A 332,635-nucleotide genomic window follows, 5' to 3' on the forward strand; every position below is an offset into this window, starting at 1 on the left:
CTACCAGGCAGATTCCTAGGCATTACTCACCCGTCCGCCGCTCTCAAGAGGTGCAAGCACCTCTCTACCGCTCGACTTGCATGTGTTAGGCCTGCCGCCAGCGTTCAATCTGAGCCATGATCAAACTCTTCAGTTCAAACATCTTTGGGTTTTTAAGAAACCCTAAACTTGGCTCAGCAATCGTTGGTTACATCTTTGATTTCTCGCGGAGTAACTTGTGATGCTGATAATCTTGTTGACTATCAGTCTGACTCCACAAGCACCCACACGAATTGCTTGATTCAGTTGTTAAAGAGCGGTTGGTTAAGATCTTTCGTCTCAACCGAGGCGCGCATTCTACAGCAGCCTCTGTTGCTGTCAAGCGGTTATTTTCAGAAGTTTTCGAAGAATTCTTCAACAACTTCAACCACTTGCGCTTTCGATCTCTCGTTAGCGGGAGGCGAATTCTACAGCGTTACACGCTGCTGTCAACACCTCTTTTTCTCCGCTTTCGACCGAGATGATCGAACCGTCAATAAGGCGAAAACACACTGCCTTACCAACTCCTTCTGGCCTCGATAAACTGAAGCGTAACCGCTGCCGAAAACTGCTTAACTCTTTGTTTACCAAGGAGTTTTCCGTTTCGACTGCGCCGGAAGTGGGGCGAATTATAGACTTCCAGAATCTGCCGTCAACCCCTGATTTGGTTTTTCTATCAGGATGCTCAAAATCCCTGCTTATATATAGACGCGCCCGCAACGAATGCGCAGTATATTGCCCAACACATACAACAATACTCTCGCTTGCTACTTCGGACGATGCCACGCAATGAATGACCACCCCCGCAGCCTTGCCTCGACTCTGTTCTCGGTTGGCCTGCTCTTGATAGCCATGGCATCGATCCAGTCCGGAGCTTCCCTGGCCAAAAGCATGTTCCCGGTTGTTGGTGCTCAAGGAACGACCACCCTGCGACTGATCTTTGCCAGTGTGATCATGCTGCTGCTGTTGCGCCCATGGCGAGCGAAGCTCACCGCGAAATCCCTGCGCACGGTTATCGTCTACGGGATGGCGTTGGGCGGCATGAACTTCCTCTTCTATATGTCCTTGCGCACTGTCCCTCTGGGTATCGCTGTAGCCCTGGAGTTCACTGGCCCATTGGCTGTCGCTATTTATGCCTCACGTCGAGCGATCGATTTTCTGTGGATCGCTCTGGCAGCCTTGGGTTTACTGCTATTGATTCCAATAGGCGCCACGAGCGCGGGCATCGATCTGGTCGGCGCAGGTTATGCCCTGGGTGCTGGTGTCTGCTGGGCACTATACATTCTGTTCGGTCAGAAGGCCGGTGCTGATAATGGGGTGCAGACCGCAGCATTGGGCGTCATGATTGCCGCCCTGTTCGTAGCGCCTATCGGCATTGTCCACGCTGGCGCCGCGTTACTGACACCCTCATTGATTCCGGTGGCCATCGGCGTCGCCATTCTGTCCACCGCCCTGCCCTATACCTTGGAGATGGTCGCCCTCACACGGATTCCAGCCCGGACCTTCGGTACGTTGATGAGCATCGAACCTGCGATCGGCGCGCTGTCCGGCCTGTTGTTCCTCCAGGAATACCTTTCCCTGTCACAGTGGATGGCTATCCTGTGCATCATTCTGGCTTCCGTCGGCGCGACCTTGACCATGGGGAGTACCGCCAAGCCTGCGGTCGCAGCGGATTGAAACAAGATTGACGAAGGTCTGGTATTTGCCGCTCAATTAGGCCATGTTTAGGCTACGTAACTCAGTGTCAGACATGGATTTTTTCAGATAGGGATATCAGAACGCTTCAAGCAAAAGCGAATGCAGGCAGACCCAGGCACAGATCCGGGGCCGCTATTAAGGACAGCAATGAAACGAATTTTGATACTGATCGCCGTACTTGCAATTGCGGGCTGCGCGGCGACCTCCAAACCCCAGACGAAACACGGCAAGAGAGGGCTGCATATCAACTGTTCCGGGCTCTCGTCCTCGTGGGACAAGTGCTACACCAGCGCCGCCAATTCATGTGCGCCCAAGGGATACAAGGTCATCGCCAAGTCAGGGGATGCAGTAGAAGAGCCCGGCGACTATCCGTTCGGCCTCAACCCTGCCGGCTATACCAGCCGCAGCATGATCGTCATCTGCAAGTAACCCTCCCTTTCTATCGGGCTTGCGTAGCCCGATAGGCGCTTCGCCCGGATGCTGCTAACGTTCGTCAGTCAATGACCGTTCAGCAAAGGGCCATATCCATGACCACCGCTATCAATAACAAGAAAATCGTATTGGTCGTCGGCGCAGGCGATGCCACCGGCGGCGCCATCGCTAAACGTTTTGCCCGTGAAGGTTATATCGCCTGCGTCACACGTCGCAGCGCAGACAAACTCCAGCCATTAGTAGCGTCCATCACAGCCAGTGGCGGCGAGGCTCACGGTTTTGCCTGCGATGCGCGTAATGAAGAAGACGTGATAGCGCTCATCGAGCAGATCGAAACCGAACTCGGCCCCATCGAAGCGTTCGTCTTCAATATCGGCGCCAATGTGCCGTGCAGCATCCTCGAAGAAACCGCCCGCAAGTATTTCAAGATTTGGGAAATGGCCTGTTTCTCAGGGTTTCTCAACGCTCGTGAAGTGGCCAAGCGCATGGTCACTCGCCAACGGGGCACGATCCTGTTCACTGGCGCCACTGCTGGTTTGCGCGGCGCCGCGGGTTTCGCCGCCTTTGCCGGTGCCAAGCACGGGATTCGGGCCCTAGCGCAAAGCATGGCCCGCGAACTGGGACCGATGAACATCCATGTCGCCCACGTCGTAGTGGATGGCGCCATCGACACCGACTTTATCCGCGACAACTTTCCGGAAAAATACGCGACCAAGGATCAGGACGGCATCCTCAATCCCGAGCACATTGCCGACAACTATTGGTACCTGCACAGCCAGCCACGAGACGCCTGGACCTTCGAGCTGGATCTGCGCCCATGGAACGAACGCTGGTAAGCCCTCCCCTACAGCAATAAGAAGAGCACATCGACCATGAGCAAAACCGTGGAGTTCTTTTTCGACCTCGGCAGCCCTGCCACTTACCTGGCCCATACCCAACTGCCGAAGATCTGCAAACAGACCGATAGTCAGCTGATCTACAGACCGATGCTGCTGGGTGGTGTCTTCAAAGCTACCGGCAATGCTTCCCCCATCACCGTACCGGCCAAGGGTCGCTACATGTTTCAGGACCTGGACCGCTATGCCAAACGCTATGGTGTACCGCTGAAGTTCAACCCGAACTTCCCGATCAATACCCTGATGCTGATGCGCGCTGTCACGGGCATGCAACTGCACCATCCCGAACGCTTTCAGGCGTTTATCGATTGCCTGTTTCACGCCCTTTGGGTTGATGGACGCAGCCTCGATGATCCAGCGACTGTTGCCGCCGTGCTGACGCAAAACGGTTTTGATCCGAATGAAGTGCTGGCGCTGACCGCCGATGAGGCCGTCAAAGCCACCCTCAAGGAAAACACCGAGGAAGCGGTGCAACGCGGTGTATTCGGTGCGCCGAGCATGTTTGTCGGTGATCAGCTGTTCTTCGGCCAGGATCGGCTGGACTTCGTCCTTGAAGCCCTGCGTACGCAATAGCCAGCGCCTGCCTATGACCTGAGCCAGGCGCTGGAGACAGCGCCTGGCTCAAACCGCTCAAATAGCCGCGGTTCGGGTGTTCAACCATTCAAGGGCCGCACCGTCGAGCAACGGGCTCAGGCGCTCACGTACCTCGGCGTGATAGCCGTTGAACCACTGCTTTTCGTCTTCGGTCAGCAGCGATGGTTCCAGGCAACGGGTGTCGATCGGGCACAAGGTCAGGGTTTCGAATTTCAGGAACTCACCGAATTCGCTCTTGCCTGCTTCACGATTCAACACCAGATTCTCGATCCGCACACCCCAGCGACCTGGACGATAAGTGCCCGGCTCGATGGACGTGATCATGCCCGGCTGCATCGCGGTTTGTGGTGCCGCCGCAGCCTGATAGGCGATGACTTGCGGGCCTTCGTGAACATTGAGGAAGTAGCCGACGCCGTGACCGGTGCCGTGGCCGTAGTCGACGCTTTCGGCCCAGATCGGTGCGCGAGCAATAGCGTCCAGCAACGGCGACAGAATGCCTCGTGGGAACTGTGCACGGGAGAGTGCAATCACGCCTTTGAGCACTCGAGTGCAATCGCGCTTCTGCTCGCCAGTCGGCGTACCCACCGGCACCATTCGGGTGATGTCGGTGGTACCGCCCAGGTATTGGCCGCCGGAGTCGATCAGCAACAGGCCGTCACCCTCGATCACCGCGTGTTCTTCTTCGGTGGCGTGGTAGTGCGGCATCGCACCGTTGGCGTTAAACGCGGCAATGGTGTTGAAGCTCAGCGACACATAATCCGGGCGGCGGGTACGCGCCGCGGTCAGGTGTTCGTCGATGGTCAATTCGGTGATGCGCTCACGCCCCAAGGCCACTTCCAGCCAAGCGAAGAATTCGCACAGCGCCGCGCCGTCCTGCTCCATGGCCCGACGTATGTGCTCGGCATCGGCCAGGCTTTTCTGCGACTTGGCCAGGGTGGTCGGGTTCAGGCCTTCGAGCAGTTTCACGCCGCTGTTCAGGTTATCCAGCAGACCGGCCGTGACCCGCGCCGGATCGACTTGCAGGCTCTCGCCGCTCGGCACAGCGCGCAAGGCGGCGGTTACTTCGCTGTAATCGCGCAGGGTCACGCCATCCTGTTCGAGAATGGCGCGCAGCTCGGCGCTCACTTTGCTCAGGGCGACGAACAAGGTGGCCTGCTGTTGGCTGATCAGGGCGAAGGACACGAACACCGGATTGAACGACACATCGCCGCCGCGCAGGTTGAACAGCCAGGCGATGTCATCGAGGGTGGCGATGAAGTGCCAGTCGGCACCGCGCTCTTTCAGCACCTCACGCAGTTTGGCGAGTTTTTCGCCACGGCTGACCGTCGCCTGAGGCGGCAAGTGTTGGTAGATCGGCTCGTTCGGCAGACTCGGACGGTCACTCCAGACTTCACTCAGCAGATCGATATCGGTACGCAGACGTGCGCCGCGCTCTTCGAGTTTGCTGCTCAAAGTACGCGCCGAGGCCACAGCCATCACCGCGCCATCGACTGCGACGACACCGCCTTCAGGGGTTTGCTCGGCCAGCCAATCGAGCGGGCCGGGTTGACCCGGTTGCAGCTTCACCAGTTCGATGCCGCTGCCCTTGAGCTCCTTGCTCGCTTGTTCCCAATAGCGGCTGTCGGCCCAGACGCCGGCAAAATCCGGGGTGACGATCAGCGTGCCCACCGAGCCATGAAAACCCGACAGCCACTGCCGTCCCTGCCAATAGCCCGGCAGGTATTCCGACAGGTGCGGGTCGGCCGACGGCACCAGCAGAGCATGAATGCCCTCCCGGCTCATCAGCTCGCGGGTTTGCGCCAGGCGCTGGGGTACCAATCCATTGGTCAAAGGCTGTGTACTCATCGTGTCTCCTGCTAACCACTCATCATTATTATTCGGTGCCGATCAGAGTCGGCGCTTAAGGACCTGTCGCCCAGAATGCCGGAGCACTGGCGCAAGTTGCTTTAATCAGGTGTACCGCTTGATCGATATCCTGTTCGGTGGTGAAACGCCCCAGGCTCAAGCGAATGGTGCGACTGGCCGAGCGTGCGTCATGCCCCAGGGCCAGCAACACATGGGACGGCGCATTGCTGGCGGAATTACAGGCCGAGGTCGCGGAAAACGCGATCGAGGTGCTCAACGCCGCGGAACTGAACTCGCCTTCATTGAAAGTCAGGCTCAAGGTATGGGGAATGCGCTGGGTCGGGCTGCCATTGAGACGCACGCCGGGAATGCTCAGCAGCGGCTCGAGCAAGCGTTCACGCAGACGCGCGATGGTGGCTTTTTCTTCATCGAACAAGGTGGCCGTCAACGCGAAGGCTGCCCCCATGGCGGCAATCTGGTGCGTCGCCAGAGTGCCGGAACGCAACCCGCCCTCGTGACCGCCACCGTGGATCTGCGCCTGCAGACGCTGCTGCGCACGAGGACCGACATACAGCGCGCCGATGCCTTTGGGACCGTAGACCTTGTGCGCCGAGAACGACATCAAATCCACCGGCCACCGGGCCAGATCGATCGCCACTTTGCCCGCGCCCTGGGCCGCATCGACATGGAACAACGCATCGCGATCACGCACCACCTGGCCGATGGCCGGGATGTCGTTGATGGTGCCCAGTTCGTTATTGACCAGCATCAACGACACCAGAAAGGTGTCCTCACGCATCGCTTCGCTGACCGCTTGCGGGGTAATCAGGCCTTCGGCATCGGGCACCAGATACGTCACCGCAACGCCTGCGTCCTGCAATTGTTTTGCAGTGTCGAGAATCGCTTTGTGTTCGATCTGGCTGGTGATGATGTGGCCGCCGGACACACCGCGGGCCTGGGCCACGCCCTTGAGGGCAAGGTTGTTTGATTCGGTGGCGCCGGAGGTCCAGACGATCTGCTCCGCCTGGGCACCCACCAATTCGGCGACCTGACGCCGTGCTTGCTCGACCGATTGCCGGGCCTGCTGGCCGAAGGCGTGGGAACTGGACGCTGGATTGCCGAAGTTACCGGTGAAACCCAGACACTCGACCATGACCTTGATGACCCGCTCATCCACCGGCGTGGTGGCGGCGTAGTCGAAATACAACGGACGTTTATTCATAAAAGACTCGCAGAGCGTGTTCCGGGATCAGGAAGCTCGTCACTGGAAGTTTCAAAGCGCCGCCTCATGAGCGACGCCGAATTTTCAGAACGACAGCAATACCTGATCGGAGGCCATTAAAGAAGAACAACTTCATTTAAAAGTGCGTAGGAACGCTCCTGAAGTCGAGCTTAACAGGCATCGGGCCACCGGATGAAGCAATGCGTCAGCCAAAGCTTTCGAGCAATAACGGATACAGCGAAGCCACCAACAATAAGGCCATGCCCCAGTTGAACAGCCGCAACCAGCGGCGATCGCGCAGCACATTGCGCAACAGCGTGCCGCAACCGGCCCACACCCCGACGCTTGGCAGGTTGATCAAGGCGAAAACCGCGGCAATCACAATCACGTTGGTGAAATAGCCCTGCATCGGCGTGTAGGTGCTGATGGCACCGATGGCCATGATCCAGGCCTTGGGGTTGACCCATTGAAACGCTGCCGCCCCCAAATAACTGATCGGCCTGCCCTCGCCCTGTTCACCCTCGGCTACCGGCCCGGAATGAGCAATCTTCCACGCCAGGTACAGCAAATACGCCGCGCCGACATAGCGCAACACGGTGTAAAGCATTGGATAGGTTTGAAACACCGTGCCCAGGCCGAAACCGACAGCGACCACCAGGACGAAGAAGCCGCAGGTAATGCCCAGCATGTGGGGAATGGTGCGGTGAAAGCCGAAATTCACGCCAGAGGCCAGCAACATGGTGTTGTTCGGGCCGGGGGTGATCGAGGTGACAAGGGCAAACAGGGCAAAGCCCAGCAGCAGGTCGAGCGAGAGTGTCATGGGGGCAGTCCATCAGGGTCAGGTATTGACCCTATCGCACACCTTGAGGGAAACCCATGGACAGTTGCGTGAAAGTTCGAGCAGTACAGTTGTCGCTCAGCTCTGGCGGCCGTGCAGCTGTACTGCGCGTTCGGCGTTCATCTCGCCTTGTTTGTCGAAACTGAACGATTTTGCCGGCTGGCCGAGCAATTCGGCTTTCTTCGCGTGGTACTCCTCGAAGGACAAGCCACGACGATTCAGGGCCTCCAACGCCAGTTCCCGGGTTTCTTCAGCGGTGTAGGGCCGCAATTCCGGTGAAACATGAGTGGCACATCCGGCAAGAACGGAGATGGCGAGCAACAAGAAAGTGGCGATTAGAGATTTCATTTCGGGTGTCCGGTGATCTGTGTTTGGGGCAATGAACACAGGCTACTCGTGCCGCTCGAAGGGTAGAAATCAACGCTCTCGATAGTCGCTATCGACTTTGGTAAACGCGGTCACGATTGCCGGCCTCATATCTCCAAATGATCTATAAATATTAATTTATGGTCTTTTACGGAATAACAGAGAGCCTTTATAAACAACTCCATCGCCTCACGCACTGTTGCCCACGCAACTGTTTGCCTGGCAACAGTCAATCAACAAACAGCCGGTCAAATCGAACAGTGCCTGCCAGCAACCGCGCTGAAAGCCACGGAAAACGGGGCTCCCAAGGATTGGTACAGCTCTTGCTCCACTCCGGTGACTCATCACTGCTCGCTGAGCAACTGTTTAAAAAGGAACTGATCATGTCGCGTCCATTAAAAGTCGTTGCCCTCTCCGGCGGTACCTGGCGTCCGTCTCGCACGTTGGTGTTGACCCAGGCGCTGTTGGCCGAACTGGCCGAGCAGCTGCCGATTGAGAGCAAGCTGATCGAACTGGGCGACATCGCCCGACCACTGGGCGCCGCGCTGTCGCGTCAGGAACTGAGCGCCGACATCGAAGCCGAGCTGCAAGCGATCGAAAGCGCCGACTTGCTGATCGTCGCCGCGCCGGTTTATCGCGGCTCCTACCCAGGCCTGCTCAAGCACCTGTTCGACCTGATCGACCTCAACGCGCTGATCGACACTCCGGTGCTGCTGGCTGCCACCGGGGGCAGCGAACGTCATGCGCTGGTGCTCGATCATCAGTTGCGGCCGCTGTTCAGTTTCTTCCAGGCCCTGACCTTGCCGATTGGCGTCTATGCCACCGAAGCCGACTTCTCCAATTACCAAATAACCAGTGAGCCCTTGAAGGCCCGCATTCGTCTTGCTGCAGAACGCGCGGCGCCGTTGTTCGGCGTGCACCCCAAAAATCTGCTGAAAATCGCTTAAGGATCTCTTCATGGATGTTTTCTGGTTTCTGCCGACCCACGGCGACGGCCATTACCTGGGCACCACTCAGGGCGCCCGCCCGGTGACCCTCAACTATTTGAAACAAGTGGCCCAGGCTGCCGACAGTCTCGGTTACCACGGCGTGCTGATTCCTACCGGGCGTTCCTGTGAGGACTCATGGGTGATCGCTTCGGCCTTGGTGCCGCTGACCGAACGCCTGCGGTATCTGGTCGCGATTCGTCCGGGGATTATTTCGCCGACGGTCTCGGCACGGATGGCCGCGACGCTGGATCGACTGTCCGGCGGCCGCTTGCTGATCAATGTGGTGACCGGCGGAGACCCGGATGAAAACCGTGGCGATGGCAGTTTTCTCGATCACAGCGAACGCTACGAAGTCACCGACGAATTCCTGAAGATCTGGCGCCGCGTGCTGCAAGGCGAATCGGTGGATTTCGAAGGCAAGCACCTGCGAGTACAGAACGCCAAAGCGTTGTATCCACCGGTGCAGAAACCTTATCCGCCGCTGTATTTCGGTGGTTCGTCCGACGCGGCTCATGATTTGGCCGCCGAGCAGGTCGATGTTTACCTGACGTGGGGCGAGCCACCCGCCGCAGTGGCTGAAAAACTCGCCGATGTTCGAGAGCGCGCGGCGCGAAACGGTCGCACGGTGAAGTTCGGGATTCGCCTGCATGTGATCGTGCGCGAGACGGCCGAAGAGGCCTGGAAAGCCGCGGACAAACTCATCGAGCACATCAGCGACGAGACCATTGCTGCCGCGCAAAAGTCGTTTTCGCGATTTGATTCCGAAGGCCAGCGACGCATGGCCGCACTGCATGACGGCCGTCGCGACAACCTGGAAATCTCGCCCAACCTGTGGGCCGGTGTAGGTCTGGTACGCGGCGGGGCCGGGACTGCGCTGGTGGGTGACCCGCAGCAAGTGGCGGCGCGGATCAAGGAGTATGCGGATCTGGGAATCGAGAGTTTCATCTTCTCCGGCTACCCGCATCTCGAAGAGGCTTATCGCTTTGCCGAACTGGTGTTCCCGCTGCTGCCCGAACCGTATGCCAGCCTGGCCGGACGTGGCGTCACCAACCTCACCGGGCCGTTTGGCGAAATGATCGCCAATGATGTGCTGCCGGCCAAAGCCACGGCCTGAAAACCTCCCCCTACTGATCGTTCCCATGCTCTGCGTGGGAATGCAGCCCGTGACGCTCCGCGTCACTGGACGCGGAGCGTCCCTAGAGGCATTCCCACGCAGAGCGTGGGAACGATCAATCACAGTGGTCCATGACATATAGGAAATTCCGCGTGACTGCCAAGCCGCTAAGCGCCCTGTTGCCCCCCTTACAGACCGCCCGCCAGCTGGCCGCCGAGTTTGCCCTGACCGCTGTCGAGCGCGATGAACGCGGCGGTACGCCGAAAACCGAACGTGATGCCTTGCGCCACAGCGGCCTGCTCGCTTTAAGCATTCCCGTCCAGTACGGCGGTCTCGGCGCCAGCTGGAGCGAAACCCTGAACATCGTGCGCGAGTTCGCCAAGGTCGACAGTTCGATCGCTCACGTCTTCGGCTTTCATCACCTGATGCTCGCCACCGTGCGCCTGTTCGCCCGACCGGAACAATGGCAACCGTGGTTTGAACAAACCGCGCGCAAGAACTGGTTCTGGGGCAACGCCCTCAACCCGCTGGACACCCGCACCGTGGTGAAAGACCTCGGAGGCTGGCGCGAGTTTTCCGGCAAGAAGAGCTTCTGCTCCGGCGCCAGCGACTCGGAAATGCTGATCGCCTCGGCCGTCGATGAAAGTGCCGGCGGCAAGCTGTTGATCGCCGCGATTCCCAGTGGGCGCAGCGGTATCACGCTGCACAACGACTGGAACAACATGGGGCAGCGCCAGACCGACAGCGGCAGCACCACGTTTGAACGGGTGCGGGTCGAAGAGTCGGAATTACTGCTTGACCCCGGTCCGTTGAGCACGCCGTTCGCCTGCTTGCGCCCCTTGATTGCCCAGCTCACATTCACCCATATGTTCCTCGGCATTGCCGAAGGCGCTTTCGAAGAGGCGCGGCAATACACCCTCACCGAAACCCGTCCGTGGCACAAATCCAGTGCTGCGGATGTGCGGGAGGATCCTTATGTGCTCGGCCATTACGGCGAATTCTGGGTGGCACTGGAAGGTGTTCGATTACTGGTGCAACGCGCCGCCGAGTTGCTCGACAAAGCCTGGGCCAAGGGCTCGACTCTGAGCGCCGAGGAACGCGGACATCTGGCCACCGCCATCGCCACCGCCAAGGTCGCAGCGACGCGCAATGGCCTGGAACTGTGTAGCCGTTTGTTCGAAGTGACCGGCGCCCGCTCGACTCACGCCTCACTGCGGCTGGACCGCCACTGGCGCAACTTGCGCACGCAAACCCTGCACGATCCGGTGGATTACAAACTCCATGAACTGGGTGACTGGGCGCTGAACCAGTCCCTGCCGATTCCGACCTTCTATTCATAGCCTTCCACTCATGGAGCCTGCCCCATGCAACTGCTGACCTTACCGCCCTCGCCCGCGTTGGCCACCTCGATTCGCGCCACGGCACAGGTGTTCGAAGACCCGAAATCCCAAGCCCTGCTCGCGCACTTGCAGCAGGTCGCGCCGAGTGAAGCCAGCGTGCTGATCATCGGTGAAACCGGCACCGGCAAGGAGCTGGTAGCGCGGCACATCCACAACCTCAGCGCCCGGCGCAACCGGCCGTTCGTGGCGGTGAACTGCGGCGCATTCTCCGAGTCGCTGGTGGAGGCCGAGTTGTTCGGCCATGAAAAAGGCGCCTTCACCGGCGCGCTCAGCGCTAAGGCCGGCTGGTTCGAAGAGGCCGATGGCGGAACCTTGTTCCTCGACGAAATCGGCGATTTGCCAATGGCGATTCAGGTGAAATTGCTGCGGGTGCTGCAGGAGCGCGAAGTGGTGCGCCTGGGTTCGCGCAAGAGCATTCCCATCGATGTGCGAGTGCTGGCGGCGACCAACGTGCAGTTGGAAAAAGCCATCAACGCCGGGCACTTTCGCGAGGACCTGTATTACCGCCTCGACGTGGTCAGCCTGGAACTGAGCCCGTTGCGCGAGCGCCCCGGAGACATCCTGCCGCTGACCCGGCATTTCGTCGAAGCCTACAGCCAGCGCTTGGGTTACGGCAGCATCACCATCAGCAAAGAGGCCGAACACAAACTGCGCAGCTACAGTTGGCCGGGCAATATCCGTGAGCTGGAAAACGTCATTCACCACACGTTGTTGATCTGCCGCAACAGTGTGATCGAGCGCGATGACTTGCGCCTGTCGAACATGCGCATCGAGCGTCAGGACGACCACCACGCCAACGTCGACGACTCACCGGAAGCCTTGCTTGATCGGGCCTTTCAAAAGCTCTTCGAGGAACAGGCCGGCGCGCTGCACGAGAAAGTCGAAGATGCATTGTTGCGGGCAGCCTATCGCTTCAGCCACTACAACCAGGTGCACACCGCTGCCCTGCTGGGGCTGAGCCGCAACGTAACCCGCACTCGGCTGATCAAGATCGGCGAACTGGCGGTGAATAAACGCCGGCCCACGGAGAACCTGCAGGGCGAGCGTTTGATGCAGTTGTCGATCTAGCCGATCAGCGTACAGTGCAGCGCGTTGTCGTGACTAAGCGCCAGGCTATGCAGCACCTGAAATGAGCCGAAGGTCACGGTTTTCGCCCGATGGGCGCGAATCAGCTGCCAGAAATCCTGCTCGCCGCTCTCGAAGCTCTGAAAGGCGGCTTCTCCGGCTTCGCGGGATTGCCATTGCAGGTAGTTGAGCACCCGCCGGCCATCGTCGCTGGCCTGGATGTTGGCACTCAAGAAACCTGGGTAGCCTTGGGCCAGACGTTCAGTGTGCGCCGACAGCGCCGACACCAGCGCGGCTTGCTGACGGGGCTCGATCTCGAATTCGATCAGTTGGGTGAAGCTGCGATTCTTCTCTGGCGCGTGCATGAATAGTCCCCACTCACTGTAAGCCGGATCTTGCGATCCGAAGGCCTGCAGGGTAAAACCTCGAGCTAACTAGAGGTCAAGGGGCATTTTTTAAATGATCACCTCGCAAAACCTGCATAAAGAACTGACCGTCGGCCAAGTGGCCGCCCGCAGTGGTGTAGCGGTCACGGCGCTGCACTTTTATGAGTCCAAGGGCCTGATCAAAAGCAACCGCAACCAGGGCAATCAGCGGCGTTATCCGAGGGAAGTGTTGCGCCGGGTGGCGCTGATCAAAGTGGCTCAGCGTTTAGGGATTCCGTTGGCGGAGATTGGCGAGGCGTTGAAATCCCTGCCGGATAACCGTGCACCGACGGCGGCGGACTGGAAAGTGTTGTCGGCGCAGTGGAGCCGGGATCTGGATGAGCGGATCAATCAGCTGACCCTGCTGCGGGACAGGCTCAATGGGTGCATCGGGTGTGGATGTCTGTCGATGGAGGCGTGCCCGCTGCGTAACTTTGGTGATGTGTTGGGTGAGCAAGGGCCGGGGGCGCAGCTACTGAAATGATCGATTGATAGCTGAACAGTGGCACTGCTGCTCGTCGGGCACTCGGTTGCGGGAAAAGGGGCTGACCTATAGTTATTCGACCGGAAATCGGCGAAGGAACACCTTAACCCCACAACAAAAGGAGAACCGTCATGAGCGTAAAACCTATTCCAGAGGGTTATCACAGCATCACCCCTTATCTGGGCATTCAGAAAGCTGCCGAAGCCATCGACTTCTACAAGAAAGCCTTTGGCGCCACCGAAGTCATGCGCCTTGCCATGCCCGATGGCGGCATCGGGCATGCCGAGCTGCGTATCGGCGACTGCCCGATCATGCTTGGCACACCGTGTGACGAGGGACCATTGAGCAACCCGGACAACTCGCCGTCAGTCGGGCTGCATCTGTATGTGAACGATGTGGACAAGTCCTTTAAACAGGCCATCGATGCAGGGGCCACGGTGGTGTCCGAGGTCAAGGACCAGTTTTATGGCGACCGTTCGGGGACTTTGAAGGATCCCTACGGGCATTTGTGGTTTCTGGCCACGCGCAAGGAGGATTTGACTCAGGAACAGATCGAACAGCGGGCGAAGGAGATGTTTAAGCAGGGTTGAGTTTTTCAGTGAATGTTCGAGCCCCTTCGCGAGCAAGCCCGCTCCCACATTCGACCGAGTTCTATCTGAAGAATGCGGTCAAATGTGGGAGCGGGCTTGCTCGCGAAGAGGTCATCACATCCACCATCAATGTTGACTATCAGCCAGCTCCCACCCAAGGCAAAACACGAAACATTTACTTTCATATCCCTTTTCGGGATTTCCGATGCTCATACGTCTTATTTAGATGCAGTCGGTCGCGTAGGCAAAAGCCACGGCCGGACTTTTCATGGAGCGCAACGCTGGGAAGCCCACAGCAGCGCTCCTCTCATCGAAACAAGACCTTTAATCATGTCGAAGAAATCCCGCTCAAAACTCTGGTTTCTGGTCCATAGCTGGCTGGCGCTGCCCATCTGGTTCTTTGTCTTGATCGTCTGTGTGACCGGCACGCTGGCAGTGGTCAGTCAGGAGATTGTCTGGCTGGCCAATCCGCAAATGCGTGCCAGCCCGCCTTCGGACGATGCGCCGCGGCTCAATTATGACGAGATCATCGCCGCCATCAAAAAGGCCGAACCCCAGACGCTGGTCGAGGGCATCAGTCGCCCCGACGAGTCGCATTTCGCCCTCGACGTGGACGTCAGTTACCCGGACGGACGCTCGGTAACGGTCTATGTGAACCCCTATAGCGGGGTGATTCAGGGCACCGCTCCACAATTCAATTTCAAGGCATTCACCCGCGCACTGCATGGCTGGTGGCTGGTGCCGTTCACCAACGGCTACAGCTGGGGCTGGTATCTGGTGTCGTTCCTCGCGCTGCCGATGCTGGCGTCGCTGGTCACCGGGCTGGTGGTTTACAAACGGTTCTGGAAAGGCTTTTTCCGACCGACCTTGCGCATTCGTCATGGCGCGCGGATTTTCTGGGGCGACTTTCACCGGCTCAGTGGCATCTGGTCGATCTGGTTCATCGCGGTGATCTCGATCACCGGTGTCTGGTTCCTGATCAAGGCGATTCTGTTCGACAACCAGATTTCGATTACCACGGAACCGGTGGTGTCGGTCGTCTCGCGCGAAAGTGTGCCGCTGACCCGCACCGGCAAGCCGGCCCCGATGATCAATCTGGAACAGGCTATCAAGGTCGCTCAAGAGCAGATCCCCGGACTCGATGCCAGTTTCGTCACCCTGCCGAGCAATGCTTACAGCCACCTCTCAGTGGGCGGTCGCAGCTGGTATCCGCTGATGTTCCAGACGGCCGAGGTCAACCCGTACAACGGCGATATCGCCAGCACGCGGTTGCTGACCGATCGCACCGGCCTGGAATTCGTGACCGAGTCGATGCGTCCGTTACACACCGGTGACTTTGGCGGGATCTGGATCAAGCTGATCTGGTTCTTCTTCGGTTTGCTGCTGAGCCTGATGATACTCAGCGGGTTGCTGATCTGGACCAAACGCACCGCCCTGGCCACCGCCAATGCGTTCAAGCGCAGCAACAAGGCCCCACGCCCGGTGTCGAGCCCGCAAACGGTCATGAACCAACAGACTCCGGAGGGCAACCTGTGAGCAAGACGATCACTGCACCGCAGCCTTCGCGGGCGAGCCTGCTTTGGCGCAAATGGCGCTTCCACATCAACATTTTCTTGCTGCTGATCCCTTTGGGCTTCATGCCCAAATACTTTGCCGACGCCTCGCTGTTTCGCGGCGACAGCGGGCTGGGGGAACGGGAGATCGGCGAAATCCAGGTTGGCCCCTGGAGCCTGCGACTGGCCGAACTGCGCAACGAAGCGCCGCGATTGACGGGCCCCGCCGGCTACATGAAGGGCTTCAACATAGCGCTGTGCGAGCGTTGTCGCGATCAGGTCAAGGCGATTTACCTGCGCCTCGGCAAACCCCGCAGCCTGCGCGCGGCCGGGGCGATTTTCTTCGGCACGCCGTACCGCATGGGCGCAATGCTGCCGGTGCCTGAAAAGACCAAAACCGACGCCGAGCTGTGGATCACCATGGAAGGCTGGGACGGCGCCATGCATCAAGCGTCCATCCCCCTGAGCCAGGCATCCCCGGCCACTCTCGCATGGCTGAACAAACAAGGAGGCAATCCATGATCAACGCTTTTCGGCCCGTTCTATTGATGTTGTGCGCCGCCTTCAGCACCAGCGCCCTGGCCCATAACCCGATGTGCGAATGCAAGGCCATCGACGCCGAACAGATTCAATGCACCGGCGGTTTTTCCGACGGCAGCGGCGCACCTGGAGTGACTCTTGACGTGATCGGCTACGACGAAACCATTCTGGTGCCGGGCAAGCTCGGCGCCGATTCGACTCTGACGTTCAAGAAACCCGGCGCTGAGTTCTACGTGCTGTTCGACGCCGGTCCCGGCCATGTCGTCGAGATCGACCAAGCCGACATCGAGGCGCCCTGAACGTGAGCATGACCTCGCCCACCACCCAAGTTGTTCGCCCGGCCGGTGCCGGCCATGAAACCCTTTATGTGTTGCTGTTGTGCCTGATGATCCTGGCGGTTGCCGGCTCGGTGGTCGCCTGGCGTGGCGAGGCTCAAGAAGTGAGCAGCGTTGGCAGTCATCAACTGGATGCCCGTCGTGATCTGAGCGCATCCGAGCAAGGTATTTACGCCGACCTGCGGGTCACCCTGGATGAAATTCATCTGTTGCGTCAGGAACAACAGGCGCTGCCCACACCCGCCACCCTCGCCGATGAAGGCTTTGCGCCGTTTGCCCAGGACGCCAGTTCTGTCAGTCGTGGCGGCCATGCCTGGCAGTTGCTGGACGCCAAGGCGTACTTCGGCCAGAGCCAGAGCCCAACCGTCGCCGGCTCGTTTTTGATGCGTTTGACCGCTGAAGACGACTCTGCGCCAGACATCTGGCTCAACCGCAGCAGCGCCCTCCCCGCGCCGAACGATCTCACCGACGCTGCGCTCAATGGCGCCGGCTGGCAGCAGATCGTCGCGCAATTCGATGCCGGCGTCACCCGCCAGCATCGGCATTGAACCCTCGCCTTTACCCGAGAGAAGACCGCTTTCCCATGCCTAGTTCATCTCAACGCCATGCCTTTTTTCGCCTGCTGCTGGTCGGCCTGTTTGCCTGTTTGCTGACACCTTTGGCCAGTGCCGACGAAGCCAAGCGCCTGCGCATCGGCATCACCCTGCACCCTTATTACAGTTACGTGGCCAACATCGTCGGTGACAAAGCCGAAGTGGTGCCGCTGATCCCGGCAGGTTTCAACCCGCATGCCTACGAGCCGCGGGCCGAAGACATCAAACGCATCGGCGGGCTGGACGTGATTGTGCTCAACGGCGTGGGCCATGACGACTTCGCCGACCGCATGATCGCCGCCAGCGAAACCCCGAACATCAAGGTGATCGAAGCCAACGAAAACGTGCCCCTGCTGGCCGCCACCGGCGTTGCTGCCCGCGGTGCCGGCAAGGTGGTCAATCCGCACACGTTCCTGTCGATCAGCGCTTCCATTGCCCAGGTCAACAACATCGCCCGGGAACTGGGCAAGCTCGACCCGAGCAACGCCAAAACCTACACCCAGAACGCCCGCGCCTACGGCAAACGCCTGCGTCAGATGCGCGCGGACGCCCTGGCAAAACTGACCCAGGCGCCGAACGCAGAGTTGCGCGTGGCCACGGTGCATGCCGCCTATGACTATTTACTGCGCGAGTTTGGCCTGGAAGTGACTGCTGTGGTCGAGCCGGCCCACGGTATCGAACCGAGCCCCAGCCAGTTGAAAAAGACCATCGACCAACTGCGGGAGCTGGACGTGAAAGTGATCTTCTCGGAGATGGATTTCCCGTCCACTTACGTCGAGACCATCCAGCGTGAATCCGGGGTGAAGCTGTACCCGCTGTCGCACATTTCCTATGGCGAATACACCGCCGACAAGTACGAAAAAGAAATGACCGGTAATCTCAACACCGTGGTCCGGGCGATTCAGGAGTCCGGCGCATGACGGCTAAAGAAACCATCACTGAATCCCCTGTGGGAGCGGCGGTGCGGCGATCCGACTTGCTCGCGAAGAGGGAGTCTCAGTCGACATCAATGTTGACTGACCCACCGCTTTCGCGAGCAAGCCCGCTCCCACAGGCTTCGGGACCGACCCTGGATTTTGCCGAGGTCAGCCTGACGCTGGGTCGCACGACGATCCTCGACAAGGTGACCTTTCAGGTTCAGCCCGGCAGCGTGCATGCACTGGTCGGCCCCAACGGTGGCGGCAAGAGTTCGCTGATCAAGACCCTGCTGGGGCAAATGCCGCATCAGGGTCGCTTGAGCCTGCAATGGCCTGGCGAACCGGGAACCATTGGTTACGTGCCTCAGGCGCTGGAGTTCGATCGCGGCTTACCGATGACTGTCGATGACTTCATGGCCGCCATGTGTCAGCGGCGCCCGGCGTTCCTCGGGTTGAGCAAGCATTACGCAGCGGCCATCGGCGAAGCACTGGAACGGGTCGGCATGCAGGACAAGCGCAAGCGGCGCATGGGCGCGTTGTCCGGCGGTGAGCGCCAGCGTGTTTTGCTGGCCCAAGGATTGATTCCGGTGCCGAAGTTGCTGGTGCTCGATGAACCGATGTCGGCCCTCGATGAGGCCGGTATTCAAGTGTTCGAGCGGCTACTGGGCGACTGGCGCCAGAGCGGCATCACCGTGCTGTGGATCGAACATGATCTGGAAGCGGTCGGGCGACTGGCCGACCGGGTCACCGGGCTCAATCGCCGGGTGCTGTTCGATGCCACGCCGAAACAGGCACTGACCCCGGAGCGACTGCTGACCCTGTTTTCGACCCATCCCCGGAGCGCTACCTGATGAGTTACGAAGCCTTTCGTTTGATGGTCCAGGGTTGGGCCTCGTCGGGTTACCTGCCGGAAGCGCTGGCCTATGGATTTGTGGTCAATGCCCTACTCGCTGGCCTGTTGATCGGCCCGGTGTTGGGCGGTTTGGGCACGCTAGTGGTGGTCAAGCGTTTCGCGTTTTTCTCCGAAGCCGTGGGCCACGCGGCGCTGACCGGTGTGGCCATCGGCATTCTGCTCGGTGAACCCTACACCGGGCCTTATGGCAGCCTGTTCGGTTACTGCCTGCTGTTTGGCATTTTGCTCAACTACCTGCGCAATCGTACTGGTCTGGCACCGGACACGTTGATCGGTGTGTTTCTCTCCGTATCGTTGGCGCTGGGTGCGAGCCTGCTGCTGATCCTGGCCGGCAAAATCAACGTGCACATTCTGGAAAACGTGCTGTTCGGTTCAGTGCTCACGGTCAACGGCAATGACCTGCTGGTGTTGGCCATCGTTGGTTCGCTGGTCATGGCGTTGGCCCTGCCGCTGTACAACCGCATCATGCTCGCCAGTTTCAATCCGCAACTGGCGGCGGTGCGTGGTGTGGCGGTGAAGACCCTGGATTACCTGTTCGTGATTCTGGTGACCCTGATCACGGTGGCGGCGGTGAAAGTCATCGGCGCGATTCTGGTCGGCGCACTGTTGGTGATTCCAGCGGCGGCCGCACGTTTGCTCAGCCAGTCGCTGAAGGGTTTCTTCTGGTGTTCGGTGCTGATCGCCACGGTGAGCACGCTGTGCGGAATTCTCGCACCGATTGTCTTTGATCTGCCTATCCCGTCCGGCGCCGCGATCATTCTGGTGGCCGGTATCGCCTTCGCCCTGGCCGCGATTGCTCGCGGCATCGTTCCAAGTCTGAAAGGGAACCTCGGATAAATGTCTTTTTCTCTGCGTCAATTGACCCTGGCGGTGACCTTGTGTGGGCCAGCCTCGTTTAACGCATTCGCCACCGACAGCTTCGAACCGATCCGCCTGATGGCCAATCACGGTGTGGGTAACACCGCGCTCTTTGCCTCGACTTCAACGCACAAAGTGCTGGTCCTGGCGGCGTTGCCAGTGACCTACGGTCTGGGTGCCCTGCTGCTGGAGGGCACCGATGTCAGCCTTGAGCGTGCCGCGCCGGCCAATCTGCCCGGCAGTCGGCAGACCGCTTATTTCACTGGCCGCGGCGCTCCGGAGCTAAGTAAATTGGCGGTCGATGCCGATGCGGTCATCGGCCTGCGCTCGCTATGGCCGGACGATCCGCTGTACCCGAACGCCCGTCGCAGCAATATCCGCATCATTGAAATCGACGCCGCCCGCCCGGTGGACGGCGCCCTGCCCGGCATCGCCGTGCAGCCTGGCAGCAAGGTCGACGGTTTGAACAGTCAGCCTTGGCTGGCCAGCAACAACATGGGCCGCATGGCGGATGTCATGGCGGCAGACCTGGTGCGCCTGGCACCAACAGCCAAGCCGAAGATCGATGCCAACCTGACAGCGCTCAAACAGCGCCTGCTCAAGCTCAGCGCCGACAGTGAGTCACGCTTGGCCAATGCCGACAACCTGAGTGTGATGAGCCTGAGCGATCATTTCGGCTACCTGATCGGTGGCCTTAATCTGGAGCTGATCGGCCTTGACGCACGACCGGATGCCGAGTGGACACCGGAGGCACTCAAGCAATTGGGTGCGACGCTCAAGGACAATGATGTGGCGGTGGTGTTGCATCATCGCCAGCCGTCGGATGCGGTGAAAGCGGTGATTGCCGAGGCTGGTAGCCGGTTGGTGGTGTTGAGTGTCGATGCGGCGGATCCGGTGGCTGAATTGGAAGGGAATGTGGATTTGGTGATCAAGGGGTTGAGTAACGGGCCTTCGGCCTAAGATCAAAAGATCGCAGCCTTCGGCAGCTCCTACATGGATTGGATCCATCCGTTAAATTGCGGATGAAAACGGTCTATGTAGGAGCTGCCGAAGGCTGCGATCTTTTGACTTTCAACCACACACAAAAAACCCGCTGAACCGATATCGGTCAGCGGGCTTCTCTATGGGCAGTGACTTTAGTGAGCCACGGCCGCCTGTTCTTCCATTTTCTGGCGCAAGCTCAGCGGACGCATGTCGGTCCAGACCTCTTCGATGTAGGCCAGGCATTCCTTTTTCAGCCCGCTCTTGCCCACGGTGCGCCAGCCTTGTGGCACGGCTTTGTAGTCGGGCCAGATCGAGTATTGCTCTTCGTGGTTGACCACGACCTGAAAGAGGATGTCCTCGCGGTCGAATACTGACGTCATGCTGTCTCTCCATCGCTGTAGGGTGGGCTGCGCGGCGTGCGCAGCCGTTATGTAGAAGGAACGTTCAAGGCACCAAAAAATTTAAAGGCTGGCGGTGGCTGCGGCCATGGCCCTGCCGAAAATGTCAGCCACCCGATCGATTTCTGCGGCAGTGATCACCAGCGGCGGCAGGAAACGCACGACACCGCCGTGACGCCCGCCCAGCTCGAGGATCAACCCGCGCTTGAGGCATTCGCGCTGCACCAGCGGCGCCAGACGACCGAATATCGGTGGATGACCCTGAGCGTCCGGCGCGCCGGTCGGGTCGACCAGTTCGACGCCCAGCATCAAGCCGCGTCCGCGAATGTCGCCCAACTGCGGGAAGTCCCGCTGCAGGATGTGCAGGTGTTCACTCAAGCGTTCGCCCATGGCAGCGGCGTGCTCGCAAACCCTGTGCTCGGTCAGGTAGCGCATCACCGCGGAGCCGGCGGCCATGGCCATTTGATTACCGCGGAATGTCCCGGCATGGGCGCCCGGCAGCCAGGTGTCTAGCCAGTCGCGATAGACCACCACCGCCAGCGGCAGACTGCCGCCGATGGCTTTGGACAGCACCACCACGTCCGGAATGATCCCGGCGTGCTCGAAGGCGAACATCTTGCCGGTGCGGGCGAAACCGCTCTGGATTTCATCAACGATCAGCGCTACGCCGGCCTGCTCGGTGATGCGTCGCAAGCCGCGCAGCCAATCGAGATCGGCCGGAATCACCCCGCCCTCGCCCTGCACCGCTTCGACGATCACCGCAGCGGGCAATTGCACGCCGGCCTCTGGATCATTCAGCAGGTTTTCCAGGTAATTCAGGTTGACCTGCACCCCCTGCGCGCCGCCAAGCCCGAACGGGCAACGGTAATCGTAGGGATACGGCATGAACTGCACCCCACTGCTGAGCAAGGCACCCAACGGCTTTTTCGGCCCCAGGCTGCCCATCAAGCTCAGCGCGCCCTGGCTCATGCCGTGGTAACCGCCCTGGAACGACAACACGGTGCTGCGCCCGGTGGCGGTGCGCACCAGTTTCAGCGCGGCTTCAACGGCGTCGGTGCCGGTGGGGCCGCAGAACTGGATCTTCGCTTCAGCAGCCAATGCCTGTGGCAACAGACCGAATAGGTCCTGGACAAACTGATCCTTCACCGGCGTGGTCAGGTCGAGGGTATGCAGCGGCAGTTCATCGGTCAGCACTTGCTGGATCGCGTCGATCACCACCGGATGGTTGTGCCCCAGGGCCAGAGTCCCCGCACCGGCGAGGCAATCGATGAAACTGCGGCCTTCGACGTCTTCGACATAAATGCCCTTGGCGCGTTTGAGTGCCAGGGGAATGCGCCGCGGATAGCTGCGAGCATTCGATTCCTGCTGGCTCTGACGGGCCAGAAGCGGCGATTCGTTGAATTGATAAAGCGTCTCGGCGGGCGTCGGGACGATCCGGGCCGGCTGATCTTCGATAAGGCTGGTAGCGACTGACATCTCTCGATCCCTCAATACGCTGTTGATAGTGACCAAAACTGCACACCGGGCAGGTGCGCGTTCCGGTCACGGGGCGCACTTGCAGGTTTTCCTGTTCTGGAAACGCATCAGGACCTCAAGGATTTAGACCCTCGATCAGCTTTCTATGAAGGTGGCGACAGCGCCTTGTGCATGGGAATGGCGTGGAGTCCCGCCACGGTGAAGGTTTCAGCGCAAGCCCGGTAACCCAGACGGTGGTAAAACGCCTCGCCAGTTCGGGTGCTGTTGAGCCGCGCCTGAGGCAAACCCTGAGCGATCAACCACGTCTCGAGGTCCTGCACCAGCGCTTGTCCGGCGCCGCGCCGAAACCATTCCGGTTGTACGTAACAAAACGCGACCTTGCCGCTGATCGCCGCCATGGCGACGCCGATCGGTTTGTCCTGCAACAGGGCGATGTTCAGGTACAACCGTGGGTCGGTCAGCCAGGGCTGCACGTGTTCGATGGTTTTGTTGTGGGTCCAGGTGGCGACGGTTCGCGGATCGTTGCGGTGGTCGAGCGCGCAGCCGACGCGAATAGACCGCTCGACGATGCGGCTGATGATGCCGGCGTCGGCAGGCGTTGCCTTGCAGATATGTATCGATGCATCCATGGCGCTGTTACCTCAATCCATTGAGTCAAAGCTGCCGGGGACGATAGCGCTGTGGGGGCCGGGTGGCTAATGGAGAGACGTTACATTTGGTGTGCGACACAGAACTTATGTAGGAGCTGCCGAAGGCTGCGATCTTTTGATCTTGCTTCTAAAAAAGATCAAAAGATCGCAGCCTTCGGCAGCTCCTACAGAGGGTTTTGTGTCGTTAGATGGGTTGCAAAGGCATCGTCAACTCAACCCGCAAGCCATCCGGCCGGCTGTCGAAATGCAGGGTGCAGCCGCAGCGCTGGACGATGGCCTGGACAATCGCCAGGCCAAGGCCGCAACCGGTGCTCTGGCCGTTGCGCCAGAAACGTTGGGTCAGGTGTTGCAGGTCATCTTCGGCAATCCCCGGACCATGGTCGCGGACCAAAAAGCTCACGCGATTGTTGGTGGTTTCCAGGCTCAGCTCCACTGCCCCATCGCCTGGGGTATGGCGCAGGGCGTTGTCGAGCAAGTTGCGCAATGCGGCAATCGACAGCACCGCGGGCATTTGCAGCGGCGCATCGGAGAATGTCGTCGGCAACTGAAGCTTGATCCGCTGACGATCACCGCTGGCGGCATCCTGTATCGCCAGTTTCGCCACCTGCTCGGCGCTGCATTGCACGCCATCATCGAACGACAGACTGCCCTCGACGCGCGCCAGCAGCAGCAATTGTTCAAGTGTGCGATGCAGCCGGTCGGCCCCCTCTTCAGCCCGCGCCAGGGACTGATCCCGGGCGCTGCCTTCTGTCATGCGCGCCACTTGCAGGTGGGTTTTGATGGCAGTCAGCGGGCTACGCAATTCGTGCGCCGCATCACCGGTCAGGCGCCGTTCGCGCTCGATGGTCTTGCCGATGCGCAGGAACAACTGATTTTGGGTTTCGAGCAGTGGCTGCAGCTCGCTGGGCAGCGGCTGGATTTGCAACGGTTCCAGAGAATCGGCGCTACGTCGCATCAATGCATCGCGCATGCGATTAAGCGGTGCCAGCCCCTGACCGATGCCGAGCCACAGCAGGCACAGGCAACCAAGCAGCGCCACGCCGACCGGCACCGAGGCCGCCAGCAGGATGGACATGTTCAGTGCTTCGCGCTCGATCTGCCGGTCGGCGGTGGTAATGCGCACATCACCGCGCGCCAGGGTGAAGCTGCGCCAGGGTGCGCCGTCGATCATTTGATCGTGGAAGCCCATTTTTTCGGCTTCCAGGGTTTGTTCGGGGCTACTGTGGCTGCGAGCCAGGATTTCACCGCGCAACGAGCTGACCTGACAGGCCATGCCGCCAGGGATGCTCAGCTGTTCCGCGCTGAAATGGGTCCCCTCGCCCTTGCTCGGCAACGCCGGCAGTTGCTCCAGCAGCCCGGCCACCATCCGCGCCGACGCCACCAACCGCTGGTCGAGGGAAAACATCATCTGGTTGCGCAGATCACTGAGCATCCAGGCGGCGGCCAGGGCCCAGATCAGCGCAAACGCGGCGCCGAGGGTCAGGCTCAGCCGCAAACGCAGGCTCATCACTTCGATTGCTCTCCGCCATCGGCCGGCCCCAGGCGATAGCCCAGGCCACGCACCGTCTCGACAATGCCGTTGCCGAGTTTGCGCCGCAGGTGATGGATATGGACGTTAAGGGCGTTGCTTTCCAGTTCGTCGTTGAAACCGTAGACGCTGTCTTTCAATTGCTCGGTGGACAGTACCCGGCCACGGTTATGTAGCAGGGCTTGCAACAGCGATTGCTCACGGCGTGACAAATCCACCGATTGGCCACCGAGCATGGTTTCGCGGCTGCTCGGGTCGTAGGTCAGACGGCCGTGTTCGATCAGGTTGACGCTGCGCCCCGCCACTCGTCGCAACAAGGTGTGCAGGCGCGCGGCAAGTTCACGCAGGTCGAACGGTTTGAGCAAGTAGTCGTCGGCACCGGCTTGCAGGCCGTCGACCCGGTCGGTGACCGAGTCCCGCGCGGTGAGGATCAGCACCGGGATTTCGAGGCCATGGTGGCGCAACTGCTGCAACAGCTTCAGGCCATCTTCATCGGGCAGACCGAGATCGAGCACCATGACGTCGAACTCCGCGACCTTGAGCATCGCCCGGGCTGCCGAGGCGGTGGCGACATGCTCCACGGTCAAGCCTTGGGCAGTAAGCCCGGCAACGATGCCGCTGGCGATTAGCTCATCGTCTTCGCAAACCAGTACGTGCATGGTGAGCCCCGTAGAAAAAAGGTGATTAGGCCGGTAGCCGATTAAGCGGACATTATGCCGCAAGTGCCATTGTCACAAGGCGAGTGTGGTTAATCATCGGTTAATCGCCGCCCGCCACTGTGCACCTCACTTGCACAGGGATAAGGCTTACCCATGCGTCGATTGTTTTTATTCTTTGTTCTGTTGATCTCGGGTGTGGCCCAGGCTGGAACGAATCCGTTCGAGACCAAACCCGAGTTTCTCCCGGTGGAAAAAGCGTTCATCTTCACCTCCGAACGCCTTGAATCCGGGGAAACCCAGCTCTATTGGCAAATTGCCGACAATTATTACCTGTATCAGAAACGCCTGAAATTCGACGGTCTGGCCCCAGAGCAGATGCCAGTGCTACCGGAGGGCGAGTCCCACAGCGACGAGTTCTTTGGCGAACAGCAAGTCTACCGCCAAGGCCTGGAGCTGAAGATACCGGCCGGAGCCACTGGTCAGATCAAAGTTGGCTTCCAGGGCTGCGCCGATGCCGGTTTGTGCTATCCGCCGCAGTCTCAAGTGGTCAACCTTGGCACAAGTAACGTCCTTGCCGCGTTTGGTGAAGAGGCGCCCGACCAGGCCCTTGCCAGCGGCCTGCAACAACGAGCGTTGGGTTGGAGCCTGCTGGTGTTCTTCGGCCTGGGGCTGCTGTTGGCGTTCACGCCTTGTTCGTTGCCGATGCTGCCGATTCTGGCGGGTTTGATTGTTGGCAGTGGGGCCACGCCGAAACGCGGCTTCGCCCTGGCAACCAGTTACGTCGTGAGCATGGCGCTGGTGTATGCGGCGATGGGCGTTTTGGCTGCGCTGCTCGGGGCGAACCTTCAGGCACTGTTGCAGAACCCCTGGTTGCTGGGCAGTTTTGCGGCGGTGTTCGTATTGCTGGCCTTGCCGATGTTCGGTTTCTTCGAGCTTCAATTGCCGGTGGCCGTGCGAGATCGGCTGGAACATGTTTCGCGCAATCAGCGTGGTGGCAGCCTGATCGGTGCCGGTGTGGTCGGGGCTTTGTCCGGCCTGCTGGTCGGTCCGTGCATGACCGCACCGCTGGCGGGGGCTCTGCTCTATATCGCGCAGAGCGGTAATGCGCTGCACGGTGGGCTGATTCTGTTCGCCATGGGCATTGGCATCGGTGTGCCGCTGTTGCTTCTGGTGACTGTCGGCAATCGCTTCCTGCCCAAACCGGGTGCGTGGATGAACCTGCTCAAAGGCGTGTTCGGCTTCCTGTTCCTCGCTACAGCATTGCTGATGCTGCGGCCGGTTCTGGACCCGTCGTTATGGCTCGGTCTGGGTGGCGCCTTGTTGCTGATCGCTGCCTACAGCGCGTGGAAACAGTCCGAGGGCTTCGGTCGCATCGCCCAACTTTTCGGCGCCAGTTCGCTGTTGTTGGGACTGTGGGGCAGCCTGCTGGTGGTGGGTGCGGCGGGCGGCAGTGACGATCCGTATCAGCCGTTGCAGGTGTACAGCGCCGGCCGTACCGGCGTTACCGCGCCGAGCGCTCATGATGCCTTCACGACGATCAAGGAGCCCGCCGCCCTGCAACGCGAACTCGACGCGGCCAAAGCTCAGGGCCAATGGGTGCTGCTGGACTACTACGCCGACTGGTGTGTGTCGTGCAAAGTCATGGAAAAACAGGTTTTCGGCAAACCGCAGGTACTGGAAGCGCTCAGCGATGTGCGCTTGCTACGGCTGGACGTCACCGCCGACAATGCCGCCAGCCGCGAACTGCTCGGCCGTTATAAAGTGCCGGGGCCGCCAAGCCTGTTGTGGATCGGCCCCGACGGCGAAGAGCGCCGCAGCCAGCGCATCACCGGTGAGGTCGATGCCGGCACCTTCCTGCAACGCTGGACCACCACCCGAGACGCTCGTTAATGCTGACTTTTACCCTCGGCACCTTTGCCATCGCGCTTAATCACCTGCTGCTGATCAGTGCCCTGGCGCTGGCGACTTTTGTCGGCTGGCGGGTGGCCAAGCGTGGCGGCGAGAACCCGGAGTCGGTGCTGTTCAGCCTGTTCCTGCTGGGCATGCTGGCGGCTCGGGTCGGTTTCGTGATCGCCTACTGGGCGCAGTATCGCAACGATCCATGGCAGATCATCGACTTGCGCGACGGTGGTTTCCTCGCTTGGCCCGGGGTGATTGTGCTGTTGCTCGCCGCCCTGTATCGAGGCTGGCGTCGCCCGGCCCTGCGTCGCCCGTTAGGCTTCGGCGTAGGCTGCGGTCTGGCATTTTGGCTGCTGGCGACGTTCTCCCTGAATATTTACGAACAAGGCACGCGCCTGCCGCAGATCACCCTGCGCAATGCCGCCGGCCAAACCATACAGCTCAGCGACTACCAGGGCGGTCCGCTGGTCATCAATCTTTGGGCTACTTGGTGCCCGCCGTGCCGCCGGGAAATGCCAGTGCTGGAAAATGCCCAGCAACAGCGTCCGGACCTGACATTTCTGTTCGTCAACCAAGCCGAAAGCATGCAGAGCGTCAGCACCTTCCTCGAAACCCAGGGCCTGAGCCTGACTAACGTGCTGTTCGATGGCAGCGGTCGATTGAGTCAGGCCGTGGGTTCCATGGCATTGCCGACTACGCTGTTCTATAGCCCCGACGGATACCTGCTGGGCAGCCATCTGGGCGAACTCTCTGAAGCCAGCCTGGCCCGCGCCCTGGAAAACTTCGACACCTCGAACCCGGCCACCTCGGCCACGCCTTCAAGGAAATTGCCATGCTCCGCCTCCGCCACCTGCTGACGTTGACCCTGGGTGCCGCCCTGCTGCACTTGCCGTCGGTACAGGCCGAAGAATTGCCTGAAGCGATCAAGAAGATCGAAGCCAAGGGCGCCAAAATTGTCGGCACCTTCGACGCGCCCGACGGCCTGCGCGGTTATGCAGCGCAGTACCAGAACCGCGGCATGGCGCTGTACCTGACCCCGGACGGCAAACATGTACTGCTGGGCAATTTGTACGACGCCCAAGGCAATGACCTGAGCAGCGCGCCGTTGCAGAAACTGGTCTACGCGCCGATGGCCAAGGAAGTCTGGGCCAAAATGGAAGCGAGCAACTGGATCGGTGATGGCAACAAGGACGCACCGCGAATCGTTTATCTGTTCAGCGACCCGAATTGCCCGTACTGCAACATGTTCTGGGAACAGGCGCGGCCGTGGGTCAAGGCCGGCAAAGTGCAGTTGCGGCACATCATGGTCGGTATCATTCGCGAAGACAGCCCGGGCAAATCCGCCGCGCTGCTGGCCGCCAAGGACCCGCAAAAAGCGTTGGCAGACCACGAGAAATCCGGCAAGGACAGTTCGCTCAAAGCCCTGAAAGACGTGCCGCCGGCCATTCAGGCGAAACTCGCGGCGAACATGCAGTTGATGGAAGACCTGGAACTGGCCGCCACCCCGGCGATTTTCTATATGGATGACAAAGGTCAGCTGCAACAGCAACAAGGCGCGCCGTCGCCGGATAAATTGGTGAAGATTCTCGGGCCTAAGTGATCCCTCTGGCCTCTTCGCGGGCAAGCCTCGCTCCCACAGGATTTGTGTGATTCGCCATTATTGCGAACGACTCAAATCCTATGGGAGCGAGGCTTGCCCGCGAAGGCGTCCGCCTGATCGACTAAGTTCTCTCAGCCAAAAACTTCATCAGTGCATCTGTAACAAACTGCGGGTTCTCCAGATTGGAGATATGCCCCGCCTCCGGTACCAGCACATACGGACACCCAATCAATTCGGCCATTTCTTTGGTTTCCGACGGCGGTCGCGGTTTGTCCTGATCGCCGCACATCAACAGCATGGTTTCAGGATTCAGTTCACCCAGACGCGGCAACAGATCATCACGACCAAAGGTAATCAGCCCCATCGGCACGATGCTTTGACGCAGACGATCGGCCGGCAGCGCAGCCAGTCTGGCGCGGAAATCCTGATACAGCGCCGACTGCGGATCGATGCCCGGACGGAAGAAAATCGGCACAATAATGTCGAGCAGCTGCGGCGAGATCACACCGCTGTCTTCGATCTGCTTGAACAGCGAGAAATAGTATTGGCGTGTCGGTTCCGGTTCGACGCCGACGTAGGTGTCCATCAGCACCAGACCGTTGAGCCGCTGCGGTGCTGACAGCGCCAGTCGAACACCCCACATGCCACCCACCGAAAGACCGACCAGCGTGACGCGATCGATGTGCAGATGATCGAGCAATGCCAGTGCCTGGCGCGCCACGTCATCCAGCGACGTCATGCACTCTGGCATCCGCCCGGATTCGCCATGGCCCCACAGGTCCAGGGCGATGACCCGATAATGCTGCGACAGCGCCGCAATCTGTGGCGCCCACATGGCCTGGTCCCACAGGTAACTGCCAGCCAACAGAACCGCAGGGCCTGTGCCTTGATCTATGTAGTGAAGCGCTTGTCCATCAACCGTTACGAAGGGCATTGACTGTCTCCCTGGTGAAATCGGATCCATTAAAAAGCACAGGAAGACTGATCCGCATGGGACCGGCAGTCAACCCGATTGAAGATCAAAAGATCGCAGGCTTCGCCAGCTCCTACATGGGCTCGGTGTACACCCGCACGAACCCAATGGGCTCGGCGTACACCTGTAGGAGCTGCCGCAGGCTGCGATCTTTTGACTTTAAAGGCCCTCCAACTCCGCCATCAGGTCATTAAGCCGATCCACCTTCTCCTCGGTAATGTCACTCGCCGCCAACCCATCAATGTATTCGGCCAACTCCCCCACCGTGCTGCACTCGAACATCGCCCGTAGCGGGACGTTGCGTTGCAGGGCTTTTTGCACCCGCGAGGCGATCTGTGTGGCCAGCAGCGAATGGCCGCCGAGTTCGAAGAAGTTGTCACGCACGCCGACCTTCTCGACCTTCAACACTTCAGCCCAAATATCCGCCAGGGTCTGTTCCAGCTCATTGCGCGGCGCCTGATAGTCCTGGCTCTGCAACTGGCCGATTTCCAGCACTGGCAAGGCCTTGCGATCGAGTTTGCCATTGGCGTTGAGCGGTAGCTTGTCGAGCCACAACCAGTGCAGCGGCACCATGTATTCCGGCAATTCGGCGCGCAGACGTTGCTTGATGCGTTCCAGTCGTTCGTTCGGGTTCAGCGCCGAATCCGCTGCAACCAGATAGCCAACCAAATGCTTGCCGTTGACGCCCTCCTGTACACCCACCGCTGCATCGCGAACTTCCGGTTGCTCGTGCAGACGGGCCTCGATTTCACCCAGTTCGATGCGGTAACCGCGGATCTTCACTTGATGGTCGATGCGCCCGACGTATTCCAGCACGCCGTCACTGCGACGTCGGGCCAGGTCGCCGGTGCGATACAAGCGATCCCCCGGTGCGCCGAACGGGTTCGGCACAAACACCTGAGCGGTACGCAACGGATCGCTCACATAGCCGCGCCCCACGCCGGTGCCGGCCACGCACAACTCCCCCACCGCTCCCAATGGCACCAACTCCAGCGCGCCATCGAGCAGGTACAAACGGTTGTTGTCGGTCGGCGTACCAATCGGCAGATAACTGCCGCGCGTCGAGGCCAGATCGACGAGGAAGAACGCCACATCGTCCGAGCATTCCGCCGGGCCATAGGCGTTCACCAAGCCAATCTCCGGGTAACGCAGCAACCATTGATGCGCCAGTTCCGGCGGCATCGCTTCACCGGTCGGCAGCATCCAGCGCAGGCCGTCGAGGCTCATGCGGTCCTGGGCGAGCATGCCCTGAATCAGCGACGGCACGCTTTCGAGCACGGTGATGCCGTGACTCTGAACGTGAGCCAACAAGCCTTGCGGATCGTGGGCGATGCTGTTCGGCACAATGTCGACCCGAGCGCCGAACAGCGGTGCCGCGAGGAACTGCCAGACCGAAATGTCGAAGCTTTGCGAGGCGGTCTGAGCGATCACATCGGCGGCGCTCAGTTTCAGGTACGGCACCTTGCTCAACTGGTTATTGAGCATGCCGCGCTGCTCGACCATCACACCCTTCGGCAAGCCGGTGGAACCCGAGGTGTAGATCACGTAGGCGAGGTTGTCCGGGCCGCTGTAAATGCCCGGATTGGCCACCGAAACATCGCTCGCCTGCACGTCTTCCCAGACCAGCAATCGAGGTCGATTGGCACAACCGAATTCTTCCAACAGAGCGACGGCTTGCTCACGACACGCCTGAGTACAAACCAGCAACGGCGTGCGGCTCAGGTCAATGATCCGGCTCAGGCGCTGACTCGGCAGACCCGGGTCCAGCGGCAGGTAACCGGCACCGGCCTTGAAGCTGCCGATGATCATGCCCAGCAAATCAAGGTTACGTTCGGCGAGCAGCGCCACCGGTTGATCCAGGCCAACGCCAGCTGCAATCAGCGCATGGCCGAGACGGTTGCTGCGCTGGTTCAGCTCAACGTAGCTGTGCTGCTGATCCAGGCAACTGGCGGCAATCCGCTGCGGATGCTCGGCAACTTGCGCTTCGAACAATGAGACATAGCTCTGCTCCAGCGGGTAGTCGTGTTCACTCTGGTTGCAGCCATGGATCAGGAAGTCCTGTTCCTCGGTGCCCAGCAACGGCAGATCAGCCATGTCGCCATGGAAGCCTTCGACCAGCGCCAGCAGCAGGCGCTTGAACTCACCGAGCATGCGCTCGACCGTGGATTCGTCGAAATAACGCTGGTCGTAAGACAGGTGCAAGCCCAGGTCATCGCCCGGATAACACACCGCCGTCAACGGGAAGTTGGTGTGGGTGCGGCCCGAATCCGAAGTCGCGTTGAGGCTCTGCGCACGGTCCAGCACCGAGACTTCCACCGGCGCGTTTTCGAACACGAACAAGCTGTCGAACAGCGGCTGGCCTTTAGGCAGTTCGCTGTTTTCCTGGATGCTCACCAGCGGCAAGTATTCGTACTCGCGCAGTTGCATGTTGCTGTCGAGCAAGCCAGTGAGCCACTGACGAACGCTGCAACGCTGATCGTCTTCGGGCATTTTCACCCGCAGGGCGATGCTGTTGATGAACAGCCCGACGGTGCGCTGCATCTCCGGCATTTCCACCGGACGCCCGGCCACCGTGACGCCGAACAGCACGTCACGATCACCGCTCAAGCGACGCAGCACCAGCGCCCACGCCGCCTGGGCGAAGGTGTTGATGGTCAGCTGATGGGCCTGGGCCAGTTCGCGCAATTGCGCACCATCGCGGGCATCGAGTCGGGTATAGCGGTCGCCGACGATCATGCCGCCGCTGTCGCCGGCATGTTCACGCAGGAACGGCCGGTCACTCGGAATCGGCGTGGTGCGCTCGAAACCTCGCAGGTTCTGCTGCCACCACTGCCGCGCTTCGGCCAAGCTCTGGCGTTGCAGCCAGCCGATGTAGTCGCGATAACGCGGCGGCACTGCCAGCTGCGCTTCCCGACCTTCGCCGAGGGCGGTGTAGATCTCGAAGAAATCGTTCATCAGCAACGAACGGCACCAGGCATCGATGAGGATGTGGTGGTTGCTCATCATAAACCAGTAACGCGCCGCGCCCACGCGGATCAAACGCAGGTGGAACGGTGCCTGATTGAGCAGATCGAACCCGGCCTCACGCTCGCTTTTCAGCAGCGCCTGCAACTTCGGCTCTTGCTCGGTTTCGGCAACCGCGCTCCAGTCCAGATATTCGATCGGCGTGCTGCCCGGTTTGTGGATCACTTGCAGCATGTCTTCGCCAACGTTCCAGCAGAACGAGGCGCGCAAGGCTTCGTGTCGGGCGATCACCGCTTGCCAGGCCTGAGCGAAACGTTGCGGGTCGAGCTCGCTGTTAATGCGGTAGCGGTCCTGCATGTAGTAAAGGCCGGTGCCCGGTTCGAGCAAGGTGTGCAGCAGCATGCCTTCCTGCATCGGGGTCAGCGGGTAAACGTCTTCGATCATCGCCGCTGGCACTGGCAATGCGTCGAGTTGCGGCTGAGTCAGTCTGGCCAGCGGGAAGTCCGACGGCGTCAGTCCGCCCGCGTTGTCGCTCAGGCAATGCTGGATCAGGCTTTGCAACTCGCCCAGATACGCCTCTGCCAGTTCAGTGATGGTTTGCAGATCGTGGCGTTCGGCGCTGAAGGTCCAGCGCAATACCAACTCACCGCCGTAGACCTGACTGTCAACGCTCAGCTCGTTGGGCAGCGGAGCGTGTGGATCATGGGCCGCGCCCACCGGTTCATCGAGCGGACGGAACAACGCATCGCTGCCGAAGCTCTGGTCGAACTGCCCCAGGTAGTTGAAGGTGATCGGCGCCACCGGCAGCGCGGCCATGGTCTGACGGCACACGCCATCGGCCAGATAACGCAGCACGCCATAACCCAAACCTTTGTGCGGCACCGCACGCAGTTGCTCCTTGATCGCCTTGATCGACGCACCCTGTTCATTCATAGGTGTGAGGCGCAGCGGGTAGGCGCTGGTGAACCAGCCCACGGTGCGGGTCAGGTCGATCTCGTCGAACAAGGTTTCGCGGCCGTGGCCTTCGAGTTGAATCAACGCCGATTGATGACCGCTCCAGCGGCACAACACACGGGCCAATGCGGTCAGCAGCAGGTCATTGACCTGAGTGCGATAGGCCGTCGGCGCCTGTTGCAGCAGTTGGCGGGTGCGCTCGCTGTCGAGGCGCACGCTGACGGTTTGCGCGTGACGATTTTGTTGACCACCTTGAGGGTGATCACACGGCAATTCAGCGCTTGGGCCGGCCAGTTGCGTCTGCCACCAGCTCAATTCTTCCCGCAAGGATTCACTGCCGGCGTAAGCCTGCAACCGTGCGGCCCAGTCCTTGAAGCCGCTGGTTTTTGCCGGCAGTTTTACTGACTGCTCTGCGTCGAGTTGACGATAAACCGTTTGCAGATCGTCTAGCAGCACCCGCCACGACACCCCGTCCACCACCAGATGGTGAATGGCGATGAACAGCCGTTGTTGCCCTTCAGCATCATCGACCAGCAGCGCCCGTATCAGCGGCCCTTGCTCTAGGTCGAGGCTGCGTTGAGCGTCGGCGAATAGCGCCACACATCTGTCCATGGCCGGCACGTGCACCTGCCACAGCACGGCAGCGTCGGAAACCGCCTGGTGCTCGGCCTGCCAATGGCCGGCGACGTCGGTGAATCGCAAACGCAAGGCGTCGTGCTGTTCAATCACCGCCAGCAGCGCTTGCTCCAGACGATGAGGCTCCAGCGCCACTGTTGGTTCCAGCAGCAACGCCTGGTTCCAGTGTTGACGCTCCGGAATTTCAGTGTCGAAGAACCAGTGCTGAATCGGCGTCAACCGCGATTCACCGCTCAACAACCCTTGCTCGGCCGTGACCTGCTCGGTGCGGGTCGCGACGGCGGCCAGCGTCTGCACGGTCTGGTGCTGGAACAAGTCCCGTGGGCTGAAGTGGATGCCCTGCTGCCGCGCACGACTGACCACCTGGATCGACAGAATCGAATCGCCGCCCAGCTCGAAGAAGTTGTCGTTGAGGCCGACCTGCTGGACGTTCAGCACTTCGCACCAGATCCCGGCCAGCATCAGCTCGAGTTCGTTGCTCGGCGCCACGTAGTGCTGACGATTCAACTCCGGGTCCGGTGCCGGCAGTGCGCGGCGGTCGAGCTTGCCATTGGCGGTCAGCGGCATGCTTGTCAGCAGGATCAGGTGCGTCGGCACCATGTAATCCGGCAACTGAGATTTGAGGTGCGCCTTCAACGCTTCGCGCAATGCGGTTTGTTGCGCTTCATCCTGTTCGGCGACGTCGGTGACCAGATAGCCGACCAATTGCTTGCCGCTCGGTGCGTCGAGGGCCAGCACCACCGCTTCACGCACGGACTCGTGTTCCAGCAAACGGGTTTCGATCTCGCCCAGTTCGATGCGGAAACCACGGATCTTCACTTGATGGTCGATACGGCCGAGGTACTCGACCAGACCATCGACGCGCTGACGGACAAGGTCACCGGTGCGGTACAAACGTCCGCCGTTCGCTGCAAAAAGATCGGCAACAAACCGTTCGGCGGTCATGCCCGGACGCTGGTGATACCCCTGCGCCAGACCGGCACCGCCGACATACAACTCGCCCGTCGCGCCTTGCGGCACCAACGCCAGATCGGCGTCGAGGATGTAAGCGACGCGAGCGCCGATCACGCTGCCAATCGGCACGCTGCCAAGCCCTTCTTCCAATTGCTCGGGTGCCAGGCTGGCGAGCGGCATGACCACGGTTTCGGTCGGGCCGTAGGCGTTGAAAAACAGGCTCGGCTTGAACGCCGCGCGAATTCGTTGCAAGTGTTCGCCGGTCAGGGCCTCGCCACCGGTGATGCACATGCGCACCGGCAGGGTTTCGCCCTGGGTCGCCAGCCATTGCGCCAACTGGCTGCCGTAGCTTGGGGTGAAACCAAGAATGTTGATGTTATGACGGCGAATCAGCCCGCAAATCTCTTGCGCATCCCACTGGCCTTGCGCACGCAGGACAACCTGCGCGCCGCTCAACAGCGGCACCAGCAGACGTTCGGTCGCGGCATCGAAGTTGATCGAATAGAAGTGCAATTCGCAGTCGTCCGGGCGCATACCGAAGCGCTCGATCACCGCGCGGCAATGCATGGCGATTTCACCGTGGGACACCACCACGCCTTTCGGTTTGCCGGTGGAGCCCGAGGTGTAAATCAGGTACGCCTGATGTTGCGGAAGGCTGATAAACGGCAGCTCAGTGGCCGGGTAATTGGCCAGTGCAGCGGCGTCTTCTTCCAGGCACCAGCGACCGACGCTGGCCGGCAATTCACCAAGTGCGGCGAACATCGCCACATCGCTGAGCAGCAAACCGATGCCGCTGTCTTCGATCATGTAGTGCAGGCGATCCAGCGGGTATTCCGGGTCCAGCGGCACATAGGCGCCGCCAGCCTTGAGGATCGCCAGCAGGCCGACGACCATCTCCAGCGAACGTTCCAGTGCCAGGCCGACCCGAACCTGCGGCCCGACTCCACGTTCGCGAAGCATCCAGGCCAGACGATTGGCGCGGCTGTCGAGCTCGGCGTAGCTCAGGGTCTGTCCGGCGAAGGTCAGGGCCGGCGCGTCCTTGCGCACCAGCGCCTGCTCGCTGAACAGGTGATGGATGCATTGATCGAGGCGATGCTCGCCCGGCTCAATGCCGAGGCTGTCGAGCAGGTTTTGCTGTTCAGTGGCTTCCAGCAACTGCAGTTCGCTGAGGCGTTGTTGCGGATCGTCGAGCAACGCTTCCAGCAGATTGCGCCAGTGCCCGGCCATGCGCGCAATGCGCGGCTCGTCGAACAAATCGGTGCTGTAGGTCAGGCAGCAACCGAGGCGATGGTCGAGGTCGGTGACTTCCAGGTTGAGGTCAAACTTGGTCGCTCGCGCATCGTTGGCCAAGTACTCGACGGTCATCCCGGCCAGGGTGCGGCTCTGCTGGAATTCCCAGCGCTGCACGTTGCACATCACCTGGAACAGCGGGTTGTAAGCCGCACTGCGCGGTGGCTGCAAGGCTTCCACCAGATGATCGAACGGCAGGTCCTGATGGGACTGGCCTTCGATCACGGTGTGGCGAACCTGCTTGAACAACTCGCCGACGGACATCTGCCCGTCGAGCTGGCAGCGCAGCACTTGAGTGTTGAGGAACGCGCCGATCAGCCCTTCGCTTTCCGGGCGAATGCGGTTGGCCACCGGCGCACCGATACGCAGATCGGTCTGGCCGCTGTAGCGATAGAGCAGAACCGCCAGAGCGGTAGTCATGGTCATGAACAGAGTCAGACCGTTGTAGGCGTTGAAGGCACGAACCCGCGCCGCGAGCTCATCGCTGAGGTCGAAGCGGAACAGTTCGCCCTGATGGCTTTGCACCGGCGGACGTGGACGATCAGCCGGCAATTCCAGCAGCGGATGTTCGCGGCCCAGTTGCGCGGTCCAGTAATCGAGCTGACGCTGACGTTCGCCGGATTCCAGCCACTGACGCTGCCACACGCTGTAATCCAGGTACTGCACCGGCAGCGGCTGCAACGGTGATTCGCGGTCATCGACGAACGCTTCGTAGAGCGCGCTCAGTTCCCGGGCAAAAATGTCCATCGCCCAGCCTTCGGTGACGATGTGATGCAGGGTCAGGACGAAGTAATGCTCCTGCTCGGCGGTCTTGACCAGGCAAGCACGCAGCAGCGGCCCGGTTTCCAGATCGAAAGGCTTATGGGCTTCGTCATCGGCCAGTTGCTGGACCTGCCATTCGCGGCCATCGGCATCCAGCGTGGTGAAATCCTTCCAGTCCATGCGCAGGCGAGTGTCTGGATGAACCTGTTGCCGGGCCACGCCGTCGATGCTCGGGAACGTCGTACGCAGGGTTTCGTGACGCATGATCAACGCTTGCAGCGCCGCTTCGAAACGCCCGACATCCAGCACGCCGCGCAACCGCGCCATGCCGCCGACGTTGTAGGCCGGGCTGTCCGGTTCCATCTGCCAGAGGAACCACATGCGTTGCTGAGAATAGGACAGTGGCACCGGTTGGCTGCGATCGACTTTCTCGATCGGCGGCTGTTGGTTGGTTTTGCCGCTGGCCTGGATCAAGCGAACCTGTTCGGCAAAAGCGCCCAGTTCACTGTTCTCAAACAGCGCCCGCAACGGCAATTCGACGTCGCAGGCCTGGCGGGTGCGGGAAATGATTTGCGTGGCCAACAGGGAGTGACCACCGAGGGCGAAGAAGTCATCGCGCAGGCCGATCTGTGTTTGGCCCAGCACCTCACGCCAGATGCCGGCGATTTTTTGCTCAAGGGCAGTGACCGGCTCGACGTGTTCACGGACTTGCCACTGAGGTTCCGGCAAGGCGCGGCGGTCGAGTTTACCGCTCGGGCTCAGGGGCATTTCATCCAGACGCATGAGTTGCGCCGGGACCATGTATTCCGGCAGCTCAGCGGCCAGCGCGGTTTTCAGGCGCATGGTTTGAGCATCGACGGTTTCGCTGGTGTCAGTGGCGGTGTAGTAACCGATCAACTGCCCACCCGCCGCCGTTTCGCGCACCAGCACCACCGCTTGGGCGACGCCAGACTGCGCCAACAGACGCGCTTCGATTTCTTCCGGCTCGACACGAAAACCACGCAGTTTGACTTGCTGATCGAGACGGCCTAGGTATTCGATCACACCATCGGCGGTCCAGCGAGCACGGTCGCCAGTGCGGTACAGCCGAGCGCCCTGCTCACCCAGTGGATCGACCACAAAGCGTTCGGCGGTCAGCGCCGGACGCCCCAGATAGCCCCGGGCCAAACCGATACCGCTGATGCACAGTTCACCCGGCACACCGGCCGGTACCGGATTGAGATCACTGTCGAGCACGCGGCACAGCACATTGCCCAATGGCCGGCCAATCGGTGAGCGCTCGCCATCAGCCGTTGTGCAGTGCCAGTGGGTGACGTTGATCGCCGTTTCGGTCGGGCCGTAGCGGTTGTGCAGTTGCACTGCCGGCAAGTGTTCCAGCACGCGGTTGCGCAGTTCGGCGGGCAAGGCTTCGCCGCCTGAGAACAGTCGACGCAGGCTGGTGCATTCGGCGCTGAGTGGTTCGTCGATGAACAACGCCAGCAACGGCGGTACGAAGTGCAATGTGGTCACACCGTATTGCTGAACCAGTTGCGCGATGCGGTGCGGATCGCGGTGTTCGCCGGGGCCGGCGAGCAGCAGGCGGCACCCGGTGATCAGCGGCCAGAAGCATTCCCACACCGACACGTCGAAACTGATCGGCGCTTTTTGCATCAGCACATCGGTCTGGTCCAGACGGTAGGTGGTTTGCATCCATTGCAGGCGTTCAGCGAGGGCCGCGTGAGTGTTGCCAACGCCCTTCGGCTGACCGGTGGAACCGGAGGTATAAATCACGTAGGCCAGGTTGTCGCCGTGCAGGTGCAGACCGGGTGCATGGCTTGGCCAGTTCTCCAGATGCAGGGCGTCCATGGCAATCACGCTGACGCCGTCGGTGGCCGGCAAGCGATCGAGCAATTCGGTTTGGGTCAGCAGCAACTCGACGCCACTGTCGCTGAGCATGTAGGCCAGGCGCTCAGCCGGGTAATCCGGGTCCAGCGGCACATAAGCGCCGCCTGCCTTGATGATCGCCAGCAAGCCGATCAGCAACTGCGGCGAACGCTCGGCAGCGATGGCCACGCACACGTCCGGACCGACGCCTTTGTCGCGCAGGTAATGCGCCAGACGGTTGGCTTGAGCGTGCAGTTCGGCGAAGTCCAGACTGCCACCGTCCCACAGCAGCGCGGTGCGCTCCGGGGTCTGGCGCGCTTGTTCGTTGAGCAACTCAGGCAGCCATTGGCTGGCCGGTGTGCAGGGTGCGGCGCTCCAGGCGGATTGCTGATCGTGCTCGCTCAAGGTCAGCAATTGCAGGTCGCCGATGGCGGTCGTCGGTTGTTTGCAGACAGCTCGCAGCAGGTTGCTGAAATGCTCGGCCAGTCGCTCGATAGTTGCCACGTCGAACAACTCGCTGGCGTAGTCGAACGACAAGCTCAGGCGACCGCTGCGGTCTTCTTCGCTGTGCAATTGCAGGTCGAACTTGGCTTCGCGGCTGTGCCACGGCAGCTCTTCGGCGAGCAGTCCCGGCAAGCGACGCAGCGCACTGAGATCCCGTTGCTGGTGGTTGAACATCACCTGAAACAGACCCTGCTCGCGGGCCTGCGGGAAGGCTTCGAGCAGTTGTTCGAACGGCAGATCCTGATGCGCTTGCGCACCCAATGCGGCTTGACGGGTTTGCGCCAGCAACTCCACGAACGGCAGTCGCGAATCCACCTCGGCGCGCAGCACCTGGGTATTGATGAAGAAACCGATCAGCCCTTGGGTTTCCAGGCGCGGACGGTTGGCATTCGGCACACCGATGCGGATGTCGCGTTGGCCGCTGTAGCGATGCAGCAAGCTCTGGAATGCCGCGAGCAACAGCATGAACGGCGTCGATTCATGGTGCTGGGCAGTCTGGCGAATGGCATCGCTCAGGCTCGCGTCCAAACGCAGCGTGTGGCGGGCGGCGCTGTGAATGTGCTGCGCCGAACGCGGATGATCGGTGGCCAGGTTCAGGGTCGGATGATCAACGCCCAACTGCTCTTTCCAGTAAGCGAGTTGACGCTCGCCCTCCCCTTGCGCCAACCACTGGCGCTGCCAACTGCCGTAGTCGGCGTATTGCGTCGGCAACGCTGGAAGGCTGGCGGTCTGGCCCTGAGAAGCGGCCGCGTACAGCCGCGAGAATTCGTCGATCAGCACACTCATCGACCAACCGTCGGCGATGATGTGGTGCATCGTCACCAGCAGTTGATGGTCCTCATCGCCGAGGCGCACGAGCGTCACCCACAGCAGCGGGCCTTTTTCCAGATCGAACTGGGTGCGGGCTTCGTCCTCGCGGATCTGTTGCGCGCGGGCTTCACGCTCGGCGGCTGGCAGGTCGCTGATGTCGATCACTTGCAGGTTGAATTCGCCGGCAGTAATGACCTGTTGCAGAGCCACACCATCACGCTCGAAAAACCGCGTGCGCAGGGATTCGTGACGTTCGATCAGTTGCTGGAAACTGGCGCGCAAGGCGTCTTCATCCAGTTCGCCGCGCAGGCTCAAGGCACCGGGGATGTTGTAGGCGCTGCTCTGCGGGTCGAGTTGCCAGGTGATCCACAGACGGTTTTGCGCCAGGGATTGCGGCATGGCTTCGCTGCGCGACAAGGGCATGATCGCGCCTTGGGCCACGCCGCCATCCTGTTGTTGCCGGGCGACCGCGGCAGCGAATGCGCCGAGGGTTGGCGCTTCGAACAACAGGCGCAGATTCAGCTCCAGCCCCAACTCTTCACGCAGGCGCGCGACTACTTGAGTGGCGGCGATGGAGTTGCCGCCCAGCAGGAAGAAATGGTCATCGGCGCTGACCTGCTTGACCTGCAATTGTTCACACCAGATCTGGCCGATCAGGGTTTGCAACTCTGAGCCGATGTTGGTTTCAGACGTGCTTGCGATGTCTGCCGAGGGGAATAGCGCATAGCTGTCGAGGCTGCCATCGGCCAGGCGATTGCGGCACGCCGAGCGTTGCAACTTGCCGCTGGACGTCTTCGGCAGCGCTCCCGGATTGAGCAATGCCACCACGCTCGGTGCTTCCTGATACGCCTCGGCCACCGCTTGACGGATGGCTTTGATCAGGGCCTCGGGCGGCAGGATTTTCTGCACGCTGCGGCTGATTTCCGCGGCGATGCCGATGCCCTCCTGCCCCTCGATGTTGACTGCGAATGCGGCCACGCGACCTTTGCGCACCACCTCCACTTCACGCTCGATGGTCTGCTCGATGTCCTGCGGATAGAGGTTGTGACCGCGAACGATCAGCATGTCTTTCAGGCGGCCGGTGATGAACAACTCACCGTCACGCAAAAAGCCCAGGTCGCCGGTGCGCAGCCAGGTGCGGCCGGCGTGCTGGACGAACGTCTTGGCCGTGGCTTCGGGGTTGCGCCAGTAGCCATGGGCGATGCTCGGCCCGGTGGCCCAGACCTCACCGACTGCGTTGTCGGCGAGTTCTTCGAGCGATACGGCATCGACTATCAGCACCGCGTGATCCGGCTGGCTGATGCCGCAACTCATGATCGGACTGCCATCGCCCGGCTCGGCACGGTTCTGCGCCAAGGCCTGATCATCCACGCGCAACGATGGAATGCCCTGGCCGCGCGGGCTGCCGGCAACGAACAGCGTGGCTTCCGCCAAGCCGTAGGAGGCCATGAAGCTGTCCGGCGTAAAGCCACAGGCCGCGAACTTCTCGGCGAAGCGCTCCAGGGTGTCGAGGCGAATCGGTTCGGAACCGGAATACGCCACGCGCCAGCCACTCAGGTCGAGGCGTTCCAGCGCTGATTCGCTGACCCGTTCGCTGCACAGTCGATAGGCGAAGTCCGGCCCGCCGCTGATGGTGCCGCCGTACTCGCTGATCGCTTCCAGCCAGCGCAATGGTCGACCGAGGAAGTACGCCGGCGACATCAACACACACGGCACACCGCTGAAAATCGGCTGTAACAGGCCGCCGATCAAGCCCATGTCGTGATACAGCGGCAGCCAACTGACGATCACGTCATCGGGGTTCAGATCGATGCCGAATCCGTGACGAATCAGCCGTTCGTTGGCCACCAGGTTGCCGTGACTGACTTGCACGCCTTTAGGCAACGCCGTGGAGCCGGAGGTGTATTGCAGGAAGGCGATGTGGTCGCCGTGCAAGTCCGGCGCAACCCAGCGTTCGGCCAGGGCGCCGTCGAGGGTGTCGACACACAGCAGCGGCGGCGCCTCGTCGATTTGCAGCAACGCGTCGCGCAGGTCGGCGCTGGTCAGCAGCAAGCGCGGCTCGGCATCGCTAATGATCGACAGCAGACGTTCCTGGTGATGACGACGGGTCGATTCAGGCGGATAGGCCGGCACCGCGATTACACCTGCGTACAGGCAGCCAAAAAACGCCGCGACGTAATCCGGGCCGCTGGGAAACAGCAACACCGCGCGATCACCAAACGACGTCTCGGCCTGCAACGCGCCGGCAATGGTTCGCGCCCGCTGATCGAGCTCACGATAACTGAGCACCACCGCCTGATCCTGGGTTTCGGCGAGAAAACGCAAGGCCACCCGGTCCGGCGTCAGGGCCGCGCGGCGCTGAAGGGCTTGGACCAGTGTGCTAGGGAGTTCGAACGCGTCGGTCATGGGGTTTCCTGCCTGATTTCGGCTTGCAAGTGGAATCGGTTTTCGTACTTCACGCCCGTTCACGGGCATGCAGGACGCGGTCTTCGCCGACCGCGCAAGGCTTGGGAATGCTGTTTTGGCCGGGGTTTGTGCCCGCAGCCATTCACCAATGAGAACGGATGAGGTCTTGAAATAATTAGTCGCCAGGCTTGAGTGCCAGCAGGCTTGCGGTCAGCAGGTGAGTCAGCGTGTCGCAGTTCTCACTCTGCTCTTTTCTGGCGCATTAATTCTCTTTCTCAATTGACAATCATTATCATTCAGCCTAATTTGTCGCTCGATGTGTAGGACGGCTCCTATCCCCTGCCGTCCCACGACCCTATTTGCAGCAAGGTGATTTCCAATGACGGAACAAGTATCCACAAGCAGGTGCGATTCACCGCTACTTCAGGCCTTCGTCGACAACCGACTGATTCTGGTCAAGATTGCCGCCCGCATCACCGGTTGCCGATCACGCGCCGAAGACGTGGTGCAGGATGCGTTCTTCCGGCTGCAATCAGCGCCGCAGATCACGTCGTCAATCAAGGCGCAGCTCAGCTATCTGTTCCAGATCGTGCGTAACCTGGCGATCGATCATTACCGCAAGCAAGCGCTGGAGCAGAAGTATTCGGGGCCGGAAGAGGAAGGTCTGAACGTGGTGATTCAGGGCGCTTCGCCGGAAACCTCGCACATGAATTTCTCGACCCTGGAAAACATTGCCGATGCCCTGACGGAGCTGCCCAGCCGCACCCGTTACGCCTTCGAGATGTACCGCCTGCACGGCGTGCCGCAAAAAGACATCGCCAAGGAGCTCGGCGTCTCGCCAACCCTGGTGAACTTCATGATTCGTGATGCGCTGGTGCATTGCCGCAAGGTGTCGGGCAATCGTGCGGATACCTTTGCTCGCCGTTAAAAGCTTCGCGGGCAAGCCTCGCTCCTACAGTTAGAGGTGATGCGCGATGCACCACAAACCTGTAGGAGCGAGGCTTGCCCGCGAAGACTGACTCAAGACCGCCACAGACCTTGAGCCTTACGCATCAAGCCAACGAACACCGATCAAAAAACCGCTCACGCCCCAGCATCATCAGCGCCGCGCGCTTGTGCGGGAAGTCGAACTCTTTTTCGCAGTGGAAACACTGATTGTGCATATGCCCAATCATCTTCGTGTTGTCGGCGCGAGGCTCGGCGACTACCCGTTGAGTGCGTGGATCGTCGAGAAACAGGTAATGCACCAGCGCCGATAGCCAGCTCGCCACCTTGTGCGGGCCGCGGTGATGTTCTTCGCCCACCAGCATGTGAATGCCACGGTCGTAATCGCCGGCATCATAGAACGGCGCAATGCGATCTTCCTTGGCCCAATAGGCTTCGAAATAGGCAAACGGCTGATCATCGAAGCAACCAATCAGCGTCAAGGTGTGCGGGTCGGCTTCGAGCTTGCTCAGGTATTCGCGATGCTTCTCGAGGCTACCCTCCTCCTGCCAGAAACTCGCCACCCGAGGGCTGTTCTGCCAGCGGTTGAAACGCGCCAGGTCATGCTCGAATTCTACCGTGCGCAGGGAGACCCACGCACCGAGCCGCGCATCGAAGCGTCGATACACCTCACCACGGGGTTTCACCGCACGCAATGGATGACGCTTGCCGCCACTGATGACCATTTGCTGCGGATAGCTGCCGGTGCGCGACTCACCCAGCCAAGGCTGGGGCAATTGCCAGAACAGCGTGCGTTCGCAGCGATACTGACCGGTGACTTCGGTCGCAATCAGCAACCCACTGAGCAAGGCTTCAGTGGGTGCCTCTTCCAGATGCCAGGTCAGGCGCTGACAGCCAGGGTCACGGGCAAACAGCCAATAGCAGGCCGCCCAGAATGCCTGACCGTCAGGACGGCCGAAGCGCTCCTCCAGCCACAGACGCAACTCGGGCTCGCGAGTCAGCCGCAGTTCGATCAGCGGTTGCCCTTGCAGACTGAGGCTCAGGCGGCTGGCGGTTTCATCGGCTACAAGACTGTTGCCTGAGGGCAAGGCCAGGGTGGTCAGGTCATTCAGATTGGACATGGGTCGGGCTCACGGTAATCGTCGACAGTTCAACGATGTGACGTGAGCCGGAGCAGGAAATTTAAGCGCCGTCGCCAAATACGCAACCCGTGGCACGTTTCAGGATTTGCCCAGCGGCACCAGGGCAATTTTGTAGGGGTCGAAAATCTTCAGCATCTGGCCGTTGTTTCGCAGGCCTTGCAGCAACTTGCCGAATGCTTCGCCGGTAATCGGCGCCTGCGGGCGGATCAGCGCGTAATGGTGATAGACCTGATCGATGCGTTGGGACACCAGCAATTGCTCGCCGACTTTTTCGTTACGCAGCAGGTAATCGCTCAGGTAGGAACGTGTCACCAAGGCAATGTCCGCCCGTGCGCGCAGCACCATTAGCAAGTTGCTGTCATGGGAATAGGTCAACGTGGCCTTGTAGGTGTCGGCCAGATACTTGGGATCGGCATTGAAATTGGCAAACTCGTAGTGATAGCCGCTGTACAGCGCCAGGCGCTTGTCCGTCAGGTCCTTGAAGTAACTCTCATCGCGATTGGGTTTCTTCTGTGCGACAAAGATTTCTGCATCCTCCAGGCCCATGTCGACGAGAGTATGCGGGATGTCCTTCCAGCCCCAGTCCGGGTTCTCGAAAATCGCCATATCGACCCGGCCTTCCTTGAAGTCGTTGAAACGTCGAGGAATCGAGGTGGGCACCAGCACAAACTGATAATCGGTTTGCAACTGATTCAGCGCTTCCACCAATTGCGGCAAAAGACCGGTGTCGGCACCGGACTCCGGTCGCACGGTATAGGGCGGAAAATGCGCGGCACCGACCCGCACCAGTTGTGCAGCCTGAGACGGCAACACACAGCACACTGCAAGCGCCGCCAGCAAAAGCCGCGACGCCGTTCGAATTGGCGAAGACATCAAAACAGCCACTCCCCAAAAAATACTCATCAATGCATACAAGCTAGGCGGTTTCGCCGACTTAGCCAGTTTCTTGCCGAGACAGACGGCTTACTGCCGTTCTTCAAGTACCAGAATCAACGCCTCATCGGCCAATTGATCGAGGCTCATGCTGCCATCGGCACGAAACCAGGTGGTGGTCCAGGACAACGCGCCCGTGAGGAAACGGCGGGTGATGAACACGTCGCCACGGATAAAACCGGCGTCCTTGGCTTCGCCCAGCACCTGCAACCAGATGTCTTCATAAATATCACGCAGCGCCAGAACCTGCGCCTGGCCTTCTGCTGACAGCGAACGCCACTCATACACCAGCACCGCCATGGCCTCGCCGCTGCCGCCCATGATCGACTGCAATTCGCAACGAATCAGCGCCAGAACCCGCTCGCGCACACTGCCGGCCTCGGCCAGGGCTGCGCGCATCAATGCGGTATTGTAACGAATGGTCTCCTCCATCACCGCCCGCAGGATCTCATCCTTGCTTTTGAAGTGATGAAAAATGCTGCCTGACTGAATACCCACCGCACCGGCCAAGTCACGCACGGTGGTACGTTCATAACCTTTATTACGAAACAGGTGAGCGGCCACTTGCAGCAGTTTGCCGCGAGCGCTGTCCGGGTCGGTCAATTGGCCGCTGTCGACCAATTCGCGCATCACCCTCAGGGCTTTTTGCTCGTCCACCCGTTCTCTCCTACAGTCGATCAATCAATTGCGCCGCTGGCCGCTAAAACAGCGGGGTTGCGCGGGCAATTTAAGCTGGCGGGGGCGACCAAGCAAGCGCTTGGGCAGAAGATATTTCAGTCGTTTACAAACCAAGCGCTTGCTTGGTAGTCTCGAAGCACTTCTGTTGGAGGTGGTTATGGAATTGACTGCGCCTAAAACAATCCGCATCGGTTGCGCCAGCGCATTCTGGGGCGACACCTCGACCGCCGCCGAGCAACTGGTGGAAGGCGGGCGGCTGGACTACCTGGTGTTCGATTATCTGGCCGAGATCACGATGTCGATCATGGCCGGGGCGCGGATGAAAGATCCGGCGGCCGGCTACGCCAGCGACTTCATAGAAGTGCTCAGTCCCCTCCTCAACCAGCTCGCGGAACAGAAGATCCGCGTCATCAGCAATGCCGGTGGCGTCAATCCACAGGCTTGCGCCGCTGCCCTGCAAGCCGCCTGCAACAAGGCCGGAGTGGCGCTGAAGATCGCCGTGCTGTCGGGCGACGATTTGCAACCGCAGTTCAAACGCCTGAGCAGTCTTGGCCTCCATGAGATGTTCAATGGCACGCCCCTGCCACCGATGTGCGTCTCGACCAACGCCTACCTCGGCGCGCCGGGCATCGTCGAAGCCCTGCGCCTGGGCGCCGACATTGTGATTACCGGGCGCGTGGTCGACAGCGCCGTGGTCAGCGCCGCGCTGGTGCATGAGTTCGGCTGGTCGTGGCACGACTACGACAAACTCGCCCAGGCGGCATTGGCCGGGCACCTTATCGAATGTGGTGCCCAGTGCACCGGCGGCAATTTCACCGATTGGCGCGACGTGCCCGATTACGAACACATCGGTTTTCCGATCGTCGAAGTCAGCGCCGACGGCCAGTTTATCGTCAGCAAACCTGAGGGTTCCGGCGGCCTGGTCACGCCCCTGACGGTGGGCGAGCAGATGCTTTATGAAATCGGCGACCCGCAGGCCTATCTGCTGCCCGACGTGGTGTGCGATTTCAGTCAGGTCAAACTCGTGCAACAAGGCAAAAACGCAGTTCAGGTGCATGGCGCAAAAGGCTTGCCGCCGACCGATCACTACAAGGTCAGCGCCACATATCCGGACGGTTTCCGCTGTACCGCCAGCTGTCTGATCGCCGGGATCGATGCCGTGGCCAAGGCCCGACGGGTCAGCCAGGCGATCATCAACAAGACCTCGGAAATCTTCAGCCAGCGCGGCTGGGCGCCCTACAGCGAAGTGAACATCGAACTGCTGGGCAGCGAAGCCACTTATGGCCCTCATGGCCAGCGCCAGGACAGCCGTGAAGTGGTGATCAAACTCGCCGTGCGCCACCCAAGCAAACAGGCCTTGATTCTGTTTTCCAGGGAAATCGCCCAGGCCGCCACCGGCATGGCGCCGGGGTTGACCGGGATTGTCGGCGGGCGGCCGACGGTGTACCCGCTGATCCGGCTGTTTTCATTCCTGATCGACAAAACGGCCTGCACCCTGGAAATCGACCTCGCCGATGAGCGCCACCCGTGCGCCCTGCCCGCCCTCGATGTACTCGACCCGGATGACTTGCCACTACCGTTCGATCCGCCCCAACCCACAGAACGCGCTGACGCCAGCGTGGCCCTGATCAAACTCGCCGTGGCGCGCTCCGGCGACAAGGGCAATCACAGCAACATCGGCGTCATGGCCCGCCATCCCGACTACCTGCCGTGGATCGCCGAAGCGCTGACCCCGGAAGTGATTGTCGACTGGATGAGCCATGTCCTCGACCCGATCCACGGGCGTGTCGAACGCTGGTATTTACCCGGCACTCAGAGCTTTAATTTTCTTCTGGAGAACGCACTCGGTGGCGGTGGCGTGGCCAGCCTGCGGATCGATCCACAAGGCAAGGCGTTCGCCCAACAACTGCTGGAGATCCAGATTCCGGTGCCGCAGCGCATCGCCGATCAGGTCAACTAGAGGACCGTCGCCATGGCTTATGACTCGATTTACAAACCCGACCTGTTCGCTGGCCAAAACATCATCGTCACCGGTGGCGGCAGCGGCATCGGTCGTTGCACTGCCCATGAGCTCGCAGCCCTCGGCGCGCATGTGCTGCTGGTGGGGCGAAATGTCGAGAAACTGAAAAAGGTCGCCGCCGAAATCACCGAAGACGGGGGTAAAGCCAGTTGGCAGGTCTGCGATATCCGCGATGAAGACGCCGTCACGCAACTGGTCAGCGAATTGATCCGCAAACACGGGCCGATTCATGGGCTGGTCAACAATGCTGGCGGGCAGTACCCCTCGCCCTTGGCGTCGATCAATCAGAAAGGTTTCGAAACCATCCTGCGCACCAACCTGGTGGGTGGTTTTCTGATGGCCCGGGAGGTGTTCAATCAGTCCATGAGCAAGCACGGCGGCGCCATCGTCAACATGCTCGCCGACATGTGGGGCGGCATGCCCGGCATGGGCCACTCGGGCGCGGCGCGCTCGGGCATGGACAACTTCACCAAGACCGCCGCGTTTGAATGGGGCTATGCCGGCGTGCGGGTCAACGCCGTCGCGCCGGGCTGGGTCGCCTCCAGCGGCATGGATACCTACGAAGGTGCGTTCCGGGCCGTGATCCCGACCCTGTGCGAACACGTGCCGCTCAAACGCATCGGCACCGAATCGGAAATCAGCGCGGCGATTGTTTTCCTGCTCAGCCCGGCAGCCGCTTTTGTCAGCGGCAGCACGTTGCGCATCGATGGCGCCGCCAGCCTCGGCGGGCGGGCGTGGCCGATGCACAAGGCGCAGAACAGTCATTCGTACAACGGCTTTCACCGCGCCTATTTACCCGAAGTACTCAGACCCGACGTGCCCAAACCAGACGCGTCCAATCCAGACGAGCTCAAGGACAAGGAATAACCATGCCGGTCATCCAGTCCCAGGTAGATCCGTTCAGCGAACCGTTCGCCCGTAACCGGACGGCCATGCTGGCCAGCATCGAGCAAATCCGTCAACTCGAACAGAACCTGCTGAGCAAAGCCGCCGAAGCCAAGCCCAGGTTCGACAAGCGCGGGCAATTGCTGCCCCGGGAGCGACTCAACCTGCTGCTCGACCCCGGCGCGCCGTTCCTCGAGCTGGCGAGCCTGGCCGGCTACAAGTTGCACGACGACAAGGACGGCAGCTCGGCCGGTGGCGGTTTGATCGCCGGAATCGGTTACGTGTCCGGCGTGCGGGTATTGGTGGTGGCGAACAACAGCGCGATCAAGGGCGGAACCATTTCCCCCAGCGGTTTGAAAAAGTCCCTGCGCCTGCAACAGATCGCCATGGAAAACAAACTGCCGGTAATCACCCTCGCGGAAAGCGGAGGCGCCAACCTCAATTACGCGGCGGAGATTTTCGTCGAAGGCGCGCGCAGCTTTGCCAATCAGGCGCGGATGTCGGCCATGGGCTTGCCGCAAATCACCGTGGTCCATGGCTCGGCCACGGCGGGCGGTGCTTATCAGCCGGGGTTGTCGGATTACGTGGTGGTGGTGCGCGGCAAGGCCAAGCTGTTTCTCGCCGGGCCGCCGCTGCTCAAGGCCGCCACCGGTGAAGTCGCTACCGACGAAGAACTGGGCGGCGCCGAAATGCACGCGCAAACCGCTGGCACCGCCGAATACCTGGCCGAGAACGATGCCGATGGCGTGCGCCAGGTGCGCGAGATCATGAGCCTGTTGCCGTGGAACGATCAGCTGCCATGGTTACCCGAACGTCAGTGGGAAGAACCGCTCTACCCCATCGACGAACTGCTGGGTCTGATCCCGGATGACCCGAAAAAACCCTACGACGTGCGCGAAATCATCGCCCGGATTGCCGACGCTTCGAACTTCCTCGAATTCAAGGGCGAGTTCGACCAGCAAACAATCTGCGGGCACGTGCAGATTCAGGGTCGAGCCTGCGGCTTCATCGGCAACAACGGCCCGATTACGCCCAAAGGTGCGAGCAAGGCTGCACAGTTCATTCAGCTCTGCGACCAGAGCCAGACGCCCCTGCTGTTTTTCCACAACACCACCGGTTTCATGGTCGGCACCGAGTCGGAACAACAAGGGGTGATCAAGCACGGCGCCAAAATGATTCAAGCGGTGGCCAATGCCCGAGTGCCCAAACTGACGATCGTCGTCGGCGGTTCCTACGGCGCCGGCAACTACGCGATGTGCGGCCGTGGCCTCGACCCGCGCTTCATCTTCGCCTGGCCCAACAGCCGCACCGCGGTGATGGGTGGCGCCCAGGCCGGCAAAGTATTGCGGATCGTCACCGAAGCCAAACAGCTCAAGGACGGGTTGGTGCCCGACCCGAAAATGCTCGACATGCTGGAACAGGTCACCGCGCAGAAACTCGACAGCCAGTCCACCGCGCTGTATGGCAGCGCCAATCTGTGGGACGACGGGCTGATCGATCCGCGGGACACCCGCACATTGCTCGGGTATTTGCTGGATATCTGTCATGAGGCTGAAGTTCGTTCGCTGCAATCCAACAGTTTCGGCGTAGCCCGTTTTTGATGACGCAGAGCGTCTAAGGCTGCATTCCCACGCAGAGCGTGGGAACGATCACAGGAGAACAATAAAAAATGATCTTCACCCAGGAACACGAAGCACTGCGCCGCACCGTCCGCCAATTCGTCGATCACGAGATCAATCCTCATGTCGATGAATGGGAAAAGGCCGGGCGCTTTCCGATCCATGAGATCTTTCGCAAGGCCGGCGACCTCGGTCTGCTGGGGATTTCCAAACCGGAAAAATTCGGCGGCATGGGGCTCGATTACAGCTATTCGATTGTGGCCGCCGAAGAGTTCGGCACCATTCATTGCGGCGGCATTCCGATGTCCATCGGTGTGCAGACCGACATGTGCACCCCGGCCCTGGCGCGATTCGGTTCCGATGAGTTGCGTGAAGAGTTCCTGCGCCCGGCGATCACCGGCGAGCAGGTCGGCTGTATCGGCGTCTCCGAAGTCGGCGCCGGCTCCGATGTAGCAGGTTTGAAAACCACCGCCCGCAAGGACGGCGACGACTACGTGATCAACGGCAGCAAGATGTGGATCACCAACTCGCCGAGCGCCGACTTCATCTGCCTGCTGGCCAACACTTCGGACGAAAAGCCGCACATCAACAAGTCGCTGATCATGGTGCCGATGAACAGCCCCGGCATCAGCCTCAGCTCGCACCTGGATAAGCTCGGCATGCGCAGCTCGGAAACCGCCCAGGTGTTTTTCGACAACGTGCGCGTGCCGCAACGCAACCGCATCGGCCACGAAGGCGCGGGGTTCATGATGCAGATGCTGCAGTTCCAGGAAGAACGTCTGTTCGGCGCGGCGAACATGATCAAAGGCCTGGAATATTGCGTCGACAGCACCATCGAGTACTGCAAGGAGCGCAAAACCTTCGGCAATGCGCTGATCGACAATCAGGTCATCCATTTCCGCCTCGCCGAACTGCAAACCGAAATCGAATGCCTGCGGGCGCTGGTCTACCAAGCCACCGAGCAATACATCAAAGGCCAGGACGTTACCCGTCTGGCATCCATGGCCAAACTCAAGGCCGGGCGACTGGGGCGGGAAGTCAGCGACAGTTGCCTGCAATATTGGGGCGGCATGGGCTTCATGTGGGACAACCCGGTGGCCCGGGCTTACCGCGACGTGCGGCTGGTGTCGATCGGCGGCGGTGCCGACGAAATCATGCTGGGGATCATCTGCAAACTCATGGGCATCCTGCCGGGGAAAAAGAAATGAACAGCCTTCCCGTTTGCCAGACCCTGTTGCTCGAACGGCACAACGGCGTCCTGCACATCACTCTCAATCGCCCCGACTGTCGCAACGCCATGAGCCTGCAAATGGTCGCCGAATTGCGCGCGGTGCTGGCGGCGGTGCGGGATGACCGGCAGGTTCGCGCGTTGGTGATCGGCGGTGCCGGTGGGCATTTTTGTGCCGGTGCCGACATCAAGGACATGGCCAATGCCCGCGCTCAAGGCGCGAGCGCCTACCGCGAATTGAACCGTGCGTTCGGCGCCTTGCTGGAAGAAGCTCAGCACGCGCCGCAAGTGGTCATCACGGTGCTGCAAGGCGCGGTGCTTGGCGGTGGTTTCGGCCTGGCCTGCGTCAGTGATATCGCCATGGCCGATCATCAGGCGCAATTCGGCCTGCCGGAAACCAGCCTCGGCCTGTTGCCGGCGCAGATCGCGCCATTCGTGGTGCAGCGCATCGGCCTGACCCAGGCCCGCCGACTGGCCCTGACCGCCGCACGGTTCGATGGCACCCAGGCACGGCGGATGGGGCTGGTGCATTTTGTCGAGCATGACCCGCAAGCCTTGGCCGAGCGCCTCGATGAAGTGCTGGCCCATGTGTTGTGCTGCGCCCCTGGGGCCAATGCGGCGACCAAAAAACTCTTGCTGGCGAGTGCGGTGCAACTCTCGGATGGCCTGCTGGATCAGGCAGCGGAATGGTTCAGTGAAGCGGTGACCGGGGATGAAGGGGTCGAGGGGACGATGGCTTTTGTGCAAAAGCGAAAACCGGGTTGGGCTTCTTAAAAGCTTCGCGAGCAAGCCCGCTCCCACAGGGGAATGCATTTCAAATGTGGGAGCGGGCTTGCTCGCGAAGAGGCCCTGAATGACACCGCAAAACTCAAGGAAAGCCCCCATGCCCGCCTTCAGCAAAATCCTGATCGCCAACCGCGGTGAAATCGCCTGCCGCATCCAGCGCACCGCGCAAGCGCTGGGCTACCGCACCGTCGCCGTGTTCAGCGATGCCGACGCCGATGCATTGCATGTACAGATCGCCGACCAAGCCGTGAACATCGGCCCGGCTCCGGTGCAGCAGTCTTACCTGAACATCCCGGCAATCATCGACGCCGCCCGGCGCACCGGTGCCGATGCGATCCACCCCGGTTACGGCTTTCTCTCGGAAAACGCAGAGTTCGCCCGCGCCTGCCAACAGGCCGGCATCATCTTCATCGGCCCGAGCCCCGAGGCCATCGAGCTGATGGGCAGCAAACGTCTGTCGAAACTCGCCATGATCAAAGCCGGCGTGCCCTGCATCAAAGGCTATCAGGGCAGCGAACAGGACGACGCGACCCTGAGCCGCGAAGCCGAACGCATCGGCTACCCACTGATGATCAAGGCCAGTGCCGGCGGTGGCGGTCGTGGCATGCGCCTGGTGCACAGCGCTGGAGCATTGCTGGAGCAACTCCGTACCGCACGCTCCGAGGCGCTACATGGATTTGGCAGCGACGAACTGATCCTCGAGCAAGCCTTGATCGACCCGCGTCACATCGAGGTTCAGGTGTTCGGCGATCAGCACGGCAACCTGATCTATCTCGGCGAGCGCGACTGTTCGATCCAGCGCCGTCACCAGAAAATCATCGAAGAAGCGCCCTGCCCGGTAATGACCACCGAGCTGCGCCAAGCCATGGGCGAAGCTGCGCTCAAGGCGGGGCGCGCGGTGAATTATGTCGGTGCTGGCACTGTGGAGTTCCTGCTGGATGCTCGCGGGCAGTTTTACTTTCTGGAGATGAACACCCGGCTGCAGGTGGAACATCCGGTGACAGAGCTGATCACCGGCCTCGATCTGGTGGCCTGGCAGCTTCACGTCGCCGAAGGACTGCCACTGCCGTTGCGACAAGAACAGGTACAACTCAACGGGCACGCCATGGAGGTGCGCCTGTACGCCGAAGATCCAGCCCAGGGATTTCTGCCGCAAACCGGGCGAATCGCAGCCTGGAAACCTGCGTTGCAGGGCAGCGTGCGGATCGACCATGGCCTGATCGAAGGCCAGTCTGTCAGCCCGTTCTATGACCCGCTGCTGGGTAAGCTCATCGCCCACGGCGCCAGCCGCGAAGAAGCCCGGCGCAAGTTGCTGCGGGCGGTACAGGACAGCGTGCTGCTGGGGGTGCAGAACAATCAGCGCTTGCTCGCCAGTCTGCTGGAACATCCGCAGTTCATCAGCGGCGAGTTCAGCACCGGGTTCATCCCCACCTGCTTCGCCGATCATCCGTGCCTGCATCCCCACGTGCCGAGCGCCGAAGAACTGGCCATCGCCGCGGCGCTGTTTTATCAAGCGTCGGCACAGGCTCACCGCGCCCCGCTGGCCGGTTGGCGCAACAACGCCAGCGTGCCTTTGCACTACCGAATCGGCCTGGAGGATCAGGATTGGCCGGTGGAATTGAACGCTGAACCTGGCAAACCCTACCGTGTTCAGGTTCGCACTCGCGCCCTCGAACTGAAGGTCATCGGATGCGACGGACGCTGGGCCACCCTGGAAATCGACGGCATTCGCCAACGCCATGCCTATCGCCTCGAAGCCGGGCACCTGTGGTTGTTCACGCGCCCCGGCAGCTTGCGACTGGTCGATCGGACCCAGGCGCTGGTCAGCGGCCAGGCCAGTGTCAGTTCCGGCACGCTCAAGGCGCCGATGGACGGGGCAATCGTCGATGTACTGGTCAGTGAGGGCAGCCCGGTCAGCAAAGGTCAGCTGCTGGTGGTGCTTGAAGCAATGAAAATGGAGCATCCGCTCAAATCGGGTATCGACGGGGTACTCAAACGCTTGCAGGTCAGGGTCGGCGATCAGGTCAAAAATCGTCAGATTTTGTTAGAGGTCGAATAAGCCGCTAGGCGGATCCGCCGGGTTTGGCTACGCTCAAGCCCTATCAGGACGCGGATACCAGGAACCCTGCGATGCCTCACTGGTTGGTCATTGATCTGGAAGCCACCACCGATGAGGGTGGCTGGCCAGTAACAGAAATGGAAATCATCGAAATCGGTGCCACCCTCGTGGACCGCAAGGGCCAGGAACTGGATCACTTCCAGTGCTTCGTGCGCCCGTTGCGCCGGCCCTTGCTAACGCCGTTTTGCCGGGAACTGACCCACATCACCCAGGCCAATATCGATGCCGCACAGCCGCTCACCGACATCTGGCCGTTGTTCGAACGCTGGCTCGGCCAACATCACGCGCGCCTGGAAGGCTGGGCCAGTTGGGGCGATTACGACCGTAAACAACTGCTTCAGGACTGGCAGCGCCTGCAACTCGACAGCGCCCTGAGCCGGGTGCCGCACATGAACCTCAAGCAACGCTTCGCCAAGGCTCGTCGGCTCGAGCGCCCGCTGGGGCTCAATGGAGCCTTGCAACTGGCGGGCCTGCAGTTCAACGGTCAGCAGCATCGGGCGCTGGAAGACGCGCGCAATACTGCGCGTTTGTTACCGCTAGTTTTCCCCGCTAATCCTTGAGTGCAGGAGGTGACGCCTATCGACACCTTGTGCATACTGGCCGGCCCTTTTTAGCCCTTTTCGAGGAACCGCCCATGTTTAAAGTCAACGAGTACTTCGACGGCACCGTCAAGTCGATCGCCTTTGGCACCGCTGAAGGTCCAGCGACCATCGGCGTCATGGCGCCGGGCGAATACGAATTCGGCACCAGCCAGCGTGAAATCATGCACGTGGTGTCCGGCGCCCTGACCGTCAAACTGCCTGACAGCGACACTTGGGAAACCTTCGCCGCCGGTAGCCAGTTCAACGTGCCCGCCAACAGCAAGTTCCAGCTGAAAGTGGCCGTCGACACCGCTTACCTGTGCGAATACCGCGGCTAAACCCCCAGGTTTTCACAGTGACAAAAAATGCCCGTGTCCTTGGACGCGGGCATTTTTTCATTTTGAAGGGCTTTTATTCGAGGATCGTCACCGGCATGCCGACTTCAAGCCGGCCATTGCCGTCGTTGACCAGGTTCTGACCGAACATCGCGCCGTCGGCCTCGGCCCGGTATTTCTGCAAGGTCGCCAGCGGTTCACGATCTTCGGTGCGTTCGCCGGTCTGCGGGTCGATAGTGGTCAGAATGCAGCGTGCGCAGGACTTGACCACGCGAAACTCAACATCGCCAATGCGGATGCGCTTCCAGCTATCTTCGGCATACGCTTCACTGCCCTCGATCACCAGATTGGGCCGGAAACGCAACATCTCCAGCGGCCGCCCTACCTTGCTCGACAAGTCTTCCAGCGACGCCTGACCAATCAGCAACAACGGAAAACCGTCGGCAAAAGCTACCTGATCATCGTCCTTGCCATAGCCGGCCTGGGTGGTCCGCGCGCGATCAAGCGGTACTTGCACCAGACGCGTCGGCTTGCCGATGAACTCACTGACCCAGGCACCCGCCGCATCGCCGGCATCGGGAACGCGCAAAGTGTCGCGCCAGAGGGTCACCCCACGCAGATCGGCCTCACCGTCAGGCAACGCAATATCGATCGGTGAATGGTCCGGAGCACTGAGGGTCAAGCCGCCATCGGCATTCCACAACGCCGACAGCTGACTCATTTTCGCGACCGCGCGCTGGGTCAGAAAGCGCCCACTGGCCTCGTCCACCAGCATCCAGCGTCGATCGCCGTCCAGTCCCAGCTTGTCCAGGCCGACCTGATTGAGGGGCTCGCCCTTGCCGGATTTCAACGGAAAACGATAAAGCGCGCTCAGACGCATGGCCAGCTCCCTGGTGGGTAAAAACGCCACCCTATACGAGCTTGATTGCCGAATCAAAGACCCTGTGGCGGGGGGAGCTTGCGCAGAACCTGTGGGAGCGTGGCTTGCCCGCGAAGAACGATGACGCGTAATACCTGAAAAACCGCGGTGCATTCTTCGCGGGCAAGCCACGCTCCCACAGGATTTTCGTCGCTCAACTTACCGGCATTGGGGCTTGGCTGCGCAGCGGCCCGAACACTGCAACTGCGCTTTTTTCCAGATCGTTATCAAGCAGGCACTGCATCGAGCATCAGGCGTTGGCGCACCACGTCGACGAGTTTGTCGGGCTGGAACTTGGAGAGGAAGTTGTCGCAACCGACCTTCTTCACCATCGAGTCGTTGAAGCTGCCCGACAGCGAGGTGTGCAACACGACATAAAGGCCGCGCAAACGGGGGTCGTTACGGATTTCGGTGGTGAGACGATAGCCATCCATCTCCGGCATTTCCGCATCGGTGAAGATCATCAGCAACTTGTCAGTCATGACTTCTCCCGTATCGGCCCAGGCCTTGAGCATGTTCAGCGCCTTCAAGCCATCGCTGGCGATGTGCATCTTCACGCCCAGTTGACCCAAGGTGTCGCGCAATTGCGACAAGGCCACGTTAGAGTCATCCACCAGCAGCACTTCACGGCCTCGAGCGAGCTCCAGCACCGGATCCTCGAGTTTTTCGCGCGATACCTTGGCGTTGTACGGAACGATTTCCGCCAGGACTTTTTCAACATCGATGATTTCCACCAACTGATCATCGACCTTGCTGATGGCGGTCAGGTAATGCTGGCGACCGGCACTGGCCGGCGGCGGCAAAATGGCTTCCCAGTTCATGTTGACGATGCGGTCCACACCCCCCACCAGGAACGCCTGCACCGAGCGGTTGTATTCGGTGACGATAATGGTACTGGTGGGGCTTGGCACCAGCGGACGCATGCCGATGGCCTGGGACAGGTCGATCACTGGCAGTGTCTGGCCACGCAGGTTGACCACGCCGCAGACAAAGGGATGACGTTGCGGCATCAGAGTCAGCTTCGGCAGCTGCAGCACTTCCTGGACTTTGAAAACGTTGATCGCAAACAATTGCCGTCCGGCCAGCCGAAACATGAGAATTTCCAGGCGATTCTCACCCACTAGTTGCGTGCGTTGGTCTACCGTGTCGAGAATGCCGGCCATTAATGACTCCTGGGCTTGTTCTGATGAATTCACTAAAGGGAGTTATCGGCTGTTTTTGCCGGACCTTGACCCCCAGACGAAATGCCACGATCAAGCATTGATGTCACATTAACATCATGCTTTACTGGCTCCGTGATTTTCATCTGCTTCATTCCCTGCGGCGCGACCTCGGTTTGCACGTTAGGTTCCCCTGCGTAAGGGATTCCCCTAGTAACAATCAGGCCCAACCTGATATTCGCAATATCCAATAGCCATTAATGTGACGCCATTCTCATTGCATGAACGGAGTCAGGCTTTTGTGTGCGATCGCAGGTCAGTGGCCATCCACCCTCTCGAGTTCCCCAGCCGGCGCTCAAACCTGCCGGAGTGCGATCTCACGAAGGCTTGCCAGCGCCGGGACGCGTATGGTTCCCGTCGGCACACACGACATTCCCTCATCTGACATGACGTTGTGGAGATAAGCATGCCGAACGACACCAAAGAGTGGGCTCAACGATTTCCAGAGTTTCTCGTCGAGGCCGAAACACTCTTGGCCAAATCCGAGGAATGCCTGAGTCATTTGCAACTGATCAGCAATGACAAGGACGCCATCGATTGCATGCTCAGCACCCTTCTCAAGCTGTCCAGCAAGGCCGATGCCTTGGCACTGGCGACGGTCTCGGAGTTCTCGCTGCATATTCATGGGTTGCTGAGCCACGCGCAGAACCACATGGACCTGCACGATCAAGCGCTGGACGCGCTCAAGGACTGCTTCACATTAATGGCCTGGCAACTCGAACTCATCGATCAGACTACCGGCCAGCTCGGTCTCGATGACAGTGAACAGACCTCGCTGATTGAAGCGTTTGCGTTTCAAGTGGGACACAGTCAGTTTCAGACGCCCCGCCACTCAAGACCGTTCAGGCTCGTTTCGTTCGCGGAACGGCAAGCTTGAAATTACCGCCTCTGGCCGTGTTGCGCTTTTTATTGTCATGAGCTGCCCTATAACCTGGTGCGCTCATGTCGCAACTGAATATTTCTGACCATTCGACGACAGCTCGAAACAAATAGTTATCTCTGTCTCGACTTCAGATAGTGCCTGCCCAATAAAAACAAAGTGCCTGGCAATCAATATCTTCCTACGATAAAACTCGAAAGTTTTTTCCATTATGGAACTATCGTCCAAAAATTATATTAACTGTATTAGAGCTATGTACCGAACGCGACCAACGGTACCTTAAGTGGTATTATGCCGACCATTAGTTGACGTCAATTAATGACAGAGTGACTCCAGACGAGCACATTGAAGGCTGTGTTTCGAGCACTGCACCGCAGCCATTGAAGGCGTCTTCACACAACGATTTCCACACACAGACGCGTCAGCCTTATGGCCGGTCTGCCCGCAGCGAACATCCATTGGCTCCATCCGCTATGTACGCCAGCCTCAAGTCAATTACCCTGTGGCCACCTTCCCGAAAAAACGCGCGCCGGTTTACGCTTTTACTGTGCATCTGCTCGGCGCTTGGCAGCCTGCTGGTCTATAGCTTGTCCATACCTCTGCCGTTGAGTCTGCTGGTGCTCAATAGTGCAGCGCTGACCTGTGTCTGGGTGAGACATTGCCTCTCGCGCAAATCGATAAAGTTTCAACCTCAAGAACTGGCTGACCGCCTACTGGAAGTGCAGGAAAACGAACGCCACCGGCTCAGTCGGGAGCTGCATGATGACATCGGTCAACTGCTGACCGCCGCAAAACTTCAAAGTGAATGGCTCAAACGTCGATTGCCCGAAGAACTGCAGGGTCAGTGTTCGGTACTCAGCGATACGCTGGACGAAACCCTGACCAAGGTTCGTGACGTCTCGGCCATCCTCAATCCGCGGCAACTGGCCAGTCTCGGGCTGGAAGCCAGTCTGCGTGCGCATTTACTCAGGACTCTGGCCAATACCTCCGTGCACTGGAGCCTGGAATGCCATCAACGCTTGACGGGCATACCGGAGGAAATGGCGGTGGCAGCTTTTCGAATCACTCAAGAAGCAATTACCAATATACTGCGTCACGCCGAGGCCAGTAATCTGTTGGTCCGCCTGCAACGCCTGCCCCAGGGCCTGACGTTGTTGATCAGCGACGATGGCCGGGGTTTCGCGCCAGCGGCAGATCCCGCTCGCGAGGGGCAACGGGGAATGGCCGGGATGTCGGAACGGATCGATCAGTTAGGTGGCACACTGACCGTGACCAGCGAACCGGGCAAAGGCACTCAAATAGAAGCACTCTTCCCCTGGGAGCCCCGTGCGCTAGAACGGGCCAGTACGAATAAGGTTATGCATTGACTTGTAACTTACTTCTGGTGGACGACCACTCGCTGATCAGGGCTGGCGTGCGCGCTCTGGTGCTGGATATTCCCGGCTATGCGGTAATCGGGGAGGCCAATGACGGCTCGCAGTTGGTCGAGATGGTCGAGCAGCTATCCCCGGACATCATTCTGCTGGATATTTCCATGAAGGAAACCGATGGCCTTGAAGCCTTGCAGCGACTCAAGCGCGTACGCCCGCAGTGCAAAGTGCTCATCCTGTCGATGCATACCGACCCGGCGCTCATCATGCAGGCACTGGAATCAGGGGCTCATGGCTACCTGCTCAAAGACACCACGGCCACCGAACTCGAACATGCCCTGGATGCCTTGCGCAATAACGAACGCTACCTGAGCCCGGCCATTGCCCATACCGTCATCAACCAGGCGCTGACCCGAACCCAGAAAAATCAGGTACAAACCCAGGACTCGCACAACCTGACGGCACGTCAGCTGGAAATCCTGCGACTGATTGTTCGTGGAAAATCCACCCGGGAAATCGCCAATGGCCTGGGTCTGAGCATCAAGACTGTGGAAACCCACCGTTCGCAAATCATGAAACGCTTGCAGATCTATGATGTGGCCGGCCTGGTGCTGTTCGCCGTGCGCGAGCAAATCATCAGTCTGGACGATTAGCTGGACTCGAGACACTCAATAGCGGCGAGCCCTCGGGCAAATGCACACGCAATGCCGCCGGACGCGCCGAGAAACGCAGACTATCGCCCTCCAGAGGTTCACCATCAAGGTTGATATAAAGGCCCTCCGAGACTTTGATTTCGACCCATGGCAAGCGAGCTCGCACAAACATGTTGTCGATGCCGAAGCCATCGGTCAGCAAATCTTTCAAGGTACCGACCACTTCCTGTGGCGCGGGCAAAATGCTGATATCCAACAGACCATCGTCAGCCAGCGCCTGCGGGCACAACACATGACCACCACCAGCCTGTCGACCATTGCCAATGCCCAATGCCAACAATTCGCCGCTCCAGTGAAAATCCGGCCCCTGCAATTCACCATAGGCCGCATGCAACTCACTGAAGCGCGATAAACCCGTGAAGAGATAAGCGGCGCCTCCAAGAATTTTTTTCAGATCCTCGGAGGTATTGGCCGTGACCTGACTGCCAAAGCCGCCAGTGGCCATGTTCAGGAAAACCTGCCCGCCGACTTCTCCCAGATCAATGGCTCGGGGGGCAGTCTCCAGAAGGTCCAACGCCTGAGCGGGCTCCAGAGGCACACCGGCAGCGCGAGCAAAATCGTTGGCGGTGCCCAAGGGCAAAAGCACCAGACTGGCCTGCGTCGAATGCGCCGCCATGGCTTCGGCAATATCACGCAAAGTCCCATCGCCGCCGCCGGCAATCAGCTGCGTATAGCCTGCCGTCAGCGCTTCCTCCACCAACCGTTGCGCATCGCCGGCCTCCCAGGTCAGTCGAACAGCCAGTTCCCAGCCCTGCTGGCGCTTGCCTTCGACGGCTGCACGGACCTCCTCATTGAGTGCCTGCTTGCCATGCAGAATCAACAGCGCCTTGCGCTCGCTCATTTTTGCCACTCCCATATCCGCAATTCCATAGGATATGTTGACCTCGCAGCCCCTGATAAAAGTCGACAGGATTTCAATTATTTCCAAGGGAAGGAAACGTGAGTCCTACAGAGCGGTATTTTTTCTTACAAAACATGAGGAATCGGCTCAATTGACCCACCCGAACAATTGGTACACCGTTGGATCTCGGTTATCAGTTATCACCCGTTAATTTACACAGGGACGTGAAAACAATGAATGGAACCCCCTTAAGGGCCTCAAAAAGCGCAAGCAACAACGGCATCGATCACTTGAATGGTTTTAACGCAAGGGGCCAGTTTCTCCATGCAAAGCCATGACCTCAGACTACCGGTAACTCCGGTCGCGCCGTTCGCAGACAATCGCGCCAATCATCAGGCTGAACTCAAAAACAGCGCAAAGCCCGTCGGAGAAGTGGATATGGAATCTCGCGTCATTGAACTGGAGACACACCTCAAGTACATCCGAAGAGACACGGATGAAGTCCGGGGTGACGTCAAATCCATCAAACACAGGCTTGCCTATTCAGCTGGCGGAACAGCCGTGATCCTGGGACTTCTGACCTGGATCGCCAACAGCCGCTTCGACCAGGTCGTGACACTTCTGGCACATTAAGAAATGGTCATGCACGCAAGCCCGATGCGATCAACCGGGCTTGCGGGACAAAACCAGTGCCTGTATCAGCTCAAGACTTCACTCAGCGGGATGAAGCTCACACAATCACCCTCGATCAGCGTACGGCCCTCCAGCACTTCAACCAGACCGTCAGCCCAGGCAGCACTGCGCAGTACACCAGAGCTCTGATTCCTGTAGATGATTGCCCGACCATTCTCCAAACGTCCGCGCAAGTACTCACGTCGGTTACCAGCCTTGGGCCAGACAAACCCTGCCGGCACCTGAAACTTCAGGGGCTCGACTTCTTTTACCCCTTGGCGGCGCAAAAGGTAGGGCCTTGCCAACAGAGCAAAAGTCACCAGGGTCGATGCCGGATTGCCGGGTAAACCAATTACCGGCACGCCGCGAAAATGCCCGAACGTCAGCGGCTTACCTGGTTTGATGGCAAGCTTCCACAGGGTCAATTCGCCCTCTTCCCGCAAGGCAATGCCCAGAAAGTCGGCCTCTCCCACTGATACGCCACCGGTCGAGAGAATCAGGTCGACATCCTTCAACTCACCGAGGCGGGCCCGAGTGGTCGCTAAATCATCGGGAAGAATGCCGGCATCGATCACCTCACAACCCAAGCGCTGCAACCAGCTGCAGAGCAATACTCGATTGCTGTTGTAGATCTGTCCCGGCCCAAGGGCCTGACCTGGCTCAATCAACTCATCACCGGTAGACAAGACCGCAACACGAATTTTGCGAACCACGTCCAGCTCAGCGCATCCCAGCGATGCCGCCAGCCCCTGCTCGATAGGCCCCAGACGTGTTCCGGCGGGCAAGATCAGCTCACCGACAGTGGCTTCCTGACCTTGTGGACGGATGTTCTGTCTTGATGTCATGGTCTCGGTGAAACGTACCCGCTCATCCGCCTGAACTTCGGCGTTCTCCTGCATCTCGACACAGTCGGCACCTGCGGGCACAGGCGCGCCGGTGAAGATCCGCGCACAGGTACCCGGCTTCAAAGGTTCCGGGGCCTGGCCTGCAAAAATCTTCTGACTGACCACCAACGGCTCTCCCGTCCAGTCGGCCAGGTGCAAGGCATAACCGTCCATGGCACTGTTGGGCCAAGGCGGCAAATCCAGTGTCGAGACCAGGTCAGCGGCCAGTACACGCCCCTGAACCTGCGCCAACGGCAAGCGTTCGTGCTCACTAATTTTCGAGGCGTCGGCCATTTCCAGTAAACGCGCCAGTGCCACCTCGACAGCCATCAGACTGCCAGTCTTGCCTGGCTTACCCGCGGGTTTCACAGGGTGCCGCCTGTTTCAGATGGGCCACGAAATTGCACGGACGGTGACGCGAATCCAGTTGCTCGGCGAGAATGCCGTCCCAACCGGTGCGCACCGCATTGGTCGAGCCCGGCAAACAGCAAACCAGCGTGCCATTGGCCAGGCCGGCCAAGGCCCGGGACTGAACCGTCGAGGTGCCGATATCCGCTACCGATATCTGCCGGAACAATTCACCAAAACCATCGACCTGCTTATCCAGCAGGCAACTCACGGCTTCGGGTGTGCTGTCGCGACCGGTGAACCCGGTACCGCCGGTGATCAGCACCACTTGCACGACCTCATCGGCAATCCAGTTGGCGACTTGCGCGCGAATTTTGTAGAGGTCATCTTTAAGCAGTACACGGGCCGCCAGGTTATGACCGGCAGCGCTCAAGCGGTCGACGAAGACCTGGCCTGAGGTATCGGTTTCCAGGGTACGGGTATCGCTGACAGTCAGCACCGCGATGTTGAGCGGTGCGAAAGGTACATCAGCCTTGGCTTTCATAGGCTCGTCCAGTTGTAGGAGAAACAGCCCGGTGTTATATCACAGCGCCTCATTTTTTCGCCGCCCCCATGGAGAAGTGCGATGACCTCGAATACACCTCTGGCGCCTTGCTCCATTCTGCTCCTGGCGGGCGGGCGCGGCCAACGCATGGGCGGTCAGGACAAGGGTTTGCTGGATTGGCATGGCGAACCGCTGATCGCGCATCTGCACCGCAAGACGCGCCCGTTGAGTGATGACCTGATCATCTCCTGCAACAGAAACCTGGAAAAATATGCGCCTTATGCGGATCAGTTGGTCCATGACGACGAAGGCGACTTTCCAGGGCCGTTGGCCGGTATTCGCGCAGGCTTGAAAGCCGCCCGCCACACTCACCTACTGGTGCTGCCCTGCGATGTACCACGCATCGATGCTGCGCTGCTCCAGACTATGCGTGAAACCGCCGGCCAGCATCCGGACAAACCGCTGATGCTGCGCCATGGCGAACACTGGGAACCCTTGCTGTGCATGATTCCTGTCGCCCTTTCAGCGGCTTTCGAAACCGCCTGGAACGAAGGTGAGCGCAGCCCGGGTCGCCTTATGCGCAAGCTGGGCGCCACAGCCCTGCAATGCCTGGATAACGACCCTCGCCTGGCTAATCTCAATACGCCGGAACTGTTAAGCACACACCGCACTGTGTCAGACTGACACGCGAAGGAACTTGCGCGCGTTGTATACGTCTCAAGACCAGCAACCAAAAGAATTCCCATTCGGAGACACACTCATGACTCAACGGACCCTCGCCACTTTCATGCTCGCACTGGGCCTTGCCACCCTCGCCGGTTGCGCATCGCCTACAGTGATCACCTTGAATGACGGTCGAGAAATCCAGGCCGTCGACGCGCCTAAGTACGATGAAGAATCGGGCTTTTACGAATTCGAACAACTGGATGGCAAGCAAACCCGCGTCAACAAAGATCAGGTCCGTACCGTTAAAGATCTGTAATCTTTACGGCGACAACCAGATACAGAAAAGCCCGCTTTTAAAGCGGGCTTTTTCGTGGCTGAAGAAAAGCAGAGTCGTTAGCCCTGTGATCACCATTGCAAGGTGATGGTGCTTTCGAATTCTCTTTCCTGCCCCGTGACCGGATCGACAAATCGCAGCCCCTGGGCCAACAGCTTCAAGGGGTTGGCATAGTCATCTTCTACGTCCTTGAGCACCTGCGGATAGAACGGATCATTGCAGATGCTGGCCCCCAGGGCTGTCATGTGAACTCGCAACTGATGTTTCTTGCCCGTCACCGGGTACAGCGCAAAACGCCAGAGCTCACCGTTTTTTTCCCTGACCTCGATCGCCGTCTCGGTATTGCTGACGCCCGGACCTTCTTGCATGCGAAAAAACGGCTCGCCATTGACAAGTCGACTTTTATGGACCAGTGGGAAGGAGTGCTCAGGCAATGCCCGAGCGATTGCTTCATAGCGCTTTTCGATCTGGCGTGTAGGAAACAATGACTGATACGCCGACCGACTCTGCGGGTTGGCTGAAAATAGAACCAGCCCCGCCGTATGCCGGTCAATGCGATGTAAAGGCACCAGATGTGGGTTACCCAGGCGACGGATCAGCCGTCGCAGCAACGTCTGTTCCACGTATTCACCCGCCGGAGTCACGGGCAGAAAGTGCGGTTTGTCCGCTACCACCAGATGCTCGTCGGCATAGAGGATCGACTCCACCACCGGGATCGGTTTTTCGTCCGGCACCTCACGAAAATAATGAATCCGCAGGCCTTCCTTGTAAGGCAGGTCCAGGGCGATCGGCAGGCCTTGCCCATCGAGGACGCGACCGCGAGCAATTCTGTCCAGCCATTGTTCACGACCGATGGCGCTGAAGTGTTCGCACAGGCAATCGAGTACGGTCTGCCACGGCCCCGGCGGCAGATAGAGCGTGCTGGCCTGGTTATGTGCAGCAGAAAAAGATGAAATGGACATACGAAAAGCTCTAACCCTCAATGCAGGGCGGCATTATCCAACAGTGGCCGGAACGAACCTAGAAGAGAATCCTCAGGCCGGTATCGACTGTGTGCGAGCGGCCGCTTCGGTGAACTCCTTGAGCCAGCGCAGCACATCGACCGCTTCCCAGCGACCCGGATCATAAAGCGCATACAACAACCCCTGATAGCCCACGACATCCAGCTGCCGGTGATAGCCCGCACGCTGGAACAAGGCTTCGATCTCGGCGAAACAGGTATTGAAATGCAATTTGTTGAAGGGCGTTTTTCCCTCCGTGACCAGGCCATCCAAACGCAATTCGAGGACGGCCTCGCGCACCACGTCCGCCGACATCCGGTTCACGCTGTTCTTCAATTGCTCGACATTGACCAAGGTTCATCCCTCTGACGTCCGGGATCGGCTGCCAAACCCGAAAAGGGAAAAGCATGGCAGGCAATCGGAATAACTGTATGCGCATACAGTATCCGAATAACATCGGTTAAGCCAAGGTATCAATCATAAAGTTCGACACGCGGGAACATCGTCGCCGTCCCCCCTACCGCAGGAACGCTACCACTTCATCGGCACCGAACGGCCAGCCCAGCTCAGCGCCGGTATCGACCCGCCGCAACACCGGAATACGCAGACTGTAAGCTTCGAACCAGGTTTCATCGTCAGCGATATCCACCAGCTCCACCAACAGACCACGCTCGACAAATTCCATCAGCATGGCTTCGGCGAGTTCACAGAGATGGCAACCAATGGTGCCGAACAGCTGACATTCAGGAGGCATGACGACAAGACCCATCGAAGTAAGCGCTCATTCTAGGCCCGCTATCAAAAGCCGTCGAGCCGATGCCCTATCTGTCTGAGCAATGGCTGATTTCAAGAGATTTCGGCAAACTCCTGACGCACATCATTCGCCTCAACGGCCATTTGCACGATGCTCGCGTCTTTTTTACTTCTACGCTTGAGTAGCCAGAACCTCACCGGAGTTTTTTGTGTTCGCCAATCTGTTGATCATCTTCACCTCCTCCCTGGTGGTGATTGCACTGTTCCAGCGTCTGCGCTTGCCACCGGTGCTGGGCTACCTGTGCGTGGGGCTGATGATCGGGCCGACCGCGTTCAACTGGGTGAATGAAAGTGAAGAGTTGCCCGACCTTGCCGAGTTGGGCGTAGTGTTCTTGCTGTTCTCCCTCGGGCTTGAGTTTTCCCTGTCGAAAATGCTCGCACTGCGCCAAGTGGTTTTTGGCCTGGGCAGCCTGCAAGTGCTGCTTTCCGGGATAGTGCTGGGGGGGTTGCTGATGTTGTTTGGCATGCCAACCACGCCTGCACTGTTACTCGGGGCCGGTTTGGCGTTGTCGTCCACCGCCATTGTCAGCAAGGAGTTAAGCAGCCTCGGTGAGCTTTTCAGCCGCCACGGCCAGAATGCCATCGCCGTGCTGTTGTTCCAGGACGTGGTCGCGGTGTTGCTACTGACCCTGGTGCCGGTGTTCGCAGGCACCAGCGACCAGGTTTGGTATTGGGCTCTGCCATTGACGCTGGGCAAGACTATCGTGCTGTTCGTCGGTCTGCTGCTGGTCAGTCGCTGGTTTTTGCCACGGCTGTTTCATGAAGTCGCCGCGTCCCGGTCCGCTGAGCTGTTCGTGCTGTTGGCGCTGGTGATCGTTCTGCTGACGGCCTGGCTGACTCACCTGCTCGGCCTCTCCCCAGCCCTGGGCGCCTTTCTCGCCGGCATGCTGCTGGGGGAAAGCCACTACCGACATCAGATCGAGGCGGACATCCGTCCGTTTCGCGACATTCTGCTCGGGGTGTTCTTCGTCAGTATCGGCATGTTGATCGACTTGCGCTTGTTTGCCAGCCACGGATTGCTGATTCTCGGTCTGACGCTGGGGCTGCTGCTGATCAAAGGCACCGTGGTCGCGCTGCTGGTCAAATGGCGCGGCAGCGATGTCGAAACCGCCTGGCGCAGCGGTCTGGCATTGGCTCAAGGGGGCGAATTCTGCTTTGCCCTGATGACGCAAATGCAGCAAAACAAACTGATGCCCGCCGACTTCGGTGGCCTGCTGCTGGCCGCCACGTTCTGCTCGATGTTGGTGACGCCTTTACTGCTACGCGCCGCTCCCCACATCGCCACACGCCTGCACCACAAGCCCAACGAAGAAGCCGAACTCGAAGAAATCAGCGCGCTCAACGCGGGCTTGCACAATCACGTAGTGATCTGTGGGTATGGCCGTGTAGGTCAGTCCATCGGGCGCGTCCTGCGTAATGTGCATCAACCTTACATTGCGCTGGATACCGACCCGGTGCGGGTCCAGGAAGCAGCCGTCAATGAAAGCTGTGTTCATTACGGCGACTCACGTCGCGGCGAACTGCTGGTCGCGATAGGGTTGGAACGCGCCAGACTGCTGGTGGTCGCCGTGGACCAGACGGACATCGCACTATTGATACTCAAGGAAGCGCGCCGCTTCAACCCGAGCGTGCCGGTCCTGGTGCGCACACGGGACGACAGTCAGTTGGCCGAGTTGAAGGCGGCCGGTGCCAGCGAAGTCGTACCCGAGTTGCTGGAGTCGAGCCTGATGCTCGCCTCCCATGCGCTGATCATGCTGGGCATTCCCGGCCAACAGGTGCAAGACCGGGTCGACCAGGTACGGCATGACCGTTATCGCCTGCTGCATGGTTTCTACCCCGGCACCGACGATGAAGAACGCTGATTCAATCCTGACTCACGGCACCGATCTTGTGCACCGACAAGTCCGCGCCGTAGTACTCCTCCTCCTGGCTCAGGCGCAGACCATACAACGCATTGATCGCTCCATACACCGCAAAACCACCGACCAGCGCCACGATCACCCCCAGAGAAGTGCCGATCAACTGACTGATCAGGCTCACGCCCCCCAAACCACCCAAGGCGGTTTGACCGAAGATGCCGCAAGCGATCCCGCCCCAGACACCACACAGTCCATGCAAAGGCCAGACGCCCAGCACATCGTCGATATGCCATTTGCCTTGGGCGGCGGTAAAGCACCAGACAAACAGTGCCCCGGCGATGGCTCCGGTCACCAATGCGCCCACCGGGTGCATCAGATCCGAGCCGGCGCAGATCGCCACCAGTCCGGCCAATGGGCCGTTATGCAGAAAGCCCGGGTCATTGCGGCCGATGATCAACGCCGCCACGGTGCCACCGACCATGGCCATCAACGAATTCACCGCCACCAGCCCGCTGACACCTTGCAGGGTCTGGGCGCTCATCACGTTGAAGCCGAACCAGCCGACGATCAGAATCCAAGAACCCAACGCCAGAAAGGGAATGCTCGACGGTGCGAAAGCCACCAGTCGTCCGTCGCGATAACGACCTTGCCTTGGACCGAGCAACAACACCGCCGCGAGTGCCAGCCAGCCGCCCATGGCGTGAACCACCACGGAGCCTGCGAAGTCATGGAAGTTGGCGCCAAAGCGCTCCAGCAACCAGGCTTGCAGACCAAAATTGCCATTCCAGATCATGCCTTCGAAGAAGGGATAGATGAACGCTACGATCAGCGCCGTCGCACACAATTGAGGTGCGAACCGGGCGCGCTCGGCGATGCCTCCGGAAATGATTGCCGGTATCGCCGCAGCAAAGGTCAGCAGAAAGAAAAATTTCACCAGCCCATAGCCATGATCGGCGGTGATCACCGCCGCCGGCTGCATGAAAGTGACTCCGTAGGAAATCCAATAGCCTATAAAGAAATAGGCCAGGGTCGAAATGGCGAAGTCGCTGAGGATTTTCGACAAGGCATTGACCTGGTTTTTTTGTCGAACCGTACCCACCTCGAGAAAGGCGAAACCGGCGTGCATGGCCAGGACCATGACCGCACCGATAAGGATGAACAACGTGTTGGAGCTATGGACCAGACTGTCCACAGCACTTTGCAGATTTTCCATGGATTGGCAGACCTGAAGGCTGAAAAAAGCACCAAAGCAGTTCGCGTAGATGGCTGACGCACCAAGTTGCAGCTCATCCAGACCACAGCGTTTATCTGGATGAACCGCTTTGGCGCACAAGACCGCAGCCTCCGCGCGAGTTTTGATTATTTGAGTTAAGGTTTTCCTGAAATCATGCCCAGCAACAGCGCAACAGCGCAGGCTGGCGCACCACGACACAGCAAAAGTTGTACCAGTCATTTGTACTGAACCTTCACACAAGGCTCATACTCGAACGCTTCAGAAGCCACTTACGGAGATCACCAATGGCCCGCACCACAGCAAAGACTGCTCAAGAAGTTCTGATGGAAGATTTTCAGACACTGGTCACCGACACTGAAAGATTGCTGGAACACACCAAATCCCTGGCTGGCGATCAAGCCGATGAGTTGCGCCAGCAGATCCATGACAGTCTGCTGCGCGCGCGGGAAACCCTGAGATTGACCGAAGACTCTGTGCGCGAGCGCGGCAAAGCCGCTGTCACCGCCACGGAAGATTACGTCCAGGCCAACCCATGGCAATCGGTCGGAATCGCGGCTGGCGTGGGCTTCCTGATCGGCCTGCTGGCCACTCGGCGCTGATATGGCGATCGGCGAATCCGGCCCGTCCGCGACGGGCACCGGCTCATCACCGCGGCGCCTCGGTGCCGCGTTTCTTGGACTGCTGCACAGTCATGTCGAGTTGTTTGGCATTGAATTGCAGGAACAAAAAGCACGCACCGTAAGCCTGTTGCTGTTTGCAGGCCTCACGCTGGTCTTTGCCTTGTTGTTGCTGGTGGGGTTGTCGACGCTGGTGTTGATCCTGTTTTGGGACACCTATCGCCTGGCCGCAATCATCGGGCTCTGTGTGTTCTATACCCTCGCCGCGTTGTTCTGTGCGATGCGCTTGAGAGCAGCGATTTTCGATGAGTCCTCGCCCTTCCACGGCACCCTGGAAGAGTTGGCCAATGATCGGGAGCGCCTGTTGCCATGAGCATGTCTGAACTTCCCCGCAACAGCTCGCGCACGGAAATGCGCAAGGCGCTGATTCGCCTGCGCATGGAAATGCATCGCCAGGAAATCCGCCACGAGTCCCAACACCTGCTGCATCCCCTGCAACGGGTGCGTGGCATGACGCAAAATCTGCAAGACGGCCTCGGCATCAAACACGCCCCGCTCTGGGGCATCGCGGCCGTGATCGGGTTGGGCTTTCTGACCGGCAAGGGTGCCAAGGGTGGTATCGGCAGCCTGACTCGGCTGGCTCGCTTGGGCGTCACGCTGGGGCCACTGATCAAGCTGATCATGCAGAATTCGCGCAAACACTAATCAGTCCTGTTTGGCTGCATTCTGCACACCACCGGGATTAGCCTCTTTTATCGAGAGGTTAGTCCTGCGTGCCTGCTTGGTGTCCAGGTTTACCCAGAACAAAACCTCACTAAGGAGGCCTCGTGATCGACGGGCAACCGCTCGCCTGCTTTCAGCCGTTTATCGATACCGCCACGGGCCGCATCGCTGGCGTCGAAGCGCTGGGTCGACTGCGTCAGGCCGACGACCAACTGACCTCGGTAGGACCGCTGTTCGCCGACCCACGAACGCCCGCCATCGCCCTGCGTCGTCTCGATCGCCAGATTCGCGATAATGCCCTGAGCCGTCTGCATGAAGCGCCCCCAGACTGGTTTCTCAGCCTGAACATATCGCCCCGCTGGATCAGCCGCTTGCGCCGGGACCAGGCACTGCCGAGCCTCAAGCAACTGAGCAGGCATGGCGTCGACGCGCAACGAATCGTCTTCGAAATCACCGAACTGGGCGGCGACAGCCAGCGTCTTGCCGAAGTCGTGGCCCGCTACCGACAAGCCGGGGCGCGGATCGCCATCGATGATTTCGGTGCCGGTTACTCTCAGCTTGATCGCGTGCTGGCCCTGCAACCGGACATTCTCAAGCTCGACATGCGGCTGTTCCAGGCCGCCGCATTGGGTGGCCCCAGCAGCGACGTGGTAAAGGCCCTGGCGCAAATGGCGGAAAAAACCGGGTGCTGGATTATCGCTGAGGGCGTGGAAACCGAAGCTCAACTGAATTTTGCCCTGGAGTGTGGTTCACGCTACGTACAGGGCTTTCTGTTTGCCCGCGCGCAAGCTGATTTCTTCGCCACAGATGCCTTTGTCGAGCGCTTCGCACAACTGCGCCAGCGCTATGTTCAGCAAAAACTGGCTGAGCGCGCACGCCTGATGATCATGCGCCAGCAACTCAGCGAATTGATGACCATCCTGCAAGCCTGGGCTCAAGCCAGCGCGCCCCTCAGCACCTTGCCGCAACTGGAAGCGTTTCCCTGGTTGTTGCGTTTTTATCAATGCGACCGCCACGGCACGCAGCTGACCCCCAACCTGGAATGGCGCAACAACGGTTGGGAGGCGGATAACCGCTACCTGGGCCATAACTGGTCATGGCGCCCCTACTTTTATCACTTGCTGGCCGAGGGTTGGGACGAGCGCCGGCTGACGCTTTCCAACACCTACCGCGACGCCACCAGCAATCAGTACTGCCTCACCGCCGGGCAATTTTTCGACAATGGCGAGCGATTGCTGCTCATCGATATCGATGCCGCGGGGCTGTAGTTCTTCTTGCAGGGACCGGCACGAACCGGGAAGCTAGGGAATCAGTCACCTGACGGAGAAACCAGCCTTGGATTGGCAAACCCTGCTTACCCGCGAACGCCTCGGAAAGCCTGTGCACAGCCCGGAAGAACTCGGCCGCAGCCCTTTCCATAAAGACCACGACCGCATCATTTTCTCGGGCGCGTTTCGCCGTCTCGGGCGTAAGACCCAGGTCCATCCGGTCTCCAGCAACGATCACATCCACACGCGCCTGACCCACTCACTGGAAGTCAGTTGCGTCGGTCGTTCGTTGGGCATGCGCGTCGGTGAAACCATCCGTAGCGCCCTGCCCGACTGGTGCGAACCGAGCGACCTGGGAATGGTGGTGCAATCGGCTTGCCTGGCCCATGACATCGGTAATCCGCCCTTCGGTCATTCCGGTGAAGACGCGATCCGCCACTGGTTCCAGCAGGCCGCAGGCCGTGGCTGGCTGGATGCGATGAACGAAGCCGAACGCAATGACTTCCTCAATTTCGAAGGCAATGCCCAAGGTTTCCGGGTGCTTACCCAGCTTGAATACCACCAGTTCGAAGGGGGAACCCGGCTGACCTACGCCACGCTGGGCACCTACCTAAAATACCCGTGGACGGCTCGGCACGCCGACTCACTGGGCTACAAGAAGCACAAGTTCGGTTGCTATCAGAGCGAACTGCCGCTGCTGGAACAGATCGCTCAAAAGCTCGGCCTGCCCCAGCTGGACGAACAGCGCTGGGCGCGCCATCCACTGGTGTACCTGATGGAGGCCGCCGACGACATTTGCTACGCGCTGATCGATCTGGAAGATGGCCTGGAAATGGAGCTGCTGGAATACGCCGAAGTCGAGTCCCTGCTGCTGGACCTGGTGGGCGACGACCTCCCGGAAACCTATCGCCAGCTCGGTTCGCAGGATTCGCGTCGGCGCAAACTGGCGATCCTGCGGGGCAAAGCCATCGAACACCTGACCAACGCAGCAGCCCGAGCGTTCGTCGAGCAACAAGACGCGCTACTGGCCGGCACGCTGCCTGGCGACCTGGTGGAACACATGCATGGCCCCGCCAAACGCTGCGTCTTGAATGCCAAGGACATGGCGCGCAAAAAAATCTTCCAGGACAAGCGCAAGACGCTCCATGAAATCGGCGCCTACACCACCCTTGAAATCCTGCTCAACGCCTTTTGCGGCGCGGCACTAGAGCAGCACAACGGCCGTACGCCATCCTTCAAGCACCGTCGCATACTCGACCTGTTGGGCAACAATGCACCCGATCCTCACGGCCCTTTACACACTTCCTTCTTGCGCATGATTGATTTCATCGCCGGCATGACCGACAGCTATGCCGGTGAAATGGCGCTGGAAATGACCGGTCGTTCAAGCCACCGATAAAACGTATCGATCAGCCGTGTCAGAGAGCTCTGAGCGGCTGATCGAATTTCTCGACAATCATCCGTATTTCAACGTCAACAGAATCGCCCTACACCTTGTGCAGAGCTGACTGATCGATTGTTCGGCCGTCTCGCGAAATAATCACCCTCCCCTGCTCGACAGATGACGCATGAAAACTCCTATGTTCAAACATGATTGGCGCATCCTGCTGGTGGAAGATCATCCCTTTCAGCTACGGGCGACTCAGTACCTGCTCGAGAGTTATGGCTTCACCCAACTGACCGCCACTGACAGTGCCAAAGGCGCCTTGCAACAAATGCTCAAGGTTGCGCAACCGTTCGATATTCTTCTGTGCGATCAATGCCTGCCCGACCTTCCCGGCCTTGATTTGATTGAATACGCCAGTCACCGGGGGATGATCAGACAGGCCATACTTCTGAGCAGCCTGACATCCGTCGAACTGGACAAACTTAAAATAATGGCCTACGAACATGGACTACCCTTGCTCGGTTACTTGATCAAGCCATTGAAACAATCAGACTTCAGAAACTTGTTGACCTTGGCCTCAGCATAAAAACACGAGAACCCAAACGTACTAAAACAATGACCAACATATAGGTCCAAACCTCCAACTCAATACTTTCAACCTCTTGACTAGTCTTACCAAATTTTTGCCTTTCCTCATGCAAAACCTAGTTGATACGTAGTCCCATTCTTCTTCATTTGTAGGACTTTTCCTATATTGCCGCTACAGCCCCCTCAGTTCATGCGGCCCCTCAACTATCTGAGCTAAGGTGCGCGCTTTATTTGTGCACGTATGGGATTTGATTATGAACTCCGTTTTTATTGTCGACGATCACCCTGTCATCCGCCTTGCCGTTCGAATGCTGCTGGAACATGAAGGTTACAAAGTCGTCGGCGAAACTGACAATGGGGTCGATGCAATGCAGATGGTTCGCGAATGCATGCCAGACCTGATCATCCTCGACATCGGCATTCCAAAACTGGATGGACTGGAAGTTCTCTCCCGTTTCAACGCCATGAGTACACCATTAAAAACATTGGTATTAACTGCACAATGCCCGAAGCTTTTCGGTATTCGCTGCATGCAGTCCGGTGCATCGGGGTATGTATGCAAACAGGAAGAACTCAGTGAATTGATGAGCGCGATAAAAGCGGTTTTATCAGGTTACAACTATTTCCCCAGTCAGGCCTTGAACCCTGTTCGGTGTGACGACGCGCAGTGGGCCGATCTGGAGTTATTTAAATCCGTTAACGATCGAGAACTGATGGTGTTACAACTTTTCGCCCAAGGCCGCACCAATAAAGAAATTGCCAAGGGTATGTTTCTCAGCAATAAAACTGTCAGCACTTATAAAAAACGACTCATGCAAAAACTCAAGGCCAAATCCCTGGTTGAACTCATCGATATGGCAAAACGTAACGCGTTAGTGTGAGAAACAGGATGCCCAGCCGTTTCAAGGATTATCTAATACTCATGGCCGCGGGTTTATGCCTGAGCACCTCAGTACTCGCGGCTCAGACGGCCAGCGAGCACTACACCCTGCTCAGTCGCTCGACGGCCGGACACATGGAAGTCCAACTGGATACCTCACAACGACAATGGGTTAAAGAAAAACGTGAATTGATCCTCGGTACATCGGCCCCGGATTATCCTCCTTTCGACCTGACCCTCAGCGGCCATGACTATGAAGGTTTCACCGCCGATTACGCAGGCATCCTTGGCAAGGCCATAGGGTTGCCGGTCAAGGTTCAGCGCTTCGCATCCCGGGGGGCCGCGATCGAGGCGCTGGAAAAAGGCCAGGTCGATATGCTCGGCACCGCCAATGGCTTCGAGGCCGACAATGCCGACATTGCCCTATCCACGCCTTATGCGGTGGATCAACCCGTACTGGTGACACGAGAAGGAGAAACCAGGTCGCTGACCGATGGACTTGCCGGCATGCGGCTGAGCATGGTGTATCACTATCTGCCTCTGGACGAGGTCAGGGCGCTGTATCCGAAGGCAATCATCACCTCCTATCCGTCCTACCAGAATGCAATCAATGCGGTTGCCTTCGACCAGGCCGACGTTTTTCTCGGCGACACCATTTCAACCCACTACATGATCAACAAGGGGTATCTGAACAACATCCGCATGGCCAACTTCGGTAAACACGAAGCCCATGGTTTCAGCTTTGCCGTGCAAAAGGACAACCCGGATCTGCTCGGGATCATCAACGCGGTACTCAAGACCATCCCCACCAGCGAGCGAGAAAACATCGCCAAGCGCTGGAGTGCCGGCAGCGACATACTTCTCACCGATCACAAACTGCAACTCAGCCACCGCGAAGAACGCTGGCTGGCACAACATCCAGTCGTGCGCGTCGTGGTCAATGAAGCGTTTGCGCCGCTGACGTTTTTCGACAGCGACGGCAACTTTCGAGGTGTCACGGCGGATTTGCTCGAGCTGATCAGATTGCGCACCGGTTTGCGTTTCGAAATCCAGCGCAGCCGAAGTGATGACGAGATGATCGAGCAGATCGCTAACCATCAGGCTGACCTGATCGCCGCCTTGCTCCCCAGCGTCCAACGTGAAACGACGTTGAACTTCAGCCGCCCCTATCTGGAAAACTCCTTTGTACTTCTGACGCGCAAAGCGGCCGACAGCCCGACAAACCTCACGCAATTGCAGGACAAACGCCTGGCCATCGCCCAAGGCCATCCACTGGTGGGTTACCTGCGCAGCGAGTTTCCGCGGATCAACCTGGTTGAAACCCCGGACACGTTCAGTGCCGTGGAGTTGCTCGCCGAGGGCCAGGCAGAAGGTGCGGTGAACTCTTTGGTGATTGCCAACTACTTCATCTCATCGCGGATCTTCGAACAGACACTTCAGATCAGCACCACCATCGGTACCCGACAGGCAGCGTTTTCCCTGGCAACCGGGCGCGACGCCAAAGAACTGAACGCCATCCTCGACAAGGCACTGCTGAGCATCGCACCGGAAGAGTTGGGCATTATCAACAACCGCTGGCGTGGCTATTCAGCGGCCACGCAAAGTACCTGGCGCAACTATCACCGCGTGTTCTATCAGATCGTTATCAGCGCCGGTGTATTGCTGCTGATATCCATTGCCTGGAACGCCTATATGCGTCGCCAGATAAAACAACGGCAGGCGGCCGAGCGCGCATTGAACGATCAACTTGAGTTCATGCGATCGCTGGTCAATGGCACGCCTCATCCGATCTACGTGCGTGATCGCCAGGGATTGCTGCAAAGCTGCAACGACAGTTACCTGCAAACCTTCTGCGCGAAACGCGAAGACATCATCGGTAAAGGTGTCATGCAGGGCAGCCTCGGCAACGCCTTCGAAGCACGGGAATATCAGGCGGACTACCAGCGCGTCATGGCCGAAGGGACGCCGCTGATTCTCGACCGTCCGTTGCACATCGACGACCGCAAGCTGACGATCTATCACTGGATTCTTCCCTATCGCGACTCGAGCGGTGACGTGCAAGGCATCATTGGCGGCTGGATCGACATCAGCGAACGCCGGCAACTGTTCGATGAGTTGCGGGCCGCTAAAGAGCAAGCCGATGCTGCCAACCGAGCTAAAAGTACCTTTCTGGCGACCATGAGCCATGAGATCCGCACGCCCATGAACGCAATCATCGGCATGCTCGAACTGACGCTTAAACGTATCGATCACAGTCATCCGGATCGACCCGCCATCGATGTCGCGTACCACTCGGCGAAAGACCTGCTGGAACTGATCGGGGACATTCTCGATATTGCGCATATCGAATCGGGGCGTCTGAGCCTGAACCCGGAGCGCGTCAATCTGGCTGAAACCGTAGCCTCCGTGGTGCGAATTTTCGACGGGTTGGCCCGGCAGAAAAACCTCGGACTGCAACTGGAATTCAGCCCTGCCAAACCGGCGACCGATGTCGTGTTGGACCCGATGCGCTTCAAGCAGGTGCTGTCCAATCTGATCAGCAATGCCATCAAGTTCACGCAACAGGGCCAAGTCAGGATCAGCGTCGAGTTGCAGCCGACCGACGAGCCCGACCGGGTCCAGTTGCAGTTGCGGGTTGAAGACAGTGGCGCAGGGATCAGCGAACAGGATCAACAGCGCTTGTTCGAGCCCTTCGTCCAGGCCGATAACTCCGGCCAGTTAGCCAGAAGCGGTGCGGGGCTGGGCCTGGTGATCAGCCGCAATCTGTGCGAAATGATGGGCGGCAGCCTGCAATTGAACAGTCAGTCGGGAGTCGGCACCCAGGTCCGGGTTTCGCTGAACCTGGCCACCCTGCCGACAGAACGGATGCCGGAACCTGCCGAGCTGCAAATCCACCCGAGCACTGCCCCCTTGAACGTTCTGGTGGTCGATGATCACCCCGCCAATCGCTTGCTCATGTGCCAGCAACTGGAGTTTCTGGGGCATCGGTTCAACGTCGCAGCGGATGGCGAGGCGGGGTTCGAGGCATGGAAGAATCAGCCATTCGATTTGGTGATTGCTGATTGCAACATGCCGATCATGAATGGATATGAGCTGGTCCGTGCCATTCGCCAACATGAACAGCACCTGCAGCGCCCTCCCTGCACCGTTCTGGGTTTCACCGCCAACGCGCAGCCGGAGGAAAGACAACGCTGCAAACTGGCCGGGATGGACGATTGCCTGTTCAAACCCCTCAGCCTGACGGCCTTGAGCCAATGGGTCGAAGGCATCACGCCGATGGTCCGCGAGCCAGCCTTCAGTCTGGAGGGGCTGCACCTGTTGACCGGTGGCAACCCGACACTGAACCAGCGATTGTTGACCGAACTGCTTAACAGCAACCGCCTGGACCGAAAAGCGCTGCTGGCGTTATCCGAGTCAAAGGACCGGCAGTCACTCCTCGACATTGCCCACAAAATCAAGGGCGCGGCCCGAATCGTCCAGGCATCCCGGCTGATCGACAGCTGCGAGGCGCTCGAACAGGCCTGCAATAACAGGCTCCACCACGATGAAGTGGCCAATTGCAGCAAGTCCATGGAGCGCGCCATGCTCGAACTGGAGCAGGCATTGCAACAACAGATGGCACGCCATGACAAAAGCAGAATGAAGGAGCATTAACTATGCTTGGGGGCTGAGCAGTGTGTTAATCATCATGGAGAAAGCTGCAATGCCCAGCCCACTGCACCCGGATCAACGCCGGTTTCCTCTGCACATCCACATCAGCGTGATGTTCACCTTCCTGTTGTTATTGACCGGGGTGGTACTGGGCATTTTCAACTATCGGCAAACCACCCAGATCATTCTTTCCAGCAGCGAAAAACTCTTCAACCGCATCGAGCAGGATGTCCGTCTGGACCTGCATCGCACCTATCAGCCGATTCGTCATCTGCTGAGCCTGCTGGCGGACAATCCGGCGACCGAGGCGCCCGATCTTGAGCAACGCCTGGCGTTGCTCAAGCCTTTCAGCCAATCGCTCAAGGACAACCCCGATCTGGCCTCGCTGTACCTGGGCTACGACAATGGCGACTTCTTCATGGTTCGCCCGCTGCGCACCGGCGCCCTGAAAACGCTGGTCAAGGCACCTGACATGGCGGCGTATCAGGTATGGAGCATCGAGCACCCAGGTAGCGGTCAGATCCGCTCCCAATCAATGTTTTTCGATCAGAACCTGGCCCTCATCAGCCGTCAGGACAACCCCGATGAAACCTACGATCCCCGTACCCGCGCCTGGTTCTCCAGCGCTCGTAGCGAGCGTGATCAGATCACCACCGAACCCTACCTTTTTTTCTCCACCCACAACGTCGGCACCACACTGGCCCGGCGCAGTGGCGAGCAGGCGGTGATGGGGGCCGACCTCACGCTGGCTGAACTGTCGGCGACCCTGGCCGAACATGTGGTGACCCCCAGTACCGAAATTGTGCTGTTCGATGCCCAAGGGAATGCCATCGCCTACCCCGACAGCAGCAAACTGATCGTCGACGACCAAACCGCGCGATTGACCAAAGCCGCAGACCTGAGCCCCACACTCGCGGCGCTGCTCACCAGCCCCGCCGAGGTCAATCGATTGAACGCCGCAGGTCGCCAATGGATCGTGGCGCGCAGCAGCATCCAGGAGGGTGGCCCGCAGGGACTGCAATTGGCGCTACTGGTGCCGGAGGATGAATTGCTCGTCGATGCCTACCGCATGCGCTGGCAAGGCGCGTTGATTACCCTGGCGACGCTGCTGTTGTGCCTGCCGATGGGTTGGCTGACCTCGAGAATCCTGGTCAAACCCTTGCGCGCCCTGGTGCAGGAAGCCGATGCGATTCGCAGTTTCGATTTCAATTTTCCGCCCTCCCGTCGCTCGCCGGTGCTTGAAGTCGACCAACTGAGTGTGTCGATGGCGCGCATGAAAGACACCCTGGCGAGTTTTTTCCAGATCACCGACAGCCTGAGCGCCGAGACCCGTTTCGCCCCGCTACTGCAACGGGTGTTGTTTGAAACCGTAAAGATCGGCCAGGCCCAGGCCGGTCTGCTCTACCTGCGGGAAAGTGATGACGATCGCGTGGAGCCTCATGCGCTGGTCATCAACGGCAGTTCACAGGCATTGCCGTCATTCGCCATTCAAGGACACGCGCCTCAGGATCCGCAGAGCCCTCAATGGATGCAGCAATTGTCGAACGCCAACAATGTCGTCACCAGCCTGGGTTTCGAAGAGGCAGGGGACTTGCAGAAGGTTTTGCTCGCACTGGAGTGCCCAAGGGTTCATCTGATCGGTATCCGGCTGCACAATCGTCATAACGAAACCGTCGGCCTGCTGATCCTGCTGCTGACCGACAGCGGCACGCAGGACGACCTGGAAAAACTTCGCCCGGACCGCATCGCGTTTCTCCAAGCGGTTTCCGGTGCCGCCGCCGTGAGTATCGAAAGTCAGCGCCTGCAAGCCAAACAGAAACAGTTGCTGGAGTCTTTTATTCAGCTGCTGGCTGGCGCGATCGATGCCAAGAGTCCCTATACCGGCGGGCACTGTCAGCGGGTGCCGGAACTGACCCTGATGCTGGCGCAGGCGGCCGCGGCCAGTCAGGATCCGGCCTTCAGCAGCTATCGGCCCACCGAAGATGAGTGGGAAGCCCTGCACATCGCTGCCTGGCTGCATGATTGCGGCAAGGTCACCACGCCTGAATACGTGGTCGACAAAGCCACGAAGCTTGAGACCCTGAACGACCGCATCCACGAAATCCGCACCCGTTTCGAAGTGCTCAAGCGTGATGCCTGGATCAACTATTGGCAGGCCATCACGCGGGGAGGTGACGAGCAGCATCTGGCTCAATTGCGCAATGCGAACCTGGCGGCGCTGGATGATGATTTCGCGTTCATCGCCCGCTGCAACCTTGGCAGCGAGGCCATGGCCGAGGCCGATCTGCAACGCCTGAACACCATCGCCCAACGCACCTGGACCCGAACCCTGGATGATCGACTGGGGGTTTCGTGGGAAGAGAACCGTCGTCAGGCCCGGACCCCGGCGCCGACCCTGCCGGTCAGCGAGCCGCTGCTGGCGGATAAACCCGAACACTTGCTCGAACGCGCCGACAGCGAACTGATCCCGGCCGACAATCCGTGGGGGTTCAAGCTCGACGTGCCGCGCTACAAATACAACCGGGGCGAGCTCTACAACCTGAGCATCACCCGAGGCACCCTGACCCGTGAGGAGCGTTACATCATCAATCACCACATGGTGCAGACGATCCTGATGCTCAGGCACCTGCCTTTCCCCGGCCACCTCAATAACATCGCGGAGATCGCCGGCGGCCACCACGAAAAAATGGACGGCACCGGTTATCCCAAACGATTGAAGCGCGAAGACATGAGCCTGCCGGCGCGGATGATGGCGATTGCCGATATTTTCGAAGCGCTGACCGCGGCCGATCGCCCCTACAAGAAAGCCAAGTCCTTGAGTGAAGCACTGGGCATCATGGCCACCATGTGCCGTGACGCCCACATTGACGCTGAATTGTTCGGGCTGTTCATCAACGACGAAGTCTACTTGCAGTACGCCAAGCGTTTTCTCGACCCACGGCAGATTGATGCGGTCGACCCGTCAAGCCTGCTGATCAAGGCCGGCTTGATGGCCTGATCAGCAGTCGGTCAGACGCAGGAAAATCGCCGCCAGTTGCTCGATACCGGCCTGATCGTCAGCAGTAAAACGCGCGAGTTTCGGGCTGTCGAGGTCCAGCACACCGATCAGTCGACCGTCCTTGACCAGCGGCACCACCAGCTCGCTGTTCGAGGCACTGTCGCACGCAATGTGCCCGGGGAACGCATGGACATCTTCGACCCGCTGGGTCTGCAGGGTGGCCGCCGCCGCCCCGCACACGCCGCGACCGAATGGAATCCGTACACAGGCGATCTGCCCCTGAAACGGGCCAAGCACCAGTTCTTCGTTGCGATTAAGGTAGAAACCGGCCCAGTTCAGGTCATCGAGCTGGTTGAACAGAAACGCCGAAAATTGTGCGGCATTGGCGATAAAATCACGCTCGTCCGCCAGCAGCGATTCCAGCTGCGCCCACAGCATGCCGTAGCCCTCCAGGCCCTGGCCGCTCTTTTGTAAATCGATCATGCCTTATGCTCCAACAGCTTCAGCCCGACCCAATAGCGGGCGAATTGATACGCGCAACGTCCGTTGCGATTGCCTCGGCCCGTGGCCCAGCGCACGGCGAGGATGTCCAGCGCTTCGTCGCGCTGCCACTGCAGGCCGGCCTTGTCGGCCAATTGGCCGATCCAGTGTTCGACGACGTTGAGGAAATGCTCCTGAGTAAACGGATAGAACGACAGCCACAGACCAAAACGGTCCGACAGCGCGATCTTGTCTTCCACTGCCTCACTGGGATGGAGTTCGCCATCGACCCTTTTCCAGTTCTCGTTATCGCTTTCCTTTTCCGGCACCAGATGGCGACGGTTGGAGGTGGCGTACAGCAGAACGTTGTCTGGCGCCTGTTCGAGCGAACCATCGAGCACGCTCTTGAGCACGCGGTAATCGCCCTCGCCCGATTCGAACGACAGGTCATCGCAAAACAGCACAAAGCGCTGAGGCAACTTGGCGATCTGCTCGACCACGCGCGGCAAGTCCGCCAGGTGATCGCGTTCGATCTCGATCAGCCGCAGGCCGCTCTTGGCATGTTCCGACAGCAAGGCGCGCACCAGCGACGATTTACCGGTGCCACGCGAGCCCCAGAGCAAAGCGTGGTTGGCCGGCATGCCGTCGAGAAACTGTCGGGTGTTGCGGCCCAGTTGCTCCAGTTGCCGATCAACGCCGATCAAGTCGGACAAACGCGTGTCCAGGCTGACTTGCAGCGGCAACAGAAAACCGCTGCGCCCCTCGCGCTGCCAGCGTGCGGCCAGACAGTGCGTCCAGTCGATGGTTTGCCGAGGCGCGGGCAGCAGCGGCTCGATACGGGCCAGAACGGCATCGGCGCGTTCAAGAAAAGCATTCAATCGGGAATCCACGTCTTCTCCTCGGGCACGTTCACGGTAATGATGGCGGTACATCGACGAAACACAGCATCTACACCCCTACAGGTGTTTTGCGAGAACATCGGTATCCATTGATGATCGACTATGCTTGAGCAGCGAAGGGAAACGGAAGTGGTTCAACATCCCATGGATATCAAGTTCAGCCACCGGCTGTCGTACAAACAAGCCAGGCTTACGGTACTGGCCGGTTTCATTCTGGGCACGCTGCTCAGCTTGCTGCAAATAGGCATCGATTATGCCAGCGAAGACGCCTCCATCAACCGTGAAATACTGTCCTTGCTGGAAATCAGCCATAACCCCGCGTCCCGCATCGCCTACAACATCGATGCCGAACTCGCCCAAGAGCTGAGCCTGGGCCTGCTGCGCTCTCCGGCAATCATCGGCGCGCAATTGATCGACAACAACGATACCGTGCTGGCCAGCGTCAAACGTCCGGGCCTGGAAAACAATGACCGGATGATCAGCGACTTCCTGTTCGGCGCCAACCGGCAGTTCGAAGACCGCCTTTATCTCGACCACTTGCCGGACGAATCCCTCGGGATCTTGCGCCTGGAAGTCGATACCTACACCTTCGGCAGTCGTTTCCTGCGCCGGGCCGAAGTGACCCTGCTCAACGGCTTCGCGCGCAGCCTGATTCTTACGGGCATTCTGCTGGCGCTGTTTTACGTGATGCTGACCAAACCGTTGGTGCGGGTTATCCGCGAACTCAGTGGCCGTGACCCCCGCAGCGCGGAACCGACGTTGCTGGAGTGTCCGACGGGGCATGAAAACGATGAAATCGGGGTCTTGGTCGAGGTCGCCAATCAGCAGTTCGAAAACATTGCCACCGAAATCCAGCAACGACGCAACGCCGAAAACCGCCTGACCGACTACCTCTCGCAACTGGAAAACATCGTCTCGGCCCGCACCGCGGAACTCAAGGCGATCAATACCCGCCTCAGCCAATCCAACGAGGAATTGGAAGTCGCCCGCAGCACTGCCCTGGACATGGCCGAAGCGCGCTCGGTGTTCCTGGCCAACATGAGTCATGAAATCCGCACGCCTCTCAACGGTCTGCTGGGGATGATCGCGCTCTCGCTGGACGGCCCGCTCAATGCCGAGCAGCAGCAACAGCTGTCCATCGCCCATGACTCGGGCAAAGTGCTGGTGGAACTGCTCAACGATATTCTCGACCTGTCGAAGTTCGACGCCGGCCAGCTCGAACTCGAACACATTCCATTCGACCTTGGTTCGCTGATCGAAGACACCGCCAACCTGCTGTCCCAGAACGCCGCGCCGAGTGTCGAGCTGGCATGCCTGATCGACCCGCAATTTCCCGCGCTGGTGCTCGGTGATCCGACCCGGGTTCGGCAGATCGTCAGTAACTTGTTGTCCAACGCCCTCAAGTTCACCCGTTTCGGGCGGGTCGATGTGCGCCTTTCAACGTTCGAAGACGGTGTGCGAATCGAGGTCTGCGACACTGGCATCGGCATCGCCCAGGACGCGCAGGTCAAGATCTTCCAGCCGTTCACCCAGGCCGGCGCTGGCATTACCCGGCAATTCGGCGGGACCGGGTTGGGTCTGGCGCTGACTTATAGCCTCTGCGAAGTGATGCAAGGGCGTCTGACGATCAGCTCGGAAGCGGGCTTTGGCAGTCAGTTCTGCGCCGACCTGCCCCTGCCCTGCCATACCCGGGCCATTTCTCCGACCGCACTGCGGGGCAACATCGTCGCGATTACCGCTGCCAGCAGCGGTCTGGCGGAATTGTTGAGCAGTCTGTTGCCCGGCTGGGGGCTCGACTATCAGCAGCGTTCCATCGATGATCGATTGATCGGTCTGGAGCCAGATGTACTGATCACCGACTGTCCCGAATGCCTGTTTGGCCTGCGGCCTACCTTCGCTGCGCCGATTCTGTTGGTAACCGCTTACGGCAGTTTCCTGCCGAGCGAGCAAGTCAACGCCCTCGCGCCCTTGCAGCAACAGGCACGGCCTCTGGCGCGCAATGCGCTTTACCAGGCATTGCGGCGGATCTTGCAGCCGGAACTCACCACGATCAACGGTGCCCGGATCGAAGCCATCTCACCCCTGCGACGCGGACGCATCCTGCTGGTGGAGGACAACCCGGTCAATCAGTTGGTGGCCAAGGGAATGCTCGGAAAACTCGGTTGCGAGGTGAGCGTCGCGGCCCACGGCGGCGAAGCGCTGGATCAGCTTGAGCTGAGCGAATTCGATCTGGTGCTGATGGATTGCAACATGCCGGTGATGGATGGCTATGAAGCCAGTCGGCAGATTCGTCGCAGCGGGCGCTGGCCACAGTTGCCCATCGTCGCCCTGACCGCCAACGCCATGTCCGAAGAACGCGAACGCTGCCGTGCGGCGGGCATGAGTGACTACCTGGCCAAACCTTTCCGCCGGGAAGAACTGGCCGCCCTGCTCGACTTGTGGATACCCACTACGACAGCGCTTTGATTTGCCCCAGCAGGTGATCGAGGCCATCGCGTAGATCATTCAGGCGATCAAGATCAACGCCGCTGTCGCACAACAGCCGGGCCTTGAGCGGCCCGACCTGATCGCGCAAAGCCTTGCCGGCAGGCGACAGGCTCAAGTGCACCTCACGCTCATCGCGCGCCGAACGCTTACGCTGCACCAGCTGCAGTTGCTCAAGCCGCTTGAGCAGCGGCGTCAGGGTCCCGGAATCCAGCGCCAGGCGCTCACCCAAGGCCTTGACCGTCGGCAGCTGCGGCGCCGCCTCCTGCCATTCCCACAGCACCAGCATCGCCAGGTATTGCGGGTAAGTCAGGCCCAACTGATCGAGCATCGGCTTGTAGGCACGGATCACCGCCCGAGATGCGGCGTACAGCTTGAAGCAGAGCTGACTGTCGAGCTTCAGCGAATCAACTGACAACGTGTTCATTTGAGCAGGGCTTCGATCTCGCGGCTCAGGTCCTGCGGTTTGGTCGCCGGAGCAAAGCGCTTGACCAGCCTGGCGTCTTGGCTGATCAGGAATTTGGTGAAGTTCCACTTGATGCCCTGAGAACCCAACACGCCCGGTGCGCGCTTTTTCAGCTGAACGAACAGTGGATGGGCGTCGGCACCATTCACTTCGATCTTCTTGAACAGCGGGAAACTCACCCCGTAATTCAGCTCGCAGAATTCGGAAATCGCCCCTTCGTTGCCCGGCTCTTGCTTGCCGAACTGATTGCAGGGAAAGCCGAGCACCACCAGACCTTGATCCTTGTAGGTCTGCCACAGCTCTTCAAGGCCTTTGTACTGCGGGGTGAACCCGCATTTGCTGGCGGTGTTGACCACCAGCACCGCTTTGCCGGCGAAATCGGCCAAGGTCTTTTGCTCGCCCTTGATGGTGGTGCAAGGGATGCTCAACAGGTTGTCGCTCATGGCACGAACTCCGAATGGAAGAACAAAGACCAAACATAGCGAGCAATTGAATTGTGTGCAATTTAATAAATCGATCACCAACCGACAGGCGAACATCGTAGGAGCTGCCGAAGGCTGCGATCTTTTGATCTTGTTTGAGATCGTAGAAGATCAGGATCAAAAGATCGCAGCCTTCGGCAGCTCCTACGTACGCAAGTTACATACGCGATATCAGCAGATTATTCGCGGGGAACGAGGTCCAGGCACACCGAGTTGATGCAATAACGCAGGCCCGTGGGCGGCGGACCGTCCGGGAACACATGCCCAAGGTGTGCATCGCATGTGGCACAGACCACTTCCGTGCGGACCATGCCGTGGCTGACATCACGGATCTCGACCATGGCGCTGTCGCCGATCGGTGCGTAGAAACTTGGCCAGCCGCAGCCGGAATCGAATTTGGTCTTTGAGTCGAACAGTGGTGCGTTGCAGCAGATGCAGTGGTAAACACCGTCGACCTTGCTGTCGTTGTACTTACCGGAGAACGGCCGCTCGGTGCCTTTGAGGCGGCAAACGTTGTACTGCTCCGGATCGAGCATTTCACGCCATTCTTCGAGGGTTTTTTCCAACTTTTCCATGATCACACCTCAGCAGCTGAAAAAGCCCGATCTGTACCTTTTCCACGGATCGGGCGGCACGTATGATTGCGCCTCGTCAAACGCCAGTCTGGCAGCCAGACCACGCGCATTCAAACGGATTATGAGTGCCGCCACTCGAGGCGTCAGGCCTGTGTGAATACGCAGGATTCCCAGTACGGTCGTTCATACGCCGCCTGGATCGTTCATTTTCGGGAACACATCGCCATGCAGGTCAGCAAATCGAACAAGCTCGCCAACGTCTGCTACGACATTCGCGGCCCAGTGCTCAAGCACGCCAAACGCCTGGAAGAGGAAGGCCATCGCATCCTCAAGCTGAACATCGGCAACCCGGCGCCCTTTGGTTTCGAAGCGCCGGATGAAATCCTTCAGGACGTGATCCGCAACCTGCCGACCGCCCAAGGCTACAGCGACTCCAAGGGCCTGTTCAGCGCCCGCAAGGCCGTGATGCAGTACTACCAGCAAAAGCAGGTGGAAGGCGTCGGCATCGAAGACATCTACCTGGGCAACGGCGTTTCCGAGTTGATCGTGATGTCGATGCAGGCCCTGCTCAACAACGGCGACGAAGTACTGGTGCCCGCTCCCGACTATCCGCTATGGACAGCTGCAGTGAGCCTGTCGGGCGGCAATCCGGTGCATTACCTGTGCGACGAGCAGGCCAACTGGTGGCCGGACCTGGCCGACATCAAGGCCAAGATCACCCCGAACACCAAAGCGCTGGTGATCATCAACCCGAATAACCCGACCGGCGCGGTGTATTCGAAGGAAGTGCTGCTGGGCATGCTGGAACTGGCCCGTCAGCACAATCTGGTGGTGTTCTCCGACGAGATCTACGACAAGATCCTGTATGACGACGCCGTGCACATCTGCACCGCCTCACTGGCGCCGGACTTGCTGTGCCTGACCTTCAACGGCCTGTCCAAGTCCTATCGCGTGGCCGGCTTCCGTTCCGGCTGGATCGCCATTTCCGGTCCGAAACACCACGCCCAGAGCTACATCGAAGGCATCGACATGCTGGCCAACATGCGCCTGTGTGCCAACGTGCCGAGCCAGCACGCCATCCAGACCGCGTTGGGTGGCTATCAGAGCATCAACGATCTGGTGCTGCCACAAGGGCGTCTGCTGGAACAGCGCAATCGTACCTGGGAACTGCTGAACGACATTCCGGGCGTGAGCTGCGTCAAGCCGATGGGCGCGCTGTATGCGTTCCCGCGGATCGATCCGAAAGTCTGCCCGATCCACAACGACGAGAAATTCGTGCTCGACCTGCTGCTCTCGGAGAAGCTGCTGGTGGTACAAGGCACGGCCTTCAACTGGCCATGGCCGGACCACTTCCGTGTGGTCACCCTGCCACGACTCGACGACCTGGATCAGGCGATTGGCCGGATCGGCAACTTCCTCAAATCCTATCGCCAATAAGTGGCCTGTCACCGTGCGACGCTGGTTAATGTCGCACGGTGATTAATTCAGCAACATATCTTTGCACCCTGCCCTGCATCGTTGTTTCAAGCGCTGACTGACGACACGTTTCATGCCCGCGCCTAACAACGGCGGGGGCCTGCGAGGCTAATTGGCTGACAACCGTTTCCCATGCCGACGTCGGAAACGCCCTTCAAGCCGCTAGACTGTTGCTGTAGGACACAGTTTGAAATAGTCACTCGGTTGAATAGCCCGGTGCAGCACCTTATATACCCCGCAGTACGCTACATATTTAGCACGAGGAGATTTCTACAACCATGATGCGCATTTTGCTGTTTTTGGCCACTAACCTGGCGGTCGTGCTGATTGCCAGCATCACCCTGAGCCTTTTCGGCTTCAACGGGTTCATGGCGGCCAACGGGGTTGATCTCAACCTCAATCAGCTGCTGATTTTCTGTGCGGTCTTTGGTTTCGCCGGTTCCCTGTTCTCGCTGTTCATCTCCAAGTGGATGGCGAAAATGAGTACCAGCACCCAGATCATCAGCCAGCCGCGCACCCGGCACGAGCAATGGCTGCTGCAAACTGTCGAGCAATTGTCCCGCGAAGCCGGGATCAAGATGCCCGAAGTCGGGATTTTCCCGGCCTATGAAGCCAACGCCTTTGCCACCGGCTGGAACAAGAACGACGCACTGGTCGCGGTCAGCCAGGGCTTGCTCGAGCGTTTCTCGCCGGATGAAGTGAAAGCTGTTCTGGCCCACGAAATCGGCCACGTGGCCAATGGCGACATGGTTACCCTGGCGTTGATCCAGGGCGTGGTGAACACCTTCGTGATGTTCTTCGCCCGGATCATCGGCAACTTTGTCGACAAGGTGATCTTCAAGAACGAAGAAGGCCAGGGCATTGCCTACTACGTGGCGACCATCTTCGCCGAACTGGTCCTGGGTATTCTGGCCAGCGCCATCGTCATGTGGTTCTCGCGCAAACGTGAGTTCCGTGCGGACGAAGCCGGTGCACGCCTGGCCGGTACCAGTGCAATGATCGGTGCCCTGCAGCGTCTGCGTGCAGAACAAGGGCTGCCGGTGCACATGCCGGACACGCTGAATGCCTTCGGCATCAACGGTGGTCTCAAACAAGGGTTCGCCCGCATGTTCATGAGCCACCCACCGCTGGAAGAGCGTATTGACGCATTGCGTCGTCGGGGCTGACAGGCTCTGCACTAAAAGAAAAGGCCCGCAATGCGGGCCTTTTTTTGTCTGTTTGATCAGTGCGGTGCTCTTCAGGCCCTCTTCGCGGGCAAGCCTCGCTCCTACAGGTTTTGTGTCGTTCACATAATCGGCGAATTACACAAAACCTGTGGGAGCGGGCTTGCCCGCGAAGATGCCAGCAAACTCAACACACCTTAATGACTGGAAACCCGATAAACCCGCTCTTCAAGCCGCGTCACACCAGCCTCAAGAAACTTCCAGCTCTCGCCCAGGACGTCCTGGTCTTCCAGAATTTTCAGCGCCCACACATCACCGAACAACCGCTGCACTTCATCATCCAGCACCGCAAACGGCGGCCCGGCCATTTGCGCCTGGTCGTAATCCAGCGTAATCAAAAGCCCTAAAGAATCCTTCGGTAGAATCCGAATCAGATGGGCCGCGTATTGCTCACGCATCGCCGGCGGCAGGGCAATCAACGCCGCGCGGTCGTACAGCCCGCTGCAATCGGCGACATCGCCTGCCGTCAGCTCAAAGAAATCGCCACACCACAACTCGATTGAACCGGCACGGTAGACCTTGAACGGCCCCTGTTCACTGACGTCCGGGTCAAATTGATGCTCACTGAAAAAATCCTCCACGGCCTTTTCCGACAGCTCAATCCCCAAGACCTCATGACCTTGGTGCGCCAGCCACAACAGATCCAGACTTTTCCCACACAACGGCACCAGCACGCGAGCGCCCTCTTCCAGGCCCAACGCTGGCCAAAACCGTTGCAGATGAGGATTCACTTCCGGCAGATGAAAGCCGATCTGATTCGACGCCCATCGTTTGTGCCAAAACTCCGGCTGCATAATTAACCCCGAAAAATTCGATCAAAAGACCCTAAAACTTATATTAGATTTAGATCAATGATCTGACTGAAGATGGTGCCATCTTACTCTCAGGAGCTCATTCATGTTCCCCAGCCTGTATATCTCTCATGGCTCCCCGATGCTAGCCCTGGAACCTGGCGCCAGCGGGCCGGCTCTCGCGCGCCTGGCCGCGGCATTGCCGAAACCCAAGGCCATCGTGATAGTTTCCGCGCATTGGGAAAGCAGCGAGCTGCTAGTCAGCGGCAACCCTCAGCCTGAAACCTGGCACGACTTCGGCGGCTTTCCGCAGGCCTTGTTCGAGGTGCAATACCCGGCCCCCGGCAATCCGCAACTGGCGGCGGAGGTGGTCGAGCTGCTGAAAGCCGATGGCCTGCCGGCGCGCATCAACAGCCAGCGACCGTTCGACCATGGCGTTTGGGTACCCTTGTCGTTGATGTATCCGCAAGCTGATATCCCGGTGGTGCAGGTCTCGCTGCCCACCCGTGGCGGCCCTGCCCTGCAAACCCGCGTCGGCCATGCCTTGGCCAGTCTGCGCGAGCACGGTGTGCTGTTGATCGGCTCCGGCAGCATCACCCACAACCTGCGCGAACTGGACTGGCACGCCGGCCCGGAAAGCGTCGAACCCTGGGCCAAGGCGTTTCGCGACTGGATGATCGAGAGGCTTGAAGCGAATGACGAAGCCGCATTGCACGACTATCGTCAGCAAGCTCCGAATGCAGTGCGCAACCATCCGAGTGACGAGCATCTGCTGCCGCTCTACTTTGCCCGCGCGGCCGGGGGTGAGTTCACCGTTGCCCATCAGGGGTTCACCATGGGTGCGCTTGGGATGGATATTTATCGTTTCGGATAACGTCAAGATCAAAAGATCGCAGCCTTCGGCAGCTCCTGCATTGACCGCGTTCGACGACATTCCTGTAGGAGCTGTCGAGTGAAACGAGGCTGCGATCTTTTTTCAGGCAAAAAAAATCCCCGAACCAGCCGGGGATTTTTTATGTTCGATCAATCAGCTCGAGAGCGGATCAATCTTCGCGATAGCGACGCAGCTTCAACTGCTTACCGGCAACGCGAGTGTCCTTCAGCTTGGTCAGGAGTTTCTCCAGACCATCTTCCGGCAGCTCGACGAGGCTGAAGCTGTCACGCACCTGGATGCGACCGATGGCTTCACGGGCCAAACCGCCTTCATTCAGGATAGCGCCCAGCAGGTTCTTGGCAGCGATACCATCACGCGCACCCAGCGCGGTACGGCAACGAGCACGACCTTCAGCCAATGGAACCGGAGCACGACGCTCACGATCACCACGGTCCGGACGATCACCGGTACGCTCTGGACGATCGCCACGCGGTGCGTTGTTCGGCACCAGTGGACGTTCTTTCTCGATTGCGGCCAAGGTCAGCGCCTGAGCGTTGGTTGCCTTGCGCAGCAGAGCAGCGGCCAGTGCACGCGGGGTGCAACCGATGTCGGCGGTCAGGCGATCCAGCAGATCACCGTGAGTCGATTCGGCATCAGCGACCAGCGGCGACAGGCTGTTGGTCAGCTTCTTGATGCGGGCATCAAGAACGGCCTGAGCATCCGGCAGACGAACTTCGGCAACCTTCTGACCGGTTACACGCTCGATCACTTGCAGCATGCGGCGCTCACGAGGAGTCACCAGCAGCAGCGCACGACCTTCGCGACCGGCACGGCCGGTACGGCCGATACGGTGAACGTAGGATTCCGGGTCGTACGGCATATCAACGTTGAACACGTGAGTGATACGCGGAACGTCCAGACCACGAGCGGCAACGTCGGTCGCCACAACGATGTCCAGACGGCCATCCTTGAGGGATTCGATCACGCGCTCACGCTGGTTCTGAGCAATGTCACCGTTCAGCGCAGCGGCTTTGTAGCCTTTGGCTTCCAGGGCACTGGCCAGGTCCAGGGTCGCTTGCTTGGTGCGCACGAACATGATCAGGGCGTCGAAATCTTCCACTTCCAGCAGGCTCAATACAGCCGAGGTCTTCTGGTCAGCGTGAACCAACAGGTGAGCCTGTTCGATCGCGGTAACGGTCTGAGTCTTGGTCTGGATCTTCACGTGTTGCGGATCGCGCAGATGGCGTTCGGCAATGGCCCGGATCGACTGCGGCAGGGTGGCCGAGAACAATACGGTCTGACGGGTTGCTGGCAGGGCCTTGAAGATGACTTCGAGGTCGTCCATGAAACCCAGTTTGAGCATTTCATCAGCTTCGTCGAGAACCAGGTGGTTCACGGTAGCCAGAACTTTTTCGTCGCGACGCAGGTGGTCGCACAGACGGCCCGGCGTGGCGACAACGATCTGTGCGCCATTACGGATTGCTTTCAGTTGTGGGCCCATAGGCGCGCCGCCGTAAACGGCCACAACGGTAACGCCCGGCATTTGCTTGGCGTAGGTTTCGAAAGCGGTTGCTACTTGCAGCGCCAACTCACGGGTTGGCGCCAGGATCAGGGCTTGCGGCTCGCGCTTTGCAGGATCGATGCGGTGCAGGATCGGCAGGGCGAACGCGGCGGTTTTACCGGTACCGGTTTGCGCCTGACCAATCATGTCGTGACCGGCCATGATGATCGGGATCGATTGCTGCTGAATAGCCGAAGGTTCTTCGTAGCCGGTCGCAATGACGGCTGCAAGAATATTCGGATTAAGATTAAAAGCGGCGAAGCCGCCGGTTTCCTGGGTCATGGGTCTGCCTCTAAGTGCATCCGCAAAGACCCATGCTCCAAAGCTGCGCATGCCGTGTAAGACTCAAGAGTCGCCCTGGCTGCTTTGTCGGCGGGGATTTGCGAAAACGAATGAATGAAAAAGATTCGTCAAGGAAGAGTCCGCTGTGCGGACGTGCAGCCGAAGCTGGCTTCGGGGAATTGCGCTACCTAAACGCGGCCCGGTTAAAGGCCGGCGCGCACTATACCGGAATTAGCCTGAAAAGGGAGCTTTTTTTATCGGAAAAAACCGGCGTACGCCGTTGTGTCACGGGCTTTGCGGATAATTGTGCGACGGTCTATTTTGCAAAGGCCCGGCCCTGCTGACGATGGCGCTAAAACGGTTCACTCTTGTGACACAGACCTTCGGTCTCACATATCCCTTCCCGCCCCTTCCCACCCGAGGAAATGTCCCATGAATCAGCCCAGCACCAGTCGTGTAACCCGTGAACGACACGGCCATGTCCTGATGATCGGCCTGGATCGGGTGGCCAAACGCAATGCATTCGACCTCGACCTGCTCAACGAACTCAGTCTTGCCTATGGCGAGTTCGAGGCTGACAGCGAAGCGCGGGTCGCGGTGGTGTTCGGTCATGGTGAGCATTTCACTGCCGGGCTCGATCTGGTCAGCGCCGGCGCGGCCCTGGCCGAAGGCTGGCAGGCACCGCCCGGAGGCTGCGACCCATGGGGTGTGCTCGCAGGCCCGCGGGTCAGCAAACCAGTGATTGTCGCGGCTCAAGGCTACTGCCTGACCGTTGGCATCGAGTTGATGCTGGCTGCCGACATCAACCTGTGCGCCAGCAATACCCGTTTTGCCCAGAAGGAGGTGCAGCGCGGGATCTTCCCGTTCGGCGGCGCCACTTTGCGCCTGCATCAGGTCGCCGGTTGGGGCAATGCCATGCGCTGGTTGCTTACCGGGGATGAATTCGACGCTCATGACGCCTTGCATCTGGGGTTGGTGCAGGAAGTCATGGCCAGCGAGGACTTGTTGCCGCGGGCCATTGAATTGGCGGAGCGGATTGCCCGGCAGGCGCCGCTTGGGGTTCAGGCAACGCTGATGTCTGCCCGGCAGGCGCGCTATGAGGGTGAAATGGCGGCAGCTCAGGCTTTGCCGGCGCTGGTGAAGACATTGCTCAATAGCGAAGATGCCAAGGAGGGGGTGCGGTCGATGCTCGAGAAACGGCCGGGCGTTTTCAAAGGGCTTTGAGGCATGTGTTGACTGTGAGGGCCTCATCGCGGGCAAGCCCGCTCCCACAGGTCCGTGAACGACGCAAATCACTGTGGGAGCGGGCTTGCTCGCGAAGAGGGCCCGAACAGACAACGACTTATGTCGCCGGCCGAATCGCCTTGATCAACGACTGCAACGAGTACCCCAACTGCGGTGCCAGGCCTTCAGCGCGAGCGATCAGCCCATCCAGATCCAGTTCCTGATCCAGCTCAGATGGCACGATCAGAATCACGTTGCCCTCCTTCACTGGCAGTTCCCAGTAATGCCGGTGATAGAGACCGCGCAACAACGCCGCCCCCAACGGACGACCATCGTCGGTGGCCCACTGGTTGATCACCAGCCAGCCCCCCGGATTCAACCGTTTCTGACAGTTTTCCAGAAAACCCCAGGCCAGATGCCCGACACCCGGCCCGACATCGGTATAGAGGTCGACGAAAATCAGATCGGCCGGTTCAGCCGTTTCGAGTAGCTCCAAGGCATCGCCGACGCGGATGTACAGCCGTGGATCGTCATCCAGCCCGAGGTATTCGATGGCCAGACGCGGCACATCGGGGCGAAGCTCGATGGCTTCGACATCTTCCAAAGGCAGGAACTTGAGACAGGCTTGAGTCAGAGTGCCGGCGCCAAGACCGAGGAACAGCGCGCTTTCCGGCTGTTCGTGGCACAGCGCGCCAATCAGCATCGCCCGGGTGTAATCGTACTCGAGCCAGCTCGGGTCAGCGGTGAACACGCAGCTCTGTTCGATGGCATCACCGAACTCCAGAAAACGGTAATCAGCCACTTCCAGCACGCGAATCACGCCGAACTCATCCTGTACCTCGGCGAGCAGATGCTCGACGCGCTCCTCAGTCATCTCGTCTCCTGATGTCACCGGGCCTGCAATGTAATAAATAGCAGCGCAATAAGACCGCGTGGGTGGTGCGGCAAAGGCGCGATTGTCCGCGAAGCGACGGGAACAGGTCACGCACTAATTGCTGATAACATAACCGTCCGAGCGTAAAACACTAGAGACTGCAATGAGCCAACCCTGGAGCCCTGACAGCTGGCGCGCCCTGCCGATCCAGCAACAACCCCAATACCCCGACGCGGCGCACTTGCTGCACGTCGAGCAAACCCTGGCGAGCTATCCGCCGCTGGTATTTGCCGGTGAAGCCCGGGAGTTGCGCCGTCAGTTTGCCGAAGTCACCCAGGGCCGGGCGTTTCTGTTGCAGGGCGGCGACTGCGCCGAAAGCTTCGCCGAATTCTCCGCTGCGAAAATTCGTGACACTTTTAAAGTGTTGCTGCAAATGGCGATCGTCATGACCTTCGCCGCCGGTTGCCCGGTGGTCAAAGTCGGACGCATGGCGGGCCAGTTCGCCAAACCCCGTTCGGCCAACGATGAAACCATCAACGGCGTAACGCTGCCGGCCTACCGTGGCGATATCGTCAACGGCATCGGTTTTGACGAAAAAAGCCGCGTACCGGACCCGGAACGTTTGCTGCAGTCTTACCACCAGTCCACTGCAACCCTGAACCTGTTGCGTGCCTTTGCCCAGGGCGGCTTTGCCGACCTGCATCAGGTGCACAAGTGGAACCTGGATTTCATCGCCAACTCGGCGCTGGCCGAGAAGTACAGCCACCTGGCCGACCGCATCGATGAAACCCTGGCCTTCATGCGTGCTTGCGGCATGGACAGCTCGCCACAACTGCGCGAAACCAGTTTCTTCACCGCCCACGAAGCGCTGCTGCTGAATTACGAAGAAGCCTTCGTGCGCCGCGACAGCCTGACCAACGACTACTACGATTGCTCGGCCCACATGCTGTGGATTGGCGACCGTACCCGTCAACTGGACGGCGCGCATGTCGAATTCCTGCGTGGGGTGCATAACCCGATCGGCGTGAAGGTCGGCCCGAGCATGAACCCCGAAGACCTGATTCGCCTGATCGATGTGCTCAACCCGGACAACGACCCGGGCCGCCTGAACCTGATTGCGCGGATGGGCGCGAACAAGGTCGGTGATCACCTGCCACAGCTGATCCGCGCAGTGCAGCGCGAAGGCAAGCAGGTGCTTTGGAGCTCCGACCCGATGCACGGCAACACCATCAAGGCCAGCAGCGGCTACAAGACCCGCGACTTTGCGCAGATTCTTGGCGAGGTGAAGCAGTTCTTCCAGGTTCACGAAGCGGAAGGCAGTTATGCCGGCGGCATCCACATCGAAATGACCGGGCAGAACGTCACCGAATGCATCGGTGGCGCGCGGCCGATTACCGAGGATGGCTTGTCGGATCGTTACCACACCCACTGCGACCCACGGATGAATGCCGATCAGTCGCTGGAGTTGGCGTTTTTGATTGCTGAAACCCTGAAGCAGGTTCGGCGGTGAGTGTAGGAGCTGCCGAAGGCTGCGATCTTTTGATCTTGTTTTGATTCCAGACCGCTAAAAGATCGCAGCCTGCGGCAGCTCCTACAGGGAGACAGTTTGTCCGCGAAAAGGCCAGTTCAATCACCATCAATCTGTGCCAATGCCACCCGCAATCTTGCTGCACTCGCCCGCGGGCAATTCAATTGAATCTGCGCAAGCCCCAACCAATCCGCCATTCGCCGCAGATTGACCGCCAACGCCAGCATACCCGCCTCATCCAGCCCCGGCTCCTCCTCATGCACGGCATGCACCGCCAACCGGCCCAACGCTCGCTCGGCCCGCAAGTCGACCCGCGCAGCAATCCGCTCGTTGTGCAAAAACGGCAATACGTAATAGCCGTAGACGCGCTTGTGCTGTGGCGTATAAATCTCCAGCCGATAACGGAAATCAAACAATCGCTCGGTACGACTGCGTTCCCAGATCAGCGAATCGAAGGGTGAAAGCAGCGCACTGGCCTCGACCTTGCGCGGTACTTTCGGCTCTGCCAGGCAATAGGCCGGTTGCCGCCAGCGTTCAACCTCACACACCAGCAGATCCCCCTCCTCGACCAGTTCCGCCAGCCGCGGTCGGCTGTCTGCCGGGCTCAGGCGAAAATAATCCCGCAGGTCCTTTTCCGTACCGACACCCAAAGCCGTGGCGGCGTGCAGTAATAGGCCACGCTGAGCCTCGGCCTCGCTGAGCAAGGGCTGCTGAAGAATCGCCGAAGGAATCACCCGCTCCGGCAAATCATAAAGCCGTTCGAACCCGCGCCGGCCGGCCACGGTCACTTCACCGGCAGCGAACAGCCATTCCAGCGCATGCTTTTCCGCGCTCCAGTCCCACCACGGACCAGCCCGCTCCTGCCGGGTCGACAGGCTGCCCGCACCCAGCGCACCAAGTTCCTGAACCGACGCCAAAACGCGGCGAATCGTATCCTGCCGCTCACGACCGAAGCGTGCCAATTGCTGATAGATGTCTTCGCCGTGGGTCGCGCGCTGCATGCGCCAGCGCATCAAGGGGTACATCGATAAGGGCAACAGAGACGCTTCATGGCCCCAGTACTCGAACAACGTGCGTCGACGACCCTGACTCCAGGCAGCCTGATCAAGCAAGTCGGATGAGTAATTGCCAAGACGGGAGAACAAGGGAAGGTAGTGCGAACGCACCAACGCATTGACCGAATCGATCTGCAGAATGCCCAGGCGCTCGATCAGCCGGTTGAGCTGAACCGGTTTGATCGTCGCCGGCGGCTGGCGCCCGTTGAACCCTTGGGCAGCCAGCGCCAGACGTCGAGCCTGATTGAGGGAAAAAGACAGTGTGGCGGGCATGAGCATCTCCTTGTCTGCTCGCAACCTACCTCACCCGCAAGTGGTTTGTGTAGCGATGGCATCATCATTTATGCATCGGATCATCCCAGAACGGTCTTACCGCCTCATGCTCCACATCCGCACGGCTCACGCCGATATCCTTCAGTGCTTCGTCGCTCAAGCCCGCCAGCATTTCACGTTCACGGTGAAGTTCGTACCAGCGACTAAACTTGTGCAACAGATCGGATACCGCGTGGATTGAGAATTTTTGTTCCGTTACATGCTCGTTGTGACCTTTCATCGTGTTGCCCTCCTTTAGGGATGGCTCAAGTCTCGCGCCAGCGCTAAGATCAATCCAACGAATGTTTCTGATGGCATACATCTCGGAGATTGATGAATGTCCGCCTACCCCAGTATCGACACCGATGTACTGCGCACCTTCGTCGCGATTGCCGATCAGGGCGGTTTTACCCGCGCCGGTGAAATGGTCAACCGTACCCAGTCGGCGGTGAGCATGCAGATGAAGCGCCTGGAAGAGGACGTGTTGCAGCGTCAGCTGTTCGAACGCGACGGGCGCCAGGTAAAACTGACCGCCGAAGGCCAGGTATTACTGGGCTATGCGCGGCGCATCCTCAAACTCCATAGCGAAGTCTTCAATACCCTGCGCGAACCGCACATGGTCGGCACGGTGCGCATCGGCACGCCCGATGATTACGTCATGCGCTTTCTGCCGGGCATCCTGTCGCGCTTTGCGCAGTTCTACCCGCTGATCCAGATCGAGGTTCATTGCGAATCGACCCGACAACTGTTGCAGCGCCAGGATTTGGACCTGTCCATCGTCACCCGTGAGCCGGGTAACGAGATTGGCCAATTGTTGCGCAAGGAGCGTTTTGTCTGGGCCGAGGCCCAATGCTTCAGCGCCCATGAGCAAACACCGCTGCCGCTGGCGATGTTCAACAGTGATTGTTTCTGCCGCGTCTGGGCATGCAATGCCCTGGATGCCATGGGCCGCGATTACCGCATTGCCTACAACAGCTCCAGCCTGTCGGCGTTGATGGCCGTGGTCAGCGCGGGTCTGGCGATCACCGCGCAGCTGGAAAGCCTGATCACACCGGACATGCGCATCCTCGGCGCCAACGAAGACCTGCCGCTGTTGCCGGAAGCCAGCATCATGCTGATCCGCAACCTGAACAACCCTTCGCCGATCACCGAATGCCTGGCCGAGCACATCGTCGAAGGTTTCAAACTTTAAACGCGAGCATCACCGCACAGACCACCAGAAAACCACAGAACAGCCCACGCAGGAGTCGCTCCGGCAATGCGTGGGCGATTCTCACGCCCCAACTGATGCTCATCAATCCACCGACCGCCAACGGCACGCCAATCGCCCAATGCACCTGATGGTGCACCGCATAAGTCGCCAGGGTGACGCCCGTACTCGGCAACGCCAGCGCCAGCGCCAACCCCTGGGCAACCACTTGAGTGGTACCGAACAGGCTGGTCAACACCGGCGTTGCAACTACTGCTCCGCCCACTCCAAATAGTCCGCCCATGGTCCCGGAAGCCGCGCCGAGCACGCCCAACCACGGCCAGGAATAGCGCATCTGCGAAGAGGCCGGTGCGTTGGTGGTGAACATTCGCATCAGGTTGTAGGCCGACAGCGCGATCAGGAAAGCGACGAAGCCCAAGCGCATGGTTTGCGCATCGATGCCCACCGCCCAGATCGAACCGATCCAGGCGAAGCAAAACCCCATCGAGGCCAGTGGCAGCGCATGCCGCAATTCGATGCGATTGCGCTGGTGATAGCGCCACAGCGCCAGCATCACGTTCGGCACCACCATCACCAGCGCCGTGCCTTGGGCAATCTGCTGATCAAGACCGAACCATACGCCCAGCAGCGGGATCGCGACCAACCCGCCACCGATGCCGAACAGGCCGCCGAGGGTTCCCAACGCTGCGCCAAAAACCAGATACATCAAAAACTCAATCACAGGCGAATTTCCTTTTGTCAGGCTGTTCATCCTACGCAGTCGGCTCTGGCGGGGAAACGCACAGCAACGCACAATGGCTGTGCCAATTTCGCACAAGTGCCGACGAACCATGAACCCCAATCAATTGACCGAACAACTTGGCCTGTTTCTCGATGTGCTGAAAAGCGGCAGTTTTTCCGCCGCCTCCCGTCGTCATCCACTTACGCCATCGGCGGTGGCACGACGTATTGATAGCTTGGAAAACGCGGTCGGCAGCCAGTTGTTCATTCGCAGCACCCATGCCGTGCGCGCGACCCCGGCCGGGCTGGCTTTTGCCGAGCGCGCGCGGCGGATCGTCGCTGAACTGCGCCTGGCCCGGGCGGAAGCAGTGTCCTTGAGCAGTGCGCCGGAAGGCTTGATTCGGGTGGATGCGCCGGCAGCGTTCGGACGCCGACACCTGGCGCCGGTGATTGCCGATTTCCTGACGCTTTACCCCGGCCTCGACGTGCAATTGCACCTGATTGACAGCTTTGTCGACATGCAGGGCTCGAACCTGGGCAAAGTCGATCTGGTCCTGCGTGCCGGGCAGATGGCCGACACCCGGCTGGTGGCCACGCCGCTGGCGAGCATGGTGCGCATCGCCTGCGCCAGCCCCGATTACCTGCAACGCCGTGGCGTGCCGACCGCCCCTGCGCAGTTGGTCGACCATGATGGCCTCGACTGGGAAGGCCTGGCGCCGCCGTTCGCCTGGCGCTTCGAGCGGGATGACCAGATGCACTTGCACCGGCCAGCACGAATCCGCATGAGCGCCAACAATGCCGAGGCACTGGTCTGCGGCGCACTGGCCGGGTTGGGCATCGCGCATTTGCCGACCTGGCTGGCCAGCGAATATTTATTGCGCGGCGAACTGCTGCCGCTGTTTTGCGAGAATGGTCTGCCAAAACCGGAAAGTACCGGCATTTATGCGTTGCGCCTGGAGCAGCAACCCAGTTCGCGCAGCCGCTTGTTGCTGGAATACCTGAAGACCCGTTTCAGCCCCATCCCGCCGTGGGATCTGGCGCTGCAAACCAACCTGGACCGCCACTAGTCCAGAATTATCTGGCGCATTAAAGATTCGCCCGCTAGATTCATGACGATCACTGATCAAGGCTTTGAAATGAACACCGAGCGCAACACCCCGGATAACTGCGACGACTTGCTGCTGGACAATCAGGTCTGCTTCGCCCTGCATTCCACTTCGCTGCTGATGACCAAGGTCTACAAGCCGCTGCTGCAAGCGCTGGGCCTGACCTATCCGCAGTACCTGGCGATGATGGTGTTGTGGGAAAAGGATGGGCTGACGGTCGGCGAAATCAGCACCCGACTACTGACCGATCCCGGCTCCCTCACCCCGCTGCTCAAGCGCCTGGAAGCCGAAGACCTGCTGAGCCGCACCCGCAGCCGTGAAGACGAGCGAGTGGTGATTGTCGAACTGACCGAGCAAGGCCGTGCGCTGCGAGACAAGGCACGGGGCATTCCCCAGTGCATCCTCGGCGCCAGCGGACAAACGCTGGAACAATTGAAGAAGCTGCAAGCGGATCTTCAAGCGTTGCGGAGTCATCTGCAAGATAGCCTTTAGACCGCGTTATCGTTCTTCGCGGGCAAGCCTCGCTCCTACAGGTTTTCGGTCGATAACATAATCTGCAAACGACACAAAACCTGTAGGAGCGAGGCTTGCCCGCGAAGACGTCCTCCCCGCCGCAAAAAATTTCACCTCGCAAAAATCCCGCACCAAAGCCTCTATCTCAAGCTTCTCCTCCCCAATCGAATTGCTGAATGACGACTCAAAACAAATTTTTTCGAAAATTTATCTTGCGCGCTAAATACTTGCGAGCTACATTCACCTCGCACTTACTTAGCGCGCAAACATTTAGCGCAAAACATCCAAATCCGAACGAGGCTCACACCATGCAAACTCTCTACACCGCAATCGCAACCTCCACCGGCGGCCGTGACGGTCGTGCGATCTCCAGCGACAACGTTCTCGACGTCAAACTCGCCACCCCGAAAGAACTCGGTGGTGCTGGCGGCGCCGCAACCAACCCTGAACAACTGTTCGCAGCCTGCTTCATCGGCGCACTGAAATTCGTCGCCAGCCAGACCAAACGCAAAATCCCGGACGACGCGTCGATCACCGCCCATGTCGGCATCGGCCAGATCCCTGGCGGTTTCGGTCTGGACATCGACCTGCACATCAGCCTGCCGGGTCTTGAGCAAGCTGATGCACAAAGCATGGTCGAAGCTGCCCACCAGGTTTGCCCGTACTCCAACGCCACCCGTGGCAACGTCGATGTGCGCCTGCACGTAACCGTCTAACCGCTGACTCCAAGGTCGAACAGGAAATGAATATGAACACTTTCAGCAAAGTCTTGACCGGTACCCTTCTCGCCCTGTCCATCAGCAGTGCATTCGCAGGCAATGGGGTTGAACACAACACCCAGGCGTTCCTCGATGTACTGAATGCCGGCACCGGCAAACCGCTGGAACAGCTCACTCCTGCCGATGCCCGCGCGGTGTTGGTGGGTGCGCAGGCCGGGGTGAAACTGACGCTGCCCAAAGCCGACGTCAGCGAGAAGACCATCCAGGTCGACGGCCAACCGATCAGCCTGACCATCGTTCGGCCGGCCGGGGTCAAAGGCGAGCTGCCGGTGTTCATGTTCTTCCACGGTGGTGGTTGGGTGCTGGGGGACTTCCCGACCCACGAACGGCTGGTTCGCGACTTGGTAACGGGTTCGGGCGCGGCAGCGGTATTCGTCAATTACACACCGTCGCCGGAAGCGCGTTATCCGGTGGCGATCAACCAGGCCTACGCCGCGACGAAGTGGGTGGCCGAGCACGGTAAAGAGATCAACGTCGACGGCAAACGTCTGGCCGTGGCCGGTAACAGCGTCGGTGGCAACATGGCGGCCGTGGTTGCGCTGATGGCCAAAGACAAAGGCACGCCGGCGATCAAATTCCAGGTGTTGTTGTGGCCGGTGACTGACGCCAGCTTCGAGACGGCGTCCTACAACCAGTTCGCCGAGGGGCACTTCCTCACCAAAAACATGATGAAGTGGTTCTGGGACAACTACACCACCGATGCCAAACAGCGGAACGAAATCTACGCCTCACCGCTACGGGCCACTACCGCGCAACTCAAGGGCTTGCCACCCGCGCTGGTGCAGACGGCTAGCGCCGATGTACTGCGCGATGAGGGTGAAGCCTACGCCCGCAAACTCGACGAGGCGGGTGTACCGGTCACGGCAGTTCGCTACAACGGCATGATCCACGATTACGGTTTGCTCAACGTAGTGAGCCAGGTGCCCGCGGTGCGCTCGGCGATGTTGCAGGCGTCTGAAGAGCTCAAGCAACACCTGAAATAACGACCACTTGTAGGAGCGAGGCTTGCCCGCGAAAGCGTACTGTCAGCCGACAACACTGTCGGATGATAAACCGCCTTCGCGGGCAAGCCTCGCTCCTACAGGATGGGGGCATCGGCCACAAAAAAGCCCGACTCAATGGTCGGGCTTTTTCATTCCTGAAGCTGTGCTTATTTAGCACGGCCTTTGTAGGAACCGCCTTCGCGGGTATCGATCTCGATCATGTCGCCGATTTCGATGAAGTCAGCAACCGACAGTTCGGTACCGTTCTTCAGTTTGGCAGGCTTCATCACCTTGCCGGAAGTGTCACCGCGAGCGGAACCTTCGGTGTAGTCAACCTGACGCACGATGGTGGTCGGCAGTTCTACGGAAACCAGACGCTCTTCGAAGAAGATCGCTTCGCAAACATCGGTCATGCCTTCTTCAACGAAAGGCAGAACGGCTTCGATGTCTTCAGCGTTCAGCTCGTACATGGTGTAGTCGGTGGTGTCCATGAACGTGTAGGTGTCGCCGCTGATGAAGGACAGGGTCGCTTCTTTGCGGTCGAGGATTACGTCGTCCAGCTTGTCGTCGGCGCTGTAAACGATCTCGGTCTTGTAACCGGTCAGCAGGTTTTTCAGCTTGGTCTTCATGATCGCGCTGTTACGACCCGACTTGGTGAATTCAGCTTTCTGAACCAGCCAAGGATCGTTTTCGAGACGGATCACGGTACCGGGTTTCAGTTCTTTACCAGTTTTCATTGCGAATATCCGAATTTGGATGGGATTTACAAAAATCTAGGCCGCGTATCATATCCAATTTAGGTAAAACTGTACCAGCGCTGCGGCAAGATCTGCCTGCAAGGCTTGTTCCAGACACCATGTCTCGGCATGTTTTTCCAGTTCAGGCCAATGTTTGCGGGTTGATTTCCAGTGATCAGTCATTGTCTCACCTGCATTCCATGCCCGCCATAGACCGCTGATCGCCTCGCGGGCAGGCTCGGACAGGCCTTGGGTGTACAGGGTCAGGAAAGCATCGAGCTTGTCCAGATGGATATCTTCGTCCTGCCGATAGATGTGCCAGAGCAGCGGACGACCTGCCCATTGAGCGCGGACAAAGGAGTCTTCACCGCGCACGGCGTTGAAATCGCAGCTCCACAGCAGCAGGTCATATTGATCCTGTCGGACGAACGGCAGCACTTGCACAGTCAAGGCGTCGCGCACATGCACCACCCCGGCCTTCAGCCCATCCACCCCGAGCCAACGTTCGACGTCGCCGAGAATCCGGCCTTCGGGTACCAGCAGATGAGTCGGCGTCGAGTCGGCCGCCATCGTGTCCAGCCAACTGGCCAGTCCGGTATTTTCGTAGGCAAACAACGAGATCAGTAATGCATTCGGCGCGCGATCAATTCCCAAGCCTTGCAGGAATTCTCGCTGAGCTTGCGGGCTTTGCTGAAACTGCCGACGCCGCTCCAGCAATCCGCTTTCACGCAGCAAGCCACCGGTGCCTTTGCGGAACCCCGGGAAGAAAAAGAACTTCTGCACGTTCTTGTACTTCACCGACGGCAAGCCATGGCAGCCGACGACCCAGTCTTCGGCACTCAGATAATCGAGGTTCATCCACAGCGGCGGTTTTTCCCGTTCGGCCATGGCCTCCATGTAGGCACTCGGCAACTGGCAGGCGAATGCGGCGATGACGACATCAGCGGCTTCAGTGGGTTGCCAGTCGGCCGACCACTGTCGCACCTCGACGCCCTGCTGCCATTGCTGCGCAGCGTTGATATCAATTTGCGGACACAAACGCTCGAAGGCCCGCAGGTCATCGACCCACAAGCGCACCGTCGCGCCATGTTCGGCCACCAGCTGTCGGGCCAGACGCCAGGTCACACCGATGTCGCCGAAGTTGTCGACCACGGTGCAAAAAATATCCCAGCGCCAGCGGTTTTTCACTTGAGGCATTTCAGGCATTCCAGGCTCCCGTTGGCAAAGGCGCCGATTGTCCGCATAAATTACCCCGTGCAGAAGAGCCGACGGCGATTAATCTTCATGCGACAATCGCCACTTGCCCGCGACCACCCGCCAGGAGGCAGCAATGCCCTACCGCCCAAACCCGCGCCGCCCCTTGCCGATCCAGTTTAATGCGCTGCAACTGACCGGCAGCATTGCCCTCGGTTTGTGGCTGGGATTCATCGCGATCGCACTGACTTGCTGGCTCGCCTGGCGCCTGTTGTTCAACGAGCAATTGGCGCCCTTGGCCCAGGCGGTGGAGCAACTGGCCAAGCCACCGGTGATTGAGCAACCTGCCCAACCTGCGCCGCAGAACCCGATGTTCGAACAGTACGAGGATCACCTGCGCAGGAATGAACAGCAGCAAATGGTGGAACAGGCCAGAAGCAGCAAACACAATCTGTCCAATCCAAAATGCCAGTTCTGGCTGCAGCAGAATCAAACTGCGCCGAGCGAAAAAAGCCGCGCCAACGTCCTGCAATTCTGCGATTGATCATGAAGCTCTCTATGCACAAGCCGACCGTCCACCAACTGATTATCGACAAGCTGCGGATCGATCTCGACATCGCCGAGCGGGCCGCGCAAACCGCTTACGAAACCGCGACCCACGAAGAAAACATCGCCGAAAACAAGTACGACACGCTGGGGCTGGAGGCGTCTTACCTGGCGGCCGGACAGGCCAGACGAGTGGAAGAAATCAGGCAGTCATTGACCCTTTGCCAGAACCTGACACTGCGGCCTTATGATGATCAGCGCGGTATCGAAGTCGGTGCCCTGCTCGGTCTGGAAGACGAAAAGGGGCGCGAACAGTGGCTGTTCCTGGCCCCTGACGCGGCCGGGCTGAAGATTGATCTGGTGGGGCAACTGATTACTGTCATCACCCCCCGCTCGCCGCTGGGCAAAAGCCTGCTGGGCAAGTTCGAAGGGGATGAAGTGGAGATTCTGGTGGCGGGCGCTCGGCAACAGTTTTCTGTTACCGAGGTGGTCTAGGCAAGACGATTGACGATTAATGCACCGGCAGTTCGACGCCGTCGAACAGCTCTTCCAGTTCCTGTTTGTTGTGGCACTGAATGGCCTTGGCCATGACTTCGCGGGTCAGGTGCGGCGCGAATTTCTCGATGAAGTCGCACATGAAACCACGCAGGAACGTGCCGCGACGGAAACCGATTTTGGTAATGCTGGATTCGAACAACTCGCTGGCATCGAGCACCACCAGGTCGCTGTCGAGCTTGGTGTCGACCGCCATTTTCGCCACGATACCCACGCCCAGGCCCAGACGAACGTAAGTCTTGATCACGTCGGCGTCGGCGGCGGTGAATACAACTTTCGGTGTCAGGCCGCGATGACTGAAGGCTTCGTCGAGTTTCGAACGACCGGTGAAACCGAACACGTACGTCACGATCGGGTATTCGGCCAACGCTTCGAGAGTCAGCTTCGACAGCTTGGTCAGCGGGTGGCCCTGAGGCACGACCACGCAGCGGTTCCAGCGGTAGCACGGCATCATCACCAGGTCGCCGAACAGTTCCAGGGCTTCGGTGGCGATGGCGAAATCGACGGTGCCGTCAGCGGCCATCTCGGCGATCTGCATCGGCGAACCCTGGTGCATGTGCAGGGCAACGTCCGGGTATTGCTTGATGAAGTTGCTGATCACCGGTGGCAACGCATAACGCGCCTGAGTGTGCGTGGTGGCGATCGACAGGGTGCCTTTTTTCTCGTTGGAGAATTCCTGGGCGATCTGCTTGATGCTTTCAACTTTGCGCAGGATCTCACCAGCGGTGGTGATGATGCGCTCGCCGGCCGGGGTCACCCGGGTCAGGTGCTTGCCGCTGCGCGCGAAAACCTCGACCCCCAATTCGTCTTCCAGCAGACGAATCTGTTTGCTGATGCCCGGTTGCGAGGTGTAGAGGCTTTGGGCTGTAGCTGAAACGTTGAGGTCGTGGTGCGCCACTTCCCAGATGTAGCGCAATTGTTGGAGCTTCATATGAATCCCTCAAAGCAGGTAGACGCCACGGGCATCAGCGACGGTATATAACTATATTAATGGTTTGATTAATAAATCTAGAACTTTTTTATCAAAATGCCATTATTCGTGTCCTAGCGATCCCCTTTGCGGCGACGTTCCATCAGCGGCACCAAATAGACCGGCACCCTGGACAGTTGCAACACGCGCGCAGCGGTTCGACCCAATGGCGTTTCCGCGCCAGCGCCATGACTGTGACTCCCTACGATCAGCAAATCGACGGAGAGTTTCTGCGCCTGGTCGAGAATCACCTGCGACGGATCGCCCTGCAGCACTCGCACTGCCCGAATCCGTTCCAGGTCCTGCTCCCCCTCATCCCCCAGTTCTTCGCGAAAGCTGTCGAGCACCCGCTGCTCGATATTGGCAATCACCGTATTCAGCCCCTGACTGTGAAACTCGTTCAGGGCCTGCTCATCGAGGTAACTCTGAAGCACCGATTCGGCGAACAACCCCATCGGCTCAACCGCGTGCACCACATACAAGTCGGCATTGAATGTTCGAGCCAGTGCCAACGCATGCTGCATCACAAAAGGTGCATACAGACCGAGGTCGGTGGCATACAGCATCGAATGAATCATAGTGACCTCCTTTAATGCCAACATGGCGGAGATTGATTCAGCTTAGCAGTGCCGTGGCGAGAGCGGCGTTCGGCGCAACGTATTGAACCGTGGCGCTTTAAATCGACGGCTCGTTACTGATGCCATGCGGCACGTGACCGGTGGCGACCACTTCGCGGGCCAGCTCGCAATGGCCGGCCTGATCGTCGAAAAATACGTCGGCGGCAAAGGCTTCGAGAAAAGCTGATTTGGTCAGCCCGCCAAGAAACAGCGATTCGTCCAGACGGATGTCCCATTCACGCAAGGTGCGGATCACCCGTTCATGGGCCGGCGCCGAGCGCGCGGTCACCAGCGCGGTGCGGATCGGACACGCATCATCGGGGAACTCGCGCTGCAAAAGGTTGAGCGCCGCGAGGAAGCCTTTGAACGGCCCGCCGCGCAAAGGCTCGCGGGCGGCCTCACGCTCGCTGGCCTGAAACGCCGCCAGGCCTCCCGACTGATAGACCCGCTCCGACTCATCGGAAAACAGCACCGCGTCACCGTCGAAAGCAATGCGCAATTCATCACTGGCGGCGCGACTGGCACCGCCCGATAGAATAGTCGCTGCGGCGAAACCCGCATCCAGCGCACTGCGCACATCGTCGGAATGGGTCGAAAGAAACAGGTCGCAGCCAAAGGCCTTGAGGTACGGATAAGGGCTGCGCCCGCCGACAAATGCCGCACGTGAGATCGCCAAGCCATAGTGATGAATCGAATTGAACACCCGCAGGCCGGTGTCGGCGCTGTTGCGCGACACCAGGATCACCTCGACCCGGGCACGGCCGAGACTGGCGTTCAGGTTCAGGAGTTTTTCGACTAATGGGAACGCATCGCCGGGCTCGAGAATTTCGTCTTCGTGTTCGATCTGGTATTGCCGATAGGCCTCGACGCCGCTCGACAGATAAACCTTGTGGCTCTCGCTCAAATCGAACAGCGCTCGCGAAGAAATCGCCAACACCAGTTTGTCGTCTATGCCATTGGCCATGCCCTTCCCTCTCCTGTTGACCGACTCAGTGATTACGTCGGTCGATAAAACTCAAGCTGCGATACAAGGCTTCAATTCGCGGCAACTCACATCCCGCCGCTTTCGCCGCTGCCAGTGGCCGAGTGTAGATGGCATCCAGTTCCAGCGGCCGCTTGTGCAGGAAGTCGTGGTACATGCTCGGCCAATAATCGGGCATTTTCTCGGTCATCATGAACAGATAATCGGCGTAACCCGGCGGCATGTTGTGACCACAGGCCTTGGCCCCATGAACCACTTCGGCCATCAATGCCTGAACCAGCGCGCGGCTGTCGGTATCCGTCATCAACGGCGTGGTGCTGGCCCCAAGCAGAACCGACAGGCCGTTGTAGGGGATATTCCAGACCAGTTTCTGCCAGCGCGCCTGATGCAGATTCGGCATGGCCTGGGAGTCGATGCCGGCGACGCGAAACAGACCGGCGCCCTCCTCGACGATATTCATGCGCGCCTGTTCATCGGCGACGGGACCACTGTGGTAGCCGACGTTCACGGCCCCGAGCGCCTGATGGGTAATGACCCCTGGGCCGGCGCGATGGACGCAGATCAGACAGAGCCCGCCGAGTAGATGCAGCGAATCGGGGAGTAACTCGCGCAGACTGTCTTCGATGTCCAGGCCATTTTGCAGCAACAGCACTTTGGCATCAGGTGCCGCGGCTTGAATAATGGCCGGTGCCAGGTCCGCATTACTGGTGGTCTTGGCGCCCACCAATAGCCAGTCACACGGCGGCATGTCGGCAGCCGACGAATAGGCCTGGACCGGGTTCAGGGTCAGCGGGCCCAACGACGCATGGTCAAGATGCAAGCCGCGTTCGGCCACCGCTGAAAACTCACTGCGCAACAAAAAGTGCACATCGAAGCCGGCACGCGCCAGCATCAGCCCGTAGAAACCACCGATTGCGCCGGTCCCGATGATGCCGATTGTCGGTTTGGCCACTGTGTCTGTCATGGCAACTCCTCTGCTTGTCGACTCAACGCCTGACTCACAGCTTCGTTGAGCGCTGTGCGGGTCAGACGCGACTGTAGTGCCCCAAAGAATTCACCGTCGCGCACCACAAACAGCGCCGGCAAATGAAAGACCCGATAACGCTCGACCACGCCACCGTTGTTCCCCGCATCAATCCAGCACAGTCGATCGACCGCCAGATCGAGCACGGGCAATTGCTCACGGGCAAAACGGCAACTGGCGCAGCCGACGCTGGTAAAGACCACCAGGGAAATGCCGCTCATCGCCAGCAACCGTTGGTCGGCGTCAAAATCAGTCAGTTCCGATTCGACCACTATACTGGGAGAAACGATGTCATATGGCCGACACAGGGAGTCCGTGTTCATGAGACGTTATCTTCCTCATCCTGACGATGTGCCCGTCGAATTAACGTTGTTCAAACATGAGTGTATTTCGCGACAACAGCTGCACACTATCAGCCTCGGTGGCATGGCTTGCAATTACCACCGCGCGTGGCGCCACGGTACGGCGCTGGAAGTACGCATGCCGACCCTGAACCCGGACTTGTGTTTTCTGGGCTATGTGGCTTGGTGCCTGCGACGCAAGCGCGGCTATCTGGTCGGCATCGCCTTTGTTGACGAACAGATGCTATTCAGTGCCAGGATGGGCGAACAGGTGTGTCAGATCGAACGTTACCGCCGCCAGCATGACGCACACGACGACCTGCAGGATATTCAGGCCCTCGCTCTCGAATGGGTCCAGCAACACGCCGACGAGTTCTCCCACGACACGGTTCGCAAGGCATTTGCATAGTTAAACCGGTGTCTGCCCATTGTCGAGCCACGGTGTAACGCGCTAAGGTTCAGCTCCCCGACGCGCTTAAATTTGCTGTGCTCCGCCGCGCGGGTTCGCTGGCGGCCGGCACCCGTGACCTGACGAGTAAACGATGGCTGATTTACCGATCAACGACCTTAACGTCGCTTCCAACGAGACCCTGATCACTCCCGATCAGCTCAAGCGTGATATTCCTCTGAGCGACGCTGCCCTGCGCACCGTCACCAAGGGCCGCGAAGTCATTCGCAACATTCTTGATGGTACCGACCACCGCCTGTTCGTCGTGATCGGGCCGTGCTCGATCCATGACATCAAGGCTGCCCACGAATACGCCGAGCGTCTGAAAGTGCTCGCGGCGGAAGTGTCCGATACCTTGTATCTGGTCATGCGCGTGTATTTCGAGAAGCCACGCACCACCGTCGGCTGGAAAGGCTTGATCAACGACCCGTACCTGGACGACTCGTTCAAGATTCAGGATGGCTTGCACATCGGTCGTCAGTTGCTGCTGGACCTGGCCGAAATGGGCCTGCCGACCGCGACCGAAGCCCTCGACCCGATCTCCCCGCAATACTTGCAGGACCTGATCAGCTGGTCGGCGATCGGCGCACGCACCACCGAATCCCAGACTCACCGTGAAATGGCTTCCGGCCTGTCCTCGGCCGTCGGCTTCAAGAACGGCACCGATGGCGGCCTGACAGTGGCCATCAACGCCTTGCAATCGGTTTCCAGCCCGCACCGTTTCCTGGGCATTAACCAGGAAGGTGGCGTGTCGATCGTCACCACCAAGGGCAACGCCTACGGTCACGTCGTGTTGCGCGGCGGTAACGGCAAACCGAACTACGATTCGGTCAGCGTCGCGCTCTGCGAGCAAGCGCTGAACAAAGCGAAGATCAAGCCGAACATCATGGTCGATTGCAGCCACGCCAACTCCAACAAGGACCCGGCCCTGCAACCGCTGGTGATGGAGAACGTCGCCAACCAGATCCTCGAAGGCAACCAGTCGATCATCGGCCTGATGGTCGAAAGTCACCTGAACTGGGGCTGCCAGGCGATCCCGAAAGACCTCGCCGACCTGCAATACGGCGTGTCAATCACCGATGCCTGCATCGACTGGACCGCTACCGAGAACACCTTGCGCAGCATGCACGCCAAGCTCAAGGATGTGCTGCCCAAACGCAATCGCAGCTGATCGCCGTTTCGTTTCACGCATAAAAAAACGCCAGGTTCAAACCTGGCGTTTTTTTATGCGTTCGCTTTGTTCACAGCTTGGCGGCATGCCGCTGGTGGCGTTCCATGTAGCGCTCCACGTAGGAACACGATGGAATGACCGTGTAGCCCATTTCCTCGGCGTATTGCAGTGCCTGCTCGGTCAACGCCGCCGCGATGCCGCGACCACGCAGCGCGTTGGGCACAAAGGTGCGATAAATATCCAGGGTCTGTTTTCCCAGATCCATATAGGTCAGGTAGGCACGATAACCGTCCACAGTGGTCTCGAACTGATGACCAGCCTGGTCATGGTGGATGGACAACGCCTCGCTCATCACTACTCCTCGCGGGTCTTTAATTCTGACCCCTACCTTACCGATGTTTTTCCGGCGAAGGAACATCTACGCCACCCCGTGCCTGAATGGACACCGAGAGCAACACCCATCTCGCGCAACCGAGCACGTATCAAATAGTAGGCACCATTGGCAGAAATGCTCAAGGGACGCTCGTCATGCTGGCAGGCGGGGGCTGCTTGGGGTAATGCAGGGGCGGCCCGACCGGGATATTCCCGGGCCAGGCCTGAACATTGCCGGATATTGAGACTTAAGACGAGCGCCCTTTGTTTAAGTCACCTCAACATGGATAAAGATATGAGAGCCGCTGCGCAAAATCCGAACAAAAGTGTGGACGATTCCATCTAGACAGACTTTAGTCGAGACTGAAAAACAGCTGCCGAGGTGGGGAACTTTTCTTCGGCGGCTCGCTCAGTTCGGGCCTCGCAGCTGGATATTTTTTATACAATGCAGTTAAAAGTTGCTCGAAAAAGAATCAACGCCTACAATTTTTTTTGCTTCTTGCTCTACGTCAGTTTACTTACTACAAGTAATGGGTAGTATGTACGCCGGCTATTTCCTCACTCTGAGGAGACAGCTACTTAATAGAAAGTCCTTGAAGGGGAACACGATGAACAACGTTCTGAAATTCTCTGCTCTGGCTCTGGCCGCAGTTCTGGCTACCGGTTGCAGCAGCGTATCGAAAGAAACCGAAGCACGTCTGACTGCTACTGAAGACGCAGCAGCTCGCTCCCAGGCTCGTGCAGACGAAGCTTACCGTAAAGCTGATGAAGCTCTGGCTGCTGCTCAAAAAGCACAACAGACTGCTGACGAAGCTAACGAGCGTGCTCTGCGCATGCTGGAAAAAGCTAGCCGCAAGTAATAGTCCTTCGGGATTGTTATCAAGCCGACCCATTTTTTGGGTCGGCTTTTTTATTGCCCGCACTTTCTGCAGGCCATAAAAAACCCGCCGACGCGGCCTGCATCGGCGGGTTGCTTTAACGCGTTACTGCTGCAGGTCGATCGGTGCACTCGTGACCATCGGTGCCGAGGTACCCGGTACCGCGATTTCCACCGGCAGGCCATCTTCAGCGGCAACCACGTCACGCACCACATCCCAGTTCATGCGCAAGTTGTTGGTGATGTCCTCACGCTTGAGCATCGCATTGATCACTGCGGTGTGCTTGTCGACCACCGAAGGGTTGCCCAGATCGTCCAGCGGCGTGTGCGCTTCCAGATAAACCTTGCCGGCACTGAGGCCGAACTTGTACGGGTCGTTGATGATCCGCACAGACGTCCCGACCGGCACCATGCTGGCCATTTCCAGTACGTTGTTGTTGAACATGCGGAAGCAACCGTGGCTGGTGCGCATGCCGATACCGAACTTCTTGTTCGAACCGTGAATCAGGTAGCCCGGAGTGCCCAGCGTGAACTTGAACGGCCCCAGCGGGTTGTCCGGGCCGGCTGGCACCACATTCGGCAGTGGATCGCCATCGGCGGCGTGCTCGGCCTTGATCGACGCTGGAGGGGTCCAGGTCGGGTTCGGCGTCTTGGCGATGATGCTGGTGTGGGCAATCGGCGAGCCCCAGCCTTCACGGCCGATACCCAGCGGGAAGGTGTACACCACGTTCCGGCCTTTCGGGAAATAGTAAAGACGGTATTCAGCCAGGTTGATGACGATGCCTTCACGGGGACCCGGCGGCAGGATGAAGCGCGTCGGCAGTACCACTTCGGTACCTGCGCCCGGCAACCATGGATCAACACCAGGGTTGGCGGCGACCATTTCCGAATAGCCCAGATCGTAGGTGGTGCCAAGGTCGGCGAAGGTATCTTCGTACTTGGCCTTGATCACTTGCACCTGGCCGATGATGTCTTCACCGGGTGGTGGCAGGGGTAGCTCCAATGCTGCTACCGGACCCGCGACACAGAGGGCGGCAAGAGACAGGCAGCGGGTGACGGCGGGAAAGCGCGGCAACATCCGGAAAATCCTTCGCATGATCGACAAGGGTATAAAAATGGAATTGTACACCGCCTTCCGTTATTTCGGGGAGACGTAAAGACCTGCGGTTGGGGGGCTGCGGTGAGGGGCTTGCCTGTGGCGAGGGGGCTTGCCCCCGTTCGGCTGCGCAGCAGTCGTAAAACCGGTAAACGCGTTCTGACTGCGGAACCGCGTTGAGCGGATTTAGGGTCGCTTCGCAACCCAACGGGGGCAAGCCCCCTCGCCACAGGAAGCTCCCTCGCCCCACAGGGCCCTAAAGCTCGAACCGCAACTCGGGCCAGATCGGCGAAGTGCCGCGTTTTTGCGATTCCAGGATGGCCCGGCACAACGAGCACAGGCGCTGGTCCTGGAACACGGTACGGTCGACGCTCGACCAGCGCGGTTGCGCCGGCAACAGGCTGCCGCACAAGGTTCGATCCACCGAGCCGCCCAACTCCAGCTGACGGGTCACCAGATGCACCCGCACTTCCTGGCAGGCGAACAGATCCAGCTGTTCGTCAGGCTCGATCAGTTGGTAGGCAAAAAGGGACCAGGCAGGACGCGGCATCGGGGGCTCCAAATCGGGGGCGCCACCTTAGCCGAAACACCGCCACTAGAAAAGCGTCAAAGCAGCGGTTTCAGTGTCGGCCAGACATTTTCCAGCAACTTGTCCTGAGCCGCCGCAGCCGGGTGCAGGCCGTCGCCTTGCATCAGGTCCGGATGACCGCCCACACCGTCGAGAAAAAACGGCACCAGCGGGATCTTTTTCTCATCGGCCACCTTGGTGTAAGCCTCGGCAAAGGCCTGGGTGTAACGCACACCGTAGTTGGGTGGCAGTTGCATGCCCAGTAGCAATACCTTGGCACCACTGGCGCGGGAGCTGTCGATCATCGACGCAAGATTTTGTTGCAATTGTGTTGGCAGCATTCCGCGCAACCCATCGTTGCCCCCCAACTCGAGGATAACCAGCGCAGGCTTATGCTCTGCAAGCAGCGCCGGCAGGCGCGCCCGGCCTCCGGCACTGGTGTCGCCGCTGATGGATGCATTGACCACTTTATCGTCGAAACCTTCGCGCTTGAGCCGTTGCTCGAGCAATGACACCCACCCCAAGCGGGTATCCAGGCCGAAACCGGCGCTGATACTATCGCCAACGATCAGGACTGTACCCGCCGCTGCGTTCTGGGCCATGCACATCAAGGCCAGGCCAGCACTCAAAAACCACACTCGCATCGGATTCTCCATGGGCGCAAGCATTCTCACCGCGAAGAACCTCAGCAAAGTGGTTCCGAGCGCGGAAGGTGAACTGACTATCCTGCACGAACTCAGCCTGGAACTGAACAAGGGCGATAGCCTGGCCATCGTCGGCGCCTCCGGCTCCGGCAAATCTACCCTCCTCGGCCTGCTCGCCGGCCTCGACCTGCCGAGCAGCGGCGAAGTCACCCTTGCCGGGCAAGGCCTGAGCAATCTCGATGAGGACCAACGCGCGCGCATCCGCGCCGAGCACGTGGGGTTTGTCTTTCAATCATTCCAGCTGCTCGACAGTCTCAATGCTTTGGAAAACGTCATGCTGCCGCTGGAGCTCGATGGCCGAAAAGACGCCCGCGAGCGCGCCACCGAACTGCTGCAACGGGTCGGTCTGGGCCAGCGCCTGACGCACTCGCCGCGTCAGCTTTCCGGTGGCGAGCAGCAACGTGTGGCGATTGCCCGGGCGTTCGCCGCCGAGCCCGACGTGCTGTTCGCCGATGAACCCACCGGCAACCTCGACAGCCACACCGGCGAGCGCATCAGCGATCTGCTATTCGAACTCAACCAGGAAAGCGGCACGACCCTCGTGCTGGTGACCCACGACGAACGCCTGGCACATCGCTGCCGGCGCCTGATCCGCCTTGAAGCCGGCCTGCTGGTCGCCCCTCTGGAGCCTTGATGGCACGCTTGCCGCTGTTGCGCCTGTTCAGCCTCGCCATCCGCCAACTGTTGCGCGATGCCCGCGCCGGTGAGTTGCGGGTGTTGTTCTTCGCCTTGCTGGTGGCCGTGGCGGCAAGTACCGCCATCGGTTACTTCGGTGCCCGCCTGAACGGCGCCATGATGCTGCGCGCCACCGAGTTTCTCGGTGCCGACCTGGTACTCGAAGGCAGCTCACCGGCTCGGCCCGAGCAGGTCAGAAGCGGCACCGAGCTGGGCCTTGAGCACGCTCAGGTGGTGGAGTTTTCCAGCGTCATCGCCACCGACAACGGCATTCAGCTGTCCAGCATCAAAGCCGCCGACGACGTCTACCCGTTGCGCGGCGAACTGAAAAGCGCCCCCGCGCCCTTCGCGCCGGAAGAACCCGGCGGCGGTCCGAAACCCGGCGAAGCCTGGGTCGAAGCGCGACTGCTGACCGCACTGGACTTGAAGATCGGCGACAGTATCGATGTCGGCATGAAAACGCTGAAGCTGGCGCGAGTACTGACCTACGAACCGGATCGCGCCGGCAATTTCTACAGCCTGACGCCACGGGTGCTGATCAACCTCAGCGATCTTGAGGCAACCGGCGTGGTGCAACCCGGCAGCCGGGTCAGTTACCGCGAACTCTGGCGCGGCAACGCCTCGGCGCTGGAAACTTATCGGCAGCTGATCAAGCCAGGCCTGGCGGCCAATCAACGCATCCAGGATGCTCGCGATGGCAACCGGCAGATCGGCGGCGCCTTGGGCAAGGCTGAACGCTACTTGAACATGGCCAGTCTGGTGGCGGTTCTGCTGTCCGGTGTGGCGGTGGCGCTGTCGGCGACACGCTTCGCCACGCGCCGATTCGATGCCAGCGCATTGCTGCGCTGCCTGGGTCTGTCCCGTCGGGAAACCATGGTGCTGTTCAGTCTGCAACTGACCGTACTCGGGCTGCTCGCCAGCATCAGCGGCGCCCTGCTCGGCTGGCTGGCGCAGCTCGGGCTGTTCGCGCTGCTGCGTGATTTACTGCCGACCGATGTCCCACCGGGGGGCCTGTTCCCGGCCATCGCCGGGATCGGCACCGGACTGGTCGCGCTCGCCGGTTTCGCCCTGCCGCCATTGGCCGCTTTGGGTCGAGTGCCACCGCTGCGCGTGTTGCGTCGCGACATGCTGCCGATTCCGTCCAGCACCTGGATAGTTTATGGCGCGGCATTGGGCGCCCTCGGCCTGATCATGTGGCGCTTGAGCCTGGACCTGTTGCTGACCTTCGCCCTGCTCGGCGGCGGTGTGATCGCGGCACTGGTGCTGGGCGGTTTGCTGTTGCTACTACTGAAGAGCCTGCGCCGGATGCTCGCGCGCGCCTCATTGCCATGGCGCCTCGGGTTGGGCCAACTGCTGCGCCATCCACTGGCGGCGGCGGGTCAAGCCCTGGCCTTCGGCTTGATTCTGCTGTCCATGGCATTGATCGCTTTGCTGCGTGGCGAGTTGCTCGACACCTGGCAAAACCAGTTGCCGAAAAATGCCCCGAATTATTTCGCCCTGAACATTCTGCCGGCGGACAAGCAAGCCTTTACCGATCGACTGATGGAGTTGTCGGCACAATCGGCGCCGCTGTACCCCGTGGTGCCGGGACGGCTGATCAGCATCAATGGCGAACCGGTACAGGACATCGTCAGCAAGGATTCGGCTGGTGATCGAGCCATTCAACGCGACCTGAGCCTGACTTGGGCGGCCGACCTGCCAGCGGGCAACAAACTCACCGCCGGCAACTGGTGGGACCAGCAACCCGCAGATGAAATACCCGGTGTTTCGGTGGAAGGCAAAGTCGCCGAAAGCCTCAAGCTCAAGCTCGGCGATCACATGGTGTTTACCGTCGGCGGGGCTAATCGGGAGGCGAAAGTCACCAGCCTGCGGGAGATCAACTGGGACAATTTCCAGCCGAACTTTTTCATGATCTTCCAGCCCGGCACCTTGAAGGACTTGCCGGCGACCTACCTGACCAGTTTCTATCTGGCGGCCGGTCATGATCAGCAGATTGTCGACCTGTCCCGCAGCTTTCCGGCAGTGACCATTCTGCAAGTCGAAGCCTTGCTGGCGCAGTTGCGCAGCATTCTTGGCCAAGTCACCCTGGCGGTGGAATACGTGCTGTTGTTTGTGCTGGCGGCGGGGATGGCGGTGTTGTTCTCCGGTTTGCAGGCAACCCTCGATGAACGCATCCGCCAAGGTGCATTGCTGCGAGCGCTAGGCGCCGAGCGACAGTTGCTGGTCCGGGCCCGGCGGATCGAGTTCGGTCTGCTCGGCGCGGTCAGCGGGTTGTTGGCCGCACTGGGTTCGGAACTGGTGAGTATGGTGCTTTACCGCTACGCCTTCGACCTGCCCTGGCATCCGCATCCATGGCTGTTGGTGTTGCCACTGATCGGCGCCGTGCTGATCGGCGGTGCCGGTGTGTTCGGCACGCGCCGCGCCTTGAACGCCAGCCCCCTGACAGTCTTGCGCGAGGGTTGATAAACTCAAGCGCTCTGATCACGTATTCAACCACAAGAAGTCGCCATGAGCCGTTATCGCCCTCCCCGCACCGCTGGCACCGCGCTGATCACCCCCGAAGGTGAAGCGCGGATGCGGGCCGAGTTTCATGAACTCTGGCATGTGCGCCGACCGCAAGTAACGCAATCGGTCAGCGAAGCGGCGGCGCAGGGCGATCGTTCGGAAAACGCCGAGTACACCTACGGTAAAAAGATGCTGCGCGAGATCGACAGTCGCGTGCGCTTTCTCACCAAACGCCTGGAAGCGCTCAAGGTTGTCAGTGAGAAACCCAGCGATCCGAACAAGGTTTACTTTGGCGCGTGGGTCACGATTGAAGATGAAGACGGCAAGGAGTCGCGCTATCGCATCGTCGGGCCGGATGAGCTGGATCTGAAACTAGGCCTGATCAGTATCGACTCACCGCTGGCGCGCGCCTTGATCGGCAAGGCACTGGACGCCGAAGTACGAGTCCAGACACCCACCGGTGAACAATGCGTGTATATCGTGGCGATCGAGTATTTCTGAGCCGCGGCGCGCTGAGCCTCAGCGGCGGGTAATCAGCCCTTGGCGAGCCACGCGAGTCAGCTGCCTGATCACCTCCGGCGCATCCTCGACGCTGGGGGCCAGAATTACCGCCAGATCGAAACTGTCGCTGGCAAACCGTGCCAGTGACTCGCCGTCATCAACAAACTGAATCAGGAAGGCAGCAGGCCCCCCCGTACGACGTGGCCAGCCATCGAGGTAACGCAAAAGTGTCGGCTGATGTTTACCGCCAAGCAGGATTTTTGGATTGCGTTGGGTGAGGTGTGCCGTGATCGGCGCGGGACGTATAACGGGGCTTAATGCATTCATTGGGTCGTGTCTCTGCCTCAAAAGTCTGCATGGCAGGTGAGAGGCAACACCGAACCAGCGCTTTAGCGGTATTTCGAAGCCTGTTTCAAGCTTCTATCGGCAACTGAATGAGTCACCTGGCGCCCCGCAAGTAGCTGTTTAAATCGGCGCATGTGCAGCATCCTAGAGAAGCCGACCGGACAGTGTCAAGAATCACGCGCAACAAAAAAGGCCTGCACAGTGCGTCGCACAATGCAGGCCTTTTTGTTGAGTCCGAACGGTCAGTTGGTGATGGCGCGGTCGACCGATAGTTTGCCTGCACCTTCGATCAGTACCGCGAGGCTACCCCCGAGCAAGGCCAGGGCGAATTCATAACCGTTGTTGGACATAAACAGGCCGTTGCTGATGTGCACCGAGAAAATAGCGACCAGCGAAACGAAGGTCAGCCCCAGTGCTGCAGGGCGTGCCAGCAGACCGATGATCAACGCCAGACCGCCGAAGAACTCGGTACCACCGGCCAGAATCGCCATCAGGTGACCCGGCGCCAGGCCGATACTTTCCATCCACTGCGCGGTGCCGGCAATGCCGTAGCCACCGAATGCCCCGAAGAGTTTCTGTGAGCCGTGGGCCGCGAAAATGATGCCGACGACAATCCGCAGAATCGTCAGACCGTAACCGGCGCGGGTGGACAGTACCTTATTGATCAGTGTGCTCATGCTGTGTCATCCATTGTGAGTGTGTGTTGGTTGGCCGCTATATTAATCAGTAAAACTCATGTTAAAAGCGCAAAAAACGCACCATAACAATCAGCTTAGTCGATCATTTCCGTGAGGCCACTTTTTGCCCCTGGGGCTCCAACGACTCCCGCTCCCGATCGAACGCCAAGTAATACTTGTTCACGCTATTAACATAGCTGACAGCCCCCATTCCCACCTGCTCCATGGCGATGCGCTCGACCTGGAAAAACCACTGGTTAGGATTCAGGCCACGCCGCCGGGCTTCGGTGCGCATGCCTTGAACCCGCTCCGGTCCCATGTTGTAGGCCGCCAGCACGAACGCCATGCGCTCGCGCTCGTTGAGTTTGGGGCTGGCAAAAAACTTGCGACGGATCATCGCCAGGTACTTGGCCCCGGCCTGCACATTGGCGTCGAGGTTCTGAATGTTACTGACGCCAACCCGTTGCGCCGCGGACGGGGTGATTTGCATCAGGCCGGTGGGGCCGCTACCGCTTCTGGCGTTGGGCTGCAGCGCCGACTCCTTGAAGGCCAGCGCCGCCAGGTTCAGCCAGTCCATGCCTTGGGCTTCAGCGTGTTTCTGCAACACCGGTCGAAGTTTTTCCAGGCGCTGCCGATCGGCCTTGGCCAAGGGATAGTGCACTTGATACAAGCGTCGATAGATCCGCAAAAACGCCGCATCCTGGTCCGACGGCTTCTTGTAGGTAGTTAGAAAGCGATCAATGCTCGAACGCAACATTGAGGCGTCGCGGCGCACGAACCAGTACTCCTCGCCTGGCTCGCTGATAACGACTTGTCGATCGAAGCGCAATTTGGGCAGGATCTTGCCCCAACGTTCGGCAATCGGTTGCTCGACAATCGTCAGATGAAAAATCCCGCCCTGAACCATTTCCAGCACGTCTTCGACCGCCAGGCTGGGATCGACCCACTCGATCTTCACCGGAGGCAGTTTGTGCAGCGCGAGTTTCTGATTGATCTGACTAACCGCATCCCCGGCGGCACTGCCAGTGGGCAGCGCGAGGGTTTTACCCGAGAGTTGTTCGAGACGGGTGTAACGTCGCTCGCCTTTGATCCCCACCAGCAGCAACGGTACATTGCTGTCAACAGGTTGGCTGGTACTGACCGCGACGCCCGATTGCGGATCGAGTAATTCCCCCGGCGCGACCAAGTCACCCTCCCCGCGCTGTAACGCGCCGAGCAGTTGATCCTTGGCTTTGGGAATGATCTTGAGGGTGATTTCCTGGCCGTCACGGGCATGGCCGTTGAGGTATTGTTCGAAAGCGCGCAGGCGGTGATATTCGACGCCGATGGCCTGGCCCTGGACTTCTCCGGAGCTGTTGCGGCTCTGGTTGACCAACACCCGCAACACGCGGCTGCTGCGAATCTCCGCCAAGTCGCGGACCTTGGCCGCCGGCACGGCTTGCAACGGCCCGGCCAGACGCGCAACCGCCGGCATTGGCAGCAGCAACGAACAACACAGCAGTAACAAAACCGAGGGACGAGTCATCCACTCTCCGGAAAGAATACTGGTCGACTTCATGGGTGATTTCATGACGTCGAGCGACAGAAACAGAGCGCCTGAAGCGCTGGCAAAGTGCGTGAGAGTGGCACAGTGATGGCAAATCTACCAACCCAACCTGTCTCGCGGCCTCAACAGACAGCTTTAACTCGTTGTAGTTCTTGGCTTTTCTTATAAATCTACAGCTCTGATATGCTTTCCGGCCTTTGGTCCGAGGTAGCACCATGCAACTCATCGATATCGGCGTCAACCTGACCAACCCCAGTTTCGCCGACAAACACCAGGCTGTACTCGACCGTGCCTATGCTGCCGGGGTCTGCCAACTGGTGCTCACCGGGACCAGCGTCGAGGGCAGTGAACAGGCTCTGGAGCTGTGCCAGCAACTGGACGAAAGCGCTCAGCGGCTGTTCGCTACGGCCGGTATTCACCCACACTCGGCCAGCGACTGGAACGCCGACAGTGATCAGCGTCTGCGCAGTTTGCTCAAGGAGCCAAACGTGGTGGCCGTGGGTGAATGCGGCCTCGATTTCAACCGTGACTTCTCGCCTCGCCCACAACAGGAAAAAGTCCTCGAAGAACATCTGGCGATGGCGGTCGAGCTGCAATTGCCGGTGTTCCTGCATGAGCGCGATGCCAGCCAACGATTGCTGGAGATCCTGCGTGACTACCGCGACCAGTTGCCGGCTGCCGTGGTGCACTGCTTCACCGGTGAAAAAAAGGCGCTGTTCAGCTACCTCGATCTGGATTTGCACATCGGCATCACTGGCTGGATCTGTGATGAACGCCGGGGCACGCACCTGCATCCGTTGGTCAAAGAGATTAAACGCGGGCGCTTGATGCTGGAGAGCGATGCGCCGTATCTGCTGCCCCGCAGTTTGCGCCCCAAGCCGAAAAACGGTCGCAACGAACCCGCGTATCTGACTGAAGTGTTGCGTGAGGTGGCGCTGCATCGTGGGGAAACGGTGGAAGATTTGGCTGCTCACAGCACCGCCTGTGCGCGAGCCTTCTTTGGCCTGCCTGGGTTAGCGTAACGCCTGAAAAGATCGCAGCCTTCGGCAGCTCCTACATGGATCGCATTCCCCTGTAGGAGCTGCCGAAGGCTGCGATCTTTTTCATACAGCACAAAATCTGTTGACCCACATCAAATTTAGCCTCCCTCAGTAGCGGCACAATGCTGGCACCTTGCCAAAACTGTTTCCGCTATCAGAGAAGACCTCCATGGGTGCCTGGCTTAGCAACATCTCGCTGAAATACAAATTCTGGGCGGTCAACGCCGTCGCCTTCGTCACCACCTTGTTGCTGGTGCTGTACGCCGTGCAACTTGAGCAACAGGCCCGAAGCCATGCCGCCCAAGTGGCGGCCCAGGCCCAGGTGCGGTTACTCAATGCCTGGCCTGCCGGGCAGCCGCTGCCCAAGGCCGATCACCTGCTGACCTTCAATCGCGGGCAGACACCGTTACTGAACGGACAACCGCTGCTGGAGCTGACCGATACCAACGGTTGGGTCGAAATCAACACCCTGCCACTGTTCGGTGAGAACCCATTAATGGGCGCCGAGGTATTCACTCGCCCTGATGGTCAACAAGCCGCGGTGATTGCCTATGGCCCGAGCCTGAGCCAAGTGTTCGGCGAACGCTTCACCCACTACGCGGTAGCGGTGTTCATTCTGATGCTGGCGATGCTCGGCGCGTCGCAACTGTTGATCCGCTTTCTGCTCAGCCAGCTCAACACCTTGAAAGACGTGATGCTCCACGTCGAGAAAACCGGTGACCTGTCAGCCCGTGTGCCGCTGGCCTGCAAGGATGAAGTCGGGCAGATGGCCAACGCCTTCAACGCCATGCAGGCCGGTTACCAGCGGGTGGTCAACACCGTCGCCAGCACTGCCCGGCAACTGGATGTCGGTGCCGCGCGGCTGGCCTCGAGCATGAATGAGGTGCGTCACGGCATGCTCGGTCAACAAAGCGAAACCGATCAGGCCGCTACGGCGATCAACGAAATGACCGCCACGGTCCATCACATTGCCCAACACGCCGGCGCCACCCGCGACCTCTCGCAAACCGCCGACACCCTGGCGGGCAGCGGCCAGGCAGTGGTCACTCGGGTGCAGAAATCGATTGGCGGCTTGTCCACCGGCGTGCAGCAAACGGCCGAGATGATTCAGCGTCTGGCCGAGGACAGCCAGAAGATCAATGGCGTGGTCAGCGTGATCCACAGCATCGCCGAACAGACCAACCTGCTGGCCCTTAACGCCGCCATCGAAGCGGCCCGGGCAGGTGAAATGGGCCGCGGCTTTGCGGTGGTCGCCGATGAAGTGCGTAACCTGGCCAAACGCGTCCAGGCGTCCACCGACGAGATCACCACCATGGTTTCAGCGCTGCAGGCCGGCACTCGGGACGCCGTGGACTTCATGCAGGAAAGCTCGTTCAAGGCGGACGACTGCATGCAACAGGCTCAGGAAGCCAGTGTGGCCCTGGCCGAAATCACCAGTGCGGTGGCGCAGATGCGTGAAAGCAATACGCAGATCGCGGTGGCAGCCGAGCAGCAGAGCCATGTGGCGGAAGAGATGAATCGGGCGGTGGTGAGCATTCGCGACGTGACCGAAAGCACCGTGCAGCAGACCGTGAACTCGGCGATTACCAGCAATGAGCTGGCGATGTTGGCAGGGGAATTGAGCAAGGCCATCGGGCAGCTCAAGCTTTGAGGGCCTCTTCGCGGGCAAGCCTCGCTCCTACAAGGGCGCCGCTATACCTGTAGGAGCGAGGCTTGCCCGCGAAGGCGTCAGACCGAGCAACATCAATCCTGACCATCACACCTATTGCGCCGATAGCCAGCCTTGATTCGCCGACGGCTTGCGCCAAGCCTATTCTTTATTCAAGCGCCTCAACGAATCAAAGGATATGCATCATGGGCAAACGTCATCCCAACCTACCCGCCTGGCAATGGCGAGCGTACCCGCATAATCACCAGCACCCGACCAATCTGGTGTTGCACCTGATTGCCGTGCCGCTGTTCATCGTGGCGTTTTTACTGATGGTCTCGGGGGTGTTCAGCCTGGATCTGGCGAGCATCGCGATCGGTGTCATAAGCCTGCTTGCCGCCCTGGGTCTGCAACATCACGGTCACCGATTGGCGTGAACGCCATTGCCGTCACGCAAAAATCGTTACTGTCTGCCGGCTCATGGCGATCAACTGACCGTCTTCGCTCCACAGTTTTGCGGCGGCGTGCCCGTAGCCGTCAGCGGCATACTCGATTTCCACCAGGTACTTGCACCAGTCCAGCGTGCTCAACGCGAGCAACGGCTGGACGAATTCGATGGTCCAGGTCAGCGTGCTGCCTGCCGCCGGTTTCTTCAAATGCGACAACAAGGACGGCGGCCAGGCGTCGACCAGCGCCAGAATATGCGCCTCGCTGACCACCTCGTCCTTCCCTTCTCCACGCAAGCGCACCCAACCTCCCATATCGCGGGAGGTGTTGCCGGTGAACGGCAGGCCACCGATGCTCCAGCGCATTGCCAAATGACGCATGAATTCCGGGGTCACCCCTTTGATATAGGGCATTTCCTGGCAGTTGTCCCAGTGCTTCATCTCAGGCGCAGCGTTGGCCGTGACCGCCACTTCGGAAGGTCGCGAGGCGCCGAAGCTGCCCTGGACCAACGTCACCACTTGCCCCTTTTGCATCGCCCGGCCCAGCACCTGGCTGACGGCTTTGCCTTCGCGCAGCACATCGACTTCAAAACTGACTGGCACATCAGGCTCGACCGGGCCGACAAAGGTGATTGCCAGCGAACGCACCGGACGATCCGCCGGGACTTTTGCGCGCATGGCTTCGTATTGCAATGCGGCTATCAGGCCACCAAAACTCGCCCGCCCCTGACCCCATTCGGCCGGAATAGACAGCTCTTGCGGATGGCTGCGGACAGCGTCGAGCAGATCGGAAAAGTGCATGGGAACCCCAGAGACAGGAAAATGTATGGAGCGATCTTAACCAGCCTGCAGAGTCGACACAGCGCTTATTCCGGCCAAAGAGCCTGACAGATAGGCCGGATAACACTACAACCCCGTAGGAGCTGCCGAAGGCTGCGATCTTTTGATTTTCGGCGCAAATGATGGCGCTAAAGATCAAAAGATCGCAGCCTTCGGCAGCTCCTACGGGGAGCGGTGGGTTTTCAGGATTTGAAGCAGGCGGCGCTGAGTTTATCGAGGACGCGGTCGGCGTTTTCTTCGGCCTTGGCCAAGGTGGTTTTCCAGACCGCGATACAGGGCTGCAAATCGGGCTCTTCTTTGGCGCGTTCCAGCCATTGCCAGCTGTCGTGCCAATCGCCCAGAGCGGACTGGGCTGATTTCAGGTTGGGCAGGGCCGCTTCCGGCAAGCGATCCAGTTCGGGATAGGCTTCGATGCCATAGCGCACTCGCTTGATCAGCAGGCGCAAACGATGGCGGTCATGGGCCGGATCATGCAGGGCCTTGTCGAGTTTTTTCCATTGTTTGCCCAGGCGTTTTTCGATGCGCTTGCGCAAACCCTTTAGCAAACCCTGACGCTGGGAAGCCCGCAGGAAACGTGGAAAGGCGTCGAGGATCATCAGCATCTGCGCCACTTCCGGGCTCGCCGCCACAATGGGATAAGCCTCGTCCATCCGCGCCATCCGCCGGTGTGCGGCCTCGGGTTGATCGTGCTGGAGCAGGTACGCCGCCAGCACTTCGCGATCGCGTAACGGTGTGGTCAGGTCACCGACCCGGGATGCCGCCGCTTCCAGTTGCTCGACCCCAGGCAAACCGCGCAAGGGCCGCAACAAGCTGCGCAAACGGCGCACGGTGGTGCGTAGATCGTGCAGCGCTTCAGAGTCGGTGCGGGCACTCAAGCGTGCCTGACAGGCCAGCAAACGAACGTCCAGGCTCAATACATGAGCCACCAACCGATCGATCATGGTTTTCTCCGTAAACAGTGGCAAGCTTCAAGCAGTAAGCCCAAAGCCGGCACGACGCACTTGTCGCTTGCTGCTTACAGACTGTAGCTGTTTCTATCGGCCCGCGCGGGACTCACGAATGTAGAAGCGCGCCTTCTCGGCCTTCTTGGTACAACCCTCGTATGCTTCAAATTGCTGCTGGGTCTTGGCACCGGTCAGCAACGACAGCGCCTTGGAGTAGCTGACGGTTCCGGCAAAGCCCTCGACCTTGGCCAGGTCCAGTTCATGCCAGGCGGCGTCGAGCTGGCTACCGCAGCTGTCACGGTACGCGGTTTTACCGGCACAACCGGCGAGTGCCAGGGCAATCAACGGCACACAGATCCAGACTTTCATCACTCACACCTCAAAGATAGGTAAACATGCATGCACGTAAGACGGTCTGGCGCGTGAAAAGTGCCTTGGGCCGAATTGGAAACCCGCCGTGAAAATCACAGCGCCCGCGAGAATACCCATTCGCCTTCCCGGAGTGTCAAAAAACGACGCACTGGCCTCGCCGAACGACCCTAGCGATTGAAGCTTGCCCCTCGATAGGTGCATTGTTGAACCTTGTCAGAGAGGTCGATTCATGAAAAAGCGTGTCGCACTGGTGTTGGGCTCGGGTGGCGCCCGGGGCTACGCCCATATCGGCGTCATTGAAGAGATCGAACGGCGCGGCTACGACATCGCCTGCATCGCCGGTTGCTCCATGGGCGCGGTGGTCGGCGGGATCTATGCCGCCGGTAAACTCAACGATTATCGCGACTGGATCGAGAGCCTGGATTACCTCGACGTGTTGCGTCTGGTGGACGTCAGCTTTCGCCTGGGCGCGATTCGCGGGGAGAAGGTCTTCGGGCAGATCCGCAAGATCGTCGGCGAGATCAACATTGAAGACCTGCGCATTCCCTATACGGCCGTGGCCACGGACCTGACCAACCAACAGGAAATCTGGTTCCAGGAAGGCTGCCTGCACCAGGCCATGCGCGCCTCGGCGGCGATCCCCAGCCTGTTCACGCCGGTGATGCAGGGCAATCGAATGCTAGTGGACGGCGGTATCCTCAACCCGTTGCCGATCGTGCCGGTGGTGTCGAGCCATTGCGACCTGATCATCGCGGTCAACCTCAACTCAACCAACCAGCGTCACTATCAACTGCCGGTGATCCAGCGCCCGGCCGCGTTCAAGACCCGCTTCGACAGCCTGATCAACTCGTTGGGTTCGAAATTGCCCTTCCGCCGCAAACAGGCCGAACAATTGCTGCTGCTGGAAAAGGAAGCGTTGATGGCCGAAGCCGCCGATATCAACCCCTGGATCGAATCCGCCGAGCCCGAAGGCCAACAACCGGCGGCGGCCCCGGAAAGCAACGGCGCACCGAAATCCGCCACCGGGTCGTTCATCATCGACAACGTCGGGCCGGCGTCCTTGCTGGACCTGATCAACCAGAGTTTCGAGGTGATGCAGACGTCATTGGCGCAGTACAAGATTGCCGGGTATCCGCCAGATATTTTGATCAACGTGCCCAAGCGGGTGTGTCGGTTTTTCGAGTTCTACAAGGCGCCGGAGTTGATCGCGCTGGGGCGCGAGATTGCGCGGGATACGCTGGATCGGTATGAGAATGAACGGGACTCTTGAGGTTCTCGGGTGAATCAAAGGGCCTCATCGCGGGCAAGCCCGCTCCCACAGAGTTTTGTGGCGGTCACATGATCTGTGAACACCCGGAACACTGTGGGAGCGGGCTTGCCCGCGATGGCGCAGGATCAGGCGCCACAAAAACTAAAGGCTGTCCTCACTCAACAACCGATACCCAACCCCGGCTTCAGTAACGATAAACCGTGGCTGAGTCGGATCATCCGCCAGTTTCTGCCGCAGGTGCCCGACCACTATCCGCAGATAGTGACTGTCTTCAGTATGGGTCGGCCCCCAGATGTCCTTGAGCAATTGCTGCTGGGTGATGACTCGCCCAGGATGCCGCGCCAGTTGCGCCAGTACCGCATATTCCTTGCGAGTCAGCGCCACTTCGATGCCGTCCAACAGCACCCGGCGATAAGCCAGGTCCACGGTGAGCGGACCGAAACTGAGCGCCGCTTCCTGGGCCTCACCGGTCGGCGCCTGACGCAGCAATGCGCGCACTCGGGCCAGAAATTCCTGGATGCCGAACGGCTTGGTCACATAGTCGTTGGCGCCGCCATCAAGGGCTTGGACTTTCTGCCCTTCGCTGGCGCGCACCGACAGCACCAGTACCGGCACCGTCGACCACTCGCGAAACTCACGCAGCACCTGCTGGCCGTCCATGTCCGGCAGGCCGAGGTCGAGCACCAGCAGGTCGGGTTTGTTCAATGCGGCCTGGGCCAGGCCTTCCGTGCCGGTGCCGGCCTCCAACACTTTGTAGCCTTGGGAAACGAGGCTGATGCGCAGGAATTTTCGAATCTGCGGTTCGTCATCGATGACCAAAATGGTCGCGGTCTGGCTCATGAATTCACATCAACACAAAGAAGTGGCAAGAGAGTAGCGCAGGCGAGATCAGGCTTCACTGTCCAATCCCGGCTGAGTCTGCAACGGCAGGTGCAGCGTGATGCAGGTGCCGCGCCCTTCGATGCCGTCGGCGACGCTGATCCGCCCGCCATGGGCACCGACCATGCCCTGACAGATTGCCAGCCCCAACCCGGTGCCCTGCCCACCGCGATCGCCGCGAGCGGCGGTGTAAAACATGTCGAAAATCTTCGCCCGCTCCTCTTCCGGAATCCCCGGCCCTTCATCGCTCACCGAAAAAAACAGTTCGCTGTCAGTGGCTCCGGCACGCAATTCAAGACGCCCGCGGGGCGGTGAGAAACGCGCGGCGTTTTCCAATACGTTGACCAGCGCTTGCTCGATCAACGCGGCATGCACATAGAGCAGCGGCAATTCGGCCGGCACTTCGGTAATGACCTGCAGCGACGCCAGCACCGCGCGCAGACGATTGAGCGAACTGCCGACGATGTCTGCCGGCGACACCCAGTCCCGCGCCAGCTTCAGGGCGCCGTGGCCGAGGCGAGTCATGTCCAGCAGGTTTTGAATGTAGCGATCCAGCCGTTCGGCTTCATCGCGGGTGCCTTCGAGCAGTTCGCGGCGGTCCTCCAGGGGAATCGCCTCGCCAAGTGCCAGCAGGCTGTCGATGCTGCCGCGCATGGAGGTCAGCGGCGTGCGTAAATCGTGGGACACCGAGGCCAGCAACGCGCTACGCAGTTGCTCGGTTTCGCCATGCAAGCGCGCCGCCTCAAGGTCATCGGCCAGTTGCGCACGGGCCAACGCCTGGGCCAGCGGTTGGCTCAGCGCAGTCAGCAAGCGCCGCCGCTGGCCGCTCAAGGTCTGACCTTCTTTGGCACACACGCCGAGCAGTGCCAAAGGCCCATCGTCCACCGACAACGGCCACCACCACCAGCGCCCGAACGGCAAGGTGCCGGTGCCCGCGCCGGCCGGTTGGTCGTGTTGCCACGCCCAATCGGCGGCGGCGCGCTCGGCTTCGGAAAACTCCAGCGGCCCGCCGGTTTCAACTTTCCAGCCGCTCTGGCCATCGCGATTGAGCAGGCACAGTTTCAGATCGTTCCAGCCATTGAGGTGCTGCGCCGCAGCGCTGACCACGGCCTGACGGTCGGTGGCGGCGGTGAGTTTGCGCGACAGGTCGAGCAGTTCGCTGGTTTCTTCCTGGGTGTCGCGCAAGGCCTGCAATTGCCGCCGTTGCCGAGCCGCCAGGTTGCCGGTGAGGGCCGCCATCAGCAGGAAAAACAGCAAGGTCAGCACGTCTTCTTCACGCTGGATGCTGAAGGAGAAATTCGGCGGAATGAACAGAAAGTCATAGGTCAGAAATGAAAGCGCCGCGCAGGCCAGCGCCGGGCCGAGGCTGCTGCGCACCGCCACCAGCAACACCGCCGCGAGGAACACCAGCGAGATGTTCGGCAGCGGCAAGATACTCGACACCGCCCAGGCCAGGGCACTGGCAAGCACCGTCGCCACCAGCGCCAACGCGTAGTCGAACCAGACCAGCGACTGCGCCGAGCGTTGGCGCGGCTGATGCTGTTCCTGATCGCTGTCGAGCACGTTGATTTCCAGCCCGCGAGCATCACGCAGCAAACGTGACGCCAGACCGCCGCCGAACAACCGTCGACGCAAACGCTGACGTGACTGGCCCACCAGCACCAAGCTGGCGCGTCGTTCAGTGGCGTGCTGGATCAACGTTTTCGCCACCTCGCCCGCACGCAGCAACACCACTTCGCCACCGAGGCGTTCGGCCAGTTGCTGAGCGCTTTGCAGGCGCAGGCGCGATTGCTCGTCGCGCACACGGCCGTTGTCCACGTGCACCAGGCTCCATGGCAAATGCCGCCGCTGGGCCACTCGACTGGCGTGACGCACCAGGCGCTCGGCCTGAGCATCGCCATCGACGCCCACCAGCAAACGACCGCGCACCGCCGGTGCGGCCTGCCCCAACTGGCGATAACCTTGCGCCAGATCGTTATCGACCTGAGCGGCAGCGGTTTGCATCGCCAGCTCTCGCAGGGCGGTGAGGTTGGTCTGGGTGAAAAAGGCATCGATGGCCGCCCGCGCCTGCTCCGGCACGTAGACTTTGCCGTCGCGCAGACGCTCCAGCAACTCACGCGGCGGCAGGTCGATCAGCAGCAGTTCGTAGGCTTCTTGCAACACCCAGTCCGGCAGGGTTTCGCGCACCTGTACGCCGGTGATGCCGCGCACCTGATCGTTGAGGCTTTCCAGATGCTGGACGTTGACCGTGGTGAACACGTCGATGCCGGCGGCCAGCAATTCCTGGATGTCTTGCCAGCGTTTGGCGTGACGACTGCCGGGGGCATTACTGTGGGCCAGTTCGTCCACCAGCACCAGTTTCGGCTTGGCGGCCAGCAGACCGTCGAGGTCCATTTCTTCGAGCATCACGCCACGGTATTCCGAGCGCACCAACGGTTGCTGCGGCAAGCCAGCCAGTAGCGCTTCGGTTTCGGCGCGACCGTGGGTTTCGACCACCCCGGCCATGACTTTCACACCTTGGCGCAACTGAGTGTGGGCGGCCTGCAACATGGCGTAGGTCTTGCCGACACCGGGCGCGGCGCCGAGAAAAACCTTGAGCCGGCCACGGCCATCGCGGGGCAGGTCTGCTAACAGCGCGTCGGCGCGGCCGGAGTCACTCATCTGTCATTGCCTTGTTCGACTTGGGATTGGGGTGTTGCCATAAAAGATCGCAGCCTGCGGCAGCTCCTACAGAGGTCGCGGGGTCGACACGGGCAGTGTAGGAGCTGGCGAAGCCTGCGATCTTTTGATCTGTAGGAGCTGCCGCAGGCTGCGATCTTTTGATCTACAGTTTTTCCAGCGCCCTATTCAGCGCCAACACATTCACCACCGGCGGCCCTACCAACGGCTGCTCGATGTGCGCGTCCAGCAGTTGCTCAAGCGTAGACACCGGCAGACTGCGCGCCGCCGCAACACGCGCCAGTTGATAGGCAATCGCGGCCGGTGGCAAGTGCGGATCGAGGCCACTGCCGGAGGTGGTCAGCAAGGCCAACGGCACCGGCCCCTGGCCGGGCACCAGCAGTTTGTTGGCATCGTCGATAACCCGAGTGGCCAGCGCCGGATTGCTTGGCGAGAAGTTGCTGGCGCTGCTCGACACGGTGGCAAAGGCACCGGCCGATGGCCGTGGGTGGAACCAGGTGTCGCCGACGAAATCCTGCGCGATCAGCGACGAACCGCGGACCTTGCCGTCGGCATCACGCACCAGGCTGCCGTTGGCCTGATCCGGGAAGGCGACCTGGGCGACACCGGTGACCACCAAGGGGTAAGCGACGCCGGTGATCAGGGTCATCAGCATCAACAGGCTCAGGGCCGGACGTATCAGTGTGGACATTTCACAATCCTCGATTCGATAAAAAAATCAGGTCTGGAAGCTACTGCTCAGCCCTGTGGCAAAGGGGCTTTTGTGGCGAGGGGGCTTGCCCCCGTTGGGTTGCGAAGCAGTCGCCAGCCCGATGCATGCGGTATGTCTGAAGAAATGAGGTTTTAGGTTTTGGGGCTGCTGCGCAACCCAACGGGGGCAAGCCCCCTCGCCACAAAAGCCCCTCACCACAAAAGCCCGCACACTCAGATCAACCTCAAACCAGATGCAACGCCGTCAACAGCATGTCGATCGCCTTGATCCCCACGAACGGCACCAGAATCCCGCCCAGCCCATAGATCAGCAGATTGCGCCGCAGCAACGCCGCCGCACTCACCGCCTGCACCCTCACACCGCGCAATGCCAGCGGAATCAGCACCACAATGATCAACGCGTTGAACACAATCGCCGACAGAATCGCGCTCTGCGGACTGCTCAGGTGCATGACGTTGAGCACACCCAATTGCGGGTAGATCGAGGCGAACAGCGCCGGCAGAATCGCGAAGTACTTGGCCACGTCGTTGGCGATGGAAAAGGTTGTCAGCGCACCGCGGGTCACCAGCAATTCCTTGCCGATCTGCACCACGTCCAACAGCTTGGTCGGATCGCTGTCGAGATCGACCATGTTCGCCGCCTCACGCGCCGCTTGCGTACCATCGTTCATCGCCATGCCCACGTCCGCCTGAGCCAAAGCCGGAGCATCGTTGGCGCCGTCACCGCACATGGCGACCAGCCGACCGTCGTTCTGCTCGTGGCGAATGCGCGCCAGTTTCTTCTCCGGTGTGGCTTCGGCCAGCACGTCATCCACACCCGCTTCGGCAGCAATCGCCGCAGCGGTCAGCGGGTTGTCGCCGGTCACCATGACCGTGCGAATCCCCAGCTTGCGCAGTTCGGCGAAACGCTCGCGGATGCCAGGCTTGACCACGTCCTTGAGGTGGATAACACCGAGCAATTTTCCGTCAACGCAGACCAGCAACGGCGTGCCGCCACTTTGAGCGATCTTGTCGATTTCCCGGGACAGAGGCGCGGCCAGATCGGCGCGTTTCAGTCCGACGAAGGTCAGCAGCGAATCCACGGCGCCTTTGCGATAGACCCGGCCCTGATAGTCGACACCGGACAAGCGGGTTTCAGCGCTGAACGGCACGGCGGTCAGCACCTCGGCGGACGGCTCGGGTTGCGGGTGAAGACCGCGCAGGTATTCGACGATGGATTTTCCTTCAGCGGTGTCATCGGCCAGGGAGGCGAATAACGCACCTTCGGCCAGCTCTTTGGCGGTGACGCCAGGCGCGGCATAGACCGCGGAGCAACGACGGTTGCCGAAGGTGATGGTGCCGGTCTTGTCCAGCAACAGAACATGCACGTCCCCCGCCGCTTCCACGGCGCGACCGGACTTGGCGATCACGTTCAGGCGCACCAGACGGTCCATCCCGGCGATACCAATGGCCGACAACAAACCGCCGATAGTGGTCGGAATCAGCGTGACCAATAACGCCACCAGGAACACCAACGGCAGGCTGCCGTTGGCGAAGTGGGCGAACGGTTGCAGGGTCACCACCACCAGCAGGAAGATCAGGGTCAAGCCGATCAGCAGGATATCCAGCGCTACTTCGTTCGGGGTTTTCTGGCGTTTGGCGCCTTCGACCAGCGCGATCATGCGGTCGAGAGTCGACTCGCCGGGGTTGGCGGTGATGCGCACCAGCAGCCAGTCGGACACCAGTCGGGTATTGCCGGTGACAGCCGAGCGGTCGCCACCGGACTCGCGAATCACCGGCGCCGATTCACCAGTAATCGCCGCTTCGTTGACCGCCGCGATACCTTCGATCACCTCGCCGTCACCGGGAATCATCTCCCCCGCTTCGACGCGCACCACATCGTCCTTGCGCAGGCTGGTGGCCGGTACCACTTGAAAGCTGCCATTGGCAGTTTTGCGACGGGCACTCAAGCCTTCACTGCCGGCCTTGAGGCTGTCGGCGCGGGCCTTGCCGCGACCTTCTGCCAGCGCTTCGGCGAAGTTGGCGAACAACACGGTGAACCACAGCCACAAGGCGATTTGCGCGGCGACGAAGGTCGGCACGGCGCTATCGGGAATGAAGCACAGCACCGTGGTGAGGATGGCGGTCAGTTCCACCACCAGCATCACCGGCGCACGCTGCAATTGCCGTGGGTCGAGCTTGACGAAGGCTTGCACCAGCGCTGGACGCCACAGAGCCGAGATCGCGGTTTTTGGTTGTTCCGGCGCCTTGGCGACGACGGCTTTAGTTGCGGGCATATTCATCATCAGCTCCTCAGAAGCCTAAACTCAGATGTTCGGCAATCGGGCCCAGCGCTAATGTCGGCAGGAATGTCAGGCCACCCACCAGCAAAATGGTCACGGTCAACAGGGTCACGAACAGCGGACCATGGGTCGGGAAACTGTTCTGGCCGATCGGCGCGGTTTTCTTCATCGCCAGGCTGCCGGCCAGGGCCAGTACCGGAAGGATGTAACCGAAGCGCCCGATCAACATGCCCAGTCCCAGCATCAGGTTGTGGAATGCCGTGTTCGCCCCAAATCCCGCAAACGCCGAACCGTTGTTGGCACTGGCCGAGGTGTAGGCATAAAGCAACTGACTGAAACCGTGAGCACCGGGGTTACTTACCGCCGCAACCGGGCCTGGCAGGCTGGCGGCAATCGCGCCGAGCACCAGCACACCCACCGGCATCACCAACAAGGTCACCATCAGCAACTGAACTTCCCGGGCTTGCAGTTTCTTGCCGAGGTATTCCGGGGTGCGGCCGATCATCAGCCCGGCGAGGAACACCGCGATCAGCACGTTGAGCAACATGCCGTAGAGCCCTGCTCCGACGCCGCCGAAGATCACTTCGCCGACCATCATGTTGATCATCGCGACCATGCCGCTCAGCGGGTTAAGGCTGTCGTGCATGCCGTTGACCGAACCGTTCGACGCCGCAGTGGTAGTCACCGACCACAGCACAGTGGCGGTGGTGCCGAAGCGTGCTTCCTTGCCTTCCAGCGGCGCGGTCTGTTCGACGGCGACGTTGGCCAGGGTCGGATTGGGTTGGTACTCAGCCCACAACGACGTCGCGCCGCCGATCAAAAACAGCGCCAGCATGCAGGCGATGATCGCGCGGCTCTGACGCAGGTCTTTCACGTAATGGCCGAAGGTGAACACCAGCGCCACCGGAATCAGAATGATCGAGGAGACTTCGAACAGGTTGCTCCAGGCTGTCGGATTTTCGAACGGATGCGCCGAGTTGACGCCGAAGAAACCACCGCCATTGGTGCCCAGTTGCTTGATCGCAATCTGGCTGGCAGCCGGGCCGAGCGGGATCACCTGATCGACGCCTTGCATCGTCACGGCATTCACGTAGTGGGCGAAAGTTTGTGGCACGCCCTGCCAGACCAGAAACAGCGCCAGCAGCAGGCACAGCGGCAGCAGGCCATAGAGAGTGGCGCGGGTCATGTCGACCCAGAAGTTGCCGAGGGTCTTGGTTGATTTGCGACCGATGCCACGACACAGCGCAACCAGAACCGCCAGACCGGTGGCGGCGCTGACGAAGTTCTGCACGGTGAGGCCAACCATCTGACTCAGGTAGCTGAGGGTCGCTTCGCCGCTGTAGGACTGCCAGTTGGTATTGGTCATGAAACTGACGGCGGTGTTGAACGCTTGCGTCCACTCCTGACCCGGCAGGTTTTGCGGATTCAGCGGTAAGTAATCCTGAAACACCAGGATCGCAAACAGCAGCAAAAAACCGGCGAGGTTGAAGGCGAGCAAGGCCAGGGTGTATTTCTGCCAGCTCTGTTCGATCTGTGGATCGACACCGGCCACCCGATAACAGCCACGCTCCACCGGCCCAAGGATCGGCGAAAGCCAGGTGCGCTGCCCTTCCATCACCTTGTAGTAGAAGCGTCCCAGAAACGGTGCCGGGATCAGCACCACGGCGAAGAAGGCGAGGATCAGCCAATAGTCATAACTGTGCATAGCCGCTCCTAGTTCCGGTCCGCGCGCAACAGCGCAACCAACAGATAAATGAACAGCCCCACTGCCAATAGCAGTGACACCCCATCCAGAACGCTCATGGAAGTTCTCCGTGTTACGGCGTATTGCCGCGTGTGGAGTGATTGTCTGCAGGGAGGCTGTAAAGGCGCGAGATCGAGGGGTGGGGCGGGGCATAAATAAAGCGTAAAGAGTGGGAAATTTTGCGGAGGCAGGGCGGGCCTCTTCGCGAGCAAGCCCGCTCCCACAGGGATCGGAGTTGTGTGGGTAAACGCATTCCAAATGTGGGAGCGGGCTTGCTCGCGAAGACGGCAGCACAGGCAACAACGCCCCCAACTGGCGCACAAACAGCCCCCATTCAGCCGCTAACATCCCCGATACGACAGCTTTCAGCGCTTTGCGACGCTCACTTGCAAAATGGCACGCCCGCTGCACACGCCCTCCCCCGAGCATTCCAAACCGTTCTGGGAGCAACGCATGAACACACAACTCAAACCCACGCTGGGCACGCTGCACCTGTGGGGTATCGCGGTCGGGCTGGTGATTTCCGGGGAGTACTTCGGCTGGAGTTATGGCTGGGGCGTTGCCGGGACACTTGGCTTCCTGGTGACTTCGTTCATGGTCGCCACGATGTACACCTGCTTCATCTTCAGTTTCACCGAACTGACCACCGCAATTCCCCATGCCGGCGGTCCTTTTGCCTACAGCCGCCGCGCCTTTGGAGAAAAAGGTGGATTGATTGCCGGGCTGGCGACCCTGATCGAATTCGTCTTCGCCCCACCGGCGATTGCCCTGGCGATCGGTGCCTACCTGAACGTGCAGTTTCCGGCCCTCGACCCGAAACACGCGGCGGTCGGTGCCTACATCGTGTTCATGGGCCTGAACATCCTCGGTGTGAAACTCGCAGCAACCTTCGAACTGGTGGTCTGCGTATTGGCGGTCGCCGAGTTGCTGGTATTCATGGGCGTGGTCGCCCCGGCGTTCAGCTTCAGTAACTTCGCGCTCAACGGCTGGGCCGGTTCTGATGTGTTCGGTGCACCCGCGATTGCCGGCATGTTCGCGGCCATTCCGTTTGCCATTTGGTTCTTCCTGGCCATCGAAGGTGCAGCCATGGCTGCCGAAGAAGCCAAGGACCCGAAACGCACAATTCCCAAGGCTTACATCAGCGGCATCCTGACCCTGGTGCTGCTGGCCATGGGCGTGATGTTCTTTGCCGGCGGTGTCGGCGACTGGCGCACCCTGTCGAACATCAACGATCCGCTGCCGCAAGCCATGAAAGCCGTGGTCGGCGAAAGCTCCGGCTGGTTGCACATGCTGGTCTGGATCGGCTTGTTCGGCCTGGTGGCGAGTTTTCACGGGATCATCCTCGGCTACTCGCGGCAGTTCTTCGCTCTCGCCCGTGCCGGTTACCTGCCGGCATCCCTGGCCAAACTGTCGCGCTTCCAGACCCCGCACCGGGCGATCATCGCCGGTGGCGTGATCGGCATCGCGGCGATCTACAGCGACGGCTTGATCAACCTTGGCGGCATGACGCTGACAGCTGCGATGATCACCATGGCGGTATTCGGCGCGATCGTGATGTACATCATGAGCATGCTCAGCCTGTTCAAACTGCGTAAAACCGAGCCGAACCTGGAACGTACTTTCCGCGCGCCCTGCTACCCGTTGGTGCCCTTCATTGCGCTGATGCTGGCGGTGGTTTGCCTGGTGGCGATGGCCTGGTTCAATACCTTGATCGGGTTGATTTTCCTGGGCTTCATGGCAGTGGGTTTTGTGTATTTCATGCTGACGGCGCAGTTGCGTGCCGATGCGCCCGCGGATGCGATGTTGACCGGGCTCTGACTTCAAACCACTTCCCTGTAGGAGCTGCCGCAGGCTGCGATCTTTTGATCTTCATCGATGCATCTGGCGCCGAAGATCAAAAGATCGCAGCCTGCGGCAGCTCCTACGGGGAAAGTGCAAGTTTCGAAGATATGGCGCAGATGAACGGGACATAACAGGCATAGAATGGAACCACTGCGAAAATTGATCGCTCAAAAGTGGTATGCAGGGTCGGTTGGCGAAACTCTCGCCCACCGGCCTGCCCTTAAGGAGAACTCCTATGCCTTGGTATGCCTGGTTGATTCTGATCGTTGCCATCGGCTCGATCGTTGGTGGTTTGATGATGCTGCGCGACACCGCCAACAAGGTCGAATTGACCGAAGAGCAACGTAAGCGCGTCGCCGAACGTAATGCGGAAGCGGATGCCAAGGATGCGCAGGACCGCTAGATCAAAAGATCGCAGCCTTCGGCAGCTCCTACACGGAATATGCGTTTCCCTGTAGGATCTGCCGAAGGCTGCGATCTTTTTGCTCTTACTTTTCCCAATCCGCCTTGGCAATGTGCAAGCCATGCTGCCCCTTGTACGCCGCACGCTCCGGTTGGCTCCAGCCCTTGAGCAAAGAATCCTCCAACCGATAAATCTCCACCCCCAACGGCCGACACACACTCAGCGGATCTTGCGCATCCGGCCCCCACATGGCCAGCGACAAATCCCCACCCGGGCAGGTCGATAGCGCGCACAGCAAATCAATCTCGGCAAAGAACTCCAGGTAATCGCCCTGCTGCGCCGGGCAGGCTTTCATGAAGTACATGTCATCGTGATTCAGGCCGGTGCACTGGAAAATGTTCAGCACATCATGCACGTCAAACTCGGTCAGGCCATGGGGTAACACTGCGCGAGTCAAATTCGAGTGGCAGTGATGATGGAAGTCCTCACCGGTGAGCATTTTGTTCACATACGGATCGCAGCGCGTCCCCAGCAAGTCGTGCAAACGCCCGCCATGTTCGTCGATACCATACCCGGCCAGGCTATCGTCGGTGATAGTCACCAACGGTCGTAAGAAAGGCAGGTTCGACCAGAGCCGGTCATGGGTGCTGACATGCGCCCCTTGCAACTGCCGGGTCCGCGCTGCCCACAAGCGTTCGCGCGGGTCGTGGGCATTCCAGACATTGAAGTCCCCGACTTGCGGGCCGACCGGGGTCGTGACCCTGAACACATGCCCGGCCGGCACATTCCAGGCGCGGCCGGTGCGGATCGGCACTTCGAACTGCTCGATCAGCGTGCGCCCCTCTTTCTTGTCCCGGACTCTCTCGTAGAAAGCCGTATCCACCTGCAAGGCCGAGCCTTTGCTGACTTGATAGGCCGCCGGATAGTCTTTGTACATGGCACAAAATCCTCAATCAATGATGGGAAGAAGGGGCAAGCATCTGCAACAGGAGGTGTTCGGAGTCGTCGAGATAAAGGCTCATGGCGTCCCCGGCCGCGCGTTTGTCGCCGTCGGCTAGCAAGTCATGTATCTGCCGGTCTCGCGCCAGCCAGGGCGCCTGAAAACGTGATTCATCGGGAGCGGTGCAAAACACCAGGCGCAGTTGCGCGACGACGTTGGTGAAGAACTCATCAAACAATGGACTGCGCAGCAATCCGACGATGTGTTGGTGAAATGCCAGGCTGTGGGTGCCGACGGCACGCCAGTCCTCACGCTCCCGGGCCAACTCGGTGGCTTCCAGGGCTTCGAGCATCCGGTCGGACTGATAATCACGCAGTGGCTGACTGGCGCTGATGGCTTGCAGTTCCAGGGTGCGACGGACCTTGAACAGATCGCGCACATCATCAGCCCCCAGCCTACGCACCATCACGCCTTTGTTGCGGACATAACGGGTCAGCCCTTCCTGACCCAGACGGTGCAACGCCTCGCGAATCGTGTTTCGCGAGGCGTTGTAGGCCGACACCAGATCGTTTTCCACCAACGCCATGCCGGGCAGCAAACGCCCGCCGATGATGTCAGCGCGTAACTCCAATGTGATGTGGTCGGCCAGGGACAGTCCGCTGCTCATACTCAACGCCTCTAGATTGTTCAACAATCGTCAGCGAATGAGTAGTCACTATTCGTGCCATCACCTGTCGTGAACTAGTCCTCCCAATATTTGAACAACACGCTGGCGTTCACGCCGCCAAATCCGAAGCCGTTGGACATGGCGTACTCGATCGTCATTGGCCGCGCCTGACCATGAACAATGTCCACGCCTTGGGCTGCTGGATCCGGGTTATCGAAGTTGAGCGTGGCCGGCACCACCTGATCGCGGAGCGCCAACAGCGTAAAGATCGCCTCGATCCCGCCTGCGGCACCGAGCAAATGCCCGGTCGCGGACTTGGTCGACGATACCGCTATCTTGTTGTCCGAGCCGAACAGCGACTTGATGGCCGCCAATTCCCCGAGATCGCCAACCGGTGTCGAAGTTGCGTGAGCATTGAGATGCTGCACCTGTGCCGGCGAAATACCCGCCTGAGCCAACGCCAGCGACATCGCCCGACGCGCACCGCTGCCATCTTCAGGCCCCGCGGTCAGGTGATAAGCATCGGCGCTGGTGCCGTAACCGACCAGCTCGGCCAACGGCTGAGCGCCGCGCGCCAGTGCATGTTCCAGGGATTCGATTACCAAAAGGCCCGAGCCCTCGCCCATCACAAAGCCATCGCGACCACTGTCGAACGGTCGCGAGGAGCGCTCCGGGGTGTCGTTGTAACCGCTGGACAAGGCTCGAGCCGCCGCGAACCCGGCGAGACTGACACGATCGATCGCCGCCTCCGCACCGCCGCACACCGCAATGTCCGCCTCGCCACATCGAATCAGCCGCGCCGCATCACCAATCGCCTGAGCCCCGGCCGCGCACGCTGTTACCGGAGCCCCCAAAGGGCCCTTGAAACCGTGCTCGATCGACACATGGCCCGCGGCAAGATTGACCAGAAACGAAGGAATGGTGAACGGCGACAAACGTCGCGGGCCACGGTTGTCGGTGGTGCGCACCGCATCGGCAATCGCGCCGAAACCACCCACGCCCGAACCAATAATGGTGGCAGTGCGTTCCTGGGCTTTGGCGTCCTGCGGTTGCCAACCGGCCTGCTCCAGCGCCTGACGCGCCGCCTCCATGGCAAACATAATGAAGCGATCCATCTTCTTCTGCTCTTTGGGCGGTGTCGCCCGGTCCGGATCGAAACCCGCCTCGGGATCTTCCGCCAGAGTTTGCACCGCGCCACCGACCTTGGTGGACAGATCGGCAACCACCTCGTCCGGTAACGCCCGCAACCCGGAGCGCCCGGCCAATAGACGTGCCCAAACCGCTTCGACGCCACTACCCAACGGCGACACCAGGCCCATGCCCGTGACCACCACTCGACGATTACTCATAACGCAAATACCTCAAGCCTATTCATGGTGCCTCACTTGTAACGCGTGGCGGCCGTGCTTCTGGATAGATTCGGCGCCATCGCATGACGCGCCGCCATAAAGGCCTCCCACTCGGAGGCATTCGGTAACGAAGGAATGGTGATCAACTCACCCTGGTCCAGACCCGACAACGCCGCGTCGACCATCTCCCCCGCCTCCATGATCATGTCCGCCGGAATCTGGGACGCATCGATACCGGAGCGCTCCAAAATCTCGGTGCGTGTTACACCCGGCAACACCGCTTGAACCTGGACCCCGGTGCCTTCCAGTTCGGCGTTCAACGACTGAGTGAGACTCAACACATAAGCCTTGCTCGCGCTGTACGTCGCATTGAACCGCTCTGGAAACAACGCCACCACCGATGCAATATTGATAATCGTCCCACGACCCGCCTTGGTAAAACTGGCCGCCGCCGCCGAGGCCAGCCGCGTCACCGTGGTGACGTTCAGCTGAATCAACCGCTCCAGCTGATCCATATCCGCGTTGGCAAGCAAACCATCCGCCGCGACACCGGCGTTGTTCAGCAACAGGCTGATACTCGAATCGCTGCGCAGACGCTGCTCAAGCTTCAACACATCATCCTTTTGCGTCAGATCCGCCTTCAGTACCTCCACCTGAACACCATGCGCGGCGCGCAACTTGCTCGCCGCGGCCTCCAGCCGTTCCAGATCACGGGCAACCAGCAACAAATCAAAACCGCGCGCCGCCAACCGCTCCGCGTAAACCGCCCCGATGCCGGAAGAAACACCGGTGACGAGGGCCGTACCTTGGTTCTGGACAGAATTCATGACAATGCTCCTGGAGGATGCTTGAGGAAGGCGAAGTGCCTGAATGTCAAAGCGCTTCAGCGAATAACGAATTTATTATAGGCATAATTTAAGCGTTATATGATAGTCGTAATTTTTTGTCTTCTGATGAAAGGCGTCAAATCACCCTCTGCGGCAATATGCAAAAAGGCCGGTCAATGACCGGCCTCTTGGTGTGGATTTATAAGCTTAGTTCACTTCCAGCTTCTCGCGATTCTTGTCCAGAATGGCTTTGCCGATCCCTTTCACTTCCAGCAATTCGTCGATGGACGAAAACGGACCATTACTCTCACGATAAGCAACAATCGCCTTGGCCTTCGCTTCACCAATCCCGGACAACTCGCGCTGCAGAGTCGGCGCATCAGCCCCATTGAGATCGACCTTGGCGGTTTGAGCCTTGGCGGCAGCGTCCAGCATCAAGGGTGCCTTGGCAGCCTCTGGCGCAGCCGTTGGCGCAGCGATGGCCGCAATAGAGGCGCTGGTGAGCAGGGCAAAAACCAGAGAGTAGAAATAGCCAGTACGCATAAATGAAGCTCCATGACATCGATTGAGAAAGCAGCTTTTCCGAAGCTGCCTCCTAAACTTAGGCGATGTGGTGGAGCTGTCAAAAGTGTGTCTGTTGCAGGATGTGAAACAATCAAGGCTCGAGACGGCGTTGCTGGTGGATCCAGTCGACAATCTCGCCGTCAGGGGTATAGCCGCTGACCGTTTCACGCAGGAGCTGGCGCACGCGGGAGTAATCATCCTCCTCGACAGCCAACAACAGCTCAGTCAAACGGCCCTTGAGCACGTCCCAGGGCAGATGGTCTTCGTTGGCGGACATGATCATCGGATGTGGCGTCGCAGCGACGTTATCCCCGATCAGCAACTCTTCGTAGAGCTTCTCGCCCGGACGCAGGCCAGTGAACTCAATGGAAATGTCACCGTGCAGGTTCTTCTCCGAGCGGATGCTCAAACCGGACAGGTGAATCATCTTCTCCGCCAGTTCGATGATCTTCACCGGTTCACCCATGTCCAGGACGAACACATCACCGCCCTGCCCCATGGATCCGGCCTGGATTACCAACTGCGCGGCTTCGGGAATGGTCATGAAGTAGCGGGTAATTTTCGGGTGCGTGACCGTCAGCGGGCCACCGGACTTGATCTGACTGTGGAACAACGGAATCACCGAACCGGACGACCCAAGCACATTGCCAAAACGAACCATGGTGAAACGGGTTTTGTTGACCCGGGATACATTCGCCTTGTCGCCAAACAGTACCGGGGCGATTTCACGACTGAGGGCCTGAAGGGTCAACTCCGCCAGACGCTTGGTACTGCCCATGACGTTGGTCGGACGTACAGCTTTATCGGTTGAGATCAGCACAAAGTTGGCCACACCCGACTGCAAGGCAGCCTGAGCGGTATTCAACGTGCCCATGACATTGTTGAGCACGCCTTCAGCGATATTGTGCTCGACCATCGGCACATGCTTATAAGCGGCGGCGTGATAAACGGTATCTACGCGCCAGGTCTTCATCACATCGAGCAGTTTGTGCGGGTGACGTATGGAGCCGAGGATAGGCAGCAACTTGACCGGTACCGACTCACGGCAGGCGCGCTGCTCCAATTCCGACAAGATGCTGTAGAGGTTGAACTCACTGTGCTCAAACAGCAGAAGCGTGGTCGGGCCAAGGGAGAAGATCTGCCGGCACAGCTCCGAACCGATCGATCCGCCAGCACCAGTGACCATCACGGTCTTGCCTTTGATACAGCGCTCAAGCAAATCGGCCTGGGCTGGCACGGCGTCACGACCCAACAAGTCAGCGATATCCACTTCCTGAATGTCTTCAACCTTGACCCTGCCGCTGGCCAGATCGGTGAAATTCGGAACACTTCGTACGTGAAGCGGGAAACCTTCCAGCAGATTGAGAATTTCCCTGCGTCGCGCGCGGGTGGACGACGGTAGGGCCAGAAGGATTTCCTGTGCACCGGTGACGTCGATCATCTGCTGGATGTGTTTGGGCTTGTAGACCTGTAGACCAGAGATAGAGCGATCGGCGATGCTGGAGTCGTCGTCGATGAACGCCACGGGGCGCATGACTCGGCCCATGCGAAGTGCTGCAACCAGTTGATTGCCCGCCACGCCTGCACCGTAAATGGCGACCTTGGTTAGGCCATCATCGCGACTGGTGAACGGTACATGCTGGGCGGCTGTGAACCAGTCGCCCATGAAGTACTGGCGCATGCACAAGCGCAGACCGCCGATGATGACGAGGCTTAGCCACCAGTAGTTGAAAACGATGGAGCGTGGCACTACCGTTTCGTGATTGCTGTACCAATAGACAACGACAGCCAGAATAAGCGACGAAAGGCTAACGGCCTTGATAATGGCGATGAGGGCGTCATTACCGAAATAGCGCATGACGGCACGGTACATGCCAAAACGTATGAACAAGGGAATAGCGATAATTGGGGCACAGGCGAAGAGCCAAAAATGGACTCTCAAGGGGTTGTACATATCATCCAGGCCCAGACGCACGATAAACGCTAGCCACAGGGCGATCCAGACCAGCAGGATGTCTGTAGCGACCTGAATTAACCTTTTTCGACGCCGAGGGAGCCCTACCAGGTACGCTCTGATTTTATCCATAAACCCTTCAAACACCTTAGTCCTCCTCTCTGCAGCCCCTTCACCTGAAACCTCAAAGGCGCGCCGCAATCACTCTAAACCTAATGACAGAGTAGTAGCTGCTTAGTTCTATACCGCTGAATCTTCCTGATTTCCGGCGCGAAATTTTATTGCCAGCACGATCAGTGGCACATAAGCCAAAATGCCCCCCAAAGCTCCGTCCAGACCAAAACGTGTCACGCACACGGCTATTGGCAACAGCCAGAACAGATTGATCATGCCAACAGCGATCGTTATCGGTAAATGCTTGCCGAAGCGACGTGAGGCAAATTGGTAGGCATGACTGCGATGCGCTTCATAGACTTTCTCCCCTCTAAACAAACGGCGAAACAGCGTAAATGTCGCATCGACGATGAATACCCCAAGCAAAATCAGCCAGGCCCATAGCATAGGCGCACTCACCCACGCCGCCTGCAGAGAAAGCCCCCCCAGCACCATGCCAAGAAATCCACTGCCGGCGTCGCCCATGAAAATCTTCGCGGGTGGGAAATTCCAATAAAGGAAACCTGCCACAGAAGCGGCGAGCAACAACGGTCCCCAAATCAGGCTGTCCAGACCTGCCAACCAATAAAGCAGACAGGCTCCCAGGCAGGCACACATCGCTTCTACGCTGGCAATGCCATCGATTCCGTCCATGAAGTTGTAGAGATTGAGTAACCACACCAGATAGAAAGCTGCCAGCACATGACCTGCCCAGCCCATATCGACATACACGCCAAACAGTGCGATTGGAGGCAAACCACCCATCCAGCCCAGCAACCAGACCGCCGCCGCGAAATGCCCCAACAAACGCCAGCGTGCGGCGATATGTCCGTGATCGTCCATAAAACCAATCAACGCTATCGAGAGCCCTGCCCCTGCACTCGCGAAAAAGGCAGATGGCGCAATCAGTCCAGCGGCGTACAGAAATACCAACGACACAATAAAAGCCACGACAATTGCTACGCCACCACCGCGCGGTGTTGCAACCACGTGAGAACTACGGGCGTTCGGGACATCCATCAATCTTCGAGAAATCGCGTACTTGCGTAACGCCGCCGTCAGAAAAAAGGAAATACAGACAGCCACTGGAATGAACCACGCATAATTCATTTTTGGCGAGACTCCAGAAAATGCTGCGCGGTCAATTTCAACCCTTCATCCAGACTTGCAGGTGGACGCCACCCGAGCAATTCCTTGTTTTTCTGGATATCGACCTGCAATGAGCCGAAAAGCCGTTGAGCTACCGCACGTCGTCCCAATAAGCCAGCCAGGAACAGCAGCAACCCGGCAGGAACGGGTATAAGCCAGGTTTTCGCCCCCAAATAAGTGACAAGGCGCCGCATCAACTGGGTCGTTGAAACATCACTATCATCGCTTACCAGAAAGACCTGATTCGCAGCGTGGGGATGATCGACACACGTATTGATCAGATCAACGACATTTTGCAGTGATACTAGGCTTCGCTGATTGTTCACCGCCCCGAATGGTAGCGGAATACCCTTGATCAACCATCGCATCATTTGCTGAAAGTTCGCACCTACACCTGCACCGTAAATAAGCACCGGACGGATGATTACAACTTCAATGGCTCCATCCTGGGCCAGTTGCATAAGTTGTTGTTCTGCTTCGCACTTGGAAATCGCATATGAATCCGAAGGCAGTGGAATATCATCTGCAGAGAACGCACGTCCTGACGCAGTAGTTTCCCCATTGACTTTGATAGAACTGATAAAGATGAATCTTTTAACGCCAGCCAGTATGGCCTGCCGCGCCAGGTTAAGTGTCCCTTCGACATTGACCGCACGAAATTTTTCCAGCGATTGCGCCGGATCCTCGTGCATGACGTGCACTCGAGCCGCCGAATGCACAATCACATTCACACCGGAAAGAGACTGAGCCCAATTGGTGGCTCGATCTATATTCGATATATAAATCTTTTGTACTACTTCGGGCAACTTGCTATTCAAATTTCTGAGCGGAGCCACAACCGATGTTTCCGGTAACGTGCAGAAATGCTTTACCAGAGCACTTCCCAGAAACCCCGTAGCACCGGTTACAAGTATTTTTTTTGACATTTCAAACCGATTTAAAAAATTGATAGCAATGGAATAATCTATCACGAAAAGACGTCATTTTGAGCGCTGAATTTGTGTGTTACCCCCAGCCCTCCCTCCGACCGCCAAGCGTCTGGTCCGCAGATGAGGAATTCCACGCTATCGATTCAAGACGAATTTCCATCACACCGGTTGGAGCAAACACCCGGGAGAGATAGAATCCACCCAATTTTGACTAAAAGCTCACTGAGTAGAGCCTAGGCGTCTAGCCAAGATGGCTGGCGTCAGCAAGTGATTCAAAATAAATACTAAATTCAATAGGCCAGGCCTCGAAGGGAGCACATCGATGCAGCAAATCAATAATCTCAGCGCGAAAATCGCCAAATACCGAGATCAGATCGATGCATCCATCCAACGCGTGGTGTCCAGCGGATGGGTTGTGCTGGGTCCGGAGGTCAAACGTTTTGAAGCGTCCTTTGCCCAATACCTGGGCGCTGACCACTGCATAACCGTCGCCAATGGCACCGATGCAATTGAATTGGCCCTCAAGGCTCTGGGTGTTGAAAAAGGTGACGTGGTCGCTACTGTCGCCAACGCCGGCATGTATACCACCACTTCGGTCCTGGCCATTGGTGCCGTACCCACCTTCATGGATGTCGACTTCGATACCCAGGTCGTAACGCTTGCCCAAGTCAAACGTGCCGTTGAGGCAGGCGCCAAAGTCGTCGTCGTCACTCACCTTTATGGTTTGGCTATCCCGGAAATCCAGGAAATCGCCACTTTCTGCGCGGACAACGGCATTGCGCTCCTGGAAGATTGCGCACAAGCACACGGAGCCAGCCTGCATGGCAAACGTGTAGGGACATTCGGGAACGCCTCGAGCTTCAGTTTCTACCCGACAAAAAACCTCGGCGCGCTTGGCGACGGCGGTGCAGTAGTCACCAACTCTGCTGAAATTGCGCAGCGAGTCTCACAATTGCGTCAATACGGCTGGTCTTCCAAATACTGCGTGGAGCTGAGCGGAGCCAGAAACAGCCGCCTGGACGAAATGCAAGCTGCCATTCTCTCCGAGTTCCTGCCCCATCTTGATCAGGGCAATGCCCGACGCAACGAAATTGCCGAACGTTATCGCAATGAAATAAATCAACCTGACATTGTTCATCCGCAAGGGAAAAGCGATGCCTGGGTCGCTCACCTTTATGTGATCAAGAGCCCGAAACGGGACTCCCTGCAGCAACATCTGCGTGGCTTGCAAATCGCTTCCGAGGTCCACTACCCGATTCCTGACTACAAACAACCTGTATTCAAGAACGTGAATGTTGACTGCCACTTGGCCAACACCGAGCGTTTGGCAAAAGAGATTTTGACTCTGCCATGCTATCCAGAAATGGAAGAGCATGAAGTCAGCGCAGTGATCAAAGCAGTCAATGGATGGGCTGCATGACATACTCGATCATCATCCCGGTTTACAAAAACGCAGAATCCATTCCACGCTTGATTCAGGCTCTCAGCGAAATCAACGAGAGTCTGAACAACGAGGTAGAAGCGGTTTTTGTCGTCGATGGCAGCCCGGATGCATCGTTTGAGTTGATTCAAAAAGAACTGCCAAACCTGCCTTTTTCCGCGCAGTTAATTGCTCATTCGAGGAATTTCGGCTCTTTCCCGGCCATTCGTACGGGCCTGATGGCAGCAACCGGGGAATATTTCGGCGTCATGGCGGCCGACCTGCAGGAACCACCGGAACTGTTGATCAGCTTCTTCCAGTCGCTGTCGAACGATGAGTGTGATGTGGCCATCGGGACACGTAACGCCCGTAAGGATCCGCTTTTCAGCCGACTGGCCTCTTCAATGTTCTGGGGCCTCTATAGAAAGCTGGTGGTCCACGACATGCCTAAAGGTGGCGTGGATATCTTTGGCTGCAACAACGCCTTCAAAGAGCAGCTTCTGAAGCTTGAAGAATCTCGTTCGTCGTTGATCGCATTAATATTCTGGCTCGGTTTCAGAAGAAAATTCGTCGACTACGATCGCCAGGTTCGCCAGGAAGGCAAGTCAGCTTGGACGTTCAAGAAGAAGCTGGAATACATGATGGACAGCGTCTTCGCTTTCACCGACTACCCTATTCGTCTTTTGATCAAAATGGGTGCGATAGGCTCATTGGTGTCAGCTGTAATAGGCCTGATGGTCATCATTGCAAGAATTCACGGCACCATCGCAGTACCAGGGTATGCCGCCACCATGGTCGTGGTCCTGCTGCTGGGTACTTTGAATCTTCTGGGTTTGGGCCTTGTAGGCACCTATGCCTGGCGCGCCTATGAGAACACCAAACAACGACCGTTGGCAGTCGTGAGCATGCAATTGAACAATAGGGAGCAAGCTGATCATGTCTAACCCGACTATCCATCCCAGCGCAGATGTTAAAAGCACCAGCATCGGCCAAAACACCCGTGTCTGGCAGTACGTTGTTGTTTTCCCCGACGCTGTGATCGGTGCAGATGTGAACATCTGCTCCCATTGCCTGATTGAAAACGATGTCGTTATCGGCGACAGAACGACAATCAAGTCTGGCGTGTATGTCTGGGATGGACTGCGAATTGGTAATGATGTGTTTATTGGTCCGAATGTCACGTTCACCAATGACAAGTTTCCTCGCTCCAAGATTTACCCGGAAACGTTTCTGCCAACGGTGATACACGACAAGGCCTCGATCGGCGGTGGCGCCGTGATCCTCCCAGGAGTCACCATCGGTATTGGTGCAATGGTAGGAGCTGGCGCGGTGGTCACCAAATCCGTGCCTCCGTATGCGATTGTGACAGGGTCACCGGCGCGGATTACCGGATACGTAGAGAATTCAGCGGCAAGCGACAACAGCGAAAAACCGAAGCTCGTTGAAAACGCGGAGTCGCAAGAAGGGATTACAAGGGTAGGAGTGGGCGAAGTCACCTCACACAGCTTCAAATACGTAGCGGACATGCGGGGCGATTTGTCGGTCGGCGAATTCGAAAAGGAAATCCCGTTTATTCCGAAGCGCTATTTCCTGGTGTTTAACGTACCCAGCCAAAAAACCCGCGGCGAACATGCTCATCACAAATGCCATCAATTCCTTATCTGCGTCAAAGGGAGTTGCGCTGTAGTGGTAGATGACGGTCAAAGCCGCGCAGAAGTGATGCTCGACGCTCCGAACAAAGGCATTTACTTGCCACCCTTGATCTGGGGTATCCAGTATAAGTACTCGGAAGATGCTGTCCTGCTGGTATTCACTTCCGACTACTATGACGCGGCTGATTACATTCGGGACTACTCCGACTTTTTGAAAATAACAGGCTCGAAAAACTAGTGAGCATTACCATTTCAAAAGAACATGTACGCCGATGGGTATCGTTCCTGGCAGGAGGTTTTTTAAACACCCTCCTGACCTATGGAATCTATTTATTGCTTAACATGTATATAAGCTATCAAAAATCCTATGTCATCGCTTATATAACCGGAATCGTATTTTCGTACCTGTTTAACGCACAAATTGTTTTCAATGTAAAAAAATCATGGAAAGGCTTGATGGCCTACCCTTTAGTGTATCTGCTCCAGTACATATTGGCTGCCTTAATGCTTAGCCTTATGGTGGAGAGATTAGGCATACCTAAAGAAATAGCGCCGCTTTTGATCATTGTCCTGCTTCTGCCTGTAACTTACTTGCTGAGCAAAACGATACTTAAAGCTACACATCAGTCTAAGACAGGAATGGACCAGTAGAGCCAAATGACAAACCTGACAGAACAACTAACACTTGAAAAACTTTCCCCGCCGAACTCTGATGCCGGGGTAAAGTTTTGGATGGCACATATCTTGCCCTCCGCTATTTTGGTCTTGGCATTGTGGTTACCCTACGGATTTTCTCTAATAGGTTTGATCGAAGAGTGGGGATTGCTGGGATTGTTTACAACCCACGGTGTATTCTTCATAGCGGATACTACCAGCCCTCTTGCTGCACATGCGCTACGTCCACTGACGATCCTTCCACAAGCAATTGCCTACTACTTGGACCCCTACTCATTTAAATACTGGAATGTGTTACTTGCCCTCTCATTATGCATAAAGGGTTCAAGCCTGAGCTACATAACGAACTATATTACCGGCTCGCGAAAGTGGGGAGTTATCGCCGGACTGCTAATTATTATTTATCCAGCCGACACAATGCAATTGTCGCTCAGAGCACTCCATATAAACTGGGCGCTTAGCTTAACGCTACTAGGGACGGCCATATTCATAGCAACTCTGCAGCCGAGATCGAAACTCGCGTCATACTCAATGGCTATCGTTTCGGCATTGTTTTTGTTAGCCGCCTGCTCAATGTATGAAGCCTCACTATTACTTTCGGTGTTGCCATTTCTAATAGTGCTCACTAAATCAGGCTTTACATGTACCTCGCGACATCTGATTCTTAAATCTTGGAAAAGTCTAATATGGGTCTCAGGCGCGCTTAGCTATATTGTTTACGTGATATATACGGCACCACATGTTACAAGTTATCAGAGCGCTCTTTCTGGCACCAACGTGATAAGCACGATAAAGCTTTCGCTACCCAATCTATTCTCGATCGGCCTATTGAGAACAACTTTGGGCGGGTGGTATGACGCAATAATAATAACCACTACAGAGTTCAGTACATACTGGTACGCTATCAGCACACTAGCTTTAGCCTCCATTATAATTTTTGGACTGCTGCATCAGTCCAAAGAAAACAAAATCATTGAAACCTCTCCTCAACTGAGCCTCGTAGTACGCTTATTTGCGGCTGGCATCATACTAGCGCTTTTAGGCTACGCCCCGTTCCTATTATCTCCCCCTCATCAATCAATAAGCCAGCGTACGTTCCTTTTCGCAACTCCTGGTGGCGCACTTGCAACTTTGGCCATAATTTTAGCCATTAACAAAGCCAACAAATATTTGGCTACGAGCTGCATGGCATTCTTGATTTTCGTTGGATTTTCAACCCAGCTATATCAATTCCACCACTATGTTAAACTCTCGGATAGGCAGCGCGGTGTGTTAAACAATATCGTCGAACAGTTTGACGGAGACATCAAGGACAAAACCCTCGTAGTTATTGACAAGACAAACCAGCTGAATCACACCTGGATGTTTATTAATGAAAACCTTCAGGCAAGCCTTAACTATATCTATGGCCATCCATTTAATAAAATGGAGGTTTGCCATGAACGGGGCGATGAATGGCAGCATATCGACAGTGTTGCCCGCAAGGGAACTTGTGAAGAAACAGCTAATGAATGGATATTTCATTACCCGGCACCAATCAGTGACCCAAGCATGAAACTAAGCCCACAGATAGAAGACAAAAGGCTTACCAAATCTCAGACAACAACCCTTGTAGTAAACCCTGATGAGGTTGTAACAGTTAATTCGAATCGCTCGGACATTCTACGAAATGACCAAAGTAGTACAGGTTCTATCTATCGCGGGGTCCTCGATAAACCTGCTTATCATAATTCGCTAGTAGATTTCTCCGATCAGAAACCCAATGAAAATTATTTTTGGGGATTTGGTAAATGGTGGAGCATGGAGTTGCCAACAGCCGGCTCTGGCTGGCGCGAGGCTGAATGGATCGTTAACAAATTCCAACATAATGCTTCAGCTTGGAAAAATAACAAACAGGCATCTATTGACTTTAAACTTTCACCTTCATCAGACCGCTATCAGCTACACGGGTTATTTAACGCCTTTATGAATACCCAAATAAAGACAAGCATGAAAATTGAAATAAATGGCGTTCGCATCCCCTTCGTATGGAAAGAAGACAACAGCTTCGAAGCTGAACTTGTCAAGATCCAGCTTCGGGATGGAATTAACACAATTACGTTTATTAGTGACGTAGATGAAAAATACTTTGATTTTTCGGCAAGACTTGACGGGTTTGAGATAAAAACTCTTCCTCAAACTTACTAATTTAGCTACTGCTTCCTGCCGTCCAATTAGCGACGCGCAGGAAGCAGCACCTAATAAAAGGTTCTCACGGAATCCCGGGAAACACAGAAACAAGAACGCCGATTTGATTGATAATGTTCGTGCGAGCAAACACATCTAACAAACCGGCGTTCTTATGCGCGATATTAATACTTTCCTTCCTTTTTGGGAGGGTTTTTCTGTCGTCACGATCAAGCTGATGGTGACGCCCTCAAGATCGATCTGACACCCAGCGCCACCCGATTCCCTTCCTGTGGCAGGTGCCAAAAACCCTGTTCAACCACACATGAGTATTGCCAGCGAGTCATTCGTGATCTGCCCATTCTCGGTCGAGCAGTGCGCCTGAGCGTCTTGCTCCGGTGCGTTGGTTGCCGCGATTGTGGCAAACGCATGGAGGCCGTCAGTTGGCTGGATCGCTATGCCCGCATGACGCGCCGTTTGGCCGATGCGGTCGCCTTCCCACCTTGCACGTGGCCTAGATGTTTGGGTTGCATTGGGACACCGTTCGGTTGCTGGAGCGTCGAGCCTTGCAGGCGATGTTGAGTGAGCTGCCGAAGGCGCAGCCACGACGCCTGGTGATGGATGAATTCGCGCTGTTCAAAGGGAATCGCTACGCCAGTGTTGTGTTGGATGCCGATACGCGACGAGTGCTATGGATCGGCGAAGGCCGCAGCCGGGCGGCGGTTCGGCCCTTTTTCGAAGAGTTGGGGCCAGAGGGGTGTGCTCGAATCGAAGCGGTGGCAATGGACATGAACAACGCTTTTGACCTGGAGGTTCGTCAGTACTGCCCAAAAGCGCGAGTGGTGTACGACCTTTTCCATTTGGTGGCCAAGTTTGGCCGAGAGGTGATTGATCGGGTTCGCGTCGACGAAGCTAATCGACTGCGTCATGACAAGCCTGCCCGAAAGGTCATCAAGCAGGCGCGTTGGCTACTTCTGCGTAACCCTCAGAATCTGAAAACGCCGGAGCAACAGGTCCGCTTGGAAGATCTGCTGGCGGCCAACCAAGCATTGATGACGGTCTATTTGATGAAGGCTGAACTAAAGACGCTCTGGACGCCGCGTACCGCTTGGGGCTGGAGATCGACGTGGAAGCAATGGCTTTGCCATGCTCATGAAAGTGAGATCCCTGCTCTGATCCAGTTCCCCAAACGGCTAAAGCTTTACTGGCGGGGCATCGTAAGTCGGGTTCGCTGGCCGATGCACACAGGGTAGCTGGAGGGGATAAACAACCGAATAAAGGTCATCAAGCGGATGGCGTACGGTTACCGGGATAGCGAATTCTTTTTCATGAAGATCAAGAGCGTTTTTCCCGGTAATCCATGAAGAACCTAATAAAAGCCCCCAAAAAAACGCTCCCTGCAAGGCCCAGTTGGCAACCAGCAAGATATTCCGCTACTGGGATGCGGGGTTCATTACAGCCCTACACCGTATTTATATAAACCTTGCCTCACACAGGCAGAGTTTACGGCGTTTTTACATCTAAAGGAAAAGTAAGGATCGCAGCTGATCCCGTCATATTGCACTATGAAGAGATCCCGGAGGCAAGGTGAAGCGGTCATCCACCAATCGATACTCTTCATCGCCAGTTACTTGTCACCGCCCTGCATAAGCAGAGGAAACAAATTTATTGGGGCGTTGTACTTCCTCTCAACGGTTCGGATTGTTTAAACAGAGGCTTGAGTGATGAAAATTGACGGCAAAAACTCAAGAACACTTTGCCTGTGCGCAGACCATAAAGCTCCACACTTTTATGTAAACCAAAGCACACTGAAAATAGCACGACAAGAATTTGGATTGTTGCAGGGAGGAATGTCAATCCAAAATAATCTACGGCGGAGGTTATATAGCCCCAAAGCCAGTTATGAAACAGATAGACAGAAAATGTCATATTAGAAACCAAGCGTATCAAGGGTCCGTCTTCCATCCGAAATCGAAAGCTCCACCCTAATAGAAATATCGCGACAGCATAAAAGCCAAAATTAAACTCTTTCCAATTAGGCTGATATTTCGGAACCATATACAGAAAACAAGAAAAAAGAATAAAAAAACTAGCGATACATAGATTTTTTTTGGAGTTTCCAGTTTCCCAAAGATAGATACACCCCCCCATAAACAGGAAGGATGAATAAATTGATTGATATGCCAAGGGCAGATTTTCTGAGCCAGGAAAGGGTGGCAGTGCAATAATTACCGCGGCAACAACCATAAATACAATAGGCAAATATTTCTGGCATCTAAAAAAGCCTAAAGACTTGATGACAGCCATTACTATATAGAAAACTATCTCTAGCCTAAGCGTCCACTCAACGCCTCCCAGAGCCAAAGGAGTGCCAAAAAAATCGCCTATCAAAAGAACGCGCGGCACCCATACCGATAAAGGGGGAAAGGCAATACCGCCTAAATAATAAGCAAAAATACTCTCCAGTACCACGGCTACAATAAACAGCGGATAGATCCTGAAAAATCTTTTTATCAGGAACTCTAATGTCGACTCTGACTGCAGAACGTGAGTAATGATATATCCCGATGTCAGAAAAAAAACGATGACCCCTGCACCACCGCCATAACACAACGGAAGAAGGACTTGCGCTAAATACCGAACAGTTATATGTAGAGTTTCATTAGTGGAGGCAAAAGCGAATACTGCATACATTTTGTGTGCAATTAACACACTCATGAATGCAAATATTCGCATAACATCGAGAAAAACAATCCTGTCGGTGGTTCTATTAGCCATTTTTTGACCGCGCATTAAGGAATTGTAGCCAGTTGACTGAGGAGGTGATTGCGACATCGAGAACTATACAAGCCCTGGTTGCCACTGTCAGCTCTCGTCCTGTCCGACAAGAAAATAACAACCTCAGAAGTTACGGTAACTCATATGAGATGCAGGCCATAGCCGCACTTGAAATCCCCAAGGATACGGAAGACATAAATATAAAAACTAGCAAAAGTACAAGCCAATTCTGGTAAATTTTAGCCTTGAACATATTCCATTCAAACCCAGTAACTACAGCACCGAACAGTACTAAGTAAATGGGAAAGAAAAAACGCGTCTCAACAGCGCCAGGCAAGATAGCCAATACCGGCAAGAGAAGGGGAGCTAAATAAGCCGCCTCAATCCATCGTTTATCCCTACGCAACCAATAGACCAAAACACAGAAAAACAATAAGCAAAAACATAAAAATGAGACAATGCTTTTGTTGATTGATGGCTTTTCAGCATAGACAATACCATCACGCACATCCAAGCCATTGATAAAATGCCGCCCATAAATACCCAGAAACTGTACAGGATGCTTTATTACCATAGATAAATAGTCCCGCATATTGGGATCGGCGAACGATGACTTATCAAGATCCCTTAGTGCCATTCCTGCAGGATCACTGTAAAAAATACTTGGCGCGGGCGTATCTTTACCTGCATAGGTTTCATAACGCTGGACTACCACTCCCCAATAGAGTTGCTGGGCCATTAACGGCTTGCCTTTCACCATGCCCATCACTAATGGTGAGGCAACCCCATGTATACGCTTGTTAATCAACATTTGTGGCGCAGCGATAGTTAAAGCACCTAGTAAAAAAACAAGCATCCCAAGGGCACGCAAGCGCCAAGGTTTACCCCGCATAAAAACAAATACAACAACAAAGAAAAGTGCTATAGCAGCGAATAGATAAATTGTGCGAACATTATAAGCCGCACTTACAGCGGCACCTGCCAGAAACAGCCAACACAACCAATATCGGGAGTTCGCGCGACTGGCCAACGCGACACTAATAATAAGTATAAGTAGCGCAGGCAAGTCAGATAATGGGAATAGAAATAAACCCGGAAAAAGCGTGAGCGTCAGTAATGCGAAAGCCGTCCGTCGAATAAAGGACAGTTTGCCACCAAAGGTCTTCAAGAAAAAGTTAGCGATGGGGCCCGTCAGTAAGTAAGCATAAACTGCGGAAGAAGCAATCTGAAAAACAATTCGACCATTATCGCCTACCATATCAGCAAGCATGTGGACAGGCACAAGTAAAAGTGGGTAAAAATAGCCACGTAACACTTCAGGAAAGTTCACTATGACCGAAGGCGCACTAAGCGCCCAATACAAGCTCGAATCAAAAGGATAGAAAGATATATCCATGACCCGATGAAGCACGAAAGACAGCAGGCACACAGTAATAAAAGAAAATAAATGCTGTTGCCGTTGAAGCGAACCCAATAAGTCCATGACACTCTCTACGTTTAGTATTGTTTAATGCGCTATTCTTGTCGCTATGTAAGTACTGTATAGACGCAAAACTCTAATCGACACTTCAACCATAAACATCTTACTTCAAAAGCGAGCGATATATTTCGCAGTAGGACTTAACCATCTTATCGGCCTTAAAATACTGCTCATAACGTTTCAAAGCACTTTCACCCATTTTGGCAGCCGTCAACGGGGCATCCCACAACTTCTGCATTGCGACTGCAAGCGATACGCCGTCTCCCGGTTTCGCCACATATCCCGTTTCACCCTCGATATTGATGAACGTTGTACCCGTGCCAATTTCGCAAGATATTAACGGTTTTCCATACATAGCGCCTTCGAGTAGAGTAATCCCAAAGGCTTCGGACCGGAGGTGAGAGGGAAATACCAAAGCGAAACAAAGAGACAGCAGTGCTGCCTTGTCACTGTCGGGCAAGGCACCAACAAAAAAAACATTTTCCAGGTTTGCATCTTTAGCCTTTTGTTTCAGCGCCTTCTCCATAGGTCCCCTCCCCATGATCACAATGGGCAGTTTTGTCTGCTGAGCAGCTTCCAGCAGATAATCAAGGCCCTTGTAATAACGCAGCGCGCCCACAAAAAGGAAAAAACGCTCACCCAGCGTCTCACGCCAATGAGCCATTGATGTGTCAGTCGCTTCCGGGTATGTATTGCGATCTATACCAATAGGGACGACCTTGACCTTATCTATGTACTTTCCCAGTATGTCGCTGCTGGCGACATAGTTAGGTGAAGACGCAACGATCACATCCACATCTCGCAGAAACGCATTCAAAAGTGGATTATATAGTCGGAGTAAAGACTGCTGTTTCACGATATCCGAGTGATAAGAAACAACGGTCGGTTTTTTGATTCTGGTTAGAAAGTGCACCATATCCATGAATGGCCACGGGAAATGGTAATGGACAATATCTGCTTGCTTTGCGAGTTCGAAGAAATCCTTGAACGCTCCGATTGAAAAACCAGTGGAGGCAATCTGAAAATTCTCATATGACCGATGCGTAATATGGCTTCCAAGCCTTTCGTTACGCATTGCACCACGGGAGCTGAGATACAGGACTTCAGATTCGATGCCATGCTGTATGCCGCCCTCAGCAAGCTGAAAGATAACCTGCTCTATCCCGCCCATGGTGTCAGGATAGTAAGTCTTGAAAAAATGCAGGACTTTCAATTTTTGCGCCCCAAAAACTTTGCAGGAACGCCCACGTAGGTGCCAGCCAACTCAAGATTGCGGTGAGCACACGCACCAGCACCCAGCATGACATCGTCTGTCACCTGTAGCCCATCGATCACTGTTGAGCCAGCTCCCAAGAAGCAGCGATCGCCTACACGACTTCTGCCAGCGACCACCGCGCCAACGGAAATATGGTTGTAGTCACCCACCACGCACTCATGCTCAATAATTGCGCTGGTATTAATAATACAACCACGTCCTACCAATGCCATCGGCCCCACATGTGCATGATGAGCAATAAAACTCCCTTCGCCGACTTTCGCACCAAGGCCTATGGTGGCGGTGGGAGAGATAAGTGTCGCTAAAGGCCATCCCTGCTGAATGACCCATTCGCACTGCTCTATTCTCTTTTTGTTGTCGCCAGCGGCGGGAATGACCGACCAATCTGCTGGCAACTCAAAGTCCATGGATGTTTTGACTGGGAACGAACAAAACGATTCTTCTGGTTTAGCATTGGCGTCGATAAAACACAACTGTGTTATGCCCGAAGCCAGCGCGACGTCAGCTACGCTACGGGCATGTCCACCGAATCCCAAAACAAGTAGTCCTATCGTTGCCATTAGGTTACACCTCTCCAGTTGTTACTGGAACGGATATGGCCTCCAGTATCTCTACGTGTTCAGCGACGACATCGTCCCAAGTACGAGCAGATAATTGTGCATAACAAGGCGCCTGTAAAGAAAGCAACGCATCAGTGTTTGCGAGGGCCCATTCAACCTTATCTGCCAAGTCTTGCCAATCGTATGGATCGAAGAGGGTAACCTCTTGAAGTTCAATACTCTTGAGTACTTCTTCCGTGACTGGAATTCTGGCCATAACAACTGGCGTGCCTACGGACAACGCCTCAGAAAACGTAAACGGACACCCTCCTTCGCTGAGGCTAGGGTTAACCGCTAGAGAAGCCAGTTTGTAGCAAGCCGCTAACTCAGGCAATGTCAAACCGTACAAACAAATAACATCGTTCTCAAGAAAATTCTTCCTAATAAAGCTTTGGACTTCCGCGTACTGATAACTACCTGTGAGAACGAGCTTATGGCTAATATATTTTTTCCGAAGCAAATACTCATAAGCTCGCAGCAGCGTAATCACATTTTTATTCGGCCGAAACTGGCTAGCATAAAAAATGTAATCCACGTCAAGATTAGCAAACCCTGACATATATTCTTTATTGGCTGATTTAGTAAATGCCGACCTCAACAACGTCTGGCAGTAATGAATAGATGCGGCACCGGAGTCTGCAAAACCGCTAATTGTAACTAATCGATGAAGATCGTTAGGCGCGTGATGAATAACCGAGACATGTGAGGCCTTCACGGAATATTGATCTACGAGAGTATGCCACTTCACGTGCTGACTATAAGTCACATAGTATTGTCCGTCTCGAATAGATGAATTCAAGTCAGCAAAATTCTGCAGGAGACGATCGCCACCTATACCTGAAAACCCAATCGGAAAGTCCGATAACACTACATCCGGCACGCACATTAGCCGTGGTGTGGTGATACTATTAAATGCAGGCCAAAAAGCAGTTGGACTGTACCACGCTCTAACATGGTTTAGGCCCTCGATTATCGAAAGCATACGTTCAGATTCTAACTTTTCCATGCCTTTATAAAGACGGAGTACGAAATTATCGTCTTTTGGAGACCCCATCGCCTTCCGAATTCGGCTTAACCTGACGAAAAATCTTTTGTACTTATGTTGTACTTTATATGATAGTTTTTTTGCAACCAGTACGAACCCAATCAAGACCAACACAGGACTTGCGAATATTAAAACTGGGGCAACAAAGGTAAAAATCAAACCAAGTTCTAAAATTGCACCTAACAATCCAAGATAGGTACTCACTCCTAATATTCTCGACTCAAAATAACTGGAGAAACCTTGTTTTAACTGATAGTACTTTGTTATCGCCCATTTACCGATATTTATTTTTTTACGATTTTTTTTTCTTTCCGAATAAGATTTATACAGCCGTAACGCCAACGGAACACTTTCGGGCGAAAAAACTTCAAACCGATCGCGGGGAACGCTTTCACTTATGAAAAGTTCTTCGAGCCCAACTTTTGACCAACTTGGACAGACTATAACAAAACGCACACCTTCTTTCGAAGTCGATCCTTTTAAAAAAGCTGCCAGATAGCGCCCAAGCCCTTCATGCCTTAAGTCAACTCCGGGCGCCCAAGATAGATATATACCATAATAATTTAAAGGCATTTTCGCACCACTTGCCAGTAATCCGCAGCTAAATGCTCTACGCTCTGCTTTTCAAGAACTTCTGCTGTTGGCAAATTTTGCGAGCGTGCCAAATAGCTAAGTTCCATTTCCTTGAGTTTTTCTGCCATATCTCTTGGAGCTGAAGAGTTCATCCATAACAAGTTAAGCGAAAATTGAGCATCAATTTCTCTCATCGGCGGATAATCGCTACTTAAGCCAGGCACACCCAAACTCGCTGCTTCCACTACGCTGAACGTTCCATTATCAATTTTTCCCGCATGCCAAACAAAAGCAGCATTGAATACTTGACTTTTATAATCAGCCTCTGACAGCTCGCCCACCCAATCGATACGACTCATCAACAGAGGACTATTTTTAATAATGGCCGAAGAAGCCTTAAGATGCGCTACTGGCGACTTAAGTATTTTGGTTGTGTTCACACCAGAAATTGCACACCGCAAGGCACCATCCAGTTCCTCATAGTAAATTTTTAGTGCTCTAAACGCGTTCTGGTGGTTTTTATGGGCGTTCGCATTGGTTGTCCATAAAAAATACAGCCCCTTGTTTTTGCTTACCTTAAGTGATGATTCAGTAAAAAACGGGGCAAGCATGGGAACCTTATGAACTTTATTCACCGGCATTCCTGCGTACTGCAATGCATCCCTTCCAGTAAAATTAGTTGTTACCATTACGCCCTGAGACTTTCGTACAGCCCTTAAAAAATCTCGATCTGCGCCATGAGGTAAGATGGGCTCATATCTCTGAAGATAATCGTAGACCATGAAAAAAGTCGGCCGTATCGGCAGAAGGGGAGTTTCAAGGCGATCAGATATAATAATCCAAATATCACAATCGAGAAGTTGATTAACTCCGTCATTAAGAACTGAATACGTATCAAATTCTGGTTCCCAACCCTCATTACCTGCGTATAGCATAGCTCTCCGAGCAGCAGCGTAATCCAGTATTTTCCAACTGAATGTCCTCCGCTGTACCCCCTCTGCTAAGTCCTCAAAATCCTCTGAGGTATACTTATCCTCTCCACCAAGATGAACAAATACTACCTCAACAGGTTCACCTGCGTTTTTGCTACCAATGTGAATCGCCCCAGCCAGTAATTTAGCCCCTCGGAGGCTTCCGCCGCGGTATTCAACTGGAATAATCACAGCAATACGTTTTTTCTTTATAACCTGAGGAGAAACCAGCTCACGACTGATCTGCAGGTCCTCTCTAATCTTATTAAACCCAGACTGCCAGAACTGTCTAAGCCGATCAGACCGCATACCATCTAATAAAACTGTTTGTGTTTCTTTTATCCGCTTTATTAGTGCCCAATCATCATTAAGCACGCGGTGTATTTTCTCGCGCGCCTCTTTAATATTTTTACATCTCCCAGGAAGCTTCAAACCTCCCATTCTATCCAGCATACCGCCAGCCAGAAAAATCAATGGCATACCGGAACGTATAGCTTCGAAAGGATGGTAATGGATATGATTCGGTTCTTGAGAATGATAAAACATCACCCTCGAATCGTTCATATTACTCTCATGCTCCTCCGCTGAGACAAAACCCTGCACGTTGGGGTCGTCTACTTGAACGGGTTGAGCACCACCTATCTTATATTCGAAACCCTTAAAGTCTCGAATAAAATCGTTATATATCTGTTTGTAATAATTATTAAAGCCGATATCTGGGCATACAAAAAAAATACTCTTTCGCGCGCCTACCCATGTATCCTTAATTGAAGCATCTGACATTCCTAGAGGGAGATAAATTTGGCTTCGAGCCAACAAATCTATTTCACCTGATGCCAAATGGTCGTACGCCATCCCGAACCAGAATCTTCCCCCCAGGTTTCTAATCGATTCGTTCCCAAAATCAAAAAGCTTGAGTACCTTGGTATAAGACAAAGAACGATCCAATCCAAAAACACGCCAAATGGCTGTGCCTTTGAATCTTTTTGAAACTTCAGCTAAAAATTCAGTCGAGTGGCAAATGAAGAAACAAACATCAAAATACTTATTGGCGATATCCCACGCTTCGGAAGAGGGATTGACATACCAATTCTGTAAATTTAGAACATCCAGATCACTTTGTGGGATTGTAAGATTCTTGTCTTCCGAATAGTCTACGCTGGCGGAGCGAAAACCTACTTCTTGAGGAATTATCTTTGGTAAGAAAAACTCGTTGATACCAATACTTTTCATCATGGCAAGCTCGAATTTTCGCGCCGACCCATGATTTAAGAGCCACATAATCCGTAGAGGTTTATGATCCATGACTTAACCCATTAATTCTTTGGTATTCAGTAATTGCAGCCGCCATTTCGCCATCAAACATTAAAACACCGTGATGAAATACTAATCCACGGTTACAAATGGACTTCAACGCACTAAAATCATGGGACGCAAGAACAAGTATTTCGGCTTGCTCAATTAAGCTGGTTATTCTCGACTTTGCTTTAGTCATAAAGTTAGCATCACCCGCCCCTATCACTTCGTCGAGAAGCAGTATGTCGCCCCCAACAGTCGTAGATATCGCGAAAGCAAGTCTGACTTGCATACCTGCGGAGTATGTCTTTATAGGATAGTCAATAAACTCACCTAAATCCGCAAACTCTACTATATCGTCAATCTTGCCCCTCATGAACTTAGGCGACAATCCCAGTAGCAAGCCTCGATACAGAATATTCTCTCTACCCGTAGCATCGGGTTCAAAGCCTAGACTTAGATCAAAGAGCGATCGAACCTGCCCGTCTACTGTCAATTTACCACTTGAGACAGGATAGAGCCCGGCAACAGTTTTAAGGAAGGTACTTTTCCCCGCTCCGTTGTGCCCCAGTAGCCCTACGCGCTCGCCGCTGTGAATTTTCACACTAATGTCTTTCAGGGCATGAATGTCTGCAACACTCGAAGCACGCTCACTCTTGCGAAATGCTCCGGCAAGCAGTGATTTCAGAGACCGCTCTTGATATGCAACAGAAGCATAGTGAAGGTTCACATTGTCTAAAATAATTTTATTAGTATTCATAGATAAAATATAACCTTCCGCTCGGACCTGGCTCCGACGATCATTGCAATCAAACCGAAAACAACTGCAGTCCCTAGACTAAATGCATAATTCTCGATCGTAGGCCACTGCCCTTGAAGAAGGGGTGCCCGTATCAACTGCAAGATATGATATATAGGATTGTAATCAACTAGCGCATGCAATCCGCCATTTTGAAACATTTTGGCCTCAAAATACACAGGGGAGACGAACCATAAAGATTGCATTATCAAACCAAGCGCATGTGGAATATCGCGAAATCTTGCACTCCAATACGCTAAAATTGTCGATACGGGCCATGCGATCAGCGCGACAATTGGATATAACGTAAGTGTCGCCAGCCAACACCAGCCAATATTTTGAGGTAATACTACGAGCACCCAGCCATATAACGATATGCTGGCAAGCATAAGTACAATTGCGCTACCCAGAACCCCACGCAACGTATAAATAGCAAGTGGGTGATTGCACTGCTTTATATAGGCATCGGCTTGTACAAAAGCTAGCGATCCACCTATCGTGTTTGCAGAGATATACTCCCAAACAATAATCCCTGACAAAATATAGGGCGCGTAAGTAATGACGTCAGTATTAAACAACTTGCTGAACACCAATGTCAGCAACAGGGTTAGCCCCAATGGTTGGATAATCGACCAGGTGACACCAAAAAAAGATCTTCTCCACCTCGACCGCAGATCAGATAAAGCAAGGTGCGACCAAAAATATCGGGCGGCCCAGACGCGAGAAAAATACGAAAACATCTTTTCACCTAATTAATTTCATTAATTCAGAAAGCTGATAGCTTTACTTCCTGAGCGCAGTTAGTAATCGGGGCTGATTTCTCAGCCCCGATGTCCCGCATTTTAGTCGGCAAAATAGCTTCGAATTTCGTCTGCAACCTGCTGCACCTGTTCTCGGCTCAGGGTCGGATAACTCGGAAGGTTCATCCCTCGCGAGCTAAGGTCCTGCGCTACCGGAAAGGTTTCCTCCGTCTTGCAATGCGGCATGTTATGAGCAGGAGCGAACAGAGGGCGTGTCTCAATGCCCTTGTTCTTCAAATGATCACGCAATGTCTGGCGCTGACTCGGATCATCCAACAGCACCGAGCACATCCAGTAGGAGTGACGTGTACCTGGTTGCTCTGCATGCATCTGCAGCGGAAGCCCTTCGAGTGCTTCGCGATACCAGTCCGCAACCTGCCGCTTAAGAGTGATGATCTCGTCTGCACGCTCCAGCTGGGCAAGGCCGATTGCTGCGCAGATGTTGGTCATCCGGTAGTTGAACGCCAACTCGTCATGCCAGTACTCGCGAGTCTTGGACACACCCTGGCTTTTTAGGTGACAGGCTCTTTCGTGAATGTCCTTGTTCTTGGACACCACCATCCCACCCTCGCCGGTGGTAATGGTCTTGTTTCCGAAGAAGCTGAACGTAGCGACATCACCAAAAGTCCCTACATGCTGATCTTTGTACAGAGAGCCAAAGGCTTCTGCACAGTCTTCGATCAGCAGTAGATTGTGCTCTTTACACAGAGCAACGACCTCATCCATGTCACATGCCAGACCGTACAAGTGCACGACCATGACGGCCTTGGTTTTAGGCGTAATGCGGCTTCGGATGTCTGGAACGCTGACGTTCCAGGTATCCGCCAGGGATTCAGCGTAAACGACACTGGCCCCGGTTTGCATGATGGTGTTGACGGACGCCACATAAGTGAGCGTCGGAACAATCACCTCATCGCCAGGCCCAAGCCCCAGAGCAGCCATTGCCAAGTGCAGGGCAACAGTGCCATTGCTCACCGTGGTCGCATGTTCGGCACCGATGTATCGGGCGAACTCGCTCTCAAAGCGGGAGATAAATTCTCCGCGAGAGGAAATCCAGGTCGAATCAAGACACTGGTTTACATATTCCTTTTCGCGTCCGCCCAGAAAGGGCTGATATACCGGTATCATCCCAGCCCCCTTATTCCTGACCCTTGAAGTATTTAAAGCCGTGTTCAGCGACCAGCTTGTCGCGTTTGGCTTCACTCATATCTTCACGCATCATTTCTTCTACCAGCTCATTGAAGGAGGTAGTTGGTACCCAGCCTAACTTGGCTTTGGCTTTGCTTGGGTCACCCAACAGCGTCTCAACTTCGGCTGGACGGAAATAACGCGGATCGACGGCAACGATACATTTGTTGGTTGCGACGTCGTAACCTTTCTCGTCTACACCCGTACCTTCCCAACGAATCTTGATATCGATTTCCTTCGCTGCAACCTCAACAAACTCCCGAACCGAATGCTGCTCACCGGTCGCGATCACAAAGTCTTCCGGAGTTTCTTGTTGCAGCATAAGCCATTGCATTTCCACATAATCACGAGCATGACCCCAGTCACGCAGGGCGTCCATATTCCCGAGGTACAGGCAATCTTGCAGATCGACCTTGATACGTGCCAAGGCGCGAGTGATCTTGCGGGTTACGAAGGTTTCACCGCGGATGGGCGATTCGTGGTTAAAGAGAATACCGTTGCAGGCATACATGCCATATGACTCACGGTAGTTCACAGTGATCCAGTAGGCGTACATCTTGGCGACGGCATAAGGGGAACGCGGATAGAACGGCGTGGTTTCTTTCTGTGGAATTTCCTGAACCAGACCGTACAGCTCGGATGTGGATGCCTGATAGAACTTGGTCTTTTTCTCAAGACCAGCGATGCGGATTGCTTCAAGGATGCGCAATGTACCCATGGCATCAGTATCAGCAGTGTATTCTGGCGATTCGAAGGAAACCGCAACGTGGCTTTGCGCCCCGAGGTTGTAGACTTCATCTGGTTGTACTTCTTGCACGATACGAATCAGGCTACTTGAATCGGTCAGGTCGCCGTAGTGCAGCTTGAGATCATAGCCTTGGTTGTGCGGATCGTGGTAGAGATGGTCAATACGCTGAGTATTGAACAGGGAGCTACGGCGCTTGATGCCGTGTACCGAATAACCTTTTTTAAGCAGGAACTCAGCAAGGTAAGCACCATCCTGACCAGTAATACCCGTAATCAACGCTACTTTCTTGTCGCTCATTTTTTCACCAATTTAAATTAATCAATCGAACAGTATGTCTCTATCAGAGAGCCAACTTATTGCTGCCCCTCACCTTCCTTGTGGAAGTGAGAACCGTTTTGTCATTCCATATATCTACTGTTCAGCAGTCCCTCAATTTCTTTGACTTTCAACGCCACAAGCGCTGGATTCCCTCTGCTTTCCACATTCAACCTCAACAGAGGTTCTGTGTTCGAACCCCGGAGATTAAATCGCCAGTCAGGAAACTCCAGACCGACGCCATCGGTTTGATCAAGATGAGGCCCTTGAGGTAAATAATGTGCCAGGACCTCCTCTAGCGCCGCAGATACATCATTCACTCGATAGTTGATTTCACCGCTGCACGGATAGGCGGCAACGCGCTCATCAACAAGCTGGGCTAAGTTTTTTCCCGTCGCAGACATCAATGCGGTTACCAACAGCCAGGGAATCATGCCGCTGTCACAATAGGCGAAATCCCGGAAGTAATGGTGAGCGCTCATCTCACCGCCGTAGATTGCATCCTCCAGACGCATGCGCTCTTTTATGAAGGCGTGGCCGGTCTTGCATTGTACTGAAACACCGCCCGCCAATCGAACCTGATCGATCGTGTTCCAGGTCAACCTTGGGTCATGGATGATCCTGGAGCCGGGGTTTTTCTTGAGCAGCATTTCTGCCAGCAGACCGACCAGGTAATAGCCCTCGATGAAGCGGCCTTCCTGGTCGAAAAAGAAGCAACGATCGAAGTCACCATCCCACGCAATCCCCAAATCGCAGCCGTTTGCCAACAACGCTTGGCGTGTCAGCGTGCGGTTCTCTGGAAGAAGCGGATTGGGTACACCGTTGGGGAAATCGCCATCAGGCTCGGCGTTGATGATCACCCATTCGAATGGCAACTTTTTGACCAATTCCTGCAGCACAGGGCCGGCAGCGCCATTGCCCGGATCAGCAAGTATTTTCAGCGGTTTGAGATCAGCCACATTGACGTAACTCAGAAGATGTTCGATGTAGGCCGTCTTATCCAGCTCGAATCGAACTTCGCCGGGGCCTGCAGCCAAGGCACCCAAATCACCACTTGCCACACGGTCGCGTATGGCATTGAGCCCCGTGTCGCCGCTGATCGGTCGAGATTCAGACTTTACAAGCTTCATCCCGTTGTAACCCTTGGGATTGTGGCTGGCAGTGATCATTACTCCGCCGTCCGCCTTGAACGCGCTGGTTGCAAAGTAGACTTCTTCAGTTCCGCACAAACCGATATCAATGACGTTTGCGCCCGCCTCCAGCAATCCACGCGTCATCGCCTCTGCCAGCATCGGGCTTTCGAGCCGCATATCACGCCCCAGCACAATGCTTTTACCTTGCAATTCGGTAACCATGGCCCGGCCTATCCGGTAAGCCACCTCTGCATTGAGATCGGATGGCACCTGGCCACGAATGTCATAGGCTTTGAAACACTGGGTATTGATCGGGGTATTCATACCGCTCTCTTGCTGAGGTATGTGGAGGCGAGGCCGATTTAACGGCTCCGCACGCTCGCCACGATGGAAATGAATCAGGACCAGGCCGAATGCAAAAAAGCCTGGCCGATGGAAACCTCACCGACCTGACTTAGCAATGCCAAAGTACTGTTAATTATCGACGCGGCCGTAATTATCTTCGAAACGAACGATATCGTCCTCGCCAAGATAGTCGCCACTTTGCACTTCAATCATCACCAGGTCTATGACGCCCGGGTTCATCAAACGGTGCTGATGACCAGCACGAATGAAGGTGGACTCGTTGGTGTTCAACATCAACTCCTGCTGGTCGTTGATGACCTTGGCCATCCCGCTGACGACGATCCAGTGTTCGCTTCTGTGATGGTGCATCTGCAAGGACAGCGAAGCCTTGGGTTTCACCACAATGCGTTTGATCTTGAAGCGCTCGCCGTTTTCCAGGGTTGTGTAAGTCCCCCAAGGGCGATGCACGGTACGGTGGAGCAAATGGACCGTGTGGCTGGCTGCTTTGAGCTGATTGACGATATGTTTTACGTCTTGGGCATGATCTTTGTGGGCGATCATCACCGCGTCCGGGGTATCGATGACCAGCAAGTCCTCAACCCCAACCAACGCAGTCAGTCGATCTTCACTGTTTACGTAGTTGTTGCGGGAATTGTGGGACAGCACCTCGCCTTCAAAACGGTTGCCGTTTTCATCAGGCTCGGTCAGCTCACTGACAGCATTCCAGGACCCGATGTCACTCCAACCGATATCACAAGGGATGGTCGCTACTTTGGAGGAGCGCTCCATCAATGCGTAGTCGATGGAGATGTCCGGAACCTCTGCGAATGCATCAGCGTCGAGTGCCAGGCAACGATATTTGTCAGAGGTAGTGAGGCGCGAACTTTCAATGGTTTTGCTGACAGCTTCCACTACGTCCGGGGCATGCTGACGAAGTTCTTCCAGCAAAGTGCCGACCCGGAAGCAGAACATCCCGGAGTTCCAGTAGTAGTTGCCTGCACTGACGTAACCTTCAGCGGTTTCAAGATTGGGCTTTTCGACGAAGCGCGCAACCTTCAGGCCATCCTTCAGAGGTGCGTCTTTCTGCGCTTCGATGTACCCGAACCCTGTTTCAGGATAGGTCGGCTGAATACCAAAGGTTACCAGCCAGCCTTCGGCGGCAAGCGTCATCGCACTGGCTACTGCCGCAGCAAATGCTGCTTCGTCTTTTATCAGGTGGTCTGCCGCCAGCACCAGCATTTGGGCGTCGGGGCCATGCGTGGCTTCCAGCTGAAGCGCGGCGGCAGCAACGGCGGCAGCCGTATTACGTCCGAAAGGCTCAAGGATGAAACCTTGCGAATGTTTGAGCGTGTTGACTGCGCCGTACTCGTCTTCGGTCTTGAACAGGAGTTCCCGGTTGGTCACCGTAAGAACCTCCACTACACCTTCCAGTCGCGAAGCACGAAGGAAAGTTTTCTGGATTAGATTCTGGCCATCTGGCAGATCCATGAACGGCTTTGGATGGGCCTCTCGAGAAACGGGCCACAACCGGCTACCCACTCCGCCAGACAAAATTACGGGAATCAGTTCCATGCTCTAAATCCTTAATCCCCTTCTGGCAGACATAACCAGAAAGCGGGGCTCAGTTATAATCCAGTCATTCCTGCATCGTAATCAATGCAAAATATTGCTTGAAGCGAACGCAAGTGAAAGCTTAACTTCAATCCAACACCTATCGGCTCACCTGACCCACTCCATCACTTTTCGCACATCTGCTGTCTTATTCGAGGCAGTCACGGCAACGAATAAGTGCCCGAAAAAATGCTCAGCGAACGGAGCAGTAAATTCTGTCGGCCATTCTACAGGTAGCATCGCAAATTAATAACTCAGGCGCCGACCGGTGAAATGAAATCACTTGAAAAACATGAACATGCTATCAAAAAGGCATCACGCTTCTGCATTGATCAACCTCAGCGGGAATGCGTTTCCAGCAGCTTTTCCAAGTATTGACCATAACCAGTCTTCCCGAGACGCTCTGCTTGAGCTGACAACTCGGCTGAGGAAATCCACCCGTTGTTATAAGCAATTTCTTCCAGACAAGCCACCTTCAAGCCTTGACGCTTCTCGATGGTATGCACGAAGTGGCTAGCCTCGAGCAGCGAATCGTGCGTACCGGTATCCAGCCAGGCAAAGCCGCGACGCAGCATTTCGACTCTCAGTGATTTCTGTTCAAGATAAACACGATTTATGTCAGTGATTTCCAGCTCACCACGGGCGGACGGCTTGATATTTTTAGCGATCTCGACAACTTGGTTGTCGTAGAAATATAAGCCGGTCACCGCATAGCTGGACTTTGGATTCAGCGGCTTTTCTTCGATGCTCAACACCTGACCACTTGCGTCGAACTCCACCACGCCAAAGCGTTCCGGGTCAGACACGTGATAACCGAAAATGGTCGCGCCGTGAACCTGACTGCTGGCGGTGCGCAGATGCTCCGCAAACTGACCATAAAAAATATTGTCACCCAGTATCAGACAGCAAGGATCCTGGCCAATGAACTCTTCGCCGATAATGAAGGCTTGTGCCAAGCCGTCCGGACTAGGTTGTTCGGCGTAGGTCAGGTTGATACCGTAAAGAGAGCCATCTCCTAACAGCTTTCTGAAGTTAGGCAAATCCTCAGGCGTGGAGATAATCAGAATTTCACGCATTCCAGCGAGCATCAGCACCGACAGCGGATAAAAGATCATCGGCTTGTCGTAGATCGGCAGCATCTGCTTGGACACGCCGAGGGTCAATGGGTGCAGACGAGTGCCCGAGCCGCCAGCGAGGATGATACCTTTACGATTTGTCGTGGTCATTTATTCAGGACTTCCATAAGCATTCGGGTGACACCACTTTGCCAATCCGGCAAATAAAGAGAAAAATTGTCACGCAGTTTCTGAGTGTTCAACCGGGAATTCAGAGGGCGGCGCGCCGGTGCTGCATAAGCGCTCGCGTCTATCGGATTGATCACCTTGACGGCAAGCTCTTCGCCATTGGCCTTGGCAAAATCGATCACATGGCTGGCATAACCGTGCCAGGACACCTCGCCACTGGCCGCCAGATGATACAGGCCAGCCAGATCAGGACGCTGCAAGACCTGCCGAATGGCCAGCGCCGTCACGTCGGCAATCAAATCTGCACCGGTCGGGGCACCGATTTGGTCGACAATGACGCTCAGGGTGTCGCGATCCTTGGCCAGACGCAGCATAGTCTTGGCAAAATTATTGCCACGAGCGCCATAGACCCAACTGGTGCGGAAGATCAGGTGTTTGCAGCCCGAAGCAGTAATCGCTTGCTCGCCGGCCAGTTTGCTGACGCCGTAGTGATTCAGCGGGGCAACGGGATCTGTCTCTTGCCATGGTGTCAGCCCTTCACCATTGAACACGTAGTCGGTCGAATAGTGAATCAGCCAGGCACCCAGGGATGCAGCCTCTTCAGCCATCACCTGGCTTGCCTGACCATTCACAAGGTCGGCCAAGCGAGTCTCGGACTCAGCCTCATCCACAGCGTTGTAAGCGGCAGCGTTGACAATAATGTCAGGTCTCACCTGACGGATAGTCGTACGCAGTGCGCCAAGGTCAGACAGGTCGCCGCTCAAGCCATCAACCGAGTGACGATCCAGCGCAATCAACTCGCCAAGTGGCGCGAGCGAGCGTTGCAGCTCCCAACCCACCTGGCCGTTTTTTCCCAACAGGAGGATTTTCATGCCTTGTCCGAACGACCCGTGTAGTTCTGGTCGATCCATTGCTGGTAGCTGCCGCTCTTCACGTGAGCCACCCATTCAGTATTGTTGAGATACCACTCGACGGTCTTGCGGATACCGGTTTCAAAAGTTTCTTCCGGCGTCCAACCCAGCTCGCGCTGGATTTTGCTGGCGTCGATGGCGTAGCGCTGGTCGTGGCCCGGGCGATCCTGAACGTAGGTGATCAGGCTGGCATGTGGACGATGAGCGGAATCTGGACGCAGTTCGTCGAGCAGTGCGCAAAGGGTATGCACCACTTCGATGTTTTGCTTCTCGTTATGGCCGCCAATGTTGTAGGTCTCGCCGATCACGCCTTCAGTCACGACTTTGTAGAGCGCGCGGGCGTGGTCTTCGACGTAGAGCCAGTCACGGACCTGGTTGCCTTTGCCATAAACAGGCAGCGGCTTGCCTTCCAGTGCATTGAGAATGATCAGCGGGATCAACTTCTCGGGGAAGTGGCAGGGACCGTAATTATTCGAGCAGTTGGTAACCAGAGTCGGCAGGCCATAGGTGCGGCTCCAGGCGCGAACCAGGTGATCGGAGCTGGCCTTGCTGGCCGAGTACGGCGAGCTTGGTTGATACGGAGTGGTTTCGGTGAAGAGGTCTTCCGGACCTTCGAGGTCTCCGTAGACTTCGTCGGTGGAAATATGGTGGAAGCGGAAGTTGGCTTTGCGTGCATCATCCAGTGCCGACCAATAATGGCGTGCAGCTTCCAACAGGGTATAAGTGCCGATGATGTTGGTCTGAATGAATTCAGACGGGCCGGAGATCGAGCGGTCAACGTGGGACTCTGCGGCCAGGTGCATGACGGCATCCGGCTGGTGTTCACGCAGGACGCGGTCCACTTGGTCACGGTCGCAGATGTCGACGCGCTCGAACACGTAGCGCGAGTTCTGGCTAATTTCGGCCAACGACTCAAGATTACCGGCATAAGTCAGTTTATCGACATTAACGACAGAGTCGTTAGTGTTGGAGATGATATGACGAATGACTGCCGAGCCGATAAACCCGGCGCCGCCGGTTACTAGAATTTTCACGCGAAACCATACCCTTGAGTTGCTGACAGGGCCGTCAACCGAGCACTGTCTAATCCATGAATGCAAAAGCCATCAAGTCAGCCGTGGCTTCTGACAGAGTCAGTCCGAACCGATTCAGGAACGCCCTATCGACCAAGCGCAGCATTTTACAGCTTAATGAAGGTTTTACTAATGGATATGGACAAGCCATGGCGCAAATTCGACGCGTACAACGGGTTTATCGCTATCAGACAAGGTGTTTGCGTGAGGCCCTGGACGTACGTCCCAGAAACCAGCCGAGAATCGGACCGATCACCATGCCAATCAGCAGCGCAATCACCATGACCAGCGATACTGGCAACTGCGGGCCCGCCCAGCCCAGGAACAGCAGTGACACGCCTTGCTGGTTCTCAAGTACGAACGCCAGGATCGCGAGAACGAGCAACAGGACAAATACAGCGAGAAGTACGCGCTTGAGGTTACGCATCAGTGGTTCCTTGAAGTGCAGCTGTCAAAGCCCCTCCTCCTCTTCCTCGTTCACGCGATCGCGCAGTTCTTTGCCTGGCTTGAAATGCGGAACGAACTTGCCGTCGAGGCTGACGGACTGACCGGTTTTCGGATTGCGGCCTACGCGCGGCGCGCGATAGTGCAGGGAGAAGCTGCCAAACCCACGGATCTCGATTCGATCACCGGTGGCCAGACATTGGGACATTTGCTCAAGCATGGTCTTGATGGCCAGCTCCACATCCTTGGATGAGAGCAGCCCTTGATGGGTGACAATTCGTTCGATCAACTCCGACTTCGTCATATTTTTCCCTTCTTTTTCAAGCAGCTAGGAAAAGCGCTTCAAAGGTTTTAGCATGCCCGGAGAAATTTGAACAGCCCGAGTTTTGACATATCTTTCCCTGCAATGAGGCGCCCGATTTCAGACTATCGGAACATTGCTCAAACCCGGCATTCATCTACAGATAACCAGCATGGTGCGCGTCAGATAACCCGCGGGATTGAAGCCAAAAGGAAATCCATCTTCCTCCTTCGCATCATCGGACCTTACGACGACTTTATAGCCTGCGCCCTTACATTCCCTGGCGGCTCGCTTGTGACACTTTTCCCATCCGGAGCCCAATCCTGAACAATCGATCTCTATACCACTGACTCCGCGCACCGCATGAGTCTTGGCGCTGGTGGTACAGCCTGCCAATGTCAGTACTGCTATCACGACAATGAGCTTGTTCATTCACGTCCTTATGCCGGGCGCATTGCCCAGCGGTCGTTCACTTCAGACTAAGCCTAGCCTTGAATACACGATTGACCTGTATGAAGTTACAGACAGCTTATGTAGATCATTGGTTTCACGAAAGAAATAAGGCGGCGCCAGCCCTACTGCCAGCCTGCTAAGCGAGCAAACCGCTTTTCGTAGAAGCCAGGCTTGCCGTAATGCCAGTCAGTTAGGCGCGATCCATGTGGGAGCGGGCTTGCCCGCGATGGCGGCGCGTCAGTCAACATCAACATTGAATGTGCCGGCCTCATCGCGGGCAAGCCCGCTCCCACAGGTTCCGCGCTTAACAGACTTGCCTCTTAACTGACCGGTATTGCCCCCCCCTGGGCTCACCAAATCGCAGACACAAAAAAGGGCGACCGAAGTCGCCCTTTTTCTATGGTCTGACAGAACTTAGTTCTGTTTTTCCATTTGTGCACGCAACAGGTCGCCCAGAGTGGTAGGACCAGCAGCGATGCTATCCGAAGGCTTGTCTTTCAAGCTTTGGATGGCTTCTTTCTCGTCTTCAACGTCTTTCGACTTGATCGAGAGCTGGATTACGCGGCTCTTGCGGTCAACGCTGATGATCTTGGCTTCTACTTCTTCGCCTTCTTTCAGAACGTTACGCGCGTCTTCAACGCGGTCACGGCTGATTTCGGAGGCTTTCAGAGTCGCTTCGATATCGTCGGCCAGAGTGATGATGGCGCCTTTAGCGTCAACTTCCTTCACGATGCCTTTAACGATGGCGCCTTTATCGTTCTCTTGAACGTACTCGGAGAACGGATCGCTTTCCAGTTGCTTGATACCCAGGGAGATGCGCTCGCGCTCTGGGTCAACCGACAGGATAACGGTGTCCAGCTCGTCGCCCTTCTTGAAGCGGCGAACGGCTTCTTCGCCCACTTCGTTCCAGGAGATGTCGGACAGGTGAACCAGACCGTCGATGCCGCCGTCCAGACCAATGAAGATACCGAAATCGGTGATCGACTTGATGGTGCCGGAGATTTTATCGCCCTTGTTGAACTGGCCAGAGAAATCTTCCCATGGGTTAGATTTGCACTGCTTGATGCCGAGGGAGATACGACGACGCTCTTCGTCGATGTCCAGAACCATAACTTCCACTTCGTCGCCGACTTGTACGACTTTCGAAGGGTGGATGTTCTTGTTGGTCCAGTCCATTTCGGAAACGTGTACCAGGCCTTCAACGCCTTCTTCCAGCTCAGCGAAGCAGCCGTAGTCGGTCAGGTTGGTTACACGAGCGGTAACGCGAGTGCTTTCTGGGTAACGGGCTTTGATAGCAACCCATGGATCTTCGCCCAGTTGCTTGAGGCCCAGGGAAACACGATTGCGTTCGCGATCGTACTTCAGAACCTTGACATCGATCTCGTCGCCAACGTTGACGATTTCGGAAGGATGCTTGATACGCTTCCAAGCCATGTCGGTAATGTGCAGCAGGCCATCGACGCCACCCAGATCGACGAATGCGCCGTAATCGGTGAGGTTCTTGACGATACCTTTGACTTGTTGGCCTTCCTGCAGGGATTCCAGCAGAGCTTCACGCTCGGCGGAGTTCTCGGCTTCGAGGACGCTGCGACGGGAAACGACAACGTTGTTGCGTTTCTGGTCGAGTTTGATGACCTTGAATTCCAGCTCTTTGCCTTCCAGGTGCGTGGTATCGCGCACTGGACGGACGTCAACCAGAGAACCTGGCAGGAACGCACGGATGCCGTTAACGTCGACAGTGAAGCCGCCTTTAACCTTACCGTTGATAACGCCCTTGACCACTTCTTCGGCTGCGAAGGCTGCTTCCAGAACAATCCAGCATTCAGCGCGCTTGGCTTTTTCACGGGACAGCTTGGTTTCACCAAAGCCGTCTTCAACCGAGTCCAGAGCAACGTGAACTTCGTCACCGACGTTGATGTTCAGTTCGCCAGCGTCGTTGTAGAACTGCTCAAGCGGGATGAGTGCTTCAGACTTCAGGCCAGCGTGAACGGTTACCCAGCGAGCTTGGTAATCGATATCAACGATAACACCGGTGATGATGGAGCCTGCCTGAAGGTTCAGGGTTTTTAGGCTTTCTTCAAAGAGTTCCGCAAAGCTTTCGCTCATTTTAATTCCTGTTGATGAGGGCGAAGAATACGCCCATCTCCACACCCCAGACGGTGTGGGTTAGTTTCATTTAAAAGAAGCCACCGCAGGACTATGACTGGTCCCCTGCGGCCTTCTTGGTCACCCGGCGATATCGCGAATGGCGATCTCGCTCATGATGCGTTCCAGCACCTGATCGATGGATAATTCCGTGGAATCCAGCTGTATGGCGTCAGCCGCCGGTTTGAGCGGGGCTACCGCTCGCTGGGTGTCACGCTCATCGCGTGCACGTATCTCATCTAGCAGACTCGACAGACTAACACCATCGACTTTGCCCTTCAACTGCAAGTATCGACGGCGCGCACGCTCCTCGGCACTGGCGGTCAGGAAAATCTTCAACGGTGCGTCGGGAAATACCACCGTGCCCATGTCGCGACCATCGGCCACCAGACCCGGTGATTCCTGAAAGGCCCGCTGGCGCTGAAGCAGCGCCTCACGAACGGCGGGCAACGCAGCGACTTGCGAGGCGCCCGAGCCGATACTTTCGGTACGAATGACATCGCTGACTTCGTCGCCTTCCAGAATAATGCGCTGCAGTTGACCGTCGGTCGCCGCGATGAATTGCACATCCAGATGAGCGGCAAGCTTTTTGAGCAACTCCTCATTCGTCAGATCGACGCCATGGTTATGCGCCGCGAAAGCCAGCAATCGATAAAGCGCACCGGAATCCAGCAAGTTCCAGCCCAGGCGCTTGGCCAGCATCCCGGCGACCGTGCCCTTGCCAGAGCCGCTTGGCCCATCAATGGTGATGACCGGTGCGATGATTTTCACGACTGAGCCTCTTGTGCAACACGGATACCGACCTGCGCGCACAGCGCGAGGAAGTTCGGGAACGAGGTCGCGACGTTGGCGCAATCATGAATGCGGATGGGGGCAGTGGCGCGCAAAGAAGCCACGCTGAAGGCCATGGCAATCCGGTGATCGCCGTGACCATGCACTTCGCCGCCGCCGATCTGGCCGCCGTCGATGATGATGCCGTCCGGGGTTGGCTCGCACTTGACGCCCAACGCCAGCAGACCATCTGCCATCACCTGGATCCGGTCCGACTCCTTCACGCGCAGCTCTTCGGCGCCACGCAGCACGGTGCGCCCTTCGGCACATGCCGCGGCCACGAACAGCACCGGGAACTCGTCGATAGCCAGTGGGACCAGCGCCTCAGGGATCTCTATACCTTTGAGTTTAGCTGCCCGTACGCGCAGATCCGCTACCGGTTCGCCGCCGACTTCACGCTGGTTTTCCAGGGTGATGTCAGCGCCCATCAGGCGCAGGATGTCGATCACACCGGTGCGGGTCGGGTTGATGCCGACGTGCTCAAGCACCAGCTCCGAACCTTCGGCAATCGACGCGGCCACCAGGAAGAACGCCGACGACGAGATATCGCCCGGCACTTCAATGTGGGTCGCGGTCAGCTTGTGGCCGGACTCGACCGAGGCAGTCGCGCCGTTGACGGTCACCGGGTAGCCGAAGCCGCGCAGCATGCGCTCGGTGTGGTCGCGAGTCGGTGCCGGCTCGGTGACGGTGGTCTTGCCTTCGGCATACAGACCCGCCAGCAACAGGCAGGATTTAACCTGGGCGCTGGCCATTGGCATGGTGTAAGTCAGGCCCTTGAGCTTGTTGCCGCCACGAATGGTCATCGGCGGACGACCTTCAGCAGCGGTCTCGATCACGGCGCCCATTTCGCGCAGCGGATTGGCCACGCGATTCATCGGACGCTTGGATAGCGAGGCGTCGCCGGTCAGCGTGCTGTCGAAGTTCTGCGCAGCCAACAGGCCAGACAGCAGACGCATCGAGGTGCCGGAGTTGCCCAGATAGATCGGGCCCGGCGCAGGCTTCAGGCCATGCAGGCCGACGCCGTGGATGGTCACACGACCGTGGTGCGGGCCTTCGATAACGACACCCATGTCGCGGAAAGCTTGCAGGGTCGCCAGAGCGTCTTCGCCCTCGAGGAAACCTTCCACTTCGGTGACGCCTTCGGCCAGGGAGCCAAGCATGATCGAACGGTGGGAAATCGATTTGTCGCCCGGTACACGAATCCGCCCAGTCAGGCGGCCACCAGGTTGTGCCAGGAAAATCAGATCGTTGGAATTCATAGCGTCCACATAGGCCCGGCGGGCCAGGATTTTACTGAAATGCTCGCGGGCAACCCGGGCGCGAGTGAACACGCCCAACAATTGGTGCCCATCCCCTGCATCGACCGCGTCGCGCAAGGCGTCGAGGTCGCTGCGAAATGTATCGAGTGTGCGCAGGACAGCTTCGCGGTTGGCGAGGAAGATGTCGTGCCACATGACCGGGTCGCTACCGGCGATTCTTGTGAAATCGCGGAAACCGCCCGCAGCGTAACGGAAGATCTCAAGATTTTCATTGCGTTTGGCCAACGAATCGACCAAACCGAACGCCAGCAAGTGCGGCAAATGGCTGGTCGCCGCCAACACTTCGTCGTGACGCTCGACCTGCATGTGCTCGACGTCGGCACCCAGTTCGCGCCACAACCGGTCGACCACTGCCAACGCGGCCGGGTCGGTCTGATCCAGCGGCGTCAGAATGACTTTATGGCGACGGAACAGCTCGGCATTGGAGGCTTCTACCCCGCTCTGCTCGGAACCGGCAATCGGATGCCCCGGCACGAAACGCGCCGGCATGCCACCGAACGCCTCGGTCGCCGCGCGCACCACATTGCCCTTGGCGCTGCCGACGTCGGTCAGAATTGCTTGCCCCAAATCCATGCCCGCCAACAGTGCGAGCAACTTCTCCATGGCCAGGATCGGCACCGCCAGCTGAATCACGTCAGCGCCCTGGCAAGCCGCCGCCAGGTCCTCTTCGCAACGATCCACCACGCCCAACTCGACCGCCAGCTTGCGCGACTGCGGGTCGAGATCGACCCCGACCACTTCGCGGCACAGACCGCTTTCACGCAAGCCTTTGGCAAACGAACCGCCGATCAACCCCAGGCCGACCACCACCAGGCGACCGATCATAGGTTGAGCAGATTGCAGTGCAGTGACATCAACCACGAGCCATAACCTTGGCCAGCGCCTCGAGGAAGCGGCTGTTTTCAGCCGGCAAACCGATGGTGATACGCAGATGGTTCGGCATGCCGTAGTTGGCCACCGGACGCACGATCACACCTTCACGCAGCAACCCCTCGAACACTGGAGCCGCAACGCGACCCAGATCGACACAGATGAAGTTGCCTTTGGATGGAATCCAGCTCAACCCCAGGTCGCGGAAACCCGCTTGCAGCTGCTGCATGCCGGACTCGTTCAGGCGACGGCTTTCGGCCAGGTACTCGACGTCTTGCAGCGCTGCACAAGCGGCGGCCAGCGCAAGGCTGTTGACGTTGAATGGCTGACGCACGCGATTCAGCACATCGGCGACGATGGCCGAGGACAAGCCGTAACCGACCCGCAGCGACGCCAGGCCATAGGCCTTGGAGAAGGTGCGCGAAACCAGCAGGTTCGGGTAGGCCGCCAGATAGTCCAGGCCGTCGGGCAAGTCGCTGCCTTCGGCGTATTCGATGTAGGCCTCGTCCAGCACCACCAGCACATGGGCCGGTACGTCTTGCAGGAATTCATCCAGCGCTTCGGCGTCGAACCAGGTCCCGGTCGGATTGTTCGGGTTGGCAATGAACACCACGCGAGTATCGGCATCGATCGCGGCCAGCATGGCCGACAGATCATGGCCCCAGTCTTTGGCCGGGATCACTTTTGCCTGGGCGCCAACGGCCTGGGTCACGATCGGATAGACCGCAAACGCATGCGCGCTGAATACCGCGTTCAGGCCTGGCGCCAGATAGGCACGCGCCACCAACTCCAGAATGTCGTTGGAGCCGTTGCCCAACGTCACCTGGTTCAGTTCGACGCGGCACTGATCGGCCAGCAGGGTCTTGAGCGCAAAACCGTTGCCGTCCGGATAGCGGGTCAGCTCGGTGAGCGCTTCGCGAATCGCTGCCAGCGCCTTGGGACTGGCGCCCAACGGGTTTTCGTTGCTCGCCAGTTTGACGATATTGGCCGGATCGAGATTCAGCTCACGGGCCAGCTCGTCCACGGGCTTGCCCGGAACGTAAGGCGAAAGTTGTTGCACGCCCGGCTGTGCCAGAGCGAGGAAGTTGCCACTCATTTGCTACCGCCCTTAGAGAACTGCTTTCGGGTAGGAACCCAGCACTTTGAGTGCTACTGCTTCCTGACTGATCTTTTCCAGTACACCTTTGACCAGTGGGTCGCGGTGGTGGCCGACGAAGTCGATGAAGAACACGTAGGTCCATTTACCGCTGCGCGACGGACGGGTCTCGATGCGCGTCAGGTCGATGCCGTTGTCGTGGAACGGCACCAGCAGCTCGTGGAGCGCGCCGGGCTTGTTGCTCATGGAGACGATGATCGAGGTCTTGTCGTCGCCGGTCGGCGGTACTTCCTGGCTGCCGATCATCAGGAATCGCGTGGAGTTGTCCGGACGATCCTCGATTTTCTCGGCCAGACGAGTCAACCCGTACAGACCAGCGGCCATGTCGCCGGCGATCGCCGCCGAGTTCCACTCACCCTTGACCCGTTTGGCCGCTTCGGCGTTGCTCGAAACCGCCACGCGCTCGACATTCGGGTAATGGGCGTCCAGCCACTTGCGGCACTGGGCCAGGGACTGGGCGTGGGAATAGATGCGGCTGATGCTGTCGGTCTTGGTGTTTTCACCGACCAACAGGTGATGGTGAATACGCAGCTCGACTTCACCACAGATCACCATGTCGTGTTCGAGAAAGCTGTCGAGAGTGTGGTTGACCGCGCCTTCGGTGGAGTTTTCCACCGGGACCACGCCAAAGTTCACCGCACCGGCAGCGACTTCCCGGAACACTTCGTCGATCGCTGCCATCGGCTTGCTGATCACCGCGTGGCCGAAGTGCTTCATGGCCGCAGCCTGAGTGAAGGTACCTTCAGGGCCGAGGTACGCCACTTTCAGCGGCTGCTCGAGGGCCAGGCACGAGGACATGATTTCGCGGAACAGCCGCGCCATCTCTTCGTTGCCCAGCGGCCCCTGGTTACGCTCCATCACACGCTTGAGCACCTGAGCTTCACGCTCAGGACGATAGAACACCGGCACTTCGCCTTCGGCCAGCGAGGCCATCTTTACTCGCGCAACTTCCTGGGCGCAACGTGCGCGCTCACTGATCAGCTCCAGGACTTTTTCGTCCAGAGCATCAATGCGCAGGCGCAGTGCCTTGAGTTCTTGCTCAGACATTAACCGTGTTCCTTCTCGAACTCTGCCATGTACGAAACCAGCGCGTTGACCGCAACGATATCGACGGCGTTATAGATGGAGGCACGCATGCCGCCCACGGAACGGTGGCCCTTGAGGTTCAGCAGGCCGCGTTCGTCGGCGCCGGCCAGGAACGGCTTGTCGAGACGATCGTCAGCCAGACGGAACGGCACGTTCATCCACGAGCGATCCGACTTGTTGATCGGGTTGCTGTACAAGCCGCTGGCGTCGATAAAGTCATACAGCGTGCGCTGCTTCACTTCATTGAGCTTGCCGATGGCTTCGACACCACCCTGCTCTTTCAGCCACTCGAACACCAGACCGGACAAGTACCAGGCCAGGGTTGGCGGGGTGTTGTACATCGAACCGTTATCGGCCGCGACCTTGTAGTTGAGCATGGTCGGGCAAATGGAACGGGCGTGACCGAGCAGGTCTTCGCGAACGATGTTCACGACGACGCCGCTCGGGCCGATGTTTTTCTGGGCGCCGGCGTAGATCATGCCGAAGCGCGAAACATCCACCGGACGCGAGAGAATGTCCGAGGACATGTCGGCGACCAGCGGTACATCACCGATTTCCGGGATCCATTGGAACTCCAGGCCGCCAATGGTTTCGTTCGGTGCGTAGTGAACGTAGGCGGCGTCTTTCGACAGGCTCCATTCGTTCTGACCGGGAATAGCGAAATAGTCGTAAGGCTTGGCGGTGGCGGCAACGTTGACGTGGCCGTAGCGCGAGGCTTCTTCGATAGCTTTCTGCGACCAGATACCGGTGTCGATATAGTCGGCAGTGCCGCTTTCCGGCAACAGGTTCAGAGGAATCTGAGCAAATTGCTGGCTCGCGCCACCTTGCAGAAACAGCACTTTATAGTTCGAGGGGATATTCAGCAGATCACGCAGATCCTGCTCGGCCTTGGTGGCAATGGACACGAACTCATCACTGCGATGGCTCATTTCCATGACCGACAGGCCCTTGCCGTGCCAATCAAGGAGTTCACCCTGGGCGCGCTTCAGGACAGCTTCGGGAAGCGCCGCAGGACCGGCACAGAAGTTATAGGCTCTCTTGCTCACATCCAATCTCGCTCTGATTTGGTGGTATCACGCAATAAATCTGTGAATCTGTAAATCGGTAGGTGGATCTGTAAACCTGTAGGAGCTGTCGAGCGAAGCGAGGCTGCGATCTTTTCGTTCTGCCCGCCAAGACAAGAGCGACGGCAAGATCAAAAGATCGCAGCCTCGCTTCGCTCGACAGCTCCTACGGTCCTACGGTCCTACAGCCCTACATTTAAAACAATTCCATAGTTCCTGAGGGACAAACAACAAGGGGGCGAATCTTCATCCGCCCCCTGCTTGCCCGCTTACTCTTGCGGCTCTTCGTCAGCGGCGGCGTCGAGTTGCTGGTCTTCGGCAACGTCGTCGATCACGACTTCACCGTCAAACACTGCACCCTCTTCACCTTCGAGCCCTTCGCCTTCCAGCTCCTCGCCTTCGACTTCCGATGGCTCTTGAACCCGCTCCAGGCCTACCAGCGTTTCATCGCTGGCCAGCTTGATCAGGGTCACGCCCTGGGTGTTACGACCCAGGCTGGAGACTTCGTCGACACGAGTACGAACCAAAGTACCCTGGTCGGAAATCAGCATGATTTCCTCGCCGTCGAGCACCTGAACCGCGCCGACCAGACGGCCATTACGGTCGTTGCTGACCATGGCGATAACGCCCTGACCGCCACGCTTGTACTCAGGGAACTCGGTGATCGCGGTGCGCTTGCCGAAACCACGCGCCGAAGCGGTGAGGATCTGGCTGCCTTCTTCCGGGATCAGCATGGAGATCAGCTTCTGGCCTTCCGGCAGACGCATACCGCGGACACCGCGAGCGGTACGGCCCATGGCACGAACGTCGGTTTCCTTGAAGCGAGTCACCTTGCCGCCGTCCGAGAACAGCATGACTTCACGCTCGCCATCGGTAATGGCGGCAGAGATCAGTACGTCGCCTTCGTCCAGTTCCAGCGCGATCAGGCCGACGCTGCGTTGACGGCTGAAGGATTCCAGCGGGGTCTTCTTCACGGTGCCTTTAGCAGTGGCCATGAAGATGAAGTGACCTTCGGTATATTCCTCGACCGGCAGCATGGTGGTGATGTATTCATCACTGTCCAGCGGCAGCAGGTTGACCAGCGGACGACCACGGGCAGCGCGGGACGCCTCCGGGATTTCATAGGTTTTCAGCCAGTACACTTTGCCTTTGCTGGAGAACAGCAGCAGCGTGGTGTGGCTGTTGGCGACCAGCAGGTGAGCGATGTAGTCCTCATCCTTGACGCCAGTGGCCGATTTGCCTTTACCGCCACGACGCTGAGCCTGGTACGCAGCCAATGGCTGGGTCTTGGCGTAGCCACCGTGGGAAATGGTCACGACGCGCTCTTCTTCCGGGATCATGTCGCCCAGGGTCAGGTCGAGACGGGCATCGAGAATCTCGGTGCGACGCACATCGCCGTATTCGGCGCGGATCACTTCCAGCTCTTCGCGGATCACTTCCATCAGGCGCGTGGCGCTGCTGAGGATGCGGATCAGCTCGCCGATCTGGTTGAGGATCTCTTGATACTCGGCCAGCAGCTTTTCGTGTTCCAGACCGGTCAGACGGTGCAGACGCAGTTCCAGAATGGCTTGCGCCTGTTCCGGCGACAGGAAGTACTTGCCCTCGCGCAGACCGTATTGCGGGTCCAGAGTCTCTGGACGGCACGAATCGGCACCGGCACGCTCAACCATCGCAACCACGGCGGAAGATTCCCACGCAGTCTTGATCAGTGCTTCCTTGGCTTCCGACGGCGTTGGCGAGGCCTTGATCAGGGCGATGACCGGGTCGATGTTCGACAAGGCAACCGCTTGACCTTCGAGAATGTGGCCACGTTCACGCGCTTTGCGCAGTTCGAACACGGTACGGCGGGTAACCACTTCGCGACGGTGACGAACGAACGCTTCCAGCAGGTCCTTGAGGTTCAGGATCCGCGGACGGCCGTCAATCAGCGCGACGATGTTGATACCGAACACCGCTTGCAGCTGGGTCTGGGCGTAGAGGTTATTGAGGATCACCTCAGGCACTTCACCGCGACGTAATTCGATCACGACGCGCATACCGTCCTTGTCGGACTCGTCGCGCAGCTCGGTGATGCCTTCGAGCTTCTTCTCTTTGACCAGCTCGGCGATCTTCTCGATCAGACGCGCCTTGTTCAGCTGGTAAGGGAGTTCGGTGATGACGATCTGCTGGCGACCACCGACCTTGTCGATGTCTTCGATCATCGAGCGGGCACGCATGTAAATGCGCCCGCGACCGGTGCGGTAGGCTTCGATGATGCCGGCGCGACCGTTGATGATCGCGGCGGTCGGGAAGTCCGGACCAGGGATGTATTGCATCAGCTCATCGACGGTCAGTTCCGGGTTGTCGATGAGTGCCAGGCAACCGTCGATGACTTCACCGAGGTTGTGCGGCGGGATGTTCGTCGCCATGCCCACGGCGATACCGCTGGAGCCGTTGACCAGCAGGTTGGGAATACGGGTCGGCATGACCGCCGGGATCATTTCGGTGCCGTCGTAGTTCGGCACCCAGTCCACGGTTTCTTTGTGCAGGTCAGCCAGCAGCTCGTGCGCCAGCTTGGTCATGCGCACTTCGGTGTATCGCATGGCCGCGGCGTTGTCGCCGTCCACCGAACCGAAGTTGCCCTGACCGTCTACCAACAGGTAACGCAGCGAGAATGGCTGCGCCATCCGAACGATGGTGTCGTACACCGCGGTATCACCGTGAGGGTGATACTTACCGATCACGTCACCGACAACACGGGCAGATTTCTTGTACGGCTTGTTGAAGTCGTTGCCCAGCTCGCTCATCGCGAACAGCACACGCCGGTGCACGGGCTTCAAGCCATCGCGCGCATCCGGCAGTGCCCGCCCGACAATCACGCTCATCGCGTAGTCGAGGTAGGACTGCTTCAGCTCGTCTTCGATATTGACCGGGAGGATTTCTTTGGCCAGTTCGCCCATGAGAAGCCTGATTCCTTTTTCTGGTGAAACTTCGTCACATCCATATGGGACGAACGAAGCTCGCCGATGCAGACTGAGTGCCATGCACCGACTTACGACAAATCAACGAGTTATGCCATGGATCTGCGCAGTAAAGGCAGCCACATCAGGCTACCCTGGAAACCGCCGGATGTTATCACAAGAGCCGCCACGCACCTATCCCCCAGATGCGCATGGAGCATAGTTAGTTGACCGGTGACAGGCTTGAAAGGGACGAGAGGGGCTTAGAGCCGTGTTGAATGGAGAATCAGGGGCCTGATCAGCGATATTTGTTGACTGTCAGGGCCTCTTCGCGAGCAAGCCCGCTCCCACATTGGATCGGTGTCGGTACAAATTCTGCGACCGACTCGGCCCAATGTGGGAGCGGGCTTGCTCGCGAAGGCAATTTATCAGACGCCAAAGAGCCCTAATGCAACCGCTTACGGCACATCAACTGCGCCATTTTCGCGGTATCCGGCCGTTCGACGATGCCTTTTTCGGTAACGATCGCGTCGATCAGATCCGCAGGCGTGACGTCGAACACCGGGTTGAACGCATCGACATCCGCCCCCACCCGCTTGCCGCCAACTTCCAGCAACTCGCGGCCGTCGCGCTCTTCAATGGGGATCTCGTCACCACTGGCCAGGTTCATGTCGATGGTCGAACTCGGTGCCACCACCATGAAGCGCACGCCGTGGTGCATGGCGTTGACCGCCAGTTGGTAGGTGCCGATCTTGTTTGCCACATCACCATTGGCGGTAATGCGGTCGGCGCCGACGATCACCCAGGTCACGCCCTTGGTTTTCATGATATGCGCAGCGGCGGAATCGGCATTGAGGGTCACGGGAATGCCTTCATTGGCCAATTCCCATGCGGTCAAACGCGAACCTTGCAGCCACGGACGGGTTTCATCGGCATAGACGCGCTCGACCATACCCTCGATGAAAGCCCCGCGAATCACCCCCAGCGCCGTGCCGAAGCCGCCGGTGGCCAGTGCGCCGGTGTTGCAGTGCGTCAGGATCGCCTGGGCGTTGCCCTGATGCTTGCGGATCAGGTCCACACCCAATTGGGCCATGGTCAGGTTGGCTTCGCGATCACTTTCGTGGATGGCGATGGCTTCGGCTTCCAGCGCCGCCAGAGGGTCTGCGTCTTCCTTGAGGCGGTCCAGGCGGTCACGCATGCGACTCAAGGCCCAGAACAGATTAACCGCTGTTGGACGGGAATCAGCCAGTAACGCGTAATCCTCTTCCCACGCCGCCTGCCAGTCACCGCCCTCGGCAATTCGGGCGCGGGCTGACAGCACCATGGCATACGCCGCACTGATGCCAATCGCTGGCGCGCCGCGCACCACCATCGAACGAATAGCCTCAGCCACACCCGCAGCGCTGGTGTAGGCGATCCAGGTTTCCTCGAACGGCAAAATACGCTGATCCAGCAGATGCAGGGCACCATCACGCCAATCGATGGCCTTCACCTTCTCCGCAGCCAACAGTCGATCGCGCATCCAATTACCCCGCACTCATGAACAAAAGCCGCCGATTATAGCGATCCCCCCGCGAAGGCGCTCGGGTATACTTCGCCATCCTTTACAAAAGCACTGGAACCGACTTTCGATGCCGACCCCCACCGCTGCGCTCGACCTGTTATTGCTGCCGACCTGGCTGGTACCCGTCGAACCGGCTGGTGTGGTCCTTAAAGAGCATGCCCTGGGCATCCGCGACGGTCGTATCGTATTTATCGGCCCGCGCGCAGCAGCCTTGAAGTTTAACGCAACCGAAGTCCGCGAATTGCCGGACATGTTGCTCGCCCCCGGGCTGATCAATGCTCACGGGCATGCGGCAATGACGCTGTTCCGCGGGCTGGCCGATGATCTGCCGCTGATGACCTGGCTGGAAAAGCACATCTGGCCGGCCGAAGCTAAATGGGTAGACGAAGCGTTTGTACGCGACGGCACTGACCTGGCCATTGCCGAGCAGATCAAAGGCGGCATCACCTGTTTCTCCGACATGTATTTCTTCCCGAAGGTCGCCAGCGAACGCGCCCATAACAGCGGCATTCGCGCCCAGATCGCCATTCCGATCCTCGATTTCCCGATTCCAGGCGCCGCCACGGCGGATGAAGCCATTCGTCAGGGCGTTGAATTATTTGGCGATCTCAAACATCACGAGCGGATCAAAATCACTTTTGGGCCCCATGCACCCTACACCGTGGGCGACGAAACCCTGGAAAAAATCCGGGTGATCGCCGAAGAGCTGGACGCCTCGATTCATATGCACGTCCATGAAACCGCTTTCGAAGTGCAGCAGTCGGTCGAGCAGCGTGGCGAACGCCCACTGGCCCGCCTTGGCCGCCTGGGCCTGCTCGGGCCGCGCCTCCAGGCCGTTCACATGACCCAGATCAGCGATGAAGACCTGGTGCTGCTGGTAGAAAGTAACACCAATGTGATTCATTGCCCGGAGTCGAACCTGAAGCTGGCCAGCGGTTTCTGCCCGGTCGAGCGCTTGTGGCAAGCCGGAGTCAATGTGGCGGTCGGCACCGATGGCGCGGCCAGCAATAATGACCTCGACCTGCTCGGCGAAACCCGCACCGCTGCGTTGCTGGCCAAGGCCGTCGCCGGCTCCGCCACCGCGCTGGACGCCCATCGCGCCCTGCGCATGGCCACGCTCAATGGCGCGCGCGCACTGGGAATCGACGCAGAGACGGGTTCGCTGGAAGTCGGCAAAGCGGCGGACATCGTCGCATTCGACCTGTCGGGCCTGGCACAGCAACCGGTCTACGACCCGGTTTCGCAACTGATCTACGCCACTGGCCGCGACTGCGTGAAACACCTTTGGGTCGCCGGCAAGCAACTGCTCGACGACCACCGCCTGACCCGTCTGGATGAGGCGCAGCTGTGTGCCACTGCCAAGGCCTGGGGCAGGCGCATCAGCGGCCATACCGAATTGTAAGCACCCTGGACCGAAACCGGGGCAACAGGATTTTTCAAGTTTTAGAGGACTGACACCATGAGCAACGTCGACTACGCCGAAATCGCCAAATTCGAAGCCCTGGCCCATCGCTGGTGGGACCGCGAAAGCGAGTTCAAACCGCTGCACGACATCAACCCGCTGCGGGTCAACTGGATCGACGAGCGCGTCAATCTGGCGGGCAAGAAGGTCCTCGACGTCGGTTGCGGCGGAGGCATCCTCAGCGAAGCCATGGCCCAGCGCGGCGCGACCGTGATGGGTATCGACATGGGCGAAGCGCCGCTGGCGGTCGCTCAACTGCATCAGCTGGAATCCGGCGTGAGCGTCGAGTACCGGCAGATCACCGCCGAAGCCCTGGCCGAAGAAATGCCCGAGCAGTTCGACGTGGTGACATGCCTGGAAATGCTTGAACACGTGCCAGATCCGTCGTCAGTGATCCGCGCCTGTTTCAAAATGGTCAAACCGGGTGGCCAGGTGTTCTTCTCCACCATCAACCGCAACCCGAAGGCCTATCTGTTCGCCATCGTCGGCGCCGAATACATCATGAAGTTGCTGCCGCGCGGCACCCACGACTTCAAGAAATTCATCCGCCCTTCGGAGCTTGGCGCCTGGAGCCGCATGGCCGGCCTGACCGTCAAGGACATCATCGGCCTGACCTACAATCCGTTGACCAAGCATTACAAACTGGCCTCCGACGTGGACGTCAACTACATGATCCAGACCCTGCGCGAGGAGTAAGCCGATGCGTATCAGAGCAGTCCTTTTCGACATGGATGGCACCCTGCTCGACACCGCGCCGGATTTCATCGCCATCTGCCAGGCGATGCGCGCTGACCGTGGTTTGCCGCCGATGAACACTCAACACATTCGCGATGAAATTTCCGGTGGTGCCAAGGCGATGGTCGCTGTGACCTTTTCAATGGACCCGGAGTCGCCGGGGTTCGAGGAACTGCGTCAGGAGTTTCTCGACCGCTATCTCAAGGATTGCGCGGTCCACAGCCATCTGTTCGACGGCATGGCCGAGGTGCTGGAGAAAATCGAAAAGGCCAACCTGATCTGGGGCGTGGTCACCAACAAACCAGTGCGTTTCGCCGAGCCGATCATGCAGCAGTTGGGCCTGGCCGAACGTTCGAAAGTGCTGATTTGCCCTGATCATGTGAAGAACAGCAAACCGGATCCGGAGCCGTTGATCCTGGCGTGCAAGATGCTCGAACTGGACCCGGCCAGCGTGCTGTTTGTAGGCGATGACCTGCGGGACATCGAGTCCGGCCGCGATGCCGGCACCAAAACCTGCGCGGTGACCTACGGTTATATTCACCCGGACGATAACCCGAAGCACTGGGGCGCGGACGTGGTAATCGATCATCCGCTGGCGTTGCTAGAGGTGCTGGATAACGCTTTGTGCAGTTGCTGATTCAAATCAAAAGATCGCAACCTGCGGCAGCTCCTACAGGAGACCGCGATCGGCGTAGGAGCTGCCGAAGGCTGCGATCTTTTTCGGCCCTGTTAACGGATTATGTTGAGGTTTTTTATGTTTGATTATTCCGCCCGTCCTGAATTGCTCAAGGACCGGGTCATCCTGGTCACCGGCGCTGGCCGTGGCATCGGCGCTGTCGCTGCAAAAACCTATGCCGCCCACGGTGCCACCGTGCTGTTGCTGGGCAAGACCGAAGCCAACCTGACTCAGGTCTACGACGAAATCGAAGCAGCCGGCCATCCACAACCGGCCGTGATTCCGTTCAATCTGGAAACCGCGCTGCCTCATCAATACGATGAACTGGCAGCCATGATCGAGACCGAATTCGGCCACCTCGATGGCTTGCTGCACAACGCCTCGATCATCGGTCCCCGGACACCCATCGAGCAGCTGTCCGGTGAGAACTTCATGCGCGTCATGCACGTCAACGTCAACGCCATGTTCATGCTCACCAGCACCCTGCTGCCACTGCTCAAGCTGTCTCAGGACGCCTCGGTGGTATTCACCTCCAGCAGTGTCGGTCGCAAGGGTCGTGCTTACTGGGGCGCGTACGGCGTTTCCAAGTTTGCTACCGAAGGCCTGATGCAAACCCTGGCCGACGAAGTAGACACAGTCGCACCGGTGCGTTCCAACAGCATCAACCCCGGCGCCACCCGAACCAGCATGCGCGCTCAGGCCTACCCCGGCGAAAACCCGCTGAACAACCCGACACCCGAGGAGATCATGCCGGTCTACCTTTACCTGATGGGTCCGGACAGTACCGGCATCAATGGCCAGGCGTTCAACGCTCAGTAACGCCCGTGCGTCGCTTTTCTGCCGCGACGGCTTCCCGCCGCGGCACTCAAACCCGATGGTAACTACCCCCGCTACAAGTCAAATAAATGTCATCGCCCTCCGTAATCCCCCTCGTATAACCTTCCAGTATTTTGATTTTTAAAGCTTTTTATTCGACTGAACCGAATGGCACGACTTTCGCTCTAATTTTGTTCAGACACGCCGTGTGAAAGCAGACGAGGCGGAGCTTGAGCCGAGAGGTTACTAATCTTCGGCAAAGCGGACTAAACTCGTGCCAAATGTCCTACGGGACTGATGGACCAGTAATGACGCGCAGCCCAAAGCCGCTCTCACCCAGCCTGTAAGACAGCCTTACTGCTTAGGGGCTCACGCCATATGAAATCACCTTCCCAGACCAACGCAATTGACTTCGACAGTGCCAAATTGCAACGCCTGGGCTTTGGTCAGCAGCCTCCCCTCCTGGAGCGGCCCGTCAGTCTTGCGCAGTTGCGCCAAACGCTGGGCCTGCAACTGCAAACCAGTCTTGAGCCGCAACGCATTCTCGGACTTTTCTTCCGTGAAATTCAGCGCCTTGTGCCACTGGATGCCCTGAGTTACGAGCATCAGCCCAGCGACTTGCGCCTGCAATTCGGCGCGCGGGGTCACCATTCAATCAGCTACAGCCTCAGCCATGAAGGCGAGCAATTGGGTGAGCTGGTGTTCCGTCGCAATCAGCGTTTCAGCGAACAGGAACAGGGCAACCTGGAGTCACTGTTGTCGACCCTGCTCTTCCCCATGCGAAACGCCCTGCTCTACCGAGCGGCAACCCAAAGTGCATTGCGTGATCCGCTGACCGATACCGGCAACCGCATCGCCATGGATCAGACGCTGGAACGGGAAATCGAGATGTCGCGTCGACACTCGCAGCCCCTGTCGCTGCTGATGTTGGACATCGATCACTTCAAACACATCAACGACACCTATGGGCACAGTGCCGGCGATGAAGTGCTGAAGGCCGTCGCAGCCTCGATCAAAAACCAGTTGCGCAACGTCGACATGGTGTTCCGGTTTGGTGGCGAAGAATTCCTGATTCTGCTTTCCAACACCAGTCGGGAAGCTGCAGCCATGGTCGGTGAAAGACTGCGGTTTGCGGCGCAAGCTCAGGACTATGAGGCAGAGGGCAAGATGATCGAGCTGACGGTGAGCATCGGTTGCTCGACGCTGCTACCCGGCGAGTCTGCCGAGAGTTTGTTGCGACGGGCCGACAGTGCGTTGTATGTGGCCAAGCGCGCGGGGCGTAACCGACTGGCGATGGCGGGCTGATATTTCAGCAACGCTGTATAACCCATGTGGGAGCGGGCTTGCTCGCGAAAGCGGTCTGACATTCAGCAACTCTGTTGAATGTTAAGCCGTCTTCGCGAGCAAGCCCGCTCCCACATTTGGTTTGCGTTGCTTTCAGAGGATCAGCTTTCGGCCAGCTCCATCCGCTCACGGGCTACCGGGGTTTTCACCGCCAGTTCCAACTGCATGCAACGTTCCAGGAACAGATACATGTAGTCGTAACTTTTGCAGACAGCCTGGCGCAATTCCACTTGCAGCGCTTTGCTCGGGTTCATACCCGCCAGGGTGCAGATGATTTCCAGCGCTTCCCATGGATGGGCGTCGTCATACTGGGCGTGCATCTTCAACCACTTCATGGCCCGCTTGCGATCTTCCTCGGGGAACGCTGCCGCGTAGACGCCACTGGAACAGACCAGTGCCGACCACTCCCCTGTCGCACCCTCGATGGCGTAGTTGGTGGCGGCGATGGCCACGATCAGCGAATCCGACGAACTGGTGTGCCAGCACCAGTGGCTCAAGGCGTGAAGCTCAGGGGCCACCTGTTGGGCTTGCAGATCTTCCAGGCTGATACCGTGAGCACGACTCCAATGCACCCAGTAATCGGCATGGTTCAATTCGACGCGAATGTTGCGCATCAGCCAGCGACGCGCCATGTCTTCGCCAGGGTGGCGCGCAAAACGGGTCTTGGTCAGGTTCTGTGCCATGTATAAAGCGAACTGTTCGACCACCGGCCAGCCACCGATAAGGTACTGACGCATGGTTTTTGCGCTGAGTTTGTTATCTCGCATGCGTTGATACAGTTCGTGTCCGACAACCCGGCGCTTGCTCTCGCTGCAATCCTGGATCAGTTGCTGAGCCCAGGCGGGGTAACTTGCAGCTTCCATGAGTGGTCCGGTTCTGTTGAATGTGTCGATCACTGTCGCGCTCCTTTTGATTGTGATTTTTTAGATCAACAAGAGTTTCAACGGAACGTGCCCGGCGCCTTGAACAACAAAGGTCGGGGCCGGGCAGGACGACTTTGCAAACTATCCCAGGTAAACAGATGCGGGCGTTCAATCACATACCCTTGAGCGTAATCCACCCCGATCTCCAGCAATGCCTGCTCGATCTGAGGTGTTTCAACGAACTCGGCAATCGTGCGCTTACCCATGACATGACCGATGTGATTGATCACTTCGACCATGGCGCGGTTAATCGGGTCGTCCAGCATATCCTTTACGAAACTCCCGTCGATCTTCAGGAAGTCTACAGGTAAATGTTTCAAGTAAGCGAATGAGGACATACCGGCGCAAAAGTCATCTAGCGAAAAATGACAACCTAAACCTTTGAGTTCATTGATAAATCTAATTGCACTACCCAGATTTGCAATCGCGCTGGTTTCTGTAATTTCAAAACAAATCATTTCGGGTGGAATTGAATATGCAACAAACTGTTCACGAAGGAAGTCCAGAAACGCCTCATCTCCGATAGTAATACCTGACAGATTTATCGCACACATGGCCAACGACTCTTCGCGCTCTTGCGCAATGCATTGGGCAATGACTTTGAAAACGTTCTCCACTACCCAACGATCAATCGACGTCATCAAACCGTAACGCTCGGCGGCCGGAATGAAACTGTCCGGCAGAATCATGCGCCCTGCTTCGTCATGCAGGCGCAGCAGGATTTCGATATGCCCGCGGTCCTGCTCGTCAGCGCCAAGGGGCGCGATTTCCTGGGCGTACAGGCAGAAGCGGTCTTCTTCCAACGCTACGTGCAGGCGCTGCACCCAGGCCATCTCGCCAAAGCGCAGGGACAGTTCCGAGTCGTCGGCGTGATAGACCTGAACCCGGTTGCGGCCCTTTTCCTTAGCCATATAACAAGCCATGTCAGCGGCCCGCAGCGAAGCTTCGAGCGTGGCCGGACTCTGGGCCACATGCACCAGCCCGATACTCACGGTGGTCACGAACGGCCGGCCTTTCCAGACAAAATGCAGGTTCTGCACGGTCTGGCGCAGGCCTTCGGCGATTTTCTCGGCCGCTTCCGGCGCGCAATTTTCCAACAGAATGCCGAACTCGTCGCCACCCAGTCGGGCCAGGGTGTCGCCTTCGCGCAAACCTGATTGCAACAACGCACAGATATGTCGCAACAGCTCGTCGCCCGCCGCATGACCGCAGGTGTCGTTGACCAGTTTGAATTGATCCAGGTCGAGAAACATCAAGGCGTGACGCCCCACCTGGCGCGTAAGGTTATGCAGGGCCTGTTCGAGGCGATATTCGAATTCGCGGCGGTTGGCCAGCCCGGTCAGGGCGTCATGGGTCGCCTGCCAGGACAGATTGGCGATGTACTGCCGCTCCTGAGTCATGTCGTGCAGCACCAGCACGGTGCCGCTGACCTTGCCCGCGTTGCGGATCGGCGCGCCGACCAGAGTGACCGAAACCGTGCTGCCATCCAGGCGCTGGATCAGTTTGGAATGCTCGCTGCCACCGCTGAGCTGACCGCTCAAAATGTGCTCGATCAAGGTAAAACCGTCGGCCTGAGCGTTCTCGTCCAGCAGATTGAACAGCGCAGCCAATGGCAACCCCGCCGCCTGTTCAGCCTTCCAGTGAGTCAAGGCCTCGGCGGCCGGATTCATATAGGCGATCGCGCCCTCGACGTCCGTGGTGATCACCCCATCGCCAATCGATTGCAGAGTGATCTGTGCCCGGTCTTTCTCCAATTGCAAGGCATCGGCGAAGGCATGGCGCTGCTTGAGCAGCTTATGAGTGCGCATCAGGGCCAACACAATCAAACCCAGCGCGGTGGCGAGGTTCGTCACCAACAGCAGCCGGAGAATCACCCGCGAGCCTTCGCCCAAGGCGTCGCTGAACGCTTTGGCGGCAGGCGTCACGCCTTCGTTGATGGTAAAAATCTGCTCCTTCCAGCGCTTGATGTCGGCATCGGTGGCCTGGCTATCGGCAATGCGCTGGCGCATCTCCCGCGCGACGTCATCGAGTTGCACCAGGTACGCGTCACCGACCGTCCAGAGGTCGATGGCTTTTTCAAGGTAGCTGAAGTGCCGGAAATTGAGGTACAGCCAAATCACGCTGGAGACGTCGTCAGGGTGGTTGCCACCCTTGAGAATCGCGATCCGCGCCGCCTCGATATTCGGTGGCTGATGATCCAGCGCCAGACGCAATTCATGACCACCCTGAGGCACCGCAATCGCGTTCTGGTATTTGAGAAAGATCGTTTCGTCGTGACTGTCGGCGTAGAGATTGAGGTAATAGATGGCGTCTTTCTGGCCCTTGGACCACAGACTTTCACCGCCAACGTAGCCGCGAACCGCCGAAAGAACGTAAAGACTGACGCCTCCCAACAATGCCTGAAATAACACGACGGCGATAAAAGGCCAGACGATGCCCAACAACCGAGGGGTTCCGAGAGTCCTTTTTTGCTTCATGAGGTCCCTTGTCTTGACACTGCTCGATCGTCGTCCGGACGAAAACGCTACCGCTAGACTAGGATGGGTTCTCACTCTAGGCAAGCCGGGGAAACTCATGCTCAACAGCAGCATAGTCCCAGCGCTTCAGGGCTGGGCTTCATCCCCATGTGCTCATCCTTGCCGGGGAAAACGCCCTGAGCGTCCTGTGGCACTCATCTAGTGCTGCTGCAAATGCCCATAAAGCTTGGCGTACAACCCACCATCGGCAATCAATTGCTGATGGTCGCCATCCTCGGCAACTTGCCCGCCATCGAACACCAACACCCGGTCGGCCTGCTTCACGGCCGATAACCGGTGCGCAATGATCAGCGTGGTGCGGTTGCTCAAGAACCGCGCCAGTGCCTGGTGCAGGTTGTATTCGGTGGCTGCGTCCAGGGCGGACGTGGCCTCGTCGAGGATCACCACTTTGGGTTCGGCCAACACCATTCGCGCAATCGCCAGACGCTGACGCTGCCCGCCGGATAAACGCACACCGGAGCGCCCGACAATACTGTCCAGGCCATTGGGCAATTCACGCACCGTGTTGTGCAGTTGAGCAATTTCCAATGCCTGCCAGCAGGCTTCGTCGCTGCGTTCGCGGCCCATGGTCAGGTTGGCGCGCACGGTGTCGTTGAACAGTGCCGGATGCTGCAAGACCACGGCGACATTTTCACGCACGGTTTCCAGGCCGATCTCTTCCTGAGTCGAACCACCGAAACGAATAGTGCCGGCCAGTGGCGTGTACAAACCGAGCAGCAACTGCACCAGCGTGCTTTTCCCACCGCCGCTGGCGCCGACAATCGCGACTTTTTCACCGGGGGCAATCGACAGGTTCATTTGGTTCAACACCAACTCGTCGCCGTAGCCGAAACTCAATCCCTGAACTTCGATGCCCACCGTGTCGCGCCCCTGGAACGGGTCGACACTGCCGGTGTATTGCGGCTCGTCGGCACGGGCCAGCAACTCGTTGATTCGCGACAGCGCACCGCCGGCGGCGTAAAAGGCGTACTGCAGGTTGAGCAGTTGTTCCACCGGACCGATCATGAACCACAGGTAGCTGAACACGGCCAGCATCTGGCCGATGGACAGGTCGGAAAACAACACAGTGAGCATGGCCGCGGCACGGAAAATATCGATGCCGAACTGGAACAGCAAACCACTGGCGCGGTTCGATGCATCGGTTTTCCATTGCGAGCTCACTGCGTAATCGCGCACTTCACGCGCTCGCTGGCCAAGCCGGCCGAGGAAAAAACCCTGACGATTACCGGCGCGCACTTCCTGGATCGCATCCAGGGTTTCGGTCAAGGCCTGGGTGAAGCGCGAGGTGCTGTCGTTCTCGAGTTTTTTCAGGTGTTTGACCCGCTTGCCCAACTGCACCGTGGCATAGATCACCAGCGGGTTGAACAGCAGGATCAGCAGCGCGAGTTTCCAGTGCATCCACATCAGGATGGAGGCGGTGCCCACCAGCGTCAGCATGGCCACGAGGAAACGACTGAGGGTTTCGCCGACGAATTTGTCCAGCGTGTCCAGGTCGGTGACCAGGTGCGTAGTCACCGTGCCGCTGCCCAGGCTTTCGTATTCCCCCAGCGAGATGCACTTGAGCCGCTCGATCAACCGCAGCCGAATCCGATACACGATGTCTTTGGCCAGCGCCGCAAACAATTTCGCCTGCACAACGTTGAACAACAACGCCGCACAGCGCAGTGCCAATGTCACCAGCAGCATCAGGCCAATATAGCCCGCGGCTTTCTGCCAGACGTCGGGCAGCGCGTGGTTCATTATTTTCAGCGCAGCGTCGCCGTGGCCCAGCAGCACTTCGTCGACCAGCAATGGCAACAGCAAGGGGATCGGCACGCTGCACAGCGTTGCCAATACCGCGACGCCGTTGGCGATCCACAAGGATTTTTTATGGTGAAGGGCCAGGCGACGGATTTCTGCCCAGCTCAGACGGTCGACACGTGCAGGGGCTGGAACGTCGTCGGGCAGGTCATGCACAGGCAGCGCGCTCCAGCCAACGGCCGAGCAACGGTGACAACACACTCAGAGGCTGATACCCATTGGTCAGCAACGCCAATTGACCATCACGCTCTGCCAGCAAGGTCGGGAAACCGGCAATGCCCAGGTCCTGGACCCAGGTGAAATCGGCAGCGGTGGCTGCGTGCTGATCGGCACGGTCGAAGGCGGCAGCGAACTCGATGCGCGGCAAACCGGCCTGCTCTGCCAGCTCAACCAACACGCTGGCGTGGGTGACGTCGCGACCTTCGGCGTAGAACGCCTGCTGGATCAACCCGAGCAATTTCCACGCGCAATCCGGTGCCAGGCTGCGCGCCGTCACCAGCGCCCGACACGCCGGCTCGGTGTCGTAGACAAACCCGTCGGGCAGCGCGCCTTCAAACTTGAACGGTTGACCAGTAGCCTCGTGGACCGCCTGCCAGTGCTCAAGGATGTAGCGCCGGGTGGTCGGCTCCAGCGCCGAGCCACTGCCCGTGCGCAAACCGCCGACGACCAGATGCACGTCCACCCCCGCTGCCTGCGCCTGCTCGACCAGCGCGTTGGCCACCGGCGCAAAACCCCAGCACCAGGAACACATCGGGTCCATCACATAGAGCAGGCGACGTGCAGACATGGTTCAAGCCTCGGAAGGAGTTTGCTTGTAGTTGTAACCGATCGGGTGCGGCATGTTGCGCGCCTTGGCCAGTTCGATCTGCTTCTGCCGGTCGATGGCACTGCGACGGGTTTTCTCGCTCAGCTTATCCCAGCAATGCGGGCAACTGATGCCGGCCACATAATGCTCGGATGCACGGTCTTCCACGCTGATGGGCGTACGACAGGCATGACATTGATCGTAGTCGCCTTCGCTGAGGTCGTGGCGCACGGTCACGCGGTTATCGAACACGAAGCAGTCGCCCTGCCATTTGGTTTCTTCCTGCGGCACCTCTTCGAGGTACTTCAGGATGCCGCCCTTGAGGTGATAGACCTCGTCGAAACCCTGACTGAGCATGTAGCTCGAGGCCTTCTCGCAGCGAATACCGCCGGTGCAAAACATCGCGACTTTCTTGTGCACGGCCGGGTCGAAATTGGCTTTGATGTAGTCGGGGAATTCGCGAAAACTGGTGGTCTTCGGATCGATGGCGCCTTCGAAGGTGCCGATCGAGACTTCATAGTCGTTGCGGGTGTCGATCAGCAGTACTTCCGGATCGCTGATCAGTGCGTTCCAGTTCTGTGGATCCACGTAGGTGCCGACACTTTTATTCGGGTCCACGCCTTCGACGCCGAGGGTGACGATTTCTTTCTTGAGTTTGACTTTGGTGCGATAGAACGGCTGATCGTCGCAGTACGACTCTTTGTGGTCGATGTCGTCCATTCGTGGGTCGTTCTTGAGCCAGGCCATCAGCCCGTCGATGCCTTCGCGGCTGCCGGACACGGTGCCGTTGATGCCTTCTTCGGCGATCAGCAGCGTGCCTTTGATGCCGTTGTCGACCATTGCTTGCAGCAGCGGCTCGCGCAGGGTGACGTAATCTTCCAGGGTGACGAACTTATACAGTGCCGCCACGACAATCTGTTGTGTCATGGGTAATTCTCCAGGTGGCTACCCTCGTAAGGGGTGAACCGGATGCGAAAAAAAACGCGCCGGGTGAGCGGCGCGTTGCGGATTCTAGCAAAAATCGTATGGCTTTAGGATTGCGATCTTAAAGCTTGGCACAAACCATTGTGGCGAGGGGGCTTGCCCCCGTTGGGGCGCGAAGCGGCCCCTAAAAAACAGACGCCACCTCGTGTATCAGACAAATCGAGCGTGCCGGTTTTACGACTGCTTCGCAGCCGAACGGGGGCAAGCCCCCTCGCCACAACAGCCCTTCAGCGCTTCACATTAATGTTTGCTGCCGCCAGCACAGGTCGGCGAGGCCGGGGCCGCGTCGATCTGTGCCCATTCTTGCGGCGTGTAGGTATGCAGCGCCAACGCATGGAACTCGCCCATCAGTTCGCCCAAAGTGCCGTACACCTTCTGGTGACGCTTGACGCGATTGAGGCCCTCGAACTGCTGGCTGACCACCACCGCCTTGAAGTGGGTCTGCAACCCACGGCTGTGCATGTGGCTTTCATCCAGCACTTGCAGATGCTCGGGCTGTAGCAGCCCAAGCGTCGATTCGATGCGTTGTTGCATGGTCATCCCGAACTCCGCTTAAGGCTTTTTCTTGGCAGGAGCGGCGCCCTTAGGCTCCAGCTCGGCCGTCATGTCAGCCAGCAGTTTGTTGACCACAGGCACCGCGCTTTCCAGCTTGGCTTGAGTCATCTGGGCCGATTGCTGAGTCAGCTGCGGCATTTTTTCCAGGACTTTCTTGCCCAGTGGCGACTGGTAGAACGCAACCAGATCCTTGAGCTCGGATTCGCTGAAATTGGTGGTGTAAAGCTTGACCATGTCCGGCTTCAGCTTTTTCCAGCCAATGGCTTGATCCAGAGCGGCGTTAGCCTTGGCCTGGTAAGTTTCCAGAACGGCTTTTTTCGATTCAGGGGCTTTGGTCTGTTCAAAGCGCTGAGCGAACATTTGCTGCACTTGCATGTACACCGGAGTGCCCAATTTGTCAGCGTGCGCCAGGGTCAGGAAAGCTTCGGCACTGGCGTTGTGGCTGGCGGTATCGGCAAAAACCTGGCCGCTGGCGCAAACCAGTGCAACCGCGGTACAGATGGCACGAAGACGAGTCATCGAGTTTCCTTTTCTAGCAGGCGAGGCAAAACCTCAAGGGCGTCCATTCTGCACCTAAAAAAGTGTGTCACTCAACCCCAAGCCTTGTCGCGCCTGATTTAGAGGGGTTGAACGGTCAAATTCCAGACTGATGGAACCACAGCCGGTGATCAAGGCCTAAACTGCGCTATCAGACCTACAGGAGTGTGCATGATGAGCCGTATCGAAACCGACAGCCTGGGCCAGGTGGAAGTCCCGGATGACGCTTACTGGGGCGCTCAGACGCAACGCTCGCTGATCAACTTCGCCATCGGCAACGAACGCATGCCGCTGGCGGTGCTACACGCCCTGGCCCTGATCAAGAAAGCCGCGGCGCGCGTCAACGATCGCAATGGCGACCTGCCCGCCGACATCGCCCGGCTGATCGAACAGGCCGCCGACGAAGTGCTCGACGGCAACCATGACGAGCAGTTCCCGCTGGTGGTCTGGCAGACCGGCAGCGGTACCCAAAGCAATATGAACGTCAACGAAGTGATCGCCGGTCGCGCCAACGAACTGGCCGGCAACCCCCGCGGTGGCAAGGCCCCGGTACACCCCAACGATCACGTCAACCGCTCCCAGAGTTCCAACGATTGCTTCCCCACGGCCATGCACATCGCGACGGTTCAGGCGGTGCAGCAGCATTTGCTGCCGGCGATCAGCGAGTTGTCCGGCGGGTTGGCGGAGCTGTCCGCACGGCACATGAAACTGGTCAAGACCGGTCGTACCCATATGATGGACGCCACGCCAATTACCTTCGGCCAGGAACTCTCGGCGTTCATCGCGCAACTGGATTACGCCGAGCGGGCGATCCGCAGCGCGCTACCGGCCGTCTGTGAACTGGCTCAGGGCGGCACTGCGGTCGGCACCGGATTGAACTCGCCCCACGGTTTTGGCGAAGCGATCGCCTCCGAACTGGCCGCCCTCTCCGGCCTGCCGTTCGTTACGGCCCCCAATAAATTTGCCGCCCTGGCCGGCCACGAGCCGTTGGTCACCCTCTCCGGCGCACTGAAAACCCTTGCCGTGACCCTGATGAAAATCGCCAACGACCTGCGCCTGCTGGGCTCCGGGCCGCGAGCGGGGTTTGCCGAAGTGAAACTGCCGGCCAATGAGCCGGGCAGTTCGATCATGCCCGGCAAGGTCAACCCGACTCAGTGCGAAGCGCTGTCGATGCTGGCCTGTCAGGTATTGGGCAATGACGTTGCCATCGGTTTTGCCGCCAGTCAGGGCCACCTGCAATTGAACGTGTTCAAACCGGTGATCATCCACAACCTGCTGCAATCGATCCGCTTGCTGGGCGATGGCTGCAGTAACTTCCAGCAGCATTGCATCGCCGGGCTGGAACCGGATGCGCAAAAAATGGCCGAGCATCTGGAACAAGGTTTGATGCTGGTGACGGCGCTGAACCCGCACATCGGCTACGACAAATCGGCGGAGATTGCCAAGAAGGCTTACAGCGAGGGGCTGACCTTGCGCGAGGCGGCGTTGCAGCTGGGGTATCTGACGGATGAAGAGTTTGATGCCTGGGTGAGGCCGGAGGATATGTTGGAGGCCGGTGCCAAGGGCTGAGTTCTGTAGCGGACAGTCAGTCATCGCGGGCAAGCCCGCTCCCACAGGTTTTGGGTTGCTCACGGATACTGTGATCGACACAAAACCTGTGGGAGCGTGGCTTGCCCGCGAAGAACGATAACGCGGTCTAACTGGCCGCCATCCGCACCCGTCGAGCCCTGAGCCCGGCCACCAACGATGGCCCCAAAGCCACCAACGCCGACCCGAGCACCACCAACACCGCCCCGCCGTAACCCAGGCCATTGATCTGTTCGGCATGCACATACTCCGGCCATAACCACGCGGCCACGGCCACGGCGCCAAAGGTCACCAGCGGCGTGATCGCCAGCGTCGCACTGACCCGTGAGGCTTCCCAATGGGCCAGGGCTTCAGCGAAGGCGCCATAAGCGATCAGCGTGTTCAAACAGCACGCCAACAACAACCAGCCTTGCAGCGGACTCAATTGCAGCGCCTCCAGCGGATGCACCCATGGCGTCAGCAACAGCGCGCAGAACAGGTAAATCACCATCATCACCTGCAACGAATTCCACACCGTGAGCAACTGCTTCTGGCCCAAGGCATAGAAGGTCCAGACCGTGGACGCCAGCAGCACCATCAGCACACCGGCGGTGTAATCGGTCAGGGAGGTGAGCAACTCACTCAAGCGCTGATTGAAGAAGAGCGCAAAGCCGATCAGCAGCACCAACAGGCCAATCCCCTGCCCCACGCTAAACCGTTCCTTGAACACGAACAGACTGGCAATCAGCAACATGATCGGGCCCATTTGCACCACCAGTTGCGCGGTGCCGGGGCTGAGCAGGTTCAGGCCCATCAGGTACAGCACGTAGTTGCCGACCAGTCCGAGTACCGCCATCAACACCAGCCAGCCACCGCGCGGGCCGAGGACTTTACGACTCGGCAGGCGTTTGGTCGCCGCCAGATAAATGAACAGGCAACCGCCGGACACCAGCAGGCGAAACCAGGTCACCGTCACCGGGTCCATCACCAGCAGCACTTGCTTGAGCTTGATCGGCAGGATTCCCCACAGCAACGCAGTCAGCAAGGCCAGGCACAGCCCATAAACCCAGCGACCCGATGAAATATGCATGCTGACCCCAAAGCCGATTGGCGAAAACGGTCATTCTAGGCTCAGACCGGGGCGCGACACAGGGACAGTTGCCAACGGGCCGCGAATGAAACTGTGCAGGTCGCACCGTAAAGTTGACGATATGCCGTCGATCAGGTGGCCAGGCGCGACAAGTGGTTCATGCATAAGCTCATTGAAACTGTCATCCGCAGGAGATCGCTCATGTACGGCATGCGCGCCCAAGACAACGCCCCCGCCACCCACTTTCGTTGTGACCGGTTGTGTCGTGTGAATGGAGAGCTGTATTTCACCACACGGGAACTCACTTTGGAGGGGCCGTTTGAAAACCGGGAGGCAGCGGAGCGCGAGATTCACGCGTATATCGAGCGGATGCAGGTCATGAGCATGAGCGAATAAACCGCGCCGCCTGCATTCGCGAGCAAGCCCGCTCCCACATTTAACCGTGTCCAACGTTGGAACTCGGTCAAATGTGGGAGCGGGCTTGCTCGCGAATGCGGTTGATCAGGCTACAAAACACTTAAGGTCTAACGCACCGCCTCAAACAACCCCGTAGCCCCCATCCCGCCCCCCACGCACATGGTGACGATGCCGTAACGCAGGTTGCGCCGCTGCAGCTCACGCACGATGTGCCCGACCTGACGCGAACCGGTCATGCCGAACGGGTGGCCGATGGCAATCGAGCCGCCGTTGACGTTGTATTTGTCGTTGTCGATTTCCAGCCGATCGCGGCTGTACAGGCATTGCGAGGCGAACGCTTCGTTGAGCTCCCACAGATCAATGTCGGTAACCTGCAACCCCTTGGCCTTGAGCAACTTCGGCACCGAAAACACCGGGCCGATGCCCATCTCGTCCGGCTGGCACCCGGCCACGGCAAAACCGCGGAAGAAGGCTTTGGGCTTGAGCCCCAGCGCCAGAGCTTTCTCCAGGCTCATCACCAGGGTCATCGAAGCGCCGTCGGACAGTTGCGACGAGTTGCCGGCGGTCACTGAGCCGTCTTCGGCAAACACCGGTTTCAACCCGGCCAGGCTTTGCAGAGTCGTGTCCGGGCGATTGCAGTCGTCATGATCGACGATGCCGTCGAGGATCTGCACCTGGCCGGTGACCTTGTCCTCAACGCGATACTTCACCGCCATCGGCACGATTTCATCGTTGAACAACCCGGCGGCCTGAGCCAGCGCGGTACGCTGCTGACTTTGCAGAGCGTATAAATCCTGCTCTTGGCGACTGACATCGTAACGACGCGCGACGATCTCGGCGGTCTGGCCCATGGGGAAATAAATACCCGGCACCTGCTCTTTCAGCAGCGGGTTGATCAGGTTGTCGGTGTTGACGCTTTTCATGGTCAGGCTGATCGACTCGACGCCGCCAGCGACAATGATGTCGCTGCACCCCGAAGCGATCTGATTGGCGGCAATGGCGATGGCCTGTAAGCCCGACGAACAGAAGCGGTTAAGGGTCATGCCTCCCGTCCCGATGCCCAGGTGCGACAGCACCGCGACGTTGCGGCCAATGTTGAAGCCCTGGGCGCCTTCGTTGGAGCCGGCGCCGACGATGCAATCCTCGACGCTGGCCGGGTCGACGTCATTGCGCGTGAGCAGCGCATTGACACAGTGGGCCGCCATGTCGTCCGGACGGGTCATGTTGAACTTGCCGCGAAAGGATTTGGCCAGGCCGGTCCGTACGCTGTCGACGATCACCACTTCACGCATGGCATACACCTCATTGTTGTTGTCAGTCAGGAGTTGGACCGAGCATAAGTCCACCCCATGACCGACCGCGACAATCATTCACCCCGCGTATGCGTAGCCATCGGTTCAGCGCTTGCGCTTTTGCAGTTTCTTCTCGCGTTTGTCGGACTTTTCGAAGGCCTCTTCCAGCGCCTGGTTAATGGTGCGCAGGACCTTGACCCGTGCCCAGCGCTTGTCGTTGGCTTCCACCAGGGTCCAGGGCGATATCTCGGTGCTGGTTCGATCGACCATATCGCCGACAGCGGCGCGATAGTCGTCCCATTTGTCGCGATTGCGCCAGTCGTCTTCAGTGATTTTGAAGCGCTTGAAGGGGATCTCTTTGCGCTCCTGGAAACGCTCCATCTGAGTCTGTTTGTCGATGGCCAGCCAAAACTTGACCACGATCACTCCGGCATCGGCGATCTGCTCTTCAAAGTCGTTGATCTCGCCATAGGCGCGCATCCAGTCCGCCTTGCTGCAAAAGCCTTCGATGCGCTCCACCAACACCCGGCCATACCAGGAACGGTCGAACACAGTGAATTTTCCCCGGGCCGGAATATGCCGCCAGAACCGCCAGAGATACGGCTGCGCCCGTTCTTCCTCGGTGGGCGCGGCGATCGGCACGATGTCGTACTGGCGCGGGTCGAGCGCCGCGGCCACCCGCCGGATTGCCCCGCCCTTGCCTGCCGCGTCGTTGCCTTCGAACACCGCGATCAACGCGTGCCGACGCATGCGCTTGTCGCGCATCAGCCCGGAAAATCGTGCCTGCTCGGTAATCAGTTGCTCTTCGTAATCATCCTTGTCCAGCTGCAGGGTCAAGTCCAGGCTGTCGAGCAGATTCACTTTATCGACACTGGGGAACAAGGGCGCTGCACTGACTTTGTGCGGGTGAATCCTCGGTCTCTTCAGCGCGCTCTGCAGGCCCTCGAGCAAGATCTTGCCGACCGTCAGGCTCCGATAGCGCGCGTCCACGCCGGCGATCACATGCCACGGCGCATAGTCGCGGCTGGTGCGGCGCAGCACCCGTTCGCCGTACTTCACGAATTTGTCGTAGGTCGCGGATTGTTGCCAGTCCAGCGGGCTAATGCGCCAGCTGTGCAACGGGTCGTCGGCCAGCGCCTTGAGCCGCGCTTTCATTTGTTTTTTGGAGAGATGAAACCAGAACTTGAAGATCAGCGCGCCTTCGTCACACAGCATCTTCTCCAGCCGTTCGGCCCCGTTGATGCTTTGATCGAGTCGCGGATCCTTGAACAAACCATGAACCCGTCCCTGCAACATCTGGCTATACCAGTTGCCGAAGAAAATCCCCATGCGCCCCTTGGCCGGGAACATCCGCCAGTAGCGCCAGGCCGGCGGTCGCGCCAGTTCTTCGTCGGTCTGCTGGTCGAAGGTGCGGACCTCGATCGAGCGCGGGTCCATCCACTCATTGAGCAACTTGACCGTCTCGCCCTTGCCGGCCCCTTCGATGCCGTTGATCAAAATGATCACCGGAAAGCGCTGTTGCTGGCGAAGTTCGAACTGCGCTTCGAGCAAGGCTTCACGCAACGCTGGCACTTCGGCTTCATAGGTTTCTTTGTCGATGACATGACCGATTTCAGCAGATTCGAACATGGAGCGGCTCCTTCCAGGATTGAGCAAGACTAGCAGCAAAAAAGATCAAAAGATCGCAGCCTTCGGCAGCTCCTACAGGTGTACGTCGATCCCATGTAGGAGCTGCCGAAGGCTGCGATCTTTTGCGGTAACCCACCATTTTGAGCAGGCGGTTGGCTCGGTGCCTTGCCATGGATCAAGCGCCACTGCGGCGATCGGCTAGAATGGCCACCTTGCCGTTACCGAGCCTGCCATGAAACCTGTATTGCCCCACGCCCAGCTCGACTGGGACGACCAAGGTCGCCCGCGTTCGCGGGTGTTCGATGATGTGTATTTTTCCGACCTGTCGGGCCTTGAAGAAACCCGCTACGTGTTTCTGGAGCAAAACGTTTTGCGCGACCGCTTCGCCGCCTTGCCGGCGGGTGGTCGACTGGTGATTGGCGAGACCGGTTTCGGCACCGGGCTGAATTTTCTCTGTGCCTGGCAGTTGTTCGAACAGCACGCGGTGGCCGGTGCGCGACTGCATTTTGTCAGCGTCGAAAAATACCCGCTGAGCGCGCCCGATCTGCAACGAGCCTTGGCCTTATGGCCGGAGCTCAAGCCGTTTGCCGATCAATTGCTGGCGCAATACGTGGCGATCCATCAAGGCTTTCAGCGTCTGGTGCTGGACAACGGCCGCGTTACCCTGACCTTGCTGATCGGCGATGCACTTGAGCAGTTGCCGCAACTGGATGCGCAGATCGACGCCTGGTTTCTCGACGGTTTCGCTCCAGCGAGAAACCCCGACATGTGGACCGCCGAATTGTTTGCCGAATTGGCTCGCCTGGCGGCGCCCGGCTCGACCATCAGCACCTTCACCAGCACCGGCTGGGTGCGCCGCCTGCTGAACGCGGCGGGCTTCAAGATGAAGCGCACGCCAGGCATCGGCCACAAGTGGGAAATTCTGCGGGGCACGTTCCTCGGTTGGCCCGAAGAGACCGCTAAACCAGCCGCGACAAAACCATGGTTCGCTCGCCCACAACCGCTTACCGGCGAACGCCGCGCTTTGGTGATCGGCGCCGGTCTGGCCGGTTGCGCCAGTGCCGCCAGCCTCGCCGCGCGGGGTTGGCAAGTGAGTTTGCTGGACCGTCACGAAGCACTGGCGCAGGAAGCCTCGGGCAATCCTCAGGGCGTGCTGTACCTCAAGCTTTCGGCCCATGGCACGGCGTTATCGCAATTGATCGTCAGCGGTTTTGGCTACACCCGACGTCTGCTGGAACAGCTGCAACGTGGTGTCGACTGGGACGATTGCGGGGTCTTGCAACTGGCCTTCAATGCCAAGGAAGCCGAGCGTCAGGCGCAATTGGCCGCGGCCTTTTCACCGAGCCTGGTGCACCTGCTCGATCAATCCCAGGCCCAGGCCCGAGCCGGTATCGAACTGGCGCACGGCGGCTTGTTCTACCCTGAAGGTGGCTGGGTTCATCCGCCCGCGTTGTGCCAGTGGCAAGCGTCCTCCACGAACATCCAGTGGCTGCCCCATTGCGAGGTGCTGGAACTGCGCAAGGTCGATGATCAATGGCAGGCTTGGGATGGTGATGCACTGCTGGCTAGCGCGCCCGTGGTAATTCTGGCCGGCGCCGCCGAGATCAAGCGTTTTCCATACAGCGCCGACCTGCCCCTCAAACGCATTCGCGGGCAAATCACCCGGCTGGCGCAAACCCCTGAAAGCCAGAGCCTGGCGACCGTCGTCTGCGCTGAAGGTTATGTAGCACCCGCACGCCTGGGCGAACACACACTCGGCGCCAGCTTCGATTTCAAAAGCGATGAGCTGACCCCGACCGTCGCCGAACACCTCGGCAACCTGGCGTTGCTCGAGGAAATCTCCACTGATCTGGTCGCCCGTCTGCATGTTCCAGACCTGGACCCGCAACAGCTTGAAGGGCGCGCGGCCTTCCGCTGCACCAGCCCCGACTACTTGCCGATCGTCGGACCGTTGGCCGAACAGGCCGCCTTCGCCGAGGCCTATGTCGCGCTAAGCAAAGATGCCCGGCAAGTGCCCGATGTTCCCTGCCCATGGCTCGAGGGGTTTTACGTCAACAGCGGTCACGGTTCTCGCGGCTTGATCACCGCGCCACTGTCTGGCGAGCTGTTGGCGGCATGGCTTGAAAACGAGCCGTTGCCGCTGCCAAAAACAGTGGCCGAAGCCTGCCATCCCAACCGTTTTGCCTTGCGCCAGTTGATCCGCGGAAAAGCCTGACCCACAGCCTTATAACTTATCGGTCTAAAACTCCAGGGATTCACCTGGGTCAGTTTCTGAGTACCCGCCGTTTTTGGCGGGTATCGATTGACCCTCCCCAACGGAAAAACCGGTAAGGACTTATGTGCGGATTAGCTGGAGAATTACGTTTCGACCATCAACCTGCGGACCTCGCAGCCATTGAACGAATCACCCATCACCTGGCCCCTCGCGGCCCTGATGCGTGGGGCTTCCACAGCCAGGGGCCGATTGCCCTGGGCCATCGGCGCCTGAAAATCATGGACCTGTCGGACGGCTCGGCACAGCCGATGATCGACAACTCACTGGGCCTGTCCCTGGCCTTCAACGGCGCGATCTACAACTTCCCGGAACTGCGCACCGAACTGGAAAGCCTCGGTTACGCCTTCTATTCCGGCGGCGACACCGAAGTGCTGCTCAAGGGTTATCACGCCTGGGGCGAAGCCTTGTTGCCCAAACTCAACGGCATGTTCGCCTTCGCCATTTGGGAGCGCGACGCCAAGCGTTTGTTCATTGCCCGCGACCGTCTCGGCGTGAAGCCGTTGTATCTGTCGCGCACCGGTCAACGCCTGCGCTTTGCCTCGGCCCTGCCAGCATTGCTCAAGGGCGGCGACATCAACCCGATCCTCGACCCGGTGGCGCTCAATCATTATCTGAATTTCCACGCCGTGGTCCCGGCCCCGCGCACCTTGCTGGCGGGCATCGAAAAGCTGCCCCCGGCAAGCTGGATGCGCATCGAAGCAGACGGCACCACCGAGCAGAAAACCTGGTGGACCCTGCCCTACGGCCCAAATGCCGACGAACTGAACCTGACCCTCGAAGACTGGCGCGACCGTGTGCTCGACAGCACCCGTGATGCGGTGGCGATTCGTCAACGGGCGGCCGTGGATGTCGGCGTGCTGCTTTCCGGCGGTGTCGATTCGAGTCTGTTGGTAGGCCTGTTGCGCGAAGTCGGCGTTGAAAACCTGTCGACCTTCTCCATCGGTTTCCAGGATGCCGGCGGCGAGCGCGGTGACGAGTTTCAGTATTCGGACCTGATCGCCAAGCACTACGGCACCCAACATCACCAACTGCGCATCGACGAAAAAGAAATCATCGAGCAACTACCCGCGGCGTTCCGCGCCATGAGCGAGCCGATGGTCAGCCATGACTGTATCGCGTTCTATCTGCTGTCGCGCGAAGTGGCCAAGCACTGCAAGGTGGTGCAAAGCGGCCAAGGCGCGGACGAGTTGTTCGCCGGGTATCACTGGTATCCGCAAGTGGACGGTGCGAGCGATCCGTACGCGGCGTATCGCGATGCGTTTTTCGACCGCAGCTACGCCGACTACGCCGCCACGGTGCAGCCGAAATGGCTGACGGCCAACGACGCGGCCGGCGACTTCGTGAAGGAACATTTCGCTCAGCCCGGTGCCGACGCAGCCGTAGACAAAGCCCTGCGTCTGGACAGCACCGTGATGCTGGTGGATGACCCAGTCAAACGGGTCGACAACATGACCATGGCCTGGGGGCTGGAAGCGCGCACGCCGTTTCTCGACTATCGCCTGGTGGAATTGTCGGCGCGGGTGCCGGGCAAATTCAAACTGCCGGATGGCGGCAAGCAAGTCTTGAAAGAAGCGGCGCGGCTGGTCATTCCGAGTGAAGTGATCGACCGCAAAAAGGGTTACTTCCCGGTCCCCGGCCTCAAGCATTTGCAGGGCGACACGCTGAACTGGGTGCGTGAACTGCTGCTCGATCCGAGTCAGGATCGTGGCCTGTTCAACCCCGCCATGCTCGACCGCCTGCTGACCGATCCGCAAGGTCAACTGACCCCGTTGCGCGGCTCCAAGCTGTGGCAATTGGCAGCTCTGAACCTGTGGCTCAGTGAACAAGGAATCTGATCGATGAAACCTCACGCTACGGCTTATAGCCAACGCTTGTTGCGCGGTCAGGCGCCCTCCTACGAACGCTTGCAGGCGCGCCTGGCCGAAGACGGCAGTGAATTGGGCGCCGCGCCAATCGCGGTGCATTGCGGCTGGGGCCGGTTGCTGATCGGCCATACCTTTCCCGATGCCGCGAGCCTTGCCCTAGAGCTGCTCAATGAGCAGCCCGGTGAGCGGGACATCGCCTTGTACGTTGCCGCGCCCCAGCAAGTGCTGGGGCTGGAGCCGGCCCAACTGTTCCTCGACCCTTCCGACACCTTGCGCCTGTGGTTCAGCGATTATCGTCAGTCCACCCGGGTGTTTCGCGGTTTTCGCATCCGTCGGGCGCAAAGCGAAGCGGACTGGCAGGCCGTCAATCAGCTGTATCAGGCGCGCGGCATGCTGCCGATTGATGCGAGTTTGCTGACGCCTCATCACCAAGGCGGCCCGGTTTACTGGCTGGCCGAAGATGAGGACAGCGGCGCGATCATCGGCAGCGTCATGGGCCTGAATCATCACAAGGCCTTCAACGACCCGGAAAATGGCAGCAGCCTGTGGTGCCTGGCGGTGGATCCGCAATGTTCCCGCCCAGGCGTCGGTGAAGTGCTGGTGCGGCACTTGATCGAACACTTCATGAGCCGTGGCCTGAGTTACCTGGACCTGTCTGTGCTGCACAACAACCGTCAGGCGAAAAGCCTTTACGCCAAGCTCGGTTTTCGCAACTTGTCGACCTTCGCCATCAAGCGCAAAAACGGCATCAACCAGCCGTTGTTTCTCGGCCCCGGCCCGGAAGCGGAGTTCAATCCGTATGCGCGAATCATCGTTGAGGAGGCTCATCGGCGCGGCATTGATGTGCAGGTGGATGACGCGCAAGCCGGTCTGTTCACCCTGATTCACGGCGGTCGTCGGGTACGTTGCCGCGAATCCCTGAGCGATCTGACCAGCGCCATCAGCATGACGTTGTGTCAGGACAAAAGCCTGACCCACAAGGTGCTGAAAAACGCCGGTCTAAAACTGCCCGCCCAACAACTGGCGGGGAGCGCGGACGACAACCTGGCATTTCTCGACGAGCACGAACGGGTGGTGGTCAAACCGCTGGACGGTGAACAGGGCCAAGGGGTGGCGGTGGATTTACGCACCATCGAAGAGGTTCAGCAGGCCATCGAAAACGCCCGCGCATTCGACAATCGAGTGCTGCTGGAAAGTTTTCACGAAGGCCTCGACTTGCGAGTTCTGGTGATCGGCTTCGAAGTGGTCGCGGCCGCCATTCGCCGGCCGGCGGAAGTGGTGGGCGATGGTCAGCATTCCATTGGTGCGCTGATCGAAGCCCAGAGCCGTCGCCGTCAGGCGGCGACCAGCGGTGAAAGCAAAATCCCGCAAGACCATGAGACCCAGCGCACCTTGCAGGCGGCGGGTTATGACTACAGCAGCATTCTGCCGGCGGGTGAACATCTGTTCGTACGGCGCACGGCGAATCTTCATACCGGCGGCATTCTTGAAGATGTCACGGCGATTCTGCATCCGACCTTGGTGGACGCGGCCGTGCGCGCGGCGCGGGCGCTGGATATTCCGATGGTCGGGCTCGACCTGATGGTGCCGGCCGCTGACCAGCCGGAGTATGTGTTTATCGAAGCCAATGAGCGCGCCGGGCTGGCCAACCATGAACCGCAGCCGACGGCCGAGCGGTTTGTGGATTTGTTGTTTCCGCATAGTCAGCCGGCGGTTTCATAAAGGTGTGTCGCCTGAACTGACGCCATCGCGGGCAAGCCCGCTCCCACAGGGTACGCGGTCAACTGTGGGAGCGTGGCTTGCCCGCGATGGCGGCGGAACAGACACCAAAGATTCTTCCCATTCATGATCATTCCCACGCTCCCGCGTGGGAATGACTCCTCGGACGCAGAGCGTCCCTGGCTGCATTCCCACGCGGAGCGTGGGAACGATCAGCTCTCACTTCATCAGGAGTTTCCATGACCAGCAAAATTCCCGAACCGGACCTCAATTACCTGCAAAAAGTCCTGCTGGAAATGCTCGCCATTCCCAGCCCCACCGGGTTCACCGATACCATCGTGCGTTACGTCGCCGAGCGTCTCGAAGAGTTGGGCATTCCCTTTGAGATGACTCGTCGCGGCACCATCCGCGCCACCCTCAAGGGCAAGAAAAACAGCCCGGACCGCGCGGTCTCCGCTCACCTGGACACCATTGGCGCAGCGGTTCGCGCAATCAAGGACAACGGTCGCCTGACCCTGGCGCCGGTCGGTTGCTGGTCCAGCCGTTTTGCCGAGGGCAGCCGCGTCAGTCTGTTCACCGACAACGGTGTGATCCGCGGCAGCGTGTTGCCGCTGATGGCTTCCGGGCACGCGTTCAATACTGCCGTGGATGAAATGCCGATCAGCTGGGATCACATCGAGTTGCGCCTGGACGCATACTGCGCGACCCGCGCCGATTGCGATTCGCTGGGGATCAGCGTCGGTGATTTCGTCGCCTTCGACCCGTTGCCGGAGTTCACCGAAAGCGGCCACATCAGCGCCCGCCACCTCGATGACAAGGCCGGCGTTGCCGCCCTGCTGGCGGCGCTGAAAGCGATTGTCGACAGCGGCGAAGAGTTGATGATCGACTGCCATCCGCTGTTCACCATCACCGAAGAAACCGGCAGCGGTGCGGCGGCGGCCTTGCCTTGGGATGTCAGCGAATTCGTCGGCATCGACATCGCGCCGGTCGCGCCCGGCCAGCATTCCAGCGAACACGCGGTGAGTGTGGCAATGCAGGATTCTGGCGGGCCTTATGACTATCACCTGTCGCGCCATCTACTGCGCCTGGCCAGCGACAACGAACTGCCGGCGCGCCGTGACTTGTTCCGCTATTACTTCAGCGATGCGCATTCGGCCGTCACGGCGGGCCACGACATTCGCACCGCCCTGCTGGCCTTCGGTTGCGATGCCACCCACGGTTACGAGCGCACCCACATCGACAGCCTCGCCGCCCTCAGCCGCCTGCTCGGCGCCTACATCCTCAGCCCGCCGGTGTTCGCCAGCGATGCACAACCGGCCAAGGGATCGCTGGACCGGTTCAGTCACCAGATCGAACACGAGACGCAGATGGAGAGCGATACGCGGGTGCCGTCGGTCGATAGCCTCGTCGGACAGCGCACAGATAGCTGAAGCGAACGCAAAATTGTAGGAGCTGCCGCAGGCTGCGATCTTTTGATCTTGATCTGCAGCGATGCATCTGGCGCAAAGATCAAAAGATCGCAGCCTTCGGCAGCTCCTACTGGTGATGCGTTCATAACCGCCGTAGCATCGCGCCATTGTCTAGCCGAGGTGCCTTATGCTGATCCCCCACGACCAACTTGAAGTCGACACCCTGACCCGCCTGATCGAGGATTTCGTGACCCGCGACGGCACGGACAACGGCGATGACACACCGCTGGAAACCCGCGTCTTGCGTGTTCGCCAGGCATTGACCAAGGGACAGGCGCTGATCGTCTTCGATCCGGAAAGCGAGCAATGCCAGTTGATGCTCAAGCACGACGTGCCCAAGCATCTGTTCGACTGAGGCCCTTAACGAGCTTTGGCTTTGGCCTGTTTGATCTGGATGCGCTCATAGACTTCGGCGCGATGTACGTTGACCTGCTGTGGCGCTTCAACACCGAAGCGCACGCTGCTTCCGTTAACGGCGAGAACCCGCACGGTGATGTTGTCACCAATGGAAATCAACTCGCCCACAACGCGACTGAGTACAAGCATGGCATTCATCCTTCAGGGTTTCCGGCCCTTGAAGATGCCCGGCGCGTAGCGGGTGTTCAATGCAACGGCAGCAAAACAGTCTCGCCCTACAGCGCAGGATGCTTCGCCCTGACGGACCCATCCGACAAACCGGTTGAATGAAGGACCGATCCTTCAGGAAGCGGAGAGACGCGGGCCGAACAAGATGACCGTGGCGCCGATCACACACAGCGCCACACCAATCCAGTCCGAGCCCAGTGGACGAATCCGCTCGACCACCGCCAGCCAGCCAATCGACGCAATGATGTAGATGCCCCCGTAGGCGGCATAGGCGCGGCCGGCATAGCTCGCTTCGACCCGGGTCAGCAGCACCGCGAACAAGATCAGGCTGAGCAACGCCGGGATAATCCACCAAGCGCTTCTACCCTGGCGCAACCACATCCAGAAGGCGAAGCAGCCGGCGATTTCGAACAGCGCGGCGAGGAAAAACCACAGGTAATTGATCATGCAGGTGTCTCGTGAGGATGGCCGGTTGCGGCCACCCTAACGACGGTATTGCGCACGGGCAAGTTCAGCCTGCGGATTGTTTGGCCTTGGCGCGCATTTTGTCGGCCATCACGGTCATTTCGTTGTAGAGCACTTGCGGGTCTTTTTGCTTGATCGCCCAGGCCATGCGGCCCTGTTCGTGAGGCAGAATCAAGAATTCGCCGGCGGCGACCTGCTGATAGATGTAATCGGCAATGTCAGCGGCGGTGATCGGCGAACTTTCCAGCAACTTGCCGACCTGGGCTTTCATGGCCGGGGTCGGGCCGCGGAAGGAGTCCAACAAGTTGGTCTGGAAAAACGACGGGCAAACGACATGCACGCTGACTTCCTCGTGGGCCAGTTCGATCAACAGACTCTCGGACAAAGCCACCACACCCGCCTTGGCCACGTTGTAGTTGCTCATGGCCGGACCTTGCATCAGTGCCGCCATCGAGGCGATGTTGATGATCTTGCCTTTGCTTTTCTCCAGCAGCGGCAGGAAGGCCTTGCAGCCCTTGACCACGCCCATCAGGTTGATCGCGATCTGCCAGTCCCAATCCTCCAGCGACAGTTCACTGAAGAACCCGCCCGAGGCCACGCCGGCGTTGTTGACGATGACGTCGATGCCGCCGAACTTCTCTTCACAGGCTTGGGCAAAAGCCGTCAGCTGGCTGTAGTCGCGCACATCGCAACGCTGGATGAAACCGTCACCGCCGGCTTCGCGAACCAGTTTCAGGGTTTCTTGCAAACCGGGTTCACTGACATCCGACAAGGCCAGCTGCCAGCCTTCACGCGCCCAGCGCAGCGCGATTTCGCGACCCAGGCCTGAGCCCGCGCCAGTGATCATCATGCGATTTTGCATAGCAAACAGCCTTGTTGTTCCGGGGAAGATGCACCGAGTGTAGCGAAGGATAATGCGCAACCCACGCTCCATCAGATTGCTGAATGGCCAGCAATGAACCACGGCGCGGTCTGGTTGTTTCAACTTTGAGACGCAGTAAAAGAAATAAACATACTTTCCAAATACATTAAAAAAACCTGGAATTTTTCTTCATATCCATGAGTCGGATTTTGTAAGCAGCTAGGATTAATACAAGTCCAGCTGATGGCTAAACCCTAGGTCAATCCACAACGCTTCCAACAAGGAAACAGACATGGGCACAATTCTTATCGTTATTCTTATCCTGTTGTTGATAGGTGGCTTGCCGGTCTTCCCGCACTCCAGAAGTTGGGGTTACGGCCCGTCCGGTATCATCGGCGTAGTGTTGGTGGTGCTGTTGATCCTGCTGCTACTTGGCAAGATATAAAGGTTTTGCCGGCAAAAAAAAGAGGCCCTGCGAAGGGCCTCTTTTCGTATGCGCCAGCGGTCGGTGATCCGACTTACTGGCGAAGGCACCCTTAAGGACGCCTTCGCCGGCAAGCCTGGCTCCTACAGGTCCGGCTTGCCGTCAACCACACCGGCGGTGTTATCGATCAGGCTTTTTGAGGCCGTCTGGATGAACGACTCGAGCTTCTGCTTGAGCGCCGCTTCGTCCGCCGAAGCCGGGATCACTTCACCTTTCGGGTTGGCGCCCAGTTCATATCGATACAACTTCGGCGGCATCTCTTTGGGCAGTACCAGCACGCGATCCGCAGTGAGCAACGCCACCGTCTGATCGCTGCCCGACGGTTTGATCATGCCAAAGCCCTTGTCGCCTTCCGGCAGGTTCAGCAAGTCGCGACCCCAGCATTGATGAACCACATCGCCACCGACACGGCCCATGATGGTCGGCACGATATCGATCTGAGTGCCCACGGTGTGGTCGACCTGACCGAATTTTTCCTGCACGCCCGGCCCGATCAACAGCATTGGAACGTTGAAGCGACCCAGGTCCATTTGGGTAATTTGCTGTTCATTGCCAAAACCGTGATCGCCGACAACCACGAACAGGGTTTCCTTGAAGTACGGCTCTTTGCGGGCCTGTTCGAAGAATTGACCCAACGCCCAGTCGGAGTAGCGCATGGCGGTCAAGTGCTCGTTAAGGCTGCCGCGATCGGTCACAGGCGCAACCGGCAATGGCGTCGGCAAAGCATACGGCGTGTGGTTGGACAGCGTTTGCAGCAAGGCATAGAACGGCTTTTTGTCCTTGCCGTCGCGGGCCTTCAATTCTTCCAGGCCACGGTTGAACATGTCCTGGTCGGACACGCCCCAGGTCGGATCGGAGAACACCGGGTTGACGAAGTCATTACGCCCGATGAAATTGGTCATGCCCTGGTTGCTGAAGAAGCCCGACTGGTTGTCCCAGGCGAAGTCGCCGTTGTAGACGTATACATCGTCGTAGTCACGGGCACTGAGCAACTGCGGCAGGCCGGACAGTTTGTGGCTGCCTTCAGGCGTCTGCATCAGGTATTCGAAACCCGGCAAGTTCGGGAAGCAGGCCATGGTGGCGAACATGCCCTGATGGGTATGGGTGCCGTTGGAGAAGAAACGGTCGAACAACAGGCCTTCTTTCGACAGTTTGTCGAAGTACGGCGTGATTTCACCCGGACGCCCCAGAGCGCCCACCGAGTGACCGGCGAAGCTTTCCATCAGGATCACCACGACGTTCTTGATCGGCAGTGTCTTGTTGGTATCGGGGCTGTAGGTGCGACGCACCGCAGCGGTCTCGGGATCGACCAGCTTGTCGCTCGGGGTCAGCAACATATCGCGCACGGTTTGCTGGGCCACAGGCTGTGGCAGTGTGGCCTTCCAGACATTGTCGCGATGTTCGGACAACCGGCTCTTCGCCGCCGCGACCAGCGACAGCGTGCCATTGAGGCCCAACTGGTTGGCGAAATTGGAGTCGGTGGTGTAAACGTCACCCCAACGCATTGGCGGCCCCTGACGCAGGGTGCCACGAGCGGCGACCACGCAGACCAGCAGACAGACCACGAACACGATGCCACGCGCATACCACGGAGCGACCTGCCGCGTACTAATGCTGCCTCCGCTGAACGGCCCGCGAGGACGCGTGGCGCGGTCGGCGCCCTTGAACGCGAGGGTCAGAATCAACGTGCCCACGGCCCAGGCCAACAGGTAGCGAACCACCGGAAAACCGTACCAGAGCATGCTCATCACGGTTTTCGGGTCTTCTTTCACGTACTGGAAGACCAGGCCGTTGAGGCGCTGGTGGAACTCGCGGTAAAAGTCCATCTCCATCAGGCCGAGGAACAGCGCGATACTCGAGACAACGGTCAGCCACAGCCGAAAGAACCCGCGGGCAGCCATGGCCCGGGCGCTGAACAATGCCAGCAGCAGCGGGATGCAGAGGTAAACCACCAGACGCAAATCGAAACGCAGGCCGTTGGCGAACGCTTCCAGAAAGGTCGAAGCCGGTGTGTCGAGGATCATCGAGCTGTTGTAGACCAACAGCGCTACGCGCAGCAGGCTGAACATGACCATCATGACCAAGGCACACAACAGTGTGTAGGCCAGATGCGATTTGACGGTCGGTTGCAGCAGGCGACTAGAAGCTCGCTGCTGACTCAGGGCGTCCGGGTTTGCCATGTCGTTTTAGGACCCATTGGAAGTTGAAGTTTCAAAAATACAGCGGCGCCTTGCCTGATGCTGGTCGGTTAATCTGTGGGAGCGGGCTTGCGTTTAACTGACCGGCATTAAGTACCTTGCCCTCTGTTGGCCATCCTCGGCCCCGGGGCTTGCGCGATGCGCAAATGTTGCACGATCAACCGCGCCATTACCATTGATTACTGACCGGCAGACCCCGACGGTCGCTTGTAGCGTTCTGGGACAAGAGACCTGGCGCAAAGTTGCGGAGGCGGACTGGTTGGGCGCGGGTGAATTGTCTTGGAGGCTTTGTGAAAATTTCGTTCAACGCATATCCAGAAACAAAATATAGCCCCGCCCTTGGTAAAAAAACGCAAACGCCCCGACCAAATCGGGGCGTTGTCGAACAGGCCATATCAAAAGAGTACGCGGTTACTTCTCGGCGCGTTCTTTCAGGGCTTTTAGGGTATTGAACGGCGCGTCGACCACGAACTTGTTGGCCAACCACGACGGCACGCTGCCGCCGGGTTCGGTATGGGCCTGATAAGTCACTTCGACTTGATCGCCTTTAGGCACGAGCTTCCAGAAACCTTTGACCTGGGCGACCCGTACAAAACCTTTTTCTTCCGGAAGGTACTTCGGCTGCCCTTCCAGCTCGCGGGTCAGGCTGCCATCGGCGCCTTCAGCAGTGGTGACATGCAACACGGAGTCGCGAGGAGTGACCGGCCAAGGGGTATTGAACTGGGTGTAGGTCCAGCTCTGGTTACCTTCATGCTTGAGCAGCTTCTGGGTATTGCATTCGTGGATCCAGGCGCAGGCGCCCGGCACGTCTTCCTGCAATGCACGCAGTTTGGCCATGGTAGTCTTCATGACGGTCACGCCACGGTAAGCCTTGTATTGGGAACCGGCCACTTCACTCAAGGACACTTTGATGCCGTCTTCTTCCTTGGCGGTTTTCCATTCTTCGGCCTGGGCCGTGGAGGCCAGTAAAACCGTCAAACCACACAGCACAGCCATACGATGCAGCGAACCCATTGTCTTATTCCTTATTGTTGAAGTTCCGTTCGTTGAATACATCACGCGGCCGTCATTTGCTCCCACCAGCCCAGCAACTTGATCGCTTCATCGCTGCTGCTGCCGCAGACCTCGACATCGGCTTCAAATGCCGAACACACCGCAGGACGTTCCGGCTTGCCGAAAATGCTGCACAGGTTATCGGCAGACAGCTGCACACAACGCTCTCCGGCAGCTTTGCCATTGGGCATTCCGGGAATCGGCGAACTGATGGAAGGGGCAATACAACAGGCGCCACAGCCTTCACGGCATCTCATGACGACAAGCTCCTCGCGACGGGTAAAGGGACGGGGCACAGAGTAACGGCTAAAACGACTGTTTAAAATTACCTGAGCCCGGGTTTTTTCGCTCAAACGAACGTGACTGAGCAGTCTCCGACAAAGCGTCTGGTCCGCGGGTCACGAATGGGAGGGATTTACTGCTTGAACTCGAATTCCAGCGCCGCGCCTTCAACTTCCCGACGCTCTTCATTGCGCAGTTGCAGCTGCATTTCGTTGCTGAGCAGACGACCGTTGAGCTGGAACGGGCTGCTCTTGTCACCGAACATTTGCGGCAACAGCGCATCGCGTCGGGGTAACGCTACCGTGCCGACCGGCTTCAGTTCTTCGACCATGTCCTTGGGCAGGCTCAAGTCGAGATTTGCCGAAGGGAGCTTGGTTTTCACGACTTCACTGGCCGGTTTCGACTTGGAAGCAATGGGGGAACGCTTTTTGACCGCTGCAGCCTTCTTTTTGACCGGCGCAGCCTTTTTGACCGGTGCCGTTTTTTTTGCGGTTGCGTTGGCTGTCGGTTTTTCCTGAACGGAAGCCGCCATGACGCCTTCCGCGTGACAGGTCATTAACAGGCAGATCAACAACCAGGCGGCAGGAAAAATCGGCTTCATGGACCCAACGGCGTGAACGGCAGAAGGCTATATGCTCGCCTGTTGGAGACGACAAGACAAGCGGGCAGTTCAGAACTGCCCAGCCGCTCAAAAACCGCTCGCCGTCTCCTGGCAAAGTTGCGTCGCCAGCAACCCCAATGTCATCAACGCACGCTCGGCCTCGCGGTTCCAGGGGATGCCACAGTTCAGGCGAATGCAGTGATTGAACTGCTCGGTGTTACTGAAAATCAGCCCCGGCGCAATGCTGATGCCCTGCTGCAACGCACGCACATGCAGCTCCTGCGTGTTGACCCGCCCCGGCAGGCTGACCCACAGAATGAAGCCGCCGGTGGGCCGGGTCATCTGCGTGCCTTCCGGGAAGTACTGCTGCACCGCCAGCTGAAAAGCGCTGAGGTTTTTGCGGTACTCCTGACGGATGTAACGCAAATGCCGGTCGTAACCGCCGTTCTCCAGATAGGCCGCGATGCCCATTTGCGTGACGCTGCAGGCCGAATGGGTGCTGAAGGTCTGCAAGCGCTGGATTTCCTGCTGGTACTTGCCGGCAATCATCCAGCCGATGCGCACACCGGGCGACAGGGTTTTGGAGAAGCTGGAGCAATAGATCACCCGATCCAGCCGGTCATAGGCCTTGAGCGATTTGGTGCGGCCCTGCTCGAACATCAGTTCGCCGTAAATATCGTCTTCGACGACCTGGATATCGAAATCCGAGGCCAGGCGCAGCAATTGTTTCTGCCGCTCTTCGGGCATGGTGCCGCCCAGGGGATTGCTCAAACGCGTAGTCAGCACCAACGCCTTGATCGACCACTGGTTGGCCGCCAGTTGCAGGGCTTCGAGGCTCATGCCGGTGGCTGGATCACTGGGGATCTCGATAACTTTCAGCCCCAGCAGGTCGGCCAGTTGCAGCAAACCGTAATAGGTCGGCGACTCGGCCGCGATCAGATCGCCCGGCCGGGTCAACACGCGCAGAGACATCTGCAGCGCATCGACGCAGCCGTGGGTGATCACCACTTCCGATGGATCGACCACCACGCCGGCATCGCGCATGCGGATCGCCACTTGCCGACGCAACGGCTCGAAACCGGGGCTGAACATGTAGCTGAACGCCCGCGGGCTATGGAACCGGGTAACTTTGGCCAGTTGCTGATGCAACGCCCGCACCGGCAGATAGTCGACGCTCGGTACAGCTGCGCCCAACGGAAAGACGCCTTCGCGGCGGGATTCGACCAGGACTTGCTGAATGATGCTGCTGCGGGTGACGAGGCCAGGTCGCTCAACCCGGGCGATATCCGGGGTTGGCGCCGTGAGCGCTGGCGTCTGGTGCACGTAGTAACCGGATTGCGGTCGGGCACGGATCAGCCCCTGATCTTCAAGGTTGGCGTAGGCCTGCAACACCGTTGCATGGCTGACGTTGAGCTGCGAGCTCATCTTGCGCACCGAAGGCACGCGCTCCCCGGGTTGATAGACACCGCGGCGGATGTCTTCGGCCAGTTGCTGAGCAATTCGTTGATAGAGCAAGAGATTGGTCATGACGCAGCACTCGATTTCACGGGCATTTTATTCTTGTGTGAAACAATACCGGAACAGTTTAGAAGTGTACTGGGACAGTTGTCACAATAGTCGACCGTACAGTGCATTGTCAGCAAAAACTGTACTGTTTTCAGGAAGAGTATTGGCTGATTGGCAGGCACAAAAAAACCCGGCACTGCTGACAGGCCGGGTTGTAGGAGCTGCTGCGATCTTTCCAGGGCCCACTTGAGTATCAAGAGCAAGATCAAAAGATCGCAGGCTCCGCCAGCTCCTACCTGGCGGCGCCGAGCTGGCCTTTTTCGTCGGAGAACACAATTTCCACCCGACGGTTCTGCGCACGCCCGCGCTCGGAAGCGTTCACGTCCACCGGGTATTCATCGCCGTAGCCTTCGACTTTGATACGTTTGTCGTCGATGCCCAGGTCCATCAGCACGTCAGCCACCGATTGCGCACGGTCGCGGGACAGTTTGAGGTTTTCCTGTTTACCGCCAGTGCTGTCGGTATAGCCCTCGATCCGCACCACGCGCTTGGGGTTGAGCTGCAAGAACTGGACGATCTTCAGCACCACGCGGTTTGCAGAGCTTTTCAGCTCTGCTTCACCGGTATCGAACAGCACATCGCCCAGTGTCATCACCAGACCACGGTCGGTTTGGGTGGTCGCCAGCGCTACAATTTGTTCTTCGAGCCACTTGCCCTGTTGCTGCACGCTGAGCAACTTGGACTCACGCAGGGCCAATTGCAGGCGCTGACGCTCGAGCTCGAGCTTCGCAGCGCGTTCTTCGTTGAGCACTTGATTAGTGTGTTCCCGGGCGATTTCGCTGTAGCGCCGGCTCAGGTAGGCGTAATGCACGACGTCCGAACCGCTGCCCCAGTAGCTGGACAGACGATCGGCGCGGGCCAGCGACTCGCCGGCACGGATCACGTCTTTGGGCGCAATGCGCAGCACGTTGGAGTCTTCCTTGACCTTCTGAAAGTCGGTGCCGGCCTGCTGCAATACGGCTTCGCTGTGTTGACCGGCGCAGCCATAAAGGCTTGCGCAGCCAGCCAGGATCAAGCCGCCGAGTGCTTTGGTCTTGAGGCTCATTGGGCATCTCCCAGTTGCTTGCGCAGGCGAGTGATGCGGGTATTGAGCACGTTCAACTGTTCCTCGCTCTTGAGGGTCAGAACCCGGGCCTCGGCCAGGCGCGCGTCCAGCTCGGCCTGCTCGGCCCGCATGCGCGCATTCTTGAAGGACTGGTCGGCCATGTTGCCCTTGGCACGCTTGAACTTGTCTTCAGCCAGTTTCAGCTCCGGCACTTCGTCGGTGGTAGCACCCACGGCCTTGGCTTGTTCGAGGGCCTGTTCGGTCAGGCGTATTTGTTCATTCGGCGCCGGATCGGCTGCACAACCCGCCAGAGCCAGAACGGCCAGGGCAGCGAAAAGAGGTCGAATACTCACTAAAAATCCCTACTGTTTTGGGGTACTGACAGGTTGTGGCTGCGGTTGTGAGCGTTGCGCTTTCCAACGCTCGATATTGCGCAGCAGCGCAGCTTCCGTCAGTCCGGACGCGGGCAATTCTGTCATCTTTTTGGCCAGCTGTCCGCGCAACCAAGGATCGTTGCAGGCAGAGTTATGGGAAACCGCGAGATACAGGCCAGGTTTGTCGATGGGGTGTGGGTGGGCCATCAAGTCATTGGCCATCCCCAGCGTTTGCACCAGGGCCATGCCCGAGTAGCGTCCGGCGAGGACAAATTCCACCTCATTCAGCAGCAACTTCTGGAAGGCCTGGGTCAGATTGGGCGTGCGCAACAGGGTCAATTGCTGCTCGGCAAAAGTATCAAATGAGGGGGTTATTCGAGCCTTTTCCGACAAGGCGCCGGGATGACCGCGAAGGTCCTGCGCTTCGTTGTAGACCAGTAACGAGTCGTTGCGGGTCCAGACCAGATAATCGTTTTCCAGCAGCGGTGGGTGGATGTAATCCAGATTTTCCAGCTCACTGACCATCAATGGCGCATCGGCCAGCATGTCCATGCGCCCGCTGCGCACTTCGTCCAGGGCCTGGGAGCGTTTGCCGGCGTAAAGCAGCTCGACCTTGATGCCCAACTCCCCCGCCACGTGCTGCAGCAGGTCGGCGCTGGCGCCAACCAGATGTTTGGGGTTTTGCGGGTCTTGCCACAGGTACGGCGGCGCGTCCGGGCTGCCGGTCACCACCAGGCGCTCGCATTTGCCCGCGGCGATGGACAGCCCCGGCAACAGCGTCAGCCCCAGCAGTAATGACCAGCCACACACGCGGCGTAAATCCATGGTGAAACACTCCACTCAAACCCTACAGAAGAACAAAAAAAAGCCCGACCAAAAGGTCGGGCTCTTTATAAGTCAAGCTGCCGGATTAGACCAGCTTCTCGAACTCGGGGATAGCTTCGAACAGGTCTGCCACCAGGCCATAATCGGCCACCTGGAAGATCGGCGCTTCTTCGTCCTTGTTGATCGCAACGATCACTTTGGAGTCTTTCATGCCGGCCAGGTGCTGGATCGCGCCGGAAATACCGACGGCGATGTACAGCTGAGGCGCGACGATCTTGCCGGTCTGACCGACCTGCATGTCGTTGGGTACAAAACCTGCGTCGACCGCGGCGCGGGAAGCACCGACGGCAGCGCCCAGCTTGTCGGCCAGGGCGTACAGGTGTTTGAAGTTGTCGCCGTTCTGCATGCCGCGACCGCCGGAAACGACGATTTTGGCAGCGGTCAGTTCCGGACGATCGGACTTGGCCAGTTCTTCGCCAACGAAGCTCGAAGTGCCAGCGTCGTGAGCAGCCGCAACGGCTTCAACGGCAGCCGAACCACCTTCAGCAGCCACCGGGTCGAAACCGGTGGCACGCACGGTGATCACTTTGACCGCAGCGTTGGACTGTACGGTAGCAATGGCGTTACCGGCGTAGATCGGGCGCTTGAAGGTATCAGCGCTTTCGACCGAGATGATCTCGGAGATCTGGTCAACGTCCAGGCTCGCGGCAACGCGCGGCAGGATGTTTTTGCCGTTGGAAGTGGCGGCGGCCAGGATGTGGCTGTAGCCCTTGCCCAACTCTGCAACCAGTGGAGCAACGTTTTCCGGCAGCTGATGCGCGTAAGCAGCATTGTCAGCAGACAGGACTTTTGCCACGCCAGCGATTTTCGCAGCGGCTTCAGCCACGGCGCCAGCGCCCTGGCCTGCAACCAGAACGTGGATATCACCACCGATTTTGGCGGCAGCCGCCACAGTGTTCAGCGTGGCCGGGGCCAGCACTTTGTTGTCGTGTTCAGCGATTACCAAGATAGTCATGATTAGATTACCTTCGCTTCGTTTTTCAGTTTCTCGACCAGTTCAGCCACCGACTTGACCTTGATACCCGCGCTGCGTGCAGCCGGCGCTTCGACTTTCAGGGTCTTGTTGGTGGAGGCGGTGGAAACGCCCAAAGCGTCCGGAGTCAGCACTTCGAGAGGCTTCTTCTTGGCTTTCATGATGTTTGGCAGAGACGCATAACGCGGCTCGTTCAAACGCAGGTCGGTGGTGACGATGGCCGGCAGTTTCAGGGAAACTGTCTGCGCGCCGCCGTCGATTTCACGGGTCACGGCAACGCTGTCGCCGGACACTTCGACTTTCGAAGCGAAGGTACCCTGACCGTAGCCGCTCAGTGCAGCGAGCATCTGGCCAGTCTGGTTGTTGTCGCTATCGATGGCTTGTTTGCCGAGGATCACCAGCTGAGGCTGTTCCTTGTCGACAACAGCTTTCAACAGTTTGGCAACGGCCAGGGAAGTCAGATCTTCAGCGGATTCGACGAGGATGGCGCGGTCGGCACCCAGAGCCAGCGCGGTGCGCAGTTGCTCTTGAGCGGTGGACGGGCCGATGGAGACGACGACGATTTCAGTCGCAACGCCTTTCTCTTTCAGACGTACGGCTTCTTCCACTGCGATTTCGCAGAACGGGTTCATCGACATCTTGACGTTAGCGAGGTCGACGCCGGAATTGTCCGCCTTGACACGAACCTTGACGTTGTAATCCACAACGCGTTTGACAGCTACAAGAACCTTCATGGATTCCTCGTTACTCTCCGGTGAAAAGAAAGTCGCCTAGGCGAACCTGGCGGTTGATGCTCATCGGCGCAAGGGCACCTCTAAAAACGCTGGCAGGTGTATCGGGTGAACTCTGCTCACGAGGCTGATAACCGTTCGTCAGTGGTGACCGACAAGTCATTCATAATCGCGGCGTGTAAACTGCGCATAAAACCTGCGCGACGCATCACCTTGTACTGCCATCGCCCTGTCTTTAGAGGTGCTCTTGAAACCAACAGTCAGCCTACGGCGAGCGCAAAACCGACCGTATCTTGACCGGAACGCCTATTCCGGTCAATACGGCAAAATAGCCGTTCATAAGCCGCGTGACTTTGATTTCTCTGGCTTTGAGCCCATTCAAACAAACGTTTGTATTGGACGCTAGGAGTGGTGTAGATATAATGCGCCACCTAGAGAGAAAGGTGGTTCATCGATTGTCCTCTCCCCTGCATTGTGGGGGAATTCATGGATGCGACACCAAACCTCCAATTAGAAAAAAAACTGTTGAGCCTTGAGTAGGAGATAGCCTGTGGAACGCGAATACATGGAATTCGACGTGGTCATCGTCGGTGCCGGCCCCGCTGGTCTTTCCGCCGCCTGCCGCTTGAAGCAGAAGGCCGCCGAAGCCGGTAAGGAAATCAGCGTCTGCGTGGTCGAAAAAGGCTCCGAAGTCGGCGCTCACATCCTGTCTGGTGCCGTGTTCGAACCACGCGCCCTGAACGAATTGTTCCCGGACTGGAAAGAACTCGGCGCACCGCTGAATACGCCAGTCACACGCGATGACATCTTCGTTCTGAAAAACGCCGACAGCGCGCAGAAGATTCCTGACCTCTTTGTGCCCAAGACCATGCACAACGAAGGCAACTACATCATCTCCCTGGGCAATCTGTGCCGCTGGCTGGCTCAGCAGGCAGAGAACCTGGGCGTGGAAATCTACCCGGGCTTCGCTGCCCAGGAAGCACTGTTCGACGAGAACGGCGTGGTTCGCGGGATCATCACCGGCGATCTGGGCGTTGACCGCGAAGGCAATCCGAAAGAAGGTCTGTACACCCCGGGCATGGAACTGCGTGCCAAGTACACGCTGTTCGCCGAAGGTTGCCGCGGCCATATCGGCAAGCAGCTGATCAAGCGCTTCAACCTCGACAGCGAAGCCGACGCCCAGCATTACGGCATCGGCCTGAAAGAAATCTGGGAAATCGACCCGGCCAAGCACCAGCCAGGCCTGGTGGTCCACACCGCCGGTTGGCCGCTGGATATCATGGGCACCGAGAACACTGGCGGCTCGTTCCTCTATCACCTGGAAAACAACCAGGTGGTGGTCGGCCTGATCGTCGATCTTTCCTACAGCAACACCTTCCTGTCGCCGTTCGACGAGTTCCAGCGCCTCAAGCATCACCCGGTGCTCAAGCAATACCTGGAAGGCGGCAAGCGCATCAGCTACGGCGCACGTGCTATCTCCAAAGGCGGCCTGAACTCGCTGCCGAAAATGGTCTTCAAGGGCGGCGCGTTGATCGGTTGCGACCTCGGCACGTTGAACTTCGCCAAGATCAAAGGCAGCCACACCGCGATGAAGTCCGGCATGCTCGCCGCTGACGCCGTGGCCGACGCGCTGTTTGCTGAAAAGGACGGCACCGAAGAACTGACCACTTACGTCGACGCCTTCAAGAAGAGCTGGCTCTATGACGAACTGTTCGCCAGCCGCAACTTCGGCCCGGCGATTCACAAGTTCGGCGCCATCGTCGGCGGCGGCTTCAACTGGCTCGACCAGAACATCTTCGGCGGCAAACTGCCGTTCACCCTGCACGACACCAAGCCGGATTACGCTTGCCTGAAACTGGCGGCCGACTGCAAGAAGATCGACTACCCGAAACCGGACGGCAAGATCAGCTTCGACAAACTCAGCTCGGTGTTCATCTCGGGTACCAACCACGAAGAAGAGCAGCCTTGCCACTTGAAGCTGGCCGACGCGAGCATTCCGATCGCCAAGAACCTGCCGATGTACGATGAACCTGCCCAGCGTTACTGCCCGGCCGGCGTGTATGAAGTGGTGACCCAGGAAGACGGCGAGAAGCGCTTCCAGATCAACGCCCAGAACTGCGTTCACTGCAAGACCTGCGACATCAAGGACCCTGCACAGAACATCACCTGGGTGGCGCCGGAAGGCTCTGGCGGCCCGACTTACCCGAACATGTAAGTCGAATCGCTGAACAACAAAGGCTCCCGAAATGGGGGCCTTTTTGTTGCCCGAAATTCAAGCGTCAACACAAAACCAATGTGGGAGCGGGCTTGCTCGCGAAGGCGGTTTATCATCCAACATTGATCTCGACTGATACACCGCTTTCGCGAGCAAGCCCGCTCCCACAAGGGGATTCGAGGTGTATCAAGCAGCCCGCTCATCCCCGGGATTACGTTCAAAGTAGCGCTTGTACTCGCGGCTGAACTGCGACGTGCTCTGATACCCCACTCGATGCGCCACCTGGGCCACGCCCAAGCCTTCGCCCAGTAACAACTGCTGAGCCCTGAGCAAGCGCAAACGCTTCAAATACTGCACCGGCGACAACAAGGTGCAGCGTTTGAAATGCTCATGAAACGTCGACGCGCTCATGTTCGCGCAACTGGCCAGGGTCTCGACGTTCAGCGGCTCAGTGTAATGCGCATGCAGATGACTCAGCGACGCCGCGATCCGCGCGAACTGACCCTGTTGTTCCACCAGCGCTCGCAACACATCGGCTTGCGGTCCCCGCAACGCCACGAACAATAATTCACGCAAACGCGCCGGGCCCATGATCTGGCATTCCAGCGGATCGTGCAGGCAGCGCAACAACCGTTCCACACAACCGCGCATGGCATCGTCGAGGACTGCCGAGGTCATGGACTCGGGCGTCTGTGCGGGAACCGTGCGCCCCGGCGACAGCCCCATGGCCAATACCAACTCACCGAGCATTACCCGGTCAATGGCGATGGACACGCCTAGCATCGGGCCATCTGGCGCCGAAAACGTCTCGCATTCGAAGGGTACCGGCAACGCCTGAATCAGGTAATGCCCAGTGCCATATTCGAGAATACGCGGGCCCAGATGCGCCAACTTGCCGCCCTGGGCGATGATGACCAGGCTTGGCTCGTAGATTTGCGGGCCGCGGGAAACATCGCAACTGGCCCGCATAAGCTGCACGCCCGACAACGCGGTAGGCGCAAAGCCATCGCGGTTGATCAGCGGCTGGATCAACGAAACCAGGGTGGCATTGGCGTCGAGATGACGGGTCAACAACATAGGGGAGCTCTTCACAAAAGAAGTCACAAAAAAGTCGCGAAAAAAGGGATGAAAACATCATCGCAGGTCTGAACGCCAATGCGACCAATCAACGGTGTAAGCCGGAGGATTAGGCATGACACCCGGAGGAATCGCCATGGCCGGTAACCCGTGCGGCGCCCAGAATTGCTCGCCTCACTGGTCACTGCTTTTTTTAAGAGGTTCACCATGTACACCGCCATCGGATACGCCGCTCAGTCACCCTCCACTCCCCTCGCCCCGATGAAATTCGAACGCCGCAGCCCACGGGCCGACGATGTTGCGATCGACATTCTCTACTGCGGCGTCTGCCATTCCGACATCCATCAGGCACGCAACGAGTGGGGCATTGCAGTTTACCCACTGATGCCCGGCCATGAGATCGTCGGAAAAGTAACCGCCGTCGGTGCGAATGTTACCCAACACAAAGTCGGCGATCTGGTCGGCGTCGGCTGCATGGTTGACTCGTGCCGTCACTGCGAAGCCTGCCAAGCGGATCTGGAGCAATACTGCCTCGAAGGTCCGACCTTGACCTACGCCACCCCGGACCGGGTCGATGGCAGCAACACCATGGGCGGATACTCCGACAGCATCGTGGTCAGCGAGCACTTTGTCGTGCGTATCCCGGAGAAACTCGACCCGGCCAGCGCCGCGCCGATTCTGTGCGCCGGCATCACCACCTACTCGCCGCTCAAGCACTACGGGGTCAAGGCCGGCGACAAGGTCGGGATTCTCGGCATGGGTGGCCTCGGCCACATGGGCATCAAGTTCGCCAAGGCGATGGGCGCTGAAGTGACGTTGTTCACCCGCTCGGCGAGCAAGGCTGAAGAAGGTCGTCGTCAAGGCGCAGACCACGTGATCGTGTCCACCGACGCAGAACAGATGAAAGCCGCCGCAGGACATTTCGACTTCCTGCTGGACACCATTCCGGTGCAGCACGACCTCAATCCCTACCTCGATACGCTGCGTTTCGACGGCGTACACATTCTGGTGGGCTTGATTGAACCGATCGATCCACCGGTTCACGCCGCCAAACTGGTATTGGGTCGTCGCGTGTTGGCCGGCTCGCTGATCGGCGGCATCGCCGAAACCCAGGAAGTGCTGGATTTCTGCGCCGAGCACGGCATCACCTGCGACATCGAAATGCTCGACATCCGCCAGATCAACGAGGCTTACACCCGCATGATTGCCGGTGACGTGAAGTACCGCTTCGTGATCGATATGGCGACGCTGAAAGTCTGATCAGACTTTCGCGCCGAGTTCAGCAGAAAGCCGGGCTGTGACCCCTTTGATCAGGGGAATCAGCTCGGCCATTTTTTCCAATGGCATGTACGGCACGGTGCTGGCGATGCTGATACCGGCGACGATGCGCTTGCTGGCATCGCGGATCGGCGCTGCCACGCAGCGGATCGACGGTTCGTTGTCTTCCAGATCGAACGCGTACCCGCCGGCCACGTACTCGATCATGCGCTGCTGAAACTGCTCCCAGGATTGCTCCGGGTGCTGCGGCCAGAACTGATTTTTCCCACCCACCGGCAAGCTGATTTCGTACAGCCGTTGCCATTCTTCCTGCGTGTCATCGAGCATCAGCGCCTTACCGATCCCGGTACGCGCCAATGGCATGCGATGACCGACTCGCGAACGCATTTCCGGACCGTTGCGCCCGGGATTCTTGTGCAGGTACAGCACCTCGTCGCCCTCACGAATCGCCAAGTGAATGGTGTCGCCGGTCAACGCCGACAACTCATCCAGATACGGCCCCGCCAGCGTCACCAGTGGCAACTCTTCACGAGCCTGAAAACCCAGCTCGATCAGTTTCGGCCCCAGCAGATAACCGACTTGCGGCACCACCCGCAGGTAACGCTCGTCCACCAGGCAACTGGCCAGACGATGAGTGGTGCTGCGCGTCGTGCCGATCAGCCGGGCGATTTCCTTGAGATCGCGGGCGCCACTGGCCACGGCCTGAACCACACCCAGGCCACGAAGCAATGTCTGGGTGCCAGTCGGCGCGGCGTCCTTGGCGATTTTTGGGGCGTCTTCCTGCATATCCAGCCTTTACCGTTGGGCGAGTGAACGGGCGGCATTATGGTCGCCCGATGGCCGCGACTACAACTTGATACGCTCGACCTTGCCCACCAGCAACACGTAGGAAAGCGCACCCAACAACGCCAGAACCGAGATATAGGTAATCGCCGGGGCAAACGAATCACCGGAAGCGAGAAAACCGATGACGATGGGCGTGGTAATCGCCGCCAGGTTACCGATGAAATTGAACACCCCACCGGTCAATCCAAGCAAGCGCGCCGGGGCCAGGGTCGACACCAGCGACCAAGTGATCGAAGCCAGACCGTTGCCGAAAAAGGCCAATGCGAGGAAGGCAATCACCAGCGGCGTCGACTCGACGAAGTTGGCACCAATGATCGAGGTGGAAATCAGCAGGCCGCCAATGATCGGCAACTTGCGGGCGAAACCCACCGTGTAGCCGCGACGGATCAAAAAGTCCGAGAAGAACCCCGAACACAGCACGCCGACGAAGGCTGCCAGAAACGGTAGCGACGCCAGCAAGCCAGACTTGATGAAGTCCATGCCGCGATATTTCACCAGGTAGGTCGGGAACCACGTCAGAAAAAACCACAGGGTCGAGTTGAGGCAAAACTGACCGAGGTAGATACCCCAGAGTTTGCGTTTGGTCAGAACGATGCCGAGATCGGTCCAGCTGAATTTCGCCTTGGACTTCGCGGTTTCAGCCTGGATATCCACCAGCCCGCCGCCTTCGCGGATCAGCTCGATTTCAGCGTCATTGGCACCCTTGAAATCCCGCGGCTCGCGATACACCGCGTACCAGATCACCGCCCAGATAATGCCCACCACGCCGGTGCTGACAAACACCATGTGCCAGCCATATTGGTGTTGCAGCCAGGCAAGTACGGGCGTGAGAAACGCCAGGCCGACGAACTGCCCGGAGGTGTAGAAACCGATGGCCGTGGCGCGTTCACGCTCAGGGAACCAGGTCGTCACCACGCGGCTGTTGATCGGATACGCCGGTGCTTCCAGCGCACCAACGGCCATGCGTAGCACGAACAGCGCGATGAAGCTGGCAGCGAAACCGAGCATCACCGTGGCCACCGACCACAGCAGCAATGCGACGCTATAGAGGATGCGCGGCGGCACCCGGTCCACCAGCCAGCCGCCAGGGATTTGCATGGCGGCGTAAGTCCAGCCGAAGGCGGAAAAGATCAGCCCGACATGGATCGGATCGATGCCCAGATCGCTGGTCAGCGCCGGGGCGGCAATGGACAGATTACTGCGGTCCAGGTAGTTGATCACCACGGTGATGAACAGCAGGACCATGATGAAAAACCGCTTGCGGCTCGGCGTCACCAACGACGCCTGCCCGGTGAGGGTTTGCGGTTGCATGGGGGTGCCTCTTCTTATGTTTATTGAGGTCAATTTGAAGACTTGCGCTGTTCCCTGTGGGAGCGGGCTTGCCCGCGATGGCGGCAGCACATTCGGCATTAATGTGACTGACAGGACGCTATCGCGGGCAAGCCCGCTCCCACAGGGATTTGTGTTGACTCAGGAGGGACTCACCACTCAGCAAAGCTGCCATCGGCATGGCGCCAGATCGGGTTGCGCCAGCGGTGGCCGACGGCGGCGCGTTCGATCACGTATTCCTCGTTGATCTCGATGCCCAGGCCAGGACCGTTAGGGATTTTCACGAAGCCCTTGTCGTAGTCGAACACCCGCGGATCCTTCACATAATCGAGCAGGTCATTGCTCTCGTTGTAATGGATGCCCAGGCTCTGCTCCTGGATAAACGCGTTGTAGCAAACCGCGTCCAGTTGCAGGCACGCCGCCAGGGCAATCGGGCCCAACGGGCAATGCAGCGCCAGTGCCACGTCGTAGGCTTCAGCCATGTTGGCGATCTTGCGGGTTTCGGTGATGCCGCCCGCGTGGGAGGCATCCGGCTGGATGATGTCGACGTAGCCTTCGCTGAGCACCCGCTTGAAGTCCCAACGCGAGAACAACCGCTCGCCGAGGGCGATCGGCGTGCTGGTCAGCGGCGCCAGTTCTTTCAGCGCTTCGTAGTTTTCGCTGAGCACTGGCTCTTCGATGAACATCAGTTTGTACGGGTCGAGTTCCTTCATCAGCACCTTGGCCATGGGCTTGTGTACCCGACCATGGAAGTCCACGCCGATGCCGACATTCGGGCCGACCGCATCGCGTACGGCGGCGACGTTGGCCAAGGCCAGGTCGACCTTCTCGAAGGAATCGAGGAATTGCAGTTCTTCGGTGCCGTTCATTTTTACCGCCGTGAAACCACGGCTGACCGCTTCTTTCGCAGCGCGAGCGGTGTCCGCTGGGCGATCACCACCGATCCACGAATAAACGCGAATCTTGTCCCGCACCTGGCCACCCAACAGATCGCTGACCGACACACCCAGCGCCTTGCCCTTGATGTCCCACAACGCCTGGTCGATGCCGGCCAGGGCGCTCATGTGGATCGCGCCGCCACGGTAGAAGCCGCCACGGTAGAGCACGGTCCAGATGTCTTCGATGTTGCGTGGGTCTTTGCCGATCAGGTAGTCGGACAATTCCTCAACCGCAGCAGCGACGGTGTGCGCGCGGCCTTCGACCACGGGCTCACCCCAACCGGTCACGCCCTCGTCGGTTTCAACCTTGAGGAAGCACCAGCGCGGCGGAACGATGAAGGTAGTGAGTTTGGTGATTTTCATCTCTCGTACTCTCTTTTTATTAATGCAGCTCTTATAGATGTAGCGCTCACAGCGCCAAAAAGTCTTAACGCAAAGCATTCCAGGCAGCGACATACGCCTTGGCGCGCACCGCTACTTCGTCAGCCGTCATGCCCGGTTTGAACAACCCGGACCCGAGACCGAAACCTTTGACGCCGGCCTCGACAAACACCTGCATGTTGTCCGGCGTAATCCCGCCCACCGGTACCAGCACCGTCCCTGCCGGCAACACCGCCAGCCAGGCTTTCACAACGGCAGGGCCCATTTGTTCGGCCGGGAACATCTTCAGCACATCCGCCCCTTCGGCCAGCGCCGCAAAGGCTTCGGTCGGCGTCGCCACACCCGGCGACAGGAACAGCCCCGCCGCTTTCGCCGCACGCAACACCTTGGCATCGCTGTGAGGCATGACGATCACCTGGCCGCCCGCCGCTTTCACGTGCTCGACCTGTTCCGGCGTCAACACCGTGCCCGCACCGATCAGGCAATCGGCGGGTAAGGTACTGCGCAGGATGCGGATACTTTCGTACGGTCCGGGGGAATTAAGCGGCACTTCGATGACACGAAATCCGGCCGAGTACAGGACTTCGCCGACGGCTGCCGCTTCTTGCGGACGCAGGCCACGCAGGATCGCGATCAGACCGTTTTGTGCCAGTGCTTGCTTGAGCATGTCAGACCTCCAGTCAGGTTTAACGGGATGGGGGTGTCGTGATCAGTCCGGCGGCGACCGCCAACTGCCACAACCCGCGTTCGGTGGCTTGTTCGGCCAGGGTCACCCGGGCAAAACCGCAAGCGTCGAGCGCCCGGCTGTAGCGGGCGCAGAGTTGGGCGTTTCCGATGAGGATGATCGAGGGCAGGTGCACGCTGTTGCGCCGGCGCCGCTGAACATTGGCCAGGGCCGACAGTTCATGGCCGATCAATAGACCGGACAGATAGTCCGGCTGAGCGACGGCGCTGAGTTCACCGGTCAGCCCCAGGCTGCGGGCACTGAACAACGTCGACAGCGGTCCGATCTCGCCGTCCGCCGACAGGGCCACCCGCACGCCACGATCAAACGCTTCGCCATCGAAGGACGCGCCGCGCTGCTGAGTGCGCCCCAGAATGCTGTGTTCACTGAGGACGGCGAAGACTTCGCCGGTCATGAAAGTATCGAAATGCACGATGCAACCGTCGGCCACTTCCACCCATTTCGAATGGCTGCCCGGCAAGCCGATCAACAGATCGTTACCCGCCCCGCTCGGCAGATTCTGCAACACGCCGAGGACTTGGGTTTCCTCGCCACGCATCACGTTCGGCAAGCGCGAACGCTGAATCACGCCCGGCACGATGTGCACATCGACCCCGCGAAGACTGCGAACGGTTTGTAGGGAAGTTCCGAGATTGGCGACGTTCGCCGGCGTGTCGCAGTAGGCCGCTTCGCGCCAGCCCTGAGCACTGCCGACCATGCCGCAAGCAATCACCGGCAAATCGGGCTGTGCGTCAAGCCAGTCACCGCACGCCTCATCGAAGGCCAATTCAAAACCGTCGGCGCATTCCTGGCCGGCGATGATTCGCGGCGTCTTGGGCAGCTGCATGATCCCGGACGACAGCGAGCGCTGTTCCAGCACCTGGCCACCGAAGCCGAGTTTGTAAGCACGTAGTGAGGTTGTCCCCCAATCGAGCGCGATCAATTGCGCCAGCATCGCTTCACCTGTTTTGTTTTTTGGCAGTGAGTGAGCTGGACTATAGACCTTTCAAAAGGTAAATCTCAATATGTAATTTAACATCCCATATTTTGGGATTTTAACGTTTTTATATCGGAATCCCTCCAACCCCCTCTTCAGACACGAAAAGCTTGAAGGTTTCATGATGGTCCGCACCGAACATGTGCGTTTCTCCCCGAGCATCACTTAAACCGCCTTCTTCGCGTCCATCGGCACGCCTGATGGTGTAACCGACGTTCGCTTTAGGCTGCATGGTTTTGATGTCCACAATGCGAAATTTACCTTTCAACGGCGCGAATGAACTCAACAGCCCACTGTAGGGTAAACCGCTGCACATTCCCCCATGAACGATGATCTCGCCCGCGTAGTAGCGCGTCTCATTGATGCAGATCTGTTCAAACTGCAACCATGACAGTTGTCTATCCTCTGGTGGCAAAATCACGTACGCAGGGGCCGTAATTTCTTTCTCGACTTCGGCAATAATCCGTGACGTTGGAATGTACATAATCTTGGAGTAATACGCATTGTAAAAAAACGCAGTAACTGTCGCCTTGCACGGAATATATTCTTGTTTTTCTAACAACGACAGTAACACTTCTTTCCGGATAGGCCGAGAACTACCCCCCTCATCTTCATCCTCTTCAAACATCAATCTGCTGTTGAATTCATAACGACGATCCCCTTCAACAATGTGCACTTCATCGACAATGGCACGTCCTGACAGTCGAATATGATGCAGGATAGAAAAATCAACGTCCCCATCCAGAGAGCAGCTTAGCCAAGTACCTACTTGCGCGTTTATGCCATGTGCCTCATACAAATTAACCAGATCTCTGTCGGATCTAAAGCGCAGCTTATAGAGACCTGAATCATACTCAATTGATGCAAACTCGATTCGTGGTGCCGGCACTTCCAAATGCATGCACGACGAACACATAAAAAACGCAAAAACCAACAGCAACTTTTTCATTTTTCGCCCAAAAAATAAAAAAAACGACAAAACAACACTAACCAATGGCAAATCCAACTACAAAACAATAAATGCTTTGACATCAAACTCATTTACCATCCAGGGCTTCTTTTATTCTTACAACCGGGACGTACATCACATTTGAAAAATAAGTATTCGTCATCGTTGCGCTAACCAGAAACCGACAAGCCACATATTCTTTATTCGACAGGAGACCTTTCAACTCCGACGTCCCCAAGGCCCTCTCGCTAGCACCAGCGAAAATAGACTCATTAAAGATAACCTGTGAAACAAACTTAAATCCAGGTTGAGTTTTATCCCGAGCAACAGCACCCTGAGCGAAATATTTCATCCGATGGTCCGGATTGAAATCGACATCATCTGCCAAGGCACACATCAACTTTTCACCAACACGTGACTTGTATGAACCGAGAATATCGGTATCTGCTGAAAAATATAGATTATATACAGGTGTATCGCGCACCCTTTCTATTCTTGAAAAATCAAGATTAGCAATGGCCTTATCTTGATTGAAGGAACACCCACCCAAAACAAAAACAGTGACAAGCAAAAAAAAATTCGGAATATTCACATCAACCTCTGAAATGTTTATTAATAGATTGAATCACGTACGCAAGAGCTGATTTTTCATCCGCCAAAACTGTCGTAAACATAATATCCGCCTCTTCATGATTCACATCCATTTTACTATTCACATTAGGCCCATCTTCCAACCTCCACTGTTCTCCCATGCCGGCAATAAAGTCAGAGAAATTTGTTTTGTCTGGAGCAGCAAGGACATTGATCCACAGCCCTGCTTTAGGCTTCGGTGTTTCTGGATAAATGTTTGAAATAGCTCCTACCATCGCCCCATTACCAACGGGGTCCAGTGTCACTAAAACCTTTACAGAGTAGCCCATATCAGCAAGTATGCTTGAGAGGTGCGCACCGTTCCAGCCACCCAAACTATGACCAACAATATAAACCGCATCAGACTTACACTTCAGATTGATAAGAACATTGGCTTTGATATTATCCTCACCTATCACTTGATTATATCCCAGATGAAATGATGTACAGCCCGCTGCATATTCAGCCAAATTAACAGACGTCGTGAAAGGGGTCCTGGCGTAGTCAACGTTATTTTTAGGGCCAAACCCGTAGTAGCTTTCTTTGTCCCCTGCTCCGCCTATAAAAAAGGCAACAATACGTCTTTGGAGCTTGAACTGTTTTAGCGTCTCATCCGAAGGACATGTCAGCTCCAGGCTTCCCACAGGTTTCTTCTCATCTTTAGATACTGCGTTTACTGCCCCCATTTCACTTACTCCGCAAACAGATGAATAGTTTCGGCCACATGGGAGCTGACTGCATGAGTGAAACCCGAAGCATCCGTCACACCATGTTCCTCGCGACCGTCCCCACGCTTGATCGTATAAGGATGATTAGCAACAGGTTGACCTGTGTATTCATCAACCAATTGCATCTTGTCCGTAAAATGCACCGGCATCGGCAACAACCCACTAAACGCCGCCCCTCCGCCACTCTGACCAATAATGATCGTTCCAGAACCGCCAACCACCACGTTGCCATGGCCGCCCGTACTATCGAGCGTTGCGGCGTTAAGGCCGTTAATGAATACCGTGCCAGACACGGCGCCGGTGATCGGGCTGCCGCAAGCAGATTTATCGGTCATGCGCGCAGCGCCGAGGCCGTCGAAGAACACGTCCGGGGAGCCGGACACGATCGGGTTGGTGCCATGGCCCGGCAATGGGCATGCCGTCGGGTCGGTGACGCGTGCAGCAGGTTTTCCACTCAAGTCAAAGCTCCTTGCTTCTGAGATTCAGGGTGAGGCTGATAGATATCGATGTCGGTTGCGGCGAAGTACCAGCGGTTATCGACCGGGTCGAACAGCGCGTGGCAATCGTCATGGCTGACGGGGGATGAAACGTTGTGAAGGGTTTGCCAGGCCTCGGCGACTTGCCATTTCAGATCTGCATCCGAAACGCTGTCGAGGTCGTTGAGCAAGGTGTTGTAGTCGCGCAGGCCGATCCGGTCATAGGACGTCTGCAGCAGGCTGGCCATCTGCGGGCCGAAATCGATGTAACGCTCTGCGGTCCATTGGCCGATGTCGGAATAAACATACCAGCCCATGGGCAGCAGCGTGCCGTCCTTCAACAACGATTGACCCGCCAAGGCAACGAAACCACAGCAGACGTGCAGCGTCAGCCAGCCTTGATGTTCCCGGATAAACGGATTCGGATCGAACGTGCGAAGCGGTATGACACGGTACTCCTCGAGACCGCGACTGCGCGTCATCAACTCGGCGTCCAGACGCGAAACAAACGCCCGGATCGCCTTGCCGCCCGCACGGTTGAGGGTGCAAAGGATGTCCACCGACTGGCGGTGGCGGTCGTCCGTGGAGCCGAGGTTTTTCACCAGGCCGTACAAACGCAGAGTCGCCCGAAGTCCGCTCATCGCCGGTCACTCATTGACGCGGCGAAGGCTCCACGGGCGTGGAGAAAGAGTGCCAAAAGCATTGCAGGTGTCGTCCGTGAGTGCGCAAAGGGCGCACAGAATGCCGGACTAGAGCGGTGCGAACAACTGATTCATGTCAGATAGCCACCATCGATCAACGTCCCTCGGCAAACTCGCGCAACACCGCTCCATCCATTCGATACCGCACCCACTCTTCCTGCGGTTGTGCGCCGAGGGATTTGTAGAATTCGATCGCCGGTTTGTTCCAGTCCAGCACGCTCCATTCGAAACGGCCGCAGTCATTGGCGCAGGCGATTTTCGCCAGGTGGCGCAGCAAGGTTTTACCGGCGCCGCCGCCCCGTTGTTCGGGAGTGATGTAGAGGTCTTCGAGGTACAGGCAGTTGCTGCCCAACCAAGTGGAATAGCTGAAAAAGAACACCGCGAAGCCGATCGGCAAACCGTCGCGCAGACAGACCAGGCCATGGGCGGTGGCGCCTTCGCTGAACAGGCTGCGCTCGATGTCGGCGACGCTGGCGATGACTTCGTGGCGGGCACGTTCGAAGTCGGCCAGTTCAGTGATGAACGCGAGGATTTGCGGAGCATCGCTGGGGGTTGCCGGGCGGATTTCGATCGTCATGAACGTGCCTTGTGAAAAGTTGAAAACGCCATACTAAGTCCGCGCGCGGCGCTCGTCACATTTGAAAGCAAAACGTCATGTAGCATTAATGTTTTGTGGCGTTTTGCATGAACGGGCCAGCCTGCGAAATCAGCGTAACTGTGCTGACGTCTTCGCGAGCAAGCCCGCTCCCACAGGGTGCTCATTGATCACAAAAACCGAGTCGAATCCAAGGAATTCCATGACCACCGCCACTTTCGCGCCGCTGCACAATCTGGCTTCTGAACTGCTGCCCCATGCGCTGGAACCAGGCGAGGACGGTGCTCATGATCTGTCGCATTTGCAGCGGGTGTGGCACAACGTGCGCACGCTTCATGCCGAAGAAGGCGGTGATCTTGAGGTGCGCTGCTGGCAGCCGTGCTGTTGCACGATTGCGTGGCGGTGGAGAAAAACTCGCCGCTGCGCTCACAGGCCTCACGGCTGGCGGCGCAGAAAGCTTCGACAGTACTGATAGCCTTGGATTGGCCTGGCGCAAAAATCACAGCGGTCGTCCACGCCATCGAAGCCCATAGCTTCAGCGCCAACATCACGCCCATCACCCTCGAAGCGAAAATCATCCAGGACGCCGACCGCCTCGACTCCCTTGGCATGCTCGGCGTGGCGCGTACCTTCCACATTGCCGGGCGCATGGGCAGTGCGCTGTACGACCCTTTGGACCCAGAGGCGAAAGAACGGGACTACGACGACAAGCGCTTTTGCCTCGATCATTTCCAGACCAAGCTGCTGCACCTGGCGGACGGTTTCCAAACGACCACCGGTCAACGTCTGGCACAGATTCGCCACGAACGCCTGAAGGGTTTCATGGAGCTGTTCAAGGAAGAAATCAGCATCTGCTGAAAGCATTACTCCGGCCTCCACTAACCCTGAAATCGGTAACCACAGACCTATCATCGGTACCTTGCGTGATAGATAGATGACATTCACTTCTATCGGGTCAAGGAACCGCCTCATGTCTGCCGCCGCCCCACCCGTCTCAAGCAGGTTGTTCAGCCTGTTCTGCCTCGCCAGCTATTTGTTGTCGTTGTCTTATGGCTCGACTTTTTTACTGTCGCTGCTGATCGGCTCTCGCGGCGGCAACGAACTCGATGCCGGCAGCGTGATTTCGGCGGCGATGCTCAGCACCTTCGCGGCAGTGATTGTCTCCGGTCACTTGTCTGACCTTCTCGGCGCGGCGCGCTCCATTGCACTGTTCAGCCTCTTGCTGGTGGTCGCCAGCCTGGGATTTGCCTTGACGCCTGGCTTTGGCAATTTGCTGCTGTTTTTTGGACTGATGCTAGGGTTGGGGTGGGGCGTTTTCTACACGCTCGGACCGATCATCGTTGCGAGCCTGGTGACGCCTGCGCAACGGGCTAAATACTTTGCGCTGCTGTCGGGCAGCATGATGACCGGGATCGGCAGCGGTCCATTGTTGGGCCGTGCTGCCAGTGCTCTCGGGTATCCGGTGACGGCAGCGTTTTACCTCGCGGCGCTGGCCAGCCTGATCGGTGCTTTGCTGTTCTGGCGGCTGGATGTCCAGCTCAAGAAAACGCCCTCGGCATCAGCGTCAGTCGCTCGAATATCCTGGCACGCAACGGCTCGGGTGTTGTCCTCCAGAGCCGTGTTCCCGATCATCATGGTCGGCCTCGGCGGCTGTGTCTTCGGTGGTCTGTCGAGTTTTCAAACCAGTTACGCAGCGTCCCGTTCACTTGATTATTCACTGTTCTTTTTCGGTTTCATGGGCGCGGCGATCAGCAGCCGAATGTTGATTGCCGGGTTCGTGGTCAAACGCGATCCATTGCGTGCCTCCTGCCTGTTGTCGGGCCTGATGATGGTTTCGATCCTGATGTTCGGTTTTGTGGTCGACGACGGGTTCAGCTACGTGCTGGCGGCGATGATGCTCGGGGTGGGTTATGGGCTGACGTATTCGGTGATCAATGGCCTGGCGGCTAATGAAGCGCCGTCCGGCACGACCTCGCAGTCCTTGCTGTTGTTCAGCCTGTCCTATTTCGTCGGCGTGTTCGGCTTTCCGTTGCTGGCCGGGAGAATCATCGTCGAACACGGGATGGTGACACTGTTGCTTACGGTACTGACGATCGCCCTGCTGAACTGGCTGATCACCGTAGGTCGGTTGATCTGGCGTCACGTCAGCAGGATCAAAACATTGCAGCAGGCCTAGGGGGCGTTCTCAATGAGTTTCCCCGCCGCGCCGGGTCTGCTGTTGTGCAGGGCAAGGCGCGAGAAGCGTGGTTTGGTCATTCCAAATAAGCTTCGAGCAACGCAGCCCTGCACAACAGCAGGCCCGGCCCTTCGGGTTGTGCCTTAAAGCGGGCCAGCCTGCGTTGCAGGCCTTGGAAAGGGAACAACCATTCCCAGCGGCCTGCGCCTTGCCTGGCCCGCTTTAAGGCGACAACGCGGCGGGGAAACTCATTGAGAACGCCCCCTGGACCACTCGTCGTTCATCAGGCACCAATCCAGGTCAGAAAGGACCAATATCGGGTAAGGACTTTAATCAACGGAGACGACACCATGATCACGTCCCGACTGACCGCCCTCGCCCTCACCACATTGCTCACCTCTGTCGCGTTCGCCGCGACCAGCTCTTCCGGGATCGACCCGACCGATCCAATTGATAGGCCCGAATCTGCGGCCACCCAAGGCATCGACAACGGCCGGTCGCCTTCCCCGACGGCCACAGACCCACGGATTTATCACGACGACGCGGGCCGTCAGGGCGGGATGAATACACCCGGCACTCCCGATAACGCCGGAACCGGCGTCAGCTCGAAAACCACCACCGGTGGCTCGGGCTCCGAAGGCCGTAGCGCCAATCAATAAGTTCGCCGGTGCGAGCGAACATGCAATACCTACCCATCCTGACGAAGAGGTAACCATGAACGTCGATAAAAACCTGGAAAAAGAAGTCCTGACCCGCCTGCTGCACGCCCACCCAAATGGCTTGGGCAAGGAGGTTCTGGACAATTACCGGGGGGAGAGAGTCGTGGCCAGCACCCTCGCAACTCTGCAGGAGCGCGGGCTGATCCAGCACGGTCATGTGACCTGCAACGAAGCCGGCGAGCACTCGTTAAACCTGCCAATCAAGCTCAGCGCCGCCGGGGTTGAGGCGGCGCGCAAGCTGGATGTCTAACCATGTAGGAGCTGGCGAAGCCTGCGATCTCTTGGCTTAAACATTCACAGGCAAAAGATCGCCGGCTTCGCCAGCGCCTACAACCAGGAGAAATCCCATGCCTCGTGGAAGCAAAGACAAATACACCGCCGAGCAAAAACGCAAGGCCGAACACATCGAAGAAAGCTACGAGCACAAAGGCGTGTCGAAAGATGAAGCCGAAGCTCGCGCCTGGGCCACGGTGAACAAGCAGTCGGGCGGAGGTGAACGCGCCGGCGGCTCTGGGCGCAAGAAGCCCGCCAGCGCCAAGTCTGCAGATCGCAAGGAATCATCCCGACGTGCAGTGGCCACTCGTGAAGGCAAGCCACGCAACAGCAAGGCTTCGCGCGATACGCAGACGGTGGACAGCCTGATGAAAGAAGCCCGGGCGAAGAAGATTCCAGGGCGCTCGAGCATGCGCAAGCAAGAGTTGATCGAGGCGTTGCGCAAGGCGGGTTGAAGATCTGAATTGATGGAGAGTTTGAGGGCCTCATCGCGGGCAAGCCCGCTCCCACAGGGGATTTGTTAACGACACAACCCCCCTGTGGGAGCGGGCTTGCCCGCGATAGCGGTGGATCAAGAGCCGAAAGTCTCCCGGATCAACGCATCCACCTCAGCCGCCCCCGGCGAAGTCGCCGGCCCCCAGCGAGTGACCGCCAACGCCGCAGCCGCATTCGCCCGTCGTGCCGCTTCGACTGCCGATAATCCGTGCGCCAACCCGGTAACAAAAACGCCCGCGTGAGCATCCCCCGCGCCGTTGCTGTCCACCGCCTCGACCTTGAATCCCGGCACATGCTGGTGATCGCCGTGCTGGCTGATCCAGCACCCTTGCGGCCCATCGCGTACCACCATCAGTACCTCGGTCGGCAGATGATCAGCCAACCGATTCAATGCCTCGCCGATGTCTGTCGCCCCGGTAAACCGCAGCGCCTCGACACGGTTGCTGGTCCACAGATCGATGCGCGACAGCAAGGCCTTCATCAGCGATGCGTCTGGCGAATCCACCAACGGCCCCGGATCGAACACCACCTTGATCCCGTCCGGCAAATCCAGCACCCAATCCACCAGCGCCTGAGCCTTGCCGCCATGCAGCAGGCTATAGCCGCTGACATAGACAAAATCGCCCGCCTCGGCTGGCACACTCGCCAGGTCTTCGGCGGCCAATTCGCCTTCGGCACCGATCCAGGAAATGAACGTGCGCTCGGCCGAGGCTTCGGTCAGCGCGACGCACAGCCCGGTGTCGCGCTCGGTGCTCTGATCGATGCCGATCCGAATGCCTTCAGCCGTCATCGCCTCTCGGGCCAGGTCGCCGAAACGGCCCTTGCCATGGCCACCGAGGTAAACCACCGGCAAGCCGTTTCGCCGGGCCGCAGCCATCACATTGAAGCCACCGCCAGCCTCGAAACGGGCGGATTGCGCCAGCACGTCACCGCCTGATTGAGGCAATTTATCCACGGCCATGACCAGGTCGATCATGACCTGGCCGGTGTGCAACAACTTAGGCATGAGCACTCTCGAACAACGCAGCGCGGCGATCCTTGGCACCGCCGAGCACCCAGTAAATCCCACCGGCCACCAGGAACGTCACGATCCAGCCCAGGCCGTTGTGGCCCAGCCAGGAGTCGGACAAAAAGCCGCGGAACCAGATATCTTGTTCAGTGGTGCCAATGGTGGTGAAACTGAAACCCAGCACAATCGCCAGCGCCCACGCACCAAAGGCGCGCCACTCGACGCCGCCGCGATACCAGTAGGCGCTGCTCGGGCTGACGTCCAGCAGGTCTTTGGGGCTGTAGTAATGCCGGTGAATCAGGTCGACCACGAAGATCCCGACCCACGCCGTGATCGGTACGGCCAGCAAGGAAATGAAGGTGATGAACGGGCCGTAGAAGCTCTCGGCAATCAACATGAAGTAGATCGAACCGGCGAAGATCGCAATGATATCGAGCACCACCGCATACACGCGCTTGACCTTCAGGCCGAGGGTCAGCGTGGTCAAACCGGCGGAGTACACCGACAGGTTGTTCGACAGCAGCAGCCCGCCGAACGCGGTGATCAGGTACGGCACGGCCATCCAGGTCGGCAGCATGTCGCGGATCGCGACAATCGGGTCAGTGGCCGAGGCCAGATCATTGTTGCCCACCGACAGCAAACCACCGAGGGTGATCAGCAGCACCAGCGGAATCCCCGCACCGAATGCCGCCGACGCCACCAGACGCACGGCTTTGACACTGCGGTGCTGGTAGCGCGACATGTCGGCACCGGCGTTGGCCCAACCGATCCCGGTGCCAGCAGCCATGGTGCCGATGCCGATAATCATCGCGCTCAGGGGCGCTGGCGTGGCGTTGAATACGGCGCTCCAGTCGATGGTCGCGCAGAGGAAACCGCCTACAAGGATGTTCAACGCACCGAACACGTAGGTCGCCCATCTCTGAATCACCAGCAACGTGGCGTGACCGAGGCCGGACACCGACAACGTCAGCAGCACAAAAATCGCGATGAACACCAGGGTCAGCAGCGGCGCGCTTTTGGCTTCCACCGGTGAGCCGAACAGAATCGAGCACAATGACAGCAAGACGAATGTGGCGGTGGTGGTGTTGACGGTTTCCCAACCCAGTCGCGACATCAGCGAGACCAGCGTCGGGCCGATATTGCCGCGTACGCCGAAGATTGCCCGCGACAACGTCAGGCTCGGTGCGCGACCACGACGACCGGCAATGGAGATGATCCCGACCACCGCGAACGAACCGGCGGCACCGAGGATGGCGACGATGATTGCCTGCCAGATTGCCAGGCCGCGAAAGGCCACCAGCGTGGCGCCCAACGGCAAGCCGAGGATGGAAATGTTCGCCGCGAACCAGACCCAGAACAGTTGCAGTGGGTGACCGTTGCACTCCCCTTCCGGCACCGGTTCGATACCACGGGTTTCCAATTGCCCGGCACTTTGCCCGATGTTCGATGAACTCATAAAAAAACTCCTGTTGCCATTGTTGTGGTTATGGGCAATTTCGGAAGTCGACATAACGTTCCGGCGATCCTGGCCATATCATTGCGCTCCATTGCGGGTGAAAAATTCTAGTATGCGGCGCGCCTATCGCGAGCAGGCTCGCTCCCACAGGTACGGCGTGTATCTCAAGGTTTGTACTATCCCTGTGGGAGCGGGCTTGCTCGCGAAGACGTCAGTACAGTCAACGCAGAGCCAACAGCCCCTGCACCAACGCTTCCAGCTGCAAATCATTTACCGCTTTAACCTGTTCGATCATCGCCACCGGCCAACTTTCAAGCCCCAGAGAAGCCCCAAGCATGGCGCCGAGAATCGCCGCGATGGTGTCGGTATCACCGCCCAGACTGGCAGCCATGCACAGCGCTTCGAAGGCACTCATCTCATCAATGGCTACTTGCTGAGCCAGCGCAAACGACACCACCACCGATTCCTGCGAGGCCACCGACGTGCCGATCACGTCGTACAGCAAGTCCGCCAGCAACGCTTTGTCGCTGTCGACGCTGATGCTCCGCGCCCAACTGATCCGCGAAGCGATACGTCCGCCAGCGACCCAGTGGCCATGGCTTTCGGCTTGCTGAGCGATCTGCTGGCCGAGGTTCAATGCCTCGCCCAGGTCCTTGCCGTTGATCCCGGCAGAAACCACCGCCGCCACCGCCGCCGCACTGGCAATTCCCAGTGTGGTGTTGTGGGTCACCTGACAGGCTTGCACCACGGCGCGGATGAAACGCTCAGGATCGGCAACATCGGCCGCAATCCCCACCGGCGTGATGCGCATCGCCGCGCCATTGGTGGTGCCGTGGCGACCCGCCTCTTCCAGCGAGTGGCCGGCGAGGATCATCTCGATCGCGCGTTTGGTCGAGGGGCCGAGCAAATCCTGCGAGCCCTTGGCTTGCATCCCGGCTTCCCATTCGATCAAGCGCTGGGCCAGCACCGCCGGTTCGATCCAGCCCTCGCCTTCAATCAACAACTGACCGACCAGGATCGCCTGTTCGGTATCGTCAGTGATCGAGCCTTTGGGCATGTTCGCGGCGATCGGTTGATCCGGGCCAGCGTCTTGCAGATCGGTGATCTCGCCAAAGCGCGCCTTGATCTCGGCGCGGCTCAGGGATTGTGTCGGCATGCCCAACGCATCGCCCAGGGCCAACCCATAGAAGGCGCCCAGTGCACGGTCGAGCGCGGTCATTTTGAAGTTCCAATTTGCAGGTGCAGACGAAAATGCACCGGGTCGAGCAGGCTTTCGACCTGTTCCATGAAGCGGTTCTGACGGTCGTAAGTGGTGCGCAGGGCCTTGAGGAACACCGTACCCTCCGGGCGCCCGAGCAATACGGCGTCTTCGGCATTCAAGGGTTCGGCACCGATCCACTGATCGCCGTGATCGCCGATGTAGCCGTAGGCGGCCAACGTGATGGTCAGGGAGTCATCGATCAAACCGACTCGCGGCAGGCCTTCCAGACCTCCGGTGGCGGGCATCAATGAGCGTTCAAGGGACACCAGCGTGCCATCGGTGCCGCGGCGGCGACGGTCGAGGGTGATGAACTGATCAGTGCCGAAACGTGGTAGCAGGTCAGGACGGGTGACCGCCTCCAGCCGCAGCACTTCGGTATTGATCAGCGCCCCATTGTCGGCCAGCGCCTGGGCCCAGCCGCTGCGCTGATCGAGCACCACACCGTCGAACGTGACGATGGACCCCACACCGCTTTGCGTAGCGATGTAGTGGCGCCGTTTCAGTTCGGCCAGGGCTTCACGCAGCGTGCCTCGGCTGACCTTGAATTCTTGAGCCAACTGATGTTCGCCCGGCAATAAAACGCCATCCTCCATGAGGCCGTTTTCGATGCGTCGGACGAGCTCGTCGACTACCTGTTGTTTCTTGTCAATTCGTAGCGGTCTAATCATGTACACCTCGGGTGTACCGTCATAGCTGAAACGGGTTGGGGCGAGCAAGGAATATTTTGTGAAAGTGGGTGAAGGATCCAGGTTCAAATCGATCGCTACGCGGTCAATCGTCGGCTCGCCACATCGTATTTGCTGCGTAAACACAACTTGAGGACGACAGAGATCAACTGTGGGAGCGGGCTTGCTCGCGAAGGCGTCGGCACATCCAGCATCAATGTGACAGATAGACCGTCTTCGCGAGCAAGCCCGCTCCCACAAAGGGAAATCAGCGTTGTTTCAGTCGGTCGATTACGACGGCCAGCAACAAGATCGAGCCACGAATCACATACTGATAAAACGTATCGATATTCTTCAGGTTCATCGCATTCTCGATGATCGCAAGAATCAGCACCCCGGCAATTACATGCCGAATCATCCCGATCCCACCGCTCAGCGACACCCCGCCGAGCACGCAAGCCGAAATCACCGTCAGCTCGAAACCCTGGCCAATCATCGGCTGACCGGACGTCATGCGCGACGCCAGGATTACCCCGGCCAACGCGCCGATCACACCGTGCACGGCGAATATGATGATCTTGGTTCGGTCGACATTCACCCCAGCCAACAACGCCGCTTCCTGGTTGCCGCCGATGGCCATGGTGTTGCGCCCGTAGGTGGTGTAATTCAGCAACCAACCGAAAAACAGGAAGCAGACGATGGTGATCAAAATCGGCACCGGCACACCGAACAACTGACCGTTACCGAAGACGAAGAACTGTTCCTGTGAAACGCCCACCGCTTTGCCATTGGCAAAAATGTAAGCCAGGCCACGCACGATCTGCATCGTCGCCAGCGTAGTGATCAACGCATTGACCCGCAGCTTGGCGATCACGATCCCATTGATCAGCCCGACCATCAGCCCCATCACCAGCGCTGCACTCACGCCGAGGAACACGCTGTCGGTGTCGCGCATCACCACCGCCGCGACTACGCCGGCACAGGCAATCACCGAGCCCACCGACAAGTCGAAATGCCCGGACGCCAGGCAATACAACATGGTGCACGCGGCAATCCCGGTAGTGGAAATCGCCAGGCCCAGACCGCGCATGTTCAGCGGCGACAGGAAGTTATCGATCAGCAAGGTGCAAAGCACAAAGATCCCGACGGCCGCCAGCAGCATCACCCAGTCATCGAGAAAGCGCCGCAGGTCCAGAGGTTTTCGCGGGGTTGGCAGAGCGTTATTTTGGACGGTCATAGTCACCTCTCAGTTCGCCACGTCGGCAGCGCGTTGGCGTGGCAACGCCAGTTGCAGCAAGTTGGATTCATTGGCTTGTTCGCGGGTCAGTTCGCCGCGCATCGCGCCTTCGCAGAGCACCAGGATGCGGTCGGAAATGCCCATGACTTCCATCAGGTCGCTGGACACCACAATCACCGCGATGCCGCTGGCCGCCAGGTTATGGATGATCTGGTAGATCTCGGCTTTTGCCCCGATATCGATGCCGCGAGTGGGCTCGTCGAGCAGCAGGACTTTCATTGGCATCGACAGCCAGCGACCGAGAATCGCCTTCTGCTGATTGCCGCCAGACAGGTACATGATTTTCTGCGCTGCGTTGGGCGTCTTCACCTTCAGCGCCTTGATCTGCTTGTCGGCGTTGTCCTTTTCCCACAGGCCGCGCAACAGGCAGCCGAAGGTGGAATGGGCGCCGCGAGCGCTGATGTTAATGTTCTCGGCAACACTTGCGAGCGGCAGGATGCCCTCCTTCTTGCGGTCCTCGGGACACAACAGAATCCCCGCTGCGATAGCATCGCGCGGCGAACGCAGTTTCAGTTCACGACCGCGCAATTCCAGGCGCCCGGCGGTGTTGCGCGTGAGCCCGCTGAGCATCCGGAACAGCTCGGTGCGCCCGGCGCCGACCAGGCCGAACAGCCCGAGGATTTCACCCTTGTGCGCCTCGAAACTCACCGGCTCACGCAAGCCCGGCCCCAGTAACCCGTCGACCTTGAGCGCCACTGCGCCGCGCGGACGGCTGCGGTAATCGTAGATGTCCTGAATGTCGCGACCGACCATACACGTCACTAACTGATCATGGGTCAGCGCGCTCATGTCCTCGAAGGTGCGCACGAAGCGACCGTCCTTGAACACCGTCACCGCGTTGCAGATACGGAACACTTCTTCCATGCGATGGGAGACATAAAGCACCACTTTGCCTTCGTCGCGCAGGCGCCCGATGATCGCCATCAAGCGATCGATTTCCCGTGCCGACAGGCTGCTGGTGGGTTCGTCGAACGCAATCACATGCGCGCCACGGGACAACGCCTTGGCGATTTCCACCAGTTGTCGCTGGCCGAGGGATAGGCGCCCGACTTTCTCTTGCGGGTCGATTTCATCGGCCAGGCCTTTAAGGCAGGCCAATGCCTGTTGCCGCAAAACGCCGCGATTGATCAGGCCGAAACTCGCCGGCAGATGCCCGAGAAACAGGTTCTCGGCGACGGTCATTTCCGGCACCAGGTGCAACTCCTGATGGATCACCGCGACCCCGCTGCCAATGCTGTCGGCGGTGGATTTGAAGATCCTCTTCTGCTCGCCGATCTGCAGATCGCCGCTGCTCGGCGTGTAAGCACCACCAAGGATTTTCAGCAGCGTGGATTTACCGGCGCCGTTCTCGCCCATCAAGGCGTGAACCTGCCCGGGATGGGCGACGAAGCTGATGCCGTCCAGCGCCTTCACCCCGGGAAAGGTCTTGCCGATCCCGTTGAAGCGCAGGCTGCCGCCAATGCTCTGTTGATCTGTCTGTACTTGTGCGTGCATAAACCCACCTCATCACACCGGTCAGGCAGCCCCGTCGCCAGGGCTGCCGATGAAATCAACCGCGCCTCAGTTCCACAGGCCGATCTTTTCCAGCTCCTGCTTGAAGTTGTCGCGCGTGATCAGCGTAACGTCGTCCATCGCGGTGTATTTCGGCGGTTCTTTGCCGGTGGTGACCCACTCGTACATCATGCTCGCGGTGTTGTAGCCCTCGATGTGCGGGCTCGGCAGCATCGAGCCGAAGAAGCCGCTGTTGGGCTTCTTCAGTTCGCCAATGGCATCGGTGCCGTTGATGCCGATGCCGATCACGTTGGCCGCGGCAAAACCGGCGCTTTCGGTGGCGCGCACGCCGCCCAGCACGGTGTTGTCGTTCATGCCGCCGATGATCAGGTTCTTCGCCGCGCCCGGAAGCTTCACCAAGGCCGAGTTGGTGGCGTCCATGCTGCCCGGTACGTCGAGGGTTTTCAGCGCCGAGAAGAGGATGTGGTCTTTCGGCATACCGGCGTCTTCCAGCGCTTTGACGGAACCGTCAGTACGTTTCTTGCCGGTGTCGAGTTCGTTGTAGGTGTTGATCACCGCGTAGGTGTCTTTCCATTCCCAACCGCGTTTTTTCGCTTCGGCGGCCATGGCGGCGCCCTGCTTCTGGCCCACTTCGAAAGCGGCCATGCCGAGGTACGGCACGTCCTCCATGAACTTGCCGCCGGCATCGACGAAACGGTCATCGACGGCGATCACTTTCAAACCGTTGAGCTTGGCCTTGGCCATGATTGCAGGGCCGAGGGATACGTCCGGCGGGCAGATCACGAAGCCCTTGGCGCCGTTGGCCGCCAGGCTGTCGATGGCCGAGAGGGTTTTCTCGCCATCAGGCACGGCGATCTTGATGACGGTGAAGCCTTTGTCCTTGCCGGCCTTTTCGGCGAAGGCCCATTCGGTCTGGAACCAGGGCTCTTCCGCTTGCTTGACCAGAAAACCGATCTTCACTTCCTCGGCCGCCAGCAACGTACTGCTCAGGCTGACCGCGGTAACCGCCAAAGCGGCACAGCACAGGGAACGGATCCCACGACGACGTTTCATAAGCTGACTCCTTGTTATTTTTTTTGAGCGTTATTTGAAAGCCAATACAGCGGTCGAAGCATGCAGCCAATAGTCATATCGTATGATGATTGGATTTCAGACGTAGTTTCGCGCTTGAAACCCGGGTTATTCAGTCGTGATACATGACCGAACGCCCACCATCGATGGTGATGCATGAAGCGTTAATGAACGGCGCTTCATCGCTGGCCAGGAACACAGCGGTCATCGCCACTTCAATCGGCTGGCCGATACGCCGCGGTGGATGCAGGTCGAAGGCCCGCTGACGTTCGGCATGGGGGTCGGCAAAACCGTTCCAGTAATCGACGTTCAGTTGGGTTTCGATGTATCCCGGTGCGATGGCGTTGACGCGAATGCCTTTGGGTGCGTATTCGATGCCCAAGGCGCGGGTCAGTCCGAGCAAACCATGCTTGGCCACCGGGTACGGGAAGCAGCCAGGAATGATGTGAGTGGAATGGGTCGAGGCGATGTTGATGATGCTGCCGATGCCCTGCTCGATCATTTGCGGCAACACGGCTTTGCAGCCATACCAGGCGCCGTCCAGGTCAATGGCGAAGCAACGACGCCAGTCTTCTTCGCTCATTTCCAGCGGATCGCGGAACACGTTGACCCCGGCGCAATTGACCAGCACATCGATTCGACCGTGAAGTTCGATGGCCAATCCGGCCATGGCATGCAGGTCTTGCTGGCGCGACACGTCGGCCTTGATCGCTACGACATCCGCGCCTTGTTCACGCCAGTGCGCCGCGACTTTTTCGACTTTCTCGGCCTGGATATCACTGATGATGAGCTTGGCCTGCTGGGAGGCGAAGGTGGCAACAATCGCTTCGCCGATCCCCTGAGCAGCACCGGTCAGCAGCACGACCTTGTTTTTCAGGCGCTCACCCTTGGGCGGTTCGGGCACCGGTGGCAAGGAAAGAGGTTCAGCCATGGATCAACACTCCTGTTCGAAGGCACGACGAAAACCGGACATCTGTCGATGTCCGGTCAAAAAGCTGTTGGGAATAGGCAGGCAGGCGCGAAAACGCCCGGGCGCCGAGGCGGCCTGAAGCACTGACTCCGTCAGGGAGTGCGGTGGAATATCGCTGCATCACTTCACCTGTTTTGTTTTTTTAAGTGTGAGTGCGTGTAACTGATGGGGCCGACTATAAACCCGACCACCAAATAATCTCAATATATAATTTTACATCCCATATTTAGGGATTTATCCAGCAAACCGCTGACAAGCTTTTCCGGGCACATCCACTCGAATCGATAACAGCGCGCCGTCCAGCGGGTGATTGAGCGGGCTTGCGGCGCTGGTGATGTACAGGGTTTTGAAGTCTTCGCCACCGAATACACAACTGGTGGGACGGCTGACCGGCAGCTCGATCACCCGATCCACATGACCTTCGGGGTTCAATCCGAGCAGACAACTGCCGTCCCAACGGGCATTCCATACATAGCCCTCGGCATCCATCGCCGAGCCATCGGGGCCGCCGCGTTCGTGGGGGCCAAGCCAGACATAGGCGGTGTCCAGGTTGCCGTCGGTATGGATGAAATGCCGATAAAGCGTTTTGTCGAGGCTGTCGGCGAAATACAGAGTTGTGCCGTCGTCGCTCCACAGCAACGTGTTGGGAATGCCTAATCCCCGAAGCAGCGGCGTGACCCGAGCATCGCCGTCGATGCGAAACAGACCACCGGAGCGACGCACGACGGGCAAATCTTCGCCCTGCTCACCGATGTTGTTTTGCATGGTGCCCAGCCAGAGCCGGCCCTGGGCATCGCAGCGGGCTTCATTGGGGCGATTGCCGGGTTGCGGATCGGCGACGCAAAACAAGGTCAGCCTAGGTTCCAGGCCTGGAGAATCCAGATCCAGCCGATAAATCCCACTGCTCAATGTCACCAGGGCATCGCCGCTCTCGCAGGGGATGAATGCGGACACGTGCTCCGGCATCTGCCAGATTTGCACATTGGCGCCGATCAGCCTGAGCGCTTGTTTGCCGGCGATATCTACCCAATACAGCGCCTGGGTCGGAGCATCCCAAAACGGGCCTTCGCCGAGTTGCGCACGGTGTCCGGTAACCGCAGTCCACGTCATGAAACCTCCTGTCTTTTTGCTTTTATGTGGGAGCGAGCCTGTATAAGTTAAAACGCAGAACCCTGTGGGAGCGTGGCTTGCCCGCGAAAAATGCACCGCGGTTTTTCAGGTATTACGCGTTATCGTTCTTCGCGGGCAAGCCACGCTCCCACAGGATTTTCGTCGCTCAAATTTCTTACTTACCGACGCCACACAGCCCGCTGCACCAAGGGTTCTTTATTGTCAGCTAGCCTTCTTGTCGGCCATGACTTGGGGGTAGAAGCGTTTGATCGCCAGGTCCGCGTTATCGATCAGGGTCATGCAAGCCCATACCCCCCGCGCGGAATCCCGGGCCGCGATGGCATCGGCCATGTCTTTATGGATCGGCAAGGTTCGGCGCAGTTCGTCCGGGTCGGCGGCAGACACTTCAAAAGACACTGCCAGCAACGCGCCGAGGGCCGGGACCATTTGTTCGATGAATTGATTGTGGCTGGCGGCGAGAATGCACTCGTGGAAGAACTGGTCGGCACGGTTGTAATCGATGCCGCTGTCCACCGCCCGCTCCAGCGCGTTGTAGGCCTGGAGCACGGCTTGCACTTGTTCCACCGTCGCCCGCTCGCAAGCCCAGCGCACCGCCATGGGTTCGATGGTGCGACGCAGATCGAGCAAGTCGTCGACGAAGTTTTCCGGCAAGCCGCTGCGCGACAGCCAGCCAACGACTTGCGGATCGAAGAGATTCCAGCGCCGCACCGGCAATACGCGTGTGCCGACCTTCGGCCCGACTTCGAGCATGCCTTTGGCCACCAGGGTTTTGATGGCTTCACGGATGACCGTACGGCTGACACCGAGCTGCTCGCCCAGATCGGCTTCGACCTTGATGGTTTCGCCCGGTTTGACCTGGCCGGCAGCAATCCAGCACCCCAGCCAGTCGACCGTCGACGCATGAAAACTGCTGGACATGGGCACCTCGTCGACCGGTGATAAAAAAACAAACGACACAAAGCCGTTCGCGATGGGTGTCCACGCTAATCATCATATGATTGGGTGTCAATTGGATTTTCAGCTGCCCCGCCAATACGGACAGGGTTGTTCGTCCGAAACCTGCCCGAAGCGCTTTGATCCCATCCACTTTGTAAACTACGGTTAGCCGCAACAGATCGGGCTGTCAGCGATTTGTACCCCTTCAAATCAGCTAACGATAGGTACAAACATGGACATGGATGCGTCTACGAAATACCCCATTGTGTTGGTTCACGGTCTTTTCGGCTTCGATAAAATCGCCGGTTATCCCTACTTCTTTGAAATCGAGGAAGCCTTGGAACGCGCCGGCGCCCAGGTGTTTGCCGTCAATATTCCAACCGTCAACGGTAATGAGGAACGCGGTGAAAAACTGCTCGAACACGTCAACAACATTTTGCTGGAAACCGGAGCCGCCAAGGTCAATCTGATCGGGCATAGCCAAGGCCCCTTGGCCGCACGCTACGTAGCAGCGCTGCACCCGGAAAAGGTTGCGTCGGTCACCTCGGTCAGTTGCCCCAATCACGGTTCCGAGATTGCCGACCAATTGCATAAGGCACTGACGCCGGGAGAGTTGCCCGAAGCGTTCGTACTGGCCCTGTTGGGCGCGGTCGGCACCTTCATTTCGTTGATCAGCGGCCATCCGGAAAACCCGATTGACCCTGAGGCGGCATTCGAATCGCTGACCAGCGCAGGATTGGCTGCCTTCAATCGCAAGTACCCACAAGGGCTGCCAAAGGTTTGGGGCGGGGAAGGCAACGAAGTTGAAAACGGCGTGTATTACTACTCCTGGAGCGGGATCGTGCAGAGGTTCCAAAGCCTGCAACCACTCGACCCGAGTCATTTGAACTGTAAAGTGCTGTCAAAGTTATTTTATAAAGAAAAGGACGCCAATGATGGGCTGGTCGGCCGCTACAGCTCGCATCTGGGGAAAGTGATTCGCTCGGATTACCCGATGGACCATTTTGACGCGGTCAATCAGATGGCCGGGATCAACAGTTGGAACGTGAGTCCGGTCGGGCTCTACCTGGAACATGCAGAGCGACTCAAGAGCAAAGGTTTGTAAGCCCCAAAGAAACGGCCCGTTGAAATAACGGGCCGTTTTTTTTACAGCACAAAAGCACAGCGCGTTACGGCTCAAGCCCGATAGGGAAGAATTCGCCACCGCTCCACACGCCAAGCCAACGCTGCCCGTCGATCTCACGGCTCACCGCCAGCTCTACCAACTGGTAGAACACATTGCGATGAATCAGCGCTTCAAGGTTGGTGCGCACATGCACGTACGGCGCGGGTTCCTGAGTTACCGGATCGATCACCACACGCATAGGGTGCTCGGTGCCGGCATCGGCGGTTTCATCGACGTTGGTGGTAAATCGCAAGACCTGGGCTTCACCCTCGCCTTCGACCTCCACGGCAATCGCCACGAACGGCGCGTCGTCGACCTTGATGCCAACCTTTTCGACCGGGGTAATCAGAAAATAATCATCGCCGTCGCGGCGAATGATGGTGGAGAACAGCTTGACCATCGGCTTGCGCCCGATCGGCGTACCGAGGTAATACCAGGTGCCGTCGCGGGCGATGCGCATGTCGATATCGCCGCAGAAGTCGGGGTTCCACAAGTGGACCGGCGGCAAGCCTTTGGTTTTGGGGATTTGCCCCAACAGGTCGTTGGCTTTTTGCGGGCCACTCATGGCGTTCTCCTTTGAATTACTGGTCGCTGAGCCCCAGCAGGCTACGAGCGTATTGCTCCAGCGGCGGGCCCAGCAAGTCTTCGGGCTTGTTGTCGTGGAACGTCAGTAAACCGCCACGACTCTTGATACGTGCAGTATCAATCAAATACTGGGTGCTGGTCTCGATCAACATGATTTGAATCACGCCGTTGTCGATACCGAGACGATCCACGTGTTCCTGGTCGAGCCATTCGTCCGAGTTGCCGATGCGGTCGTCGGCCTTGGCGAAACGCGTGTAAAGCAGGTAATGGGCACCGGCGGCACGGGCTTCGCCCATGGCAGTGTCGAGGCCTTCCGGCGCACGGGCGCGGCGGACCATTGGGAAATATTCGATAAAGCCGTTGAAGGCCTCCTCGGCCACTACGTTAGGTCGCGGGTAGGCACTGCCCGGCGGCGCGAACGCACCTTGGGCGATGTAGATAAACGAGTCCGGCTGAATGCGGAAGTTATTCACGCGACGGCTGTCGCTGTGGTCCAGCAGCCCCGCGTCGCTCATGTGGTAGCGAGTCCCTTCGGCCATATCGCTGACATTCATGCAGCCACCAAGCGCCAAAACGGCCAGCAGCAAAACCAGGCTACGCATCCTACCCTCCAGAGGCCGGTGACGGAAAACCGGCGAATGGCCATGGGATGCAGCTTCCGCGCCAGTCCCTGGAACTCATATCATTTCAAGCGTGAACTGTGGCGAGGGGGCTTGCCCCCGTTCGGCTGCGCAGCAGTCGTAAAACCGATACATGCGGTGCTTCTGACACAATGGAGAGAATGGCTTTGGGGGGCGCTTCGCGCCCCAACGGGGGCAAGCCCCCTCGCCACAGGGTCCGATCAGCCGCCGATGATTTTCATGATGGTCGCGCCACCGGAGAACGCCACTTCCTGCTTGTCCCCCAAGGCTTTGACCAGCAGTCGCTGCAAGGCCGGCAGCGCCTGGTGACGAGGCTTGTCCAACAGATCGCCGACATAGTGACGATTGCTCGACGACAGGCAGCCATGCAGCCAGCCAGTGGACGACAAGCGCAGACGCGAACAGGTGCGGCAAAACGGAACGCTTTCGTTGGCGATTACGCCGAAGTGGCCCAGCCCCGGAATCTGGTAACGCACCGCCGTGGCATCGACGGGTGCATCGGCCTGAAGGTACTCGTAGCGCTCGCCGATCAGGCTCAGCAACTGCTGGAGGCTGACGAACTGCTGCAGGAAAGCGTTGGAGTCGCTGGCCAGGTGGCCCATGCGCATCAATTCGATGAAGCGCAACTCATAGCCGCGCTCCAGGCAGTAGTCGAGCAGTGGCATCACCTGATCGAGGTTCTGCCCACGCAACGGCACCATATTGACCTTGATCTTCATGCCAGCCGCGGCGGCCTGGGCCATGCCGTCAAGGACGGTCGCCAGATCACCGCCGCGCGCAATGCTGCGAAAAGCGCTGGCATCCAGGGTATCGAGGGAAACGTTGATGCGCCGAATACCGGCATCCACCAGCAGCGGCAGCTTCTTCGCCAGCAACTGACCATTGGTGGTCAGGCTGATGTCCGCCAGGCCCATCTGCCCGACGGCAGTCATGAAGGCTTCGAGTTTGGGACTGACCAGTGGCTCGCCACCGGTAATGCGCAAACGCTCGATGCCCGCGGCCTCAATCAGGTACGCCACGCCGCGTGCCATGGCCTCCGCCGACAACTCATCCTGCGCAGCCACCAGCCGCTTGCCATTGGGCACGCAGTAGGTACAAGCGTAGTTACAGGCTGAGGTCAGACTGATCCGCAAATTGCGAAAACGCCTGCCTTGACGGTCAACGATCATGGATCACTCCGGCGAAAGAAGATTCGAACGCGCAAAACTTGACTCACAAATCAAGTTTTAGCAAGCCCTATGCCTGAGTATATTCCTGCGGTACTGCGCCATGTAGCTAAATCATGGCGCAATAAGGCAACTGAATGGTTCAGCTGCTCGGCGTGTCGGTGTCGCGCTTGCGCTTGTTGCCCATGCGCACGCCGATGTCCATCAGGAACTGGAAGAAACCTTCCTGATCTTCCAGCACGTTGCTCCAGAACGGCGAGTGATACAGCGCCACGGCGCCGTGCACCAGCGCCCAGGCTGCGCAGTAATGGAAATAAGGCGGCACGTCTTCGAGCTTGCCTTCGCTGATCCGGCCCTTGATCAGCAGGGTCAGGCGTTCGAAGTTCGAGGCGCGGATCTTGTGCAGTTCCTCGACCATTTCCGGCACCTGGTTGCCCTTGACCACCTTTTCTTCCAGGCGATCGAACAACCGATAGCGTTGCGGATCGCGCATGCGGAATTCGAAGTAGGCCCGGGACAGGGCTTCCTTGTCCTTATCGACATCGGCCGAATGCAACAGCTCGTTCAAATCGCGCTCGTAATCGAGCATCAGGCGCAGATAGATCTCCGCCTTGGATTTGAAGTGCTTGTAGATCGTGCCTTTGCCGATACCGACGGCATCAGCAATCATCTCGACGGTGACACTGTCTTCACCTTGTTCGAGGAACAGCTTGAGCGCGGTATCGAGAATTTCTTGCTCGCGGCGACGAAACTCACGGACCTTACGAGGTTCTTTATGCATAAGAAAAGGTCTGTAGGGGTCAAAATTCGAAGCCGCGTATTATGCCTAACTTACGCCAAAATGCACGGATCATCCGACCATATATGTGTTTCTTGATGAATTCGCGCCACCTCGCGGGTTGATGAGAACTCAACTGAAGCGCGCGTATTCCAAATTTGTTTAAAAACCCGACCAGCTAAACTGGACTCGGCGCAATACTGATCAATACTTCAACTGTCGGCGAGGCATCTCCCCCAAGTGTCGCGCCGATGAAGGTACCAAAGGATTGCGTGCCTTTGTTTTACTCCTAATGGTCTTAACCCGGATTCACCCCCCAGAACCCGGGTTTTTTTTGCCCGCGATTCAGCGACCAAAGCCCCGTAGGTGCTGCCGAAGGCTGCGATCTTTTCTAACGTTACACCGATGCCCTGACGTGCGCCAACGGGAATAAACGCTTGAAATTCTCGGTGGTCTGCTCGGCAAATCGCTCGTAGGACTCACCTCGCAACATTGCCAGAAATTCGGCTACCTCACGCACGTACTGCGGCAGGTTCGGTTTGCCGCGATAAGGGATCGGCGCCAGGTACGGCGAGTCGGTTTCCACCAGCAACCGGTCAGGCGGCACCTTGCTGGCCACATCCCGCAGGGCATCGGCATTGCGAAAAGTGACAATACCGGACAAGGAAATGTAATACCCCATGTCCAGCGCAACCTTGGCCATCTCCCAGTCTTCGGTGAAGCAATGCAGCACGCCCGCCTGAGGCAGTGCCGCTTCGCGTAGCAGCTCAAGGGTATCGGCCCGCGCGCCACGGGTATGGATGATCACCGGTTTGCCGGTCTGTTGCGCCGCTTGCAGGTGCAGGCGGAACGACTCCTGCTGCAACGCCGCCGCTTCCGGCTCGTAGTGATAATCCAGACCGGTTTCACCGATCGCCACCACCCGCGGATGATTGAGTTCGCGCAACAGCCAATCCAGCGCCGGCGCGGCACCCGGCTGCACATCGAGTGGATGCACGCCGACCGAACAGTCGACATCGTCGTAACGTTCGGCCAGGGCTTTGACGTCGGCGGCGTTATCGGCGCTGACGCCAATGCACAGAAAGTGCCCTACCCCGCGCTCACGGGCCGCATCGAGCGCGGCATCCAGGGAGCCGTCGTGGGCGGTGAGGTCGAGGCGATCAAGGTGACAATGGGAATCTACGAGCATAAAAGGGCTGCAACTTACATCGTATGAGTGGGACGGTCGGACTTCAGCGCTCCGGCCAGATGGGTTTCGATTCGACTGCGCGCGGTGTTGTCGCCTTCGTTGAATTGCACGCCAACCCCGGCGGCGCGATTGCCCTGGGCACCTTTGGGGGTGATCCAAGTGACCTTGCCGGCGACCGGGATCTTTTCCGGTTCATCCATCAGGTGCAGCAACATGAAGACCTCATCGCCCAACTTGTAGCTCTTGTTGGTCGGGATAAACAGGCCACCGTTCTTGATGAATGGCATGTAGGCCGCGTAGAGCACGGCCCTGTCCTTGATGGTCAAGGACAAAATACCATTGCGCGGCCCCGGACTGATGGGTTCGTTCATGCTGACCTCCACTGTCTGATGATCAGAGTCTAGTGTCAGACGGTCACTTCTGGGTAGGCAAGGATACCCATTGCACCAACAGCGCCTCCAGCAACAACGCCGGATTGAGGTTGGCCTTGCTCATCACTTTCTGCCGCTGGGCGAGAATCCAGTCCTGGATATTCAGGACTTTGTCCTGTGCGGATTTCTGCGCCAGGTACTGAATCACCTTGCGCATGTCCGCCAACCCCAGCCCGGCTTCATCTTGAGTCAATTGATAACGCAGGATCAGGCTCGACCAATCGCAGAACCAGTCGAACAGCAGCAACATGGGAATGGTTTTCCACTCCTCGGCCAGTTGCGTCGGCGATTGCTGCTGCTTGAGCAGTTTCTTCACGCCTTCAACCACCAGTGCCCGCTGCTCTCGCACGCCCTGTGCCTGCAATTTGACCGCGGCCAATGGCGAACCGGCGGCGAGGGTCAGCAGCTCAATGCGCTCTTCTTCCGAACAGTCCGGCAAAGCGCTGGCCAGCCAAGCCAGACTCATGGCTTCGCTTGGCAACGGACAGGCTTGCTGCACGCAACGGCTCTTGATGGTCGGCAGCAGACGGCTGGTCTGGTGGCTGACCAACAGCAAAACGGTATCGCCGGACGGCTCTTCAAGGCTTTTCAGCAAGGCATTGGCGGCGTTGATGTTCATCGACTCGACTGGCTCGATCAGCACCACTTTGCGACCGCCCATCTGCGCGGTCTGAACCACGAAGCTGACCAGATCACGCACCTGATCGACCTTGATCGCCTTGTCTGCCTCTTCCGGCTCCAGGATGTAGTTGTCGGGGTGACTCCCAGCCTTCAGCAGCAGACAGGATTTGCACTCACCGCAGGCGTCTTGGGCGGTCGGGCGCTGACACAACAAATGGGCCATCAGACGCTCGGCCAGCGCACGCTTGCCGATCCCGGCCGGGCCATGCAGCAAATAGGCATGAGCGTGCTGGGCACGGCCGGCCATTTGCTGCCAGAGATTGTCCTGCCACGGATAGGCTTCAGCCACGGGTCAGCTCCAGCAGACGTGGCAACAAGGCATCCAGAGACTGCTGAACCTGCGCCAGCGGCTGAGCGGCATCCACCAGGACATAACGCGCAGGATCCGCTTTGGCACGCTCCAGAAACGCGGTGCGCACCGCATCGAAAAACGCTCGGCCCTCGAGTTCGAAACGGTCCAGCCGACCGCGGGCGCTGGCGCGAGCCAGGCCCACTTCTACCGGCAGATCGAAGATCAGCGTCAAGTCCGGGCGCAGATCGCCCTGGACGAACGTTTCGAGGGTCGCGATGCGCTCCAGCGACAAACCACGACCACCGCCCTGGTAGGCATAGGTCGAATCGGTAAAGCGATCGCACAGGACTACCGCGCCACGGGCCAGCGCCGGGCGGATCACCTCGGCCAGATGCTGGGCTCGCGCGGCGAACACCAACAGCAGCTCGGTGTCGGGATTCATCACCTCATCGACCGGTGCCAACAGCACGTCACGGATCCGTTCGGCCAAGGGTGTGCCGCCAGGCTCCCGGGTCAACACCACCTCAATCCCGGCAGCACGCAGACGTTCGGCCAGGTATTCGCGATTGGTGCTCTTGCCGGCGCCTTCCGGGCCTTCCAGGGTAATAAACAAGCCAGTCACAGGCAGTCCTTAGTCAGAGTCATTGCGGGCTTTGCGGCGCGGGCGCATCCGCTTCGGGTGCTGGCGCAGATTCTTGTGCGGGATCTTGTACGGGATCTTGCACAGAGTCTTGCGGCGCTACGGGAGGCAAGTCTTCGGGCGCCGCATTGGGCGAAGCCGCCGGGATTGGCGCCTGGGAATCCTCCGTCGACGGCGTAACAGTCGGCGCGGGGCTGGACCGGTAATCGGCACGTCGATTGATCTGGAATTCGCGCACCGCATTGTTGTGGGCGTCCAGATCATCGGAAAACACGTGGCTGCCATCACCGCGCGCGACAAAATACAGGCTGTTGCCATCCGCCGGATTCAGCGCCGCATGGATCGCTTCGCGCCCCACCATCGCAATCGGCGTCGGCGGCAGACCCGCAATCATGTAAGTGTTATACGGCGTCGGCTCCTTGAGATGAGCGCGGGTCAACTTGCCGTTGTAACGATCACCCAGACCATAAATCACGGTCGGATCAGTCTGCAACAGCATGCCCATTTCCATGCGCCGCACGAACACGCCGGCGATCTGCCGACGCTCCTGCGGCACACCGGTTTCCTTTTCCACCAGCGAGGCCATGATCAGCGCCTGATAGGGCTCGGTGTAAGGGACGTCGGCAGCGCGCTGGTTCCATTCCTTGAGGAGGACCTCATCGAGGCGGTCGTAAGCTTTCTTGAGCAGATCGGCGTCGGTCATGCCACGCACGAAACGATACGTGTCGGGGAAGAATCGCCCTTCCGGAAAAACCCCGCTGTGCCCGAGCTTGTCCATCACTTGGCTGTCGCTCAGACCGTTGAGGGTCTGCTCGAGTTTTTCATCCTTGGCCAGCGCTGCGCGAACCTGATGAAAATTCCAGCCTTCAACCAGCGTCAGGCTGTACTGCACCATTTCTCCGCGCTTCCACAGGTCGATCAGCCCGTTGACTGTCATACCGGGCACCATGCGGTATTCGCCGCTGTGCAGCGGTTGTCCTGCCAGATTGAAGCGCCAATACACACGCAGCCAGAAAGCGTCTTTGATGACGCCATCGGCTTCGAGTCGAAGGAAGGTGCGGTTTGGCGTAGTGCCTTTGGGCACTTCCAGCAGCTCTTCCTGGGCGATGTTCAGCGGCTGTTCCAGCGCCGAATCGATTTTCCAGGCGCAAGCGCCCGCCAACAGCCCCGCCAGAACCAATCCGGTTTCCAGCAGCAGCAAGAATTTACGTCTCACGAATCAAGCATCCAGTAGCGCACGAGCAATGGTTTGGAGTTTACGGGTGAGCGGCCCAACCGGCCAGCTCAGTGCGGCATAGGCGCGCACCGGCCAAACGCCATACACGCTGTTGCAGACAAAGACCTCGTCAGCCCATTGCAGCTGCTCGAGGGTGATATCGGTGATTTGCGTGGGAATCCCCAATGACTTGGCTTGAAACAATAATTCGGCACGCATCACGCCCGCCACGCCACAGCGTTTGAGGTTGGCGGTCACCAGCACGCCATCGCGCACCAGGAACAAATTGCTGAACACGCCTTCGATCACCCGCCCGACCTGATCCAGCATCAAGCCTTCGGCATGTTCGGTGTCCTGCCATTCGGAACGGGCGATGACCTGCTCCAGACGATTCAAATGCTTGAGACCGGCGAGCAATGGCTGTTTGGAAAGTCGCGTCGCACAAGGAAAAAGACGAACGCCCTGCTCCGCATGAACAACCGGATAAGCCGCAGGAGGATTGCCTTGCAGGATGCGTCGAGCCTGAGCCGAGGGATCGGCGGCGTAACCGCGCAGGCTGTCGCCGCGGGTGAGGATGAGTTTGAGCACGCCCTCGCCCAGTGCGGCGGCATAGGCCAGCAGCTCCGCGCGAATCAGCTCATGATCGGCGGCAATCGCCAGGCGCGAACAACCCTCCGCCAGACGCGACAAATGTCGATCCAGCAGCAGCGGCTGCCCGCCCTTGACTGCGATGGTCTCGAACAGACCATCACCGTAAGCCAGGCCGCGATCCTTCAGCGACAAAGCGTCAGCCGGTTGACCGTCGACCCAGCTGTCCATCAGTCAGCGAACCGGCGGAACACCAGCGAGCCATTGGTACCGCCAAATCCGAAGGAGTTGGACAGCACCACGTCGATATCCATGCCACGCGCGGTGTGGGGTACGAAGTCGAGGTCGCAGCCTTCGTCCGGCTCATCGAGGTTGATGGTCGGCGGCGCTACCTGGCTGTTGATTGCCAGTACGCTGAAAATCGCCTCGACCGCGCCCGCCGCACCCAACAGGTGACCGGTCATGGACTTGGTCGAACTGACCGCCAGCTTGTAGGCGTGATCGCCGAACACGGATTTGATCGCACAGGCTTCGGCGAGGTCGCCAGCCGAGGTCGAAGTGCCGTGAGCGTTGATGTACTGAACCTGATCGCTATTGATCTTCGCATCGCGCAAGGCATTGGTGATGCAACGCGCAGCACCCGCGCCATCGGCCGGTGGCGAGGTCATGTGGTAAGCATCGCCACTGGTGCCGAAGCCGATCAGCTCGGCGTAGATGGTCGCGCCACGGGCCTTGGCGTGCTCCAGCTCTTCGAGAACCAGTGCGCCGGCGCCGTCGGACAGCACGAAGCCATCACGGCCCTTGTCCCATGGACGGCTGGCCCGGGTCGGCTCGTCGTTGCGGGTCGACAGTGCGCGGGAGGCACCGAAGCCGCCCATGCCCAGACCACACGCGGCCATCTCGGCACCACCGGCGATCATTACGTCGGCTTCGTCGTACATGATGTTGCGTGCCGCCATGCCGATGCAGTGCGTACCGGTGGTACACGCCGTGGCGATGGCGTAGTTAGGTCCCTGTGCGCCCAGGTGGATGGACAGGAAACCGGAAATCATATTGATGATCGAGCCTGGCACGAAAAACGGAGAGATCCGTCGTGGGCCGGAATCATGCAGCGTGCGGCTGGTTTCTTCGATATTGGTTAGACCGCCAATACCCGAGCCCATGGCCACGCCGATCCGCTCGCGATTGGCGTCGGTAACCTCAAGACCTGCGTTACGCACGGCTTGAAAACCTGCAGCCAGACCGTATTGAATGAACAGGTCGAGTTTGCGAGCTTCCTTGACCGACAGGTACTCCTCGACATTGAAGCCCTTTACCGAGCCGCCAAAACGGGTGGAATAGGCAGAAAGGTCGGTGTGTTCGATCAGACCAATGCCACTGCGGCCAGCCAGAATGCCCTGCCAGCTGCTCGGCACATCCGTGCCCAGTGGCGACAACATACCCATACCGGTGACTACGACGCGTCTACGCGACACAGCACTCTCCTTTTTCAAATGACGACTTTGCATCAGGCCTAAAGAAAAAACCGCACGCCATGATGGCAGTGCGGTTTTTCCATGACAGCAAGCAACGATTACAAGCTATTAAGCCTGATGGTTAGTAACGTAATCGATTGCGGCTTGTACAGTAGTGATCTTCTCAGCTTCTTCGTCAGGGATTTCGGTCTCGAATTCCTCTTCCAGAGCCATCACCAGCTCAACAGTGTCAAGGGAGTCGGCACCCAGATCTTCAACGAAGGAAGCAGTGTTGACCACTTCTTCTTCTTTAACGCCCAGTTGCTCAGCAACGATTTTCTTGACGCGCTCTTCGATGGTGCTCATACCTTGTTTTCACTCCTAATGGACAAATTCAGGCAGCTGGCCGGTGGGTAAGTGTATAGAAAGACTTTTCAGTTTTTCAACTGAAAGCTTCACTCCTCAAACCCGGCGACCCTCTGTCTATAAATAGATTGCAGCTTTATAACGGATTTTAGACAGCTCGTATGACATTTTTTTGAAGCAATCCGTCACATTTAACTCATGTACATCCCGCCGTTCACCGGGATTGTAGCCCCAGTAACGTAAGCCGCACCGTCGGATGCAAGAAAAGCGACCACAGACGCGATCTCTTGAGCTTGCCCCAGACGACCCAGCGGAATCTGCGTCTGCAAGGCTTCACGCTGCGCCTCGGGCAATTCACGGGTCATATCGGTGTCGATGAACCCAGGGGCCACCGAGTTTACCGTAATCGAACGCGAACCGACTTCACGCGCCAGTGCACGACTGAAACCTTCCAGACCGGCCTTGGCGGCAGCATAGTTTACTTGGCCTGCGTTGCCCATGGCACCCACAACCGAACCAATACTGATAATTCGTCCCCAACGGGCCTTGGTCATGCCGCGCAAAACGCCCTTGGACAGACGGAACAGGCTGTTCAGATTGGTATCGACGACGTCATGCCATTCGTCATCTTTCATGCGCATCATCAGATTATCGCGGGTGATACCGGCATTATTGACCAGGATCGCCGGCGCACCGAATTGCTCCTGAATGCTCGCCAGCACGGCCGCTACGGACTCGTCGCTGGTGACATTGAGTTCCAGGCCAGTACCCTGAATACCATTTTCTTTCAGGGTAGCAGCGATACGCTCGGCCCCCGAAGCGGAAGTCGCGGTGCCGACAACAATGGCACCCTGACGACCCAATTCCAGAGCGATAGCCTGGCCGATACCACGACTGGCACCAGTGACCAGTGCAACTTTACCTTGCAGACTCATGCAAGCTTCTCCTTGTTCAGGCCAGCGCTGCACGGGCGGCAGCGAAAGCGTCTGGGGTATTGAGGTTAGAGGTCGACACGCCTTCGGCGCAACGTTTGTTCAAACCGGCAAGTACTTTGCCAGGGCCGCATTCGACCAGTTCGGTCGCGCCCTTGGCAGCCAGCGCCTGGATCGACTCCACCCAGCGCACAGGCTTGTAGAGCTGCTCAAGCAGATCGCGCTTGAGGGTCTCCAGATCGGCCGGCACGTTGGCGCTGACGTTCTGTACCACAGGGATCTGCGGTGCCTGCCAGTTGATCGCTGCGATCGATTCGGCGAACCGCTCGGCGGCCGGACGCATCAATTCGCAGTGAGACGGCACGCTGACCGGCAATGGCATGGCGCGCTTGGCGCCACGTGCCTTGCAGCCTTCGATGGCGCGCTCGACCGCAGCCTTGGCGCCAGCGATCACTACCTGGCCCGGGGAGTTGAAGTTGACCGCGCTAACCACTTCGCCTTGCGCCGCTTCGGCACAGGCTGCCAATACGTCAGCGTCTTCCAGACCAAGGATCGCGGCCATGCCGCCCTGCCCGGCCGGAACAGCCTCTTGCATCAACTGACCGCGACGCTCTACCAGCTTCACTGCATCGCCCAGGCTCAGACTGCCTGCGGCCACCAGAGCGCTGTATTCGCCCAGGCTGTGACCGGCAACGTAAGCCGGACGCGCACCGCCTTCAGCCAGCCACAGGCGCCACAAGGCGATCGAGGCGGTCAGAATGGCCGGCTGGGTTTTATCGGTTTGATTGAGTTGTTCTTCCGGCCCTTGCTGGGTCAGTGCCCACAGGTCGTAACCCAGAGCATCGGAAGCTTCTTTGAATGTTTCGAGGACCACTGGATGTTGCGCGCCCAACTCGGCCAGCATGCCGAGGGACTGCGAACCCTGTCCTGGAAAGACGAATGCGAGGGAAGCAGACATGTAACAAGCCCCTAATGATCTTGTCGTCGGAGAATGACGTCCCGTTTGTGGAACGCAAGAAACTCACAGTTGGATGGCCCATTGAACTGAGCGGTCACATTTAAGCATTGTCCGACGAAAACGCCTAAGGCAACAAATCTTCCAGGCGCCCATGAAGCCGTTCAGGCAAGTTTTCCTGGATCTCGATCAGCGCGCGTTGAATCGCACTCTGAAACCCCTGCACCCCCGCCGAACCGTGGCTTTTCACGACAATTCCCTGCAAACCGAGGAAACTTGCACCGTTATGTCGTGCCGGCGCCAGTTCGGCCTGCAAGCGCTTCATCAGCGGCAGCGCCAATGCGCCCACCACTTTCGACGCGAAATTTTTCTTGAATAACGCCTCGATGCGCCCGGCAATCATGGTCGCCAGACCTTCACTGGACTTGAGCAGGATATTGCCGACAAAGCCGTCACACACCACCACATCCGCCTCGCCACGGTACAAACCGTCACCTTCGACAAACCCGATGTAGTTGATGCCGCGAGCACTCTGCAACAAGGTGGCCGCCAGCTTGACCTGCTGATTGCCCTTGATGTCTTCGGTGCCGATGTTCAGCAATGCCACCCTCGGGCGAACGATGCCCAGGGTTTCTGCCGCGACCGAGCCCATCACTGCAAACTGCAACAAGTGCTCGGCACTGCAGTCGACGTTGGCACCCAGGTCGAGCAACTGGCAGCAGCCCTTCTGCGTCGGAATGGCCGCGATCATTGCCGGCCGATCGATGCCCGGCAAGGTCTTGAGCACAAACCGTGACAACGCCATCAGCGCACCGGTGTTACCCGCGCTGACGCAGGCCTGGACCTTGCCGTCTCGCAGCAGCTCCAGCGCCACGCGCATCGACGAATCGGGTTTGCCACGCAAGGCCTGGGCAGGTTTTTCGTCCATGGTGATAATTTCGGACGCCGGCACAATCGACAGGCGCGCGCGATCCACAGCCGATTGGCTGGCGAGCAGTTCTTCAAGAAGGGAGGGTTGACCGACGAGGGTCAGGTGCAGCGAGGGTGTAGCAGACAGACAAGCAAGGCTGGCCTGAACAATGCTGCGGGGACCGAAGTCCCCGCCCATTGCGTCAATCGCGATGACTTGAGCGGACAAGGATTACTCGTCAGCGCCCTTGTCGATCACTTTACGGCCACGGTATACGCCTTCTGGCGATACGTGGTGACGCAGGTGAACTTCACCGGTGGTTTTTTCTACAGACAGAGTGCTAGCCTCGAGAGCGTCGTGCGAACGACGCATGTCACGGGCAGAGCGGGATTTTTTGTTCTGCTGAACAGCCATAATTGATTAACTCCTAAACGTTTGGGTCACGCTTTAACTGCGCCAATACACTGAACGGGTTGGACCGCGTTACCTCGTCCTCGCTCGGTTCGGGCTCATCGAGACCCGCCGGCTGCTGGCATTCTTCCGGATGATGAGCAGGCACAATGGGCAAGGCGAGCAGAAGCTCCTCCTCGATCAGTGACTGCAGATCCAAAGGATCTTCGCCCAGTTCCAGCACGTCATAACCTTTCGGCAACGACTGGGTATTCGCACCCTCCTTCACCACAGCATAACTGCATTCGCTATGGATCGGCAGGGTGACCAGCTCAAGACAACGCTGGCAAACCATTTTGACTTCGGTGTCGATAAAGCTGTGAATTACCACAGATTTACGTTCATCTCGTTCAAAAACGAATTTAGCCTGCACCGTACCGACAGTATCGGAAAGCGGGTCGCAGAGCCTCTCCAAATCGGCCAGCAGCAGTTCACCTTGAAGGGTGGTGCCACGGTCAGCCAATTTGCGCGGGTCAACGTGAGGTGGAATCGGGTCATTCAACATAGGCGCAGCATTATAGGGATGCCCCCAGCCATGTCAAAGGAAATTCAGCCCTGTCCGTCACTTGAGCCTGCGCTAGAATTCGACCCCTGCCCTTTGGAGATGCGCATGCTGCCTTTATTACTCGCTTCAAGCTCGTCCTATCGCCGGGAATTGCTGGCCCGCCTGGAGCTGCCGTTCACCTGCAGCTCGCCGGATATCGACGAAAGCCATCGTCCGGACGAGTCAGCCGTCGAACTGGTAAAGCGTCTCGCCGAAGAAAAAGCCCGCGCACTTGCAGGCAGTCATCCAACCCATCTGATCATCGGCTCGGATCAGGTCGCGGTACTCGGCGAGCGGATTATCGGCAAACCTCACACCTTCGAAAAGGCCCGCGAACAATTGCTGGCATCCAGCGGCGCCAGCGTGACCTTCCTGACGGGGCTGGCACTGCTCAATAGTCAGACCGGCCACTGCCAGGTCGACTGCGTGCCCTTTACCGTACATATGCGCGCACTCGACGCAGCGCGCATCGAACGCTACCTGCGCGCCGAACAGCCCTACGACTGCGCTGGCAGCTTCAAGGCCGAAGGTTTGGGGGTGAGCCTGTTTCAAAGCACCGAAGGTCCTGACGCCACCAGCCTGATCGGCCTGCCGCTGATTCGCCTGGTCGATATGTTGCTGGCCGAAGGCATGCAGATACCTTAAAGGGTCAAAAGATCGCAGTCTCGTTTCACTCGACAGCTCCTACAAGGGATGCGCATTTCAATGCAGGAGCTGTCGAGTGAAACGAGGCTGCGATCTTTTGACTGTAAAAAAACCGGCAAAAAGCCGGTTTTTTTATACAGCAAGAAGATCAGCGCAACGACGGACCCTGAAAGCCCATCCACATCGCCAAATGCTCCGCCACGCTGGCGCCGAGCTTTTTCGAGAAGCGATCGAATGGCGATTCCTCAACAGTGAAATCCACTAACTCTTTCTCGCCGATCACATCACGGGCAACCGAACTGGCATTGCCCAGACCATCGATCAAGCCCAGCGACAGCGCCTGCTCACCCGACCAGACCAGCCCGGAGAACAACTCCGGATGATCTTTGTCCTTCAGACGATCACCCCGGCCCTTCTTGACGCTGCTGATGAACTGCTGATGAGTGGTATCAAGCACGCTCTGCCAGAACTGGGTTTCCGCAGGCTTCTGCGGCTGGAACGGATCGAGGAAAGATTTGTGCTCGCCAGAGGTGTAGGTACGACGCTCCACGCCCAACTTCTCCATGGTCCCGACAAAACCGTACCCGGCTGCCGTCACACCAATGGAACCCACCAGGCTCGCCTTGTCAGCGTAGATCTGATCCGCGGCGCTAGCGATGTAATAGGCACCGGAAGCGCCCAAATCCGAGATCACCGCATAAACCTTGGTATCCGGATGCAGGCCGCGCAAACGACGAATCTCGTCGTAGACATAACCCGACTGCACCGGACTGCCGCCAGGGCTGTTGATTCGCAGAATCACACCCTTGACCTTCTTGTCCTCGAAGGCCGCACGCAGGCTACCGACGATATTGTCGGCACTGGCCGGCTCTTTGTCGGCAATCATGCCCGTTACATCGATCAGCGCCGTGTAACCAGAGCCGAGGCTCGCACCTTTCTCCATGTCGACCAGCGGCGATAACAGAATCAACGCGCCGAACAGGTACAAAAAAGTCAGCGACTTGAAGAATATCCCCCAGCGACGGGACCGGCGCTGTTCCTGCACACCAGCCAGCAGGGTTTTTTCCAGCAGCTTCCAGCTTTTCTCGTCACCGCTTTCCGCACTCGCCTTGGCGGGCGCTTTCCATTCGTCGGTCATGCCATGTACCCCAGCAAAAAAACCAATTAAACCCGCTGATTCAGCCAGGCGTGCAACTCTGAAAAACAATCAATGGCCAGTCTCGGCCCAAATAGCTTCAAGGCGTCGATCGATTGAGCGCCATAGCTGACCGCCACTGAATCCATGCCCGCATTGCGCGCCATCTGCAGGTCGAACGACGAATCGCCGACCATCAGCGCCTGCTCCGGGCGAACCTCGCAATGGGCGAGAATCTGCTCGAGCATCAGCGGATGGGGTTTGCTGGCGGTTTCGTCAGCAGCACGGGTGATATCGAAATAATCTTCCCAACCGTGAGACTTCAGCACCCGATCCAGCCCACGACGAGCCTTGCCGGTCGCTACTGCCAGATGATACCCCTCGACACGAAACGCTTCGAGGGACTCGACAACACCCTCAAACAGCGGCGAAGGCACGGCCTCCGCCGCAATGTAGTGATCCGCATAGTGCTGACGGAATGCTATCAGCTCGGCATCGCCAATCTCGGGATACAGGGTGCGAATCGCTTCCGGCAAGCCCAGACCGATAATGCCTTTGACGGCAAAATCATCACGCAACTGAAAACCGGACCGCTCGGATGCGACATGCATCGCCTCGACAATCCGACCAATGGAGTCAGCGAGCGTGCCGTCCCAATCGAAAATCAGTAGCTTGTAATCAGTAGGGTGCACTCAAGCGCTCCACGGTTTTGGCCCACATCTCGTCGACCGGCGCCTGCAACTTCAGCTCACCCCCATCAGGCAGCGGCACGGTCAGCATGTAGGCGTGCAGGAACAGGCGCTTGCCGCCCAGATCACGAATCTCTTTGCTGAAGCCCTCATCGCCGTACTTGGTATCACCAGCGATGCAATGTCCGGCATGCAGAGTATGGACGCGAATCTGGTGAGTCCGGCCGGTGATGGGCTTGGCTTCGATCAGGGTAGCGAAGTCGCCAAAACGACGCAGGACCTTGAACACGGTCACAGACTCCTTGCCCTCCTCCTCGTCCACCTCGACCATGCGCTCGCCGGAGCGCAGATTGCTCTTGCCCAGCGACGCACGGACCTGCTTGATCGAGGCGGCCCAGTTGCCGCGCACCAGCGCCATATAGCGCTTATCGACACCATCGCCGCGCAAAGCCGTGTGCAAGTGGCGCAACATGCTGCGCTTCTTGGCGATCATCAACAGGCCGGAGGTATCACGATCGAGGCGATGAACCAGCTCGAGCTCTTTGCAATCGGGACGCAACTGACGAAAGGCTTCAATCACGCCGTAGGTCAAGCCACTGCCGCCATGAACCGCAATGCCGCAAGGCTTGTTGACCACGATCAGCGCCTTGTCTTCGTAGACAATAGAGGCCTCGAGCCGCTGCAACAGACCCTGGGCCAATGGCACGGGTTCGTCGCGCTCAGGCACGCGAACCGGCGGCACGCGCACGATATCGCCCGCCTGCAGCTTGTATTCGGGCTTGATCCGACCTTTGTTCACCCGCACTTCGCCCTTGCGCAAAATGCGATAAATCAAGGTCTTGGGCACGCCTTTGAGCCGAGCGAGAAGGAAGTTATCAATACGTTGGCCGGCATATTCCGGCGAGACCTCCAGCAGTTGTACGGCTGGGGTCGAAGGGGCAGTAGTCGTCATGCCGCGGATGATAACAATTTTTTATGGAATTGAAGCACTTAATCATTGCTGCTATAGTCGCGAACGCCGCCAAAAGCGGCCTGGACAGCGGAACCACGGTCAAAAACCGGCCCTGACCAACGCAATTCACCAGGACGCGAGGCCGTCCTACGGGGCTTTCGCTACGTAACGGTGGAGTTTGCAGTTGTAACGAGCGCAGGTGACATAAGGCCTGAATCATGCCGCAAAGCAGAGTTTTCACTCGCCTTCCGAGCAAATATTCACGGCCAGTTCACAAAGTGCAGTCAGCTGCGAACGACCCCGAGCGAACGCTTCGGAAACACCGCCTAAATTAGCCATGATGCGTGACCTCCCCTTTCGGAGCTCACGGTAAATGCCAACCCGCTGCGGATTCTGCGCGCGGCAGCACCCGAATTATCAGGGATACGTGTAGGGTGGAGATGCACAACCGCTGGACTGTGTAGCAATAGGCTTTATCAAGACGCTTCATCTCGTCCACAGCCGCCGGTTGATTCCTCCTCCTGACTGAGTGCTTAAGTAGCCACAGCAAGCAGGACGCGTACGTCGCGACACCGGCCCAATTGGCCGGGGTTCGCTAGACACTGGAGTGGCCAACCACTCCTGACGCACCTGACACCGACCATGAGAAGTCGTGTGTGCCGAACGCCGTTTCCGGCAGCCCGGAAACCGACGGTACTACATGAAAAGAATGCTGATTAACGCAACTCAACCCGAAGAGTTGCGTGTTGCACTGGTAGATGGCCAGCGCCTCTACGACCTGGACATTGAATCCGGTGCACGCGAGCAGAAGAAGGCCAACATCTATAAAGGCCGGATTACTCGCATCGAACCAAGCCTTGAGGCTGCCTTTGTCGATTTCGGCTCTGAGCGCCACGGCTTCCTGCCCCTCAAAGAAATCTCCCGCGAATACTTCAAGAAAGCCCCTGAAGGCCGCGTCAACATCAAGGACGTCCTGAGCGAAGGCCAGGAAGTCATCGTTCAGGTCGAAAAAGAAGAACGTGGCAACAAGGGCGCCGCCCTGACCACTTTCATCAGCCTGGCCGGTCGTTACCTGGTGCTGATGCCGAACAACCCGCGTGCCGGCGGTATCTCCCGTCGCATCGAAGGTGAAGAGCGCAACGAACTGCGTGAAGCCCTGAACGGTCTGGTTGCCCCGGCCGACATGGGCCTGATCGTTCGCACTGCCGGCCTTGGCCGCAGCAGCGAAGAAATGCAGTGGGACCTCGATTACCTGCTGCAACTCTGGACCGCCATCAAAGAAGCTTCGCTGGATCGTTCCGCGCCGTTCCTGATCTACCAGGAAAGCAACGTGATCATCCGCGCCATCCGCGATTACCTGCGCCAGGACATCGGCGAAGTGCTGATCGACAGCGTTGAAGCCCAGGACGAAGCCCTGACCTTCATTCGTCAGGTGATGCCGCAGTACGCCAGCAAAATCAAGCTGTACGAAGACAGCGTTCCGCTGTTCAACCGTTTCCAGATCGAAAGCCAGATCGAAACCGCCTTCCAGCGCGTTGTCGAACTGCCTTCCGGCGGCTCCATCGTTATCGATCCGACCGAAGCCCTGGTGTCCATCGACATCAACTCGGCGCGCGCCACCAAAGGCAGCGACATCGAAGAAACCGCACTGCAGACCAACCTTGAAGCCGCCGAAGAAATCGCCCGTCAGTTGCGCCTGCGCGACATCGGCGGCCTGATCGTCATCGACTTCATCGACATGACCCCTGCCAAGAACCAGCGCGCCGTGGAAGAAAAAGTCCGCGAATGCCTGGAAGCCGACCGCGCTCGCGTGCAAGTCGGTCGCATCTCGCGCTTCGGCCTGCTGGAAATGTCCCGTCAGCGCCTGCGTCCATCCCTGGGCGAAAGCAGCGGTATCGTCTGCCCGCGTTGCAACGGCACCGGTATCATCCGTGACGTTGAATCGCTGTCGCTGGCGATCCTGCGCCTGATCGAAGAAGAAGCCCTGAAAGACCGCACCGCCGAAGTTCGCGCACAAGTGCCGATTCCGGTTGCAGCTTTCCTGCTCAACGAAAAACGCAACTCGATCACCAAGATCGAACTGCGCACCCGTGCCCGCATCGTCATTCTGCCGAACGATCACCTCGAAACGCCGCACTTCGAAGTTCAGCGTCTGCGTGATGACAGCCCGGAAGCCAGCATCAACCAGTCCAGCTACGAAATCGCCGCTGCCGCTGCCGAAGTCGAAGAAGTCCAGCCAGCCGCCGCGACCCGCACCCTGGTTCGCCAGGAAGCCGCGGTCAAGACCGCTCCGGCCCGCGCCAACGCTCCGGTTCCGACCGAAGTCGCCGCTGCTCCGGTGGCTGCACCAGCTGCCGTAGCCCCAGAGCCAAGCCTGTTCAAAGGCCTGGTGAAGTCGCTGGTCAGCCTGTTCGCCACCAAGGAAGAGCCTGCCGCGCCGGTTGTGGTTGAAAAGCCAGCTACCGAACGTCCTGCTCGCAACGAAGAGCGCCGTAACGGCCGCCAGCAGAGCCGCAACCGTAACGGTCGCCGCGATGAAGAGCGCAAGCCTCGTGAGGAACGTGCACCGCGTGAAGAACGCGCACCACGTGAGCCACGCGAAGCCCGTGAAGAAGCTCCAGCAGTCGCCCTGGAACGCGCTCCACGTGAAGAGCGCGCACCACGCGCCCCTCGTGAAGAACGTGCACCGCGCGCCCCGCGTGAAGATCGCAAGCCACGTGGCGAGCGTGAAGAACGTCCGGTTCGTGAATTGCGCGAGCCTCTGGATGCCGCTCCGGCTGCCGCTGCCAACGCTGAAGAGCGTCCAGCCCGTCAGCCACGTGAAGAACGCGCTCCACGCCCACCGCGTGAAGAACGTCAGCCACGTACCGAGCAAGCGGCTGCTGCCGTTGCTGAAGAAGAGTTGACCACCAGCGAAGAGCAACTGCAGGAAGACGGTCAGGAAGGCGCCGAGGGCGATCGTCCACGCCGCCGCTCCCGTGGCCAGCGTCGTCGCAGCAACCGTCGTGAGCGTCAACGCGATGCGAACGGCAACGTGATCGAAGGTTCGGAAGAGTCCGAATCGGCTGAAAACGCCGAAGCGCCAAGCGCTGCCGATCTGGCCGCCGGCCTGGCTGTTACCGCAGCCGTTGCCAGCTCCGTGATCAGCGCACCTGCTGAAGCACAAGCCAACGAGCAAGCTGAACGCGCCACTGCCGCCACTCTGGAAACCGCTCCGGTTGAAGCACCAGTGGTTGAAGCGACCACCCCGGTAGAAGTCACTGCCGCTCCGGAAATCGAAGTGGCACCGGTTCGTGAAGTACAGCCTGAAGTTGAAGCTGCCGCTGAGCCGGCCGTCGTTGCTGAACCAGTGGCTGCTACCGAGCCTGTGGTTGAAGCGCCGGCTGAACGGGTACGTGAAGTTCGCGAAGAGCAAACCACGTTCAACTGGGTTGCCGAGCCACCTGTAGCGGTCGAAGCTCCAGCGCCAGTCGCTGAAGCCCCGGTTGCTGATGCCATGGTCTCCGAGCCAGTGGTTGCTGCTGCCGAGCCTGCTCCAGCGGTTGTTGAAGCGCCAGTTGTTGCCGAGGAGCCTGCACCGGTGGTTGAAGCCGCCCCTGTCAGCGCTCTGACCCCAAGTGGCCGTGCGCCGAACGACCCGCGTGAAGTACGTCGTCGCAAGCGTGAAGAAGAGCGTCTGCAGAAGGAAGCCGAACTGGCTGCTACTGCTGCTCCGGCTGTTGCCGAGCCAGCACCGGTTGTTGCTGAAGTTGTTGAGGCAGCCCCTGCCCCGGCCGCTGAAGTCGCTGCCGAGCCGGTTGAATCCGTGATCGATGAAGCACCACGCTCCGTTCAGGAAGCGGTAGAGCAACACGAGCAAGCCCAGGAAAAAGAGCACGAGCCTAAACCCCTCGCCTGATTCCATCGGCCACTAAAAAGCCCCGCCTGGTGATCCAGGCGGGGCTTTTTTTATGTCCTTTGTAACGCAGGAAAACCGCGTTACCGTTCATCGCGGGCAAGCCACGCTCCCACAGGTTTTGTGTCGTTCAGGAGAAATTATGCTCGACGCAAAACCTGTGGGAGCGTGGCTTGCCCGCGATGGCGGTGTGTCAGGCAAATACTAATGCATCAGGCACATCCACATCCCACAACACCCCGGGATCCTCCACCGCCACCTCGACTACCCTCGCTTGCGCGAACAGCGACTTGGCGCCGTGATCACCGGTCAACGCCATCAACCCTGGACCAAAGCTTCGCCCAAACCCCACCGGATGCCCATATTGCCTCTCATACACCGGCACGCTGATGGCATCCTCGGCGATATTCGCAACAACCTGTTCAATGCTCGACGGCAGGATAAACGGCATATCCCCCAGGACGATCAGCCAGCCACCGAGTTGCGAGCACGCCGCCACACCCGCCGCAATGCTGTCGCCCAGGCCGGTCGACTCAATCCGCACAATCTCGCAACCATAAGCCTGGGCCATGCGAATCACTTGCGGGCGATCCGCCGTGGTCACCAGCACGCGCTTCTCAAGCGTGGCCGGCAGATTCACCAGCACCTGCTCGATCATCGAATGCACAGTGACGCCGTCACGACCTGTGCAGTCCACCAGCAACTTGTCCTTATCGTCACCCGCTACTTGTCGAAACCGACTGCCCTGCCCCGCGGCCACTACGATAACGCCGATGGGGTCGCTCATACGCCCTCCTGCAACGGCTTCTTCTGTTTCAGTTCGACGCCGTTCTTGATCGCCACAATTTCGGCCAGCAGCGACAAGGCGATTTCCGCCGGTGTATGGCTGCCGATGTGCAAACCGATCGGGCCGTGCAAGCGCTCGATGGCCTGTTGTGACAAGCCTAGCTGAGCCAGGTTGTCCCGGCGCTTCTGGCTGTTGACCCGCGAACCCAGCGCACCGACATAAAACGCCTTGGAGTCCAGGGCCGTGAGCAGCGCCATGTCATCCAGGCGTGGATCGTGAGTCAGCGCGACAATGGCCGTGCGCTCGTCGGTCTGGATGGTCAGCACCGCTTCATCGGGCATGCCCGGGACGAAGCGACCGTGTTGCTCTTCCCAGCCGTAGACGAACTCGGTGCGCGGATCGCAGATCAGCACTTCGAAATCCAGCAGCCGCGCCATCTCGGCGACGTAGCGCGACAGTTGGCCGGCGCCGATCAGCAACAACCGCCAGCGCGGACCATAAATGGCGCGTAAGGTCTGCCCGTCAAACACCAGCGCATCGGTCTTGCTCGCTGGCTGCAAAACCACTTCACCGGTCGCCAGATTCAGCTCACGCGCAACGATTTCATGCGCTTCGCAGCGCGTCAGCAATTCGGCGACCCACGCCGGATCGCCGACGCGTTCCTCGGTCAGGCGCAACGTGCCGCCGCACGGCAAACCAAACCGTGCGGCCTCCTCACGGGTGACGCCATAGGTAATCAACTGCACCGGTGGCCCTTCGGCCGGGATACGGCCATCGTGCAGCCGGGCAATCAGGTCATCCTCGACGCAGCCACCGGACACCGAGCCAATCACCACGCCGTCTTCACGCAAGGCCAGCATGGCGCCAGGTGCCCGGGGCGCGGTGCCCCAGGTCTGGACCACGCTGTACAACATCACCCGCTGACCGGCGAGGCGCCATTGCAGCACGCTGCGCAGGACGTTCAGATCGACGCTGTCCATCAGGCTTGCGCCTTCTGCCAGCCTTGCAGCTGATAACGCACCGGCAGGTTACGGATGCGCTTGCCGGTGGCGGCGAAGATCGCGTTGCACAGCGCTGGCGCAATCGGCGGCACGCCCGGCTCACCGACTCCGCCCAACGGCACATCGCCCGGTGGCGTAACCAGGTGCACGGCGACTTCTTTCGGTGCCAGAGACATGCGCGCCACCTCGTACATGTGGAAATTGTCCTGCTGAACCTTGCCGTCCTTGAAACTGATTTCCCCCAGCACCGCGTTGCCCAGGCCCATGACGCAGGCGCCTTCGAACTGCGAGCGAATCCGTTCGGGGTTGATCTGCGGGCCGCAATCCACGGCGATGTCGGCCTTGTGTACGATCAGCGTGCCATCGTCTTTGACTTCCACCTCGATCACCGCCGCCACATAAGTGACAAAACTATAGTGCACCGCCAGGCCCAAGCCTCGACCCTTGGGCAACTCACGCCCCCAACCGGCCGCTTTGGCGGCGGTTTCCAGCACGGTGCGCATCCGTGCAGTGTCGATTGGATAACGCTCGGGGGATTCACCGTAGTTCCACTCTTCACTCAAAGTGCGCGGATCGATCTGACGGTCCGGGCCGAGCAGTTTGATCTGGTACTTGAGCGGATCCTGGCCAGCCTTGTGGGCCAGTTCATCGACAAAACTCTGGATCGCAAAGCCGTGGGGAATGTTCGATACCGAGCGATACCAGCCGACCCGGGTATGGACCGTCGCTTCAGGGTTTTCCAGGCGCACATTGGGGATCGCGTAAGCCATGTTGGTAAAGCCCATGCCCAACTCGAAAGCCGCCTCATGGTTCATCCCCGGCGCGAACAGCGCGGTGATACTCGGCGCCACCGTGCGGTGCAGCCAGCCGGACGGCAGACCGTCCTTGTTCAGGCTGGCCTTCAGGTATTCGGCCGACACGGTGTGGAAATAGGAATTGTGGATGTCGTCTTCACGGGTCCATTGCACCCGTACGGTTTTACCCGGGAATTCCTTGGCCAGGATCGCCGCTTCGATGATGAAGTCCGGCTTGGATTTGCGACCGAAACCGCCGCCGAGCAAGGTGACGTTGAACGTGACGTTATCGAATGGGATGCCGAGGCGCTCGCCAATCCGTTCGCGGCTGACTTGCGGAGCCTGGCTTGGGGCCCAGGCTTCGCACACGCCATCCTTGAAACGGGCGATGGCGACCATCGGCTCCATTGGCGATTGTGCCAGATGGGGCAGGTAGTAAGAGGCTTCGAGAGTGCTGTCGGCGCCGCTCATGGCCTGGTCGATGCTGCCGGTATTGCGCACCACTTTGCCGGGTTTTAGGGACGCGGCTTCGAGCTCCTTGCGGTAGGCGATCGAGTCGTAACTGGCGTTGGGGCCGTCGTCCCATTCGATTTTCAGCGCCTCGCGGCCCTTGATCGCCGCCCAGGTATTGCTGGCCACCACAGCCACACCGCCCAGAGGCTGAAACTCGGACGGCAATGGACGGCTTTCGATTTGCAGAACCTTGATTACGCCCGGGACTTTCATCGCGGCGCTGGCATCGAAGGATTTGACCTTGCCACCGTAGACCGCTGGACGCGCGATGGTGGCGAAGAGCATGCCGTCGAAATGCACATCGGCGCCGTACACCGCGCGACCATTGACGATGTCCGCACCGTCGATAGCCTTGGTGCCTTCCTTGCCTATATAACGAAACTCCGATGGCTGCTTGAGCCGCAGGCTGTCGCGGGCCGGCACCGCCAGTGCACCGGCAGCAGCGGCCAACGCGCCGTAGCCCAGTTCACGAGCGGTCGGTTGGTGAATGACTTTATGCAGTTGCGCACGGCACTCGCTGACCGGCACTTTCCACTGCGCCGCGGCGGCTTGCTCAAGCATGGTCCGCGCGGCAGCACCGCAACGGCGCATCGGCTCGTACCAGTGACGCATGCTGCGCGAACCGTCGGTGTCCTGGTTGCCGAAACGCACTTCGTCGCCCGGTGCCTGTTGCACTTTGACCAGCGCCCAGTCGGCGTCCAGTTCATCGGCCACCACCATGGTCAGGCTGGTGCGTACGCCCTGGCCCATTTCCGAACGGTTGCAAACCACAGTCACGCTGCCATCGGCGGCGATGCTGACGTAAACCTTAGGATCATCGATCCAGCCATTGGGCATGCCGTCAGCGCCGAACTTCTTGTCTTTCTCGGCGGCAAGCGCATCCTGCCAGCCCCAGCTTGCCGCCAGAACCAGCGCACTGGTGGCGCCCACGCCTTTGAGGAAACCACGGCGGCTGAGGTTGCTCAGATTGCTCAGATTGCTCAGCGCAAAATCATTCGGTAGCTGGCTCATGCCTTGGCCTCCTTCAGGTGGGTGGATGCCTGGCGGATGGCGGTCTTGATCCGGTTGTAGGTGCCACAACGGCAAATGTTACCGACCATCGCCTCTTCAATCTGCTCGTCGCTGGGGTTCGGATTGGTTTTCAGCAATGCCGTGGCCGACATGATCTGCCCGCCCTGGCAGTAACCGCACTGAGCCACGGCGCTGTCGAGCCAGGCTTGCTGGACGACTTTGCCAACCGGGTCGGCGTGCAGGTTATCGATGGTGGTGACGTTCTGGCCGATTACCGAGCCGATCGGCGTGATGCAACTGCGCGCAGGCGCGCCGTCGATATGAATGGTGCAGGCGCCACACAGGCCCATGCCGCAGCCAAATTTGGTGCCGTTGTAACCGGCCACGTCACGGATCGCCCAGAGCAGCGGCATGTCCTCGGTGACATCGAGTTGATGATCTTGACCATTGAGTTTCAGGGTAATCATGGGCACGCCCGCATAGTTATAAAGGTTATGGGGTCGAGCAATCTGCCGCGTGGGTTCCTTCACGCAGATCGACTCAGGCTAATGGGCTCTCTTATGCGGACGGCGACGTCTGCACCGGGCCTTTGGTGGAGCAAATGCTTGCATCGTTAGGCAGCTAAGTTAACCCAGCATTAACAAAAAAGCCCTGCACATTTGAAGATGTGCAGGGCTTTGGAATCAGCCGTGAAAGCGTAGCCTCAATACCGATTGGGCTCCATTTCCAGGTCGACGTGGAAACGTTCTGAAATGTCTTTTTGAATGCGTTGCGCCAGGTTCAGCAATTGCAGGCCCGTTGCGGTGCCGTAGTTGACCAGCACCAGCGCCTGTAATTTATGCACACCGGCATCACCGTCGCGAAAGCCTTTCCAGCCGGCCCGTTCGATCAGCCAGCCCGCCGCCAGTTTCATTTGCCCGTCAGGTTGCGCGTAGGCCACCAGCTCCGGGTATTGCTCCTTGAGTTGCGCTACCAATGTCGCCGGCACCAAGGGGTTCTTGAAGAAACTGCCGGCATTGCCGAGCACCGCAGGGTCCGGGAGTTTTTCGTTGCGAATGCTGCAAATGGCCTGACTGACATCGGTAGGCGTCGGGTGATCGATGCCCAGCAATGTCAGGCGCTGGCGAACCGGCCCGTATTCCAGGTGCAGGTGCGCGGTGCGCGTGAGGGTGAAACGCACTCGCAGGATCAACCAGCGCCCCGGCTCCTGTTTGAACAGGCTGTCGCGGTAGGCGAAGTTGCACTCGGCCAGCGTGAAGTCCCGCAGCTCGCCGGTCTGGCGATCGAGGGCCGTCAGGCCGGCAAACACGTCTTTTATCTCGACACCATAAGCGCCGATGTTCTGCATCGGTGCCGCGCCCACAGTGCCGGGAATCAGGCTGAGATTCTCCAGCCCCGACAACCCTTGCGCCAAGGTGTGTTGCACAAACGGATGCCACGGCTCGCCCGCCTCGGCCTCGATCACCACCTGGTTGCCATCATCGCTCAGTACACGAATCCCCCGCGTGGCCATGCGCAGCACCAGTGCCTGGACATCAGCGGTCAGCAGCAAATTGCTGCCGCCGCCGATCACCAGCACGGGCACATTATGTTCCACCCCATAGGCCAGGGCTTCGCGCACGTCGGCATCGCTATGGGCTTCGGCAAACAGCCGGGCCTGAACATCCACGCCAAAGCTGTTGAACGGCTTGAGCGACACCAGCGGATGTACCTGCAAACTCATAACCGTCCCTTCAATTCGATCACCAGCAGATCGCTGGCGCGCTCGATCAGGTCCAGGACCTGTTCGAAACCCTGGTCGCTGTCGTGATAAGGATCCGGCACTTCATCGATTTCCGACTGGAAGCGACGCAGGAACAGGTCCAACTCGGCCTTGCCCTTGGCTGGTTGCAGAGCCTTGAGGTGGCGCAGGTTGCTGTTGTCCATCGCCAGAATCAGGTCGTAGGTGGCGAAATCGGCGCGGCTGACCTGCTGAGCGCGCTGGGCGGACAGGTCGTAGCCGCGCAGTTTCGCCGCGACCTGGCTGCGCTTGTCCGGGGGCTTGCCGACGTGCCAGTCACCGGTGCCGGCAGAAGCCACTTCGACTTGATCGGCCAGCCCGGCCTCACGCAGTTTGTGCCGCAACACGCCTTCGGCCGTGGGGGAACGGCAGATGTTGCCCAGGCAGACGAACAGAACCCGCATCAGGCCTCCAGCAAGCGACGAACGCGCTCGAGGTCTTCAATGGTATCGACGCCGGTAGGCGGGGCGATCAGCGCGTCGGCGACGTGAATCCGCACGCCGTGCCAGAGCGCCCGCAGTTGCTCCAGAGACTCGGTGTTTTCCAGCCAGCACGGGCCCCAAGTGACGAAGTCCTGCAGGAAACCGGCGCGATAGGCATAAATGCCGATGTGGCGGCGATACGGCACACCTTCCGGCAATTGCTCGCGGCTCTTGGCGAACGCGTCGCGAGCCCACGGCAAGGTGGCACGACTGAACGTCAGCGCCAGGCCATTGAGGTCGCTGACTACCTTGACCACGTTGGGGTTGAACAGGGTTTCCACGTCTTCGATCGGCTCGGCCAGGGTGGCCATGCGCGCTTCGGTGTGGGCAGCCAGGTTGGCGGCGACCTGATCGATCACGCTCGGCGGAATCAACGGCTCGTCGCCCTGAACGTTAACCACGATGGCGTCCGGGGCCAGACCCAGTTTCGCCGCGACTTCGGCCAGACGGTCAGTGCCGGAATTGTGGTCTTCGCGCGTCAGCACCACTTCGGCACCAAAGCCTTTGCAGGCTTCGACAATGCGCGCATCGTCAGTGGCAACGACCACTCGCTGGGCACTGCTTTTGCTCGCCTGTTCCCAAACGTGCTGGATCATCGGCTTGCCGGCGATCAGCAGCAGGGGTTTGCCCGGCAGACGGGTGGAGGCATAGCGCGATGGAATGACAACGGTAAAGGCTGTGGTCATTTATCCAGACGCTCGTCGGTGGTCAGGGTGCGCGCTTCACTTTCGAGCATCACCGGGATGCCGTCGCGAATCGGGTATGCGAGGCCAGCGCCCTTGCTGATCAGCTCGGTTTTGTCGGCGCTGAGCTTGAGCGGACCTTTGCAGATCGGGCAAGCGAGGATATCGAGCAATTTGGTGTCCATGAACATTCCCTGGATAGAAACGGAGTTAAGGCAAAAGACGAGCCGACAACAGGCGTATCAGCTGCGTATCGAACCAGGCCACGAAGGCCGGCGATGGCGCAGCATCGACCGCCAGGTACCACCAATCGGCGGCGGCGAAGGCACGGCACTTCACCGCGTCTTTTTCCGTCATCACCACGGGCAATGACGGTGTGAAATTCAAGGCCTGCACGCTGTACTCGGCGTGGTCGGCAAATGCATGCGGCACTGGCCGCCAGTGTAGCGTTTCGAGGGTCGTGAAGAAACGCTGGGGATTGCCGATCCCGGCCACGGCGTGAATGGCCTGGCCTGCGGAAAAGTGGTCGAGAGGCCGGCGTTCGCCGCTTTGCAGATTGACCAGCGCGGTGGGTTGCAGCTGAAAGGCAAAACCGTCGATGCGGTCGGCCGCGGCGCCGTTATAAAGCACCGCATCGACGCTTTGCAGGCGCTCGATCGGTTCGCGCAACGGCCCGGCTGGCAGGCAACGCTGGTTGCCCAGACCCCGGGCGGCATCGATCAGCACCAGTTCCAGGTGCCGGGCCAGCCGGTAATGCTGCATGCCGTCGTCGGAGAGGATCAGGTCCAGCGGCTCGCTCGCCAGCAAAGCTTTGACCGCGCGGCTGCGGTCCGGGTCGATCATCAGCGGCACGCCGGTGCGCTGGACGATCAACAACGGTTCATCGCCCGCCACGTCCGCGCCTTGATCCGCCTTGACCCGCCACGGCAATTGCGGCGGTTTGGCGCCGTAACCACGACTGACCACACCGACCCGCAGCCCGCTACGCTGGCAATGCTCGATCATCCACAGAATCAGCGGCGTCTTGCCGGTACCGCCCACTGTGATGTTGCCGACCACGATCAGCGGCACCGGCGGCTGATAGATCTCGCCCTCGCCCGCCAAAAAGCGCTTGCGCTTGCCGGTAACCACGCGCCGATACAGCCATTCCAGAGGCTGCAACAGCTTCAACGCCGGATGGCCTTCGTACCACGCAGCGAGCAATCGATCGGACATGGCCATCAGGACGCCGGCGCCGCCTCGACTGTGGTCATGCGCAAGTGACTGAAACCGAGCTTGCCAGCAGCGTCCATCGCGGTGATGACGGACTGATGAGGCGTCTTGCCATCAGCGCTGATGGACAGCGGCAGGTTGGTATCGCCATTGGATTCTTTCTGCAGCGCTTCCATCAGGCTGGTCAGGTCGTTCTTCGGTAACAACTGGTTGTTTACGGAGAACACACCTTCGGCGCTGATGGCGATGTCCAGTTGCTTGGCCTGCTGGTCCTCGGCCGGGGAACCGCTGACCGCTTCCGGCAAGTCGACGCGCAACTGGGTTTCACGGGTGAAGGTGGTGGTCACAACGAAAAACAGCAGCAGGATAAACACCACGTCGATCAACGACGCGAGGTTGATGTCTATCGTTTCCCGTGGTTTACGACGGAATTTCACGCTTTGCCCTCAGCCAGATCCACGTCGCGGTCACCCTGCACTACCTCGACCAGCTTGATCGCTTCCTGCTCCATGCCCACCACCAGCTCATCGATGCGGCGTTGCAGGAAACGGTGGAAGAACACGGCCGGAATGCCGACCATCAGGCCTGCGGCGGTGGTGATCAGCGCTTTGGAAATACCACCGGCCAGCACTGAGGCGTTGGTGCCCATGCCCGTGCCCATGAACGCACTGAAAATATCGATCATGCCCAGCACCGTACCCAGCAACCCCAACAACGGGGCCATGGCGGCGATGGTGCCGAGGGCGTTGATGTAGCGTTCGAGTTCATGAATCACCCGCGCAGCGGCCTCTTCGATGCACTCTTTCATGATCTCGCGACCATGCCTGGAGTTCGCCAGACCGGCGGCCAGGATCTCGCCCAACGGAGAGTTGGCGCGCAGTTCCTTGAGTTTTTCTTTATTGAGCTGTTTGTCCTTGATCCAGACCCAGACCTGCCCGAGCAAGTGCTCCGGAGTCACGCGGCTGGCACGCAGGGTCCAGAGACGCTCGGTGACGATCGCCATGGCGGCGATGGAACTCAGAATGATCGGCAGCATCATCCAGCCGCCGGATTTGACCAATTCCCACACAGTGACAGTCCCCTCGAAAAGTGCGCCACTCTAACATAGGGGGTGGACGCACCGAAGACCGCGATGTCGCATCCGGTCGGGCTTCGATAGTTCGGGTTACTGGCTGGAGGGTGGCGGACCGCGCCAGAAGCGCCGTTCTTGAAGCATCGTCCACGGCGGCTTGAAGCGTCCCAGTTGCAGACGAATGGCACCTTGCTCGGCGCTGTCGTAGATCGCCACACCACGTTTTTGATACCGCGCCACGACCGTGGGATGAGGATGACCGAAAGAATTGCCGTTACCACGGGAGATCAATACCGCTTTGGGTTGCAAGGCGCTGAGCAATGCCACCGAAGAAGAACTGCGACTGCCATGGTGCGGAGCCTGCAACCAATCTGTCGGCACCGCCAATGGACCGTCGAGCAGCGCCCGCTCGGCTGCGGCATCGATGTCACCGGTCAGCAGCAACCGCTCGCCGTTGGCCTCGATCTGCAACACGCAGGATTTCTGATTACTGTCGCTGGCAGACGACCACTGCCAGAGTTGAAACTTCACGCCGTCCCAGGCCCATTGCTGACCGCTCTCGCAGCCCTCGGCGTGCAGTTCGTCTGGCAGGGCCAGATGATCGCCACTCAGTATTTGCTTCACCGGTATTCCATTGGCAATTGCTCGCGCACCGCCGGCGTGATCGGCATCGGCATGGCTGATCAGCATCAGATCGATGCCGTTCACACCCAGTTTGCGCAATGATGGCAGCACCACCCGCTCACCCAGATCGATATCGCCGAACCGTGGCCCGGCGTCATACAGCAAGGTGTGATGGCGGGTACGCACCAGGATTGCCAAACCCTGACCGACATCCAGCTGCCAGACCTCGGCCATGCCTTCAGGCAATGTGTGCCGGGGCGCAAAAACCAGTAACAGCAACATCGGCCAGCCCAACGGGCGCAACGGCACGCCTCGTGGCAATAACAGCAGAAAGGCTCCCAACATACCGAGCGCCCATATCCACAACGGGACCGCCACCGGTACCCACGCAGGCAATTGCCCGGCCATCAACGCCAACCCCTTGAACAAAAGATCGATCAGACCACCGGCCAACCACAGCAATCCTTCGCCCACATAAGGAACAGGCAACAACATCGTCCCAAGCAAGGCCGGCGGCAGGACCACCAGACTGACCCAGGGCACCGCCAGCAAATTGGCCAGCGGCCCGCTGAGACTGATCGGCAACCCCAGCGCCAACAGCAGCGGGCAGAGACCGATCGCGATCAGCCATTGAGCGCGAGTCCAGGTTTGCCACCAGCGCCACGGCCCCAATCGCCCGCCAAAGGTGAAAATCAGCACCGCCACCGCCGCAAAGGACAACCAGAAACCCGGTTGCAGGCTCGCCAGCGGGTCCAGCAGCAAAACACCGTCAAGCGCCAGCAACAGCGGCCACCATGCGCCAAGGTGACGAAACCGTAGTCGCCACAACAGCACCAGACCGATCATCAGGCAGGCCCGCCGCACAGGCACCTCGAAGCCGGCCAGCAACCCATAACCGAGCGCCGCCGCGAACGCCATTCCACACGCCCATGGCAGCCACGGCAAGCGCTTGGGCCATAAGCCATAACGCGCCAACCCGGCAATCAGCAGATACACCACGCCCGCCAGCAAACCGATGTGCTGCCCGGAAATCACCAATAGATGCACGGTGCCGGTGTTTTGCAGCACCTGCCAGTCCTCACGACTCAACCCGGCGCCATCCCCTAGCACCAACGCCGTCAGCGCACCCGTTCGTCCTTGAGCATCCACGGCCTGTAAACGCTGACGGATGCCGTCACGCCAGGCCCACTGCGCCTCCCTCAGGCGCTGGCCATCCTTGACGGTTCCGGTGGCGCCGATGTGCCGGGCCAGTAACCAGGCGTCGTAATCGAACGCATGCGGGTTGAGCAACCCGACAGGACGCTTCAATTTGACGGCCAGCCGCCAATGCTCACCGCTATTGACGGGCGGCCCGCCATACCAGGCCAGGCGCAGGTGCCGAGGCAGTCTGGTGCGACGTGATTGACTGTCCGTCAGTTCGAAACGCACTACGCCCTCGGCCTGCTGCGGTAACCCGGTCACACGACCTTCGACCCAGCGAGTCTCGCCATCGAGATTCAGCGCCAGGCGATCATTCAGCGCCCACTGTGCATTCGCACCCGCCCAACTGAAACCGAACAGAAAAAATGCCAAGGGAAAAGTTCGAAACGGCAACAACATCAAACCCACTACCGGCAACAACAGCCACAACCCTGCCGGCGGTAATACCGGTAAAAAACGCAGGGCCAGCAAACCCAACGCCAGCGCCATCATCCCTGTGCGCATATGCCCGTCCTTGAGAGTCCCCGCCCTAGGCTTAGCCGGTTCGCCGCACGTCCGTCGTTATCAATTGTCACAAAGTCTGAATGGGCGGTTCGTAGAATCCAGACATACTTGCCGCCTGAACCGACCGAGAAGCCTTATGCCCCGGCGCTTATTCAAACGTTACATGCCAGACCCGACCAGCATCAGGGAACACAAATCCTTACGCTTTCTCGGCACCCTGCTGCATGACCCGAACCTCTGGCACCTCAATCGCCACTCCGTCGCGCGGGCGATGGCGGTCGGTCTGTTCGCGGCGTTCTTGCCGATTCCATTGCAAATGCTGGTGGCGGCGTTCCTGGCCATCATCGCGCGCGGCAACATGCCAATTGCCGTCAGCCTGGTCTGGCTGACCAACCCGATCACAATGCCGGCGGTGTTCTTCTGCACTTACCAGACCGGTGCCTGGCTGATGGACGTCCCCGCCCGCAGCCTGCCGGATGCGCTGACGTGGGAATGGATCAGCGGCGAAATTTCGACGCTGTGGCAACCGTTTTTGCTTGGCTCGGTGGTCACGGGGTTGGTGCTGGGTGCCCTCGCCTATTGCCTGGTGATGATGTATTGGCGCTGGTGGGTGAGTCGGCAGTGGAAGCGGCGTAAGAAAAGTCGAATGTGAGAATGTAAAACGGCCTCCGCTTGGGAGGCCGTTTCTTTTTGTGGTGTTTGTGCTGACGCCTTCGCGAGCAAGCCCGCTCCCACATTAATTCGCGGGCGTTCACAAATAATGTGTTCGCAGCAGATCCAGTGTGGGAGCGGGCTTGCTCGCGAAGCAGGCGACTCGGTCTTCCTTAGGTACGCATCCCACGCCCACTCACCAGCAACCGCGCACAACCGATATACAGCACAACGGTCGCTATCACCATGAAGGTGATCGCCACGCTGATCCTGATATCCGACACACCGAGGATGCCGTAACGGAAGGCGTTGACCATGTGCAGCACCGGGTTGGCCAGTGACACGGTCTGCCAGAACGGTGGCAGCAAGCTGATCGAGTAGAACACCCCGCCCAGATACGTCAGCGGCGTCAGCACGAACGTCGGGATGATCGAGATATCATCGAAATTGCGCGCAAATACCGCGTTGATGAAACCCAGCAGCGAGAAGATCGTCGCCGTCAGCACCACCACCAGAATGGTCACGCCCAGGTGATGCACCTGCAACTCGGTGAAGAACAGCGACAGCAGGGTCACGATGAGCCCGACCATCAAGCCACGCAGCACGCCACCCAGGGTGTAGCCGATCAGAATCGTATGCGGCGATACCGGCGACACCATCAACTCTTCGATCGAGCGCTGGAACTTGCTGCCAAAGAAACTCGACACCACGTTGCCGTAGGAGTTGGTGATCACCGACATCATGATCAGCCCCGGCACGATGTACTCCATATAAGTGAAGCCACCCATGTCGCCGATCTGCCGACCGATCAGGTTACCGAAGATCACGAAGTACAGAACCATGGTGATGGCCGGCGGCAGCAAGGTCTGCGGCCAGATCCGGGTGAAGCGCTTGACCTCGCGGTAGACGATGGTATTGAGGGCAACGAGGTTGGGTTGCAGCTCGGAACTCATACCGCCACCTTCGACAGATTCTTCTCCACCAGGGACACGAACAACTCCTCGAGGCGATTGGTTTTGTTACGCAGGCTCAACACTTCGATGTTCTGCTGCGCCAATTGAGTGAACAGCGCGGTAATGCCCATGGCCTTGTCGACCTGGACTTCCAGGGTATGACTGTCGATCAGTTTGGCCGGGTAACCGAGCAACTGCGGTGCCACTTGCAAGGTGTTCTTCATATCCAGCAGGAAGGTTTCGACATGCAGTTGGCTGAGCAACTGTTTCATGCTGGTGTTCTCGACAATGGTGCCGTGGTCGATGATGCCGATGTTGCGGCACAACTGCTCAGCCTCCTCCAGGTAGTGGGTGGTGAGGATGATGGTGATGCCTTTCTTGTTCAGTTCGGTGAGGAAGGTCCACATCGAACGACGCAATTCGATGTCCACCCCCGCCGTCGGTTCGTCGAGGATCAGCAGGCGCGGTTCGTGAACCAGCGCACGGGCGATCATCAGTCGGCGCTTCATGCCGCCGGACAGGGAGCGCGACGGCACATCGCGCTTGTCCCACAGACCCAGTTGGGTCAGGTACTGCTCGGCGCGTTCCTTGGCGATTTTCGGCGGAATGCCGTAGTAACCGGCCTGGGTCACGACGATGTCGAAGGTTTTTTCGAACTGGTTGAAGTTGAATTCCTGGGGCACCACGCCGATGGAGCGCTTGAGCTGCGCAGGGTTCTTGTCCAGGTCATGACCAAAGATATTCACCGTTCCGCTGGTCTTGTTCACCAGGGTCGAGAGAATGCCGATGGTCGTGGATTTGCCGGCGCCATTGGGGCCGAGCAAGGCGAAAAAGTCACCTTCGGCGACATCCAGATCGATACCACTCAAGGCCTGGAAACCGTTGCCGTAGGTTTTGGTTAGCTGCCGGATGGACAGAGCGGAACTCATATCGGATTTACGCACCAAGAAGGGAAGAAAGGAATAAATAAGGGCGGGCGGCGAGCAATGCAACCGCGGCGCATGAGCGCAATGGTGCTTGTCGCTGCCGCACAAGTACAGTCAAGCGTGTCGATAGTGAGTATTAAGTCAACGCGGTCATGACGGCTTTGCGATACGCCGGACGCTGTTTCAGGCGCTCGTACCAGGCCTGCAAATGAGGCTGCGGCGCACGCTCGATCGGCATCTCGAACCAGGCATAAATGAAACTGCCCAGGGGAATGTCGCCCATACCGATCTCGTCGCCGGACAGGTACGGTTTGGCCGCCAGCGCTTGATCGGCCATCGACAGCAGATCGTCGCACTCCTTGATCGCGGCCTTGATGGCCGGCCAGTCCTGCTGGTCCTGCGGGGTGCGCAACACACCCCAGAACACCGTGCGGAACGGGGCGGCAAAACTTGAGGTGGTCCAGTCCATCCACTTTTCGGCAGAGGCTCGGGCCTGCAGGTCTGTCGGATACCAAGCCGTATCGCTGGCATGACGGGCCATCAGATAACGGACGATGGTGTTGGATTCCCACAGCACAAAACCGTCGTCTTCGATCACCGGCACCCGGCCGTTGGGATTCATCGCACGGTACTCAGGTGTGTCGACCACGCCAAAGGCACCGCCGGCGTCGATGGCTTCATAGGCCAGGCCCAGTTCTTCGGCCGCCCACAACGGCTTCCTGACATTCGACGAATTTTTCCGACCCCAGATCTTCAGCATGACCGCCCCTTTTGGATGAATGCGCAGGCAGCATACGCCGGATCAGGCGCGACTCAAATCGCTCTGCATGTCACCCAGCAGCACCGGCAGCTGCTCGCCGAACAGATGCGGATAGCACTTTTCCAGGTGTTCGAAAAAGAACGCTTCCGGCACATCAGTGAACTGGCCGTGATCGATCAGATACTCCATCCACTGCTCGCCGTCACGGTTAAAGGGATGGAACACACTGTCGTTGACCCCGTCGAACTCCAGCGGCGCGACATTGAACAGTTCACAGAGTTGTTGATTGAACGCTGGGGTGGCTTTGACCCAACGATCGTTCAGATACAACTCGGTGTAGCCGTGCATGGCGAACACATCGCTTTTGAGCAATTCGAGCAGACGTGGCGTCGACAGATGATTGCGTACATCTGCCAGACCGATACGCGCCGGGATCCCGCAATGCCGGGCTGCACCTGCCAGCAACGTGGCTTTGGGCACGCAATAACTCTCCCCTGCCGCCAGCGCATAGCTGCCGCGCAAGGTTTCTGGATCGCGGCTGAAGGTGTAAGGGTTGTAGCGCACGGCCTCGCGCACCGCGTAATAGAGATTGATCGCCTGTTCGAGCGGATCGCGCCCGGCGCCACGATGTTTTTCGGCGAACTCCACCACAGAGGGGTGGTCACTGTCGATGAAGCGGCCGGGGCTCAGACATGCGTGCATGGGAACAATCTCCTGGGGGAAGCCACGAGTCTAGCGACAGCTTCAGCACAGAGATAACGACGTTTCGGCCAAATGTCAGCGTTTGCCGCCCTGTCGACAAAAGCGCTTAACCGTCCCCCCTCGAAATAACTGACGAATTTCAGCCCTTGCTTCCTACACGCTCAGACTCATGCGCTGACCACCCATTTTTATGGATGCCGTCTAAGCTCTGAAAGTGGTTTTGCCCCTGGCTTCATGGAGAATTGAATATGTTGCTGTTGTGGATACTGGTTCTGGTGGTCGGGATTGCCTACCTGGCACATCGCCGCACTGCGCCTCTGCCCGCCTTGGGCATCATCGCTGTCTATCTGCTGGCGATGGGCATCTTCAGCCATGCCCCCGTCTGGCTCATGCTGATTTTCTGGGTGATGCTCGCAGCCGTGGCCGCTTTCCTGTTGCTGCCGGATCTGCGCCGAAAACTCTTCACGGCGCCAATATTCGGCTGGTTTCAAAAAAACCTGCCGCCGATGTCGCAAACCGAGCGTGAAGCCATTGAAGCTGGCACGGTCTGGTGGGACGGCGAGCTGTTCAGTGGCCGTCCGGACTGGAGCAAGCTGCTGGCCTATCCAAAAGCGCAGCTGAGCGAAGAGGAACAAGCCTTCATCGATGGCCCGACCGAAGAGCTCTGCGCCATGGTCAGCGATTGGCAGATCGGCCAGTTGATGGATCTTCCGCCCAAGGCTTGGGATCACATTAAACAACATGGCTTTTTTGCCCTGATCATCCCCAAAGAGTACGGTGGCAAAGGCTTCTCGGCCTATGCGCACTCCCAGGTAGCGATGAAACTGGCCACCCGCAGCGGCGACCTGGCGTCGACCGTCATGGTGCCCAACTCTCTTGGCCCGGCGGAACTGCTGCTGCATTACGGCACCAACGAACAACGCAATCATTACCTGCCACGGCTGGCACGCGGCGACGATATTCCCTGCTTTGCCCTGACGGGTCCGATGGCGGGCTCCAACGTCGGCGGGATGACTGACACCGGGGTGATCTGCAAAGGTGAATGGGAAGGCAAAGAAACCCTCGGATTGCGTCTGAACTGGGAAAAACGCTACATCACCCTCGGCCCGGTGGCGACCTTGATCGGCCTGGCGTTCAAGGCTTATGACCCGGATCATCTGCTGGGCGACAAAGTCGACCTGGGGATCAGCCTCGCCTTGATTCCAACCCAGACCCCCGGTGTAGAAATCGGTCGCCGTCACTTGCCGCTGGGCGCCTCATTCATGAACGGCCCGAACTCCGGCAAGGATGTGTTTGTACCGCTGGAATTCATCATCGGCGGTCAGGAGATGCTCGGCGAGGGCTGGATGATGCTGATGAACTGCCTGTCAGTCGGGCGTTCCATTTCGCTGCCTGCCATCGGTACCGCTGCGGGCAAGTTCACCAGTCTGGTGACGGGCCAGTACGCGCAGGTTCGCGAACAATTCAACGCACCGCTGTCAGCCTTCGAAGGGATTCAGGAAGCACTGGCGCGGATCGCCGGCAGTACCTGGCTGATGGACAGCGCACGGATGCTCACCGCCAACGCGGTCGATCTCGGCGAAAAGCCGTCGGTACCCTCGGCCATTATCAAATACCACCTCTCTGAACGCGGCCGCGAATGCATCAGCCACGCCATGGATGTTCACGGCGGTCGGGCCATCATCATGGGCCCGAACAACTACCTGGCGCGTAGCTGGCAAGGTGCGCCCATTTCCGTCACGGTCGAAGGTGCGAATATCCTGACACGCAACTTGATGATCTTCGGCCAGGGCGCTATTCGTTGCCATCCGTTTGTGCTCAAGGAAATGGCCCTCGCCCACCGCGAAGACAAACAACAGGCACTGATCGAGTTCGATGCACTGCTGCTCGACCACATTGGTTTTGCCGTATGCAACGCCGCCAGCACCCTGGTGCTGAACCTGGGCCTCGGGCATTTCGAACACATGCCCGGGGACAAGCTCAGCCAAGGCTACTTCCGCGCCCTCAACCGTCAGGCCGCGGCCTTTGCCCTGCTTGCAGACCTGAGCATGATGCTGCTGGGCGGTGATTTGAAACGCCGCGAACGGCTATCCGCACGTTTGGGTGATGTACTCAGCTACCTGTATCTGGCCTCCGGCGCACTCAAGCGTTATCACGATCTCGATTCACCCGAGCATATGCATCCGCTGTTCGCCTGGGCCATGGAAGAGAGCCTCGGCCAGTCCGAACGTGCGCTGGACGAACTGCTGACCAACTTCCCGAACAAGGTACTCGGATGCCTGATGCGGGTGATGGTGTTCCCGTTCGGTCGTCGCCACAGAGGCCCGTCGGACAGACTGGCGGCCCAAGTCGCAGCCGTCATCGGTCGTCCCAAGGGCGATCCAACGCTTGAGGAGTTACTGGGGGGCTGCTATCGCCCGCAATCGCCAGAGGATTCGGTCGGCGCTCTGCAGTACGCTTGCGATTTGTTGAACGCCGCCAAACCGCTACAGAAGAAACTCAATACGGCGCTGAAAAGTCGCCAGGTCAAACCCACTCTCGGAGAATCTGCCATCGATGCCGCTCTGGAGGGTGGCGTCTTGCAACCGGTTGAGGCCCAGAGCTTGCGCGAGGCAGAAGTGGCGCGACGCAAGGTGATCGATGTCGATGATTTCGACCCAAAGGAGTTGGTATTGGCCAAAGGCAAGGTCCGCTGATCCAGCAGACCGTGTGTCTTCTCGCTATCATGGGGCTCTTTACCATGTGAAAAAGGGGCGCAGGAGCTTTATACTCTCGCGCCCGTTTTGCTCTTGAGGACTTATCTCGTGTCCAACGTCGTTGCCGATCATCTCGTCTTGCTCGACCACCTGCGCAGCATCCTGGTCGCCGTAGGTGAGGCCGAACAGGTTCCCGAAGAAAGCCATGCCTTGTTCCTGGAGCGCTTCGACGAACTACTGGCGTCATTGCCGATCGAACCGATCGAAAGCCAGTACCTGGGCCAGGACATCCTGACGCAGGTCATTTCCCGTTATCCGCAAATCGCCCACCTGATTCCACGGGACCTGCTGTGGTACTTCGCCGGCGACTGCCTGCACTACCTGTCCGACGAAGAAATCGACCTGTACCAGGCCCTTGAAGAACGTCGCTTCGAAGCCGAACAGAACGACGAACCGTTCGACTGGAATCAGGAAAAACAGCTACTGGCGATGTCGAACCAGGACAGCAAGCACTGATCCCCAATCAGTAATGCAAAAGGCCCGCATGGTTGAACATGCGGGCTTTTTTTTGGTTCGTTAAGATCAAGAGATCGCAGCCTTCGGAGGCGCCCACAGGCGCGTAGGAGCTGCCGAAGGCTGCGATCTTTTGATCTTGGCCTCAAAGCAACCCATCACTCTCCGGCAACTCATACGCCACCGCGACCGTGCCCAATGCACTTGGCTTGCCCGGCCTGCTCAAGGTGGGCTCCTTCTCCAGGCATTCCACCAGATAGTCGATAAGCACCCGTAACTTGGGCGGTAGATAGCGGGTTGGTGAATGCAGCAGCCAGGCGCCTCCGTGGTAGGACGCCAGAAAAGTCCAGTCCGGCAGTACCTGCACGATCAGCCCTTGTTCCAGCGCATAACGGGCGGTGAAGTACGGCAGACTGCCGATTCCAATATGTTGCAATACCGCGCCCAGTCGCACGCCCGTGTGATTGGCGGCATAACGTCCGCGCACGCCGACGGTCACGGCTTTGCTGCCTTTTTTGAATTTCCAGCGCGCATCGCTCGGGGTTTCGCCCAGGTAGATGCAACTGTGGTTGAGCAAGTCGTGGGGATGAGTCGGGGTGCCGTGTTCGGCCAGGTACTGCGGCGTTGCGCAGAGCAAATGATCGATGGTCAACAACTGCCGCCCCACCAGCCCTGCGGGCGGGCGGTCGGTAATGCGGATCGCCAGGTCGACGTTGTCGTCGATCAGATCCACCTGACGGTCCTCGAGCAACAACTCCACGTTCACTTTGGGATAGCGCCGCAGAAATTCCGGCATGTGCGGATGAATCACGAATCGCCCGACGGCCTTGGGCACGCTGACGCGCACCAGCCCTTCCGCTTCATGGGTGAACTGACCGCTGATTTCCATCACCGACTTCGCCGCGCTGACCATCTCCTGGCAACGCTTGAACACCTCTTCGCCACCGTCGCTCAGGCGCAACTTGCGCGTGGTTCGTTGCAGCAGCCGCGTGGCGAGTGCCTTCTCCAGCCGCGAAATGCTGCGACTTACCGCCGAGGGAGAAGAACCTGATTGGCGTGCCGCTTCGGAGAAACTACCAGTCTCGACAACCTTGACGAAAATCGCCATTTCACCGAGCAGCGGCAGGGGAAGATTTATGCTCACAGCGCAACAGTCCTTTGATGATTGAACGGATTATCACGCAATTCCACGATTCATATAATGAAAATAGAAACTTTAATAAGGGCATGGAATATGACGCTTCGCCTCTTTTTCCATAGTGATGACCTCAAGGCCAATGTGGAGGTCTTGGATTGCACGCCCTATGAGAACGAATTCGCAGTAGTGCTGCGCGCCACACTGTTTCACCCTCAGGGCGGCGGGCAACCCTGGGATACCGGCTGGATCGGCGAGAGCCAGGTGCTGCGCGTGGTTCAGGATCCGGACCGGATCATCCATTTCGTCGACCACCCGGTAAAACTCGGCATGACCCAGATTCGGGTCGACGAGCAACGCCGCCGGTTCAACACTCGCATGCATTCGGCGGGGCACCTGATCGGTCACTTCGTCCAGGCGATGGGCTGGATGCCGACCAAAGCTCATCACTGGCCGGATGAAGGACGTGTCCAATTCAAACCGGGTGATAGCGCACAGGAGGTCGATGCGCAGACGATTCAGCACGGCATCACGCAATGGATCGCCCATGACCTGCCGCGCCTGACGTCGTTGCGCGAAGGCGCCCGGGAAATCGGCTTCGGTGAACTGCCCGCCTACGGTTGCGGCGGCACCCATGTACGGAGCCTGAAGGATTTGGGCACGGTCACGATCGCTTCCCTTTCACAGAAAAAGGGAACGCTGTCAGTCCACTACAGCGTGGACTGAACATTTGGGCGATGTCGGCCCCGTCATCGCCTGACGCCGGGGGAGCCTGCATTCGCGGGCTCTGTTGACTATCGATAGATGGACCTAAAAACATGATGCTTGACGTCGAGCGTCTCGATGAGACGTGCATACAAAAACTGGCCAACGAAGAAGTCCTCGCCATCCGCGTCAAAGGCTTGTTGCCTCGGCCGCTGGCGATCCAGATCGGCGACAAAATCCTCGCCCCCGGCTTCGAAGGCTACATCAACGCGCCGAGCATCGGTCGCATTGGCATGGCGTTTTATGAAGCGGAAAACCAGCCGCTGCTGATCGAGGATTACTTCGAGCGCGCCACCAGCAATATCGCCGAATTGCGCAGCCGTTGTGCGCCCTACTCCTCTCCTGTCGATACGTTGCGCTGCATGCTCGACGAGTCTTGGCCGGCGGGGGCACATCTGGAAAATCTCTATGGCCGCAAGATGTATGTGGGGCTATCCCGGGTAGTGAAACCCGGGGTGTGCTTCCTCGCCCATCACGACATTTTCGCCAAGGATGCCCCGGACAGCTTCCAGGCCAAAAGCCTGGAAGCGCAGTTCGCCTGCAACGTCTACCTGAACATGCCGACCGAGGGCGGCGCATTGCAGATGTGGGACCACGACATTTCTCCGGACCAGTTCGACGAAATGCGTGGCGACAGTTACGGCATCGACCCGGCCTTGCTCGGCCCTCCGACCCTGGAGATTCGTCCTGAGCCGGGTGATTTCATCATGTTCAATTCGCGCTGCATGCATTCGGTGACCCCAGGTGTGGACGACCCGCGATTGAGCCTTTCCTTCTTTGTCGGCTATCGCGGCAATGCTTCACCCCTGACTTTCTGGAGCTGAGATGTTTTCGAATTACCTGGGCGAGTTTCTGGCGCTGGCAACCATCCACTTTCTGGCCGTGGTCGCCCCCGGACCGGACTTCGCCGTAACCATCCGCCAAAGCGTGCGCTTCGGCCGCTTAGTGGGCATCTGCACGGCGCTGGGCATCGGCGCGGGCATTTCCGTGCATGTGCTTTACACCTTGCTCGGCGTCGGTGCGCTGATGCACACCACGCCCTGGTTGTTGACGGTGGCCAAGGTCGTGGGGGGTGCCTATATTTTGTACCTCGGGGTGAGCCTGATACGCAGCAAACCCAAAACTGTGCTGGAAGGCGACAAAGGTGCAGACGAACCGGTGGTCGAGCAAACATTGCTGAAGGCGTTCACCACAGGTTTTCTGACCAATGCCACCAATCCCAAGGCCACCCTGTTTTTCCTGGCGATCTTCACCACGATCATCAGTGCCACGACACCACTGCAGATTCAGGCGCTGTACGGGCTGTGGATGTGTTTCGTGAATGCCTTGTGGTTCGTGATCGTGGCGCTGTTTTTTTCCAGCGCCCGGGTGCGACTGCTGTTCATGCGCATGGGGCACTGGTTCGAACGAACCATGGGAGTGATCCTGATTCTGTTCGCTGGCCGCTTGATTCTGTCGATGTAAAACAAACGGCCCGCCAGTCCGACTGGCGGGCCGTCGATATCATTTCTTGTTCGATAACCGAGAGACTCACCAAAGCGCCAGGGTATAGCTGACGATCAAGCGATTCTCATCCAGATCATTACCAAAGTTCGAACGCACCGATGCATTGCGCCATTTAAAGCCCAGGCCTTTCAACGTGCCGTCTTGCACCACGTAAGCGATATCGGTGTCGCGCTCCCACTCCTTGCCTTCACCCGCACCACTGCGCTGCACGTTATCACCCGAGATGTAGCGGGTCATAAAGCTCAACCCCGGCACACCCAATGCCGCGAAGTTATAGTCATAGCGCGTTTGCCAGGAGTGTTCGTCAACGTTGGCGAAGTCATTGATCTGCACGAAGTTGACCAGGTACGGATCGCTGCGTCCGATGTACGGAAACGGATCGTCGCCGCTCATGCGCTGGTAGCCGAAGCCCAGCGCGTGACCGCCGAGGCTGTAGGTAAACATCGCACCGAAAGCCTGGTTATCGAGGTCACGAAAGTTGCCATCCTCGATGCTGCGCGCATAGCGCACGTCGCTCTTGAGCGACTGACCGGACCCCAGATCCAGCAGGTGGACCAATCCGAGGTAGTTTTGCTGGTAGATATTTTCCAGCTTGCCGTAGCGGTACTGCGCTGTCAGGTTCGGCTGGAATTGATAGTCAGCCCCGGCGAACTGGAACTTGTCACTCTGCCCGCCGATGCGATTGGCGGTCATGTCCTGGTAATCCGTGGAATCAACAAAGTTGATCTGCGTGAGTTGACCCGCCGTGAGCTTCAAACGGTCGATTTCCTGCACATTGACCAGGCCGCCCTTGAACGTTGACGGCAACAGGCGAGTGTCGTTGGAGTTCACCACCGGATCCTTGATCTGCAACGTCCCCAGCTTCAGGGTGCTCTTGGACCAACGTACTTTGGCGGTCAGGCCCAACTCGCCATAGCGATCCTGAGAGCCGCCCGACAAATCCGGCGGCAACAGATTAGTGCCCGCCGTGCCGCCGCCGGAGTCCAGTTTAAAACCGGCCATACCCAACGCATCCAGACCAAACCCCAGCGTGCCAGCGGTATACCCGGATTCCATCCGCAACAGAAAACCCTGTGCCCATTCCTCGGCTTTGTCTCGCGAGCCGTCCTGGCGGAAATCGCGATTGAAATAAAAGTTGCGTGCTTCCAGGCTGCCTTTACTGTCGGCAATGAAATCCGCCTGAGCGGGCGGTGCGCCGAGCAAGCTCAAACCGAGCAATGTGCCGACCGGGAGGTACAACCGTTGGGTGGAAAACGAATAGTGCATGCCGTGCTCCTGTTTCGGACGCGAGCGAGCCCTCTCGGGGGCGTTGCGATCGCGGCCGATGTTTGTCGATTAGCAATGGATCAGCGACGTCTGGGCACAATTGCCCAGACGTTTCGGGGTTCAGGATTCGAGTTGGCGACCGCGGGTTTCCGGCAGGCTTAACGCGGCCAGAATCACCACGCCATAGGCACCGGCAGCGAAGATTCCGATCCCCGTACCAATCGGCAACGTTTCGCTCAGCGCACCGATGAACAACGGAAACAGCGCCGCAATGGAGCGCCCGGCGTTATAGCAAAAACCCTGGCCCGAACCGCGCATGCGGGTCGGAAACAACTCGGTCAGAAAAGCGCCCATGCCGGCAAAAATGCCCGAAGCGAAGAAACCCAACGGAAAGCCCAGCCAGAGCATCCAGGTGTTGTCGATGGGCAGTTGGGTGTAGGCCAGAACGATCGCCATGGAGCCGACGGCAAACAGGATGAAGTTCTTCTTTCGGCCGATGGCATCGGTCAGCAATGCACTGGTCACATAGCCGATGTAGGAGCCGACGATCACCATCGCCAGATAGCCGCCAGTGCCGAGCACGCTCAAGCCGCGCTCGGTTTTCAGGTAGGTCGGCAACCACGTGGTGATCGCGTAATAACCGCCCAGCGCGCCAGTGGTCAGCAACGAAGCGCGCAAGGTGGTACTGAGCATCCGAGGTGCGAAAATCTCGAAGAAAGCCCAACGCGAATCCTTTTCAGGCTTGGCCTTGCGCTCAATGCAGGCCTGCTCGAAGGTGTCCGACTCCTTGACCAGTCGGCGGATTACCAATACGAATAGCGCTGGCACCAACCCGATCATGAACAACGCCCGCCAAGCCTCTTCCGGCGGCAGAAAGCTGAATAATCCGGCATAGAGCAATGCCGTAAGCCCCCACCCCAGCGCCCATCCGGCCTGCACCATGCCCACTGCCTTGCCGCGATCCTGGGAGCGAATCACCTCGCCAATCAGCACCGCACCCGCGGTCCATTCACCGCCGAAACCAAAGCCCATCAAAGTCCGGGCCACCAGCAGTTGCTCGTAGTTCTGTGCCAGTCCGCAGAGGAAGGTGAAGAAGGCGAACCACAACACCGTCAGTTGCAGGGTGAGCACTCGACCGATACGGTCGGACAAAATCCCGGCGATCCAGCCACCGGCCGCCGAGGCCAACAGCGTACAAGTACCGATCATCCCGGCATCACCCTTGGAGATGCCCCAAGTGGCAATCAGGGTAGGAATGACGAAACTCAGCATCTGTGTGTCCATGCCATCCAGGGCATAGCCGATCTTGCAACTCCAGAAGGTACGCTTTTCATTTTTCGACAGGGGGCCGTACCAACTGAACGGGCCGGTGCGGCCCGAACCTGAAAGCACGTGGTCAGTCATGGTCTTTTCCATGGGAGTTCCTGCGGCAGCAAGCGAAGATGACGGACACGCCTCATTATTTTTTTGTGAAGGCGTTGTCGTGGGGAACGGACGCAGTGACCTGCGTCGTGGAGCGGATTCTTCGCGCCAAGGTCAAACTGCGTCAAACGGAAAAAAAACGAGGTTATGCATAAGAAAATTTGATACCCCCTGCGACGAACTCTGGAGTAACAATTACTGCACCCCCACCACGGTTCTCTGTGGAAAAACAGTGAACGCCCCATCACGAGAACCGCCATGAACCTCAAATTTCTCGAAACCTTCGTCTGGGTCGCACGCCTGCAAAGCTTCAGCCTTACCGCCGAGAAAATGTTCAGCACTCAGGCGGCTATCTCCAGCCGGATTGCCTCGCTGGAAGAAGAGTTGGGCCTGCGTTTGTTCGTGCGCGATTCGCGCGGCGTGTCGCTGACGCTCGAAGGCCTCAAGGTGCTCGACTACGCCGAGCAGATGCTCGAGGTTCAGCGAGCGTTGAAACACTCACTGGATAACACCAACCCGCAACAGGGCCTGGTGCGAATCGGTGTGATGGATACGGTGATCCACACCTGGCTCAGCCCGTTGATGTCGACCTTGATGCAGACCTTCCCCGCCGTGGAAATCGAAATCACGGCCGACGCCGCACGTAATCTGTGCGATCAGCTGCAAAAGGGCTATCTGGACATCGTGTTCCAGACGGACCTGATCCGCCACGAAAGTGTGCGCAACCTCGAACTGGCGCACTACCCCATGCACTGGATCGCCGCCAGTAACTCAATCTACGCCCGCCCCTATGCCTCTTTGGCCGAAATGGCCAGTGAGCGCATCATCACCTTCGTTAAAAACTCCCGGCCGCATCAGGACGTACTCAACCTGCTGCACGCCCATGGCATCAGTACGCCACGGGTCAGTTGCGTCAACTCGGTGTCGGCCATGACCCGGCTGATTCGTGACGGTTTCGGCATTGGCGCCTTGCCGGCCGCGCTGGTGGCCAAGCCCTTGGCCAGCGGCGAGCTGATTCAGCTGGAACCAGGCACCCGCTTGCCGCAGTTGGATGTCGTGGCTTCATGGCGCGCCGGCGTTGGCCTGGAATTGATCGAAAGCATCGTCGATATGAGCCGCCAAGTAGTCTCCCAATACGCTGCGGATGTCGGCCCGCTTCGAATGGTTCCGGCACCCGGTCTCAACAACCGACGGACTCTTGAATAACTTTTAGTTGTCCCGGGGTAACAACATTCCTGGTTGGACGCCATCGTCATGGTTTTCTAAAAAGGGTCATCGAACCTGAAGAGATGCCGTGATGAGCCAACCCACCCTGTCTTTCGAACAACTGAGGCACAGCGCTCCACTGGCCCTGCGCCAATACATCGCTGCCGGACAATATCAGGGCCACACCAGCGGCTTGGCCCAAGGTCGGGTGCAAGCCAATATCGTGATTCTGCCCAATGATTGGGCTAACGAGTTTCTCCGGTATTGCACGCTCAATCGACAGGCTTGCCCGGTGCTCGACGTTACCGAACCGGGTGATCCGTATTTTCGCAATCTCGGCACAGCCATTGATATCCGCCACGAGGTGTCCCGATACAGGGTCTATCGCCATGGCGAACTGAGCGAAGAACCGTCGGATATCGAGCATGTGTGGCAGAACGATCTGGTGGCCTTCGCCATCGGTTGCTCGTTCTCCTTCGAACAACCGCTGCTGGATGCCGGCATCGCCCTCAGGCACATCGATCTGGGGCGCAATGTCGCCATGTACCGGACGAACATAGACACCCGCCCTACCGCGCGCCTGAGCGGCAAGCTGGTGGTGAGCATGCGCCCGATGAAGGCCGCCGCGGCGATCCAGGCGATCCAGATCACCGCACGCATGCCCAACGTCCACGGCGCGCCCGTGCACATCGGTGATCCGGCGCTGATCGGCATCGATTCACTCAGCAGCCCGGACTACGGCGATGCCGTGCCGGTCGAAGCCGATGAAATCCCGGTATTCTGGGCCTGCGGTGTGACCCCACAATCGGTGGTGCAAACTTCACGTCCGCCGCTGTGCATCACCCACGCCCCCGGCTGTATGCTGGTAACTGATGTGTGGAATAGCGCTTTGTAAATGAGTGCGGGTTCACGTGGAATAGTTACGTGAGCCTTGGATTGGACTGCTCTCAACCTGATAGGGATGCCACGGACAAACAATGAACACTGCTCAACTATCGATTCAACAGTACATAAAAGCCAAGGACGGTAACCGCCCACATTTGTTACCCCAGGCTTTTGCGCCAGACGCGATACTGGACATGGTCGTGCACACCGGGTCTATCTCATTTCCACCCCACGTTGAAGGCCTTGGGCCTATCGGCGATGTGCTGGTCAGGCGATTCGGCCAGACCTTCGAAAACGTCTATACCTTTTGCCTGGGACTCCCACCTGAACCGCAGGCCAGAGCATTCCAGTGCAAATGGCTGGTCGGCATGTCCGACAAGAGCTCCGGTGAAGCCCGAGTCGGTTGCGGTCTGTATGAGTGGCAGTTCAGCCCCGAGTCGGGGCTTGTCGAGAGGCTCACTATCACCATTGAGCACATGAAAACCCTGCCGGCGACTGATCTGCACTGCATCATGAAGTGGGTATCGCATCTGGATTACCCATGGTGCAGTTCGCAAGCATTAGTGAACAATGTTCCTGACATAGACACGCTTGAAGAGGTGATCCAGTACGTTACGTCCAATACTCCAACCTGCACTTCGCAGGTGTAGAACTACACAATCAGTCGTATTCAGCTTCCTTGTCATATCCCGCCAGATGCCATTGTTATGATTGGTCTGCATTCGAAAAGTACAAACCGGCACGCCTGAAAACGCCACTCAATGAGTGGCGTTTTTGTGAAATATGCAGCGCAAACCCCCTAGAAAAACTCGCGGAACCGTAAAGCACCCCTTATTTCATCAGCATCCGGCGCATTACCAATGTTTGCGTGGCCTGACCGTGGCTTTCAGAAAAAAAACCGGCACATGTATCGAAAGTTTTCGTTCAAGGCGTGGCGCTTTGCCTTGGTTGAACTACCTTTCAAACAAGAAGAAGACATAACGGTTTGAAATTGCACGTTAGGTTCAGCGATCAGATAGCGGAATGGCAAAAGGAGTTACCTCACTATGGTCCTGGCAAGCATTTTCCGGCTCTTTGCTTTGATTGCCGGTTGCTTTTTAGGGGAGTCAGGTCGGCGCAAAGTGCCGTCTTTAGCTGCTGTTGCTGTCGAGCCTGTGCCTATCGCTCGGGTCGACAGCTCAGGTATCTGGATCACTAAAAACCGTTATTGCGAAGGTCGCTCGCTGTTCAGTCAGACCAGCGTATTGCACCTGCTTGCATGTAGCACCACGGAATATTGCCGGGGCCATTAGTCAGGGGTCTGGCGGGGTAGAGGGCCGAACAAGGCCCCTTGTAGTGATCCGAGGCAACCCAGTTCGCCTCAAAGATGGCCTATTCAGCGAGGATGCACTTAATGAGCTATCGTACCGTGCCCGCTTTCAAGCGAATTATCCATGGCCTGTTCTGGACGGGCCTCAGCGTGAATGCGGCTCAGGCCGCGCCGGCCAATTGTTCTCAACTGGATAATATGCCGACAACGTTTGAGGTCGGTCAGGGGCTCCAGAATGAACTGCGCGTCCCCGTCCCGGTGACACAGCTGGCAGTCGGCGATCCGAAAATCGCCGACGTGCAACCCAGCGGCAACAACCCCAATGCCTTCTTACTCACCGGTATGGCGCCGGGGACCACCAGCCTGATGGTCTGGACCGCCTGTTCGACAACGCCGCGCCAAAGCATGGTGTTCGTCAAGGGCAAGGCCACCGCGGCGCTCACCAGCGTCTCGACAGTGCCTTCCGAAGACCCGCTGTTGCCGATCCAGGTGCAAACCGACATCCGCTTCGTTGAAGTCAGCCGGACCAAACTCAAGGAAGCCAATGCCTCGATTTTTGGCCGCCAAGGCAACTTCCTGTTCGGCTCACCGAGAACCTTGCCCACCGTCGGCGGCATTGTCACGCCGTCGGTGCCGGTGAACAACGGCATGTTCAACTTCGCTTTTGCGTCCAGCGATACTCTAGTGTCGATCAACGCACTGGAAGGCAGCGGTTTCGCCTACACCCTGGCACGGCCAAGCCTGGTAGCGCTCAGCGGGCAGAGTGCGAGCTTCCTGGCCGGTGGTGAAGTGCCGATTCCAGTGCCCAGTTCCGGCAGCGATAACGTGTCCATCGAGTACAAGGAATTCGGTATCCGCCTGACCCTGACGCCGACCATCATCGGGAAAAACCGTATCGCGCTGAAGGTGGCACCGGAAGTCAGTGAACTGGACTTCACCAACGCCGTGAGCATCGCCGGCACCATCGTTCCGGCGCTGACCATTCGACGTACCGACACCAGCATCTCCCTGGCCGACGGCGAAAGCTTCGTCATCAGCGGCCTGATCAGCACCCGCAACAGTTCCCAGGTGAACAAGTTTCCGGGGCTGGGCGATATCCCGATTCTGGGGGCGTTCTTCCGCGACAACAGCGTCAACCGTGAAGAGCGTGAACTGCTGATGATCGTCACCCCACACCTGGTCCAGCCACTGGCTGCCAACGCACAACTACCGTCGTTGCCTGGCGAACAGCTGCGCAATTACGACCCGAACTTCTACCGTATGTTCTTCCTCGAAAATGGCGATTTCGACAGTCGCTCCGGGCTCTCGCAATGAGCCTGAATCAGACTGGCCTCGCCCTCACTCCTAACGGTGACCTTGAGCGTTTGCCGGGCCAGCTTTCTTGCCATTGGCCAGGCGTTCAACGTGTTGTAGCCAAAGGGCATTCGATGAAAGCAGTCATTGCAATAATGGCGACATTAATGCTCGCAGGTTGTGCCACTAATGGTGTGTCGCGACCTCCTGTCTGTGCCAAGCCCGATTCGGATCAAGAGTTGGCCCTGAGTCTGGCCGACAACATGGCCAACGACGGCCGTTTGTATGCCAGCCTGGCGAATCTTGAAGGTTTGCCCGACAACCTGGTTCAGGTTCGCCTGCGCAAGGCCCGGGTGCTGCGCTTGATGGGGCGTAACGAGGCGGGGCCGTTGTATCAAAGCTTGCTCGGCACCTGTATGGCCGCTGACGGGGAACATGGCTTGGGCCAGTTGGCCGCGGCCAAAAATGATTACGCCAACGCTACCACTCACCTTGAGCGTGCGGTGAAGATGGCCCCCACCGACGACAGGATGCGCAATGACCTGGGGGTGGTCTACCTCAATCAGCGACGGATCCCTGAAGCACGCTTTGAGTTCATGACCTCCATGGAGCTCAAGCAATCCAATACGCTGGCGGCACTCAATATGGTGACGCTGCTGATCTATCAGGATAACTGGAAGGCAGCTTCCGAACTCGTGACCCGCGCCAGCTTAAGCCCTCAGCAAGTCGCAGAGGCTCAAACCCGCGCGGAAAAACTCAAGGCTTCTGCTAAAAAAGCAGTGGCATCCGAGGGGAATCGCAGAACTGAGGTAGCCGCTGCCTCATCCAGTGCGACCAAGTAAAACGTACGAGGAGTCGAGATGAATACCAAGAGGCTGTTGATCGTGTGCATGGCTTGCCTGTCCACCAGTGCCTGGGCTATTGAACCGGGCCCCTCTTCGAAGGAGCAAAAAGGCACCGAGCAGTGGATGCAGCTACAGATTCGCGGCATCGTTGCTTCGCCAAAACTGCAAACCGCTTCGGCCACCGAACGTGACCTGGCCATGCAGCGTTGGCTGAACAGCTTCCTCTACCCGATTCCGGAGTTTTTTGACCAGGATGTAGGCGGCGACGCCGCCAGCGGCAGCAACTGAAATACGTCAATGGGTGATCAGCCTCTGGCATCGTCCAGAGTAAGCCTGGCTGCAAGCCGGGCTTAATGACGTATGCAGAAAAGATTGATATCCACATTTTCCAATCCTGCCCGGATTCCCCCGTAGGAGCTGACGAAGGCTCGGGCCACGTTCGGAAGAATCTTTTGCTCTTAAGCAATCCCTCGGCCATCAAAATCAAAAGATCGCAGGCTTCGCCAGCTCCTACGCTTGACCCGCGGTGCTCCTTGAAGGGGGGCTGGTAACTATTGCTTCTGCCACGACCTGCCGGTCACCGAGCATATCGCGACAATCAGCGCCAGGTCGTTATTAACAGATATACGCAAATCCCTGTAGGAGCTGCCGAAGGCTGCGATCTTTTGATTCAGAGGCTTGGGCAACGAATTGCCTGCCAGAAAAATCAAAAGATCACAGCCTTCGGCAGCTCCTACAGGGGATGTGTAAACCTATGGCAGGAAAGTGCAGATCAGGTTCGGGTGGCGAGGCCATCTGACTCGATAGCCTCCACCCGTTGCTCTCACATATTTCCGAAGGCTCTGAACACGCCAATCATGGCTGGGCCGATGGCGACCAGGAAGAAGCTCGGCCACAGGCAGAAAATCAGTGGGAATATCAGCTTGGTGCCGATTTTCGCCCCCATTTCTTCGGCGGCCTGCGTACGCCGATCTCTGAACTCATCGGCATAGATGCGCAGGGTATCGGCCACACTGGTACCAAAGCGGATGCTCTGCGCCAACAGGCTGACCAATCCTTGTACGTCCTCCAGGCCGGTGCGCACAGCCAGTTGCTTAAGCGCCTCGGTACTGGAAATGCCCGCGCGGATTTGCGCATTGACCAAGGCCAGTTCTTCAGCCAGTTCAACCTGACTGACCGACATCTCTTCAGCCACCCGCTCGATGGTCGTGGGCAGGGCCAGGCCCGACTCCACGCAGACCACCATCAGATCCAGCGCATCTGGAAACGCGGCACGCAGCCGCCCTTGTCGTGCCTCTTTGCGCTTGCCGACATACAGTGCCGGCAGCAACCATCCTATACCGGCCGCCATGAGCACCAACACCAGGCCAATGTTCAGTGAAACCCCGGGGATCATGGGCAATAGCAGCAATGTAAGGCCGACCAACAACAGCGGTAACATCAAGCGCACCGCCCAGTACATCTGCACCGCCGAAGAGGAACGGTACCCCGCGTGTGTCAACAGGGTCTGGGTGACAGAGGTTTTAGCCGATTCGGTCGAGGCAAAACGCTGACCGACCCGCTCCAGCAACAGCTGCAGATTACCCGGAGCTTCCTGCCCGGCCGAGCTGCCTGAATGACCACGCTTGATCAGCGCCAAGCGACGCTGCACAGGGTCCTGAAGACCCAACATCAGCAAAATCACGGCGCTAGCCGCAAGCACCGCACTAATACCGACCACGCCGATAAACAATAGGCGCGCCAGCTCTTCGTTCCCCGTAATCCGACTGAACAACCCGAGTAAAAAGTCCATGACCTATACCTCCCGGTAGCGAATACCGCTTAAACCTGAATCCGGATGATTTTTTTTATCCAGAAAATCCCGATCAACATGGCGCAGAAAGCCCCGATGATCAGCTTGTGGCCAATGGGATCATTGAACAGCACAGGCATGTAGCTGGGGCTTGTGAACACAATCGCAACGGCCAGCACGAAGGGGATCGCCACCAGCACCCAGGCCGACATGCGCCCTTCCGCCGACAGGGTTTTGATCTTGCGCTGAAAGCGGAAGCGCCCTCGGATCAGTCGGCTCAGACGTTCCAGCACTTCGGTCAAATTGCCGCCGGTCTCACGGTGGATAAGGATCGAGGTCACCAGCATCATTACCGTCATGCTCGGCATCCTTTCCAGCAGGCCAAGCATGGCCCGGCGCACATCGTTGCCATAGTTGATATCGGCGAAGGTCAGGCCGAATTCATGGGCGACCGGTCCCTTGTGCTCTTCGGCGACCAGGCGCAGGGTTTCGTTGAACGGATGCCCGGCGCGCAGGGCCCGGCACATGGCATCCAGCGCATCCGGCAGGCCTTCCTCAAACTGAGCGAAACGTTTGCCGCGGTCACGAGAGATTTTCAGCAGAGGTATCCAGAACACCGCGAAGGCCACCAGCAGCGCCATCCACCAGACCGACGAGAGCATCAGGATCGAGATACCCGCACAGGCCCCCAGGAACAGCCCGAGCAATATCACCCGATAAGCACGATATTCATGTCCCGCCTGTTCGATCATCTGTGTCAGGTTCGACATAAAAGGCAACTGCTCGAGCATGGCCTCCAGTGGCGACAAACGCGTCAGGTATTTCTGCCGCAACACCGTCTGCATGTTGGGCAGATTGTTGGCTTTCTCCAGTACATGCAAACGGCCGCGGATGCGCTTGCGCATCTTGCCGGCTTCACCGAATACCGGCACCACCACGCCCTGGGACAAGAGGAACACGGCAATAAATACCATGCCGAGGAACATCAGAATGAATTCACTGGGAATATTGTTCATGACTGCCGTGCCTCCATCCATTCAGGCCTGAACATGTTAAGCGGCAACTCGATGCCGCGCTTGGCCAGTACATCGCGGAAGGCCGGGATCATGCCGCTGGGGCGATAATCGCCGAGCACTTCGCCGTTTTCGCCCATGCCTTGACGCGCAAAGGAGAAGATTTCGGTCATGGTGATGACCTCGCCTTCCATGCCGTTGATCTCTTGCACGCTGACCAGCCGGCGCTTGCCGTCCTCCTGACGTTCCAGCTGGATCACCACATCAATGGCCGAAGCGATCTGCTGCCGCATGGCCTTGATCGGGAAGGTGGCCCCGGTCATCGAGACCATGTTCTCGATTCGCCCCAACGCGTCGCGCGCGGTGTTGGCGTGGATGGTGGTCAACGAACCGTCGTGACCGGTGTTCATCGCTGTCAGCATGTCCAGCGCCTCGGCGCCGCGCACTTCGCCGATGACAATGCGGTCCGGACGCATCCGCAGGCTGTTGCGCACCAATTCCCGCTGACTCACCTCACCTCGCCCCTCGATATTCGAAGGCCGGGTTTCCAGGCGCACCACGTGGGGTTGCTGCAGTTGCAGTTCAGCCGAATCTTCGATGGTGACGATCCGCTCGTTCTGTGGAATGAAACTGGACAGCACGTTGAGCATGGTGGTTTTACCGCTGCCGGTACCGCCGGAAATCAACACGTTCAAGCGTCCACGGACAATCGCCTTGAGCAGCAGGGCAATGGCCGGGGTTAACGTCCCCACGGAGATCAGGCTGTCGGTATTGAGCAGGTCCACCGCAAAGCGGCGAATCGACATGCTCGGACCGTCGATGGCCAGCGGCGGGATAATTGCGTTGACCCGCGAACCGTCCTTGAGCCGGGCATCCACCAGCGGCGAAGACTCGTCGATACGCCGACCCAGGCTGGACACAATGCGGTCGATGATGTTCAGCAGATGCTGATCATCGCGAAAGCGTACATCGGTCCGTTGCAGTTTGCCGAAGCGCTCGACATAGACCGAGGCATGGCCGTTGACCAGAATATCCGACACGCTGTGATCGGCCAGCAACGGTTCCAGGGGACCCAGGCCGAGCACCTCGTCGGTGATCTGCTTGATGATCAACTGACGGCTGGTGGTACTCACCGGCGCCGAATGCTCTTCGAGCAGGCGCTGGCAGATATCGCGAATCTGCCGCGTGGCCTCGGCCTGTTCAAGGGAGTCCAGCAAGGACAGGTCCATGACCTTGAGCAACTGCTGGTAGATCTTTTCCCGCCACTCGGCCTCCACCGGGGTGACTTGGCTTCTGGTTTCGTAAAGAACGTCCGGTGTTACACGCTCCCACGCCATTATTTCCTCTGCCGGATCCAGTTCGTCGCCAGTCTGAGCGGCGGGTTTACCGGACTGTTTGCGCAAGCGGTTACGAAAGTCGCTGATCATGGGTCATCCCCCGAAAAAACGGTTGAAGGCGCGTTTGAGTAAGCCTTTGTTCCCGGCCACCTGTTGACCGACCAGGTCCTCGGTCATGTCGCGCAGTGCGGCAGTGATCGCTGCCCTCGGCGCATGCAGCCCCAACGGCACGCCAGTGTTCTGACTCTGGCTGACCAGGTTGAAGTCGTTGGGTAATTTCGACAGATTGGTGCAGCGTAGTGCCTCGCCAATGTCTTTGAGGCTGATCGCTCCCGCCTTGTCATAGCGGTTGACCACTATTTGCAATTGATCCCCGCGCACGCCCAGGTCATCGCGAAGAATCCGCACCAGGGCGCTGGCATCGCGCAGATGGCTGACGCTCTGCTGCACCACCACGTACACACGATCCACCTGTTCCAGCACGGAGCCGGTGAGGTGGTCGATTTGTCGCGGCAGGTCGATCACCACCCAGTCGTAGCTGGCGCGGGCCAATTGCAACAGGGTGTCAAGTTGCTCGGGTTGGGCATCTTGCGGCAGACACAGCTCACCGGCCCGGCCACCCAGCACATGCAGGGTGGGGCTGAAGTGACTGCAAAAACCGCGTAGCGCGACGCTGTCCATGCCATCGATTTGATGCAACACCTCGAGATGGCTGTGCGACTGCGCCACATCCAGGTAATGCGTCACGCTGCCAAATTGCAGGTCCATGTCCAGCAACAGGGTACTGCCGCCCCTGGCACTGAGCTGCTGAGCCAGGTTGCAGGCCACCAGGGTTCCGCCGGAGCCGCCCTTGGCGCTCATCACGGCGATCAGCTTCCCTTCTGCCCCACTGCCGGTCCGGACCTCCGTGACCAGACGATTCAACGCGGCGACCAGTTCTGTCTCAGCGATGGGTTCGGGCAAAACGTCACGAGCGCCGGCCTGCATCGCCATACGCATACCTTCCTGTTCGCTCAGCAGACCGCAGACCAACATTGGCGGACGCTCATGGGCCGGATGCAGCAACAGCGCCGCCAGCTCTTCGCGCCACAGGTGGCTGACGCGCAACAGCAACAGATCGGGCATCCGGTCCAGACCATAGAGCGGGTCGACATGCCCGTTACTCACCAGGCGAGTGCTCACTTCAAGGCTCGGCATACGCTGGCAGACGCTCTGCAGATCGCGCAAAGAGGTGGCGTCACGGCTGCTGATCAGCAACCGGAGCCCGGCTTTGCCAGTCGAGCTGGAGACTGGAGTTTCCTTGGTATTCAGCATGGTGTGATCTCCCCGGAATCGGAATGACGTCCTAGGCTTTCGCGTGGCAACGTTGCCCTGAATGTGGGCAAGGTAATGGGCACGCCGAACCCGGGAATAAACAGGTTGAAAACGAAGTTTTGCAGGCTCAGCTGGACGTAGCGGATGGCACGGAATCCATTGACCCCACTCGTGTCGGAGGGGTTGGCCACCACAGCACCGTTTTCGTCCAGATAGGTCAATACCAGGTTGCTGGTGGTCAGGTCAGTGATCAGCTGGCTTGTACCGGCGTCGCCCGCGGCATTGAAGATCGCTCGCCGCAGGATCACCGGATCGCTGATATTGCATACCGCTGCCAGACGCGCACCACGTCGCGCGGCTTCATCCAGCGCATTGACCGTAAAGTACACCCGGCCCATTTCCACCACGCCGAACAGCAGGATGAACATCAACAGGCCAACGAAGGCGAACTCCACGACATAGAGGCCCTGCATATTTTTTTTGTTCATTACAGTGCCCTCATGACGGTCGTGGCGACCAGTGGAATGCTCAGCGCAATCTGACTGCCAAAAAATCCTGGAATCGATCCGCCGCAATTGCCACTGCCAATCACCGGGCAGAAGTTATAGGTAATGGTGACCCGTACATGGTCGATGCCCACTGCGGCGACTGTTACGTTCGCGGTCGTCAACCCTGACACCACAGCGGTGCCGGTGTTGGCAGGCACGCCGTACACCGCGACGTTTTTCGTCTGGGTCAGCAGCGCATTACTCAAAGAGACGGTGCCAAGCGTCGAGTTCCAGGCTTGACCGGCGACAAAACGGTCGGCATCGCGGCTCGCTTGCAGCAGTACGTTGTACTGGTAAAGCATGCGGCCAAACTCGCCGAGGCTCAGCAACAGCAGGAGCAACACCGGCAGCACCAGGGTGAACTCCACCAGCGCCACGCCTTGCTGGGCCTGCGCTCGTTTAAACGTATGAAGTCTCATGACGCCTCCTACGAGTCAGTGCTCGGAATGCCGATGCCGAGATAGGTTTTGTAGAGCTGGATGATCTGCGGGCCGGAATCGTCTGCCGGCGAAGGGCTGGGCACGTTGTCGCCTTCGCACTCCCGCACAAACTGACCGAAGATCTGCGCCTCCGTGCCGCCGCTATTCATTGGCTGCACAATGAAATAGCAACCAAAGCCCAGGACGGGGATCGTGGTTGAACCGCCCTGTTTGCCGGTGCAATTGCCAACAACGACTTTCAGCATCCGGCGCTCGAATACCCCGTTGCTCTGGCAGCCACTGCCGGCTCCCGCCACACACGCGGCCACGCTCGCCTTCCAGTCGTTGTAATCCTGTATCGCGTTGCTGCCCGCGGTGAGATTGCCGCTGCTGGAGGTGACGGGTTGCCCCTGGTAAAACGCCTGCGCGGGGGTGACCGAGTCGTTGTAGGTGATTGCGGGATTGCTCGATGACGTCACCAGGTCTGGCGGATAGTTCGAGGCACTGACTGGGCCGTTGTAGATGCCAAAGCGCGTATTCAAGCCTTGAGACGCAGGGCCGACCATGTTGCCGGGTGAGGTCTGGACATTTTCCCCCACATTGCGGCAGACAGAGCCGCCTCCGGCCAGGTCTTCTCTGACCGAACTGCCGCCCGAACCAAAATCGAGCAACTGAAAGTTGCCTGGGCCAATGGGAGACGAATTGCCGGCACCCGTCTTCAATACTTGTAAATCACCAAATTGAAAGCCCCAGAACATGCCTGCGTCCGGGTCGTATTGACTCGCGTCGCCACAGATCATCAACGGAGCGAGATCACATGGACTGGTGGGGCTGGGTCCAGCGGTGGCGATCGCCGCTACCGCTTTGCCCCCCAGTCCGCTGGAGCCGACTGTCTGGGCGAAGTTCCAGAAAAAACCGATCAGGCTGTAGTTCGATACCGATACCCGAACGTATTTGGCATCCGTCGGCCCGGGATAGGAGAACGGGCCATAGACGCTGCTGGACAGTTCCACCGTCGCAAAAGCGCCTGGGTTGCCGGCGACCGCCGTGGCCAATTCGTTGTTGCCTGCAGCGCTGGCGTTTGCCTGCAGCGTAAACAGCGCTGCGGTCCGAGTTGCACTGGCGAAATTGAGCCCTCCCGTCACCTGACTCAATGTTTTGGCACCACTCAGGGCGGCGGCGTCCACCGCATTCTGCAGGCGCGTTTTGTTCAGCAACATGTGCCCGCCGTCCAGGGCCAACGCCGCCATCATCCCAATCGCCGCCAACGCGAACACCATCAATACACTCACCGCTCCTTCCTGGCGCCTTGGCGTCGCAGTGAACGGCTGCTGAATACGAAGATTCATCATCAAGCCCTCATTTGCCGATGCTGATCCGGATCGGCTCCGCCAAGACCTGTTGTCCAGGACCTGTTGCGCCCTGTCAGCGAATGTTGACTACCTTGGTTTCGATCCCGCGAATGATGGTGATAGCCCCACCACTCTCGCCGCTGCTGCGCTGCACCACGCGTTTTGGCACCGTGGCGGTGGCCACAGCCATGACGGGTGCGGCAGGCGCAACAGGTGCAACGGCCGCGATTTTTTTCTCGGAGTTCAGCGGGTTGCGCAGGGTCAGTTGCAATTTCCCTTCCGTTTGCGCCGTGACCAGGGTTTCAGCCTCTGCGGTCGTCATCTCCAGTGTCACTGCACGCACTACCACCGGTTGGGTCTTGTCGGTACCTGCCGTCTGGTCCACCGCCAACACCCGCAAGTTCTCGAGGATGGTCCTGGACACGGCACTGTTACTGCCGGCACTGGTGGTTTTGGTCGCCAGCACATCAACCCGGTTGCCTGGCAGGAGGAACCCGCCCACGCCGACCACATCGTCCACGCGGACCGATATGGCACGTTTGTCGGTCGCAATCAGAGAGGCCAGGGTGCTGCCACCCAAGTGCTCGCTCAGGCGTGCGCCGCGCATGATGTCGCCCTTCAGGATGTCAAACGTTGCGATCTTGCCTACTGCTTTGTCGGTGGAGTCGAAGGCATCGTCCGGAATCGTGTCCATGGGCATGCGCATGGTCGTGACCTGTTGGGCCTCGACCATCTGCCCGAATGGAATTTCTACCGTGGCGACCACCACGCTTCGAAGGTGGTCATCCGGGCTGGCATTGAGCCGGGCGCTCAGCCATGAGTCAGCCATCCATGCAGCCCCAAGGCCCATGACCAGGGAAACGCCTACCAGGGTAAGAGTACGAGAGCTCATGTCAGTATCTCCGTATCAAAGAAAGTCGAGCTGGACGAAGTAGTTGTGCCAGGCCCATTCCAGTTCCTGTGGCGACAGAGCCCCGGAACCGCCCAGGTAACGCTGACGGTCGAGTGCCATGTTCAGGAGATCGCGGGGATGGCAAGGCACCAGGGGCATGCCTTCACTTGCATAAAGCCTTTGCAGTACATAACGCAGCAGCAGCGGGTCGAAAGGAATGCCCAGACGCTCGCTTTCCTGACGCCAGATCTTTTCGTACTCCTCAGGCTTCAGGTAACCGAATTGCAGCTTGTAGCCAATCCGGCGAAGGAAGGCCTCATCGGCCAATTCCAGAGGATTGAGGTTGGTGGAAAACACCAGGATCAGATCGAACGGCAGCTCGCAATGTCGACCACCGCCCAGATTTATGAAATCGCGCTTCTCTTCCATCGGTACGATCCAGCGATTCAACAGCTCGGCAGGTGCCATGCGCTGGCGTCCCATGTCGTCGATGATGAACAGGCCATTGCTGGCCTTGAGCTGCAAGGCGGCCTGGTACTGACGGGTGTAGGGGTCATAGCGAACGTCCAGCTGCTCCATGCTCAACTCACCGCCCGTAATGACGATCGGGCGTTTGCAGCACAGCAGTCGACGGTCGATCCCTTCGTTGAGCATCAGAGTGTTCTGTTGACCGTTATCATCCAGGCGCTGATGCACCTGCGGGTCATAGATCTCGATCACCGACTCGTTGATGACAATGGCATGAGGCACCCAAATGGCCTCGGCGAACAGACGAATCAGCCGACTGCTGACATACGTCTTGCCGGTACCCGCGGGGCCATAAATCATGATTGCGCGCCCGGAGTTCAGCGCCACGCCCAACTGATCAAGCATCCCTTCGGTCAGCACCACACCAGCAAGGGCGTTGCGCATATCGTTGGCGTTGATGCGACCATGGTGAATGGTCTGGAGTTTGATCAGGGAACGGTAAGTACTCACCGGGAAAGGTGCCGCGCCGATGTAGCCACTGCGTGACAGGGCATCGCGGGCGGCACTGCGACCGCGTTCGGTCAGGCCATAACGCAGCATCTGCCCACTGGCTTGCCCCATCTGGCCAAGCACTTCGACACGGCCGTCCTTGCGCAGAAACGCCAGGACCTCTTCTAGCACGGCGCCGGTCAGCGCCAGGCGTTCCACCAGCCGCGGCATGTCGAGTACGCCGGCGTCATGCAGATGCTTGCACACCAACTCACCGAGAAAACTGTCTGTCAGACCGGTCTCGCGGATTGTGCATGGCTGAGGCGCCAGTCGTTGCACCGCTTCCCGATCGCTGGGGTAGGCATCACTATCGACGATGACGTGCATGACTAAGCTCCCATTCCACCAGCAACGAGTTGCCAGTAGACGCTGTTTAAAGTGCCGATCAGAATGGCGATCGAATAAGGAAAAGGTTTACCGGCTACTTCATCCGAAGCAGGCGCCAGATAGGACTGCGCCCTCAGCATCAGCCGATAGCGGCCCAGGGTTTGAAGTAATTGACCGCGGAACAGCACAATCAGGAAACCGCATACGCCGCCGGCAATCAGGCTGAACATTGCAGCCCACAACGCGTAATGAACCGGTAAAAAACTGCCGACCATGGCCATTAACTTGACGTCGCCGGCGGCCATGCCACCAAAGGCGTACATGGGCAGAAAAAACGCAAAACAGATCAGCATACCTAGCAGACTGTCACTCAATCCGCTGACACCACCTGAATAAGTCTGACTGACCAATCCCAGGGCAAGCCCCAACAGGACCAGCATGTTGGGAATACGGTGGCGAAGCAGATCGCTCACCACCGCGACGCCCAGCAGTCCTAGCAGTACAACTGTCGACACCAGCAATTCCATGGACATGGCGCGTCTCCCCTACCGGGACTATCGTTAGCAGGCCGCACCTTTGACCGCGGCGCACAGCGCTGTGATCCTGGTGTTCACTTCGCCGCCCAGAAGAACGAACATGGCGGCAACAGCGACTGTCACTAACCCACCGGCCACCGCGTACTCCACAATGGTCAAGCCATCTTCATCTTTGGCGAACTTGTTTATCGAAGTTGTGATTGTTTGCAGATTCATTTTGGGTACCTCACTTCAGCGGTGATACAGCTCAGAAAGTACATTGGTGGGGACCGTGCGAAGTCCATTGAGTTGCTCCATGGATGTCGCCGCATCCCCCCCCTCCGTGAGTTGCCCTGTCAGCAGGCAGCACCTTTGACCGCCGCGCAAAGCGCGGTGATTCTGACGTTCACGGCGGTGCCCAAAAGACCGAACATTGTGGCAACGGCCACCGTAATCAGCCCACCGGCCACCGCGTACTCCACAATGGTCAGGCCGTCTTCGTCTTTGGCGAACTTCACTACCGAAGCCTTGATTGTTTGCATGATCATTTTGCCCACCTCACTCGAATGTTGTTTTTTCGGAAGGCAGTGCGTTCTGCTCTGCCTGGATGCAACACTAGTCAGTGGCAAGGCATGGGCGTTAGGAAGATTTTGCACATCACTAGGACTTTTTTGCGGGGGTGCCAAATACGGGTCATTGGCTTTTGAAGACGTATCAAGAGGGGGCAAAACGAGGGATGGCAGGCAAAGGTGATTGGCATTGATTCACAAGCGACGAGCGGTTGATACCGGGTGTTCCAAGCCACGTCAACAAACAGTGCCCTAGACCGGCTTCAGGAAACATATAGAGCGAATAGAGCTAACTTTCGTCTTTCTTATCAGTATTTAGTCTGCAAAGTGATAGCACGTTAGCAATACTACTCAGCGAAGAGCGGCGCTAAGAACCCCAGAGTAGAGACATGACGTCCAATTTGACCAGAAGGCCAGTGCTACTGTGGTTCGATCTGACTCACGATCGTTCCACGAAGGAACTCATCGCGCAGTTCGAGGGTACCTGCGACTGCAAATTGACGAAAAACTCCGTGTTGCCCCACGGGGAACAGGCAGACATGATCTGCATCCATTTCGATCGTCCCGACACCCCTGGCTTGAGGCTGTTGCTAGAGATCAAACGCACCACCCCCACCATCCCGATCACCATGTTCACCGTGCAGCACTCGGAAGAACTGGCTGTCTGGGCCATGCGTTCCAGTGTCTGGGAATACATGGTCCTCCCGCTCTCGACCGCAGAGAAGAAGCGCTATCTGACAGCGGTGGTGCAGCTGTGCGAGTTGCGCCGAAATACCAACGGCCAGGGCCAGACATCACTGATCGATCACTCCCCGACCCTGCCGGACAGCATCCGGCTGACCTCGGGGCACCAAAAACACCAGGCACTGAGCAACGTGATGCTGTACATCGATCAGCACTTTCGGGACAGCATCGATCAGAGAGATTTGGCGAAGCGCTGCGGTATGACGACCTTTCGCTTCAGCCGCCTGTTCAAGGAAGCCAATGGCGTTGGCTTCACGGATTACATCCTGAACAAGCGCATGAGCTTCGCCAAGCAACTGCTCGACAATAGCCAGATGCCTATTACCAGCATCGGCTATGAGGCCGGCTTCAAGGACCCGTCCTACTTCGCTCGCGCCTTCAAGCAGTTCGTCAACTGCACGCCCAGCGAATACCGTTTGACCTGCCAACTTAGAGCCGTAGCAGCACAACCGGCGCTGGAGGATACAACCGCAGAAGTGCTCGAGAGTCTGGTGCAGAGCCTCGGGAGTTGAGCCGGCTTTTTTTCACGCGCATAAAAAAACGCCGCTCAATGAGCGGCGTTTTTTTTGAATTTGGAGCGGGAAACGAGACTCGAACTCGCGACCCCGACCTTGGCAAGGTCGTGCTCTACCAACTGAGCTATTCCCGCAAATGGCGTCCCCTAGGGGACTCGAACCCCTGTTACCGCCGTGAAAGGGCGGTGTCCTAGGCCACTAGACGAAGGGGACACGCTGCCCGGAACACATGGTGTGTGTTTCGGTGCCCAGATCCGCATCCGAAGATTTGGTTCTGGTTTCACTCAGCCCTGCCCGAAAGCAAAGCCGTTTAAAACTGGAGCGGGAAACGAGACTCGAACTCGCGACCCCGACCTTGGCAAGGTCGTGCTCTACCAACTGAGCTATTCCCGCATTGGCGTCCCCTAGGGGACTCGAACCCCTGTTACCGCCGTGAAAGGGCGGTGTCCTAGGCCACTAGACGAAGGGGACACACGTACAACATTCACTCCCTACCGCGTTTCGCTGTGTGCTTTACGCTGTAAGTGGCGCGCATTCTATGGATGGATTGAGGGGTCGTCAACCCCCAGATATAAATTTATTTAAATCAATGACTTCGCCCTGCTTTCAGCAGCGATTCAGGCTTTTCCGTCGCCTGACCCTGGGCGCCTGTATTCTGGCATCCATCAAGACGCTATAGTCCGCGCCGAGATGATGGCAATGTGCACCTCGCACGCTATTTACTTATATATGCAGCAATACGGCCGATACAAGCAGAGCAGTAGCCGATTCAACTCGTCGAGCGGCCCTATGCGCCCAAATGCCAAGCCACTACACTCGACTCGCACGCGAACCCCATAAAGAGGTCTTACCGGTGACACCACTCATGATCACCCTGCTAGTCGTAGCCGGGATCGCACTATTGATCGCCATTGGCTACATGAACCATGTGGTGGAAAACAACAAGCTGGAAAAGGCTCGCACCAAGGTTGAACTCAACGACCGCCTGCGTCGCTGTGGCGAAATCACCGAGACCTTCCCCGGTCAATTGATGACGCCGGCGCTCAAGCTGCTGTTGACCCGTCTGGAACTGAACGTCTGCCAGCGCCTGCTGAACCTGGAAAAAACCGGTGCCACATTAAAGGCACGGATTACCGAGCTGAATGCCTTGGTCGCCCAAGGTGAATCGATCCCGGTCAACAACCCGCCGGCTCCGATCCAGACCGAAGCCAAAGCCAAAGACGTGCGCTTCCTGCTCGAAGCCCTGCATGGCCAGATCACCCGCGCCGCACAGGATGGTTTCCTGCCGCCTAACGAAGCCAAGCGCTGGATCCGCGAGGTCCGCCACATCCTGGTCCTGCTGCACATCGAATTCTTCAACAACCTGGGCCAGCATGCTCTACAACAGAATCAGCCCGGCCAGGCCCGCCTCGCCTTTGAACGCGGCGTGCAATACCTGCGCAAACAACAGGAACCGCAGGTTTACGCAGAACAGCTGGAATACCTGGAGAAACTCCTGGCCCGCGCCAACGCCCAGGTCATGGACAAGATCGCTCCGGTTGAAGGCGAGGTGAACCAACTGACCGAAGGCCTCAAAGACGTCGAGGCTGACGCCGACTGGAAGAAAAAAGCGATCTACGACTGATCATGCAAATGCTGAAAAGCCACCGGGTCAGGTGGCTTTTTTTTGCGTTGGGATTGATGGGTGAGTGCGTCCAGCCGCAAGATCAAAAGATCGCAGCCTGCGGCAGCTCCTACGGGGTGTACGCCCGCCTTTGTAGGAGCTGGCGAAGCCTGCGATCCTTGCTTCTGCTCTTTTCTCCTACAACCTGAAGTGCCCCACCATCCCTTTCAACTCAACCCCCAACTGCGCCAACTCAATACTCGACGCCGCATTGCCCTGCATTGCCAGCGACGACTGATCCGCACTGGCGCGGATACTGGTGACACTGCGATTGATTTCCTCGGCGACTGAACTCTGCTCTTCCGCAGCCGCTGCAATCTGCTGATTCATCTGCTGAATCAACGACACCGCTGCCGCAATGCTCCCTAATGCGCTCTCGGTCTGCAACGCATCGCTCACCGCCAGCTTCACCAACTCGCCGCTGCTCTGAATCTGCTGCACCGACGACTGCGCCGCCGAGCGCAATGCACTGACCAGCCGTTCGATTTCCTCGGTCGATTGCTGGGTTCGCTTGGCCAATGCCCGAACTTCATCGGCCACCACCGCAAAGCCCCTGCCCTGCTCACCGGCCCGCGCCGCCTCGATGGCCGCATTGAGCGCCAACAGGTTGGTTTGCTCGGCGACGCTTTTGATCACGCTGAGCACCGTGCCAATGTTCTGGATTTCCGCACTGAGGCTCTCGATGCTGGAGCTGGCCGAGGTGGCCGAATCCGCCAACTGTTCAATCCGCGCCATGCTCTGACGCACCACCTGCTGACCGCTTTCGACCTTGCCATCGGCAGTCTGCGCCGCCTGGGCGGCCTCCTCCGCGTTACGTGCGACGTCGTGTACCGTGGCAGTCATCTGATTCATCGCGGTGGCGACCTGCTCGGTTTCTTCCTTCTGGCTGCTGACTTCAAGGTTGGTCTGCTCGGTCACCGCCGACAACGACTGCGCTGAGCTTGCCAGCTGTTCGATACCGGCCTGCAAACCACTGACGATATTGCTGAGCCCTGCGCCCATTTGCTGCATGGCTTGCATCAACTGGCCGATCTCGTCACGACGGGTCACTTCAATCGTTGCACTCAAATCGCCCGCAGCGATCTGCTGAGCGACACGGATCACACTGCGCAACGGCGCGACGATCAACCGGGTGATCACCCACGCAGCAATCAGCCCTACCAGCAAGGCCAATGCCGAGGAGCCGATGATCAACAGCGAGTTCTTTTTCAGCTCTGCCTGCATCGACTGATCTTCGGCAACGTACGCCTGATCCACCCGCTCCACCACTTGAGCGGCGCGCTGGTGGAGCTGCTCGTAGACGGTCTTTTCCTGCGCCAATAACCCGGTGTACTCGGCGAGTTTTTCACTGAAACCGGCGATGTGACCGGCCACTTCATTGAGGACGGTCTGGTACCCCTCATCCTTGATCGTGGTTTTCAGTTGTTCGGCTTGGGTCAGTGCCTGATCGGCTTGCTCGATCTTGCCCTGCCCGCCGCTGTCATCGCCCTTGCGGCTCTGGTCCAGGCGTACGCGCGCTTCGTTCATGGCCTGCAACATCAGCCGCGAAACCTGGCTGACCTGATTGGCCTGCTCGATGAACTGCGCGCCGTCCTTGCCCGCGGATTCCTTCAAGGTATAGGCACCATCATCGGCGAGCCCGGCCTGCAGCACGTCCAGGTTATTGGCCACGCTGGACACCGACCAACTGGCCATTTCCAGCGCCAGGTCCTTGGCCTGACTCAGCGAGACGAACTCGTCAAAAGCCTTGCGATAAGCCCCCAGAGATTGCTCGACGTCATTCATGACCGGCACGTTGGCCGCTGACTGGGCCTTGAGCTGGGTCGCCAGAGCGATCAGAGCGTCCACCCCTGCGCGCAAGGCGTCCGCGGTTTTCGGATTACCGTGCAAGGCGTATTCCTGCTCGAGCAGGCGAACCTTGAGCAAACCACTGTTGAGCGACGACATCTGCTTGAGCCCGTCGAAGCGCTGACTGATGGTTTGCAGGGACCATACGCCAATGGCCGCCACCAGGGCCGTCAACAGCAGCACCAGTACAAACCCGACACCCAGTTTTTTCGCCATACCGAGGTTGGCAAAACGTCCTTGCACGGCCGAAATCATTGCGCTTAGTCCCCTGCCATTGTCTGTTGATGCAGATTCGCAACGGGCTTGTGCCAGCACAAGTCTCCGGCGTCGGAATAATGGCAAAAAGCTACGCCCGCGTCGTTTTCAGAACGCTTGAGGTCGATCCCGAGCGGTGGCCTGAAAAAACGCCCGAGCGCGAGGATCACAGGCATAGGCGACGTTGATGCGCTGCCAGTCGTGAGCTTGACCAGTCGGACTGAACGCCGTTGCGCAAGACAGCAGAACACCGAAGCGCCGCGCCTGAGTTCGCACCTGAGCGTAGTCGGACTTGCGCGATCGCGCCCAGATGAACAGGCCACCCGCCGGCTTGCCGAAAACCTCCCACTCCGCGTCTTCGAGCACCTGCAAGGCCGCTTCCCTGCCAATGCTTAAACGCTGGCGCTGACGCAGCACCAATTTGCGATAGGCACCACTGGCCAACAGACAAGCCAGCACCGACTCGCTAAACCGCGAAGCCCCCATGCTGCTGATCATCTTGACCTGCGCCAGTCGCGAAATTACATCGGTACTGGCCACTACAAAGCCAACCCGCAACGAACTGCTGAGGGTTTTGGAGTAGCTGCCGACGTAGATCACGTTGTCATCGATGCCCAGTGCCGCAAGGCGTGTGCCGGGACCGCTGTGAAAATCCGCATAGACGTCGTCTTCGATCACCAGCGCGCCATGGTTTTTGGCCAGTTGCAGGACCTGCTGAGCCACCCCCGTGGTCAAACTGCTGCCTGTGGGGTTGTGATAAAAGCTGTTGATGAACAAGCCACGGGGTTTGTACTTCAACAACAGTGCCTCAAGTGCATCGGTATCTGGCCCGCGAGGGGTTCGTGGCACCTCGATCATGCTGACCCCATGCAGCCTGAGCAAATCAAACAACATCGAATAACCGGGGCTCTCCACCACCACGCAATCGCCCGGTTTGAATAGGGTACGCACAATCAGATCGAGCCCATGACTGGCCCCCGCTGTGGTCAGTATTCGGCTTTCATCCACCTCGATACACAGCTGTTTCAGTCGTTTGAGGATCTGCTGGCGCAAAGCAGGCAGACCCAGCGGCGTGCTGTAATTGAACAACCCGGCCATGTCGGTGCGGCAGACCTGGCGTATGGCGTAGCTCAGGTCGTCAGTCTCGCGCCAGCTTTCGGGTAATCCGCCGCAACCCAGTTTCAGTTCACCGACCAGGCCGCTCTGCTGCTCAACCCCTTCGGACCAGGAAAGATCCCGTTGCCCCTGAACGGCCAGCACCGTTGCCGCGACAAAGAAACCCGCCCCGTTGCGCGTCGCCAGTACACCTTGAGCCACAAGCCGTTCACAGGCCTCGATGACACTGGATTGACTGAGCAGATTTATCCGTGCGATTTGCCGCACGGAAGGCAAACGCGTCCCCGGCGACACCTCGTCGCGACGGAGCCAGTCGGCCAATGCGTCGACGATTTGCTGCACGACAGGCACCAATGCCTGTCGATCGATTCTCAACTCCATGAGCAAGCAAACTCCTGTCCGTTTTGCGGGAAACAGTTAATCACAGGAGCGCTCGAGGGGATGTGCGACAACGCCGCCAAAACCCTCAGATCTAATCATTTGAAACACATTGACCGGCGTCTTCAGGGAACCGGAGCCGATCGATAAAAAAACCTGTGGGAGCGGGCTTGCCCGCGATAGCGGTGTATCAGACAACATTGATGTCGACTGACACGCCCTCATCGCGGGCAAGCCCGCTCCCACATGGATTGCGCTTTGACACGCATTACGCGGCCTGCAGCATTAAAACGCCGTAACCCCACCATCCACCGCCAGCGAATGACCGGTGGTGAATGCCGCGCCATCGCTGCACAGATAGAGCACCGCGCTGGCAATTTCTTCGACTTTGCCAATACGCCCGACCGGGTGCATGGCATTGGCGAACTCGCCCTTCTTCGGGTCCGCTTCATAGGCTCGACGGAACATGTCAGTGTCGATCACCGCCGGGCACACCGCATTCACGCGAATCTTTTTCTTGGCGTATTCGATGGCCGCCGATTTGGTCAGGCCGATCACCGCGTGTTTCGAGGCAGCGTAGATGCTCATCTTCGGCGCAGCGCCCAGGCCGGCGACCGAAGCGGTGTTGACGATCGCGCCGCCGCCTTGGGCCAGCAGCAACGGCAGCTGATACTTCATGCACAGCCAGACGCCTTTGACGTTGACGCCGATGATCGCGTCGAACTCATCGATCGTACCGTCGGCCAGTTTGCCTTTCTCGATTTCGATGCCGGCATTGTTGAAGGCATAGTCGAGACGGCCGTAGGTATTCACCACCTCGTCCATCAGATTTTTTACATCGCCTTCCAGCGTGACGTTGCAGCGCACGAAAGCCGCTTCACCGCCCGCGGTGCGAATCAGCGCCACCGTGCCTTCACCACCGGCCGCGTCCAGATCGGCGACCACCACTTTCAAACCTTCGGCGGCGAATGCCAAAGCGGTCGCGCGGCCAATACCATTGGCCGCGCCTGTCACAACGGCAACCTGGCCAGAAAACGTCATGCTCATTGTTATGTCCTCAGAGGGAATGCAGGGGATCGCGTGTGCCCAGTCTAGTCACAGGGGCGTATGTCACGGCAGCACTATCAGAAGGTCGGTTGGTTACCCATGAGTTGCAGTGATAGAACCGCTGCCGTGACTATCACTGCACTGGATCGATGTGCATTCGCAGCGTCAGCCAACCTTGCAGCATCGCCCATGAAGGTCTATCAACAAGACTTCATTCATCTTGAGTGCCTGTCATGACTACCCAGACCAATCGTCAGTTCCTGCTCGCCAAACGTCCCGTGGGGGCGGCCACCCGTGAGACGTTCACCTATCAAGAAGTACCGGTCGGCGAACCGGCGGCGGGTCAGATCCTGGTCAAGAATGAATACCTGTCCCTGGACCCGGCCATGCGTGGCTGGATGAACGAGGGCAAGTCCTACATCCCTCCGGTCGGCATTGGCGAAGTCATGCGTGCATTGGGCGTAGGCAAAGTCGTCGCTTCAAACAATCCGGGTTTCGCCGTGGGGGACTACGTCAATGGCGCCCTCGGCGTGCAGGATTACTTTCTCGGCGAGCCGCGTGGTTTCTACAAGGTCGATCCGAAACTGGCGCCGCTGCCGCGCTATTTATCCGCGCTGGGCATGACCGGGATGACCGCCTACTTCGCCCTGCTCGATGTTGGCGCGCCGAAAGCCGGCGACACCGTGGTGCTGTCGGGCGCGGCTGGCGCGGTGGGCAGTATTGCCGGGCAGATTGCCAAGATCAAAGGTTGCCGGGTGGTCGGCATTGCCGGCGGTGCGGACAAGTGCAAGTTCCTGATCGATGAACTGGGTTTTGACGGTGCCATCGACTACAAAAACGAAGACGTGCAGGCCGGCCTCAAGCGCGAATGCCCGAAAGGCGTCGACGTGTATTTCGATAACGTCGGCGGCGATATTCTCGACGCTGTGCTGAGCCGCCTGAACATGAAGGCGCGGGTGGTGATTTGCGGTGCCATCAGCCAGTACAACAACAAGGAAGCGGTCAAAGGCCCGGCCAACTACCTGTCGCTGCTGGTCAACCGCGCGCGGATGGAAGGCTTTGTGGTGATGGATTACGCCGCGCAGTTCGGCGCTGCCGGGCAGGAAATGGCCGGCTGGATGGCCAAGGGGCAGCTCAAGAGCAAGGAAGATATTGTCGAAGGGCTGGAAACGTTCCCGGAGACGCTGATGAAATTGTTCAGCGGCGAGAATTTCGGGAAGTTGGTGTTGAAGGTTTAACCCATACCCGCAAACAACACTGACCCATGTGGGAGCGGGCTTGCCCGCGATGAGGGCGTGTCAGTCAACATCAATGTTGCCTGATACACCGCTATCGCGGGCAAGCCCGCTCCCACGGGTTTAGCGGCGTTTAAGCGAGTTCGGCCACTACGGCCGCCAACGCCTTCGCCGGATCCGCCGCCTGGCTGATCGGACGCCCGATCACCAGATAGTCGGAACCGGCCTCCAGCGCCTGACGCGGGGTCAGGATGCGGCGTTGATCGTCCTGTGCACTGCCCGCCGGACGAATCCCTGGGGTCACCAGTTGCAGCGACGGGTGAGCGGCTTTCAAGGCCCGGGCTTCCAGGGCCGAGCAGACCAGACCGTCCAGCCCGGCTTTTTCCGCCAGCGCGGCCAGGCGCAGCACCTGCTCCTGTGGCTCGATGTCCAGACCGATACCCGCCAGATCCTCACGTTCCATGCTGGTCAGCACGGTCACGCCGATCAACAACGGTTTCGGGTCGCTGCGCTGATCGAGCACTTCACGGCAGGCGGCCATCATGCGCAGACCGCCGGAGCAGTGCACATTGACCATCCACACGCCCATTTCCGCGGCGGCCTTGACGGCCATGGCGGTGGTGTTCGGAATGTCGTGGAACTTGAGGTCCAGGAACACTTCGAAGCCTTTGTCGCGCAGGGTGCCGACGATTTCCGAGGCGCAACTGGTGAACAGTTCTTTACCGACTTTGACCCGGCACAGCTTCGGGTCCAATTGATCGGCCAGCTTCAGTGCGGCGTCACGGGTAGGGAAATCCAGGGCGACGATGATAGGCGTCTGGCAGGCGGACATGAGTGGGCTCTCAGGCAAGTCGAAATCGGCGCGCATTGTAGCGGAACCAGCGCCGCTGCGGGACCCGATGATCGGTAATTCGTCGTCGCGGCTTAGACAAGACTAGCTGCTGCGGCAATTGTGTCGAGTTCGGTACATACACGACACGCCCACAACACCCTTCAACGCTACCCTCGGCAGCCGCAACAGGTCCTACAGCACTTCCCGCCTCACGGCCGGACGCCTATGCTGAAGCCACAACCTCGCAGCCTATCTTTGTGGTTGGCAGCCTATCTGGCAGATGAACGCACGCATGCACAACTCCCCAGCACCTCTGAACGACGATCAAAAAGCGCCGGCCGACGATAAACGCTGGAGCATTCGCGCCCTGATCGTCGACGATGACGTCCCGATCCGTGAACTGATGATCGACTACCTGGCCCGGTTCAATATCCACGCCAGCGGTGTCACCGATGGCGCCGCCATGCGTCAGGCGCTGCAAGCCGAGCATTTCGACGTGGTGGTGCTCGACCTGATGCTGCCCGGCGAAGACGGCTTGTCGTTGTGCCGCTGGTTGCGCGCAGAATCGGACATCCCGATCCTGATGCTCACCGCCCGCTGCGAACCCACCGACCGGATCATCGGCCTGGAACTGGGCGCCGACGACTACATGGCCAAGCCATTCGAACCGCGGGAACTGGTCGCGCGAATTCAGACGATTCTGCGTCGGGTGCGCGACGACCGCACCGAACAGCGTGCGAATATTCGCTTCGACACCTGGCGCTTGAACAGCGTGCTGCGCCAGTTAATCGCCGCCGATGGCCTGGTGGTGCCGTTGTCCAACGCCGAGTTCCGTTTGCTCTGGGTGTTCATCGAACGTCCGCGCCGGGTACTCAGCCGCGAACAACTGCTGGACGCCGCCCGTGGTCGCTCGATCGAAGCCTTTGACCGCAGCATCGATTTGCTCGTCTCGCGTCTGCGCCAGAAACTCGGTGATGACCCGAAAGCCCCACAACTGATCAAGACCGTTCGCGGCGAGGGTTATCTGTTCGACGCACGAGACATCGGTTGATGCGTGCGCGCTTCGATACGCTGTTCGGCCGCCTGTTTGGCGTGCTGCTGCTGGCGATCGTACTGGCGCACGTGTTGGCGTTCCTCTGGTTCAGGCATTACGGGCCACCGCCTCCCCCTCCTCCGCCGTCGGAATTTTCCGAGCGCTTCGACGGACAACGCCCACCACCGGACCCGCGCTTCGGCAACCGGCCGCCACGGCCGTGGTTCGGTGGGCCGCTGGTGCCGCTGACCTTTCAGTTTGTCTCGCTGATCATCGCCGCCTGGTACGGCGCCAAGCTGCTGACCCGGCCGATTCAACGCCTGAGCGACGCCGCCGAGCGCCTGAGTGAAAATCTCGACAGTCCCCCGCTGGATGAGTCCGGGCCACGGGAAGCGCGGCAAGCGGCCCACACCTTCAATCTGATGCAGCAACGCATTCTTGAACAGATGCAGCAGCGCTCGCGGATGCTTGGCGCGGTGTCCCATGACCTGCGCACGCCGCTGTCGCGACTCAAGCTGCGACTGGAGCAGATCGACGACGACAAGCTGCAAGGCCAGATGCGTCAGGACCTGGACGACATGATCAGCATGCTCGATTCCACCCTCACCTACCTGCACGAACAGCGCACCAGCGAGGCGCCACAATGGATGGATGTGCAGGCGCTGGTGGAATCCCTGAGCGAAAACGCCCAAGACCAGGGCGCCAACGTCCAGGCCAGCGGCCATTGCGCCCCGCTGCAGGTTCAGCCGATGGCTTTGCGCTCGTGTATTAACAACCTGCTGGACAACGCCTTGCGTTATGCCGGGGACGCGCTGATCACGCTAGAGGACAGCCGCGAGGAACTAGTGATTAAGGTCATCGACCATGGCCCGGGTATCGCGGCGGATAAACGTGAAGCGGTGTTCGAACCGTTCTTTCGCCTGGAAGGTTCGCGTAATCGCAACTCCGGCGGCGTCGGTCTGGGCATGACCATCGCCCGGGAAGCAGCGGTGCGTCTGGGTGGGCAGTTGAGCCTGGAAGAAACTTCCGGGGGAGGCCTGACGGCGGTCATCCGCCTGCCCCGTCTCTAAGCCACAACGACTCTCCTGTGGGAGCGGGCTTGCCCGCGATAGCGGTCTGACAGCCAACATCGATGTTGAATGTGCCGGCCTCATCGCGGGCAAGCCCGCTCCCACAGGATTTGAGCCTGACCAATACTTGTGTGTACCGGACGGTACAAACCCCACATACCCACGACACCTTATCCCTTGAGGCTGCATAAGCCGGTGTACCCACCGGTTTCCCATTCCAAGGAGTGAGCACAATGATCGGTAGTGTCAGTAACGACACGAGCTATACCAGCACCCGCAGCAACTCCACCAACAGTGCCCGCAGCCAGCAATTCCAGAAAGACCTGGTCGCCAAACTCGACAGGAACAGCGATGGGGCAGTGGATCAGGGCGGGCTCACGAGCGCTCTGTCGCAGAAAACCGACGACGGTCTGCTGGTCAGCCTGAGCAAAAACTTCAGCGACCTGGGCAGCGACGAAAGCGGCAGCCTGAGCAGCGAGGAAATGGCCGCGATGGCCCCTGCGCCACCGCCACCGCGCGATAACGCGCCGAGCACCGCACTCGCCGATGCGCTGATCATCGCTTTGGACACTGACGCCGACGGCTCCATCACCAGCGCTGAAATGAGCAACGGCCTGACCAGCGCCGGCAGCACGGCCGACAGCGCAG

The 332,635-nt window shown here is 58.4% G+C and carries 307 protein-coding genes, 4 tRNA genes, 1 rRNA gene and 4 pseudogenes; 118 read left to right on the forward strand and 198 right to left on the reverse strand.

Annotation, left to right across the window (positions count from 1 at the left end):
- Positions 1–136, reverse strand: a 16S ribosomal RNA gene (locus F6R97_RS07160); the annotation flags it as partial.
- A 671-nt stretch (positions 137–807) separates the two neighbouring features.
- Here F6R97_RS07160 and rhtA point away from each other — a divergent pair.
- The 4 genes from rhtA to F6R97_RS07180 all read left to right on the forward strand — a co-directional run bounded on the left by rhtA (position 808) and on the right by F6R97_RS07180 (position 3,617).
- Entirely contained in the window at positions 808–1,695 is an 888-nt protein-coding gene (rhtA, locus tag F6R97_RS07165) for a threonine/homoserine exporter RhtA (RefSeq protein ID WP_038982304.1), read from the forward strand.
- Between the two features lie 168 nt (positions 1,696–1,863).
- Positions 1,864–2,145, forward strand: a complete 282-nt coding sequence (locus tag F6R97_RS07170; protein ID WP_038982303.1) for a hypothetical protein — start codon at positions 1,864–1,866, stop codon at positions 2,143–2,145.
- A gap of 98 nt (positions 2,146–2,243) precedes the next feature.
- Positions 2,244–2,984, forward strand: a complete 741-nt coding sequence (locus F6R97_RS07175; protein WP_038982302.1) for an SDR family oxidoreductase — start codon at positions 2,244–2,246, stop codon at positions 2,982–2,984.
- 36 nt (positions 2,985–3,020) lie between these two features.
- Positions 3,021–3,617, forward strand: a complete 597-nt coding sequence (locus F6R97_RS07180) for a 2-hydroxychromene-2-carboxylate isomerase (RefSeq protein WP_315866308.1) — start codon at positions 3,021–3,023, stop codon at positions 3,615–3,617.
- A gap of 57 nt (positions 3,618–3,674) precedes the next feature.
- Here the strand turns inward: F6R97_RS07180 and F6R97_RS07185 are convergent, their stop codons facing one another.
- From F6R97_RS07185 to F6R97_RS07200, 4 genes are all read right to left on the reverse strand, one after another.
- Positions 3,675–5,483 carry an aminopeptidase P family protein gene (locus F6R97_RS07185; protein WP_050683156.1) on the reverse strand — a complete coding sequence of 603 codons (1,809 nt, stop codon included), beginning with the start codon at positions 5,481–5,483 and terminating at the stop codon, positions 3,675–3,677.
- A 55-nt stretch (positions 5,484–5,538) separates the two neighbouring features.
- On the reverse strand, positions 5,539–6,705 hold the full coding sequence (locus F6R97_RS07190) for a cysteine desulfurase family protein (RefSeq protein ID WP_315866309.1): 1,167 nt from the start codon (positions 6,703–6,705) through the stop codon (positions 5,539–5,541).
- Positions 6,706–6,910: 205 nt separating this feature from the next.
- Positions 6,911–7,525 (reverse strand): LysE family translocator, encoded by a 615-nt coding sequence (locus F6R97_RS07195; RefSeq protein ID WP_315866310.1) that lies wholly within the window; start codon positions 7,523–7,525, stop codon positions 6,911–6,913.
- A 96-nt stretch (positions 7,526–7,621) separates the two neighbouring features.
- Positions 7,622–7,891: a hypothetical protein gene (locus tag F6R97_RS07200; protein WP_315866311.1), complete on the reverse strand. Its 270-nt coding sequence runs from the start codon at positions 7,889–7,891 to the stop codon at positions 7,622–7,624.
- Positions 7,892–8,292: 401 nt separating this feature from the next.
- Between F6R97_RS07200 and msuE the strand changes: the two genes are divergently transcribed.
- The 4 genes from msuE (at position 8,293) to F6R97_RS07220 (ending at position 12,480) form a co-directional block, all read left to right on the forward strand.
- Positions 8,293–8,856, forward strand: coding sequence for an FMN reductase (gene msuE / locus F6R97_RS07205; RefSeq protein WP_008006482.1), 564 nt, complete (start codon positions 8,293–8,295; stop codon positions 8,854–8,856).
- A 10-nt stretch (positions 8,857–8,866) separates the two neighbouring features.
- On the forward strand, positions 8,867–10,012 hold the full coding sequence (ssuD, locus tag F6R97_RS07210; protein ID WP_038982296.1) for an FMNH2-dependent alkanesulfonate monooxygenase: 1,146 nt from the start codon (positions 8,867–8,869) through the stop codon (positions 10,010–10,012).
- A gap of 131 nt (positions 10,013–10,143) precedes the next feature.
- Complete coding sequence (locus F6R97_RS07215) at positions 10,144–11,352, forward strand: acyl-CoA dehydrogenase family protein (protein ID WP_315866312.1); 1,209 nt, start codon at positions 10,144–10,146, stop codon at positions 11,350–11,352.
- A 24-nt stretch (positions 11,353–11,376) separates the two neighbouring features.
- Entirely contained in the window at positions 11,377–12,480 is a 1,104-nt protein-coding gene (locus F6R97_RS07220) for a sigma-54 interaction domain-containing protein (protein ID WP_038982294.1), read from the forward strand.
- Here F6R97_RS07220 and F6R97_RS07225 read toward each other — a convergent pair.
- The gene (locus tag F6R97_RS07225; protein ID WP_038982293.1) at positions 12,477–12,842 is read right to left on the reverse strand and encodes an antibiotic biosynthesis monooxygenase; all 366 of its coding nucleotides are present in this window, start codon (positions 12,840–12,842) and stop codon (positions 12,477–12,479) included. The genes F6R97_RS07220 and F6R97_RS07225 overlap by 4 nt on opposite strands.
- A gap of 94 nt (positions 12,843–12,936) precedes the next feature.
- On the opposite strand from F6R97_RS07225, the gene soxR reads away from it, so the two are divergent.
- The 10 genes from soxR (at position 12,937) to F6R97_RS07275 (ending at position 20,645) form a co-directional block, all read left to right on the forward strand.
- Positions 12,937–13,386: a redox-sensitive transcriptional activator SoxR gene (gene soxR / locus F6R97_RS07230; RefSeq protein WP_048397492.1), complete on the forward strand. Its 450-nt coding sequence runs from the start codon at positions 12,937–12,939 to the stop codon at positions 13,384–13,386.
- A 131-nt stretch (positions 13,387–13,517) separates the two neighbouring features.
- On the forward strand, positions 13,518–13,976 hold the full coding sequence (locus F6R97_RS07235) for a VOC family protein (RefSeq protein ID WP_315866313.1): 459 nt from the start codon (positions 13,518–13,520) through the stop codon (positions 13,974–13,976).
- A gap of 330 nt (positions 13,977–14,306) precedes the next feature.
- Positions 14,307–15,512 (forward strand): PepSY domain-containing protein, encoded by a 1,206-nt coding sequence (locus F6R97_RS07240; RefSeq protein ID WP_315866314.1) that lies wholly within the window; start codon positions 14,307–14,309, stop codon positions 15,510–15,512.
- A complete protein-coding gene (locus tag F6R97_RS07245; protein ID WP_038982289.1) occupies positions 15,509–16,051 on the forward strand; it encodes a hypothetical protein in 543 nt (180 codons plus the stop codon). The genes F6R97_RS07240 and F6R97_RS07245 overlap by 4 nt, the downstream gene beginning before the upstream one ends.
- Positions 16,048–16,368, forward strand: a complete 321-nt coding sequence (locus tag F6R97_RS07250; RefSeq protein WP_038982288.1) for a hypothetical protein — start codon at positions 16,048–16,050, stop codon at positions 16,366–16,368. Before F6R97_RS07245 ends, F6R97_RS07250 begins: the two co-directional genes overlap by 4 nt.
- Before the next feature lie 8 nt (positions 16,369–16,376).
- Entirely contained in the window at positions 16,377–16,952 is a 576-nt protein-coding gene (locus tag F6R97_RS07255) for a DUF6162 family protein (protein ID WP_048397502.1), read from the forward strand.
- 35 nt (positions 16,953–16,987) lie between these two features.
- Entirely contained in the window at positions 16,988–17,917 is a 930-nt protein-coding gene (locus F6R97_RS07260) for a metal ABC transporter substrate-binding protein (RefSeq protein ID WP_315866315.1), read from the forward strand.
- A gap of 89 nt (positions 17,918–18,006) precedes the next feature.
- Positions 18,007–18,765, forward strand: coding sequence for a metal ABC transporter ATP-binding protein (locus tag F6R97_RS07265; RefSeq protein WP_161794750.1), 759 nt, complete (start codon positions 18,007–18,009; stop codon positions 18,763–18,765).
- Positions 18,765–19,664, forward strand: coding sequence for a metal ABC transporter permease (locus F6R97_RS07270; protein ID WP_007906536.1), 900 nt, complete (start codon positions 18,765–18,767; stop codon positions 19,662–19,664). The genes F6R97_RS07265 and F6R97_RS07270 overlap by 1 nt, the downstream gene beginning before the upstream one ends.
- Complete coding sequence (locus F6R97_RS07275; RefSeq protein WP_315866316.1) at positions 19,665–20,645, forward strand: metal ABC transporter substrate-binding protein; 981 nt, start codon at positions 19,665–19,667, stop codon at positions 20,643–20,645.
- Between the two features lie 176 nt (positions 20,646–20,821).
- Here F6R97_RS07275 and F6R97_RS07280 read toward each other — a convergent pair whose 3' ends face one another.
- From F6R97_RS07280 to F6R97_RS07300, 5 genes are all read right to left on the reverse strand, one after another.
- Positions 20,822–21,049 (reverse strand): MbtH family protein, encoded by a 228-nt coding sequence (locus F6R97_RS07280; RefSeq protein ID WP_007934245.1) that lies wholly within the window; start codon positions 21,047–21,049, stop codon positions 20,822–20,824.
- An 81-nt stretch (positions 21,050–21,130) separates the two neighbouring features.
- Positions 21,131–22,543 carry an aspartate aminotransferase family protein gene (locus tag F6R97_RS07285; protein WP_315866317.1) on the reverse strand — a complete coding sequence of 471 codons (1,413 nt, stop codon included), beginning with the start codon at positions 22,541–22,543 and terminating at the stop codon, positions 21,131–21,133.
- 143 nt (positions 22,544–22,686) lie between these two features.
- Entirely contained in the window at positions 22,687–23,172 is a 486-nt protein-coding gene (locus tag F6R97_RS07290; protein WP_038982278.1) for a GNAT family N-acetyltransferase, read from the reverse strand.
- A 205-nt stretch (positions 23,173–23,377) separates the two neighbouring features.
- Positions 23,378–24,703 (reverse strand): ATP-binding protein, encoded by a 1,326-nt coding sequence (locus tag F6R97_RS07295; protein ID WP_315866318.1) that lies wholly within the window; start codon positions 24,701–24,703, stop codon positions 23,378–23,380.
- The gene (locus F6R97_RS07300; RefSeq protein ID WP_315866319.1) at positions 24,700–25,380 is read right to left on the reverse strand and encodes a response regulator; all 681 of its coding nucleotides are present in this window, start codon (positions 25,378–25,380) and stop codon (positions 24,700–24,702) included. The genes F6R97_RS07295 and F6R97_RS07300 overlap by 4 nt, the downstream gene beginning before the upstream one ends.
- A 153-nt stretch (positions 25,381–25,533) precedes the next feature.
- Here F6R97_RS07300 and dsbD point away from each other — a divergent pair, with 153 nt between their 5' ends.
- Genes dsbD through dsbG form a run of 3 tightly spaced genes read left to right on the forward strand, consistent with a single transcriptional unit; the run spans position 25,534 to position 28,879 of the window.
- Positions 25,534–27,270, forward strand: a complete 1,737-nt coding sequence (gene dsbD, locus F6R97_RS07305) for a protein-disulfide reductase DsbD (RefSeq protein WP_315866320.1) — start codon at positions 25,534–25,536, stop codon at positions 27,268–27,270.
- Positions 27,270–28,136: a TlpA disulfide reductase family protein gene (locus F6R97_RS07310; protein ID WP_315866321.1), complete on the forward strand. Its 867-nt coding sequence runs from the start codon at positions 27,270–27,272 to the stop codon at positions 28,134–28,136. Before dsbD ends, F6R97_RS07310 begins: the two co-directional genes overlap by 1 nt.
- Positions 28,112–28,879 (forward strand): thiol:disulfide interchange protein DsbG, encoded by a 768-nt coding sequence (dsbG, locus tag F6R97_RS07315; RefSeq protein ID WP_038982272.1) that lies wholly within the window; start codon positions 28,112–28,114, stop codon positions 28,877–28,879. Before F6R97_RS07310 ends, dsbG begins: the two co-directional genes overlap by 25 nt.
- A 121-nt stretch (positions 28,880–29,000) precedes the next feature.
- On the opposite strand, the gene F6R97_RS07320 is transcribed toward dsbG, so the two are convergent.
- Positions 29,001–29,813: an alpha/beta fold hydrolase gene (locus tag F6R97_RS07320; protein WP_315866322.1), complete on the reverse strand. Its 813-nt coding sequence runs from the start codon at positions 29,811–29,813 to the stop codon at positions 29,001–29,003.
- Between the two features lie 198 nt (positions 29,814–30,011).
- Entirely contained in the window at positions 30,012–42,995 is a 12,984-nt protein-coding gene (locus F6R97_RS07325) for a non-ribosomal peptide synthetase (protein WP_315866323.1), read from the reverse strand.
- A 379-nt stretch (positions 42,996–43,374) separates the two neighbouring features.
- On the opposite strand from F6R97_RS07325, the gene F6R97_RS07330 reads away from it, so the two are divergent.
- Complete coding sequence (locus tag F6R97_RS07330; protein ID WP_007894994.1) at positions 43,375–43,923, forward strand: RNA polymerase factor sigma-70; 549 nt, start codon at positions 43,375–43,377, stop codon at positions 43,921–43,923.
- A gap of 124 nt (positions 43,924–44,047) precedes the next feature.
- On the opposite strand, the gene F6R97_RS07335 is transcribed toward F6R97_RS07330, so the two are convergent.
- The 3 genes from F6R97_RS07335 to F6R97_RS07345 all read right to left on the reverse strand — a co-directional run bounded on the left by F6R97_RS07335 (position 44,048) and on the right by F6R97_RS07345 (position 46,672).
- Positions 44,048–45,061: a GNAT family N-acetyltransferase gene (locus tag F6R97_RS07335; RefSeq protein ID WP_315866324.1), complete on the reverse strand. Its 1,014-nt coding sequence runs from the start codon at positions 45,059–45,061 to the stop codon at positions 44,048–44,050.
- 99 nt (positions 45,062–45,160) lie between these two features.
- Positions 45,161–45,955, reverse strand: a complete 795-nt coding sequence (locus F6R97_RS07340) for a substrate-binding periplasmic protein (RefSeq protein WP_038982267.1) — start codon at positions 45,953–45,955, stop codon at positions 45,161–45,163.
- 90 nt (positions 45,956–46,045) lie between these two features.
- The gene (locus tag F6R97_RS07345) at positions 46,046–46,672 is read right to left on the reverse strand and encodes a TetR/AcrR family transcriptional regulator (protein ID WP_038982266.1); all 627 of its coding nucleotides are present in this window, start codon (positions 46,670–46,672) and stop codon (positions 46,046–46,048) included.
- 178 nt (positions 46,673–46,850) lie between these two features.
- Between F6R97_RS07345 and F6R97_RS07350 the strand changes: the two genes are divergently transcribed.
- From F6R97_RS07350 to F6R97_RS07385, 8 genes are all read left to right on the forward strand, one after another.
- Positions 46,851–48,653 (forward strand): acyclic terpene utilization AtuA family protein, encoded by a 1,803-nt coding sequence (locus tag F6R97_RS07350; RefSeq protein ID WP_315866325.1) that lies wholly within the window; start codon positions 46,851–46,853, stop codon positions 48,651–48,653.
- A gap of 12 nt (positions 48,654–48,665) precedes the next feature.
- A complete protein-coding gene (locus F6R97_RS07355) occupies positions 48,666–49,580 on the forward strand; it encodes an SDR family oxidoreductase (RefSeq protein ID WP_038982264.1) in 915 nt (304 codons plus the stop codon).
- Positions 49,581–49,582: 2 nt separating this feature from the next.
- Positions 49,583–51,199, forward strand: coding sequence for a geranyl-CoA carboxylase subunit beta (gene atuC, locus F6R97_RS07360; protein WP_315866326.1), 1,617 nt, complete (start codon positions 49,583–49,585; stop codon positions 51,197–51,199).
- 68 nt (positions 51,200–51,267) lie between these two features.
- Entirely contained in the window at positions 51,268–52,425 is a 1,158-nt protein-coding gene (gene atuD, locus F6R97_RS07365; protein ID WP_315866327.1) for a citronellyl-CoA dehydrogenase, read from the forward strand.
- Complete coding sequence (locus tag F6R97_RS07370; protein ID WP_038982261.1) at positions 52,422–53,219, forward strand: enoyl-CoA hydratase/isomerase family protein; 798 nt, start codon at positions 52,422–52,424, stop codon at positions 53,217–53,219. Before atuD ends, F6R97_RS07370 begins: the two co-directional genes overlap by 4 nt.
- A 109-nt stretch (positions 53,220–53,328) precedes the next feature.
- Positions 53,329–55,290, forward strand: a complete 1,962-nt coding sequence (locus tag F6R97_RS07375; RefSeq protein ID WP_038982260.1) for an acetyl/propionyl/methylcrotonyl-CoA carboxylase subunit alpha — start codon at positions 53,329–53,331, stop codon at positions 55,288–55,290.
- A gap of 71 nt (positions 55,291–55,361) precedes the next feature.
- Positions 55,362–55,910 (forward strand): exonuclease domain-containing protein, encoded by a 549-nt coding sequence (locus F6R97_RS07380; protein ID WP_038982259.1) that lies wholly within the window; start codon positions 55,362–55,364, stop codon positions 55,908–55,910.
- Between the two features lie 74 nt (positions 55,911–55,984).
- On the forward strand, positions 55,985–56,269 hold the full coding sequence (locus F6R97_RS07385) for a pyrimidine/purine nucleoside phosphorylase (protein WP_007895072.1): 285 nt from the start codon (positions 55,985–55,987) through the stop codon (positions 56,267–56,269).
- 73 nt (positions 56,270–56,342) lie between these two features.
- On the opposite strand, the gene F6R97_RS07390 is transcribed toward F6R97_RS07385, so the two are convergent.
- Both F6R97_RS07390 and F6R97_RS07395 read right to left on the reverse strand, forming a co-directional pair.
- Positions 56,343–57,146 (reverse strand): MOSC domain-containing protein, encoded by an 804-nt coding sequence (locus F6R97_RS07390; RefSeq protein WP_048397541.1) that lies wholly within the window; start codon positions 57,144–57,146, stop codon positions 56,343–56,345.
- A 266-nt stretch (positions 57,147–57,412) separates the two neighbouring features.
- A complete protein-coding gene (locus F6R97_RS07395) occupies positions 57,413–58,348 on the reverse strand; it encodes a chemotaxis protein CheV (RefSeq protein ID WP_038982257.1) in 936 nt (311 codons plus the stop codon).
- Positions 58,349–58,811: 463 nt separating this feature from the next.
- Between F6R97_RS07395 and F6R97_RS07400 the strand changes: the two genes are divergently transcribed.
- The 3 genes from F6R97_RS07400 (at position 58,812) to F6R97_RS07410 (ending at position 61,308) form a co-directional block, all read left to right on the forward strand.
- A complete protein-coding gene (locus F6R97_RS07400) occupies positions 58,812–59,282 on the forward strand; it encodes a hypothetical protein (protein WP_038982256.1) in 471 nt (156 codons plus the stop codon).
- Positions 59,283–59,758: 476 nt separating this feature from the next.
- Positions 59,759–60,652: a sensor histidine kinase gene (locus tag F6R97_RS07405; protein ID WP_038982255.1), complete on the forward strand. Its 894-nt coding sequence runs from the start codon at positions 59,759–59,761 to the stop codon at positions 60,650–60,652.
- Positions 60,649–61,308, forward strand: a complete 660-nt coding sequence (locus F6R97_RS07410; protein WP_038982254.1) for a response regulator transcription factor — start codon at positions 60,649–60,651, stop codon at positions 61,306–61,308. The genes F6R97_RS07405 and F6R97_RS07410 overlap by 4 nt, the downstream gene beginning before the upstream one ends.
- On the opposite strand, the gene yegS is transcribed toward F6R97_RS07410, so the two are convergent.
- Positions 61,292–62,209: a lipid kinase YegS gene (gene yegS, locus F6R97_RS07415; protein WP_315866328.1), complete on the reverse strand. Its 918-nt coding sequence runs from the start codon at positions 62,207–62,209 to the stop codon at positions 61,292–61,294. The two genes, F6R97_RS07410 and yegS, sit on opposite strands and share 17 nt — an antisense overlap.
- A gap of 324 nt (positions 62,210–62,533) precedes the next feature.
- Here yegS and F6R97_RS07420 point away from each other — a divergent pair, with 324 nt between their 5' ends.
- The gene (locus F6R97_RS07420) at positions 62,534–62,842 is read left to right on the forward strand and encodes a hypothetical protein (protein WP_038983652.1); all 309 of its coding nucleotides are present in this window, start codon (positions 62,534–62,536) and stop codon (positions 62,840–62,842) included.
- A gap of 65 nt (positions 62,843–62,907) precedes the next feature.
- On the opposite strand, the gene glp is transcribed toward F6R97_RS07420, so the two are convergent.
- Positions 62,908–64,134, reverse strand: a complete 1,227-nt coding sequence (glp, locus tag F6R97_RS07425; protein WP_038982253.1) for a gephyrin-like molybdotransferase Glp — start codon at positions 64,132–64,134, stop codon at positions 62,908–62,910.
- Complete coding sequence (gene moaB / locus F6R97_RS07430; RefSeq protein ID WP_008075630.1) at positions 64,118–64,657, reverse strand: molybdenum cofactor biosynthesis protein B; 540 nt, start codon at positions 64,655–64,657, stop codon at positions 64,118–64,120. The genes glp and moaB overlap by 17 nt, the downstream gene beginning before the upstream one ends.
- A gap of 81 nt (positions 64,658–64,738) precedes the next feature.
- Between moaB and mobA the strand changes: the two genes are divergently transcribed.
- Positions 64,739–65,341: a molybdenum cofactor guanylyltransferase MobA gene (gene mobA / locus F6R97_RS07435; RefSeq protein ID WP_048397559.1), complete on the forward strand. Its 603-nt coding sequence runs from the start codon at positions 64,739–64,741 to the stop codon at positions 65,339–65,341.
- A gap of 76 nt (positions 65,342–65,417) precedes the next feature.
- Entirely contained in the window at positions 65,418–65,639 is a 222-nt protein-coding gene (locus F6R97_RS07440) for a YgdI/YgdR family lipoprotein (RefSeq protein WP_038982251.1), read from the forward strand.
- 89 nt (positions 65,640–65,728) lie between these two features.
- On the opposite strand, the gene F6R97_RS07445 is transcribed toward F6R97_RS07440, so the two are convergent.
- The 3 genes from F6R97_RS07445 to F6R97_RS07455 form a co-directional block, all read right to left on the reverse strand.
- Positions 65,729–66,619: a pseudouridine synthase gene (locus F6R97_RS07445; RefSeq protein WP_048397561.1), complete on the reverse strand. Its 891-nt coding sequence runs from the start codon at positions 66,617–66,619 to the stop codon at positions 65,729–65,731.
- A 72-nt stretch (positions 66,620–66,691) separates the two neighbouring features.
- The gene (locus F6R97_RS07450) at positions 66,692–67,012 is read right to left on the reverse strand and encodes a hypothetical protein (protein WP_007895054.1); all 321 of its coding nucleotides are present in this window, start codon (positions 67,010–67,012) and stop codon (positions 66,692–66,694) included.
- A gap of 163 nt (positions 67,013–67,175) precedes the next feature.
- A complete protein-coding gene (locus F6R97_RS07455) occupies positions 67,176–67,412 on the reverse strand; it encodes a glutaredoxin family protein (RefSeq protein WP_038983650.1) in 237 nt (78 codons plus the stop codon).
- A 208-nt stretch (positions 67,413–67,620) separates the two neighbouring features.
- Here F6R97_RS07455 and F6R97_RS07460 point away from each other — a divergent pair, with 208 nt between their 5' ends.
- Positions 67,621–69,333 (forward strand): cation:proton antiporter, encoded by a 1,713-nt coding sequence (locus F6R97_RS07460; protein WP_038982249.1) that lies wholly within the window; start codon positions 67,621–67,623, stop codon positions 69,331–69,333.
- 1 nt (position 69,334) lies between these two features.
- On the opposite strand, the gene F6R97_RS07465 is transcribed toward F6R97_RS07460, so the two are convergent.
- The gene (locus tag F6R97_RS07465; protein WP_038983648.1) at positions 69,335–70,543 is read right to left on the reverse strand and encodes an ammonium transporter; all 1,209 of its coding nucleotides are present in this window, start codon (positions 70,541–70,543) and stop codon (positions 69,335–69,337) included.
- A gap of 305 nt (positions 70,544–70,848) precedes the next feature.
- Between F6R97_RS07465 and F6R97_RS07470 the strand changes: the two genes are divergently transcribed.
- The 9 genes from F6R97_RS07470 to F6R97_RS07510 all read left to right on the forward strand — a co-directional run bounded on the left by F6R97_RS07470 (position 70,849) and on the right by F6R97_RS07510 (position 82,676).
- On the forward strand, positions 70,849–71,163 hold the full coding sequence (locus F6R97_RS07470) for a YqjD family protein (protein WP_008009371.1): 315 nt from the start codon (positions 70,849–70,851) through the stop codon (positions 71,161–71,163).
- Position 71,164: 1 nt separating this feature from the next.
- Entirely contained in the window at positions 71,165–71,554 is a 390-nt protein-coding gene (locus F6R97_RS07475; RefSeq protein ID WP_007895049.1) for a phage holin family protein, read from the forward strand.
- Positions 71,551–71,886, forward strand: coding sequence for a hypothetical protein (locus tag F6R97_RS07480; protein ID WP_038982248.1), 336 nt, complete (start codon positions 71,551–71,553; stop codon positions 71,884–71,886). Before F6R97_RS07475 ends, F6R97_RS07480 begins: the two co-directional genes overlap by 4 nt.
- A 122-nt stretch (positions 71,887–72,008) precedes the next feature.
- Positions 72,009–73,172 carry an EAL domain-containing protein gene (locus F6R97_RS07485; protein ID WP_038982247.1) on the forward strand — a complete coding sequence of 388 codons (1,164 nt, stop codon included), beginning with the start codon at positions 72,009–72,011 and terminating at the stop codon, positions 73,170–73,172.
- 67 nt (positions 73,173–73,239) lie between these two features.
- Complete coding sequence (locus F6R97_RS07490; protein WP_038982246.1) at positions 73,240–74,571, forward strand: deoxyguanosinetriphosphate triphosphohydrolase; 1,332 nt, start codon at positions 73,240–73,242, stop codon at positions 74,569–74,571.
- Positions 74,572–74,740: 169 nt separating this feature from the next.
- Positions 74,741–75,145, forward strand: a complete 405-nt coding sequence (locus F6R97_RS07495; protein WP_038982245.1) for a response regulator — start codon at positions 74,741–74,743, stop codon at positions 75,143–75,145.
- 256 nt (positions 75,146–75,401) lie between these two features.
- Complete coding sequence (locus F6R97_RS07500) at positions 75,402–76,028, forward strand: response regulator transcription factor (protein ID WP_038982229.1); 627 nt, start codon at positions 75,402–75,404, stop codon at positions 76,026–76,028.
- A gap of 8 nt (positions 76,029–76,036) precedes the next feature.
- Positions 76,037–79,681, forward strand: coding sequence for a transporter substrate-binding domain-containing protein (locus F6R97_RS07505; RefSeq protein WP_038982228.1), 3,645 nt, complete (start codon positions 76,037–76,039; stop codon positions 79,679–79,681).
- Between the two features lie 49 nt (positions 79,682–79,730).
- Complete coding sequence (locus F6R97_RS07510) at positions 79,731–82,676, forward strand: HD domain-containing phosphohydrolase (protein ID WP_315866329.1); 2,946 nt, start codon at positions 79,731–79,733, stop codon at positions 82,674–82,676.
- Here the strand turns inward: F6R97_RS07510 and F6R97_RS07515 are convergent, their stop codons facing one another.
- Complete coding sequence (locus F6R97_RS07515; protein ID WP_007940023.1) at positions 82,677–83,159, reverse strand: GAF domain-containing protein; 483 nt, start codon at positions 83,157–83,159, stop codon at positions 82,677–82,679.
- Positions 83,156–84,046 (reverse strand): ATP-binding protein, encoded by an 891-nt coding sequence (locus F6R97_RS07520; protein ID WP_038982226.1) that lies wholly within the window; start codon positions 84,044–84,046, stop codon positions 83,156–83,158. The genes F6R97_RS07515 and F6R97_RS07520 overlap by 4 nt, the downstream gene beginning before the upstream one ends.
- Before the next feature lie 153 nt (positions 84,047–84,199).
- On the opposite strand from F6R97_RS07520, the gene F6R97_RS07525 reads away from it, so the two are divergent.
- The gene (locus F6R97_RS07525) at positions 84,200–86,521 is read left to right on the forward strand and encodes a response regulator (RefSeq protein WP_315866330.1); all 2,322 of its coding nucleotides are present in this window, start codon (positions 84,200–84,202) and stop codon (positions 86,519–86,521) included.
- Here the strand turns inward: F6R97_RS07525 and F6R97_RS07530 are convergent.
- The 3 genes from F6R97_RS07530 to msrB all read right to left on the reverse strand — a co-directional run bounded on the left by F6R97_RS07530 (position 86,505) and on the right by msrB (position 88,062).
- The gene (locus F6R97_RS07530) at positions 86,505–86,966 is read right to left on the reverse strand and encodes a MarR family winged helix-turn-helix transcriptional regulator (protein ID WP_050681934.1); all 462 of its coding nucleotides are present in this window, start codon (positions 86,964–86,966) and stop codon (positions 86,505–86,507) included. The two genes, F6R97_RS07525 and F6R97_RS07530, sit on opposite strands and share 17 nt — an antisense overlap.
- Entirely contained in the window at positions 86,963–87,448 is a 486-nt protein-coding gene (locus F6R97_RS07535) for a glutathione peroxidase (protein WP_315866331.1), read from the reverse strand. The genes F6R97_RS07530 and F6R97_RS07535 overlap by 4 nt, the downstream gene beginning before the upstream one ends.
- Positions 87,449–87,666: 218 nt before the next feature.
- Entirely contained in the window at positions 87,667–88,062 is a 396-nt protein-coding gene (msrB, locus tag F6R97_RS07540; protein WP_315866332.1) for a peptide-methionine (R)-S-oxide reductase MsrB, read from the reverse strand.
- A 225-nt stretch (positions 88,063–88,287) separates the two neighbouring features.
- Here msrB and F6R97_RS07545 point away from each other — a divergent pair, with 225 nt between their 5' ends.
- On the forward strand, positions 88,288–89,499 hold the full coding sequence (locus F6R97_RS07545) for a pyridoxal phosphate-dependent aminotransferase (RefSeq protein WP_038982221.1): 1,212 nt from the start codon (positions 88,288–88,290) through the stop codon (positions 89,497–89,499).
- Between the two features lie 317 nt (positions 89,500–89,816).
- Entirely contained in the window at positions 89,817–90,704 is an 888-nt protein-coding gene (htpX, locus tag F6R97_RS07550; protein WP_007895034.1) for a protease HtpX, read from the forward strand.
- A gap of 194 nt (positions 90,705–90,898) precedes the next feature.
- Here htpX and F6R97_RS07555 read toward each other — a convergent pair whose 3' ends face one another.
- Positions 90,899–91,555, reverse strand: a complete 657-nt coding sequence (locus F6R97_RS07555; RefSeq protein ID WP_038982220.1) for a thiopurine S-methyltransferase — start codon at positions 91,553–91,555, stop codon at positions 90,899–90,901.
- A gap of 103 nt (positions 91,556–91,658) precedes the next feature.
- On the opposite strand from F6R97_RS07555, the gene F6R97_RS07560 reads away from it, so the two are divergent.
- Entirely contained in the window at positions 91,659–92,426 is a 768-nt protein-coding gene (locus tag F6R97_RS07560; RefSeq protein WP_038982219.1) for a DODA-type extradiol aromatic ring-opening family dioxygenase, read from the forward strand.
- 169 nt (positions 92,427–92,595) lie between these two features.
- Here the strand turns inward: F6R97_RS07560 and F6R97_RS07565 are convergent, their stop codons facing one another.
- Positions 92,596–94,269, reverse strand: coding sequence for a DEAD/DEAH box helicase (locus tag F6R97_RS07565; RefSeq protein ID WP_007943712.1), 1,674 nt, complete (start codon positions 94,267–94,269; stop codon positions 92,596–92,598).
- Between the two features lie 432 nt (positions 94,270–94,701).
- Here F6R97_RS07565 and F6R97_RS07570 point away from each other — a divergent pair, with 432 nt between their 5' ends.
- Positions 94,702–95,493, forward strand: coding sequence for a crotonase/enoyl-CoA hydratase family protein (locus F6R97_RS07570; RefSeq protein WP_315866333.1), 792 nt, complete (start codon positions 94,702–94,704; stop codon positions 95,491–95,493).
- Between the two features lie 118 nt (positions 95,494–95,611).
- Here the strand turns inward: F6R97_RS07570 and F6R97_RS07575 are convergent, their stop codons facing one another.
- Positions 95,612–96,367, reverse strand: a complete 756-nt coding sequence (locus F6R97_RS07575) for a spermidine synthase (protein WP_050681929.1) — start codon at positions 96,365–96,367, stop codon at positions 95,612–95,614.
- Between the two features lie 163 nt (positions 96,368–96,530).
- Here F6R97_RS07575 and F6R97_RS07580 point away from each other — a divergent pair, with 163 nt between their 5' ends.
- The gene (locus F6R97_RS07580) at positions 96,531–97,877 is read left to right on the forward strand and encodes a class II 3-deoxy-7-phosphoheptulonate synthase (protein ID WP_008009408.1); all 1,347 of its coding nucleotides are present in this window, start codon (positions 96,531–96,533) and stop codon (positions 97,875–97,877) included.
- A 116-nt stretch (positions 97,878–97,993) separates the two neighbouring features.
- On the opposite strand, the gene F6R97_RS07585 is transcribed toward F6R97_RS07580, so the two are convergent.
- Both F6R97_RS07585 and F6R97_RS07590 read right to left on the reverse strand, forming a co-directional pair.
- Complete coding sequence (locus tag F6R97_RS07585) at positions 97,994–99,223, reverse strand: winged helix-turn-helix domain-containing protein (RefSeq protein WP_038982215.1); 1,230 nt, start codon at positions 99,221–99,223, stop codon at positions 97,994–97,996.
- 64 nt (positions 99,224–99,287) lie between these two features.
- Positions 99,288–99,503, reverse strand: a complete 216-nt coding sequence (locus tag F6R97_RS07590; RefSeq protein ID WP_038982214.1) for a DUF1127 domain-containing protein — start codon at positions 99,501–99,503, stop codon at positions 99,288–99,290.
- 96 nt (positions 99,504–99,599) lie between these two features.
- Here F6R97_RS07590 and F6R97_RS07595 point away from each other — a divergent pair, with 96 nt between their 5' ends.
- The gene (locus tag F6R97_RS07595; RefSeq protein WP_038982213.1) at positions 99,600–100,454 is read left to right on the forward strand and encodes a LysR substrate-binding domain-containing protein; all 855 of its coding nucleotides are present in this window, start codon (positions 99,600–99,602) and stop codon (positions 100,452–100,454) included.
- Here F6R97_RS07595 and F6R97_RS07600 read toward each other — a convergent pair.
- A complete protein-coding gene (locus F6R97_RS07600) occupies positions 100,444–101,178 on the reverse strand; it encodes a sulfite exporter TauE/SafE family protein (protein WP_409999788.1) in 735 nt (244 codons plus the stop codon). The two genes, F6R97_RS07595 and F6R97_RS07600, sit on opposite strands and share 11 nt — an antisense overlap.
- A gap of 124 nt (positions 101,179–101,302) precedes the next feature.
- Here F6R97_RS07600 and F6R97_RS07605 point away from each other — a divergent pair, with 124 nt between their 5' ends.
- The 4 genes from F6R97_RS07605 to F6R97_RS07620 all read left to right on the forward strand — a co-directional run bounded on the left by F6R97_RS07605 (position 101,303) and on the right by F6R97_RS07620 (position 104,573).
- On the forward strand, positions 101,303–102,259 hold the full coding sequence (locus F6R97_RS07605) for a LysR family transcriptional regulator (protein ID WP_315866335.1): 957 nt from the start codon (positions 101,303–101,305) through the stop codon (positions 102,257–102,259).
- Positions 102,260–102,328: 69 nt separating this feature from the next.
- Positions 102,329–102,790 carry a MarR family transcriptional regulator gene (locus F6R97_RS07610; protein WP_315866406.1) on the forward strand — a complete coding sequence of 154 codons (462 nt, stop codon included), beginning with the start codon at positions 102,329–102,331 and terminating at the stop codon, positions 102,788–102,790.
- Between the two features lie 329 nt (positions 102,791–103,119).
- Positions 103,120–103,527 carry an organic hydroperoxide resistance protein gene (locus F6R97_RS07615; protein ID WP_315866336.1) on the forward strand — a complete coding sequence of 136 codons (408 nt, stop codon included), beginning with the start codon at positions 103,120–103,122 and terminating at the stop codon, positions 103,525–103,527.
- A 32-nt stretch (positions 103,528–103,559) separates the two neighbouring features.
- On the forward strand, positions 103,560–104,573 hold the full coding sequence (locus tag F6R97_RS07620; RefSeq protein WP_038982210.1) for an alpha/beta hydrolase: 1,014 nt from the start codon (positions 103,560–103,562) through the stop codon (positions 104,571–104,573).
- 167 nt (positions 104,574–104,740) lie between these two features.
- Here the strand turns inward: F6R97_RS07620 and F6R97_RS07625 are convergent, their stop codons facing one another.
- Entirely contained in the window at positions 104,741–105,310 is a 570-nt protein-coding gene (locus F6R97_RS07625) for an elongation factor P (RefSeq protein ID WP_007943632.1), read from the reverse strand.
- 48 nt (positions 105,311–105,358) lie between these two features.
- Complete coding sequence (earP, locus tag F6R97_RS07630) at positions 105,359–106,516, reverse strand: elongation factor P maturation arginine rhamnosyltransferase EarP (RefSeq protein WP_048397590.1); 1,158 nt, start codon at positions 106,514–106,516, stop codon at positions 105,359–105,361.
- Positions 106,517–106,640: 124 nt separating this feature from the next.
- Here earP and F6R97_RS07635 point away from each other — a divergent pair, with 124 nt between their 5' ends.
- Together F6R97_RS07635 and F6R97_RS07640 are read left to right on the forward strand one after the other, a co-directional pair.
- The gene (locus tag F6R97_RS07635; RefSeq protein ID WP_050681923.1) at positions 106,641–107,048 is read left to right on the forward strand and encodes a hypothetical protein; all 408 of its coding nucleotides are present in this window, start codon (positions 106,641–106,643) and stop codon (positions 107,046–107,048) included.
- A 14-nt stretch (positions 107,049–107,062) separates the two neighbouring features.
- Positions 107,063–107,545: a transcription elongation factor GreAB gene (locus F6R97_RS07640; protein WP_315866337.1), complete on the forward strand. Its 483-nt coding sequence runs from the start codon at positions 107,063–107,065 to the stop codon at positions 107,543–107,545.
- Positions 107,546–107,561: 16 nt separating this feature from the next.
- Here F6R97_RS07640 and cysB read toward each other — a convergent pair whose 3' ends face one another.
- The 5 genes from cysB to F6R97_RS07665 all read right to left on the reverse strand — a co-directional run bounded on the left by cysB (position 107,562) and on the right by F6R97_RS07665 (position 111,521).
- Positions 107,562–108,536: an HTH-type transcriptional regulator CysB gene (gene cysB, locus F6R97_RS07645; protein WP_007899921.1), complete on the reverse strand. Its 975-nt coding sequence runs from the start codon at positions 108,534–108,536 to the stop codon at positions 107,562–107,564.
- Between the two features lie 113 nt (positions 108,537–108,649).
- On the reverse strand, positions 108,650–109,153 hold the full coding sequence (locus tag F6R97_RS07650) for a universal stress protein (RefSeq protein WP_007899922.1): 504 nt from the start codon (positions 109,151–109,153) through the stop codon (positions 108,650–108,652).
- A gap of 97 nt (positions 109,154–109,250) precedes the next feature.
- On the reverse strand, positions 109,251–110,156 hold the full coding sequence (locus F6R97_RS07655; RefSeq protein WP_008075703.1) for a 5'-nucleotidase: 906 nt from the start codon (positions 110,154–110,156) through the stop codon (positions 109,251–109,253).
- Between the two features lie 25 nt (positions 110,157–110,181).
- Positions 110,182–111,138: a putative 2-dehydropantoate 2-reductase gene (locus F6R97_RS07660; protein ID WP_315866338.1), complete on the reverse strand. Its 957-nt coding sequence runs from the start codon at positions 111,136–111,138 to the stop codon at positions 110,182–110,184.
- Positions 111,135–111,521 (reverse strand): thioredoxin family protein, encoded by a 387-nt coding sequence (locus F6R97_RS07665; RefSeq protein ID WP_038982205.1) that lies wholly within the window; start codon positions 111,519–111,521, stop codon positions 111,135–111,137. Before F6R97_RS07665 ends, F6R97_RS07660 begins: the two co-directional genes overlap by 4 nt.
- On the opposite strand from F6R97_RS07665, the gene F6R97_RS07670 reads away from it, so the two are divergent.
- Both F6R97_RS07670 and F6R97_RS07675 read left to right on the forward strand, forming a co-directional pair.
- Complete coding sequence (locus tag F6R97_RS07670) at positions 111,520–111,948, forward strand: PilZ domain-containing protein (protein ID WP_038982204.1); 429 nt, start codon at positions 111,520–111,522, stop codon at positions 111,946–111,948. The two genes, F6R97_RS07665 and F6R97_RS07670, sit on opposite strands and share 2 nt — an antisense overlap.
- A 133-nt stretch (positions 111,949–112,081) precedes the next feature.
- Complete coding sequence (locus tag F6R97_RS07675; protein ID WP_038982203.1) at positions 112,082–113,158, forward strand: 3-deoxy-7-phosphoheptulonate synthase; 1,077 nt, start codon at positions 112,082–112,084, stop codon at positions 113,156–113,158.
- A 70-nt stretch (positions 113,159–113,228) separates the two neighbouring features.
- Here F6R97_RS07675 and F6R97_RS07680 read toward each other — a convergent pair whose 3' ends face one another.
- Complete coding sequence (locus F6R97_RS07680) at positions 113,229–113,510, reverse strand: GNAT family N-acetyltransferase (RefSeq protein WP_030132333.1); 282 nt, start codon at positions 113,508–113,510, stop codon at positions 113,229–113,231.
- A gap of 628 nt (positions 113,511–114,138) precedes the next feature.
- On the opposite strand from F6R97_RS07680, the gene oprI reads away from it, so the two are divergent.
- A complete protein-coding gene (gene oprI, locus F6R97_RS07685; RefSeq protein ID WP_003172710.1) occupies positions 114,139–114,390 on the forward strand; it encodes an outer membrane lipoprotei OprI in 252 nt (83 codons plus the stop codon).
- A 123-nt stretch (positions 114,391–114,513) separates the two neighbouring features.
- Here oprI and F6R97_RS07690 read toward each other — a convergent pair whose 3' ends face one another.
- The 3 genes from F6R97_RS07690 to F6R97_RS07700 form a co-directional block, all read right to left on the reverse strand.
- Entirely contained in the window at positions 114,514–115,485 is a 972-nt protein-coding gene (locus tag F6R97_RS07690) for a L,D-transpeptidase family protein (RefSeq protein WP_038982202.1), read from the reverse strand.
- 274 nt (positions 115,486–115,759) lie between these two features.
- Positions 115,760–116,053, reverse strand: a complete 294-nt coding sequence (locus F6R97_RS07695) for a hypothetical protein (protein WP_008075246.1) — start codon at positions 116,051–116,053, stop codon at positions 115,760–115,762.
- Between the two features lie 56 nt (positions 116,054–116,109).
- On the reverse strand, positions 116,110–116,715 hold the full coding sequence (locus F6R97_RS07700) for an arylesterase (RefSeq protein ID WP_038982201.1): 606 nt from the start codon (positions 116,713–116,715) through the stop codon (positions 116,110–116,112).
- A 10-nt stretch (positions 116,716–116,725) separates the two neighbouring features.
- On the opposite strand from F6R97_RS07700, the gene F6R97_RS07705 reads away from it, so the two are divergent.
- The 3 genes from F6R97_RS07705 to greB are packed head-to-tail and all read left to right on the forward strand — an operon-like array spanning position 116,726 to position 120,456.
- Complete coding sequence (locus F6R97_RS07705; protein ID WP_007899869.1) at positions 116,726–117,409, forward strand: ABC transporter ATP-binding protein; 684 nt, start codon at positions 116,726–116,728, stop codon at positions 117,407–117,409.
- A complete protein-coding gene (locus tag F6R97_RS07710; RefSeq protein ID WP_038982200.1) occupies positions 117,409–119,913 on the forward strand; it encodes an ABC transporter permease in 2,505 nt (834 codons plus the stop codon). The genes F6R97_RS07705 and F6R97_RS07710 overlap by 1 nt, the downstream gene beginning before the upstream one ends.
- A 45-nt stretch (positions 119,914–119,958) precedes the next feature.
- Entirely contained in the window at positions 119,959–120,456 is a 498-nt protein-coding gene (greB, locus tag F6R97_RS07715) for a transcription elongation factor GreB (protein WP_038982199.1), read from the forward strand.
- 18 nt (positions 120,457–120,474) lie between these two features.
- Here the strand turns inward: greB and F6R97_RS07720 are convergent, their stop codons facing one another.
- From F6R97_RS07720 to F6R97_RS07730, 3 genes are all read right to left on the reverse strand, one after another.
- A complete protein-coding gene (locus F6R97_RS07720; protein WP_038982198.1) occupies positions 120,475–120,783 on the reverse strand; it encodes a hypothetical protein in 309 nt (102 codons plus the stop codon).
- A 260-nt stretch (positions 120,784–121,043) separates the two neighbouring features.
- The gene (locus tag F6R97_RS07725) at positions 121,044–121,478 is read right to left on the reverse strand and encodes a DoxX family protein (RefSeq protein ID WP_038982197.1); all 435 of its coding nucleotides are present in this window, start codon (positions 121,476–121,478) and stop codon (positions 121,044–121,046) included.
- Between the two features lie 103 nt (positions 121,479–121,581).
- Positions 121,582–123,003: a transglycosylase SLT domain-containing protein gene (locus tag F6R97_RS07730; RefSeq protein ID WP_038982196.1), complete on the reverse strand. Its 1,422-nt coding sequence runs from the start codon at positions 123,001–123,003 to the stop codon at positions 121,582–121,584.
- Between the two features lie 236 nt (positions 123,004–123,239).
- On the opposite strand from F6R97_RS07730, the gene F6R97_RS07735 reads away from it, so the two are divergent.
- The 3 genes and pseudogenes from F6R97_RS07735 to F6R97_RS07745 form a co-directional block, all read left to right on the forward strand.
- On the forward strand, positions 123,240–124,046 hold the full coding sequence (locus F6R97_RS07735) for a TatD family hydrolase (RefSeq protein ID WP_315866339.1): 807 nt from the start codon (positions 123,240–123,242) through the stop codon (positions 124,044–124,046).
- Positions 124,047–124,233: 187 nt separating this feature from the next.
- Positions 124,234–125,715 (forward strand): methyl-accepting chemotaxis protein, encoded by a 1,482-nt coding sequence (locus F6R97_RS07740; protein WP_315866340.1) that lies wholly within the window; start codon positions 124,234–124,236, stop codon positions 125,713–125,715.
- A 203-nt stretch (positions 125,716–125,918) separates the two neighbouring features.
- Positions 125,919–126,143: pseudogene (locus F6R97_RS07745) on the forward strand (Mpo1-like protein); the annotation flags it as partial.
- 18 nt (positions 126,144–126,161) lie between these two features.
- On the opposite strand, the gene F6R97_RS07750 reads toward F6R97_RS07745, so the two are convergent.
- The 3 genes from F6R97_RS07750 to F6R97_RS07760 form a co-directional block, all read right to left on the reverse strand.
- Positions 126,162–126,959 carry an acyl-CoA thioesterase gene (locus F6R97_RS07750; RefSeq protein ID WP_038982193.1) on the reverse strand — a complete coding sequence of 266 codons (798 nt, stop codon included), beginning with the start codon at positions 126,957–126,959 and terminating at the stop codon, positions 126,162–126,164.
- A 221-nt stretch (positions 126,960–127,180) separates the two neighbouring features.
- Positions 127,181–127,939, reverse strand: coding sequence for a CHAD domain-containing protein (locus F6R97_RS07755; protein WP_038982192.1), 759 nt, complete (start codon positions 127,937–127,939; stop codon positions 127,181–127,183).
- Positions 127,940–128,032: 93 nt separating this feature from the next.
- Entirely contained in the window at positions 128,033–128,311 is a 279-nt protein-coding gene (locus tag F6R97_RS07760; RefSeq protein WP_052964059.1) for a hypothetical protein, read from the reverse strand.
- 232 nt (positions 128,312–128,543) lie between these two features.
- On the opposite strand from F6R97_RS07760, the gene F6R97_RS07765 reads away from it, so the two are divergent.
- A complete protein-coding gene (locus tag F6R97_RS07765) occupies positions 128,544–129,584 on the forward strand; it encodes a patatin-like phospholipase family protein (protein ID WP_007899830.1) in 1,041 nt (346 codons plus the stop codon).
- Between the two features lie 141 nt (positions 129,585–129,725).
- Here the strand turns inward: F6R97_RS07765 and F6R97_RS07770 are convergent, their stop codons facing one another.
- From F6R97_RS07770 to kdpF, 6 genes are all read right to left on the reverse strand, one after another.
- Positions 129,726–130,424, reverse strand: coding sequence for a response regulator (locus F6R97_RS07770; RefSeq protein WP_315866341.1), 699 nt, complete (start codon positions 130,422–130,424; stop codon positions 129,726–129,728).
- A gap of 48 nt (positions 130,425–130,472) precedes the next feature.
- Positions 130,473–133,124 carry a sensor histidine kinase KdpD gene (locus F6R97_RS07775; RefSeq protein WP_315866342.1) on the reverse strand — a complete coding sequence of 884 codons (2,652 nt, stop codon included), beginning with the start codon at positions 133,122–133,124 and terminating at the stop codon, positions 130,473–130,475.
- A gap of 163 nt (positions 133,125–133,287) precedes the next feature.
- Complete coding sequence (gene kdpC, locus F6R97_RS07780) at positions 133,288–133,833, reverse strand: potassium-transporting ATPase subunit KdpC (RefSeq protein WP_315866343.1); 546 nt, start codon at positions 133,831–133,833, stop codon at positions 133,288–133,290.
- Positions 133,834–134,077: 244 nt separating this feature from the next.
- The gene (gene kdpB / locus F6R97_RS07785) at positions 134,078–136,135 is read right to left on the reverse strand and encodes a potassium-transporting ATPase subunit KdpB (RefSeq protein WP_315866344.1); all 2,058 of its coding nucleotides are present in this window, start codon (positions 136,133–136,135) and stop codon (positions 134,078–134,080) included.
- Positions 136,136–136,145: 10 nt separating this feature from the next.
- A complete protein-coding gene (gene kdpA / locus F6R97_RS07790) occupies positions 136,146–137,840 on the reverse strand; it encodes a potassium-transporting ATPase subunit KdpA (protein ID WP_315866345.1) in 1,695 nt (564 codons plus the stop codon).
- Between the two features lie 8 nt (positions 137,841–137,848).
- Entirely contained in the window at positions 137,849–137,938 is a 90-nt protein-coding gene (kdpF, locus tag F6R97_RS07795; protein ID WP_007899818.1) for a K(+)-transporting ATPase subunit F, read from the reverse strand.
- Positions 137,939–138,332: 394 nt separating this feature from the next.
- Here kdpF and eat point away from each other — a divergent pair, with 394 nt between their 5' ends.
- Together eat and F6R97_RS07805 are read left to right on the forward strand one after the other, a co-directional pair.
- Positions 138,333–139,697 (forward strand): ethanolamine permease, encoded by a 1,365-nt coding sequence (gene eat, locus F6R97_RS07800; protein WP_008071671.1) that lies wholly within the window; start codon positions 138,333–138,335, stop codon positions 139,695–139,697.
- Positions 139,698–139,956: 259 nt separating this feature from the next.
- A complete protein-coding gene (locus F6R97_RS07805) occupies positions 139,957–140,124 on the forward strand; it encodes a DUF2897 family protein (RefSeq protein WP_008006000.1) in 168 nt (55 codons plus the stop codon).
- Positions 140,125–140,209: 85 nt separating this feature from the next.
- On the opposite strand, the gene F6R97_RS07810 is transcribed toward F6R97_RS07805, so the two are convergent.
- The 8 genes from F6R97_RS07810 to F6R97_RS07845 all read right to left on the reverse strand — a co-directional run bounded on the left by F6R97_RS07810 (position 140,210) and on the right by F6R97_RS07845 (position 148,698).
- Positions 140,210–141,061, reverse strand: a complete 852-nt coding sequence (locus F6R97_RS07810; RefSeq protein ID WP_315866346.1) for an urea carboxylase-associated family protein — start codon at positions 141,059–141,061, stop codon at positions 140,210–140,212.
- Positions 141,062–141,077: 16 nt separating this feature from the next.
- Complete coding sequence (locus tag F6R97_RS07815; protein ID WP_007899808.1) at positions 141,078–141,731, reverse strand: GntR family transcriptional regulator; 654 nt, start codon at positions 141,729–141,731, stop codon at positions 141,078–141,080.
- A 74-nt stretch (positions 141,732–141,805) separates the two neighbouring features.
- Complete coding sequence (gene fabF, locus F6R97_RS07820) at positions 141,806–143,080, reverse strand: beta-ketoacyl-ACP synthase II (protein ID WP_315866347.1); 1,275 nt, start codon at positions 143,078–143,080, stop codon at positions 141,806–141,808.
- Positions 143,081–143,112: 32 nt separating this feature from the next.
- Positions 143,113–143,907 (reverse strand): SDR family oxidoreductase, encoded by a 795-nt coding sequence (locus F6R97_RS07825; protein ID WP_315866348.1) that lies wholly within the window; start codon positions 143,905–143,907, stop codon positions 143,113–143,115.
- 207 nt (positions 143,908–144,114) lie between these two features.
- Positions 144,115–144,450, reverse strand: coding sequence for a ComEA family DNA-binding protein (locus F6R97_RS07830; protein WP_038982182.1), 336 nt, complete (start codon positions 144,448–144,450; stop codon positions 144,115–144,117).
- Positions 144,451–144,562: 112 nt separating this feature from the next.
- Positions 144,563–146,557, reverse strand: coding sequence for a nucleoside-diphosphate sugar epimerase/dehydratase (locus F6R97_RS07835; protein WP_315866349.1), 1,995 nt, complete (start codon positions 146,555–146,557; stop codon positions 144,563–144,565).
- A gap of 108 nt (positions 146,558–146,665) precedes the next feature.
- A complete protein-coding gene (locus tag F6R97_RS07840; RefSeq protein WP_315866350.1) occupies positions 146,666–147,688 on the reverse strand; it encodes a glycosyltransferase family 4 protein in 1,023 nt (340 codons plus the stop codon).
- A complete protein-coding gene (locus F6R97_RS07845; RefSeq protein WP_315866351.1) occupies positions 147,685–148,698 on the reverse strand; it encodes an SDR family oxidoreductase in 1,014 nt (337 codons plus the stop codon). Before F6R97_RS07845 ends, F6R97_RS07840 begins: the two co-directional genes overlap by 4 nt.
- Positions 148,699–148,978: 280 nt before the next feature.
- Between F6R97_RS07845 and F6R97_RS07850 the strand changes: the two genes are divergently transcribed.
- From F6R97_RS07850 to F6R97_RS07875, 6 genes and pseudogenes are all read left to right on the forward strand, one after another.
- The gene (locus F6R97_RS07850; protein WP_315866352.1) at positions 148,979–150,076 is read left to right on the forward strand and encodes a DegT/DnrJ/EryC1/StrS family aminotransferase; all 1,098 of its coding nucleotides are present in this window, start codon (positions 148,979–148,981) and stop codon (positions 150,074–150,076) included.
- Positions 150,073–151,020, forward strand: a complete 948-nt coding sequence (locus tag F6R97_RS07855; protein WP_315866353.1) for a glycosyltransferase family 2 protein — start codon at positions 150,073–150,075, stop codon at positions 151,018–151,020. Before F6R97_RS07850 ends, F6R97_RS07855 begins: the two co-directional genes overlap by 4 nt.
- A complete protein-coding gene (locus tag F6R97_RS07860; protein ID WP_315866354.1) occupies positions 151,013–151,966 on the forward strand; it encodes a WxcM-like domain-containing protein in 954 nt (317 codons plus the stop codon). The genes F6R97_RS07855 and F6R97_RS07860 overlap by 8 nt, the downstream gene beginning before the upstream one ends.
- Positions 151,966–152,379 carry a GtrA family protein gene (locus tag F6R97_RS07865; protein ID WP_315866355.1) on the forward strand — a complete coding sequence of 138 codons (414 nt, stop codon included), beginning with the start codon at positions 151,966–151,968 and terminating at the stop codon, positions 152,377–152,379. Before F6R97_RS07860 ends, F6R97_RS07865 begins: the two co-directional genes overlap by 1 nt.
- 6 nt (positions 152,380–152,385) lie before the next feature.
- Entirely contained in the window at positions 152,386–154,590 is a 2,205-nt protein-coding gene (locus F6R97_RS07870; protein WP_315866356.1) for a hypothetical protein, read from the forward strand.
- A gap of 554 nt (positions 154,591–155,144) precedes the next feature.
- Positions 155,145–155,933: pseudogene (locus F6R97_RS07875) on the forward strand (ISL3 family transposase).
- Positions 155,934–156,234: 301 nt separating this feature from the next.
- Here F6R97_RS07875 and F6R97_RS07880 read toward each other — a convergent pair.
- From F6R97_RS07880 to mtnA, 26 genes are all read right to left on the reverse strand, one after another.
- Positions 156,235–157,347 (reverse strand): acyltransferase, encoded by a 1,113-nt coding sequence (locus F6R97_RS07880; protein WP_315866357.1) that lies wholly within the window; start codon positions 157,345–157,347, stop codon positions 156,235–156,237.
- Positions 157,348–157,477: 130 nt separating this feature from the next.
- The gene (locus tag F6R97_RS07885; protein ID WP_315866358.1) at positions 157,478–158,830 is read right to left on the reverse strand and encodes a hypothetical protein; all 1,353 of its coding nucleotides are present in this window, start codon (positions 158,828–158,830) and stop codon (positions 157,478–157,480) included.
- Between the two features lie 100 nt (positions 158,831–158,930).
- Complete coding sequence (locus F6R97_RS07890; protein ID WP_315866359.1) at positions 158,931–160,040, reverse strand: glycosyltransferase family 4 protein; 1,110 nt, start codon at positions 160,038–160,040, stop codon at positions 158,931–158,933.
- On the reverse strand, positions 160,037–160,663 hold the full coding sequence (locus F6R97_RS07895; protein ID WP_315866360.1) for an acetyltransferase: 627 nt from the start codon (positions 160,661–160,663) through the stop codon (positions 160,037–160,039). Before F6R97_RS07895 ends, F6R97_RS07890 begins: the two co-directional genes overlap by 4 nt.
- Positions 160,664–160,667: 4 nt before the next feature.
- Positions 160,668–162,320: a glycosyltransferase gene (locus F6R97_RS07900; RefSeq protein ID WP_315866361.1), complete on the reverse strand. Its 1,653-nt coding sequence runs from the start codon at positions 162,318–162,320 to the stop codon at positions 160,668–160,670.
- On the reverse strand, positions 162,311–164,527 hold the full coding sequence (locus F6R97_RS07905; RefSeq protein ID WP_315866362.1) for a glycosytransferase: 2,217 nt from the start codon (positions 164,525–164,527) through the stop codon (positions 162,311–162,313). Before F6R97_RS07905 ends, F6R97_RS07900 begins: the two co-directional genes overlap by 10 nt.
- Before the next feature lie 58 nt (positions 164,528–164,585).
- Positions 164,586–165,347, reverse strand: coding sequence for an ABC transporter ATP-binding protein (locus tag F6R97_RS07910; RefSeq protein ID WP_315866363.1), 762 nt, complete (start codon positions 165,345–165,347; stop codon positions 164,586–164,588).
- Entirely contained in the window at positions 165,344–166,126 is a 783-nt protein-coding gene (locus F6R97_RS07915) for an ABC transporter permease (protein ID WP_315866364.1), read from the reverse strand. Before F6R97_RS07915 ends, F6R97_RS07910 begins: the two co-directional genes overlap by 4 nt.
- Positions 166,127–166,228: 102 nt before the next feature.
- On the reverse strand, positions 166,229–167,314 hold the full coding sequence (locus tag F6R97_RS07920) for a DegT/DnrJ/EryC1/StrS aminotransferase family protein (RefSeq protein WP_315866365.1): 1,086 nt from the start codon (positions 167,312–167,314) through the stop codon (positions 166,229–166,231).
- A 10-nt stretch (positions 167,315–167,324) separates the two neighbouring features.
- A complete protein-coding gene (gene gmd, locus F6R97_RS07925) occupies positions 167,325–168,419 on the reverse strand; it encodes a GDP-mannose 4,6-dehydratase (RefSeq protein WP_038982169.1) in 1,095 nt (364 codons plus the stop codon).
- 101 nt (positions 168,420–168,520) lie between these two features.
- Positions 168,521–169,894: a phosphomannomutase/phosphoglucomutase gene (locus F6R97_RS07930; protein ID WP_038982168.1), complete on the reverse strand. Its 1,374-nt coding sequence runs from the start codon at positions 169,892–169,894 to the stop codon at positions 168,521–168,523.
- Between the two features lie 150 nt (positions 169,895–170,044).
- Positions 170,045–171,487 (reverse strand): mannose-1-phosphate guanylyltransferase/mannose-6-phosphate isomerase, encoded by a 1,443-nt coding sequence (locus tag F6R97_RS07935; RefSeq protein ID WP_315866366.1) that lies wholly within the window; start codon positions 171,485–171,487, stop codon positions 170,045–170,047.
- 377 nt (positions 171,488–171,864) lie between these two features.
- Entirely contained in the window at positions 171,865–172,752 is an 888-nt protein-coding gene (rfbA, locus tag F6R97_RS07940; protein ID WP_315866367.1) for a glucose-1-phosphate thymidylyltransferase RfbA, read from the reverse strand.
- Positions 172,749–173,642, reverse strand: a complete 894-nt coding sequence (gene rfbD, locus F6R97_RS07945) for a dTDP-4-dehydrorhamnose reductase (protein ID WP_038982165.1) — start codon at positions 173,640–173,642, stop codon at positions 172,749–172,751. The genes rfbA and rfbD overlap by 4 nt, the downstream gene beginning before the upstream one ends.
- Positions 173,639–174,715 carry a dTDP-glucose 4,6-dehydratase gene (gene rfbB, locus F6R97_RS07950; protein WP_038982164.1) on the reverse strand — a complete coding sequence of 359 codons (1,077 nt, stop codon included), beginning with the start codon at positions 174,713–174,715 and terminating at the stop codon, positions 173,639–173,641. Before rfbB ends, rfbD begins: the two co-directional genes overlap by 4 nt.
- Before the next feature lie 226 nt (positions 174,716–174,941).
- Entirely contained in the window at positions 174,942–175,181 is a 240-nt protein-coding gene (locus tag F6R97_RS07955; RefSeq protein WP_038982163.1) for a LapA family protein, read from the reverse strand.
- A gap of 24 nt (positions 175,182–175,205) precedes the next feature.
- Positions 175,206–175,502: an integration host factor subunit beta gene (ihfB, locus tag F6R97_RS07960; protein WP_007899751.1), complete on the reverse strand. Its 297-nt coding sequence runs from the start codon at positions 175,500–175,502 to the stop codon at positions 175,206–175,208.
- A 150-nt stretch (positions 175,503–175,652) separates the two neighbouring features.
- Positions 175,653–175,931 carry a hypothetical protein gene (locus F6R97_RS07965; RefSeq protein ID WP_038982162.1) on the reverse strand — a complete coding sequence of 93 codons (279 nt, stop codon included), beginning with the start codon at positions 175,929–175,931 and terminating at the stop codon, positions 175,653–175,655.
- Positions 175,932–176,366: 435 nt separating this feature from the next.
- A complete protein-coding gene (rpsA, locus tag F6R97_RS07970) occupies positions 176,367–178,058 on the reverse strand; it encodes a 30S ribosomal protein S1 (protein ID WP_030128738.1) in 1,692 nt (563 codons plus the stop codon).
- A 120-nt stretch (positions 178,059–178,178) separates the two neighbouring features.
- Positions 178,179–178,868 (reverse strand): (d)CMP kinase, encoded by a 690-nt coding sequence (gene cmk / locus F6R97_RS07975; RefSeq protein ID WP_038982161.1) that lies wholly within the window; start codon positions 178,866–178,868, stop codon positions 178,179–178,181.
- Positions 178,865–181,072: a bifunctional prephenate dehydrogenase/3-phosphoshikimate 1-carboxyvinyltransferase gene (locus F6R97_RS07980; RefSeq protein ID WP_038982160.1), complete on the reverse strand. Its 2,208-nt coding sequence runs from the start codon at positions 181,070–181,072 to the stop codon at positions 178,865–178,867. Before F6R97_RS07980 ends, cmk begins: the two co-directional genes overlap by 4 nt.
- A gap of 28 nt (positions 181,073–181,100) precedes the next feature.
- On the reverse strand, positions 181,101–182,213 hold the full coding sequence (gene hisC / locus F6R97_RS07985; protein WP_050682115.1) for a histidinol-phosphate transaminase: 1,113 nt from the start codon (positions 182,211–182,213) through the stop codon (positions 181,101–181,103).
- 12 nt (positions 182,214–182,225) lie between these two features.
- Positions 182,226–183,320: a prephenate dehydratase gene (gene pheA, locus F6R97_RS07990; protein ID WP_007899727.1), complete on the reverse strand. Its 1,095-nt coding sequence runs from the start codon at positions 183,318–183,320 to the stop codon at positions 182,226–182,228.
- Positions 183,320–184,405: a 3-phosphoserine/phosphohydroxythreonine transaminase gene (serC, locus tag F6R97_RS07995; RefSeq protein ID WP_315866368.1), complete on the reverse strand. Its 1,086-nt coding sequence runs from the start codon at positions 184,403–184,405 to the stop codon at positions 183,320–183,322. Before serC ends, pheA begins: the two co-directional genes overlap by 1 nt.
- 287 nt (positions 184,406–184,692) lie before the next feature.
- The gene (gyrA, locus tag F6R97_RS08000) at positions 184,693–187,362 is read right to left on the reverse strand and encodes a DNA gyrase subunit A (RefSeq protein WP_038982157.1); all 2,670 of its coding nucleotides are present in this window, start codon (positions 187,360–187,362) and stop codon (positions 184,693–184,695) included.
- 445 nt (positions 187,363–187,807) lie between these two features.
- Complete coding sequence (gene mtnA, locus F6R97_RS08005; RefSeq protein ID WP_038982156.1) at positions 187,808–188,884, reverse strand: S-methyl-5-thioribose-1-phosphate isomerase; 1,077 nt, start codon at positions 188,882–188,884, stop codon at positions 187,808–187,810.
- Positions 188,885–188,993: 109 nt separating this feature from the next.
- Between mtnA and F6R97_RS08010 the strand changes: the two genes are divergently transcribed.
- From F6R97_RS08010 to F6R97_RS08030, 5 genes are all read left to right on the forward strand, one after another.
- Complete coding sequence (locus F6R97_RS08010) at positions 188,994–190,328, forward strand: TRZ/ATZ family hydrolase (RefSeq protein WP_050682114.1); 1,335 nt, start codon at positions 188,994–188,996, stop codon at positions 190,326–190,328.
- Between the two features lie 57 nt (positions 190,329–190,385).
- Positions 190,386–191,084: a bifunctional 2-polyprenyl-6-hydroxyphenol methylase/3-demethylubiquinol 3-O-methyltransferase UbiG gene (ubiG, locus tag F6R97_RS08015; RefSeq protein WP_038982154.1), complete on the forward strand. Its 699-nt coding sequence runs from the start codon at positions 190,386–190,388 to the stop codon at positions 191,082–191,084.
- A 4-nt stretch (positions 191,085–191,088) separates the two neighbouring features.
- Positions 191,089–191,760 carry an N-acetylmuramic acid 6-phosphate phosphatase MupP gene (mupP, locus tag F6R97_RS08020; protein WP_315866369.1) on the forward strand — a complete coding sequence of 224 codons (672 nt, stop codon included), beginning with the start codon at positions 191,089–191,091 and terminating at the stop codon, positions 191,758–191,760.
- 117 nt (positions 191,761–191,877) lie between these two features.
- Positions 191,878–192,618, forward strand: coding sequence for a YciK family oxidoreductase (locus F6R97_RS08025; RefSeq protein ID WP_315866370.1), 741 nt, complete (start codon positions 191,878–191,880; stop codon positions 192,616–192,618).
- A 375-nt stretch (positions 192,619–192,993) separates the two neighbouring features.
- Positions 192,994–193,920, forward strand: a complete 927-nt coding sequence (locus F6R97_RS08030; protein ID WP_038982152.1) for a GGDEF domain-containing protein — start codon at positions 192,994–192,996, stop codon at positions 193,918–193,920.
- Between the two features lie 140 nt (positions 193,921–194,060).
- On the opposite strand, the gene F6R97_RS08035 is transcribed toward F6R97_RS08030, so the two are convergent.
- The 7 genes from F6R97_RS08035 to F6R97_RS08065 form a co-directional block, all read right to left on the reverse strand.
- Positions 194,061–194,822: a TenA family transcriptional regulator gene (locus tag F6R97_RS08035; protein ID WP_390176088.1), complete on the reverse strand. Its 762-nt coding sequence runs from the start codon at positions 194,820–194,822 to the stop codon at positions 194,061–194,063.
- A 77-nt stretch (positions 194,823–194,899) separates the two neighbouring features.
- Entirely contained in the window at positions 194,900–197,359 is a 2,460-nt protein-coding gene (locus F6R97_RS08040; RefSeq protein ID WP_315866371.1) for an EAL domain-containing protein, read from the reverse strand.
- Between the two features lie 198 nt (positions 197,360–197,557).
- Positions 197,558–199,375 (reverse strand): ABC transporter ATP-binding protein, encoded by a 1,818-nt coding sequence (locus F6R97_RS08045; protein ID WP_315866372.1) that lies wholly within the window; start codon positions 199,373–199,375, stop codon positions 197,558–197,560.
- Entirely contained in the window at positions 199,368–199,970 is a 603-nt protein-coding gene (locus tag F6R97_RS08050; RefSeq protein WP_173667543.1) for a DsbA family protein, read from the reverse strand. The genes F6R97_RS08045 and F6R97_RS08050 overlap by 8 nt, the downstream gene beginning before the upstream one ends.
- A gap of 39 nt (positions 199,971–200,009) precedes the next feature.
- The gene (locus F6R97_RS08055; RefSeq protein WP_048395873.1) at positions 200,010–200,951 is read right to left on the reverse strand and encodes a rhodanese-related sulfurtransferase; all 942 of its coding nucleotides are present in this window, start codon (positions 200,949–200,951) and stop codon (positions 200,010–200,012) included.
- A gap of 297 nt (positions 200,952–201,248) precedes the next feature.
- Entirely contained in the window at positions 201,249–201,548 is a 300-nt protein-coding gene (locus F6R97_RS08060; RefSeq protein WP_008005913.1) for a BolA family protein, read from the reverse strand.
- A gap of 12 nt (positions 201,549–201,560) precedes the next feature.
- Positions 201,561–202,082, reverse strand: coding sequence for a DUF2059 domain-containing protein (locus F6R97_RS08065; protein ID WP_038982146.1), 522 nt, complete (start codon positions 202,080–202,082; stop codon positions 201,561–201,563).
- Between the two features lie 192 nt (positions 202,083–202,274).
- On the opposite strand from F6R97_RS08065, the gene F6R97_RS08070 reads away from it, so the two are divergent.
- Complete coding sequence (locus tag F6R97_RS08070) at positions 202,275–203,669, forward strand: class II fumarate hydratase (protein WP_038982145.1); 1,395 nt, start codon at positions 202,275–202,277, stop codon at positions 203,667–203,669.
- 127 nt (positions 203,670–203,796) lie between these two features.
- Here F6R97_RS08070 and F6R97_RS08075 read toward each other — a convergent pair whose 3' ends face one another.
- The gene (locus tag F6R97_RS08075; RefSeq protein ID WP_050682110.1) at positions 203,797–204,756 is read right to left on the reverse strand and encodes a DMT family transporter; all 960 of its coding nucleotides are present in this window, start codon (positions 204,754–204,756) and stop codon (positions 203,797–203,799) included.
- Positions 204,757–204,957: 201 nt separating this feature from the next.
- On the opposite strand from F6R97_RS08075, the gene F6R97_RS08080 reads away from it, so the two are divergent.
- On the forward strand, positions 204,958–205,152 hold the full coding sequence (locus F6R97_RS08080) for a DUF6316 family protein (protein WP_038982143.1): 195 nt from the start codon (positions 204,958–204,960) through the stop codon (positions 205,150–205,152).
- A 128-nt stretch (positions 205,153–205,280) separates the two neighbouring features.
- Here F6R97_RS08080 and F6R97_RS08085 read toward each other — a convergent pair whose 3' ends face one another.
- Positions 205,281–206,465 carry a thiolase family protein gene (locus F6R97_RS08085; protein WP_038982142.1) on the reverse strand — a complete coding sequence of 395 codons (1,185 nt, stop codon included), beginning with the start codon at positions 206,463–206,465 and terminating at the stop codon, positions 205,281–205,283.
- Between the two features lie 105 nt (positions 206,466–206,570).
- Positions 206,571–208,094, reverse strand: coding sequence for a polyphosphate:AMP phosphotransferase (gene pap, locus F6R97_RS08090; protein ID WP_315866373.1), 1,524 nt, complete (start codon positions 208,092–208,094; stop codon positions 206,571–206,573).
- Between the two features lie 232 nt (positions 208,095–208,326).
- On the opposite strand from pap, the gene mnmC reads away from it, so the two are divergent.
- From mnmC to F6R97_RS08115, 5 genes are all read left to right on the forward strand, one after another.
- A complete protein-coding gene (gene mnmC, locus F6R97_RS08095; RefSeq protein ID WP_315866374.1) occupies positions 208,327–210,309 on the forward strand; it encodes a bifunctional tRNA (5-methylaminomethyl-2-thiouridine)(34)-methyltransferase MnmD/FAD-dependent 5-carboxymethylaminomethyl-2-thiouridine(34) oxidoreductase MnmC in 1,983 nt (660 codons plus the stop codon).
- A gap of 122 nt (positions 210,310–210,431) precedes the next feature.
- Positions 210,432–212,204: an N-acetylglutaminylglutamine amidotransferase gene (locus F6R97_RS08100; RefSeq protein ID WP_038982139.1), complete on the forward strand. Its 1,773-nt coding sequence runs from the start codon at positions 210,432–210,434 to the stop codon at positions 212,202–212,204.
- Between the two features lie 3 nt (positions 212,205–212,207).
- Complete coding sequence (gene ngg, locus F6R97_RS08105; protein WP_315866375.1) at positions 212,208–213,956, forward strand: N-acetylglutaminylglutamine synthetase; 1,749 nt, start codon at positions 212,208–212,210, stop codon at positions 213,954–213,956.
- Between the two features lie 236 nt (positions 213,957–214,192).
- Entirely contained in the window at positions 214,193–215,383 is a 1,191-nt protein-coding gene (locus F6R97_RS08110; protein ID WP_048395858.1) for an osmoprotectant NAGGN system M42 family peptidase, read from the forward strand.
- Positions 215,384–215,549: 166 nt separating this feature from the next.
- Positions 215,550–215,777, forward strand: coding sequence for a YheU family protein (locus tag F6R97_RS08115; RefSeq protein WP_003199186.1), 228 nt, complete (start codon positions 215,550–215,552; stop codon positions 215,775–215,777).
- A 5-nt stretch (positions 215,778–215,782) separates the two neighbouring features.
- On the opposite strand, the gene csrA is transcribed toward F6R97_RS08115, so the two are convergent.
- The 3 genes from csrA to F6R97_RS08130 form a co-directional block, all read right to left on the reverse strand.
- A complete protein-coding gene (gene csrA / locus F6R97_RS08120) occupies positions 215,783–215,968 on the reverse strand; it encodes a carbon storage regulator CsrA (RefSeq protein ID WP_030132007.1) in 186 nt (61 codons plus the stop codon).
- 153 nt (positions 215,969–216,121) lie between these two features.
- Entirely contained in the window at positions 216,122–216,454 is a 333-nt protein-coding gene (locus F6R97_RS08125; protein ID WP_048395854.1) for a YnfA family protein, read from the reverse strand.
- Between the two features lie 64 nt (positions 216,455–216,518).
- Entirely contained in the window at positions 216,519–217,334 is an 816-nt protein-coding gene (locus tag F6R97_RS08130; RefSeq protein WP_315866376.1) for an SDR family oxidoreductase, read from the reverse strand.
- A 292-nt stretch (positions 217,335–217,626) separates the two neighbouring features.
- Here F6R97_RS08130 and F6R97_RS08135 point away from each other — a divergent pair, with 292 nt between their 5' ends.
- A complete protein-coding gene (locus F6R97_RS08135) occupies positions 217,627–217,779 on the forward strand; it encodes a DUF3309 family protein (protein WP_008012020.1) in 153 nt (50 codons plus the stop codon).
- 122 nt (positions 217,780–217,901) lie between these two features.
- On the opposite strand, the gene F6R97_RS08140 is transcribed toward F6R97_RS08135, so the two are convergent.
- The 10 genes from F6R97_RS08140 to F6R97_RS08185 all read right to left on the reverse strand — a co-directional run bounded on the left by F6R97_RS08140 (position 217,902) and on the right by F6R97_RS08185 (position 227,529).
- Positions 217,902–219,998 carry an LTA synthase family protein gene (locus F6R97_RS08140; RefSeq protein ID WP_038982134.1) on the reverse strand — a complete coding sequence of 699 codons (2,097 nt, stop codon included), beginning with the start codon at positions 219,996–219,998 and terminating at the stop codon, positions 217,902–217,904.
- A 429-nt stretch (positions 219,999–220,427) separates the two neighbouring features.
- Positions 220,428–221,030 carry an START domain-containing protein gene (locus F6R97_RS08145; protein ID WP_315866377.1) on the reverse strand — a complete coding sequence of 201 codons (603 nt, stop codon included), beginning with the start codon at positions 221,028–221,030 and terminating at the stop codon, positions 220,428–220,430.
- Between the two features lie 41 nt (positions 221,031–221,071).
- Positions 221,072–221,326 carry a YkgJ family cysteine cluster protein gene (locus F6R97_RS08150; RefSeq protein WP_019582607.1) on the reverse strand — a complete coding sequence of 85 codons (255 nt, stop codon included), beginning with the start codon at positions 221,324–221,326 and terminating at the stop codon, positions 221,072–221,074.
- A 158-nt stretch (positions 221,327–221,484) separates the two neighbouring features.
- Positions 221,485–221,952: a hypothetical protein gene (locus tag F6R97_RS08155; RefSeq protein WP_038982132.1), complete on the reverse strand. Its 468-nt coding sequence runs from the start codon at positions 221,950–221,952 to the stop codon at positions 221,485–221,487.
- A gap of 87 nt (positions 221,953–222,039) precedes the next feature.
- On the reverse strand, positions 222,040–223,479 hold the full coding sequence (locus tag F6R97_RS08160; protein WP_007903895.1) for a PLP-dependent aminotransferase family protein: 1,440 nt from the start codon (positions 223,477–223,479) through the stop codon (positions 222,040–222,042).
- Between the two features lie 271 nt (positions 223,480–223,750).
- Positions 223,751–224,563, reverse strand: a complete 813-nt coding sequence (locus F6R97_RS08165) for an OmpA family protein (RefSeq protein WP_038982131.1) — start codon at positions 224,561–224,563, stop codon at positions 223,751–223,753.
- Positions 224,560–224,916, reverse strand: coding sequence for a DUF4398 domain-containing protein (locus F6R97_RS08170; RefSeq protein ID WP_038982130.1), 357 nt, complete (start codon positions 224,914–224,916; stop codon positions 224,560–224,562). Before F6R97_RS08170 ends, F6R97_RS08165 begins: the two co-directional genes overlap by 4 nt.
- 9 nt (positions 224,917–224,925) lie before the next feature.
- The gene (locus F6R97_RS08175; RefSeq protein ID WP_048395848.1) at positions 224,926–225,762 is read right to left on the reverse strand and encodes a substrate-binding periplasmic protein; all 837 of its coding nucleotides are present in this window, start codon (positions 225,760–225,762) and stop codon (positions 224,926–224,928) included.
- An 85-nt stretch (positions 225,763–225,847) separates the two neighbouring features.
- Positions 225,848–226,777: an electron transfer flavoprotein subunit alpha/FixB family protein gene (locus tag F6R97_RS08180; RefSeq protein WP_038982128.1), complete on the reverse strand. Its 930-nt coding sequence runs from the start codon at positions 226,775–226,777 to the stop codon at positions 225,848–225,850.
- Positions 226,778–226,779: 2 nt separating this feature from the next.
- A complete protein-coding gene (locus F6R97_RS08185) occupies positions 226,780–227,529 on the reverse strand; it encodes an electron transfer flavoprotein subunit beta/FixA family protein (RefSeq protein ID WP_003226982.1) in 750 nt (249 codons plus the stop codon).
- A 547-nt stretch (positions 227,530–228,076) separates the two neighbouring features.
- Here F6R97_RS08185 and F6R97_RS08190 point away from each other — a divergent pair.
- Positions 228,077–229,741 carry an electron transfer flavoprotein-ubiquinone oxidoreductase gene (locus tag F6R97_RS08190; RefSeq protein ID WP_007903905.1) on the forward strand — a complete coding sequence of 555 codons (1,665 nt, stop codon included), beginning with the start codon at positions 228,077–228,079 and terminating at the stop codon, positions 229,739–229,741.
- Between the two features lie 186 nt (positions 229,742–229,927).
- Here F6R97_RS08190 and F6R97_RS08195 read toward each other — a convergent pair whose 3' ends face one another.
- Complete coding sequence (locus F6R97_RS08195; protein ID WP_048395845.1) at positions 229,928–230,818, reverse strand: AraC family transcriptional regulator; 891 nt, start codon at positions 230,816–230,818, stop codon at positions 229,928–229,930.
- A 207-nt stretch (positions 230,819–231,025) separates the two neighbouring features.
- On the opposite strand from F6R97_RS08195, the gene F6R97_RS08200 reads away from it, so the two are divergent.
- Positions 231,026–232,078: an NAD(P)-dependent alcohol dehydrogenase gene (locus F6R97_RS08200; RefSeq protein WP_048395843.1), complete on the forward strand. Its 1,053-nt coding sequence runs from the start codon at positions 231,026–231,028 to the stop codon at positions 232,076–232,078.
- Here the strand turns inward: F6R97_RS08200 and F6R97_RS08205 are convergent, their stop codons facing one another.
- From F6R97_RS08205 to F6R97_RS08255, 11 genes are all read right to left on the reverse strand, one after another.
- Entirely contained in the window at positions 232,079–232,882 is an 804-nt protein-coding gene (locus tag F6R97_RS08205) for an IclR family transcriptional regulator (protein WP_038982125.1), read from the reverse strand. It lies immediately after the preceding gene.
- Positions 232,883–232,942: 60 nt separating this feature from the next.
- Positions 232,943–234,253: an MFS transporter gene (locus F6R97_RS08210; RefSeq protein ID WP_315866378.1), complete on the reverse strand. Its 1,311-nt coding sequence runs from the start codon at positions 234,251–234,253 to the stop codon at positions 232,943–232,945.
- A 170-nt stretch (positions 234,254–234,423) separates the two neighbouring features.
- Positions 234,424–235,572: a galactonate dehydratase gene (gene dgoD, locus F6R97_RS08215; RefSeq protein ID WP_007903915.1), complete on the reverse strand. Its 1,149-nt coding sequence runs from the start codon at positions 235,570–235,572 to the stop codon at positions 234,424–234,426.
- A 64-nt stretch (positions 235,573–235,636) separates the two neighbouring features.
- Complete coding sequence (locus F6R97_RS08220; RefSeq protein ID WP_315866379.1) at positions 235,637–236,257, reverse strand: 2-dehydro-3-deoxy-6-phosphogalactonate aldolase; 621 nt, start codon at positions 236,255–236,257, stop codon at positions 235,637–235,639.
- Positions 236,258–236,276: 19 nt separating this feature from the next.
- Positions 236,277–237,269 (reverse strand): 2-dehydro-3-deoxygalactonokinase, encoded by a 993-nt coding sequence (locus F6R97_RS08225; protein WP_050682917.1) that lies wholly within the window; start codon positions 237,267–237,269, stop codon positions 236,277–236,279.
- 109 nt (positions 237,270–237,378) lie between these two features.
- Positions 237,379–238,260 (reverse strand): hypothetical protein, encoded by an 882-nt coding sequence (locus F6R97_RS08230; RefSeq protein WP_315866380.1) that lies wholly within the window; start codon positions 238,258–238,260, stop codon positions 237,379–237,381.
- Positions 238,261–238,348: 88 nt separating this feature from the next.
- Positions 238,349–238,852 carry a hypothetical protein gene (locus F6R97_RS08235; RefSeq protein WP_315866381.1) on the reverse strand — a complete coding sequence of 168 codons (504 nt, stop codon included), beginning with the start codon at positions 238,850–238,852 and terminating at the stop codon, positions 238,349–238,351.
- A 1-nt stretch (position 238,853) separates the two neighbouring features.
- Complete coding sequence (locus tag F6R97_RS08240; RefSeq protein WP_315866382.1) at positions 238,854–239,576, reverse strand: alpha/beta hydrolase; 723 nt, start codon at positions 239,574–239,576, stop codon at positions 238,854–238,856.
- Positions 239,577–239,581: 5 nt separating this feature from the next.
- The gene (locus F6R97_RS08245; protein ID WP_315866383.1) at positions 239,582–240,076 is read right to left on the reverse strand and encodes a PAAR domain-containing protein; all 495 of its coding nucleotides are present in this window, start codon (positions 240,074–240,076) and stop codon (positions 239,582–239,584) included.
- Positions 240,073–240,735 carry a hypothetical protein gene (locus F6R97_RS08250; RefSeq protein WP_038982117.1) on the reverse strand — a complete coding sequence of 221 codons (663 nt, stop codon included), beginning with the start codon at positions 240,733–240,735 and terminating at the stop codon, positions 240,073–240,075. Before F6R97_RS08250 ends, F6R97_RS08245 begins: the two co-directional genes overlap by 4 nt.
- Positions 240,736–240,889: 154 nt before the next feature.
- Positions 240,890–241,372, reverse strand: coding sequence for a GNAT family N-acetyltransferase (locus F6R97_RS08255; RefSeq protein ID WP_038982116.1), 483 nt, complete (start codon positions 241,370–241,372; stop codon positions 240,890–240,892).
- A 220-nt stretch (positions 241,373–241,592) separates the two neighbouring features.
- Between F6R97_RS08255 and F6R97_RS08260 the strand changes: the two are divergent.
- From F6R97_RS08260 to F6R97_RS08280, 5 genes and pseudogenes are all read left to right on the forward strand, one after another.
- A pseudogene (locus F6R97_RS08260) lies at positions 241,593–242,248 on the forward strand (HD domain-containing protein).
- 112 nt (positions 242,249–242,360) lie between these two features.
- The gene (locus F6R97_RS08265; RefSeq protein ID WP_038982114.1) at positions 242,361–243,566 is read left to right on the forward strand and encodes an MFS transporter; all 1,206 of its coding nucleotides are present in this window, start codon (positions 242,361–242,363) and stop codon (positions 243,564–243,566) included.
- Between the two features lie 350 nt (positions 243,567–243,916).
- On the forward strand, positions 243,917–244,225 hold the full coding sequence (locus F6R97_RS08270; protein ID WP_315866384.1) for a hypothetical protein: 309 nt from the start codon (positions 243,917–243,919) through the stop codon (positions 244,223–244,225).
- Positions 244,226–244,280: 55 nt separating this feature from the next.
- The gene (locus tag F6R97_RS08275) at positions 244,281–244,535 is read left to right on the forward strand and encodes a hypothetical protein (RefSeq protein WP_038982112.1); all 255 of its coding nucleotides are present in this window, start codon (positions 244,281–244,283) and stop codon (positions 244,533–244,535) included.
- Between the two features lie 97 nt (positions 244,536–244,632).
- Positions 244,633–245,013, forward strand: a complete 381-nt coding sequence (locus tag F6R97_RS08280) for a Rho termination factor N-terminal domain-containing protein (protein ID WP_038982111.1) — start codon at positions 244,633–244,635, stop codon at positions 245,011–245,013.
- A gap of 116 nt (positions 245,014–245,129) precedes the next feature.
- Here the strand turns inward: F6R97_RS08280 and F6R97_RS08285 are convergent, their stop codons facing one another.
- The 10 genes from F6R97_RS08285 to F6R97_RS08330 all read right to left on the reverse strand — a co-directional run bounded on the left by F6R97_RS08285 (position 245,130) and on the right by F6R97_RS08330 (position 256,343).
- Positions 245,130–246,059 carry a PfkB family carbohydrate kinase gene (locus F6R97_RS08285; protein WP_315866385.1) on the reverse strand — a complete coding sequence of 310 codons (930 nt, stop codon included), beginning with the start codon at positions 246,057–246,059 and terminating at the stop codon, positions 245,130–245,132.
- A complete protein-coding gene (locus F6R97_RS08290; protein ID WP_038982109.1) occupies positions 246,052–247,518 on the reverse strand; it encodes a purine-cytosine permease family protein in 1,467 nt (488 codons plus the stop codon). Before F6R97_RS08290 ends, F6R97_RS08285 begins: the two co-directional genes overlap by 8 nt.
- Before the next feature lie 220 nt (positions 247,519–247,738).
- Positions 247,739–248,737 (reverse strand): ADP-ribosylglycohydrolase family protein, encoded by a 999-nt coding sequence (locus F6R97_RS08295; RefSeq protein WP_038982108.1) that lies wholly within the window; start codon positions 248,735–248,737, stop codon positions 247,739–247,741.
- On the reverse strand, positions 248,734–249,447 hold the full coding sequence (locus tag F6R97_RS08300) for a GntR family transcriptional regulator (RefSeq protein ID WP_038982107.1): 714 nt from the start codon (positions 249,445–249,447) through the stop codon (positions 248,734–248,736). Before F6R97_RS08300 ends, F6R97_RS08295 begins: the two co-directional genes overlap by 4 nt.
- A gap of 265 nt (positions 249,448–249,712) precedes the next feature.
- Positions 249,713–250,681, reverse strand: coding sequence for an L-arabinose ABC transporter permease AraH (gene araH, locus F6R97_RS08305; protein WP_038982106.1), 969 nt, complete (start codon positions 250,679–250,681; stop codon positions 249,713–249,715).
- Between the two features lie 9 nt (positions 250,682–250,690).
- Positions 250,691–252,235: an L-arabinose ABC transporter ATP-binding protein AraG gene (araG, locus tag F6R97_RS08310; RefSeq protein ID WP_315866386.1), complete on the reverse strand. Its 1,545-nt coding sequence runs from the start codon at positions 252,233–252,235 to the stop codon at positions 250,691–250,693.
- A gap of 66 nt (positions 252,236–252,301) precedes the next feature.
- The gene (locus F6R97_RS08315; protein WP_038982104.1) at positions 252,302–253,306 is read right to left on the reverse strand and encodes a substrate-binding domain-containing protein; all 1,005 of its coding nucleotides are present in this window, start codon (positions 253,304–253,306) and stop codon (positions 252,302–252,304) included.
- Positions 253,307–253,436: 130 nt separating this feature from the next.
- Positions 253,437–254,255 (reverse strand): SDR family oxidoreductase, encoded by an 819-nt coding sequence (locus F6R97_RS08320; protein ID WP_315866387.1) that lies wholly within the window; start codon positions 254,253–254,255, stop codon positions 253,437–253,439.
- A gap of 273 nt (positions 254,256–254,528) precedes the next feature.
- Positions 254,529–255,404 (reverse strand): SMP-30/gluconolactonase/LRE family protein, encoded by an 876-nt coding sequence (locus tag F6R97_RS08325; RefSeq protein WP_315866388.1) that lies wholly within the window; start codon positions 255,402–255,404, stop codon positions 254,529–254,531.
- Positions 255,405–255,626: 222 nt separating this feature from the next.
- Entirely contained in the window at positions 255,627–256,343 is a 717-nt protein-coding gene (locus F6R97_RS08330; RefSeq protein WP_038982101.1) for a FadR/GntR family transcriptional regulator, read from the reverse strand.
- Between the two features lie 250 nt (positions 256,344–256,593).
- On the opposite strand from F6R97_RS08330, the gene F6R97_RS08335 reads away from it, so the two are divergent.
- Positions 256,594–257,466 carry an esterase/lipase family protein gene (locus F6R97_RS08335; RefSeq protein ID WP_038982100.1) on the forward strand — a complete coding sequence of 291 codons (873 nt, stop codon included), beginning with the start codon at positions 256,594–256,596 and terminating at the stop codon, positions 257,464–257,466.
- Positions 257,467–257,530: 64 nt separating this feature from the next.
- Here the strand turns inward: F6R97_RS08335 and F6R97_RS08340 are convergent, their stop codons facing one another.
- The 17 genes from F6R97_RS08340 to F6R97_RS08420 all read right to left on the reverse strand — a co-directional run bounded on the left by F6R97_RS08340 (position 257,531) and on the right by F6R97_RS08420 (position 271,305).
- A complete protein-coding gene (locus tag F6R97_RS08340) occupies positions 257,531–258,091 on the reverse strand; it encodes a DUF1285 domain-containing protein (RefSeq protein ID WP_038982099.1) in 561 nt (186 codons plus the stop codon).
- Positions 258,092–258,107: 16 nt separating this feature from the next.
- Positions 258,108–258,713, reverse strand: coding sequence for a DUF4823 domain-containing protein (locus F6R97_RS08345; protein ID WP_038982098.1), 606 nt, complete (start codon positions 258,711–258,713; stop codon positions 258,108–258,110).
- A 239-nt stretch (positions 258,714–258,952) separates the two neighbouring features.
- Entirely contained in the window at positions 258,953–259,921 is a 969-nt protein-coding gene (locus F6R97_RS08350) for a GTP 3',8-cyclase MoaA (RefSeq protein WP_038982097.1), read from the reverse strand.
- A 139-nt stretch (positions 259,922–260,060) separates the two neighbouring features.
- Positions 260,061–260,699, reverse strand: a complete 639-nt coding sequence (locus F6R97_RS08355; protein WP_007942012.1) for a TetR/AcrR family transcriptional regulator — start codon at positions 260,697–260,699, stop codon at positions 260,061–260,063.
- Between the two features lie 394 nt (positions 260,700–261,093).
- Complete coding sequence (locus F6R97_RS08360) at positions 261,094–261,885, reverse strand: TatD family hydrolase (protein WP_038982096.1); 792 nt, start codon at positions 261,883–261,885, stop codon at positions 261,094–261,096.
- A gap of 14 nt (positions 261,886–261,899) precedes the next feature.
- Complete coding sequence (locus F6R97_RS08365) at positions 261,900–262,256, reverse strand: PilZ domain-containing protein (protein ID WP_008014345.1); 357 nt, start codon at positions 262,254–262,256, stop codon at positions 261,900–261,902.
- 43 nt (positions 262,257–262,299) lie between these two features.
- Positions 262,300–263,286, reverse strand: a complete 987-nt coding sequence (locus tag F6R97_RS08370; protein ID WP_038982095.1) for a DNA polymerase III subunit delta' — start codon at positions 263,284–263,286, stop codon at positions 262,300–262,302.
- On the reverse strand, positions 263,279–263,911 hold the full coding sequence (tmk, locus tag F6R97_RS08375) for a dTMP kinase (protein WP_008067785.1): 633 nt from the start codon (positions 263,909–263,911) through the stop codon (positions 263,279–263,281). The genes F6R97_RS08370 and tmk overlap by 8 nt, the downstream gene beginning before the upstream one ends.
- A gap of 19 nt (positions 263,912–263,930) precedes the next feature.
- On the reverse strand, positions 263,931–265,145 hold the full coding sequence (gene mltG, locus F6R97_RS08380) for an endolytic transglycosylase MltG (RefSeq protein WP_050681893.1): 1,215 nt from the start codon (positions 265,143–265,145) through the stop codon (positions 263,931–263,933).
- Between the two features lie 3 nt (positions 265,146–265,148).
- On the reverse strand, positions 265,149–265,964 hold the full coding sequence (gene pabC, locus F6R97_RS08385) for an aminodeoxychorismate lyase (protein ID WP_315866389.1): 816 nt from the start codon (positions 265,962–265,964) through the stop codon (positions 265,149–265,151).
- A complete protein-coding gene (gene fabF / locus F6R97_RS08390) occupies positions 265,964–267,208 on the reverse strand; it encodes a beta-ketoacyl-ACP synthase II (protein WP_008067780.1) in 1,245 nt (414 codons plus the stop codon). The genes pabC and fabF (F6R97_RS08390) overlap by 1 nt, the downstream gene beginning before the upstream one ends.
- Before the next feature lie 108 nt (positions 267,209–267,316).
- Positions 267,317–267,553, reverse strand: a complete 237-nt coding sequence (gene acpP / locus F6R97_RS08395; protein WP_003442511.1) for an acyl carrier protein — start codon at positions 267,551–267,553, stop codon at positions 267,317–267,319.
- Positions 267,554–267,744: 191 nt separating this feature from the next.
- Positions 267,745–268,488: a 3-oxoacyl-ACP reductase FabG gene (gene fabG / locus F6R97_RS08400; RefSeq protein WP_007942004.1), complete on the reverse strand. Its 744-nt coding sequence runs from the start codon at positions 268,486–268,488 to the stop codon at positions 267,745–267,747.
- Positions 268,489–268,504: 16 nt separating this feature from the next.
- Positions 268,505–269,443 (reverse strand): ACP S-malonyltransferase, encoded by a 939-nt coding sequence (gene fabD / locus F6R97_RS08405; protein ID WP_038982092.1) that lies wholly within the window; start codon positions 269,441–269,443, stop codon positions 268,505–268,507.
- A 124-nt stretch (positions 269,444–269,567) separates the two neighbouring features.
- Entirely contained in the window at positions 269,568–270,578 is a 1,011-nt protein-coding gene (gene plsX, locus F6R97_RS08410; RefSeq protein ID WP_082157848.1) for a phosphate acyltransferase PlsX, read from the reverse strand.
- Between the two features lie 3 nt (positions 270,579–270,581).
- Positions 270,582–270,764, reverse strand: a complete 183-nt coding sequence (rpmF, locus tag F6R97_RS08415; protein ID WP_003179396.1) for a 50S ribosomal protein L32 — start codon at positions 270,762–270,764, stop codon at positions 270,582–270,584.
- 13 nt (positions 270,765–270,777) lie between these two features.
- Positions 270,778–271,305, reverse strand: a complete 528-nt coding sequence (locus F6R97_RS08420; protein ID WP_004371317.1) for a YceD family protein — start codon at positions 271,303–271,305, stop codon at positions 270,778–270,780.
- A gap of 105 nt (positions 271,306–271,410) precedes the next feature.
- Here F6R97_RS08420 and F6R97_RS08425 point away from each other — a divergent pair, with 105 nt between their 5' ends.
- A complete protein-coding gene (locus tag F6R97_RS08425) occupies positions 271,411–271,989 on the forward strand; it encodes a nucleoside triphosphate pyrophosphatase (RefSeq protein WP_315866390.1) in 579 nt (192 codons plus the stop codon).
- 148 nt (positions 271,990–272,137) lie between these two features.
- Here the strand turns inward: F6R97_RS08425 and sppA are convergent, their stop codons facing one another.
- Genes sppA through rluC form a run of 3 tightly spaced genes read right to left on the reverse strand, consistent with a single transcriptional unit; the run spans position 272,138 to position 274,765 of the window.
- On the reverse strand, positions 272,138–273,127 hold the full coding sequence (sppA, locus tag F6R97_RS08430) for a signal peptide peptidase SppA (RefSeq protein ID WP_038982089.1): 990 nt from the start codon (positions 273,125–273,127) through the stop codon (positions 272,138–272,140).
- 26 nt (positions 273,128–273,153) lie between these two features.
- Entirely contained in the window at positions 273,154–273,816 is a 663-nt protein-coding gene (locus F6R97_RS08435) for an HAD-IA family hydrolase (RefSeq protein WP_315866391.1), read from the reverse strand.
- A complete protein-coding gene (rluC, locus tag F6R97_RS08440; protein ID WP_008014368.1) occupies positions 273,803–274,765 on the reverse strand; it encodes a 23S rRNA pseudouridine(955/2504/2580) synthase RluC in 963 nt (320 codons plus the stop codon). The genes F6R97_RS08435 and rluC overlap by 14 nt, the downstream gene beginning before the upstream one ends.
- A gap of 700 nt (positions 274,766–275,465) precedes the next feature.
- Between rluC and rne the strand changes: the two genes are divergently transcribed.
- The gene (rne, locus tag F6R97_RS08445; protein ID WP_048395816.1) at positions 275,466–278,663 is read left to right on the forward strand and encodes a ribonuclease E; all 3,198 of its coding nucleotides are present in this window, start codon (positions 275,466–275,468) and stop codon (positions 278,661–278,663) included.
- A 190-nt stretch (positions 278,664–278,853) separates the two neighbouring features.
- Here rne and F6R97_RS08450 read toward each other — a convergent pair whose 3' ends face one another.
- The 12 genes from F6R97_RS08450 to F6R97_RS08505 all read right to left on the reverse strand — a co-directional run bounded on the left by F6R97_RS08450 (position 278,854) and on the right by F6R97_RS08505 (position 290,323).
- Positions 278,854–279,447 carry an NTP transferase domain-containing protein gene (locus tag F6R97_RS08450; RefSeq protein ID WP_048395814.1) on the reverse strand — a complete coding sequence of 198 codons (594 nt, stop codon included), beginning with the start codon at positions 279,445–279,447 and terminating at the stop codon, positions 278,854–278,856.
- A complete protein-coding gene (locus F6R97_RS08455; protein ID WP_038982084.1) occupies positions 279,444–280,427 on the reverse strand; it encodes an XdhC family protein in 984 nt (327 codons plus the stop codon). Before F6R97_RS08455 ends, F6R97_RS08450 begins: the two co-directional genes overlap by 4 nt.
- On the reverse strand, positions 280,427–282,766 hold the full coding sequence (locus F6R97_RS08460; RefSeq protein ID WP_315866392.1) for a xanthine dehydrogenase family protein molybdopterin-binding subunit: 2,340 nt from the start codon (positions 282,764–282,766) through the stop codon (positions 280,427–280,429). The genes F6R97_RS08455 and F6R97_RS08460 overlap by 1 nt, the downstream gene beginning before the upstream one ends.
- Positions 282,763–283,233, reverse strand: a complete 471-nt coding sequence (locus F6R97_RS08465) for a (2Fe-2S)-binding protein (protein ID WP_048395810.1) — start codon at positions 283,231–283,233, stop codon at positions 282,763–282,765. Before F6R97_RS08465 ends, F6R97_RS08460 begins: the two co-directional genes overlap by 4 nt.
- Positions 283,234–283,469: 236 nt before the next feature.
- Positions 283,470–284,489 carry a UDP-N-acetylmuramate dehydrogenase gene (gene murB / locus F6R97_RS08470; RefSeq protein WP_315866393.1) on the reverse strand — a complete coding sequence of 340 codons (1,020 nt, stop codon included), beginning with the start codon at positions 284,487–284,489 and terminating at the stop codon, positions 283,470–283,472.
- Positions 284,486–284,950, reverse strand: coding sequence for a low molecular weight protein-tyrosine-phosphatase (locus tag F6R97_RS08475; RefSeq protein ID WP_315866394.1), 465 nt, complete (start codon positions 284,948–284,950; stop codon positions 284,486–284,488). Before F6R97_RS08475 ends, murB begins: the two co-directional genes overlap by 4 nt.
- Complete coding sequence (gene kdsB, locus F6R97_RS08480) at positions 284,950–285,714, reverse strand: 3-deoxy-manno-octulosonate cytidylyltransferase (protein WP_253416268.1); 765 nt, start codon at positions 285,712–285,714, stop codon at positions 284,950–284,952. Before kdsB ends, F6R97_RS08475 begins: the two co-directional genes overlap by 1 nt.
- Positions 285,711–285,896 (reverse strand): Trm112 family protein, encoded by a 186-nt coding sequence (locus F6R97_RS08485; protein WP_003174668.1) that lies wholly within the window; start codon positions 285,894–285,896, stop codon positions 285,711–285,713. Before F6R97_RS08485 ends, kdsB begins: the two co-directional genes overlap by 4 nt.
- Before the next feature lie 25 nt (positions 285,897–285,921).
- Positions 285,922–286,932, reverse strand: coding sequence for a tetraacyldisaccharide 4'-kinase (gene lpxK / locus F6R97_RS08490; RefSeq protein WP_315866395.1), 1,011 nt, complete (start codon positions 286,930–286,932; stop codon positions 285,922–285,924).
- A complete protein-coding gene (locus tag F6R97_RS08495; protein ID WP_007904055.1) occupies positions 286,932–287,360 on the reverse strand; it encodes an ExbD/TolR family protein in 429 nt (142 codons plus the stop codon). Before F6R97_RS08495 ends, lpxK begins: the two co-directional genes overlap by 1 nt.
- Positions 287,357–287,992 carry a MotA/TolQ/ExbB proton channel family protein gene (locus F6R97_RS08500; RefSeq protein WP_315866396.1) on the reverse strand — a complete coding sequence of 212 codons (636 nt, stop codon included), beginning with the start codon at positions 287,990–287,992 and terminating at the stop codon, positions 287,357–287,359. Before F6R97_RS08500 ends, F6R97_RS08495 begins: the two co-directional genes overlap by 4 nt.
- Positions 287,993–288,088: 96 nt before the next feature.
- The gene (locus F6R97_RS08505) at positions 288,089–290,323 is read right to left on the reverse strand and encodes a DNA internalization-related competence protein ComEC/Rec2 (protein WP_315866397.1); all 2,235 of its coding nucleotides are present in this window, start codon (positions 290,321–290,323) and stop codon (positions 288,089–288,091) included.
- A gap of 136 nt (positions 290,324–290,459) precedes the next feature.
- Between F6R97_RS08505 and F6R97_RS08510 the strand changes: the two genes are divergently transcribed.
- Entirely contained in the window at positions 290,460–290,975 is a 516-nt protein-coding gene (locus F6R97_RS08510) for a DUF2062 domain-containing protein (protein ID WP_038982076.1), read from the forward strand.
- Between the two features lie 172 nt (positions 290,976–291,147).
- Here F6R97_RS08510 and F6R97_RS08515 read toward each other — a convergent pair whose 3' ends face one another.
- From F6R97_RS08515 to F6R97_RS08530, 4 genes are all read right to left on the reverse strand, one after another.
- Entirely contained in the window at positions 291,148–291,927 is a 780-nt protein-coding gene (locus F6R97_RS08515; protein ID WP_315866398.1) for an ABC transporter permease, read from the reverse strand.
- Entirely contained in the window at positions 291,924–292,856 is a 933-nt protein-coding gene (locus tag F6R97_RS08520; protein WP_038982074.1) for an ABC transporter ATP-binding protein, read from the reverse strand. The genes F6R97_RS08515 and F6R97_RS08520 overlap by 4 nt, the downstream gene beginning before the upstream one ends.
- 133 nt (positions 292,857–292,989) lie before the next feature.
- Entirely contained in the window at positions 292,990–293,613 is a 624-nt protein-coding gene (locus tag F6R97_RS08525; RefSeq protein ID WP_315866399.1) for a glutathione S-transferase, read from the reverse strand.
- A gap of 42 nt (positions 293,614–293,655) precedes the next feature.
- Positions 293,656–294,315: a transglutaminase family protein gene (locus tag F6R97_RS08530; RefSeq protein WP_315866400.1), complete on the reverse strand. Its 660-nt coding sequence runs from the start codon at positions 294,313–294,315 to the stop codon at positions 293,656–293,658.
- A gap of 248 nt (positions 294,316–294,563) precedes the next feature.
- Here F6R97_RS08530 and F6R97_RS08535 point away from each other — a divergent pair, with 248 nt between their 5' ends.
- Positions 294,564–297,011: an acyl-CoA dehydrogenase gene (locus F6R97_RS08535; protein WP_315866401.1), complete on the forward strand. Its 2,448-nt coding sequence runs from the start codon at positions 294,564–294,566 to the stop codon at positions 297,009–297,011.
- A 108-nt stretch (positions 297,012–297,119) separates the two neighbouring features.
- Entirely contained in the window at positions 297,120–297,527 is a 408-nt protein-coding gene (locus tag F6R97_RS08540; RefSeq protein WP_008012462.1) for a PA2817 family protein, read from the forward strand.
- A 142-nt stretch (positions 297,528–297,669) separates the two neighbouring features.
- On the opposite strand, the gene F6R97_RS08545 is transcribed toward F6R97_RS08540, so the two are convergent.
- Positions 297,670–298,668, reverse strand: coding sequence for a LysR family transcriptional regulator (locus F6R97_RS08545; protein WP_038982070.1), 999 nt, complete (start codon positions 298,666–298,668; stop codon positions 297,670–297,672).
- A 90-nt stretch (positions 298,669–298,758) separates the two neighbouring features.
- Here F6R97_RS08545 and F6R97_RS08550 point away from each other — a divergent pair, with 90 nt between their 5' ends.
- The 3 genes from F6R97_RS08550 to F6R97_RS08560 all read left to right on the forward strand — a co-directional run bounded on the left by F6R97_RS08550 (position 298,759) and on the right by F6R97_RS08560 (position 300,888).
- Positions 298,759–299,385 carry a serine-tRNA(Ala) deacylase AlaX gene (locus F6R97_RS08550; protein ID WP_038982069.1) on the forward strand — a complete coding sequence of 209 codons (627 nt, stop codon included), beginning with the start codon at positions 298,759–298,761 and terminating at the stop codon, positions 299,383–299,385.
- A gap of 92 nt (positions 299,386–299,477) precedes the next feature.
- Entirely contained in the window at positions 299,478–300,248 is a 771-nt protein-coding gene (locus tag F6R97_RS08555; RefSeq protein ID WP_038982068.1) for a 2OG-Fe(II) oxygenase, read from the forward strand.
- Position 300,249: 1 nt separating this feature from the next.
- Positions 300,250–300,888, forward strand: a complete 639-nt coding sequence (locus F6R97_RS08560) for a LysE family translocator (RefSeq protein WP_038982067.1) — start codon at positions 300,250–300,252, stop codon at positions 300,886–300,888.
- Positions 300,889–300,954: 66 nt separating this feature from the next.
- Here the strand turns inward: F6R97_RS08560 and F6R97_RS08565 are convergent, their stop codons facing one another.
- Positions 300,955–302,196, reverse strand: coding sequence for an OprD family porin (locus F6R97_RS08565; RefSeq protein ID WP_315866402.1), 1,242 nt, complete (start codon positions 302,194–302,196; stop codon positions 300,955–300,957).
- 120 nt (positions 302,197–302,316) lie between these two features.
- Positions 302,317–303,600: an MFS transporter gene (locus F6R97_RS08570; RefSeq protein ID WP_038983634.1), complete on the reverse strand. Its 1,284-nt coding sequence runs from the start codon at positions 303,598–303,600 to the stop codon at positions 302,317–302,319.
- A 276-nt stretch (positions 303,601–303,876) separates the two neighbouring features.
- Between F6R97_RS08570 and F6R97_RS08575 the strand changes: the two genes are divergently transcribed.
- The 6 genes from F6R97_RS08575 (at position 303,877) to F6R97_RS08600 (ending at position 309,444) form a co-directional block, all read left to right on the forward strand.
- Positions 303,877–304,824: a LysR family transcriptional regulator gene (locus tag F6R97_RS08575; RefSeq protein ID WP_048395788.1), complete on the forward strand. Its 948-nt coding sequence runs from the start codon at positions 303,877–303,879 to the stop codon at positions 304,822–304,824.
- A 91-nt stretch (positions 304,825–304,915) separates the two neighbouring features.
- The gene (locus F6R97_RS08580; protein WP_050681867.1) at positions 304,916–305,719 is read left to right on the forward strand and encodes a putative hydro-lyase; all 804 of its coding nucleotides are present in this window, start codon (positions 304,916–304,918) and stop codon (positions 305,717–305,719) included.
- Positions 305,720–305,801: 82 nt separating this feature from the next.
- Positions 305,802–306,359, forward strand: coding sequence for a hypothetical protein (locus tag F6R97_RS08585; protein ID WP_048395784.1), 558 nt, complete (start codon positions 305,802–305,804; stop codon positions 306,357–306,359).
- Positions 306,360–307,102: 743 nt separating this feature from the next.
- Entirely contained in the window at positions 307,103–308,332 is a 1,230-nt protein-coding gene (locus F6R97_RS08590; protein WP_038982062.1) for a type II and III secretion system protein family protein, read from the forward strand.
- A 113-nt stretch (positions 308,333–308,445) separates the two neighbouring features.
- Positions 308,446–309,153, forward strand: coding sequence for a tetratricopeptide repeat protein (locus F6R97_RS08595; RefSeq protein ID WP_038982061.1), 708 nt, complete (start codon positions 308,446–308,448; stop codon positions 309,151–309,153).
- Positions 309,154–309,171: 18 nt separating this feature from the next.
- Positions 309,172–309,444 carry a DUF3613 domain-containing protein gene (locus F6R97_RS08600; protein ID WP_048395780.1) on the forward strand — a complete coding sequence of 91 codons (273 nt, stop codon included), beginning with the start codon at positions 309,172–309,174 and terminating at the stop codon, positions 309,442–309,444.
- 535 nt (positions 309,445–309,979) lie between these two features.
- Here F6R97_RS08600 and F6R97_RS08605 read toward each other — a convergent pair.
- The 12 genes from F6R97_RS08605 to F6R97_RS08660 form a co-directional block, all read right to left on the reverse strand.
- Entirely contained in the window at positions 309,980–310,948 is a 969-nt protein-coding gene (locus tag F6R97_RS08605; RefSeq protein ID WP_048395778.1) for a type II secretion system F family protein, read from the reverse strand.
- 29 nt (positions 310,949–310,977) lie between these two features.
- The gene (locus F6R97_RS08610) at positions 310,978–311,964 is read right to left on the reverse strand and encodes a type II secretion system F family protein (RefSeq protein ID WP_048395776.1); all 987 of its coding nucleotides are present in this window, start codon (positions 311,962–311,964) and stop codon (positions 310,978–310,980) included.
- Positions 311,961–313,388: a CpaF family protein gene (locus F6R97_RS08615; protein ID WP_048395775.1), complete on the reverse strand. Its 1,428-nt coding sequence runs from the start codon at positions 313,386–313,388 to the stop codon at positions 311,961–311,963. Before F6R97_RS08615 ends, F6R97_RS08610 begins: the two co-directional genes overlap by 4 nt.
- A 3-nt stretch (positions 313,389–313,391) precedes the next feature.
- Positions 313,392–314,612: an AAA family ATPase gene (locus tag F6R97_RS08620; RefSeq protein ID WP_048395773.1), complete on the reverse strand. Its 1,221-nt coding sequence runs from the start codon at positions 314,610–314,612 to the stop codon at positions 313,392–313,394.
- Positions 314,606–315,100: a TadE family protein gene (locus F6R97_RS08625; protein ID WP_048395771.1), complete on the reverse strand. Its 495-nt coding sequence runs from the start codon at positions 315,098–315,100 to the stop codon at positions 314,606–314,608. The genes F6R97_RS08620 and F6R97_RS08625 overlap by 7 nt, the downstream gene beginning before the upstream one ends.
- Positions 315,100–315,579, reverse strand: a complete 480-nt coding sequence (locus tag F6R97_RS08630; protein ID WP_048395770.1) for a TadE/TadG family type IV pilus assembly protein — start codon at positions 315,577–315,579, stop codon at positions 315,100–315,102. Before F6R97_RS08630 ends, F6R97_RS08625 begins: the two co-directional genes overlap by 1 nt.
- 8 nt (positions 315,580–315,587) lie before the next feature.
- Positions 315,588–316,931 carry a TadE/TadG family type IV pilus assembly protein gene (locus F6R97_RS08635; protein ID WP_048395767.1) on the reverse strand — a complete coding sequence of 448 codons (1,344 nt, stop codon included), beginning with the start codon at positions 316,929–316,931 and terminating at the stop codon, positions 315,588–315,590.
- A gap of 73 nt (positions 316,932–317,004) precedes the next feature.
- Positions 317,005–317,823, reverse strand: coding sequence for a Flp pilus assembly protein CpaB (cpaB, locus tag F6R97_RS08640; protein ID WP_048395765.1), 819 nt, complete (start codon positions 317,821–317,823; stop codon positions 317,005–317,007).
- 15 nt (positions 317,824–317,838) lie between these two features.
- Positions 317,839–319,167, reverse strand: coding sequence for an ATPase AAA (locus F6R97_RS08645; RefSeq protein WP_048395763.1), 1,329 nt, complete (start codon positions 319,165–319,167; stop codon positions 317,839–317,841).
- Between the two features lie 2 nt (positions 319,168–319,169).
- A complete protein-coding gene (locus F6R97_RS08650; protein ID WP_048395762.1) occupies positions 319,170–319,700 on the reverse strand; it encodes a prepilin peptidase in 531 nt (176 codons plus the stop codon).
- Between the two features lie 27 nt (positions 319,701–319,727).
- Entirely contained in the window at positions 319,728–319,919 is a 192-nt protein-coding gene (locus tag F6R97_RS08655; RefSeq protein WP_048395760.1) for a Flp family type IVb pilin, read from the reverse strand.
- 119 nt (positions 319,920–320,038) lie between these two features.
- Positions 320,039–320,230 (reverse strand): Flp family type IVb pilin, encoded by a 192-nt coding sequence (locus F6R97_RS08660; RefSeq protein ID WP_048395758.1) that lies wholly within the window; start codon positions 320,228–320,230, stop codon positions 320,039–320,041.
- Between the two features lie 410 nt (positions 320,231–320,640).
- On the opposite strand from F6R97_RS08660, the gene F6R97_RS08665 reads away from it, so the two are divergent.
- On the forward strand, positions 320,641–321,507 hold the full coding sequence (locus F6R97_RS08665) for an AraC family transcriptional regulator (RefSeq protein ID WP_048395757.1): 867 nt from the start codon (positions 320,641–320,643) through the stop codon (positions 321,505–321,507).
- A 61-nt stretch (positions 321,508–321,568) separates the two neighbouring features.
- Here F6R97_RS08665 and F6R97_RS08670 read toward each other — a convergent pair.
- From F6R97_RS08670 to F6R97_RS08685, 4 genes are all read right to left on the reverse strand, one after another.
- A tRNA-Gly gene (locus tag F6R97_RS08670) sits at positions 321,569–321,644 on the reverse strand.
- Between the two features lie 3 nt (positions 321,645–321,647).
- Positions 321,648–321,723, reverse strand: a tRNA-Glu gene (locus F6R97_RS08675).
- A 104-nt stretch (positions 321,724–321,827) separates the two neighbouring features.
- A tRNA-Gly gene (locus tag F6R97_RS08680) sits at positions 321,828–321,903 on the reverse strand.
- Positions 321,904–321,905: 2 nt separating this feature from the next.
- Positions 321,906–321,981 (reverse strand) — tRNA-Glu (locus F6R97_RS08685).
- Positions 321,982–322,375: 394 nt separating this feature from the next.
- Here F6R97_RS08685 and F6R97_RS08690 point away from each other — a divergent pair.
- A complete protein-coding gene (locus F6R97_RS08690) occupies positions 322,376–323,134 on the forward strand; it encodes a hypothetical protein (RefSeq protein ID WP_038982048.1) in 759 nt (252 codons plus the stop codon).
- A gap of 177 nt (positions 323,135–323,311) precedes the next feature.
- Here the strand turns inward: F6R97_RS08690 and F6R97_RS29550 are convergent, their stop codons facing one another.
- The 4 genes and pseudogenes from F6R97_RS29550 to F6R97_RS08705 all read right to left on the reverse strand — a co-directional run bounded on the left by F6R97_RS29550 (position 323,312) and on the right by F6R97_RS08705 (position 327,817).
- Positions 323,312–324,193 (reverse strand): methyl-accepting chemotaxis protein, encoded by an 882-nt coding sequence (locus F6R97_RS29550; RefSeq protein WP_409999789.1) that lies wholly within the window; start codon positions 324,191–324,193, stop codon positions 323,312–323,314.
- Positions 324,173–325,276 (reverse strand): annotated as a pseudogene (locus F6R97_RS29555) (HAMP domain-containing protein); the annotation flags it as partial. The gene F6R97_RS29550 and the pseudogene F6R97_RS29555, both read right to left, overlap by 21 nt.
- 108 nt (positions 325,277–325,384) lie before the next feature.
- Positions 325,385–326,773, reverse strand: a complete 1,389-nt coding sequence (locus F6R97_RS08700; RefSeq protein ID WP_048395755.1) for a PLP-dependent aminotransferase family protein — start codon at positions 326,771–326,773, stop codon at positions 325,385–325,387.
- A gap of 282 nt (positions 326,774–327,055) precedes the next feature.
- A complete protein-coding gene (locus F6R97_RS08705; RefSeq protein WP_050681864.1) occupies positions 327,056–327,817 on the reverse strand; it encodes an SDR family oxidoreductase in 762 nt (253 codons plus the stop codon).
- Between the two features lie 233 nt (positions 327,818–328,050).
- Here F6R97_RS08705 and F6R97_RS08710 point away from each other — a divergent pair, with 233 nt between their 5' ends.
- A complete protein-coding gene (locus F6R97_RS08710; protein ID WP_050681863.1) occupies positions 328,051–329,055 on the forward strand; it encodes an NADP-dependent oxidoreductase in 1,005 nt (334 codons plus the stop codon).
- A 130-nt stretch (positions 329,056–329,185) separates the two neighbouring features.
- Here F6R97_RS08710 and pyrF read toward each other — a convergent pair whose 3' ends face one another.
- Positions 329,186–329,884 (reverse strand): orotidine-5'-phosphate decarboxylase, encoded by a 699-nt coding sequence (gene pyrF, locus F6R97_RS08715; protein ID WP_315866403.1) that lies wholly within the window; start codon positions 329,882–329,884, stop codon positions 329,186–329,188.
- Between the two features lie 292 nt (positions 329,885–330,176).
- Here pyrF and F6R97_RS08720 point away from each other — a divergent pair, with 292 nt between their 5' ends.
- The 3 genes from F6R97_RS08720 to xopAW all read left to right on the forward strand — a co-directional run.
- Positions 330,177–330,935 (forward strand): response regulator, encoded by a 759-nt coding sequence (locus tag F6R97_RS08720; RefSeq protein ID WP_038982042.1) that lies wholly within the window; start codon positions 330,177–330,179, stop codon positions 330,933–330,935.
- On the forward strand, positions 330,935–331,987 hold the full coding sequence (locus F6R97_RS08725) for a HAMP domain-containing sensor histidine kinase (protein ID WP_315866404.1): 1,053 nt from the start codon (positions 330,935–330,937) through the stop codon (positions 331,985–331,987). Before F6R97_RS08720 ends, F6R97_RS08725 begins: the two co-directional genes overlap by 1 nt.
- 233 nt (positions 331,988–332,220) lie before the next feature.
- Positions 332,221–332,635, forward strand: a 415-nt coding sequence (gene xopAW / locus F6R97_RS08730) for a XopAW family type III secretion system calcium-binding effector (protein WP_315866405.1), incomplete at its 3' end; no start/stop codon positions are given.

Origin of the sequence: Pseudomonas sp. JV414, from assembly GCF_032424305.1 — a bacterium.
GTDB classification, from domain to species: Bacteria; Pseudomonadota; Gammaproteobacteria; order Pseudomonadales; family Pseudomonadaceae; genus Aquipseudomonas; species Aquipseudomonas lini.

Bases quoted from the DNA above. Each gene is read 5' to 3' on its own strand.
- F6R97_RS08325 (WP_315866388.1), bottom strand. From the start codon at position 255,404: ATGACGTGGACTGCGGTTACCGGACACCGTGCGCAACTCGGCGAAGGC.
- F6R97_RS08450 (WP_048395814.1), bottom strand. From the start codon at position 279,447: ATGAGCGACCCCATCGGCGTTATCGTAGTGGCCGCGGGGCAGGGCAGT.
- F6R97_RS08460 (WP_315866392.1), bottom strand. From the start codon at position 282,766: ATGAGCCAGCTACCGAATGATTTTGCGCTGAGCAATCTGAGCAATCTG.
- F6R97_RS08710 (WP_050681863.1), top strand. From the start codon at position 328,051: ATGACTACCCAGACCAATCGTCAGTTCCTGCTCGCCAAACGTCCCGTG.
- F6R97_RS08615 (WP_048395775.1), bottom strand. From the start codon at position 313,388: ATGATCAGCGACTTTCGTAACCGCTTGCGCAAACAGTCCGGTAAACCC.
- F6R97_RS08295 (WP_038982108.1), bottom strand. From the start codon at position 248,737: ATGACCGCGCTCGACCGTGCACTGGGCGCCTTCTATGGGTTGGCCCTG.
- F6R97_RS07765 (WP_007899830.1), top strand. From the start codon at position 128,544: ATGAAAAAGCGTGTCGCACTGGTGTTGGGCTCGGGTGGCGCCCGGGGC.
- cysB (WP_007899921.1), bottom strand. From the start codon at position 108,536: ATGAAGCTCCAACAATTGCGCTACATCTGGGAAGTGGCGCACCACGAC.
- F6R97_RS08175 (WP_048395848.1), bottom strand. From the start codon at position 225,762: ATGGATTTACGCCGCGTGTGTGGCTGGTCATTACTGCTGGGGCTGACG.
- mnmC (WP_315866374.1), top strand. From the start codon at position 208,327: ATGAAACCTGTATTGCCCCACGCCCAGCTCGACTGGGACGACCAAGGT.
- F6R97_RS07330 (WP_007894994.1), top strand. From the start codon at position 43,375: ATGACGGAACAAGTATCCACAAGCAGGTGCGATTCACCGCTACTTCAG.
- F6R97_RS07220 (WP_038982294.1), top strand. From the start codon at position 11,377: ATGCAACTGCTGACCTTACCGCCCTCGCCCGCGTTGGCCACCTCGATT.
- F6R97_RS07670 (WP_038982204.1), top strand. From the start codon at position 111,520: ATGAGACGTTATCTTCCTCATCCTGACGATGTGCCCGTCGAATTAACG.
- F6R97_RS07385 (WP_007895072.1), top strand. From the start codon at position 55,985: ATGTTTAAAGTCAACGAGTACTTCGACGGCACCGTCAAGTCGATCGCC.
- F6R97_RS08610 (WP_048395776.1), bottom strand. From the start codon at position 311,964: ATGAACAATATTCCCAGTGAATTCATTCTGATGTTCCTCGGCATGGTA.
- F6R97_RS08285 (WP_315866385.1), bottom strand. From the start codon at position 246,059: ATGCCTAAGTTGTTGCACACCGGCCAGGTCATGATCGACCTGGTCATG.
- F6R97_RS07600 (WP_409999788.1), bottom strand. From the start codon at position 101,178: ATGTATCTGGTTTTTGGCGCAGCGTTGGGAACCCTCGGCGGCCTGTTC.
- F6R97_RS07755 (WP_038982192.1), bottom strand. From the start codon at position 127,939: ATGATCGATCGGTTGGTGGCTCATGTATTGAGCCTGGACGTTCGTTTG.
- F6R97_RS08150 (WP_019582607.1), bottom strand. From the start codon at position 221,326: ATGAGATGCCGTGAAGGCTGTGGCGCCTGTTGTATTGCCCCTTCCATC.
- F6R97_RS07265 (WP_161794750.1), top strand. From the start codon at position 18,007: ATGTTGACTGACCCACCGCTTTCGCGAGCAAGCCCGCTCCCACAGGCT.
- F6R97_RS07605 (WP_315866335.1), top strand. From the start codon at position 101,303: ATGAACCCCAATCAATTGACCGAACAACTTGGCCTGTTTCTCGATGTG.
- F6R97_RS07580 (WP_008009408.1), top strand. From the start codon at position 96,531: ATGAGCCAACCCTGGAGCCCTGACAGCTGGCGCGCCCTGCCGATCCAG.
- F6R97_RS08625 (WP_048395771.1), bottom strand. From the start codon at position 315,100: ATGAACAAAAAAAATATGCAGGGCCTCTATGTCGTGGAGTTCGCCTTC.
- F6R97_RS07500 (WP_038982229.1), top strand. From the start codon at position 75,402: ATGAACTCCGTTTTTATTGTCGACGATCACCCTGTCATCCGCCTTGCC.
- F6R97_RS08455 (WP_038982084.1), bottom strand. From the start codon at position 280,427: ATGGACAGCGTCGATCTGAACGTCCTGCGCAGCGTGCTGCAATGGCGC.
- fabG (WP_007942004.1), bottom strand. From the start codon at position 268,488: ATGAGTCTGCAAGGTAAAGTTGCACTGGTCACTGGTGCCAGTCGTGGT.
- F6R97_RS07545 (WP_038982221.1), top strand. From the start codon at position 88,288: ATGCAGGTCAGCAAATCGAACAAGCTCGCCAACGTCTGCTACGACATT.
- F6R97_RS07260 (WP_315866315.1), top strand. From the start codon at position 16,988: ATGCCTAGTTCATCTCAACGCCATGCCTTTTTTCGCCTGCTGCTGGTC.
- F6R97_RS08560 (WP_038982067.1), top strand. From the start codon at position 300,250: ATGTTTTCGAATTACCTGGGCGAGTTTCTGGCGCTGGCAACCATCCAC.
- F6R97_RS07935 (WP_315866366.1), bottom strand. From the start codon at position 171,487: ATGGAACTGATTCCCGTAATTTTGTCTGGCGGAGTGGGTAGCCGGTTG.
- kdpA (WP_315866345.1), bottom strand. From the start codon at position 137,840: ATGCACAGTTATGACTATTGGCTGATCCTCGCCTTCTTCGCCGTGGTG.
- F6R97_RS07620 (WP_038982210.1), top strand. From the start codon at position 103,560: ATGAACACTTTCAGCAAAGTCTTGACCGGTACCCTTCTCGCCCTGTCC.
- acpP (WP_003442511.1), bottom strand. From the start codon at position 267,553: ATGAGCACCATCGAAGAGCGCGTCAAGAAAATCGTTGCTGAGCAACTG.
- F6R97_RS07510 (WP_315866329.1), top strand. From the start codon at position 79,731: ATGCCCAGCCCACTGCACCCGGATCAACGCCGGTTTCCTCTGCACATC.
- F6R97_RS08065 (WP_038982146.1), bottom strand. From the start codon at position 202,082: ATGACTCGTCTTCGTGCCATCTGTACCGCGGTTGCACTGGTTTGCGCC.
- F6R97_RS07615 (WP_315866336.1), top strand. From the start codon at position 103,120: ATGCAAACTCTCTACACCGCAATCGCAACCTCCACCGGCGGCCGTGAC.
- soxR (WP_048397492.1), top strand. From the start codon at position 12,937: ATGATCACCTCGCAAAACCTGCATAAAGAACTGACCGTCGGCCAAGTG.
- F6R97_RS07805 (WP_008006000.1), top strand. From the start codon at position 139,957: ATGCCTTGGTATGCCTGGTTGATTCTGATCGTTGCCATCGGCTCGATC.
- F6R97_RS08600 (WP_048395780.1), top strand. From the start codon at position 309,172: ATGAATACCAAGAGGCTGTTGATCGTGTGCATGGCTTGCCTGTCCACC.
- rluC (WP_008014368.1), bottom strand. From the start codon at position 274,765: ATGACGACTACTGCCCCTTCGACCCCAGCCGTACAACTGCTGGAGGTC.
- F6R97_RS08315 (WP_038982104.1), bottom strand. From the start codon at position 253,306: ATGAAACGTCGTCGTGGGATCCGTTCCCTGTGCTGTGCCGCTTTGGCG.
- F6R97_RS08690 (WP_038982048.1), top strand. From the start codon at position 322,376: ATGATCACCCTGCTAGTCGTAGCCGGGATCGCACTATTGATCGCCATT.
- F6R97_RS07445 (WP_048397561.1), bottom strand. From the start codon at position 66,619: ATGTCCATTTCATCTTTTTCTGCTGCACATAACCAGGCCAGCACGCTC.
- F6R97_RS07480 (WP_038982248.1), top strand. From the start codon at position 71,551: ATGAGCATGTCTGAACTTCCCCGCAACAGCTCGCGCACGGAAATGCGC.
- F6R97_RS07235 (WP_315866313.1), top strand. From the start codon at position 13,518: ATGAGCGTAAAACCTATTCCAGAGGGTTATCACAGCATCACCCCTTAT.
- F6R97_RS07560 (WP_038982219.1), top strand. From the start codon at position 91,659: ATGTTCCCCAGCCTGTATATCTCTCATGGCTCCCCGATGCTAGCCCTG.
- F6R97_RS07350 (WP_315866325.1), top strand. From the start codon at position 46,851: ATGGAATTGACTGCGCCTAAAACAATCCGCATCGGTTGCGCCAGCGCA.
- F6R97_RS07870 (WP_315866356.1), top strand. From the start codon at position 152,386: ATGACAAACCTGACAGAACAACTAACACTTGAAAAACTTTCCCCGCCG.
- F6R97_RS08255 (WP_038982116.1), bottom strand. From the start codon at position 241,372: ATGACGATCGAAATCCGCCCGGCAACCCCCAGCGATGCTCCGCAAATC.
- F6R97_RS07815 (WP_007899808.1), bottom strand. From the start codon at position 141,731: ATGAGCAGCGGACTGTCCCTGGCCGACCACATCACATTGGAGTTACGC.
- F6R97_RS08185 (WP_003226982.1), bottom strand. From the start codon at position 227,529: ATGAAGGTTCTTGTAGCTGTCAAACGCGTTGTGGATTACAACGTCAAG.
- F6R97_RS08510 (WP_038982076.1), top strand. From the start codon at position 290,460: ATGCCCCGGCGCTTATTCAAACGTTACATGCCAGACCCGACCAGCATC.
- ssuD (WP_038982296.1), top strand. From the start codon at position 8,867: ATGGATGTTTTCTGGTTTCTGCCGACCCACGGCGACGGCCATTACCTG.
- F6R97_RS08645 (WP_048395763.1), bottom strand. From the start codon at position 319,167: ATGCACGTCATCGTCGATAGTGATGCCTACCCCAGCGATCGGGAAGCG.
- F6R97_RS08335 (WP_038982100.1), top strand. From the start codon at position 256,594: ATGGACATGGATGCGTCTACGAAATACCCCATTGTGTTGGTTCACGGT.
- F6R97_RS08575 (WP_048395788.1), top strand. From the start codon at position 303,877: ATGAACCTCAAATTTCTCGAAACCTTCGTCTGGGTCGCACGCCTGCAA.
- F6R97_RS08655 (WP_048395760.1), bottom strand. From the start codon at position 319,919: ATGAATCTGCAAACAATCACAACTTCGATAAACAAGTTCGCCAAAGAT.
- F6R97_RS08515 (WP_315866398.1), bottom strand. From the start codon at position 291,927: ATGAGTTCCGAGCTGCAACCCAACCTCGTTGCCCTCAATACCATCGTC.
- F6R97_RS08530 (WP_315866400.1), bottom strand. From the start codon at position 294,315: ATGCACGCATGTCTGAGCCCCGGCCGCTTCATCGACAGTGACCACCCC.
- F6R97_RS07255 (WP_048397502.1), top strand. From the start codon at position 16,377: ATGACCTCGCCCACCACCCAAGTTGTTCGCCCGGCCGGTGCCGGCCAT.
- F6R97_RS07300 (WP_315866319.1), bottom strand. From the start codon at position 25,380: ATGCACGTACTGGTTTGCGAAGACGATGAGCTAATCGCCAGCGGCATC.
- F6R97_RS08605 (WP_048395778.1), bottom strand. From the start codon at position 310,948: ATGGACTTTTTACTCGGGTTGTTCAGTCGGATTACGGGGAACGAAGAG.
- F6R97_RS29550 (WP_409999789.1), bottom strand. From the start codon at position 324,193: ATGCAAGCCATGCAGCAAATGGGCGCAGGGCTCAGCAATATCGTCAGT.
- F6R97_RS07375 (WP_038982260.1), top strand. From the start codon at position 53,329: ATGCCCGCCTTCAGCAAAATCCTGATCGCCAACCGCGGTGAAATCGCC.
- ubiG (WP_038982154.1), top strand. From the start codon at position 190,386: ATGAGCAACGTCGACTACGCCGAAATCGCCAAATTCGAAGCCCTGGCC.
- rfbD (WP_038982165.1), bottom strand. From the start codon at position 173,642: ATGAAAATCCTCCTGTTGGGAAAAAACGGCCAGGTGGGTTGGGAGCTG.
- F6R97_RS08070 (WP_038982145.1), top strand. From the start codon at position 202,275: ATGAGCCGTATCGAAACCGACAGCCTGGGCCAGGTGGAAGTCCCGGAT.
- F6R97_RS07680 (WP_030132333.1), bottom strand. From the start codon at position 113,510: ATGAGCGAGGCGTTGTCCATCCACCATGACCAGGCTGGTCATCAGTTC.
- F6R97_RS07380 (WP_038982259.1), top strand. From the start codon at position 55,362: ATGCCTCACTGGTTGGTCATTGATCTGGAAGCCACCACCGATGAGGGT.
- F6R97_RS08145 (WP_315866377.1), bottom strand. From the start codon at position 221,030: ATGGGTTCGCTGCATCGTATGGCTGTGCTGTGTGGTTTGACGGTTTTA.
- F6R97_RS07915 (WP_315866364.1), bottom strand. From the start codon at position 166,126: ATGTTTTCGTATTTTTCTCGCGTCTGGGCCGCCCGATATTTTTGGTCG.
- F6R97_RS07505 (WP_038982228.1), top strand. From the start codon at position 76,037: ATGCCCAGCCGTTTCAAGGATTATCTAATACTCATGGCCGCGGGTTTA.
- F6R97_RS08505 (WP_315866397.1), bottom strand. From the start codon at position 290,323: ATGCGCACAGGGATGATGGCGCTGGCGTTGGGTTTGCTGGCCCTGCGT.
- F6R97_RS07475 (WP_007895049.1), top strand. From the start codon at position 71,165: ATGGCGATCGGCGAATCCGGCCCGTCCGCGACGGGCACCGGCTCATCA.
- F6R97_RS07825 (WP_315866348.1), bottom strand. From the start codon at position 143,907: ATGAATTCTGTCCAGAACCAAGGTACGGCCCTCGTCACCGGTGTTTCT.
- F6R97_RS08360 (WP_038982096.1), bottom strand. From the start codon at position 261,885: ATGCTCGTAGATTCCCATTGTCACCTTGATCGCCTCGACCTCACCGCC.
- F6R97_RS07635 (WP_050681923.1), top strand. From the start codon at position 106,641: ATGCCCTACCGCCCAAACCCGCGCCGCCCCTTGCCGATCCAGTTTAAT.
- F6R97_RS07905 (WP_315866362.1), bottom strand. From the start codon at position 164,527: ATGATGAAAAGTATTGGTATCAACGAGTTTTTCTTACCAAAGATAATT.
- F6R97_RS07195 (WP_315866310.1), bottom strand. From the start codon at position 7,525: ATGACACTCTCGCTCGACCTGCTGCTGGGCTTTGCCCTGTTTGCCCTT.
- F6R97_RS07270 (WP_007906536.1), top strand. From the start codon at position 18,765: ATGAGTTACGAAGCCTTTCGTTTGATGGTCCAGGGTTGGGCCTCGTCG.
- htpX (WP_007895034.1), top strand. From the start codon at position 89,817: ATGATGCGCATTTTGCTGTTTTTGGCCACTAACCTGGCGGTCGTGCTG.
- F6R97_RS07325 (WP_315866323.1), bottom strand. From the start codon at position 42,995: ATGACCGACGCGTTCGAACTCCCTAGCACACTGGTCCAAGCCCTTCAG.
- F6R97_RS08425 (WP_315866390.1), top strand. From the start codon at position 271,411: ATGCTGCCTTTATTACTCGCTTCAAGCTCGTCCTATCGCCGGGAATTG.
- F6R97_RS07400 (WP_038982256.1), top strand. From the start codon at position 58,812: ATGCCGAACGACACCAAAGAGTGGGCTCAACGATTTCCAGAGTTTCTC.
- F6R97_RS07290 (WP_038982278.1), bottom strand. From the start codon at position 23,172: ATGGATGCATCGATACATATCTGCAAGGCAACGCCTGCCGACGCCGGC.
- F6R97_RS08140 (WP_038982134.1), bottom strand. From the start codon at position 219,998: ATGGCAAACCCGGACGCCCTGAGTCAGCAGCGAGCTTCTAGTCGCCTG.
- F6R97_RS07735 (WP_315866339.1), top strand. From the start codon at position 123,240: ATGCAACTCATCGATATCGGCGTCAACCTGACCAACCCCAGTTTCGCC.
- F6R97_RS07470 (WP_008009371.1), top strand. From the start codon at position 70,849: ATGGCCCGCACCACAGCAAAGACTGCTCAAGAAGTTCTGATGGAAGAT.
- F6R97_RS07710 (WP_038982200.1), top strand. From the start codon at position 117,409: ATGGCACGCTTGCCGCTGTTGCGCCTGTTCAGCCTCGCCATCCGCCAA.
- pap (WP_315866373.1), bottom strand. From the start codon at position 208,094: ATGTTCGAATCTGCTGAAATCGGTCATGTCATCGACAAAGAAACCTAT.
- fabF (WP_315866347.1), bottom strand. From the start codon at position 143,080: ATGAGTAATCGTCGAGTGGTGGTCACGGGCATGGGCCTGGTGTCGCCG.
- F6R97_RS08230 (WP_315866380.1), bottom strand. From the start codon at position 238,260: ATGAAAAAGTTGCTGTTGGTTTTTGCGTTTTTTATGTGTTCGTCGTGC.
- F6R97_RS08635 (WP_048395767.1), bottom strand. From the start codon at position 316,931: ATGATGAATCTTCGTATTCAGCAGCCGTTCACTGCGACGCCAAGGCGC.
- F6R97_RS07190 (WP_315866309.1), bottom strand. From the start codon at position 6,705: ATGAATAAACGTCCGTTGTATTTCGACTACGCCGCCACCACGCCGGTG.
- F6R97_RS08165 (WP_038982131.1), bottom strand. From the start codon at position 224,563: ATGAGCCTCAAGACCAAAGCACTCGGCGGCTTGATCCTGGCTGGCTGC.
- F6R97_RS07570 (WP_315866333.1), top strand. From the start codon at position 94,702: ATGAATCAGCCCAGCACCAGTCGTGTAACCCGTGAACGACACGGCCAT.
- F6R97_RS07750 (WP_038982193.1), bottom strand. From the start codon at position 126,959: ATGCACTTTTCCGATCTGCTCGACGCTGTCCGCAGCCATCCGCAAGAG.
- oprI (WP_003172710.1), top strand. From the start codon at position 114,139: ATGAACAACGTTCTGAAATTCTCTGCTCTGGCTCTGGCCGCAGTTCTG.
- rpsA (WP_030128738.1), bottom strand. From the start codon at position 178,058: ATGAGCGAAAGCTTTGCGGAACTCTTTGAAGAAAGCCTAAAAACCCTG.
- F6R97_RS07250 (WP_038982288.1), top strand. From the start codon at position 16,048: ATGATCAACGCTTTTCGGCCCGTTCTATTGATGTTGTGCGCCGCCTTC.
- F6R97_RS07640 (WP_315866337.1), top strand. From the start codon at position 107,063: ATGCACAAGCCGACCGTCCACCAACTGATTATCGACAAGCTGCGGATC.
- mobA (WP_048397559.1), top strand. From the start codon at position 64,739: ATGACCTCGAATACACCTCTGGCGCCTTGCTCCATTCTGCTCCTGGCG.
- F6R97_RS08330 (WP_038982101.1), bottom strand. From the start codon at position 256,343: ATGTCCAGCAGTTTTCATGCGTCGACGGTCGACTGGCTGGGGTGCTGG.
- F6R97_RS08660 (WP_048395758.1), bottom strand. From the start codon at position 320,230: ATGATCATGCAAACAATCAAGGCTTCGGTAGTGAAGTTCGCCAAAGAC.
- kdpB (WP_315866344.1), bottom strand. From the start codon at position 136,135: ATGAATATGCCCGCAACTAAAGCCGTCGTCGCCAAGGCGCCGGAACAA.
- dsbG (WP_038982272.1), top strand. From the start codon at position 28,112: ATGCTCCGCCTCCGCCACCTGCTGACGTTGACCCTGGGTGCCGCCCTG.
- F6R97_RS07625 (WP_007943632.1), bottom strand. From the start codon at position 105,310: ATGAAAACTGGTAAAGAACTGAAACCCGGTACCGTGATCCGTCTCGAA.
- F6R97_RS08550 (WP_038982069.1), top strand. From the start codon at position 298,759: ATGACGCTTCGCCTCTTTTTCCATAGTGATGACCTCAAGGCCAATGTG.
- F6R97_RS07225 (WP_038982293.1), bottom strand. From the start codon at position 12,842: ATGCACGCGCCAGAGAAGAATCGCAGCTTCACCCAACTGATCGAATTC.
- F6R97_RS07770 (WP_315866341.1), bottom strand. From the start codon at position 130,424: ATGAGCCAGACCGCGACCATTTTGGTCATCGATGACGAACCGCAGATT.
- F6R97_RS07730 (WP_038982196.1), bottom strand. From the start codon at position 123,003: ATGACTCGTCCCTCGGTTTTGTTACTGCTGTGTTGTTCGTTGCTGCTG.
- F6R97_RS08465 (WP_048395810.1), bottom strand. From the start codon at position 283,233: ATGATTACCCTGAAACTCAATGGTCAAGATCATCAACTCGATGTCACC.
- msuE (WP_008006482.1), top strand. From the start codon at position 8,293: ATGTCGCGTCCATTAAAAGTCGTTGCCCTCTCCGGCGGTACCTGGCGT.
- rpmF (WP_003179396.1), bottom strand. From the start codon at position 270,764: ATGGCTGTTCAGCAGAACAAAAAATCCCGCTCTGCCCGTGACATGCGT.
- araH (WP_038982106.1), bottom strand. From the start codon at position 250,681: ATGACCGTCCAAAATAACGCTCTGCCAACCCCGCGAAAACCTCTGGAC.
- F6R97_RS07590 (WP_038982214.1), bottom strand. From the start codon at position 99,503: ATGAAAGGTCACAACGAGCATGTAACGGAACAAAAATTCTCAATCCAC.
- F6R97_RS08080 (WP_038982143.1), top strand. From the start codon at position 204,958: ATGTACGGCATGCGCGCCCAAGACAACGCCCCCGCCACCCACTTTCGT.
- F6R97_RS07700 (WP_038982201.1), bottom strand. From the start codon at position 116,715: ATGCGAGTGTGGTTTTTGAGTGCTGGCCTGGCCTTGATGTGCATGGCC.
- F6R97_RS07665 (WP_038982205.1), bottom strand. From the start codon at position 111,521: ATGAACACGGACTCCCTGTGTCGGCCATATGACATCGTTTCTCCCAGT.
- F6R97_RS07955 (WP_038982163.1), bottom strand. From the start codon at position 175,181: ATGCGTAACCTCAAGCGCGTACTTCTCGCTGTATTTGTCCTGTTGCTC.
- F6R97_RS07860 (WP_315866354.1), top strand. From the start codon at position 151,013: ATGTCTAACCCGACTATCCATCCCAGCGCAGATGTTAAAAGCACCAGC.
- murB (WP_315866393.1), bottom strand. From the start codon at position 284,489: ATGAGTTTGCAGGTACATCCGCTGGTGTCGCTCAAGCCGTTCAACAGC.
- F6R97_RS08595 (WP_038982061.1), top strand. From the start codon at position 308,446: ATGAAAGCAGTCATTGCAATAATGGCGACATTAATGCTCGCAGGTTGT.
- F6R97_RS08210 (WP_315866378.1), bottom strand. From the start codon at position 234,253: ATGCAACCGCAAACCCTCACCGGGCAGGCGTCGTTGGTGACGCCGAGC.
- F6R97_RS08115 (WP_003199186.1), top strand. From the start codon at position 215,550: ATGCTGATCCCCCACGACCAACTTGAAGTCGACACCCTGACCCGCCTG.
- F6R97_RS08040 (WP_315866371.1), bottom strand. From the start codon at position 197,359: ATGAAGCAAAAAAGGACTCTCGGAACCCCTCGGTTGTTGGGCATCGTC.
- F6R97_RS08155 (WP_038982132.1), bottom strand. From the start codon at position 221,952: ATGAAGCCGATTTTTCCTGCCGCCTGGTTGTTGATCTGCCTGTTAATG.
- pabC (WP_315866389.1), bottom strand. From the start codon at position 265,964: ATGGACAGCTGGGTCGACGGTCAACCGGCTGACGCTTTGTCGCTGAAG.
- ngg (WP_315866375.1), top strand. From the start codon at position 212,208: ATGAAACCTCACGCTACGGCTTATAGCCAACGCTTGTTGCGCGGTCAG.
- rhtA (WP_038982304.1), top strand. From the start codon at position 808: ATGAATGACCACCCCCGCAGCCTTGCCTCGACTCTGTTCTCGGTTGGC.
- F6R97_RS08700 (WP_048395755.1), bottom strand. From the start codon at position 326,773: ATGGAGTTGAGAATCGATCGACAGGCATTGGTGCCTGTCGTGCAGCAA.
- F6R97_RS08265 (WP_038982114.1), top strand. From the start codon at position 242,361: ATGTCTGCCGCCGCCCCACCCGTCTCAAGCAGGTTGTTCAGCCTGTTC.
- F6R97_RS07525 (WP_315866330.1), top strand. From the start codon at position 84,200: ATGGATATCAAGTTCAGCCACCGGCTGTCGTACAAACAAGCCAGGCTT.
- F6R97_RS08205 (WP_038982125.1), bottom strand. From the start codon at position 232,882: ATGCAGGAAGACGCCCCAAAAATCGCCAAGGACGCCGCGCCGACTGGC.
- kdsB (WP_253416268.1), bottom strand. From the start codon at position 285,714: ATGACCACAGCCTTTACCGTTGTCATTCCATCGCGCTATGCCTCCACC.
- gmd (WP_038982169.1), bottom strand. From the start codon at position 168,419: ATGAGCGACAAGAAAGTAGCGTTGATTACGGGTATTACTGGTCAGGAT.
- F6R97_RS08225 (WP_050682917.1), bottom strand. From the start codon at position 237,269: ATGCTGGCGCAATTGATCGCGCTCGATTGGGGGACAACCTCACTACGT.
- F6R97_RS07610 (WP_315866406.1), top strand. From the start codon at position 102,329: ATGAACACCGAGCGCAACACCCCGGATAACTGCGACGACTTGCTGCTG.
- F6R97_RS08520 (WP_038982074.1), bottom strand. From the start codon at position 292,856: ATGAGTTCCGCTCTGTCCATCCGGCAGCTAACCAAAACCTACGGCAAC.
- dsbD (WP_315866320.1), top strand. From the start codon at position 25,534: ATGCGTCGATTGTTTTTATTCTTTGTTCTGTTGATCTCGGGTGTGGCC.
- F6R97_RS08345 (WP_038982098.1), bottom strand. From the start codon at position 258,713: ATGCGTAGCCTGGTTTTGCTGCTGGCCGTTTTGGCGCTTGGTGGCTGC.
- rfbA (WP_315866367.1), bottom strand. From the start codon at position 172,752: ATGACCACGACAAATCGTAAAGGTATCATCCTCGCTGGCGGCTCGGGC.
- F6R97_RS08280 (WP_038982111.1), top strand. From the start codon at position 244,633: ATGCCTCGTGGAAGCAAAGACAAATACACCGCCGAGCAAAAACGCAAG.
- F6R97_RS08570 (WP_038983634.1), bottom strand. From the start codon at position 303,600: ATGACTGACCACGTGCTTTCAGGTTCGGGCCGCACCGGCCCGTTCAGT.
- F6R97_RS08200 (WP_048395843.1), top strand. From the start codon at position 231,026: ATGTACACCGCCATCGGATACGCCGCTCAGTCACCCTCCACTCCCCTC.
- msrB (WP_315866332.1), bottom strand. From the start codon at position 88,062: ATGGAAAAGTTGGAAAAAACCCTCGAAGAATGGCGTGAAATGCTCGAT.
- yegS (WP_315866328.1), bottom strand. From the start codon at position 62,209: ATGAGCGAGCGCAAGGCGCTGTTGATTCTGCATGGCAAGCAGGCACTC.
- F6R97_RS07340 (WP_038982267.1), bottom strand. From the start codon at position 45,955: ATGTCTTCGCCAATTCGAACGGCGTCGCGGCTTTTGCTGGCGGCGCTT.
- F6R97_RS07705 (WP_007899869.1), top strand. From the start codon at position 116,726: ATGGGCGCAAGCATTCTCACCGCGAAGAACCTCAGCAAAGTGGTTCCG.
- F6R97_RS07170 (WP_038982303.1), top strand. From the start codon at position 1,864: ATGAAACGAATTTTGATACTGATCGCCGTACTTGCAATTGCGGGCTGC.
- F6R97_RS07740 (WP_315866340.1), top strand. From the start codon at position 124,234: ATGGGTGCCTGGCTTAGCAACATCTCGCTGAAATACAAATTCTGGGCG.
- F6R97_RS07465 (WP_038983648.1), bottom strand. From the start codon at position 70,543: ATGGAAAATCTGCAAAGTGCTGTGGACAGTCTGGTCCATAGCTCCAAC.
- F6R97_RS07215 (WP_315866312.1), top strand. From the start codon at position 10,144: ATGACATATAGGAAATTCCGCGTGACTGCCAAGCCGCTAAGCGCCCTG.
- F6R97_RS08485 (WP_003174668.1), bottom strand. From the start codon at position 285,896: ATGGACACCAAATTGCTCGATATCCTCGCTTGCCCGATCTGCAAAGGT.
- F6R97_RS07180 (WP_315866308.1), top strand. From the start codon at position 3,021: ATGAGCAAAACCGTGGAGTTCTTTTTCGACCTCGGCAGCCCTGCCACT.
- F6R97_RS08620 (WP_048395773.1), bottom strand. From the start codon at position 314,612: ATGCTGAATACCAAGGAAACTCCAGTCTCCAGCTCGACTGGCAAAGCC.
- F6R97_RS08160 (WP_007903895.1), bottom strand. From the start codon at position 223,479: ATGACCAATCTCTTGCTCTATCAACGAATTGCTCAGCAACTGGCCGAA.
- F6R97_RS07395 (WP_038982257.1), bottom strand. From the start codon at position 58,348: ATGGCCGGCATTCTCGACACGGTAGACCAACGCACGCAACTAGTGGGT.
- F6R97_RS08590 (WP_038982062.1), top strand. From the start codon at position 307,103: ATGAGCTATCGTACCGTGCCCGCTTTCAAGCGAATTATCCATGGCCTG.
- F6R97_RS07650 (WP_007899922.1), bottom strand. From the start codon at position 109,153: ATGATTCATTCGATGCTGTATGCCACCGACCTCGGTCTGTATGCACCT.
- rne (WP_048395816.1), top strand. From the start codon at position 275,466: ATGAAAAGAATGCTGATTAACGCAACTCAACCCGAAGAGTTGCGTGTT.
- gyrA (WP_038982157.1), bottom strand. From the start codon at position 187,362: ATGGGCGAACTGGCCAAAGAAATCCTCCCGGTCAATATCGAAGACGAG.
- F6R97_RS08125 (WP_048395854.1), bottom strand. From the start codon at position 216,454: ATGATCAATTACCTGTGGTTTTTCCTCGCCGCGCTGTTCGAAATCGCC.
- F6R97_RS08355 (WP_007942012.1), bottom strand. From the start codon at position 260,699: ATGCATAAAGAACCTCGTAAGGTCCGTGAGTTTCGTCGCCGCGAGCAA.
- F6R97_RS08025 (WP_315866370.1), top strand. From the start codon at position 191,878: ATGTTTGATTATTCCGCCCGTCCTGAATTGCTCAAGGACCGGGTCATC.
- pheA (WP_007899727.1), bottom strand. From the start codon at position 183,320: ATGTCTGAGCAAGAACTCAAGGCACTGCGCCTGCGCATTGATGCTCTG.
- F6R97_RS07355 (WP_038982264.1), top strand. From the start codon at position 48,666: ATGGCTTATGACTCGATTTACAAACCCGACCTGTTCGCTGGCCAAAAC.
- hisC (WP_050682115.1), bottom strand. From the start codon at position 182,213: ATGAGTGGCAACTTCCTCGCTCTGGCACAGCCGGGCGTGCAACAACTT.
- F6R97_RS07535 (WP_315866331.1), bottom strand. From the start codon at position 87,448: ATGAGCGACAACCTGTTGAGCATCCCTTGCACCACCATCAAGGGCGAG.
- F6R97_RS07695 (WP_008075246.1), bottom strand. From the start codon at position 116,053: ATGCCGCGTCCTGCCTGGTCCCTTTTTGCCTACCAACTGATCGAGCCT.
- F6R97_RS07440 (WP_038982251.1), top strand. From the start codon at position 65,418: ATGACTCAACGGACCCTCGCCACTTTCATGCTCGCACTGGGCCTTGCC.
- F6R97_RS07690 (WP_038982202.1), bottom strand. From the start codon at position 115,485: ATGTTGCCGCGCTTTCCCGCCGTCACCCGCTGCCTGTCTCTTGCCGCC.
- kdpF (WP_007899818.1), bottom strand. From the start codon at position 137,938: ATGAGCGTTCTGGATGGGGTGTCACTGCTATTGGCAGTGGGGCTGTTC.
- F6R97_RS08130 (WP_315866376.1), bottom strand. From the start codon at position 217,334: ATGCAAAATCGCATGATGATCACTGGCGCGGGCTCAGGCCTGGGTCGC.
- F6R97_RS07880 (WP_315866357.1), bottom strand. From the start codon at position 157,347: ATGGCTAATAGAACCACCGACAGGATTGTTTTTCTCGATGTTATGCGA.
- F6R97_RS07555 (WP_038982220.1), bottom strand. From the start codon at position 91,555: ATGCAGCCGGAGTTTTGGCACAAACGATGGGCGTCGAATCAGATCGGC.
- F6R97_RS07835 (WP_315866349.1), bottom strand. From the start codon at position 146,557: ATGGATAAAATCAGAGCGTACCTGGTAGGGCTCCCTCGGCGTCGAAAA.
- F6R97_RS08010 (WP_050682114.1), top strand. From the start codon at position 188,994: ATGCCGACCCCCACCGCTGCGCTCGACCTGTTATTGCTGCCGACCTGG.
- F6R97_RS07285 (WP_315866317.1), bottom strand. From the start codon at position 22,543: ATGTCAGTCGCTACCAGCCTTATCGAAGATCAGCCGGCCCGGATCGTC.
- F6R97_RS07930 (WP_038982168.1), bottom strand. From the start codon at position 169,894: ATGAATACCCCGATCAATACCCAGTGTTTCAAAGCCTATGACATTCGT.
- F6R97_RS07240 (WP_315866314.1), top strand. From the start codon at position 14,307: ATGTCGAAGAAATCCCGCTCAAAACTCTGGTTTCTGGTCCATAGCTGG.
- F6R97_RS07310 (WP_315866321.1), top strand. From the start codon at position 27,270: ATGCTGACTTTTACCCTCGGCACCTTTGCCATCGCGCTTAATCACCTG.
- F6R97_RS08320 (WP_315866387.1), bottom strand. From the start codon at position 254,255: ATGGCTGAACCTCTTTCCTTGCCACCGGTGCCCGAACCGCCCAAGGGT.
- F6R97_RS07850 (WP_315866352.1), top strand. From the start codon at position 148,979: ATGCAGCAAATCAATAATCTCAGCGCGAAAATCGCCAAATACCGAGAT.
- F6R97_RS07775 (WP_315866342.1), bottom strand. From the start codon at position 133,124: ATGAGTGACTCCGGCCGCGCCGACGCGCTGTTAGCAGACCTGCCCCGC.
- mupP (WP_315866369.1), top strand. From the start codon at position 191,089: ATGCGTATCAGAGCAGTCCTTTTCGACATGGATGGCACCCTGCTCGAC.
- F6R97_RS07335 (WP_315866324.1), bottom strand. From the start codon at position 45,061: ATGTCCAATCTGAATGACCTGACCACCCTGGCCTTGCCCTCAGGCAAC.
- F6R97_RS07855 (WP_315866353.1), top strand. From the start codon at position 150,073: ATGACATACTCGATCATCATCCCGGTTTACAAAAACGCAGAATCCATT.
- F6R97_RS07830 (WP_038982182.1), bottom strand. From the start codon at position 144,450: ATGCGTACTGGCTATTTCTACTCTCTGGTTTTTGCCCTGCTCACCAGC.
- F6R97_RS08725 (WP_315866404.1), top strand. From the start codon at position 330,935: ATGCGTGCGCGCTTCGATACGCTGTTCGGCCGCCTGTTTGGCGTGCTG.
- moaB (WP_008075630.1), bottom strand. From the start codon at position 64,657: ATGAAAGCCAAGGCTGATGTACCTTTCGCACCGCTCAACATCGCGGTG.
- F6R97_RS07675 (WP_038982203.1), top strand. From the start codon at position 112,082: ATGGCTGATTTACCGATCAACGACCTTAACGTCGCTTCCAACGAGACC.
- F6R97_RS07920 (WP_315866365.1), bottom strand. From the start codon at position 167,314: ATGATACCGGTATATCAGCCCTTTCTGGGCGGACGCGAAAAGGAATAT.
- F6R97_RS07840 (WP_315866350.1), bottom strand. From the start codon at position 147,688: ATGAATTATGCGTGGTTCATTCCAGTGGCTGTCTGTATTTCCTTTTTT.
- F6R97_RS08100 (WP_038982139.1), top strand. From the start codon at position 210,432: ATGTGCGGATTAGCTGGAGAATTACGTTTCGACCATCAACCTGCGGAC.
- araG (WP_315866386.1), bottom strand. From the start codon at position 252,235: ATGCACGCACAAGTACAGACAGATCAACAGAGCATTGGCGGCAGCCTG.
- F6R97_RS07760 (WP_052964059.1), bottom strand. From the start codon at position 128,311: ATGAAAGTCTGGATCTGTGTGCCGTTGATTGCCCTGGCACTCGCCGGT.
- F6R97_RS07455 (WP_038983650.1), bottom strand. From the start codon at position 67,412: ATGCCTCCTGAATGTCAGCTGTTCGGCACCATTGGTTGCCATCTCTGT.
- F6R97_RS07660 (WP_315866338.1), bottom strand. From the start codon at position 111,138: ATGACAGACACAGTGGCCAAACCGACAATCGGCATCATCGGGACCGGC.
- F6R97_RS07885 (WP_315866358.1), bottom strand. From the start codon at position 158,830: ATGGACTTATTGGGTTCGCTTCAACGGCAACAGCATTTATTTTCTTTT.
- F6R97_RS08250 (WP_038982117.1), bottom strand. From the start codon at position 240,735: ATGAGCGGACTTCGGGCGACTCTGCGTTTGTACGGCCTGGTGAAAAAC.
- F6R97_RS08525 (WP_315866399.1), bottom strand. From the start codon at position 293,613: ATGCTGAAGATCTGGGGTCGGAAAAATTCGTCGAATGTCAGGAAGCCG.
- F6R97_RS08075 (WP_050682110.1), bottom strand. From the start codon at position 204,756: ATGCATATTTCATCGGGTCGCTGGGTTTATGGGCTGTGCCTGGCCTTG.
- atuD (WP_315866327.1), top strand. From the start codon at position 51,268: ATGATCTTCACCCAGGAACACGAAGCACTGCGCCGCACCGTCCGCCAA.
- pyrF (WP_315866403.1), bottom strand. From the start codon at position 329,884: ATGTCCGCCTGCCAGACGCCTATCATCGTCGCCCTGGATTTCCCTACC.
- sppA (WP_038982089.1), bottom strand. From the start codon at position 273,127: ATGACCGACGAATGGAAAGCGCCCGCCAAGGCGAGTGCGGAAAGCGGT.
- dgoD (WP_007903915.1), bottom strand. From the start codon at position 235,572: ATGAAAATCACCAAACTCACTACCTTCATCGTTCCGCCGCGCTGGTGC.
- F6R97_RS07390 (WP_048397541.1), bottom strand. From the start codon at position 57,146: ATGCGTCTGAGCGCGCTTTATCGTTTTCCGTTGAAATCCGGCAAGGGC.
- F6R97_RS08555 (WP_038982068.1), top strand. From the start codon at position 299,478: ATGATGCTTGACGTCGAGCGTCTCGATGAGACGTGCATACAAAAACTG.
- F6R97_RS08270 (WP_315866384.1), top strand. From the start codon at position 243,917: ATGATCACGTCCCGACTGACCGCCCTCGCCCTCACCACATTGCTCACC.
- F6R97_RS07495 (WP_038982245.1), top strand. From the start codon at position 74,741: ATGAAAACTCCTATGTTCAAACATGATTGGCGCATCCTGCTGGTGGAA.
- F6R97_RS07175 (WP_038982302.1), top strand. From the start codon at position 2,244: ATGACCACCGCTATCAATAACAAGAAAATCGTATTGGTCGTCGGCGCA.
- F6R97_RS08340 (WP_038982099.1), bottom strand. From the start codon at position 258,091: ATGAGTGGCCCGCAAAAAGCCAACGACCTGTTGGGGCAAATCCCCAAA.
- F6R97_RS07575 (WP_050681929.1), bottom strand. From the start codon at position 96,367: ATGACTGAGGAGCGCGTCGAGCATCTGCTCGCCGAGGTACAGGATGAG.
- F6R97_RS07405 (WP_038982255.1), top strand. From the start codon at position 59,759: ATGTACGCCAGCCTCAAGTCAATTACCCTGTGGCCACCTTCCCGAAAA.
- F6R97_RS08035 (WP_390176088.1), bottom strand. From the start codon at position 194,822: ATGGAAGCTGCAAGTTACCCCGCCTGGGCTCAGCAACTGATCCAGGAT.
- F6R97_RS08585 (WP_048395784.1), top strand. From the start codon at position 305,802: ATGAACACTGCTCAACTATCGATTCAACAGTACATAAAAGCCAAGGAC.
- F6R97_RS07515 (WP_007940023.1), bottom strand. From the start codon at position 83,159: ATGATCGATTTACAAAAGAGCGGCCAGGGCCTGGAGGGCTACGGCATG.
- F6R97_RS07585 (WP_038982215.1), bottom strand. From the start codon at position 99,223: ATGCCCGCCACACTGTCTTTTTCCCTCAATCAGGCTCGACGTCTGGCG.
- lpxK (WP_315866395.1), bottom strand. From the start codon at position 286,932: ATGGCCATGTCCGATCGATTGCTCGCTGCGTGGTACGAAGGCCATCCG.
- F6R97_RS08630 (WP_048395770.1), bottom strand. From the start codon at position 315,579: ATGAGACTTCATACGTTTAAACGAGCGCAGGCCCAGCAAGGCGTGGCG.
- F6R97_RS07320 (WP_315866322.1), bottom strand. From the start codon at position 29,813: ATGCCCTTCGTAACGGTTGATGGACAAGCGCTTCACTACATAGATCAA.
- ihfB (WP_007899751.1), bottom strand. From the start codon at position 175,502: ATGACGAAGTCGGAGTTGATCGAACGAATTGTCACCCATCAAGGGCTG.
- F6R97_RS08220 (WP_315866379.1), bottom strand. From the start codon at position 236,257: ATGCTCAAGCAAGCACTGGCACAAAACGGTCTGATCGCGATCCTGCGT.
- F6R97_RS08180 (WP_038982128.1), bottom strand. From the start codon at position 226,777: ATGACTATCTTGGTAATCGCTGAACACGACAACAAAGTGCTGGCCCCG.
- csrA (WP_030132007.1), bottom strand. From the start codon at position 215,968: ATGCTTGTACTCAGTCGCGTTGTGGGCGAGTTGATTTCCATTGGTGAC.
- greB (WP_038982199.1), top strand. From the start codon at position 119,959: ATGAGCCGTTATCGCCCTCCCCGCACCGCTGGCACCGCGCTGATCACC.
- F6R97_RS08050 (WP_173667543.1), bottom strand. From the start codon at position 199,970: ATGTGTTCCTGGTGCTGGGGTTTTGCGCCGGTGGCCAACGCGCTGGTC.
- F6R97_RS07595 (WP_038982213.1), top strand. From the start codon at position 99,600: ATGTCCGCCTACCCCAGTATCGACACCGATGTACTGCGCACCTTCGTC.
- F6R97_RS08580 (WP_050681867.1), top strand. From the start codon at position 304,916: ATGAGCCAACCCACCCTGTCTTTCGAACAACTGAGGCACAGCGCTCCA.
- F6R97_RS07980 (WP_038982160.1), bottom strand. From the start codon at position 181,072: ATGATCGGTCGCCTGGTGGTGGTCGGCCTGGGGTTGATCGGCGGTTCG.
- F6R97_RS07565 (WP_007943712.1), bottom strand. From the start codon at position 94,269: ATGACCCAGGAAACCGGCGGCTTCGCCGCTTTTAATCTTAATCCGAAT.
- F6R97_RS08240 (WP_315866382.1), bottom strand. From the start codon at position 239,576: ATGGGGGCAGTAAACGCAGTATCTAAAGATGAGAAGAAACCTGTGGGA.
- F6R97_RS08420 (WP_004371317.1), bottom strand. From the start codon at position 271,305: ATGTTGAATGACCCGATTCCACCTCACGTTGACCCGCGCAAATTGGCT.
- F6R97_RS08665 (WP_048395757.1), top strand. From the start codon at position 320,641: ATGACGTCCAATTTGACCAGAAGGCCAGTGCTACTGTGGTTCGATCTG.
- F6R97_RS08275 (WP_038982112.1), top strand. From the start codon at position 244,281: ATGAACGTCGATAAAAACCTGGAAAAAGAAGTCCTGACCCGCCTGCTG.
- F6R97_RS07280 (WP_007934245.1), bottom strand. From the start codon at position 21,049: ATGACGTCAGTATTCGACCGCGAGGACATCCTCTTTCAGGTCGTGGTC.
- mtnA (WP_038982156.1), bottom strand. From the start codon at position 188,884: ATGCGCGATCGACTGTTGGCTGCGGAGAAGGTGAAGGCCATCGATTGG.
- F6R97_RS08290 (WP_038982109.1), bottom strand. From the start codon at position 247,518: ATGAGTTCATCGAACATCGGGCAAAGTGCCGGGCAATTGGAAACCCGT.
- F6R97_RS08365 (WP_008014345.1), bottom strand. From the start codon at position 262,256: ATGAACGAACCCATCAGTCCGGGGCCGCGCAATGGTATTTTGTCCTTG.
- F6R97_RS08300 (WP_038982107.1), bottom strand. From the start codon at position 249,447: ATGATTAGACCGCTACGAATTGACAAGAAACAACAGGTAGTCGACGAG.
- F6R97_RS08565 (WP_315866402.1), bottom strand. From the start codon at position 302,196: ATGCACTATTCGTTTTCCACCCAACGGTTGTACCTCCCGGTCGGCACA.
- F6R97_RS07965 (WP_038982162.1), bottom strand. From the start codon at position 175,931: ATGAACAAGCTCATTGTCGTGATAGCAGTACTGACATTGGCAGGCTGT.
- atuC (WP_315866326.1), top strand. From the start codon at position 49,583: ATGCCGGTCATCCAGTCCCAGGTAGATCCGTTCAGCGAACCGTTCGCC.
- F6R97_RS08475 (WP_315866394.1), bottom strand. From the start codon at position 284,950: ATGCGGGTTCTGTTCGTCTGCCTGGGCAACATCTGCCGTTCCCCCACG.
- F6R97_RS07185 (WP_050683156.1), bottom strand. From the start codon at position 5,483: ATGAGTACACAGCCTTTGACCAATGGATTGGTACCCCAGCGCCTGGCG.
- F6R97_RS08350 (WP_038982097.1), bottom strand. From the start codon at position 259,921: ATGATCGTTGACCGTCAAGGCAGGCGTTTTCGCAATTTGCGGATCAGT.
- eat (WP_008071671.1), top strand. From the start codon at position 138,333: ATGAACACACAACTCAAACCCACGCTGGGCACGCTGCACCTGTGGGGT.
- F6R97_RS07200 (WP_315866311.1), bottom strand. From the start codon at position 7,891: ATGAAATCTCTAATCGCCACTTTCTTGTTGCTCGCCATCTCCGTTCTT.
- F6R97_RS07725 (WP_038982197.1), bottom strand. From the start codon at position 121,478: ATGAGCACACTGATCAATAAGGTACTGTCCACCCGCGCCGGTTACGGT.
- F6R97_RS07370 (WP_038982261.1), top strand. From the start codon at position 52,422: ATGAACAGCCTTCCCGTTTGCCAGACCCTGTTGCTCGAACGGCACAAC.
- F6R97_RS08055 (WP_048395873.1), bottom strand. From the start codon at position 200,951: ATGACACAACAGATTGTCGTGGCGGCACTGTATAAGTTCGTCACCCTG.
- F6R97_RS07720 (WP_038982198.1), bottom strand. From the start codon at position 120,783: ATGAATGCATTAAGCCCCGTTATACGTCCCGCGCCGATCACGGCACAC.
- F6R97_RS07655 (WP_008075703.1), bottom strand. From the start codon at position 110,156: ATGGCCAATGGCATAGACGACAAACTGGTGTTGGCGATTTCTTCGCGA.
- F6R97_RS08110 (WP_048395858.1), top strand. From the start codon at position 214,193: ATGACCAGCAAAATTCCCGAACCGGACCTCAATTACCTGCAAAAAGTC.
- F6R97_RS08720 (WP_038982042.1), top strand. From the start codon at position 330,177: ATGCACAACTCCCCAGCACCTCTGAACGACGATCAAAAAGCGCCGGCC.
- F6R97_RS07910 (WP_315866363.1), bottom strand. From the start codon at position 165,347: ATGAATACTAATAAAATTATTTTAGACAATGTGAACCTTCACTATGCT.
- F6R97_RS08195 (WP_048395845.1), bottom strand. From the start codon at position 230,818: ATGTTGTTGACCCGTCATCTCGACGCCAATGCCACCCTGGTTTCGTTG.
- F6R97_RS08085 (WP_038982142.1), bottom strand. From the start codon at position 206,465: ATGCGTGAAGTGGTGATCGTCGACAGCGTACGGACCGGCCTGGCCAAA.
- F6R97_RS08060 (WP_008005913.1), bottom strand. From the start codon at position 201,548: ATGACCATGCAACAACGCATCGAATCGACGCTTGGGCTGCTACAGCCC.
- cpaB (WP_048395765.1), bottom strand. From the start codon at position 317,823: ATGAGCTCTCGTACTCTTACCCTGGTAGGCGTTTCCCTGGTCATGGGC.
- F6R97_RS07900 (WP_315866361.1), bottom strand. From the start codon at position 162,320: ATGCCTTTAAATTATTATGGTATATATCTATCTTGGGCGCCCGGAGTT.
- kdpC (WP_315866343.1), bottom strand. From the start codon at position 133,833: ATGTCCACACTGATACGTCCGGCCCTGAGCCTGTTGATGCTGATGACC.
- F6R97_RS07420 (WP_038983652.1), top strand. From the start codon at position 62,534: ATGCAAAGCCATGACCTCAGACTACCGGTAACTCCGGTCGCGCCGTTC.
- F6R97_RS07530 (WP_050681934.1), bottom strand. From the start codon at position 86,966: ATGAACACGTTGTCAGTTGATTCGCTGAAGCTCGACAGTCAGCTCTGC.
- F6R97_RS08135 (WP_008012020.1), top strand. From the start codon at position 217,627: ATGGGCACAATTCTTATCGTTATTCTTATCCTGTTGTTGATAGGTGGC.
- fabD (WP_038982092.1), bottom strand. From the start codon at position 269,443: ATGTCTGCTTCCCTCGCATTCGTCTTTCCAGGACAGGGTTCGCAGTCC.
- F6R97_RS07895 (WP_315866360.1), bottom strand. From the start codon at position 160,663: ATGGCAACGATAGGACTACTTGTTTTGGGATTCGGTGGACATGCCCGT.
- F6R97_RS07275 (WP_315866316.1), top strand. From the start codon at position 19,665: ATGTCTTTTTCTCTGCGTCAATTGACCCTGGCGGTGACCTTGTGTGGG.
- F6R97_RS08650 (WP_048395762.1), bottom strand. From the start codon at position 319,700: ATGTCCATGGAATTGCTGGTGTCGACAGTTGTACTGCTAGGACTGCTG.
- F6R97_RS08030 (WP_038982152.1), top strand. From the start codon at position 192,994: ATGAAATCACCTTCCCAGACCAACGCAATTGACTTCGACAGTGCCAAA.
- F6R97_RS08535 (WP_315866401.1), top strand. From the start codon at position 294,564: ATGTTGCTGTTGTGGATACTGGTTCTGGTGGTCGGGATTGCCTACCTG.
- F6R97_RS08705 (WP_050681864.1), bottom strand. From the start codon at position 327,817: ATGAGCATGACGTTTTCTGGCCAGGTTGCCGTTGTGACAGGCGCGGCC.
- earP (WP_048397590.1), bottom strand. From the start codon at position 106,516: ATGCCTGAAATGCCTCAAGTGAAAAACCGCTGGCGCTGGGATATTTTT.
- F6R97_RS07810 (WP_315866346.1), bottom strand. From the start codon at position 141,061: ATGTACAAAGACTATCCGGCGGCCTATCAAGTCAGCAAAGGCTCGGCC.